The organism is Micromonospora luteifusca (assembly GCF_016907275.1).
Classification (GTDB): domain Bacteria; phylum Actinomycetota; class Actinomycetes; order Mycobacteriales; family Micromonosporaceae; genus Micromonospora; species Micromonospora luteifusca.
Window position 1 is genome coordinate 6687139 of sequence record NZ_JAFBBP010000001.1, and the last position, 450411, is coordinate 7137549.

At 71.2% G+C, this 450411-nt stretch carries 448 protein-coding genes, 1 tRNA gene, 1 pseudogene and 2 riboswitches (1 of these 452 only partly in view); of the genes and pseudogenes, 212 read left to right on the plus strand and 238 right to left on the minus strand.

All coding sequences use genetic code 11. The annotated features are described in order from the left end of the window. Positions 1-396, minus strand: partial view of a DUF4396 domain-containing protein gene (locus JOD64_RS30240; RefSeq protein ID WP_204945388.1) — the 5' portion only. Its footprint begins 189 nt before the window's first position; the window shows 396 of its 585 coding nt (coding positions 1-396); its start codon is at positions 394-396; its stop codon lies beyond the left edge, outside the window. Between the two features lie 282 nt (positions 397-678). Between JOD64_RS30240 and JOD64_RS30245 the strand changes: the two genes are divergently transcribed. Together JOD64_RS30245 and JOD64_RS30250 are read left to right on the plus strand one after the other, a co-directional pair. Further along, entirely contained in the window at positions 679-1149 is a 471-nt protein-coding gene (locus JOD64_RS30245) for a hypothetical protein (protein WP_204945389.1), read from the plus strand. A gap of 246 nt (positions 1150-1395) precedes the next feature. Then, positions 1396-1893, plus strand: a complete 498-nt coding sequence (locus tag JOD64_RS30250) for a hypothetical protein (RefSeq protein ID WP_204945390.1) — start codon at positions 1396-1398, stop codon at positions 1891-1893. Here the strand turns inward: JOD64_RS30250 and JOD64_RS30255 are convergent. Next, the gene (locus tag JOD64_RS30255) at positions 1890-2981 is read right to left on the minus strand and encodes a winged helix DNA-binding domain-containing protein (protein ID WP_204945391.1); all 1092 of its coding nucleotides are present in this window, start codon (positions 2979-2981) and stop codon (positions 1890-1892) included. The two genes, JOD64_RS30250 and JOD64_RS30255, sit on opposite strands and share 4 nt — an antisense overlap. A 134-nt stretch (positions 2982-3115) precedes the next feature. On the opposite strand from JOD64_RS30255, the gene JOD64_RS30260 reads away from it, so the two are divergent. Both JOD64_RS30260 and JOD64_RS30265 read left to right on the plus strand, forming a co-directional pair. Continuing rightward, the gene (locus JOD64_RS30260; RefSeq protein WP_204946328.1) at positions 3116-3778 is read left to right on the plus strand and encodes a HEAT repeat domain-containing protein; all 663 of its coding nucleotides are present in this window, start codon (positions 3116-3118) and stop codon (positions 3776-3778) included. 6 nt (positions 3779-3784) lie between these two features. Further along, on the plus strand, positions 3785-4795 hold the full coding sequence (locus JOD64_RS30265) for a HEAT repeat domain-containing protein (protein WP_204945392.1): 1011 nt from the start codon (positions 3785-3787) through the stop codon (positions 4793-4795). Between the two features lie 38 nt (positions 4796-4833). On the opposite strand, the gene JOD64_RS30270 is transcribed toward JOD64_RS30265, so the two are convergent. After that, positions 4834-6033 carry a WD40/YVTN/BNR-like repeat-containing protein gene (locus JOD64_RS30270; RefSeq protein WP_204945393.1) on the minus strand — a complete coding sequence of 400 codons (1200 nt, stop codon included), beginning with the start codon at positions 6031-6033 and terminating at the stop codon, positions 4834-4836. Further along, positions 6020-6544 carry an RNA polymerase sigma factor gene (locus JOD64_RS30275; RefSeq protein WP_204945394.1) on the minus strand — a complete coding sequence of 175 codons (525 nt, stop codon included), beginning with the start codon at positions 6542-6544 and terminating at the stop codon, positions 6020-6022. Before JOD64_RS30275 ends, JOD64_RS30270 begins: the two co-directional genes overlap by 14 nt. 220 nt (positions 6545-6764) lie before the next feature. Between JOD64_RS30275 and JOD64_RS30280 the strand changes: the two genes are divergently transcribed. From JOD64_RS30280 to JOD64_RS30290, 3 genes are all read left to right on the plus strand, one after another. Continuing rightward, positions 6765-7715, plus strand: a complete 951-nt coding sequence (locus JOD64_RS30280) for an SRPBCC family protein (protein WP_204945395.1) — start codon at positions 6765-6767, stop codon at positions 7713-7715. Between the two features lie 27 nt (positions 7716-7742). Beyond that, positions 7743-8915 carry a zinc-dependent alcohol dehydrogenase gene (locus tag JOD64_RS30285; RefSeq protein ID WP_204945396.1) on the plus strand — a complete coding sequence of 391 codons (1173 nt, stop codon included), beginning with the start codon at positions 7743-7745 and terminating at the stop codon, positions 8913-8915. Positions 8916-9123: 208 nt separating this feature from the next. After that, positions 9124-9678 carry a GNAT family N-acetyltransferase gene (locus tag JOD64_RS30290; RefSeq protein ID WP_307813820.1) on the plus strand — a complete coding sequence of 185 codons (555 nt, stop codon included), beginning with the start codon at positions 9124-9126 and terminating at the stop codon, positions 9676-9678. Here JOD64_RS30290 and JOD64_RS30295 read toward each other — a convergent pair. Next, positions 9675-10691, minus strand: a complete 1017-nt coding sequence (locus JOD64_RS30295) for a S66 peptidase family protein (protein WP_239559729.1) — start codon at positions 10689-10691, stop codon at positions 9675-9677. The genes JOD64_RS30290 and JOD64_RS30295 overlap by 4 nt on opposite strands. Before the next feature lie 378 nt (positions 10692-11069). On the opposite strand from JOD64_RS30295, the gene JOD64_RS30300 reads away from it, so the two are divergent. Next, complete coding sequence (locus JOD64_RS30300) at positions 11070-11456, plus strand: DUF2267 domain-containing protein (RefSeq protein WP_204945398.1); 387 nt, start codon at positions 11070-11072, stop codon at positions 11454-11456. A gap of 63 nt (positions 11457-11519) precedes the next feature. On the opposite strand, the gene JOD64_RS30305 is transcribed toward JOD64_RS30300, so the two are convergent. Then, positions 11520-12998 (minus strand): glutamate-cysteine ligase family protein, encoded by a 1479-nt coding sequence (locus JOD64_RS30305; RefSeq protein ID WP_204945399.1) that lies wholly within the window; start codon positions 12996-12998, stop codon positions 11520-11522. Between the two features lie 152 nt (positions 12999-13150). Between JOD64_RS30305 and JOD64_RS30310 the strand changes: the two genes are divergently transcribed. Continuing rightward, positions 13151-13489: a DUF3817 domain-containing protein gene (locus JOD64_RS30310; protein ID WP_204946330.1), complete on the plus strand. Its 339-nt coding sequence runs from the start codon at positions 13151-13153 to the stop codon at positions 13487-13489. 46 nt (positions 13490-13535) lie between these two features. Here the strand turns inward: JOD64_RS30310 and JOD64_RS30315 are convergent, their stop codons facing one another. Beyond that, positions 13536-14084, minus strand: a complete 549-nt coding sequence (locus JOD64_RS30315) for a hypothetical protein (protein ID WP_204946331.1) — start codon at positions 14082-14084, stop codon at positions 13536-13538. 142 nt (positions 14085-14226) lie between these two features. Between JOD64_RS30315 and JOD64_RS30320 the strand changes: the two genes are divergently transcribed. From JOD64_RS30320 to JOD64_RS30330, 3 genes are read left to right on the plus strand one after another with little or no spacing between them, the layout of a single operon-like run. Beyond that, positions 14227-15351 (plus strand): baeRF2 domain-containing protein, encoded by a 1125-nt coding sequence (locus tag JOD64_RS30320; RefSeq protein ID WP_204945400.1) that lies wholly within the window; start codon positions 14227-14229, stop codon positions 15349-15351. Beyond that, a complete protein-coding gene (locus tag JOD64_RS30325; protein ID WP_204945401.1) occupies positions 15344-17098 on the plus strand; it encodes a thiamine pyrophosphate-binding protein in 1755 nt (584 codons plus the stop codon). Before JOD64_RS30320 ends, JOD64_RS30325 begins: the two co-directional genes overlap by 8 nt. Before the next feature lie 49 nt (positions 17099-17147). Further along, positions 17148-18263 (plus strand): iron-containing redox enzyme family protein, encoded by a 1116-nt coding sequence (locus JOD64_RS30330; RefSeq protein ID WP_204945402.1) that lies wholly within the window; start codon positions 17148-17150, stop codon positions 18261-18263. 63 nt (positions 18264-18326) lie between these two features. On the opposite strand, the gene JOD64_RS30335 is transcribed toward JOD64_RS30330, so the two are convergent. After that, a complete protein-coding gene (locus JOD64_RS30335) occupies positions 18327-18557 on the minus strand; it encodes a CDGSH iron-sulfur domain-containing protein (protein WP_204945403.1) in 231 nt (76 codons plus the stop codon). A 203-nt stretch (positions 18558-18760) separates the two neighbouring features. On the opposite strand from JOD64_RS30335, the gene JOD64_RS30340 reads away from it, so the two are divergent. Both JOD64_RS30340 and JOD64_RS30345 read left to right on the plus strand, forming a co-directional pair. After that, entirely contained in the window at positions 18761-20203 is a 1443-nt protein-coding gene (locus tag JOD64_RS30340; protein ID WP_307813822.1) for a hypothetical protein, read from the plus strand. A gap of 223 nt (positions 20204-20426) precedes the next feature. After that, a complete protein-coding gene (locus JOD64_RS30345; protein ID WP_204945405.1) occupies positions 20427-21569 on the plus strand; it encodes a SigB/SigF/SigG family RNA polymerase sigma factor in 1143 nt (380 codons plus the stop codon). 71 nt (positions 21570-21640) lie between these two features. Here the strand turns inward: JOD64_RS30345 and ctaD are convergent, their stop codons facing one another. From ctaD to JOD64_RS30370, 5 genes are all read right to left on the minus strand, one after another. Next, positions 21641-23632 carry an aa3-type cytochrome oxidase subunit I gene (ctaD, locus tag JOD64_RS30350; RefSeq protein WP_204945406.1) on the minus strand — a complete coding sequence of 664 codons (1992 nt, stop codon included), beginning with the start codon at positions 23630-23632 and terminating at the stop codon, positions 21641-21643. Positions 23633-23777: 145 nt separating this feature from the next. Then, entirely contained in the window at positions 23778-24506 is a 729-nt protein-coding gene (locus JOD64_RS30355; RefSeq protein WP_204945407.1) for an ATP-binding protein, read from the minus strand. A gap of 109 nt (positions 24507-24615) precedes the next feature. After that, a complete protein-coding gene (locus JOD64_RS30360) occupies positions 24616-25074 on the minus strand; it encodes a DUF4383 domain-containing protein (RefSeq protein ID WP_204945408.1) in 459 nt (152 codons plus the stop codon). 147 nt (positions 25075-25221) lie between these two features. Beyond that, positions 25222-26379, minus strand: a complete 1158-nt coding sequence (locus JOD64_RS30365; protein WP_204945409.1) for a glycosyltransferase — start codon at positions 26377-26379, stop codon at positions 25222-25224. A gap of 136 nt (positions 26380-26515) precedes the next feature. Next, positions 26516-27532 (minus strand): glucosyl-3-phosphoglycerate synthase, encoded by a 1017-nt coding sequence (locus tag JOD64_RS30370; protein ID WP_204945410.1) that lies wholly within the window; start codon positions 27530-27532, stop codon positions 26516-26518. Positions 27533-27724: 192 nt separating this feature from the next. Between JOD64_RS30370 and JOD64_RS30375 the strand changes: the two genes are divergently transcribed. The 8 genes from JOD64_RS30375 to JOD64_RS30410 all read left to right on the plus strand — a co-directional run bounded on the left by JOD64_RS30375 (position 27725) and on the right by JOD64_RS30410 (position 36876). Beyond that, positions 27725-28735, plus strand: a complete 1011-nt coding sequence (locus tag JOD64_RS30375; RefSeq protein WP_204945411.1) for a Gfo/Idh/MocA family protein — start codon at positions 27725-27727, stop codon at positions 28733-28735. Then, positions 28728-29816 (plus strand): zinc-dependent alcohol dehydrogenase, encoded by a 1089-nt coding sequence (locus JOD64_RS30380; RefSeq protein WP_204945412.1) that lies wholly within the window; start codon positions 28728-28730, stop codon positions 29814-29816. Before JOD64_RS30375 ends, JOD64_RS30380 begins: the two co-directional genes overlap by 8 nt. A gap of 52 nt (positions 29817-29868) precedes the next feature. After that, positions 29869-31620: an ABC transporter ATP-binding protein gene (locus JOD64_RS30385; RefSeq protein ID WP_204945413.1), complete on the plus strand. Its 1752-nt coding sequence runs from the start codon at positions 29869-29871 to the stop codon at positions 31618-31620. Positions 31621-31694: 74 nt separating this feature from the next. Beyond that, complete coding sequence (gene secA2 / locus JOD64_RS30390) at positions 31695-33986, plus strand: accessory Sec system translocase SecA2 (protein WP_204945414.1); 2292 nt, start codon at positions 31695-31697, stop codon at positions 33984-33986. Between the two features lie 177 nt (positions 33987-34163). Next, complete coding sequence (locus JOD64_RS30395) at positions 34164-34904, plus strand: GAF and ANTAR domain-containing protein (RefSeq protein ID WP_204945415.1); 741 nt, start codon at positions 34164-34166, stop codon at positions 34902-34904. Between the two features lie 314 nt (positions 34905-35218). Beyond that, positions 35219-35710, plus strand: coding sequence for a DUF2231 domain-containing protein (locus tag JOD64_RS30400; protein WP_204945416.1), 492 nt, complete (start codon positions 35219-35221; stop codon positions 35708-35710). Positions 35711-35770: 60 nt separating this feature from the next. Continuing rightward, positions 35771-35965: a helix-hairpin-helix domain-containing protein gene (locus JOD64_RS30405; RefSeq protein ID WP_204945417.1), complete on the plus strand. Its 195-nt coding sequence runs from the start codon at positions 35771-35773 to the stop codon at positions 35963-35965. Between the two features lie 152 nt (positions 35966-36117). Continuing rightward, complete coding sequence (locus tag JOD64_RS30410) at positions 36118-36876, plus strand: class I SAM-dependent methyltransferase (RefSeq protein ID WP_204945418.1); 759 nt, start codon at positions 36118-36120, stop codon at positions 36874-36876. A gap of 99 nt (positions 36877-36975) precedes the next feature. Here the strand turns inward: JOD64_RS30410 and JOD64_RS30415 are convergent, their stop codons facing one another. Both JOD64_RS30415 and JOD64_RS30420 read right to left on the minus strand, forming a co-directional pair. Next, a complete protein-coding gene (locus JOD64_RS30415) occupies positions 36976-37926 on the minus strand; it encodes a DUF3500 domain-containing protein (protein WP_204945419.1) in 951 nt (316 codons plus the stop codon). Positions 37927-37958: 32 nt separating this feature from the next. Further along, positions 37959-38351, minus strand: a complete 393-nt coding sequence (locus JOD64_RS30420) for an ankyrin repeat domain-containing protein (RefSeq protein ID WP_204945420.1) — start codon at positions 38349-38351, stop codon at positions 37959-37961. A 62-nt stretch (positions 38352-38413) separates the two neighbouring features. Between JOD64_RS30420 and JOD64_RS30425 the strand changes: the two genes are divergently transcribed. Beyond that, complete coding sequence (locus tag JOD64_RS30425; RefSeq protein WP_204945421.1) at positions 38414-38830, plus strand: signal peptidase I; 417 nt, start codon at positions 38414-38416, stop codon at positions 38828-38830. 174 nt (positions 38831-39004) lie between these two features. Here the strand turns inward: JOD64_RS30425 and JOD64_RS30430 are convergent, their stop codons facing one another. The 3 genes from JOD64_RS30430 to JOD64_RS30440 all read right to left on the minus strand — a co-directional run bounded on the left by JOD64_RS30430 (position 39005) and on the right by JOD64_RS30440 (position 43105). Continuing rightward, positions 39005-39649 carry a response regulator gene (locus JOD64_RS30430; protein WP_204945422.1) on the minus strand — a complete coding sequence of 215 codons (645 nt, stop codon included), beginning with the start codon at positions 39647-39649 and terminating at the stop codon, positions 39005-39007. Further along, positions 39640-40806 carry a sensor histidine kinase gene (locus JOD64_RS30435; protein ID WP_204945423.1) on the minus strand — a complete coding sequence of 389 codons (1167 nt, stop codon included), beginning with the start codon at positions 40804-40806 and terminating at the stop codon, positions 39640-39642. Before JOD64_RS30435 ends, JOD64_RS30430 begins: the two co-directional genes overlap by 10 nt. Positions 40807-40870: 64 nt before the next feature. Further along, positions 40871-43105, minus strand: a complete 2235-nt coding sequence (locus tag JOD64_RS30440) for an MMPL family transporter (RefSeq protein ID WP_204945424.1) — start codon at positions 43103-43105, stop codon at positions 40871-40873. A gap of 216 nt (positions 43106-43321) precedes the next feature. Between JOD64_RS30440 and JOD64_RS30445 the strand changes: the two genes are divergently transcribed. From JOD64_RS30445 to JOD64_RS30485, 8 genes are all read left to right on the plus strand, one after another. Further along, the gene (locus tag JOD64_RS30445) at positions 43322-43777 is read left to right on the plus strand and encodes a cysteine dioxygenase (RefSeq protein WP_204945425.1); all 456 of its coding nucleotides are present in this window, start codon (positions 43322-43324) and stop codon (positions 43775-43777) included. Between the two features lie 46 nt (positions 43778-43823). Then, positions 43824-44903 (plus strand): winged helix-turn-helix domain-containing protein, encoded by a 1080-nt coding sequence (locus tag JOD64_RS34040; RefSeq protein WP_372434214.1) that lies wholly within the window; start codon positions 43824-43826, stop codon positions 44901-44903. A gap of 246 nt (positions 44904-45149) precedes the next feature. Continuing rightward, positions 45150-45755, plus strand: coding sequence for a winged helix-turn-helix domain-containing protein (locus JOD64_RS30460; protein WP_204945426.1), 606 nt, complete (start codon positions 45150-45152; stop codon positions 45753-45755). Between the two features lie 42 nt (positions 45756-45797). After that, positions 45798-46454, plus strand: coding sequence for a nucleoside/nucleotide kinase family protein (locus JOD64_RS30465; protein WP_204945427.1), 657 nt, complete (start codon positions 45798-45800; stop codon positions 46452-46454). A gap of 164 nt (positions 46455-46618) precedes the next feature. Continuing rightward, positions 46619-47017, plus strand: a complete 399-nt coding sequence (locus JOD64_RS30470; protein WP_204945428.1) for a TraR/DksA family transcriptional regulator — start codon at positions 46619-46621, stop codon at positions 47015-47017. Between the two features lie 48 nt (positions 47018-47065). After that, positions 47066-47938 carry a DUF72 domain-containing protein gene (locus JOD64_RS30475; protein WP_204945429.1) on the plus strand — a complete coding sequence of 291 codons (873 nt, stop codon included), beginning with the start codon at positions 47066-47068 and terminating at the stop codon, positions 47936-47938. 111 nt (positions 47939-48049) lie between these two features. Continuing rightward, positions 48050-48235 carry a hypothetical protein gene (locus JOD64_RS30480; protein ID WP_204945430.1) on the plus strand — a complete coding sequence of 62 codons (186 nt, stop codon included), beginning with the start codon at positions 48050-48052 and terminating at the stop codon, positions 48233-48235. Next, complete coding sequence (locus tag JOD64_RS30485; RefSeq protein WP_204945431.1) at positions 48228-48656, plus strand: DUF2267 domain-containing protein; 429 nt, start codon at positions 48228-48230, stop codon at positions 48654-48656. The genes JOD64_RS30480 and JOD64_RS30485 overlap by 8 nt, the downstream gene beginning before the upstream one ends. A gap of 43 nt (positions 48657-48699) precedes the next feature. Here JOD64_RS30485 and JOD64_RS30490 read toward each other — a convergent pair whose 3' ends face one another. Next, positions 48700-49479 carry a DUF72 domain-containing protein gene (locus JOD64_RS30490; protein WP_204945432.1) on the minus strand — a complete coding sequence of 260 codons (780 nt, stop codon included), beginning with the start codon at positions 49477-49479 and terminating at the stop codon, positions 48700-48702. A gap of 157 nt (positions 49480-49636) precedes the next feature. Here JOD64_RS30490 and JOD64_RS30495 point away from each other — a divergent pair, with 157 nt between their 5' ends. Then, positions 49637-49942: a hypothetical protein gene (locus JOD64_RS30495; protein ID WP_204945433.1), complete on the plus strand. Its 306-nt coding sequence runs from the start codon at positions 49637-49639 to the stop codon at positions 49940-49942. Between the two features lie 9 nt (positions 49943-49951). After that, on the plus strand, positions 49952-51226 hold the full coding sequence (locus JOD64_RS30500) for a cupin domain-containing protein (RefSeq protein ID WP_204945434.1): 1275 nt from the start codon (positions 49952-49954) through the stop codon (positions 51224-51226). 15 nt (positions 51227-51241) lie between these two features. Here JOD64_RS30500 and JOD64_RS30505 read toward each other — a convergent pair whose 3' ends face one another. The 7 genes from JOD64_RS30505 to JOD64_RS30535 form a co-directional block, all read right to left on the minus strand. Continuing rightward, complete coding sequence (locus tag JOD64_RS30505; RefSeq protein WP_204945435.1) at positions 51242-51757, minus strand: trypco2 family protein; 516 nt, start codon at positions 51755-51757, stop codon at positions 51242-51244. A gap of 40 nt (positions 51758-51797) precedes the next feature. Beyond that, positions 51798-54437 carry a CHAT domain-containing protein gene (locus JOD64_RS30510; protein ID WP_204945436.1) on the minus strand — a complete coding sequence of 880 codons (2640 nt, stop codon included), beginning with the start codon at positions 54435-54437 and terminating at the stop codon, positions 51798-51800. A 92-nt stretch (positions 54438-54529) separates the two neighbouring features. Further along, positions 54530-55192, minus strand: coding sequence for a hypothetical protein (locus JOD64_RS30515; RefSeq protein ID WP_204945437.1), 663 nt, complete (start codon positions 55190-55192; stop codon positions 54530-54532). Next, positions 55189-57864: an FtsK/SpoIIIE domain-containing protein gene (locus JOD64_RS30520; RefSeq protein WP_204945438.1), complete on the minus strand. Its 2676-nt coding sequence runs from the start codon at positions 57862-57864 to the stop codon at positions 55189-55191. The genes JOD64_RS30515 and JOD64_RS30520 overlap by 4 nt, the downstream gene beginning before the upstream one ends. After that, on the minus strand, positions 57857-58762 hold the full coding sequence (locus tag JOD64_RS30525; protein ID WP_239559732.1) for a hypothetical protein: 906 nt from the start codon (positions 58760-58762) through the stop codon (positions 57857-57859). Before JOD64_RS30525 ends, JOD64_RS30520 begins: the two co-directional genes overlap by 8 nt. A 6-nt stretch (positions 58763-58768) precedes the next feature. After that, on the minus strand, positions 58769-59029 hold the full coding sequence (locus tag JOD64_RS30530; RefSeq protein ID WP_030504016.1) for a hypothetical protein: 261 nt from the start codon (positions 59027-59029) through the stop codon (positions 58769-58771). A gap of 152 nt (positions 59030-59181) precedes the next feature. Then, positions 59182-59574 (minus strand): PIN domain-containing protein, encoded by a 393-nt coding sequence (locus JOD64_RS30535; protein ID WP_204945439.1) that lies wholly within the window; start codon positions 59572-59574, stop codon positions 59182-59184. 140 nt (positions 59575-59714) lie between these two features. On the opposite strand from JOD64_RS30535, the gene JOD64_RS30540 reads away from it, so the two are divergent. Then, positions 59715-62270, plus strand: coding sequence for an ATP-dependent Clp protease ATP-binding subunit (locus tag JOD64_RS30540; protein WP_204945440.1), 2556 nt, complete (start codon positions 59715-59717; stop codon positions 62268-62270). A 209-nt stretch (positions 62271-62479) separates the two neighbouring features. Beyond that, entirely contained in the window at positions 62480-62830 is a 351-nt protein-coding gene (locus JOD64_RS30545) for a DUF3140 domain-containing protein (RefSeq protein WP_204945441.1), read from the plus strand. A gap of 55 nt (positions 62831-62885) precedes the next feature. Here JOD64_RS30545 and JOD64_RS30550 read toward each other — a convergent pair whose 3' ends face one another. The 3 genes from JOD64_RS30550 to JOD64_RS30560 all read right to left on the minus strand — a co-directional run bounded on the left by JOD64_RS30550 (position 62886) and on the right by JOD64_RS30560 (position 64861). Next, positions 62886-63131 carry a hypothetical protein gene (locus tag JOD64_RS30550; protein WP_204945442.1) on the minus strand — a complete coding sequence of 82 codons (246 nt, stop codon included), beginning with the start codon at positions 63129-63131 and terminating at the stop codon, positions 62886-62888. A gap of 60 nt (positions 63132-63191) precedes the next feature. After that, complete coding sequence (locus JOD64_RS30555; RefSeq protein ID WP_204945443.1) at positions 63192-64172, minus strand: LysR family transcriptional regulator; 981 nt, start codon at positions 64170-64172, stop codon at positions 63192-63194. A gap of 86 nt (positions 64173-64258) precedes the next feature. Beyond that, positions 64259-64861, minus strand: a complete 603-nt coding sequence (locus JOD64_RS30560; RefSeq protein ID WP_204945444.1) for a hemerythrin domain-containing protein — start codon at positions 64859-64861, stop codon at positions 64259-64261. A gap of 183 nt (positions 64862-65044) precedes the next feature. Here JOD64_RS30560 and JOD64_RS30565 point away from each other — a divergent pair, with 183 nt between their 5' ends. Continuing rightward, positions 65045-66373 (plus strand): M20/M25/M40 family metallo-hydrolase, encoded by a 1329-nt coding sequence (locus JOD64_RS30565; RefSeq protein ID WP_204945445.1) that lies wholly within the window; start codon positions 65045-65047, stop codon positions 66371-66373. 56 nt (positions 66374-66429) lie between these two features. After that, a complete protein-coding gene (locus tag JOD64_RS30570; RefSeq protein WP_204946333.1) occupies positions 66430-67092 on the plus strand; it encodes a hypothetical protein in 663 nt (220 codons plus the stop codon). A gap of 46 nt (positions 67093-67138) precedes the next feature. Here JOD64_RS30570 and JOD64_RS30575 read toward each other — a convergent pair whose 3' ends face one another. The 3 genes from JOD64_RS30575 to JOD64_RS30585 form a co-directional block, all read right to left on the minus strand. Continuing rightward, positions 67139-67330: a DUF5703 family protein gene (locus tag JOD64_RS30575; RefSeq protein ID WP_013734349.1), complete on the minus strand. Its 192-nt coding sequence runs from the start codon at positions 67328-67330 to the stop codon at positions 67139-67141. A 119-nt stretch (positions 67331-67449) separates the two neighbouring features. Beyond that, positions 67450-68268 carry an SseB family protein gene (locus tag JOD64_RS30580; RefSeq protein ID WP_204945446.1) on the minus strand — a complete coding sequence of 273 codons (819 nt, stop codon included), beginning with the start codon at positions 68266-68268 and terminating at the stop codon, positions 67450-67452. Continuing rightward, positions 68265-68684, minus strand: a complete 420-nt coding sequence (locus tag JOD64_RS30585; protein ID WP_204945447.1) for a YbaB/EbfC family nucleoid-associated protein — start codon at positions 68682-68684, stop codon at positions 68265-68267. Before JOD64_RS30585 ends, JOD64_RS30580 begins: the two co-directional genes overlap by 4 nt. A 98-nt stretch (positions 68685-68782) precedes the next feature. Between JOD64_RS30585 and JOD64_RS30590 the strand changes: the two genes are divergently transcribed. The 3 genes from JOD64_RS30590 to JOD64_RS30600 are packed head-to-tail and all read left to right on the plus strand — an operon-like array spanning position 68783 to position 71081. Beyond that, on the plus strand, positions 68783-69115 hold the full coding sequence (locus JOD64_RS30590) for a hypothetical protein (RefSeq protein WP_204945448.1): 333 nt from the start codon (positions 68783-68785) through the stop codon (positions 69113-69115). Then, on the plus strand, positions 69112-70173 hold the full coding sequence (locus JOD64_RS30595; protein WP_204945449.1) for a WXG100 family type VII secretion target: 1062 nt from the start codon (positions 69112-69114) through the stop codon (positions 70171-70173). The genes JOD64_RS30590 and JOD64_RS30595 overlap by 4 nt, the downstream gene beginning before the upstream one ends. An 11-nt stretch (positions 70174-70184) precedes the next feature. Further along, entirely contained in the window at positions 70185-71081 is an 897-nt protein-coding gene (locus JOD64_RS30600; protein ID WP_204945450.1) for a hypothetical protein, read from the plus strand. Between the two features lie 13 nt (positions 71082-71094). Here the strand turns inward: JOD64_RS30600 and JOD64_RS30605 are convergent, their stop codons facing one another. Next, entirely contained in the window at positions 71095-72066 is a 972-nt protein-coding gene (locus JOD64_RS30605; protein ID WP_204945451.1) for an aldo/keto reductase, read from the minus strand. Between the two features lie 186 nt (positions 72067-72252). Here JOD64_RS30605 and JOD64_RS30610 point away from each other — a divergent pair, with 186 nt between their 5' ends. From JOD64_RS30610 to mshC, 6 genes are all read left to right on the plus strand, one after another. Further along, positions 72253-73305, plus strand: a complete 1053-nt coding sequence (locus JOD64_RS30610; protein ID WP_204945452.1) for an LLM class F420-dependent oxidoreductase — start codon at positions 72253-72255, stop codon at positions 73303-73305. Continuing rightward, positions 73302-74138 (plus strand): undecaprenyl-diphosphate phosphatase, encoded by an 837-nt coding sequence (locus JOD64_RS30615; RefSeq protein WP_204945453.1) that lies wholly within the window; start codon positions 73302-73304, stop codon positions 74136-74138. The genes JOD64_RS30610 and JOD64_RS30615 overlap by 4 nt, the downstream gene beginning before the upstream one ends. Before the next feature lie 165 nt (positions 74139-74303). Beyond that, positions 74304-75017, plus strand: coding sequence for an MSMEG_4193 family putative phosphomutase (locus JOD64_RS30620; protein WP_204945454.1), 714 nt, complete (start codon positions 74304-74306; stop codon positions 75015-75017). A 187-nt stretch (positions 75018-75204) separates the two neighbouring features. Then, the gene (locus JOD64_RS30625; RefSeq protein ID WP_204945455.1) at positions 75205-75771 is read left to right on the plus strand and encodes a DUF3090 domain-containing protein; all 567 of its coding nucleotides are present in this window, start codon (positions 75205-75207) and stop codon (positions 75769-75771) included. Beyond that, positions 75768-76586 (plus strand): SCO1664 family protein, encoded by an 819-nt coding sequence (locus JOD64_RS30630; protein ID WP_204945456.1) that lies wholly within the window; start codon positions 75768-75770, stop codon positions 76584-76586. The genes JOD64_RS30625 and JOD64_RS30630 overlap by 4 nt, the downstream gene beginning before the upstream one ends. Positions 76587-76652: 66 nt before the next feature. Then, a complete protein-coding gene (gene mshC / locus JOD64_RS30635; RefSeq protein ID WP_204945457.1) occupies positions 76653-77891 on the plus strand; it encodes a cysteine--1-D-myo-inosityl 2-amino-2-deoxy-alpha-D-glucopyranoside ligase in 1239 nt (412 codons plus the stop codon). A 128-nt stretch (positions 77892-78019) separates the two neighbouring features. Here the strand turns inward: mshC and JOD64_RS30640 are convergent, their stop codons facing one another. Continuing rightward, positions 78020-78811 (minus strand): GntR family transcriptional regulator, encoded by a 792-nt coding sequence (locus JOD64_RS30640; protein WP_204945458.1) that lies wholly within the window; start codon positions 78809-78811, stop codon positions 78020-78022. Between the two features lie 144 nt (positions 78812-78955). Then, positions 78956-79825, minus strand: coding sequence for a PAC2 family protein (locus JOD64_RS30645; protein WP_204945459.1), 870 nt, complete (start codon positions 79823-79825; stop codon positions 78956-78958). 277 nt (positions 79826-80102) lie between these two features. Here JOD64_RS30645 and metH point away from each other — a divergent pair, with 277 nt between their 5' ends. Next, complete coding sequence (metH, locus tag JOD64_RS30650; RefSeq protein WP_239561934.1) at positions 80103-83603, plus strand: methionine synthase; 3501 nt, start codon at positions 80103-80105, stop codon at positions 83601-83603. Positions 83604-83660: 57 nt separating this feature from the next. On the opposite strand, the pseudogene JOD64_RS30655 reads toward metH, so the two are convergent. From JOD64_RS30655 to JOD64_RS30665, 3 genes and pseudogenes are all read right to left on the minus strand, one after another. Continuing rightward, positions 83661-84104 (minus strand): annotated as a pseudogene (locus tag JOD64_RS30655) (tyrosine-type recombinase/integrase); the annotation flags it as partial. Next, positions 84095-84460: a site-specific integrase gene (locus JOD64_RS30660; RefSeq protein WP_204945461.1), complete on the minus strand. Its 366-nt coding sequence runs from the start codon at positions 84458-84460 to the stop codon at positions 84095-84097. The pseudogene JOD64_RS30655 and the gene JOD64_RS30660, both read right to left, overlap by 10 nt. Before the next feature lie 191 nt (positions 84461-84651). Further along, positions 84652-84987 carry a hypothetical protein gene (locus JOD64_RS30665; protein WP_204945462.1) on the minus strand — a complete coding sequence of 112 codons (336 nt, stop codon included), beginning with the start codon at positions 84985-84987 and terminating at the stop codon, positions 84652-84654. A 172-nt stretch (positions 84988-85159) separates the two neighbouring features. Between JOD64_RS30665 and JOD64_RS30670 the strand changes: the two genes are divergently transcribed. Both JOD64_RS30670 and JOD64_RS30675 read left to right on the plus strand, forming a co-directional pair. Then, complete coding sequence (locus JOD64_RS30670) at positions 85160-85609, plus strand: hypothetical protein (RefSeq protein WP_204945463.1); 450 nt, start codon at positions 85160-85162, stop codon at positions 85607-85609. A gap of 842 nt (positions 85610-86451) precedes the next feature. Further along, the gene (locus JOD64_RS30675) at positions 86452-86757 is read left to right on the plus strand and encodes a hypothetical protein (RefSeq protein WP_204945464.1); all 306 of its coding nucleotides are present in this window, start codon (positions 86452-86454) and stop codon (positions 86755-86757) included. Between the two features lie 487 nt (positions 86758-87244). Here JOD64_RS30675 and JOD64_RS30680 read toward each other — a convergent pair whose 3' ends face one another. The 6 genes from JOD64_RS30680 to JOD64_RS30705 form a co-directional block, all read right to left on the minus strand. Then, positions 87245-87451 carry a hypothetical protein gene (locus JOD64_RS30680; protein WP_204945465.1) on the minus strand — a complete coding sequence of 69 codons (207 nt, stop codon included), beginning with the start codon at positions 87449-87451 and terminating at the stop codon, positions 87245-87247. A gap of 510 nt (positions 87452-87961) precedes the next feature. Next, positions 87962-88318, minus strand: a complete 357-nt coding sequence (locus JOD64_RS30685) for a hypothetical protein (protein WP_204945466.1) — start codon at positions 88316-88318, stop codon at positions 87962-87964. Between the two features lie 15 nt (positions 88319-88333). After that, a complete protein-coding gene (locus tag JOD64_RS30690) occupies positions 88334-88915 on the minus strand; it encodes a dihydrofolate reductase family protein (protein ID WP_204945467.1) in 582 nt (193 codons plus the stop codon). Positions 88916-88980: 65 nt separating this feature from the next. Further along, positions 88981-89889: a helix-turn-helix domain-containing protein gene (locus JOD64_RS30695; RefSeq protein WP_204945468.1), complete on the minus strand. Its 909-nt coding sequence runs from the start codon at positions 89887-89889 to the stop codon at positions 88981-88983. Between the two features lie 11 nt (positions 89890-89900). Beyond that, positions 89901-90536, minus strand: coding sequence for a class I SAM-dependent methyltransferase (locus tag JOD64_RS30700; protein WP_204945469.1), 636 nt, complete (start codon positions 90534-90536; stop codon positions 89901-89903). A gap of 79 nt (positions 90537-90615) precedes the next feature. Then, positions 90616-91488, minus strand: a complete 873-nt coding sequence (locus tag JOD64_RS30705; protein WP_204945470.1) for a LysR family transcriptional regulator — start codon at positions 91486-91488, stop codon at positions 90616-90618. A 157-nt stretch (positions 91489-91645) separates the two neighbouring features. Between JOD64_RS30705 and JOD64_RS30710 the strand changes: the two genes are divergently transcribed. The 4 genes from JOD64_RS30710 to JOD64_RS30725 all read left to right on the plus strand — a co-directional run bounded on the left by JOD64_RS30710 (position 91646) and on the right by JOD64_RS30725 (position 96081). Further along, a complete protein-coding gene (locus JOD64_RS30710; protein WP_204945471.1) occupies positions 91646-92980 on the plus strand; it encodes an erythromycin esterase family protein in 1335 nt (444 codons plus the stop codon). 312 nt (positions 92981-93292) lie between these two features. Then, positions 93293-93679 (plus strand): DoxX family protein, encoded by a 387-nt coding sequence (locus tag JOD64_RS30715; protein ID WP_204945472.1) that lies wholly within the window; start codon positions 93293-93295, stop codon positions 93677-93679. A 95-nt stretch (positions 93680-93774) separates the two neighbouring features. Beyond that, entirely contained in the window at positions 93775-94971 is a 1197-nt protein-coding gene (locus JOD64_RS30720; RefSeq protein ID WP_204945473.1) for an NAD(P)/FAD-dependent oxidoreductase, read from the plus strand. 213 nt (positions 94972-95184) lie between these two features. Further along, complete coding sequence (locus tag JOD64_RS30725) at positions 95185-96081, plus strand: RNA polymerase sigma-70 factor (protein WP_204945474.1); 897 nt, start codon at positions 95185-95187, stop codon at positions 96079-96081. Positions 96082-96099: 18 nt separating this feature from the next. On the opposite strand, the gene JOD64_RS30730 is transcribed toward JOD64_RS30725, so the two are convergent. Both JOD64_RS30730 and JOD64_RS30735 read right to left on the minus strand, forming a co-directional pair. Next, positions 96100-96537, minus strand: coding sequence for a DUF4259 domain-containing protein (locus JOD64_RS30730; RefSeq protein WP_204945475.1), 438 nt, complete (start codon positions 96535-96537; stop codon positions 96100-96102). A 143-nt stretch (positions 96538-96680) separates the two neighbouring features. Beyond that, positions 96681-97373 (minus strand): alpha/beta hydrolase, encoded by a 693-nt coding sequence (locus JOD64_RS30735; RefSeq protein WP_239561937.1) that lies wholly within the window; start codon positions 97371-97373, stop codon positions 96681-96683. A gap of 441 nt (positions 97374-97814) precedes the next feature. Between JOD64_RS30735 and JOD64_RS30740 the strand changes: the two genes are divergently transcribed. Further along, positions 97815-98168 carry a DUF6204 family protein gene (locus JOD64_RS30740; protein ID WP_204945477.1) on the plus strand — a complete coding sequence of 118 codons (354 nt, stop codon included), beginning with the start codon at positions 97815-97817 and terminating at the stop codon, positions 98166-98168. A gap of 42 nt (positions 98169-98210) precedes the next feature. Here JOD64_RS30740 and JOD64_RS30745 read toward each other — a convergent pair whose 3' ends face one another. After that, positions 98211-98918 carry a hypothetical protein gene (locus JOD64_RS30745; protein WP_204945478.1) on the minus strand — a complete coding sequence of 236 codons (708 nt, stop codon included), beginning with the start codon at positions 98916-98918 and terminating at the stop codon, positions 98211-98213. A 518-nt stretch (positions 98919-99436) separates the two neighbouring features. Here JOD64_RS30745 and JOD64_RS30750 point away from each other — a divergent pair. Beyond that, positions 99437-100159: a nucleoside/nucleotide kinase family protein gene (locus JOD64_RS30750; RefSeq protein WP_204945479.1), complete on the plus strand. Its 723-nt coding sequence runs from the start codon at positions 99437-99439 to the stop codon at positions 100157-100159. 23 nt (positions 100160-100182) lie between these two features. Here JOD64_RS30750 and JOD64_RS30755 read toward each other — a convergent pair whose 3' ends face one another. Continuing rightward, positions 100183-100878 carry a 4a-hydroxytetrahydrobiopterin dehydratase family protein gene (locus JOD64_RS30755; RefSeq protein ID WP_204945480.1) on the minus strand — a complete coding sequence of 232 codons (696 nt, stop codon included), beginning with the start codon at positions 100876-100878 and terminating at the stop codon, positions 100183-100185. A 24-nt stretch (positions 100879-100902) separates the two neighbouring features. Here JOD64_RS30755 and JOD64_RS30760 point away from each other — a divergent pair, with 24 nt between their 5' ends. Both JOD64_RS30760 and JOD64_RS30765 read left to right on the plus strand, forming a co-directional pair. Beyond that, positions 100903-101829 (plus strand): MBL fold metallo-hydrolase, encoded by a 927-nt coding sequence (locus tag JOD64_RS30760; RefSeq protein ID WP_204945481.1) that lies wholly within the window; start codon positions 100903-100905, stop codon positions 101827-101829. A 113-nt stretch (positions 101830-101942) separates the two neighbouring features. After that, positions 101943-102383, plus strand: a complete 441-nt coding sequence (locus tag JOD64_RS30765) for a VOC family protein (RefSeq protein ID WP_204945482.1) — start codon at positions 101943-101945, stop codon at positions 102381-102383. A 33-nt stretch (positions 102384-102416) separates the two neighbouring features. On the opposite strand, the gene JOD64_RS30770 is transcribed toward JOD64_RS30765, so the two are convergent. After that, the gene (locus tag JOD64_RS30770) at positions 102417-103136 is read right to left on the minus strand and encodes an SDR family oxidoreductase (RefSeq protein ID WP_204945483.1); all 720 of its coding nucleotides are present in this window, start codon (positions 103134-103136) and stop codon (positions 102417-102419) included. Positions 103137-103302: 166 nt separating this feature from the next. Between JOD64_RS30770 and JOD64_RS30775 the strand changes: the two genes are divergently transcribed. Beyond that, the gene (locus tag JOD64_RS30775; protein WP_204945484.1) at positions 103303-104199 is read left to right on the plus strand and encodes a LysR family transcriptional regulator; all 897 of its coding nucleotides are present in this window, start codon (positions 103303-103305) and stop codon (positions 104197-104199) included. Between the two features lie 26 nt (positions 104200-104225). Next, on the plus strand, positions 104226-104675 hold the full coding sequence (locus JOD64_RS30780) for a GNAT family N-acetyltransferase (RefSeq protein WP_204945485.1): 450 nt from the start codon (positions 104226-104228) through the stop codon (positions 104673-104675). 1 nt (position 104676) lies between these two features. On the opposite strand, the gene JOD64_RS30785 is transcribed toward JOD64_RS30780, so the two are convergent. Continuing rightward, the gene (locus JOD64_RS30785; RefSeq protein WP_204945486.1) at positions 104677-105585 is read right to left on the minus strand and encodes an NAD-dependent epimerase/dehydratase family protein; all 909 of its coding nucleotides are present in this window, start codon (positions 105583-105585) and stop codon (positions 104677-104679) included. A 104-nt stretch (positions 105586-105689) separates the two neighbouring features. On the opposite strand from JOD64_RS30785, the gene JOD64_RS30790 reads away from it, so the two are divergent. Continuing rightward, the gene (locus tag JOD64_RS30790) at positions 105690-106274 is read left to right on the plus strand and encodes a hypothetical protein (RefSeq protein ID WP_239559733.1); all 585 of its coding nucleotides are present in this window, start codon (positions 105690-105692) and stop codon (positions 106272-106274) included. A gap of 68 nt (positions 106275-106342) precedes the next feature. After that, positions 106343-107287, plus strand: coding sequence for an acyltransferase domain-containing protein (locus JOD64_RS30795; RefSeq protein ID WP_204945488.1), 945 nt, complete (start codon positions 106343-106345; stop codon positions 107285-107287). Between the two features lie 54 nt (positions 107288-107341). Here the strand turns inward: JOD64_RS30795 and JOD64_RS30800 are convergent, their stop codons facing one another. The 5 genes from JOD64_RS30800 to JOD64_RS30820 all read right to left on the minus strand — a co-directional run bounded on the left by JOD64_RS30800 (position 107342) and on the right by JOD64_RS30820 (position 113809). Further along, positions 107342-110173 carry a PQQ-dependent sugar dehydrogenase gene (locus JOD64_RS30800; RefSeq protein WP_204945489.1) on the minus strand — a complete coding sequence of 944 codons (2832 nt, stop codon included), beginning with the start codon at positions 110171-110173 and terminating at the stop codon, positions 107342-107344. An 87-nt stretch (positions 110174-110260) separates the two neighbouring features. Further along, positions 110261-111460 carry a ThuA domain-containing protein gene (locus JOD64_RS33880; RefSeq protein ID WP_204945490.1) on the minus strand — a complete coding sequence of 400 codons (1200 nt, stop codon included), beginning with the start codon at positions 111458-111460 and terminating at the stop codon, positions 110261-110263. A gap of 518 nt (positions 111461-111978) precedes the next feature. After that, a complete protein-coding gene (locus tag JOD64_RS30810) occupies positions 111979-112203 on the minus strand; it encodes an alpha/beta fold hydrolase family protein (RefSeq protein WP_239559734.1) in 225 nt (74 codons plus the stop codon). 15 nt (positions 112204-112218) lie between these two features. Beyond that, the gene (locus tag JOD64_RS30815; RefSeq protein ID WP_204945491.1) at positions 112219-113028 is read right to left on the minus strand and encodes a CPBP family intramembrane glutamic endopeptidase; all 810 of its coding nucleotides are present in this window, start codon (positions 113026-113028) and stop codon (positions 112219-112221) included. 37 nt (positions 113029-113065) lie between these two features. Continuing rightward, a complete protein-coding gene (locus tag JOD64_RS30820) occupies positions 113066-113809 on the minus strand; it encodes an SAM-dependent methyltransferase (RefSeq protein ID WP_204945492.1) in 744 nt (247 codons plus the stop codon). Positions 113810-113883: 74 nt separating this feature from the next. On the opposite strand from JOD64_RS30820, the gene mug reads away from it, so the two are divergent. Next, a complete protein-coding gene (gene mug / locus JOD64_RS30825) occupies positions 113884-114459 on the plus strand; it encodes a G/U mismatch-specific DNA glycosylase (protein WP_204945493.1) in 576 nt (191 codons plus the stop codon). Positions 114460-114503: 44 nt separating this feature from the next. Here the strand turns inward: mug and JOD64_RS30830 are convergent, their stop codons facing one another. Both JOD64_RS30830 and JOD64_RS30835 read right to left on the minus strand, forming a co-directional pair. Next, entirely contained in the window at positions 114504-115019 is a 516-nt protein-coding gene (locus tag JOD64_RS30830; RefSeq protein WP_204945494.1) for an SRPBCC family protein, read from the minus strand. Next, the gene (locus JOD64_RS30835; protein ID WP_204945495.1) at positions 115016-115378 is read right to left on the minus strand and encodes a metalloregulator ArsR/SmtB family transcription factor; all 363 of its coding nucleotides are present in this window, start codon (positions 115376-115378) and stop codon (positions 115016-115018) included. The genes JOD64_RS30830 and JOD64_RS30835 overlap by 4 nt, the downstream gene beginning before the upstream one ends. 90 nt (positions 115379-115468) lie before the next feature. Here JOD64_RS30835 and JOD64_RS30840 point away from each other — a divergent pair, with 90 nt between their 5' ends. Continuing rightward, entirely contained in the window at positions 115469-116569 is a 1101-nt protein-coding gene (locus JOD64_RS30840; RefSeq protein ID WP_204946334.1) for a calcium:cation antiporter, read from the plus strand. An 8-nt stretch (positions 116570-116577) separates the two neighbouring features. Here JOD64_RS30840 and JOD64_RS30845 read toward each other — a convergent pair whose 3' ends face one another. Together JOD64_RS30845 and JOD64_RS30850 are read right to left on the minus strand one after the other, a co-directional pair. Next, on the minus strand, positions 116578-117840 hold the full coding sequence (locus JOD64_RS30845) for an RNA polymerase sigma factor (protein ID WP_204945496.1): 1263 nt from the start codon (positions 117838-117840) through the stop codon (positions 116578-116580). A gap of 3 nt (positions 117841-117843) precedes the next feature. Further along, positions 117844-118236 (minus strand): YciI family protein, encoded by a 393-nt coding sequence (locus JOD64_RS30850; RefSeq protein ID WP_239561946.1) that lies wholly within the window; start codon positions 118234-118236, stop codon positions 117844-117846. 198 nt (positions 118237-118434) lie between these two features. Between JOD64_RS30850 and JOD64_RS30855 the strand changes: the two genes are divergently transcribed. The 3 genes from JOD64_RS30855 (at position 118435) to JOD64_RS30865 (ending at position 120292) form a co-directional block, all read left to right on the plus strand. Beyond that, a complete protein-coding gene (locus JOD64_RS30855) occupies positions 118435-118647 on the plus strand; it encodes a hypothetical protein (RefSeq protein ID WP_204945498.1) in 213 nt (70 codons plus the stop codon). A gap of 118 nt (positions 118648-118765) precedes the next feature. Continuing rightward, positions 118766-119509 carry a neutral zinc metallopeptidase gene (locus tag JOD64_RS30860; protein ID WP_204945499.1) on the plus strand — a complete coding sequence of 248 codons (744 nt, stop codon included), beginning with the start codon at positions 118766-118768 and terminating at the stop codon, positions 119507-119509. A gap of 120 nt (positions 119510-119629) precedes the next feature. Then, on the plus strand, positions 119630-120292 hold the full coding sequence (locus JOD64_RS30865; RefSeq protein WP_204946335.1) for an HAD family hydrolase: 663 nt from the start codon (positions 119630-119632) through the stop codon (positions 120290-120292). A gap of 64 nt (positions 120293-120356) precedes the next feature. Here JOD64_RS30865 and JOD64_RS30870 read toward each other — a convergent pair whose 3' ends face one another. The 4 genes from JOD64_RS30870 to JOD64_RS30885 all read right to left on the minus strand — a co-directional run bounded on the left by JOD64_RS30870 (position 120357) and on the right by JOD64_RS30885 (position 125825). Next, positions 120357-122912 (minus strand): ABC transporter permease, encoded by a 2556-nt coding sequence (locus JOD64_RS30870; protein WP_204945500.1) that lies wholly within the window; start codon positions 122910-122912, stop codon positions 120357-120359. After that, the gene (locus JOD64_RS30875; RefSeq protein WP_204945501.1) at positions 122912-123679 is read right to left on the minus strand and encodes an ABC transporter ATP-binding protein; all 768 of its coding nucleotides are present in this window, start codon (positions 123677-123679) and stop codon (positions 122912-122914) included. Before JOD64_RS30875 ends, JOD64_RS30870 begins: the two co-directional genes overlap by 1 nt. Positions 123680-124033: 354 nt before the next feature. Further along, positions 124034-124720: a response regulator gene (locus JOD64_RS30880; protein WP_204945502.1), complete on the minus strand. Its 687-nt coding sequence runs from the start codon at positions 124718-124720 to the stop codon at positions 124034-124036. A 190-nt stretch (positions 124721-124910) separates the two neighbouring features. After that, positions 124911-125825: a RecB family exonuclease gene (locus JOD64_RS30885; protein WP_204945503.1), complete on the minus strand. Its 915-nt coding sequence runs from the start codon at positions 125823-125825 to the stop codon at positions 124911-124913. A gap of 77 nt (positions 125826-125902) precedes the next feature. Between JOD64_RS30885 and JOD64_RS30890 the strand changes: the two genes are divergently transcribed. Genes JOD64_RS30890 through JOD64_RS30900 form a run of 3 tightly spaced genes read left to right on the plus strand, consistent with a single transcriptional unit; the run spans position 125903 to position 128671 of the window. Continuing rightward, positions 125903-127057, plus strand: coding sequence for a site-2 protease family protein (locus JOD64_RS30890; RefSeq protein WP_204945504.1), 1155 nt, complete (start codon positions 125903-125905; stop codon positions 127055-127057). Then, on the plus strand, positions 127054-128052 hold the full coding sequence (locus JOD64_RS30895; protein ID WP_372434215.1) for a tRNA (adenine-N1)-methyltransferase: 999 nt from the start codon (positions 127054-127056) through the stop codon (positions 128050-128052). The genes JOD64_RS30890 and JOD64_RS30895 overlap by 4 nt, the downstream gene beginning before the upstream one ends. Positions 128053-128098: 46 nt before the next feature. Then, positions 128099-128671: a hypothetical protein gene (locus JOD64_RS30900; protein WP_204945505.1), complete on the plus strand. Its 573-nt coding sequence runs from the start codon at positions 128099-128101 to the stop codon at positions 128669-128671. Between the two features lie 53 nt (positions 128672-128724). Here JOD64_RS30900 and JOD64_RS30905 read toward each other — a convergent pair whose 3' ends face one another. Beyond that, complete coding sequence (locus JOD64_RS30905; RefSeq protein WP_204945506.1) at positions 128725-129018, minus strand: ferredoxin; 294 nt, start codon at positions 129016-129018, stop codon at positions 128725-128727. 178 nt (positions 129019-129196) lie between these two features. Here JOD64_RS30905 and arc point away from each other — a divergent pair, with 178 nt between their 5' ends. The 8 genes from arc (at position 129197) to prcA (ending at position 137789) form a co-directional block, all read left to right on the plus strand. Beyond that, positions 129197-130981, plus strand: a complete 1785-nt coding sequence (arc, locus tag JOD64_RS30910; protein ID WP_204945507.1) for a proteasome ATPase — start codon at positions 129197-129199, stop codon at positions 130979-130981. Positions 130982-131258: 277 nt separating this feature from the next. Further along, positions 131259-132422 carry a serine hydrolase domain-containing protein gene (locus tag JOD64_RS30915; RefSeq protein WP_204945508.1) on the plus strand — a complete coding sequence of 388 codons (1164 nt, stop codon included), beginning with the start codon at positions 131259-131261 and terminating at the stop codon, positions 132420-132422. Positions 132423-132586: 164 nt separating this feature from the next. Beyond that, positions 132587-133369, plus strand: a complete 783-nt coding sequence (locus JOD64_RS30920; protein ID WP_204945509.1) for a MerR family transcriptional regulator — start codon at positions 132587-132589, stop codon at positions 133367-133369. 254 nt (positions 133370-133623) lie between these two features. Then, positions 133624-135141 (plus strand): depupylase/deamidase Dop, encoded by a 1518-nt coding sequence (gene dop / locus JOD64_RS30925; protein ID WP_372434216.1) that lies wholly within the window; start codon positions 133624-133626, stop codon positions 135139-135141. A gap of 104 nt (positions 135142-135245) precedes the next feature. Further along, on the plus strand, positions 135246-135461 hold the full coding sequence (locus JOD64_RS30930; RefSeq protein ID WP_030332902.1) for a ubiquitin-like protein Pup: 216 nt from the start codon (positions 135246-135248) through the stop codon (positions 135459-135461). Positions 135462-135467: 6 nt separating this feature from the next. Next, on the plus strand, positions 135468-136139 hold the full coding sequence (locus tag JOD64_RS30935) for an endonuclease VII domain-containing protein (RefSeq protein WP_204945510.1): 672 nt from the start codon (positions 135468-135470) through the stop codon (positions 136137-136139). Next, complete coding sequence (gene prcB / locus JOD64_RS30940) at positions 136058-136897, plus strand: proteasome subunit beta (protein WP_204945511.1); 840 nt, start codon at positions 136058-136060, stop codon at positions 136895-136897. The genes JOD64_RS30935 and prcB overlap by 82 nt, the downstream gene beginning before the upstream one ends. A 61-nt stretch (positions 136898-136958) precedes the next feature. Further along, the gene (gene prcA / locus JOD64_RS30945) at positions 136959-137789 is read left to right on the plus strand and encodes a proteasome subunit alpha (RefSeq protein WP_204945512.1); all 831 of its coding nucleotides are present in this window, start codon (positions 136959-136961) and stop codon (positions 137787-137789) included. Positions 137790-137868: 79 nt separating this feature from the next. On the opposite strand, the gene JOD64_RS30950 is transcribed toward prcA, so the two are convergent. From JOD64_RS30950 to rfbB, 5 genes are read right to left on the minus strand one after another with little or no spacing between them, the layout of a single operon-like run. Next, entirely contained in the window at positions 137869-139173 is a 1305-nt protein-coding gene (locus JOD64_RS30950; protein WP_204945513.1) for a lipopolysaccharide biosynthesis protein, read from the minus strand. Further along, positions 139170-139871 (minus strand): glycosyltransferase family 2 protein, encoded by a 702-nt coding sequence (locus JOD64_RS30955; RefSeq protein WP_204945514.1) that lies wholly within the window; start codon positions 139869-139871, stop codon positions 139170-139172. The genes JOD64_RS30950 and JOD64_RS30955 overlap by 4 nt, the downstream gene beginning before the upstream one ends. Then, a complete protein-coding gene (locus JOD64_RS30960) occupies positions 139864-140235 on the minus strand; it encodes a DUF2304 domain-containing protein (protein WP_204945515.1) in 372 nt (123 codons plus the stop codon). The genes JOD64_RS30955 and JOD64_RS30960 overlap by 8 nt, the downstream gene beginning before the upstream one ends. After that, positions 140232-141119: a dTDP-4-dehydrorhamnose reductase gene (rfbD, locus tag JOD64_RS30965; RefSeq protein WP_204945516.1), complete on the minus strand. Its 888-nt coding sequence runs from the start codon at positions 141117-141119 to the stop codon at positions 140232-140234. The genes JOD64_RS30960 and rfbD overlap by 4 nt, the downstream gene beginning before the upstream one ends. Beyond that, positions 141116-142117, minus strand: a complete 1002-nt coding sequence (rfbB, locus tag JOD64_RS30970) for a dTDP-glucose 4,6-dehydratase (RefSeq protein ID WP_204945517.1) — start codon at positions 142115-142117, stop codon at positions 141116-141118. Before rfbB ends, rfbD begins: the two co-directional genes overlap by 4 nt. 87 nt (positions 142118-142204) lie before the next feature. Between rfbB and rfbA the strand changes: the two genes are divergently transcribed. From rfbA to JOD64_RS30990, 4 genes are all read left to right on the plus strand, one after another. Beyond that, on the plus strand, positions 142205-143095 hold the full coding sequence (gene rfbA / locus JOD64_RS30975; RefSeq protein WP_204945518.1) for a glucose-1-phosphate thymidylyltransferase RfbA: 891 nt from the start codon (positions 142205-142207) through the stop codon (positions 143093-143095). Further along, positions 143092-143715 carry a dTDP-4-dehydrorhamnose 3,5-epimerase gene (rfbC, locus tag JOD64_RS30980; protein ID WP_204945519.1) on the plus strand — a complete coding sequence of 208 codons (624 nt, stop codon included), beginning with the start codon at positions 143092-143094 and terminating at the stop codon, positions 143713-143715. Before rfbA ends, rfbC begins: the two co-directional genes overlap by 4 nt. A 68-nt stretch (positions 143716-143783) precedes the next feature. Then, positions 143784-145142 (plus strand): Pup--protein ligase, encoded by a 1359-nt coding sequence (gene pafA / locus JOD64_RS30985; RefSeq protein ID WP_088989658.1) that lies wholly within the window; start codon positions 143784-143786, stop codon positions 145140-145142. 101 nt (positions 145143-145243) lie between these two features. Then, positions 145244-145438: a hypothetical protein gene (locus JOD64_RS30990; RefSeq protein ID WP_204945520.1), complete on the plus strand. Its 195-nt coding sequence runs from the start codon at positions 145244-145246 to the stop codon at positions 145436-145438. A gap of 111 nt (positions 145439-145549) precedes the next feature. Here JOD64_RS30990 and JOD64_RS30995 read toward each other — a convergent pair whose 3' ends face one another. Continuing rightward, positions 145550-146635: a DUF3866 family protein gene (locus JOD64_RS30995; RefSeq protein WP_204945521.1), complete on the minus strand. Its 1086-nt coding sequence runs from the start codon at positions 146633-146635 to the stop codon at positions 145550-145552. Between the two features lie 61 nt (positions 146636-146696). Further along, positions 146697-147692, minus strand: coding sequence for a cation diffusion facilitator family transporter (locus JOD64_RS31000; protein ID WP_204945522.1), 996 nt, complete (start codon positions 147690-147692; stop codon positions 146697-146699). 128 nt (positions 147693-147820) lie between these two features. Between JOD64_RS31000 and JOD64_RS31005 the strand changes: the two genes are divergently transcribed. The 6 genes from JOD64_RS31005 to JOD64_RS31030 all read left to right on the plus strand — a co-directional run bounded on the left by JOD64_RS31005 (position 147821) and on the right by JOD64_RS31030 (position 152668). Beyond that, the gene (locus JOD64_RS31005) at positions 147821-148819 is read left to right on the plus strand and encodes a helix-turn-helix transcriptional regulator (protein ID WP_204945523.1); all 999 of its coding nucleotides are present in this window, start codon (positions 147821-147823) and stop codon (positions 148817-148819) included. Further along, the gene (locus tag JOD64_RS31010) at positions 148816-149895 is read left to right on the plus strand and encodes a helix-turn-helix transcriptional regulator (RefSeq protein ID WP_204945524.1); all 1080 of its coding nucleotides are present in this window, start codon (positions 148816-148818) and stop codon (positions 149893-149895) included. The genes JOD64_RS31005 and JOD64_RS31010 overlap by 4 nt, the downstream gene beginning before the upstream one ends. 10 nt (positions 149896-149905) lie before the next feature. After that, positions 149906-150151: a hypothetical protein gene (locus JOD64_RS31015; protein ID WP_204945525.1), complete on the plus strand. Its 246-nt coding sequence runs from the start codon at positions 149906-149908 to the stop codon at positions 150149-150151. A 160-nt stretch (positions 150152-150311) separates the two neighbouring features. Continuing rightward, positions 150312-150626 carry a Sec-independent protein translocase subunit TatA gene (tatA, locus tag JOD64_RS31020; protein ID WP_204945526.1) on the plus strand — a complete coding sequence of 105 codons (315 nt, stop codon included), beginning with the start codon at positions 150312-150314 and terminating at the stop codon, positions 150624-150626. A gap of 18 nt (positions 150627-150644) precedes the next feature. Continuing rightward, a complete protein-coding gene (gene tatC, locus JOD64_RS31025; protein WP_204945527.1) occupies positions 150645-151598 on the plus strand; it encodes a twin-arginine translocase subunit TatC in 954 nt (317 codons plus the stop codon). 146 nt (positions 151599-151744) lie between these two features. Continuing rightward, entirely contained in the window at positions 151745-152668 is a 924-nt protein-coding gene (locus tag JOD64_RS31030; protein ID WP_204945528.1) for a diacylglycerol kinase, read from the plus strand. Here JOD64_RS31030 and JOD64_RS31035 read toward each other — a convergent pair. Then, the gene (locus JOD64_RS31035; protein ID WP_372434217.1) at positions 152631-153548 is read right to left on the minus strand and encodes an EamA family transporter; all 918 of its coding nucleotides are present in this window, start codon (positions 153546-153548) and stop codon (positions 152631-152633) included. The genes JOD64_RS31030 and JOD64_RS31035 overlap by 38 nt on opposite strands. A 121-nt stretch (positions 153549-153669) precedes the next feature. Between JOD64_RS31035 and JOD64_RS31040 the strand changes: the two genes are divergently transcribed. From JOD64_RS31040 to JOD64_RS31055, 4 genes are all read left to right on the plus strand, one after another. Then, positions 153670-153978, plus strand: a complete 309-nt coding sequence (locus tag JOD64_RS31040) for a hypothetical protein (RefSeq protein ID WP_204945529.1) — start codon at positions 153670-153672, stop codon at positions 153976-153978. After that, positions 153975-154370, plus strand: coding sequence for a hypothetical protein (locus JOD64_RS31045; protein WP_204945530.1), 396 nt, complete (start codon positions 153975-153977; stop codon positions 154368-154370). The genes JOD64_RS31040 and JOD64_RS31045 overlap by 4 nt, the downstream gene beginning before the upstream one ends. A gap of 67 nt (positions 154371-154437) precedes the next feature. Continuing rightward, on the plus strand, positions 154438-155190 hold the full coding sequence (locus JOD64_RS31050) for a metalloregulator ArsR/SmtB family transcription factor (RefSeq protein WP_204946339.1): 753 nt from the start codon (positions 154438-154440) through the stop codon (positions 155188-155190). Beyond that, positions 155187-155582: a VOC family protein gene (locus JOD64_RS31055; RefSeq protein WP_204945531.1), complete on the plus strand. Its 396-nt coding sequence runs from the start codon at positions 155187-155189 to the stop codon at positions 155580-155582. Before JOD64_RS31050 ends, JOD64_RS31055 begins: the two co-directional genes overlap by 4 nt. 42 nt (positions 155583-155624) lie before the next feature. Here JOD64_RS31055 and JOD64_RS31060 read toward each other — a convergent pair whose 3' ends face one another. After that, positions 155625-156395, minus strand: coding sequence for an HAD family hydrolase (locus tag JOD64_RS31060; RefSeq protein WP_204945532.1), 771 nt, complete (start codon positions 156393-156395; stop codon positions 155625-155627). Positions 156396-156481: 86 nt separating this feature from the next. On the opposite strand from JOD64_RS31060, the gene JOD64_RS31065 reads away from it, so the two are divergent. Beyond that, entirely contained in the window at positions 156482-159283 is a 2802-nt protein-coding gene (locus tag JOD64_RS31065) for a DEAD/DEAH box helicase (protein WP_204945533.1), read from the plus strand. A gap of 166 nt (positions 159284-159449) precedes the next feature. Beyond that, entirely contained in the window at positions 159450-160334 is an 885-nt protein-coding gene (locus JOD64_RS31070; RefSeq protein ID WP_204945534.1) for an MHYT domain-containing protein, read from the plus strand. 57 nt (positions 160335-160391) lie between these two features. On the opposite strand, the gene JOD64_RS31075 is transcribed toward JOD64_RS31070, so the two are convergent. The 3 genes from JOD64_RS31075 to JOD64_RS31085 form a co-directional block, all read right to left on the minus strand. Beyond that, a complete protein-coding gene (locus JOD64_RS31075; protein WP_307813839.1) occupies positions 160392-161255 on the minus strand; it encodes an exonuclease/endonuclease/phosphatase family protein in 864 nt (287 codons plus the stop codon). A 115-nt stretch (positions 161256-161370) separates the two neighbouring features. Continuing rightward, a complete protein-coding gene (locus JOD64_RS31080) occupies positions 161371-162309 on the minus strand; it encodes an SMP-30/gluconolactonase/LRE family protein (protein ID WP_204945535.1) in 939 nt (312 codons plus the stop codon). A 177-nt stretch (positions 162310-162486) separates the two neighbouring features. Further along, positions 162487-164817: a beta-L-arabinofuranosidase domain-containing protein gene (locus JOD64_RS31085; protein ID WP_204945536.1), complete on the minus strand. Its 2331-nt coding sequence runs from the start codon at positions 164815-164817 to the stop codon at positions 162487-162489. Positions 164818-165481: 664 nt separating this feature from the next. Between JOD64_RS31085 and JOD64_RS31090 the strand changes: the two genes are divergently transcribed. Then, positions 165482-167329 carry a family 43 glycosylhydrolase gene (locus JOD64_RS31090; protein ID WP_372434218.1) on the plus strand — a complete coding sequence of 616 codons (1848 nt, stop codon included), beginning with the start codon at positions 165482-165484 and terminating at the stop codon, positions 167327-167329. Between the two features lie 326 nt (positions 167330-167655). Then, entirely contained in the window at positions 167656-169065 is a 1410-nt protein-coding gene (locus JOD64_RS31095; protein ID WP_204945537.1) for an endo-1,4-beta-xylanase, read from the plus strand. A gap of 99 nt (positions 169066-169164) precedes the next feature. Here the strand turns inward: JOD64_RS31095 and JOD64_RS31100 are convergent, their stop codons facing one another. The 3 genes from JOD64_RS31100 to JOD64_RS31110 all read right to left on the minus strand — a co-directional run bounded on the left by JOD64_RS31100 (position 169165) and on the right by JOD64_RS31110 (position 173381). Further along, the gene (locus JOD64_RS31100) at positions 169165-172077 is read right to left on the minus strand and encodes a glycosyl hydrolase (protein ID WP_204945538.1); all 2913 of its coding nucleotides are present in this window, start codon (positions 172075-172077) and stop codon (positions 169165-169167) included. 157 nt (positions 172078-172234) lie between these two features. Continuing rightward, entirely contained in the window at positions 172235-172642 is a 408-nt protein-coding gene (locus JOD64_RS31105) for an MmcQ/YjbR family DNA-binding protein (RefSeq protein WP_204945539.1), read from the minus strand. 40 nt (positions 172643-172682) lie between these two features. Next, positions 172683-173381, minus strand: a complete 699-nt coding sequence (locus JOD64_RS31110; protein WP_204945540.1) for a DUF1223 domain-containing protein — start codon at positions 173379-173381, stop codon at positions 172683-172685. 164 nt (positions 173382-173545) lie between these two features. Here JOD64_RS31110 and JOD64_RS31115 point away from each other — a divergent pair, with 164 nt between their 5' ends. Further along, positions 173546-173836 (plus strand): GNAT family N-acetyltransferase, encoded by a 291-nt coding sequence (locus JOD64_RS31115; RefSeq protein WP_307813842.1) that lies wholly within the window; start codon positions 173546-173548, stop codon positions 173834-173836. A 159-nt stretch (positions 173837-173995) separates the two neighbouring features. Beyond that, the gene (locus JOD64_RS31120) at positions 173996-174712 is read left to right on the plus strand and encodes an isocitrate lyase/PEP mutase family protein (protein ID WP_204945542.1); all 717 of its coding nucleotides are present in this window, start codon (positions 173996-173998) and stop codon (positions 174710-174712) included. A 23-nt stretch (positions 174713-174735) separates the two neighbouring features. Here JOD64_RS31120 and JOD64_RS31125 read toward each other — a convergent pair whose 3' ends face one another. From JOD64_RS31125 to JOD64_RS31135, 3 genes are all read right to left on the minus strand, one after another. Next, entirely contained in the window at positions 174736-175662 is a 927-nt protein-coding gene (locus tag JOD64_RS31125) for a 5'-3' exonuclease (protein WP_204945543.1), read from the minus strand. A 58-nt stretch (positions 175663-175720) separates the two neighbouring features. After that, positions 175721-175942, minus strand: coding sequence for a hypothetical protein (locus tag JOD64_RS31130; RefSeq protein ID WP_204945544.1), 222 nt, complete (start codon positions 175940-175942; stop codon positions 175721-175723). A 163-nt stretch (positions 175943-176105) separates the two neighbouring features. Continuing rightward, entirely contained in the window at positions 176106-177380 is a 1275-nt protein-coding gene (locus JOD64_RS31135) for an MFS transporter (RefSeq protein ID WP_204945545.1), read from the minus strand. An 82-nt stretch (positions 177381-177462) separates the two neighbouring features. Between JOD64_RS31135 and JOD64_RS31140 the strand changes: the two genes are divergently transcribed. Further along, complete coding sequence (locus JOD64_RS31140) at positions 177463-178350, plus strand: winged helix-turn-helix transcriptional regulator (protein ID WP_204945546.1); 888 nt, start codon at positions 177463-177465, stop codon at positions 178348-178350. A 37-nt stretch (positions 178351-178387) separates the two neighbouring features. Here JOD64_RS31140 and JOD64_RS31145 read toward each other — a convergent pair whose 3' ends face one another. Next, the gene (locus tag JOD64_RS31145) at positions 178388-179758 is read right to left on the minus strand and encodes a glycosyl hydrolase family 18 protein (RefSeq protein WP_204945547.1); all 1371 of its coding nucleotides are present in this window, start codon (positions 179756-179758) and stop codon (positions 178388-178390) included. A gap of 201 nt (positions 179759-179959) precedes the next feature. Between JOD64_RS31145 and JOD64_RS31150 the strand changes: the two genes are divergently transcribed. The 3 genes from JOD64_RS31150 (at position 179960) to JOD64_RS31160 (ending at position 182829) form a co-directional block, all read left to right on the plus strand. After that, positions 179960-181069, plus strand: coding sequence for a M24 family metallopeptidase (locus tag JOD64_RS31150; RefSeq protein WP_204945548.1), 1110 nt, complete (start codon positions 179960-179962; stop codon positions 181067-181069). Further along, positions 181066-182208 (plus strand): acyl-CoA dehydrogenase family protein, encoded by a 1143-nt coding sequence (locus JOD64_RS31155; RefSeq protein ID WP_204945549.1) that lies wholly within the window; start codon positions 181066-181068, stop codon positions 182206-182208. The genes JOD64_RS31150 and JOD64_RS31155 overlap by 4 nt, the downstream gene beginning before the upstream one ends. A 114-nt stretch (positions 182209-182322) precedes the next feature. Then, positions 182323-182829, plus strand: coding sequence for an Lrp/AsnC family transcriptional regulator (locus JOD64_RS31160; protein ID WP_204945550.1), 507 nt, complete (start codon positions 182323-182325; stop codon positions 182827-182829). Here the strand turns inward: JOD64_RS31160 and JOD64_RS31165 are convergent. Next, positions 182759-183370 (minus strand): histidine phosphatase family protein, encoded by a 612-nt coding sequence (locus JOD64_RS31165; RefSeq protein ID WP_204945551.1) that lies wholly within the window; start codon positions 183368-183370, stop codon positions 182759-182761. The two genes, JOD64_RS31160 and JOD64_RS31165, sit on opposite strands and share 71 nt — an antisense overlap. A 177-nt stretch (positions 183371-183547) precedes the next feature. On the opposite strand from JOD64_RS31165, the gene JOD64_RS31170 reads away from it, so the two are divergent. From JOD64_RS31170 to JOD64_RS31180, 3 genes are all read left to right on the plus strand, one after another. Beyond that, positions 183548-183742 carry a CsbD family protein gene (locus JOD64_RS31170; RefSeq protein ID WP_204945552.1) on the plus strand — a complete coding sequence of 65 codons (195 nt, stop codon included), beginning with the start codon at positions 183548-183550 and terminating at the stop codon, positions 183740-183742. A 73-nt stretch (positions 183743-183815) separates the two neighbouring features. Further along, complete coding sequence (locus JOD64_RS31175) at positions 183816-184160, plus strand: YnfA family protein (RefSeq protein ID WP_204945553.1); 345 nt, start codon at positions 183816-183818, stop codon at positions 184158-184160. 362 nt (positions 184161-184522) lie between these two features. Next, positions 184523-185236, plus strand: a complete 714-nt coding sequence (locus JOD64_RS31180; protein ID WP_307813846.1) for a polysaccharide deacetylase family protein — start codon at positions 184523-184525, stop codon at positions 185234-185236. A gap of 75 nt (positions 185237-185311) precedes the next feature. On the opposite strand, the gene JOD64_RS31185 is transcribed toward JOD64_RS31180, so the two are convergent. Continuing rightward, a complete protein-coding gene (locus tag JOD64_RS31185) occupies positions 185312-186256 on the minus strand; it encodes an NADP-dependent oxidoreductase (protein WP_204945554.1) in 945 nt (314 codons plus the stop codon). Between the two features lie 103 nt (positions 186257-186359). Between JOD64_RS31185 and JOD64_RS31190 the strand changes: the two genes are divergently transcribed. Then, a complete protein-coding gene (locus JOD64_RS31190; RefSeq protein ID WP_204945555.1) occupies positions 186360-186917 on the plus strand; it encodes a TetR/AcrR family transcriptional regulator in 558 nt (185 codons plus the stop codon). A 7-nt stretch (positions 186918-186924) separates the two neighbouring features. Here JOD64_RS31190 and JOD64_RS31195 read toward each other — a convergent pair whose 3' ends face one another. After that, positions 186925-188331 carry a KamA family radical SAM protein gene (locus JOD64_RS31195; protein ID WP_204945556.1) on the minus strand — a complete coding sequence of 469 codons (1407 nt, stop codon included), beginning with the start codon at positions 188329-188331 and terminating at the stop codon, positions 186925-186927. A 141-nt stretch (positions 188332-188472) separates the two neighbouring features. Between JOD64_RS31195 and kdd the strand changes: the two genes are divergently transcribed. From kdd to JOD64_RS31240, 9 genes are all read left to right on the plus strand, one after another. Next, positions 188473-189534, plus strand: a complete 1062-nt coding sequence (gene kdd / locus JOD64_RS31200; protein WP_504740336.1) for an L-erythro-3,5-diaminohexanoate dehydrogenase — start codon at positions 188473-188475, stop codon at positions 189532-189534. Between the two features lie 4 nt (positions 189535-189538). Next, on the plus strand, positions 189539-191104 hold the full coding sequence (locus tag JOD64_RS31205) for an amidohydrolase (protein WP_204945557.1): 1566 nt from the start codon (positions 189539-189541) through the stop codon (positions 191102-191104). 39 nt (positions 191105-191143) lie between these two features. Continuing rightward, on the plus strand, positions 191144-192700 hold the full coding sequence (kamD, locus tag JOD64_RS31210) for a lysine 5,6-aminomutase subunit alpha (RefSeq protein ID WP_204945558.1): 1557 nt from the start codon (positions 191144-191146) through the stop codon (positions 192698-192700). Then, entirely contained in the window at positions 192697-193455 is a 759-nt protein-coding gene (gene kamE, locus JOD64_RS31215; protein ID WP_307813848.1) for a lysine 5,6-aminomutase subunit beta, read from the plus strand. Before kamD ends, kamE begins: the two co-directional genes overlap by 4 nt. After that, positions 193452-193859 carry a 3-aminobutyryl-CoA ammonia lyase gene (kal, locus tag JOD64_RS31220; RefSeq protein ID WP_204945559.1) on the plus strand — a complete coding sequence of 136 codons (408 nt, stop codon included), beginning with the start codon at positions 193452-193454 and terminating at the stop codon, positions 193857-193859. The genes kamE and kal overlap by 4 nt, the downstream gene beginning before the upstream one ends. A 41-nt stretch (positions 193860-193900) precedes the next feature. Then, positions 193901-195238, plus strand: coding sequence for a glutamate mutase L (locus JOD64_RS31225; protein ID WP_204945560.1), 1338 nt, complete (start codon positions 193901-193903; stop codon positions 195236-195238). A gap of 479 nt (positions 195239-195717) precedes the next feature. Beyond that, positions 195718-197382 (plus strand): apolipoprotein N-acyltransferase, encoded by a 1665-nt coding sequence (gene lnt / locus JOD64_RS31230; RefSeq protein WP_204945561.1) that lies wholly within the window; start codon positions 195718-195720, stop codon positions 197380-197382. A gap of 34 nt (positions 197383-197416) precedes the next feature. Further along, positions 197417-198226: a polyprenol monophosphomannose synthase gene (locus JOD64_RS31235; RefSeq protein ID WP_204945562.1), complete on the plus strand. Its 810-nt coding sequence runs from the start codon at positions 197417-197419 to the stop codon at positions 198224-198226. A gap of 67 nt (positions 198227-198293) precedes the next feature. Next, entirely contained in the window at positions 198294-198818 is a 525-nt protein-coding gene (locus JOD64_RS31240) for an FxsA family protein (protein WP_204945563.1), read from the plus strand. 93 nt (positions 198819-198911) lie between these two features. Here JOD64_RS31240 and JOD64_RS31245 read toward each other — a convergent pair whose 3' ends face one another. The 3 genes from JOD64_RS31245 to JOD64_RS31255 form a co-directional block, all read right to left on the minus strand. Continuing rightward, positions 198912-199253 (minus strand): RNA polymerase-binding protein RbpA, encoded by a 342-nt coding sequence (locus JOD64_RS31245; protein ID WP_030489777.1) that lies wholly within the window; start codon positions 199251-199253, stop codon positions 198912-198914. 227 nt (positions 199254-199480) lie between these two features. Next, positions 199481-200638, minus strand: a complete 1158-nt coding sequence (locus tag JOD64_RS31250; protein ID WP_204945564.1) for a coiled-coil domain-containing protein — start codon at positions 200636-200638, stop codon at positions 199481-199483. 34 nt (positions 200639-200672) lie between these two features. Then, complete coding sequence (locus JOD64_RS31255) at positions 200673-202037, minus strand: MFS transporter (RefSeq protein WP_204945565.1); 1365 nt, start codon at positions 202035-202037, stop codon at positions 200673-200675. 57 nt (positions 202038-202094) lie between these two features. Between JOD64_RS31255 and JOD64_RS31260 the strand changes: the two genes are divergently transcribed. The 3 genes from JOD64_RS31260 to JOD64_RS31270 are packed head-to-tail and all read left to right on the plus strand — an operon-like array spanning position 202095 to position 204990. After that, complete coding sequence (locus JOD64_RS31260) at positions 202095-202742, plus strand: TetR/AcrR family transcriptional regulator (protein WP_239559739.1); 648 nt, start codon at positions 202095-202097, stop codon at positions 202740-202742. A 56-nt stretch (positions 202743-202798) separates the two neighbouring features. Then, the gene (locus tag JOD64_RS31265; RefSeq protein ID WP_204945566.1) at positions 202799-204148 is read left to right on the plus strand and encodes a flavin-containing monooxygenase; all 1350 of its coding nucleotides are present in this window, start codon (positions 202799-202801) and stop codon (positions 204146-204148) included. Continuing rightward, entirely contained in the window at positions 204145-204990 is an 846-nt protein-coding gene (locus tag JOD64_RS31270; RefSeq protein WP_204945567.1) for an SDR family NAD(P)-dependent oxidoreductase, read from the plus strand. The genes JOD64_RS31265 and JOD64_RS31270 overlap by 4 nt, the downstream gene beginning before the upstream one ends. Before the next feature lie 28 nt (positions 204991-205018). On the opposite strand, the gene JOD64_RS31275 is transcribed toward JOD64_RS31270, so the two are convergent. After that, entirely contained in the window at positions 205019-205870 is an 852-nt protein-coding gene (locus tag JOD64_RS31275; protein ID WP_204945568.1) for a helix-turn-helix transcriptional regulator, read from the minus strand. 87 nt (positions 205871-205957) lie between these two features. On the opposite strand from JOD64_RS31275, the gene JOD64_RS31280 reads away from it, so the two are divergent. Next, on the plus strand, positions 205958-206758 hold the full coding sequence (locus JOD64_RS31280) for an SDR family NAD(P)-dependent oxidoreductase (protein WP_204945569.1): 801 nt from the start codon (positions 205958-205960) through the stop codon (positions 206756-206758). Positions 206759-206766: 8 nt separating this feature from the next. Here the strand turns inward: JOD64_RS31280 and JOD64_RS31285 are convergent, their stop codons facing one another. Continuing rightward, positions 206767-207417, minus strand: coding sequence for a LysE family translocator (locus JOD64_RS31285; protein ID WP_204945570.1), 651 nt, complete (start codon positions 207415-207417; stop codon positions 206767-206769). 228 nt (positions 207418-207645) lie between these two features. Between JOD64_RS31285 and JOD64_RS31290 the strand changes: the two genes are divergently transcribed. The 9 genes from JOD64_RS31290 to JOD64_RS31330 all read left to right on the plus strand — a co-directional run bounded on the left by JOD64_RS31290 (position 207646) and on the right by JOD64_RS31330 (position 217644). Further along, positions 207646-208128 carry a DnaJ family domain-containing protein gene (locus JOD64_RS31290; protein ID WP_204945571.1) on the plus strand — a complete coding sequence of 161 codons (483 nt, stop codon included), beginning with the start codon at positions 207646-207648 and terminating at the stop codon, positions 208126-208128. Between the two features lie 170 nt (positions 208129-208298). Further along, complete coding sequence (locus JOD64_RS31295; RefSeq protein WP_204945572.1) at positions 208299-209588, plus strand: MFS transporter; 1290 nt, start codon at positions 208299-208301, stop codon at positions 209586-209588. Positions 209589-209862: 274 nt separating this feature from the next. Continuing rightward, the gene (locus JOD64_RS31300) at positions 209863-211050 is read left to right on the plus strand and encodes a condensation domain-containing protein (RefSeq protein WP_204945573.1); all 1188 of its coding nucleotides are present in this window, start codon (positions 209863-209865) and stop codon (positions 211048-211050) included. After that, positions 211047-212378 carry an MFS transporter gene (locus tag JOD64_RS31305; protein ID WP_204945574.1) on the plus strand — a complete coding sequence of 444 codons (1332 nt, stop codon included), beginning with the start codon at positions 211047-211049 and terminating at the stop codon, positions 212376-212378. Before JOD64_RS31300 ends, JOD64_RS31305 begins: the two co-directional genes overlap by 4 nt. Continuing rightward, entirely contained in the window at positions 212371-213468 is a 1098-nt protein-coding gene (locus tag JOD64_RS31310; RefSeq protein WP_204945575.1) for a condensation domain-containing protein, read from the plus strand. Before JOD64_RS31305 ends, JOD64_RS31310 begins: the two co-directional genes overlap by 8 nt. Beyond that, a complete protein-coding gene (locus tag JOD64_RS31315) occupies positions 213446-213676 on the plus strand; it encodes a phosphopantetheine-binding protein (RefSeq protein ID WP_110568593.1) in 231 nt (76 codons plus the stop codon). The genes JOD64_RS31310 and JOD64_RS31315 overlap by 23 nt, the downstream gene beginning before the upstream one ends. Next, positions 213673-214881, plus strand: a complete 1209-nt coding sequence (locus JOD64_RS31320; protein WP_204945576.1) for a cytochrome P450 — start codon at positions 213673-213675, stop codon at positions 214879-214881. Before JOD64_RS31315 ends, JOD64_RS31320 begins: the two co-directional genes overlap by 4 nt. Next, positions 214878-216179 (plus strand): amino acid adenylation domain-containing protein, encoded by a 1302-nt coding sequence (locus tag JOD64_RS31325; protein ID WP_204945577.1) that lies wholly within the window; start codon positions 214878-214880, stop codon positions 216177-216179. Before JOD64_RS31320 ends, JOD64_RS31325 begins: the two co-directional genes overlap by 4 nt. Next, the gene (locus JOD64_RS31330; RefSeq protein ID WP_204945578.1) at positions 216169-217644 is read left to right on the plus strand and encodes an aminotransferase class V-fold PLP-dependent enzyme; all 1476 of its coding nucleotides are present in this window, start codon (positions 216169-216171) and stop codon (positions 217642-217644) included. The genes JOD64_RS31325 and JOD64_RS31330 overlap by 11 nt, the downstream gene beginning before the upstream one ends. A 40-nt stretch (positions 217645-217684) precedes the next feature. Here the strand turns inward: JOD64_RS31330 and JOD64_RS31335 are convergent, their stop codons facing one another. From JOD64_RS31335 to JOD64_RS31345, 3 genes are all read right to left on the minus strand, one after another. Further along, positions 217685-218260, minus strand: coding sequence for a maleylpyruvate isomerase N-terminal domain-containing protein (locus JOD64_RS31335; RefSeq protein WP_204945579.1), 576 nt, complete (start codon positions 218258-218260; stop codon positions 217685-217687). 45 nt (positions 218261-218305) lie between these two features. Continuing rightward, entirely contained in the window at positions 218306-218812 is a 507-nt protein-coding gene (locus JOD64_RS31340; RefSeq protein WP_204945580.1) for a hypothetical protein, read from the minus strand. 148 nt (positions 218813-218960) lie between these two features. Continuing rightward, the gene (locus JOD64_RS31345; RefSeq protein ID WP_204945581.1) at positions 218961-219824 is read right to left on the minus strand and encodes an NmrA family NAD(P)-binding protein; all 864 of its coding nucleotides are present in this window, start codon (positions 219822-219824) and stop codon (positions 218961-218963) included. Between the two features lie 86 nt (positions 219825-219910). Here JOD64_RS31345 and JOD64_RS31350 point away from each other — a divergent pair, with 86 nt between their 5' ends. Beyond that, complete coding sequence (locus JOD64_RS31350) at positions 219911-220627, plus strand: TetR/AcrR family transcriptional regulator (protein WP_204945582.1); 717 nt, start codon at positions 219911-219913, stop codon at positions 220625-220627. A gap of 36 nt (positions 220628-220663) precedes the next feature. Here JOD64_RS31350 and JOD64_RS31355 read toward each other — a convergent pair whose 3' ends face one another. Further along, positions 220664-221311 carry a response regulator transcription factor gene (locus JOD64_RS31355; RefSeq protein ID WP_204945583.1) on the minus strand — a complete coding sequence of 216 codons (648 nt, stop codon included), beginning with the start codon at positions 221309-221311 and terminating at the stop codon, positions 220664-220666. Beyond that, complete coding sequence (locus tag JOD64_RS31360) at positions 221296-222564, minus strand: sensor histidine kinase (protein WP_204945584.1); 1269 nt, start codon at positions 222562-222564, stop codon at positions 221296-221298. The genes JOD64_RS31355 and JOD64_RS31360 overlap by 16 nt, the downstream gene beginning before the upstream one ends. A gap of 151 nt (positions 222565-222715) precedes the next feature. Between JOD64_RS31360 and JOD64_RS31365 the strand changes: the two genes are divergently transcribed. After that, positions 222716-223171, plus strand: coding sequence for a hypothetical protein (locus JOD64_RS31365; protein WP_204945585.1), 456 nt, complete (start codon positions 222716-222718; stop codon positions 223169-223171). 130 nt (positions 223172-223301) lie between these two features. Here the strand turns inward: JOD64_RS31365 and rox are convergent, their stop codons facing one another. Beyond that, positions 223302-224726 carry a rifampin monooxygenase gene (gene rox / locus JOD64_RS31370; RefSeq protein WP_204946346.1) on the minus strand — a complete coding sequence of 475 codons (1425 nt, stop codon included), beginning with the start codon at positions 224724-224726 and terminating at the stop codon, positions 223302-223304. 356 nt (positions 224727-225082) lie between these two features. Between rox and JOD64_RS31375 the strand changes: the two genes are divergently transcribed. Together JOD64_RS31375 and JOD64_RS31380 are read left to right on the plus strand one after the other, a co-directional pair. Then, positions 225083-225955 carry an SDR family NAD(P)-dependent oxidoreductase gene (locus tag JOD64_RS31375; protein ID WP_204945586.1) on the plus strand — a complete coding sequence of 291 codons (873 nt, stop codon included), beginning with the start codon at positions 225083-225085 and terminating at the stop codon, positions 225953-225955. A 19-nt stretch (positions 225956-225974) separates the two neighbouring features. After that, entirely contained in the window at positions 225975-226448 is a 474-nt protein-coding gene (locus tag JOD64_RS31380) for a MerR family transcriptional regulator (RefSeq protein ID WP_204945587.1), read from the plus strand. 131 nt (positions 226449-226579) lie between these two features. On the opposite strand, the gene JOD64_RS31385 is transcribed toward JOD64_RS31380, so the two are convergent. Beyond that, complete coding sequence (locus JOD64_RS31385; RefSeq protein ID WP_204945588.1) at positions 226580-227368, minus strand: phosphotransferase; 789 nt, start codon at positions 227366-227368, stop codon at positions 226580-226582. A gap of 305 nt (positions 227369-227673) precedes the next feature. Here JOD64_RS31385 and JOD64_RS31390 point away from each other — a divergent pair, with 305 nt between their 5' ends. Further along, positions 227674-228366, plus strand: coding sequence for a carbon-nitrogen hydrolase family protein (locus JOD64_RS31390; RefSeq protein ID WP_204946347.1), 693 nt, complete (start codon positions 227674-227676; stop codon positions 228364-228366). Between the two features lie 219 nt (positions 228367-228585). Here the strand turns inward: JOD64_RS31390 and JOD64_RS31395 are convergent, their stop codons facing one another. The 3 genes from JOD64_RS31395 to JOD64_RS31405 form a co-directional block, all read right to left on the minus strand. Then, positions 228586-229077, minus strand: a complete 492-nt coding sequence (locus JOD64_RS31395; RefSeq protein WP_204945589.1) for an NUDIX domain-containing protein — start codon at positions 229075-229077, stop codon at positions 228586-228588. Continuing rightward, complete coding sequence (locus JOD64_RS31400; RefSeq protein ID WP_204945590.1) at positions 229077-229757, minus strand: HAD family hydrolase; 681 nt, start codon at positions 229755-229757, stop codon at positions 229077-229079. Before JOD64_RS31400 ends, JOD64_RS31395 begins: the two co-directional genes overlap by 1 nt. A 150-nt stretch (positions 229758-229907) precedes the next feature. Continuing rightward, positions 229908-230897 carry an MDR family NADP-dependent oxidoreductase gene (locus tag JOD64_RS31405; RefSeq protein WP_204945591.1) on the minus strand — a complete coding sequence of 330 codons (990 nt, stop codon included), beginning with the start codon at positions 230895-230897 and terminating at the stop codon, positions 229908-229910. 91 nt (positions 230898-230988) lie between these two features. Between JOD64_RS31405 and JOD64_RS31410 the strand changes: the two genes are divergently transcribed. Next, a complete protein-coding gene (locus JOD64_RS31410) occupies positions 230989-231945 on the plus strand; it encodes a helix-turn-helix transcriptional regulator (RefSeq protein WP_204945592.1) in 957 nt (318 codons plus the stop codon). Between the two features lie 203 nt (positions 231946-232148). Here JOD64_RS31410 and JOD64_RS31415 read toward each other — a convergent pair whose 3' ends face one another. Both JOD64_RS31415 and JOD64_RS31420 read right to left on the minus strand, forming a co-directional pair. Then, positions 232149-233249 (minus strand): threonine aldolase family protein, encoded by a 1101-nt coding sequence (locus JOD64_RS31415; protein WP_204945593.1) that lies wholly within the window; start codon positions 233247-233249, stop codon positions 232149-232151. A gap of 147 nt (positions 233250-233396) precedes the next feature. Further along, positions 233397-234263: an MOSC domain-containing protein gene (locus JOD64_RS31420; protein WP_307813852.1), complete on the minus strand. Its 867-nt coding sequence runs from the start codon at positions 234261-234263 to the stop codon at positions 233397-233399. 648 nt (positions 234264-234911) lie between these two features. On the opposite strand from JOD64_RS31420, the gene JOD64_RS31425 reads away from it, so the two are divergent. Beyond that, positions 234912-235796 carry an ABC transporter substrate-binding protein gene (locus JOD64_RS31425; protein WP_089020099.1) on the plus strand — a complete coding sequence of 295 codons (885 nt, stop codon included), beginning with the start codon at positions 234912-234914 and terminating at the stop codon, positions 235794-235796. A gap of 112 nt (positions 235797-235908) precedes the next feature. Here JOD64_RS31425 and JOD64_RS31430 read toward each other — a convergent pair whose 3' ends face one another. The 3 genes from JOD64_RS31430 to JOD64_RS31440 form a co-directional block, all read right to left on the minus strand. After that, on the minus strand, positions 235909-236304 hold the full coding sequence (locus tag JOD64_RS31430) for a hypothetical protein (RefSeq protein WP_204945594.1): 396 nt from the start codon (positions 236302-236304) through the stop codon (positions 235909-235911). A gap of 48 nt (positions 236305-236352) precedes the next feature. Next, positions 236353-236523, minus strand: coding sequence for a hypothetical protein (locus tag JOD64_RS31435; protein WP_204945595.1), 171 nt, complete (start codon positions 236521-236523; stop codon positions 236353-236355). Positions 236524-236686: 163 nt separating this feature from the next. Then, positions 236687-241111, minus strand: coding sequence for a S8 family serine peptidase (locus tag JOD64_RS31440; protein WP_204945596.1), 4425 nt, complete (start codon positions 241109-241111; stop codon positions 236687-236689). A gap of 336 nt (positions 241112-241447) precedes the next feature. On the opposite strand from JOD64_RS31440, the gene JOD64_RS31445 reads away from it, so the two are divergent. Together JOD64_RS31445 and JOD64_RS31450 are read left to right on the plus strand one after the other, a co-directional pair. Then, positions 241448-242443 (plus strand): helix-turn-helix domain-containing protein, encoded by a 996-nt coding sequence (locus JOD64_RS31445; protein WP_204945597.1) that lies wholly within the window; start codon positions 241448-241450, stop codon positions 242441-242443. A gap of 2 nt (positions 242444-242445) precedes the next feature. Continuing rightward, positions 242446-243438, plus strand: a complete 993-nt coding sequence (locus JOD64_RS31450; protein ID WP_204945598.1) for a helix-turn-helix domain-containing protein — start codon at positions 242446-242448, stop codon at positions 243436-243438. 155 nt (positions 243439-243593) lie between these two features. On the opposite strand, the gene JOD64_RS31455 is transcribed toward JOD64_RS31450, so the two are convergent. Together JOD64_RS31455 and JOD64_RS31460 are read right to left on the minus strand one after the other, a co-directional pair. Continuing rightward, positions 243594-243947, minus strand: coding sequence for a hypothetical protein (locus JOD64_RS31455; RefSeq protein WP_204945599.1), 354 nt, complete (start codon positions 243945-243947; stop codon positions 243594-243596). 253 nt (positions 243948-244200) lie between these two features. Continuing rightward, positions 244201-244662 carry an HNH endonuclease gene (locus JOD64_RS31460; RefSeq protein WP_204945600.1) on the minus strand — a complete coding sequence of 154 codons (462 nt, stop codon included), beginning with the start codon at positions 244660-244662 and terminating at the stop codon, positions 244201-244203. Between the two features lie 69 nt (positions 244663-244731). On the opposite strand from JOD64_RS31460, the gene JOD64_RS31465 reads away from it, so the two are divergent. From JOD64_RS31465 to JOD64_RS31475, 3 genes are all read left to right on the plus strand, one after another. After that, the gene (locus JOD64_RS31465; protein ID WP_204945601.1) at positions 244732-245655 is read left to right on the plus strand and encodes a glutaminase; all 924 of its coding nucleotides are present in this window, start codon (positions 244732-244734) and stop codon (positions 245653-245655) included. A gap of 76 nt (positions 245656-245731) precedes the next feature. Then, positions 245732-246214 carry an NUDIX hydrolase gene (locus JOD64_RS31470; protein ID WP_204945602.1) on the plus strand — a complete coding sequence of 161 codons (483 nt, stop codon included), beginning with the start codon at positions 245732-245734 and terminating at the stop codon, positions 246212-246214. A gap of 127 nt (positions 246215-246341) precedes the next feature. Continuing rightward, a complete protein-coding gene (locus tag JOD64_RS31475; protein ID WP_239559742.1) occupies positions 246342-246566 on the plus strand; it encodes a DUF1048 domain-containing protein in 225 nt (74 codons plus the stop codon). Between the two features lie 130 nt (positions 246567-246696). On the opposite strand, the gene JOD64_RS31480 is transcribed toward JOD64_RS31475, so the two are convergent. Further along, positions 246697-247437, minus strand: a complete 741-nt coding sequence (locus JOD64_RS31480) for an SDR family oxidoreductase (RefSeq protein WP_204945604.1) — start codon at positions 247435-247437, stop codon at positions 246697-246699. A gap of 131 nt (positions 247438-247568) precedes the next feature. Here JOD64_RS31480 and JOD64_RS31485 point away from each other — a divergent pair, with 131 nt between their 5' ends. Next, on the plus strand, positions 247569-248051 hold the full coding sequence (locus JOD64_RS31485; RefSeq protein WP_204945605.1) for an RrF2 family transcriptional regulator: 483 nt from the start codon (positions 247569-247571) through the stop codon (positions 248049-248051). Positions 248052-248057: 6 nt separating this feature from the next. Here the strand turns inward: JOD64_RS31485 and JOD64_RS31490 are convergent, their stop codons facing one another. From JOD64_RS31490 to JOD64_RS31500, 3 genes are all read right to left on the minus strand, one after another. After that, positions 248058-249614, minus strand: a complete 1557-nt coding sequence (locus JOD64_RS31490) for an ArnT family glycosyltransferase (RefSeq protein ID WP_204945606.1) — start codon at positions 249612-249614, stop codon at positions 248058-248060. A gap of 60 nt (positions 249615-249674) precedes the next feature. Next, on the minus strand, positions 249675-250058 hold the full coding sequence (locus JOD64_RS31495; RefSeq protein ID WP_204945607.1) for a hypothetical protein: 384 nt from the start codon (positions 250056-250058) through the stop codon (positions 249675-249677). Between the two features lie 191 nt (positions 250059-250249). Then, positions 250250-253552, minus strand: a complete 3303-nt coding sequence (locus JOD64_RS31500) for a glycosyltransferase (protein WP_204945608.1) — start codon at positions 253550-253552, stop codon at positions 250250-250252. A gap of 990 nt (positions 253553-254542) precedes the next feature. Between JOD64_RS31500 and JOD64_RS31505 the strand changes: the two genes are divergently transcribed. The 3 genes from JOD64_RS31505 to JOD64_RS31515 are packed head-to-tail and all read left to right on the plus strand — an operon-like array spanning position 254543 to position 256744. Beyond that, positions 254543-255574, plus strand: a complete 1032-nt coding sequence (locus tag JOD64_RS31505; protein ID WP_204945609.1) for an aldo/keto reductase — start codon at positions 254543-254545, stop codon at positions 255572-255574. Continuing rightward, the gene (locus JOD64_RS31510) at positions 255571-256077 is read left to right on the plus strand and encodes a DinB family protein (protein WP_204945610.1); all 507 of its coding nucleotides are present in this window, start codon (positions 255571-255573) and stop codon (positions 256075-256077) included. The genes JOD64_RS31505 and JOD64_RS31510 overlap by 4 nt, the downstream gene beginning before the upstream one ends. A gap of 22 nt (positions 256078-256099) precedes the next feature. Continuing rightward, a complete protein-coding gene (locus JOD64_RS31515; protein ID WP_204945611.1) occupies positions 256100-256744 on the plus strand; it encodes a GNAT family N-acetyltransferase in 645 nt (214 codons plus the stop codon). On the opposite strand, the gene JOD64_RS31520 is transcribed toward JOD64_RS31515, so the two are convergent. Further along, the gene (locus JOD64_RS31520) at positions 256729-257388 is read right to left on the minus strand and encodes a TetR/AcrR family transcriptional regulator (protein ID WP_204945612.1); all 660 of its coding nucleotides are present in this window, start codon (positions 257386-257388) and stop codon (positions 256729-256731) included. The genes JOD64_RS31515 and JOD64_RS31520 overlap by 16 nt on opposite strands. Here JOD64_RS31520 and JOD64_RS31525 point away from each other — a divergent pair. Further along, a complete protein-coding gene (locus tag JOD64_RS31525) occupies positions 257387-257920 on the plus strand; it encodes a GNAT family N-acetyltransferase (RefSeq protein WP_204945613.1) in 534 nt (177 codons plus the stop codon). The genes JOD64_RS31520 and JOD64_RS31525 overlap by 2 nt on opposite strands. Before the next feature lie 61 nt (positions 257921-257981). Then, complete coding sequence (locus JOD64_RS31530; RefSeq protein WP_204945614.1) at positions 257982-258818, plus strand: arginase family protein; 837 nt, start codon at positions 257982-257984, stop codon at positions 258816-258818. Positions 258819-258966: 148 nt separating this feature from the next. Here the strand turns inward: JOD64_RS31530 and JOD64_RS31535 are convergent, their stop codons facing one another. Next, positions 258967-259212 carry a flavin reductase gene (locus JOD64_RS31535; RefSeq protein WP_204945615.1) on the minus strand — a complete coding sequence of 82 codons (246 nt, stop codon included), beginning with the start codon at positions 259210-259212 and terminating at the stop codon, positions 258967-258969. A gap of 277 nt (positions 259213-259489) precedes the next feature. Between JOD64_RS31535 and JOD64_RS31540 the strand changes: the two genes are divergently transcribed. After that, positions 259490-260257: a DUF5753 domain-containing protein gene (locus JOD64_RS31540; protein WP_204946349.1), complete on the plus strand. Its 768-nt coding sequence runs from the start codon at positions 259490-259492 to the stop codon at positions 260255-260257. Next, positions 260248-260439, plus strand: coding sequence for a DUF397 domain-containing protein (locus tag JOD64_RS31545; RefSeq protein ID WP_204945616.1), 192 nt, complete (start codon positions 260248-260250; stop codon positions 260437-260439). Before JOD64_RS31540 ends, JOD64_RS31545 begins: the two co-directional genes overlap by 10 nt. Before the next feature lie 61 nt (positions 260440-260500). Here the strand turns inward: JOD64_RS31545 and JOD64_RS31550 are convergent, their stop codons facing one another. Beyond that, positions 260501-262015 (minus strand): serine hydrolase domain-containing protein, encoded by a 1515-nt coding sequence (locus JOD64_RS31550; RefSeq protein WP_204945617.1) that lies wholly within the window; start codon positions 262013-262015, stop codon positions 260501-260503. 147 nt (positions 262016-262162) lie between these two features. Further along, on the minus strand, positions 262163-263395 hold the full coding sequence (locus JOD64_RS31555; protein ID WP_204945618.1) for an MFS transporter: 1233 nt from the start codon (positions 263393-263395) through the stop codon (positions 262163-262165). 69 nt (positions 263396-263464) lie between these two features. Here JOD64_RS31555 and JOD64_RS31560 point away from each other — a divergent pair, with 69 nt between their 5' ends. The 5 genes from JOD64_RS31560 to JOD64_RS31580 all read left to right on the plus strand — a co-directional run bounded on the left by JOD64_RS31560 (position 263465) and on the right by JOD64_RS31580 (position 266713). Beyond that, on the plus strand, positions 263465-263980 hold the full coding sequence (locus JOD64_RS31560) for a MarR family winged helix-turn-helix transcriptional regulator (protein WP_204945619.1): 516 nt from the start codon (positions 263465-263467) through the stop codon (positions 263978-263980). Positions 263981-264038: 58 nt separating this feature from the next. Next, entirely contained in the window at positions 264039-264554 is a 516-nt protein-coding gene (locus tag JOD64_RS31565; RefSeq protein ID WP_204945620.1) for a DUF2087 domain-containing protein, read from the plus strand. A gap of 70 nt (positions 264555-264624) precedes the next feature. Then, positions 264625-265119 (plus strand): GNAT family N-acetyltransferase, encoded by a 495-nt coding sequence (locus JOD64_RS31570; protein ID WP_307813855.1) that lies wholly within the window; start codon positions 264625-264627, stop codon positions 265117-265119. 102 nt (positions 265120-265221) lie between these two features. Further along, a complete protein-coding gene (locus JOD64_RS31575; RefSeq protein WP_204945621.1) occupies positions 265222-265647 on the plus strand; it encodes an Hsp20/alpha crystallin family protein in 426 nt (141 codons plus the stop codon). A gap of 67 nt (positions 265648-265714) precedes the next feature. After that, positions 265715-266713: a tyrosine-type recombinase/integrase gene (locus tag JOD64_RS31580; RefSeq protein WP_204945622.1), complete on the plus strand. Its 999-nt coding sequence runs from the start codon at positions 265715-265717 to the stop codon at positions 266711-266713. A 44-nt stretch (positions 266714-266757) separates the two neighbouring features. On the opposite strand, the gene JOD64_RS31585 is transcribed toward JOD64_RS31580, so the two are convergent. The 4 genes from JOD64_RS31585 to JOD64_RS31600 all read right to left on the minus strand — a co-directional run bounded on the left by JOD64_RS31585 (position 266758) and on the right by JOD64_RS31600 (position 270542). Next, positions 266758-267165, minus strand: coding sequence for a RidA family protein (locus JOD64_RS31585; RefSeq protein WP_204945623.1), 408 nt, complete (start codon positions 267163-267165; stop codon positions 266758-266760). Between the two features lie 31 nt (positions 267166-267196). Beyond that, positions 267197-267568 (minus strand): VOC family protein, encoded by a 372-nt coding sequence (locus JOD64_RS31590; protein ID WP_204945624.1) that lies wholly within the window; start codon positions 267566-267568, stop codon positions 267197-267199. Positions 267569-267633: 65 nt separating this feature from the next. Then, positions 267634-268800, minus strand: coding sequence for a PQQ-binding-like beta-propeller repeat protein (locus JOD64_RS31595; protein WP_204945625.1), 1167 nt, complete (start codon positions 268798-268800; stop codon positions 267634-267636). A gap of 38 nt (positions 268801-268838) precedes the next feature. Then, positions 268839-270542, minus strand: coding sequence for an acyl-CoA dehydrogenase family protein (locus tag JOD64_RS31600; RefSeq protein WP_204945626.1), 1704 nt, complete (start codon positions 270540-270542; stop codon positions 268839-268841). Positions 270543-270689: 147 nt separating this feature from the next. On the opposite strand from JOD64_RS31600, the gene JOD64_RS31605 reads away from it, so the two are divergent. Together JOD64_RS31605 and JOD64_RS31610 are read left to right on the plus strand one after the other, a co-directional pair. Continuing rightward, positions 270690-271148 (plus strand): Rv0361 family membrane protein, encoded by a 459-nt coding sequence (locus tag JOD64_RS31605; RefSeq protein ID WP_204945627.1) that lies wholly within the window; start codon positions 270690-270692, stop codon positions 271146-271148. After that, a complete protein-coding gene (locus JOD64_RS31610; protein WP_204945628.1) occupies positions 271135-272364 on the plus strand; it encodes a low temperature requirement protein A in 1230 nt (409 codons plus the stop codon). The genes JOD64_RS31605 and JOD64_RS31610 overlap by 14 nt, the downstream gene beginning before the upstream one ends. On the opposite strand, the gene JOD64_RS31615 is transcribed toward JOD64_RS31610, so the two are convergent. The 6 genes from JOD64_RS31615 to JOD64_RS31640 form a co-directional block, all read right to left on the minus strand. Beyond that, positions 272331-273047: a thymidine kinase gene (locus JOD64_RS31615; protein ID WP_204945629.1), complete on the minus strand. Its 717-nt coding sequence runs from the start codon at positions 273045-273047 to the stop codon at positions 272331-272333. The two genes, JOD64_RS31610 and JOD64_RS31615, sit on opposite strands and share 34 nt — an antisense overlap. A gap of 56 nt (positions 273048-273103) precedes the next feature. Beyond that, positions 273104-274495 carry an MFS transporter gene (locus tag JOD64_RS31620; RefSeq protein WP_204945630.1) on the minus strand — a complete coding sequence of 464 codons (1392 nt, stop codon included), beginning with the start codon at positions 274493-274495 and terminating at the stop codon, positions 273104-273106. A gap of 17 nt (positions 274496-274512) precedes the next feature. Further along, entirely contained in the window at positions 274513-275280 is a 768-nt protein-coding gene (locus JOD64_RS31625; protein ID WP_204945631.1) for a glycerophosphodiester phosphodiesterase family protein, read from the minus strand. Between the two features lie 115 nt (positions 275281-275395). After that, complete coding sequence (locus tag JOD64_RS31630; protein ID WP_204945632.1) at positions 275396-276355, minus strand: SDR family NAD(P)-dependent oxidoreductase; 960 nt, start codon at positions 276353-276355, stop codon at positions 275396-275398. A gap of 48 nt (positions 276356-276403) precedes the next feature. Further along, entirely contained in the window at positions 276404-276979 is a 576-nt protein-coding gene (locus JOD64_RS31635; protein ID WP_204945633.1) for a TetR/AcrR family transcriptional regulator, read from the minus strand. Positions 276980-277035: 56 nt separating this feature from the next. Continuing rightward, on the minus strand, positions 277036-277803 hold the full coding sequence (locus JOD64_RS31640) for a lysophospholipid acyltransferase family protein (RefSeq protein ID WP_204945634.1): 768 nt from the start codon (positions 277801-277803) through the stop codon (positions 277036-277038). A gap of 159 nt (positions 277804-277962) precedes the next feature. On the opposite strand from JOD64_RS31640, the gene JOD64_RS31645 reads away from it, so the two are divergent. The 3 genes from JOD64_RS31645 to JOD64_RS31655 all read left to right on the plus strand — a co-directional run bounded on the left by JOD64_RS31645 (position 277963) and on the right by JOD64_RS31655 (position 281786). Further along, entirely contained in the window at positions 277963-279375 is a 1413-nt protein-coding gene (locus JOD64_RS31645; protein ID WP_204945635.1) for a cytochrome ubiquinol oxidase subunit I, read from the plus strand. 15 nt (positions 279376-279390) lie between these two features. Next, a complete protein-coding gene (gene cydB, locus JOD64_RS31650) occupies positions 279391-280389 on the plus strand; it encodes a cytochrome d ubiquinol oxidase subunit II (RefSeq protein WP_204945636.1) in 999 nt (332 codons plus the stop codon). A gap of 203 nt (positions 280390-280592) precedes the next feature. Then, the gene (locus tag JOD64_RS31655; RefSeq protein WP_204945637.1) at positions 280593-281786 is read left to right on the plus strand and encodes a GNAT family N-acetyltransferase; all 1194 of its coding nucleotides are present in this window, start codon (positions 280593-280595) and stop codon (positions 281784-281786) included. 156 nt (positions 281787-281942) lie between these two features. Here JOD64_RS31655 and JOD64_RS31660 read toward each other — a convergent pair whose 3' ends face one another. Continuing rightward, complete coding sequence (locus JOD64_RS31660) at positions 281943-282389, minus strand: winged helix DNA-binding protein (protein WP_204945638.1); 447 nt, start codon at positions 282387-282389, stop codon at positions 281943-281945. 95 nt (positions 282390-282484) lie between these two features. Here JOD64_RS31660 and JOD64_RS31665 point away from each other — a divergent pair, with 95 nt between their 5' ends. After that, entirely contained in the window at positions 282485-282937 is a 453-nt protein-coding gene (locus JOD64_RS31665) for a MarR family winged helix-turn-helix transcriptional regulator (protein ID WP_204945639.1), read from the plus strand. A gap of 6 nt (positions 282938-282943) precedes the next feature. On the opposite strand, the gene JOD64_RS31670 is transcribed toward JOD64_RS31665, so the two are convergent. The 4 genes from JOD64_RS31670 to JOD64_RS31685 form a co-directional block, all read right to left on the minus strand. After that, on the minus strand, positions 282944-283633 hold the full coding sequence (locus JOD64_RS31670) for a hypothetical protein (RefSeq protein ID WP_204945640.1): 690 nt from the start codon (positions 283631-283633) through the stop codon (positions 282944-282946). Between the two features lie 83 nt (positions 283634-283716). Continuing rightward, positions 283717-284178: a peroxiredoxin gene (locus JOD64_RS31675; RefSeq protein WP_307813857.1), complete on the minus strand. Its 462-nt coding sequence runs from the start codon at positions 284176-284178 to the stop codon at positions 283717-283719. A gap of 45 nt (positions 284179-284223) precedes the next feature. After that, positions 284224-285057 (minus strand): patatin-like phospholipase family protein, encoded by an 834-nt coding sequence (locus tag JOD64_RS31680; protein WP_204945641.1) that lies wholly within the window; start codon positions 285055-285057, stop codon positions 284224-284226. Between the two features lie 17 nt (positions 285058-285074). Then, positions 285075-286481, minus strand: coding sequence for an RNA-guided endonuclease TnpB family protein (locus JOD64_RS31685; RefSeq protein WP_204945642.1), 1407 nt, complete (start codon positions 286479-286481; stop codon positions 285075-285077). A 353-nt stretch (positions 286482-286834) separates the two neighbouring features. Here JOD64_RS31685 and JOD64_RS31690 point away from each other — a divergent pair, with 353 nt between their 5' ends. Next, the gene (locus tag JOD64_RS31690) at positions 286835-287563 is read left to right on the plus strand and encodes an SDR family NAD(P)-dependent oxidoreductase (RefSeq protein WP_204945643.1); all 729 of its coding nucleotides are present in this window, start codon (positions 286835-286837) and stop codon (positions 287561-287563) included. Between the two features lie 38 nt (positions 287564-287601). Here JOD64_RS31690 and JOD64_RS33650 read toward each other — a convergent pair whose 3' ends face one another. From JOD64_RS33650 to zwf, 3 genes are all read right to left on the minus strand, one after another. After that, on the minus strand, positions 287602-287727 hold the full coding sequence (locus JOD64_RS33650) for an MFS transporter small subunit (protein ID WP_275581618.1): 126 nt from the start codon (positions 287725-287727) through the stop codon (positions 287602-287604). Continuing rightward, on the minus strand, positions 287724-289136 hold the full coding sequence (locus JOD64_RS31695) for an OFA family MFS transporter (RefSeq protein ID WP_204945644.1): 1413 nt from the start codon (positions 289134-289136) through the stop codon (positions 287724-287726). Before JOD64_RS31695 ends, JOD64_RS33650 begins: the two co-directional genes overlap by 4 nt. 211 nt (positions 289137-289347) lie before the next feature. Continuing rightward, positions 289348-290727: a glucose-6-phosphate dehydrogenase gene (gene zwf, locus JOD64_RS31700; protein WP_204945645.1), complete on the minus strand. Its 1380-nt coding sequence runs from the start codon at positions 290725-290727 to the stop codon at positions 289348-289350. Positions 290728-290930: 203 nt separating this feature from the next. On the opposite strand from zwf, the gene JOD64_RS31705 reads away from it, so the two are divergent. Further along, complete coding sequence (locus JOD64_RS31705; RefSeq protein ID WP_204945646.1) at positions 290931-292520, plus strand: beta-N-acetylhexosaminidase; 1590 nt, start codon at positions 290931-290933, stop codon at positions 292518-292520. A gap of 64 nt (positions 292521-292584) precedes the next feature. Here the strand turns inward: JOD64_RS31705 and JOD64_RS31710 are convergent, their stop codons facing one another. After that, positions 292585-293517, minus strand: a complete 933-nt coding sequence (locus JOD64_RS31710) for a PhzF family phenazine biosynthesis protein (protein ID WP_239559743.1) — start codon at positions 293515-293517, stop codon at positions 292585-292587. A gap of 28 nt (positions 293518-293545) precedes the next feature. Here JOD64_RS31710 and JOD64_RS31715 point away from each other — a divergent pair, with 28 nt between their 5' ends. Next, positions 293546-294328 carry an alpha/beta fold hydrolase gene (locus JOD64_RS31715; protein WP_204945647.1) on the plus strand — a complete coding sequence of 261 codons (783 nt, stop codon included), beginning with the start codon at positions 293546-293548 and terminating at the stop codon, positions 294326-294328. 72 nt (positions 294329-294400) lie between these two features. Here the strand turns inward: JOD64_RS31715 and JOD64_RS31720 are convergent, their stop codons facing one another. Beyond that, positions 294401-294946: a CGNR zinc finger domain-containing protein gene (locus JOD64_RS31720; RefSeq protein ID WP_204945648.1), complete on the minus strand. Its 546-nt coding sequence runs from the start codon at positions 294944-294946 to the stop codon at positions 294401-294403. A gap of 75 nt (positions 294947-295021) precedes the next feature. Here JOD64_RS31720 and JOD64_RS31725 point away from each other — a divergent pair, with 75 nt between their 5' ends. After that, the gene (locus JOD64_RS31725; protein WP_204945649.1) at positions 295022-296236 is read left to right on the plus strand and encodes an MFS transporter; all 1215 of its coding nucleotides are present in this window, start codon (positions 295022-295024) and stop codon (positions 296234-296236) included. An 88-nt stretch (positions 296237-296324) separates the two neighbouring features. Next, positions 296325-298367 (plus strand): hypothetical protein, encoded by a 2043-nt coding sequence (locus JOD64_RS31730; protein ID WP_204945650.1) that lies wholly within the window; start codon positions 296325-296327, stop codon positions 298365-298367. Positions 298368-298413: 46 nt separating this feature from the next. Here JOD64_RS31730 and JOD64_RS31735 read toward each other — a convergent pair whose 3' ends face one another. Further along, the gene (locus tag JOD64_RS31735; protein ID WP_204945651.1) at positions 298414-298995 is read right to left on the minus strand and encodes a TetR/AcrR family transcriptional regulator; all 582 of its coding nucleotides are present in this window, start codon (positions 298993-298995) and stop codon (positions 298414-298416) included. Between the two features lie 129 nt (positions 298996-299124). Here JOD64_RS31735 and JOD64_RS31740 point away from each other — a divergent pair, with 129 nt between their 5' ends. The 3 genes from JOD64_RS31740 to JOD64_RS31750 are packed head-to-tail and all read left to right on the plus strand — an operon-like array spanning position 299125 to position 301663. Then, positions 299125-300051, plus strand: a complete 927-nt coding sequence (locus JOD64_RS31740; protein ID WP_204945652.1) for a serine hydrolase domain-containing protein — start codon at positions 299125-299127, stop codon at positions 300049-300051. A 53-nt stretch (positions 300052-300104) separates the two neighbouring features. Beyond that, positions 300105-300746 carry a CatB-related O-acetyltransferase gene (locus tag JOD64_RS31745; RefSeq protein ID WP_275581873.1) on the plus strand — a complete coding sequence of 214 codons (642 nt, stop codon included), beginning with the start codon at positions 300105-300107 and terminating at the stop codon, positions 300744-300746. Beyond that, positions 300743-301663: a Vgb family protein gene (locus tag JOD64_RS31750; RefSeq protein ID WP_239559744.1), complete on the plus strand. Its 921-nt coding sequence runs from the start codon at positions 300743-300745 to the stop codon at positions 301661-301663. Before JOD64_RS31745 ends, JOD64_RS31750 begins: the two co-directional genes overlap by 4 nt. Positions 301664-301952: 289 nt before the next feature. On the opposite strand, the gene JOD64_RS31755 is transcribed toward JOD64_RS31750, so the two are convergent. The 4 genes from JOD64_RS31755 to JOD64_RS31770 all read right to left on the minus strand — a co-directional run bounded on the left by JOD64_RS31755 (position 301953) and on the right by JOD64_RS31770 (position 305079). Further along, the gene (locus tag JOD64_RS31755; protein ID WP_204945653.1) at positions 301953-302414 is read right to left on the minus strand and encodes a hemerythrin domain-containing protein; all 462 of its coding nucleotides are present in this window, start codon (positions 302412-302414) and stop codon (positions 301953-301955) included. Continuing rightward, the gene (locus JOD64_RS31760) at positions 302404-303204 is read right to left on the minus strand and encodes an alpha/beta hydrolase (RefSeq protein ID WP_204945654.1); all 801 of its coding nucleotides are present in this window, start codon (positions 303202-303204) and stop codon (positions 302404-302406) included. The genes JOD64_RS31755 and JOD64_RS31760 overlap by 11 nt, the downstream gene beginning before the upstream one ends. 565 nt (positions 303205-303769) lie before the next feature. Further along, a complete protein-coding gene (locus JOD64_RS33325; RefSeq protein WP_239559745.1) occupies positions 303770-304339 on the minus strand; it encodes a hypothetical protein in 570 nt (189 codons plus the stop codon). Positions 304340-304527: 188 nt separating this feature from the next. Then, positions 304528-305079 carry an AAA family ATPase gene (locus JOD64_RS31770; protein WP_204945655.1) on the minus strand — a complete coding sequence of 184 codons (552 nt, stop codon included), beginning with the start codon at positions 305077-305079 and terminating at the stop codon, positions 304528-304530. A gap of 57 nt (positions 305080-305136) precedes the next feature. Between JOD64_RS31770 and JOD64_RS31775 the strand changes: the two genes are divergently transcribed. Further along, entirely contained in the window at positions 305137-306132 is a 996-nt protein-coding gene (locus tag JOD64_RS31775) for a tyrosine-type recombinase/integrase (RefSeq protein WP_204945656.1), read from the plus strand. 74 nt (positions 306133-306206) lie between these two features. On the opposite strand, the gene JOD64_RS33330 is transcribed toward JOD64_RS31775, so the two are convergent. The 3 genes from JOD64_RS33330 to JOD64_RS31790 all read right to left on the minus strand — a co-directional run bounded on the left by JOD64_RS33330 (position 306207) and on the right by JOD64_RS31790 (position 309950). Further along, on the minus strand, positions 306207-306860 hold the full coding sequence (locus JOD64_RS33330; RefSeq protein ID WP_204945657.1) for a fasciclin domain-containing protein: 654 nt from the start codon (positions 306858-306860) through the stop codon (positions 306207-306209). Between the two features lie 83 nt (positions 306861-306943). Next, positions 306944-309052 carry a M14 family zinc carboxypeptidase gene (locus tag JOD64_RS31785; RefSeq protein ID WP_204945658.1) on the minus strand — a complete coding sequence of 703 codons (2109 nt, stop codon included), beginning with the start codon at positions 309050-309052 and terminating at the stop codon, positions 306944-306946. Positions 309053-309170: 118 nt separating this feature from the next. After that, positions 309171-309950, minus strand: coding sequence for an endonuclease/exonuclease/phosphatase family protein (locus tag JOD64_RS31790; RefSeq protein ID WP_204945659.1), 780 nt, complete (start codon positions 309948-309950; stop codon positions 309171-309173). 184 nt (positions 309951-310134) lie between these two features. Between JOD64_RS31790 and JOD64_RS31795 the strand changes: the two genes are divergently transcribed. Then, positions 310135-310908, plus strand: coding sequence for a sulfite exporter TauE/SafE family protein (locus tag JOD64_RS31795; protein ID WP_307813862.1), 774 nt, complete (start codon positions 310135-310137; stop codon positions 310906-310908). Continuing rightward, positions 310908-311693 (plus strand): GNAT family N-acetyltransferase, encoded by a 786-nt coding sequence (locus JOD64_RS31800; RefSeq protein ID WP_204945660.1) that lies wholly within the window; start codon positions 310908-310910, stop codon positions 311691-311693. Before JOD64_RS31795 ends, JOD64_RS31800 begins: the two co-directional genes overlap by 1 nt. Here the strand turns inward: JOD64_RS31800 and JOD64_RS31805 are convergent. Further along, positions 311673-312182 (minus strand): peptide deformylase, encoded by a 510-nt coding sequence (locus JOD64_RS31805; RefSeq protein WP_204945661.1) that lies wholly within the window; start codon positions 312180-312182, stop codon positions 311673-311675. The genes JOD64_RS31800 and JOD64_RS31805 overlap by 21 nt on opposite strands. Positions 312183-312213: 31 nt before the next feature. Next, positions 312214-313461 carry a chorismate-binding protein gene (locus JOD64_RS31810; RefSeq protein WP_204946357.1) on the minus strand — a complete coding sequence of 416 codons (1248 nt, stop codon included), beginning with the start codon at positions 313459-313461 and terminating at the stop codon, positions 312214-312216. 96 nt (positions 313462-313557) lie between these two features. Here JOD64_RS31810 and JOD64_RS31815 point away from each other — a divergent pair, with 96 nt between their 5' ends. After that, a complete protein-coding gene (locus tag JOD64_RS31815; protein WP_007460326.1) occupies positions 313558-313758 on the plus strand; it encodes a DUF5999 family protein in 201 nt (66 codons plus the stop codon). 124 nt (positions 313759-313882) lie between these two features. Here the strand turns inward: JOD64_RS31815 and gcvP are convergent, their stop codons facing one another. From gcvP to JOD64_RS31830, 3 genes are all read right to left on the minus strand, one after another. Beyond that, positions 313883-316705, minus strand: coding sequence for an aminomethyl-transferring glycine dehydrogenase (gcvP, locus tag JOD64_RS31820; RefSeq protein ID WP_204945662.1), 2823 nt, complete (start codon positions 316703-316705; stop codon positions 313883-313885). 73 nt (positions 316706-316778) lie between these two features. After that, positions 316779-316877, minus strand: a riboswitch (glycine riboswitch). A gap of 87 nt (positions 316878-316964) precedes the next feature. Then, positions 316965-317816, minus strand: a complete 852-nt coding sequence (locus JOD64_RS31825; RefSeq protein WP_204945663.1) for an NAD-dependent protein deacetylase — start codon at positions 317814-317816, stop codon at positions 316965-316967. A gap of 260 nt (positions 317817-318076) precedes the next feature. After that, positions 318077-319144 carry a MerR family transcriptional regulator gene (locus JOD64_RS31830; protein WP_204946358.1) on the minus strand — a complete coding sequence of 356 codons (1068 nt, stop codon included), beginning with the start codon at positions 319142-319144 and terminating at the stop codon, positions 318077-318079. A 150-nt stretch (positions 319145-319294) separates the two neighbouring features. Between JOD64_RS31830 and JOD64_RS31835 the strand changes: the two genes are divergently transcribed. Together JOD64_RS31835 and JOD64_RS31840 are read left to right on the plus strand one after the other, a co-directional pair. Next, on the plus strand, positions 319295-319951 hold the full coding sequence (locus tag JOD64_RS31835; protein WP_204945664.1) for an NAD(P)H-binding protein: 657 nt from the start codon (positions 319295-319297) through the stop codon (positions 319949-319951). Positions 319952-319972: 21 nt separating this feature from the next. Continuing rightward, a complete protein-coding gene (locus tag JOD64_RS31840; protein WP_204945665.1) occupies positions 319973-320251 on the plus strand; it encodes a DUF1905 domain-containing protein in 279 nt (92 codons plus the stop codon). Positions 320252-320296: 45 nt separating this feature from the next. Here the strand turns inward: JOD64_RS31840 and JOD64_RS33655 are convergent, their stop codons facing one another. From JOD64_RS33655 to JOD64_RS31915, 15 genes are all read right to left on the minus strand, one after another. Continuing rightward, on the minus strand, positions 320297-320992 hold the full coding sequence (locus tag JOD64_RS33655; RefSeq protein ID WP_204945666.1) for a DivIVA domain-containing protein: 696 nt from the start codon (positions 320990-320992) through the stop codon (positions 320297-320299). A 108-nt stretch (positions 320993-321100) separates the two neighbouring features. After that, entirely contained in the window at positions 321101-322282 is a 1182-nt protein-coding gene (locus JOD64_RS31850) for a globin domain-containing protein (protein ID WP_204945667.1), read from the minus strand. A 2-nt stretch (positions 322283-322284) separates the two neighbouring features. Then, the gene (locus JOD64_RS31855) at positions 322285-322683 is read right to left on the minus strand and encodes a group I truncated hemoglobin (RefSeq protein WP_204945668.1); all 399 of its coding nucleotides are present in this window, start codon (positions 322681-322683) and stop codon (positions 322285-322287) included. A 260-nt stretch (positions 322684-322943) separates the two neighbouring features. Then, complete coding sequence (locus tag JOD64_RS31860) at positions 322944-323540, minus strand: MerR family transcriptional regulator (RefSeq protein WP_204945669.1); 597 nt, start codon at positions 323538-323540, stop codon at positions 322944-322946. Between the two features lie 184 nt (positions 323541-323724). Further along, a complete protein-coding gene (locus tag JOD64_RS31865) occupies positions 323725-324189 on the minus strand; it encodes a bifunctional nuclease family protein (protein WP_030492026.1) in 465 nt (154 codons plus the stop codon). A gap of 185 nt (positions 324190-324374) precedes the next feature. After that, positions 324375-325076, minus strand: coding sequence for a transcriptional regulator FtsR (gene ftsR / locus JOD64_RS31870; protein ID WP_204946359.1), 702 nt, complete (start codon positions 325074-325076; stop codon positions 324375-324377). Positions 325077-325126: 50 nt separating this feature from the next. Next, a complete protein-coding gene (odhI, locus tag JOD64_RS31875; RefSeq protein ID WP_007071101.1) occupies positions 325127-325579 on the minus strand; it encodes an oxoglutarate dehydrogenase inhibitor Odhl in 453 nt (150 codons plus the stop codon). A gap of 214 nt (positions 325580-325793) precedes the next feature. After that, a complete protein-coding gene (gene gcvH, locus JOD64_RS31880) occupies positions 325794-326174 on the minus strand; it encodes a glycine cleavage system protein GcvH (RefSeq protein ID WP_184187386.1) in 381 nt (126 codons plus the stop codon). A gap of 60 nt (positions 326175-326234) precedes the next feature. After that, the gene (locus JOD64_RS31885) at positions 326235-327317 is read right to left on the minus strand and encodes a DUF881 domain-containing protein (RefSeq protein WP_239559746.1); all 1083 of its coding nucleotides are present in this window, start codon (positions 327315-327317) and stop codon (positions 326235-326237) included. A gap of 11 nt (positions 327318-327328) precedes the next feature. After that, positions 327329-327661: a small basic family protein gene (locus JOD64_RS31890; protein ID WP_030327710.1), complete on the minus strand. Its 333-nt coding sequence runs from the start codon at positions 327659-327661 to the stop codon at positions 327329-327331. Further along, positions 327658-328602: a DUF881 domain-containing protein gene (locus JOD64_RS31895; protein ID WP_204945670.1), complete on the minus strand. Its 945-nt coding sequence runs from the start codon at positions 328600-328602 to the stop codon at positions 327658-327660. Before JOD64_RS31895 ends, JOD64_RS31890 begins: the two co-directional genes overlap by 4 nt. Continuing rightward, positions 328599-329231 carry a cardiolipin synthase ClsA gene (gene clsA, locus JOD64_RS31900; protein WP_204945671.1) on the minus strand — a complete coding sequence of 211 codons (633 nt, stop codon included), beginning with the start codon at positions 329229-329231 and terminating at the stop codon, positions 328599-328601. The genes JOD64_RS31895 and clsA overlap by 4 nt, the downstream gene beginning before the upstream one ends. 292 nt (positions 329232-329523) lie before the next feature. Next, the gene (locus JOD64_RS31905; protein ID WP_204945672.1) at positions 329524-329988 is read right to left on the minus strand and encodes a MarR family winged helix-turn-helix transcriptional regulator; all 465 of its coding nucleotides are present in this window, start codon (positions 329986-329988) and stop codon (positions 329524-329526) included. A 56-nt stretch (positions 329989-330044) separates the two neighbouring features. Beyond that, on the minus strand, positions 330045-331223 hold the full coding sequence (locus JOD64_RS31910; protein ID WP_204945673.1) for a PP2C family protein-serine/threonine phosphatase: 1179 nt from the start codon (positions 331221-331223) through the stop codon (positions 330045-330047). 71 nt (positions 331224-331294) lie between these two features. Further along, positions 331295-332041 carry an SAM-dependent methyltransferase gene (locus JOD64_RS31915; protein ID WP_204945674.1) on the minus strand — a complete coding sequence of 249 codons (747 nt, stop codon included), beginning with the start codon at positions 332039-332041 and terminating at the stop codon, positions 331295-331297. A 117-nt stretch (positions 332042-332158) separates the two neighbouring features. On the opposite strand from JOD64_RS31915, the gene JOD64_RS31920 reads away from it, so the two are divergent. The 3 genes from JOD64_RS31920 to JOD64_RS31930 all read left to right on the plus strand — a co-directional run bounded on the left by JOD64_RS31920 (position 332159) and on the right by JOD64_RS31930 (position 333797). Continuing rightward, positions 332159-333040, plus strand: a complete 882-nt coding sequence (locus JOD64_RS31920; protein WP_204945675.1) for a universal stress protein — start codon at positions 332159-332161, stop codon at positions 333038-333040. A 71-nt stretch (positions 333041-333111) separates the two neighbouring features. Then, the gene (locus JOD64_RS31925) at positions 333112-333324 is read left to right on the plus strand and encodes a hypothetical protein (RefSeq protein ID WP_007460364.1); all 213 of its coding nucleotides are present in this window, start codon (positions 333112-333114) and stop codon (positions 333322-333324) included. Next, the gene (locus JOD64_RS31930) at positions 333321-333797 is read left to right on the plus strand and encodes a hypothetical protein (RefSeq protein ID WP_204945676.1); all 477 of its coding nucleotides are present in this window, start codon (positions 333321-333323) and stop codon (positions 333795-333797) included. Before JOD64_RS31925 ends, JOD64_RS31930 begins: the two co-directional genes overlap by 4 nt. On the opposite strand, the gene JOD64_RS31935 is transcribed toward JOD64_RS31930, so the two are convergent. After that, positions 333798-334001: a hypothetical protein gene (locus JOD64_RS31935; RefSeq protein ID WP_204945677.1), complete on the minus strand. Its 204-nt coding sequence runs from the start codon at positions 333999-334001 to the stop codon at positions 333798-333800. A gap of 134 nt (positions 334002-334135) precedes the next feature. Here JOD64_RS31935 and JOD64_RS31940 point away from each other — a divergent pair, with 134 nt between their 5' ends. Next, positions 334136-334786 carry a hypothetical protein gene (locus JOD64_RS31940; RefSeq protein WP_204945678.1) on the plus strand — a complete coding sequence of 217 codons (651 nt, stop codon included), beginning with the start codon at positions 334136-334138 and terminating at the stop codon, positions 334784-334786. A gap of 5 nt (positions 334787-334791) precedes the next feature. On the opposite strand, the gene JOD64_RS31945 is transcribed toward JOD64_RS31940, so the two are convergent. From JOD64_RS31945 to JOD64_RS31965, 5 genes are all read right to left on the minus strand, one after another. Continuing rightward, complete coding sequence (locus JOD64_RS31945) at positions 334792-334977, minus strand: hypothetical protein (protein WP_204946380.1); 186 nt, start codon at positions 334975-334977, stop codon at positions 334792-334794. Positions 334978-335048: 71 nt separating this feature from the next. Beyond that, positions 335049-336326, minus strand: coding sequence for a hemolysin family protein (locus tag JOD64_RS31950; RefSeq protein ID WP_204945679.1), 1278 nt, complete (start codon positions 336324-336326; stop codon positions 335049-335051). Between the two features lie 73 nt (positions 336327-336399). Beyond that, positions 336400-336597, minus strand: a complete 198-nt coding sequence (locus JOD64_RS31955) for a hypothetical protein (protein ID WP_030327722.1) — start codon at positions 336595-336597, stop codon at positions 336400-336402. Positions 336598-336636: 39 nt separating this feature from the next. Beyond that, positions 336637-337386, minus strand: a complete 750-nt coding sequence (locus JOD64_RS31960) for a hypothetical protein (protein ID WP_204945680.1) — start codon at positions 337384-337386, stop codon at positions 336637-336639. A gap of 70 nt (positions 337387-337456) precedes the next feature. Next, positions 337457-338065: a TetR/AcrR family transcriptional regulator gene (locus tag JOD64_RS31965; protein WP_088948255.1), complete on the minus strand. Its 609-nt coding sequence runs from the start codon at positions 338063-338065 to the stop codon at positions 337457-337459. Between the two features lie 93 nt (positions 338066-338158). Here JOD64_RS31965 and JOD64_RS31970 point away from each other — a divergent pair, with 93 nt between their 5' ends. After that, complete coding sequence (locus JOD64_RS31970) at positions 338159-339199, plus strand: NAD(P)-dependent alcohol dehydrogenase (protein ID WP_204945681.1); 1041 nt, start codon at positions 338159-338161, stop codon at positions 339197-339199. 29 nt (positions 339200-339228) lie between these two features. On the opposite strand, the gene selB is transcribed toward JOD64_RS31970, so the two are convergent. The 7 genes from selB to JOD64_RS32005 all read right to left on the minus strand — a co-directional run bounded on the left by selB (position 339229) and on the right by JOD64_RS32005 (position 348791). Next, on the minus strand, positions 339229-340983 hold the full coding sequence (gene selB / locus JOD64_RS31975; protein ID WP_204945682.1) for a selenocysteine-specific translation elongation factor: 1755 nt from the start codon (positions 340981-340983) through the stop codon (positions 339229-339231). A 3-nt stretch (positions 340984-340986) separates the two neighbouring features. Continuing rightward, positions 340987-342291, minus strand: a complete 1305-nt coding sequence (gene selA / locus JOD64_RS31980) for an L-seryl-tRNA(Sec) selenium transferase (protein ID WP_204945683.1) — start codon at positions 342289-342291, stop codon at positions 340987-340989. Positions 342292-342313: 22 nt separating this feature from the next. Beyond that, positions 342314-342409 (minus strand) — tRNA-Sec (locus JOD64_RS31985). Positions 342410-342447: 38 nt separating this feature from the next. After that, positions 342448-343611: an NrfD/PsrC family molybdoenzyme membrane anchor subunit gene (gene nrfD / locus JOD64_RS31990; RefSeq protein ID WP_204945684.1), complete on the minus strand. Its 1164-nt coding sequence runs from the start codon at positions 343609-343611 to the stop codon at positions 342448-342450. Next, positions 343608-344537 carry a 4Fe-4S dicluster domain-containing protein gene (locus JOD64_RS31995; protein ID WP_204945685.1) on the minus strand — a complete coding sequence of 310 codons (930 nt, stop codon included), beginning with the start codon at positions 344535-344537 and terminating at the stop codon, positions 343608-343610. Before JOD64_RS31995 ends, nrfD begins: the two co-directional genes overlap by 4 nt. Continuing rightward, a complete protein-coding gene (gene fdh / locus JOD64_RS32000; RefSeq protein WP_204945686.1) occupies positions 344527-347799 on the minus strand; it encodes a formate dehydrogenase in 3273 nt (1090 codons plus the stop codon). The genes JOD64_RS31995 and fdh overlap by 11 nt, the downstream gene beginning before the upstream one ends. A gap of 404 nt (positions 347800-348203) precedes the next feature. Then, entirely contained in the window at positions 348204-348791 is a 588-nt protein-coding gene (locus JOD64_RS32005; RefSeq protein ID WP_204945687.1) for a hypothetical protein, read from the minus strand. A gap of 947 nt (positions 348792-349738) precedes the next feature. On the opposite strand from JOD64_RS32005, the gene JOD64_RS32010 reads away from it, so the two are divergent. From JOD64_RS32010 to JOD64_RS32020, 3 genes are read left to right on the plus strand one after another with little or no spacing between them, the layout of a single operon-like run. Further along, positions 349739-350500 (plus strand): alpha/beta fold hydrolase, encoded by a 762-nt coding sequence (locus JOD64_RS32010; RefSeq protein WP_204945688.1) that lies wholly within the window; start codon positions 349739-349741, stop codon positions 350498-350500. A 35-nt stretch (positions 350501-350535) separates the two neighbouring features. Further along, on the plus strand, positions 350536-350877 hold the full coding sequence (locus tag JOD64_RS32015) for a hypothetical protein (RefSeq protein WP_204945689.1): 342 nt from the start codon (positions 350536-350538) through the stop codon (positions 350875-350877). Next, positions 350874-351533 carry a nucleotidyl transferase AbiEii/AbiGii toxin family protein gene (locus JOD64_RS32020; protein WP_307813869.1) on the plus strand — a complete coding sequence of 220 codons (660 nt, stop codon included), beginning with the start codon at positions 350874-350876 and terminating at the stop codon, positions 351531-351533. The genes JOD64_RS32015 and JOD64_RS32020 overlap by 4 nt, the downstream gene beginning before the upstream one ends. Before the next feature lie 137 nt (positions 351534-351670). On the opposite strand, the gene JOD64_RS32025 is transcribed toward JOD64_RS32020, so the two are convergent. Continuing rightward, positions 351671-352573 carry an SDR family oxidoreductase gene (locus tag JOD64_RS32025; RefSeq protein WP_307813870.1) on the minus strand — a complete coding sequence of 301 codons (903 nt, stop codon included), beginning with the start codon at positions 352571-352573 and terminating at the stop codon, positions 351671-351673. Between the two features lie 184 nt (positions 352574-352757). On the opposite strand from JOD64_RS32025, the gene JOD64_RS32030 reads away from it, so the two are divergent. Continuing rightward, entirely contained in the window at positions 352758-354551 is a 1794-nt protein-coding gene (locus JOD64_RS32030; protein WP_204945691.1) for a bifunctional metallophosphatase/5'-nucleotidase, read from the plus strand. 54 nt (positions 354552-354605) lie between these two features. On the opposite strand, the gene JOD64_RS32035 is transcribed toward JOD64_RS32030, so the two are convergent. Continuing rightward, complete coding sequence (locus JOD64_RS32035; RefSeq protein ID WP_204946381.1) at positions 354606-354806, minus strand: hypothetical protein; 201 nt, start codon at positions 354804-354806, stop codon at positions 354606-354608. Between the two features lie 55 nt (positions 354807-354861). After that, positions 354862-356019: a geranylgeranyl reductase family protein gene (locus JOD64_RS32040; protein ID WP_204945692.1), complete on the minus strand. Its 1158-nt coding sequence runs from the start codon at positions 356017-356019 to the stop codon at positions 354862-354864. Positions 356020-356162: 143 nt separating this feature from the next. Here JOD64_RS32040 and JOD64_RS32045 point away from each other — a divergent pair, with 143 nt between their 5' ends. Both JOD64_RS32045 and JOD64_RS32050 read left to right on the plus strand, forming a co-directional pair. Further along, entirely contained in the window at positions 356163-356399 is a 237-nt protein-coding gene (locus tag JOD64_RS32045; protein ID WP_204945693.1) for a hypothetical protein, read from the plus strand. Positions 356400-356484: 85 nt separating this feature from the next. Further along, positions 356485-357927, plus strand: coding sequence for an MFS transporter (locus JOD64_RS32050; protein ID WP_204945694.1), 1443 nt, complete (start codon positions 356485-356487; stop codon positions 357925-357927). Positions 357928-358002: 75 nt separating this feature from the next. Here the strand turns inward: JOD64_RS32050 and JOD64_RS32055 are convergent, their stop codons facing one another. The 4 genes from JOD64_RS32055 to JOD64_RS32070 all read right to left on the minus strand — a co-directional run bounded on the left by JOD64_RS32055 (position 358003) and on the right by JOD64_RS32070 (position 363636). Further along, a complete protein-coding gene (locus JOD64_RS32055; protein ID WP_204945695.1) occupies positions 358003-358587 on the minus strand; it encodes a hypothetical protein in 585 nt (194 codons plus the stop codon). 1279 nt (positions 358588-359866) lie between these two features. Next, positions 359867-360496: a hypothetical protein gene (locus JOD64_RS32060; RefSeq protein ID WP_204945696.1), complete on the minus strand. Its 630-nt coding sequence runs from the start codon at positions 360494-360496 to the stop codon at positions 359867-359869. A 13-nt stretch (positions 360497-360509) separates the two neighbouring features. Further along, a complete protein-coding gene (locus tag JOD64_RS32065) occupies positions 360510-362294 on the minus strand; it encodes a DUF4012 domain-containing protein (protein WP_307813871.1) in 1785 nt (594 codons plus the stop codon). 97 nt (positions 362295-362391) lie between these two features. Then, positions 362392-363636 carry a glycosyltransferase family 4 protein gene (locus JOD64_RS32070; RefSeq protein ID WP_204945698.1) on the minus strand — a complete coding sequence of 415 codons (1245 nt, stop codon included), beginning with the start codon at positions 363634-363636 and terminating at the stop codon, positions 362392-362394. A gap of 168 nt (positions 363637-363804) precedes the next feature. Between JOD64_RS32070 and JOD64_RS32075 the strand changes: the two genes are divergently transcribed. Continuing rightward, entirely contained in the window at positions 363805-364359 is a 555-nt protein-coding gene (locus tag JOD64_RS32075) for an arsenate reductase/protein-tyrosine-phosphatase family protein (RefSeq protein WP_204945699.1), read from the plus strand. Here the strand turns inward: JOD64_RS32075 and JOD64_RS32080 are convergent. Then, the gene (locus JOD64_RS32080) at positions 364340-365803 is read right to left on the minus strand and encodes a tyrosine-protein kinase domain-containing protein (protein ID WP_204945700.1); all 1464 of its coding nucleotides are present in this window, start codon (positions 365801-365803) and stop codon (positions 364340-364342) included. The two genes, JOD64_RS32075 and JOD64_RS32080, sit on opposite strands and share 20 nt — an antisense overlap. Before the next feature lie 322 nt (positions 365804-366125). On the opposite strand from JOD64_RS32080, the gene nhaA reads away from it, so the two are divergent. Beyond that, positions 366126-367517, plus strand: a complete 1392-nt coding sequence (gene nhaA / locus JOD64_RS32085; protein WP_204945702.1) for a Na+/H+ antiporter NhaA — start codon at positions 366126-366128, stop codon at positions 367515-367517. A gap of 27 nt (positions 367518-367544) precedes the next feature. Here nhaA and JOD64_RS32090 read toward each other — a convergent pair whose 3' ends face one another. The 10 genes from JOD64_RS32090 to JOD64_RS32135 all read right to left on the minus strand — a co-directional run bounded on the left by JOD64_RS32090 (position 367545) and on the right by JOD64_RS32135 (position 375419). Continuing rightward, positions 367545-367742: a hypothetical protein gene (locus JOD64_RS32090; protein WP_110568117.1), complete on the minus strand. Its 198-nt coding sequence runs from the start codon at positions 367740-367742 to the stop codon at positions 367545-367547. Further along, positions 367739-368071 (minus strand): hypothetical protein, encoded by a 333-nt coding sequence (locus tag JOD64_RS32095; protein WP_204945703.1) that lies wholly within the window; start codon positions 368069-368071, stop codon positions 367739-367741. Before JOD64_RS32095 ends, JOD64_RS32090 begins: the two co-directional genes overlap by 4 nt. Then, positions 368068-368430 carry a DUF1622 domain-containing protein gene (locus JOD64_RS32100; protein WP_204945704.1) on the minus strand — a complete coding sequence of 121 codons (363 nt, stop codon included), beginning with the start codon at positions 368428-368430 and terminating at the stop codon, positions 368068-368070. The genes JOD64_RS32095 and JOD64_RS32100 overlap by 4 nt, the downstream gene beginning before the upstream one ends. Before the next feature lie 39 nt (positions 368431-368469). Beyond that, positions 368470-369057: a TMEM165/GDT1 family protein gene (locus JOD64_RS32105; protein WP_204946362.1), complete on the minus strand. Its 588-nt coding sequence runs from the start codon at positions 369055-369057 to the stop codon at positions 368470-368472. Between the two features lie 215 nt (positions 369058-369272). After that, positions 369273-370244, minus strand: a complete 972-nt coding sequence (gene egtD / locus JOD64_RS32110) for an L-histidine N(alpha)-methyltransferase (RefSeq protein WP_204945705.1) — start codon at positions 370242-370244, stop codon at positions 369273-369275. Positions 370245-370292: 48 nt separating this feature from the next. Further along, the gene (gene egtC, locus JOD64_RS32115) at positions 370293-371039 is read right to left on the minus strand and encodes an ergothioneine biosynthesis protein EgtC (RefSeq protein ID WP_204945706.1); all 747 of its coding nucleotides are present in this window, start codon (positions 371037-371039) and stop codon (positions 370293-370295) included. A 40-nt stretch (positions 371040-371079) separates the two neighbouring features. Beyond that, positions 371080-372417, minus strand: coding sequence for an ergothioneine biosynthesis protein EgtB (gene egtB / locus JOD64_RS32120; protein WP_204945707.1), 1338 nt, complete (start codon positions 372415-372417; stop codon positions 371080-371082). Between the two features lie 137 nt (positions 372418-372554). Continuing rightward, complete coding sequence (egtA, locus tag JOD64_RS32125; protein ID WP_204946363.1) at positions 372555-373790, minus strand: ergothioneine biosynthesis glutamate--cysteine ligase EgtA; 1236 nt, start codon at positions 373788-373790, stop codon at positions 372555-372557. A 158-nt stretch (positions 373791-373948) separates the two neighbouring features. Further along, positions 373949-374740, minus strand: coding sequence for a hypothetical protein (locus JOD64_RS32130; protein WP_204945709.1), 792 nt, complete (start codon positions 374738-374740; stop codon positions 373949-373951). A gap of 16 nt (positions 374741-374756) precedes the next feature. Next, a complete protein-coding gene (locus JOD64_RS32135; protein ID WP_204945710.1) occupies positions 374757-375419 on the minus strand; it encodes an RNA polymerase sigma factor in 663 nt (220 codons plus the stop codon). Between the two features lie 533 nt (positions 375420-375952). Here JOD64_RS32135 and JOD64_RS32140 point away from each other — a divergent pair. Together JOD64_RS32140 and JOD64_RS32145 are read left to right on the plus strand one after the other, a co-directional pair. Next, positions 375953-377326, plus strand: coding sequence for a serine/threonine-protein kinase (locus tag JOD64_RS32140; protein ID WP_204945712.1), 1374 nt, complete (start codon positions 375953-375955; stop codon positions 377324-377326). Positions 377327-377451: 125 nt separating this feature from the next. Further along, positions 377452-378714 carry a nucleotide sugar dehydrogenase gene (locus JOD64_RS32145; protein WP_204945713.1) on the plus strand — a complete coding sequence of 421 codons (1263 nt, stop codon included), beginning with the start codon at positions 377452-377454 and terminating at the stop codon, positions 378712-378714. Positions 378715-378808: 94 nt separating this feature from the next. Here JOD64_RS32145 and JOD64_RS32150 read toward each other — a convergent pair whose 3' ends face one another. From JOD64_RS32150 to JOD64_RS32165, 4 genes are all read right to left on the minus strand, one after another. Then, entirely contained in the window at positions 378809-381283 is a 2475-nt protein-coding gene (locus JOD64_RS32150; protein WP_204945715.1) for an ABC transporter permease, read from the minus strand. A gap of 147 nt (positions 381284-381430) precedes the next feature. Further along, positions 381431-382096 carry a response regulator gene (locus JOD64_RS32155; RefSeq protein WP_204945717.1) on the minus strand — a complete coding sequence of 222 codons (666 nt, stop codon included), beginning with the start codon at positions 382094-382096 and terminating at the stop codon, positions 381431-381433. Then, the gene (locus JOD64_RS32160) at positions 382093-383304 is read right to left on the minus strand and encodes a sensor histidine kinase (RefSeq protein WP_204945718.1); all 1212 of its coding nucleotides are present in this window, start codon (positions 383302-383304) and stop codon (positions 382093-382095) included. The genes JOD64_RS32155 and JOD64_RS32160 overlap by 4 nt, the downstream gene beginning before the upstream one ends. 25 nt (positions 383305-383329) lie before the next feature. Further along, positions 383330-384043, minus strand: a complete 714-nt coding sequence (locus tag JOD64_RS32165; RefSeq protein ID WP_204945720.1) for a DUF305 domain-containing protein — start codon at positions 384041-384043, stop codon at positions 383330-383332. Between the two features lie 138 nt (positions 384044-384181). Between JOD64_RS32165 and JOD64_RS32170 the strand changes: the two genes are divergently transcribed. Next, positions 384182-385615 carry an LVIVD repeat-containing protein gene (locus JOD64_RS32170; RefSeq protein WP_204945722.1) on the plus strand — a complete coding sequence of 478 codons (1434 nt, stop codon included), beginning with the start codon at positions 384182-384184 and terminating at the stop codon, positions 385613-385615. A 74-nt stretch (positions 385616-385689) separates the two neighbouring features. On the opposite strand, the gene JOD64_RS32175 is transcribed toward JOD64_RS32170, so the two are convergent. The 5 genes from JOD64_RS32175 to JOD64_RS32195 all read right to left on the minus strand — a co-directional run bounded on the left by JOD64_RS32175 (position 385690) and on the right by JOD64_RS32195 (position 391197). Beyond that, positions 385690-387279 carry an asparagine synthetase B family protein gene (locus tag JOD64_RS32175; protein WP_204945723.1) on the minus strand — a complete coding sequence of 530 codons (1590 nt, stop codon included), beginning with the start codon at positions 387277-387279 and terminating at the stop codon, positions 385690-385692. A 4-nt stretch (positions 387280-387283) separates the two neighbouring features. After that, positions 387284-388252 (minus strand): DUF5715 family protein, encoded by a 969-nt coding sequence (locus tag JOD64_RS32180; protein ID WP_204945725.1) that lies wholly within the window; start codon positions 388250-388252, stop codon positions 387284-387286. A 174-nt stretch (positions 388253-388426) separates the two neighbouring features. Next, positions 388427-389239: an isocitrate lyase/PEP mutase family protein gene (locus tag JOD64_RS32185; protein WP_204945726.1), complete on the minus strand. Its 813-nt coding sequence runs from the start codon at positions 389237-389239 to the stop codon at positions 388427-388429. Beyond that, positions 389236-390195: a cytochrome P450 gene (locus JOD64_RS32190; protein WP_307813874.1), complete on the minus strand. Its 960-nt coding sequence runs from the start codon at positions 390193-390195 to the stop codon at positions 389236-389238. The genes JOD64_RS32185 and JOD64_RS32190 overlap by 4 nt, the downstream gene beginning before the upstream one ends. A 258-nt stretch (positions 390196-390453) precedes the next feature. Next, a complete protein-coding gene (locus tag JOD64_RS32195; protein ID WP_204945729.1) occupies positions 390454-391197 on the minus strand; it encodes an ArsR/SmtB family transcription factor in 744 nt (247 codons plus the stop codon). Between the two features lie 196 nt (positions 391198-391393). On the opposite strand from JOD64_RS32195, the gene JOD64_RS32200 reads away from it, so the two are divergent. Then, positions 391394-392089, plus strand: a complete 696-nt coding sequence (locus tag JOD64_RS32200; protein WP_204945730.1) for a UCP032817 domain-containing protein — start codon at positions 391394-391396, stop codon at positions 392087-392089. A 24-nt stretch (positions 392090-392113) separates the two neighbouring features. Here JOD64_RS32200 and JOD64_RS32205 read toward each other — a convergent pair whose 3' ends face one another. The 4 genes from JOD64_RS32205 to JOD64_RS33340 form a co-directional block, all read right to left on the minus strand. Next, positions 392114-392632 (minus strand): 2'-5' RNA ligase family protein, encoded by a 519-nt coding sequence (locus JOD64_RS32205; protein ID WP_204945732.1) that lies wholly within the window; start codon positions 392630-392632, stop codon positions 392114-392116. Between the two features lie 61 nt (positions 392633-392693). Beyond that, complete coding sequence (locus JOD64_RS32210; RefSeq protein WP_204945734.1) at positions 392694-393893, minus strand: low temperature requirement protein A; 1200 nt, start codon at positions 393891-393893, stop codon at positions 392694-392696. A 125-nt stretch (positions 393894-394018) separates the two neighbouring features. Further along, complete coding sequence (locus tag JOD64_RS32215; RefSeq protein WP_204945736.1) at positions 394019-394624, minus strand: response regulator transcription factor; 606 nt, start codon at positions 394622-394624, stop codon at positions 394019-394021. Then, positions 394621-395775 (minus strand): sensor histidine kinase, encoded by a 1155-nt coding sequence (locus JOD64_RS33340; protein ID WP_204945738.1) that lies wholly within the window; start codon positions 395773-395775, stop codon positions 394621-394623. The genes JOD64_RS32215 and JOD64_RS33340 overlap by 4 nt, the downstream gene beginning before the upstream one ends. Positions 395776-395907: 132 nt before the next feature. On the opposite strand from JOD64_RS33340, the gene JOD64_RS32225 reads away from it, so the two are divergent. Then, a complete protein-coding gene (locus JOD64_RS32225; RefSeq protein WP_204945739.1) occupies positions 395908-396834 on the plus strand; it encodes a hypothetical protein in 927 nt (308 codons plus the stop codon). A 105-nt stretch (positions 396835-396939) separates the two neighbouring features. Continuing rightward, complete coding sequence (locus JOD64_RS32230; protein WP_204945740.1) at positions 396940-398685, plus strand: DEAD/DEAH box helicase; 1746 nt, start codon at positions 396940-396942, stop codon at positions 398683-398685. A gap of 48 nt (positions 398686-398733) precedes the next feature. Here JOD64_RS32230 and JOD64_RS32235 read toward each other — a convergent pair whose 3' ends face one another. The 4 genes from JOD64_RS32235 to JOD64_RS32250 all read right to left on the minus strand — a co-directional run bounded on the left by JOD64_RS32235 (position 398734) and on the right by JOD64_RS32250 (position 403430). Then, positions 398734-399138: a DoxX family protein gene (locus JOD64_RS32235; protein WP_204945742.1), complete on the minus strand. Its 405-nt coding sequence runs from the start codon at positions 399136-399138 to the stop codon at positions 398734-398736. A gap of 132 nt (positions 399139-399270) precedes the next feature. Beyond that, complete coding sequence (lon, locus tag JOD64_RS32240; protein WP_204945744.1) at positions 399271-401601, minus strand: endopeptidase La; 2331 nt, start codon at positions 401599-401601, stop codon at positions 399271-399273. Between the two features lie 141 nt (positions 401602-401742). Beyond that, a complete protein-coding gene (locus JOD64_RS32245) occupies positions 401743-402612 on the minus strand; it encodes a manganese catalase (protein ID WP_204945745.1) in 870 nt (289 codons plus the stop codon). A gap of 86 nt (positions 402613-402698) precedes the next feature. After that, complete coding sequence (locus tag JOD64_RS32250; RefSeq protein ID WP_204945747.1) at positions 402699-403430, minus strand: sensor histidine kinase; 732 nt, start codon at positions 403428-403430, stop codon at positions 402699-402701. Between the two features lie 65 nt (positions 403431-403495). Here JOD64_RS32250 and JOD64_RS32255 point away from each other — a divergent pair, with 65 nt between their 5' ends. Both JOD64_RS32255 and JOD64_RS32260 read left to right on the plus strand, forming a co-directional pair. Continuing rightward, positions 403496-404137, plus strand: a complete 642-nt coding sequence (locus JOD64_RS32255; protein WP_204945749.1) for a response regulator — start codon at positions 403496-403498, stop codon at positions 404135-404137. A gap of 144 nt (positions 404138-404281) precedes the next feature. Continuing rightward, complete coding sequence (locus tag JOD64_RS32260) at positions 404282-404629, plus strand: histone-like nucleoid-structuring protein Lsr2 (protein ID WP_204945750.1); 348 nt, start codon at positions 404282-404284, stop codon at positions 404627-404629. Between the two features lie 132 nt (positions 404630-404761). On the opposite strand, the gene JOD64_RS32265 is transcribed toward JOD64_RS32260, so the two are convergent. Beyond that, positions 404762-406018 carry a hypothetical protein gene (locus tag JOD64_RS32265; RefSeq protein WP_204945751.1) on the minus strand — a complete coding sequence of 419 codons (1257 nt, stop codon included), beginning with the start codon at positions 406016-406018 and terminating at the stop codon, positions 404762-404764. A 294-nt stretch (positions 406019-406312) separates the two neighbouring features. Next, positions 406313-407194, minus strand: coding sequence for a DUF2726 domain-containing protein (locus tag JOD64_RS32270; protein WP_204945752.1), 882 nt, complete (start codon positions 407192-407194; stop codon positions 406313-406315). A 162-nt stretch (positions 407195-407356) separates the two neighbouring features. Between JOD64_RS32270 and JOD64_RS32275 the strand changes: the two genes are divergently transcribed. From JOD64_RS32275 to JOD64_RS32295, 5 genes are all read left to right on the plus strand, one after another. Further along, entirely contained in the window at positions 407357-407548 is a 192-nt protein-coding gene (locus JOD64_RS32275) for a hypothetical protein (RefSeq protein ID WP_204945753.1), read from the plus strand. Then, a complete protein-coding gene (locus tag JOD64_RS32280) occupies positions 407545-407919 on the plus strand; it encodes an Asp23/Gls24 family envelope stress response protein (RefSeq protein WP_204945755.1) in 375 nt (124 codons plus the stop codon). The genes JOD64_RS32275 and JOD64_RS32280 overlap by 4 nt, the downstream gene beginning before the upstream one ends. Position 407920: 1 nt before the next feature. Further along, on the plus strand, positions 407921-408442 hold the full coding sequence (locus tag JOD64_RS32285) for a DUF6286 domain-containing protein (protein WP_204945756.1): 522 nt from the start codon (positions 407921-407923) through the stop codon (positions 408440-408442). After that, on the plus strand, positions 408439-408999 hold the full coding sequence (locus JOD64_RS32290) for a hypothetical protein (protein WP_204945757.1): 561 nt from the start codon (positions 408439-408441) through the stop codon (positions 408997-408999). The genes JOD64_RS32285 and JOD64_RS32290 overlap by 4 nt, the downstream gene beginning before the upstream one ends. A 67-nt stretch (positions 409000-409066) precedes the next feature. Further along, positions 409067-409792, plus strand: coding sequence for a helical backbone metal receptor (locus JOD64_RS32295; protein WP_204945758.1), 726 nt, complete (start codon positions 409067-409069; stop codon positions 409790-409792). Positions 409793-409822: 30 nt separating this feature from the next. On the opposite strand, the gene JOD64_RS32300 is transcribed toward JOD64_RS32295, so the two are convergent. After that, positions 409823-410782, minus strand: a complete 960-nt coding sequence (locus JOD64_RS32300; protein ID WP_204945759.1) for a TerC/Alx family metal homeostasis membrane protein — start codon at positions 410780-410782, stop codon at positions 409823-409825. Positions 410783-411107: 325 nt separating this feature from the next. Here JOD64_RS32300 and JOD64_RS32305 point away from each other — a divergent pair, with 325 nt between their 5' ends. Beyond that, positions 411108-411500: an FKBP-type peptidyl-prolyl cis-trans isomerase gene (locus JOD64_RS32305; RefSeq protein ID WP_204945760.1), complete on the plus strand. Its 393-nt coding sequence runs from the start codon at positions 411108-411110 to the stop codon at positions 411498-411500. An 89-nt stretch (positions 411501-411589) separates the two neighbouring features. Here the strand turns inward: JOD64_RS32305 and JOD64_RS32310 are convergent, their stop codons facing one another. Then, positions 411590-411976 (minus strand): STAS domain-containing protein, encoded by a 387-nt coding sequence (locus tag JOD64_RS32310; RefSeq protein WP_204945761.1) that lies wholly within the window; start codon positions 411974-411976, stop codon positions 411590-411592. 274 nt (positions 411977-412250) lie between these two features. Between JOD64_RS32310 and JOD64_RS32315 the strand changes: the two genes are divergently transcribed. After that, the gene (locus tag JOD64_RS32315; RefSeq protein WP_204945762.1) at positions 412251-413264 is read left to right on the plus strand and encodes an SMP-30/gluconolactonase/LRE family protein; all 1014 of its coding nucleotides are present in this window, start codon (positions 412251-412253) and stop codon (positions 413262-413264) included. 149 nt (positions 413265-413413) lie between these two features. Here JOD64_RS32315 and JOD64_RS32320 read toward each other — a convergent pair whose 3' ends face one another. Further along, a complete protein-coding gene (locus JOD64_RS32320; protein ID WP_204945763.1) occupies positions 413414-414682 on the minus strand; it encodes a L,D-transpeptidase in 1269 nt (422 codons plus the stop codon). Between the two features lie 700 nt (positions 414683-415382). Between JOD64_RS32320 and JOD64_RS32325 the strand changes: the two genes are divergently transcribed. Together JOD64_RS32325 and JOD64_RS32330 are read left to right on the plus strand one after the other, a co-directional pair. After that, complete coding sequence (locus JOD64_RS32325; protein WP_204945764.1) at positions 415383-416339, plus strand: sugar phosphate isomerase/epimerase family protein; 957 nt, start codon at positions 415383-415385, stop codon at positions 416337-416339. Positions 416340-416362: 23 nt separating this feature from the next. Then, positions 416363-418462, plus strand: coding sequence for a PQQ-dependent sugar dehydrogenase (locus JOD64_RS32330; RefSeq protein ID WP_204945765.1), 2100 nt, complete (start codon positions 416363-416365; stop codon positions 418460-418462). An 84-nt stretch (positions 418463-418546) separates the two neighbouring features. Here the strand turns inward: JOD64_RS32330 and JOD64_RS32335 are convergent, their stop codons facing one another. From JOD64_RS32335 to pdhA, 4 genes are all read right to left on the minus strand, one after another. After that, the gene (locus tag JOD64_RS32335) at positions 418547-420214 is read right to left on the minus strand and encodes a right-handed parallel beta-helix repeat-containing protein (protein WP_204946364.1); all 1668 of its coding nucleotides are present in this window, start codon (positions 420212-420214) and stop codon (positions 418547-418549) included. A gap of 237 nt (positions 420215-420451) precedes the next feature. Then, positions 420452-421873, minus strand: a complete 1422-nt coding sequence (locus JOD64_RS32340) for a dihydrolipoamide acetyltransferase family protein (RefSeq protein ID WP_204945766.1) — start codon at positions 421871-421873, stop codon at positions 420452-420454. Beyond that, entirely contained in the window at positions 421870-422886 is a 1017-nt protein-coding gene (locus JOD64_RS32345; protein ID WP_204946365.1) for an alpha-ketoacid dehydrogenase subunit beta, read from the minus strand. The genes JOD64_RS32340 and JOD64_RS32345 overlap by 4 nt, the downstream gene beginning before the upstream one ends. Further along, a complete protein-coding gene (gene pdhA / locus JOD64_RS32350; RefSeq protein ID WP_372434220.1) occupies positions 422883-424049 on the minus strand; it encodes a pyruvate dehydrogenase (acetyl-transferring) E1 component subunit alpha in 1167 nt (388 codons plus the stop codon). The genes JOD64_RS32345 and pdhA overlap by 4 nt, the downstream gene beginning before the upstream one ends. Before the next feature lie 106 nt (positions 424050-424155). On the opposite strand from pdhA, the gene JOD64_RS32355 reads away from it, so the two are divergent. Further along, positions 424156-424662, plus strand: coding sequence for an Lrp/AsnC family transcriptional regulator (locus JOD64_RS32355; RefSeq protein WP_204945768.1), 507 nt, complete (start codon positions 424156-424158; stop codon positions 424660-424662). A gap of 10 nt (positions 424663-424672) precedes the next feature. Here JOD64_RS32355 and JOD64_RS32360 read toward each other — a convergent pair whose 3' ends face one another. The 5 genes from JOD64_RS32360 to JOD64_RS32380 all read right to left on the minus strand — a co-directional run bounded on the left by JOD64_RS32360 (position 424673) and on the right by JOD64_RS32380 (position 429416). Beyond that, the gene (locus JOD64_RS32360; protein ID WP_204945770.1) at positions 424673-425644 is read right to left on the minus strand and encodes a DNA polymerase domain-containing protein; all 972 of its coding nucleotides are present in this window, start codon (positions 425642-425644) and stop codon (positions 424673-424675) included. Positions 425645-425666: 22 nt separating this feature from the next. Next, a complete protein-coding gene (locus tag JOD64_RS32365) occupies positions 425667-425993 on the minus strand; it encodes a hypothetical protein (RefSeq protein WP_204945771.1) in 327 nt (108 codons plus the stop codon). A gap of 150 nt (positions 425994-426143) precedes the next feature. After that, positions 426144-427448, minus strand: coding sequence for an acyltransferase family protein (locus tag JOD64_RS32370; protein ID WP_204945773.1), 1305 nt, complete (start codon positions 427446-427448; stop codon positions 426144-426146). Between the two features lie 22 nt (positions 427449-427470). Continuing rightward, entirely contained in the window at positions 427471-428445 is a 975-nt protein-coding gene (locus JOD64_RS32375) for an NAD-dependent epimerase/dehydratase family protein (protein ID WP_204945774.1), read from the minus strand. A 23-nt stretch (positions 428446-428468) separates the two neighbouring features. After that, entirely contained in the window at positions 428469-429416 is a 948-nt protein-coding gene (locus tag JOD64_RS32380; protein WP_307813881.1) for a glycosyltransferase family 2 protein, read from the minus strand. 138 nt (positions 429417-429554) lie between these two features. On the opposite strand from JOD64_RS32380, the gene JOD64_RS32385 reads away from it, so the two are divergent. The 4 genes from JOD64_RS32385 to JOD64_RS32400 all read left to right on the plus strand — a co-directional run bounded on the left by JOD64_RS32385 (position 429555) and on the right by JOD64_RS32400 (position 433327). After that, positions 429555-431117 carry a glycosyltransferase family 39 protein gene (locus tag JOD64_RS32385; protein ID WP_204945778.1) on the plus strand — a complete coding sequence of 521 codons (1563 nt, stop codon included), beginning with the start codon at positions 429555-429557 and terminating at the stop codon, positions 431115-431117. Positions 431118-431160: 43 nt separating this feature from the next. Then, entirely contained in the window at positions 431161-431892 is a 732-nt protein-coding gene (locus JOD64_RS32390; RefSeq protein ID WP_204945779.1) for a histidine phosphatase family protein, read from the plus strand. Beyond that, the gene (locus tag JOD64_RS32395) at positions 431876-432745 is read left to right on the plus strand and encodes an NAD(P)H-hydrate dehydratase (RefSeq protein ID WP_204945781.1); all 870 of its coding nucleotides are present in this window, start codon (positions 431876-431878) and stop codon (positions 432743-432745) included. Before JOD64_RS32390 ends, JOD64_RS32395 begins: the two co-directional genes overlap by 17 nt. An 81-nt stretch (positions 432746-432826) precedes the next feature. Then, on the plus strand, positions 432827-433327 hold the full coding sequence (locus tag JOD64_RS32400; protein WP_204945782.1) for a hemerythrin domain-containing protein: 501 nt from the start codon (positions 432827-432829) through the stop codon (positions 433325-433327). Between the two features lie 55 nt (positions 433328-433382). Here JOD64_RS32400 and JOD64_RS32405 read toward each other — a convergent pair whose 3' ends face one another. Then, a complete protein-coding gene (locus tag JOD64_RS32405; RefSeq protein WP_204945783.1) occupies positions 433383-434189 on the minus strand; it encodes an SDR family NAD(P)-dependent oxidoreductase in 807 nt (268 codons plus the stop codon). 147 nt (positions 434190-434336) lie between these two features. Further along, a riboswitch (ZMP/ZTP riboswitch) is annotated at positions 434337-434426 on the plus strand. A gap of 19 nt (positions 434427-434445) precedes the next feature. Between JOD64_RS32405 and JOD64_RS32410 the strand changes: the two genes are divergently transcribed. After that, positions 434446-435882 carry a glycine hydroxymethyltransferase gene (locus tag JOD64_RS32410; RefSeq protein ID WP_204945785.1) on the plus strand — a complete coding sequence of 479 codons (1437 nt, stop codon included), beginning with the start codon at positions 434446-434448 and terminating at the stop codon, positions 435880-435882. Positions 435883-436030: 148 nt separating this feature from the next. On the opposite strand, the gene JOD64_RS32415 is transcribed toward JOD64_RS32410, so the two are convergent. The 11 genes from JOD64_RS32415 to JOD64_RS32465 all read right to left on the minus strand — a co-directional run bounded on the left by JOD64_RS32415 (position 436031) and on the right by JOD64_RS32465 (position 445796). Beyond that, a complete protein-coding gene (locus tag JOD64_RS32415) occupies positions 436031-436291 on the minus strand; it encodes a hypothetical protein (protein WP_110566555.1) in 261 nt (86 codons plus the stop codon). A 105-nt stretch (positions 436292-436396) separates the two neighbouring features. Then, entirely contained in the window at positions 436397-437476 is a 1080-nt protein-coding gene (locus tag JOD64_RS32420) for an alpha-hydroxy acid oxidase (RefSeq protein ID WP_204945787.1), read from the minus strand. A gap of 192 nt (positions 437477-437668) precedes the next feature. Then, on the minus strand, positions 437669-437992 hold the full coding sequence (locus JOD64_RS32425; RefSeq protein ID WP_204945788.1) for an antibiotic biosynthesis monooxygenase family protein: 324 nt from the start codon (positions 437990-437992) through the stop codon (positions 437669-437671). Continuing rightward, positions 437989-439266: a beta-ketoacyl synthase N-terminal-like domain-containing protein gene (locus JOD64_RS32430; RefSeq protein ID WP_204945789.1), complete on the minus strand. Its 1278-nt coding sequence runs from the start codon at positions 439264-439266 to the stop codon at positions 437989-437991. The genes JOD64_RS32425 and JOD64_RS32430 overlap by 4 nt, the downstream gene beginning before the upstream one ends. Beyond that, the gene (locus tag JOD64_RS32435; RefSeq protein ID WP_204945790.1) at positions 439263-440537 is read right to left on the minus strand and encodes a beta-ketoacyl-[acyl-carrier-protein] synthase family protein; all 1275 of its coding nucleotides are present in this window, start codon (positions 440535-440537) and stop codon (positions 439263-439265) included. Before JOD64_RS32435 ends, JOD64_RS32430 begins: the two co-directional genes overlap by 4 nt. A gap of 55 nt (positions 440538-440592) precedes the next feature. Further along, positions 440593-440997, minus strand: a complete 405-nt coding sequence (locus JOD64_RS32440; RefSeq protein WP_204945791.1) for a cupin domain-containing protein — start codon at positions 440995-440997, stop codon at positions 440593-440595. Next, on the minus strand, positions 440990-441745 hold the full coding sequence (locus JOD64_RS32445; RefSeq protein WP_204945792.1) for an SRPBCC family protein: 756 nt from the start codon (positions 441743-441745) through the stop codon (positions 440990-440992). The genes JOD64_RS32440 and JOD64_RS32445 overlap by 8 nt, the downstream gene beginning before the upstream one ends. Continuing rightward, positions 441742-443172 carry an acetyl-CoA carboxylase biotin carboxylase subunit gene (locus tag JOD64_RS32450; RefSeq protein WP_204945793.1) on the minus strand — a complete coding sequence of 477 codons (1431 nt, stop codon included), beginning with the start codon at positions 443170-443172 and terminating at the stop codon, positions 441742-441744. Before JOD64_RS32450 ends, JOD64_RS32445 begins: the two co-directional genes overlap by 4 nt. Positions 443173-443191: 19 nt before the next feature. Beyond that, the gene (accB, locus tag JOD64_RS32455; protein WP_204945794.1) at positions 443192-443719 is read right to left on the minus strand and encodes an acetyl-CoA carboxylase biotin carboxyl carrier protein; all 528 of its coding nucleotides are present in this window, start codon (positions 443717-443719) and stop codon (positions 443192-443194) included. After that, positions 443716-445461, minus strand: a complete 1746-nt coding sequence (locus JOD64_RS32460) for an acetyl-CoA carboxylase carboxyltransferase subunit alpha (protein ID WP_204945795.1) — start codon at positions 445459-445461, stop codon at positions 443716-443718. The genes accB and JOD64_RS32460 overlap by 4 nt, the downstream gene beginning before the upstream one ends. Next, positions 445458-445796: a TcmI family type II polyketide cyclase gene (locus JOD64_RS32465; protein WP_204945796.1), complete on the minus strand. Its 339-nt coding sequence runs from the start codon at positions 445794-445796 to the stop codon at positions 445458-445460. The genes JOD64_RS32460 and JOD64_RS32465 overlap by 4 nt, the downstream gene beginning before the upstream one ends. Before the next feature lie 445 nt (positions 445797-446241). Here JOD64_RS32465 and JOD64_RS32470 point away from each other — a divergent pair, with 445 nt between their 5' ends. From JOD64_RS32470 to JOD64_RS32485, 4 genes are all read left to right on the plus strand, one after another. Then, positions 446242-447039: an AfsR/SARP family transcriptional regulator gene (locus tag JOD64_RS32470; RefSeq protein WP_204945797.1), complete on the plus strand. Its 798-nt coding sequence runs from the start codon at positions 446242-446244 to the stop codon at positions 447037-447039. A gap of 96 nt (positions 447040-447135) precedes the next feature. Then, entirely contained in the window at positions 447136-447543 is a 408-nt protein-coding gene (locus JOD64_RS32475) for a TcmI family type II polyketide cyclase (RefSeq protein ID WP_239559749.1), read from the plus strand. Between the two features lies 1 nt (position 447544). After that, a complete protein-coding gene (locus tag JOD64_RS32480; protein WP_204945798.1) occupies positions 447545-448894 on the plus strand; it encodes an FAD-dependent oxidoreductase in 1350 nt (449 codons plus the stop codon). A gap of 267 nt (positions 448895-449161) precedes the next feature. Then, a complete protein-coding gene (locus JOD64_RS32485; protein WP_307813885.1) occupies positions 449162-450196 on the plus strand; it encodes a helix-hairpin-helix domain-containing protein in 1035 nt (344 codons plus the stop codon). Positions 450197-450411 lie beyond the last annotated feature (215 nt).

A 450411-nucleotide genomic window follows, 5' to 3' on the forward strand; every position in this document is an offset into this window, starting at 1 on the left:
CGCCAACTCGAAGATGGTGATGGTCAGCAGTTCGACCTTGACGACGGTCGACAGTGCGCGCCAGACCTTCGTCACGCTGCGGCCGGGGCCGCCGAAGTACCGAAAGAGAACAGCTATCGTCACCGCCGTCAGATAGTCGCCGGCGTAGTCGACCCACAGTGTCTCCTGGGCCGGGTCGACTTGGACGACGTACAAGGCGACCTCGGCGACGATGAAACCGAGAGCGCAATGGGCACCGCAACGGGACACGTGGGTGACGAGAATGCCCCGCGGGGGTCTTCGGGGCTGACCCTCCTGCCGCCGTCGAGAGAATGCCTCGGGCCTACCCCAGTTCCAGTAGAGGCGGACGGCTGCCGGACCGATGTAGAGGACGGTCACCAGCCAGACGAGCTCCATGACCCGGACCGGCTGACGGTGTCCGCGAAGATAGGTGTCGGCAACGACGATCGCAAAGCTGACGACTCCGACCGTGAGCGACACCCATGAGAGCGCCACGAGCCAGGTTGGGTGCATTCCCGCCCCTTCCGCACGCCGGGCGCCGGCGCCTCCCGCTATGGAACGTGGAGGGGGCTCGCTGGCCGCTGTCGACGGCCGAGGGCACTTCGCAGTCTTTCATGCCACACTCGGCCACACCGGGAGATTGGGCGTTCCCGCCGGCCGCTGCACTACGGTTCGAGAATGACGAATGCCCCTCGGGAAGCCGAAGCGCGCGTCGGTCCGATCGGCGCGCTGCTCAGCCGACTCATGTTCCTGGCGATCTGCCTGCCCGGACCGGTCCTGCTGGCCACCGCTGTGACGCTGGGCGCATCGCGATCGCCCACGGATTTCTGGGGCCTCCTCGCCGGTGGCGTACTGGCGACGATCGTCGGTGTCGGGTTCGGCGTCTTCGGTTGGCGGCTGGTTGCCCGCTCGCGCCGCGATGCGCGCCGGCTGACCGCCGCTGGCGTCGCCGCGACGGCGGAGATTCTCGCGGTGGCGAACCACCTCGGCGGAGAGGACCCTGGCCTGGAACTCCGCCTGCGCATCAGCGGGCCCGGATTCGCCACGTTCGAGGCAGACACGATCCGCGCGGACGACCCGGCCCTCGTGCCCGGCGCGTTGCTGGCCGTCGTCGTGGACCCCGCCAACCGCCTCTTTGCGATCGTCTAGGCCTGAGTCACCCACGGACCCTCCCGCGTACGGGTAGGGGACTCCCTCGGTGCGGGGATTCGCCGGTCGTGCCGTTCGGGCAGCGTGATCGGGGCAGGGGCCGACGTTCACCACCGATACGGAGAATCCGCCGTGACTCGACCACCACGTCCGCAGACCGAGACCGTCAGCGCAGTTCCGGCACCCTCTACGCCCTCACCACCGCCGTGGGCCCGGCGAGCCGGTCACGTGGCGTGGATCGCCCCCGTGCTGGGGTTCATTCCGCTGCACATTCCATGGATCCTCGGTGTTCCGATGTTCGCCAACGCCGGGCCGTTCGACGAGTGGTACCACGGTCGCGGGCCCGGTGTCGGCGATCATCCGGTCGACGGTGTCCTGGGCATACCGGCCGGCGCGTTCTATCTGGGCCTGCTGTGCGTCCTCGCCGCGCTCGGTGGGGTCTTGGCGCTCGGACTCATCAGTGACTGGGGAGTGGTCTTCCCCCGGTGGGTGCCGTGGCTGCACGGCCGTCGAGTGCCACCGTGGTTGCCGCTGACACCAACGGTGTTGGGATCCGCCCTGATGATCGGCTATTCGGCGACCCTGCCCTGGCAGTTCGCAGCCGACCTGTCGGAGGCCAGCGCGCAGGACATCTTCACCCCGACGGGTGTCCTGATCGGTCTGCCGCTGCTCCTGGCCTGGACGGTCGCGTTGCCCCTGGCAGGCTGGTCCTACTACCGCCGCACCCGTCTGGTCACGCACTAGTTGGCGAAGTCGACGCCGGTGAGCGAGACGGCCCGGTACGCGGCGAGGCGTTCGGCTTGGTCGGTGATGGCCCGGCGCGTGGGGCCCGGCAGCTTGCGCCAGGGCTGGACGGCGACCGTGAACGTGTTGCCGGCCTTGCGGGGGCGCCAGGTGCCGACCAGTTCGCCGTCGACCAGGACGGCGCCGGGGCGACCCAGCACCGGCCACAGCTCCTTGGCGTGGGCGGCGTCGGGCACCAGGGTTGCCCGGTCCTTGGCCTGGAGGAACAGGTCGAACGGGCCGAGGAGGCGGGTCGACCGGCCGTCGGCCGACTCCAGCGCCTCCTCGTCGGCGGCCAGCAGCGAGCGCACTTCCCGGTCGACGGTCACCTCGACCACGTCGTCGGGCCAGAGCGCCTTCACGTCCTTGACCGGGGCGTCGAGATAGTCGGCCACCTGTTTCGGGGTGGCCGGGCCGAGCAGGCGAAGGTACGCGCGGATGAGGTCGAATCTGTCACCCGGGGCGGCCGTCCTCCTGAACCCGGTGATGCGCTGGAGGACCGGAGGCGAGGTGTCGAGCTGCAACTCCAGCCCGGCCCGCGTTGTGGCCAACCGGAACGGCATCTCGTAGACGTGAGTGGCGTTGCACGGCCGGCAGGACCGCAGATATGGCTCGGGCAGCACCGTGGCCAGGCGGCCCGAGGCGTCTCCCTTGACCGTCGGCTTGCTCACGATGGTCCGCAAATGGCCAGCCACCTCGTCGAGGGCGGCGAGGTTGCCGATGCCGGCCGCCTTCAACGGCTTGGAGGCGTCGTAGATGCGTTTGCCCGCGTCGGCGTCGGAGAAGGGCTCGACCGCGGCCACCACTTTCCCGACGTCGGCCCGGCGGTAGAGGTGGGGGGCGCCACGGATGGTCCAGAGCAGGATCAGATCCGTGGCGGACAACGCGGTCACATCGACCCCGCGTACCGCCAGCGCCCACCGGGCACCGTCCGGTCCGGTGTTCTGCACCCCGATGTCCAGGACGGCGGTGTCGGCGAGCGTGCCGTGATCCCGGTCGAGCTGCTGGGCCCGGACGCGGAAGTTCATCACCTGGTGCCGATCAACCATGCCTGCACCCTAGTCAGCGACACCCCGCAGCCATCGGCGGGCGCGAGCGTCGTGTCGGTCTACCACCTCACGCTGGCTTGACCTTGACACCGTGGCAAGGTCTTCAGTGGGGCGATGAGGTGGTTCCGATGACCATGCCGAGAAACGGCACGAACACGATGCGGGCTCTCCAGGGGCTGGAGAACGCCGACTCGTCGGTGCGGCTGCGAGCAGCGCTGGCGGTCGGCACGACCCCTGATCCGCTGTCGATCGACAAGCTCATCGAGCGTTGTGCGATCGAGCCGGATTTCCATGTGCGCGAAATGCTCACCTGGGCACTCATCCGTCACCCATCGGCGTTGACAGTTCCCAAGCTGATCGACGAACTTCGGTCGGAGCGTACGCAGGCGCGAAGCCAGGCGTTGCATACGCTGTCCAAGATCGGGGATCGGCAGGCGTGGCCGACCATTACCCGGGCGCTTCTGACCGACGCCGACGACGAGGTGGCACGGAGCGCCTGGCGAGCAGCGGTCGTCCTCGTTCCGGACGGCGCGGAGCCCACCCTGGCCGGAGTGTTGTCGACACAGTTCGGGCGGGGCGAGCGTGGAATGCAGTTGAGCCTGAGCCGAGCGCTGATCGCACTCGGTGAGGTGATCGTGCCGACCCTGCGCGCGGCGAAGACGGATCTTGACCCCCACGTGCGCGCGCACGCGATCGCCACAGAACGGCTGCTGGTCGACCCGGACGCCGGCTTCGAGTTCGCGATCGAGGAGGCGAAGCGCGTCGTGGCTCTCGGCGGAATCGGTGCGGACGGGTGATGGGCAGTGTTGATCGGTGAGGTGGCACGACGGTCCGGGGTCAGCGCGCGGATGCTCAGGCACTACGAATCGCTCGGCCTGGTGCGGCCAACCGGCCGTACCGGGGCCGGCTATCGGGAGTATTCCGGCGAGGACCTCCGGCTGATCTTCCAGGTCGAGAGCCTGCGGTCACTGGGACTGTCGCTACGTGAGGTCCGGCGCGCGCTCGATGATCCCGCCTTCACACCCTCGGGGCTCGTCGATGACCTGGTCAGCCAGACGCGAAGACGGATCGCGGGTGAGATGGAGTTGCTCACGCGACTCCGTCGGATCGGTGCGGCGCAACCGGCCGACTGGGAGGACGTCCTCCAGATCGTCGCACTCCTGCAGGCGTTGGGGTCGGAGAGCGCGGGGAAGCGCCAGCGCGCGGCCCTGTCCTCGGTCGACGAGGCTCCGGTGCCGGTGGAGGCGCTGGTCGAGGCGGCGCTGAATGAGACGGACCCGAACGTCGCCGGGGCACTTCGGTGGGCTCTGGCGCAATCGGGCGACGACGGGTTGGCGCTGCTGGCGGAGGGCCTCGGCTCACCAGTGGCCGAGGTGCGGCGACGGGCCGTTCAGTCCATCGCCGAGATCCCGACCGCGACCGCGACCGCACTGCTGCAGGACGCCCTCGCGAACCCCGACATCGTGGTTCGCCGGTATGCGGCCCTGACGCTCGGGCCACGTGGAGTGGCCGACGCGGTGCCGACGCTCATCGACGTGGTCGTCGAGGAGACGAATGACGTCGATGCGGCCGACGCGTTGAGCGCGCTGGCGAGTGATCCCGCGTTGGCGGAGCAGATCGCGATCAGGCTCGTCGACCGCCTCGCCCAGGGGTCCGTCGAGTCGTCCGTCCGGCGTCGGCTGGCGCAGGCGTTGGCGGACATTCCGGGACACGCGGCCGCGCGCGCCCTCGTCGACCTGGCACAGGACGACGACCGGGCGGTCGCGCTCACGGCGACCTACATTCTCCAGGTGCGCGCAGACTCTGCATCCTGAACGGCCCCCTCGCCCTAGCCCGGGGGCCGTCCGTTCGGTCAGGGGGCGAGCGTGAACCGGGTCCAGGTGCTCGCGTCCGTGGTGAGGAGAAAGTGGTCCGGCTCGCCGGTCGACCCGTCGTCGCTGCCGAAGAGCCAGGCGTACCCGGGTGCCACGCTGACCGAGCCGACGAGCGGACCGTACTCCCGGGCGAGGGTGAAATGCCTTCCGTCGTCCCGGCTGACCAGGAGCCGCGCGGGGCGGTTGGATCCGGTGCGTTCACCCGCGGTGATCGCGAGGAGCGATCCGTCCGATCCCAGCGTGAGGTCCCAGTGATACTGCTCCGGTAGCTCCGCGCCCGTGTCCGTCCACGTCTTCGCGCCGTCCGTGGTCCTCGACAGCCGCGTCGAGCCGCCCGCCGTCGACGTCAGCACGTACCCCTCCCGGTCGTCGAGCCCCACCACCGCCACCACGTTCGCGTCGCCCCCCATCTCCCAACTGGTCCAGGTCGCGCCCCGGTCGGCACTGCGGGCGGCCGTCGCGCCCGGGCTACTACCGATCTGGTACGCCGCCCAGATGGTGCCGTCCGTGCCCGGATAGAGGCTGAACAGTGCACGCCACGAGGGTCCGCTGGCGGTGAGCCGATACACGGTTCCGTTCGACGGATCCACCGCCAGTGGCTCCGACAGCGCCCCGCAGCCGAACCCACAGAAAACCGGCCGGGCCGTCGCCGGGAACGCGGGTACGGCGACGATCGCGGTCTCCCCGTCCCGCCAGGTGCGGCCGTAGTCGGTGGAGAGGCGCAGCACCCCGGTGTCGCTGACCAGGTAGGACCGGTCACTGAGCACGGAGAACTTGATGCGGCTGTCCACCGTGCCGGTGGAGCTGGCCGCACATCTGGTGCCGTGGAACTGGGCCGCGTCCCAGTCCGACCAGCTTCGGCCGCGATCGCCGGTGTACGAGAACCGCAGGACGCAGCCTTCCTGCCGCACGTCGACTCCGGACTCGGGCCCGGTCAGCGTGAAGTCGCCGGAGTGCGCGGGCGGCGGGTCCGCCAGGGCCGGCGGGTCCGCCCGGTCCGGACCGACGACCAGCGGTACGACCGCCAGCCCGGCCACAGCGACCAGTGCGGTCGCCACCATCGCGACCGAGCGGTGTCGGCGGGACCGGGCGGCGGTTCGCAGCTCGTCCAGGGGCGGCTTCCGGACGGCCTCGGTGATGGTGTCGACGTCGAATCCAGAGAACTCACGACCGGACATCGATGCTCCCGGGTTGCATAGTGTCGGAGGTGTCGGAGGTGTCGGCGAGCAGGGCTGCCAGGGCGTGCCGCCCCCGGGACAGCCGGGACTTCACCGTCCCCGCTGACACGCCCAACGTGGCGGCTATCTCGTCCACCGGCAGGTCGACGAGATAGTGCAGAGCCAGCGCGTGCCGCTGCCCCTCCGGCAGCACGCGCAGCGCGGCGAGCAGGGCGAGGTGCTCGGGTGAGTGATCGGCGACGGCCGGCGGCGGGCCGATGCGGCGCAGCAGCCCGTCGAGCACCCGGCGGCGCCGGAACCGGCTGCGCGCCCAGTTCACGGCGACCCGGCGCAGCCACGCCTCCGGGTTCTTCAGCCCGGCGAAGCGTCCGGGCGACACGAGTGCCCGGGTGAACGCCTCCTGGACCGCCTCCTGCGCCTCGGCCAGGTCACCGGTCACCGCGTACAGCTGGACCACCAGGCGTCGGAAACAGCTGGCGTAGAGCTCGGAGATCAGATCACCGTCGGACACCGTCACCTCCCTTCTCCATGACACCCACCAACGGGCCGGGCAGAAGGTTCCGGTGGCCGGCCACAATAATCCGAACGCGATTCGTTGGGCGCTGTAGGCGCATCGGACGTTCTATCGCGAACCGGGCGCATGGGGCGTGCCTACCGCATAGCGTCACGGTGGTGGCGGCGCCCCGCCGCGGCGGCGCGCTGGCGATCACGCCCACCCGAAAGGACCGGACATGGACCGTGTCGACAGTGTGCTCCTGCCGGAGCTGGACGGGCCGGTGCCGGCGACGCTGCCCAGCACGCTGGGCCTGCTGAGTCTGGCTCTGGGCATCGGTGCGCTGGTCGCGCCTGGTCCCCTCGCGCGACTGACCGGGGTGGACGACTCCGCAGCGGCGCGCATGGTGATCCCGGCCGTCGGCCTGCGCGAGTTGGGCAGCGCCGCCGGCCTGCTCAGCGGCCGACGCCCGGCCGGCTGGGCGTGGAGCCGGGTGGCCGGCGACGCCATGGACCTGACCCTGCTCGGCCGAGCCCTCGCCGACCGCAGCGGTGAACGACGTCACCGGCTGACCCTGACCACCGCCCTGATCGCCGGCGTCACCGCCGTCGACGTCTTCGCCGCCGTACGGATCCGGCGTGCCCAACAGGCCCGGGCGCGAATGATCCGGATGAACATCGGGGTGACCGTGAACCGGTCACCCGCCGAGGCGTACCGGTTCTGGCGGGACATGGAGAACCTGCCCCGGTTCATGGCGCACCTGGAGTCGGTACGCGCCGACGACCTACGCCGCTCGCACTGGATCGCCCGCGGCCCGGCCGGTCACCGCGTCGAGTGGGACGCCGAGATCATCGACGACCAGCCGAACAAGTCGATCACCTGGCGTTCGCTGCCGGGCGCACGGGTGCCCAACGCGGGGCGCGTCCGGTTCGTGCCCGCCCCCGGTGACCGGGGCACCGAGGTCCGGGTGGAGCTGCGCTACGCCCCGCCCGCCGGCGCGCTCGGCCGGGCGGTGGCGAAGCTCTTCGGCGAGGAACCCGAGCAGCAGGTCCGTGACGACCTGCGCCGGTTCAAGCAGGTGCTGGAGACCGGTGAGGTGGTCCGGTCCGAGGGCAGCCCCAACGGCATCTCCGTGCGCCAGCAGGCCATGCAGCGTCCCGCCCAGCCGCTGCCGGCGTCCCGCCGCTGACCGCCCCAGCTTCGAAAGGGACCGAGAATGAAGGCCACTGCCTGGATGGGCACCGACAGCGTCAAGGTGATCGACGTACCCGACCCGAAGATCATGAATGCCCGGGACGCGATCGTCCGGATCAGCACCACCGCGATCTGCGGCTCCGACCTGCACCTCTACCACGGCTACATCCCCGCGATGCGAAAGGGCGACATCCTCGGCCACGAGTTCATGGGTGAGGTGGTGGAGGTGGGCCCGCAGGTGCGCAACCTCAAGCCCGGTGACCGGGTGGTGGTGCCCTTCCCGATCTCCTGCGGGCACTGCTCGTCCTGCCAGCGCGGCCTCTACTCGGTCTGCGAGAACTCCAACCCCAACGCCGGCATCGCCGAGAAGATCATGGGCCACTCGCCGGCCGGCATCTTCGGCTACTCCCACCTGCTCGGCGGGTACGCGGGCGGTCAGGCCGAGTACGCCCGGGTGCCGTTCGCCGACGTCGGCCCGCTCAAGGTTCCCGATGATGTCCGCGACGACCAGGCGGTCATGCTCGCCGACGTGTTCCCGACCGGCTACATGGGCGCCGAGATGTGCGACATCAAACCCGGGCAGGTGATCGCCGTCTGGGGTGCCGGGCCGGTCGGGCTGTTCGCCGCCGCCAGCGCCCGGCTGCTCGGAGCGGAACGGGTGATCGTCATCGACCGGTTCCCGTACCGGCTGCGGCTGGCCGAGGAACACCTCGGCGCCGAGACGATCAACTATGAACAGGCTGACGTACTGGACACGCTCAACGAGATGACCGCCGGCCGGGGGCCCGACGCGTGCATCGACGCGGTCGGCCTGGAAAGCCACCACGGCAACACCGCGATGTACGCGTACGACCGGGCCAAGCAGGTCGCTCGGGTCGAGACGGAACGGCCGTTCGCGCTGCGCCAGGCGATCCTCGCCTGCCGCTCGGGAGGAGTGGTCTCGGTCGTCGGCGCGTACGGCGGTTTCGTCGACAAGTTCCCCATGGGCGCGTTCATGAACCGCTCGCTGATCATGCGGACGGGTCAGTGCCACGTCCAGCGCTACACCCGGCCGCTGCTGGAACGGATCCAGCGCGGCGAGATCGACCCGAGCTTCATCGTCAGCCACCGGATGCCGCTGCGCGACGCCCCGAAGGGGTACAAGATCTTCCAGAAGAAGCAGGACGACTGTACGAAGGTGCTGCTCACCGTCTGAGGGGCCGACCCGCCAGCATTCGGTCCGCGCCTCCCGCCTGCCGGGACAGTGGCGATGATCGACTCCGGATCGGCGACATGGCGGTATCCGCTCGCCGGGTCACCGCCATGTCGCTGATCCTGGTTGATCTCTGCCCGGCACGCGCCGGTGTCGGCGTCGTGCCCGCTAACGTGTCGCCATGCATGGTGGTGGTGGCACATCGGTGCCCGTGACGGCAGATCTCATTGTTCGGCTGCGACCGGTCGCCGAGCCCGACCTGGCGATGTTCCGCCGGCTCTGCGTCGAGCCGGAGCTGATCGGGCTGGACTGGGCCGGCTTCCGCGACGCTGAGGCGCCGGCTCGGCGGTTCGCCGTCGACGGCTATCTCGGCGAGGACGACGGGCGCCTCATCGTCGAGGTGGAACAGGAAGGTGCCGCTGCCGCAGCCGGTCTCGTCAGCTACACGTCCGGGCGCTATGCCGGGCGGGCGTCGTACTGGGAGGTCGGGATCGTCCTGTTGCCGCCGTGGCGCGGGCGTGGCATCGGCTGGCGTGCGCAGGCGCTGCTCTGCGACTACCTGTTCCACCACACCCCGGCGCAGCGCATCCAGGCCGGCACCCACCCGGAGAACGTGGCCGAGCAGCGGGCGCTGGAGAAGGCCGGCTTCCAGCTTGAGGGGATCGTGCGGGCCAGCGAGTTTCGGGCTGGCCAGTGGCGCGACGGCTACCTCTACAGCCGGTTGCGCGACGACCCGTCCCCCTGGGCTGCGGCGACGGGAGGCTAGCGCGGGCGGACTCCCGGCTCCACCGTCAGGGTCCCCGCCGCGGCGTCGATCGCGGCCCGCGCGCCGAGCGGCACGGTGAGCTGCCCGTCGCCATGCCCCAGCCGTAGCCCGCCCAGCACCGGCACGCCGAGGTCGTACAGGCGGTCCTTCAGCACCGCCGCCGCGTCCCACTCACCCGGCTCACCGACGCTGTTGGTGATCTGACCGATGACCACCCCGGCGACCCGGGACAGCACGCCCACCCGGCGTAGCTCGGTCAGCATCATGTCGATGCTGTACGGAGCCTCGTCGACATCCTCGAAGAACAGGATCGCGCCGTCGAACTTCGGGGCGTCCTCCGCACCGAGCGAGGTGGAGATCAAGGTGAGGCAGCCGCCGAGCAAGGGGCCCGATGCGCGGCCCGGCACCAGCACGGGGGCCGCTGTCTCGGCCGGGTCCCTGGCGATCGTCACCGGTGCGGTGGTCATCACCGCCCGACGCAGCGCCTCGGCCGACTCAGGGCCGGTGCGATCGTCGGACCAGTTGACCATGGGGCCGTAGAAGGTGACCAGGCCGGTGTCGCGCCAGAGCTTGCCGTGGATGCTGGTGATGTCGCTGAACCCCACGACCACCCGGGGGTCCCGGCGCAGAACGGAAACGTCGATCTGATCGACGATCCGCTGCGTGCCGTAACCGCCACGGGCGGCGAACACGGCACGGATACCCGGGTCGGTGAGCGCGGCGTTCAGGTCGGCCAGCCGTTCCGCGTCGGTGCCGGCCAGGTAGCCGTACCTGGTGAAGACGTGCCTGCCCAGCTCGACCTCCAGGCCCCAGCTGCGCAGGATCTCGATGCCACGGGCCATGTTCGTGGGGTCGGGCGTGCTGCCGGGCGACACGACCCGGACCCGGTCACCGGGCGCCAGCGCCGGTGCCCGCAGGACGCGCTTCGCGGCACCCGGCGGCGCGGCCTGCGCGGCCTCGGCCTGACCGACCAGCACCGCACCACCGGCGGCCGCCGCTCCCATCCGCAGCATGTGTCGACGGGACAGGGGCACCCGCGCAGAACCCTGAGTCGAGGCTGGGTCTGTTCCAGAAGTGGCCACCGGCGTCCCCTCATCATGATCAGACGATGTCCGAGCTGCCACAGCCTACGACAATCATCAATGTCATGCGGGGTCCACAAGGGACAGCGTTCAGCGCGCTGTCCCCGTGTCAGCGGCGGGCTTCCCGCACGGCCCGACCTGGCTCAGCCGGCAACCTGAGTGACCTGACCGTTTTGTGAGGACCCGCCCGCCGATCGCGGGAAGTCCGGGTCAGCGTGCGACCCGTTTGTGGCCAGGGAGCGTGGGAACTCGCCCCGTTCGTCCGCAGGCAGGCCTGACGGCATGTCGAGGAGACCGAAGGAGCGGAGCATGGAGTACGAGCAGATGATCGCCACGGTACGACAGCGCGCTGGCCTCGGTGAGAACGAGGCCGTGCGGTCCGTACAGGCCGTCCTGTCGGTGCTCGGTGAACGGCTCGCCGGCCAGGAGGCCGACCACCTGGCGGCACAGCTACCGGAGCGGTTGAACGGGTCCGTCACTCGCAATCCGGAGGGCCGCCGGTGGGACGTTGGCGAGTTCCTGAAGAACGTCGGGAACCGCGAGCAGGTCGCGAACGCGGACCAGGTGCGTCAACACGCCCAGGCGGTGTTGCGTACCGTCGCCGAGGCGCTCGATGACGACGAGCGACACGACCTGCTCGCCCAGCTTCCCGGCGGCATCACCGATCTCTTCGGTGTGCCCACGCCGCGAGGCTGAGCCCCGCGAGGATCCCCGGGTCGTCGAGCCCGGCGTTCGGGTCGACCAGGGCGACCCGGGCGCTCACGGGATGGGCCACTCGTGCACGGGCCGGTTGCTGTGCATCAGGTCGACGTAGTGGCGGACCACCTCGCGCAGCGCCTCCGGCCGGTCCAGGTGGTCGGCGGACTCCAGCCGGTGCAGCGTCTCCACCTGCCACGTCGCGCCGTTGCGGCTGGTCAGGCAGCGCTGCTCGATGACGCCGAGCAGCCGGTCGCGCTCGCCCGGGTCGAGCCCCCACCGGTCCAGGCCGTGCTGCGCCAGCGGCAACAGCCGGCGCAGCACCAGCTCGGTGACCGGCAGATAGCCCAGGCCGGGCCAGAACACCTGCGCGTCGATGCCATGCCGGGCGCAGCTGGTGAAGTTCTCCTCGGCGGCGCTGAACGACATCTGCGACCACAGTGGCCGGTCCGACTCGGCGAGGGCGCGGACCAACCCGAAGTAGAAGGCGCCGTTGGCGATGGTGTCCAACACGGTCGGGCCGGCCGGCAGCACCCGGTTCTCCACCCGCAGGTGCGGTCGGCCGCGCGACACGTCGTACACCGGGCGGTTCCACCGGTAGATGGTGCCGTTGTGCAGGCGCAGCTCGGCGAGGTTGGGCACTTCACCGGCCGCGAGGGCCTGCGTCGGGTCCTCCGGGTCGCAGACCGGCAGCAGCGCCGGGAAGTAGCGCACGTTCTCCTCGAACAGGTCGAACACGCTGGTGATCCACCGTTCGCCGAACCAGACTCTGGGGCGTACCCCCTGGGCTTTGATCTCTTCCGACCGGGTGTCGGTGGCCTGCTGGAACAGCGGGATGCGGGTTTCGCGCCACAGCTCCCGCCCGAAGAACAGCGGCGAGTTCGCCCCGACCGCGACCTGGATGCCGGCGACCGCCTGGGCGGCGTTCCAGTAGTCGGCGAACTGGACCGGGCTGACCTGCAGGTGGAACTGCGTGCTGGTGCAGGCCGCCTCCGGGGTGATCGTGTCGGCGGTGACCGCCAACCGTTCCACGCCGCTGATGGCGATCGGCAGATCCTCGCCGCGCGCCGCGAAGATCTGCTCGTTGAGCAGCCTGTAGCGGGGGTTGGCCGAGAGCGTCTCGGCGGTCAGGTGCTCGGGGCGCAGCGTCGGCAGGATGCCGATCATGACCATGTGCGCGCCGATCGCCCGGGCCTTCACCTCGGCGGCGTTGAGGCTGGCCCGCACGTACTCCTCGAAGTCGGCGGTGCCGGTGCCGGTCAGCCGGCGCGGTGGCACATTGATCTCGATGTTGAACTGGCCCAGCTCGGTCTGGAAACTCTCATCGGCGATGGCCGCCAGCACGTCGACGTTGCGCATCGCCGGGTTCGACGCCTCGTCGACCAGATTCAGCTCGATCTCGACGCCGGTCATCGGCCGGTCGACGTCGAAACGCGACTCGCGCAGCATCTCGGCGAAGACGTCCAGGCAGCGGCGGACCTTGTCGCGATAGCGGGCCCGATCCTCCCGGCTGAAGGTGCGTACGCCGACGTCCTCGCCCATGGTCACCACCCTGTCACCGCTGGTCCCCCTAACCTCGCACGTGATCGGCGGGTGGGGAAGACCCGATGACCCATTCCTACCCAGCTGCGGGTCCCGATAGCCCAGCCGGCCGACCCGGATAGCATTGCGACCCGAGAGGTGGTGGCGTGCGGATGCGCGAGAAGGTGACCCGGTTGTTCGTCGCGGCGGCGATCGCCGAGGCCTGCTCCTGGCTGGCCCTGCTGGTCGGCATGCTGGTCAAGTACGGCCCGCCGGACAACGAACTGGGCGTGAAGATCTTCGGGCCGATCCATGGCGGCCTGTTCATCGCGTACGTCCTGCTGACGCTGGCCGTGGCCCGACTGCACCGGTGGAGCCTGCTGGCCACGGCGGTGGCCCTGGCCAGTGCGGTGCCCCCGTTCGCCACCCTGGCCTACGAGCGTTGGGCCCGTCGTCGGGGGATGCTCGGCGTCGACCGCCAACCAGCCCGCGAGCCCGCCCCGGTCGGCTGACCCGCCAACCGGGGCAGACCCGCTAACCGACCCGGTGCGGGTCAGGTCAGGTCAGCGCGGCGCAGGCCGTGATGCCGGCCAGCAGCAGCGCGCCCAGGAACGCCCGCAGCAGCAGCGGCGGCCCGAGATGCGACCAGAGCGTCGCGGTACGCGGGGTCAACAGCTGCCCGGTGGTGAGGTTGACGATCCGCTCGATGCGGGGCGGCAACTCCGGGTCCCCTTGCGGGCGCAGGGTGAGCTGCACCTGGTCCGCCGGGTGCAGGGCGCTCTGCGGCAGGTGACCGTGCAGCTCCACCTCGCAGAGCTGACCGGCGGTGTTGCGCAGCCGCACCGGCGTGACCAGATATTCCGGACCCTGCTTCAGCTGCTTCCAGCGTCGACGCGTGCCGCCACCGCCGAAGGAGAAGAGCGAGCGCAGCAGCAGGGCGGGTAGCCGGGCGATCGCCGCCGCGGCGAGCACCGCCACCAGCACCGGCTGCCCGATGCGTACCTCGCGGGTGTAGCCGTCGAGCAGGCGGACCAGCCGCCCGGTGACGATCCGTTCCGTCGGGTGCACGATCCGTCGGGTATCGAGTCCGCTGTCCATCCCCACCACCGAGAGTCCGCATGTGTTCACAGATCGTATCGACGTCCTGGGTTGAACGACGTGAATGAAACCTGGTCACGGGCTCACGGCTGCGAGGTGACATCCCGCGCGACCCGGGTAAGCGGGGGGTCGAGCTGGAAAGGGGTCGAGCATGCAGCTGTCCTTCCTGCGCCCGCTCTACGACCGTCCCGGGCCGTGGTGCTCGGTGTACCTGGACGCCTCCGCTGACACGGAGGACGCCCACGCCGCACTGGACCTGCGCTGGCGAGCCCTGGAGCGGCGCCTCATCGAACAGAGAGCCGACGAGGCGAGCATCGCCGCGTTGGACCGGGTGATCCGTGGGCACGACCCGATGGCCGGGGACTACGGCCTGGCGGTCTTCGCCAGTCACGGCCGGGTGGTGCTCTCCGAGTACCTGTCCGCGCCACCATTGAGCGACCTCGCCAGTTTCGCGCCGTTGCCGCACGTGATGCCGCTGCTCGCCCAGCGGGGCGAACAGGTGGCGTGGGTTCGGGTGCTGGCCGACCGTACCGGCGCGGACGCCGTGGCCGTCAGCGCGGGCGGGGTGCCCCGGCGGGCGCACATCACCGGCCGGGAGGAGTTCCAGCTGCGCCGGGTCCAGCCCGGCGGCTGGTCCCAGTCGCGCTACCAACGGGCGGCCATGGAGGCGTGGCACCACAACGCCGGCGACGTCACTGCGGCGACCGTGGAGCTGGCCGAGAAGGTCGGCGCGGACGTGGTGGTGGTCGCCGGCGACGTCCGAGCCACCGGAATGATCGCCGCCCAGATGCCCGCGCGCTGGCAGGACGCGGTGGTCCGCACCGACGCGGGCTCGCGAGCCGGCGGCGCGGACCAGACGCTGCTGGACGACCTCACCGTGCAGACCATCGCGGAGGTCGCCGATCAGCGCATCAGCGCCGCCCTGGACCGCTTCGGCGTCCAGGAGGACGTCGGTGCCGGGCTGGAGGCCGTCGTCGGGGCCCTGCAACGCAACCAGGTGGACACCATGATCATCGTGGACGACCCGTCGGCCGACGGCGAGCTGTGGATCGGCTCGGAGCCGACCGAGATCGCCGTCGACCCGGGGCAGTTGGCCGCGATGTCGGTGGACGACCCGCAACGGGTACGCGCCGACGCGGCGCTGGTCCGCGCACTCGTCGGCACCGACGCGGCACTGACCGTGCTGGGCCCGGACGAGGCGCCCGAGCTGACCGACGGCGTCGGCGCGGTGCTGCGCTACGTCGACCCCAGCACGCCGGGGCGCGGCAATGGGTGAGCGCCGCGTCGCGGACCTCGTGGTGGAACGGCTCCTGGCCTGGCGGGTGCCCCGCGCGTTCGGCTACCCGGGCGAGGCGATCGCCCCGCTGATCGACGCGCTGGAGCGTACCGGCGGCGAGCCGGCGTTCATTCCGGCCCGGCACGAGGAGACCGCCTCGTTCATGGCCACCGGGCACGCCAAGTTCACCGGCGGCATCGGGGTCTGCCTCGCCACCCAGGGGCCCAGCGCCGTCCAGCTGCTCAACGGCCTCTACGACGCCAAACTGGACAGCAAACCGGTGGTGGCGATCGTCGGGGAGGACATCTCCGGGCCGCTCGGCGAAGCGCACCAGGAAATCGGGTTGAGCCGGCTCTTCGGCGACGTCTGCAACCAGTTCGTCCGGTACGGTCGCAGTCCCGAACACGTGGCGGCGCTGCTGGACCAGGCGTTCCGCACGGCGGCGGCGACGCGCAGCCCGACCTGTGTCGTGCTGCCCCGGCAGTTGCAGGAGGCCCTGGTGCCCGACCTGCAGCCGTCCGCCGTCGGGGTGATCACGGCGACCCCGGGTGAGCCGTTGGCCCGGGTGCTGCCCCACGAGGTGGACCTCGACGCCGCCGCGCAACTGCTCGGTGGCGGCCAACGCGTCGCGATCCTGGTGGGCCAGGGCGGTCGCGACGCGGCCCCCGAGATCATCGAGATGGCCGATCGGCTCGGCGCCGGGGTGGCCACCTCACTGCTGGGCAAGCCGGTGCTCGACGAGCGACTGCCGTTCCACACCGGGGTGCTCGGCGAGGTCGGCACCCCGGCGGCGGCGGAGCTGATGGGCGGCTGCGACACGCTGCTCATGGTCGGCACCAACGACCCGTGGACCGACTACTTCCCGATGCCGGAGCAGGCCCGTACGGTGCAGATCGACATCGACGGTCGTCGCATCGGCACCCGCTACCCGGCCGACGTGCCGCTGGTCGGTGACGCCGCCGAAACGCTGCGGGCGCTGCTGACCCGCCTGCACGGCCGGCCGGAGCAGCGGTGGCGCGCCACCGTGGAGAGCTCGGTGGACCGGTGGCGTCAGGACGCCGTCGAGCGGGCCGCCGCGCCCGCCGACCCGGTCAACCCGCAGCTCGTACTCCAGGAGCTGTCTGCACGGATGCCGGGCACCGGCTCGGTCGCGGTCGACGTCGGGTCGGTCCTCTACTGGTACGCCCGGCACCTCGCCCTGCCACCCGGGGTGAACGCGCAGCTGTGCGGCACCCTCGGGTCGATGGGCTGCGCACTGCCGTACGCGGTGGCCGCCAAGCTCGCCGCCCCCGACCAGCCGGTGATCGCGTTGCTCGGTGACGGGGCGATGCAGCTCAACGGGCTCGCCGAGCTGATCACCGTGTCACACCACTGGCAGACGTGGCGTGATCCGCGGCTGGTGGTGCTGGTGCTCAACAACCGTGACCAGAGCGGCCTGGGCGGCGGCCGGGAGACGTCATCCGACCCGACCCAGCGTCGTCCCGACGTGCCGTACGCCGGTTGGGCCCGGCTGCTCGGGCTGCACGGTGTGCGGGTGGACCGCCCGGAGCTGGTCGGCGCGGCCTGGGACGAGGCGTTGGCCGCGGACCGTCCCTGCGTACTGGAGGCCGTCGTCGACCCGGCGGTGTCGCTGGCGCCGCCGGAGCCGGCGTTCGCCGACCTGCGGGGCCTGTACGCCGACGGCGCTCCGGCCCGGAAGGTCCGCGAACAGGTGGAGGTCACCGCGAACGCCGTAGACCTCGTTTAGCCGCCCTGGCCCCGGGCATCAGTAGCGGCCCGACGACGCTGGAGGTCCGATGTCCGAGCCCGCCGACCGCCGCTACGGCCCTGCGGAGCTGCCGCGGTCGCGCGGCCCGATCTCCGCGGCGGTGCTCGGCGCTCTGCGGCGCCCGCCGCATGACCTGCCGTCAGATCTCGGCGCGCACCTCGGCCCGGCGGACCCGATCACGGACGAGGACCTTCAGCTGACCCTGTTCCTTTGCTACGAGCTGCACTACCGGGGCTGGCGGGGGGTGGACGAGGCGTGGGAGTGGCAACCCACGCTGCTCGCTCTACGGGCGCACGCCGAACGGTCGTTCGAGGCGGCGGTGCGCCGGCTGGTCGGATCGCCGCCGGTGCCCGCCGCCGGGGTGGCCGCCGGTCTCGCCGAGCTGGTCGCGGCCGACGACGGACCGCCGCTGGCCGCGACGCTGCAACGCCGCGCCGACCTCACCCAGTTCCGCGAGTTCGCCACCCACCGCTCCGTCTACCACCTGCGCGAGGCGGACCCGCACAGTTGGGCCCTGCCCCGCCTCGGCGGCCCGGCCAAGGCCGCCCTCGTGGAGATCCAGACCGACGAGTACGGCAACGGCCGGCTGAACCGGATGCACGCCGAGCTGTTCCGGTGCACCCTGGAGCGGCTGGGCCTGGACATCACCTACGGCGCCCACCTGGACGCGGTGCCCGCGGTGACCCTGGCGACCAACAACCTGATGTCGCTGTTCGGGCTGCACCGACGGCTGCGCGGCGCCCTGCTCGGGCACCTGGCCGCGTTCGAGATGACCTCCTCGCTGCCGAACCGTCGCTACGGCAACGGGTTGCGCCGGCTCGGCTTCGACGAGGTGGCCACCCGTTTCTTCGACGAGCACGTCGAGGCCGACGCCGTGCACGAGCAGATCGCCGCCCACGACATGTGCGGCGGCCTGGTCGACGTCGAACCCGCCCTCGCCCCCGACGTGCTCTTCGGCGCGGCGGCCGGGCTCGCGATCGACCGGCTGTTCGCCGGGCACCTGTTGGACAGTTGGGCCGCCGGGCGCAGCTCGCTGCGGTCGCCCGCCCCATCGCCCCTGTCGTCCACCGTGCTGCCGAGCGTCCCCCTCGCCGCGACAGCGTCGGCCACCCTGGCCCCGCCGGCCGAGCCCGCCGTCGCCTGACCGGCTCAGCCCTGGAGCCGATCAAGGGGCCAGGCGGCCCGGGTGACAGCGGCCAACGGCGGGTCAGCCCTCGCGGGCGGTGCCCGCGCGGAAGTTGACCGCCTTGTGGGTGCCGTCGCAGAACGGCTTCAGCGTCGACTTGCCGCACCGACACAGCGCCACCGTGCCCCGGCGCGCGTCGATGCGTTCGCCATCCGGGGTGACCAGGTCGAAGTCGCCGCGGACCAGCAGCGGTCCGTCCTCGTACGGGGTGATCGTGGCGGCGGCGGGCTCACTGGTGTCGTCGGTGCGCATGGCCCCGGAAGTGCCCGCCCTGACCCCGGCGAAACCCGTGCCGCCGTCCCGGGGTGATCGCCCCCGGCGAACCCGCTGCGGTCATCGGCGGCGGATCGTCGCCGAACGCCGGTGATGACCGGCGCACCCCGCCGACCAGCGGAATGTGCTGCCGGGTGGGTGATGCCCCGTTTGAACCCCATCGGGACGGGAAGCCGGGCCGCGTGGTGAGCGAACGAGGCAAGGTGGGGCCGGTGCACAAGGTGCACAAGGGGCTCACGGCAGATGGCGCCGGTCTGGCCGGCGACCGGGTCGTGGCCGCGGGCAGCGCCGCCCGGGTGCTGGTCGCCGCCACCGCCCGGGCGCTGCGAGGGGCGGATTGCGCCGACCTTTCGCACACCGGGCCGACGTCACGGTTCCCGGGCGCCCCGGAGCCGGTACGCCGTGCCGCGGTCACCCGGGCTGCCGGTCGGGTCGCGCTCACCGTGGCCCAGGCCGACGAGGTGGACGCCGCCCGGGTGGCCCGCTGGTTCGTCGACCAGTACCCCCGACGGCGCTACCCCGGGGTGCTCATCGGCTCACCGCACGGCGCGGCCGCACACCTCGCGGTGGCCCTCGGCGTGCCGTGGTTGCCCGCCGGCTTCGAGATGACCATGCACTGGCCCGACGGCGCGGTGGACCGCCCGGCGGACGCCTTGGAGCACGGGGCGGCCCTCGCCACCCGGCTGCTCACCGGCAACGCCGACCTGCACCTGCGCCAGGTGCACTGCCCGGCCAGCCGCGGCTCGCTGACCGGGGCGACCGTGTCGCTGGCCGCCGCGTGGAGGGCCCTACCGGCCGCGTACGCGCAGTTCCTGGCCGACCGGCTGGTCCCGGGTGCCCCGGTGCTGCTGGTCCGTGACGCGCGCACCTGGCCGGTGCTGGAGCGCGGCCCCGGCCACAGCTTCCAGGTCGGCTGCCCGGCCAGCGGGCTCGACCCGGTCGACTTCCACCCGGACAGCCACGCGCTGCGGCAGGTGCTGCGCTCTGTCGGCGGCGACGCGGCCCGGTGGGAGCCACCGGAGGTGTCCGTACCGTCGGCGTACGCCGAGCACGGCGTCGACCCGGGCTTCGAACTGGCCGCGCGGGACTGGTCCGCCCGGCACGAGCACCCGCTGCACCAGGTGCTGGTGCCCCGGCCGGCGGCGCTGAGCGCCGGCGTGGCCGACCTGTACCGACGGTGGCTGCGCCGGGCCGGCAAGACCGGTGACCGGCTGGTGGTGGAGTGCGGCCGGTTGCTCGACCCGTGGCAGGTGGTGCGGGCGGGGCTGGTGCCGTACTGGTGTGAGAACGCCACCCGGCGCAGTGTCGACGAGGCCGAGTGGTGGCTGGCCGGCAGCGAGGCGTTCAGCTCGGTGGACGTGCTGCCCGAACCGCCCGGGGTGCGCTCACCCGCCCTGGCCGGGCTGCCGCAGTGGCTGGCGGTGGCCGGGTTCGGGTTGCGGCGTCGGGCGTTGGACCGGACCACCGCGCGCGGCTACCCGGTCACCTCGGTGCCCACCCGCCGGGCCACCGAGGTCCTGCGTGCCCAGCCGTACGACCTGCCCGCGCCGCCCCCGCTGGGGGCCGCCGAGGCGTTGGCCGTGCTCCGCGACAGCGGCGGCCACCAGGGGTTGCTGTTCTCCTGAGGCGGAGCACGCCGAAACTTCCTCGCGAACCCGGGGTCCCGTGATTGAGTACCTACGGAGCGGGAACATCGCTGGCTGCGACGGCCTGATTGCGCTGCGCAGAGGCGGTGTCGCCCGCTGGCATCCCAGTCACTGACCCACTTTTCCGGCCCGGTGCGTGGCTCGACCACGCGCACGACCGGTTTCCCGATCCGGGCGGGGGACCTTCCTGAGGGAGGCGCGGATGTTCGGACAGACGAGCACGACCACGACCACACCACCACCCACCGATCGGGGTCTGGAGGACCTCGACGCGGCGGCACTGGCGTACGCGGCCCGGATCGCCGGGCTCCCGCCGGAGCGGCGAGGAGAGGCCCGGGACGACCTGGTGCGCTTCGCGCTGCCGTTCGCCGGTCGGCTGGCCCGCCGGTACCGGGGACGTGGGGAGCCGCTGGAGGACCTGGAGCAGGTGGCCCGGCTGGGGCTGGTCAACGCCGTCGACCGGTACGACCCGGAACGGGGCTCGTTCACCGCCTACGCCGCGATCACCATCGTGGGCGAGATCAAACGGCATTTCCGGGACCGCACCTGGGGCGTACACGTGCCCCGCCGGCTGCGGGACCTGATCCTCGAGGTGGGGCAGGCCACCGCCGCACTGACCAGCGAGTTGTCCCGGGCCCCGTCGGTGGCCGAGCTGTCGGCCCGACTGGAGACGCCGGAGGAGGAGATCCTCGCCGCGTTGGAGTCGGCGGCCGGCTACAGCCCGGCCTCGCTCAACGCCCCGGTGGGCGGGGAAAGCTCCGCGGAGTTCGGTGACCTCGTCGGCGAGTCGGACAACGCGTTGGAATCGGTCGACGACCGGGTCACGGTGAGCGGTCTGCTGCACCGGTTGCCCTGGCGTGAGCGGCGGATCCTGGCAATGCGCTTCTACGGCAACCAGACCCAGGCGGAGATCGCCGCCCGGTTCGGCATCTCGCAGATGCACGTGTCCCGGCTGTTGTCGCGGGCGCTCACCTGGCTGCGTCAGGCGATGCTCGCCGACGCGCCGCCGCCGTGGCAGAACGGCGCCGCCGAGCCCGACCCGGGCAAGACCCGGATCTCGGTGAAGCAGAACGGCGACCGGGTGGTCGTCGAGGTCGGCGGTGAGATCGACCGCGACGGTGCCGACCAGCTGCGCCGGGCCATGCTGGAGGCGGTCACCGGTCAGCCCAGCGAGGTGGTCGTCGACCTGGTCGGCGCGGGTGGTTTCGACGCCGGTGGGATCGCCGCGCTGATGGCCGGGCGGGACGCGGCGGAGCGGACCGGGGTGCCGCTGCGGCTGACCCGGGTCCAGCCCGCGGTACGCCGCTCACTCACCGCCGCCGGCCTGGCTCCCGCCCGGGACTGACCGCACCACACACCGACGGCGAAAGGGCCGACATCCCGCTGGATGTCGGCCCTTTCGGGGCGTACCCCCGGTCAGTGCTCTTCGGGGTTGCCGTCGCTGTGCGGGTGGCGCCAGCGTTCGTGCGGCTTCGGCGCGTCCTCGGCGTCCTTGGGCGCGTCGCTCTGCTCGAAGCTCGGCCGGCGGACGCCCTCGGGCTCCGGCACATCCACCGGCCGGGCGCCGGATCGGGGCGCCGGCTGGTAGTCGACCGCATCCTGGGCGCCGTGCGCGCCCTCGGCGGCCGGCGACTCCGGGGCGTGATGTTCCATCCGAAACTCCTCGGCGAAGTGCTGTGGCGGCTTGGTGGTGCGTTGCGGCAGGTCCCGGCCCAGATCGGCGACGAGCGGGCCGTACTTCAGGTCGAAGGCGGGGCGTTCGGACCGGATCCGCGGCATCCGGTCGAAGTTGCGCAGCGGCGGCGGGCAACTGGTGGCCCACTCCAGGGAGTTGCCGAAGCCCCACGGGTCGTCCACCGTCACCATCGCCCCGTACCGCCAGGACTTCCAGGCGTTGTAGATGAAGATCAGGGTGGACGCGCCGAGGATGAACGAGAAGATCGTGGAGATCGTGTTCAGCGTGGTGAAGCCATCGGTGGGCAGGTAGTCGGCGTACCGGCGCGGCATGCCCTCGTTGCCCAGCCAGTGGTGCACCAGGAAGGTGCCGTGGAAGCCGATGAACATGGTCCAGAAGTGCGCCTTGCCGAGCCGCTCGTCGAGCAGTCGTCCGGTCATCTTGGGCCACCAGAAGTAGTAGCCGCCGAAGAGGGCGAAGACCACGGTGCCGAACACCACGTAGTGGAAGTGCGCCACCACGAAGTAGGTGTCGTGGGTGTGCCAGTCGGCCGGCGGGCTGGCCAGCAGCACCCCGGTGAGGCCGCCGAGAAGGAAGGTGACGAGGAAGCCGATGGCGAACAGCATCGGTGTCTCGAAGGTGAGTTGCCCCTTCCACATGGTGCCGATCCAGTTGAAGAACTTCACGCCGGTGGGCACCGCGATCAGGTAGCTCGTGATGCTGAAGAACGGCAGCAGCACCTGACCGGTGGAGAACATGTGGTGCGCCCAGACCGTCATGGACAGCACGGTGATCGCGACGGTGGCCAGCACGATCCCGGTGTAGCCGAAGAGCGGCTTGCGCGAGAAGACCGGGAGGATCTCGGTGATGATGCCGAAGAACGGCAACGCGATGATGTACACCTCGGGGTGACCGAAGAACCAGAACAGGTGCTGCCAGAGAATCGGGCCTCCGGTGGCGGCGTCGTAGACGTGCGCGTTGAGCAGCCGGTCGGCCGCCAGCGCGAGCAGTGCGGCGGCCAGGAGCGGGAAGACCAGGATCACCAGCACGCTGGTGAAGAGCATGTTCCACGTGAAGATCGGCATCCGGAACATGGTCATGCCGGGTGCGCGCAGGGTCAGGATCGTGGTGATCAGATTGACCGCGCCGAGGATGGTGCCGAGCCCGGAGACCACCAGGCCGAGCACCCACATGTTCGCGCCCACACTTGGGGAGTTCTCGACACTGCTCAGTGGGGGGTAGGCGGTCCAGCCGAAGTCGGCCGACCCCTGCGGGGTGAGGAAGCCGCCGATCACCATCAGCCCGCCGAACAGGAACAGCCAGTAGGCGAGCGCGTTGAGGCGGGGGAACGACACGTCCGGCGCGCCGATCTGGATCGGGACGATGAAGTTGGCGAACCCGAACCCCGCGGGCGTGGCGAACAACAGCAGCATCACCGCGCCGTGCGAGGTGAACAGCTGGTTGTACTGCTCGGAGGACAGGAACTGCATCCCCGGGCGGCCCAGTTCGGCCCGCATCAACATCGCCTCCAGGCCGCCCAAGATGAAGAAGGCGAAGGAGGTCAGCAGATACAGCAGGCCGATCTGCTTGTGGTCGGTCGTCGCAAGGAACTTGATCAAGGAGCTGCCGGGGACCGGCGCTCGTACCGCTCCCGGGAAGCCCCCGAAACGGGCCGGTGCCAGAATCGCTGGGCCCCGATCGCGACCGGGTTCCGTGGTTACCCGCTTGGGCATGGCTGCTCACCCCGTCGTGACGGCAGAAAGGACGGGCGTGCCTACCCGACCCTCTCCCCATGTAACCAGGCCAGAGCGGAAATTTCGGTCAGATCGCCGGTACCGACGCAAGCGGGCGTGACCCCCGTGGCGGTCCCTCGAACGCTCAGGTCGCCGGCAGCATCGCCCAGACGGCCTTACCCTGACCGGCCGGCACGCTGCCCCACCGCTGCGCCAGTTCCCGGACCAGCAGCAATCCGCGCCCACCCTCGGCGTGCAGGTCCGTCCCGCCCGGCCGGGCCTGGGCGCGGCTGCCGTCCACCACCGCCAGGTGCAGGTACGGCCGGCGCAGGGTCACCGTCACCTGCATCGGCGTGCGGGCGTGCCGGACCACGTTGCCGACCAGCTCGCTGAGCACCAGCGCGGCAGGGCCGGACGCGTCGGGCAGGTTCCACCGCGTGCACGCGTCGGTGACCAGCTCCCGGGCACGACGGCAGGCCTCGGCAACCGGCTCCAGCCGGGTCCGCATCCGTAACGTGGCCGTCGCGCCGGCCACCCGGGTCGCCGCCGCGCAGTCCACCGACACCGGGACCACCCGACACGTGGTCGTCTCGGCCAGCCATCGCGCGGCGACCGGCGACGGGGCGCAGAGCATCACCGGCACGGCCGGCCACTCCTCGGCCTGGCGGGCGGTCGCGGCGAAGACGGACAGCGCCAGCCGGTCCTTGACGTTCACCTCGGCCATGTCGACCACCAGTGCCTCCGGCTGGTCGACGAGCGCGTCGTTGAGCGCCTGGTGCACCAACCGCATGGTGCCCAGGTCCAGTGCGCCCCGGAGCCGGACGACCGCCACCGGTGCCGTGGCGCGCAGGTCGCAGGTGATCCGGCTGGACATCGGCGGCCTCAATTCGCTGCTGGGTCGGGATCTGCCAACTACCCGAGGCCAACCGACGCCAAACCGGACCGACGGCGAGGCGAGGCAGGTCACGGCCCGCATCGGCAGGTCACCGACGGGGCCGCCCGGTGAGGACACCCAACACGAGCATGCCGACACCGAGGCCCAGGTGCAGCCAGTCGTCGGCGTCGTTGACCGGTAGAACGTTCGCCCCGGTGTCGTGGTCCACCGCCAGCCCATAGAGCCACAACACCAGGTAGACGGCGCCGCCGCCGATCAGGAACACCCGAGCGCCGGTGACCGTCCGCGCCAGCACCAGACCCGCCACCCCGAACGCGAGGTGCACCAGGTTGTGCAGCACCGACACCTGGAAGACGCCGAACAGGTACGCCCCGGAGCCGTGGCCGGCGAAACTCAGGGCGTCCATTCCGGTGGTGATCCCCGGCACGAAACCGAGCACGCCGACCAGCAGGAACAGCACCCCCACCGAGGCCGCCGCGCGGCGGACCGGCGGCTTGCCGTCGGCCGGGTTGGGACGGGCCCGGGAGTGCGCCATCGGTCCGACCATCACCGGCTCCTCGCTGGGCGGCGGGCATGAGCGCTGCGGGGCTACCCGCTGCCGCCGCCGACAAACCGCCACCGACCGTCCGGCCGCGTCAGGCCGGGGTCGGGTCCTGCCGCGCCCGGGTCGGGCCGGGTCGCGCCGGGTCGACGGTCAGGCCGGGAGCAGCCGTGACACGGTGGCCCCCTGGCGGACCCGCTCGTACAGCTCGACGTAGCGCTGCGCCATCACCTCGGGGGTGAACCGCTGCGCGGCCACCCGCCGGCACTCGTCGGGGTCGAGCAACTCGGCGGAGAGTACGAGGTCGTCCAGCTCCTCCTCGTCGGTGGTGAGCAGCCCGGTGCGCCCGTGCTCGATCAGCTCCGGCAGGCAGCCCCGAGCGGTGGCCACCACCGGGGTTCCCAGGGCGAGGGACTCGACGACCGCCGTGCCACCCGGCTCCTCCCAGCGCAGCGGGAACAGCGAGGCGCGGGCGCTGGCGAGCAGGTCGTCGCGCTCCTGACCGGCCACCGTGCCGACCCAGCGGACCAGGTCACCGTCGACGTGTGGCGCCACCTCGTCCAGGAAGAACCGCACGTCCGGGTTCTGCCGCGCCTCGTCGCCGGCCGCGGCCAGATCGGCCGGGCGGTGATACGGGCCGACCGGCCCCGCCAGCACCAGCGGGATACCGACCCGATGCGCGAGACGGGCACCCACGTCCTGCCCCTTGCCCGGGTTGATCCTGCCCAGAATGAGCAGGTGTTCGCCCTTGTCCGGTCGGGGACGCCGGTCGGCGTCCACGGCGAGCGGGGTGGACAGGTGCACGTGCCCCACCGAGTGCTCCCGCAGCGCCAGCGGGGCCCGGGCGAGCTGCGATGCGGAGACGCCGTTGACGCGAACCCGGTCGCCGCCGTCCAGACCGCCGTAGAGGGCCGGGTGCTTGGCCAGGTCCCAGTGCAGGGTGTGCAGGGTCGGCGGGCCGGCCGGTCCCATCGCGGCGAGAGTGGCCAGCCCGACCGCCTCCACGTGGTCGTGCACCAGGTCGATGTCGTCGCGGGAGTGCAGCTCACGGACCACCCCGGCCAGGTGCGCCTGGGCGATCCCGCAGACCTGGTTGTACGGCCGCTGCAAGGCGGCGAACTGCCCGTCGGCGAAGACCGACACCTGCTCGTCCACCGGCAGCGTGCTGCTGCCCACCGAGGCGAGCACCACCCGGACGCCGAGTCGCCGCAGCTCCGGCACCAGCGTGGCGATCACGTTCTCGATGCCGCCGTAGCCGGGCGGTGGCACCGACAGCCACGGGCCGGCGTTCATGAGTACGGTCAGGCTCATCGGGCCCGCCCCTTCCGGCCGGTTAGTGTGCCTCCGGTTCGCGACTGCGGGGCTCGCAGGACCGGCTCACTCCTCGCGCTCACGGTGCCCCCGGTTCGCGACTGCGGGGCTCGCAGGACCGGCTCACTCCTCGCGCTCACGCGGCGGCCACCCGGCGGCGGGGCACCCGGTGGCGCAGCTCGGCCAGCGGGGGGCGTTCCTCGATGGACACGTCACTGACCACGATCTCGCGGTCGAGGTTCGGCAAGGTGTCCGAGCCACCGCGGCGGAACTGGGTCAGCAACGCCTCCGGTGCCAGCCCGGGGGTCGCCCACCCGCGCCGCTGCAACCGGGACCAGGCGGTCAACATGATCTGCGCGGACATCCGGCCGAGGGCCGCCGTGTCCTGGTGCCGGTGCTTGCGCTCACCGAGGTCGACCTGCGCCATCGCGTCCAGGCCGACGAGGTCGAGCAGATCGATCATCATGGCCGTCTCCACGCCGTACCCGGAGACGAACGGCACCTGGGCCAACACGTCGCGGCGTCCCGCGTACTCGCCGGCGAGGGGTTGCACGAAGCCGGCCAGCTCGGGCCAGAAGAGGTTGAGCAGTGGTCGGGCCATCAGCTCGGTCACCCGGCCCCCGCCGTCCTGCTCCACGGTGGCGGCGCCCACCAGAGGCCGGTGGTAGAAGCCCTTCACGAAGTCGACGGACGGGTCGGTCAGCAGCGGGCCGAGCAGCCCGCTCACGAAATGCGGCCGGAACTCTCGCAGGTCGGCGTCGATGAACGCCACCACGTCACCCTCGGCGGCGGCCAGACCGGCCCAGAGCGCGTCACCCTTGCCGCTCAGCCGGGGCAGCCCCCGGGTCATCGCGTCCTGGCTGACCACCTCCGCGCCGGCGGCGCGGGCCACCTGGGCGGTGCGGTCGGTCGAGCGCGAATCCACCACGATCAGCTCGTCGACCAGAGCGACGCGATCCATCAGGTGTTCCCGGATGGTCGATACGATCGCGCCGACGGTGGCTTCCTCGTTACGTGCCGGCAGCACCACGCTGACCCGGGTCCCTCCCTTGGCACGCAGCAGCCGACGAGCTGGCCAGTCCGCCGCAGACGTCGTCCGGTACGTGGCCCAGGCCTCCACCACCGGTGACACGCTCGGTGTCGTATCCCGCACGGGCACCCCTCCGTTCGAGCGTGGAAAAACCGACATTGGTTGTTCCCATTCCTCAGCACGCGCTAACCGCTTTCTTGGCAACAGCTTGATCACGGGGTGACGCCACCGCGTTCCCGGGGGATGAACGTTTGATTGCGCACACCCCAGGGGACTGCTCCCATCGCAAGAGAAACGTCTTTGAAGGGGTGTCGGATGCGTGCATGCCGGGTGGGCCTGGTCGGAGCCGGCGGAGTGGCACAACGCCACGCGCGGGTGCTGACCGGATTCGACGACGTCGAGCTGGTCGGGGTCACCGACGTCGCGCCGGAGGCGGCATCCGCGCTGGCCGCACCGCACGGCGCGCGGGCCTGTGCCGACGTCGCCGAGCTGCTGGCCACCGGCCCGGACGCGGTGTACGTCTGCGTTCCGCCGTTCGCGCACGGCCCGGCCGAGGAAGCGGTCATCGAGGCGGGGGTGCCGATGTTCGTGGAGAAGCCCGTCGCCGTCGACCTGGGCACCGCCGAGCGGATCGCCGACCTGGTCGCCCGCAGCGGGCTGCGCACCGCCGTCGGCCACCACTGGCGCTACCTGAGCGTGCTCGACGACGCCCGCGAACTGCTCGCCGGCCGCCCGGTGCGGATGGTCAGCGGCGCCTGGCTGGACAAGGTGCCCCCGGTGGCGTGGTGGTCGCGGCGGGACCGTTCCGGCGGCCCGGTGGTCGAGCAGGCCGCGCACGTGCTGGATCTGATCCGCGTGCTGGCCGGGGAGGTCACCGAGGTCACCGCGTACGGCAACGGCACCCCGCCGCCGGTCGACGGCGCCGACATCGACTCGGTGACCACCGCCGCGCTGCGCTTCGCCAACGGCGCGGTGGGCACGCTCAGCGCCGCCTGCGTGCTCGGCTGGAAGCACCGCGCCGGCCTGGAGATCCTCGCCGACGGGCTGGCCCTCGCCCTCACCGAGGATGGCCTGTCGATCCGGGACGCCGACGGTGAACGACACCTCCCCGCCGACCCGGAAGCCGCCCGGGTGGCGGTGGACCGCGCCTTCATCGACGCCGTCCGCGGCATCGGCGACGACGTGCGCGTCCCGTACGCCGAGGCGCTGGCCACCCAGCGGCTGGCCCTCGCGGTGGCCGACTCGGCCCGCACCAACGCGACCGTGCGGCTCGCCACCCCGACCGGCCCGGCGGTGCTGAGCACGGGGGTGACCGTCGATGCGTGACAAGGTCGTGGTGGTCACCGGCCCCGGCCGGGTCGAGGTGATCGAGCAGGACGCCGCGCCGCTGCGCCCCGGCACGTTCCGGGTCGAAACGCTGTTCAGCGGCATCTCCGCCGGCACCGAGCTGAGCTACGTCAAGGGCACCAATCCCTACCTGAACATCACCTGGAACGCCGACCTGGGGCTGTTCCAGCCGGGCGCGGCGAGCACGCCGTACCCGGTGACCCGGCTCGGCTACATGCAGGTCGGCAGGGTGGTGGAGAGCGACACCCCGGCCATCGCGGTGGGCACGGTCGGTGCGATGACGTACGGGCACCGCACCGGCTGGCTGGCCGACCCGGTCGCCGAGCGCTTCGTGGCGCTGCCCGACGACCTGGACCCGCTGCTCGGCGTCTACGTCGCGCACATGGGCCCGATCTGCGCCAACGGTCTGCTGCACGCCGCCGCCGACCTGCACGGGGCCGACGTGCGCGCACTCGGCGACGGGGTACGCGGCCGACGGGTCGCCGTGGTCGGCGCCGGGGTGGTGGCGCTGCTGACGGCCCTGTTCGCCCGGCGCAACGGCGCCGCCTCGGTGGTGGTGCTCGACCCCACCGGGCAACGCCGCGACGTCGCCGAGGCGCTCGGCCTGGAAACCCTCGATCCGGACGCGGCCGACCCCGCCGTCGTCCTCAAGACCCGCTGGGCGCACACCGCCGGTGACCGGGGCGCCGACGTGGTGTTCCAGTGCCGAGGGCAGGCGTGGGCGTTGCAGCTCGCCCTGCGGCTGCTACGACCCCAGGGCACCGTCATCGACCTCGCCTTCTATCAGGGCGGCGCGGAGGCGGTCCGGCTCGGTGAGGAGTTCCACCACAACGGGCTGTCGCTGCGCTGCGCGCAGATCGGCCGGGTGCCGCGCGGGCTCGCCGCCACCTGGGACCGCGAGCGGCTCTCCGCCGAGACCGTCGACCTGCTCCGGGCGTACGGGGACGTGATCCGCAAGCACCTCGTCTCGGCGGTGGTGCCGTTCGACGAGGCGCCCACCCTGCTCACCGACCTGGCCGACCGTCGCCGCCAGGAGCTTCAGGTGGTGCTGTCCGCCTGACCTGAGGCCGGAGTGCGCTCGTCGGCTGACAAGGCGGGTTACCGTTCCCGCCATGAGCACCCCGAACGACCGGTCGGTCGGCCTGGCCGCGTTGCTGCCGTACCTGCGGGCGCACCGCGGCACCCTGGTCGTGGTGGGCGCGCTGTCGCTGGTCGGCGCGGCGGCGTCGCTGGCACAACCGCTGCTCACCCGGTCGGTGCTCGACCGGATCGGCGCCGACCATCCGGTGTCCGACCTGGTGGCGGTGCTGGTGGCCCTCGTGGCGCTCGGCGCGGCGATCGGCGGGCTGCGCGACTACCTCCTGCAACGCACCGCCGAAGGATTGGTGCTGGGCACCCGGCAACGACTGGCCGGGCACCTGCTGCGGCTGCCCATCGCCGAGTACGACCGCCGGCGCACCGGCGACCTGCTCTCCCGGGTCGGCTCGGACACCACGCTGTTGCGCGCGGTCGTCACCTCCGGGCTCTTCGAGACGGTCTCCGGGGCGGTGATGGTGGTCGGCGCCGCAACGGCGATGGTGCTGCTCGACCCGCTGCTGTTCGGTGTCACCCTGCTCGGGGTGGCGTCGGGGCTGGGCTTCGCTCTCACGTTCGCCCGCCGGGTCCGGGCACTGGCCCGCACCGCTCAGGAGCGGATCGGTGAGATGACCTCGGCGGTGGAGCGGGCCATCTCCGCCGCCCGGACCATCCGGGCCAGCCGCGCCGAGGGCCGGGAGACCGAGGCCGTCACCGGCAGCGCCCGCGACGCGTACGACGCGGGAGTGCGGGTGGCCCGGGTGCAGGCGGTGGTCGGCCCGATCGGCTCGGTCACCGTGCAGGGCGCGTTCCTGCTGGTGCTCGGCATCGGTGGAGCGCGGGTCGCCGCCGGGGCGATCACCGTCGGCGACCTGGTCGCCTTCGTCATGTACCTGTTCTTCCTGGCCCTACCGCTGGGCCAGGTGCTGCGGGCGTACACCCAGTTGCAGTCCGGTCTGGGCGCCCTGCAGCGGATCGAGGAGATCCTCGCCGTGCCAGCCGAGGACGCGGCGGACCAGCCGGCACCCGCGGGCGCGACGGCGACGCCGCGCGGCCCCACCCCGATGATCGAGTTCGACCGGGTGGGGTTCGGCTACCCGGGCGGCGAGCCGGTGCTGCACGAGGTCAGCTTCGCGGTGCCCGCCGGCACCCGTACCGCGCTGGTCGGTCCCTCGGGCGCCGGCAAGTCGACGCTGCTCGCCCTGGTCGAGCGCTTCTACGAGGTGAGCGCCGGGGCCGTCCGGATCGACGGCAGCGACGTGCGGGACCTGCCCCGCGACGCGCTGCGGGCCCGGCTCGGCTACGTCGAGCAGGAGGCTCCCGTGCTGGCCGGCACGCTGCGGGAGAACCTGCTGATCACCACCCCGGACGCCAGCGACGACCGGTTGCGCGGTGTCCTCGACGAGGTCAACCTGAGCCACCTGGCCGACCGCACCCCCCAGGGCCTGGACGTCCAGGTGGGGGAGGGTGGCGTGCTGCTCTCCGGGGGCGAGCGGCAGCGGTTGGCCATCGCCCGCGCACTGCTCGCCGGCCCACCGGTGCTGCTGCTCGACGAGCCGACCAGCAACCTCGACTCCCGCAACGAGGTCGCGCTGCGCCGCGCCATCGACGCCGTGGCCGTCCGCCGAACACTGTTGATCGTGGCGCACCGGCTCGCCACCGTGGTCGACGCCGACCAGATCGTCGTCCTCGACGGCGGCCGGGTGGTGGCCGTGGGCACCCACGCCGAGCTGACCGCCACCGACCCGCTCTACCGGGAACTCGCCACCCATCAGCTGCTCGTCGGCTGACTCCGGCGCGTCGGGAGCAACTTGCCGGCGGCCGGGCCGCGCGCGCCGCCCGGAATCGCGTACCGTTGCCGCTCATGGGTGTGTCGCAACGGTTCAAGAGCAAGTTCCGGCGGTTCCTCCAGCGCCCCGGCTCGACCGTGGATCTTGCTCCGCTGGAAAAACTGCTGCCGGCGATCGAGGCGCGCGAGGATGCGCTCGCCGCACTCGACGACGCCGAGTTGACCGAGGCCGCGGGTGCCGCCGCCGACTACGAGGAGATCTGCGCCGTCGGCCGCGAGGCCGCCCGCCGAGGGCTCGACCAGCGGCCGTACGACGTGCAGCTGCTCGGCGCGATGGCGCTGCTCTCGGGCAAGGTCGCCGAGATGGCCACCGGTGAGGGCAAGACACTGACCGCCACGATCGCCGCGTACGGGCACGTCCGGCTCGGCAACGGGCCGGTGCACGTGCTCACCATCAACGACTACCTGGCCCGCCGCGACGCGCAGTGGATGGAACCGGTCTACACCCTGCTCGGCCTCACCGTCGGCTGGGTCAACGAGGCCTCCACCCCGCAGGAGCGGCGCGACGCGTACGCCTGCGACGTCACCTACGTCTCGGTCAGCGAGGCGGGCTTCGACTACCTGCGCGACCAGTTGGTCACCGACGCGGAGGACCGCGTGCAGCCCGCGCTGACCACCGCCATCGTCGACGAGGCCGACTCGATCATGATCGACGAGGCCCGGGTGCCGATGGTCCTGGCCGGCGCGGTGCCGGGCGAGCAGGACCCGGTGCACGCCGCCGCCGCGCTGGTCCGTGGCCTGCGCAAGGGCAAGCACTACACAGTCGCGGAGGACGGGCGGAGCGTGGCGTTCACCTCCGCCGGCCTGGCCGCCATCGAGGCCAAGCTCGGCATCGACCTGTACGACGAGGAGCACGTCGCGCAGCTCTCCGCGGTGCACGTGGCGCTGCACGCGCAGGTACTGCTCAACCGGGACGTGGACTACATCGTCCGGGACGGCTCGGTCGAGCTGGTCGACGAGATGCGCGGCCGGGTGGCCCAGCGCCGCCGCTGGCCGGACGGTCTCCAGGCCGCCGTCGAGGCCAAGGAGGGGCTGGACGCCACCGCCGAGGGCGAGGTGCTCGGCACCATCGCCATGCAGGCGTACATCGCGCTCTACCCGAAGGTCTGCGGGATGACCGCCACCGCGGTGCTGGTCGGCGACCAGCTGCGGGAGTTCTTCGGCCTCGAGGTCGCGGTGATCCCGCCGAACACCCCGTGCATCCGCGAGGACGAGCCGGACCGCATCTACGCCACCCGGGCGGAGAAGGACGAGGCGCTGATCGACGAGATCCAGCGCTGGCACGCCAAGGGGCGGCCGATGCTGATCGGCACCCTGGACGTCAAGGAGTCCGAGGGGTTGGCCGCCGGGCTGAACGCCGCCGGGGTGCCCTGCGTCGTGCTGAACGCCAAGAACGACGACGAGGAAGCGGCGATCATCGCCGAGGCCGGCGCGTACGGCGCGGTGACCGTCTCCACCCAGATGGCCGGCCGGGGCGTCGACATCCGCCTCGGCGGCAGCGACCAGACCGACCAGGAGCGGGTCGCCGAGCTGGGCGGGCTCTACGTCATCGGCAGCGGCCGGCACGACAGCCGCCGCGTGGACGACCAGCTGCGCGGTCGGGCCGGCCGGCAGGGCGACCCGGGCGGCTCGGTCTTCTTCGTCAGCCTGGAGGACGACCTCGTCGTCCGGCACGCCGCTGACTCGGTGCCGGCCTCGCCGCGGATGAACGCCGACGGCCTGGTGACCGACGAGCAGGTCGACTACGCGGTGGAGCACGCCCAGCGGGTCGCCGAGGGCGTCAACCACGAGATCCACCGCAACACCTGGCGCTACAGCGTGGTGATCGAGCAGCAGCGTATTGCTCTCGCCGCGCGCCGGGAGCGGCTGCTGACCAGCGACGTGGCCGCGGTGATGCTGCTGGAGAAGGAGCCCGAGAAGGCCGGCGAGATGGACGAGGACCTGCTCGCCCGTGCCGCCCGGTCGATCGCGCTCTACCACCTGGACCGGCTCTGGGCCGAGCACCTGGCCGAGCTGTCGGAGGTCCGCGAGGGCGTCCACCTGCGCGCGCTGGGCCGCCTCGACCCGCTGGACGAGTTCCACCGGGCCGCGGTGCCGGCGTTCAATGACCTGATCCCCGAGATCGAGGCCCGCACCATCGCCACCTTCAACGAGACCGAATTCGATGAGGACTGGCAGCCCGACGACGGCACCCTGGTCCGGCCCACCGCCACCTGGACGTACCTGGTGCACGACAACCCGTTCGGCTCCGAGCTCGACCGGCTGATCGCGTCGATCGGCCGGCGGCTCAGCGGCGCCTCGCGCTGACGCGGCAGTCAGGCCCCTGTCGCGCGTCCACGTGCGGCAGGGGCCCTGATTTGCGCCGTTTCGACCCAGGATTAGCAGGGTAGTAGGGCTGGTCGGTCAAGTCGGGAGAGAGCAGACGATGACACAGGTGACGAAGCCCGCAGGGCAGGCGCGAGGGTGCACGGAGGCCGCAGACCGGTGAACCTCGACACGCGGGAACCGGTGGTACACAACCTCGGCGTCCTGGAAACCGCCGCGCTGCTGCGCGAGCTGACCGCCGGTCTGATCGCGCTGACCGATTTCGATGAGGCGTTGCTGGCGCTGGTCCGGGTCACCCGGGACGCGGTGGCCGGGGTGCACTGGTGCGGGTTCACCGCCCTTCGCGCCGGCGAACCGGCCGGAGTGGCCGCCTCCGACGAGCGGCTGGCAGGGCTGGACGACCTCCGGCACGGGCCGGACTCGCCAGCGATGAGCGCGATCCGACGCCGCGAGATGATTCTCGCCGGCGACCTGGCCGGTGAGCCTCGCTGGCCGGTCTGGACGGCGCGGGCCCGCGACCTCGGCGTACGCGGGGTGATCTCCGCGCCCGTCGACATCGACGACCAGGTGATCGGGGCGATCAACCTCTACGCCGGTTCGCCGGACCTGCTGACCCCGCAACACCAGTTGACCGCGATGCTGCTCGCCGAACACGCCGGCCTGCTGCTGGCCGCCGTCCGCGACCGCAGCCGGCAACTCGTCCTCGCCGGCGAACGGGACGCCTCGTTGCTGCACGACGGGGTGGTGGGCCAGGCCGTCGGCGTGATCATGACGCAGCGCGGGTGCCCACCGGCCGAGGCACTCGAGGTGCTGCGGACCGCCGCGTCGTCGTTGGACATCCCGCTACGCGAGGTGGCCGAGCGACTGGTCCGTACGGTCTCCCGCCAACGCGACACCTGACCGCCCGCCCGCCCGTCTGCCGCCACGTGCCCGCTTGGCGCGTGCCGGCTTGGGGGCGTGCCCGCTTGGCTGGCGCGTGCCCCGCTTGGCGTCCGCTCGCTTGATCGACTCCAGGTCGCCGATGTGGGGGTATCTGGGCGCTGGGACACCCCCACGTCGCCGACATGGAGTCGATCACCTGCTGTTCTTGGGGTCTGGGGCGGTCGGGTGCCCGTTCTCCCGGTCGGCGGCGAGTCGGGCGGCACCGTTTCGCCGGAACCGGGCTCGGGTACCACTCTGGTCACTGTGAAGTGCGCCGACCCGGGGGAGGACCGATGCAGAGTCGGCTGCGGGTGCAGGGGCACCCGATCCAACCGATGCTGGTGACGTTCCCGCTCGGGCTCTTCGTCAGCGCCACCGTCTTCGATCTCACCGACGTCCTCGGCGGGCCGGCGTTCCTGGGCGAGGTCGGCTACTGGACGGGCGTCGCCGCCCTCGTCGCCGCCGCGCTGACCGCCGTGGCCGGAATGGTCGACCTGTGGGACGTGCCAGGTGACCGCACCCGCCGTACGGCGATCTCCTTCAACCTGGTCAACACGGTGATGGCCGCCATGTTCCTGCTCACCTGCCTGGTCCGGTCACAGTCCCCGCAGCGCGGCGCGTCGGCCGCGGTCCTGATCACCGAGCTGGTCGCGCTGGCCGTCGGTGGAGTCGGCGTGCACCTCGGCGCCCGGCTGATGCGCGAGTTCGACACCGGCCGCGCCGAGGCCGGCACCCTCGACGCGCTCGCCGGCTCCACCATCGAGATCGTCCGCCCCCGCCCCTGATCCGACCGGGCCGGGCGCGCGGGGCGGCCTGCGCGGAGCTGGCCGGTCTACCATCCGCGGATGACCTCGTCTTTGGACACCCTCCCGAAGATCGGTGCGCCCGCGACGCGAGCCCTGCACGGCGCCGGTTACACCACCCTGCGGCAACTCGCCGGCGTCCCCCGCGCGGACCTGGCGAAACTGCACGGCATGGGGCCGAAGGCGCTCGGAATCCTCCAGGCTGCCCTCGAACAGCACAACCTGGGACTCGGCTGAGACCCGCCGCTGCCCGCACACGCCCGCACCGCTCGCCGACGCCGCCGGGCCCACCGGCTCTCCCGAGCCTGGGGAGTTAACCGGTCCGGCCCGTCTCGGCCCGGTGGCAAATGAGTTGCCGGCCGGGCGGCCGGCCGGCGAGGCTGACCGCCATGAACGCTGAGCGTGCTGCCGAGGACTTGATCGCGGACGCGGCCGCCGCACCGGTCGACGGTTGGGACTTCGGCTGGCTGGCCGGCCGGGCCACCGAGGAACGCCCACCCTGGGGGTACGCCCGGCTGGTCGCCGACCGGATGGCGCGCGCCGACGCGGCACTGGACGTGGACACCGGCGGCGGGGAGGTGCTCGCCGAGGTGCCGCGCCCGCCGAAGCTGTTGACGGCCACCGAGAGTTGGCCGCCGAATGTCGAGGTCGCCCGGCGGACCCTGCGCCGGGTGGGGGCGACGGTGGTGGCGGTCGCCCCGGACGGGCCGCTGCCGTTCCGCGACTCGTCCTTCGACCTGGTGGTCAGCCGGCATCCGGTGCGTACCGACTGGAGGCAGACGGCCCGGGTGCTGCGACCCGGCGGAACGTTCCTGTCGCAGCAGATCGGTGCGGGCACCATGCGGGAGCTGAGTGAGGCGATCCTCGGGCCGCTGCCACCGCCGACCCAGCGGCACCCCGAGCACGTGGTCGCCGCCGCCGAAGCCGCTGGCCTGCGGGTGGTCGACCTACGCCACGCCATCCTGCGCGCGGCCTTCCACGACATCGGCGCGGTGGTCTGGTTCCTGCGCAAGGTGATCTGGACGGTGCCCGGCTTCACGGTCGACCGCTATCGCGAACAACTGCGGGACCTGCACCGCCGGATCGCTGACGAGGGCCCCTTCGTGGCGCACGCCCGACGCTTCCTCATCGAGGCCGTCCGCCCCTGACTCCGGAGCGTCGATGATGCAGTGGTGGTGCCACACCGAAGCCATGGATCGGGGCAGGCCGCCCACCACCACTCCATGATCGACCAGGCGGTGGGTGGGTCAGTGGTGGTGGGTGTGGTGGTGGGTTGCCAGGATGTCGGCGCCGAAGTCGCTGGCGGGGCGGCGCAGCACCGTGTGCGCGTGGTTGCCGTCCGCGGTGGTGTTGTCGTACTCGATCAGCAGGTCGTCGCCCTGCACCCGGTAGTAGTGCCGCTGCCCGGGGCTGGTTGGACCGGCCCAGGCGAAGTGCAGTTGGCCGGCGTCCAGCCGAGTCGCCTCCCGGATGGCCAGCTCGGGCGGCAGCCGGTCCAGGTAGAGCGCGACCACCTGGTCGAGCAGGGCGCGGCCGGTCGGCCCCAGCCGATTCGACGGTACGCCGAGGGGTTCCAGCGGTCCGTCGACCCTCCCGCGGGTGGCGCTGATGATGTCTCCCGGCGCCTCGTCGGCGATGATCGCGGCGGCCCGCTCGGCCGGCCCCAGCGCGTCGAGCAGTGCCCGGGCCAGGTCCTCCTCGACGCCGAGTGGGCGGGAGACCGGACGGCCGGCGTACCGGACCGCGGCCGGGTTGGCACCGAAGAAGATCGGCGCGGGGGACACCTGGTCGTCGACCACGGTCATGTTCACCGACAGGTGGTGTCCTTCGACCCGCCACGCCCAGCGGTCGTCGCGCGCCGGATCGCCGAAGACGGCCACCCAGTAGTCGCCGCTGTGCCGCCCACGGTGCCAACCCTCGGCCCGGTCGAGGACCTCCTCCAGCGCGATGATCGCCATCGCCTGCGCGTACGCCGAAGGGCTGAGCGCGGTGGCCAGCAGCCGGTGTGCGGCCTTGCGCCCGGCGACGTCCAACTCGGCGAGGCTGACGCCGGGGCGAGCTCGGGGCCGGTACTCCAGCCAGCGCCGGGACGCTTCGTCGTCGAACGGGTGCATGGCGCTTTCGCGGGCGGCGGGGTCAAGCGCGGCAAGCAGCGTGGTGCTGGCGGCGCGCATCTGCTCGGGCAGGGGATCTTCCACCGACCCTGTATACCGGCAGATCCGTGCCGGTGTCAGCCGGCGTGCAACAGCTCCGTCATTTCCGCCAGGTCGAAGAACTGCGCGGTCTCCACCGCCGACGGGTTGCCGTGGGCCGGATCGGCACCGGCGGCGAGGAGTGCGCGGACCGCCTCGGTGCTGCTGCGGAAAACCGCGGCGGCCAGCGCGGTCTGACCCCGGTCGTTGGCCCGGGAGTGGTCGGCGCCCCGACTGAGCAGGGCGGCCACCGTGTCCGGGTGAGAGTGGTAGGCGGCCAGGATCAGCAGCGTGTCACCCTTGTCGTTGGTGAGGTTGACCGGCAGGCCGGCGTCGAGTTGCGCGGCCAACTCCTCGGTGGAGCCGGCCCGGGCCAGATCGAACATCCGGTGCGCGAACGCCAGCGTCTCGGCGTCGAGGTCGTCGGTCACCGGTCCAGGCTAGTCGCACCATCGGTGATAGGTTGCTCGGCCGGTGCGCTGGGGAGGGTCCGATGGGTGAGACGGTGTACGTGGGCAACGCGGGTGTCGACGGTGCCACCAACGCCGGCTGGCTGCTCGGGCACTTCGCGCCGCCGGGGGAGATCCGGCACAGCACCGACGTCGAGGTGAAGTGGGGCGTGCATCCGCCCGGACAGGCCCGGTCGCGGTGGGCGACCGGGGAACGGCGAACCACTCTGCTCGTACTCGTCGAGGGGTGTTTTCGGGTGGAGCTTCCGGACCGGACGGTACGGCTGGCCGCGCCGGGCGACTACGTGGTGTGGGCCCGCGGGGTGGACCACTCGTGGTTCGCCGAGCGCGCGTCGGTGGTGCTGACCGTGCGGTGGCCCTCCGTGCCCGGCTACCGGGTGGACCCTCCGGTCCTGCCTAACCCTGGCTGGGGCGGTGGCGCAGCCGGCGGCCGACGGTGACTGTCGGTAACCTCCGTGGGGCTGGATGCGGTAGTGACCGGTATACCTCAGAGTCATATTCATACCTCTGAGGTATACCGCTCAACAGCACATCGACATGGCGGGCAGCCAAAGCGGATGACCAGCGCCCTTCGCTGCGACCCCAGCCCCGTCGTGAGTTAGGACTTGCCCGGGCTAGGAGCCGAGGTACTGCAGGATCGCGAGGATGCGGCGGCTGTAGCCGGTGGCGTGGGTGAGGTCGAGCTTGTCGAAGATGGCGTTGACGTGTTTCTCGACGGCGCTCTGTGAGACGTGCAGACGCTCGGCGATGGCGGCGTTGGTGTGCCCCTGAGCCATGTGGTGCAGCACGTCGCGTTCCCGTGGGGTGAGACGGTTGAGCGGGTCGGTGTGGCTGGTCGCGGAGATGAGCTGCCGGACGACCTCGGGGTCGAGGGCGGTGGAGCCGGCGGCGACGCGGTCGAGCGCGTCGAGGAAGTCCTCGACCTGGGCGACCCGGTCCTTCAGGACGTAGCCGACGCCTTCGGACCGGTCGGCGAGGAGCTTCGCGGCGTAGCGCTTCTCGACGTACTGGGAGAGGACCAGCACGGCGATGTCGGGCCACCGGCGGCGGATCTCCAGCGCGACCCGTAGCCCATCGTCGGTGTTGGTGGGTGGCATGCGGACGTCGGTGACGACGACGTCGGGGCGGTGCTGCTCGACGGCGGTGACGAGCTGGTCGGCATCCGCGACGGCGGCGACCACCTGGTGTCCCTCGTCGGCGAGGAGGCGGGCCAGCCCTTCGCGAAGCAGGGTGGAATCTTCGGCGAGGACTATGCGCATGGCAGCACCGCCCGGATCGTCGTCGGGCCGCCGGGTGGGCTGTGCAGGTCAAACTGCCCGTCCAGTGCGGTGACCCGGCGGGCGAGCCCCTGCAGACCGCTGCCGTGCGGGTCGGCGCCGCCGGTACCGTCGTCGCGCACGCGCATCTCGATTCTCGCGTCCCGTTTCTCGATCTCGATGGTGATCAGGGTGGCTCGGGCGTGTTTGGTGGTGTTGGTGATCGCTTCGCAGGCGACGAAGTAGAGCACGGTCTCGACCGGTCGGGCGGGCCGGACCGGCACGTCATAGCTGATCTTGACGGGGGTGGCGGATCGTTGCGCCACCATCGTCAGCACCTCGTCCAGGGTGGTGTGGTCGAGTGCGGAGGGGTAGACCCGCCAGGCCACGTCCCGCAACTCGTCGATGGCGCGTTGAACGTCCTCGTGCGCCTGGACGACAAGTGCGCTCGCCTTGTCCGGGTCGCGGCTGCGCCGCGCCCGCCCCAGCAGCATGCCGAGCGCGACGAGGTGTTGCTGTAGCCCGTCGTGGAGGTCGCGTTCGATGCGCTGGCGTTCGGCGTCGACCGCGGTGAGGACGCGGGCTCGGCTGACGGTCAGTTCGCTGATCCGCTGTTGCAGCGCCGCCCGCGTGTGGGATTCGAGCAGGCCGCGGGCCAGCCACCGGTCCAGCGTGGCGACGCTGGCGATCGCCTGGAGGTTCACCAGCAGCAGGGCCGCCCCGATGAGCCCTTGCAGCAGGAAGTCGGCCGCGGTCATGGTGCCCGCGACGAAGGCGCGCACCACGATGGCGGCGAGTACGGCACCGACCACGAGCAGGCCGGCGGTGAGCAGGCCGAGCGTCGCAGGCAGGAGGCGGGCGGCGAGGTAGCCGAGCACCCGCGGTCCGCTCGCCTGGATCGGTGGCGGGGACGGCTGCGAGGCGCTGACGGCCAGGCGGTGCTGCTCCCAGTCGGCGATGCGTCTGGCGTACCGGACGGTGGTGGCGCCGGTGCGGCGGCGGGCCGCCGGCGCCGGCGAGAGCGCGATCACGGCCAGCCCGGCGAGGAGCAGGAACAGCACCTCGGCCAGACCGGTGAGGACGCCCAGCACCACGCCCGCCGTCGGGCGCGCCACGGCGGCGAGCCACGTTCGCCGACCGTGCGCCGCGCGCTCTGCCATCAGGCATTCCCCCCATAGTTCATGTCGTCCCGGATCCCTGTCGTCCCGGGTCCACCCAACCTGGCTACCGGTCGACGACCGCCATGATGACCTGTGTGTCGGCGTTACCGTCGCGCGGTGTGACAGCGATCCCACGGCGGCGGGTGAGGAATCGCGGGGCCCACCAGTTCGCTTCGCCGAGCAGCCGCATGAGTGACGGCAGGACGACCGCGCGGATGATGGTGGCGTCGATCAGGATCGCGGCGGCGAGCCCCACGCCGAGTTGTTTGAACTCGACGATCGACAGCGTGGCGAAGACGCAGAAGACGGCGACCATGATGATCGCGGCGCTGCTGACCGTGGACGCCGACGAGACGATGCCCTGCTCGATCGCCTGCCGGGTCGGTACACCACGCTGGACAGCCTCGCGGATGCGGCTCACGACGAACACGTGGTAGTCCATCGAGAGCCCGAAGAGGATGACGAACAGCATGAGCGGCAGCCAGGACACGACCGCGCCGTTGGAGGTGAACCCGAGCACGTCTTCCGCCCAGGTGTGCTGGAACACCAGCACCAGCAGCCCGTACGAGGCGGCCACGGAGATCGTGTTGAGCAGGATCGACGTCAGCGCCACCACTACCGACCGGAATGTGAAAAGCATGATCAGGAACGTCGTGGCGAGCACGAACCCGACGACCGGTGCCAGCGCCGCCGCCATGCGGTCACGGAAGTCGGCATCGCTGGCGGTACGTCCGGCCACTGCCCACTGCGTTTCCGGAACGGTGCCGATCGTCTGCGGCAGCAACTCGCCGCGCAGCCGTCGCAGAGACTGCGTCGCCACGTGACTGTCGCTGGTGCCCGCCACGTGGACGGTGGCGAGGAAGACGGTCCCGTCGGCCGACCTGCGGACGGTCGGGGGACGGTCCTGAGCGAACCGACTGTCGCCCTTGAGCCGACTGGAGAGCTCGGCGAGTTCCCGCTCCACCGCCGGGCCGTCGGCGGCGTTGGTACGGACCGCGACGACGTGGCTGGTGCCCAGGTCGTTGCTCGGGAACGCCTGCGCCAGGCGGTCGACGGTGCGCAGGATCGGAATCGAGCGGGGCAGGTCGGTGGAGGTCGGCTTCTTGAGGTTCATGTCCAGCGCCGGGATGGCGACGATGACCAGTGCTCCGACGGAGATCACGAGGGTCACCAGCGGCGCGCGTAGCGCTGGTCGCAGGACTGCTGCCCAGAAGCGGCTTTGCTCAGCCCTGTGGATTCGCCGACCGAGGAAGGGCACCCGTAGCCGGTCCACCCAGCGCCCGAGGGTGACCAGGATCGCGGGTAGCACGGTGAGGGAGCCGACCACCGCAACGCCGACCACCAGGATCGAGCCGGTCGCCATCGAACTGAACGTGTTGTCGCCGACCAGGAACAGGCTGGCCATGGCGACCATGACGGCGACGCCGGAGACCAGCACCGCGTGCCCCGAGGTGGCGGCCGCGATCTCGACCGCGCTGCGATGGTCACGCCCGCGGGCTCGTTCCTCCCGCTCGCGGCGAAGGTAGAACAGCGAGTAGTCGACGCCGACCGCCATGCCGATCAGCAGGATGATGCTGCTGACCATTTCCCCGGCAGGGAAGAGGTGCGAGGCGAACTGTGCCAACCCCATCGCACCGGCCACGGCCGACAACGCCAGCACGACTGGCACTCCGGCGGCGATCAACGCGCCAAAGCTGAACAGCAGGATCACCAGCGCCACCGGCACGCTGATCAGCTCCGCCCGGACGAAATCCGCCGCCAGCGTCTCGGTCAGAGCCTTCCCCAGGGATGCCGACCCCACCTGTTCCACCCACAGGTCGGGATACCGCTGCTGCACCTGCGTCGTGGCCTCCAGCAGCGGTCCGACGCGTGCGTCAGCGTCGTTCGCCGAACCGGTCATCTCTACCTCGACCAGCACCGCACCGCGATCGGGTGAGGTAACCGGGTCGGCGACCTTCGCGACCTCGGGCAGGACGCGCATCCGCGCGGACAGGTCGATCGCCACGGCCTGAGCACGTTGGAGATCGAGATCGCCCGCCCGCGCCGTGATCAGGACGCTCTCCGCTGCCGGGGCGTCGGGAAACGCGCCGGCCTGTTCGATGCGGTCCGCGCGGGCCAGTTCCCCGTGCAGGCTGTCCTGCGTGGTGGCCTTCACCGTGCCGACCAGGCTGCCACCGACCACGCTGGCCACCACGAAACATAGCCAGGCCGTGATCGCCAGCCAGGGATGGTTGGCGCTCCACCGGCCGATCCGCGCGGTGAACGGCGTACGGCCCGGGTTGATGACTTTCTGGATCATGCCGAGGACGCTATGGACTCACCGCGGCCCGGACCATGAGGTCGACCGCCGTCCTCAGCGGGCAGACCACAGCGGCCCGGGTGTGGAAAACCGCACCCCACGCGGTTGCGGAAAGCCGGCTCCGGCGTCCCAAGAGATGGAATTACCTACTAAACCTATAGGGTTTGCCGTCTAGAGTACGAGGGCACCCCGCCGAACGACCCGCGAGGAACCGCCATGATCCCGCACCGCCTGGAGCCCGACCTGCTCACCGTCGCCGCTCGATGGGTCGACCCGACCGGCTGGCCGGTCGCGCTGCGCTTCGACTCCGCCGAGCGCTGGTACGCCCGCCTCGCCACCGGCGACGACCATGAGGTGTGGGCGCTGAGCTGGCTGCCCGGGCAGGGCACCGACCTGCACGACCACGGCGGCTCCGCCGGAGCGTTCCGAGTCGTCGCCGGCGCGCTCACCGAGGAGACGGTCACCGGGGGTCGACTACGCCCACGGCTGCTGCCCGCCGGCACCGGTCGCCGCTTCGGCCCTCGGCACGTGCACCAGGTGACCAACCAGGGCTCGACACCGGCGGTCAGCGTGCACGTCTACCGCCCGGCGCTGCTGCGGATGACCCGCTACCACCTCCTGGACGGGCGGCTGCGGGTCGCCGAGGTCGCCGAAGCCGGCCGGTCCTGGTGAGCACGGCGAGCAACGATCCACCCCCTGTCACCGGAAGGAACCGAGAATGCAGGTAACCGCCGAGCACCGTCCAGCCCCCGTGCCGCCGCCGGGCTCCCGGGGCATCGACGAGATCCTGGCCGCCGCGCGGGCCCAGCTGCACCGGTTGGACCCGGAGCGGGCGCACCTGGCGTGCCGGGCCGGAGCACTGCTGGTCGACATCCGGCCGGCCGCGCAGCGGGCCGCACACGGGGTGGTGCCGCGCTCGCTGGCGGTCGAGCGCAACGTGCTGGAGTGGCGCTTCGACCCGCGCTGTCCGGCCAGACTGCCGCAGGCGGTCGACTACGACGTGCCGGTGATCATCCTCTGTCAGGAGGGCTACACCTCGTCGCTGGCCGCCGCCGCCCTGCAGGACCTCGGCCTGCGCCGGGCCACCGACGTGGTCGGCGGGTTCGCGGCCTGGCGGATCGCCGGCCTGCCGGCCCTCGGCCCAACCCCACTGCACCGCACCGCCCCTCTCGCGCCCCCCCGTCAACACCGGGCGGGCGCGCCACTGACCGCCACGCCCCACCGGGCATACCGCCACTCAGGAGGCACCATGTCCGTCGTCGCCATCCCCACCCGCCGTCACCCGGGGGCGCGCCCACCCCGCCCGCGCACCGGTCCGACGCTGACCATCACCCTCGACCTCGCTCCGGGGCCACTGAGCCCGCGGCTGGCCCGGCTGGTGCAGCTGCTCGGCGAACTGGCCGAGTCGGGGGAGGGGCAGCTGCGTACCGTGGGGGACGTCGCGCCGAAGCCGCGCCCGGCCCCGAGCCTGGCCGTCGGCGAACCGTCCGCCGAGGCGGACCAGATCCACATAATGGCCGGCTCGCGGATCGTCCGCCGGAGTGACCTGGTCGTCGCGCTGACCCGCATCGAGTACGAGTTGCTGCTGTTCCTGGCTGAGCGGCCGCGCCGCGTCTTCACCCGCCTGCAGTTGTTGTCCAGCGTCTGGGGTTACGAGCACGCGGTGGCCCGGACGGTGGACGTGCACGTCCGCCGGCTGCGCGCCAAACTGGCCGGCTCGGAGGTGGTCACCACCGTCTACGGGGTCGGTTACCGGCTGGCCGACGACGCGCGGATCAGCGTGGACCACACCCGCTGACCCCTGGTCCGGGGTCGGGCGGAGGCCGTGGTGAACCGGACGGGGACCCCCGTATCGGGGCATCTCGGGGGTCTGCTGTAATCATCAGGCCTCGTACGCAGAGCGAGCATCCGGCTCCGATGCGTTCGTCAATTGTCACATCCATGCAACGCCGCCGCCTCTTGACCCTCGCCCGAGCGCCGGGAAACATCGATGAAGCGGCGTCCCGGGCCGTGGGGAGATACCCGGACCAGCCCAAGGAGGACCATGTCGGTCAGCCCCGCCTCGTCGCGCGCCGGATGGCATACGTCCCAACCGCCGGTGCCCGGTCGACCTCCCGGCGGTCAGCGTCGCCCGGCGAACACCACCGCGCCCATGCTCACCGTGACGCTGTCCATCCCGCTGGCCTGTGAGGAGTCGCTGACCCCGGCGGCACGTCGGCTGATCGAGGCCGCGCGCGAGATGCTCGAGCGGGGCGAGGGCGTGATCATCGGGGCCGTGCCGGCCGACCGCCGCCCCGACCAGGTGCCCGCCAACCGGACGCCGACCCGGGCCCTCAGCCCGACCATCCCGGCCCTGCACATCCTCGCCTCGTCCCGGTCGGTGCTGCGCGACGACGAGCCGCTGCCGCTGACCCGGCTGGAATTCGACCTGCTGCTGCACCTGGTCGCCCATCCGCGCCGGGTGTTCACCCGACTGCAACTGCTCAACGCCGTCTGGGGCTACGAGCACGCCGGCGTACGCACCGTCGACGTGCACGTGCGTCGCCTGCGCGGCAAGGTCGGCGTGGACGTGCCCCTGGTCACCACCGTCTACGGCGTGGGTTACCGGTTGGCCGACGACGCGCGGGTCACCATCGACCGCTCCGGCTGACCGGCGTCAGCGACCCCACCGGGCGCGGGGCAGGATGGTGCGGTGCGCATCCGCCCCATCTCGCCCGACCTGCTCGTCGACGAGCTGACCGGCCGGCTGGCCGACGCGGCGATCCGCGCCGCCACCGCCGGGCCCGCGCGACTGCGGGTGGCCGTGGACGGCGCTCCGGCGGCAGGCGCCGACAGGTTGGCCGCCGCGCTCGTCGACCCGTTGCGTGCCCGGGGCCGCCCGGTGCTGCACATCCGCGCCACCGACTTCCTCCGCCCCGCGTCGCTGCGCTTCGAGCTGGGCCGCACCAACCCGGACTCCTACTACGAGAACTGGGTCGACGAAGCCGGGCTGCGTCGGGAGGTGCTCGAACGAGCCGGCCCGGGCGGCAGCGGACGGTTGCTCCCGTCGCTCTGGGACGCCGACGCCGACCGGGCCAGCCGGGCCCGCTACGTCGACCTGCCACCCGGGGGCGTCGTGCTGGTCAGCGGCGCGTTGCTGCTCGGCGGTGGCCTGCCCTTCGACGTCACCGTCCACCTGGAGCTGACCCCGGCGGCGCTGCGTCGGCGTACCGAACCGGCCCAGGAATGGGCACTGCCGGCCTTCGACCGGTACGCCAAGGAGGTCGTACCGGCGAGCTTCGCCGACGTGGTGGTGCGGGCCGACGACCCCCGCCGCCCCGCGCTCGTGGAGCCCGACGGCGACGACTGACAACCGCTCAAGATTCGCCGGTTTGCGCGGCTGATCCGGCGGGTACTCGCCCGGCTCACAGAGCGCGGGTGGTCGCCCGCGCACCCACTGCGACCGTGACCGGGGCCTGACGCCGCCGGCATCCGGTTCACCTTGAGCCTCAGGCCCAGGAAAGGCAGGCAGCGATGGTCGCCCACAACACGGTCGATACGGCCCGTCCTCAGGCGGAGATCGACCAGATCAAGCACTCCCTCCAGTCGCACTACGACGAGCTCACCGCCGAGTACGACCAGGCCGTGCTGCAGAGCCAGGTGCTGCGCCTCGTGGAGGTCGGTGACACCGCCGGTGACGACCAGGCCGACAGCGGCACCAAGACGGCCGAGCGGGACACCGCGCAGTCCCTGTTGCGCACCATCCTCGACCGCCGCGCCCAGTACGAGCACGCCCTCGGCCGACTCGAAGAGGGCACCTACGGCTGGTGCGAGGGCTGCGCGGCGGCGATCCCGGTGGAGCGGCTGGAGATCTTCCCGTCGGCCACCACCTGCGTGACGTGCAAGCAGACCCGCGAACGGCGGGCGGCCTGAGCGACGCCAGCGGTTGCCGGTCGGTCCACGACGCGATGGACTTCACCCATGGGTGACATCCTGGTGGGCACCGCGTCCTGGACCGACCGCACACTGCTGGACTCGGGATGGTATCCGCAGACCGCGGACACCCCGGAGAAACGGCTGGCCTACTACGCCCGGCAGTTCCCGCTGGTCGAAGTGGACGCCACGTACTATTCCCCGCCCGCCGAGTCGACCGCGAAGCTGTGGGCCGAGCGCACCCCCGCCGGCTTCACCTTCAACATCAAGGCGTTCAGCCTCCTGACCGGGCATCCCACCCGGGTCAGCGCCCTCTACAAGGACCTTCGTCCGGAGACCGACAAGAAGAACATCTACCCCGACGACCTGCCCGCGCAGGCGTACGAGGAGGTGTGGACGCGTTTCCTGTCCGCACTGGACCCGCTGGTCGAGGCGGACAAGCTGGGTGCGCTGCTGTTCCAGTTCCCGCCCTGGTTCACCATCAAGCGGGCCAACAAGCAGTACCTGCTGGAAGTGGCGAAGCGTTGCGCGCCGCTGCGCGCGGTCTACGAGTTCCGGCACGCCTCCTGGTTCGACGGCGACAACGCCGACGAGACCCTGGCTTTCCTCCGTGAGCACAAACTGCCGTACGTCTGCGTGGACATGCCGCAGGGCCACCGCTCGTCGCTGCCCCCGGTGCTGGCCGCCACCGCCGACCTCGCGGTGATGCGCTTCCACGGCCACAGCGACAAGTGGACCAGCAAGGACATCCACGAGAAGTTCGGCTACCACTACTCCAAGCGGGAGTTGGCCGACTGGGCGCCGAAGCTGCGTGAGCTCGCCGACGAGGCCGGCCAGACCCACGTGCTGATGAACAACTGCTACCGCGACTATGCGCAGACCAACGCCACCACCCTCGCGGGTCTCCTCAACGTCGACTGACCTCACCCGATCCGGGTGGGGCGGGATCACCCGACCCGCGGGAAGGGTGGACGCGGTGGGTACGGCCGCCCAAGGGTGGCCGACGCCGGAGACGACACGGAGGTGACGGGGATGACGGTTCGAGTGGTGACGGATCGACGGCGTGGTGCCGTCCTGCACGTGGTCGGCACAGCCGACAACGCCCGGCGCGCCCCGCAGGGCAGCCCGGTACGGGCCCGCCGTGGCCCGGTGGGGCCGCCACGCCGCGCCGACGACCGACGGTGGGACAGCATGGAACGGGGGTCGACCGATGGCTGACTCGATGATCTCAGCGTTCGAGTCCTCGCTGGACAAGACGAACCTCATTCTCAAGGACATCGAGAACGCCTACGGCTGGCCGAAGGATCGGCGCAACCAGTCGTACGCGGCCCTGCGCACGGTGCTGCACCTGCTGCGCGACCGGCTGCCGGTGAACGAGAGCGTGGAGTTCGCCCAGCAGTTGCCGGTGCTGGTCCGGGGAATCTACTTCGACGGCTGGGTTCCGTCCGACGTACCGATCAAGCTCAACCGGGACGACTTCCTGTACGAGGTCCGTCAGGGCTTCCCGTACGACGCGGAGGGCGGCCCGGAGCGGGTGACGCAGGTGGTGCTGGACACCCTGCGCCGACACGTCACCCAGGGCGAGTGGCAGGACGTGAAGGACACCATGCCCAAGGACCTCGCCATGATGATGCCGTGACGGCCTGACGCCCTGAGCCCGCCCGACGACCCGTCGGGCGGGCTCAGTCGCCGGACGGGTCCGCCTCGGCGGACGTCGGCACCCGCGACACCGGGTGCCCGGCCGCACCGACCAGCGCCGCGAACGCGATGGCATCCACGATCGCGGCGCCGCCCGGATCATTGTTGAAGTAGACGTACGCCGGCTCGTCCGCGCCGAAGGCGTCGGTCAGCCGGCTAACCCATGACGTGAGGGCCGCGCGGCCGTAGCGGGGCAGGGGCCGTGCCCTTCCCTCGTGCAGCCGCAGGTACCCGAAGTCGGTGGTGCGCCAGCGTGGGGCGACCGGGCGTCCCAACCGGTCAGCCCAGACCAGCGCCGCCCGGCGCCGTTCCAGCACCGCCCTGGTGGCGTCGGTCCACCAGGACGGGTGCCGGGGCTCGACCGCGACCCGCACCTCCGCTGGAAACAGCCGCAGGGTCGCGTCGAGCGCCTCGACGTCCACCTGCAGGTTCGGTGGCAGTTGCACCAGCACCGGGCCGAGCCGGTCACCAAGTGCGGTGGCGCGACCGAGGAACCGGGCCACCGGCTCGGCCGGGTCGCGCAGCCGCTTGATGTGGGTGAGATAGCGGCTCATCTTCACCGCGACGCAGAAATCAGCCGGAGTCCGTGCTCGCCAGGCGGCGAAGGTGTCCCGCTCTGGCAGTCGGTAGAAGGCGTTGTTGACCTCGACCGTGGCGAACCTGGCCGCGAAGTGCTCCAACCAGAGGCGCTGCGGCACCTGTTGCGGGTAGAAGCGGCCTCGCCAGTCCCGGTACTGCCAGCCGGACGTGCCCACCAGGATCACCACACCATCCTGGCACTCTGCGCCGCCGCTCGCGAACCGCCCGTGCCGCTCCGGTTCGACGTCTACGGTGAGGGTTAGAGAAGATCGCGCGTGGGGTACCACCCGCACCACGACGGAGCCCGGCGTACGGCGGGGCGGCACACCCGAGGGAGTACCGATGGCACTCAACGACGACGACATGCAGACCACGGGCGGCGGCGGCCTGGAGGGCCCGGCCGACGGTGGTGCGACCCCCGGCCAGCAGGACGGTGGCGCTGACGGTGGTGCGGAGGGCCCGGCCGACGGTGGTGCGACCCCCGGCCAGCAGGACGGTGGCGCTGACGGTGGTGCGGAAGGTCCCGCTGACGGCGGTGCGACCCCCGGCCAGCAGGATGGCGGCGCTGACGGTGGCGCGGAAGGTCCCGCCGACGGCGGTGCGACGCCGGGCCAGCAGGACGGTGGCGCCGACGGCAGCGCACGGTAGCGGCACACCATGACGCACCTCGACCCGCCGGGCGGCCACGGCCGCCCGGCGGTTCCGTCCGCACACGCGACCGCCGCCCTGGCCCGCTGCGTCTCGGTCGAACCGGCCAAGTTCGCCGCCGCGCACTGGGGACACACCCCGCTGCTGTCCCGGGCGGCCGAGCTGCCCGACCCGTCCGGCTTCACCGACCTGCTCAGCCCCGCCGACGCCGACGAGCTGCTGAGCCGGCGCGGCCTGCGTACCCCCTTCCTGCGCGTCGCCCGGGACGGCCAGTTGGTGCCTGCGGCGCGCTGGACCGGCGGCGGCGGCGCCGGCGCCGAGATCGGCGACCAGGTGCTCGACGAGCGGGTCCTGGAGCAGTACGCCGCCGGCGCCACGCTGGTGCTGCAGGGTCTGCACCGGATCTGGCCACCGCTCGTCGACTTCGCCCGCGACCTGGGCCTCGCGCTCAACCAACCGTTGCAGATCAACGCCTACCTCACCCCGGCCGGCAGCCAGGGGTTCGCCACCCACTACGACACGCACGACGTGTTCGTCCTGCAGGTCGACGGCCGTAAGCACTGGCGGATCCACCCGCCGGTGCTGCCCGATCCGTTGGAGAAGCAGCCGTGGGGTGGCCGCGCCGACGAGGTCGGCGCCACGGCACAGGGCTCGGCCGCGCTGGACGTCGTGCTCGCCCCCGGCGACGCCCTCTACCTGCCCCGGGGCTGGCTGCACAGCGCGCAGGCGCAGGACGCCAGCTCGCTGCACCTGACCGTGGGCATCCGCGCTCTCACCCGATACGCCCTGGTCGAGGAACTGCTGACGCTGGCCGCCGAGGACCAGCGGCTACGGGCCAGCCTGCCGTTCGGCACCGACGTGGCCGATCCGGACGCCATCGAGCCGGAGCTGACCGAGACGGTGGAGGCGCTGCGGGACTGGCTGTTGCGCGCCGACCCGAGCGCGGTCGCCGCGCGACTGCGGCAGCGCGCCTGGCCGGCTGCCCGCCCGGCACCCATCCGGCCGCTCGCCCAGGCTGAGGCGCTGGCCGCGGTGGACGCCGATTCCCGGGTCACCCTGCGCCCGGGCCTGCGTTGGCAGCTCGCGCCGCACAGCTCGGACACGGTGGCGCTCCGCCTGTTCGACCGCACCATCACCCTGCCCGCCGACTGCGAGCCGGCGGTCCGCGCCGTACTCAGCGGTACGGTCACCCGGGTGGGTGACCTGCCTGGGCTGTCCGACGACGCCGACCGGGTCACCCTGGCTCGTCGACTGCTCCGCGAGGCCGTCCTGGTCCCCGCCTAAGCTACCCGGCCTGAACTACGCCGCGGTGGCCCCGACCAGCTCGATCCTGAGCGTGTTCGTGATCTCGTCGGTCAGCTCACCCTCCGCGCCGACCGAGATCGTGCCCTGGTCGGTGACACCGAAGACGAGTTCCACAGTGCCGGCCTTCAACACCAGCGGGTCATCACCACCGGTGCCGGCGGCGACCACCGCGCGGATCGTGGTGATCGCGTCCACCAGGGTCGCCGCGACCGCGCTGTGCCGCAGCTCGTGCCGATCCTGGAGATCCTCGGCGACGAGGGTGATGTCGATCGTGTGGGTCTTCTGGTGGGAGCGGCTGCCGCCCACCTTCACCTTCCAGCCGATCACCGGGACCCGGAAGTCCACGCCACCGCCGGCCTTCGTGGTGACGACCGCGCTCAGGATCAGCTGAACCGAGCCGACCCGCAGGTCCCGGCCCTCGTCGGTCGTGGAGATGCCGGCCTGCTTCACCGCGTCCTTCACCGCCGACACCAGTTCCCCGACCGGCACGCTGTAGTCGATCACGTCCATGCCGCACCTCCTCCTCTGCGCGAGTTGAGTTGCCGCCAGCTCAGACGGCGGCGGTGGCGAACGGGTCGCCGTACACGGTGTAGGCCAGCCAGGTCGGGTCGAGCGGATCGTCCTGCTGCTCGATCCGTGCGGCGAGGGCCGCCGCGCCGAGCGTGGCGCCGTCGGCGAGGGACTGGTAGAACGCGGTCGCGAAGCGGGCCGAACTGTCCGAGCGCACCGCCCAGAGCGTGCCGACGAACGCGCCCGCTCCCGACGACATGAACTGCTGCGCCCAGCCGAGCATCTTCGTGTACGTCGGTGCCACGCCCGCACTCCGGCACGCGTTGATGAACACGAGGGGACCGGCCTCCGCCAGCAGTTTCCGGATGCTGGCCTCGGCGAGCAGGGCCGGCTTGAACCGGCCGCCGTCCATGTCGATGAACGAGCCGTCCGAGGAGAACGTGTTGTGGCAGGCGAAGTGGGTCGCCCCCAGCGTTCCCGAGTTGATCAGGGCGAGGAGGTCGTCGGCCCTGGTGATGGGCTCACTGTCGGCAGCGCCGAGGATCGCGCGGATGGTGGCGATCTCCTCATGCGCGCCGGTGGGAGCCTTCGGCGGTACCACGAAGCGCGCGTCGCGCAGGCCAACCTTCGCGTTCCGGTGCTGACCATAGGTACGGCGCACCACGGGGACCTGCTCGACGAGGAAACCGGCATCGCGCTGGGCGCTGAGCGGATAGAGCAGTTCCCACGGGACCACGTCATGGTCGGTGGCGATCGTGAAGGCGCTCATGTCGGCGCCGACCTGCCAGAACTGGTCCCGCACGTCGGCCGGCACCATCTCCGACCACAGTTGGATGCCCGCCGACCGGATGACCTCGCGGGTCATCGTCGCGTTGTAGCGGGAACCACCCCCGGCGATCTGCTGCAACTCCTTGATCGCGTTCTCCACCGCGGCGTTCGGCGTGTTCGTGATCGACTCGACGACCGGCGCGAACAGCGCCGCGTCGGAGCGCAGTTGGAACGTGTAGCGGCTGCCGTCGAACCGCACCTCCAGGGTGACCTCGCCCGGTCGTGCCTGCGGGGCACCCATCGGCGCTGTCTTCGGCGGCCCGTCGCGGAACGGCCCGCCGTCCGCGACGGAGACCTCCACAGAAACCTCGCTGAGGAACGTGCCGCCGGCCCAGGCCGTCACGTCGATGCGATGCAGACCCGGGGTACGCGCCCCGAAACCAAACCGGATCGGATCCGGATCCTCGTCCGGTAGGACCAGCACGGTCTGCTGGAGCGGGCCCTCGGCGTGCAGGCCAGCCGGCGCGTGGACGGTCACCGTCACCGGTGTGCCGTCGTCGCTGACCAGGAGGCTCGCCAACGGTGCGGTCACGGCGTCCGGGTGGACCGGCCGCCCTTCGGTGACGAGCCGGACGTCGACGCTCAGGTCCCGACCCGCCGGAACCTGGGTGGGCGCGCGCGCCACCAGCAGCCGCTCCGGGCGGGCCCGACCGCGGGTAAACGTGTACGGGCGCACCGTTGACGCCGGGGTGTCGTCCGGGAATGACGAGGTCGACGGTCCGGTGATCGTACCCATCGCCAGGCCCCGTCCGAACACCGGCAAGTCGAGGTCATCGGCGGACACCGCAGCGTCAGCCTCATCGGCGATCGGGGCCGGCCGAATCCGTCCCCGCCGGTACGACGCTCGTTCCTCCAGGTCGTCTCGTTGCCGTTTCAGTTCGCGCTCGCGCACGTAGTGACTGGCTCGTTCGTCGAGGGACAGCCGCGCGTCTCTCAGGTGAAGCGTGATGCCGCCGAGAGCGGACGTGTCCTGAGTGAGCCGTCGGTCGATGGCTATCGACGCTTGGACCACCTCGTCGACGGCGTACTGCGAACTGATGAGCCGGCAGGCGTCCAGCAGGAACTCGCGGACCAGGGCTGCGGCGTCCGTGATCCCGCGTCGGACGATCTGCGCCGGGTCGGTCACCCGGAAGCCGACGGCGATCGACGCCTCGAAGGCGTACGCGCCGCCCCTGGTGGGCAGCCGAGTGTCGTAGACGAGCCAGTGGTTGCCGGTGTCCACCTCGTAGCGCGTCGAGTAGCGGGCCACGAACCCCGGGTGCCACCACGCCGTCGGCCTGTGGGCGACCTCCAGAACGCCCTGGCGGGTCGAGTAGACGATCGCCGCCGCTGGCCCGTGCTTGGGGGGCGGCATGAACCAGCGCACCGGCTCCACGCTGAGGATCACCGGGATCGCGGGCCCGGCAGTGTCGGTCTCCGCGCCGAAATTCGCTACCAGGTCGTCGACCAGGTGCCGGATGTCGGCCTGGACGGTGTGCGTGTCGACCCGCCGGTAGTGCTGCTGGGCAAGCGGTTTGAGCGCGGTGGGAAGATCCGCCTCGGGTGGCAGCAAAGCGCCGTCCACCAGCACCGGAATGACCGGGACCTGCTGTTCGAAGGCGGTTTCGATCGTCTGGCGGGCGCTGCTCGGAAGGCGCTCCAGCCAGCCTGCCGGACCGCCGAGTATGCGAGGTTCGATCACGACGATGAGCGCCGCCGAGGCTGACAGGCGGTGCCGAAGGTCGGAGGAGAACATGAACGCCCTCGGATGGTCGCGAACGACGCTGCCGAATCGTCCGGTCAGCGCGTCATCGAGCACGCGCGCGACGACGTTGTCGTCGCCGGCGCGGTAACTGAGCAAGAAGCCGACCATTTGACGTACCGTATCGAAGATCGCGCTCTGATTTTCGCCGCGCCGGCGGTCGGCTATTCGACAGCCTTAGTGGACTGTTCCGACCTGATCGGTCAGCGGCCGAGCGCCAGCAGCAACCCGGTGGCGAGCACCCCCGCACCGAGGACCACGGTGATCGGCCGGGGACCGAGCACCGCGTGCCGGCGGTCGGCCAGCACCCGCGCCGGCACCAGGCCGACCAACGGCCCGAGCAGGGTCACCACCAGCGCCAGCACCGGCATCCCGACCGCCAGGTCACCGCCGTACCCGACGCCGAGCGCACGCGCGCCGGCCCCCAGCGCGTACGCCACCACCGCACCGGCCACCCCGCAGACCGCCAGCAGCGGGTTGACCGAGCCCGGCAGCTCACCCGGCTGCCCGGCCCGGTCGAGCAGGTCCCGAGCTCGTCCGAGCAGCAGCACCGGATCGGTTGCCCCGCCACCGTTCGCCGGAGCGGGCGGGCCGCCGAGGCGGCGGGCGCCCAGTCGGGTACGTACCTGTTGCCACACGTGCGCCACCTCGGCGTCGACCCGTTCCTGCTGTTCGCGGGCGGCGACCAGCTCCTCCTCGGCGTGCTGGAGCTGCTCGGCGGCGTCGGCGACAGCCCGCTCGGCAGCGGCGCACTGCCGCTCGTGCCAGGTGTGCGCCTCGGCGCGCTGCTCGTGCACCCGCGCGGTCAGGTCGGCCAGCCGCCGCAACTGTGCCGCGTACGTCTCACTGGCCACTGGTTCGTTCATCGCGACGGTCCATAGGGGATGATGACCTGTCCGGTGCGGTGGACCGCCCGGTCGAAGAAGAGCCCCCGCCAGGGTCGGGGATACCAGTCCGGGCCACCGGTGCCCGGGTAGAGCGAAGCGCCCAGCTCACCGCCGTGCGCGTCCAGCGCCACCCAGGCGCCGATCTGGTCGGTGCGGGCGGCCGGCCCACCCAGGTCGGCGCGCATCCGGGCCACCCCCCGCCACCAGGCCAGCACGTGCGTCCGGCGTTCCGGCCCGTCGTGCATGATCCGGCGTAGCTGCTCCAGGCCGCTGCGCCGACCCGCGCGAGCGGCCAGCGCGCCGGCCGCCGCGTCGACCGCGAACAGCAGCAGGTAGTGCGGGCTGCCCGGCCCGGTCAGCGCGTCGGCCGTCTCGGCCATCAGCTCGCCCACGGTCTCCTCGTCGTACCAGGCGGCGTCGTCGGCCAGGTCGTCGTAGAGGGCGCGGGCGATCGGGTCGGCGTCCGGGTCGAGGCAGGCGATGGAGAACCGGGCGGTGCCCGGCGGGTGCTGGCGGGCCAGCGACCGGGCCGCCGCGTCCAGGACCGCGCACGCCTCGTCCACCCGGGTGCCCAGGACCGCCAGATTGCGCCCCGGGGCGCGCGGCAGACGCAGCGCCGCCGAACGGGACTGCACGTCGATGATCTCGCCGAGCAGGGCGACCGGGTTGCGCGGCACCGTCCCGTCGGCGGGTACGGCGAGCGCCCGGAAATCCGGGGCGTCCGCCAGCCGGGGGATCGCGTCGCCGTCGAAGAGCCGGGCCGGTGCCGCGTCGGCGGGGCGCATCCGCCACAGCCGGTGCTGCAACGCGCTCCACGTCTCCCAGTCGCTGGCCGACGGGATCCGGGCGACCTCGTTGCCCTCCACCATGCCCGACTCGGCGTTGACCACCGCGTGCCAGCGGGGCAGCGACTGCGCCGCGTCGTTGCGCTCGGCGAGGATCCGCAACGCCTTCGGCAGCGCGATGCGCAGGGTGAACTGGGCGACCAGCGCCGGGCGGCCCCACAGCGCCTCGATGCCCCGCACGTCCTGCGAGGCCAGCACCAGGTGGATGCCCTGCGACCGGCCGCGGCGGGCCAGGTCCTCCAGCAGGTCGGCCGCCTCCCGGGCGACCACGTCCCGGCCGGCCAGCAACATCTGGAACTCGTCGACCACCGCGACGATTCGTGGCCAGTGCCCGGTCGGGTCGACCGCCCGCAACTCGGCCAGCTTGGTCACCTCGTGCTTCTTGGCCGCGTCGGCACGCCGGCGCAGCTCCTCGGCGAGGAACCGCAGCAGCGCCAGCCCGAACTCCCGGTCGGTGTTGACGTTGATGCCGACCAGGCGCATGTGCGGCAACCAGCTCGGATCGCGCCGGCCCTGCGCGAACCGTGCGAAGGACACCCCCTCCTTGAAGTCCAGCAGGTAGAACTCCAGCTCCGCGGGGGAGTAGCGGGCGGCGAGGGCACCGATCCACGCGAAGATCAGGTTGGTCTTGCCGGTGCCGGACGGTCCGCCGATCAGCGCGTGCGGTGGATAGTCGCCAAGCGTCAGCCGGACCGCTCGGCCCTGCGGCCCCTCACCGATCGGCGCGGTCAGCCCGTCGGCGGAGTCCTCCCGCCACATCAGCTCGGGCGGGGGCAGCAGGTCGCCGAACGGGGTCGGTGGTGGGCCCGCGTTCACCCGGGCGGCGATCTCCCGGCAGGTCTCGGTGACCAGCGTCGCCGGTGGCGGCGGGTCCAACCGGACCGGCAGGCCGGACGACCCGCCGATCCGCGCGCCGGACACCCCGGCCACCACCCGGGTCACCGTCGGATCCTCCGGCAACGACACACCGTGGACCACCAGGTGCACCCCGCACGCCGCGCCGGCACGCACGATCCGGTCCAGTTGCCCGCGCTCGTGCCGGTTCAGCTCATCGCCCCCGAGCAGCACCGCCACCCGCCACGGTTCGGGTCGTCGGCCGGTCGCCGCGGCCAGTTCCCGCAACGAGGCGTACTCGCCGGCGAGCACCGTCTCGTTGATCCGGCGGATCTGCTCCACCAGGTCGTCCAGGAGTGGGCTCAGCCCGCCGGGGCCGACGAAGGTGAGCAGCCCTGCCGTGCCCAGCGGGGCGAACCCGGCCAGGCCGCCGCCGAGCTGCTCCGGGTCGTACCCGATCAGTCGTACCGCCCCCGGGTTGCCACGGCCGACGGCCCGCAGCAGCAACGCGGCGACCACCGCGTCGCAGCCGGCGCGGTCGTCCCCGGAGAGGTGCACGTGCCCGGCGTCGAGGAGCGGCACCAGCGCGGGCACCGGGTCGACGCCGTCGATCCGGACCGTGCCGACCCGCAGCGCGCCGGGCGGCTCCGCCCGCCGGGCCGGCGTCGGAGCCCACCCCGCCCAGTCGGCCCCCGCGCAGCCGGGCGCCTCCTGACGGGCGGCGTCGGCGGCACGCCGGGCCAGCTCGGCGATCCGCGTGGAGTAGCGGGCGTCGATCTCGGCGATGCGGCGATCCCGTTGGGCGCCCACCCGCTCCGGTACGGCGGCCGCCGCCCGCTGCACCCGGGCCAGCCGCTCCCGCCCGGCGGTCAGCTCCGACTGGGCGGCGGACAGTCGGGTACGGGTGGCGCCCAACGCCTCGGCGAGGGTGTCCCGGACCCGGCGGGCCAGCTGCCCACGCCGGTCAGCCATCGGAGCCCCAACGAGTCGGCGCGGGGCCGGGCTGGCCCGCGTCACCTGACGGCGGGCGGGCCCCCGAGGGCAGGTCCCGGCCGAGCCGGGCGAGCAGCAGCCCGGTCGCCACCCCGGCGGTCACCGCGGAATCGGCGGCGTGCGGCGGCTCCCCGGACGCGCGGGGCGGCGGCATCCGGCACACCCGGGTCAGCAGCGTCTCCAGCACCGGCGGCGGTAGCCCCGGCAACAGGTCGCGTACGCGCCCGTCCAACTCCCCGCGCAGCCGCCCGAGGTCGGTGGCGCGGGGCGGGTGCCCCAGCAGCTCACCGGCCAGCTCACGCAGCAGCGGTGGGGTCAGCGCCGCCATGCCCAGTCCCACATCGGCCGGGGCTCGACGCAGTTCGGTACGCAGCCGGTCCCGGTCGCCGGCACGCACCCCGCCGACGACGCGGCGCAGCAGCTCCTGCGGGTCGCCCAGTTGCTCGTCGGGTTCGTCGGTGCCGCTGTCACGCCCACCGGTCAGCTCCGCGACCCGCACCGACCACCAGCGACGCAGCCGAACCTGCTCGGCCGGCTCCGGGACCACCTCGGTCGGGCCGGCCGCCGGTGAACTGTCGTGCCGGGGTTCGCGCGGTTGTGGGCGGGGGGCCGGGGCGCCGTCCGCGGTGAGCCCGATCGCGGCCAGGTACGCCGACAGCTGTTCCTGTGCCACCCGCAGCGCGTAGCCGGCGCTCTCGGCGTGCTCGGTGGCGGCGGACAACTCGGGCACGCCCATCGGGTTGGCCGACTCCTGACGAACCCAGCGCAGTCGCTCCGTGGCCAGGCCGAACTTCTCCAGCGCCTGCCCGAGCAGGGCCACCGGAAACTCCTCGCTGGCGGCACGGACCTGCCCACCGACGTCCTCGATGATGGACATGACGGCCTACAGGGTGGCGACGTAGAGCTGCGCCTGCTCGACCGCGACCAGTGTCGCGGCGAGACACTCCTCCAGCTCCTGACTGGCCTGGGTCAGCGACGCCTGAGCCGCCTCCACGGTCTCGTGCCCGCTGCCCTCCAGGGCGCCGGCCAGGGTCTGCTGCGCCTCGGCCAGTTTCTCGCCGGCGGCCTGTACGGCTGTCTGCCCGTCGCCGATCTGTTGGAGCGCGACATCGATGGCAGCCTTCAGCTCAGCGACGCTGGCCACGGCGGAACCTCCTGGGGGCGGGGAGATCTCCATTAGAGCCTATCGGCGGTCCCGAAAGAACATCCGCCCTGTCAGTGTTCCTGCCCGCCTGTCCGGTAGAGGCCCGGAAGTGCCGGGAGTCCGTTCTGTGGGAGTCCCGGTCCGAGACTTTCTCAGTTACTGGTCGGTGTTTCGCGTAGCCAGCGCGGGCCGTACACCTCGGCACCCAACGCGGTCACGCGACCGCGCAACTCCCGGTCGGCGGTGACCACCAGCCGGCGGCGGCGCGGCGCCCCCTCCACCAGCTCGACCACCGTGTCGTCCCCCGAGCCGGCGGCGGAGACCACCCGGACGCCCTCGGTGCCCGGCACGTCCCGCGCGGCCCCCTCGACCACCAGCACCACCTCCACCGGGGCGGTCAGTCGCGCCGGCAGCCCGACGGTCGCCACCGGGGCGAGGGAGTCGCGCAACCGGGCAGCGGCCCCGGCACGGTCACGCCACCATCCGTTCGGGCGGGAGCCCACCACGTTGGCGCCATCCACGATCAGCAGCGGGGTCTCATTCATCCGGTCAGCCTGCCACCAACGGCCGGTCCCGGCCCGACGCCACTCCCGGGATGCCGGTGCTCCGCCTCCTGCGGCGTTTGTCGGGCCGCGCGCCGGGTAGCCCCTGCCGACCGTGCCGCGCCCTACTGCGGAGGACAGACATGATGGGACCCGGTGACACCGGCTCCGACCCGTGGGATGAATTCCTGGCCAGGTACTTCGGTCGGGGCGAGGGAGGGCGCCGACCGCCGCACCGGGTCGACATCACCCGACTCATGACGGCGGACGCCCGGGAGATGTTGGCCGATGCGGCCCGGCGTGCCGCCCAACGCCACAGCAGCGACCTGGACACCGACCACCTGCTCTGGGCGGCGTTGCAACGCGAACCGCTGCGTGACCTGGTACGCCGCGCCGGCGCCGACCCGGACACCCTGCTCAACGCGCTCGGCGGAAAGGGCGACGGGGCGCCACGCGGGGAGGTGCCGCCCAACCTGTCGTTGACCCCGGCCGCCAAGCGGGCGTTGCTCGACGCCCATCAGCTGTCCCGGGCGATGGGCGCCAACTACATCGGGCCCGAGCACATCCTGATGGCGCTGCCGCTCAACCCGGAGTCGCCGGCCGGGCGGATGCTGGCCGCCGGTCGGATCCAACCCGAGTCGTTGCAGGCCGCCAACGCCGAGCGCGGGCCGATGACCGGGCCGAAGCCCGATCGCGGCACGCCCACCCTCGACCAGTACGGGCAGGACCTCACCGACCTGGCCCGCAACGATCAGATCGACCCGGTGATCGGTCGGGCCGACGAGATCGAGCAGGCCGTGGAGATCCTGTCCCGGCGTACCAAGAACAACCCGGTGCTGATCGGCGAGGCCGGCGTCGGCAAGACCGCCATCGTCGAGGGGCTGGCCGAACGGATCTGCGACGGTGACGTTCCGCAGACCCTGCTCGGCAAGCGGGTCGTCCAACTCGATCTCGCCGGCCTGGTCGCCGGTACCCGGTACCGGGGTGACTTCGAGGAGCGGTTGAAGAAGGTGATCGACGAGATCCGGGCACACCGGGACGAGCTGATCATCTTCATGGACGAGATCCACACCCTGGTCGGGGCGGGTGGCGCCGGCAGCGAGGGCGGGATGGACGCGTCCAACATGCTCAAACCGGCGCTGGCCCGCGGCGAACTGCGGGTGATCGGCGCGACGACGCTGGACGAGTACCGCAAGAGCATCGAGAAGGACGCCGCGCTGGCCCGGCGCTTCCAGCCGGTGCTGGTGCCCGAGCCCAGCGTCGACGACACCATCGCCATCCTGCGCGGTCTGCGCGACCGCTACGAGGCACACCACCAGGTGCGCTTCACCGACGAGGCGTTGGTCAGCGCCGCCGAGCTGTCCGACCGGTACGTCACCGACCGGTTCCTGCCGGACAAGGCCATCGACCTCATCGACCAGGCCGGCGCGCGGGTGCGGTTGCGTACCCGTACGCCCGCCTCCGACGTGCGGGAGCTGGAGCAGGAACTCGACGAGGTACGCCGGGACAAGGAACAGGCCGTCACCGACGAGCAGTACGAGCGCGCGTCCGCGTTGCGTGACCGGATCTCCGAGCTGGAGGCGGATATCCGTCGCGCGAACGGCGACGACTCGTCCACCTCGCAGGTGCCCGAAGTGGGTCCGCAGGAGATCGCCGAGGTGGTGTCCCGCGCCACCGGTATCCCGGTCAGCCAGCTCACCGAGGAGGAACGGGACCGGCTGCTGCGCCTGGAGGGGCAACTGCACCAGAAGGTGGTCGGCCAGGATGACGCGGTCACCGCTGTCGCCGAGGCCGTCCGTCGCTCCCGAGCCGGGCTGGCCGACCCGGAGCGGCCGATGGGCAGCTTCCTGTTCCTCGGCCCGACCGGCGTCGGCAAGACCGAGCTGGCCCGTGCCCTGGCCGAGGCGTTGTTCGGCGAGGCGGACCGGATGGTCCGGGTGGACATGAGCGAGTTCCAGGAGCGACACACGGTCAGCCGGCTGGTCGGCGCCCCACCCGGGTACGTCGGCTACGAGGAGGCCGGCCAGCTCACCGAGGCGGTGCGTCGCCGCCCGTACGCGGTGGTGTTGCTCGACGAGATCGAGAAGGCCCACCCGGACGTGTTCAACATCCTGCTCCAGGTCCTCGACGACGGGCGGCTGACCGACAGCCAGGGCCGCACGGTGAACTTCAAGAACACCGTCCTGATCATGACGAGCAACCTCGGTTCCGAGCTGATCACGGGCAGCCAGCGCAGCGTCGGGTTCGGCACCGGGGCGCCAGGCAGCGAGCAGGAGAGCGACGAGCTGCGTGAGCGGCTGATGCGCCGCCTGCAGGAGAACTTCCGCCCGGAGTTCCTCAACCGCATCGACGAGGTCATCATCTTCCGCCGGCTCGAGGCCGAGCAGTTGCGCGACATCACCGCGTTGCTGCTGGAGGACACCCGCCGCCGCATGCACGCCCAGGACCTCCAGGTGGAGTTCACGACCGCTGGCATCGACTGGCTCGCCGAGCACGGCTACCAGCCGGAGTTCGGTGCCCGCCCGCTGCGCCGGGTGATCCAGCGCGAGGTGGACAACCATCTGTCCCGGATGCTGCTGGAGTCGGCGATCTCACCCGGGCAGAAGGTCGTCGTGGACGTCCGCGACGGCGCGCTCACCTTCGACGTGACCGCGGGCGAGCGGGGGTACACCGCTGCCACGACGACGCACCCGCGATGAGCGGGCCGGCGCGACGAGGTGAAGACGAGGACCCGCACGAGCCGGCGGAGTCCGCGAAACCCCGGGACGAGGACGACCATCCCGGCCCGATCCTGGCGCCGCCGACCGCGAACCCCCGCAGGACGCGGGTGCCCGCGGGGGGCCTGCATCCGAAGACCGACCAGGAGGACCCGGAGACGTCCGGGCCGTCGCCTGCGAGAGGAGACCCGATGGTACGCGAAGCGCGGCTCGACCCCGAGGTGGAAGTGCTCTGGGAGGACTTCCACGCCGAGGTCAACGTCCCGTCGGAGCAGCTGCGGACGTGGCTGCTGACCCGAGGCTCCGGGGAGAATTCGTTCGGCCCGAACCCGAACCTCGACCTGCCCCAGCCGGGCCGGGAGATTCTCAAGGTGCTGAACAAACGCAAGGTCGACCTCACCCCGGAGGACATCGAGGTGATGCGGGAAGCGGTCGAGCGGATCCGCGAGCTGATGGACGCCAAGCCGTCGCGCGGCAACGCCGACGACACGTGGCGGCACTCGCTGCTCGACCTCGGGCACGACCCGCTGGTCGAACGCTGAACGGTGTCACGCGCAACGGTGCCGTCCCCGCCGGGGACGGCACCGTCGCCTTCGGCTACTGGCCCCGGTTGGGCTCCAAGCTGGCGATGGTCAGCCCCGCCGCGTCGGCGGCGGCATCGCGTTCGGCGCGGGTCTGGTCCTCCCGGGTGAGCAGATTCGCGTACTCGGTGACGTCGGCCGGGTCGGGCACCGTCGGCAGGCGGCGCAGGAACGCCTCCACCTCACGGGTGGCGGCGGTGTGCGCGGCGGCCGCCTGGCGCAGCAGCTCCCGGTCGTCGGCGGGCGGGTAGAGATCGGTCATGTTCGCCAGATACCCGGACAGCGGCGGTTCGCACCGCCACCGGCCGGGAATACCTCCCGCTCAGCCCGGTCGGACCCCGCTGGGCTGCCGGACGCCGAAACCCGGGTTGCGGGGCAGCCAGGCCAGGTACGCGGGATGCGGGGCCAACGAGTCGACGTACGCCGCCTTGGCCGTCTCCAACACCAGCTCGGCCTCCCGGGCGGCGGGGGAGTCCGGATGCCAGCCGAGCAGGAGCCGCCAGCGCAGCGGTATGCCGGCGAGTCGACGGGTGACCAACCCGGCCACCGGGCGGAACGTCGCCTGGCACAGCGCCACCGCCACGCCGGCGTCCACCAGGTCGACGCAACCACGGATGTCGGTCTCGTACACCTTTCGAGGGGTGAAGCCGGCGCGCGCGCAGGCGGCGGCGAAGCAGTCGCTGAAGCAGCCGTCGCCCGGCGCGGCCACCCACTGCTCGTGGCGCAGGTCCCCCAGGCGCACCTCGTCGTGTGCCGCGAGGGGGTGCGTCTCCGGCAGCAGCACCAGCACCGGGTCGACGGCCACCTCCTGCCAGCTCAACCCGAACCCGGCCGACGGGCTGGCGTCGCCGCACACACCGGTGAGCGCGAAGTCCAGTCGGCCGCCGGCCACCAACTGCGCCAGCTCGTCGACCGACCAGGAGGCCAACGTGGTGATCTGGGCGGGGGGTTGCTCGGCCGCCAACCGGTGCACCATCCGGCCCAGGATCGGGCTGTTCACCCCACCGAGCCGGTAGCAGGGTGGGGCGTCACCGGACCCGGCCAGGCGCGCCGCCTCGTCCTGCAGCCCCTTCATCGCCGGCAGCAGCACCCGGGCCCGAGCCAGCACCAGCTCACCGAGTGCGGTGGGCCGGGCTCCGCGCCGGTCCCGGTCGAACAGCGGGCCGCCCAGCGTCCGCTCGATGCGCTGGAGCTGGGCGGTGAGCGCCGGCTGGGCCAGGCCGAGCGCCGACGCCGCTTTTGTCACACTCCCCGTCTCCGCGATCGCGCAGACCACCCGCAGGTGACGCAGCTCCAGGTTCATAGGGTGACGGTAGGACTACGCGTCAGCCGGCGGAATAGCCCAAGTGGATTGGTGATGATGAATGCACTGGCGGCCGTCGCCGCCCCTCAGTCCCGAGGTGGCTCCGGCAGGTCCGCCAGATACGTCGGCCGGCGGGTCACCGCGTCGAGCACCTTGTCCACCACCCCGACCGCCGGCTCCACGATCCGGTTCCACGGAGGGGTGGCCGGAGTGCCCGGGTGCGGTCGGGTCGGTGCCGCCTCCTCGGCGATCTCCAACCGGTTGCCGAGCCGGATCAGCTCCTCCTCGGTCGCGACCGTCCGCAGCTCGGTGACGAGCGAGCCCACCCCGGCGACGTGCCGACGCACCCGCTCGGCCACTTCGGTGAGCGCCTCGTCGGTCAACCCCTTCAGTGCGTTGAGCAGGCTGGCGTCGGCGTTGATCTCAGCATCCACCCGTTCGGAGGCGTGCGGCAGCGCGGCCCGTACCGCCGGCAGCAGGTACTGCTCCTCGGCCGACAGGTGTCGCGACAGCGCGGCGGTGAGCACCGGCAACCCTTCCTGCCCGGTGGCGTCCGGACCGGCCAACTGCTCCAGCAGCGCCAGCAGTTGGCGGTGCTCCCGGTCGACGATGTCGGCGATGTTGCGGCCACCGGGGCGGAAGCCCTCCTCGGGCGCGGGCGGCAGTGGCGGCAGGGGAACGGCGGACATGATGCCCTCCTCGACTGGCGGGCGTAAGCGCCGGCAGGGATGTGCGGTCACGGGCGGCGGTACCCGAACGCGTTCCCGGCGAAACCGGGCCTGTCGATGCGTCGCCCTGCGGCTGCCGGCGCGCCGGGCCGTCCGCACCGGTGCGCCGGGCGGCCGGCCAGCTCCGGCTGGTATGAAGAGCCGATGACGAGCGATGCGGCCTCCGGACGACCCGACCCCACCGCAGAGGTCGTGGACCTCTGCCGCGACCTGCTACGTATCGACACCACCAACACGGGAGACAACGACACCAGCGTCGGCGAACGCCGCGCCGCCGAGTACGTGGCGGAGAAGCTCGCCGAGGTCGGCGTGGAGTCCGTCCTGCACGAGTCCGCGCCGGGTCGGGCGAACGTGGTGGCCCGCATCCCGGGCACCGACCCGAGCCGTGGCGCTCTGCTCGTGCACGGTCACCTGGACGTGGTGCCCGCCGACGCCGACGAGTGGTCGGTGCACCCGTTCTCCGGCGAGCTGCGCGACGGCTACCTGTGGGGCCGGGGCGCGATCGACATGAAGGACTTCGACGCGATGGTGCTCGCCGTGGTGCGGCACTGGCAGCGCACCGGCGTACGACCCCCACGCGACATCGTGCTCGCGTACACCGCCGACGAGGAGGCGGGCAGCGACTACGGCGCACGGTTCCTCGTGGAGCACCACCGTGACCTCTTCGACGACTGCACCGAGGCGATCGGCGAGGTCGGCGGCTTCTCGTACTCGGTCAACGACAGCCAGCGGCTCTACCTCATCGAGACCGCCGAGAAGGGCATCGACTGGCTGCGGCTGCACGCCAAGGGCCGCCCCGGGCACGGCTCGATGATGCACGACGACAACGCGGTCACCGCACTCGCCGAGGCGGTCGCCCGGATCGGCCAGCACCGCTTCCCGGTGGTGGTCACCGACACCGTCCGGGCCTTCCTGACCGAGGTCTCCGACGTGCTCGGCATCGAGTTGGACCCGGACGACCCGGAGACGGCCATCGCCAAACTCGGCCCGATCGCCAACATCATCGGCGCGACCATCCGCAACACCGCCAACCCGACCCGGTTGAGCGCCGGCTACAAGGACAACGTCATCCCCGGCCGGGCCACCGCCACCATCGACTGCCGCAGCCTGCCCGGCCAATCCGAGCTGCTGGAGCGGCAACTGCGCGAGCTGGTCGGCCCGGACATCGCGATCGAGTACGTCCAGCGGCAGCCGGCGCTGGAGACCACCTTCGACGGTGACCTGGTCGAAGCCATGTCAGCGGCCCTGCGAGCGGAGGACCCGGGGGCGCGGCCGGTGCCGTACATGCTCTCCGGCGGCACCGACGCGAAAGCGTTCTCACAGCTGGGCATCCGTTGCTTCGGGTTCGCCCCGCTTCGGCTGCCCGCCGACCTGAACTTCTCGGCGTTGTTCCACGGCATCGACGAGCGCGTTCCGGTGGACGGACTACAGTTCGGCGTGCGGGTTCTCGACCGGTTCCTCCGCACCTGCTAGCCGGTCCGGCAGAATGCCGCCGGCGCAACCTCCCCAACGTGAAGGGACTGCCCCACATGACCGACCAGCACGGTGAGCTGGACGCCGCTCTCGAGCGGGTGATCGAAGCGGCCCGCCACCACCTGGCCGCCGTACGCGCCGCACAGGGCCGTGTCGACGACGACGACGTCTGGCAGGCGTACGTGGCGTTGAACAACGCCTCCTTCGCCTACGACGAGCGGTTGCTCGACGCCTTCGGTGAGGTGACGCCGTGGGATGTCGACTCGATCGACCCGGACGAAGCCGACGAGCGTTTCGGCGGCGCCGAGGGTGCCGACGCCAGCGACCCGCACCCACGGGTGATCTCGGTGCGGCAGCGCCGTGACTACCGGGTGCCGAGCGTGGCCGCGCTGCTGCGGGTCGCCGAGGTGGCCCGCCGCGAGGGCACCCCGGAGGACGACGAGCCGGCACCGGTGGAGGGAGTCGGCGAGGCGGTGCTGGAGCTGCTGCAGAGCGGCGACGGCTCGCTCGGTGCGCTGGACGTCCCCGAGCTGGAACCGCTCGACGGGGTGGTCATGGTCAGCGAGGTGGGCACCCCGGTCGACCTGGAGTCGTTCGACGACGACGACGCGGTCGGCCCGTTCCAGCCTGCGGCCGACGACCGGCTGGTCGGCCGGCTCGACGAGCACCCGTTCCTGGAGCTCGACGACGACCACGACCACGCCGGGCACCAGCACTAGGCAGTGCGACGCCCGGGGCCCCGCGCGGGCCCCGGGCGAACGGCCCTCAGTACGACAGACCCGGCTGCGGCTGGTTGACCCGCCGACGACGCAGCACCACCTGGCGCGTGCCGTCCCGGTACAACCGCACCCGGGCCAACTCCCACCCGGAGAACTCCGCCTGGATCGCCAACTGCGCCGCGGCGGTCAACCGGTCGACGTTCGGCGGCAGCCGTAGCGGCGCGTATTCGTAGTCCATACACCCATGCTGCCCAGCCCAGCGGCCGTTCGCCACCCCCTCGGGGGTGACCAACACCGCTGCCGTGGGTGGTTCGTGCCGACCTGTGCGCGCCCGCGTGGTCTCTGCCGCCCGGGGCGTCAGCTGGTCGGGACGTTGACCGTGAGCAGGGCTGTCAGCGCCGGCGCGGCCAGGGCGACCGCCCGGACCCCGCCCGGGTCGACCACCAGCCCCCACGACGGGTCCGGCCAGTCCTCGAGCAGTTCGGCGCAGGGCAGCGCGACGAACGGCACGCCGTCCCCGGCGAACGCGGCGAGGGCACCGGGAGAGGTGAAGACCGGCAGCAGCGGCGCGCCGGTGGCATCACCGACCACCGTCCATGGGAAGTCGGCGTCGGCCGCCGGCGCCCCGGCCAGCGGGACGCACACGGTGGCGCCGGCCAGCGCCGCGAGGTAGCCGGGCAGGTCGCGTCGGTCAGCCGCCGCAGCGAGCGGACCCCCCACCGGCGCCTCGGCGGGCCGGGTGCCGGTCGGCTCGGCTGGCCGCCTCGCCGGGGCGGGTTGCTCGGCTGGCTGCCTCGGCGGCGCGGGTCGCTCGGCTGGCCGCCTCGGGGGCGCGGGTCGCTTGGCCGGCGGCACGGCACGGCAGGAGAGCGCACCCGGCCGGTCGGTGAGCACCTCGGCGGCGGTACGGGTCACGAACACGCTGAGGCGCTCCATCTGCTCCGGAGTGCGCGGTGCCTCGTACCACCAGCCCCCGCCGCCGGTCGGACGGTGCCAGCCGAGCGCGGCCAGGCGTGCCTCGTCGTGGCCCGGGCAGACCACCCGCACCGCGTCGCGGCGCACCAGCAGCCAGATCCTGCGCGGACCGGCGGAGAGCTCCAGGTCGGTGTCGCGGTCGCACCGGGCGACCGTGTTCCGCAGACGCGCGGCGATCTCCGGCCAGGTCGGCGACGTCACGCCGGTGAACCCGGCAGACGGTCGTCCAGCCGCCCGAGCCGGGCGACGGTCTCCTCCAGGCGGCCCAGCGCCGAGAAGTCGCCGGGCTTGCCGAACAGGTCGGTGAGGCCCGCGCCGAGCGCGACCTCCAACCCCTCGGTGTGCTCGTCGACGTGCTCGGTGGCTGCCACACGAGCCCGCCGGTACGCGTCGAGCACCAGCTCCGCCAGCCCCTCGGTGCCAGCGCGCAGGGCGACGGGCGTGACGGTGAGGCCGGTCAGCGCTCCGGTGGCGTCGACGGTCGCCGAGACCAGCCCGCTCTCGTCGGTCGCGGTGCCGGACAGCTCGGCCAGGTCGTCGCCCAGGCCCGCGAACCGGCGCTCGATGTCGGCGATCCGCCCGGCGAGCGCGTCGAACGCGGACGACGGGTCAGTCATGAGAATCCTCCCCCGTGGATGGTGCCACCGGGCCGGGTGGTGCCCGGCAGCCGGGGAATCGTATCGTCGGTGCGCTCGACTCATGGGGGAGGAACGGCATGCCACCGGACATCGAAGTCGACGTGCAGGCGGTCCGTCGATTGGAGACAGCCGCCAAGCAGGTCGCCAGCTCGCTCGCTGCGTTGGAGGGGCAGATCGTCTCGGCCGGTGACGTGCCGTCGGACGCCTTCGGCCACCTGCCGTTCGCCAGCGACCTGCTGCGCGAGAAGTACGCCGAGCAGGTCACCGGCGGTAAGGAGTTGTTCGGCGCGGCGAATGCCGCGTTCGGCCGGGTGGCCGGCGCGTTGGCCGACACGGTCGAGGCGTACGAGCGCAACGAGCAGGACCTCGACGACGGGTTCAAGGCCATCCAGTCGGGGCTGCCCGGATGAGCGGGCCGGCCGGTAGCGCCGTCCAACTGTGGAACGGTCTCGACAGCGCGCTCTCCGGGGTGCAGGACGCGGTCGACAGTGTCTGCCGGACCCTGGCCTGGCCGCTCATCCAACTCGTCGACATGGTCGACGGTGAGCCCGCCGCCCTGCGTGCGAAGGCCGCCGAGTGGGACGCGCTCGCCACGCAGGTGCGTGAGCTGGCCGACGGGCACCGCGGCGTCCGCGAGGCCGCGCAGCCCGGGTGGCGCTCACCCGCCGGCGAGGCGTACGGCCAGCGGCTGGCCGAGGTCGAGCAGCAGATGCTCGACGTCGCCGAACAGTTCGCCGCGACCGCCGAGTACCTGCGGAGTGTCGCCGACGGTCTGCAGACCGTGCACGACGTGCTCGTCGACCTCTGCGTCGAGTTCGTGAACTTCCTGCTGGTGACGCTGGTGACGGCGTTGCTGATGGCGCCGATCACCATGGGTGCGTCCTGGGCGGCCGGCCTGGGCGTCGCCGTGACCAGGGGCATGATCGTGCTCACCCGGATGCTGAAGGTCATCCGCCCGCTGGCGACACACCTGCAGAAGGTCATCCGCCTGCTGCAGCGGGTCATGCTGTATCTGCGCAAGCTGCGCAACCACCTCGACAAGCTCGTCGACATGCAGAAGAAGCTGCGCACCGGCCAGAAGTACGCCGACAAGCGGCACGCCGCCGGCAAGGCCGACAAGTGGCACCACAAGTTCCTCGACCCCAGCAAGGGCACGTACAAGCTGGGCAAGTCGGGTTCGCCATTCGACATGGGCGCCCTCGACCGGGCCGCCGCGCTGCGGGCGCACGGCGTCGCCGACGGCGCCCGGGTGATCGCCCGGGACTGGGCGACCAACCTGCCGTGGAACGTGCCGAACTCAGTCGTCCACGGCGTCACCTGGGGCACGGTCGCCCTCACCAGTGGCCTGTCCGTTCCCGGCAGCGATCAGGTCAGCGACCAGGTCGACCAGGCGGTGCAGGGCGGCGCCGACTGGATCGACCAGAATGTCTTCGGGCAACCGCCGGCCGGCCAGCCGGCGGGCCGCTAGGGAGGCGCGTGATGTCAGGGGAGCGGGGCCGGCTCGGTCGGTTCACAGACGCGGTGCTCGGCGGCGCGCGGGCAGCCCGGGACAAGGCCCGTGAGCTGCGCGACGAGTTCCGCACCAGCGACGAACCCGAACGTGCCCTCGTCGCGCCGCTGCTGCCCGGGCAGGAGCTGCGCTACGTGGGGCTCGCTCCGGTCCGTGCCCCCGAAACGCACAGGGCCGGGCGGCAGTTCGCCGACGTGATGGCCAACGAGTTCGCCGAGTCGCTCGACCCGAAGGTGCTGTTCGGGCTGCTCAACATCGTCAACCCGGTGGTCTGGGTGGACGCGGTGCTGACGCCGGTCCGGCTGGCGGCGGGCGTGCTGCTGCTGCCGGGCAAAGCCGCTGCCGTCGCGGTGGGTCTGCCGGCGGCGGCCGAGCCGGAGCCGGGCCCGCCACACCAGCGGGTGCCGATTGCGCTCACCGAGGAGCAGGAGGCGTTCCGCGCGCTGTTCCGGCTCAGCCAGTACCGCCCGCTGGCCGACCAGCTCGCCGAGATCGCCTACCGGCGTCGGTACGTCTTCTCAGGTGACCTCGCCACCCTCGCCGGCAGCCTGCTGCTCTTCCTGGAGCGTTACACGGGCACACCGCTGGCGGTGACCGACACCCATCTTCACCTGCTGCGGATGGGGTCCCGCCCCGACGCCGACCGGCCCGACCGGCGCCAACCGCGGGTGCTGTGGAGCGTCGATCGTGCACGGGTGACCCGCGTCGACTCCGAGGGGGGCGTGGCCGGTCTGATGCACTTCCCGTCCACTGTCTTCTTCGACGACGGCTCGTGGATCCGGATCGTCAACCCCGCGACCCGCGACGACCAGTCCCGGTTCCTGACCGCGATCCGCGAACTCCCCGGCACGCGCCCGGCGCAGTGACCCGGTCGGCGGGTCAGCCGTCGCGTTCCGGGTAGCCCACCGGCACCGCCGAGACGTCGTCCAGTGCGGTGGTGATCTCCTCGGGCAGTGTGATCCGTTCCACCTGGAGCGCGCCGAGCAGTTGCCCCACCGTCCGCGCGCCGAGGATCGGCGCGGTCACCCCCGGCCGGTCCCGGATCCAGGCCAACGCCACCTCCAACGGCGACACCCCCAGGCCACCGGCCGCGGTCGCCACCGCCTCCACGATGCTGGAGCAACGCGGCTCCAGGTACGTCGAGACGAACCGCTCGAAGTGCGGCGACGCGGCTCGGGAATCCGTCGGACGGCCGTGCCGGTACTTGCCGGTGAGCACCCCCCGACCCAGCGGTGACCAGGGCAGCAGGCCGAGGCCGAGCGCGTCGCACGCGGGCAGCACCTCCCGTTCCACCCCCCGCTCCAGCAGCGAATACTCCATCTGGGTCGCGACTACCGGCGCCCGCCCGGGCCAGGCGGTCTGCCAGGCGGCGGCCCGCGCGGTCTGCCAGCCGGAGAAGTTCGACACTCCGACGTAGCGGACCTTGCCGCTGGCCACCGCGTGGTCCAGTGCGGCCAGGGTTTCCTCGAGCGGGGTGTCCGGGTCGTACCCGTGCACCTGGAACAGGTCGACGTGGTCGGTGCCGAGCCGGCGCAGCGACGCGTCCAACGTCCGCAGCAGGTGCCCGCGGGAGCCGTCGCGGCGGCGGCCGCTGCCCGGGCGCAATCCCGCTTTCGTGGCGATCAGCAGCTCGTCGCGGGGCACGAGGGTGCCCAGCAGTGAGCCGATCACCGACTCCGCGTCGCCGTCGCCGTACACATCGGCGGTGTCGATCAGGTTGCCGCCCGCGTCCAGGTAACTCTTCAGCTGGGCGGCCGCATCGTCGGCATCGGTGTCCCGGCCCCAGGTCATGGTGCCGAGCGCGAGCCGGGAAACCGCCAGCCCGCTTCGGCCGAGCGGTCGCTGTTGCATGGGTGAACCTTATTTCGAACCTGCCGCCACGGATATCCTCGCTCCCGTCAACTCTGCCGGTTCTGCCGGTTCCGCCGATCACGGGCACCGCGACGGGCGGGCAACCAACGCGTCGAGCCGGTGATCGAGTCCGTTTTCGTCATTGCGTAACCTGATGCGACCTGTGCCACGGATGGGGGAGGACCAGTGCGACTCGGGCTCAGTCTTGGATACCAGACCGCGTGGAGCACACCGGCCGATCACCTGGCCCTGGCGCAGGAGGCGGACCGTCTGGGCTACTCGGTGGTGTGGGCGGCGGAGGCCTACGGCTCCGACTCGCCCAGCATGCTCGCCTGGATGGCCGGCCAGACCGAACGGATCGACGTCGGCGCCGCGGTGATGCAGATCCCCGCCCGCACGCCGGCCGCCACCGCGATGACCGCCGCCACCATCGACGCCCTCTCCGGCGGCCGCTTCCGGCTCGGCCTGGGCGTCTCCGGCCCGCAGGTCTCCGAGGGCTGGCACGGCGTGCGCTTCGCCAAGCCGCTCGCCCGGACCCGCGAGTTCGTCGACATCGTCAAGCTGGCCATCGCCCGCAAGGAGGTGGCCTACCACGGCGAGCACTACACACTGCCGCTGCCGGACGGCCCCGGCAAGGCCCTGCGACTGGGCTTCCACCCACCACGCGAGCACATACCGATCTACCTGGCCGCGGTCGGCCCGAAGAACCTGGAACTGGCCGGCGAGATCGCCGACGGCTGGCTGGCCGTGTTCTACGCCCCGGAGTTCGCCGAGGAGCAGCTCGCCTCGGTCCGCGCCGGGCGGGCCAAGGTCGGCAAGGAGCTGGCCGGCTTCGACGTGGTGCCGTCGGTGCCCGTGGTGATCGGCGACGACGTGGCCTCCTGCGCCGAACTCGTCCGCTGGTACGCCGCGCTGTACGTGGGCGGCATGGGCAGCCGTGAGCAGAACTTCTACAACCAGCTCGCCACCCGGATGGGTTACGGCGACGCCGCCCGCGACGTGCAGGACCTGTACCTGGCCAAGCGGCAGCGCGACGCCGCCGCCGCCGTACCCATGGAGTTCATCGACCGCACCTCGCTGCTCGGCCCGAAGGAGCGCATCGCCGAGCGGATGCGGGAGTACGCCGCCGCCGGCGTCACCACGCTGTCGGTGACCCTGTTCGTGGCCGACCGGGACAGCGGTGTGCAGACCCTGCGTACCGTCGCCGAGGCACTCGACCTTTCGGGAGTCGGCGAGTGACCTGGGTTGAGGCCATCGTCCTGGGCATCGTCCAGGGACTGACCGAGTTCCTTCCGGTCAGCTCGTCGGGGCATCTGCGGATCACCTCGGCGATCTTCTTCGACCGTGACGCCGGCGCGTCGTTCACCGCGGTCACCCAGCTCGGCACCGAAGCCGCCGTGCTGATCTACTTCGCCAAGGACATCTGGCGGATCACCCGTACCTGGCTGGTCGGCATCAGGGACAAGTCGGTCCGTTCCAGCCTCGACTACCGGATGGGCTGGTACGTGATCGTCGGCTCGATTCCGATCGGGCTGTTCGGTTTCGTGTTCAAGGACCAGATCAAGACCGCCGGGCGCAACCTCTGGGTCGTGGCGACCACGCTGATCGTGTTCGCCTTCGTGTTGGCGTTCGCCGAGTACTGGGGGCGGCAGACCCGCACCCTGGAGAACTTCCGGATGAAGGACGGCGTGGTGATGGGCTTCGCCCAGGCCATGGCGCTGGTCCCCGGGGTGTCCCGCTCCGGTGGCACGCTCACGGCCGGCCTGCTGCTCAACCTGACCCGGGAGGCGGCGGCCCGGTACTCGTTCCTGCTGGCCATCCCGGCGGTGGTGATGTCCGGCGTGTTCAGCCTCGGGGATGTCTTCGAGCCGTCCGCGCCGGGCACGTCGGTGCCCACCGTGGCCCAGACGATCGTGGCCACCGTCATCGCGTTCGGCATCGGCTACGCGGCCATCGCCTGGTTGCTGCGTTACGTGGCCCACCACACCCTGTACGTCTTCGTGCTGTACCGGGTCGCGCTGGGCACCCTGGTCCTGGCCCTGCTGCTGACCGGCACGATCGACGCCACCTGACCGGCCGACCCGTCGACGGCCCCTGTCCCGCCTTCCGGCGGGCCGGGGGCCGCCTTCGTTCCGGCCCCGCCTGTGCACCCGCCCGGCCTCCGACACAGGCCGACGGCGAGGCCCGTGGGTGGCGGCCCGAGCCCATCACGGCCAGGGCCGGGAGCAGGCCATAGGGTGGTCGGTGTGGCAACCCTTCTGCTTCTGCGACACGGCCGGACCACGGCGAACGCCGATGGCGGCCTGGCCGGCCGTCAACCGGTCGAGCTGGACGACACCGGGCGCGCCCAGGCCGCCGCGGTGGGCGAGCGGCTGCGCGGGGTGCCGCTGGCCGCCGTGGTGACGAGCCCGCTGATCCGGTGCCGACAGACCCTGGAGTTGGCGCTTCCGGAGGCCGCCCCGATCGTCGAGGACGGGTTGATCGAGTGTGACTACGGCAGCTGGGAGGGACAGCAGCTGAAGAAGCTCGCGAAGGAGCCGCTCTGGCCGGTGGTCCAGCAGCGCCCCAGCGCCGCGGTCTTCCCGGACGGGGAGGCGATGGCGGCGATGGCCGCGCGGGCGGTCGCGGCGGTTCGATCCTGGGACGCCCGGGTGAGCGCCGAGCACGGGCCCGAGGCGCTGTGGCTGGCGTGCAGCCACGGCGATGTGATCAAGGCCATCGTGGCGGACGCGCTCGGCGTACACCTGGATCTTTTTCAGCGGATCGTGGCCGACCCGGCGTCGGTGACCGCGATCCGGTTCACGCCGCTGCGGCCGTTCCTGGTCCGGCTCAACGACACCGGCGGTGACCTCCAGGCCCTGGTGCCGCCGCCGCGCAAGCGGCGTCGGCGGGCTCCCCGCGCGGCTGATTCGGACGCCACGGTCGGCGGCGGGGCAGGTGCGGCCTCGTGAGGGCGATCCGGACCACCCGCCGTGTCGGCGCGATACCCCCGCCTGATCATCGGCTGAGGTCGACGGTGGCCGGCGGGTGGGCCGCCACGCCCGGTTATAGCTGCTGGTACGCCGGGCGCGCCGCCGCTGAGGCGATTCGGGTCGGTGGGGTGCGCGGTGCCATGGCGGGCCGGATAGGGTCGTGGGTATGACCCACCAGGTGCACGCCTTCGAACCGCCGGAGCGGTTCGTCGCCGGGACTGTCGGGCCTCCGGGGGAACGCGCGTTCTTCCTGCAGGCCCGCGGCGGCGGCAGGCTGGTCAGCGTCGCGCTGGAAAAGGTCCAGGTGTCCCTGCTGGCCGAGAAGCTGGAGGAGCTACTCACCGAGGCGCAGCGCCGCTTCGGGGTGGATCTGCCCGAGCTTGCGCCGGTGATCGGCGACAACGAGCCGCTGGACACGCCGGTCGACGAGGAGTTCAGGGTCGGGACCCTCGGGCTGGCCTTCGACGTGGACACCGCCACCGTGGTGATCGAAGCGATCGCCGCGGGCGAGGTGGAGCCCGAGGTCGAGCTGGACGAAGACGACGACGAGGACGAAGAGCCGGACGAGGACCTGGACCGCCTCCGGGTCCGGCTCACCCCGCAGGCGACCCGCCAGTTCATCGAGCGGGCCCGGCGAGTGGTCAACGCGGGTCGGCCTCCGTGCCCGCTCTGCGGCCAACCGTTGGACCCCGCCGGGCACCTCTGCCCGCGGCACAACGGTTATCACCGGTGACCTCGTCGGGCCTCCAGCCTCGCCAGGACGGCGACGCCGCGCTGCGGCTGCTGCGTGACGGCGTGCTCGACCTGGAGGGTCGGCTGGTCGACGCGTCGAACACGACGCTGCGCGGCATCCTGACCCTGGACGGGATCACCGCCCGCTGCGTCTACAAACCGGTCCGTGGCGAGCGCCCGCTCTGGGACTTCCCGGACGGCACCCTCGCGGGGCGGGAGGTCTCGGCGTACCTGGTGTCCCGGGCCACCGGTTGGGGCCTGGTGCCGCCCACCGTGCTGCGCGACGGTCCGTTCGGCCCCGGCTCCTGCCAGCTGTGGATCGACGAGCCGGAGGACGTCGAGCCGCTCGTCGGTTTCCTGCCCGCCGGTGAGCTGCCGCCCCGCTGGTTCCCGATCGCCGCCGCCAGAGACGACGACGGCGCCGCGTACGCCCTCGCCCACGCCGACGACCCCCGGCTGGCCCGACTCGCGGTGCTCGACGCGGTGATCAACAATGCGGACCGTAAGGGCGGTCACGTGCTGGTCGGTGCCGAGGACCGGATCTACGGGGTGGACCACGGGGTGAGCTTCCACGTGGAGGACAAGCTGCGTACGGTGCTCTGGGGCTGGGCCGGCAAGCAGTTGCCCCCGGACGCCGTGGAGATGCTCGACGGGCTCGCCGGGCAGGTCGCCGGGGCGCTCGGCGCGGAGCTGGCCGACCACCTGACGATCAGTGAGATGACCGAGTTGGCTGCCCGGATCGACCGGCTACGGGAGAGCGGCCGCTTCCCGCAGCCGCCGGAGGACTGGCCCGCGGTGCCCTGGCCGCCCATGTGACCCGCTGTCATCTTGATCACCCGTGGGGCGCTCCGACGTCGTCCTCTGGCTGGCTAGGCTGATCCCATGGAGTCTTGGGCGGGACACGAGGTGCCACGGCTGCCCGGTAAGGGCGAGCCGCTGGCGTTGTACGACTCGGCGCGGCAGGGTGTCCACCCGAGTGAGCCGGCCGACGCGGGGAGCATGTACGTCTGCGGCATCACCCCGTACGACGCCACCCACCTCGGTCACGCCGCCACCATGGTCACGTTCGACCTGGTGCAGCGGATGTGGCGGGATGCCGGCCGTCCGGTGCGGTACGTGCAGAACGTCACCGACATCGACGACCCGCTGCTGGAGCGGGCCGCCCGCGACGGCGAGGACTGGGTGGTCCTGGCGATGCGGGAGACGGCGCTGTTCCGCGAGGACATGGAGGCGCTGCGGATCATCCCGCCGGAGCACTACGTGGGCGCCGTCGAGTCCATCCCGGACATCGCCGACAAGGTCGAGGTGCTGCTCAAGGATGGCGCCGCGTACCGGCTCGACGACGGCACCGGCGACGTCTACTTCGACGTCTCCGCCACCGGCCGGTTCGGCTACGAGTCGAACCTGACCCGCGAGCAGATGCTGGAGATCTTCCCGGAGCGCGGCGGTGACCCCGACCGCGCCGGCAAGCGTGACCCACTGGACCCGCTGCTGTGGCGTGGCGCCCGCGAGGGGGAACCGTCCTGGCCGGGCGGGGAGTTGGGCGCGGGCCGCCCGGGTTGGCACATCGAGTGCGCGGTGATCGCGCTGAACCTGCTCGGTGACCGGATCGACGTCCAGGGCGGCGGCAACGACCTGCTGTTCCCGCACCACGAGGCTTCCGCCGCGCACGCCGAGCGGCTCACCGGTCAGGCGCCGTTCGCCGAGCACTACGTGCACGCCGGGATGATCGGTCTGAACGGCGAGAAGATGTCCAAGTCCCGCGGCAACCTGGTCTTCGTGTCCCGGCTGCGTGCCGACAAGGTCGACCCGATGGCGATCCGGCTCGCGCTGATCTCCGGGCACTACCGCAGCGACCGCACGTGGACCGACGCGCTGCTCTCCACCGCGCAGGAGCGCCTGGACCGTTGGCGGCGGGCCGCCGCCGCGCCCGCCGGGCCGTCCGGGGCCGAACTGCTGGCCGGGGTACGCGAACGCCTGGCCGACGACCTGGACACTCCCGGGGCCCTGGCCGTGGCCGACCGTTGGGCCGAGGCGACCCTCGGCGGTGCCACGGATGACCCGGAAGCGCCCGCCCTCTTCGCGAAGACGGTGGACGCCCTCCTGGGAGTCCGCCTCTAGCCCCGCCGTGACTTCCCGCGATCTTGCAGTTCCCGTGCCCGCATAAGGGGCGAAACGCGGCATATCCGCAGCAGGAAATGCAAGATCGCGGCGGCGTGAAGGCGCGGCGCGGGCCGGGCCAGGGTGGGTCAGCCTAGGACCAGGCCGGGGTTGGGGTCGGGGTCCGGGGTTGGGGCGGGGATCTTGTACTCCTCGGTAAGGGTGGTCATCGGGCCGGGCCAGGTAGCCTGGGACACCTCGATCGGCTTGCGGTGGGCGTCGTAGGCGACGTGCAGCAGGTGCAGCACCGGGGTGTCCGGCCGGATCTGGAGCGTCTCGGCCTCCTCCCGGCTGGGCTGGCGGGCGCTGATCGTGTCGGTGGCCGAGACGTATCGCCGCCCGATGACCTCCTCGGCCTCCTGGTAGAGGGGCCGGCCGAACGCCTCGGTGCGTTCCAGCGAGGTGCCCGCGGTGTCGGTGGGCAGGAACCAGGAGGCGCCCACCTCGACGGGGGAGTCGTCGGTGCGTACGAGGTGTCGGCGGCAGAGCAGGTCGGTGCCGTCGGGCACCCCGAACGCGTCGGCCACCTCGGCGGGGGCGGGGGCGCGGCCGACGGAGACGAGTTGTTGACGGTAACGGGCGGCGAGATCGGTGTGGTAGCCGCGGAAGCCGCCGTACCGGCCCCGGGAGAGGCGGTTGAGTCGGCGGCGGGTGCCTCGGACGTACGTACCGGAGCCGGGTTTGGTGATCAGGATGCCCTCGACCCGTAGCTGGTCGACGGCGCGTTGCACGGTCTGCTTGGCGACGCCGAACATCTCGGCGATGGCCGGGATGGACGGCAGCCGCTCGCCAGGTCCCCAGTCGCCGCGGCGGACCTGGGCCTTGAGCTGCGCGGCGATCTGTCGGTGCGGGAACTCCGCGGCCCCGGGATTGATCTGCACACCGGCCTCCTTGATCACATCTAGGTTCCTAGGATGCCTTAGGGGGTGTGACGGCGCCACCCCTGACACGCGAAAAACGGGACTACGAACACGAAAGCGGGCCCCGGACAGATCCGGGGCCCGCAGCAAATCGGGGGAGGGGTGCTACCAGGAACCGGCCGTGGGGCCGGCCGAACCGCCCCGTCGGCGCAGGTACTTCTCGAACTCCTGAGCGATCTCGTCACCGGTCAACGGGGTGATCCCCTCGTCGCCGACCCGTTCCTCCAACTCGCGGACGTACTCGCCGAGCTCGGCGTCCTGCTCGGCGGCGCTGCGCACTCGCTGCTCCCACTCGGCGGACTCCTCGGCCAGGTCGGCCATCGGCACCGGCAGGTCGACGACCTCCTCGACCCGGTGCAGCAGGGCGAGAGTGGCCTTGGGGCAGGGCGGGTTGTTGGCGTAGTGCGGCACGTGCACCCAGAACGAGACGGCATCCACGTCGGCGCGGGAGCAGGCGTCGTGCAGCACGCCGACGATGCCGGTCGGCCCGTCGTAACGGGTCGGGGTGAGCTGGTAGCGCTCGGCGGCCTGCGCGTCGGAGGCGCTGCCGCTGATCGGCAGCGGCCGCGTGTACGGAACGTCGGCCAGCAACGCGCCGAGCAACACCACCCGTTCCACCTCGAGGCTGTGGCAGATCTCCAGCACCTGCTCGCAGAACGTCCGCCAGCGCATGCTCGGCTCGATACCGCGGATCAGCACCACGTCGCGCTCGGTGCCCTCCGGGCTGGCCACCATGAACCGGGTCGTCGGCCATTCCACCCGACGGGTCTCCCCGTCGGCCATCGTGATGGTGGGCCGGCTGACCTGGAAGTCGTAGAAGTCTTCCGGGTCCAGCTCGGCGACTTGTCGGGCGTTCCAGACCTGCTCGAGGTGCTCGACCGCGGCGGTGGACGCGTCGGCGGCGTCATTCCAGCCCTCGAACGCGGCGATGGCCACCGGGGACCGCAGCACCGGCAGTCCGTCGAACTCGGTCACGCCGTCACCTCACCCTGCTCGTTGCGGCCGGCGCCGGGATGGCGCCCGGTCGTCATACCGTCGGGCACGGCGGCGTCCCTGTTGTCCTTCACGTCCGTCAGCCTACGTGGCGGCCGGGGGTCCGGCCTGTCGGCCGCGCCGGTCGGCCACACCGAGGCCCGGTCATACCCGATCGAACCGGACAGCGTGATCCCGCTGACACAATATGGGATCGGGTGCCGACGGTCGCTGGGTGCGGCAGGTGCCGCACTAATCTGAACGGGTGCGGACTTCGTTGATGGATGTGCTGGCCGACCGAATTCTCATCGCCGACGGCGCGATGGGCACGATGCTGCAGGCCGCGGACCTCACGCTCGACGACTTCGACGGCCTCGAAGGGTGCAACGAGATCCTCAACGTCACCCGGCCGGACGTGGTGCGGGGTGTGCACGACGCCTACCTGGCCGCCGGCGCGGACTGCGTGGAGACCAACACGTTCGGCGCCAACCTCGCCAACCTCGCCGAGTACGACATCCCGCAGCGCATCCGGGAGCTGTCCGAGGCGGGTGCCCGCATCGCCCGGGAGGCCGCCGACGCGGCCAGCACCCCGCAGCGGCCCCGGTTCGTGCTCGGCTCGATCGGGCCGGGCACCAAACTTCCCACCCTCGGGCACGCCGGCTACGCGACCCTGCGCGACGCGTACCAGGAGAACGCCGCCGGCCTGATCGTCGGTGGCTCGGACGCGCTGATCATCGAGACGTGCCAGGACCTGCTCCAGGTCAAGGCGGCCGTGGTCGGATCCAAGCGGGCGATGGCCGAGCTGGGCCAGTCGGTGCCGATCATCTGTCACGTGGCCGTGGAGACCACCGGCACGATGCTGGTGGGCAGCGAGATCGGTGCGGCCCTCGCCGCGATCGAGCCGCTCGGGGTGGACCTGATCGGGCTGAACTGCTCGACCGGCCCGGCCGAGATGAGCGAACACCTGCGGTACCTGTCGCAGCACTCCCGCATCCCGCTGTCGGTGATGCCGAACGCCGGCCTGCCGGTGCTGACCGCCGACGGCGCGTACTTCCCGCTGACTCCCGTGGAACTGGCCGAGGCCCTGGAGCGGTTCATCACCGAGTACGGCGTGGGTCTGGTCGGTGGGTGCTGCGGCACCACCCCGGAGCACATCCGGGTGCTGTCCGAGCGGCTGCACGGCGTCACCGCCCCGGCCCGCGAGCCCCGGCACGAGGCGGGCGTCTCCTCGGTCTACCACCCGGTGCCGTTCGCCCAGGACGCGTCGGTGCTGATGGTGGGGGAGCGGACCAACGCCAACGGCTCGAAGGCGTTCCGGGAGGCGATGCTCGCCGGCGACTGGCGGGCCTGCGTGGAAATCGCCCGCAGCCAGGCGCGCGACGGCTCGCACCTGCTCGACCTGTGCGTGGACTACGTCGGTCGCGACGGCACCCAGGACATGCGGGAGTTGGCCGGCCGCTTCGCGACCGCGTCGACGTTGCCGATCATGTTGGACTCCACCGAGCCGGCCGTCGTCGAGGCCGGGCTGGAGATGCTCGGCGGCCGGTGCGTGGTCAACTCGGTGAACTTCGAGGACGGCGACGGCCCCGACTCCCGGTACGCGCGGGTGATGCCGATCGTCCGTGAGCACGGCGCGGCGGTGGTCGCGCTGCTCATCGACGAGGAGGGGCAGGCACGTACCCAGGAGTGGAAGGTCCGGGTCGCGGCGCGGCTGATCGACGACCTGACCGGCCGGTGGGGCCTGGACCGCTCCGACATCCTGATCGACGCGTTGACGTTCCCGATCGCCACCGGGCAGGAGGAGACCCGCCGCGACGGCCTCGAGACGATCGAGGCGATTCGGGAGATCACCCGCCGCTACCCGGGGGTCAACTTCACCCTCGGCATCTCGAACATCTCGTTCGGGCTCAACCCGGCGGCCCGGCAGGTGCTCAACTCGGTGTTCCTGCACGAGTGCGTGCAGGCCGGTCTGACCTCGGCGATCGTGCACGCCAGCAAGATCCTGCCGATGTCGAAGATTCCGGACGAGCAGCGCGAGGTCGCGCTCGACCTGGTCTACGACCGCCGGCGCGAGGGGTACGACCCGGTGCAGCGCTTCCTGGAGCTCTTCGAGGGCGTCGACGTGACAAGCGCCCGCGCCAGCCGGGCCCAGGAGTTGGCCGCGCTGCCGTTGGACGAGCGCCTCAAGCGGCGAATCATCGACGGTGAGCGCAACGGCCTGGAGGCCGACCTGGACGAGGCGATGGCCGGCGGTCGGTCCCCGCTGTCGATCATCAACGACATCCTGCTGGACGGCATGAAGGTCGTCGGCGAGCTGTTCGGCTCCGGCCAGATGCAGCTGCCGTTCGTGCTCCAGTCCGCCGAGGTGATGAAGACCGCGGTGGCCTACCTGGAGCCGCACATGGAGACCGCGGAGGACGGCGGCAAGGGCCGCATCGTGCTCGCCACCGTGCGTGGCGACGTGCACGACATCGGCAAGAACCTGGTCGACATCATCCTGTCCAACAACGGCTACGAGGTGGTGAACATCGGCATCAAGCAGCCGATCAGCGCCATCCTGGACGCCGCCGAGCAGCACCGCGCCGACGCGATCGGCATGTCCGGGCTGCTGGTCAAGAGCACGGTCATCATGAAGGAAAATCTGGCCGAGATGGCCACGCGCGGGGTCGCGGAGCGTTGGCCCGTCCTGTTGGGTGGGGCGGCACTGACCCGCGCGTACGTCGAGGACGATCTGCGGTCGATGTTCCCCGGGCAGGTGCACTACGCGCGGGACGCGTTCGAGGGGCTGTCCCTGATGGACAAGGTGATGACCGCCAAGCGCGGCGGCGCCCCGGTGATCGACCCGGAGCGCGAGGCGGCTCTCGCGGCGCGGCGGGCCCGCCGCGAGCGGCAGCGCTCGATGGTCACCGAGTCCCTGCCGGAGCTGCACGACTCCTCGATCCGCTCCAACGTGGCCGCGGACGTGCCGGTGCCCACTCCGCCGTTCTTCGGCACGCGGGTGGTCAAGGGCGTGCCGATGGCCGACTACGCGGCGTTGCTCGACGAGCGGGCCACGTTCCGCGGGCAGTGGGGGTTGAACGGCGCCCGCGGCGGCAACGGTCCGTCCTACGAGGAACTGGTGGAGACCGAGGGCCGGCCGCGCCTGCGCTACTGGTTGGACCGGCTGATCGCCGACCAGGTGCTCGAGGCAGCCGTCGTGTACGGCTACTTCCCCGCGTACTCGGAAGGCAATGACCTGGTGGTGCTCGACGAGAACGGGCACGCGGAGCGCGCCCGTTTCTCCTTCCCTCGGCAGCGGCAGGAGCGGCGGCTCTGCCTGGCGGACTTCTTCAAGCCCAGGGGCGAGCAGCTCGACGTGGTCGCGCTGCAACTGGTCACCGTCGGGCAACCCGTGAGCGAGTACGCGGCGAAGCTGTTCGCCCGCAACGAGTACCGCGACTACCTGGAGGTGCACGGGCTGTCCGTGCAGCTCACCGAGGCGCTCGCCGAGTACTGGCACCGGCGCATCCGGGCCGAGATGACGCTGCCCGACGGCCGTCCGCTGGGCCACGACGACCCGACGGACCTGGCCGGGATCCTGCGCAACGACTACCGGGGCTGCCGGTACGCGTTCGGCTACCCCGCCTGTCCGGACCTGGAGGACCGGGCGAAGATCGTGGACCTGCTCGGGTCGGAGCGGATCGGCGTGGAGTTGTCCGAGGAGTTCCAGTTGATGCCGGAGCAGGCCACCGATGCGATCGTGGTCCACCACCCGGAGGCCAGCTACTTCAACGCCAAGTAACGGGTGCAGGTGCCCTGACCTGCGCCTGAGGCCGTCCGGAAGGCCGTTGAACCATGATCATGCCGTCTCCAGGCCGTCAACGGCTTCCGGGCCGTCCTTGGCGGCCTGGTCCTCGCCGAACGCGGTGTCGATGGCGCGGCGCGTCCGGTCCTCGCTGGTCGGTAGGAGATGCGTGTAGGTCCGCAGGGTGAACCCGGGGTCGGAGTGGCCGAGGTAGGTCGACAGGGCCTTGATGCTCTCGCCGGCGTCCAGGAGGACCGAGGCGTAGGTGTGCCGCAGGACGTGCATGCCGTTGCGGCGGTCGTCGGGGATACCGGTGGCCCCGATCGCAGGCTTCCAGACTCCGGGGTTGAACTTCGAGCGACTGAGCGGCAGGCAGTCAGGCGTGGTCAGGTAGAGCGTGACGGTCCTGGGGTCGCCGGTCAGGGTTCCCCAAGGCAGGGTGACCTCTACGGGCGCGTACTGCTTGGCGTGGTCGCCCAAGCGGCGAGCTACCGAGGCGGGGAGGGGAACCTCCCGCGTCTTGCCGCCCTTGGGTGGGCGAAGATGAGCGCGCCGCGCACGAGCTTGATCTGACGGACGACGCGCAGGGTTGGCCGGGTCACGTCCACGTCGTCAGGGCTTACGCCGAAAATCTCTCCCTGCCGCAGTCCACAGCCCGCGCCTAGGTCGACGGCAACTCGGTAGCAGTCGGGCAGCTTTGCGCGAAACACGGTGAGCCGGTCGACTGACCACGGCTGGACCTTGGTGGGGACGTGCCTGGGGCGCTGGATGCTCTTGGCTGCGAATGGATTGCTGACGATCTTCTTGTCGTCTACAGCGGCGTTGAGAATCATCGACACGTCGCTGAACAGCACCCGGCGGTAGCCAGACGGGCGACGTAATCGAACGCCTCAAAGCGTGGGATGAGACAGAGTCCATCGCAGCCGACCTCACCATTGATACGTCGAAGGTCCAGCCCGATGAGGCCGCCACGTTGGTGAACCAGGTGGTTGGCCGGCGCAAAGCTGCGGCGGAGTAGAGGCTGCTGCTGGGAGGCCGGCGCGGACTAGACCCGGCTTGTCCAGCGATAACCGTCCCAGACCCACTGGGGGTCGGGGCGACGACCACTGCCCATCACCAGCATGATCGCGCCACCGCCAACGGCGACGGCGAAGACAGCAAGGCCCAAAATGCATCGCACAACCGATTGCCTCTTGCAGTCCTGCATCACGGATGCGGTGATCGGATCATCACTGACACCCGTGTCCGAGGCCACCAACTGGATCACCGGTGGTGTGCAGCTCATCGAGGTGCCCAACACGCTGACCTTGGCCGGCAGCAGCAACAAGACGATTCCGGCGATGATGCCGAGGACCATCATCAGCGCACCGGTCGCTTTCATGATCGGCACGCTAGCAGCGAACATCGTTGAGGCAGATCGGCCTGTCGGCGGACACCGACCCACGGAAGGGGCAATCCCGAGACCGGACAGCCGGCTGCCGGCGAAGTGGACGCTCCTATTGCGGTCAAGCCCCGGTCGCGGCCAGCCGTGGAGTGAGTGTGACGCTAGGGGCGTGGCAGAGACCGAACGTGGCAAGACGCTCCGTCTGATCGGCTACTGGTGGGGTTCGGACGAGCCGGGTTGGCCGGACGTCAACCAGTTCGTTGACGAGGGCCTGGACCCTGGCGAGAGTGAGCGGGTAGCGCTTTACCTGTCGTCCGGTACGGCGTGGGTCGCGGCGGCGGGGCTGTCACCGTGTCGCCTTTGTGGGGTGGGGAACGGCTCGGCGGAGCTGACGGACGGGAGCCATTTCATCTGGCCCGAAGGGCTTGCGCACTATGTCCGCGATCATCAGGTGAGGTTGCCCGCGCAGATCACCGAGGTCATGTACGGGGAGTCTGCACCCGTAGACGCGTCCAGATTCGAGCAGGACTTGGACGCCGGCGACCTCTCGATTGACGACGAGTGGTGGCGCACCCTGGGTGACACCCGCCCGGCTGCCGCCCGGCTGCCGGCTGTCTAGTCCCACCACATGCTTGATAGTTGACCTAGATAGTTGGTACGACCTTGCGGGGTCGCTGTCGTGGCCGAGACGAGAGAAGACTGCGTGATGGTTGCCGATCCGCGTTGAAGGTTGCCCTGCGCCAGCTCCGCACCGTGCGGTCGCAGCGGCCGGCTGATGCTGCTGGTCCCTGCGTGTTCGCCGGTTGGCGGGATGGCATGGCTGATGTCCTGGATGCGCTGGCCGAGGTCTTGCCCTTCGAGGAGGACAGAGTCCGCGCTCGGATGGAAGCAGAGGCTGCTCGTGTCGAGGCAGCAGAGCTGCGTGCGTCGGCCAGAACGTCGCATGACAGTTGATCTAGACATTGAGGGCGACCTTGCGGGGTCGCCGTGTTGGTTGCCTGGGGGTCAAGGTCGATCGCCATCGCGCCCGCTGGTGCCCGGTAGGCCGGCTGACATCGGCCGGTCGTGGCTTTACCTCCCGGGGAAGGGCCATCCCGCTGTGGGCCAGTCCCGAGGGCTGGAAGGCTGTACCGTCCGACCGTGCAAAGCCCAGCGCCGAGGACCCCTACCGGGCCCTCACTGGCGGCTGCCTTCCCGGCCCACCTTCAGCGGGACGTGCAGACCGTCTTGAAGCTCCTACCGTCGGCACCCTCGGAGCCGGCCCTGCCATTCGGTGTAACCGTCGATGAGCAACCACTGGTCATCCCGTACCGCATCTACCAAGCCGAACCCACAGCCGGTGCGGAGGCCCGTCTGCCGCCGACGCAGTTCGCGATTCTCAACTGCCTCTATACGCGTCACCACGACGGTCGAGTACGGCAGCGACGGCTTGAGCACGTTCTGAGGCTGAACGAGCCGTGGGTGGTCCCATTCGTGGTCCGGCTGGTCGGGGAGTACGTCCTAGAGATCCTGCTCGACATCCGCCGTGAACTCGTCGAGCTCGACGACCCCACGACCCCGCAGCACGCTGTCTATGGACAGGTTCTCGCCGCGAACCCGGCCTTCCTCGCCGTCACGCGTCAGCGAGTGGCGAGCTACTGGGCCTGCTACTACCGGCATTTGTACTCCGACCCGCGTTACTACCCGGGCTTCACGCTCATCGAGTCCATGCGAGCCGCAGCAAGGCACTACAGCGCCCCCACCAGGTCACGACATCCTCGTATCTAGATGATGGGCAACGCGCCGTCGTAGTCCATCCCGACGGCACCCGGGCGAGTCCCAAGATCAGGCCGTATCCAGGCCGTCAGAGGTGAACCGAGAGCAACGAACGTTGACCACCGATGACCAATGAACGAGCAGCTCAGACGGCATCTTGTCCGTGTTGATCGACTACGCCCCGAGCCTTGATCAATACAACGCCAAGTGACGGGCGCGGGTGCCGATCTTCTTGTCGTGCACGGCTGCGGCCGGGCAACGCCGAGAAGGGCAAAGCCCGCTCTAGACAGCCTCACCCGATCGTTCGGCGAACATCAGGGGAGCCTTGGCCTCTGACCGGGCCGGCCGGACTGCCGGCGATGTCGGGCCCAGGTGATCCGTTAGGGATCAGCGTCAGATGAAGCGGGACAGGTCCGACTAGATGATCATGACCGACCAGGGAAAGCGGTCGGGACCGCTGGTCGAACGCATCCATTCAGTGACGCTATGGGCTCCTCACTCAGCGGTTCCGGCCGGGGCTGTTCCGGTTGCCGCGACCTGCCAAGCCGTACGCGACGGCCCCGATCAGCAGCCCGACGACGGCTCCCATCAGGCCGGTGCCCAGCGCCGAGTCTCCTGCCTCGTACCCGTCGCCGCCCAACCAGCCCCAGAGCGCCCCACCGAGCGCTCCCAGGACCAGGCCGACCAGCGGGAAACTTCTCCTCATACCGACCATAATGATGTCCCCACCGGCGGAGGGCTAGCGTCACCCGCCGAGAAACGTGCGTGCGATTGGCATGCCCGATCCGTGCCCGACGCAGCGGTCAACACGGGGCCACACCGATACTCAGCCGGTCCTGCAATCGACGCCCTGTAGCTGTGTCTCGCGTGACGTGACTACCCACCGTACGAATCAAGGCGATTCCCAAGCTGGGACGATGCATCGCCCGACTATCGGTGGGGCGGTGCGTGACGCAGAGCCACGAGGTCACCGGTGAGCGTCGGCTTCTCGACGAAAGAGATCTTGGACGGCACGGCACCGATCATGCCCGGTGCCCGCCACCCACCGTCACCACGTTGTTGACCCAGGCTCCTAGCCGGTCCAACGCCTCAAAATCCTGGCCATGCTGATGTTGACGCGGTCGTAGAGGTTGCAGGCAGGGACCTGTCCGCGTGCGAGGAACGTGGCCATGGGCCTGGCGGATGCTCTTGCTGAGTGGACGGACGTGGACGGCGCTCAGTACGAGCTGGGCCGAACGGTGGGCTTGTTTACGGATCGCACGTTTTGCAGGTCAAGTGGGTGTTCTGGTCGAACAATCCGCTCGGTCAGGCGCTTTGCGACATGCTGCATGCGTTGGTGAAGGCTGGCGTTCTGGAGTACCGGGACGAGCCCGACCACCAGTTCCGCTGGAAGACGGTAGCACCGCTCGATGGCCTCACGGCTGAACGTTAGTGGTGATCTGGTGTTGGGCCTTGTGCGGTTCAGGTCGGTAATGCTGCGCCGGGGCACGGCCTTGATCGGGGTGTCGGCGTCGTAGACGGTGACGGTGTGTTCGTCCAGCCCGGACGGCAGGCGCAGCTTCGGCGCGTGCACCTCGGCTCAGATCGGTCAACGGCGCACCCGATAGCGCAGGTGAATCACCCGGTTGCCCTGAATCACCACGTCAGGATCCTCCAACAGGTGCTGCGCGTCGACCGACCCGAAGTAGCGCTTGCCGGACCCGAACACCACCGGTACGACGTCCATGCGCACCTCGTCGACCAGGCCCGCGGCAAGCACCTGGCCACCGACGTCGCCAGCGGCGACCTCGACCATGCGGTCACCCGCAAGCTCCTGCGCCCTGGCCACGGCTGCCTCGACGCCGTCGACGAAGTGAAACGGCGCCTCGGGGTCCCAGCCCTCGGGCTTCTGCCGGTGCGTCACGACGACCACGTGGTCGATCCCGCCCGGAGGCTTCCCGTCCCAGCCGTCCGTCATGTCGAAGACATGGCGGCCGGCGATCGTCGCCCCGATCTGGTCCCAGTACGGCCGGGTGTAGTCGTAGGACGTCTGGGACACCTTCAACGCGCCGCTCTCGTCCAACGGGACGTCACCGCTGAGCAACCAGTCGAACAGCGGTCCGGGCTGGTCGTTCTCGTCCGCGATGAAGCCGTCCACCGACACCGAGCTGTACATGACCACCTTGCCCACGGGCTCTCCTCTGCTTTGGGGTGCCCCCAAATTAGCGTGTCCTGAGCTGCCGCTCTTGTAAGAAATCAATCGGCCGGCAGCGGCCAGCCGTCCAGCGTGTGGCCGGGATGTTCGCGCAGGAACCGCTGCCGGACTTCGACGTACCGGGTCGGCGTGAGCCCGGTGAACGCCCGGAACTCGTGGCCGAAGTGGGCCTGGTCGAAGTACCCAGCGTCACTGGCGACGCCGCCCCAGTCGATCGGTTCGGCGAAGTCGATCGCGAGCATGGTGGCGGCGAAGCGGTGGGTGCGGGCCAGCCGCTTCGGCGTGACGCCGACGAGCTCCTTGAACCGCTGTGCCAGATGAGTGCTGCTGACACCGGCTGCCACGCTCAGGTCGCCGATCGCCACCGCCCCGTTGGTCGTCGCGATGACGCTGCTCGTGTGGCGGACCAGCCCCAGGCCGGGGGTCTCGCACAGCCGTCGCATCAGCTCCTCCTCGAGCAGCGTCAGCATCTCGTGCGGTCCGTCCGCCGTGGCCAGCCGGTCTCTCAGGTCAGCAGTGGCGGGCCGGCCCCACACCTGCTCTACCGTCACCGGCCGGTCGCACAGCTCGGCTGCGGGCATCGGCAGGAACGGTGCCAGCCCCCACGGCTTGACGTGCACGCCGACGGACCGGGTCCGGAGCGGGTAGCCGAACTCCCACGCGCGGGTGGGCGTGGTGATCACGCAGCCGTCGGCGTACTCGGCCGTCTCGATGTCGGTGCCGGCGCGGATGCGGAACGGCGCGCCGAGGTTGATGATGAGCAACGCCGCCGGACTTGGTGGCAGCGTCAGCCGGGCGTACGGCGACGTGCCTTCCAGGTAGTAGAGGTCGTCGATCAGCCGGTCCAGCGGCGGTCGCGGCACTCTGGACACGTACTCCACGCCCACAGCATCGCCGACGTCGCGCCGGTAGCGCCCGCCGGGATGGTCCAGCCGCCTCGCCGCCAGCATCGAGCCGCAAGTCAACGGTCCGACGCGTGCGGGCGCTGTGCCCAGAAAAGGGTGTGTCCGCTGGTGCCTTCTGGAATGAAGTCCTCGGCGGTGATTGTCAGTCCTGCCTGTTGCAGCCATGAGCGGTAGGTGGAGGCATCGGCGTGACTCCACCACATGGCGGCGCCGCCGCCGAGCCAGTCGTCTTCCGTGCCGGTCCAGGCACTGTGGCCGACGGTGGCCAGCAGCCAGCCGCCGGGGCGTAGCCAACGGGCGATGCTCGTGATGAGTGGCGGTTGGCCGGCCAGGGGCATGTGGATGAAGGCGTAGAGACAGACCACGGCGTCGAACGAGGCCGGCGGCAGGTCGAGTCGGGTGGCGTCGGCCCGGACGAAGGTGGCGGTGGGTACCAGGCGGCGTGCCCGCTCAATCTGCACATCACTGATGTCGACGCCGGTGACATGGTGTCCAGCGTCGGCGAGGAAGCGAGCGGCCGGCACGCCACAGCCGCATCCGAGGTCGAGGACCGCTGCCGGGGCAGGTAGGCGACGGTGCAGGCCGGCCAGCCAGGGAGCGTACTGACCGTCGTCAGCATCGTCCGCCCGGTAGTGGTAGGAGAGTTCGTCGTACCCGCGGCGAACCACGTCACGCTCGTCGTCGCTGCCCATTGTGAGGACGCTACGAGTTCCAGTGCCGTTTGACGATTGATATGGCCGTGCCACCCGGCCTGTGCGGCGGCAGGCATCGTTACGTCGAGTCGACGGCTGCGGCCAATGCACGCACCGCCGGGGTCTCGTTGACTGTCCGCCATACCAATGCCCACCGGCATGGCGGGGCATCGCGGATGGGGGCGTAGACGATCCCCGGCCATGGGTAGAAACTGAGGGCTTCACCGGCCGAGCCCGAGACAACTTCTCCGGCCGCGACCGTCGACAGTATCTCGTGCCAGCTGGTGACGGTCGGCCCGCGAGGGATCGAGCGCCCAGACGGGGTGTGGAGCGGGTGGAAAACCTCCTCCATCGAGCGCGGCAACGCCGGAAGGTCCACCACGGTGCAGTCGCCGAGGTCCTCCAGGCATACCGATTCCCGCGCGGCGAGCGGATGACCGGCGCTCATGGCGAGCAGGATATTCGACGTGTGGACCACCGGCCCGACGGTCAGGTCCGGCTCGTGCAACGGCAGCCAGACCAGCGCGACGTCCACGTCGCCGGAGCGCAGTTCGTCGAGCGGGGCGGTCGGGTGAATCTCGCGCAGCCGCAGATCGGCAGCGGGATGACGCACCCGAAACCGGTCCACCAGCGCTTTGATCGTCCAGGCCTGCGCACCCATGCAGCCCAGCCGTACCACGCCGGTCACCGTGCCTGTTGTCGCGGCGGCGTCCTCGATCGCCTCGGTGATCTGCCGGTACCCGGCACTGAGCTGTTGATGCAGGCGCACACCGAGTGGCGTCAGCCGGACGGTCCTGGTCGTGCGGTCGAACAGCGCGGCCCCGACGCGCCGCTCCTGCTTCTTGATCGACTGGCTGACCCGGGCCGGGGTGATCCGCAGCCGCTCGGCGGTGCGGCCGAAGTGCAGCTCCTCTGCCAGCGCGAGGAAGATCTCGATGTCGCGCAGCTCCATCAGCCCTCCCGATTACCTCCGTTTCGCTTAACAGTACGGTGCCGAGGTTGTCGTTGATCCACTGGCCGACGCGGCGGACCCTGGTGGCGCCACTCGATCAGCCGGCGGTCACCTCGTGAACCGACCGCCGGCGATCCACCCATCAACGGAGACTCCCATGAACCAATACACACCGCGCCGCCGCCGTCTGCTCGGCGCCGCCGCCGCGACGATCGCGACCGGACTGATCGGCGTACGCACCGGTCCGGCGCTTGCCGCCGCGAGCGAAGACCCGGTCGCCATGCTCCGTCGTCACGTCGACCCGCTGGGTGACCTGAGTAACCTCGCACGCGTGGTCGGCGACGCCCGGGTCGTCGGACTCGGCGAGGCCAGTCACAGCGCGCACGAGTTCTTCACCCTCAAGCAGAACGTCTTCCAGCGCCTCGTCGCCGCCAAGGGTTTCACCACGTTCGTGTTGGAAGCCAGCTGGCACACCGGGCTCCGGCTGAACGACTACGTGGTCAACGGCGTGGGTGACCCGGCGCAGATCATGCGTGCGGAGTTCCAGGGCCAGTACATCTTCTGGAACACCCAGGAATACCTGGACCTCATCACCTGGATGCGTCGATACAACACCAGCCGGCGTGGACAGCACGTGCTCCGCTTCGTCGGCAACGACCTCGGTTACCCCGGTCCGAGACCCTTCCAGGAGGTGACCGGCTACCTCCGTCACCAACGGCCCGAACTCGTCGCCCGAATCGAAGCACTGTATTCGTCGCTGAAGCCTGCCGCTGACCTTCAGGCAGGCCCGTGGATGCGCGATCAGCTCACCAAGACGCAAGAGGCCCGCCAAGCCGACGCTGATCACGCCACCGCGGCGCTCAACCTCGTACGGGACCACGGCCGACCCACCCGAGCGGGCCACCGCGACAGTCGAGCCCACGCGTGGGCGGTGCAGAATGCCGTCGCGATCGCGCAGAGCTTCACCGCGTACGCGTTCCCGGACACGCAGTTTTCCGAGCGGATGCGGTTCCGCGACCGCGCGATGGCCGACAACACCGCCTGGTGGCTCAACCACCATGACGGCAAGATTCTGCTCGCCTCCAACAACGGCCACGTCGCGTACACCAGCGATGACCCAGCCGAATTTCCCCAGCCGGTCGGATCCTTCCTTCGCGAAAAGCTCGGTCGGGACTACATCAACATCGGTGTGACCTTCGGCCGGGGCACCGTGAACGCGTTGCCCGACTTCTTCACCGAACAACCCCAGACCTACACCGTCACGCCGCCGCCGCCCGGGCACAACGAGCACATCCTCGAACAGGTACACCGTCGCGACTACGTCCTCGACATGCGCACCGTCCGGTCCGCAGCCCACGAATGGCTCGACATCGCCCGGCCCACCCGCTCCTACGGCCTGTACTGGTCGACCGACAACCCGCTCACCGCACTGGCCCGGTCGTACGACATCCTCATCCACCTGCACGACGTTCGGGCAGGCCACCTGCGCTAACGCGAACACGCGAACGCCCACCACGGCGCCGAGGCGGCACACCCCGTCTCGGCGCCGCACGACGACAGCACCGGCACGCTGTTCTCCGCAGATCCGCCTTGTCGCGCACCGCATGGCCTTCGCCGGACGCGACGCTCGCTCCGCGGCAGATCCGGATACCGACCCGCCTGGAGCGGGACCAGATCGCAGCGCCGACCGTGAGGGCTGCGCATGTCGAGCCCACGCCTGAGAAGTGACCTGGCTCACGCGCTGTCACAACGATCGAAAACGCGGTGTCTTGAGGCCGAACACACAGAAACGAAAGGAAAACCCTTGAACCTCACACTGTGGATCGCCGCCGGACTGCTCGCACTGGTCGCCCTCGGCGGCGGCGTCAGCAAGACGTTCGTCCGCAAGCAAAAACTGGAAAAGCGCGTCGCCTCGGGGTGGGTCAAGGACGTCAGCCCTGGCTTCGTCAGGACCCTCGGGGTTCTCGAACTCCTGGCCGCGGTTGGCCTGGTCCTGCCCGCCGTGGTCGGCATCGCACCGGTCCTGGTACCGGTGACTGGCGTCTGCATGGCCTTGCTGATGGTCGGCGCGGTAATCACCCATGTGCGCTACCACGACGGCGCCAAGATCGTCGTGGTGGTCTCGGTCTATCTCGCTCTCGCAGCATTCATCGCGTGGGGCCGCTTCGGTCCCGAGGCCTTTACCGGCTGAACCAACCCACGCCTGTGGAGCGATCTGTCTTACGCAGATCACAACGATCGGCCGCGCCGTCCTGAGGCCGAAGCTGTCGAAACAAAGGAGACAACATGACCGGGAACACCGATGTCGTCGTGATCGGCGGCGGATACGCCGGCGTCATGGCGGCCAATCGCCTGACGCAGCGCGACGACGTGACAGTGACCCTCATCAACCCGCGCCCGACCTTCGTCGAGCGGATCCGTCTGCAGCAACTGGTGGGCGGGTCCGACGACGCGGTTGTCGACTACCCAGACGTCCTGGGCGAGGCCGTTCGGCTGGTGGTCGATTCCGTGATCGGCATTGACGCTGCCGGGCGCAGCGTGACGTTGGCGACGGGCGCCACGGTCGGCTACGACTACCTGATCTACGCGGTGGGCAGTGGCAGCGCCGACCCGGGCGTGCCCGGAGCGGCCGAGTTCGCCTACCCGATTGCCAGCCTGGAGGAGGCGCAACGGCTGCGCCCGGTCGTCGACGCCGCTCCCACTACGGCCCTGGTAACGGTTGTCGGCGCGGGCCCGACCGGCATCGAGACCGCCGCCGAGCTGGCGGAGAAGGGCCGCACCGTGACCCTGGTCTGCGGCGAGGTACTCGGCCCGTACCTACACCTGAAGGGTCGACGGTCGGTTGCCAAGCGGCTGGCCAAACTCGGCGTGACCGTGCTCGAAGGCCCCGACGCGCAGGTGACGGCCGTGACCCGCGATGCCGTGCAGCTCAGCGGCGGCCGCGAGCTGCGGAGCACGGTGACCATTTGGACCGCCGGATTCGGCGTGCCGGACCTGGCCGCGCGCAGCGGGCTGAGCACCGACGCCTTGGGCCGCCTGCTCACGGACGAGACATTGACGAGCGTGGACGACATGCGTATCACCGCGGCCGGTGATTCGGCGGCACCATCGGACCTGCCGTTTCGGATGAGCTGCCAGGCCGCCACGAGGATCGGCGCACATGCCGCCGACACGGTGCTGGCCCGGATCGCGGTTGAGCAGCCCAGGCCCATCAACCTGGGCTTTTTCGGCCAGTGCATCAGCCTGGGTCGTCGCGCCGGCATCTTCCAGTTCGCCTCCAAGGACGACACCGCGAATAGGTTTTACCTCGGCGGCCGCCCGGGCGCGAAGCTCAAGGAGTTCGTTTGCAAGCACACGCTTAAGCATCTCGCGGACGAGGCGCGCAAGCCCGGCTCGCTCACCTGGGTCAAGGATGACGAGCGCCGAGAGTCGCTGCGGGCCAAGCGCGGCGAGGCACCGGCCACCGCCGAACGGGCAGCCTAGCCACCAGGCATTCGTGGCCGGTCTGGTCGACCGTCAACGGATCTGGACCGCAGGTCGTGAGGCGGCGCCCCTTATTGCGGGCGCCGCAGCACGCATGCGTTCATCGGCGGCCCTTGAGCAACGGCCAGCTACCAACGAAAAGGACCTTGTGTGGATGCACGTTTGAATGCCTTCGGCAATCGGGGGCCGGCCGCGAAGGAGAGGGATCGAGAGATGAGCGACCACGCCGATGACTCGGCGACCGAGACTTTCGTGGCCCACCGCAACCTGCTCTTCACCGTCGCATACGAGATGCTCGGATCCGCGGCCGACGCCGAAGACGTACTCCAGGAAACCTGGCTGCGGTGGGTCAAGGCCGACCTGGGACAGGTGCGCGACCAGCGCGCCTACCTGGTACGGATCACGACCCGGCAGTCGCTCAATCGGCTGCGCACAATGAGGCGCCGCAGGGAGGCATATGTCGGCTCCTGGCTGCCCGAGCCGCTGCTCACCACGCCGGACGTGGCCGAGGACGTCGAGCTCGCCGAGAGCGTGTCGATGGCGCTGATGATCGTTCTCGAGAGGCTTTCGCCGACTGAGCGCGCCGTCTTCGTGCTGCGCGAGGCCTTCGGAATCGGCTACGACGAGATCGCAGCCGCCGTCGGCAAGAGCCCCGCGGCCGTCCGCCAGATCGCGCACCGCGCCCGCCAGCACGTCGACGCCCACCGCCCTCGCGAGGTGGTCTCCCCGAGTGAGACCCGGGCGGCTCTGGGCGCGTTCCAGCGCGCGGTCGAAACCAGGGACCTACAGGGCCTCCTCGACGTGCTCGCCCCTGACGTCGTCCTGGTGGGCGACGGCGGCGGCGTCAAGCAGGCCGCGCTGCGGCCGATCACCGGCGCTGAGAAGGTGGTCCGCATGTTCTTCGGTGGTCTAGGCAAGGTTGAAGGCACGCTCACTGGTGAACCGACCGTGGTCAACGGCAACCCGGCACTCCTCGTACGCCTGGACGGGGAGATCGACGGCGTCATGGCGATCCGCGTCGAGAACGCCCGCATCACCGGCCTGTACTACGTCCGCAACCCGGAGAAGCTGACCCGCGTCGAAGCCGAGACCCCGCTCACCCTGCGATGAACTGCGTGAGGGGTTCGGCTAGGTCGCTGTCCGGAGGATGGCCACGAGATCGTGGATGGTCTGTTGCGCGTCGAGTCGGTCCGCTTCGGTGGTCCACCCCTGATGCCACGCCCCGTCGGGACCGGCGACAAAGAGCAACGCCTCCAGTGCGGGGGCGGCGACGCCCGACGTCGACGCGGGAAGCAGCGCGATCTCTGTCTCGTCCGACAGCTCCACCAGTTCCGTCACGCGGTGTCGTAGGTGCTCCCCGCCGGGAACCGTCGCGGCGACGAGTGCTGCCGCGGCGACGACCTCGTCCGGGAAGAACTCCCGCCAGAGGAGGTCGCGGTTGTCCCGGACGTAGGTGAACATGTGCCGGAGTGCGTCGAGTTGCTGCTCTGGCGGCCGTTCGGCGAGTTCTTCGAGGAAGTCCAGGGCACCGTCGCTGCTGAATGGCCCGGTTCCGAACGTTCCCACGACACCCTCTCCTGGAGGCGGTACGGGCCGGTTACCGCCCACTCGAGGACCAATCCGGACGCCCCAAGCGTACGAGGCGCTCGAATCCGGTCTGGATGTCACCACTGAGCCCTGCGGACGCTGCCGCATGAGCGCGTGTCGGCTCAGCCGGCTGGGGAACTCCACGTTGTGGTCATGGCAACGATCCGCGCGGCAACCGCGTCTGGATCGACGAGTTGGTGCAGATGTCCACCGGGCACCTCGGCTACGCCCCACCCGCGCTTGCGCGACTCCTGCGCCATGCGGTCGTACGGCGGCCCGAACAGCAGATACCCACATGGCCGATGGTCCCAGCCCGCGGGGACAGGAATGTGTTGCTCGTAGTAGCTGATCGGAAGCCTGGGCTGCTCGGCCGAGACGGCCCACCTGGTCTCGGGGTCGGGGAACAGCGATGCGACGTCCTCCTCGTCCCACCACGTCGTCCACTGCGGCAGCCGACCCCGCGTGACCTTCGTCCGCAGGTGGGTCAGCCGCTCGGGTGATGCGGCGGGCGTGGCTCCGGCCCGCGGGGGCAGACGGGCATCAACGAAGAGACATCCGACGACCGGACGCCGCGCCGCCTGCACGGCAACCGGGACCAGCAGACCGGCGTTGCTGTGCGCTACCAACACGATTGGCTGATCCTGCGGTAGGTGGGAGAGGCTTTCGTTGATGGCCGCGCTGATTCGCGGCCAGAACGGGGGGTCGTCTTCGTCGGCCACGTCGATCAGCGATGGCACAACCGTCTCGGCGCCCAGACTTGCGAGCCGGGCCGCCACGGGTGTCCACGTCCGAGGACCCAGCAACAGGCTGTGCATCAGCACGAACCCAGTCTTCACCCGTTCATCATCGACGACGCTGTCTGCCGTCCGCTACCCGAGCCGTCCATGCCGGATGGAACAGGACCGCGCCCGCATCTGCGCCCGGCACGCGGCGCCCGTTCGTCGGCGGAGCCGCGAGCGCCGGCCAGGTCCCGGAGGCCAGCCGCAGCAGGTGGGGATGCATCCTCGGCATCCGGGGCCTGCGGCAACGGCGAGGTGTTTGAGCCGACAGGTGGCGGCGTGCCGGCCCGTCCACCCCGGGGTGAGCCCACTATGGCTGTGAAATACCCAGGCGTTCCTGTGTTCCTCTCGGTAGGGTCGCCAGCGCCGTACTGGTCGGCCAGCGGCATGGCGGCGCGACCTGCCGCCGCCCTTGCGGCCGCGCCAGCCCGCCGACCGATGTCGTGATGCCCAGCCGAAACCGGAGGCCCCCAGGCAATGGCCCGCAAGACATACCAGGTCATCGTGCGCGGCAAGTTCGCGCAACTCGATGACGAGCAGCGGGCCGCGCTGCTCGCCAAGGCTGACGAACACGACGTGTTTCGGGCGAAGTTCACCGAGGAAGGCACCGTGACCTACGAGCGGTCCCTGCTCGCCTTCACCTTCCGCTGTCTGGTTCCGGCCAGCGACGAGGATCGGGAAGCGAACGTGATTGGCAAGGCGGAAGCGCTCGCGGCAGCCGCCGTCTCGGGAATCGGTGCCGGCTACCGCGACCTCAAGTCGGTGTCGACCGACCTCGACGACATCAAGATCCGCCGGCGGGATCACCGACACTCGTACCACCACGTATGAGCGCCAGCCTGCCCGGAGCGGGCTGCGAGTGCATCGACTCAGTCACTGCATGATGGTGACCGGTGGGTGCTCCTGCGAGGCGGTGCACCGGTAGACCTGGAGTGTGTAGCCACGGCCAATCTCCACCTGGGTCGGGGTGTGGTCGACCGACTCGTCCTCGGCAGTGATGGGACGCCAGCTTCGGGTGTCGCCGTCCCATTCGTCGCTGGGGATGGTGAGAAGGGGTTCGAGCGGAGCGCCGCAGCACCGGAGCTCATCAGGGCCCGCCGGGCTCCGGAAGGTGAAGAAAGCGGACCAGCCACCGACCTTCCAACCGGGAGCGATGGACAGATCGCCCCGGTAACCCGGATGCTTCTCGTCCGGTGACTGGAGGAGCTCCCTCTCCCGCGAGATGATGCGGTCCGCCAGCTTGTCATCCAGCTCGTGATAAGCCGGGTACTCGATGACCTGCTCCGGGTGCAAGACGCAAGGTTCCGGCACGTAATAGCCCTGGCCGACGAAGGCCGGCTCGGGCGGGTGCATCAGCAGCTTCCGCACGCTTGTGGACCGCCGCCACCGTAGGTGCACCGCCGACCGCGCATCCATGATTTCGTCGAACGGGCACCACAGCACCTGAAGCATGTCCATGCCATCCGGACAGGGCAGATCAGGGACGTCCCGGGCGTAGAGCTGCGCCAGCGGGATGAGCGGCAGCGGCTCCGCCGGCAGCAGCGCCGGGTCGTAACCGGCAGCTACGCGGTCGATGACCACCTTCTCATCGCCAGTGAGCAGATTCGTTCCCGGCGGCCTGGGCCGTTGCCACGCCGCGGCGAGGATCCGTCGACGCGTGCGGACGTCCTCCAGGGTCGTCAACTCGTACGGCTCGTGCTCGTCGCTGCATGTCGGCCAGGCCTCGCCTACCGGCCACAGCAAGGGCCCACCCACCGAGCTGTCATGCACGGTCGGGTCTCCTGGGCGGGGATGAAGGCGGGTGGCGGTCCTGGCCTTCGCTGCCAGTTCCGGAAACAACGAGACCACATCCAACGGACGCGGTGGGGTGCTGCGCGTCATGGTTCCCTCTCTTGATCACCGGCCTGCATCCAACCACGTGGCGCTGACAGAAGAGGAGCCGTCACAGCCCGCTGAGCATCCGGTCAGGTCTCGGGACGCGGGTGACACGTCCGGCTACACAACTGCTCAGGAGGCAACTAGTCTGCGCGCATGGCAGACCTGGGAGCGGTCGCTGTCGAGCTCTGATCGCCGTCAGAGCCGGGCATAGCATGCGGCCTGTGCAGCTGAGCCAACGTGAGCAGGTGCTGGTACGCCTGGCCAAGTACCTCGGGCGATGCCGAGTGTCACACACGTTGCGAGTGGCCATCGACGGGCCCGACGCTGCGGGGAAAACCCGTCTGGCGGACAACCTCGCCCACCTGTTGGGCCAACAGCGGGAAGTGATCCGGCTCAGCGTGGACCGCTTCCACCGACCGGCAGCTGCGCGTCGACAACGCGGCTCCTTGTCCGCCGAGGGCTACCACCGGGACTCGTTCGACAACGACACCATCATCGACTCCGTCCTGCGCCCGCTTGGACCCGGAGGCGACGGACGCTACCTCCCCGCAACGTACGACTATCGAGCTGACGAGCCTGTGCCGCCGACGTACCAGCGAGCCCCGGCCCGTGGGATCCTGCTGTTCGACGGCGTCTTCCTCCTACGCCCTGAACTGCGCGACTACTGGGACGTGGCGCTATACCTGCACGTCGCACCAGAGGTGACACTGCGGCGTGCCCTGAAACGCGATCTTGACCTGTTCGGCTCGGCGGCTGCCGTGGAACAGCGGTACCACGGCCGGTACCTGCCCGGGCAGGAGTTGTACCGCGCAGAGGCGCAGCCACTTGACCGAGCAGACATCGTGCTCGACATGGGCAACCCACTCAACCCCACCATGCTGTGCTGGGCCGCCGATGCCGAACCGGACAGCCACGGGGAGCGGGGTCAACCGCCGGCCAAGTGAGTACGAACGGCGGTCGGCCCGGTCTACGAGTCGTCTCGGCCCTGCCAGGTTGTCACACAAGCCTCGTTACCCTCGATATCGGCGAGAACCCAGTAGGCGGGAGCATGGGACGCGGACACGAGCCGGCCACCGGCCGTCAGCGCGGCTTCGATCCGCCGTGGTGCCTCGTCGTGCGGGACACAGATGTCGAAGTGGATGCGATTCCGGCCCGGGCGTGGCTGATCCATTTGCTGAAACCACATCGCCGGACCCTGCCCAACCGGGTCGACGATCGGATCCTTGGGACCGTCGGCTCCCGCCTCGGCCGTGTAGCCCAGCACGGCCTTCCAGAACGGCCGGACCGCTGCGATGTCGAGCGCGTCGATGGCGATCTCCACGAGCTGGACCGACCTCGGCGCTCCCGTACCAATCTCAGGCTCCGTCCGTAGCCCGACGTTCCGCATGGCGGCGGAAAGCCGATGCGCAAGGTCGATATCGCAAGCGGTAAGCGCCGCCTGATCCACCGACTGCAGGGTCAACACGACCCGGTCTGGCCGGATGTCGACGCGTAGGTGCCCATCGGCGTCGCTACCGCATGCCGCCACCACGCGCGCCGCCACCTCGGTTGCCTGGACCAATGAGCCGACGCGGACCGACGTGCGCAAAGCGCCCAACAAATACCGCCATCCCTGGTCGCTGATCGCGTCCGAGGCCGCCCGCCGACTCAGTGTCTGTTCCATGTCGGCATCCTCACATGCGCCCCAATGGCCGTAGTGGTGGTGATGGCCTTCGTTTGGGAAGCTATTGCGCCCGACGGGGACCTGCGCGCACCGCTCATCATCGGCGCGGCTTATGGCTTGCTGGGATTCGGGATGTGGCGGCGACACCTCTGCCGACAGGGATCGAAACGGCATCGCCGCACTGGCACACTTGCGGACATGGTCGACTGGTATACGCAGGCCGATGCGGGTGGCGACATCATTCGGATCTCGGAACCGCACGTCAACGAGCTGCTGTCGGCGAACTTCTGGTGGTTGCGCGGCAACGATCGCGACATGGTGATCGATGCCGGGCTCGGTGTCGTCGCCTTGCGGGAGGCAATTCCGGGCCTGTTCGAGCGTGATCCGATGGTCCTGCTCACCCACGCGCACCTCGATCACGTGGGTGGGGCGGCGGAGTTCGCTGACCGGGCCGCCCACCCCGCCGAGGCGGAGCTCTTGGCGACGGGTGTGCCAGCGAGCCTGTACGGCGCGGAGCTCTACGACAAACTCGGGATCGACGCAGCGGGCGAACCAGTCCCGGAGCTCATGATCGACGTCCTGCCGAGTCCCGGCTACGACCCGGCTGCCTACCGCGTCGAGCCCATGACCGTGAGCCGGATGCTCGACGACGGCGACCGGATCGACCTGGGCGGGCGCGAACTGACCGTGCTGCACCTTCCCGGGCACACACCGGGAAGCATCGCGCTGTTGGAGGAGCGTACCGGGACGCTGTACTCCGGCGACATCATCTACGACGGTTACTTGATCGACAACCTGCCGAACTCCGACGTGGCTGCCTACCGGCGAAGCATGGAGTTCCTCGCCGACCTCGACGTGTCCGTCGTCCATCCCGGCCACGGGCACAGCTTCGACAGGACCCGCCTTCGCCAGTTGGCCGAGGCCTACCTGCGCAGGACAGGCTCGGGCTGAGTCGTTCGAGGCGTGGACGGCAGGCTACGGCGCAGCATGTCGGGAATGCCGGGCGGCTCGGTTCCAGGAGAGGATGTGGCGACCGTGGCCGCACCAGCCTGAGGAGATTCAGCATGGCGATCCAGCGGATGGACAACGTCCTCATCGTTGTCGAGGACCTTGACGCGGTCATCTCGTTCTTCGTCGAACTCGGTATGGAGCTGGAGGGCCGAGGGCCCGCCGAGGGGCGTTGGGTCGAGCGTGTCATCGGGATCGACGACGTCCGGCAGGAGGTCGCGATGCTGCGGACCCCGGACGGCCATGGCAAGGTCGAACTGGCGATGTTCCATACCCCTGAGGCGGTCACCGCCGAGCCGAAGGACGCACCGGCGAACACGTTGGGCATTCGCCGCATCATGTTCGCCGTCGACGACATCGAGGACGTCATCGCCCGGCTGCGCAACCACGGGGCCGAACTCGTCGGGGAGCTGGCACAGTACGAGGACATCTATCGGCTCTGCTACGTCCGAGGCCCCGAGGGCATCCTCGTCGGACTGGCCGAACAGCTCAGGTGACAGTCCCGGCGGGGCGTCCGCCGAGGGTCGGGGTCACGCGACCAGGGTGCCGCCGTCGACGGTCACCACCGTGCCGGTGGCGTAGGTCGCCCGCAGGAGGTACACGAACGCCTCGGCGACCTCCTCCGGCTCGCCCACCCGACCGAGCGGAAGCGACTCGCTGAGCTGGGCGTACATCTGCTCTCGGGTTTCCTGCGGCAGCGGGTCCCAGAGCGGCGAGCGGATCACTCCGGCGGAGACGGCGTTGACCCGGAGCGGGGCGAGTTCGACGGCGAGCGCGCGGACCAGCGCGTCGATCGCCCCGGTGATGCTGGCCGCCACCGACCAGCCGGCACTCGGCCGGTGGTTGGCGGTGCCGGTGGTGAGGGTGATCGACCCGCCTGGGCGCAGGTACGGGAGCGCCGCGTTGACCGCCGACAGGGAACCGAAATAGCGCAGGTCGAAGGCGGTACGGGCGGCGGAGAGGTCGAGGGCGTCGACGGACATCAGCGCGAGCGGTTCACCGGCGGTGTAGACGAGGTGGTCGAACGCGCCGAGACGCTGGAACAGTCGGGCCACGTCGCCGGGGTCGGTGAGGTTGGCGGCGTACCCTTGGCTGCCGGCCGGCAGGGTCGCCAGGGCGCGGTCCACGCTGCGCTGGTTGCTGGAGGCGACCGCAACCTGGGCGCCCTCGCGGGCGGCCCGGGTGGCGGTGGCGAGCCCGATTCCCGAGGTTCCGCCGAGTACGACGACGCGCTGCTCGCTGAGGTTCATGATCGTGTCCTTCCGGATTCGTGGTGGAACGGTTCCCACCATGCGTCGGCCACGACGCCCACGTCCAAGACCTCTTTCACCTGCTGTGATGCCCAACGGGCATTAACCTGGTCATACCCGGTGCGTATCCTGGGGCGGCCGGAAGCGTGAACCGTACGGGGGCCGGATGGACGTCGATCTGCGGAAGCTCCGCTACTTCGTGGCGGTCGCCGAGGAGCTGCACTTCGGCCGGGCCGCGGCCCGCCTGCACATCGCCCAGCCGGTCCTGTCGCGCCAGATCCGGGCTTTCGAGCATGAGCTCCGCGCCGAGCTCTTCGTCCGGGACCGTCGCTCCACCGCACTGACCGAGGCCGGCCACCAACTGTTGGCCGACGCTCGTCCGCTGCTCGCCTCGGCCGAGGCACTGCGTCGGCGGGTGCAACAGGCCGCGCACGGTAGGCCGACGTTCACCATCGCGTTCATGCCCGGCATCATCGTCACCGCCGAGGCTCGCGCGATCGCCGACCTCCATCCCGACCTGTCCGTCGGTGTCGTTCGCACCTCGTGGAACGACCAGGCCGAGGTGGTGCGCGAGGGGCGTGCCGACGTCAGTTACGTGCGGCTTCCGATCGACCAGCGTGGCCTGAGCCTGCGTCCACTGTTCACCGAACCCCGTGTCGTAGTCCTGCCCCAGGAGCACCGGCTGGCCGGCAAGGAGGCGGTCGACCTCGCTGAGCTGGTCGAGGAGCGGCTGCTCCAGGACCCGAACGCGGTGCCCGAGTGGCGGGACCTGCCGAACCGCCCGATGGATTCCGACCCCCGCCCCCGACCCGAGCTGAACTCTGTCGAGGAGAAGCTGGAGCACGTGGCCGCGTATGCCGGGATGGTGATCCTGCCGCTGTCGACCGCGACGTTTTACACCAGGCCGGACGTCGTCCATGTGCCCGTCGACGATCTCGGGCACAACCAGGTGTGCCTGGCCTGGGCCGAGGACAATCGGTCGCCGCTGGTGCGGGAATTCGTCGAGATCGCGGCGCGGCAGGCGCAGGCGGCGGACCGCACGCCTCGGGCGACCCGCGATTAGGGACGGTCGGTGCTTAGGCTCCATTCATGTTCCGTACGGCCCGACCCGGTGACTTCGCGCAGATCATCCGCCTCTACCGGCAGCTGAACCCCGACGATCCGGTTCTGGATGATGGGTCTGACGCGGCGGCCTTCCAGGAGATCCTCGCCTCTCCAGCGCTGCGTCTCTTCGTCCTCGAACTGGACGGGGTTGTCGTCGCCACGACGTACCTCAACGTGATCCCCAATCTCAGCCGGTCGGCATCGCCCTACGCCGTCATCGAGAACGTCGTCGTCGAGAAATCGCGGCGAGGCACCGGTCTGGGGCGCCAGATCATGGCCGACACGCTCCAGGCCGCCTGGGATGCGGGCTGCTACAAGGCCATGCTGATGACGGGCTCGCGCAACCCCGCCACCCACGGCTTCTACCGAGCCTGCGGTTTCTCCGCCGACGTCAAGACCGCGTATCTCGCCCGACCACCGGCACCCCAGGGCTAGGTCAGTCGGGGAAGGTCTCACGCAGCGCCGGACCCAGCGACCGGCCGGTCGTCGGCTCGATGAACAGCTCGGCGAGCAGGAGGTCGGCGAGGTGGCTGAGGTTGATGCCCGACTCCTTACGGCCGAGGGCCTGCATCGCACCGCCGAGCCGCAGGGCGACCTTCGCCGCACCGGCCGGCAGGCGGGCGACCCGTCGGCGCCGGCCGACCGCCTCGGAGATGCGCCCGATCATGTCGGCCCAGGTGAGGTTCTCGTCGGCGACCGGGATGTCCGCGCCGCTGGCCTGTTCCAGGGCATCCACCGCGACCTCGGCGACGCTGCGGGCCGAGGCCGCGGCGCTCCCGCCGGTCGGGGCGACCAGAGGGGTACGCGAGCGCGCCCACCGGTCCAGCGGCCCGGCCCAGTTCGGCAGCCGGTCACCGGCCCGGCCGAAGACGAAGGGCAGTTCGAGTACGGCGACCGGCAGGCCCGGGCCTGCGGCGGCGCGCCCCTCCCGGGCCTGCTCCAGACGGCACCGGATGTACGTGTGCTGCTCGGCGAGCCGCCACTGCGGGTGGAGCCGGTCGAAATAGGTGTAGTAGGAGCCCATGACGACCCCGCGGGTGAGACCCTCCTGACGGGCGGCGGCGAACAGGCGCACCAACGGCTCGACGTTGTCGCGGCGAAACGCCGGGTAAATCGGCTTGGGCAGCGGCCGTTGCTCGTCGGTGCGCGTCGCGTACACGACGCCGTCCTGACCGGTGAGCAGCGCGCGCAGTTCGTCGATCGAGGCCGACCCGGCATCGAGCAGGTGATCGACACCCGGATGGGCGGTACGCGCCACGGTGGTCGCCGTATGACCGCGCTCGCGCAGCACGTCCACCACGTGAGCGCCGATCAGACCACTGCCACCTACCACAAGAATTCGCACACCTGATCGTCCACTCCTGAGCCCACTGCCTGTCAAGCCTCGAACCCGTCGGCAGTCGGATAGGTTCGAGGTGCTGGACGCATCGTCGTGAAACGGGGTTGAGGATGCCGGAGCCGCGCGCCTTCTGGCTGGACGAGCAGTTCGACCGCGAGCGCGGCACCGACGGGCGCGGCCGGTACGAGGCCGAGGTGATCGCCCGGATCGACGAGTTCGCCGACAGCTGGAACGATTTCGCGCCGGTCGCGTTCGCGGCGACGGCCTGGCGGGTGGCCAGCGAGCTGTCGCCCGGCTTCGTCCGCTGGCATCGGCGGATTGTCGCGGCGACCTGCGCCCGCAGCCCGTGGGACGGCAGCATGGTCTGCGCGGTGACGGTGGTGTCCCGCTGGCCGGCCGAACTCACCTGGACGAAACAGTGGCAGCGTGACCGTGGTTGGCGGGACTGGCCCCAGGTCTTCGGTCAGTTCACGACACCGACGCAGCAGGATCAGACGCGCAGCCCGCATCTGCGCGCGCTGCTTCAGGTGGAGGCCCCGGTCCCGCTCGACAACCTGCCGCCGGCGCCCGAAGGGCCGGACGACGATGTCGCGTCCGCGGCGCGTCGGGCCGTCGTGGTGCTCGTTCGGGAACTCAACGACCTTCTCGTGCCGATGATCGGCCAGCTCGAAGCCGGGGTGCCGGCGGACTCCTGAGTCCGCACAGGGGGGCTTTCACGTTCCGGGCGCCCACCACGGAGGCCCTCGCCGGTAGGGTCGTCGGCGTGGATCTGGACGCTATCGCCGCTCGGCTCGGGGTGCCCGTCGAGGACGTTGACCGGGTGCATCGCCTGGCCGGCGACCGGCCGTCGGCTCCGCTGCCCGCGAAGGCCGACGCGCCCGCGATCCTCGCCCGGCTCGCGGTGCGACCGGATGACGCCGCCGAGATCATGGCGGGCTGGCCCGACCCCGACTCGCCATTGTGGACTCCGGAGCTGCGCTGGCTGCTCGACCGCTCGATCGCCCTGGTCCGCGCCGATCTCGGCGGTCACGGCTGGCTGTCGCCCGGTCCGGAGCTGCCGCGCGAACAGGGTCCCGCCTGGCAGCATCTCTATGTGTACGCGTACCTGGCTCTGGTCGACGTCGCCCGGGGCTACCACCGCGACCACGGCATCCCCGATGCCGTGTCGTGGTTGAGCCTCGCGGACCTGGGCCGCAACCTCGCCATCGACCGGCGGATGCGCCGCGAGGGCTGGCCGGTGATGCAGAGTTGGCTGACGCTGCACGTGCGCGGCAGCGTCTACGAGCTGGGCCGGCTGCAACACCACCGTGGCGACGCGGCCATCGGCCTGCACGTCCCCGATACGGGACCGCTGAGCCCGGAGGCGGTCGCGGCGTCGCTCGACGACGCCCGTGCGTTCTTCCCGCGCCACTTCCCCGACGAGCCCTACACCGCGTTCTCCTGCGGCTCATGGCTACTTGACCCACAGTTGCTGGAGTACCTACCCGAAGGCTCCAACATCGCCCGGTTCCAGCAGATGTTCGAGCTGGCCCCCTATGAGGAGCAGGACGGTCCGGACGCCGACGTCGAGGTGCGGCGTTTCGTGTTCCGCACCCTGAGCACGCCGCTCGACCAGTTGCCCCGCCGCACCGTGCTCCAGCGCGCGATCATCGACCACCTCAGGGCCGGCCGGCACTGGCACTGGCGGCACGGCCGCTTCCCGATCTAGTCCGCCGGTCGGCGGGCCCGGCCTGGTCACCGACCGGGCCGGGCCCGCCACCGGTCAGCCGGTGGTCAGGGTGAACTTCTCCCAGGAACCGACAGTCGTACGGTTGGCGATCAGTGCGCCCGCCCCGGCGTTCTCGGCGGCCACGATCTGGTTGTTGGCCAGAGCCCGCAGGCCGACCGTCCCGTCCGAGTTGTTGATGATCTGGAACGTCTCCCACGGTCCGATCGTCGTGCGGTTCGCGATCAACGGATTCGCCCCCGCGTTGTCGGCGCAGACGTACAGGCCGTTGGCGCGCGAGCGGAGGGCGATGTTGCCGTTGCCGGCGTCCACCCGGTCGAACTGCTCAGTCGCCCCGACGCTGGCCTTGTTGGCGATCAGCGCGCTGGTGCCGACCGCCGACACGTACTGGTTGTTGACCTGCGCCCGCAACGTGATCCCCCCGCTGGGGGTGGTGGTGCCGGTGGTGAAGGTGAACGCGTCGACGTCGAACAGGTTGCCGGACCCGCCCTTGAACACCAGGTACAGCGTGGTCGTCGAGGCGGGCGGGTTGGTGATGGCAGTGGAGACGTCGACGAAGGTCTCCCAGCTACCAGTCACCGGGACCGTGGCGGTGCCCAGCAGGGTGCCGGTGGCGGAGCCGGCGCGGACCTCGATGGTGCCGCCGGCGCCGGCCGAGGAGACCCGGGCGATGAACCGGGTCGCGTTGGACAGGTTGTACGGCTGGTACGAGATCCAGTCGTTGTTCTCGATGAACCCGGCCGTGCGGCCACCCTCGGCGTTGGTGTGGTCGGTGGCCTGGACACCGGACTGGGCGCTGAAGTGCTCACCCTGGCGGTGTTTCGGTTGCAGCGTCCTGATGCTGTGCGTGGTGAGCCCACCGTTGTCGGTGTAGGCGGCGTCGAAGACACCGTAGATGTTGGCTGCCGCGTCGTGCTCACCGTCGGTCGGGACGGTGATCGTGCCACTGCAGCCGGTCTTCGAGGTGATCTGGTGCGCGTGGCTGTCGTGGCCCAGCGCGTAGGTCAGGCTCACCTTGGAGCAGTCGATCGTGCCGTCCTGCGGGTCGCTCACCGAGATCTGGTACGGGACCGTGTCACCGAAGGTGAACAGCTGCCCGTCTGTTGGGGAGGTGAGCGTCACCGTCGGAGCGGTGTTGCCCACGGTGACGACCAGACTCGCCGTGCCGGACAGCCCCGTCGGGTCGGTGACCTTCAGGGTGGGGGAGTAGGTGCCGTTCGTGGTGTACGTCTTGGTGGGGTTGGCCGCCGTCGACGTGGTGCCGTCACCGAACGTCCACAGGTAGCTCAGCGCCCCGCCCTCCGGGTCGGAGCTGCCGGCCGACGAGAAGTTGACGGTCAGCGGGTTTGAGCCCGAGGTGGGGTTGGCCGAGGCGACCGCGATCGGGTTGCGGTTGCCACCACCGATGTATTCGATCCGGAAGAGCGCCTGGTTGTTCGACCCGGTGCCGTAGTCCAGCACGTACAGGGCGCCGTCCGGGCCGAAGGCCATGTCCATGACCTGGGTGCCGGACCACGGGAAGTTGGAGATCTCCCCGCGCGAGCCGTCGGAGTTGACCGCGATGGCCTTGATCCAACGGCGGCCGTACTCGCCGGCGAAGAACTGGCCGTTCAGCGAGGCCGGGAACTTGATGCTGGAGTTGAGCGAGGCGTTGTACCGGTAGACCGGCCCGCCCATCGGCGACTCCGAGCCGCTGCCGAACTCCGACGGCGACCCGGAGTCCCCGGCGTACTTGATCCAGGCCGGCTTCGCCGCGGGCAGCGTGCCGAGCCCGGTGTTGCGGAACGAGTTGTTGGTCGGCCCGCCCGTGCAGTTGTACTTGGACTGCGACGGCCCGGACGGGAAGGTGTATTCATTGTATGTTTCGGTGCTGGTGTTGCTGCCGGTGCAGTACGGCCAGCCGTAGTTGCCGGGTGCCGCGATGCGGTTGAACTCGACCTGACCCTGGGGGCCCCGGCTGGAGTTCGTGCTGCCTGCATCGGGGCCGTAGTCACCGAGGTAGACCACGCCGGTCGCCTTGTCGACGCTCATCCGGAACGGGTTGCGCATGCCCATGGCGTAGATCTCCGGGCGGGTGCCCGACGTGCCGGGGGCGAACAGGTTGCCCGACGGGATCGTGTACGTGCCGTCCGCCTGCGGCTTGATCCGCAGCACCTTGCCCCGCAGGTCGTTGGTGTTGCCGGCCGAGCGCTGGGCGTCGAACTGCGGGTTGCGGTTGGTCCGTTCGTCGAGTGGCGCGTAGCCGGACGACTCGAACGGGTTGGTGTCGTCGCCGGTGGTCAGGTACAGGTTGCCGGCGGCGTCGAAGTCCAGGTCACCGCCGACGTGGCAGCACTGCCCCCGGTCGTTGGCCACCTGGAGCACGATTTTCTCGCTACCCAGGTTGAGCGTGTCGTCGCTGTTGAGGGTGAACCGGGACAACCGCAGGTGCCCCTTCCACCGGTCCCAGTCGGACTGTGAGCCGGTGGTCGGGGCGTCCCCGGACGGGGTGCTCAACGTGGGCGAGTAGTACAGGTAGACCCACCGGTTGGTGGCGAAGTTGGGGTCCACGGCGACGCCCTGCAACCCCTCCTCGTCGTGCGTGTAGACGGACAGGGTGCCGGAGACCTTGGTGTTGCCCGCCACGTCGGTCACCCGCAGGACGCCGTTGCGGGCGGTGTGCAGCACCGAGCGGTTGGGCAGGACGGCCAGGGACATGGCCTCACCCAGCTCGGCAGAGCCGGTGGCGAGCTTGACCTGCTGATAGTCGGAGGCGGGGATGACCACCGCCTGAGCGGTGGACGGTGCGGCCACGGCCAGGGTCACGCTCGCGACAGTGGTGACCGCCGCGATGAGTGCCCGGGACCAGCGCCGGGGGTACGAGAGCATTGATCGTCCTTCCTCGACGATCGGGGGCCGGGCGTGCGGGGGCGCACCACGGCCGGGAGGGGTGGTGAAGAGCGCGTCGAGGCGCGGTCAGTTGGTGGTGACGAGGTCGAACTTCTCCCACTGACCGATGGAGGTCCGGTTGGCGATCAGCGGGGAGGCGCCCCCGTTGTCGGCCGCGACGTAGCGGTTGTTCACCGTGGCCCGCAGGCTCACCGTGCCGTCGGAGTTACGGACGAGCTGGAACGTCTCCCAGGCGCCGGCAGTGGCCCGGTTGGCGATCAGTGCGGCGGCCCCGGCGTTCTCCGCCGCGACGAACTGCCCGTTGCTCTTGGCGCGCAGCGCCACGTTGCCGTTGGCGAGGTTGACCAGGTCAAACCGCTCGCCGGTCCCGACGGAGGTCTTGTTGGCGATCAGCGCGGTGGTGGCGTTCGGCGCGCTCACGTACTGGTTGTTGGCGCGGGCCTTCAGGGTGGAGCCGGCGGGGGTGGGCGGCGGGGTCGTCGGCGGAGTCGTCGTACGCGGCGAGCAGTCGGCGCTCACGGAACCCGCGGCGACCTGAAGGCCACCGAGCAGCATCCGGGTGAACTTCGGGTCGGTGTACGACGCCTCGGTGTGCCCGAGGCCCGTGTACCAGGCGCGCCCGCCGCCGTACGCCTTGCACCAGGTGATCGGGTGGTCGCCGCTCATGTTGCCGCCGCTGTAGGACGACTCGTCGAGGCTGGCCAGGACCCGTGCGCTGGACCGGGGGTTGGTGCGGTAGTTGTACCACTCGTCGGAGCGGACCCAGGTGGTGCCGAGGTGGGCGGTCGACGGGTTGGTCTGGTCCTCGATCTTCACGGTGGCGGTCTGGATCGCCGGGTGCGAGTCGAACCACGCTCCGACCAGCGAGCCGTACCACGGCCAGCTGTACTCGGTGTCGGCCGCGGCGTGCACGCCGACGTACCCACCACCGGCGGCGATGTACGACTCGAACGCCGTCTGCTGGCTGGCGTTGAGGACGTCGCCGGTCGTCGACAGGAAGACCACCGCCTGGTACTGGGCCAGATTGGAGGTGGTGAACTGGCCGGCGTCCTCGGTCGAGGTCACGGTGAAGCCGTTGGCCGAGCCGAGCTGCTGGATCGCGGCGATGCCGTTGGGGATGGACGAGTGGCGGAAGCCGGCGGTCTTGCTGAACACCAGGACCTTGGTCAGTGGTGCCGCCGAGGCCTGCGTCGGAAGGGCGACCAGGCCGGCCAACAACACGGCCACGCCGGTGACGAGACCTAACAAACGGGAACGGGAACGCATGCTCTTGCTCCTCTGCTGAGCGTCGACCCGGGCGCGCGCGTCGCTGGACGTGCGGCCTCGCCGGGGCCGGGTTGGCGGTGGTACGGAGCCGGGCCGCCGATGCTCGGCTGAGATGCTGCGGGTAGCGCGGTGGTGTCGGGGTGTTGCCATGCCTGTGGAAGGTCGTCCCGCGGGGGAGTGCGCGACGTTGCGCCGTGCGGGGGCCGCTCCCCGCCCGCCGAGGGGGGAGCGTCACAGTCGCGACCGACAGCGCCAGGAGACGGCTGGCGAGACGGCGACGACCATTCGCGATGGCACCGCCGACGACCTCGATCGACCAGTGTGGATGATCGGAGCACATCGACTTGCATCGCTGAGGCAGTAAACCTCCGATGTCTGCGCTCCGTCAAGCCCGCGCCCGCCGGCTCCCACCACGTGCAGCGGGGGTCCGTGCCGGGCACACCGCCGCCACCCCCGTCACGGCAGGTCCGCAGGCCGAGGCGGCACCAGGTGGTGTCGACGACCGTCCGGGTCGCCGGCTACCCCCGGCCGGGCGGTACGGGACCTCGCGCGCCTCTCGTGGCCATCAGGATGAGATCGGCGATCGCCTCCGGGTGGGTGACCATGGCGAGGTGCGAGGAGTCGACCTCGATCGTCGTCGCGTCCATCCGCTCGGCCAGGAACCGTTCCAGCTCCGGCGCGGTGGTGCGGTCCCGTACGCCGGGCTGGTTGGTGGGCCGAACACCGAGGGTCCGAACCGTCACCGAGGGTCCGAACCGTCACCGTGCCGGATCCGCTTCGAGGGCCCGCCAGTCCAGGCGGTCCCGATACAGGTGTCGTAGGACGAGCCAGCTGACCGAGAACGGTAAGGCCCCCATCGCCACGACCCCCAGCACGTCGGACCCGGTCACGTCGAAGACCGCCCCGACGTCACCGAACAGTTGGGCGACCGTCTGGAAGGCGACGTGGAAGCCGATGCCCGCCCAGATGTCGCCGCTGGCGGCACGGAACGCACCCAGCACGAGCGCGAAGACGACGAAGAGGGCGAGCCGGTCGACGGATCTGGCGGCCCCGGTGAGGAACCCGAACAGGGTGAACAACACCGCCTGCCCGACGACCGCCTGCCACGCCGGCAGTCGGGTGGCGAGATTGTGCTGCAGGTAGCCACGGAAGACGAGTTCCTCCGGCAGCGCCTCTTTCAGGAAGACGAGCACGACCAGCAGTGCCGCCACCCGCAGGGCGTCCCCGGCGGAGGTCCGAACGGTGATCTCGACCCAGCCGAGACCGAGGCAGAGGGCGAAGCCGAGGGCGGCGGGGACGAGCCAGCAGGCCATGCCGAGCAGCAGCCGCCGCCAGCCGACCCGCAGGGACGGTAGCCCGAGGCCGGCCCAGGGGCGCCGGTCGAGCAGACGGCGGGCGAGCACGACCAGGGGTACGACGAGCACCGTCGTGATGACCGCCCCGGCGGCATGGGTCGGGCGGTCGTAGTCGCGGTCGAGAAGAGCTCCGAGCAGCATCCACACGAGCACGGTGCCGCTGAACACGACGATGACCCGCCGGGGCAGGGCGAGGCGGCGTCGGGTGCTCACCACGCGCAGCGTAGCCAGCGGCGTCAATGGCGGGCCGTCACCGACCGAGGACGAGGTAGGCGAGGCCGAGGATGCCCCGGTAGCCGCCGACGTACTGCCGCAACCGGTCGTCGAGTTCCGTGCGGACGTCGGCCGCGCGGGGATCCTCCGGGTAGGTCAGCAGCCACTCCTGCCGGCCCGCGAGCCAGGTGGATTCGAAGTCGTCCCATTCCCGTTGGTCGGCGGTGCTCAGGTGCAGCACCCGCCAGCCCCGTTGCCGGGCGGCCTCGATCAGCCCCGGGAGCGGCACGACCTCCGGGCCGAAGATCTGCTCGACCTCCGGCGGCGGGGGACGATCCCAGTAGGCGTCACCGAAGAGCAGCCTTCCCCCTGGTCGGACCAGGGTGGCGAGCGCGTCGAGGGCGGCGCCGGTGCCGCCGAAGGCGTGCGCCGAGCCGATGCAGAGGACCCGGTCGGCCGGCTCCTGCCAGGCCGCCACCTCTCCCATGACGAAGGCGACGTGCCGGTTCAGCGTCCGGTCCGCGGCCAGCCGCCGCCCCCGGTCGAGGGCGGCGCCGTCGGTGTCGACGCCGACGCCCCTCGTCGCGACCGGGCCGGACACGCCCCCGGCGGCGACCGCCCGCAGCAGAAGCTCACCCCAACCGCAACCCAGATCGAGTACGCGCGAGCCGGGCCGGACGTCGAGTCGCTGCAGCAGCACGGCCGCGTGCTCCTGCGACAGCGGAGTGTTCCAGCGCATCCGCGCGTAGCGGCTGGTGGCGAGGTGGTCGGCTGACTGCATCCGTTGAGGGTGTCAAGTGGTGATCGTCGGCGTGCGCCGGGTCCACCACCCGCGAGTACGGCAGGATCGGTGCGGTGGACGCGCAGAGGTCGGGCCCGGTGCGGCGGCCAACCCCGCAGGAGGTGGCGGCAGCCGCCGGTCGGGGCCTGGCGGACGTGATCGGCCCCGGCCTGCGGGTGCTGTTCTGCGGCTTCAACCCGGGTCTCTACTCCGCTGCCGTGGGGCTGCCCTTCGCCCGGAAGGGCAGCCGGTTCTGGCCGGCCCTGCACGGTGGCGGCTTCACCGACCGGGAGCTGCGCCCGTGGGAACACGACGAGTTGCTGCGGCAGGGCCTGGGCATCACCAGCCTGAGCAACCGGGCCACCGCCCGTGCCGACGAGCTGACGTCGGCGGAGCTGGTGGCCGGCGTCACGGCGTTGGCGGTGAAGGTCGAGCGGTACCGGCCGCGGTGGGTGGCCATCCTCGGGGTGACCGCGTACCGGATCGCCTTTGTCCGGCCCAAGGCCGGGCTGGGTCCGCAGCCGGGGCAGCTGGGCCCCGCCCGGGTGTGGGTGCTGCCCAACCCCAGCGGCCTGAACGCGCACTTTCCGCTGCCGGCGTTGACCGCCGAGTTCGCGAAGCTGCGGCGTGAGCTGGGGACCGAGGCGTGAGCTGGGGGCCGAGGCGTGGACTGAGGCCCACGCCTGAGCTGGGCCTAGGCGTGCGGTGTGGCGACCTCCGTGGCCAGGGCCCGGTAGTAGGGCTGCATCGCGGGGTGGTAGTCGTCGAACTCGGGGCGGGCTGCGCCGTCCCGGGCGGCGACCAGCATGTCCAGGTAGTACTCCCAGCCGGCGCCCACCTCGGCGATGCCCTCCAGGTTGGTCAGGTGCTGGACGAAACGCAGCTCGGTGGTGCCGTCGGCCTCGGTCAGCGACAGCTCCAGCAGCCAGGTGCCGTAGCTGTCGACCATCGAGACGGCGAGGCGCCGCTGGGGCTCGCACGCGTCGATGTGGACGTCACACCAGGGCTGCTGCTCCTCGTACGCCATCTGGACCCGGATGGTCCGTCCGGGCGTGCCGTCGCCCTCCCAGGGGCCGAACCAGCGGGCGGTGCGCTCCGACTCGGTCAGGCTGGCCCAGACGTCCGCCGCCGGGGCGCGGAAGGTCCGGGTGAGGACGAGGTCGTGGCCGGTGGCGGTGCGAAACAGGCGTCCGGCGGGCGTACGAGTCATGCCGTGTGCTCCCTTCGGTGCTCCGCCGGGCCGCTGCTGCGGCGCTCTCGGCGGGTTCGATAGACCTCGGTCTCCAGTGCGTCGAGGTGCCGTTCCCACCGGTCGGTGCGAACGAGCCCGGCGAGCCAGTTGATCAGCGGGGCGAGCGGGCCGGGGTCGAGGCGGTAGATCCTCTGCCGGCCGACCAGCTCGTCGCGGACCAGCCCGCTCTCGCGCAGCACCCGCAGGTGGCGGCTGATCGCGGGCCGGCTGATCGCGAACCGCCGGGCGATGTCGCCGGCGGCCAGTGGTTCGTCGCGTAGCAGGGTGAGGATGTGCCGTCGTACCGGGTCCGCGATCGCGGTGGCCACCTCGTCCACTCTGGAAGCGTAACCTATGAGTTACGGGTTTGGGGTCGCCGCTGCGTCGATGGTGGGCACATGATCACCTGGCCTGGCAGTCTGTACGGCATGACCGCCCTGCTTCGCTCCCGCGTGACCGACTGGACCGTCGCCGTACCCGTGCTCGCTGTCCTGGTGCTGATCGTCACCTGGGGGCGAAACCTGCCCGGACCGATCATCGTGGTGGTCGCGGTGCTGCTCGGCGGAGCGGTGCTCGCCGCCGTGCACCATGCGGAGGTGGTCGCCCACCGGGTGGGGGAGCCGTACGGTTCGTTGGTGCTCGCCGTCGCGGTCACCGTGATCGAGGTAGCCCTCATCGTCACGTTGATGATCAGCGGGCCGGAGAAGACCCAGTCGCTCGCCCGCGACACCGTCTTCGCCGCCGTCATGATCACCTGTAACGGAATACTCGGCCTGTCCCTGCTGCTCGGGGCGCTGCGCCGTCGCGTCGCGGTGTTCAACCCGGAGGGCACCGGCGGGGCACTGGCCACCGTGATCACCCTGGCCACCCTCAGTCTGGTCATCCCGACCTTCACCACGGCCCGCCCCGGCCCGGAGTTCAGCCCGGCCCAGCTCACCTTCGCCGCCGTCGCGTCGCTGGCGCTGTACGGGCTGTTCGTGCTCGTGCAGACCGGCCGGCACCGCGACTACTTCCTGCCGGTCGACAGCCAGGGCCGAGTGATCGACGCCGAGGAGCACGCCAAACCGCCGACGACCCGTGCGGCGCTGGTCAGCCTGGGGCTGCTGCTGGTGGCGCTCGTCGCCGTGGTCGGCGACGCCAAGACCGTCTCACCGACCATCGAGGCCGGGGTGGCGGCGGCGAACCTGCCGCACGCGTTCGTCGGCGTGATCATCGCCCTGCTGGTGCTGCTGCCGGAGACCCTGGCCGCCGCCCGCGCCGCTCGCCGCGACCGCGTGCAGATCAGCCTGAACCTGGCCCTCGGCTCCGCGATGGCCAGCATCGGTTTGACCATCCCGGTCATCGCGATCGCCTCGATCTGGCTGGAGGGCCCACTGCTGCTCGGCCTCGGCGGCACCCAACTCGCGCTGCTCGCGCTGACGGCGGTGACCGCGGTGCTGACCGTCGTGCCGGGCCGGGCCAACGTGCTGCAGGGCGGCGTGCACCTGGTGTTGCTGGCCGCCTTCGTCTTCCTGGCCGCCAGCCCCTGACCCCGCTGTCACCGACCGCGGCCACCGGGCGGGTCGTCCGACAGGCGGTCCGCGCGGGCGTTCAGGTAGCGCTGCTGCGCCAGGTTCGTCGAGCGCGCCGCCGCCATCCGGTACGCCTCCCGCGCCGCGACCCGCTCACCGACCTGCTCCCACAGGTGGGCGCGGGCGGCGGGCAGCCGGGGATCGTCGGCGAGCCGGGCGTCGTCGGCCAGGTCGGCGAGGAGCACCAGGCCAGCCGATGCGCCTCTGCTCATCGCCACCGCCACCGCGTGGTTGAGCGCCACGACCGGGTTGTCGGAGATGCCCAGCAGCACCTCGTACAGGGCGGTGATCTGCGCCCAGTCGGTGGCCGCCGCGCTCGGCGCCTCGTCGTGCCCCGCCGCGATGGCCGCCTGCAACTGGTACGCCCCGACAACCCCGCGCGGCAGAGCCCCGGTGATCAGCTCGACTCCCTCGGCGATCTGGTCGGCCCGCCATCGGCCGCGGTCCTGCTCGGCCATCGGCACCAACTCGCCCTGCGGGCCGATCCGCGCCGGAGCACGGGCGTCGGTGAGCAGCATCAAGGCGAGTAGTCCGGTGACCTCGGGATCCTCGGGAAGCAGCCGGTGCACCAGGCGGGCCAGCCGGATCGCCTCGGCGGTCAGATCGGCGCGCAGCAACCCGGGGCCGGCGGTGCGCGCGTACCCCTCGGTGAAGATCAGGTAGAGCACGTGCAGCACGGCGGCGAGCCGGTCGGCGCGTTCCGCGCCGGTGGGTGGCGCGAACCGCAATCCGGTGTCGCGGATGCGCTGCTTTCCCCGGCTGATCCGCCGGGTCATCGTCGCCTCCGGCACCAGGAACGCGCGCGCCACCTCGGCGGTGCTCAACCCGCCCACCGCGCGCAGCGTGAGCGCGATCTGCGACGCCGGTGACAGCGCCGGGTGGCAGCACAGGAACAGCAGGATGAGCGTGTCGTCGGCGTCCGCCGGTGGTCGATCGGCCGCCGGAGCGCGCCACTGCTCCGGCAGCGCCCACCGGGCCACCGTGTCCTCCCGCCGCATCCGGGCCTGCTCGCAGCGCAGCAGGTCGGTCAACCGGCGGGACGCGACGGTGATCAGCCAGCCGCGCGGATTCTCGGGGACGCCGTCGCGCGGCCAGCGACCCGCCGCGGCGATCAGCGCCTCCTGCACCGCGTCCTCGGCGGTGTCGAAGTGCCCGTAGCGGCGGACCAGCGCGCCGAGGACCTGCGGCGCCAGTTCGCGCAGCAGGTCCTCGACAGGGGTCTCCGGCACCGGTCAGCCGGCCAGGTCCTCGACGCCGTCCACCACCGGCCGCACGTCCACGTACCCGCCGGGGGTGTCCGGGTCGACCAGGCCGGCGGCGATCTCGGTGGCCCGGTCGAAACTGGCGCACTCCACGATCGTGTAACCCGCGAGGACCTCCTGCGTCTCCGGGTACGGGCCGTCGGTGACCACGGGTGCGCCCTCGCGCACCTGCACCCGGCGGGCGTGCACCGGCTCGCTCAAGCCCCGGGCGTCGACCAGCTCGCCGGACTCGGCCAGCGCCTGGTGGTAGGTCTCCATGTGCTTGTGCATCGCCGCGATCTGCTCGGCCGACATGTCCGGCCGGTCGGTCGCCCGGCCGGACAACACGTCGTAGTCCTGTTGGGAGCCGTACAGCAGAATCATGTACTTCACGGGCGTCTCCTCGTGTCGCTGGCACCGCCTCCGGCACCGTTCACCGGAAACGTCGAAGCCCAACCCCCCCACCCGGACACCCCACACGATTCGATCCGTTGATCATGAGGTTATTGGCCCGACACGCCGACATCGAAGGCAACAACTTCATGATCGACCGGGTGGGTGGGGTGGATTAGGTTGGCGGGCATGGCGGTGGTGTGGGGCGTGGTCGGAGTTTTCGCGGCGGTGGCTGCTGCCGCGTTCGGGGTTGTAGCCCGGCGGGGGCGAGGGACGGGCGGGGTCGGGAGCGACGAACGCGCGGCCGATCGGGAAGCCCACGGCCGGCAGCAGCGCTACGAGGCCGAGCGACACGGCGACCAGGGCGACACCTGGCAACGCGGCCGCGAGGCCGGCGGCTGACGGTTCACTGACCGGCGCACGTGAATCCGGTGCGGGGGCGTGACGGTCGTATCGTCGGGGTACTGCGCAGCGCAGCAGCCACGCCAGCAGCGCAGCACCGACGCCAGGGGAGGACACAGTGGGGGCACGGTCGGGACGCAACGCCCGAGGCCCGTTGGCCGGACTCCTGATCGCCGCACTGGTGTCACTCGCCTGCGCCGGCGGTGGGCTGGCCGAGCCGGAGGGTGAACGCCCGGCACCGGGCCGGTCCCCGGCATCTCCGGGGGCGAACACCACACGGGCCGACAGCACCACAAGTGTCGCCGAGTTCGAGCAGGACGTCGCCGACGCGCAGGCGATCGCCGAGCGGTACTGGGCGGCCCAGTTCAAGGCGTCCGGGCAGCGGTTCCAACCGATCCGGCGGATCACCCCGTACCAGCGGGCGGGCGAGGTGTCCTGCGGCGGCCAACCGCTGCCCCGCAACAACGCCGTCTACTGCTCGCAGGGCGACTTCATCGCGTACGACGTCGCCTGGTCGGTGGGAGCGTTCCGCCAGGTCGGCGACGCGTTCGTGTTCTACCTGCTCGGCCACGAGTACGCCCACGGCATCCAGGTGCGGCTCGGTATCAACTACAACTTCACCATCCAGCAGGAGTTGCAGGCCGACTGCATGGCCGGGGCGTACCTCGGCGACTCGGTGCGCTCCGGCGCCCTGACCCTGGCCGAAGGCGACCTGGACGAGTTCCGCGAGGGGGTGGCGGCGGTCGGCGACGACCCGGACCAGCCGTGGTTCGCGGAGGGGTCGCACGGCACCGCCGAGCAGCGTACGGACTCGTTCTTCCGCGGCTACGAGCGCTCGCTGGAGGCCTGCGACCTGGGCTGAGCGGGTTGCCCGGATCACGTCGGCGCCCATCGCGGTCACCGGCGGAGTCTGGGCCTGGCAGGATCGCCGGTGTCGACCACGACCCTGGAGGATCCGCTGAGCAGCCATCACCCCGCCGCCGTGCTCTTCGACATGGACGGCACGCTCGTCGACAGCGAGAAGCTGTGGGATGTCGCGCTGCAGGAACTCGCGGAGGAGTACGGCGGGGAGCTCTCCGCCGACGCCCGCCGGTCGATCGTCGGCACCAGCATGGCCGAGTCGATGCGTATCCTGCACGACGACCTGCGGCAGCCCGAACGGGATCCGGAGATCAGCGCGGCGTGGATCAACGCCCGGATCCTGGAGCTGTTCCGCTCCGGTCTGCGCTGGCGGCCGGGCGCGTTCGCCCTGCTGCGCGCGGTCCGCGCGGCGGCGATCCCCACCGCACTTGTCACCTCCAGTCCTCGGGCGCTGGTCGAGATCGCCCTGGACACCCTGGGCCGGGACAACTTCGACACGGTGGTCTGCGGCGACGAGGTCGTCGCCGCCAAACCGCACCCCGAGCCCTACCTGACCGCAGCCCGGCTGCTGGGCGTGCCGATCGAGCGCTGCGTGGCGATCGAGGACTCCCCGACCGGCGTGGCCAGCGCGGTCGCGTCCGGCGCGGCGGTGCTGGCCGTACCGGCGGAGGTGCCACTGGGGCACATTGCCGGCGTACATCAGGTGGAGAGCCTGACCGGCGTGGACCTGGATCTGCTCGCGGGGCTGTTGGCCGACCCGGCTGCCGCCCACCCCCAGCGGTAGGAACACACGGAGAAGGGCCCCCGGTCACGCGCCTCGCGCACGACCGGGGGCCCTTCCCGTCACCTCAGTCGTGGGCGATCGCGCCCAGGACGTTGATTCGCGCCGCACGGATGGCGGGTAGCACCGCGGCCACCACCCCGATGATCGCGGCGAGACCGAGGAAGACACCCATCTGCCCCCAGGGCAGGATGAGGTCGGTGATGCCCTCGTCCTTGAGCGCCTCGACCACCGCGGCGCCGAGGCCGGTGCCGACCGCCACGCCGAGCAGCGCGCCGAACACGGAGATCACCACCGCCTCCACGGTGATCATGCCCATGGTCTGCGACCGGCGCAGGCCGATCGCCCGCAGCAGACCCAACTCGCGGGTCCGCTCCAGCACCGACAGGGCCAGGGTGTTGATGATGCCGAGCACGGCGATCACGATGGCCAGAGCCAACAGGATCTGGATCATCGTGAGCAGCCCGTCGAGCTGACCGGTCTGCTGCTTGATGAACGCGTCCATGTCGGCCACCGACACTTCGGGGCTGTCCGCCAGCAGCGTCTCCACCTGGGGCTGCACGTCGGACACCCGGGTGCCGGGGGCGAGCTGGATGAAGCCCTGGATGGGCTGCGGGATGGCGAAGTCCTTCGCTGCCGTCGCCGGCAACGTCACCGGGTTGGTCAGCTGCGAGGACTCGTAGATCCCGCTGACCGTGTAGGTCCGCGCCTCGCCCCGGTTGAGTTGCACCTTCACCGTGGAGCCCACCGACCAGCCACGGGAGGTGGCGGTGTCGGAGCTGGCCAGCATCTGGGTCGGCCCGAGCCGGTCGATGTCACCGGCGGTGGCCTTCGCGCCGAAGATCTGCCGCAGCGACGCGATGTCGCTGCTCGCCGCGACCCAGGTGCTCTCGCCGTCGAGCTTCGCCATGTCCCCGTACTCGCCGTCGACCAGTTGCACGCCGGGCAGGGCCTTCGCCCGGTCCAGCACACCCGGGTCGAAGCTCGGCGGACGCGGACCACCCTGCTGCCCGGAGATCACCAGCTCGGCCTTGATGGTGTCCTTGGCGAGCGCGCTGATGCTGCCCTTGGCCGAGTCGAGGATCACCGTGACGCCGGTGACCAGCGCGATGCCGACCATCAGCGCGGCGGCCGTGATCGCGGTCCGGCGCGGGTTGCGCCCGGAGTTGAGCCGGCCCAGCTTGCCCGGCACCGACCAGGAGAAGATCGCACCGAGCAGACTCACCACCGGCCTGCTGATCAGCGGGGTCAGCAGCGCCACGCCGATGAAGGCGAAGAGCACCCCGCCGAGGATGGTGGGCAGCGTCTGACCGCGAGCGTTGCCGCTGAGCCCGAGGAACAGCAGCACCGCTCCGATGCCGGTGACCAACGACCCGGCCACGGTGACCTTGGTCAACGGCCGGTCCGGGGTGGCCACGTCCTGCATGGCCGCGATCGGCGGGATCCGGGACGCCCGCAACGCCGGCAGCAGGGCCGCCACCACGGTGATGACCAGACCGACGGCGAACGAGCCGATCACCGCTGCCGCCGGCACGCCGATCCCGGCGAGGGTGAGCCCACCGGCGAGCTTGCCGAACAGGAACGCCAGCAGCGCACCGACCCCGATGCCGGCGGCCAGACCGAGGACCGAGGCGATCAGCCCCACCGCGATCGCCTCCAGCACCACCGAACCGATGATCTGCCGACCGCTGGCCCCGATGGCGCGCATCAGCGCCAGTTCCCGGGTCCGCTGCGCGACGATGATCGAGAAGGTGTTGAGGATCAGGAAGGTGCCCACGAGCAGCGCCACCGCGGCGAAGCCGAGCAGGATCTTGTTGAAGAAGGACAGGCCCTCCTTCAGGCTTGCCGAGGCGTCCGCGGCGACCTGCTCGCCGGTCTTCACCTCGTAATCCGGGCCCAGGGCACGGGCCACGTCGTCGCGCAGCGTCTCGTCGGAGACGCCGCCGGCGGTGCGTACGGTGATGCTGCTGAACGTGTCCGGCTGGCCGAGCATCAGCCGCTGCGCCACCGGTGTGGTAAAGAAGACCTCGTTGACCCCGCCGATCGAGTCCCGGTTACCGCTGTAACCCATGACGCCGACGAGCGTGAAGTCCCGTTTCTTCGACTCGAACGCGGTCAGCACGCCGACCTTCTGGCCGACCTGCACCTTCGCCGCGGTGGCCAACGACTTGTTGACCACGATCTCGTCCTCGGCCTGCGGCCCGCGCCCCTCCCGCAACTGCATCAGGTCGCTCTCGCCGATCCAGTTCTCGCCCAACTGCGGCGGACCGAACGAGGTGAGCACCTTGCCGTTGCTGCCGATCACGCGAGCGCCGTCGGCGTTGACGATGCCGGTCGCCGAGGCCACCCCCGGCACCTGCTTGACCCGGTCCACCACGGCGGCGGGCAGCGGGGCGGAGGTCTGCTCACCCTCCAGCTCGCTCAGCTCCACCTTCGGTTTCGCCGCGACGTTCACGTCGATCTCGGAGAAGCCGTCGGCGAAGACCGAGTCGAAGGAGCGACCCAGCGTGTCGGTGAGCACGAAGGCGCCGGAGACGAACATCACCCCGAGCACCACCGCCAGCCCGGACAGGATCAGCCGGACCTTGCGGGCCAGCAGACTCTTCATCGTCGCCCGGAACATCAGTTGCCCACCTCAGCCGGAGCGTCCAGCTTCTTCATGGTGTCCAGCACCGTCTCGGCGGTCGGCTCGATCAGCTCCGAGACGATCTGCCCGTCGGCGAGGAAGACCACCCGGTCGGCGTACGCGGCGGCGGTCGGGTCGTGGGTGACCATCACGATCGTCTGGCCGTGCTCGCGAACCGAGTCGCGCAGGAAGTTGAGCACCTCCGCGCCGGAGCGTGAATCCAGGTTTCCGGTCGGCTCGTCCGCGAAGATCACCTCGGGGCGGGACACCAGCGCCCGCGCGCACGCCACCCGCTGCTGCTGGCCGCCGGAGAGCTGCGCCGGCCGGTGGTCCAACCGGTCCCGCAGACCGACCGTGTCGATCACGGTGTCGTACCAGGCCGCGTCGGGCTTGCGCCCGGCGATCGACAGCGGCAGCAGGATGTTTTCCTTGGCGGTCAGCGTGGGTAGCAGGTTGAACTGCTGGAAGATGAAGCCCACCTTGTCGCGGCGCAGCTTCGTCAGCCCCGCGTCACCCAGCCCTGTGACGGTCGTCTCACCGATCGCCACCGTCCCGCGGGTCACCGAGTCCAGCCCGGCCAGGCAGTGCATCAGCGTCGACTTGCCGGAACCCGACGGCCCCATGATCGCGGTGAACCGGCCACGTTCGAATTCCGCGCTGACCCCCCGCAGCGCGATGACCTGAGCCTCGCCGCTGCCGTACACCTTCCACACGTCGTTCGCCCGGGCCGCGGCCTGCGCCTGCCGGCCTACCGTCGCGGTCACGTCATCTACCTCTTCCGTCTGTCCGAATTCACGCCGCCCCCCGATGGTCCGGCGCGACTGTTCCATCATCGGCGCTGCTCACGCCCGTTCCGTCCGCCCACGGGCTGACCCGGCGCGGATTTCCCGCTGCGGGTGCACCCCCATGCCGAGTCAGGGTTGCCCCTGACCCGATGACCGGTCGAGCGTGTTTGCGACCGGCGGTACGCCGTCGGCCCGACGCTCCCACCTGACGCCACAGGAGGGTCAACCGCGCCGAGCCACCTCTGGTCACGGTAGGTGACGACGGCAACGCTCGACGTCCCTCCACGGTGGGATCTGCGCGTACGCCGGGTGAGGTAGTCGGGCCGGCGGAGGCTACGCCCGGGGGCGGACCAACCCCGACTCGTACGCCAGGACCACCGCCTGCACCCGGTCGCGCAGCCGCAGCTTGGTCAACAGGTGCCCGACATGGGTCTTGATGGTGGTTTCGCTGACCGACAGCACCGCCGCGATCTCGGCGTTGGACAGGCCTCGGGCGACCTGCACCAGCACTTCGCGTTCCCGGTCGGTGAGCGTGTCGAGCGTCGCCGACGGCGTCGCGCTCGGGTCGGGCAGCAGCGCGGCGAAGCGGTCCAGCAGTCGCCGCAGGATCCGTGGCGCCACCACCGCGTCCCCGCCCGCCACCGTGCGGATCGCCGAGATCAACTCCTCGGCCGGCACGTCCTTGGCCAGGAACCCGCTGGCCCCGGCACGCAACGCACCCACCACGTACTCGTCCAGGTCGAAGGTGGTCAGCACCAGCACCCGTACCGGCAGTCGGGCGTCGACGATCGCCCGGGTCGCGGCCACCCCGTCCATCCGGGGCATCCGGATGTCCATCAGAACCACGTCGGGTAGCAGCCGGCGGGACAGCTCCACCGCCTCCAGCCCGTCACCGGCCTCCGCCACCACGTCCAGGTCACTCTCGGTGCCCAGCACCATCCGGAACCCGGTACGCAGCAGCGGCTGGTCGTCGGCGAGCAGGATCCGCACCGGCCGCGCCGGGGCCGCCCGATCGGTCATGTCGTCTCCTGTCCAGCCGGCGTCGCGCTGCCGCACCGGTCATCCTCGCCCACACCGGCCGGTGCGTCGCGGATCACCGTATTGGCCGGCCCGTCGCCCTGTCCCGACCGGAACGGCACCGCTTCGGTCGGCTATCCGGCAGCAGCGCCGGGCACGACGGCGCACCGGGCGCGAACGTCGCTCGGAGGCGTCACTCGTCGGCGCTCGGCACCACCGGAGCGGACCGGGAATCGCGCAACGGGTCGGCGCTCGCCGCCGCGACCGGGAACGGCGGCGGGGTCCCGCCGAAGCTGGGGCACAGCGCCTGGTGGCTGCACCAGTCGCAGAGGCGGCTCGGTCGAGGCCGGAAATCCTGCCGGGCGGTGGCCTGCTCGATCGCCCGCCACAGGGCCACCACCGTGCGCTCGAAGCGGACCAGCTCGTCGGCGTCCGGCGTGTAGTCCAACACCTCGGCGTCGCGCAGGTAGAGCAGTCGCAGCACCCTGGGCACCACCCCCCGGGTGCGCCACAGCACCAGCGCGTAGAACTTCAGCTGGAACAACGCCCGCGCCTCGAACGCCTCCCGTGGCGCGCCCCCGGTCTTGTAGTCGACCACCCGCAGCGCGCCGTCCGGTGCGACGTCGAGCCGGTCGAGGTAGCCCCGGATCAACAACTCCTCGTCGACCACCGCCGAGATCAGGCTCTCCCGTTCGGCCGGCTCCAGCCGGGTCGGGTCCTCCACCGCGAAATAGCCCTCCAACAGCCCGGCGGCCGAGCGGAGAAACTCCACCGGACCGGCCGGCTCCGCTCCGTCGAAGATCCCGGCCAGCTCCGGCTGCTCGGTGACCAGCCGGTCCCACTGCGGCGCGACCAGGTCGCCGGCCGCCGCTGGCGTGCGACCCTGCGCCGGCAGGTCGAACAGGCGCTCCAGCACCGCGTGCACCAGCGTGCCCCGGGCCTGCTCCACGGTGGTGCGCTCGGGCAGCCGGTCGATGCTGCGGAACCGGTAGAGCAGCGGGCAGGTCTTGAAATCCGCCGCCCGCGATGGGGACAGCGAGGCCCGCACCGTCGGCGGCGCCTGCGCCGGGGAGGGGGGCTGGGAGGTGGTGACCGGTTCCGCCGTCATGTCGGCAAAGGTTAGGGCACCGGTGTGACACCCACCGCCGCCCGCCCCGTACAGCGACGGTCCGTAGCATCGTGCCGATGGAGCAGACACCTCGCCCGCCGCGCCGACCCGACCGGCGCCTCGGCCTGAACGTCGGCCGGGTTTTCGGGGTGCCGCTGCACCTCAACGGCTCGATGGTCCTGCTCGCGGTGCTCATCGCCGTGCTGTACGCCGAGTTCGCCCGCCGACAGTTGGACCTGCCGCAGATCAGCGGCTACCTGATCGGCTTCGGATTCGTGGTGTCGCTGCTCGGCTCGGTGCTGCTGCACGAGCTGGGCCATGCCCTCACCGCCCGGCGCTACGGCATCGGTGTGCGCGGAATCACCCTGGAACTGCTCGGCGGCTACACCGAGATGGACCGGGACGCCCCGTCCCCCCGCGTCGACCTGCTGGTCTCGCTGGCCGGCCCGGCGGTCTCCGCGGTGCTCGGCGTCCTCGCGGTCGCCGCCACGCTCGCGCTGCCCGAGGGGACGGTGACTCACCAACTGGCCTTCCAACTCGCGGTCAGCAACGTCATCGTCGCGGTGTTCAACAGCCTGCCCGGTCTGCCGCTCGACGGCGGCCGGGCACTGCGCGCGGCGGTGTGGGGGATGACCCGCGACCGGCACCTGGGCACCGAGGTCGCCGGGTGGGCCGGGCGCGTCGTCGCCGTCGGCACCGCGGCGCTGGTCCTGCTCCTCACCCTCGCCGACTACCTGGTGCCGCTGGCGTTGCCGCTGATGCTGCTGGTCGCCGTCACCCTCTGGCGCGGCGCCGGGCAGGCGATCCGGGCCGCCCGGGTCGGCCGCCGGTTCCCGCTGATCGACCTCGCCCGGCTCGCCCGTCCGGCCTGGCCGGTGGCCACCGGTACGCCCCTGGCCGAGGCCGAGCGCCGACGCGCCGAAGGTGGGCAGCCCGGCTCGCCCCTGCTGGTCACCGACTCCACCGGCCGGCCGGTGGCGCTGGTCGACCCGGCCGCCGCCGACGCCGTGCCCGTCGAACGCCGACCGTGGCTGGCGGTGGACGCCGTCGCCCGATCACTGGGCACACTTCCCTCGCTGCCGGTCGGCTTGGACGGCGAGCAGGTGATGGACGCCGTACAGACCCACCCGGGCGCGCAGTACGTGGTGACGTCAGGCGAAGATGTCGTCGGCATTCTGCACATCGCGGACCTGGCCCAGCTCCTCGAACCCAACCGGAAGATGACACCGTGACCGCAACTCCCTCCACCGTCGCAGTCGACCCCGCCACCCCGGCGCTGACACCCGTGCACCGTGGGCCGTTCCGGCCCGGCGACCGGGTCCAGCTGACCGACCCCAAGGGGCGGATGCACACCGTGACGCTGGAGCCCGGCAAGGAGTTCCACACCCACCGGGGCATCCTGGCGCACGACGCGCTGATCGGGCTCCCCGACGGCAGCGTGGTGACGACCTCCGGTGGTGGCACCGCGTTCCTCGCCCTGCGGCCACTCCTGTCGGACTACGTGCTCTCCATGCCGCGCGGCGCTCAAGTGATCTACCCGAAGGACTCGGCGCAGATCGTCGCGATGGGCGACATCTTCCCCGGCGCGAAGGTCCTCGAGGCCGGCGCCGGTTCCGGTGCGCTGAGCTGCTCCCTGCTGCGGGCCGTCGGCACCGAGGGCGAGTTGCACTCGTTCGAGCTGCGTGACGACTTCGCCCAGATCGCCAAGCGCAACGTCGAGGCGTTCTTCAACGGGCCGCACCCGTCGTGGCACCTGCACGTCGGTGACGTCGCGCAGTGCCAGGAGACCGGCTTCGACCGGATCATCCTGGACATGCTGACCCCCTGGGAAACTCTCGACATGGTCGAGCGGGCCTTGGTGCCGGGCGGGGTGTTCATCGGCTACGTCGCCACCACGCCGCAGCTGTCCGAGCTGGTGGAGGCTCTGCGCGAGCGCGGCGGTTGGACCGAGCCGCGGGCCTGGGAGTCCCTGGTGCGCGACTGGCACGCCGAGGGCCTCGCCGTCCGGCCGGACCACCGGATGATCGCGCACACCGCGTTCCTGGTGTCCGCGCGCAAGCTTGCCCCCGGGGTCACCGCGCCGCCACGTCGGCGAAAGCCCAGCAAGGGCACCGAGGCGTACGTGCAGCGCCGCCAGGACCTGCGCGCGGCGGAGGCGGCCCGCCAGGCCGCCGCCCAGGTGGCAGATGCGCAGCCCAACGGTACGGGGGAGATGGACAGGCCGTGACCAACGAGCTGGGTGCCGGCACCGCCGAGCAGGGGGAGGCGCTGGCATGAGCCAACCGGGCTACGGCGGCGGTGACCTCCCCGCAGTCTTTCCCGACTGGTCGCCCTACCAGGACCTGGAGTCGGCGGCGCGGGCCTACCTGCGCGACCCGGACGTCGCCCTGGAGGCGCTCGGCGGCGTGCTGCGCGGCGCGTCCGTGCTCGGCTTCACCCTGGAACGCTTCGTCAACGAGGTCAACGGGGTGTGGCAGGAGGTCGTCGTCTGCGACGGCAGTCGGCTGATCCTCTGGCACGGCGAGGACGTACCGCCGGAGGAGGGCCCGCCGGGCTCGATGACCTCGTCGTTGCGGGTGGTCCCGGTCTCCACCGTCACCGAGGTCGGCTGCCGGCGGCGGCTCAACCGCTCCGACAGCGGCGAGATCCGGGTCGACAGCATCGACGTCTACCTGCTGCTCACCTCACTGGACGAGGCGCCGCCGAGCGACGAGATGGTCGGCACACCACGGCACGACGCGCTGCGCTTCGGCAAGACCCTCGACGACGGCGGGGCTGGGCAGATCGCCCGGCTGGAGGAGTTCGCCCGGCTGGTCGCCTCGGTGGTCGGCCGGCCGATGCTCTGAGGCGTACCCCCGTCCTGGCCCGGCCGGGCCCGCGTGGCCCGGCCGGCGGATGGTCAGTCTTCCTCGGCGTCCGGGCCGGCGACCTCGACACCGTCGCCGCGCACCACGTGGATGCAGTCGCCCGGACACTCCTTCGCGGAGTCGATCACCTCGAGCCGCAGGTGCTCGGGCACATCGACGCGGCTACCCGGCGTCATCCGCAGCTCGCCGTCGGCACCCTTGACGTACGCCAGGCCGTCGATGTCGAACTCGAAAACCTCCGGCGCGTACTGCACACAGAGCCCATCGCCCGTGCACAGATCCTGGTCCACCCAGACCTGCAGCTGATCGGTCGCGATCTCGGCCACCGGTGCACCCCCCATGTTCTCGCGTCGTACGGTCCGACGGTACCCGAACGCCGGTACCGGCCCGCCGGGCCACCCTTGGCGATCAAGGTTCGGTGACGAGGGTGTTGCATGGGACCGAATCGGCCTCATAGCGGCTAGTGTTAGGGCAGAACGTTCAAGCCCCCCGGGGAGGTGGGACGTGGCAGCACGCAGCGACGACGCGGACTCGCGCGCCGCACGGTGGGAGAAGGAAGCCCACGATCTCTCCACGCAGGTCGCGTTCCTTCAGGAGGAACTCGCTCTGGTGCGGCGTAAGTTGACCGAGAGCCCCCGACACGTCCGGCAGCTCGAAGAGCGGCTGGCGGCCACCCAGGCACAGTTGGCGCGGCTGACCGAGAACAACGACCGGCTGGTGAGCACCCTCAAGGAGGCTCGCACGCAGATCGTGACGCTCAAGGAGGAGATCGACCGGCTCGCACAGCCGCCGAGTGGTTACGGCGTCTTCCTGGCCAAGCACGACGACGGCACGGTGGACGTCTTCACCGGTGGCCGTAAGTTGCGGGTCTCCGTCTCGCCCTCACTGGACGTGGCCGAGTTGCGCCGCGGCCAGGAGGTCCTGCTCAACGACGCGCTCAACATCGTCGACGCGTTCGGGTACGAGCGGGTCGGCGAGGTGGTGATGCTCAAGGAGATCCTGGAGGGACCAGGTGGCGGGCCGGGTGACCGGGCGCTGGTGGTCTCGCACTCCGACGAGGAGCGCATCGTGCACCTCGCCGAGACGCTGATCGGCTCGACGATCCGCGCCGGCGACTCGCTCATGATCGAGCCCCGCTCGGCGTACGCGTACGAGCGGATCCCGAAGAGCGAGGTCGAGGAGCTGGTCCTGGAGGAGGTGCCCGACGTCGACTACGGCGACATCGGTGGCCTCCAGTCGCAGATCGAGCAGATCCGCGACGCCGTGGAACTACCCTTCCTGCACGCGGACCTGTTCCGTGAGCACCAGCTCCGTCCGCCCAAGGGCATCCTGCTCTACGGCCCGCCGGGCTGTGGCAAGACGCTCATCGCCAAGGCGGTGGCCAACTCGCTGGCCAAGAAGATCGCCGAACGGCAGGGCAAGGAGAAGCACACCAGCTTCTTCCTCAACATCAAGGGCCCCGAGCTGCTCAACAAGTACGTCGGCGAGACCGAGCGGCACATCCGGCTGATCTTCCAACGAGCGCGGGAGAAGGCCGGCGAGGGCACCCCGGTGATCGTGTTCTTCGACGAGATGGACTCGATCTTCCGAACCCGTGGCTCCGGTGTCTCCTCCGACGTGGAGAACACCATCGTCCCGCAGTTGCTCAGCGAGATCGACGGCGTGGAGGGGCTGGAGAACGTCATCGTCATCGGCGCCTCCAACCGGGAAGACATGATCGACCCGGCGATCCTGCGCCCCGGTCGGCTCGACGTGAAAATCAAGATCGAGCGGCCGGACGCCGAAGCGGCCAAGGACATCTTCTCCAAGTACATCCTCTCCGGGCTGCCCCTGCACCCGGACGACCTGGCCGAGCACGGTGCCGACGCCCAGGCCACCGTCGCGGCGATGATCGATGCCGTGGTGCTGCGGATGTACTCGGAAACCGAGGAGAACCGCTTCCTCGAAGTCACCTACGCCAACGGTGACAAGGAAGTCCTCTACTTCAAGGACTTCAACTCCGGCGCGATGATCCAGAACATCGTCGACCGGGCCAAGAAGATGGCCATCAAGGAGTTCCTCACCTCCGGTCGCAAGGGGCTGCGCCTGCAGCACCTGCTCGACTCCTGCGTCGACGAGTTCCGCGAGAACGAGGACCTCCCCAACACCACCAACCCCGACGACTGGGCCCGCATCTCCGGCAAGAAGGGCGAGCGGATCGTCTACATCCGCACGCTTGTCTCCGGTGGCAAGGGCGCTGAGGCCGGCCGGTCCATCGAGACCGCCAGCAACACCGGCCAATACCTCTGATCGTCCAGCGGCGGCACCGGACTCGTCCGGTGCCGCCGCTGCGTGCGGGCCACTACCCACGGGGCTGGCTTCTCCCCACCGCCCTGCTCCGCGGCTTCCCGAAACCGTGGCGATCCTGCTGACCGCCGGGCGCCGCCCTGGCTGACCATGCCGCGTTTGCGAACTTCGCATCCTGTGAGCTGGATCATGCTTGAGGTTGACCTCGGGTCAGGGTGGAAGCTCGTCGCAGCGGCACGACGCCGACCGGGCAACGGATTTTCAGGGGAGCAGAACCACCATGGCTATCACCCTTATCGACCAGGACAAAGGCACCCTGCTGGCCGGGCCGGATCGCCCGGAGCTGCAGAAGGCGATCGAGGAGATCGTCGATTCCGGTTTCGTCGGGGTGTCGCTACGCGTGCACGATGAGCGGGGCGAGTGGGTCGGCAGCGCCGGCGCGACCGAGCTGGGTGGGGTCGCGAAGCCGCCGACCAACGGGCATGTCCGGATCGGAAGCAACACCAAGACCTTCACCGCGACCCTGGTGCTGCAGCTGGTGGCCGAGGGCAAGGTCGGGCTGGACACCCCGGCGGCGGATTACCTGCCCGAGTTCGGGTTGGATGACCGGATCACAGTGCGAATGCTGTTGCAGCACACAAGTGGGCTGTTCAACTTCAGCGGCGAGGTCTACGACGACGGGACGCTCGTGCCGGGCATCCCCATGCCCTACGGCCCCAAGGGCAGAGAGTGGCTGGATAACCGACTCAGGACCTACCGGCCGCAGGAGCTGGTGGAGTTCGCGTTGTCCATGCCGCCGCGGTTCGAACCGGGAACACGCTGGAGCTACTCGAACACCAACTACGTGCTGGCCCGGCTGCTGATCGAAAAGGTCACCGGCCGCTCGCTCGCCGAGGAGATGCAGCGGCGGATCCTGGGGCTGCTCGGCCTGTCGGGCACCATCGTGCCGGACGCCTCGCCGGAGATCCCCGAACCGCACGCCCACGCCTACTACCGGTACGAGGACGCCGGCGAGCAGAAGACGATCGACATCACCCGCCAGAACCCGTCCTGGATCTCGACCGGCGGCGACATGATCTCCACCACCCAGGACCTCCACACGTTCATCTCCGCGCTCACGGGCGGCAAGCTCCTGCCCGCGCCGCTGCTGGCCGAGATGTGCACCCCGCACCTGACGGGCATCCCGAACATGGACTACGGCCTGGGAGTGTTCGTCCTGACCACGGACGACGGCGCCACTGTCATCTCCCACAACGGCGCCGCCGTAGGCCACGCGGCGCTGATGTACAGCACACCCGACGGTAGCAAGACCCTCACCGCCGCGCTGAACGCCGTGGACGACGCGAGCCTGTCCATCGCGGCAGCGTTCCAAGGCGCCCAACAGAAGCTCGTCAACGAGGTGTTCGGCGGCGGGCAGGCCGATCCGGCCAAGCCAGAGGACTGAGCACCCGCGACCCGACCGCATCGAAGAATGACCCCTTCCGGCCGCGCACCAGGGAGAACGCGAACGGAGGCCACGCCGAGCGCAACGGGCTCGGCGTGGCCCGTCCGAACGCTCGGCCGTGGGGTGCGTGGTCGCTGAGCTCGAACACAAGGCAGGCTGAGCAGATGAACGGAGTCACGATCGGGCAGGCGGCGGCATTCGTCGGTGTCACGGTGAAGACGGTGCGGCACTACCACAAGCTCGGCCTGGTCGAGGAGCCGGAACGGGACAGCTCCGGCTACCGGCGGTACGGATCGGCCGACCTGTTGCGACTGGTGCAGATCCGGACGCTGGCCGCCGCCGGGGTGCCGCTGGCCGAGATCGGGCCCCTGCTCGACACCGATGCCGAGCGGTTCGCCGCCGCGCTCGCCGACGTCGGGCGGCGGCTGACCCAGCGGATCGAGGAGTTGACCGAGCGGCGTGACACGCTGCATCGGCTCGCCGATGGTGACCGGGCTCTGCTACCTGACCGCGCTGTGGCACTGCTGGAACGGATGCCCGGCCGCGGCTTCACGGCGGACGAGGTGGCGGCCACCAGAGAGGGCTGGGTGCTGGCCAAGGCACTGGTCCCAGAAGGCTTCGACGACTACCTCACCCATTTCGAGCACGCCCTCGAAGACACCCAGCTCGTCGCCTTGGCCAAACGCGTAGCCGAAGCCGCAGCCTGGGACCCGGACGACCCCCGCATCGCCGAGCTCGCCACCGCCGCGGCCGGCCACTACCTGGCCAACCCGGCACTGCTGAAGACCGTGACCGGCCTGCAAGCCCACACCGAGGCCGCGACCCGGTACACGCTGATCGCCCACCACGGCGAAGAGCCGTCGCCGGCTGCGACGCGGCTGACCGCGCTTTTCGAGGTCAAGCTCCGCGCCGCCGGCATCCGAATCCCCAGACCAGAGTTCCGCTGAGCACGCTGTGCCCTCCGGCCCGCCCGCCGCGGCTGTTGGTTGCCGACCAGGCCGCTCAACAGGCCATCGACGGATTCCGCACGGCGAACCGCCGCTGCGGGCGGGCCGCACCGTGGTGCCACCCGACGGCGCCACGGCACAGTAGCCACGCCGCGCCACCGGCAGGGCCGCGCGGTGGGCCACCGCGCAGACTAGTCTCGATGGTGTGAGCGGCGGGTACGCCGGCTCCAGGGGCGAGCGAAGCGAGTGGTCGCATGACGGTACGTCGGATCATGGGCACCGAAGTCGAGTACGGCATCTCCGTGCCGGGACAGGCCGGAGCCAACCCGATGGTCACCTCATCACAGGTGGTCAACGCCTATGGGGCCCGTCCAGAACTCAACCGGGGCGGACGAGCCCGCTGGGATTACGAGGAAGAGTCGCCCTTGCGCGACGCGCGCGGCTTCACCTACTCCGGAGCGGCCTACGACCCCGCCGAGGCATTGGCCGACGAGGACCTCGGCCTCGCCAACGTGATACTCACCAACGGTGCGCGTCTCTACGTCGACCACGCCCACCCCGAATACTCCACGCCGGAGGTCACCACCCCCCGGGACGTGGTGCGCTGGGACAAAGCCGGAGAGCGGGTGATGGCCGAGGCGTCGCGCCGTGCCGCCACCATCCCGGGCAGCCAGCCGATCCACCTCTACAAGAACAACACCGACAACAAGGGCGCCAGCTACGGCGCCCACGAAAACTACCTGATGCGCCGGCAGACCCCGTTCGCCGACATCGTGGCGTACCTGACGCCGTTCTTCGTCACCCGCCAGATCGTCTGCGGTGCCGGCCGCGTCGGCATCGGCCAGGACGGCGGGCAGAACGGCTTCCAGATCTCCCAGCGCGCCGACTTCTTCGAGGTCGAGGTGGGCCTGGAGACGACCCTCAAGCGGCCGATCATCAACACCCGCGACGAGCCGCACGCCGACGCCGACAAGTACCGCCGGCTGCACGTCATCATCGGCGACGCCAACCTCTCCGAAATCTCCACCTACCTCAAGGTCGGCACCACCGCGCTGATCCTCAACATGATCGAGGAGAAGGCGCTCGGCGCCGACCTGGGCATCGCCGACCCGGTCAGCGAGCTGCGGGCGGTCAGCCACGACCCCAGCCTGTCGCATCGCATGCGACTGCGCGACGGTCGCCGGCTCACCGCACTGGACCTGCAATGGGCGTACCTGGAGCGGGTCCGGTCCTTTGTCGACGACCGGTACGGCACCGACGTCGACGAGCAGACCGTCGACGTGCTCGACCGCTGGGAGAGTGTGCTGGACCGGCTCGGCCGCGACCCGATGCTCTGCGCCGACGAGTTGGACTGGGTGGCGAAACTGCGGCTGCTCGAGGGTTACCGGGAGCGCGAGAAGCTCGGCTGGGGCGCGCACAAGCTCCAACTGGTCGACCTGCAGTATTCCGACGTCCGGCCGGAGAAGGGCCTCTACCATCGCCTGGTCACCCGGGGGGCGATGAAGACGCTGCTCACCGACGAGGAGACCCGGACCGCGATGACGGAGCCGCCGGAGGACACCCGGGCCTACTTCCGTGGCCGCTGCCTCGCCCAGTACGCCTCCGAGGTCGTTGCCGCGAGCTGGGATTCGGTGATTTTCGACGTGGGCCGCGAATCGCTGGTCCGGGTGCCGATGATGGAGCCGGAGCGTGGCACTCGTGCGCACGTCGGAGCACTGTTCGACCGCTGCGCCAGCGCCAAGGACCTGTTGGAGACGTTGACCGGGCGCTGAACACCCGTACGAATGCCCGTCGTGTGCCGCAAGCCGGCGCGCGGCGGGCTTTTCGTCGCCCGCGCGAGGTAAGTTCATCGCAGACGATCGTGGAGGAGGCAGCAATGGCCACTCATGACAGCGGCGGCCAGTCGCAGTCCGGCAAGTCCCGTCAGGGCGAGGAAATCGAGGACGTCACCACCGAGGCCAACCCCGAGGTGGCCGAGCGGCACGCCGAGATCACCGAGGACGTCGACGACCTCCTCGACGAGATCGACTCCGTCCTCGAAGAAAACGCAGAGGAATTCGTGAGAGGTTATGTTCAAAAAGGGGGTCAATAGAGGCATATGTCCGATTCGCCGGACTCCGCGGGCAAGGCGTGCCCGCAGTGTAAGCGGGTTCTAGCCCACACGGAGTTCCACCGCGACCGCCGGCGTGCGGACGGTCTCGCCTTCTACTGCAAGACCTGTGCCACCGGTCGGTCGGAGGCGAGCCGACGCAAGCGGGGAATCGCTCCACAGCGGAAGTCACCTACGCCCGTCGGTGAAGGCCTCAAGTGGTGCCCGGACTGCGAGCAGATCAACCCGCTTGAGGAATTTCCCACCACCACGACCAAGGCCAGCGGCCGGCACAGCTACTGCAAACCCTGCCATAATGCCCGTGGCAAGGAGACCGCTCAGCGGCTCTACGGCGGGACGCGCGAGTATCACCTGCGGCGGCGGTACGGCGTTGGGGAGAAGGAGTTTCAGGAGCTCCTGGCCGAGCAGGGCGGGGTCTGCGCGATCTGTGGTGTCGCGGACCCGCAACATCTGGACCACGATCATCGCACCGGATGGGTGCGCGGGATACTCTGCTTCAACTGCAACGGTGGTCTTGGCCAGTTCCGTGACAGTCCCATGAGGCTGGCCAGGGCGATCACGTACCTGAGAGGAACCACGTGGCAGCGGGCTTTGATCCATCCGGGCGTCTACCAGATGTGTTCACCAACGCGGGGACGTCCTCCTTCACGACGTTCCTGAGTCGGGTGGCTCCCGAGATGCTGCCCGGTCGGCGGCCCCTGCCGCCGGGCATGGCAGCCGACCTGGCGCCGCACGCGACCACCATCGTGGCCATCTCGGCCGCCGGTGGCGTCGTGATGGCCGGCGACCGGCGGGCCACCATGGGCAACCTGATCGCCCAGCGCGACATCGAGAAGGTGCACCCGGCCGATGCGTACTCGCTGGTCGGCATCGCGGGCACCGCGGGCATCGGGATCGAGCTGATGCGACTGTTCCAGGTGGAGCTGGAGCACTACGAGAAGATCGAGGGCGCGATGCTCTCGCTGGACGGCAAGGCCAACCGGTTGGCGTCGATGATCCGGGGCAACCTGGGTGCGGCCATGCAGGGGCTGGCCGTGGTGCCGCTCTTCGCCGGCTTCGACCTGGCCGCCGCCGACACGGAGAGGGCCGGGCGGATCTTCAGCTTCGACGTGACCGGGGGCCCGTACGAGGAGACCGGCTACGACGCGATCGGCTCCGGCTCGCTGTTCGCGAAGTCGGCGTTGAAGAAGCGCTTCCGGGCTGGCCTGTCGGTCGACGACGCCACCCGGCTCGCGGTCGAGGCCCTCTACGACGCGGCCGACGACGACACCGCGACCGGCGGACCGGACCTGACCCGCCGGATCTACCCGGTGGTGATGACCGCTACCGCCGAGGGCACCCGCCGGTTGACCGATGCCGAGACGGCGGCGATCGCCGAGGGCGTGGTCGCCAGTCGGATGGAGAACCCGGGCGGTTGAGCCCCGTCCACCCCCACCAGTCAGCAGTCGTCAGCACCGCGCCGTAAGGAGAACCGCCGCCGTGGCCATGCAGTTCTACGCCTCGCCCGAACAGATCATGCGCGACCGCTCCGAGTTGGCCCGCAAGGGCATCGCTCGGGGTCGCAGCGCGGTGGTCCTCAGTTACTCCGGCGGGGTGCTCTTCGTCGCGGAGAACCTCTCCAGCGCCCTGCACAAGGTCAGCGAGATCTACGACCGGATCGGGTTCGCAGCGGTCGGCCGGTACAACGAGTTCGAGAATCTGCGCCGGGCCGGTGTGCGGATGGCCGACCTGAACGGGCTCAGTTACGACAGGCGTGACGTCACCGGCCGGGCCTTGGCCAACGCGTTCGCGCAGACGCTGGGTGCGATCTTCACCGAGCAGTCGAAGCCGTTCGAGGTGGAGATCTGCGTGGCGGAGGTCGGGGCCACCGCGGACGATGACGAGTTGTACCGGCTGACGTACGACGGCTCGGTCAACGACGAGCCGGGGCGGATGGCCATGGGTGGCCAGGCCGAGGCGATCACCGGCGTGCTGAAGTCGCAGCACCGCGCGGACATGTCCCTCTCCGAGGCGGCCCGGGTGGCGGTGCAGGCGTTGAGCACGGTTGGTGGTGAGGGCGGCGCTGCTCGGACGATCGCCGCCAACCAGTTGGAGGTGGCGGTGTTGGACCGCCACCGCGTTGGGCGTTCGTTCCGCCGGATCACCGGTGCGGCGTTGACCGCGTTGCTGGACGGGGATGTGTCCGCCGCCGAGCAGTCGGCGGAGGCGGGTGGTCCGGACACGCCGGCGCAGCCGACCGAGGAGTCGCACAAGCCGACGACGTCGGCGGCGTCCGCGGACCTGGAGGACAAGCCGGCGGACGGCAAGTAACAACGGGCAGTGCGGCGGGCGGCCGAGTTCCATGGCCGCCCGCCGCTGCGTGTCCAACCGCAGCGGCGGGCTGCCATGCTCACGACACTCCGGTTACTCCAGGCGTGACAGCCTCGAGGGGAGGGGTGTGGGTGGGTGCCGAGCGGGCAGTGCGGGTGCGCAGCAGCACGGCCATGACGGCGGCCACCACGACGGAGCCGATGGCGTAGCCGAGCTCGACTCGCAGCGCGGTGGAGACCGGGGCGAGCGTGGCGACGACGAGCGCGGCCACGCCGATGGCCCAGGCGAGGGCCTGTGCCCGGTGCCGGTTGAGAGCGAGCAGGGCCTGGCCGAGGACCATCGCCCACAGGTAGGCGAGGGTGGCGACGGCGAGCCAGGCGAAGTCGACGTGGCCGAGGCCGGGAGCGTCGAAGAGGGTCTGCACCAGCCACGGGCCGAGCAGCACGGCGGTCACGGCCCCGGTGAGGCCGAGCGCGGTGACGATGCCGAGTGCCCGGCGCAGCAGGGTGTGGAAGCCGGCGAGGTCACCGGTGGCGGCCGTGGTGGCGAGGCCGGGTAGCAGTGATGCCTGCAGCGACGCGAAGACGAACAGCGGGATCCGGACCAGCACCAGCGCGGAGAGCAGTGCGCCGGCGGTCTCCACGTCGTCCGGGTCCAGCACCTTGACGTTGATCACGCCGATGTTGACCACGACCTGCGCGAGCAGGCTGGATGCGGTGAGGAGACCGAGGCCGCGCAGCAGGGTCGCCCAGGCCACGGGTGCCCCGCCCCCGATGGCCCGCAGGACCGGCGGCGCGGTGAGGATGGCGCCGGCGACGGGCGCGACGACCAGCACCGCGCCGTACCAGACGGGGTTGGTGACGCCGTTGAGCCCGAGCACGGCGACGAGCGCGATCCGCAGGCCGCCGTCGATGCCGAGCTGGGTGCCGTACCAGGGGAAGAGTTGCAGGCCGGAGAGGACGCCGCGGGTGGTGTGCGCGATGGCGAGCCCGGCCAGCGCGCCGATCAGGACGGCGACCATGGTGCCGTCGCCGCCGAAGAGCCGGTCGGCGAGCGGCTCCCGGGCGACGATGATCAGCGCGACCACGGCGGCGAGCAGGCCGGCGGCCAGGGCCGCCCCTCGGGCCAGTACCGGCCCGGGGGAGAGGCCCTGGCTGTGCCGGGCGGCGACGAGTCGGGCGACCTCCTGCTCGACCGGCATGAACAGGCCGATGCCGAGGGTGAAGACGATCGACCAGAGCACCGAGAGGGAGTTGTAGTCCGCCCCGGTGAGGCTGTGCCCGGCGACCGCCAGGTGGACGTAGGAGGCGAGCCCCAGCAGGGCCAGGCCGGCGCCGACGGCGACGGTGCCCGGTGGGACGAGACTCAGGAGCCTGCGGATCACCGGCGAATGAGCGCCAACGTGAGGACGGCGAAGGCGCGGCCGAGGTAGATCATGGCCTTGGCGGGGGAGTGGCTGGGGGTGCCCGCCATCCGCTTGCGCATGGCCACCGGTACCTGGCGGATGGTGTAGCCGCGTCGGGCGGTGTGCACCAGCGTCTCCACGGTGTCACCCAGGTACTCCACCGGGTACCAGGTGGCGAACATGTCGATCACCCGGCGGTTGGCGGCTCGGAACCCGGAGGTGGTGTCGGTGAGCTTGGTGTGGGCAACGCGGGACAGCACGCCGGAGAGCATGACCATGGCCCAGCGGCGGGGGCCGCGGACGTTGTAGTCACCCTCGCCGGCGAACCGGGCGCCGATCACCAGGTCGGTCTCGTCGAGCAGGTCGACGAGCTTCGGCACGTACCGGGGGTCGTGCTGGCCGTCCGCGTCGATCTGGATGGCGACGTCGTAGTCGTGGTCGCGGGCGTACCGGTAACCCACCCGCATGGCGCCGCCGACGCCGAGGTTGTACGGCAGTTTGGCGACCCGGGCGCCGGCTGCGGCGGCGACCGCGGCGGTGCGGTCGGCGGAGCCGTCGTCGACGACGATCACGTCGACGCCGGGCAGTTCGCCACGGACCTCGCCGACGACGTCGGCGATCGAGCCGGACTCGTTGAACGCCGGGATGATGATCAGGACCCGCTTGCCGTTAACCATCGGTGCGCACCAGTTCGTCTCGGGCCGCCCGGTCCGCGTCGATCTCCGTGCGGAGCAGGGCGAAGTCTTCTGCCAGGGTGCGGGTCTCTTCTTCCAGGTGGCTGACCTCCCAGCTGAGGTGCACGCAGACCAGCAGCAGGAAGATGATGCCGAGGAAGAGCACGAGGCTCACGCCGGAGGCGACGCCAAGCAGCTCGGCGACGTTGTCCAATAGGCGGGGGAAGAGCGACAGGGGGATGACGATGATCAGGACGCCGAGCCAGAGCATGCCGTACTTCTCGCGGAGCTGACGGCGGCGGAGCAGCTCGACGATTGTGGCCAGCAAGATCAGGCCGGTCAGGCCGGTGACGAGCGTGAGCTTCATGGGACCTTCCACGGAGCGGGCGGAGCGGGGGAGCCGAACGCGTCGACCAGGGTGGCGTGCCACTCGGGGAGCGGCGGCAGGCCTGCGGCCGCCCAGCGGCTGTGCCCTAGCACACTGTACGCCGGGCGGGGGGCAGGAAGAGGATACCGGTCGCTGGTGGTGGGTCGGATCCGGTCCGGGTCCAGACCGGCCAGCGTGAACACGGCGCGGGCCAGTCCGTACCAGGTCGTCTGGCCGGCGCAGGTGCTGTGGTAGACGCCGGGAGCGGCCCGACCCTCCAGGGCGGCGTCGGCGAGTGCGACGAGCTGTTCGGCGAGCCGGTAGGACGAGGTGGGCTGGCCGTGCTGGTCGTCGACCACGTCGATGTACTCCCGCTGACCGGCGAGCCGGAGCATGGTGGCCACGAAGTTCGGCCCGTGCGCGCCGTACAGCCAGGCGGTGCGGACGACGTACCCGTTGTCGGGCAGCAGCCGGGTGACGGCCTGCTCGCCGACCAGCTTGCCCCGGCCGTAGGCGTTGACCGGCGCGGTGGGCGCGTCCTCCGGGTAGGGGGTCTGCGCGTCACCGGAGAAAACGTAGTCGGTGGAGATGTGGATGAGCCGCGCGCCGTTGGCGGCACACGCCGATGCGAGATTCGCCACGCCGGTGCCGTTGACGGCGGTGGCTGCCGCCTCGTTGGTTTCGGCGCCGTCGACGTTGGTCCACGCCGCCGTGTTGATCACGATGTCGTGCTCGGCGACCGCCTCGCGGACGGCGGCGGGATCGGTGACGTCCAGGTCGGCGCGGCCGGCCGCGGTCACCTTGAGGTCGGACCGGGTGTGCAGCACGGTGACCAGGTCCCGGCCGAGCATCCCGCCGGCGCCGGTGACGAGTGGTCGGGTCATGCGGTGGGTGTGGTCTTGAGGGGTTCCCACCAGGTGCGGTTGTCGCGGTACCAGGTGACGGTGTCGGCGAGGCCCTGGTCGAGGGTGATGCTGGGGGTGTAGCCGAGCTCTTCGTGGATCTTGGTGATGTCGAGGGAGTAGCGGCGGTCGTGGCCCTTGCGGTCGGTGACTTTGACGACGCGGTCCCAGCCGGCGTCGCAGGCGTCGAGGAGTAGGCCGGTGAGTTCCTTGTTGGTCAGTTCGGTGCCGCCGCCGATGTTGTAGACCTCGCCGGCGCGGCCCTTCTGCTGGACGAGGGCGATGCCGCGGCAGTGGTCGTGGACGTGCAGCCAGTCGCGGATGTTGCCGCCGTCGCCGTAGAGGGGGACGGTGCCGCCGTCGAGGAGGTTGCTGACGAACAGGGGGATGACCTTTTCGGGGTACTGGTATGGGCCGTAGTTGTTGGAGCAGCGGGTGACGACGACGTCCATGCCGTGGGTGCGGTGGTAGGCCAGGGCGAGGAGGTCGGAGCCGGCCTTCGACGCCGAGTAGGGGGAGTTCGGTGCGAGGGGCCAGGTTTCGGTCCAGGAGCCTTCGTCGATGGAGCCGTAGACCTCGTCGGTGGAGACGTGCACGAAGCGGCCGGTGCGGTGGCGCAGCGCGGCGTCGAGGAGGGTCTGGGTGCCGAGCACGTTCGTGGTGACGAACGGGGCGGCGCCGGCGATGGACCGGTCGACGTGTGATTCGGCGGCGAAGTGCACGATCACGTCGTGGCCGGCGACGACCTCGTCGACGATGGTCGGGTCGCAGATGTCGCCCTGGACGAACCGCAGTCGCGGGTCGTCGCGGACGGGGTCGAGGTTGGCCAGGTTGCCCGAGTAGGTCAGCTTGTCGAGCACGGTCACGACCGCCGGCTCGATCGGCGGCACGCCGTCGGCACTGCCGAGGGGCTTGCCCAGCAGCAGGCGAACGTACTCCGACCCGATGAATCCGGCTCCGCCGGTGACGAGGATCCTCACGGGTCGGGAAGTCTACGCGAAGTTTGGTGCGGCGCGTGGCGTGTGACCCTCCGGCGCACCCGGCGTTTGTGCCGCTACTCTTCCCCGGTGCGTGGAATCCTACTTGCTGGCGGCACCGGCTCCCGGCTCTGGCCGATCACCCGGGCGGTCTCGAAGCAGCTGATGCCGGTCTTCGACAAGCCGATGGTCTACTACCCGCTCTCCACCCTGGTGATGTCCGGGGTGCGGGAGATCCTGGTGATCACGACTCCGGAGGACCAGGACCAGTTCCGTCGGCTGCTCGGCGACGGCAGCCAGTTCGGGCTGAGCCTGGAGTACGTCAGCCAGGAGCGCCCGGAGGGCATCGCGCAGGCGTTCATCCTCGGTGCGGATTTCATCGGCGCCGAGTCGGTGGCGCTGATCCTCGGCGACAACATCTTCCACGGCGTGGGTCTGGGCCGGCAGCTCGCCGCGCACGGTGACCCGGTCGGCGGGCGGGTCTTCGCCTACCAGGTGTCCAACCCGCAGGAGTACGGCGTGGTCGACTTCGACGGCGCCGGTCGGGTGCTCTCGATCGAGGAGAAGCCGGCCCGTCCGAAGTCCCGCTACGCGGTGCCCGGCCTGTACTTCTACGACAACCGGGTGGTGGACATCGCCCGCAAGCTCACCCCGAGCGCCCGCGGCGAGCTGGAGATCACGGCGGTCAACGAGGTGTACCGGGAGACCGGGGAGCTGTCGGTGACGGTGCTGGATCGGGGCACCGCCTGGCTGGACACCGGCACGTTCACCTCCCTGATGCAGGCGGCCGAGTTCGTCCGGGTGGTCGAGGAACGGCAGGGCCTCAAGATCGGCTGTGTCGAGGAGGTGGCCTGGCGGGCTGGCCTCATCGACGACGACCAGCTGCGCGCGCTGGCCGCGCCGTTGACCAAGAGCGGTTACGGCGACTACCTGCTCGGTCTGCTGGCCGAGCCGAACGGCAGTCACGGGGTGGCGTGGTGAAGATCCGGGAGTTGAGCATCGAGGGCGCCTGGGAGATCACCCCCCAGCAGCACGGCGACCCGCGCGGCATGTTCATGGAGTGGTACCGCTTCGACAAGCTCGCCGAGGCGGTGGGGCACCCGATGCGCCTGGCCCAGGCCAACCTGTCGGTCTCCGCGCGCGGCGTGGTGCGTGGCATCCACTTCGCCGACGTTCCGCCCGGGCAGGCCAAGTACGTCACCTGTGTGCGCGGCGCGGTCCTCGACGTGATCGTGGACCTGCGGGTGGGTTCGCCGACCTTCGGTCGTTGGGAGGGCGTCCGGCTGGACGACACCGACCGCCGGGCGGTCTACCTCAGCGAGGGTCTGGGGCACGGTTTCTGCGCGCTGACCGACGATGCGACGTTGAGCTACCTCTGCTCGGCCAGCTACAACCCGACCGGCGAGCACGCGGTGCACCCACTGGACGAGGAGTTGGGCGTCGAGTGGCCGGCCGACGTTCCGCTGCTGTCCGCGCGGGACGACGCGGCACCGACCCTGGCGCAGGCCCGCGAGCGCGGCCTGCTGCCGGAGTACGACAACTGCCGCCGGTTCGTGGCGAGCCTCGGGCCGGACGGAATGTCGCACTCAACCGGTATGTGACCGCCCCCGGGGCACGACCTGTGGTGTGACAGTGACGAACCGGGCCTCCGGGCGGCTAATGTCTCACCATGGAGCGGCGAATCTTCGGCCTCGAGACCGAGTACGGCGTCACCTGCACCTATCGCGGGCAGCGGCGGCTGTCCCCGGACGAGGTCGCGCGGTATCTGTTCCGGCGCGTGGTGTCCTGGGGTCGGTCGAGCAACGTCTTCCTGCGCAATGGGGCCCGGCTCTACCTGGACGTCGGGTCGCATCCGGAGTACGCCACACCGGAGTGCGACTCGGTGACCGATCTTGTCGCCCACGACCGGGCTGGCGAGCGGATCCTGGAGGGCCTGCTCGTCGACGCGGAGAAGCGACTGCACGACGAGGGCATCGCGGGTGAGATCTACCTGTTCAAGAACAACACCGATTCGGCGGGAAACTCGTACGGCTGCCACGAGAACTACCTGGTCTCCCGGCACGGTGAGTTCGGTCGGCTCGCCGACGTGCTCATCCCGTTCCTGGTCACCCGGCAGCTGATCTGTGGGGCCGGCAAGGTCCTGCAGACCCCGCGCGGCGCGGTCTACTGCCTGTCGCAGCGTGCCGAGCACATCTGGGAGGGCGTCTCCTCGGCGACCACCCGCAGCCGCCCGATCATCAACACCCGCGACGAGCCGCACGCCGACGCCGAGCGTTACCGACGGCTGCATGTGATCGTCGGTGACTCGAACATGAACGAGGTCACCACGCTGCTCAAGGTCGGCACCGCCGACATCGTGCTGCGGATGATCGAGGCCGGGGTGGTGATGCGCGACCTGTCGCTGGAGAACCCGATCCGGGCGATCCGGGAGGTGTCGCACGACATCACCGGCCGGCGCAAGGTGCGGCTGGCCAACGGCAAGGAAGTCAGTGCCCTGGACATCCAGCAGGAATACCTGGCCAAGGCCACCGAGTTCGTCGAGCGCCGCGGCGGCGACCAGGCCGCCAAGCGGGTCGTCGAGCTGTGGGGACGGGTGTTGAACGCGGTGGAGACCGGGGACCTGGAGCCGGTCTCCCGGGAGATCGACTGGGTCAGCAAGCTGCGGCTGATCGAGCGCTACCAGCGCAAGCACGACCTGCCGCTGTCGCACCCCCGGGTGGCGCAGATGGATCTGGCCTACCACGACGTGCGTCGCGGTCGGGGCCTCTACGGGCTGCTGGAGCGGCGCGGCGAGGTCGACCGGGTGGCCACCGACCCGGAGATCTTCGAGGCCAAGGAGACTCCGCCGCAGACCACCCGGGCCCGGCTGCGCGGCGAGTTCATCCGGCACGCCCAGGAGAAGCGACGGGACTTCACCGTCGACTGGGTGCACCTGAAGCTCAACGACCAGGCGCAGCGCACCGTGCTCTGCAAGGACCCGTTCCGGGCGTACGACGAGCGGGTGGAGCGGCTGATCGCCAGCATGTGACGGGTGTGCCGGCCCCGGTGGTGGCGTTCACCGGCGGGGCCGGCCAACCCGGTGGGCTCAGCGGTTCGGCTAGCTGCGCGGCCCGGTAAGCTGAGCGCGCCATGACGACTTCCGGACCTCCCGACCGCCCTGAGCGCGGCACTGAGCGGCAGAACTGGGTCGAACGTCGGCGGGACAAGATCCGCGCCGAGGTCGACCGTAACCGCCGCGGCGAATACACCGTGCCGACGTGGGTGCTGGCCCTGGCGCTGGTGCTCATCGTCGGCGGCTGGCTCGCCCTGATCTTCCTGGCCTAACCCCCCTGACCAACCCCAGCTCGCGTTGATCATGAGGTTATTGCCATGACACGCCGAGGCGGCGGGCAATAACCCCATGATCAACGGGGCGGAGGGTGAGGGGTGGGGTCCTTAGGGGAGCAGCGTGGCGGCGTGGCGACCGGCCGCGGCCGCGGCCACGAAGTACGCGTGGTCGGCGTCGAGACCACGGCCCATGGTGGACAGCGGCACCGAGCTGGCGCGCAGCGCGGCGTCGAGACCCTTGGCGGGCACCCGGACGATCCGGTGCCGGGCGGCCAGCGGCGCCAACGACGCGTCCACCTCGGCAGCCAGCCCCGGGTGCAGGTCGTCGGGCACCACCAGCTCCGCCGGGGCGAGCGCCACCCGGCCGTACGCGGTGAGACTGTGGTGCGACACGCCCCGGTGGCGGGGGCGGGCGTCGGCGTCGGAGATGCGCAGCGAGCCGACCGGCCGGCCACCCAGGGTGGCGATCGCGTTGACCGCCTCGCCGACGGCGACGCCGGAGAACCCCCACCGGGTGCCGGTGCCCAGGTTGCCGGGCCCCTGGGCCACGATGGCCACGTCCGCGCCCAGCACGTACCGGGCGGCGAGCAGACCGCCGTGCAGGGTGGTGGCCTCCAGATCGCCGCCGAAGGCCTGCCCGACGGTGATCGTGCCGGCCAGTTCCGCGCGCAGCCCCGCGAGGGTGCGGGAGAACCAGGCCGGCAGTGCCCCACCGTCGGTGAGCAGGTACGCCACCCGCGCCTGCGGGGCGTCGGCCCGGATGCCGGCCAGGATCGCCGGCAGCGCCGAGTGCAGGTCGGCGGTCACCACCGGCAGACCGCCGAGGTCGTCCGCGTCGGCCAGCACGTCGCGGTGCGGGGACGCCTCCTCGTCGACGCCGAGCAGGATCGGCTGCAACGGCGTGTAGCGGGCCTTGACCAGGTGCCCGGCATCGCGGGTGTCGCTGACCTCCGGCGGGTCCGGCGGCAGCCGGTCCGGCAGGGCAACCACCAGGGCGTACCCGCCGGTGCCCAGCCCCATCAGCAGCGCACCGGCGTTGAGCAGCACCCGGTCGCCGGGCTCGGGCGTGCCGACCAGCTCGGGGTAGGCCAGCGCCCGCATGCGCGTGCCGTCGGGCAGGTCCACGTCCAGCTCCACCGCCCCGGTCCACTGCCGTCGCAGCGTCACCACCGTCCCCGTACGCCATCGCACCATGACGGGCACGCTAGCCGCGCGGGCGCGGCGGCCCGCGCCCGGGTGCGGCCGTGGCCGTGGTTCAGCGGCGGTGGGGCTCGTCGCCGGCCGCCGGATCGGCCTGGGTGTACCGGGCCCGGCCGGTGGCGCCCGGCAACGAGCGGGTGGGGTCGAGGAAGACGTAGCGGATCTCCGGGTAGCGCCCGGTCAGCCGTCGTTCGGCCTCCTCGGCGCTGGCCTCGATGGCCGCGCCGGTGGCATCGTCGCGGAAGTCGACCTTCGCGGCGACCAGGATGTCGTCCGGGCCGAGCTGCATGGTCATCAGGGTGTCGATCCGCTCCACCTCGGGCAGCCCGGTCAGTTCCTGCTCGATCTCGTGGCGCAGCCGGTCCGGGACGGCCCGGCCGACCAGCAGCGACAGGTTGTTGGCGGCGAGGATCCCGGCGACCGTCAGCAGCAGCAACCCGATCAGGATCGACGCGATGCCGTCCCAGACCTCGTCGCCCGTGACGTGGGACAGGCCGACGCCGGCCGCGGCCAGCAGCAGACCGATCAGGGCCGCGCTGTCCTCCAGGAAGACCGCCTTGACGGTGGTGTCGGCGGTCAGGCGCAGGAAGCGTCGGGGAGTGGTCCCCCAGCGCTTCGACTCGCTGCGGACCTGTCGCAGGGCCCGGGCCAGCGAGATCGACTCGATGACGAACGACACCGCCAGGACGATGTACGAGACCAGGTAGTCGCCGCTGTGCTCGTGCACCAGGATCGTCGTGACGCCGTGGGTGACGGCGAAACCGGCGCCAGCCACGAAGGTGAACATCGCGGCGAAGAACGCCCAGACGTAGCTCTCCTTGCCATAGCCGAAGGGGTGCCGCTGGTCCGCCGGTCGTGCCCCGCGGCGCAGCGCCTGATAGAGCAGCACCTCGGTGGTCGTGTCGGCGACCGAGTGGGCCGCCTCGGAGAGCATCGCGGCCGAGCCGGAGATCACCCCGGCGATCAGCTTGGCGACCGCGATGGCGAGGTTGGCGGCGCCCGCGACGACGACGGTGCCGACGCTCTCGGTCTTGAGCTCCGGTTGCGACATGAGGGCCACCCTATGACCGGCGACGGCGAACCGCCGCACGAGCCCGCCGACACCACCGATCCGAACAGTTGTGCGGCACGCCCGCGTGGGTGCACGTCGCGGGCGTGTCGGCTGCTAGCGTCTACGGCGTGTCGCGGACCCGCACCGAACGCCTGGTCAACCTGGTGATCTGCCTCCTGTCCACGCGACGGTTCCTGACCGCCGCGCAGATCGCCGCGACCGTGCCCGGCTACGAGCACGACCCCGACGACGCGCGTGACCACGAAGCGTTCCAGCGCAAGTTCGAGCGGGACAAGGCCGAGCTGCGCGAGTTGGGTGTGCCACTGGAGACCGGCACGGCGAGCGCCTTCGATGCCGAGCCCGGCTACCGGATCGCCCACCGCGAATACGCGTTGCCCGACATCCTGCTCGAACCCGACGAGGCCGCGGCGGTGGGCATCGCCGCTCGGCTGTGGCAGCACGCCGGGCTGGCCGCCGCCGCGTCGTCCGGGCTGGCCAAGCTGCGAGCCGCCGGGGTGGATGTGGACCCGCAGGCCACCCTTGGTCTGGAGCCGATGGTCACGGTCGATCCGGCGTTCGCGCCGCTGACCGCCGCCGCCCGGGACCGGCGCGAGGTCGGCTTCGACTACCGGGTGCCCGACCGCGACGCGCCGAGCCGTCGGCGGCTGCAACCGTGGGGCGTGGTCTGCTGGCGCGGCCGGTGGTATGTGGTGGGTCACGACCTGGACCGGGCGGCGACCCGTTGTTTCCGGCTGTCCCGGGTCGTCGGCACGGTCCGGGTGACCGGCGCGTCCGGCGCGTACGAGCCGCCGGCCGACGTCGACCTGATCAGCCACGTGGCCCGCTGGTCGGGTCCCGTGGAGCGCACCGGCCGGGCCACCGTGCTGGCCGCACCGGGCCGCGCCGCCGGGCTGCGCCGCTGGGCGGTGGAGGTGACCAGCGGGCCGGACGGCGACCGGTTGGTCCTGCCGTACGCGGATCCGGACGGGCTGGCCGGCCACCTGGTCGGTTACGGCCCGGACGTGCGGGTGCTCGACCCGCCGGAGGTCCGCGAGGCCGTCATCCAACGACTCAAGGAGATTGCCGTCCGACACGACGAGCTGGCCGCCACCGGTGGTGCCCGGTGACCCGCCCGGCCGCCCGGGGCGGTTCGCGCGCGTCCGCCGACCGGCTGGCTCGACTGCTCAACCTGGTGCCCTACCTGCTGGCCCGGCCGGGCATCGAGATCGCCGAGGCGGCCGGTGACCTGGGTGTCACCGAGCGGCAGCTACGGGAGGACCTGGAGCTGCTGTGGGTGTGCGGGCTGCCCGGTTACGGCCCCGGTGACCTGATCGACATGGCGTTCGACGGTGACCGGGTGACCATCACCTACGACGCCGGCATCGACCGGCCGTTGCGGCTCACCCCGGACGAGGCCCTCGCGCTGGTGGTGGCGCTGCGGATGCTCGCCGAGACGCCCGGTGTGGCCAACCGCGAGGCCGTCGAACGGGCCCTGGCCAAGATCGAGGCCGCGGGGGACCTGGTGGGCGCGCCGGTGGCGGTCCGGCTGCCCGGGGACACCCGGCGGGTCGAGGCGCTGCGTGCCGCCGTGGAGGGCGGAAAGGCGCTGCGGATCACCTACTACACCGCGGCCCGGGACGAGACCACCGAGCGCGTCATCGACCCGTTGCGGATGCTGATGGTCGGCGGCCGGGCGTACGTGGAGGCGTGGTGTCGGCGCGCCGAGGCGGTCCGGCTGTTCCGCGCCGACCGGATCGACGCGATCACCGAGTTGGACGAGCCAGCGACGGTCCCGCCGCAGGCCGTCCCGCACGATCTCACCGAGGGTGTCTTCCGCCCCTCACCCGACCTGCCGTTGATCACGCTGCGCATCGGCCGGGGCGAGCGGTGGATCACCGAGTACTACCCGTGTGAGCGGGTGGAGGCCGGCGACGGCGATCAGTGGCTCGTCTCCCTGCGGGTGACCGACCTGGGGTGGGCTCGCCGGTTCGTGCTGGGCCTCGGCCCGGACGCCACCGTGGTCGCCCCGGTGGAGCTGGCCGAGCAGGTGCGGGCGGCGGCGGCCAGCGCGTTGGACGCGTACGCCGTGCCTGCCCCCACGGCGGCGCCCCGACGGTCCGTGTCTGATTCCGTGACGTCTGAGGCGGGGGCGCCGCTCAGCGTGCCGTCGGGTGACCCGGCAGCGGCCGGCCGCACCCAGTAGGCTGACCGCCGTGCTGATCTGGATCGTGCTCGCGGTGGTGCTGCTTCCGCTCGTGGTGCTTGCGCTGGCCGTGCGTGCGGTGCTGACCCGGCTGCCTCGGCTGCGCCGCGCCGCGGTGGGGTTGCAGCGGCGGGCGGGCGAGGCCGAGGCGCTGCGGGAGACCGCCGAGGCGTTGCAGCAGCGCGCCGAGGGCATCCAACATCAACTCGACACCGCGCAGCGGCGCATGATGTTGATCAAGGCTAAGCGCGGCTGACCGGGCCCTCGCCTCGGCGGCGGTTGACGGATCATCGCGCGTTGGTCAAGACTTCACTCTTTGGGCCAGACCACCACCACCCGGCGGGTGGCAACCAGCCGATCCGCACGTACGATGGGCTGCGAACCACCCCTCGGACACAGAGCGACTGGAGCTTCTCATGGGTGCCCTCAAGCCGTGGCACATCGCTGTTCTCGTGGTTGTGCTGATCCTGCTCTTCGGTGCGAAGCGCCTCCCTGATGCGGCCCGTTCGCTGGGTCGGTCGCTGCGGATCATCAAGGCCGAGACCAAGAGCCTGCAGGACGACGACCGCGACCTCGCCGAGAAGGCCGACGCGCAGGCCGGCTACCAGCCGCTGCCGCCGCACGCCGGGCAGCAGGCGCCGTACGCCCCGCAGCCGCAGCAGGCGCCGTACCAGCAGGCGCCGGTGCAGCAGCCGGTCGTCGACCCGGTGCACCGCGTCCGCGACAACTGACCGAAGGGCCCCACCACCGTGGCCTTCGCACTGCGTAAACGCGGCCCGAGCACCTTCGAGCGGGCCGCCGACGGCTCGATGACGCTCATCGAGCATGTTCGTGAGCTGCGCAACCGACTGTTCCGCGCCTCGCTGGCAATCGTTGGCGGCCTGATCGTCGGGTTCGTGCTCGCCGACCCGGTCTTCCTGCTTCTGAAACAGCCCTACTGCCGGCTGCCCGACACCACGGACGCGTTGGGCAACTGTCAGGACCTCTTGGCGCTGGCACCGACCACCGGTTTCGTGCTGAAGCTGAAGCTGGCGCTCTGGCTCGGCCTGATCATCGGCGGGCCGGTCTGGCTCTACCAGCTCTGGGCGTTCATCGCCCCCGGTCTGCACCGGCACGAGCGCAAGTGGGCCTACGTCTTCGTATCGATCGCCGCGCCGCTGTTCGCCGCCGGTGCGATGCTGGCCTACGTCGTGGTGGACAAGGGGCTCGGGTTCCTGATGGAGTCCGGGGTGGGTGGGCTCTCGAACCAGTTCGAGGTCAGCGCCTACATCGCGTTCATCACGAACATGATCCTGCTGTTCGGGGTGGCGTTCGAGTTCCCGCTGATCCTGCTCATGCTCAACTTCGCCGGGATCGCCAGCGCCCGGCGACTGCTGAGCTGGTGGCGGGCGGTCATCTTCATCTGCTTCGCCTTCGCCGCAATCGCCACACCAGATCCGGGTCCGTTCGGCATGACCCTGCTGGCGGCCTCCCTCTCGCTGCTGTATTTCGTGGCGGTGGGCATCGCGTTCATCAACGACAAGCGGCGTGGGCGGGGCAAGGAGATCTACGCGGGCATCGACGACGACGAGGTGTCGCCGTTGGAGTTCGACGCGGACCCGGTCGTGGCCGGGCAGCGGGTCGACGCCACCGCGCCGATCGGCGTACCCGATCCGATCGCCGCACCGGCGCCGATCGAGAGGCGCTACGACGACATGACCTGACGGCCCCGCGCCGCCCGGTTCACCGACGCCGTCCCCGTTTCCCGGGGGCGGCGTCGGTGCGTTCGCGACCTCACCCCGCGCGCCGACGCGGCGACTGATCGTGATCGCGCCCGCCCCCGGTGAACGGTGGGTGTCCGACCGGTACGGTGCTGCCCGTGACCGCAGACGATCACCTGCCCGGCCCGGTCGCCGTGCTCGCCAACCCGACCGCTGGTCGGGGACGGCACCGCTCTCTGCTGCCCCGGCTTCTGGACGGTTTGGCCGCTGCCGGTCGGGCAGTCCGGTTGCTGCCGGCGTCCAGCCCCGCCGAGGCGGAGGCAGCCTGCCGTGCCGCGGTCGCCGATGGTGCTGGCGCCCTGGTGACGATCGGCGGGGACGGCACCGTGCACCGGGCGTTGCAGGCCGTCGCCGGTACCGACGTGCCGTTCGGTCCGATCCCCGCCGGCACCGGCAACGACTTCGCCCTGGACACCGGGTTTCCGGCCGACCCGCTGGTGGCGGCGGACGTGATCGCGTCAGCGCTGCGCGACGGCCGGAGCCGGCCGGTCGACCTGGCCCGGATGACCGGGGCCGACGGTATGGAGCGCTGGTACGGGGCGGTGCTCGGGGCCGGGTTCGACGCGATCGTCAACGAGCGGGCCAACCGGATGCGCTGGCCGCGCGGCCCCCGCCGCTACGACCTGGCGATCCTGGTCGAGCTGGCCCGGCTGCGGCCCCGGCGCTACACGCTGCGCCTCGACGGGGTGCCGCACGAGTTGGACGCGGTGCTGGTGGCCGTGGGCAACTGCCCGACGTACGGCGGGGGTATGCGGATCTGCCCCGACGCCGACCCGACCGACGGGCTGCTCGACGTGGTGGTGGCTGGCCGGGTCAACCGGCGGACCCTGATCCGGGTGAAGCCGCGCATCTACCAGGGCACCCACGTCAGCCATCCGCTCGTGCGCAGCTTCCGTGCCCGCACGGTGGAGTTGGCCGCCGCGGGCATCACCACGTACGCCGACGGGGAACGCTCCCTGGACCTGCCGGTGACGATCACCGCCGTCTCGGGCGCCCTGCGGTTGCTGCGTTGACCCGTACCGCTCCGATGCTGGCCGCGATGACCAGCACGATGGCGGCGCACTCCAGCAGGGTCAGTGCCTGCCGCAGCACCAGCCACCCGGCGAGCGTGGCGATGGCCGGGCCGAGGCTCATCAGCACCGCGAAGGTGGCGGTGGGCATCCGCCGCAGCGCCAGCAACTCCAGGGTGTAGGGCAGCCCGGAGGCGAGCACCGCGAGGACGGTGCCGAGCGCCAGCACCCGTGGGTCGAGCAGCACCGCACCGCCGTCGACGATGCCCAGTGGCAGGGTCACCAGCGCGGCGAGGGTCAGCGCCAGAGCCAGCCCGTCCGCGCCCGGGAACCGCCCGCCGACCCGGGCGCTCAGCACGATGTACGCGGCCCACATCGCGCCCGCGCCGAACGCGAAGGCAACTCCGGCGGGGTTCAGCCGGTCGAAGCCGCCCTGCCCGAGCAGCGCCACCCCGGTCAACGCCAGCCCCGCCCAGCCCCAGCTGGCCAGTCGTCGGGCGCTGAACACCGACAGTGCCAACGGGCCGAGCACCTCAAGCGTCACCGTCAGGCCCAGCGGGATGCGTTCGATGGCCTGGTAGAACAGCGAGTTCATGCCGGCCAGCGCCAGCCCGAACGCGCCCGCCGCGAGCCAGGCGGACCGGTCGTACCCGCGCAGTCGGGGCCGGCACACGACGAGCAGCAGCAACGCCGAGATCGTCAGCCGCAGGGTCACCGCGCCGGCCACCCCGGTGCGCGGGAAGAGCAATGCGGCCACGGCGGACCCGAACTGCACCGACAGTGCCCCGCCGAGCACCAGGCCCACGGCGGCGACGCCCCCGCGCCGGGCCGATGGCGTGTCGGCCGGCGTTGGTGTGGGCAGCAGTGTCTCGGTCACGGGCACGACGGTAGGCGGTCCGCTCCGGCCGCCCGTCGGCGGTGTCCACCTTGCGAAACGCGACCGCTCGCGCCGACACGGCCGTCAACGGTCGCCAACGCGGTGCTACCGGCGTACGGTCCGTGGTATGACCAGCGCGATGCGGAAACTGTCGATCTCCGTGCCACCCGACGTGGCTGAGCGCCTGGAGCGCGAGTCCAACGCCAGCGCGTACATCACCCAGGCGGTCCGTGACCGGATGCGTCTGGACGCCCTGGACGCGGAGCTGGCCCACCAGGGGATTCAGATCACCGGGCAGGGCGTTGCCGAGGCACGCGCCCGCCGGGCCGCAGTGGAGGCCGACTGGTCGCCGGAGCGCCGCAGGGCTCTTCGCGAACGGGCACGCCAACACGCGGTGGACGCCGCCGCCGGCGCTGTCGACCAACCGGCCGCGTGACCGACGACGACCGGCCCGTCCGGCTCGTGCTGGACCGGTCGGCACTGCTGGCCTACCTGGCGGGGTCCGTGCATGTCGGGGAGCCGCTGCACGAGGTCATCCAGGACCGCAACAGGTTCGGCGTCACCGCGGTGACCGCAGCGGAGGCCATGGCGATCGTCAGCGACCCGAAGGAGCGGGCGAGCCTTCACCGGCTGCTGACTCTCGACGCCTGCGAGGTGCTCTCCACCGAGGGGCACTCCTGGCACGAACTCAGCTTCTGGCGCACGGTGACGGGTCGCGTCGACCTGGCGAGCACGGTGCTGGCCGTCCTCGAACACGACGCATCGATCCTGACCGGGGAGGACCGGTACGGCGACGGCGAACTACCGGTGATTCACATCCCGAACTGACAGCACACTGACAGCTGGCCTCGATCCTCTGTTGCATCAAATCAGATTGATGTAATCTGCGGACGTGATGCCAGAGGCAGTCGGCTCCATCGCGCCGCCCGCGTTCGTGACCGCCGCGGGGCACCCGGTGCGGTGGCGGCTACTGAGCGAGTTGGCCTGCGGTGACCTCGCGGTGCGCGAGTTGACCGCGCTGCTCGGCCAGCCACAGAACCTGGTGTCATATCACCTGGGCAAGCTGCGCAAGGCTGAGCTGGTGACTGTGCGGCGCAGCAGCGCCGACGGTCGCGACACCTACTACTCGCTCGACCTGGCCCACTGCGGGGACCTGCTGTCCGGCACCGGCGCCGCCTTGCATCCCGGGCTGCGGCTCACCCACCCCAGGCCAGCCGGTTCACCAACCGGGCGGGTGTTGTTCCTGTGTACGGGTAACAGCTCGCGTTCGCAGATGGCTGAAGCGTTGCTGCGAGACCGTACCGCCGGCGCCGTGGAGTCCTTCAGCGCGGGTAGCCGCCCCAAGCCGATCCATCCGCACGCGGTGAGTGTCATGGCCGCGCGCGGCGTCGACCTGGCCGAGGCCAGGCCCAAACACTCCGACGAGTTCACTGGTCAGCGGTTCGACCACGTGATCACCCTGTGCGACCGGGTCAAGGAAGTCTGTCCTGAGTTTTCCGGGCATCCGCGACGGGTGCACTGGAGTATCCCGGACCCGGCGGTCGATCCCGCCGGGCTGCCCGCGTTCGAGCGGGTCGCCGACGAACTCGCCCAGCGAATTGGTTTTCTGCTGCACACCCTCGCCGTCCGATCGGAGAAGGACTCATGACCAGTTACACCGATGATGGCATCGTCAGCGTGCGGTATCTCGTCGACGACGTCGCCGCCGCGATCGACTTCTACACCAGCCACCTCGGTTTCACCCCGCTCAGCACGTTCTTGCCCGCGTTCGCCGATGTGCGTCGTGGGAACCTGCGGCTGCTGCTGTCCGGCCCGGACAGCTCCGCCGGCCGGGCCATGCCCGACGGGCGGCGTCCGCATTCCGGCGGTTGGAACCGCATCCATCTGATCGTCGCCGACATCGACGCGGAGGTGGCCCAGTTGCGCACCGCAGGCATCGCACTTCGCAGCGAGGTCATCACCGGTCCGGGCGGCCGGCAGATCGTTCTGGACGACCCGGCCGGCAATCCGGTCGAGCTCTTCGAGCCCGCCCGTGCCTGACCTGCCCGTCGCCGAGCACCCTGCGCGGCAGGCCAGGCCAGGTCAGGCCGGCAGGGCCAGGTCCAGGACGGCGCCCAGGCCGTTCTCCCGGCCCGGGTCGGCGGCGGGGAGCACCAGCACCGCGCAGCCGGCGGTGACGGCGCCCGCGTCCGCCGGTGTGTCACCGACCATCAACGTCTGCTCCGGGTCGACGCCGAGCATCCCGCACGCCCGCCAGAAGATCGCCGGGTCGGGCTTGCAGCGCCCCACCTCGTACGAGAGCACGAACGCGTCGACCAGGTCGGTCAACCCCCACGCGTCGAAATGCGGTCGCAGGTCGAAGCCGATGTTGCTGACCACCGCCACCCGCACCCCGGCGTCGCGCAGTGCGGTCAGCGTGGGCGCGGTGTCCGCGTACGGCTGCCAGCCCTCGGCGATCAGCAGCCGCTCGTAGAGCGCGTCGGCGAAGCCGTCGATGCCCGCGTCGACCGTCTCGGCCAGCCCGGTGTACGCGCCCCGGTGGGCGTGTTGGTAGAGGTCCCGGTCGGCCCACAGCTCGGCCAGCCGGGGCGGCACCCGCGCGGGCAGCGGGCCGCCGGCGCGTCCGGCGGTCAGCAGCCGGTCGGCCAGCGAGGTGGCGCGGACCCGGTCCAGGGTGACCCCGCAGGCCGCCGCGGCCTCCACCACCCACTGCCGGGGCTCCTCCACCTGAGCCAGGGTGCCGTGGAAGTCGAAGAGCACCGCCTTGACGGGCCGTCGGGACGCCCGCGGGGCGGCGACGGCCTCGGCGCTGCCCGGCGGAGGGGTCTGGGGCGGTTCGGCATGGTCCGGCACGCCGTGCACCCTACCGACCGCCGCCGACGGCCCGGCTGGACGGCCTTGTCGAGTGGCGTGTCCCGGCACGCACTAATCTTGGTGGCATGTCGAGTCCCGCCGAGCGGTACGCAGCGGCGCGCCGCCAGGCCGCGCAGGCCGCACAGTTTCCGGCGCTTGACGAGTTCGCCCTTGACCTGGGGTTCGATCTCGACGACTTCCAGCGGGAGGCGTGTCAGTCGCTGGAGCGGGGCAGCGGTGTGCTGGTCTGCGCTCCCACCGGGGCCGGTAAGACCGTGGTCGGGGAGTTCGCGGTCCACCTGGCGTTGCGCGGGCGGCCCGACGACCCGGCACCCGCCGACGGGGCGTCCACCCCACCGGCCCGGCGCAAGTGCTTCTACACCACGCCGATCAAGGCGTTGTCCAACCAGAAGTACCACGACATGGTCGCCCGGTACGGCGCCGAGCAGGTTGGCCTGCTGACCGGCGACAACGCGATCAACGGTGACGCGCCGGTGGTGGTGATGACCACCGAGGTGCTGCGCAACATGCTCTACGCGGGCTCCAGCGCGCTGCAGGGGCTGGCGTACGTGGTGATGGACGAGGTGCATTACCTGGCCGACCGCTTCCGTGGCGGGGTGTGGGAAGAGGTGATCATCCACCTGCCCGCCTCGGTCACCCTGGTCTCGTTGTCGGCGACCGTCTCCAACGCCGAGGAGTTCGCCGACTGGCTGGTCACCGTGCGCGGCGAGACCGCCGTGGTGGTCAGCGAGCACCGGCCGGTGCCGCTGTGGCAGCACATGCTCGTCGGTAAGCGGATGTTCGACCTGTTCCACGACGCCGACGCCGCCCGCAAGCACGATGTGCACCCGGAGTTGCTGCGCTACACCCGGGAGACCGCCCGCCGGCTGGAGTTGGGTGAGGGCCGCAGCGCCGGCCCCGGTGCCGGCCGGCGTGGCCCGCGCTGGCGTGGCCCGCTGCGCCCGGACATCGTCGATCGACTCGATCGGGAGGGTCTGCTTCCGGCGATCCTGTTCATCTTCAGCCGGGCTGGTTGCGCCGCGGCGGTGCAGCAGTGTCTCGCCGCCGGGCTGCGGCTCACCTCGCCCGATGAACGGACCGAGATCCGCCGCGTCGTCGAGTCGCGGGTCACCGCGATTCCCGGCGAGGACCTGTCCGTGCTGGGTTACTGGGAGTGGCTCGACGGCCTGGAGCGTGGCCTGGCCGCCCACCACGCCGGCATGCTGCCGGTGTTCAAGGAGATCGTCGAGGAGTTGTTCGTCCGCGGTCTGGTCAAGGCGGTCTTCGCCACCGAGACCCTGGCGTTGGGCATCAACATGCCGGCCCGCTGCGTGGTCCTGGAACGATTGGTGAAGTACAACGGCGAGGCGCACGTCGACCTGACCCCGGGGGAGTACACCCAGCTCACCGGTCGGGCCGGTCGCCGTGGCATCGACGTGGAGGGACACGCCGTCGTGGTGTGGTCCCCGGAGACCGACCCACGGCACGTGGCCGGGCTCGCCTCCACCCGCACCTACCCGCTGCGCTCCAGCTTCCGGCCCTCGTACAACATGGCGGTGAATCTGGTCGGCACGGTCGGCGCGGAACCGGCCCGTGCTCTGCTGGAGTCCTCGTTCGCCCAGTTCCAGGCGGACCGGTCGGTGGTCGGCCTGGCCCGGCAGGTGCAGCGCAACACCGAGACCATCGAGGCGTACGGCGCGGAGGCCGCCTGCCACCACGGCGACTTCGACGAGTACTTCGCGCTGCGGGTGGCGATCGCGGACCGAGAGAGGGCGATCGCCCGGCAGGGCCAGACCCAGCGCAAGGCCGCGGCGGTGACGTCGTTGGAGCGGCTGCGGGTCGGCGACGTGATCCGGGTGCCGTCGGGCCGGCGGGCCGGATTGGCCGTCGTGCTGGACCCGGCGACCGGTGGGTTCGGTGAGCCCCGACCGTTGGTGCTCACCCAGGATCGTTGGGCCGGGCGGGTCAGCCCCGGCGACTTCACCACTCCCGCCGAGGTGCTGGCCCGGATCCGGGTGCCGAAGCACTTCAACCACCGTTCGCCGGGCGCCCGGCGGGACCTCGCCGCCGAGGTCAGCGGCATCGGCCTGGACCGGCACGGTGGCCGACGGGGTGGCCGTTCCCGGCAGGCGACCGGCGAGGACCACCGGCTCACCCAGCTCCGCTCCGAGCTGCGGCACCACCCCTGCCACGCCTGCCCAGAGCGGGAGGACCACGCCCGCTGGGCGGAGCGGCGTCGGCGGCTGGAGCGCGACACCGAGGAGTTGCGCGAGCGGGTCTCCGGGCGTACGGGGTCCCTCGCGCGGACCTTCGATCGGATCGTGGCGCTGCTGACCGAGCGCGGTTATCTCGCCCGCGACGGCGCGGTCACCGACGCCGGTCGGATGCTCGGTCGGATCTGGACCGAAGCGGACCTGCTGGTCGCCGAGTGCCTGCGCCGGGGTGTGTGGGACGGGCTGTCCCCGTCCGAGTTGGCAGCCGCGGTGTCCGTGGTGGTCTTCGAGGCGCGCCGCGACGTCGACGAACGGGCGTCGTTGCCGCGCGGGCCGGTGGCCGACGCGGTGGACGAGACGCTGAAGCTGTGGGGGGAGATCGAGGCCGACGAGGCGGCGCGCGGCCTGACCGCGACCCGGGAGCCGGATCTCGGCTTCGCCTGGCCTGTCTACCGGTGGGCGCGGGGCGAGGCGCTGGCCAAGGTGCTCGGCAGCGGTCACGAGATGGACGCTGAAATGCCCGCCGGTGACTTCGTCCGGTGGGCGCGACAGGTGGTCGACCTGCTCGGTCAGCTCGCCGACTCCGGGGGTGCCTCGCCGGAGTTGCGTTCGACCGCCCGACAGGCGATCGCGGCCATCAACCGGGGCGTCCTCGCGTACCACACCTCCGCCTGAATCTCACATTCCGTCGTCAGCGCTGACGAATCGACGTGTCGGACGGTCACCGCGACGGCACCCCCCGGATGGCTCGGGGGGCGCTGTCGTGGCTGATCACGTCACCCCTGATCATTGCCCGGGCGCCTTTGTTGACGCGCCGGTAACGAATGGGGAGAGGACCGCCGTGGCGGACATCAATCACTTTGAGTACGGGTGGATCACACCCGCACTGAGTTACGCGTTGTCCGTGCTCGGTTCGATCCTCGGGCTGATCTGCGCCGGGCGTATCCGTACCGCGCGCACCGCCGGCCAGCGGGCCTGGTGGGGTCTGCTATCGGCCTGGGCACTCGGCGGCACCGCCATCTGGGCGATGCACTTCATGGCCATGCTCGGCTTCGCCGTCGACGGCACCCGGATCCGCTACGACGTGCCGCTGACCGTGGCCAGCACGGCCATCGCCGTGGTGGCGGTCGGTATCGGTCTGGCCATCGTGGGCACCGGCCGGTTGAATCCGGTACGACTGGTCGCCGGTGGCGTCTTCACCGGTGCCGGTGTGGCTTCCATGCACTACACCGGGATGGCGGCGATGCGCCTCAACGGCAGTCTCGGCTACGACACCACCCGCGTCGTGCTCTCGGTGGTCATCGCTGTCGTGGCATCCACCGTCGCGCTGTGGCTCGCGATGACCGTCCGACGAGGGCTGGCGATCTTCGGCTCCGCACTTCTCATGGGCATCGCCGTGAACGGCATGCACTTCACCGGGATGAGTGCCCTGTCGGTGCACCGCCATCAACGGACGGGCGAGGTGACCGGTGCCTCGGTGAGCACCCTGCTGGTGCCGATCGTGGTGGCCGTGATCTTCGGCGTGGTGGGTCTGCTCTACGCCCTGCTCGCCGCCCCGAACGACGACGACCGGGCCGCCGCCGCGTACCTGGACGGGCGACGGGTCCCGGAGCCGGCCGCCGCGACGCCGGTTTCTGCTCCGGACCCGGTCGGGTTGCGCGCCCGCTCGACCCTTGGCCAGCCGGGCACCCCGTTCCCGTCCCGCCGGGACACGCCACCCCGCTGACGCCGACCGGCGTCCGCCACGACGGTGCGTCCGCGGTCAGCCGTGCTCGTCGCAGGGTCAGGTCGGCGGGCGGCCGGGCCGGCTGCCGTCGATGCTGAGGGTGGCCAGCAGCCCGGGGTGGTCGGTCGCCCCGCGCATGACCAGGGATTTGCGGCAACAAAGCCGGATGTCGAATGTCGCGATGATGTGTTGCAGCGCGCCGTCGTCGATGCGCTGATGGTCTGGCGGGGTGCAGGACCGCACGTCGGGGTAGCCGCCGTCGCGGAGGTTGAGGTCGCCGCTCAGCACGGTGGGTGCGTACCCGCCGTGCCTGCGGATCGTCGGCAGGATTGTGTTGAGGAGGTGGCCGCACTGGGCGAGCGCGACGCGGTAACTGGTTGCGGCCAGGTGCGTGGTGCAGGCGAGCAGAACGCTGTCGACGTTGACGCAGAGCCAGGGTCGTTCCTCGGGGTCCGCGAGGTCCTGCGTCGGGTGGATCCCGCGGTACACGGCGTGCGGGGTGTCCGGCGTCTGCACGTGCGTCAGCAGCCCGACACCGTACGGTTGGCCGTTGCGGCACCGTGTGTCGCCGCCGCTTGGGCGGTCACGGGCAGCCTGGAACGCGGACACGGCGGTCCGGCCGGAGTGGACGGTGGCGAAGACGCGCTCCAGGGCTGTCACGTCGTCCTGACAGATCTCGTTGAGGGTGACCAGATCCGGAGCCTCTGCGCTGATCACCTCTGCGGCCCTGGCCAACGATTGGCCGGTGTAGCAACTGGCGCGGCCGCTGTTGCAGAGGTTCATCTGGAGCGCCCGCAGGATCGTGGGTTCGACGGTGTCCGCCGAGCTGGTCGGCGACGGGCCGGCGGGTAGGCAGGCCGCGGCGATCAGGTAGCAGACGGCCAGGGCGCGACGCAGGAATCGGTGGGAACGGTCGGCCACACGGGCTCCCGGTGCAGAAGGCGACAGTCTTCGCCGAGGTGCCGGTGATCGTACGACCGGACCGCGCGCGGGCTACCGAGGGGGCACGCGGGGTGCGCGTACCCCCTCGGGTCGCTCAGTGGGTGCGGACCGCGACGGCCGTGTACGGCGTGGTCGGGGTCGGTGGCGTGGTGAAGCGGGCGTTGGGCAGGTAGAGCCGGCCGAGCGCCTTGGCGACGGTCGTGGGGACGTCGAAGTTTCCGTCGGTGATGGTGCCGGTGAGCGTTCCGGCGGTGCCGGCGTGGTTGAGCGTGACCACCGCGATCTGGTTGAGGCGGTTCTGCACGACGTAGAGGGTGCGGCCGAGCAGCAGCAGCCCGTCACCGTTGGTGAAGGTGTGGCCGGGCACGTCCACGACGGTGCTCACGCCGGTCGCCGGGTCGACCCGGTACAGCGTGCCGGTGGTCGACTGGACGACGATCAACGCCTTGCCGTCCGGTGTGGTCGTGATGCCGTTGAGGTTCACGCCGGTGCCGACCTGCTCGTACGCGCCGGTCAGCGCGATGGTGGTGAAGCCGTCGGCGGGCGGCAGCGCGCCACCGCGGCCGAGCGGCAGCCGGTAGAGCACCGGGCGGTTGGAGTCGGTGAAGTACGCGGCGTGGCGGGTCAGGACGACGTCGTTGACGAACGTCGGGGCGGTGGCGAACTGGTAGCGGGCCAGCACGTCGCCGGTGCGGGTGTCGAGCACGCGGGCGTCTCCGCCCGTGCCGCCGGAGACGAACAGCCGCCCGCGCGGGTCGACCTTGAGGCCGAGCGACGGGGTGCCGGTGGGCGCGCCGATCGTCGTGCCCCGGCCGGTGATCAGGTCGACGCGCTGGATGGCGCCCGTCGCGCGGGAGCCGAAGTAGGCGTACCGGCCTGCGGTGGCGATGCCTTCGGGCTGGAATCCGTCGGGTAGGGCGAGGACAGCGGGTGGCCGGACTCCGGGATGCGCCTGCGCGGGCGTGACGGCGACCGAGGTCAGGAGGGCGGCGGTCAGGGCGCCGCCGAGCGCGGCCCTGAGGGGTCGGTTCACTGTGCTCCTTCCGGGCGGCGAGGCGGCACGAGCCGACACATCCGCCACGATCACTGGGGCCAGGACCTTCCCCACTCTACGACCGGCGCGAGCTGCCCGCCCGGTGTCACCGGCGGCGGTCTTCTCCGACCGCCGCCGGTGACTCGTCGAGTATGGACAGTCGATCCGGCCGGGACGTCAGGCGTTGCGCACCAGCCGCCACCGGTTGTCCGCGCTGCCGTTGTCGGAGTCCTGTACGGCCTGCGCACCCCAGGCGGTCGACCCGTTCAGGATCCCCAGCAGCTTGTTGCCGTTGACGTTGCGGATCTTGTAGGTCCCGTCGCCGTTGTCCACGAGGATCCACCGGTGGTCGGCGGTGCCGTTGTCCGACCATTGCAGCACCCGGGCGTTGTCGGCGGTGGACATGTTCTCCACGCCCAGCACCTTGCCGCTGTTGACGTTACGGAACCGGACCGCGTTGCCGTCGGTGACGACCACCCAGTTGTGGTCCGCGGTGCCGCTGTCGCTCCACTGCACGGCCAGACCACCGTCGGCGGTGGACATGTTCTGGATGCCGAGGACCAGCCCGGTGCCGACGTTGACCAGCCGGTGACTGCCGCCGGTGCTGCCGCCGCTGGTGCTCCAGTACACGGTGTAGTTGTAGCCGTGGGCGTCCTGGAACGGCGCGAGGGGCACCGTGGAGCCGTTCGCGCTGGCGGTGAACGCGAGCGAGGTGGTGCTGGTGCGGGTGATCGAGGAGGCGGTGAGTGCCGGCAGGGTGCTGAGGGCGGTGTTGCCGTAGTTGCCGGCCAGCACCGACGGGCCGTACGTGACCGCGGCGACGTTGGCGTTGTCGTTGGCGGCCCGCATGACGACCTGCATCGGCAGGCGCACGCTGATGGTGTCGCCGGCGGCCCAGGTGCGGGTGACCGTGGCGTAGCTGCCCGGTGTGGTGGCGACGTTCTGCACCGTGCCGTTGACGGCGATCGTGGCGCCGTTGGTCCAGGACGGGATTCGTACCCGGATGCTCCACGAGCCGCTCATCGACCCGGACAGGGTCAGGGTGCTGGTGTCACTGACCGGGTAGCTGGTGCTCTGGGTGACCGTGATGCCGCGTTGCGACCAGGTCAGCACCGACGGCGTGAACAGGTTCACGGTCAGCGTCGTGCCGTTGTAGAAGTAGATGGAGTCCATCAACCTCGTGTTGATCTCCAGGCCGGTGCCCTGGCAGCACCAGAACGAGTTGTAGTCGGTGCTCCAGGTGCCGCCGCCCCACGCCGGGCCCACGCCTCGACGCCCGCCCGGCCTGAGTGGCGTGAAGTACGTGATGTGGCCGTGGCTGTCCGCCGGGTTCTGGCCGCCGATCAGGTGGTTGATCGTCGCGCGCTCGTAGAAGTCGAAGTAGTCCGCCCGGTTCGGGTCGAGCAGCCACAGCTCCCGGGTCAGCTTGAGCATGTTGTACGTGTTGCACTGCTCGCAGGTGTCGTTGCTGAGGTACCCGGCGATCGCGTTGGGCGCCCGGAAGTGCTCCGCCTGACTGTTGCCGCCGATGACGTAGGAGTGCGCGCCGACGGTGATGTTCCACGCGTTGCTGGCGATGTCCCGGTAACGGGTGGTGCCGGTCGCCTTGAACTCCCGGGCGGCGCCCACCCACTTGGGCACCTGCGTGTTGGCGTGCAGACCGGAGAGTTGGTCCTGGTTGCCCGCCAGGGGGTTGAACACGGCGGCGTGGTCGAACCGCTGGGCGGTGGCGAGCCACCGGGCGTCGCCGGTCTGCTGGTAGATGTCGGTCAACACGTCGTTCATGCCACCGAACTCGGTGCCCAGCATGGACTGCATCTGGCTGGAGCTCAACCGGGCCGTCCGGGTGTCGACCCAACCCGCCAACGCCAGTAGCACGGTGCGGGCCTGGGTGTTGCCGGTGTAGCGCCAGACGTCGAGCAGCCCGGCGAGGGTCTTGTGGATGCAGTAGTAGGGCACGTTGCCGTTGGACAACGTCCGTGCCTCGAGAGCGGTGAAGTCGGACTCCGGGAAACCGGAGAGGTAACCCGCGCCGAACCCGGCGGCCCCGTTGTTCGCCTGGCACTTCGCCAGCTCGGCCACCATGTAGTTCGCCTTGTCCCGGCAGGTGTTGTCGCCCAGCACCGCGTACGCGTACGCCCACGCGGTCAGGAAGTGGCCCTGCATGTGGGTCCGGAACGGGAAGTTCGGCGCGTCCCAGCCGCCGTTGGTGGCAGCACCGTTGGTGGACAGCCGGTGGTTGGCGCGGAAGTTGTAGAGCATGCGGTCGACGTCGACGAACCGCAGGTAGTTGAGCGTCCGCGTCTGGTTGTCCATCCAACGACCGGAGGTCAGCCGCACCTGGCCGAGGTCGAACGCGTACGCCGAGACGCCGATGTCCGACCGGGCCGGCGGGACCACGGCCGCGGCCGCGCTTCCGGCGGCGATGGTGGTGCCGGTCGCGGAGAGCACCACCGTGGCTCCGGCGGCCTGAAGGAGGTGGCGACGGCTGAGGGGCGGGGGTGGCATGGGAACCTCCGGGGACGGTCGAGGGCTACGGGGTGATCTTGAAGATGGCGTCCGGGCGGTCCGCCGCGACATTGGTGGCGGGCCCCTGGGTCGGCAGGTGGAGCCAGGCACGTCGGAGCGGACATCGAGGGTGGCGTACCGGCTGCGGCGGACTCCACGTACTCACTCAAGGTCATAGCGGTGTGTCGATGTGATCGCTAACATAGTTGTTCCTTAACATGCCCGCAACCCCCCGCGTCTTGTTGTTGGGCGCACCGACGGCGTCGGTCGGCGGGATCCGGCGCCGGCGCTCCCACCCCGACCCGGACGTGGTGGGGCGGGGATTCGGACGTGCTGCGGCCTCCGGGTCGCTGGGCGATGGTCACGAAGGTCGAGCGCTCGCCTCTCCGTTGACGCCCGCCACGTCGCTCAGTACGGTGCATCGTAAATCTTGGATGTCAACGTCGAGGCATTGTTGCTGCGCTGCGGTTACGACGTTCATCCCGTGCCCCGCAAAATCCCAGGTCAGGCGAGCCGGGGAGGTGTTGTTGATCTTCTGTTAGCGCTAACAGCGTGCACGTCGTGCAGCTTGGCCTGCCCGCAGTGCGGCCCACTTGAGCGCCGGCCCTGGGCAGCGGCAGCTCGTCGCGTCAGACATCGCGCACCGCACTCTCTGGGAGTAATCGTGAAGGTGGCAAGACGAACCACAACCCGGACCAACCGCGGATCCAGGCGCGCGGTCGCCTGGCTGGCGAGCCTGCTCTGCGTCGTCGCGCTGGTCCCGGGCACGGCCAGGGCCGACAACCCCATCGTTCAGCACATCTACACCGCTGATCCGGCTCCGTTGGTGCACAACGGTCGGGTGTATCTCTACACCGGGCATGACGAGGACGGTTCGACGTACTTCACCATGCGGGAGTGGCGGGTGTGGTCGTCCGCGGACATGGTGAACTGGACCGATCACGGGTCACCGATGAGTTTGGCGACGTTTGCCTGGGCGGACGCGAACGCGTGGGCCGGTCAGGTCATCGCGCGTAACGGCAAGTTCTACTGGTACGTGCCGGTGCGTCAGCGTTCGAATGGGCAGATGGTCATCGGTGTCGGGGTGGCGGACAGTCCGACCGGCCCGTTCCGGGATGCGATCGGTCGGCCGTTGGTGGGCAATGGTGAGATCGATCCGACGGTCTTCGTCGATGACGATGGGCAGGCGTACCTGTACTGGGGTAATCCCGGCCTGTGGTACGTGAGGTTGAACGCGGACATGATCTCGTTCTCGGGGAGTGCGGCGCGGATTCCGTTAACCACGGCGGGTTTTGGTACTCGCACCGGGAACGCGAGCCGGCCGACCCTGTATGAGGAGGGGCCGTGGGTGTTCAAGCGCAACGGGTTGTATTACAACGTGTTCGCGGCGGAGTGTTGTTCGGAGTTCATCGCGTACTCGACGGCTCCTGGCCCGACGGGTCCGTGGACGTACCGGGGGACGATCATGCCGCGGCAGGGCAGTAGTTTCACCAACCACGCGGGCGTGATCGACTTCAACGGTGGGTCGTATTTCTTCTACCACAACGGAGCGTTGCCCGGTGGCGGTGGTTACACCCGGTCGGTCGCGGTGGAGAAGTTCACCTACAACGCCAACGGCACGCTCCCGACGATCAGCATGAGCACCACGGGAGCGCCGCAGGTCGGCACGTTGAATCCGTACGTGCGGCAGGAGGCCGAGACGATCGCGTGGGGCTCCGGTATCGAGACGGAGGTGTCCAGCGAGGGCGGTATGAACGTCGGGTGGATCGAGAACGGCGACTACCTCAAGGTCAAGGGCGTCGCGTTCGGCGCGGGGGCGACCTCGTTCACCGCCCGGGTCGCCTCGGCGACCAGCGGCGGCCGCATCGAGGTACGCCTCGACAGCGCCAGCGGCCCGGTGGTGGGCACCTGCACCGTGGGCGGCACCGGCGGCTGGCAAACCTGGACCACCACCACCTGCGCGGTCAGCGCGGCCACCGGCACCCACGACCTGTACCTCCGCTTCGCCGGCGGCAGCGGCACCCTACTCAACATCAACTGGTGGCAGTTCAACGGCAGCACCGGCGGTGGCGGCACCGTGCTCACCAACGGCGACGTGGAGAACGGCACGACGGGCTGGGGTGTGCACGGCAGCGGGACGCTCGCCAGGAACACCGCCACCGCGCACGGGGGCAGCGGGTCGCTGTCGATCACCGGCCGGACCGCGGCGTGGAACGGCCCCAGCCAGGACGTGACCTCGAAGCTCACCAACGGCAGGAGCTACACGACCAGCGTCTGGGTACGGGCGCAGAGCGGCACACCGTCGGCGAAGGCGACCCTCGCACTGACCGCCAACGGCACGACGAACTACCTGCAGTTGACCCCCGCGGCAGGAGTGAGCGCTAACGGCTGGACCCTGCTGACCGGCACGGCGACCGTGTCGTGGAGCGGCACGCTGTCCAGTGCCAGCTTCTACGTCGAGACGGCGGCAGGCACCGACGGCCTCCTCGTCGACGACGCCTCGTTCCAGTGATGCGCGGTGCCGGAGCCGTGCTCCCACGGCTCCGGCACCCGGCGCTCTGAACTGTCGGCACGACAAGAGCGACTCGCCGTCGACGCAGCTCGTTACGTCTTGACGAACGGCATGTTATCGCTCACAGTCGATGGGTGAGGGCGGCCGCACCTGTGGCTCACCGGGCGAGCCTGCTGGTCGCACCTCGGAGCACGACGTCCGCCCAGGGCATGCCGGACGTCGTGGAACGCCTTCCATTGCTGACGCCGTGACGGCTACCGGGCTCTCGCTCGTCATGGTCTCGCCAGTTTGGGACGAATCCGAACCGCCACAGAGAAGGAATCCGCATGAATCACAAGAGAGCCCTGCGAGCGGCGGTGACCATCGCAGTCACCGGCGCACTCGCCGCCGGCATGACGATGACGCTGACCACCGGAGCCAGCGCCGGCACGACCCTCAGAGCGTCGGCGGCCGAGAAGGGCCGCTATTTCGGGGCTGCCGTCGCGACGGGCAAGTTGTCCACCAGCGCCTACACGACGATTTTGAACCGCGAGTTCAACAGTGTCGTGCCTGAGAACGAGATGAAGTGGGACGCCACCGAGCCGCAGCAGGGTCGGTTCAGCTATACCGGTGGTGATCGTCTGGTCAGTCATGCGCAGGCCAATGGCATGAGTGTGCGGGGTCATGCGTTGTTGTGGCACGCGCAGCAGCCGGGTTGGGCGCAGGGGATGTCGGGTACTGCGTTGCGTAACGCGGCGATCAACCATGTCACGCAGGTGGCTACCCATTTTCGGGGCAAGATCTATGCCTGGGATGTGGTGAACGAGGCGTTCGCTGACGGTGGTAGTGGTGGGCGTCGTGACTCGAATCTGCAGCGCACCGGTAATGACTGGATCGAGGCGGCGTTCCGGGCGGCGCGGGCGGCGGATCCGGGTGCGAAGTTGTGTTACAACGACTACAACACCGACGGGATCAACGCGAAGTCGACGGGCATTTACAACATGGTGCGGGACTTCCGGTCTCGTGGGGTGCCGATCGACTGTGTGGGTTTCCAGTCGCATCTGGGCACGTCGTTGGCCGGTGACTACCAGGCCAATCTGCAGCGTTTCGCCGATCTCGGTGTGGATGTGCAGATCACCGAGCTGGACGTGATGAGCGGCGGTAACCAGGCCAACATCTTCGGCTCGGTCACCCGCGCGTGCATGAACGTCTCGCGGTGCACCGGCATCACCACGTGGGGTGTACGGGACTGCGACTCCTGGCGTGGGTCGGACAATGCCCTGCTGTTCGACTGCAACGGCAACAAGAAGGCGGCGTACACGAGCGTCCTGAACGCCCTCAACGCCGGCCCCGGCATCACCCCGTCGCCGACGACCCCCGGGCCGACGACGCCTGGCCCCACCACCCCGCCGCCCACCACCCCGCCGCCCACGACGCCGCCGCCCACGACGCCTCCGCCGGGCCCGGACGGTTGCACGGCGTCGGTGTCACTGAACTCGTGGACCGGTGGTTTCGTGGCCAGCGTGAAGGTCACCGCCGGCTCGGCCGGCACGAACGGGTGGAACGTCAGCGTCACGCTTCCCGGTGGCGCGAGTGTCACCAACACCTGGAGTGCGACGGCGAGTGGCTCCACCGGCACGGTGCGGTTCACCAACGTGGACTACAACGGCCGACTGGGTGCCGGCCAGGTCACCGAGTTCGGCTTCCAGGGCAACGGCAGTGCTTCCGGCCTGACGCCCACCTGCACCGCCTCCTGACCGCGCGATGACCGACTGATCCGCCCCTGTCCGCCGGCGCCCAGGACCGCTCGTGGTCCTGGGCGTCGGCCGACCCGGTGTCGCGACCGGGTGTTTCGATCAGGAGTACGGAAGCCGTAGCACCGACTGGTTGCCGATGCCCACGGTGCTGGGGTTGTTGCCGATCGCCGACCAGATCTCGACCCGGACCGTGCCGTTGCTCAGCGAGCCCAACGTGCCGGTGGCCGAGGCAAGGCCGGCGCTCTGGGTGTAGTGCTCATAACCGGGGACCGGGTCGGTGGCGAAGTAGCGCAGCGTCTCCACCCGTTCCCAACTGCCGTTTCCGGTGAGGTCGTAGGAGATCCGCACCTGCACACCGTTGCCGACCGCTGTCCCCGCGTCCACGAACAGGTCGAACGTGGTCTGCCCGCCGGAGTAGGCGAGGTTGAGGCCGGTCGCCGTGAAGACCTGCGCGTTGGTGGGCGTACCGTCGTGGTTTCCGTTGGCCGCCGCGACCGTCGTCGTGGCCGCGCTACCGGCGCCGCCCAACCCACCCCCGGGCAGCAGGTACCGCGTCGGACCGCCCGAGGTCGGCGGCGGGGTCGTCGGCGGCGGGGTTGTCGGCGGGGCGGTCGTGGGTGGGGTGGTCGTCGGTGGGGGAGTCGTGGGCGTCGGCCCCGGGGTCACACCGCCGGCCGCGTTGCCACCGCTCCAGGTGTACGCCCCGGTGGTGGCCGTCCTGCCGGCCCCCACGCTGAGGTTGGTGCCGTTGGAGAACGTCACCGTGATCGGCGACGCGGTCGGATTCGACGCCACGTAGGTGCGCGCCCCGTTGCGCGAGAACACGGCCGACAGCGGGTGGTTGCCGGTCACCGTCGTGTCGACGGTGCCCAGGGCCGCGAGGTTGCGGATCCAGTGGAAGGTGTGCGCCCGGCTCTCTCCCTCTTCCGGGGTGTAGCCGGGGTTGGCGCGGAGGTTCGCCAGCGCCGCGTCGGGGTCGCCGAGGGCCTGGAACTGCCAGAGGATGTCCTGCCACACCGTCGGTGGCCCGCCGTTGTTGCGAACCAGTTCGGCGTAGTTGGTCCGCACGTACGCCGGGTTGTTGCCCAGGTAGAGGTGGCCGCCGGTGACCGGCAGCAGGTTGATGCCCTGGATCATCTCCGGCTCGCCGCTGAACCAGGTGGCGTACGCGCCGCCGTCACCCCAGACCATGCCGACCGTCGAGTGCCCGAACGCTGCGGGGAAGTTCTGGTCGCTGACGTCGAACCAGTACTCCTGGATGGCTGCGGCCTGGGTGGTGTAGAGGAAGACGCCCGCGTCGCGGACGGCGGTGTTACCCGTCGCCTGCCCCCACTGGATCAGGGCGCTCGCGAAGTTCATGCCCTCCGACGAGGACTCCTGGTTGTTGCCGGAGCCGAAGGAGCCGTGCCCGGAGGCCCAGTCGTGGCCCGCGTAGATGTCGAAGTCGCGCAGGTACGGGAAGCGGGTGTCGTCGCGGCGGTAGTTGTTGGCGTCCCGGATCAGCAGGTCGACCATGCCGCCGTAACGGCTGCTGGTCGCCCAGGTCGGGTCGAACTTCGCCAGGGTCGCGGCGGCGGCGATGTAGTAGCCGTAGTGGAAATGGTGGTCGTTGAGTTCCTGGTCGGAGCCGTACGACGCCGGGTAGCCGATCAGCGTGCCCCAGTTGTTGTCGTAGTAGAAGACCCTGCTGGTCTTGCCACTGGACGCGGTGAACCAGTCGGTGAGCGTGGTGCGGATCGCGCTCAGCGCGCTGTCGCGCGTCGCGGTGTCGTTGACCAGGTCGGCGATCTCGGCGATGCGGGCGGCCCGACCGAGCCCCTTGCCGGTCCAGTAGGTGTCGTTGCCGCGCTGGTCCATCGGGTTCGCGCGGACGGCGGCCAGTTGGCCGGTGAGCGTGGCCAGGTCGCTGCCGCTGCCGTCGCCGACGGCCGGCAACTCCGGCAGGACGCCCTGGAACTTCATGGCGGTGCGGAACTGGTTGACCCCGGTGAGCACCTTCATCCGGCCCCGTGCCGACGGGTAGGTCGGGGTGATCGCGGTGGACCCGCTCAGCGACTTCCACTGGTGCGGGTAGAGGCTGACCACGGTCTGCGTGGCGGTGCCCTCCCGGGCGGTCGTGGTGAACGCGTACGTGGTGGTCAGGCCGCTGGTCGCCGGGTTGTAGGCGTACGACACCTGGGTGCCGGTCACGTGGGCGTGCGCGTACCGGCCGTAGGTGGCGGCCAGGTCGGCGCGCTCCGCCGTGCTGGACGTCGGCGGCAGGAGGGCGACGGAGAAGTAGCCGCGGCCGGCCAGGGTGGACGAGATCCGGCCGGAGGCCACGGTCCAGCTGGCACCGCTGGGCGCGAACCCGACGTAGTCGTGGCCGTTGACCCGGAAACCGATGGTGGCGCCGCTGTTGGACCAGACGTCGGGGGTGCCGGCGGTGCTGATCTGCGCGTTCCCGCCGGTGGCCTGGAAGTACGCGAAGGGCAGGCCGTGGCCGATGGTGGCGCGTAGCGTGCGCGTGCCGTCGCTCCAGTGCGGGCTGACCGTCCAGTCCGTCCAGCCGTCGACCTTGACCAGGGGTGCGCCGAGCCCGGCCACGCCGACCCGGATGTCCTGCACGTACGGGTAGTGGAACTCCCCGACGCCGGTCGCGGTGCCGCTGATGGCGGGCGTGGAGTTGGCGGAGAAGCCGAGGCCGTCGGTGAACGTGTCGTACGAGATCGGGTGGGCGTGCAGGGGCTCGCTGAAGGCGCAGTCGGTGCGCTTCCACAGCAGCGAGGACCACCAGTCGTTGGTGGGTATCGGCCCGGCCGGCGCGTTGGCGGTGGCGAACTGCCGGGGGTTGCTGGACATCGCGCCGCATCCGCTCGGGAGCGGCCCGACGGGGGTGGTGGTGTAGCTGCCGGCGCCGACGGGCGCGGCCTCGGCGGCGCGGGTGACGGGGATCGCGAGGCCGCCGACGACCAGGGCCAGAGCGGTGGCGGCGGCCAGGGCCCAGCGGCGGTGGGGGACGGGAGGTTTCATGGTGCCTCCATCGCGCGCCGGGGTGCGGCCCTAGCCGGGTCCGACGCGTTGCGTCTGAATTGGGGGCGAAGGTCAGGCGAGAGAGCGCTCTCACAGTCACGGTAATGGAGTACTGAGATCCCCGTCAATGTGTCCTACCCGTTGCGTGCTGATGTCGCTATGTGCCGGCGCCCGCGCTCGTCGCGATGACCGACCCGTCGGAGCCGTCGAGGTCGCTCAGGAGCGCCTCGGGCGCGCGCATCCGCCACGCGTCGGTCACCAGTTCGCTCAGGCGCTCGACGTCGACCGCCGCCAGGCGTAGCAGCACCAGGGGCAGGCCGTCGTAGCCGGGCGCGGTGAAGAACAGATCGGGCTCGCCGAGCAGGAGAGCCTGCTTCTCGGCCTCGTCGCCGACGAACAGCACCGCGACGTCGAGTCGGATCACCCGAGGCTTGCCCGGGACGCGTTCCGGATAGGACCAGACGAAGCCCTTGTCGGCCACCCGGAAGTCGAAGCCGTCACTGGCGATCTCCGCCGTGTGCGGCAGGGCCAGCGCCACACGGCGTACGTCGTCCGCGTCAGCCACTGAGCCCCCTCGCACCGCACACCACCCGCATGCGTCGAGATTACGCGGTGGACAGGTCGACGGCCGTGGCGCCGACGATGGACTCCTCGCCGTTCTCCTGCACATAGCCGACGACCGTGGCACTGCCCGGATCGAGATCCGGCGGCACCGCCAGCTCCACCCGTCCCCGCCCGGTGTTCAGGCTCATCGACGTGAAGGCGCGTACGACGTTGTCCTGCCGCAGCGTCCGCCCGGCGTTCTCGCCTCGGGCGACCTCGCTGACCAGCCCGCGTTCCACCACCGCCACGTTCAACACCGTGCGCCCCGGCGGCTGCCCGGCCTGGTAGTCCACCACCACCCGGTGCCCGCCGTCGGCATCGGAGACGGAGAGCGCGAGAGGCGTGGTCGTGGCCGACGTCAGGGCCGACTCGATCGCACCCGCTGCCCGTCGGCGATCGGATCCGACGAACTCGACGGTGCCGTTGACGACCATCTGCGGTGTGTACAGGCGTCCGGTGCCGAAGGCGCGGGCGTACGCCTCCTGCCGTGCGGTGTACGCCGCGTCCGCGAACCGGTCGGGCCAGCCCAGGTCGTCCCAGTAGTCGACGTGGAAGCCGAGGGCGAAGACGGGCCGCCCCCGCTCCCGGGCGTCGTGCTCGATCTCGGCCAGCACCTCCTCGGCGGGCGGGCAGCTCGAACAGCCCTGGGAGGTGAACATCTCCACGACGGCGATGCCGCCGTCCGTCGACCGGTCTGTCATGTGGCGCGTCTCCTCCCACGAACCGGCCGGGCGGTGCTGCTACCGGCCGGGCGCCGCTGCGTTTCCCGCTATGGCCGAGACAATGCGCGTGCTGTCGCCCTCCGGGCCGGCCTCGACGTGGGCGGTGGCGGGGTTGGTGGTTGGATGGCCTGGTGGAGTTCACCGTGACAGACGTGCCAGAGCGGGAGCGATTCGAGGCGCGCGACGAGGCGGGTGTGGTCGCCGGGGTCGTCACCTACCAGCTGACCGGCACCATCATCGCCTACACCCACACCGAGGTCGATCCGGCGTTCGAGGGCAGAGGCGTCGGGTCGACGCTGGCCCGCGCGGTGATGGACGACGCCCGGGCCAGGAAGCGGACCGTGGTGCCCATCTGCCCATTCCTCGCCAAGTGGCTGGTCAAGCACCCGGAGTACGAGGGAATCGTGATCCGCTCGACTCGCAAGGTCAAGTAGGGCCCGAACGGGCGGGAGCTACCGTGCCGAGGTGATCCACCCCAGATCGCCGACGTTGGGGTATCCGGGCCGGTTGACGCCCCAACATCGCCGATGTGGTGTCGATCATGTCGGTGTCCGGCCTACCGAGCAGCGCGTTTCGATGAGGAGACACGAACGATGACAGCCGCCACCTTCCGCGCCCTGCACCACGGCCGCGCCGCCGGCGACCCGCTGGTCCTGCCGGGGCCCTGGGACGCCGCCAGCGCCCGGGCGCTCGCCGACGCCGGGTTCCCGGCACTCGCGACGCCGAGTGCCGGGATCGCCGCCTCACTCGGTTACGAGGACGGCTCGACCCCGCCCGACGAGATGTTCGCCGCGGTGACGCGGATCGTGCGAGCTGTCTCCGTCCCCGTGTCCGCTGACGTCGAGAGCGGTTACGGCCTCGCCCCCAGCGAGCTGGTCGGGCGGCTGCTGGAGGCGGGCGTCGTCGGCTGCAACCTGGAGGACTCGGAGGGTCACGGGACGCTCAAGGACCCGCAGCGGCACGCGGACTGGCTGGCCGAGGTGCGGGCGGAGGCGGGCGACGCTCTCTTCATCAACGCGCGCGTCGACACGTTCCTTCTCGGCACGGGTGACCCGGCCGATGCCGTGCATCGAGCCCGCCTGTACGTGGCTGCCGGCGCCGACTGCGTCTACCCCCTGCTGGCGCCGATCGAGGTGCTCCCGGCGCTGCGGGAGGGCATCGTCGGCCCACTCAACATGGCCGCCGGGCCGAGCAGGGAATCGGTGGCCGAGCTGGGACGGCAGGGCGCGACCCGCATCACCTTCGGCCCGGGGATGCAGCGGTACGCGACGAAGGCGATCGGCGATCTCGCGGCGGCGCTCCGGGCCTGACGCGGGCCCCGCGAGGCCGGTGGTCAGGCGTCGGCGCGGGCGGCGAGGGCGTCCACCAGTCGGCGGGTCGAGCCGGCCAGGTTCCACCGACCGGCAAGCTCCAGCAGCCGGTCCGGGTCGACCGGGGCGGTGGGCAGGGCGGTGGGCAGCTGCGGCAGCGGCACGTCCAGGGCGACCCGGACCACCGTCGGCGCGACGCCCAGGTAGTCGCGGGCTGCGGCGAGCTTGGTGCGCAGCCCCGGTGCGAAGGACGAGTCGGAGTCGTCGAGTGCGGCCAGGATGCCGGCGACGCTGCCGTACCGGTCGATGAGCCGGGCGGCGGTCTTCTCGCCGACGCCCGCCACCCCGGGCAGCCCGTCGCTGGGGTCACCGCGCAGGGCGGCGAAGTCGGCGTACCGGTCGGCCGGCACGCCGTAGCGGGCCCGCACCGCGGCGTCGTCGCAGTCGTCGAGCTTGGCGACGCCGCGCCCGACGTAGAGCAGCCGGACCGGCCGGGCGTCGTCGATGAGCTGGAACAGGTCCCGGTCACCGGAGACCACCTCGACCGGGCCCGGCTGGGTCACCGAGAGCGTGCCGAGCACGTCGTCGGCTTCGTAACCGGTCGCGCCGACAGTGGTGATGCCGACCGCGGCAAGCACCTCCAGGATCATCGGCACCTGCGGGGAGAGCGTGTCCGGAACGACTTCGCCACCCTGCGGGGCAACCCGGTGCGCCTTGTACGACGGCAGCAGGTCGACCCGCCACGCGGGACGCCAGTCGTAGTCCAGGGCGCAGACCATCCGGTCGGCGCCGCGTCCGCGAATGAGGGTGGCCAGCATGTCGAGGAAGCCGCGTACCGCGTTGACCGGGGTGCCGTCCTCGGCTCGGGCGGCGGACTCCGGAATGCCGAAGTAGGCCCGGAAGTAGAGGCTGGCGGAATCGATCAGCAGGATCGGGGGTCGGTGTGCCACGCCGGACAGCCTGGCACAAGCCTCCGACGATCAGGGGTATGCCCGGCCGTCGGCGGTGTCAGCGCTGCTCGTCGCGCCGGTAGACCGTGTCCCGCCGAACCAGGTGCTGCACGACGTAACTGGTCACCAGCAGCAGGATCGCGACCAGCACCTCGACCCAGGCCGCGACTCCGTCGGCCACGGTGACGCCGATGATCAGCAGGACCAGACCGACGAGTGCGAGGACCCCGGCCCACAGTTGGCGGCGACGGCGTGTCGCCCCCCGATCGTTCGCTGCCACGTCGGACCTCCCGGTCGGGGAGCCCGCGCGGGCCCCCGATCCAGGCTATGACCCCCGGTGCCGCCCGACCAGGAAACCGCCGTGCGGGCGGTGCCCCGCACGGCGCAGACCGCCGGGGTGGCGTTCCTTCCCGGCCGAGGGCGGCCGGTCCGGGGGGCGGGGGTCACCGACTTCCCACGGTGACCGGTGGCGCGACGGGGCGCGTCGGGTCGTCCCGGTCGTGGTCGGTGAGGTCGCGCAGGCGCCGGACGGGGGAGAGCAGCAGCACCAGCGGCGCGCACACCAGGGTCGCCGCGAAGACGAACAGCGTGGCTCGGGCGCCGAGCGGGCCGGCCAGCGCGCCGGCGACCAGCCCGCCGACGGGAATCGCGCCCCAGGAGACGAACCGCACGGTGGCCATCACCCGGGAGAGCAGGTCGGGTGGGCTGGCGATCTGTCGGTAGGTCCGGGTCGTCACGCTGAGCACCACCGTCCCGAGGGAGAAGATGATGCTGCCGGCGGCGAAGGCGGCGTACGCCAGCCAACCGGTGCCCCAGGGGATCAGGAACGCGCCGACGACCGTGGTGAAGCCGGCGGCGATCAGTGCGCGGGCGGTGCCGATCCGGGTGGTGATCCACGTGGTGAGCGCCGCCCCGACCAACGCGCCGACCCCCTCGACGGCGACGAGCAGCCCGACCAGACCGGCCGGGGCGTGCAGCTCGCGGACCAGGTAGAGCGGGAAGAGCGCGTACTGGGCGCCGCAGACGAAGTTCATCGCCGTCGCGGCCCACATGCTCGGTCTCATCACCGGGTGGTGCACGACGAAGCGCCAGCCTTCGCGAATCAGCTCGCCGACCGGTGGCCAGCGCTCCGGCACGTCGACTCGGCTGGCGGGCAGTGTGCGCAGCAGTGCCGCCGAGACGAGGTAGCTGGCCGAGTCGATGAGCAGGGTGGGCACCGCGCCGAGGGCCTGCACGGCGAGCCCGCCGAGGGAGGGGCCGCTGAGCTGGGCGGCGGCGTGGGTGGCCGAGGTGAGGCTGTTGCGCGACTGCAGCTGCTCGCGGTCCACGATCCTGGGCAGGAAGGTCGAGTTGGCCACGTCGAAGAGCACGTTGGCGAAGCTGACCACGAGTGCGGTGAGCACCAGGTGGGCGACGGTGAGGTGGCCCCACCACCAGGCCAGCGGAATGGACGCGACGGCGACCGCGCGGGCCAGGTCGGCACCCACCTGGGCGCCGCGCAGCGGCAGGCGCTGCACGATGACACCGGCGGGCAGCCCGATCACGATCCAGGCGACGTAGCTGGCCGCGGCGATCAGGCCCATCTGGAACGCGGACGCGTCGAGGACGGTGAGCGCGGTCAGCGGCAGGGCCACCGAGCCGACCGCCGACCCGACCAGGCTGGCCGTGCCGGCGGTCCACCAGCGCCAGAACACTCCGGCTCGGTCTTCGACGCGCATGTCGTCGGCCCCCGTTCGTCGAACTAGTGAGTTCCAATCTGGAACGGACTATAGTCGTGGCGAGGACGAACGGAGGTGGCGGGTGCGGCGAGAGGATCTTGCCGATGCGGACTGCGGCATCGCGCAGGCGCTCGGCGTGCTGGGGGACTGGTGGACGTTCCTCATCGTGCGCGACGTCGCCGGTGGGACGACCCGCTTCGACGCGCTGCAGCGTGAGCTGGGTGTCAGCCGTCGAGCGCTGACCGAACGCCTCGCCGCCCTGGTCGAGCACGGCGTGCTGGAACGCCGCCCGTACTCCCGACACCCGCCGCGCTTCGACTATCTCCTGACCCCCAAGGGTGAGGGGCTACTGCCGGTGCTGATCGCGTTGCAGGACTGGGGAACGAGACATCTGATGGGCGATGGTGAGCTGACCGCGACCGCCGACGCCGACTCTGCCGAGGCCCGCCGGGTGCACGACCTGATCGGGCGGCCGCTGCCCGAGGTCGCCCTGCCCGGGCCGGACGGGCAACCGGTCGCGCTGACCGGCGGCGGCGCGTGGAGCGTCCTCTACCTCTTCCCGGGGGCCTACGCGCCCGGGACGCAGGGTTACCCGCCGGGCTGGGCCGACATTCCCGGTGCCCGTGGCTGCACCCTGGAGTCGACCACCTACGCCGACCGGTACGCCGACTTCCAGACCTCTGGGGCGCGGGTGTGGGGAGTCAGCACGCAGCGGCCGGACCAGCTCGGCGACTTCGCCGCGCACGCCGGGCTGCCGTTCCCTCTTCTGTCCGATCAGGACGGTCGGCTCGCCGCCGGGCTGCTGCTGCCCACCTTCCGGGCCGGCGGGATCACCCGGTTCAAGCGGCTGACGTTGCTGGTCGACCCCTCGTCGGTGGTGCGAGCCGTGCAGTTCCCGGTCACCGACCCGGCCGGCTCGGTACAGGAGATGCTCACCCTGGTCCGCGAGCACACAAGGATCCCCGGCTGACGCGGGGCGTCGACCGGGGACCTTGTGGGCCGTACCGTCAGGCCGGGAGCGTCCAGCGCTGGTTGGCGCCGGCGAAGCAGTCCCAGATCTGCAGCCGGGTGCCGTCGGCGGAGCTGTTGTCGGTGGCGTCCAGGCACTTGTTCGACTGCGGGTTGCGCAGCGTGCCGTTGGACTGCGCCTGCCAGACCTGGGCGCCGCTGCCGTTGCACTCCCAGAGCTGGATCTTCGCGCCGTTGGCGGTGGAGCCGTTGGCGATGTCGGCGCACTTGCCCAGGGCGCGCAGCGTGCTGTCGCTGGCCACGGTCCAGGTCTGCGCGGTGGTGCCGTTGCAGCCATAGAGCTGGATGGCGGCGCCGTTGGCCGTGCTCGCCGCGGCCACGTCGACGCACTTGCCGCCGATGCCGGTGATCCGGCCGGTACGACCGGTCGGCGGCGGGGTGGTGCCGCCCATGATGGTGTCGTACATGGCGCTGACCAGGGAGGCCGAGTTGTTCTTGTCCTGGGACAGCTCCCAGTTCATCACGCCGCCGGCGTTGGCCAGGGCCCACTGCGTCTTGCGCTTGACCGTCGGGATGCCGTTGTAGCACTGCTGTGCGCCACCGGCGGTGGTGCAGTCCCGGTTGGCGTTGGCCGGGTCCAGGTCGACCAGCGCCGAGTAGGTGAAGTAGCCGGGGCGGCTGTAGAACGGGATGCCGAGCACGGCCTTGCTGGCCGGCAGGCCGCGGCTCTTCCACAGGTTGATGCTGGCGATCGACCAGTCGTAGTTGGCGTGCGGGTTGCCGCCGTCGTACGCCATGATGTTGAGCCAGTCGACCTGGCCGAACACGGCCGTCTGTACGCCCTGGACGCTGCCGCCCTCGGAGACGACGGCGGCGGTGAGCAACTTGCCGCGACTGTGCATCGCACTGCTGAGCTGCGTCATGAGCTGGGTGTAGTTGTTGGCCGAGGCGCCCGGGTCGGGGTATTCCCAGTCCATGTCGACGCCGTCGAGGTTGTACTGGTTGACGAAGTTGACCAGGTTGTTGACGAAGTTGGTCCGGCTGCCGGAGTTGGCCGCCAGGGCCTCGAAGGCCGAGTCGTTGCCGTCGTTCCAGCCGCCGACGGCGATGGACACCTTGACGTTGCTGGCGTGCGCGAGGGAGACCAGCGAGGAGAGTTTGCTCGGGTTCTCCACCGCGCGCAGGCTGCCGTCGTTGTTGGGCAGCACGAACGCGTAGTTGATGTGGGTGAGCTTGTTGTACTGGACGGTGTTGATGTTGCCGGCCCAGGAGGGCATGTAGCCGACGCTCTTGAAGTTGTTCGGCAGCACCACGGCCTGCGCGGCGGTGGACGTGACGGTGAGGGTGGCACCGGCTGTGGCCAGCGCGAGCAGGCCGGCGGCGAGGGCGCGGCGCAGTGGTGAGGACATCGGGGGCCTTCCCGTGGGCTGGGGACGACACCCGCCCGCGCAGGGTTGTCGCGGGCGGGAGGTGCGGGACGCAGGGACGGGTGGGCCTCGAGGCAGCTAAATCTTAAAGAGTGTTAACTGTCCGAGTCAATCAACGTCTATGGATTTCTGTGCCGCCGGCGCGGTATGGGGGTTTAACCGAACGACCGTTAAGCTGCTGGTGTGGGAATCGACGAGCTGTATCCGCCGGACCGGCTGATCGCCGCGCAGCGCGCCACCGCCGCTGCGGGTCTGGACGCCCTGCTGCTCACACCCGGCTCCGACCTGCGTTACCTCACCGGGTACGACGCCCACGCGGGGGAGCGGCTGACCTGCCTGGTGCTGCCCGCCGTCGGCGCACCGACCCTCATCGTGCCCCGACTGGAACGCCCGGCGGCGGAGGCGGCACCGGCGACCGGCGTACGCATCGTCGACCACGTCGACGGCACCGACCCGTACCCCCTGGTCGTCGCCGCCCTCGACGGCCCGGTCACGGCGGTCGGACTGTCCAACCGGATGTGGGCCGAGCAGGTCCTCGCGCTACGCGCGGCCCTTCCCGACGCCACCCAGCGGCTCGCCGCGGAGGTGCTGCGCGAGCTGCGCATCCGCAAGTCCCACGCGGAGATCGCGGCGCTCGCCGAGGCCGGCGCGGCGATCGACCAGGTGCACCAGGAGATGGCGCGGTGGCTGCGCCCCGGACGCACCGAGGCCGAGGTCGCCACCGACATCGCCGCGGCGATCCGGGCCGCCGGGCACGTCACCGTCGACTTCGTCATCGTGGCGGCCGGGCCGAACGGAGCCAGCCCGCACCACGGCACCTCGGACCGACCGATCGGCGCCGGAGAGCCGGTGGTCGTCGACATCGGCGGGACGATGGCCTCGGGCTACCGCTCGGACTGCACCCGCACCTACGTGGCGGGTGGGCCGGCGCCGGCCGACTTCCTGGAGTACTACGCGGTGCTGCACGACGCACAGCGCGCCGCGGTCGCCGCGGTGCGGCCCGGGGTCACCGGCGCGGCGGCCGACACCGCCGCCCGGGAGCCGATCGCCGCCGCCGGCTACGGCCCCGCGTTCCTGCACCGCACCGGCCACGGCATCGGGCTCGACGGTCACGAGGAGCCGTACCTGGTGGCCGGGAACGACCGCCCACTCCAGGCCGGCATGGCGTTCTCCATCGAACCGGGCATCTACCTGGCGGGCCGGCACGGCGCCCGCATCGAGGACATCGTCGTCTGCACCACGGACGGCGTGCAACGGCTCAACACCACCCCCACGGAGCTCATCGCACTATGACTGTCGACCGGATCCTGCCCACCGACGAGGCCCACGACCTGCTGGGTCTCGCCACCGAGCTCGCCGACCGCGAGCTCGCGCCGAAGGCCGCCGCCTTCGAGGAGCGCGCCGAATTCCCCCGCGGAGTGCTCCGTACCCTCGGCCGGGCGGGCCTGCTCGGCCTGCCCTACCCCGAGGAGTACGGCGGCGCGGCCCAGCCGTACGAGGTCTACCTGCAGGTGCTGGAGATCCTGGCCAGCCGTTGGCTCGCGGTCGCCGAGGCGGTCAGCGTGCACACCCTGTCCTGCTACCCGGTGTTCGCGTTCGGCACTGACGAGCAGCGCAAGCTCCTGCCGAACATGCTCGGCGGTGAGCTGCTGGGCGCGTACTGCCTCTCCGAGCCGCAGGGCGGCTCGGACGCGGCGGCGCTGAGCACGCGGGCGGTCCGTGACGACGACGTGTACCTGGTGTCCGGCACCAAGGCGTGGATCACCCACGCGGCGACGGCCGACTTCTACAACATCTTCTGCCGCACCGGAGGACCCGGCCCGAAGGGCATCTCCTGCCTGCTCGCCGACGCGGGCACGGCCGGCATCACCCCGCAGACGGCCGAGCGGACGATGGGACTGCGCGCCTCCCCGGTGGCGCAGATCGCCTTCGAGGAGGCGCGGGTGCCGGCCGACCGGCTGATCGGCGGCGAGGGTGTCGGCTTCACCATCGCGATGTCCGCACTGGACTCCGGCCGCCTGGGCATCGCGGCCTGCGCGGTCGGGTTGGCCCAGGCGGCCCTGGACTACGCGGTGGCCTACGCCCGGGAGCGGCAGCAGTTCGGCCGGTCCATCATCGACTTCCAGGGGCTCGGCTTCATGCTCGCCGACGCGGCCACCCAGATCTCCGCCGCCCGTGCGCTGACCCTCGCCGCGGCCCGGCTGCGTGACGCCGGTCGGCCGTACGGGATCGAGGCGGCCAAGGCGAAGCTCTTCGCCACCGACATGGCGATGCGGGTGACCACCGACGCGGTGCAGGTGCTCGGTGGCGCCGGCTACGTGGCCGACCACCCGGTGGAGCGGTACATGCGCGAGGCCAAGGTGCTGCAGATCGTGGAGGGCACCAACCAGATCCAGCGGATGGTGATTTCCCGAGCGCTGGCGAAGGGCTGAGCAGGCCAACGAGGCGGCGCGGCGCGGCTGCGGTGATCCACCGCGCCGCGCCGCCGGCCCGGCCCGGCGGGTACCTCGTCGCCGTCGAGCCGTTTTCCCGGTAGGTTGCACGCCGTGGAGGAGATCGACCGCGCTATCGTCGCCGCGCTGACCGCCGACGGCCGACTGTCGTACACCGACCTGGCCGAGAAGGTGGGGTTGTCGGTGTCCGCGGTGCACCAGCGGGTGCGCCGGCTGGAGCAGCGCGGGGTGATCAAGGGGTACGCCGCCCGGGTCTCGTTCGAGACGCTGGACCTCCCGTTGACCGCGTTCGTGGCGATCCGCCCGTTCGACCCGTCGCAGCCGGACGACGCGCCGGAGCGGCTGGCTCACCTGCCCGAGATCGACTCGTGCTACTCGGTGGCGGGGGAGGACTTCTACCTGCTGCTGGTGCGGGTGGCGAGCCCGACCGACCTGGAGCGGGTGCTGCAGGAGATCCGTACGTCGGCGAACGTCACGACCCGGACCACGGTGGTGCTGTCCACCCCGTACGAGAACCGGCCGCCGAAGATCAGCGCTGCGGCACCGAGTCGGTCGCGGTCCCGGGTGCCGGAGGAGCCGGCTGGTTCCACCGCAGGATGACCTGCCGGCCGTGCTCGTGACCGAGCGCGCTGACCGTGGCGGTTTCCAGGCGCAGCCGTCCGCCGGCGGACGGGGGTAGGCCGATCCAGCGGGCTCCGAGGACCCGCAGGCTGTGCGCGTGGCCGACCAGGGCGACGGTGCCCCGGTCGAGCAGCGGGGTGACGCGCGCCAGCACCCGGTCGAGTCGTTCGCCCACCTGCGCGGGTGACTCCCCGCCGGGGCAGCCGTCGGTCCAGATGTTCCAGTGCGGCTGGTCCTCGTGGATGTCGACGGTCGTGCGGCCCTCGTACTCGCCGTAGTTCCACTCGCTGAGGTCCTCGTCGACGGCGTCGACGGTGAGCCCGGCCAGCTGGGCGGTGCGCAGCGCCCGGGAGCGAGGGCTGGCCAGCACGGTCACGAAGCGCCGGCCGGCCAGGAACGCGGCGAGGGTGCGGGCCTGCCGCTCGCCGTCGGGGGTCAGCTCCAGGTCGGTGTACGAGGTGTGCCGCAGGCTGGCGCTCCAGGTGGTCTCGCCGTGCCGGATCAGCAGGAGCTCTCCCATGCGGCCAGTTAACCACCGAGGTCAGGTCGGCATGCGGCGGGCTCGAACACCGCCGCCGCTCACCTCTCAACCTATCTTCCTAGGATGCCTTACGCGGTGTGCCGACCGGCACCACCGGTTTCGGCACCGGGAGACCGGGCAAGCGAGCCAGGACAACCGCCAGACCGAGGAGGCGCGATGAGCTTCACCGAGAAGGCCAAGAACAAGGTTGAGCAGATGGCCGGCGCCGCGAGGGAGCGCGTCGGCGACAAGACCGACAACGAGCGGATGCGTGGCGAGGGCGCCAGCCAGCAGGGTGACGCGCGCGCCAAGCAGGCCGGTCAGAACGTCAAGGACGCCGGGCGCAACATGAAGGACGCCTTCAACAAGTGACCTGAGCGGTCCACGGGTCCCCGGGCGCACCGTTGCCCGGGGACCCGTCAGGTGCTGCGGATACTGTCGCCGAGTGACTGTGCTTCGCTCCCTGGTGTTGTTCGCACTGGCCGCGTTGGCCGAGATCGGTGGCGCATGGCTGGTCTGGCAGGGCTGGCGGGAGCAGCGCGGTCTGTGGTGGATCGCCGCCGGCGTGGTCGCGCTGGGCTGCTACGGCTTCGTCGCCACGTTCCAGCCGGACGCGAACTTCGGCCGGATTCTGGCCGCGTACGGCGGGGTGTTCGTGGCCGGCTCGTTGGGGTGGGCGATGGTGGTGGACGGCTTCCGCCCGGACCGGTGGGACCTGGCCGGTGCGGCGCTCTGCCTGCTCGGCGTGGCGGTCATCATGTACGCCCCGCGCGGCGGCTCCGCGGCGTAACCCTGTCCCTGCTTCCCACTCATGTCGACATCCGAAACTGCAAGATCGGCGGGGCGGGGGCTGGCGCACGGGGGCAGTGAGGTGTTTTCGCGTCTGCGATGATCTGCGGCGTGATCCGAGCTTGGCTTCGCCCGTTGTGGTGTGGCGTACTGGTGGCGGTGGCCGTTGTCGGAAGTGCCGGGTGTGCGGCAACCCGAGTGCCACCGGACAGGCCGGTCAGGCCGGTCTTCGTTGGTTCGTCTGCCTCTCCGGCCGTACCGTCGGCCAGCGCTACCCCACCGTCGGCCAGCGCCACCGCATCGCCGGCGGTTCCGACGCTTTCCCGCACACCGCAGGTTGTCCAGACGCCGACGGTTCCCACCGTGCCGGGGGCGACGGCGCCCGGGGCGACGCGGGTGGGGAGCCGGGCGCTGGTGGTGGATCACGGGCCGCGCACCGGCGACAAGGTCGCGTTGACCTTCGACGCGGACATGACCGACGGGATGCTGGCCAGCCTGCGGGCCGGGCGGGTGAAGTCGTACGCGAACCTGCGCATCCTCGACCTGCTGGAACGGGAGCGGGTGCCGGCGACCTTCTTCCTGACCGGCAAGTGGGTGCAGCGGTATCCGGACGTGACCCGGCGGATCGCCGGTAACCCGCGCTTCGAGTTGGCCAACCACACCTACGGGCACGCGGCGTTCACCGATGACTGTTACGACCTGCCCCGACTGCCGGTCGACAAGCTGGCCGACGACGTGGCGAGGACGTTCGCGGTGATCGAGCCGTACGGGGGTCGGCAGACCCGGTACTTCCGTTTTCCGGGGCTGTGCCATGACGCGGCGGCGCTGGACGCGCTGGCGCCGCTGGGTGTGACGGTGGTCGACGGGGACGTGGTCAGCGGCGATCCGTTCGCGACGGCGTGGAAGCCGTTGGTGCGGGCGGTGTTGGACCACGTCCGCCCCGGGTCGGTGGTGATCATGCATGTGACCGAGGCGAACGCGGCGATGACCGACGAGGCGTTGCCGCACATCCTGGCTGGTCTGCGGGAGCGGGACCTGGTGCCGGCGCCGCTGTCGGAGGTGTTGGCCGGCGACTGACCGGCGCGCGCGTTCGGGCCGAGGTCCGCGGCGTCCCCGGGTTGTTGGTTCCCCGGGGTGCCGGGTCGTGGCGGGTCAGATGTCTTGCGCGTCGTTGACGGTCATGACGATCTTGCCTCGCCGGGATCCGTGTTCGACCGTCTCGTGTGCGTCGGTCGCCTTCTGGATGGGGAATTCAGCCTCGATCGGCACCGTGAACCGGCCCTCGGTGAACAGTTCGGCGGCGGCGCTCAGGCCGTGCCGGCCGTCGGGTTCACCGGCCAGTTGGCCGATGGACAGGCGAATGCCGTGGGTGGGTGCGGTGAAGTCGGCCAGGGTCAGCACGGCTGCCGGGTCGCCGGTCAGTTGGAGCAGTTCGGTGAGGGAGCCGGCGCCGGCGACGTCGAGTGCGCGGTCCACCCGAGGCGCGTCCAGGGCGTTGAGTCGGTTCGCGAGGCCGGGCCCGTAGGTGACGGGTGTCGCCCCGAGTTGGCGGAGGAAGTCGTGGTTGTCGGTGCGGGCGGTGCCGATGACCCGGATCCCGCGGGCTGCGGCGAGTTGGACGGCGATGCTCCCGACGCCGCCCGCGGCGCCGTCGACGAGGAGGGTCATGCCGGGTCGCAGGTCCAGGAGGTCGAGGGCCCGGGTGGCCGTCTCGGTGCTGGAGCCCGCCGCGCCCGCTTGCGCCCATGGCATGGTTGCGGGCTTGTGTGCCCAGAGCGGCAGTACCGCGAACTGCGCACTTGCGCCGCCGAGCTTTGCCAGTTCGACGACACCGAAGACGTGGTCGCCGACCGTCACGCCGTCGACGTCGTCGCCGATCTCGTCGACGATTCCGGCCGCGTCGACGCCGGGGATGTGCGGCAGTGGCAACTGGGCGCTCATCGGGGTGCGGCCCGCCCGGAGTCCGACGTCGACCGGGGAGACTCCGGCGGCCCGGACGCGGATCCGGATCTGGCCGGCTCCTGGTCGTGGCGCGTCGGCCGTGGCGAGGTGAAGTACCTCCGGGCCGCCGAACCGGTCGAACTGCACTGCGAACATCAGCGGCTCCTCAGCCTCGATAACGTGGTCGTAGCCGTACCGTAGCCCGGAACCGGAGCAGCTGTTCCGCTATGGGTTCAAGTGAGAAGGGGGAGGGTTGAAGATGCCTCAGAAGCAGCGCGCCGACGCCCGATCCAACCGTGAGCGGGTCGTGGCGGCAGCGCGGGAGACGTTCGCGGCGGCAGGGCTGGAAGCGCCCATGCGCGAGGTGGCCCGGCGGGCGGGGATCGGGGTGGCGACTCTCTATCGGCATTTCCCGACCCGCACCGACCTGGTCACGACGGTCCTCGCCGAGCGTGTCGAGGCCTGTGCTGTGCAGATGCGTCGTGCCCTCGACGATCCTGACCCGTGGCGGGCGCTGTCCGGCATGGTCCTGGAGTTCGCCGATCGGCAGATCCGTGACCAGGCGCTCAACGAGGCGCTGTTGGGGTCCGGCGAGATGGGTGCCGTCTTCGGTGCCGAACGGCGGGAGCACGCGCAGGCGTTGAACGTGCTGGTCGCCCGTGCACGGGCCGCGGGCGTGCTACGTGACGGCGTGGACGTGGACGATGTTCGGGCCGGTCTCCTGGCCATCGCGTCGCTGCGGCGGTTGCCGGCGAGGACGAGCGCCCAGGTGATCGGCAGGCTCGCCGATCTCGTCCTCGCCGGAATCCGCGTCTGATTGGTGGTCAGTCGTCGCGGTGGTCGGTCCACCACTGCTGGCCGTCGGCGGGCAGGGTGTCGATCGGGTCGTAGTAGGCGTAGCGCTTGTTGAGTGCCTCCAGGTCGGCGGACTCGATGGAGGTGCGGTAGTTCTTGGTCCAGTAGGAGATGCCGCGTTCGCGGTCGTAGTCGGTGAGCATGTGCACCCAGCGCTTACCGACGAAGGGGACGTCGCAGACGATGCGGGGGGTGGCGTAGCCGGGGAGGTAGCCCATGATGTCGTGCTGGAGCTGCTGGGCGTGCCAGACCGGGACCCGCCAGTGTTCGGCGTTGGGGATCATGTCGCACATGTAGAAGTAGTAGGGCAGGATCCCGGCTTCGCCCTGTAGCGCGAAGCAGAGGTCGAGCAGCTCGGGGGTGGTGGCGTTGACGCCGCGCATGAGCACGCCCTGGTTGCGCACGTCGCGGACGCCGACGTCGAGGGCGGTCTGGGCGGCCTTGGCGACCAGTGGGGTGAGCGACTGGGCGTGGTTGACGTGCGTGTGGATGGCGAGGTTCACGCCGCGGCGGGCGGCGGTGCGGGCGACGCGCTCCAGGCCTTCGACGACGTCGGGTTGCAGCCAGTGCTGGGGGAGGCCCATGAGGGCCTTGGTGGCGAGCCGGATGTCGCGGACCGTTTCCAGTTCCAGCAGCCGCATCAGGTACGACTCGAGGTTGCGCCAGGGGACGTTGGCCACGTCGCCGCCGGAGACGACGACGTCGCGTACGCCGGGGTGGCCCTTGAGGTAGGCGATGTGGGCGTCGTAGCGGTCGACGGGCTTGAGGGTGAGTTTGAGCTTGTCGACGGCGGGGGTGGAGTTGCCGACGAGGTCCATGCGGGTGCAGTGGCCGCAGTACTGGGGGCAGGTGGAGAGCAGTTCGGCGAGGACCTTGGTGGGGTAGCGGTGGGTGAGGCCTTCGGCGACCCACATGTCGTGTTCGTGCAGGCTGTCGCGGCTGGCGTAGGGGTGTGACGGCCAGTCGGTGCGTCGGTCGGAGGCGACCGGGATCATGTATCGGCGGATGGGGTCGGCGAGCAGCGCCTCGGTGGTGAGGGGCGCGAACGGCACCATCGTGTTGATCATTTGGGGTGGTACGAGCATCGACATGGTGGCGAGGGCCTGTTGGTCGGCCTCGAGGTCGGTGTAGAAGCTGTCGTCGATGAGGTCGCCGAAGACGGCGCGGAGCTGCTTGATGTTCTTGACGCAGTTGACGCGTTGCCACTGGGCGGATTCCCACTGGTCGCGGGTGATGTGTCGCCAGCCGGGGAAGCGGGTCCAGTCGGGTTCGACCAGGGGGCGGCGGTGGTATTCGTATGGCTGCCCGGCGGTCGGTACGGCGACCGGGGCGTGACGGGGTTGAGGGATGGTCTCAACCGGTTGGGTCTGGGTCACGGCCCCTCCTCGGTGTTGCGGCTGATCATCGAAGCCCGAAGGCTACTGGAAAATATCCGGCGAAGAAATTAGTCTGCCGTAAGTTTTCCCGTTACGCGAGCCTTGACCGGGGCTTCGAGCGGCTGGGCAGGGGAGGTTGGCGTGACGTCACCGGTGGGACTGCACCGCGTCGTGCAACCGACGGGGGTGCTGCCGCAGGCGGCTTGGCGCCTGGACACGTCGGCGGCGATCGCACCGAACGAGGTGCGGATCCGGGTGCAGCGGCTCAACCTGGACGCGGCGAGCTTCCGGCAGTTGTCGGAGAAGCACGGTGGGGACGGCGACGCGGTCCGGGCCGAGGTGCTGGAGATCATCGCGACGCGGGGGAAGATGCAGAACCCGGTGACCGGTTCCGGCGGGATGCTGATCGGCACGGTCGAGGAGTCCGGCCGGCGTTCCCCGCTCGGGCTCAAGCCGGGGCAGCGGGTCGCCAGCCTGGTGTCGTTGACGCTGACCCCGCTGGTCGTGACCGACGGGCTGGCCCGCTGGGACGGGCGCAGCGAGCAGGTGCCGTGTGACGGGTGGGCGATCCTGTTCGCCCGTTCCATCGCGGCGGTGCTGCCCGACGACGAGGACCCGCAGTTGTCCCTGGCCGTGCTGGACGTGTGCGGGGCGCCCGCGTTGACCGCGCGGGTGGTGTCGCGTCATGTCGAGGACCGGCGTCGTGTCGGTGACCCGACGCCGGTGCGGGTCGCGGTGATCGGCGGGGCGGGCAAGAGTGGGTCGCTGTCTCTGGCGGCGGCGCGGCGGGCAGGCGCCGCGCGTACCGTCGGGGTGGTGCCGGTCGCGGCGGAGCGCGACGCGCTGACGGCCGCCGGCCTGGCGTCGGTGGTGGCGTTGGCCGACGCGCGGGACCCGGTGGGGTTGTCCACCGCGGTGACCACCGCCCTGGGTGCCCCGGCGGACGTCACGGTCGTCTGTGTCGACGTGCCGGGGTGTGAGCACGGGGCGGTGTTGGCCACAGCCGACGGCGGCACAGTGATCTTCTTCTCGATGGCGACGAGTTTCTCCGCGGCCGCGTTGGGCGCCGAAGGGTTGGCCGCCGACGTGACGATGCTGGTGGGCAACGGGTACGTGCCGGGGCACGCGGAGTTGGCGCTGGGGCTGTTGCGCGCCGAGCCGGGGGTGCGTCAGCTGTTCGCGGCGCGGATCGCGGCAGACTGAGGACATGACGAACCCCTCGACGTTGTACCGCGGCGGCGTGCTGCACTGCCCCGCCGACCCGAGCGCCACCGCGCTGCTGGTGTCCGGTGGGCGGATTACCTGGTTGGGCACCGACGGTGACGCGCCGCCGGCCGACCGGGTGGTGGACCTGGGTGGGGCGTTGGTGACGCCGGCGTTCGTCGACGCGCACGTGCACGCCACCGACACCGGGTTGGCGTTGGCCGGGCTGGATCTGGCCGGGGTGCGCTCGGCGGGGCAGTTGCTGGACGCGGTGGCCGCGTTCGCGGCGGGTCTGCCGGGCGACGCGGTGGTGCTGGGGCACGGCTGGGACGAGTCGACCTGGTCGGATCCGGCGGTGCCGGACGCGGCGGCGTTGGGTCGGGCGGCCGGTGGGCGGCGGGTGTATGTGTCGCAGGCGTCGCTGCACTCGGCGTTGGTGTCGTCGGCGCTGCTGGCGGCGTGCCCGCAGGTGGTGCAGGCGGCCGGTTACGACGCGTCCGGGTGGTTGCGTCGCGACGCGCACCATGTGGTGCGGGCGGCGGCGCAGGGGTCGGTGAGTCGGGCGCAGCGGGTCGCCGCGCAGCGGGTGGCCCTTGCCCACGCGGCGTCGCTGGGTATCGCGGCGGTGCACGAGTGCGGTGGCCCGGAGATCTCCGACGAGGAGGACTTCACGGGCCTGCTGGGCATCTCCGGTGCGGGGTTGCCGGAGGTGTACGGGTACTGGGGTGAGCTGGGTGGTGCGGCGCGGGCCCGGGAGTTGGGCGCGGTGGGTGCCGGTGGTGACCTGTTCGCCGACGGGGCGTTGGGGTCGCGGACAGCGCACGTGTCGCAGGCGTACGGCGATGGTGACGGCTGCGGGCACGGATACCTGACGGCCGAGCAGGTGCGTGATCATCTGTTGGACTGCGTGGCGCACGGCCTGCAGGGTGGGTTCCACGCGATCGGTGACGCGGCGATCGGCACGGTCCTCGACGGTTTCGCCGGTGCCGCGCGAACGGTGGGTGTGGAGCGGTTGCGGGCCGCCCGGCACCGTATCGAGCACGCCGAGGTCATGAACAAGCGGTTGATCGCGGGGTTCGTGGAGTACGGGATCGTGGCGAGCATGCAGCCGGCGTTCGACCGGTTGTGGGGCGGCGCGGGTCGGATGTACGAGTCGCGGCTGGGTCTGGACCGGTCGTTGGAGTCGAACCCGATGGGCGCGATGCACGGTGTGGGTGTGGCGTTGGCGTTCGGGTCGGATTCGCCGGTGACGCCGCTGGACCCGTGGGGGTCGGTGCGGGCCGCGGCGGCGCACCACAACCCGGCGCAGCGGATGAGTGTGCGGGCGGCGTTCGCCGCGCACACCCGTGGCGGGTGGCGGGCGGTGCACCTGGACGTCGAGGGGGTCCTCGCGTTGGGTGCGCCGGCGACGTTCGCGGTGTGGGCGACGCCGGCCGGGGTGGAGCGGGGCCTGCCGGTGCTGCTGGCCGAGGACCCGGAGTTGCGGGGTCCGGACGATCCGACGCCGTTGCCGACGTGCCGGAGCCTGGTGCTGCGCGGTGAGGTCATCTACGAGGAAGGGTCATCGTGAGCGAGCGAACCCTCAGACACATGAGTGAGCGGATCATCGATGAGCAAGCTTGATCTTGATCCGGTGCTGGTGGCGCGGGCGCGGGAGTTGGCGCGTCGGGCCGGGCAGCCGGTGGTGGACCTGGCGCGCAGCCACACCACGGTGTCGGTGGAGCGGGCGGTGCTGCGGCTGGCCGGCGTGACCGGCGCCGACCCGGACGGCATCCCGTGGGTCAACCGTCTCGTCGACGCGGTCGCCGCGGACGTGGGGCTGGGCCACGGGGTGGCGGTGCCGGTGTTCGACGCCCTGGTCCGGGAGGGCAGCACCGACGTGACGTTGCTGGCGCAGAAGGCCGCCGCCGGGTCGGTGCGTTTCACCCAGCCCACCGGTCGGGCCGCCACGGCGGCCCGGTCGGCGGCGCGCAGGGCGGTCGGCGCGGGCATCCGGCGTATTGACCGGCGGCGCGCCGAGCGGGACCGTCTCGTGAAGCGCCACGGTGATCCGGCGCAGCGGCCGTGGATCTACCTGATCGTGGCGACCGGTGACATCTACGAGGACATCCCGCAGGCGCAGGCCGCCGCGCGGGCGGGCGCGGACGTGATCGCGGTGATCCGCTCCACCGGGCAGTCGCTGCTGGACTACGTGCCGGAGGGCGCGACCCGGGAGGGGTTCGCCGGCACGTACGCCACGCAGGAGAACTTCCGGCTGATGCGTGCCGCCCTCGACGAGTCGTCGAAGGAGGTCGGCCGCTACGTGCGGTTGACCAACTACGCGTCCGGGTTGTGCATGCCGGAGATGGCGGCCCTGGCGGGCCTTGAACGACTCGACATGATGTTGAACGACTCGATGTACGGGATCCTGTTCCGCGACATCAACCCGGTTCGCACGTTCGTCGACCAGCGGTTCTCCCGGCAGGTGCACGCCCGCGCCGGGATCATCATCAACACCGGTGAGGACAACTACCTGACCACCGCCGACGCGGTCGACGAGGCGCACACGGTGACGGTGTCGCAGCTGCTCAACGAGTACTTCGCGCACGAGGCGGGGTTGGCGGACTGGCAGTTGGGGTTGGGGCACGCGTTCGAGATCAACCCGGAGGTGCCGGAGTCGTTCCGGTTGGAGTTGGCGCACGCGTTGCTGGCCCGGGAGTTGTTCCCCGACGCGCCGCTGAAGTGGATGCCGCCGACGAAGCACATGACCGGCGACGTGTTCCGGGGCAACCTGCTCGACGGGTTCTTCAACCTGGCGGGCGCGCTGACCGGTCAGGGCATCCTGCTGGTGGGGATGATGACCGAGGCGGTGGTGACGCCATGGTTGTCCGACCGGGACATCGCCCTGCAGAACGTGCGGTACGTGCTGGGCGCGGCCGGTGGCCTGCACGAGGACTTCGTGCCGGCGCCCGGCGGGTTCATCCGACGCCGCGCCAACCAGGTCCTCGGTGAGGCGCTGGACCTGCTGGAACGCATCGGGGAGCAGACGTTGCTCACGGCGATCGCCGAGGGCACGTTCGGGATCATGAAGCGGCCCGCGGACCGCGGTAAGGGCCTGTCCGGGGTCGCCGCGCACGAGGCGGACTACTGCAACCCGGCCACCGACATTCTGGAGGCTGGCGCGTGAGCGGGGAGCAGAAGCAGATCGTGCGGCCGTACGGGGACACCACCGGCGACGGGATGGTGCAGGTGTCGTTCACCCTGCCGGTGGCCCACGACAAGCGGGCCGAGGGCGCGGCGGTGCAGTTGGCCAACCGGATGGGCATCGACCCGGCGATGGTGGTGCACGCCAAGCCGATGGGCGACGGGTTCACCTTCTTCGTCGTCTACGGGCGGGTCAACCACCTGGTCGACCTCAACGCCGTGCAGGTGGTGGAACGGGACTTCGCGTTGCTGTCGGCGAAGGACGTCAACACGGTGATCAAGCAGCGGTTGCGGCGCAAGCTGTCCGTGGTCGGGGCGTGCATCGGCACCGACGCGCACACCGTGGGCATCGACGCGATCCTCAACGTCAAGGGCATCGCGGGGGAGAAGGGCCTGGAGTACTACCGGGAGTTGAAGGTCACCAACATGGGTGCGCAGGTCAGCGTGCCGGAGTTGGTGGAGACCGCCCGGGCGGAGAAGGCCGACGCGGTGCTCGTGTCGCAGGTGGTCACCCAACGCGACGCGCACCTGCACAACACCCGGGAGATGTCCGCCGCGTTCCGGGAGGCGTTGCCGGCGGGCCGGCGGCCGCTGCTGATCGTCGGCGGCCCCCGTTTCGACGAGACGATGACCGACGAGTTGGGCGTGGACCGCATCTTCGGTCGCGGCACCACCCCCGGCGAGGTGGCCAGCTACCTCGTGCACGCCCTGATCACGCAGCGGAAGGCGACACCATGACCGACTCCAGGCTCGGGTTGACGGTGACACACCGGCGGTATGTGCCGTACTCGCACGCCCACTACGCCGGGAACCTCGTCGACGGGGCGTACGCCCTCGGACTGTTCGGCGACGTCGCCACCGAGGTGTGCATCCGCACCGACTCCGACGAGGGTCTGTTCGCCGGGTACTCCGACGTGCGGTTCCACGCGCCCATCCGCGCCGGTGACGTGGTGCAGGTGACCGCGCAGGTGTCGCGTGTCGGCACCCGCAGCCGCACCCTGGAGCTGAGCTGCGCGGTGGTGTGCCGGGGCCGCCCGGACCGCTCCGAGTCCGCCGCCGAGGTCCTCGACCCGCCGATCGTGGCGGTCACCGCGACCGGGACCGTGGTCGTTCCCGCCGCAGGTGTGAGTCGCGAGGAGTGAGCCGGGGTCGCGAGCCCCGCAGTCGCGAACAGGGGAGGCCTGTGAGCCTGGCGGTCTGCGCGGACGTCGGGTCCACGTACACCAAGGTCGCGGTGGTGGACCTTGCCGCCGGTGTGCTGGTGGGCGCGGCGGCCGCGCCCACCACGGTGGGCACCGACGTGCTGCGCGGCCTGGACACCGCGGTCGCGGCGGCCACCGTCGGGCTCGATGTGCGTGACGTGCCGTGGTACGTGTGCTCGTCGGCCGGTGGTGGGCTGCGGCTGGCCGTGATCGGCTACGAGCCGCTGGTCACCGCGCAGGCGGGCCGGCGGGTCGGGTTGTCCGCCGGCGCGCACGTGGTGCACGTGGCGGCAGGCCGGCTCGGCGCGGCGGACCTGACGGCGCTGCGGTCGGCCCGACCGGACGTGGTGCTGCTGGTCGGCGGCACCGACGGCGGCGACGCCGAGACGATCACCCACAACGCGACCCGCCTGGCCCGTGCCCGCTGGCGGGTACCTGTGGTGTTCGCCGGCAACGGTGACGTGCGCGCGCAGGTGACCGGGCTGCTGGAGGCCGCCGGGGTGCCGGTGACGGGCGCGGAGAACGTCCTACCACGGATCGGGGTGCTCGCCCCCGCGTCGGCGCGGGCGGCGATCCGCGCGGTGTTCCTGCGGCACGTCATCGGCGGTAAACGGCTGTCGAAGGGCACCCGGTTCGCGCGGCTGGTGCGGGCCGCCACCCCCGACGTGGTGCTCACCGGTGTGGAGGTGCTCGCCGACACCATCGGCGGTGATCTCGCCGTGGTCGACGTGGGTGGCGCCACCACCGACGTGTACTCGGTGCTCACCCCCGACGAGCGGGCCACCGGGCCGGCCCGGGAGGTCACCGGCAGCCTGTGGCGGGCCCGCACCGTGGAAGGTGACCTGGGCATGCGGTGGAGCGCCCCCGGGGTCGTGCGTGCCGCCGTCGAGGAGCGGCTGCTCGCCGCCGGTGACGCTGACGACCTGGCCGCCGCCGCGGCACGCCGGGCCGCCGACCCGGCGTTCCTGGCCGTCGACGACGCCGAACGGGCCGTGGACGCCCGCATCGCCACCCTCGCGGCGACGGTGGCGTTGCGCCGGCACGCCCGGGGTGCTGCCACGGGTGAGCGGGCCGGGCGGGACCTGCGCGACGTGCGGCTGCTGGTGGGTTCCGGTGGGGTGCTGCGGCACGCGCCGACGGACACGTCCCGGCAGGTGTTGACGGCGGTCCTCGCCGACCACGCCGGCGGGTGGGCGTTGCCGCGCGCCGCCGCCACGGTCGTCGACGCCGACTATGTGCTGGCCGCCGGGGGGTTGCTCGCCGAGGAGCACCGGGCGGCGGCGGGAGCGTTGCTGCGCCACCATCTCCGCACGCATTGAGACTCGCCGACCCGACACGCCGTGTCGCAACACACGACAGGCCGGGGGTGGGTTGACAACCGACGGGGGTCGGCACGTACCGTCTTTGAGTCCTACCACGGGAAGCGGCTGTTGTTCGCTTCGTCCCTTCGTCCGCTGGCCGAGCGACATTTTTCAGCGTCACAGTCGCGGCGGCCAGGTCCAGCGGGCGGGGGTCGGCGGGGCGGCGCGAACCGGCCGCGGTTACCGGTGTACGGGCAGGGTGAGGTGCACGGCCAGTAGACAACGGCCCGGCGGGGGCAGCCAGTCCACGTCCGGTCGGTCCGAAGGTCGTCGTGCCCCATCCTCGCCACACCGGCCGGGAAGGGCCTGGGAGCATCGGGGCGCGGCGAGAGCCGCGCCCCGATTTCATGTCCGCTGGGCGGTCCGTGCCCGGTGGCCCGATGCGGTCGCCACGCCCCCCAGCCAGGTAGCCTTCGCCCCGTGATCGAGGTAGAGCGGTGACGACCCTGGACCGGGATGAGGCCCTTACCCCGGCGGCGCTGCCCCGGCCGGTCGGTACCGGCGGGCCACTGCCGCTGAGCGTCGCCGCGCCCCTGGCCGTGCTCGCCGGGCTGGCCCTGCTGGTGGCGTTCCCCCCGTACGGGGTGTGGCCGCTCGCGCCGGTCGGTGTGGCGATGCTGGCCGCCGCCGCACACCGGCGCCGGTTGCGCGCCGGCGCCGGCCTGGGCTTCCTCACCGGGGTGGCGTTCTTCGCCCCGCTGCTGGCCTGGACGAACCTGCACACCGGTTACCTGCCGTGGGTGCTGCTGTCTCTGCTGCAGGCCGGTTACCTGGCGCTGCTGGGCGTGGCCACCGCCTGGGTGTCGCCGCTGGCCGACCGCAGCCGCTGGGCGTGGCCGGCGCTGACCGGGCTGCTGTGGGTGGGGCAGGAGGCGCTGCGCGACCGCACCCCGTTCGGGGGGTTCCCGTGGGGGCGGCTGGCGTTCAGCCAGGACACCTCGCCGCTGCTGCGCCTGGCCTCGCTGGGCGGTGTGCCGCTGGTGACCTTCGCGGTGGCGCTCGTCGGCGGGTCGCTGGCCACCGCCGCCTGGCGGGGCTGGGCCGCCGCCCGACGTACCCCCCAGGACGACACGTCGCACGCTGGCGGCCCGCAGGGTGACACACCTGCGCGGCGGTGGGCGCCGGTGGCCGTACCGGCCGTCGTGGCGGTCGCGTTGACCGCCGGGGCTCTGCTGGTGCCGGTCGCCACCGCCGGGTCGGGCGCCACCGTCACCGTGGCGATCGTGCAGGGCAACGTTCCGCGGCTGGGCCTGGACTTCAACGCCCAACGGCAGGCGGTGCTGAACAACCACGTCGACGCCACCATTGAGTTGGCCGCGCGGGTCGCCGCCGGTCAGGAACGCCAACCCGACCTGGTGGTGTGGCCGGAGAACTCCAGCGACATCGACCCGCTGCGCAACCCCAGCGCCGGGACGCGGATCTCCCAGGCCGCCGACGCCATTCACGCGCCGATCCTCGTCGGCGCGGTGCTGCTCGGCCCCGGCCCCGGGCAGGTCCGCAACGCGGGCATCCTGTGGCGGCCCGGCACCGGCGCGGACATGAGTCAGCTGTACACGAAGCGCCACCCGGTGCCGTTCGCCGAGTACGTGCCGCTGCGCGACGTCGCCCGGATGGTCAGCAAGCAGGTCGACCTGATCCGCAGCGACTTCGTGGGCGGAAGCACCCCGGGCGTGGTACGCGCCGGCCCGGCCGTGCTCGGTGACGTGATCTGCTTCGAGGTCGCCTACGACGACGTGGTCCGCGACACCGTCATCGGCGGCGCCCAACTGCTGGTGGTGCAGACCAACAACGCCACCTTCGACGTGGCGGAGGCCCGCCAGCAGTTGGCCATGGTGCGGCTGCGGGCCGTGGAGCACGGGCGGCCGGCGTTGATGGCGTCCACGGTCGGCGTGTCCGGGTTCGTCGCACCCGACGGGCGGGTAAGCGATGCCACCGGGTTCAACACCCGGGAGGTCGTGGTGCGGCAGTTGCGGCTCGACGACGGACGTACCCTCGCCACCCGCCTAGGTTGGTGGCCGGAGGTGGCGCTCGCCGCGCTGACCGTGGCGGCCCTGCTCGGCGCGGCAGTGCTGCGCCGGCGGCAGCGGGTCATGCCCGGATAGCAACAGCCGGTACGCCGGCGGGAGCGGAGGAACCATGATCCAGGCGACCGATACGATCCGACGCCCGGACGAGGTGCCCGGGGTGGGCCGGGTGCTGGTGGTGGTCCCCACCTACAACGAGGCCGACAACATCGCCGCGATCGTGGGCCGGGTCCGGCGCGCCGCCCCGGCGGTGCAGATCCTCATCGCCGACGACAACAGCCCCGACGGCACCGGTGCGATCGCCGACGCCCTGGCCGACGGCGACGCGCACGTGCAGGTGATGCACCGCCAGGGCAAACAGGGCCTCGGTGCCGCGTACCTGGCCGGGTTCGGTTGGGCGCGGGAGCGGGGCTATCAGGCGGTCGTGGAGATGGACGCCGACGGCTCGCACGCCCCGGAGGACCTGCCGGCGCTGCTGGACGCCGCCCGCGACGCCGACGTGGTGATCGGGTCGCGGTGGACCAGGGGTGCGCAGGTGGTCAACTGGCCGCTGCGGCGGCTGCTGCTGTCGCGCGGCGGCAACCTGTACGCGCGTCTCGCCCTGGGCATGCCCGTCTCGGACGCCACCGGCGGTTACCGGGTGTACCGGATCAGCGCGTTGGACGCCATCGACCTGGAGTCGGTGACGTCGCAGGGCTACTCGTTCCAGGTGGAGTTGTCCCGGCTGGCGCACCGGGCCGGGGTACGCATCGTGGAGGTGCCGATCACCTTCGCCGAACGGGAACGCGGGGACAGCAAGATGAGCCCGCGGATCGTGGCCGAAGCGCTCTGGCGGATCACCGCCTGGGGGCTGCAGGACCGGCGGCAGGCGGTACGCCGTGGCCTGCACGGCACCTCCACCGGTCAGGCGCGGTGGCCGTGAGCGCGGCCGTGTCATGCTGGATGAGCGGGACACGCCCATGGTGTCGCGGGAATGGCGATGAGGTGAAATGCGCCGAGGACTGAGGTTCGTGCCGTTGGCCCTGCTGCTGGCGGTGGTGCTGGAGTTGGCGGTGTTCGTCGGTGTCGGGCGGGCGCTGGGTTTCGGGGCAGCCGTGCTGCTGGTGTTCGCCGCGTCCCTGCTGGGGCTGGTGCTGCTGCGCCGCGAGGGGATGCGCGCCTGGCGCGGTTTCCGCTCCGCCGCGGCCGCCGGCCAACCACCGGGCGGGCAGGTGACCGACGGGCTGGTGGGTTTGGCCGGCGCCCTGTTGCTGGCGGTGCCCGGCCTGGTCAGCGGCCTGATCGGGTTGCTGCTGCTGGTGCCGCCGGTGCGTCGACTGGCCCGCGCCGGGGTGCGACGCACCACCGAGCGGCGGGTGTCGTCGATGGTCGCCGGTGACCTGTTCGGGCCCCGCACGGTGCGGGTGCGCCAGGGAGCGCCGCAACCGCAACCGACCCCGCAGCCGGAGCAGCCGGTGGTGGTCGACGGCGGCCGGGCCATCGAGGGCGAGATCATCGAGCCGGGCCGGCACTGAGCACATCGGCCCAGCAGGCCAGCGGAGTCACCGACAACACGACGGCGCCCCCGGGGGAAACCCCGGGGGCGCCGTCGTCACGCGTCGTGCGGCTCAGGCGCGGCCGCGACGAGTCCGAACCTCCTGGAGACGCTCCTCGAGGATGTCCTCAAGCTCGGCGATCGAGCGCCGCTCCAGCAGCATGTCCCAGTGGGTACGCGGCGGCTTGGCCTTCTTCTGCTCCGGCTCGTTGCCGTCGACGAGTCGGGCGACGCTGCCGTCGAACTTGCATTCCCAGGTCATCGGAACCTCGGCGTCGACGGCAAACGGCACCTCGAACTGGTGGCCCTTGGCGCAGAGGTACTCGCGGGTCTGACGCGGCGCGAGCTCCGTGTTGCGGTCGGATTCATAGCTCACCGCGCCAAGGCGGCTTCCGCGCAGCATACGCTCGCCCATGATCGACTTCCCCTCGTTCGTGGTGCTGGTCTTCTGGGTGTAACGGTGCGTTCCCGTCGAGCCATTCCCGCCCGAGGGCGTGAGGCGTCCACGGGTGGGCCGGGACCAAGGGTAGCCGGCCGGGACGGTCACCCGGTCAGGTGATCCCCAGGCGGGTCGCAACGGGATGTTTGTCCGCTGCCACCGGGGATGTTAACCGCCAGAGCGTAGCGAAGGTTGCGCGGCGATCACCGGGTGCCGTCCTCGGGCGTGGCGGCGCCGAGACGGGCCAGCGCCAACGCCAGGTCGCTGACCTGGTCACCGAGCTGCGCCACGCGCCGCTGCGCGAGGTCCCGGTCGGTTTCGGCGGCGTCGAGTCGTACCGTCAGGGCGGTGACGTGGCCCTCGGCGGTGGCCGCGGCCTGCCGGGTGGCGGTCAGCTCGGTGCTGAGCGTGTCACGGTGGGCGGTCGTGGCGGCCAGCTCCGCGCGCAGCCGCGCCGCCAGCTCCGCGGCCTCCTGCCGGGCGTCGTCGGCCTGCAGGGCCGCGACCTGGGCGCGGTCGCGGGCCCGGTCGGCCTGCTCCCGCGCGCGGGCGGCGTCGGCGGCCTCGGCGCGGGTCCGCGCCGCGTCGGCGCGGGCCTGCTCGATCTGCTGCCGCACGTCCTGCACCTCGGCCTGCCACCGCCCGGCCCGCTCGGTCGCCTCGGCGGCGGCCCGGGTGGCCCGCTCGGCGTCGGCGCGCGCCGCGTCGCGTTCGACGGTCAGGTCGGTCACCCGCTGCCGTTCGGTGTCCCGTTGCGCCCGCAGGTCGCGCACCTCGGCGCGCGCCTGGTCGCGGTCGCGTTCGGCCTGGGCACGCAGCGCCTCGGCGGCGCTGACGTCGTGGCGTGCCTGATCGCGGGCGACCTCGGCGCGCTGGGCCCGCTCGTCGGCCGCGGTGGCCTGCCGCACGGCCTGCTCGGCGCGCTGCCGGGCGTCGTCGGCATCGGCGAGAGCAGCGCGGGCCTGCTCCCGGGCACGCGCCGCGTCGGCGGCCGCGGTCTCGGCGTCGTCGCGGGCCTCGTCGCGTTCGGTCTGCGCCGCCGCGACCTCGGTGGCGGCCTCCGCGCGAGCCTGGGCGAGTTGCCGCTGCACACCCACCGGGGACAACTCGGCGTGCAGCGACTCGGTCAACGTCTCGACGATCTGATCGAGGCGGTCCACCGCCTCCCAGGTGCGGGCCACCTGCCCGGGCAGGCCGGGGGCGTTGCGGTGCCGCATCCGACTGTTGCGGGAGGCACGCTGGCAGGCGCCGTCGTTGTCCCGACAGTAGCGAAACGGTCGACCCGCGCCGACACGCTGCGGCACCGGCGCTCCACAGTGGGCACACGGGCGGGTCTCGGTGGTGGTGGGCTGGGCGTCCATCGAGGTCGCAGTCTAGTGCCGGGCCACCGGTGGGTCAGCTCGCGGCCCGGGCGGTCACGTCCAGGGTGTAGCGGCGTTGCAGCAGCAACGCCGCGAGCATCGCCACCGCCGGCAGCAACCCGAAGCCGTAGCGGACCGCGGCCAGCGCCGCGTCCGGCTGCACCGGCGAATCACCGGCCGTCGAGGCCACGAAACCACCGACGGTCAGGCACAGGGCGTACGCGTACGGGCCGAGGGCCGCACCGGTGGCCTCGGTGGCCGTCCACACCCCGGTGTAGGTGCCGGCACCGGTTGGGTCGGCGGCGGTTGACTCGGCGGCGCGGATCACGTCGGGCAGCATCGAGAACGGCAGCAGTTGCATGCCGGCGAACGCCACGCCGAGCACCGCCACCGCGCCGATCAGCACCGGCAGCCCGGCCGGGCGGCCCACCGCCAGCACCAGCGAGCCGAGCGCGAAGGCGCCCTGCGCGCCGAGCAGCGCCCGCTGCTTGCCGACGCGGCGGGCCACCACCAGCCAGGCCGGGGTGACCAGCAGGGCCGGCGCCACGAACGCGGCCACCAGCACCGTGGTCAGGCCGGGCGCCCGCAGCTCGTACTCGGCGTAGTAGGGCACCCCGGCGAGCACCAGGTGGGTGGTGGTGGACATCGCCAGGTACGCCGCGACCAGCCAGCGGAACTGCGCGTCGCGCAACGCCGTGCGCAGTGCCCGCCATCCGCTGTGACCCGCGGGTGTGGTGGCCGTGGCGGATCCGCGCAACCGGGCGATGCCGGCGACACCGACCAGCATGGCCACCAGCATTCCGACCGCGAGGACCACGCCCATCCGTTGGTAACCGCCGCGGGTCGCGGCGTCGCCGCCGGTGAGCAGCGGGGCCAGCAGCCCGGCGACCAGGATGCCCAGGGTCAGCACGACCATCCGGAACGCCATCAGCCGGGTGCGTTCGTGGTAGCCGATCCGCAGGTCCGCCGGGGTGGCCAGGTAGGGCACCTGGTAGGTGGCGAAGAGCAGATTGCCGGCGACGAAGAACACCGCCACCCACGCGGCCGCCGGAGCGCCGGTGAGTCCACCGGGCACGGCGAAGAGCGCGGCGAACGCGATCGGCAGGGCGCAGCCGAGCAGCAGCAGTCGACGCCGGTCGCCGCGTCGGGTCTGCTCGACGTCGGCGCGGTGGCCCACCCAGGGGTGCAGCAGCACGTCGGCGATCTTCGGCAGCAGCAGCGCGAGGCCGGCCAGCCACGGCCCGACGGCCAGCACGTCGGTGAGGAAGTAGAGCAGCAGCAGGCCGGGCACGGTCACCCAGACACCCATGCCGAGCGAGCCGGCCGCGAAGCCCGCCAGAGGGCCTCGGGGAAGCGTCGTGTCGGTGGCGGCCGCGGGCCGCCGGTCGAGCCCGATCATCGCCGCGTCCTCTCCGCAATCCAACGGTTGCTGGATTCTAGGGGCAGAATGGCGGCCATGACCATGCCCCGACGCCGTCCGGGCCGGCCCCGCCGCGACGAGACCCGGCCCACCCGCGAGGTGGTGCTCACCGCGGCGACCGCGCTCTTCGCCGAACGTGGCTTCGACGCCGTCGGGCTGCGGGAGGTCGCCGCCGCCGCCGGGGTCGACGTCGCCACGGTCGCGCACCACACGGGTACGAAGGCGGCGCTCTACGACGCCTGCTTCGCCCGGGTCTTCGCCGCCGAACGGGAGGTGCTCACCGAGGCTGCCGAGCAGGCCCGCTCGGCCCTCGACGCGGGGCCGGACGCGGCGCGGCGAGCCCTGCACGAGCTGGTCGACGTCTTCGTCGACTTCCTGGAGGACCGCCCGGAAACCACCGCGTTGTGGCTGCGACGCTGGCTGGAACCGCAGCGGCACGCCGACCTCGACCAGCGCTACGCCGAGCCGTTGTACCGGTTGGTCACGGAGCTGCTCACCGCCGCGGCGGCGACCGGCGCGCTGACGGAACCGACCCCGCACATCACCGTCCGCAGCCTGGTGTGGGCGACTCACGGGCACGTGGTGGCACTGGCCGCGGGTGCCCCGGGCGCGCGGGAACGGCGTGAGTTCCGGGCGTTCGTGCATCGCCTGCTCGACGGGTTGTACGGCTCGTCGACCCCTTGACGGGCCGCCGCCGCACGGCGATTATCCATCAGACGTTGGATTAATTGGGGGCGGCGATGGGCGTACCACCTCAGGTGGCGGTGATCGGCGCCGGCGCGGCCGGTCTCGCCGCCGTCAAGGCACTGCGCGACGCTGACGTGCCCACTGTCGGCTTCGAGGCCAGCGACCAGGTCGGCGGCCTCTGGGTGTACGGGGCAGCCGACTCGCCCGCGTACCGCACGCTGCACCTGAACACCAGCCGGGGCCGCACCCAGTTCGCCGACCACCCGATGCCCACCGACTGGCCCGACTACCCCGACCACCGCCGCATCGCCGGCTACCTCGCCGACTACGCCGACCGCTTCGGGCTGGGCGACACCATCCGGCTGCGCCACACCGTCGAGCGGGTCACCCAGGACCCTGCCGGCACCTGGACGGTGACCGCGAGCGGGCCGGGCGGGTCGGTCGAGGTCACCGTCGACGCCGTGGTCGTCGCCAACGGGCACAACCGGGTGCCCCGGTTGCCCAGCCCGCCGTACCCGGGCACCTGCACAGCGGAACAGATGCACAGCCACGACTACCGGGGCCCGGAGCAGTTGGCCGGCAAGCGGGTCCTGGTCGTCGGCGGCGGAAACTCCGCGATGGACATCGCCGTCGACGCCTCGTACGCCGCCACCCGCACCCTGCTCTCGCTGCGCCGTGGTGTCTGGGTTGTGCCGAAGCACCTGCTGGGCCGCCCCTCGGACACCCTCAACGGGGCGCTGGCCCGCCGGCTGCCGTGGCGACTGCGCCAGCGCATCAGCCAGGTGATGCTGAGCACCACCGTCGGCAACCCCACCCGCTACGGACTGCCCGCACCGGCGCACGGCTTCCTGCAGGACCACCCGACGCTCTCCGACGGGTTGCTGTCGCGGCTGACCCACGGGGACGTCGAGGCCCGACCCGGCGTCGCCGCCCTCGACGGCGACCGGGTCGAGTTCACCGACGGCCGACGCGACGACGTGGACCTGATCATCTGGTGCACCGGCTACCGGGTGGAGATCCCCTTCCTCGACCCGGCGCTGCTCGCCGGGGGCGCCGACACCCTGCCGTTGTACCGGCACGTGTTCCACCCTGACGCCCCCGGCCTGACCTTCGTGGGGCTGATGCAGTCCACCGGTTCCGCGTTCCCCCTGGTGGAGGCGCAGGCGAAGCTGATCGCCGCGCACCTCGCCGGCCGGTACGCGCTGCCGGACCCGGCCCGGCAGCGGGCCGCGTGCCGGGCCGAGTTGCGGGCGGCGACCGCCCGGTGGGGTCAGCGCCGCCCGGCGATGCGTGTCGACTTCGACGCCTACCTGGCCGAGTTGACCCGGGAGTTGGCCGCCGGGACCCGCCGGGCCCGCGCCGGCACCCTCGGCCCGGCCTCGCCGGTCGGAGCAGGTCAGTGAGCGGCCGCCCGACGCGCGGGCTCACCGGGCGGCGGGTGCTGGTGACCGGGGCGAGCGGGACCTTCGGCCGGCATCTCGGCGCCGCGCTGAGCGCAGCCGGCGCCCGGGTGGTGGGGCTCGACCTGCACGCGCGCCCCGACGACGCCGTGCCGGTGCTCGGTTGTGACCTGACCGACCCGGCGGCCGTGCCGGCGGCGGTGCGGGCTGCCGTCGACCGGCTCGGCGGGCTCGACCTACTGATCAACAACGCCGGGGTCGGTGGTCCCGCCCCGGCCGAGTTGCCACCCGACGAGGTGGTCCGCCAGCAGTTGGAGGTCAACCTGCTCGGCGCGTGGCGGACCACCGCTGCCGCGCTGCCGCCGCTGCTCACCGCCCACGGGCGGGTGATCTTCGTGGCGAGCCGGATGGCGGTGCTGCCACTGCCACTCGCCGCCGCGTACGGGGTCAGCAAACGGGCCCTGGTCGCCTACGCAGACGCGCTGCGCCACGAGGTCGGCACCCACGTCGGGGTGAGCGTGGTCTACCCGAGCATGGTTGCCTCACCCATCCACGACAGCACCGCCGAGGCCGGTCTGTCCCTGCGGGGCGTGTCCCGTCCCGAGCCCGTCGACGGGGTGGTCGCGGCGATCCTGCGCGCCGCCACCGCCCGGCGGGCGCCCAGGGACGTGGCGACCACCAGGCGCGGACGACTGGAGATGGCCGTCGGCCGGCACGCGCCCGCGCTGGCCGACCGGCTGGTACGCCGTACCCTCGCCGCCCGGCTCGCCGCCGGTGACCTGGACGCCGCGCCGCTGGCCGCCGGGATGCTCCGCCGCCACCGCCACCGCGACCCCGGCAGCTGAAACTGGCCGAGCTGCGGATCCGTGCCCGCTAGTGGTCCACGTCCATGCGCTGTGTACCGATGACCGACAGCAGCCTCAGCGCCTCCTCCGACGCTGAACCGGGCGCGGCGGTGTAGATCACGACCTGCTGGTCCCGGTCGGTGATGTCGAGAACGTCGCAGTTGACGGTGACCGGACCGACCAGCGGGTGCTGGAAGGTCTTGCGCAGGGAGCGCTCGGCACCCACGTCGTGCGAGGCCCACAGCCGGGCGAAATCCTCGCTTCCGGCGAGGAGCTCATCCACCAGCCCGGTCACCCCCGGATCGTTGGGGTAGCGGGCCGCGGTGGCGCGCAGGCGGCGGGCCGAGACGCGGGCGAAAGCGTCCGCGTCCGACACCCCGTACAGCCGCCGCCCCTGCCGGTGTGGCCCCAGAAAGACCTGGCGCACCAGGTTGCGCTCTCGACGCGGCAGGGCGGAGAAGTCCTCCATCAGGGCAGCGGCAAGATCGTTCCAGGCGAGCACCTCGTACGCCGCGGACGTCACGATCGCGGCCGCCTGCGGCAGCCGTCGCAGGAGGTCGAGGACGCTCTGGCGTACCTCGCGGTTGGGTCCCGGCGGCGGCCCGGGTGGTGCGCCGGCGAGGTGGTGCAGGTGGGTGCGCTCGGCGTTCGACAGCCGCAGGGCGCGGGCCAGACCGGCCAGCACCTCCCGCGACGGGCGCGGGCCGCGGGCCTGCTCCAGGCGGGTGTAGTACTCGGTCGAGATGAACGCCAACTGCGCCGCCTCCTCGCGGCGCAACCCCGGGGTGCGGCGGCGTGGTCCGGCGGGCAGACCAACGTCGGCAGGGGCGATTTGTTCGCGCCTGCTGCGCAGGAAGACAGCCAGCTCTCGTCGGTCCACGCCGCAAGTGTGCACGGCATTCGCGGAGCCGATCCAGGTACGGCCAGTGCCTGGATCGGCTCCGCGCACGGATGCAGGCTCGCTGCCATGGACAACACACCGAACACTGACAAATCCGCCCCCGCCGCGGCGGGCCTGCTGTCCGGCAAGGTCGCCTTCATCACCGGAGCCGGGCGCGGTATCGGGGCCGCGGCGGCACGGCTGTTCGCTGCCGAGGGCGCCCGGGTGCTGCTCGCGGCCCGCACTGAGGAGCAGTTGAAGGCGGTGACCGAGGAGGTCCGGGCAGCGGGCGGCACCGCGGACCACGTGGTGTGTGACCTGGCCGACGCGGCCAGCGTTCGCGCCGCCGTCGACCGGGCGGTGGAGCTGTACGGCCGCCTCGACGTCGCCTTCAACAACGGCGCGACGTTCGTGCCACCCGGCCCGATGGACCAGGTGCGCGAGACCGACTTCGACCACGTCTACACCGTGAACCTCAAGGGCCCGTGGCTGGCCATGGTTGCCGAGATCGGCGCGATCCGGGCCACCGCCGGCACGGGAGCCATCGTCAACAACTCCAGCATCGGCAGCTTGCGGGGCAACCCTGTACTGCCCGCATACGGCGCGATGAAGCGGGCCGTCAACAGCCTCACCGAGTCGGCGGCCATCACCTACGGCCCGGAGGGCATCCGGGTCAACGCCATCGCTCCCGGCAACACACGGACCGAGATGATCCGTACCTGGGAGGCGTACTCGCCCGGTCTCGTCGAGCGGCTCAAGGCATCCACGCCGCTGCGCCGTGCCGCCGAGCCCGACGAAATCGCCCAGGCCGCCGCCTGGCTGCTCAGTGATCGCGCCTCGTTCGTCACCGGCGCGGTCCTGCGGGTCGACGGCGGGGCGCGGGCCTGAGCGACGACTCAGGGTGTCGCGACCGCCGCGCGGGACCGGTCCGCGGCGATCCGGACGGCCAGCGCCGCGAGGGCCGTCCCGGTCACCCACCGCTGCACCCGCAGCCACACCGGTCGGCGGGCGAAGAACCCGGCCAGCGCGCCGGCGCTGAGCACGATCAGCGCGTTGACGCTCAGCGCCACGGCGATCTGGGTCAGGCCCAGCAACAGGCTCTGCATCGCCAGCTGCCCCCGCGCCGGGTCGACGAACTGCGGCAGCAGCGACACGTAGAGGATGGCGATCTTCGGGTTCAGCAGGTTGGTGACCAGGCCCATGGTGAACAGGCGCCGAGGCGGGTCCGGCGGCAGCGGCGCGGGCGTGAACGGTGAGCGCCCACCGGGACGCAGCGTCCGCCAGGCCAGCCAGAGCAGGTAGCCGGCCCCGGCGAGCTTCACCACCGCGTACAGCGTCGGCACCAGGACGAAGACGGCGGCGAGGCCGGCGACCGCCGCCGCGAGGTAGACGCCGAACCCGGCCGCCACCCCGAGCAGCGAGATCAGCCCGGCCCGGCGGCCCTGCGCCACCGACCGGGAGACCAGATAGACCATGTTCGGGCCGGGCGTGAGCACCAGCCCCAACGCCACCAGCGCGATACCCAGCAGTGCACCCGTGCCCACCATGACGGCCCCCGTTTCCCGAACACTCACACCGACCGTAGGCGAGTCGACCGACCCGGAGCAGGGCCAACGGGCAGGTGGTGGCCTGCCTCGCGCAACCGGTCACCCGGGCGCAAACCTCCCGGGCGGCGCCCACCGGGAATGGTCGCCAGGCCAGGTGCGCTGATCCGTTGCAGTGCGCGTAGCCGTCCGGAGGCCGCGCGTTACGGTGGCCAGGGGAGGTGCCGCAGGGTGACCGATGCGTGGGAAGCGGCCGTGGAGGCGCAGATCAGGGGAGCCGTACAACGCGGCGAGTTCGACGACCTGCCCGGCATGGGCAAGCCGATCCCCGGCCGAGGAGCACCGTACGACGAGTCGTGGTGGATCAAGAGTTTCCTGGAGCGCGAGGCGCTGCCCAGCGACCTGCTCCTGCCCACCCCACTGCAACTGCGTCGGCGTGTCGAGCAGGTCCCCGACGAGGTCCGTGACCTGCCCACCGAACAGTCCGTACGGGACTTCGTGGCCCAACTCAACGCCCAGATCGTGGCCTGGCTGCGAAACCCCGACGGCCCCCGCGTAGCGGTGCGGCCGGTGAACGCCGACGAGGTGGTCCGCCACTGGCGCGCCGGACGTGCCCGACGCGAGCAGCTTGCGCCCGCCACCGAGCCGGTGACCGCCGCGCCGGCCCGCCGGCCCCGCCGCGGCTGGTGGCTGCGCTGGCGTCGCCGGGGCTGACCGCCGCACCGCGAACGACGGGCGACACCTTCCCGCCGGCCGTCGGAACTCGTCCCGAACGGATCCGAACAGATCCGAACGCCTGGTCCCCGCCCGGCCCCCGCCAGCGCGGCTACGGTCTGGGCCGAGCGCCCTGACGACAGCGGGCGCGGGGACCTGACGGGGGCGAAGTGTCCGAGCGCGCCGCGACGTACGCCGAGGTGTTCGCGGTGCGCGAATACCGCCACCTGTTCGGGGCGTACCTGCTGTCCCTGGCCGGTGACCAGCTCACGGCCGTGACCGTGGCGTACCTGATCTTCACCGAGACCGGCTCCGCCGCCCTGGCCGCGGCCGGCTACGCCAGTTCCTACCTCGCCTGGCTCACCGGCGGACCGCTGCTGACCGGCCTCGCCGACCGGTTCCCCCGGCGCACCGTCATGATCGCGTGCGACCTTGGCCGCGCGGCGCTCATTCCGCTGGCGGCGCTGCCGGTCCTCCCCGCGCCGGCCCTGGTGGCGCTCCTCTTCGTGGTCAACCTGATGCGGCCACCGTTCGTGGCGGCGCGGGCGGCGCTGATGCCGGAAGTGCTCGACGGTGACCGCTACGCCGTGGCCAACGGCGTGGACAACATTTGCGCCCAGGTCGTGCAGGTGGTCGGTTTCGCCGTCGGGGGGAGCCTGGTGGCGTTGCTGTCGCTGCGCGGTGCCCTGCTGGTGGATGCTGGCACGTTCCTGGTCTCCGCCCTGCTGATCACGATCGGCGTGCGTTCCCGGCCCGCGTCCCGACCGCCATCGAGCCCGACCCGTCGTGGCCGTGCGATCGGTCTGCGGGTGATCTTCACCGATACCCGGCTGCGGTCCTACGTGCTCGTCCTCTGGACGGCCAGCGCCTTCACCTACGCCGCCGAAGGGCTGATGGCACCGTTGGCCCGACAGTACGGCGGTGGCGCCGGCACCGTCGGACTGTTGCTCGCGGCGGCGCCGTTGGGGATGGCCGTCGGCGGAGTCGCCCTCACCCGGTTCTGCCCACCGGCGGCCCGACCACGGCTCATCCTGCCCCTGGCCACCCTGTCGACCGGGGTGCTGACGGTGGCCTGGCTGGTGCCTCCGCTGTGGGTGATGCTGCTGCTGTTGGTGCTGGCCGGCGCGGCGAGCGCCTTCGCCATCCCGCTCAACGCCCTGTTCGGCCGGGCGGTGCCGACGGAGTACCGGGGACGAGCGTTCGGGGTGGCCATCACCGGTCTCAGCGGGCTCCAGGGAGCGGCGATGGTCATGGCGGGTCTGGCCGCCGACCGGTGGTCGGCCACCACGGTGATCGGGTTCAGCGGATTGTCGGGCGCGGTGGCGGTCCTCGCCTTCGTGCCGCTGTGGCCGCGCCGGCCCGCCCCCACACCGGTGACGTTCGACTCTCCGGTCGAACAAGGCCGAACGACTTCGAACACCGACAGCCCTACCGCCGAAGCGAGCGGCGGCCGACGCTGAGATCACCTGGCGGGCACGGGGCCGCCACGTACGGGAGAGGAGAAGCGCATGCGCAACGTCCGCAACCGTGGCATCAGCTGGACCTGACCATGACGCTCCATTTCGTTGGGAGCGCCTCCAGAGCCACCTGATGGCCGGAGGAGACCGACCACTGTGCCGAGAGGAGGTGTGGGAGATGCGGAAGGACGACTGCGTGAAGTGAGAGCCGTGTGAAGCGCGGTGGGTGGTCGCCGGCGAGGCGACCACCCACCCACCCCTCGACGCTGGAGAAGCCATGCACAATCCGGGTGACCACCCGCTCACCATGGGTCAGCTCTCGATGTGGCGCGCCCTCTCGGTACGCCCCCCGGAGCAGCTGTGGGAGTCCAACCTGGACCTCACCTGGTCGACTCCGGCCGGGACCACCGAGGAACAGGTTCGGCAGGCGCTCACCGCCCTGGCCGTGCGGCACGAGTCACTGCGCACCGTGTACCGCGCGGCCGATGATCCCGGCGGCGTGCGGCAGGTGGTCCTGCGCGACCCGATCGTGCGGTTCACCGAGGCGTCCGTACGCGACCCGTTCGACCTGACCGCTCAACCGGCATGGCGAGCCTGGGTGCGTACCCCCGACGACGGCGGAACACCGCAGGTCCGTGTCCTGATCCACCACATTGCGGCCGATGGCGCCGCGGTGCGGATCCTGGAGTCCGACTTTCACGCACTGCTGCGCGGTGACCGTCCCGCCGATGCCCCCACTCCGCGCGAGATGGCCGAACGCCAACGCTCCGACGCCTTCCGGGCCAAGCTGGTCGCAGCCGGCGAATACCGTCGACGGATCGTCGCTGCCGCACCAACGGTGCCGGTGTCCCGGGGTCCGATGGTGCGGGCTTGCGCACACACCGGCATTCCGCACGGCGCGGTTCGTGACGCGGCACGGCAGCTGGGGGTCACCCTGCCCACCCTGCTGCTCACGGTGTACGCGCAGACGCTGGCCACGACCACGGACCGGCCAGATCACCTGCTCTGGCAGTTGTCCGCGAACCGGATGGACCCCACGGTGCGGCGTCTGGTGTCCTCCATGACCCAGCTGGTGCCCATGCTGGTCGAGTGCGACCCCGACGGACCGCTGCGCCCGCTGGCCCGTGACATCAACGTCGCGGCGGTGCGAGCCCTGCAGCACGGCGTGTACGACCCGTTCGACGTCGAGCTCACGGACTTCGACCACGGCACCTTCTTCACCTTCATCCCGGCGCCGGCCGACGCCGCTTCCGACCCCGCGCCGTCGACGCCGGAGCCCGGGCGGATCGAGTTCCTCGCTCCCCGCGCGTACAGCGGAGCAAGCTTCTACGTGCTGGCGGAGGTGCACCCGTACGTGCAGCTCACCATGCGGGTGATGCGCAGCGGGTACGGGCGCCCCGAGGTGGAACGCTTCCTGAGCACCATGACCGACCTGCTGCTGCGCGCGGTCAAGGACGCGGCATGACCAGCAGTCTGTGGCGACACCGTGACTTCATGGTGTTGTGGTCGGGCAAGACCCTCAGCGAGGTCGGCGACGCGGTGTCGATGCTGGCCATTCCGCTGCTGGCCGTCACCGTGCTGGACGCCTCCGCCGTGGAGGTCGGTGTCCTCAGCGCCACCCGGATGGTGGCCTACCTGTTTCTCTCCCTGCCCGCCGGGGTGTGGGTGGACCGGATGCGCAAACGCCGGGTGATGGTGGTGTGTCACTTCGTGCGGGCCGGGCTGGTGGCCACCGTCGCCGTCAGCGCGTGGGCCGGCTGGGTCACGATGACGCAACTGTGGATCGTGGCGCTGCTGTCCAGCGTCTGCACCGTGCTGTACGAGACCGCGCACCAGAGTTTCCTGCCGTCGATCGTCAGCAGAGACCAGTTGATCGACGCCAACGGCAAGCTGACGACCACGTACTCGGTCTCGCGGATCGCCGGGTACGGCGTGGGCGGCGCGCTGGTGTCGGCGCTGGGCGCGGCGCGTACCGTGGGCGTCGACGCGCTCGCCTACGTGCTGAACGCCGTGTCCCTCCTGCTGATCCGTGATGCCGAGCAGCGGCCGGCCGTGGCGCGGCGTCGGGACTTCCGCCGCGAGCTGGGCGACGGCCTGTCCTTCGTGTTCCGCCACCCGGTCATGCCCCGACTGGTGGCGGCCGCGGCCTCGTTCAACCTGTTCAGTCAGATGCTCTTCGCGTTGGCGGTCCTGTACCTCGTACGCGACCTGCGCCTGAGCGAAGGCATGGTCGGTGTGGTGATGGGGCTGACCACGCTGGGCGGGATCGTCGGTGGCCTGGCGTCCGCACGGCTGGCGCGCATGGTGGGCACGGCCCGGATCATCTGGATCGCCCCGCTGGCGATCGGCTGGACGGTGCTCCTCGTACCGGCCGCCCAGTCCAGCTGGGGTCCTGCCGCCTACACGGTCGGCATGGCGGGAATGGGAGTGGTGTTCGCCATCTTCAACTCGGCGTCAGTCAGCTACCGACAGATGGTCTGCCCTCCGGAGCTGCTGGGCAGGATGACGGCGTCCGTCCGATTCGTGCTCTTCGGGGTGATGCCGGTGGGCGCCCTGGCGGGCGGGCTGCTCGGCAGTTGGCTGGGGGTGCGACCGACGCTGTGGATCGCGGCCGTCGGCGTGTGGGCGTCCGGCCTGTTGCTCTACTTCTCGCCGCTGCGGCGGTGGCGTGACCTGCCGGACGAGGCCGACGCGCCAGCCGACGGGCAGCCGACGACGAGCTTCCCGGCGCCGCACGGGCGGTCGCCGGTCGACCCGGCCGGCAAGGCCATCGGAGGTGTACGAGGTGCATGAGCAGCCGTTCGGCCAGCGCATTCTCTCCTGGACGGGTGGGCCGGCGAACCCCGACCGGTTCGTCGCACTGGGCGGGCTCCGGCTGCCCGCGGAACCCGACCCGGCCGCCCTGCGGCACACCCTGGACACGATCCTGGCCCGGCACCCCGTGCTGGGTGCGGGGCCGGTCCCGCTGCGCACGGTCGACGACGTGTGGGCGGCGGCCGCCGCGGGCCGCTACCCGCCAGATGCGAAATGCCTGCTCTGGGCGTACCTGGCCGGTCGCGAGCTGCTGCTCGTGGCGCACCACAACGTGTCCGACCCCTGGTCGATGCGACTGCTGCTGCGCGAGGTGCTGAAGCCGGGGACCGGGCCAGCCCCCTCCTACCACGGCAGCACGTCGACCCCGGCGCCCAAGCGGGTCAACCGGTCCGTGCCGTTCTGGCGCGAGATGCTCGCCGACGTACCGGCCCTGGCCGCCGCCCCGGGCTCCGGCGACGACGAGGGCACGGCCGAGATCAGAACGCCGAGCGGCATCACCCAACAGCAGGCGGCCGAGGTCGCCCGGGCCGTGCGCAGCACACCGTTTGTCGTCCTGCTCACCGCGTTCGCGCAGGCCCTCACCCCGCTCAGCCCGGGCGAGGCCGTCATCCCCGTGCTGACGCACGGCCGGCAGCGCTCCGACTGGGACACCGTGGGGCTGTACATGAACGCGCTGCCGGTGCGGCTCCGCACGCTGACGGTGGGCGCGGTGCACCGCGCGTTCGCCGAGGCGTACGCGCACGAGATCCCATTTCCGGTGCTGCTGGACACGGTGCCGCAGGCCGACGCGCTGTTCGCCGACGGTGGGCCGGGCCTGGCCCAGTTCGAGGTGATCCAGGTGCCCGAGGGCGCCGGGATCGAGCCGCTGACGATCCCGCCGGGGCTCGGGCTGGGCGGGCCGTTGCTGCCCGTCAACGGAATGACGTTCTGGCTCGAGCCGGGCGCGGGCGGCGCCTACACCGTCTGCGTGCGCTACCGCCGCTCGTACTCCGAGGCCGACATGCAAGCCCTGGTCCGCCGATTCATCGACAGTTGGGAGGAGATCCGTGCAGACGCGCAGCGAGCTTGAGACGATGTTGACCCGGCTCTGGAGCGAAAAGTTGAACGTCACACCGGTGGGTGTCGACGACGACTTCTTCGCCCTCGGCGGCGATTCGCTGCTCGCCGCCGACCTGCTGATGGATCTCTACGATCAGCTCGGCGTCGAGGTTGACGCTGCGGTTCTGTTCCTCAAGCCGACCATCGCCGAGCTGGTCGACGAGGTGCTGGCCGCATGAGGACCCCGCCGTGTGGGCACGCCCGCCCCCCGGGCAGGGTCGACCTCGCCGACCCCGACCTGCATGGCAGCGGCGACCCACACGCCGCGTGGCGAAGGCTGCGCCGGTGGGATCCCGTCAGCTGGCAACCGGTGCAGGACAGGTCGGGCTTCTGGGCGGTCACCCGCCACACCGACGTCAGAACCGTCCTGGCCGACCATGGCAGGTTCACCTCCACCGGTGGGGTGGTGCTCACCATGCTCGGCCGGCCCGAACCGGCGCAGAACCAGCAGTTCGCGGCGACCGACCCGCCACGGCACGGCCTCATCCGGGGGCCGCTGCAGCAGCACATGACCGCACGTGCGGTGGCACGACACGAGCCGGCCATCCGTTCCTTCGTACGGGAGATGCTCCGGCCCGCCGACGGGCTCCTGGACTTCGCCTCGCTCACCTCCGCCCTGCCGATGGCCTTCCTGGGACCACTGATGGGGATCCCGGCGGCGGACTGGCCCACCCTGGCGCGGTGGGTGTCCATGTCGGTGGCCGAACAGGACCCGGACGTCATGCTGCCGGGCGGGCCGTCCGCGACCCTCGACCGCGGACACCGGGAACTGTTCGCGTACCTGCTCGACCTGGTGATCTCACACCGGAAGCGTCCGCGCGGCGACCTGGTCGACCTGTTGGGGGCCATGCCGCTGCGCGCAGGGGCGATCGTGGCCAACTGCTACAGCCTGCTGCTCGGCGGCAGCGCGGCCTTCCCGCACGTGCCCCGCGCGGTCCTGGCCGAGCTGATTCGCACCGGGCGTTACGAGGACTGGGCCCGGCGGCCCGAGCGGATCGGCCGGGCGGTGGAGGAGGCGCTACGGTTCACCTCACCGGCCGGGCACTTCATGCGACTGGCGACGAGCGACACCACCCTCGGCGGCGTACGCGTCGCGGCCGGCGACGCCGTCGTGGTGTGGCTCGGGTCGGCGAACCGTGACGAGTCCGTTTTCCGCGACCCCGACACCCTCGACCCGGACCGGCACCCGAACCGGCACCTGGCCTTCGGGGAGGGGCGGCACTACTGCCTTGGGGCGGCGGTCGCCAGGCTGACGTTGCGCGTCTTCTTCGAGGAACTCTTCGCCACCTTCACGTCCTTCGAACCGGCTGGCGAGGTCGAGCGGGTACGGTCGATCTGGTTGGGCGGGATCAAGCGGATGCCGGTCCGGGCCGGTCGGCGGTGATCCCCGAGGCGCTGGCCGCCCAGCTGCGCTCGCGCCGGGAGGCGCTGGCTGTGGTGGATCCCGAGCAGTCCCTGACGTACGCCGACCTGGACGGCTTGAGCGGCGCGGTCGCCGCCCACCTCGAGCAGCAGGGGGTGGCCGTCGGAGAACCGGTCATCGTGCACACCCGGCTGTCGCGCTGGGCCATCGTGGCGATGCTCGGCGTACTGAGAGTGGGCGCGCGCTACGTCCCCATCGACGCGGCCTTCCCCGCGACCCGCCGCGAGTTGATGGCCGCCGGCAGCGGCGCGCGCGTCACACTCACCGAGGAGCTGCTGGCGACGTTGCGTCCGGCCCGCTTCGACTGGCGGGACGGGCCGGACGCGTACACGCTGTTCACCAGCGGCTCGACCGGCGTGCCGAAGGCGGTCACGGTGTCTCGGGCGGCCCTGAGCTACTCGACCAGAGCCCGGCTGGAGTACTACGGTCGCCCACCCGAGCGGTTCATGCTGTGCTCGTCCATCTCCTTCGACAGCTCCGTGGCGGGCGTCTACTGGACGCTGTGCACGGGAGGCACCCTGGTCATCCCGAGCGACCGACCGTTCGACGTGCGGGCGATCGTCCGGGCCAGCGCCGCGCACCGGCCCACCCACACGCTGATGGTGCCGTCCCTGTACCGCCTGGTGCTGCGTTCGCCGGTGCCCAGCCTGACAACCGTGATCGTGGCCGGGGAGAGCTGCCCGCCCGGCCTGGTCGACCTGCACCACGAGCGGATGCCCGAGGCGACGCTCTACAACGAGTACGGCCCCACCGAGTGCACCGTCTGGAGCACCGTGCACAAATGCGCGGTGGGCGAGGACCCGGTGCCCATCGGCCGCCCGATCCCCGGCACGGCGGTCTCGATCGACGACGGCGAGCTGTGCATCTCCTCGCCCGGCGTGGTGTCCGGTGCGCCGATGTACCGCACCGGCGACCGGGTCAGCATGGGCGCCGACGGTCTGCTGCGGTACCACGGACGCGTCGACGAGCAGCTTAAAATTGGCGGGATGCGTATCGAGCCGGCCGAGATCGAGCACGCGCTGATGGCCCACCCGGCGGTGCTCCTTGCCGGCGTGGCCGTCCCCTACCGGGGTGTCGCGTACGTCGTCTGTGGCGAGCCGGTGGAGCAGAAGGCTCTGCGCGCACACCTGCTCGACCGGCTGCCCGCCGTGGCCGTGCCCACCGTGTTCGAGCGGGTGGAGTCCCTGTCCACTCTGCCCAACGGCAAACTCGACCGGCGTGCCCTGAGCCGGTCCGACCACACTCGACATGACGGTTGAGCCGCGCGCGTGCACGGCGCGTTTCCCCGTGACCGCCGCCTACGCGGGCACCGCCCGGATCGACGAGCTGCGTGCCACCGAGTACCGGCACCTCGACCGCGATGGCCGCGTCTACCTCGACTACACCGGTGCCGGGGTGGCCGCACAGGCACAGGTCATCGCCCATCACGACCGGTTGCTCGCGGGCCTGTACAGCAACCCGCACTCGGAGAACCCCACCTCGGAGGCGAGCGGCGGGCTGGTCGAGTCGGCCCGGCGGGCGGTGCTCGACTTCTTCCGCGCCGACCCAGGCGAGTACGCGGTCATCTTCACGCCCAACGCCAGTGGCGCATGCCGGCTGGTGGGCGAGGCGTACGGCTTCGGGCGGGGCCGCCCGCTCGTGCTGACGTGGGACAACCACAACTCCGTCAACGGCATCCGGGAGTACGCCCGCGCGGCCCGCTCGCCGGTCCGCTACGTGCCGCCAGCCGGGCCCGACCTGCGGGTGGCCGAAGCCGATGTGCTCGCCGCGCTGGCCGGGGGTAGAGGCGGGCTTGTCGGCCGTCCCTGGTCGCGCGGGTCGGGCCCCGCGGGGCTCTTCGCGTACCCGGCGCAGAGCAACTTCACCGGCGTGCAGCATCCGCTCGGATGGGTGGACCTGGCCCAGCAGCACGGGTACGACGTGCTGCTCGACGCCGCGGCCTTCGCCCCGACGAACCGGCTGGACCTGAGCGTCGTACGGCCGGATTTCGTCTGCCTGAGCTGGTACAAGCTCTTTGGCTACCCCACCGGTGTCGGGGCGCTGCTCGCCCGACGTGACGCGCTGACCCGGCTGCGCCGCCCCTGGTTCGCGGGTGGCACCATCCGGGCGGTCAGTGTGCAGGGTGACTGGCATCAGCCGATGGGGGACGAGACGGGGTTCGAGGACGGCACGCTCAACTTCCTCAGCATCCCCGACGTGGAGTTCGGGCTGCGCTGGCTCGACTCGATCGGCGTGGACCTCGTGCACACCCGGGTCGGCCTGCTCACCGGCTGGCTGCTGCAGCGGCTGACCGCGTTGCGGCACCGCAACGGCCAGCCGCTGGTCCGGGTCTATGGGCCGTCGACGGGCGACGCCCGGGGTGGCACCCTGGCCTTCAACTTCCGCTACCCCGACGGCACGCTCGTCGACGAGCGGCTCGTCGCGTTCGAATCCTCGGCTGCCGGGTTCGCCCTGCGGACGGGTTGCTTCTGCAATCCGGGCTCGGCCGAGGCCGCCTTCGGGATCAACCGCGGGCTGCTGCGCCGTACGAACCTCGCGCACGTCGAGACGATCGACCAGCATCTCGCCGCGCTGGGGCTGCCCACCGGCGGCGCGGTACGCGTCTCCTTCGGTCTGGCCTCCACCGCGGCGGACGCGGAACGCTTCCTGGCCTTCAGCGAGTCGACCTACCTGGACCGTGCCGGTCCCGCCGACGTCCGGCTGGCACCACGGATCCGTTGCTGAAATGCGCCCCGGCCGCTGCCGCCCACGACCGAGGTGCGAGTCAGTCGACTGCGGCCCGCCACACCCAGGATGTGCGCCTCGCCCGGCCGGGCAGCTCGACCCGGCCGGTCATCCAGAGCAGCACGTCGGGTGCGGGGCCGTCCGGGGCGTCCGGAAAGAGCCGGCGCAGCACCACCGTGCTCAACCGCTGCGGCGGCTGCCACGGCACGCCGAGGCCGACGGTGATGTCGTACGTGTGCAGCAGGGTCTCCGCCACGCCCATCGCGGCGAAGCCCTCCGGGTCGCAGGGGCCGAAGTGCCAGGCCCGCGCGTCCGACCCGGTGCCATCGACTGCCACGGCGAGCAGCCCGGCGCAGGCGCGCACCACGGCGAGCACCTGCGTCGGGCTCGCGGTGGGGGAGACCCGCAGGTCGTACGGCAGGTAACCGTCCTGCGGGAGGCCGGTGACCTGGCCGGCGTACCCGAGCAGGTCGTGCGCGACGTGCGCCGCGGTGGTCCAGCAGCTCCAGGTCAGAGTGCCGGCCGGCACCGACCAGTCGCGCTCCTGGTGCAGGAGCAGGACCTGGGTCATCTCGTCGGCCGCCTGGAGCAGGTCGGCGCCGGTCACCGCTGACATCCGTCGACCCTCGCAGTGCGGACCCGGGTGGCGCAATCGGAATCGTCAGCCGGCCGCCGAGGGATGCGAGTCGAGGCGGGCCGTCGAACCCGCCGCCAGAGCCTGGTCGACGTGCTCGACGCCCGCGCGGACAAGGTCGCCGTACTGGTCGGCCGGCAACTGCTCGACGAGGCTCCGAGCCGTCGCCAGATGTGCCCGGGCCATGGCCGTGTTGCTGAGCCGGCGGTGCACGTCGGCCAGGTTCAGGTGCAGCGACGGCAGGAAGCCCTGCACCTGGAGGGCGTGATGGTATTGCCGGGCGCGGTCGTCGGTGAGGTCGGTGACGGCGGCCAGGGCGCGTTCGTCCCACCTCAGTTCGGCCTCGGCGGTGTCCTGCAGGTCGGCGAGGTAGTGGGCGAGGGTGCAGCGGTGCAGCGCGTCACCGGTGGGGCCGATCTCGTCCCACAGTGCGGTGAGCAGCTCGCGGGCCTGGCCCGGCGTACCGGAGTGGCCGAGCTGCACCGCTTCGATGATGCGCGTCATGGTCGGGTCGGGTGTCGGCTGGTCGTCCATGTCGCCGATGCTCGGGCCTCGACCGGGTCGAGGGTCAAATCACCGGCGGGGCCGACCTCACCGGGGACGAGGCAGAGCTGCGCCGACTCCTCGACGCCGTCAACCCCGATCCGCGGTGAGGTCGGGCCCTTACGCTGCCGCCCAGCCGTCAGGCCTGGGCGACGATGACCTCGAGCACCGAGCGGACGGACGTCGGACGGTGCCCGATGAGGGTCTCCAGCGTCGGGTCGGTGACGGCGAACTCTCCCCGGCGGGCCGCGCGGTACATGCCGAGGGTGAAGTCGGCTGCTGCCGCGGGCATGCCACCCGCGATGGCGGTTGCCCTCCACTGGTCGTCATCCGCGACGACGCGCCTGATGGTGCGGCCCGTGATGTCGGTGAGGACGCCGGCGACCGCTTCGAGGTCGAGCATCTCCGGCGCGGTCAGGGCAGGCGTGATCCCGTCGAGTGCGCCATCCTCGGCGAGGGCGATGGCCGCGGCCTCGGCAAGGTCGGCGTGCGCGGTCCAGGAGACCGGACCGTCCGCCGGCGCCACGAGCTGTCCGGTTTCGAGTGCCGCGCTGATGGCGAAGCTGAGCGTGCTCGCGTAGAAGCCGTTGCGCAGGGCGGTGAAGGGGACATCCAGCCTCGCCAGGTACTCCTCGGTCGCGGCGTGAGTGAGCTGAGGGCTGAACAGTGATTCCCTGGAGGCGGCTTGGTGGCTGGTGTACAGGATGCGTTTGGCTCCAGCGGCGTGAGCGGCGTCGATGGCGGCGCGGTTCGCCACGACCGCCTCCCCGCCGCGGATGGCGGCGGACACGATGAGGACCTGGTGGGCGCCCTCGAAGGCGTGTTCCAGGGTGGCCGGGTCGGTGAAGTCTCCGGCGCGGACCCGTACGCCGCGCTCGGCGAAGCTCGCGGCCTTGGCCACGTCGCGCACGCTGACGCCCACGGTGTCGGCGGGAACCCGTTCGAGCAGCCGATCGACGATCTGAGATCCGAGCTGACCGGTGGCACCGGTGATGACGAGCATGGTGAACACTCCTGTGCTATCGGCGTTATCGGCTCGACGTTAGCACTGATAATCCGAAGGTAACAAGGTGCTGTTAGCATTGATTCATGGCTGCGGCGCAGGACACGACATCCCGAGACGACGTCCGATCCGGCATCGTCGCGGCAGCGAGCCAGCTGCTGCGGGACGAGGGCGCGACCGCGGTGACGACGCGAGCGGTCGCCCAGGCGGCAGGCGTGCAGGCGCCCACCATCTACCGCTTGTTCGGCGACAAGGACGGCCTGATCGACGCCGTCGCGGAACACGTCATGGCCACCTACGTCTCCGCCAAAGCGGCTGCGGTCGCCGAGGGTGATCCCGTAGCGGACCTGCGCTCCGGATGGCGCGTGCACGTCGAGTTCGGATTGGCCAACCCTGAGCTGTACGCACTCCTGGGCGCTCGGGGGCGCGGCGGGCCGTCGCCGGCGACGGCCGCGGGCATCGAGGTGCTGCGCACCCGCGTACGGCGACTGGCCGCCGCCGGCCTGCTCCGTGTCGATGAGCAGCGCGCACTCATGATGATCCACGCCGCGGGCAACGGCACCATTCTTGCCCTGCTGGCGACGTCCGAGGAGAAGCGCGACGCTGGTCTGAGTGACGCCATGCTCGATGCCGTCCTCAGCAGCATCCTCGTGACCGCGCCGGCGACACCCGACACGACCATGAGCGCGGTCGCGGTCACCTTCGCCACGGTGGTGCCCGACCTTCCGGGGCTCAGCGATGCCGAACGCGCGCTCATGACGGAGTGGCTCAACCGATCGCTGACCGCACCGCACACTCCCTGACCGCGACAGGGCACTTCGACCCTGCCGGTGGTGTGGTCAGGGGTTGTTCAGGTAGGCCAGGACGGCAAGCACGCGGCGATTGTTGTTGTCGTCGTCGGTGATGCCGAGTTTGCCGAACAGGGAGGTGGTGTACTTGCTGATGGCGCTGTCGCTGAGGAAGAGCCGTTGGCCGATGGCATGGTTGGACAGCCCTTCGGCCATGAGGCCGAGCACGGAGCGTTCGCGCTCGGTGAGCCGTTCGAGACGTCGGTTCGAGGACCCGCTGGACAGCAGTTTGGCGATGACGGCCGGGTCCATGGCGGTGCCGCCGGCCGCGACGCGTTCCAGGGCGTCGATGAACTGGTCGGCGTCGAACACGCTGTCTTTCAGGAAATAGCCGATGCCGCCGGAGCCGTCGGCCAGAAGTTCACGGGCGTACAGCTGCTCGACGTACTGGGACAGGATCAGGACGGGCAGTCCGGGCAGTTCGCGGCGGGCCGCGAGAGCCGCCCGCAGGCCCTCGTCCGACTGGGTCGGTGGCATGCGGACGTCGACGACCGCGACATCCGGCCGATGCCTCAGCAGCGCCTGGAGTGTCTCGGCTCCGGTGGTTGCCGTCGCCACCACCTCGTGCCCGTACGCCTCGAGGAGGCGGACCATGCCGTCGCGCAGGAGGTAGAGGTCCTCGGCTACAACGATTCGCATGGCACCATCATCCTCACGCGGGTCGGGCCACCTGCCGGGCTGGTGATCTCCACGGTGCCGTCGAAGGCCGTGAGGCGACGGCGTAGCCCCGCAAGACCACCGTCGGCACGCTCACCGGCGCCGCCGCGACCGTCGTCTTCGACGTCGACGACGATGGTGGTGGTGGTGGTGGTGTCCCGGGCGATGGAGATCCGTGCCCGGGTCGCCTGGGCGTGCTTGACCGCGTTGGTCAGCAGTTCGGCGACTCCGAAGTAGAGTGCGGACTCGATCGGCGGGTCCAGGCGCAGCCGAAGGTCGGCGCTGACATCCGTTTCGAGCGGGCTGTCCAGGGCGAGAGCGCGAACCGCGTCAACGAGCCCCCGGTCGTTCAGCACCGGCGGGTTGATGCCCCGGACCAGGTCGCGGAGCTCGGTCAGCGACGCGGTGGCACCGGCCCGCGCCTCCCTCATCAGTGCCTTGGCCTGGGCAGGGTTGGTTTCCATCAGCTTCTCGGCGGTCGCCAGGGAGAGCCCGAGGGAGACCAGACGGGCCTGCGCCCCGTCGTGCAGGTCCCGCTCGATCCGGCGGATCTCGGCGGCCTGGGCGACCGTGGCGTCGGCACGCTGGGCGGTCAGCTCGTCCACCCGATCCGCCAGCGCCATCGCGGGCGTCGGGCGCAGGAAGCGGACGGCCACCGGTTCGACGAACCGCCAGGCGTACGGGGCGGTGGTGAAGGCCACGACCAGGCCGACCGCCCCGACCAGGCGCGCGAAGGGCGCCGGTTGGCTGAGCCCGAGCACCGCCGCTGCTGCCCCCACCGGTGGCAGGGACGCGACCACGCCCGCGGTGAGTGGCGCGACCGCCGTGAACCGCAGGTCACGCCAGTTGGCGGGGTCTATCCACCGAACCCGCCACCTCTGATCCAGGAGGGCGTCGCGGCTGGTGCGCTCGTAGCTGAAGCCGTTCCACCAGTAACCGGTGGACAATTGCGTCACCGGCGGTGCCTGCCGGTATCCGGCGGGGATGACGCTGGTCGTCCACCTGGCGACGAGGAAGCGGACCATCCGGCAGACCGGGCGGGACAGGGCGAGCGTGCCCACGCACACCAGCACGAACGGCGCGACCCACGACCACGGGTTGCCCGCCCCCCACCAGATCCCCAGCGCCACGGCGGCGGCCCATACGGCCGGCACCAGAAGACTGACGACCGTCACGACGCACGCCCGTACGAACCCCACGCCGACGCGCGCCAGCCACGAACCCAGCTGCCTCATGTTTCTACCTTCGCTCTCCGTTCGGTGCTCTCACTGTGCACCGCGCGGAGCCCGTTTCCGCCCTGGCCGGCCGGGGAGTGGGTCTGTCCCCACCCAGCTGTGGGTCCAGACGGATACCGGGTCGGCCGAGCGCTTCGTAGCGTCGGTGACCATGCAGACCAACACGAATACCGTGCCCGCAGTCGCCTACCTCGACCGGCCCGAAACCCGAAGAGCAATTCGCACGGTGACGAGCAGCATCACGGTCTACGCCACGCTGAGCACCGCCGCCCTTCTGGCCGTCATCGCGGTGTCGAGCAGCGGTCATCTGGTGAACACCTTCATGTGGGTCCGAGCGGTTCTCCTGCCGGTAGCCGCTCCGCTGATCTACCAGATTGCCGTCTCCGCTTCCCGCGGGTCCCGGCGGGCCTTCGAGCGAGTGGCCGCCCTCACCGTCATCATGCCGATCGCGATCATCGGCGTCGACGGGATCCCGGGCATCTGCCCGCCGTGGTACGCCGTTCTGCAGGTTGTCTGCATGCTGCCCATCATCCGAATCGCGTTCATCACCCGCGGCCCCGCACTGCGCGCCGCGTTCCCCAAGCAGGGCCGGGCAGAGCTGCGCTGACACGAGATCCGGCCCCCAGGGTGCGGTCGAGTTCCGCCCGCTGGCATGGCCGTGTTCGCCATACCAGCGGGCGGTGGATGTCCGACGAGAATGCCGGTCACGCTCAAATCCTGGCCGACAGCGCCGCAGATCAGCTGGCGGGCTTGCCGAACCAGCGGGAGAGGTGGTCGTTCAGGTCCTGCTGATCGTCGCCGATCCAGGCGACGTGGCCGTCGGGGCGTAGCAGGACGCACGGAACATCGAGTGCCGCTGTGGGATCGGCGAGGTGATCGACCCGGTCTGACCAGCCGCCGACGGTCAGGCGTTCGGTGCGGTCCAGCAGCAGGCCGCGGCCGCGATGCAGCAGATCGTAGAGGCGGCCCTGTTTGACGTCGATGTCACGCAGGCGGCGACCGAGCAGGTCGGGGCCCGCGCCGAAGTCGTAGCGGATGCCGATCGCGGTGATCTTCTCGATCAGATAGCGGTTCACCTCGTCGAAGTCCATCAGTTCGGTGAGCAGCCTACGCACGGCCTCCGGGCCTGGCCCGGTGGACAGCAACTCCGTCTGGGCGCGGGTGTTGTCCAGCACGTCCTCGGCGACCGGGCGACGTTCGGCCTGGTAGGTGTCCAGGAGTGGTTCCGGCGCCCAACCGCGGATCTGTGCGGCCAGTTTCCAGCCGAGGTTGAACGCGTCCTGAACGCCCAGGTTGAGGCCCTGTCCGCCGATGGGTGGATGGATGTGTGCCGCATCTCCGGCCAGTAGCACCCGTCCGACCCGATACCGTTCGGCCAGCCGGGTGGCATCCCCGAAGCGGGACATCCAGCGAGGGGAGTGCACGCCGAAATCGGTTCCGGCGACGGTGCGCAACTGTTGTTTGAAATCGTCGAGGGTGGGCGGTTGGGCGCGGTCGCTGACTCCCGCGGCGGGGACCACGACGCTGTAGACCCCAACGCCTGCGGGTCGGAGCCAGAATCGGTGGTGGGTCTCGCGGATTTCGGTCACCTTGGCGGCGACCTCCTCCTGGGGCACGCCCACTTCCATCTCGCCCATCAGCGTCTCGGCCCGCGTGGGCTCGCCGGGGAAGCCGACGCCGAGCAGTTTGCGCACCGTGCTGCGCCCGCCGTCACAGCCGACGAGATAACGCGAACGCAGCTGTTCCCCGTCGGCCAGCTCGACGGTCACACCGTCGTCGTCCTGCGCGAGCCCGGCCACCGCACACCCGCGCCGAACCTGCGCACCCAGTTCGATCGCACGTTCTTCGAGGAGGTGAACGATGACCGGCTGCGGGATGCCCAGCAGATAGGCGTGCCCGGAATCCAGGCTCTTGGGCACGGGTTTGTTGATGGCGGCGAAGAAGCCGCCGGCCGGACGCTGCCGTCCGCGTTCGAGGATGCGCTCCAGGAGCCCGCGCATTGCCATCAGCTCGAGACTGCGAATGTGCAGGCCGACTATGCGGACGAACGACGTGGGCTCGGTTTCCTTCTCCAGGACGAGTACCCGCACGTCGTGCAGCCGCAGTTCGGCGGCCAGCATCGCGCCGGTCGGCCCGCAGCCGGCGATGATGACGTCGAACATGAGGGGCGGGCGATCGGTGCCGGAGGCCGGCGACGGCTCGGCGGTGAACTGCTCAGAGTGCATCGGTGCTGCCTTTCGGGAGTGCCTTGTTGGCGAGGCGCTCCCGGCGACACCTACGTCGATCGCCCGACCGTGACAGCGAGGGGGAGCACCCACATCGATACGTTCATGGGTCTCACCTCCTCGGGCGGTGTCAGGGCCAACTGGAAGCTACAAGCCCGCGCATCATCTCGTCCAACCCTTTTCTGTACGTCGGCGAGCCGCCCCCGCCCGGCCAACCGCAGAGCTCGCTCGTCGCCTCCCGAGCCTGAGTGCGGTTTGCTTTCAAGCGCACTCGAAGCTTTAGCGTCGGGGCCATGACCACGACGAACGGGACGAAGACATGGATCGTCACGGGCGCGAGTTCGGGCCTCGGCCTGGCGCTCGCCGAGGCGGCACTCGCGGCCGGCGAGCATGTGATCGGGACGGCGCGACGGGCCGACCGGTTCAACGGGCTCAAGGCACGGTACGGGGATCAGCTCCTCGCCATCGAGCACGATGTGCGCGACACGGCGGGAGCGGCCGTGGTCGTGCAGCGGGCGCTGGAGGTCTTCGGGCGCGTCGACGTGCTCGTCAACAATGCCGGCGCCGGACAGGTCGGCGCCGCCGAAGAGATCACCGATGCCGCGCTACGGGCCATGCTCGAGCAGCACCTGTTCGGCCCGGCCGCCTATGTGCGTGCCGTGCTGCCCCACCTGCGGGGGCGTCGCTCGGGTGCGATCGTGCAGATGAGCAGTCAGGGCGGGCGGATGTCGTTTCCCGCCGTCGGCAGCTACTCAGCCGGCAAGTTCGCGCTTGAGGGCTGGTCGGAGGCACTCGCGGGCGAGGTCGCACCGTTCGGCATCTGCGTCCTCATCGTCGAGCCCAGTCGCTTCCGCACCGCGTTCAACGCCGCCGACGTGCTCAACACAGCGCAGCAGAGTTCGATCTACGACGAGGCCACCAGTGCCGTGCGCGCGAACATGGCCGAGGCCGACGGCATCCAGGAGGGCGACCCGGCACGCGCCGCCCGGGTGATCCGCGACATGCTCGACACCCCCGACGCGCCGCTGCGGCTCCCGCTCGGTGCCGAGGCCGTTCGCAATCTCACCCGCGTCTACCGTGGTGCGCTCGACGACGTCGAGAAATGGGCGTCTGTGAGCGAGTCGGCAGACTTCCCAGGCATGCCGCCCGCCGTGCGCGCGTTCTGACCGCCGTACGCTGTGGGCCATGGCCACTGAAGCGCTGATCGAACGCATCCTCGCGGCCAGCGACGGGCCATCCTCGTCGGCGATCGATGCGCTGCACGAGCTGCTCGACGACGCCACGATCGACGCCTCGGCAACGCCCAAGAGTGTTGCCGAGGCAGCCCGGCTTGTCGGCCTGTCGACGCACACCCTCCGGTACTACGAGCAGGAGGGACTCGTTCGGCCCGCTCGCAACGCCTCCGGGTACCGCGAGTACTCCGCGTTCGACCTGCGCCGCCTCGTCTTCCTCACCCGGATGCGCCTGTCCGGCATGACCATGACCGACCTCAAGCGCTACATCCTGCTCGTCGAGCAGGGCCCGAACACCATCCCGGAACGCCGCCGCATCATGCTCGACCAGCAAGACCGAATCACGCGGCAGATACGTGAGCTCGGCCTGGCGTTGGAGACCACCGAGTACAAAATCCGCGTCTACGACGGACACCCGGAAGGCTGACGCCCGCCCGCCGTCCAAGAGGTTGATGTGCGCGTTTGTTCAGCAGCTCGATCTCGGGCCGTTCCGCGTCCCCGCCCCTGACCTCAAGATCAAAGATTTGGCGGGCTGGGACAGCTATCCAAGCGTCGGGCCTAGCCCTGGACATCCCGGCTCAGGTGCTCGGCGTGCGCGGTGATCCACGCCGCGTCGCGTTGGTAAAGCCCGACGTGACTGCGAATGTTCTCTTGTCCTTGATCAGCCCGGGCTTTGGTGAAGGCGGCGAGGTCGTGTAGTCGATGGATTGCGACCTGGAGGATGTGAGCCGGTTCCAGCCCCGAGCCATAGGCATCGCAGAGCATGCGCAGGCGACGTGCCCGCTCGTCCAGGTCACCGTTGACAGCGTCACGGTTGTCTGGATCCGCCAGCGGCACCAGCCGATAGGCAAGATAGGCCAGGTCCCATGACCGGGGACCGGGCGACGCGGTGTCCCAGTCGATGACCCCCGTGAGCCGTCGGTCGGTGAACACCATGTTGTACGGCGCGAAGTCGTTGTGGCAGATGACCTCAGCCGGCTGCCGCGCCGGAAACTGCCAAACAGCGTCGGTGGTGTCGAAGCTCGCGCTGGCCTCGTGAAGTTGCGCGAGGTGGACACCGGCATCGGTGAGAACGCTCTGGCTCCAGATCCAGTCTGGTAGCGGGTACTGAGGCACGACACCCGGCAGGTAGGAGACGGTGTCGCGTCCGTGTTCATCGGTTCCCAACGGCTGCGGCGACCAGGTGAGGCCACGCTCGCGAAGGTGTCCCAGCAGGCGCTGAACCGTCGGGCTCCAGGCACCGCCACCTCGCCGGACAGTGGCGCCGACGCGCGTCGCACCCCCCATGTTGCCCCCGTCCAGCACTTCCTCCTGCTCGCTAACCGCGTCCGCGCTGTGGTCGCTCATGCCCTAGATCCTGGGGGAGTGGGGACGGCAAAGCCACGTGCTCGGGGGTTGGTAAGACGGGGCTGAGGAACATCGGTGCAGCCGTTGACGCTGAGATTGATCATGGAGCGCGGGGTCCGTCTGCTCGTTGCGGTGGTACGTGGATGCGCCATCGCGGCGTACCCGGGACAGCCGTCTCCAGCCGCCGCTCCCACCCGGTCCCGTTGACGAGATCGGGCTCCCTCCGGGCGTCGATGTGAGCGAAGCGACCCCGGGGTTGCGTACGCACGTGGTCTAAAATTTGAATCTTGCCGGTCGGCCAGCTTGTGGAGGAAGCCTTGCGCATCGCCGTCGCTCAGCCTGCGGTCGTGGCGTACGACGTCGCCGCGAACGTGGCCACTCATGCGAAGATCGTGCGTACGGCAGGGGCGAGGCTGGTGGTGTTCCCGGAGTTGTCGCTGACGGGGTACAACCTCGACGCGCCAGCGTTGACTTGCGACGATCCGCGGCTGGTACAGATCGTGGCGGCGTGCGCTGATGCCGACGCGGTCGCGTTGGTCGGCGCGCCGCTCGCTGATGCTGATGGCCACGCCTACATCGCGACGTTGCTGGTCGACGGCGAGAGCGTGACGGTTGCCTATCGGAAGATCCATCTGCACCCCCCGGAGGACGAGCGGTTTACTCCGGGCGACAAGCACGTCGTGCTCGACCTCGACGGGCGACGGCTCGGGCTGGCGATCTGCCGGGACGCCTCGCTTGCCGAGCATGCGGCCGCGACGGTCACGGCAGGCGCCGATGTATACGTTGCGAGCACCCTCAACTCGCCTACGGACCCGCGCGATGCGCGGATGCACGCGCGTGCGACTACGCACCGGATGCATGTGGTGCTGTCCTGCGGCGCGGGGCCGGACGGGCCGCTGTTGACTGCGGGTGGCTCCGGGTTTTGGGCGCCGGACGGTACAGTCATCGCACAGGCCGGCGCCACGCCGGGTGAGGTGGTCGTGACCGACTTGCCCTGACATGCCACTTGGCTTACAGGCCTGGTGACCAACGATCTTGCCGAAACTAGTGCTGAAGGACTCTGCTGGCAGGCTGACGGCCACCGTCGAGGATGCCGCACGTCAGCTCGGACGACGCATGCTCATGTAGCTGGCAGCGACGCGTGGGCGCGGTCCCCTGTGCGACGGTGCGACGAGAGGCTCGTGTTCTCGGAGTCTGATGCCGGCGACGCGTCGGCGTCAGGCAAGCTTTGCGCTATACGGGTGGTTTTCGATGGGCATCACTCGTGGACTGGGCCCGTGCCACCCGTTGGAAAGCAAGGCCAGCGTGGGCAGTAACTGGGAGTGCGCCGGTTCGGGTAGGGCGTCGGCGGTGAACCAGCCGAGTTCGTCGAACTTGTGCGGTTCGCCGATAGTGACCGTGGTCGGGTCGACTCGTACGGCGAAGGTCACGGCGACCCAGTGCGAGGGTGGGTCGTCGCGCAGCACATTGCGTACACCGAGGATGGTGATGTCGAGCGGCTGTGTGGAGTACTCCTCCCGGACCTCCCGGCTGACGGCGGCTTCAAAGGTCTCACCGAACTCCAGTGCTCCCGCGCCGGTGTCCCAGGTCCCTGGCTCGTCGCGGGCGCCGGAGCTGCGCCGGGCGAGCAGCACTCGTCCTGCGCCGTCGTGGCAGACAAATACGCAGGAGACCGCCGGGGCGCGATCCTTCGCGTTCTGTTCGGTCATCAGAAGTGCTCCAGCAAGTCGTTGAATGTACGTAGCTGCAGGACCTTGTCGTTGGGGTCGAGTTCGTCGTGCTCGAGTGCCCAGGTGTGCTCGTTGGGGATGAACACGGCATTCCAGCCGGCCTGACGGGCCGGGATGATGTCGGACTTCGGCGAGTTACCGATCATCCATGTCGTTTCGGGGTTCAACCCCAGCTGCGCAGTCAACTGGCGGTAGGTGTCGACATCCTTCTCGGCCACGATGTGGATGCTGCCGAAGTGGCCGGCCAGTCCGGACGCGTCGAGCTTGCCCTGCTGCTCCTCGGGCACGCCCTTGGTCAACAGTGCCAGCTCATGCCGGCGGCCGAGTTCCTGCAAGGTCTCAGCAACTTCGGGAACCAACTCGACGCGATGCTGCACCAGCGCTGCTGCGAGCTCGTCGATCTGCCGGCGCTCCTTGTCCGTGACCGGCCTCGCGTGCAACCGTTCGAAGCAGTCCCGCAGGGTACGCAGGAACACCCGGCTGCCGTAGCCGTGCGTCACCGTGTTCGCCGCCTCCACGTCGCGCAGGACCGCCCGGATCGAGGCATCATCCAGCGTGGGATGAGCCAGCCAGGCGATGAAGTCATCGACTACCCGATCGAAGCGGACGTTGTTCTCCCACAAGGTGTCGTCGGCGTCGAACAGCAGCACCAGACCCATCCACCCACCCTCTCGTTCTGCGTCACCGCCAACCTGCGGCGAGAACTCATTTGATCACGGAGCCCTACCGGACGTCGCATGAGTCATCGCCAGCGATGAGACAGGCCCTTGACTGGAACGAAAAGTCACGCTAAGGACGGGAGAGTTAGGTCACGACAGCCGCACTGAGACATTCCCCCGGTAGGAACCCTGTAGCAGGGAGAGGAACGCCTGCGGCACGTCCTCGATCCCACCTTCGATCACGGTCTGGGGGTAGACGAAGCGGCCCTGGTCGAGCCAGCTGCTGAAGTGCTCGCGCCAGGCCGTGATCTGATCGGCCGTGTGGTAGCAGGAGAACGGCAGCAGCTCGACGCCCCTGGCCTCGGCCGCCGAGCGATCGGGCTGCGGAAAGCGCTGCGCTGCGTCACCGAGCTGGCTGGACAGTGAGCCGCAGAGGGCGAAGCGCGCTCCGGGCCGGGCCGCCTGCATCGCGCCCTGGTACTGCTCGCCGCCCACGACGTCGAAGAAGACCGAGATGCCCTCGGGCGCGAGCTCCCGCAGCCGGTCGGCCGTCGAGCCGTCGTGGTAGTCGAAGGCGGCGTCGTAGCCGAGCTCGTTCACCAGGTAGTCGACCTTCGCCGGGCTGCCGGCGCTGCCGATCACCCGCGCGGCGCCACGGCACTTCGCGATCTGTCCAGCCAGCGAGCCAACTCCGCCCGCCGCGCCGGAGACGAACACCACGTCGCCTTCGCCGACGGCCGCTACCTTGGCCATCCCGTAGTAGGCGGTCGGTCCCTGGCCGAGGTAGTAGCCGGGGTCGGCGAAGAGCTCACGATTGAGCTTGACGTACGAGCCGGCCGGGCCGGCCGAGTACTCGCTCCAGCCGGTCATCGACTGGACCAGGTCGCCGACCTCGAGTTCGGGGCTGTCGGATCGAACGACGGTGCCGATGGCGGCCACCCCTACCCGCTGCCCCGGCTGCCAGGCCGGAACCGGGATGGTGCAATCGGCCCGCATCAACTCCAGGTAGGTCGCGGCGAGCCCGATCTGGTCGATGCGTACCAGGACCTCGCCGTCCACCTCGGTCTTGGCGGCGGTGAAATGGTCGAGCGTGGGGGTGCCGGTGATCTGGGCAGTCAGCTGAATCTCACGGGTGATCAATTTCTGTCCTTACCTCGGGTGCGGCCGTCGAGATCGACTTTAAGGAGGCTTCCGGCCAGTTCCTGACCGGAAGTCGAGGCAGGATGTCAGCATGGCGAACACCAGCTCACGGACCCTCAGGCTGCTCTCGCTGCTGCAGACCCACCGGCACTGGTCGGGTCTGGCACTGGCCGACCGGCTCGGGGTTTCCGAGCGGACGCTGCGCCGCGATGTCGAGCGGCTGCGCGAGCTCGGCTACCCGGTTGGCGCGGCCCGAGGCACCGACGGCGGCTACCAGCTCGCGCCCGGCGCCGTCCTGCCGCCGCTGCTGCTGGACGACGAGGAGGCGGTGGCCCTCGCGGTGGGCGTTGGCGACGCGGCGCAGAGTGGGATCGCGGGTATGGAGGAGGCGTCACTGCGAGCACTCACCAAGGTGGTGCGGGTCCTGCCGCCCCGGCTGCGGGCCAGGGTGGACGCCCTGCGGGCGGTGACCCTCTCCGCTGTCGTGTCCGGGCCAGTCGTCGCGGCGGGGCTGCTCACCGCGGTCGCCCAGGCTTGCCGGGACGAGGAGCGGCTGCGGTTCGGCTACACGGCCAGGAGCTCCGCACCCAGCGAGCGCGACGTCGAGCCGCACCGCGTCGTCGCACTCGGCGGACGCTGGTACCTGGTGGCCTACGACCTGGGTCGGCACGACTGGCGTAGTTTCCGGCTCGACCGGATGACCGAGCCGACGGCGACCGGCACGCGTTTCCGGCCGCGCCTGCTCCCGGCCGAGGACGCCGTGGCCTTCGTTCAGGCAGCGAGCGGGGCCCCGGCTCCGTACACGGTCGAGGTCCTTGTGCACGCGGCCTCCGCGCGGGTGCGGCAGGTGGTTGGCCGCTGGGGCACGATCGAAGCGGTCGATCAGGACAGCTGCCGTCTCACCATGACCTCGACCTCTCTCGACTGGCCGACCCAGGCCCTGGGCAACGTGGGTGCCGAGTTCGAGGTGCTGGGGCCGCCGGAGTTCGCCGCGCACGTCCAGGAGTGGGGCGCCCGCTTCATCCGGGCCATCCGCGCACCCGCATGACCTTCCTCGCTGTGGGCGTCGGTGGCGTCGGCCTTGCGGCCCTGCCCGGTGGCGAACACCCGCGCCCTGGCCGACAGCTTCGGTGGGACGTCAACGACTTACTGGGGCCAATTTCGCCAGTGGTTGCCGGTCGGTGATTGACGTGTTGGCCGCAGCGCAGATGCGTGAGTTCGCCGAGCGCCGCTGTGGCAGGCACCTGAAGGTCAGTGGTCGACGACGCGGCCGAGGAAGCGCTCACCAACCTCGGCGATGTCCTCGGCTGTCCACTCGAGGGCGGGTGCGGCGACGGTGACCTCGGTCATCGCCATACCCGGCACGCCTGTTTCCTGCCATCCGGCGACGAACCACACCTTTTCCTCCTCGGCGAGTGCCAGCGTAGCGTCGTTGAGCGCCTGCGCCGGGTGGGGCAGCCAGAGGCGGAATCGATGGGTGTGCGGAGGTTCTGGATACACCCGCGCGCCGGGAAGCGCGGTGAGTGCCGCGGCGACTGTTCGCGCGTGCCGCACATACTCGGGGATGCGTGGCAGCTCCCTGTCGAGGCCGGCGAGTGCGGTCAGAGCGGCTGGCCACTGCTGAAACACCTCGCCGCCGTAGCGGTGCCTCCAGATGCGGGCGTAGGAGGCGAGCTGCGTGGTGCCCGCGAGCGCCGCCCCGCTGATACCGCCGATCGTCTTATAGAACGAGACGTAGGTGCTGTCGGCGAGGTCGGCGATCTCGCTGAGGGTGTGTGCCAGGTGTGGGGTGGATTCCCAGATTCGGGCGCCGTCGAAATGTACGCGGGCGCCGATGGCGCGCGCTGCTGCGGATGCGGCGGCGAGCTCGTCCCAGGAGGGGAGGACGAAGCCGGCGTCGCGCAGGGGGAGTTCGATGACGACGGTGCTCACGGGTTCGGCGAGGGCGGTGATCTCCTCGGCGGTGGGGTTGCGGGGCGCGGTGGTCAGCCAGGTACTGCGCAGGCCGCTCAGGTGGGCGTAGGCATGCCGTTCGTTCACCTCCTGGTGGCCGAGCGGGTGGAGAGCCACCGTCGGGTGCCCGGTGCGGTCAGCGCCATAGCGCAGCGCGACCTGCTGGGCCATCGTGCCGGTGGGGAAGAAGACGGCGGCCTCGGTTCCCAGTAGTTCTGCCACGCGTTCTTCCAGCGTGTTCACCGGACCGTCGCCGTAGAAGTCGGGCTGACCGTCCAGATCACCGCCTGCGTCCAGGTCCGCGAGCCGCTCCCTCATGGTCGCGGGCCGGATGCCGGAAAGGATCTGATCGCAGGCGCGCAGCGCGGCAAGCCGACGCTGCCTGGTGTTGTGGGACATCGGCGGATCGTCGCATCGCAGCGCAACAGGGGCCAATCGGTTTTCCGGCGGCAGGCGATCAGCGGCGCGCAGTCACGTTGCCACTGAGCGGTCGCTACGACGACCGCATCTGTGTAATAGAGGACATCGGCGACCAGTTACGGGTCTTCAGCGAACGAGCTGCCCCAGTCGGAGTCGGCCTGGCTGGACGACATCGGCGTAGGTCCCGAAGCAGGCTGCCCGCCCGAGCCCGGCCACAGGGATGCGGTAGTACCGGGCCAGGGCGCTCAGCACCGAGAGGTCGGCCGGCAGTTCGGCCTGGGAGAGTCCGGGGATAACGCACCTCGGAGTGGGCAGGAGCACCCGGAGCACGACATCGCCCAGGCGTAGTTCCTGCCCCGGTTCGGGGTCACGCGGTGCGTCGATGACCAGGTTCGGGCGAAACCGCGCCGCGGCCACACTGACACCTCCCATGCGCTCACCCAGCAGAGACAGCGCACCGGTGGTCACGATATGAACGGCGCCGAAGTCGACGAACCGGCCAACCCGCCCCGCGCCCGCGATCGCCGTGATGGTTTCCTGACCGGGCCGGGCACCGCCCATCCAATCCGGCACCATGCCGACGTCATCAGGCAACGTCCGGTGCAGTCTCGCGTCGGGCGGCAACTCGCGGCTCAGCCGCACCGGGCGGCCCAGGTGGTTGCTGAGTGCGGCATCTGCCGCGGCGCTTCCGGCTGGCAGCGATGTGCCGTCGACATGCAGCGTCAGCATCGTCTCCGGGCCGTCATCCCGCATGCTCGTACCGACATCGAGCAGGCGCCCCCATCGTCCTGGGTGTTTGGCGCTGCCGACCGTCCCGTCGAGGCGGTCGATACAGGCCCACATCCTGTCGCCCCGCAGACCGGTCTGCTCGACGTCAGCCGCGTTGAGAACCTCACCCCGGGCGCTCTTGAGCGGGTAACGCCGGAGTGCGACAACCGTCTGCATGACGATCATGCTGCCCCACTGCCGTAACACCTCGGAGACGGGTGGCACGAGGAACGTCCACTCTATGTCGCCGAGCGGGTGGTGTGGTTCGACCTCCTGAGCGGAGAGCCGAGACCTGGCCGTTCGAGCGTCGCTCGCAACGCCTCACATCAGCTGGCAGCAGACAGCGTTTGACGCCTGCGCTCGGATTATCGGATTGCCGGTAACGATAATTCGGTAATTCACCTCTACAAAAGGGGCAAATGATCACTACATCATAATGACAGTTAATGTGCGTAACGCATCAGGCTGGTGTACGGGCCGGTTTGGAGACGCCGCCAGTAGGCCGTTGTTGAGCGTCAGCCGCACTCCAGCGGCCAGCGACCCGGCCGTTCAGTAGGGACGACACCGTCCTTCAGTACGCGCGTCACCGATCTTCAGTGGCTCGGTCTTCGCGGGTTGAGGAAGATCAGTTCGGCGATTCCTCCCCAACGGCCTGACCAGAAGGGCTCTCCGACACCGCACCGCCTCCCGCGAGATCGCCGTCGGGGCGGGCGGCCCGAGGTGGACCGCGGCGACCCGTGCAGCGGCGACGACCGACGCGTCCGTGCTCTTCCGGCGCCGCCCCGGCTTGTCGCCGTGCCCTGGCGCGGAGGCCGGATCGGGCAACTGCCGGGGCGGTGCGGGGCGCGGGGCGCGGGCGGGCAGGATGGCGGGATGCGCCTGGTCTCCCTGCTGCCGTCCGCCACCGAGATCGTCTACGCCCTGGGTCTCGCCGAGGACCTGGTCGGGGTGACCTTCGAGTGCGAGGTGCCGGCGGCCGACCGGGCCGGCAAGACCGTCGTCGTGGGCGGCCGGGACACCCGGGGCATGAGCCCCGGCGAGATCGACGCGTACGTCAAGGGGCAGCTCGCCGCGGGTGCCGACCTCTACACCCTGCACGCGGGCGCGCTCGCCGGGCTCGACCCCGACCTGATCCTCACCCAGGACCTGTGCCGGGTCTGCGCCCTGCCCGCCGGGCGGGTCGCCGACGCCGTGGACCACCTCGGCTGCCGGGCTGACGTGCTGTCGCTGGACCCGTACACCCTGGAGGAGGTGCTCGGCACCATCCTCGCGGTCGGGGCGGCGGCCCACGTACCGGATCGGGCGGAGGCCCTGGTGGACGGCCTGCGGGCGCGGCTGGCCGGGGTCAGCGCCGCGGTGGCCGGCCGGGCCCGGCGCCGGGTCGCGGTGGTGGAGTGGGTGGACCCGCCGTTCGGCGCCGGTCACTGGATCCCAGACCAGGTCCGGGCCGCCGGCGGCAAGCCGGTGGCCACCCACCCCGGCGCCCGCTCGACACCCACCACCTGGGCGGCGCTGCGGGCGGCGGCGCCGGAGGTCGTGCTGGTCACCCCGTGCGGCTTCCACCTCGACGGGGCGGCCGAGCAGGCCGCGGCGGTGGTCCCGCACTTCCCGGACGCGGAGGTCTGGGCCGTCGACGCGGACGGGCTGATCGTGCGGGCCGGACCCCGGCTGGTCGACGGGGTCGAGGCGATCGCGGGGATCCTGCACCCGGACGCCGTGCCGGCCCCGCCGGCGGGCAGCATCCGCCGGGTGGCCTGACGCCGCCCGGCCCGGTCCGCCGACGCGCGGTCGGGTCGCCGCCCGTCGGTGGGCCCGCTGGCACAGCTCCCGCTCGGCCCGGCCGGCGAGGTAGTCGCCGGCCGCAGGCGGGTTAGGCAGGTCGGTGCGAGGGCCGGCCCTCCGGGCCGAGCGGGGCGAGCCGACGCCAGCGCGGCAGCTCGGTGACCACGGTGGACAGCGCCGCGGCGGTCACGACCAGGGCGGCCGGCCACGGCCACGCGAACCAGGCCGAGACCGCCGCAGCGACCAGTTGCAACCCCACCAGCGCGATGGTGACCGCCCCGGGCACGGGGACCAGGACGTGGTTCTTGTCGCCGGGGGTGGCGAAAACGGTCGGCAGCCCCACGAGGACGACCACCGAGGCGACCGCCAGCGGCACCGAGTGCGGGGCGAGCGCCCACGGCGTGGCCACCCAGGCGATCAGCTCGCTGAGGAACCGCAGCGCGGAGGAGAGGTCCGGTCGGCCCGGCGATCCGTTGTCGATCACCGGGCCAGTATGCCGGGACTGAGCACCGTCGTTCCGGTGCACCCGAGCCTAGTCAGGCGGCTGCTGGAAGAGGCGCTCCCGGTCGTCGAATCCGCGCAGCCGGTGCAGGCCGAGGTCGAGCAGGGAGGCGCCGGCGGGCAGCGGGTCGGCCCGGCGGGCGGTGGACGCCGAGCAGAGCACCTCCCGGCCGGGCTCGGACTCAAGGTGCCACTCGGCCACGCCCAGGGCAAGGTCGGCCCTCCGCTCGGTGGTTGTCCAGCGCTCCCGGGGCTCGGGCCGGCAGGCCTCGGCCCACGATCGTGCCCGCTCACGGGGCGGGCCAGCCCCGCCGGGGACCGGCTGACCGGTTCCGGCGGGACTGGCCCTAGGAGTGGTGCCGGCCTCAGCCGGTACGCAGGGCGATGTTCACGGTGTTCTTCGCCCCCCGGATCGTGGTCACCGTCGACGCCGGCTGGAATCCGGGCGCGGCTGCGGTGACCTGGACCTTCTGGTTCTTCGCCAGCCGCAGCTGGTAGCGGCCGTGGGCGTCGGTCACCACGGTGTAGCTGACCGGCCCGCAGCCCTGTTGACCGTGCCCGTCGGCCTGGTAGTCGCCGCAGACGGTCACGGTCGCGCCCGCGACCGCGCCATCGGTGGCGGCGTCGGTCACCGTCCCGCTCAGCGTCGCCCAGTTCGGCGGCGCCTCGAAGTGACCGGTCACCGCCACGTTGCTCCCCGGGTACGGGGTGTCGCTGAGCACGACCAGCCGCGCGGCCAGATCACCCGGCTGGGTGACCGCGTCGCCGTCGACCCGGACGGTCACCTCGACCGACCGGCCCGGCGCCACGTCGAACTCCGGCTTGTCCACCGACAGCCACGGCACGTCCGCCGTACCGCCGCAGTAGTCGTACCCCGGCAGCATCTCGGCGCTGAGCTGCGGGTTCCACAGGCCCACCGAACCACCGACCCGGTACACGCCGCAGGCGGTGGCGGCGTCGGAGGTCGGGAGGTTCACGTTGGGCAGGCGGCCCCAACTGTCCGAGACTCGGTCGTACTCGATTGCCTCGTTGGTCAACATGGAGCCGTTCTGCAGGCCGCTGAAGAGCTGCAACTTGTCGTAGGCGCCGCTGGCGCCCATGGCGAAGACGCCGTACGGCGCGTCCGCGCCCCGGGTCCATTCGCCGCTGGCCGGGTCGAACACGAAGGTCGACGCGACCATGTTGTCACCGTCGTACCCGCCGGCGCAGACGACCCGCTCGGCGACCCCGGCGCAGCCGGGAGCGTTCACCCCGACCGGGTAGTCGGTGAGACGGGTCCACGAGTCCTGGATCGGGTCGTACCGGTAGACCGTCGCGGCGTGCGGCGGGCAGGACTCGAAGCAGCCTCCGACGACGTAGAGCCGCCCATCGAGCGCCGCGATCGCGGCGTCGCTGACGGGCTGCGGCAGGTCTGCCGCCCGTCCCCAGGAGTCCTGGGCGGGATCGTAGACGTACACCGTCTTGAGCACGGTGCCCTGCATGCTCGTGCCACCGACGACGTACATCTTGTCGTCGAGGAAGATGCCGGACCCGTTCGCGACCGCCTCCGGGGAGTCGGCGATCGGGCTCCACGTGAGAGTCACCGGGTCGTAGACGTACCCGCCGCGGGTCATTCCCTCCAGGAAGCCGTTGGTGGTCCCACCCACGGAGTAGAGCTTGCCCGCGTGGTAGCCCGCGGCGTTGTACAGGATCCGGGTCGGGTAGTTGGCGATCCGGACCCACGGCTCGACGGCCGGGGTCGCGTCCTCCGGACTGGCCAGCTCCGCCGGCTGGACCGGCTGGCCCGCCGGCGCCTTCGGCAACGGTCCCGTCCTCGGCGGATCCACCTTGACGCGCCGCAGCGGCGCGCCGGGCCGCTCGGCGACCCGTTGACCGGCCGGGCCGGTGGGGGTGACGACCTGCTCGCCCAGCTTGACGTGCACCGGACTAGTGCCGTCGTTGGTGAGGGTGAGGGTACGGGTGGCCGACTTCCCGAGCCGCGTGGTGAGGTCGAGGCTCTCTGCGTTGACCTTCAGGTGCCCGGCGCGCAGGCGCCAGTCCTTGGTGGTGACGCGGTCCGGCGACACGGTGGTGCGTGCCTCGCCGGTGGCGTACCGGGGGTACCTGACCGTGAACGTCGGCTTGGCCTGCGAGCTGAACAGCCAGTAGAAGCCGTCCGGCAGGTTCGGGTCGAGCGGCGTCGCGGCGCTCACCGCGAGCTCGCTCCGGCTCGCCTTGTCGACCAGCTTCGCGCCGTCGACGGGGTCACCGGTGTTGTCGTCGCGCACCACGCCGGTGACCAAGCCACCGGGGGTCGGACCGCAGGCGCCGACGGTGACCTCGTCCACCTGCCACAGGGCGATACCGCTGCCGGCGTAGTGGAAACGCAGCCGGGTCCGCGCCTGACCGGCGGCCTGCGGCAGCGGAACGCTCACCGGCCCGAGCGCGTTCTCGGTGTTCTTCTGCCAGACGGTAGTCCAGGTCGAGCCGCCGTCGACGCTCAGGTCGATGCCCACCCGCGCGGTCCCGCCCTCACCCAGGTAGAGCGTCTTGAACGCGAGTTGCGGTGCGCTCTGACCCGACAGGTCGACCACCGGCGAGACGAGGTTGGTGTCCTCCTCCGTCAGGTCGTTGTGCCAGGAGTCGGCGGTGGCGAACCCGGCAGTGCCCCCGGTGACGTTGTCCAGACCACCAGGCTCGTCGAACTGCCAGGCGTGCCCGCCACCGAGGTTGTCCTCGACCGTCCAGCCCGCCCGCTCGGCCGGGTCCGTCCAACCCTCGAAGTTCGCCCGCAGCGGGTACGCGTAGCCGGGCGCCAGGCACGACGTCTCGTCGATCCCCGTCCGGACGTCCCGGACCACGGCCCCCTCACCGACCGGTACGTCGACCGCGCTGGTCCGGTAGCCCGGGTAGAGCGGGGTGACGATCAGGTGGTAGGTCGAGTCGGCCGGCAGGGTCAGCTCGTAACGGCCAGTCTTCGGGTCCGTGAACCACGGTCCGACCGGCAGGCCGGGCGCGTTGATCCGCGCGTACAGCGGCCAGCCGTGTCCGGAGTCGTCGGTGACCGTTCCGCTGACCTCGACCTCGGCGCTGCGCTGGAGGCGGATGTCCCGGGTGGCGTTGGCGCCGGCGGTGACGGTCGCCGACGCGGTGCCGTCGCCGTAACCGTAGGCGGAGGCGATGACGCCGTACTCGCCGGCCGAGAGCGTGGCGGCGTAGCTGCCGTCGGCGCCGGTGGTGACCGTACGGTGGATCGGGCCGCTGATCCGGACCTCGGCACCGCTGATCGGCTCGCCGGTCTTCGCGTCGGTGACCTTGCCGGCCAACTGGCCCGTCTCGCCACCCGGGGCCTCCGCGATCGCGGTGTAGGCGTCCAGCTTGCCCTGGCCCCAGACGTTGTTGTTGGTCGGCGTACCGCCGCAACTGGTGTCGCTGACGTCGACGGCGACCTGGTCGAGCACGGCCGTGGTGCCGGCGATGTCCCCGATGAGTCCGGGCGCGGCCGACCACAGCAGGGCGATCGCGCCGGCCACGTGTGGGCTCGCCATCGACGTACCACTCAATACGCCGTAGCCGCCGCCCGGAACGCTGGAGCGGACGTCCACTCCGGGGGCGGCGATGTTCGGCTTGGTGATGCCGCCCGCGCCGGGGCCCCGGCTGGAGAAGTACCCGATCTTGCCGTTCACGTCGAAGGCGCCGGCGCTGTAGGTGGACGCGTAGTCCCCCGGGGTGCCGGAGGTGTCGCAGCCTCCCTCGCCCGCGTTGCCGTTGGAGAACATCGGGAAGATGCCGGCGGCCCGCCAGTCCTCGACGATGTCGGCGAACCACGGGTCACTGGCGGCGCCGTTGTCGGTGCCCCACGAGTTGTTCACGATGTGCGGGCGCAGATCCGGCCGCGGGTCCTGGCCGGCCAGGTTCGTCGGCGCGAGCATCCACTCCGCCGAGGCGAGCAGCGCGAAGTCGGAGCAGCCCCGCTCCTCGCAGCCCTTGGCGGCGATCCAGCGGGCACCGGGCGCGACACCGATGTGGTTGCCGGGACCGCCGTCGCCGACCATCGTGCCCATCGTGTGCGTGCCGTGCTGGTTGTTGTCGCAGGGCGCGAGCGACGGCGAGCCGCAGACCTGGGACGGATCGAACCAGTTGTAGTCGTGCGAGAAGCCGGCCTCGCCCGTGTTGCCCCGGTACGACTTCACCAGGGCGGGGTGGTCGAACTGCACGCCACTGTCGATGCTGCCCACGACGATGCCCTCGCCGCGCGTGCCGTCCGCCCACACCCGGTCGGCACCGATCGCGTGGACGCCCCACTCCACCTCGTCGACGTCGGCGACCTGCTGCGCCTTCAGCGGCTCCGGCAGCTCGTACATGCGGTGCACCTGAATGGCGCTGACCTCGGTCTCCTTGGCGAGGGTCTCGGCCAGGCCGAGGGTGCCGCGGGGGACGTAGACGGTGTTGGAGGCGTAGAAGGTGTGGTACTCCACGCCCTCCGCCTTCAGCCGGCGGACGACGTCGGCCTGGCTCTGCTCGGCCGTCTTTCGCAGCGCCTCGACGACCGCCGCGCCGCGCGCGTTCCAGTCCTTGACGGCCGACGCCGCGGACAGGTCGGCGCGGTCTTCCAGGCGTACCCAGAACGGCTGCACCGGAAGGGTCCGCATGCTCGCCCGCAGCTCCGGCTGGAGCTTCTCCGGGGCTGCTGCGGCGGGCTGGCCGGGCCCACCGGTCACGGCCGTCACGCCGGCCACCAGGCCGAGCGCAGCGACTAGGCTGACGAGCTGGGACCAACGTGCACGCCGGGCGGTTCGGACGGTGCTCATCGGGCACCTCCCGCCCGTGGCGCGACGGTGACAGGGCCGGCGCACGGGAGCGCCGGTTCGGGCGGTGTCGCGCTCGGCCAGGTCGGATCCAGGGGTACTGCTTCGGTTGGCACGCTGCGCACTCTCCTTCGGCGAGTCGACTCACGACTGCGCCCGTCGGCTGAGCCGATCGGCCATGGTCGCGAGCGCACCCGGCACCGGCACAGGTTTCCTGGCGAGCGCGCCTGCCGACGATGCCACCACTGCCGATTCGGCAGAAGGCGGTTGTGACGTCCGGTTCACGCCACCGGCGGGAACCGGATGGACATCAACCCGGGGTTGCCGCACGATGAACGGGTGCTGCGGATCTTGGGGGTCACGGCGGCCGAGCAGGCGCTCTACGAGTGGTTGCTCGAACGCCCGGTGGTTCCCCTTGAGACGCTCGACCGGTCGGCCGCCGACCAGCCGTGGCGAGGGCAGGCCCGTGCGCTGCTCGCCCGGCTCGAGGAGTTGGGGCTGGCGCTGCGACTGCCAGGGGCGCCGGCGCGATTCCAGGCGGTGGCACCGGACGAGGTCTCCGATGTACTGACCCTCGCCGGTGAACGCGCTCTGTCCCGCGCCCGGGCCCGGCGCGCCCGGCTGGCGGCGGTCTTCCACGCCGGTCAGCACCCGCACGACGCGGGAGGCCTCGTCGAGATCCTGCACGGAAAGCAGGCGATCAAGCAAGCGTTCATCGACGTCCAGCTCAGCGCCCGTCATGAGGTACGGGTCTTCGACGCTCCGCCCTACGTGGACGTCCCGCCCCTGAACGAGCCGGTGGAGTTGGAGCTGCTGCGCCAGGGCATCCACTATCGGGTGATCTACGACCGGCGGGGGCTCGACGATCCCGGCCGGCTCGCCGACTTCGCACAGGGGCTCTCCGTCGGCGAGGAGATCCGCGTCTCCACCGTGCCGATCAAGCTGGTGCTCAGTGACCACCCGCTGGCGCTGCTCCCGGTCCACCCCGAGAACGTCGAGTCCGCCATGCTCGTCCGCGACCCGACCCTGATCGAGATGCTCGGCGCGCTGTTCGAGATCACCTGGGAGCAGGGCGTCCCGTTGCAGGTACGCGACGGCCACCCGCAGCTCGTGGAGGTCGGCGACGCACCGTCGCCGGTCGAGGGCGAACTGCTACCCCTGCTCGCGGCCGGGCTGACCGACGCGGCGATCGCCGCCCAGCAGGGCTGCACCGAACGCACGGTGCGTCGCCGGATCAGCGCGATGCTGCGGCGGTTGGGGGCGGCCAGCCGGTTCCAGGCCGGCTACCAGGCCATCCGCCGCGGCTGGATCACCACGTCCGGAGGCGTGATCTGACAGTGCCGACGCATCCGGAGGGCGACCTCGACGCGGCCGGCCTGACCGCGGTCGAGTCCGCGGCGTACGAACTGGTCGTCGCGCAGCCGGGTGCCACGGCGGCCGACCTCGACCGGTCCTGGATCCGTTCCGAGCCGCTGCGTGACGCGCTCGGCGCGCTCGCCGCCGCCGGGCTCGTCGTGGCGGGCGACGACGACCCGACCACCTACACGGCCGTCGACCCCGAGGTCGCCCTCGACGCACCGATCCGGGCGTACGAGCGGCGGTTGCAGGCCGCCCGCGAGCACCTCCACCGCCTGGCCGCGGTCCACCGCACGGACCCCAGCCTCACCGACTCGACCGCCGTGCTGGAGGTGGTCAGCGGGCGCGAGGCGGTGCTGGAACGGCTCCACCGCCTCCGGCGTACGGCCGAGACGGAGATCCTCTGCCTGGACAAGCCCCCGTACCTCGACGGGGCCGGCACGACGAGCGGTGGGGTCGAGCTGCTCGGGCGAGGCGTGCGCTCCCGCACCATCTACGAGCGCTCGTCCCTCGAACAGCCGGGCGCCCTGCACGGGCTCGAACAGCTCGTTGCCGCCGGCCAGCAGGCCCGGGTACTGCCGACCCTGCCACTCAAGCTCTACCTCGCCGACGGCCGGTACGGCCTGCTCATCCGCCGGCCCGACGACGAGGGTGGGAGCGCCGTGCTGCTCCGGCCCTGCGCGCTCCTCGACGCCCTGGGGCACCTCTTCGAAGGGCTGTGGCGGTCCGCCCTGCCACTGCAACCCTCTCCGGCCGCGCCACCGAACCACCGCCCTCCGGTCGAGCACCGACGCCTCATCGCGCTCCTGCTCTCCGGGCTCACCGACGAGGCGATCGCGCGCCAGCTCGGCGTCGGCTACCGCACCGCGCAGCGACACATCGCGGCGCTGATGGCCTCACTCGGCGCCCGTACCCGGTTTCAGGCCGGTGTGCAGGCCGCCCGCCGGGAAGAGCGGGAAGAGCACGAACCGTAGGAGCCGCTGTCGCCCGGCTCAGCAGCCGCAGAGTTCGGCTTTGCCGACTCGGGTGGCGGACACGCTATCCTCATCCGCCGCCTTGCTCCGACCTCGCCCGGGCGAAGTGTGGCCCAGAACCCAACTCTCCACCAGCGGGCGAGCTCAGCGAGAGTTCAGCAGCGCCGTTCCCGCTGAGCTTGCGCGGTCTGGATCAGCCAGCGGCCGTCGTCGTAAAGGACCGCCTTGGCCACGACCGGGTAGCGGGTGCTCTGGCCGGGCGCGGAAACCGCCTCACCGGTGCTCTTGCGGACCACACGCCAGTTGCCGTGGTCGAAGCAGTCCTCGATCTGCACCGTGAAGGGCCGAGAGCTGACATTCACCTGCGTCGCCTGCGGCGACCAGGACGACGTGCCCGCGTTGATCAGTCCCTGCTGCTGGTGCTGCTGCAGAGTCAGCCGGATCTGCGTCAGCAGCGGGTCCGCCGTGTACCGCCGCAAATCCCCGCCCGAGACGTCACTGGTCGCCATCGCGGCCAGCTGCGCCTCCCGATAGCTGTTGTAGGCGGCCAGGGCGTCGGCCCGGGCCTCGGCGGCCTCCGCATCCTCGGTCGAGGACGGGGCGGCGGCGGCGCTGCACGTCGGGCGCTCTCGGACCCGCCCGGACTGGGCCGGCCGACAAGGTTTAGTGGTGCGCGTTCGTCGTCGGCCGCGACATCGTCTCGGCGCACAATCCCGGCCGCGCCGCGACGCGGTCTCCGGACCTGAGCCGAGCCTCCGCCCACTACGTCCGGGCGTACGCGGCGCGTGCCTGCGCCACTTCCGCCGCTTGGCGCTCTCGCCAACGGCGCTGACTGTCGCGATTGCACGCGCGGCACGTCCGGCGGTACCGGCCCGTTGCTTCATCAACCTCGCGGTCGTGTCCGTTGCGGCAGGTCGGGGCCTGCGTTCTCGTGCGGCAGTTGTCCGCGTGACTGACCTGTCGCAGATGCGTGGGTTCGACGCAGTCCTTGACGTTGCAGAGGTGGTCGACTTCCAAGTCGGGGTCATAGCCCCCGACGAAGACGGCGTACGCCGCGATGTGTGCCCACGCCCGGCCCGCGACCTTCTGGTAAACGCCGCGTTGTGTGCCGTAGCCACGGATGATCAGGCAGCCGTCATCCCGTCTGATCGATCGCTCGGTGAGATGCTGCCGGAGACTGTCCTCGGTGAAGTGTCGTGACAAACCGTTGATCTCGCTCAGCACACCGTGACCCTATGTCACGCCCTGCGACCCATGGGCGTGCCCCGGAGGGCCCGACGCACAATGGCGATCATGGCTTCGTCCCACACCTTTGAGCCGATTCTGCGCCGCATCGCCGCCGAGATCGAGAGCCTGGCTGGACGTGGTCGGCCTGCCGACTACATCCCGGCGCTCGCGGTACACGACCCGCGCCGGTTCGGCATGGCAGTCGCGGAGCTGGACGGCACGGTGTACGGAGTCGGAGACTGGCGGCAGCCCTTCTCCACGCAGTCCATCTCCAAGGTCTTCACCCTCGCCCTCGACCTGGCCCGCGAGGGCGACACCCTGTGGAAGCACGTCAGCCGCGAGCCCTCCGGCAACCCCTTCAACTCCCTGGTGCAACTGGAGTACGAGAACGGCATCCCGCGCAACCCGTTCATCAACGCCGGCGCACTCGTCGTCACCGATCGTCTGCACACCCAGACCGGCGACGCGGCGGGCACCCTGCTGGAGTTCCTGCGCGCGGAGAGCGGCAACGCGGCGCTCGCCATCAACGATGGCGTCGCCGCCTCCGAGTCCGCCCATGGCGACCGCAACGCCGCGCTCGCGCACTTCATGGCGTCGTACGGGAACATCGGAAACCCGGTCGCGGTCCTCCTCGACCAGTACTTCCGCCAGTGCTCCATCGAGGCATCCTGCGCCGACCTCGCCCTGGCCACCGGCTTCCTCGCTCGGCACGGCATCCGCGCGGACGGCACCCGCCTGTTGACCCAGAGTCAGGCCAAACAGGTCAATGCCATCATGCTCACCTGCGGAACGTACGACGCCGCAGGCGACTTCGCCTACCGCGTGGGTCTGCCCGGCAAGAGCGGCGTCGGCGGCGGCATCATCGCCGTCGTCCCCGGCTGCTGCACGCTCTGCGTGTGGGGGCCCGGCCTGGACGAGCGGGGCAACTCGGTCACGGGAGTTGCGGCGCTGGACCGCTTCACGACGCTCACGGGACTATCGGTGTTCTGACCGCGGGCCGTCTTCAACAGGCTGTCCTGCTGGACTGTGTCCTTCCGGGTCCCGGGCATTCAGCGAGGAGGTCACTGTGACCACGCAACGGCTCAGGGTTGCCGCGTACGCGGTGTGTCTGCGGGACGAGCATCTGCTGCTCGCCCGCTGGGTTTCGCCGGACCGGGCTCGGCAGCACTGGACGCTGCCCGGCGGTGGGGTCGAGCACGCCGAGGATCCGTTCGACGCCGTCGTGCGGGAGGTGGCTGAGGAGACGGGGTACGAGGCTCAGGTCGAGCAGTTGCTCGGCGTGAACTCGCGAACGAGGAACGTGGAAAGCTACGACGGCGGAGTTGTCGACCTGCACATGCTGGCCGTCTTCTACCGGGCCCGGATCGTTGCCGGTGAGCTTCGATTCGAGACGGACGGCACCACCGACCTGGCGCAGTGGATACCACTGGCAGAGGTCGCCGGCCTGGAGCGTTCGGTGGTTGTCGACATCGGGCTTGACCTGCACGGCAGCGCGCCGCTCACGGGGCACGCGGAGCCGATTCGCAGGACGGGGCTGATGCGGCACTGATCAGCTGCCGAAGCCGGCAATGGCGTACGCGGCGAAGCCGAGCAGCGCGAAGACCGTTGCTGCGGCGAGCGCTTGCAGACGTACCCGGTTGGTCCGCGCGACGAGCAGGGTCATCGTCTACAAGGAGATGCAGAGGTACCTGTTCAAGGTCGGTCCGATCGACCTGGCCGGGCCCTTGCTCCCCGGGATCGTCGACTTCTTCGAAGAGGGCGCCGCGGCCGGCAAGGGAGTCCTGGAACTTATCGGCAACGACGTCGCCGCCTTCTGCGACGACCTGGTCAAGGACACCCCCACCTACGCGGACGCCGTTCAGGAGTCCATCAGCGGGAGGCCCGGCACGGACGAGAGGTGACGCCCCTCGTCATCCTGCCGGCGGGGCGCCAGCCGCACGACGCGCTGGCAAGCTACTCAGCTCGCCAGCGCGTACCCGCGCGTCGCTGTGGTGGTCGATCAGCACAGCGACGCGCGGGCCGACCGGGGCCTCAGGCCTGGCGGTCGAGCCATTCCCGGTAGGCGGTGGGTGCGATGACGGCGTCGTCGGAGGCGATGAGGACGTCGCCGGGGGCGGCGGCGAACATGCCGGCGCCGTTGTCGGTGGTGACGGTGCGCTGGTCACCGCGGGCGGCGAGAGTGATGCGCCCCAGCTCGTCGAGGGTGAACACGTCCGGGCCGGCGACGTTGCGGATGCCCCGCAGGGGCTTGCCCATGCTGACGTCGGCGACGGCCTGCGCCACGTCGGTGGCGGCCATCGGCTGCACCGGCGTGCTGGGCAGTCGGACGGTGGTGTCGTCTGCGGTCCAGGACAGGATCGCGTCGACGAACTCGAAGAACTGAGTGGCGCGGACGATCGAGTACGGGACGGGACCGGCCGTGAGGATGTCCTCCTGGAGGGCCTTGGCGCGGTAGTAGGCCAGGTCCGGCACCTGGTCGACGCCGACGATGGAGAGCACCACCGCGTGGCCGACACCCGCGCCTGCGGCAGCGGCCAGCAGGTTGTCCATGGTCGTCTGGAAGAAGGCGGGCGAGGCGTCGTCGAAGGTCGGCGAGTTGGTCAGGTTGACGACGACCTCGGCTCCGGTGAGTGCCTCGGACAGGCCCTGCCCGGTGAGGAGATCCACCCCGGTGGACAGCGAGTGTGGCACCGCTTCGTGCCCGGCCGCCTGCAGGATCTTCACGACCTGCGACCCGATGAGCCCAGTCCCACCCAGTACGGCGATCTTCATGCCAATGCACCTTCCCGTGACTATGCGGCCGTTTGTCCGGCCTGAGGCAGCCGATACTCGGACCTCTTCTGTCCGAGTATGTTACTCGGATATTTGGAGTCCGGGTAACGGGGGTTGGCTAGGGTGAAGCCATGAAGATGTCCGGCGGGGTCGAGTGGGCTCTGCACTGCTGCGTGGTCCTCACGGCCAGCAGCACGCCCGTCCCGGCGGCCAAGCTGGCGGAGCTGCACGACGTCTCCAGCAGCTACCTCGCCAAGCAGCTCCAGTCCCTCGCCCGCGCCGGCCTGATCCATTCCGTGCAGGGCAAGTCGGGCGGTTACGTGCTGACCCGCGTGCCGGAGAGCATCACTCTGCTCGACGTGGTCCGGGCCGTCGACGGTGCCGGCCCGACCTTCGTCTGCACGGAGATCCGCCAGCGGGGACCCTTCGCGACGCCAGCCGACGCCTGCACCACGCCGTGTCCGGTCGCCCGCGCGATGTGGGCGGCCGAGGAGGCGTGGCGCCAGGCGCTCGCCGCCGTCACGATCGCCGACCTTGCCCGCGACGTCGACGCCACCTCCGGGCCTGAGGCCATGGTCGGCATCCAGACCTGGCTCACCAGCGGAGCCGGCTGAACACGGTCAGCCGGTGTGGCGTACCTCGCTGTCCCAGATCTGCGCCCACGGACGCCGCAGCCCTCGGCACACCTGGATCGGGCCGCCGTTCTCGTCGTTGTCCACCTCGACCCGCTGGTCCACCCGCCCGGCGGGCGTGCACTGCTCGAACCAGGTGTTCAGCTGGTCGGGGCGCTCCCAGCCGACGGCGATGACCACGTCCGCGTCGGCGGGCGGCCGACCGAAGTCGGCCATGCTGTTGTGCCCGGAGTACGCCCGGGGCAGACCACGGGCTGGCCCGTACCGGGCCACCGCACCGGCCTCGCCGTAGTTGCCGGTGAGCACGACCGCCCGTGAACGCTCCTGCGGTGGCAAGCCACGATGGACGGCGGCGAGAGAGTCGGCGAACGCCGGCCAGCCGATCGTCTCGCCGGCGTCGTAGTTGACGTCGACCACGAAACCGGGCAACCGCTCGGCCGGCAGCACCGGCAGCAGCAGCACGATGTTGGGCAGCAGGAACGGCACCGTGCCCAGCGCGAGCAGCCCCCGCCGCAACCGGACCGACCCGCGCGACGCCCACGCGACGGTGACCACCGCGCCGGCCGCGGTGAGGACCAGCAGCAGCGGCGCGTCGTAGTAGCCCTTGCCGCCGGCGATCAGCACGATGCCGACCACGACCAACCAGGCCCAGCCCACCGCCCGGTAGGCCCGCCACGCCGGTCGCCGCAGCAGCGCGACGAGGCCGGCGATCCAGATCGGTACGGCGAACGGGCTGATGATGACGAACTGGAGAGTGAGGGCGTCGAGGCGGCCACTGTAGGAGCTGTCGCCGTCGGAGATGGACGCCGCCACGCCAAGCTGCGGAAAGCCGTTGGCCGCCTGCCAGATCAGGTTCGGCGCGGCCAGCAGCACGGCGATCCCGGCGGCGGCGAGCACCCACCGGTCCCGCAGCAGCCGGCGTGGCCCAGCGATGAGCACCCCGGCGATCAGGCCCACGGCCAGCAGTGCGGGCAGCACCTTGCTGAGCATGCCCACACCGAGCGCCAGCCCGATGCCCAGGGCCCAGCGGCTGTCACCGGTACGCGGCAACCGCACCGCGCACCACGCCGCGACCAGCCAGACCAGCAGGTCGATGGTGGTGGTGCTGAGCAGGTGCCCGCCGGCGAGCACGATGCCGGACAGCGCGGCGAGCCCCGCGGCGACGGTTTGCGCGCCCCGGCCGGCGCCCAACTCGCGGGCGATGGCGGCGGCCAGCAGCACCGCGCCGCCGGCCAGCAACGCCGACGGGGTACGCAGCACCACCAGGTTGCCCGGCGCGATCGTGTCCAGCAGTCGGGCCAGCGCTGGGACCAGCGGGCCCTGATCGACGTAGCCCCAGTCGAGGTGTCGGCCGGCGAGCAGGAAGTACAGCTCGTCGCGGTGATAACCGTAACGGCCGGCGAGCAGCAGCAACGTCACGCTGGTCGCCGCGGCCACCAGCCACGGGCCGAGTGTGCGCGGACCCGGCGTCGGTGGCTGCCCCACCGGCGGGGATGGTGCGGCCGGCTGGTGGGGGCGGTCGGTGGCGGTGCCGAGATCGCTCACGCACCCATCATCACCGATGCGCCGCGCCAGTTCATACCCGCTGACCGGATGCTTCGGGCGTCAGTGCCCGGTCCGGCAGTGGGAGACCGGACTGGCGAGATTTCCACCATGCCGCTTGGCGTTGGCCAACGCGACGTCGAGGAATGCTCCGACGCCGACCTGCGCGGCGTCCGCCAACTGGGCGATGAGCAGTAGTAGCAAGCCCACGGAGTAGTCCAGCTGTGTGGCCAGACGTGGCCGCTGGTCCCACTCGTCCGGGTCCTGCTCCTCGGCGAGCAGCCCTGCGGTGTCCCGGAGTACCTGGTGCGCCCACGCGTGGGGCAACCGCACGAGGCGGTCGACGCAGGTCTGGAACTGCCCATGGTCCTTCTGGTTGGCCGCTCGTACCCCGGCCACCACGGCGTTCCACAACTCCTGCTCTGCCGGTGTAGGCAGCTGCCACATCACCATCTCCTCTTCGTCGCGGTCGCGGCACTGTGTCTTTTTGGGGTGGCCGGCACGGGCCCGTAGGAGGTGAGGCCCGTGCCGGCCGACGGTGATCTCCTCTTATCACCGTCTTGCGCCAACGGCGGCTCAGCCGGGCCGTATCGATGTCCGGCCGTGCCGTCGCGGCGTGCTGTGGCGTCGAACAACGCTCACGTGAGAAGCGATCGAGCGTGTTCGTGGCGCACTTCTGGACCGTCCTGTTCATCGGCCACGGCGGTCCCCGAAGCGGGCTGGACCGCCCGATCCCGCGCTGTTGTTCGCGGCGGTCGGGGCCAGGGCAGCAGGCGAGGCGACCGTCGGGCGCTGAGGTCCTCGATCCAACCGAGGGCCAGAACCAGGCCGGTGAGAAGCACCAGGGCCACCACCAGGTAACCCAGCATGCCGAGCCGCCGGACCCCGAGCTGGTCACCGACGACGAAGCAGACCGCGATGGCGGCGTTGTGCCAGAGGTAGATGGTCAGCGCCCGGCTGTTCAACGCGGTGACCAGCCGGTCGAGTGGCCCGATCCGGGCCAGCCAGGTCATCGATGGGGACACCCGCATCAGCAGCAGCACGACTCCGAGCGACCAGAACGCCTGCGCCACCGGGATGTCGTTGAGGTCGAGCCCGGCGGCCGGGTGGGTGACGAGCCAGCCGACGGCGAGTCCCAGACACAGCGCCGCCAGGGCCAGCAGGGACCGAAGTGGGAGCCGTTGCAGCTGACCGTCGCGGTGTGCGAAGCCCAGGAGCCAGCAGGCGCCGAACGTGGCCAGGTCGGTCAGCACCGAATCCGCCGGTCCGCCCAGTGCCGGCGCCGCGGTCTGCAGCAGGACCACGCCGGCCAGCGGCGTGAGCACGGACCACACCGGCCAGCGTCGGTACAGCGTCAACACCGCGGGGGAGAGCAACACGAACCACAGGTACGCGACGAGGTACCACAGCACGCCGGTGACGTCCGCCGCCCACGCACTGCCTGGCGGCTGCAGCACCGGGACCAGCCAGCTCAGCAGCGCCGGCCAGGCCGGACGGTCGGACCAGCCGTGCCAGAGCATCAGGGGCAGCAGCACGATGCCCAGGGCCCACAGCGCCGGTAGCAGGCGCCGGATCCGACCGCTGACCGCCCGCTGCGGCGAACGGTTGAGCGAACTGGCCATCAGGGAGCCACCGAGCGCGAACATCACGCCCATGGCGGGGAAGGCGAAGCTCAACCAGGCGGCCCCGAACATGTGGTACGTGATGACCCGAGCCAGCGCCAGCGCCCGCAGCGCGTCGAACCAGCGGTCGCGCCCCTCGCGTCCGTTCACCGCCGGGGAAGCGGCACGGCCGTTGTCGTTGACGACGTCACCAGCCCGCTTGAGCTTGCGCCAGCCCAGCCGGGCACCGGTCAGCGCGGTCACCACGGACCGGGCCAGGACCACGTACATCAGTTGGCGGTAGACGAACTGCTGGATCGGCAGGGTCAGCAGCGGGCGCATCCGTTCCCGGTCGAGCCGGAAGGCCACCGCGGCGGTCGCGGCCTGGACGAGCAGCATCGCCACCCAGGCCACTGCGGTCTTCGTCGTGTCCAGGAAGAAGAGACCATAGAGGGCGAGCAGGTCCAGCACCGGGCCGAGCAATGGCAGCACCACGCCGAAGAGGGCGAGCATCGGTAGGCCGAACCGGCCGAATCGGCCCGAGGCGCCCCGGTCGAACACCGCGCGCCGGTGCTTCCACATCGCCTGCATGGTGCCGTAGCTCCACCGGTAGCGCTGTCGCCACAACTCGCGCACGGTGGCGGGTGCCTCCGTCCAGGCGCGGGCGCGGTCCTGGTACACCACCCGCCACCCGGCCCGGAGGATCGCCATGGTGATGTCGGTGTCCTCGGCCAGGGTGTCACCGCTCATTCCCCCGACGCCGAGCAGAGCGCGGCGGCGGAAGGCCCCGATCGCTCCGGGGACGGTGGGGATGAAGCCCAACCTCTCGTAGAACCGACGATCCAGATTGAAGCCGATGACGTACTCGATGTGCTGCCACTGGCCGAGCAGCCGCCGCCGGTTGGCGACCTTGACGTTGCCGGCCACCGCTCCGATCCATGGGTCGTTGAACGGCTCGATCAGCCGTCGGATCGCGTTCGGCTCGAAGATGGTGTCGGCGTCGACGGTCACGATGATGTCGTGCGAGGCGTACAGGAGCCCGGTGTTGAGGGCGCTGGCCTTGCCGCCGTTGGGTTTGCGGATCACCCGGACGCCGTCCAGTCCGAGTGCGTCGACGAGGTCTGCCGTGCCGTCGGTCGAACCGTCGTCGACCACGATCACCTCGATGTCCCGGTGGTCGTTGGCCACCAGCGAACGGACCGTGGCGACGATTCCGGCTCGTTCGTTGTACGCGGGCACGATCACCGACACCGGTGCGTCGAACGTTCCCCAGGGCCAGCGGTGCGCCCGTCTGCGCCGGGCGAGCCTGCCGGCGATCAGGAGCAGCAGCAGCGTCCGGGCCAGCACGAGGGCGCCGACGACCACGAAGAGCAGGGCGAGCGCGCGCAGGATCGAGTCAGCCAGCCGGATCGCCCACACCACGGGGGCGGCCCGCCAGCGGTCCGCGGTCGACGTGGGGGCGTTGCCGACGAAGGGAGCCGCTCCCGGCCGCGCCCGGTTCATCCCGTCGCTGACCGTGGTGAAGGTGTAGCCGCGCGCCTGCATCATCGGGATGAACCGGTCCAGTGCCGCGATGGTCTGCGACCGGTCTCCGCCGGCGTCGTGCAGCAGCACCACGGCTCCCGCTCCGTCGGCCGGCGTCATCTTCCGCACGATCGCGTCCACACCGGGTCGGGACCAGTCCTCGCCGTCCACGTCGTTCACCACTGTCAGATAGCCGAGCCGGCCTGCCTCGCGGATCACCGGCCAGTTCGCGTCGTCGACGGCGCTGGGCAGGGAGGAGTAGGGGAAGCGCAGCAGGCTGGTCCGGACGCCGGCCGCGTCCGCGATCGCCATCTGGGTCTGCGCGTACTCCATCCGTTGCCGCCATCCCGGCAGCAGGCTCACGTCGGGGTGGGTGAAGGTGTGCACGCCGAGCTCGTGACCCTCCTGGACGGACCTCCGGACCAGGTCCCGGTGCCTGGCCACCTGCGAGCCGATCACGAAGAAGGTGGCCGGGGCTCGGTGTCGGTGCAGGACGTCCAGCACCCGGGGGGTCCAGACGGGGTCCGGCCCGTCGTCGAAGGTGAGGGCGATGGTCCGCGCGGGCAGGCGGTAGGAGCGGGGCTGGTCGTACCGGGCATCGATGACCGGCCCGCCGTCGAGGACGTCGGTCGGGACGGTGCCCTGATTCTCGGGCTCCCGCACATGATCGGGTCTGAAGCTGGAGTTGGCGTACGCCTCCACCAGCAGCAGGCACATCACCACCGTCACCAGGGAGGCGCAGACGAACCGGCCGGTCCCCGGGCCGATACCGCCGGGCCGACGGACACCGGCGCGGCGGTATCGGCGGCTGTTCATCAGGATCATCCCGTCACCCATGGCACGAGCCCAAGCGTGATCGGCCGGGTCGCGACGGGTCCGGGGCTGGGCTCGGCCGGAGCGGACATGGTCGGCGAATCGGTGACGGGCGGTGGCGGGACCTCGGGCGGCGGGGCCGGCGGCGAGGTCGGGGGCATCGGGCTCGTGGGCGGGCGCCCGATCGGGGGTATCGGGCTCGTGGGCGGGCGCCCGATCGGGGGTATCGGGGTGGCGGATGGGCGACTGACCGGAGGCACGTCGGTCGCTGGGCGGGGCTCGGTCGGGTCGATCGACGGCACGGCGGTCGGCGACACATCGTCCGGTGCCGGATCGGCCGGGAATTGTGAACCGTCCACGGTGTCCTCCGGCTCCGGCGTGAGGTTCGGGTCCGGATCGCCGAGCGGCGGCGGCACCGCGCGATGGGGTCCGCCGGTCCCGGCGGCTGGGTCGCCGACGGACAGTGGGGCGGGCTGCGCCGGCGCTGGCGGACCGGGGAGCAGGGCAGTCGCGGCCATCGGTAGGTAGCTCAGCGCTGCGATCGCGACCAGCACGCCCGTGCGTCGTATCCGGCGGTGGCGGATGCCAGTGGCGTCCACGAACACCGGTTCGACGGGTCGGGACAGGACAGCGGGCGGGACGTGCTGAGGGCGACCTGGCAAGCCATCGAAAGAAATGTGAACAGCCACCGGTCGAGGTTATGGGGAGCTTGCGTGCGTATGCCCTGATTGGTGGACTCAGGATTCGGCGGAATGTTTCGCGATTTGCACATCCCGAAACAGGGGCGGTAAGCGGTCGAACATCACGAACGTTCGCCCGATGGCGAAACAGGATTAGTGGCACGAAAAGCCTTGCTCACCCCCATAGTTCCCTGAGTGGCGAGACAAGATGAACGGCTCCCGATGATCCGTTGCGACGGCTGCCCGACTCCCTCTCGCTCGGCGCCGGGGCAGGGTGGCAAGATCGGCTGGTTCGCTCGACCGGAAGGAAAACATGCGCTATCGCACTCTGGGCAGCACTGGAACCGTGGTGTCGACCCTGTGTCTGGGCACGATGACCTTCGGCGCGGAGACCGACGAGGCCGGCAGCTTCGCCCAACTGGACCGTTTCGTCGAGGCCGGCGGCACCTTCATCGACACCGCCGACGTCTACTCCCGCGGTGTCTCGGAGGACATCATCGGCCGCTGGCTGCGGACGCGGCCCGACCTGCGTGACCGGCTGGTGATCGCCACCAAGGGACGGTTCCCGATGGGCCCGGGGGCGAACGACGCCGGCCTGTCCCGGGTGCACCTCACCCGCGCCCTGGACGCCAGCCTGCGGCGACTCGGTGTCGAAGCCGTCGACCTGTACCAGGCGCACGCCTGGGACCCGCTGACCCCACTGCCGGAGACGCTGCGGTTCTTCGACGACGCGGTGAGCGCCGGCAAGATCCGCTACGCGGGGGTCAGCAACTTCACCGGTTGGCAGTTGCAGAAGGCCGCCCTGCTCACCCAGCACCTCAACCTCACCCCGATCGTGACCCTGCAACCGCAGTACAACCTGCTGGCTCGGGAGATCGAGTTCGAGCTGGTGCCGGTCTGCGAGAACGAGGGCATCGGCATCCTGCCGTGGTCGCCGCTCGGCGGAGGCTGGCTGACCGGCAAGTACCAGCGTGACAGCATGCCCACCGGAGCGACCCGACTGGGGGAGAACCCGCAGCGTGGCGTCGAGGCGTACGCCGGTCGCAACGCCGAGGAGCGCACCTGGCGGGTGCTCGACGCGGTCCGTCAGGTCGCCGAAGAACGCGGTGTGTCCATGTCGGCGGTGTCGCTGGCCTGGTTGGCGGCCCGATCGGCGGTCACCTCGGTGATCCTCGGTGCGCGCACCACCGAGCAGCTCGACGACAACCTGACCGCCGCCGACCTGGTCCTCGACGCCGAGCAGATGCGGCTGCTGGACGAGGCGAGCGCCCCACTCGTGGGTGACTACCCGTACGGCGTGGCGGGTGTGCAACAGCGGGCCCGCGACCTGCCGACCACGCCGTGATTCCCTTCCCTGAGCCCACGTCCCCGGCCGGCAGCCGCACCGAGGTCTTTCTGCGTTACCTGGACTACTTCCGCGAGTCCACGGTGGCCAGGGTGTCGGCGTTGGCCGAGGAGGAGCTGCGGCGCAGTCGGCTGCCGTCGGGGTGGACCCCGCTGGAGCTGCTCAAGCATCTACGCCACGTCGAGCTGCGTTGGATCGAGTGGGGTTTCCAGGGTCGGGACGTCGCCGAGCCGTGGGGCGACCGCCACGAGGACCGCTGGTACGTCGCCCCCGACGAGACCCGCGCGGACCTGGTGGCGGCGCTGCGGGCTCAGGGCGCGCACACCACCGAGGTGGTGACGGCACACGACCTGGCGGAGATCGGCGCACCGGGCCCGCGCTGGAACGGCGCGGACCCGGCGTCGCTGGAGCGGGTGCTGTTCCACCTGGTCCAGGAGTACGCCCGCCACCTCGGCCATCTCGACGTGGTCGCCGAACTCGCCGGGGGCCCGGCCGGAGAGTGAGGGCCGGCGCGACAATGGACGCATGCCGCTGCTCGTCGCGCCCGCCCTGCCCGCCGGGAGCCTCGGCACTCAGGAGCAACCCCACCTCCCGGTACGCCCCGGGCTGACGCTGCGGCCGTGGCGCGACGACGACGCCTCGGCCGTCCGGGTCGCCTTCGACTGCCCGGCGATCCAACGCTGGCACGTCCGTCGCCTCGACGACGATGACGAGGCGCGGGCGTGGACGGCGCAGTGGGCGGGCCGTTGGCGCGACGAGACGGCGGCCAGTTGGGCGATCGTCGACACCGCTGACCGACCGGTCGGTCAGGTGGGGCTGCGGGACGTGCTGCTGAGCGAGGCGTCGGCGCAGGTGTCGTACTGGCTGGTGCCCGCCGCACGCGGTCAGGGAATCGCCACCGACGCGTTGGGGGCACTGACCCGGTGGAGCTTCACCCGGGCCGGGTTGCACCGGCTGGCCCTGGAGCACTCGACCGCCAACACGGCGTCCTGCCGGGTGGCCGCGCGGGCCGGCTTCCGGGAGGAGGGCGTGGCCCGCGGGTCGGTGCGCCATGCCGACGGCTGGCACGACATGCACGTGCACGCACGGTTGGCGACGGGCAGTTTTGACCGCACCTCCATCCCGAGGTCACCTCACGAACGGCGGCTGCCGTGCTATCCCAGGCCGTAGGCCACAAGGGCGGCGTCGAGCATGCGTTCCTGCTGATCCGCCGGGTAGGCAGCGGGATCCCCGGCGGCGAGAGCCGCGACACCCTCGGTCATTGCGATCAGCCCCAGGGCGACCGTGCCGACCTGATCGACCGGCCAGTCCGTGGCAGCCGCGGCGACCAGCCGCTCTACGCGTTGCCGCCAGGCTCGGTTGTTGCGGCGGTGCATGCCGATCAGTTCGGCGTCCGCCACCGCCGCAGCCAGGAAGCCCAACCAGACGATGCTCCAGTTGGTCGTCTCCGGATCGGTCGCCATGCCCTGGCGGAGGACCGCGCGCAGCGCCGTCCGCGGCGAGGTGGCCGCGGCCTCGAGTGCCTCGACCCGCTGCCGGGTGGTGTCGTGCAGCAGTTGCCGGGCGTGTAGCAGCAGCGCTCGACGGTTCGGGAAGCGGTGCATAACCAGGCCCGTCGTGCAGCCGGCCGCCGCGGCGACCGCGCGCATTGTCAGCTTTTCCAGGCCCTGTTGCGCGAGCACGTCCCAGACCGCGCGCGACAGCGCCTCGCCCTGGGCCGCTCGGTCCGCGGGCAGTGACACGGCTCTCACCTCTTCGTGGTCGTAACGAATGTTACCGTAACGCTTGTTACGAGGGTGGGTGAGGAGCGGCATGACCTGGATCATCGCGCAGCGGCCGTGGACCGACCCGGTGGGCGAGGCGTTACGTGTGGCGCAGAAAGCCGAACTCGACCTCCGCTACGGTACCGATGACCACGAGCCCGGCACGCCGCCGACGGCCGACAACATCGACCTGTTCCTGGTCGCGGTCGACGAAGCCACCGGCCAACCGCTCGGCTGCGCCGCGCTGCGCCTCCTCGACCCGGTCACCGTCGAGGTGAAGCGGATGTACGTGGTACCGGAGAGCCGCGGCTCGGGGGTGGCGACCGACTTGCTCCGAGGGCTGGAGGAGGCCGCACGGGAGCGCGGTTGGACGACCATCCGGCTGGAGACCGGCCCGGGCCAGCCGGACGCGATGCGCTTCTATGAGCGCGAGGGCTACCGCGAGATCCCGCTGTTCGGCGCGTACGTGGGCTCCGACCACTCGGTCTGCTACGAACGCGTCCTGCCTGACGAATCACTCCGCCGCAGCCCACAGCGCGGCTCCGATCACGCGGTGGCCGCCCCCTGCGTCCACCGGCCCTGACCTGGATCCCAAACGGCGGTGAAAGCGAGAACCCGTGTCAGCGTCCAACCCACTGTCGCCGGTGATCACGCATTTCGCGGCCCGCGCCGGCGACCACAACGACCGGGCCATGCAGGCGTCGGGAATGGTCGCAGCGGAACTCGCCGCTCGGCTGGGTTCAGCACCGGTTGTCATCGGGTCTCCCGAACCCGCGCTGTGCACCAACTGGGACGAAGAGTTGGCTGCGGCTCGGCCGGCACTGCGCGCCATGGCAGAGCATTTCGACGAGTTGTTGCGCGACGGCGCCTTTCCGGTCACAGCGCTGAGCCGCTGCGCGGTCGCTCTGGCAACGCTTCCGGTCGTCGCCAGGTATCGCCCAGACGCGGTGGTCGTCTGGTTCGACGCGCACGCAGATCTCAACACCCCCCAGAACAGCACCACCGGCTACCTCGGAGGCCTCGCCTTCAGCGGCCCGCTCGGTATGTGGGACTCCGGTCTGGGACAGGGGCTGAAGCCGGAGAACGCGATCCTTTGCGGGGCACGTGACATCGACCCGGTCGAGCAGTCCCTGATCGATGATGGCGTGATCACGCTGGTCGGGCCAGGACCGAACCTGGCGAAAAGGTTGCGGGCCGCGATCGCCGGCCGTCCGGTCTATGTGCACATCGACTGTGACGTCCTTGAACCCGGCATCGTGCCCACCGACTACCTCGTTCCCGGCGGCCTCACACTCAGCGAACTCAGATCCGCTGTGCTCGCCATGGGCGAGTCCGACCTCGTCGGCTTGGAGATCGGCGAGTTCGAGGCCGGGGAAGACGCCAATGGCCTCCCAATCCACCCCGGTCCGCTCCTGGACGCCCTTCAGCCGCTACTCCACACGGCGGTGGGCCTCGACACTCTCGATCATGATGTTCCGTAAGGGGTTTCGTCCATCGGAACACCGCCGGCGACGACGTCGGCCAAGGTCACGGCTGTTCCGGAAGAGCGTTCCGCGATGCCCGGGTCAGCCATATCCGTTGATTTTCCGCCAGGACTACGGGAACCCCTCGTCGATCGACATAGATCACCTAGCGGGCTTCAGCCCAGCCGACGAAACGCGGGGTGAGATCGGGAAGCGTAACGCCCGGGTTGAGCTTGGTGAGATCGGCTGCGGCCACCTCCTGAACCTCCGCCAGGTGGATCAACAGGCCCGGCCGATCCCCGCGGTACTCACCAAGGAGGCGCAGCTTCGCGGCCGAGCACGGCCACAGGATGCCGCAGGCCGGGCAGCGCCACGACGGCCGCAATGGGGAGTGCTTTGGACGCTCGGGCATCACCGGACCCCCACGGTGTCGAGCCGCCGGATCGGTGTGGATTTCCTTCGCTTCTCTTCCTTGCCTGGCACAGTTTTCCCCTTGTTGTGGTCTGCGGAAGGGGCCGCTCCCGTGAGTGCTCGCCCGCCGGGAGCGGCCCCGCTGCGAACGCGTCCGCCGGGTTCGTTCCCCTGCCGGCCGCGCCGTCAATACCGCACTTTGCCCGGGGTCGCTGGACAAACACACAGCGTTATCTAATCTCTTCAGGGCAGCTGGTTTGTTCCTGGAGAGGGACGGCATGAATCACGCCTTTGTCGCAGCACTCGCCGCAGCGGGTCACACCGCCGAGAGCCTCGCCGGTCGGATCGGCGTGCACCCGAAGACCGTCGCCCGGTGGGCGAACCCGGGGCACATTCCACAGAGCCGCCACCGGTCGACCGTCGCAGAACTGCTGGCGAAGGACGCCGACGCGCTCTGGCCGGACGTCGTGCGTCGCCGCGAACCCGTGTGGTTCCGGCCCTGGGTCGACCTCGAACGCGAGGCGGTGACGCTGCGGTCGTTCGAGCTGACGTGGGTACCCGGGCTGCTGCAAACGGAGGCGTACGCGCGGGCGACCCTGGCCGGCGGGGTGCTGACCCCGGAGGCGGTCGTCGAGTTCGCCGAGGCGCGGATCAATCGGCAGGCGATTCTCGGCCGTGGAGGCGGACCGCTGCTGATCGCCGTGCTCGACGAGGGGGTGTTGAGGCGGCGCGTCGGCGACGACCGCGCGTTGATGGCGGTGCAACTCGCGCGCCTGGTGGAGTACGCCGAACTGGGCAGCGTTCAGCTCCACATCGTTCCGGCCGATGCGCCCAGCTATCCCGGGCTCGACGGACCGTTCACCATCGCCGACATGCCGGACGGGTCGCGCGTCGCGCACGTCGACAGCCCGGCACAGGCGCAGATCCTCGATCAACCGTCGGATCTTGTTAGCCTGGAACGACGGTGGGAGCGTATTCGCGGAGAGGCCCTGCCCCGAGGGCGTTCCTTGGCACTTCTCAGAGAAGCGGCAGCATCATGGACATGACCGGTGCGCGGTGGCGGAAGAGCACGAAGAGCGGCGGCAACGGTGGCAACTGTGTCGAGGTTGCCGACAATTTCCCCGGCGTGGTCCTCGTCCGCGACACGAAGGACCGCGACGGCGGCACGCTCACCTTCAGCCGGGAGTCGTGGCGTGGCTTCGTCGCGATGGCACGAAACGCCGACTGACCGACCACGTCCCAGCAAGGCCCCCGGCGCTGGCCGGGGGCCTTTCACGTGGACCGGGCAGCTATCCGGCGACGAGCTGGGTTGACGCCTCGGGCACCGGGGTCGTGCCGGTCGGCCGGCGCAGTCGTAGCAGGGCGACGGTGCGGGCACCGAGCACGCCGAGGTTCATCGCCGCCGCGACCACTGTCCAGGTCACCAACGCCACCGAGTAGTAGCCGAGTTGGACATAGCTGACGTCCCGCCCACCTGCGTAGAGGAGGCCGAGCAGATTGGGCAGCGTCACCAACAGGGCGAGAGGAACAAGCCGCGGCAGCAACCGCAGTGCCAGCCGCCATGCGGGCCGGGTGGCCAGTCGCGTCGCCCACGTCTGCGTACGCCGCAGGTTGCGGACGCCGAGGAACAGGCTCAGCAGGGTCAACCCGGCCAGGGTCAGGTCGATGACCAGTCGTATCGGGGCGCCACTCGACGGTTTGTCGCCCTCCACGAGGCTGGCCAGCCCGTCGGCCAGTTGATCGGTTCCCTCGTTGCCCAGGCCGATGCCGCTGTTGCCGATGACCGCGATGCCGTAGCCGGAGGAAAGCAGGAGTTGGCTGGCGGTGTAGGTGAACCACACCCCGTTGTGGCGGACCCGACCCTCCTGGTCGGTGTCCCAGCCCATCCCGTAGGTCCAGCGTGGGTCCGACGAGGTGTGCATGGCCGCGATGCTCGCGGCCGAGACCAGGCGCGTGCCGTTGGCGGCCTTGCCCGCGTTGTTCTGCACGATCAGCCACTGCGCCAGGTCCTGGGCCGTGGTGATGATGCCGTCGGAGCCGTTGACGAACCGCTTCGGCTCGCTGACGGAAATCGCCGCGCCGTACGCGTAGATGTGCCCTGCACGCACGTTCTCGGGCAGGTCACGAGGGGTCAGGTCGATCGTGGTGCTCGCCCGCATACCGAGCGGCTCCAACACCTGACGCCGCAGGTACTGCGCGAACGGCTCGCCCGCGACGACCTCGACCAGCCGCGCGGCGAGGTGATAGTTCGTGTTCGTGTAGACGTGCTTCGTGCCGGGTTCGACGGCGAGCGTCGCGTCACGTGCCCGCACGACAGCACCCGCCAGCGAGTCCGGCTGCGGCAGGCTCTTCTCGGGAAGCGTCCGGTCGGTGATCCCGGAGGTCTGGTTCAACAACTGTCGGACGGTGATGCGCGCCCCCTGTGGGGTGGCGATCCGAAAGTCGGGGAGGTAGTCGCGCACCGGCGCGTCCAACGTCACCTTCCCCGCCTCCACCAACTGCATCACGGCCAGCGCGGTGAACGATTTGCTGAGCGACGCCGCCGGCATCGGTGTCGTCGCGGTCACCGCCGCACCGGACGAATCGCGGCCGTAGCCGCCGACGTGAACCACCTGATCGCCCTTGATGATCGCGACCGCGATTCCTGGATAACCGCCCTGGTCGGCGAAGTCCGTCACCAACCGCTCGACCGCCGTCAGATCCAGCCCGTCCTTCGCGAACGCCGGGCCCGGCGCGACGAGGGCGACCAGCCCCACCGTCGCCGCAACCACCACACCGCGCCACCACACCCTGACCTGCCGCACCCCACACCCCGATCATCTGGTTGACGCCCGCCAGGCTAGGAGTCCCGCGACCTCACACACAGGACCCGAACGGCAGGCACCACCCCTGACCTTCGTCAGGTCCCACCGGACGCGCGGTGGCCTCCAGCACCGGCGTGCGCGTGAGGATCAATGGACGGCGACGGGCTCGGCCGGTTGCGGTTGCGGGGTCGCCGGCCAGGTGAGGCGGCGTACGCCGGGCACGAGCGCGGTGCCCGCGCAGGAGGCGAGGACCAGCAGGCCGGCGACGGCCAGCGGAACGGGCGCGCCGAACGCGTCGGCGGCCAGCGGTGCCAGCGCGTACCCCAACGGCACGGCGCCCAGCGACACCAGCCAGTCGTAGGAGGTGACGCGGGCCAGAACCTCCGGCGGGAAGTGGTGCTGCACGACGGTCTCCCAGACCGGGTTGAGGTAACCGAGGGCGGTCAGCGCCACGGCGTAGGCGGCGATCACCGCCGGGGCGGGCGCGGCGACGGCGAGCAGGACCAGCGGCGCGGCGTAGCTGGCCAGCCCGAGGTTGGCCAGCAGCACCGGCCGGTGTAGCCGGACCCGCCCGGCCAGCAGCGAACCGGCGAGCATCCCGATCGCGCCGGCCTGCAACAACAGCACCCAGGTCGCCTCGCCGCCGAGACGGTCGATGGCGATGGCTGGCCCCAGGGTCATCAGCACGGCGGCGGCGCCGTTCCAGACGCCGTGCCCGAGCAGGCTGGTCCAGAACCAGTCGCGGGTGCGTACCTCGCCGAAGCCGTGCCGCAGGTCGGCAAGGACGGAACGGCGGGGGACCGGCACGTGGCGGACTCGCACCAGCGCCAGCAGGGTGGCGCTGAGCGCGAACGACGCGCTGTCGAGAATGAACGCCCAGCCGGGCCCCGCGGCCCAGATCAGCGCGCCGGCCAGCGCCGGGCCGGCGAGCCGGCTGGTGTTGGCGGTGATCCCCATCAGGGCGTTGGCCCGCTGCCGGCCGGCCGGTTCGACGGTGCCGGCGACCAGCGGAGACGCGGTCGGCATGGCGAATGCCGACGCGGTGCCACCGAGCGCGGACGCCACGGCGACGGTGGTCAGTGACGGCGCGTCGCCGAGCAACTGGATGCCGACCGCGAGCTGGGTGGCGCAGCGGACCAGGTCGGCCACCAGGGCGACCCGCCGGGCGTCGAACCGGTCGGCGACGACACCACCGAGTGGCAGCAGCAGCAACCGGGGGACCATCGCCGCGGCGAGCACGACGGCCAGCGCGCCGGTGGAGCCGGTGGCTCGCAGAACGGCCAGGGCCAGCGCGGCGGGCACCACCGCGTCGCCGAGAGCGGAGACGGTACGGCCCAGGAACAGCAGCCGGAAGGAGCGGGTGTGCAGTGGGTGAGGCATACGCCGCAACATACTTCGGCATCGAACTTTTCGTCAACGAATATTTCGGCGCTGAGATAAGCTGGGGCCATGACCGCCACTCAAGATGCCGTTGACCGACACATCGAGCGCTGGCTGCCTGTGGTGCCCGCTCTCGACGCGGACGTCGAGGGCGCGGTGACCAGGATGATCAAGCTGACCCGGCACCTGCGGGCGGTCAAGGAACGGGTCCTGGTCGATCTCGACCTGCCGGCCCATGAGTACGACACCCTGCACGCCCTGGCCGGCCGCCGCGGACGGGCGGCCCCCTCGGACCTCGCCGCGGATCTCGCGATGGCCCCCGCCTCGATCACGGCGCGCGTGGACGCCCTGCTACGGCGAGGTTTCGTGCGGCGGATTCCGTCGACAGTCGACCGTCGTCGGGTGGACATCGAGCTGACCGACGCGGGTCAGGCCGCATGGCACGGGGCGATGGAAATCCAGGGCGCCGAGGAGCACCGGCTGCTCGGCGCGCTCACCCCGACCGAGCGGCGACAGCTGTCCGACCTGCTGCGCCGGGTGCTGCTCGTCGCCGAAGAGCCGACGGACGCACCGGAATCGGCGTGAGCGCAGGCCCCGGAAATCGCCTGGCGCCTCGCGTACGGCTGATGGGAGGGTGACCGGCGTGACTGTGCACACTCTGGCCGGGGCCCTGGCGGACAGCGGACGGCGACAGATCTTCGCGGCGATCGTGCTGGGGGCGGCCAGCGCGGCGGCCGTCGCCGAACGGACCGGCCTACCGGCACGGGTGGTCCTCACCGGGGTCCGCCGGCTCACCGACGCGGGCCTCGTCACCGGCGCGGACGGCGCGCTCGCCGCCGACGAGTCGTCGCTACGGGCGGCGGCGCGCGACAGCCGCCCGGCCGACGACACCGACCTGGCCACCGATCCGGTGCTGCGGACCTTCCTACGCGGAGACGTCCTGGTGGGCCTGCCGGCGCAGCCGAAACGGCGGCGCGTCCTGCTCGCGCACATCGCGGAGCGGTCGTTCGAACCGGAAACGCGCTACCCGGAGCGGGCCGTCGACGACGCGCTCAAGCCGTGGTGCGCTGCGGGCGGGTCGGATCACGCCACGCTGCGCCGGTACCTGATCGACGAGCAGCTGCTCACCCGCGAGCACGGCATCTACCAGCGGCCCTGATCGTCCTGCTGTCGGCCCGTCGCCGCTTCCGAGTGGATTAACCCGTTGACGGGACGGTGATGATCAACAGGTGACCATCACCGTCCGACCAACCTGGTCGACCAGCGCCACCCGACCCGACCACCCCGACGCGGTGCAACTGCTGCGCGAGTACATGACCGAGATGGTGGTTCGCTACCACCGCCGCCCGGCCCTGCCCGGCGAGGTCGACGAAGCGCTGGCCGAGTTGCCCAGCAACGACCTGACCGACCCGGACGGGCTGTTGCTGCTCGCCCACCACGGAGCTGACCTGGCCGGCTGTGCCGGGCTGCGCTGGCAGCCAGGCTGGGCCGAACTGACCCGGGTGTTCGTCCGCCCTGCGCATCGCGGCACCGGTGGGGGCGCCGCGCTGCTGGCCGCCGTCGAGGAACGGGCCCGGGCGGCCGGGGCGGACTGGATCCGGCTCGACACCCGCAACGACCTGGTCGAGGCCCGCGCCCTGTACGCACGGCACGGCTACGTCGAGATCCCGGCGTACTCGCAGGGCCCGTACGCCGAGCACTGGTTCGAGAAGCGGCTGCGCTGAGCGGTTGACGCCGGCCGGAAGACGCGCTAAATAAGTAGAGGAAGTTGAGTCGCCCCGACTCAACCCATCACCTTCGGCCAGGAGAACCGAGGAGGCATGATCATGTTGATGCGTACCGACCCGTTCCGCGAGATCGACCGGCTCACCGAGCAGTTCTTCGGTACGGCAGCACGTCCCGCGGTAATGCACCTGGACGCCTACCGCGACGGCGACCACTTCTACGCCGCGTTCGACCTGCCCGGCGTCGACCCCGACAGCATCGACTGCACCGTTGAGCGCAACGTGCTCACCGTCCGCGCCGAGCGCCGCCGGCCCGTCGGCGACGGGGTCGAGCTGGTGGCCGCCGAACGCCCGATGGGGACCTTCACCCGGCGGCTGTTCCTGGGCGACACACTGGACACCGACAAGCTGGAGGCGGGCTACGAGCACGGGGTGCTGACGTTGCGCATTCCGGTTGCCGAGCGCGCCAAGCCCCGCCGCGTGACCATCACCGCGAACGGCGACGGGCGCAAGCAGATCAACGCATGATCACGGTGACGGGTGGGATCGGCGCGCCTACGCGCTGATCCCACCCGAGGCTGAGAGTCTTTTTCACATGGTGATCTCCGACGCTCCGGTGCTGGCCCGCCCGACCGCGCCACCCGCGCTGCCGAGCGGGCCGGTCGAGGTCACCGAGGCGTGGCTGCGTAACCGGCGGTTGTCCGAGCACACCCGCGACGCGTACCGGCGCGACGTCACCGGCTGGCTCAGCTGGTGCGCCAGCCGGGACCTGGATCCGCTGCGGGCCACGTTCCTGCACGTCAACGAGTACGCCCGCGCACTGGAGTCGACGATCGGTGCCCGCAGCGGCCGACCGCTGACCCCGGCGACCGTGGCACGGCGGCTCTCCGCGCTGTCCAGCTGGTACGACTTCCTCGTCAAACTTGGCGGGGTGCCGGCCAACCCGGTCGCCGGCGCGGACCGACCCCGCGTCGACCGGGACCACTCCGCCACCGTCGGGCTCACCGCCGAGGAGGTGGACGCTCTGCTCAGCGCCGCCGACGCGGACACCGGCGCGACCGCCGCACGCAATCGGGCCGCGATCGCACTCCTGGCCGACCTGGGCCTCCGGGTCGGGGAGCTGATCTCGCTGGACCTGACCGACCTCGGCACCGAACGCGGGCACCGCAGCGTGCGTTTCATCGGTAAGGGCGGCAAGCAGCGCCGCCGCGCCCTGACCCCCGGCACCGGCTACGCCGTGGACGCCTACCTGGCTCAACGAGCCGCCGCCACCGGCGTGCCGGTGCCGCAGCTGACCGGGCCGCTGCTGGTCACCGCCAGCGGCGCCCGGCTGGACCGGCACTCGGTGTTCCGGATGGTCCGTCGGCTCGCCCGCGCGGCCGGCATCCCGGCCTGGGCGAAGCTGTCGCCGCACTCGCTGCGGCACGCCTTCGCCACCACCGCTCGCTCCGAGGGTGTGCCGCTGGAGGACGTGCAGGACGCGATGGGCCACGCCGACCCGCGCACCACCCGCCGTTACGACCGGGACCGACACAACCTCGACCGCGATCCGGCGTACGTGGTGTGGGCGGCCCGGTCCCGCCGCCGCGGCTGAGCGCTACGCGCCAAACGCAGGCCCTCCGTCGAGCCTTCGCTTGCTCAGTCGAGAACCGCGGTGGCTTCGACCTCGACGAGGAGATCAGGCTCGCCCAGAGCACTGACACCCAGCAACGTGATGGGCTTGACCGGGTCAACTCCCAGCTTCTCGGCCGCCCGAGCCACGCCTTCGCCCAACAGGGGCATCTTGTCGGCAGACCAGTCGACGACGTAGATGGTCAGTTTCGCCACGTCGTCGAAGGACCCGCCGATCTCAGTCAGGGCGGTGCCAACGTTGAGATAGCACTGCTCGACCTGGGCGGCGAAGTCTCCCTCACCGACTTTGCGCCCGTCGGCGTCGCGGGCCACCTGACCAGCGAGGAACACCAGCCTGGACCCGGTGGCGATCGACAACTGACGGTAGACGTCCGGTTTCGGCAACCCATCCGGGTTGACGAGAGTGATGGCCATGCTGACTCCTTCTGTCGTGCGCCGAGCCGGCTCAGCCCTGCGGGCGGGGGCAGATGCAGAACGGCTGACCGATCGGGTCGAGGAGCACCACCCACTTGTCACCGCCGGGCTGGAAGTCCGGCTTGGACGCGCCCGCCGCGACGAACTTCTCCTCCGCCGCCGCGAGGTCGTCGACGTACAGGTCCAGGTGGTAGCGCTTGCCGCCAGCGGGGTCGGGCCAGGACGGCGGTTGGTAGCCGTCGACCAGACCGAAACCGATGGAGACGCCACCGGAGCTGATCATCGCGTACTCAGGTTGGCTGTGGGTGATCTCCCAGCCGAGCGCCTCGTGGTAGAACGCGGCGTGGCCGGCGGGGTCGGAACTGTCGAGGTTGACCATTGCGAGGTCGGCAGAAACTGTCACGCCGGCAGTATGCCGCCGGGCTCCGACAGAATCGGTCGCGACACCCGCTGCGGATCGCGGTCGGGTCAGGGGGCGCCGAGCGGCCAGAGCGTCACGCGGGTGTCGTCGTGGCAGATGAGCCGGGGGCCGATCCGTCGGCAGCCGGTCACCCCGGCCGGGAGCACCCCGATCACGCGGTGGCCGTCCGAGCCCACCTTGGCGACCAGGACGCGTCGGCCGTCCGACGCCATGCCCAGCAACACCAACGACTCGCTGGCGACCCCGGCACCCGCGACGGTGTCCCAGTGCGCCCCGCCCGGCCACGTCCAACGCCGTACCCCGGTGCCCGCGTCGATGGCCCAGCGGCCCTGCTGGTCGTGCCCGCAGATCAGACCCTGGCAGGGTCGCAGGGTCAGCTCGCCCGGCTCGACCGGCATCTGCCAGCGCGGCGACAGGCCGGGCAGGTCGTAACCGGTCAGTGCCGCCCCGCTGCTGCCGCTCGGGTGCCGCAACACCAGGTGCGCGCCAACGACCTGGGGATTGTCCGGCCCGTAGTCGGCCGGCGGAAGCCACCCCCGCCCGCGGTCGGTGCCGTCGCGGGTGTCGAGCAGCCGGGCCAGGCCGTCGTCCTGCACCAGCAGTAACCGCCCGGGCGTGTCGGGCAGGACCCGCAACACGGCCGTGGAGGGCACCGGCACCGACCAACGAGTGACGCCGGTGGCCGGATCGACCCCGTGCACGCTGCCCTCGACCCGACGACCCGGCTCGGAGGCACTGCGGACCTCGCTCACCGCGACCGCCGCGTCGCCGGCCGCGTACACCCGCTCGGGTCGTCGCCACACCGCCTGGCCCGTGCGAATCGACCGCGCGGTGGTCACTCGCGTCCCACGTACCTGGTCGCGTTCGACGACCAGCAGCAGGTCACCGACGGTTTCGGCGGACCACCCGGAGGCTGGCGGCACCGCGACCCGCCACCGCGCCGGGCGACGTGGCGCGGCCGCGTCGTAGGCACTCAACGTCGGCGGGTTCGAGTCGGGGTCGACGACCAGCAGCAGCGGCCCTGCGCCGAGCACGGTCGCCCCGGCGGGTGCCGCCGGCCCCAACTCAGGCGTCAGGTTCGCGGGCTCGGCGGACCCGCCGAGCAGGGCGCACGCCACCACCAGCAGCGCCACCCGCCAACCCCGGGACACCTGCCGCGGTGGCCTGTCGTCGTCCCGGGGCGCGCCCCGGTCGTCGCCCAGCTCGATCAGCACCGACCTGGGCCCCCGTCCCGTGCGCTCGCGCCGGCCGGTCAGCAGAGCAGCTCCAGGTGGTGGTGGGCGTCCTCGGCGATCTCCTCGTGTCGCAGCCAGCGCCGCGCCCACAGCCGGGCCACCAGTTCCGCCTGCTCGTCGCCCCACGCGGCGTGCTCGACGAGCAACGCGGTGGTCAGCGCGTACGCCAGGCGCAGCGCCAGGCCACGGGCACCGGCTTGCACCACGGCGGCGCCCGGGTCGGCGGTCACCGAGGTGATGGTGTCGCCCAGCTGCGCGGCGGCGGCGGCCAGGGTGTCGGCCAGCGTCGGTGACAGCGGTCGGGCCAAATCGACGGCGGCGGCGAGCCGACTCAGCAGCGGCGTGCCGGCGTCCTCCCGGGTCAACGCGCGCAGCACGTCCAGGGCCAGCACGTTGGTGGTGCCCTCCCAGATCGGCAGCACCTGCGCGTCACGCAGCAGCCGGGGAACGCCGGTGTCCTCCACGTAACCGGCCCCGCCGAAGCTCTCCACGTACTCGCTGGCGGAGCTGACGGCCAGCCGTCCGGTGGCCAGCTTCGCCAGCGGCGCCACGATGCGCAACTCCGCGGCGGCCTCCGGGTCGGCACCGACCTCGACCCTCCCGAGCAGGGCGAACGCGTGCCCAGCCAGGGCGAACGCGCCCGCCGCGTCGACCGCGAGGGTGCCCAGGGTGGCCCGGTGCAGCGGCGAGGACGCCAGCGCGCCGCCGGCGACGTGCCGCACGTCGGCGTACGCCCGGGCGTAGTCGAGGCCCCGTCGCATTCCGCCGGCCGCCGCGGCGGCGTTGTGCACCCGGGTCACCACGACCAGGGTCATCGCCCGGACCAGGCCGGGCACCGTCGGGTCGCCCAGTGGCACGGCGTAGGCGTCGTGCAGACCGATCTCGGCGGTGGGTAGCGCCCGGGTGCCGAGCTTGTCCTTCAGGCGGTGCACGGTGACGCCCGGTGCGGGTGCGCCCGGCGTCACGGCGTCGGTCAACGGTGAGTCGACCGCGTACCGGGGGACCAGGAACGGTGCGAGCACCCGGCTGCCACGCCCGGCGCCCTCCGGTCGGGCCAGCGCCACCGCCATCGCCGCGTCGGCGGCGGAACAGAACCACTTCTCCCCGGTCAGCCGCCAGGAACCATCCGCTGCGGGTCGACCGATCGTGCTCGAACGGCCCAGGTCGGAGCCGCCCTGCGACTCGGTCATCCACTGCCCGCTGGTGATCGCGGTGGCCGGATCCGTGGAGATCAGCCGGGGCAGCCACGCATCGCGCACCTCGGCGTCCACGTCGGGCATGCTGAGCAGCGCCGCAGCCCCGTCGGCCATCGCCACCGGGCAGGAGAACGTCGCCGACTCCGGCCCGTACAGGTGCAGCAGGGCGTGCTGGACGACCCGCGCGGCGGCACCCCAGGTGCCGCGTGCGTCCTGCAGGTAGGGCAGCGCGACCACGGCGTGGCGGGCGGCGGCGGCGCGCTGCGCCTGCCAGCCGGCGGAGGTGTCGATCCGGTCGATCCGGGCACCCCACGGGTCGTAGCGGACCAGCGTCGGCGGGTGGGCCTCCGCATCGGCGTGCGCCGCGCGCAGCGGCCCGCTGACGTCCGCGGCCAGGTCGGCCAGGCGGCCCTTCGCGGCGGCGTGCCCACTCGGGCCCAGGTGACGCTCCAGCCAGGACCGCAGGAGGGCATCACCGGCGTACGGGTCGACGGGGAGTGGTACCGGCTGCACGAAGCGGCTCATCGATCGACTCCTGGCACTGCTCGGGGGCGTGCGCCGACGGTAGACGATCCGTGGCCGCCGCGAACAGGGGCAGTCCCACCCAGCACCTACGGCCGATTTCCGGCTTGTCGCACTTTGGTGCGATTGTCTTCTCTACGGTCGGTAGTCGTGGGTGCCGGCCAGCCGTGGAGCCGACCGGCCCGGCGAAACCGCCCGATGCGCACCGGGCTGGCCTTCGCCGGGTTCGGCGTGGCGCTGTGCTGCGTCGGCGCGGCCGGGCTGGGCGCCTGGAACCTGCAGACCGTCCGCCAGGCCGCCGGCCCGATCCGGGAGACCGCCGACGGGTTCCTCAGCGAGGTGGCCCTGGGCGACAGCGAGGGTGCCTACGACCGGCTCTGCGCGGACGCGCGCAGCCGGTGGAGCGCGATCGGTTTCACCAGCTGGGTGCGTACGCCGCCGATGGTCACCGACTACGAGATCACCGACGTGTCGGTGGCGACCCGCAGTGGGCGGCCACACGGCACGGTGACGGTGAAGGTGACCCGCGACGGTGGGCTCACCGAGGAACGCCGCCTGCCAGTGGTCCGCGAGGGCGGGGACTGGCGGGTGTGCGGTGACCCCTTCTGAGCCGCCGGCCGCCGCCCCGGCGCGACCCTGGTTGCTGCGACCGCGTCAGGGGGTGCAGCCGACCACCTCGACGGAGCTCTTCTTCGACCTGGTCTTCATCTTCACCATCACGCAGTTGTCGCACTACCTGATCGAGCACCCGCACTGGCGTGGCGCCGGGCGTACCGCGTTGTTGCTGGCGCTCGTCTGGTTCGTCTGGGTCTACACCACCTGGGTGACCAACTGGCTGCAACCCGATCAGGGGCCGGTGCGGGCGATGCTGATCGGGGTGACGCTGGGCAGCCTGTGGTTGTCGGCGGCGATCCCGCAGGCGTTCAGCCGGACCGGTCTGCTCTTCGCGGTGGTCTACGTGAGCGTGCAGGTGGGCCGCACCATCTTCGGGTTGTGGGCGGTGCGGGGCAACCCGTGGCTGGTCGACGGGTTTCAGAAATCACTGCCCTGGATCGCCGGGACGTCGGTGCTGGTGGTGCTCGGCGGCCTGGCCGAGGGGGCTGCCCGGGAGGCGTTGTGGGCGGCGGTGATCGTGATCGAGGTGGTCGGCCTGTCGATCGGCTACCCACTGCCCGGGCGGGGTCGCAGCCGCCCCGAGCGGTGGATGGTGGAGGGCGGGCACCTGGCCGAGCGGTGCGCGGCGTTCGTCCTGATCGCGTTGGGCGAGTCGATCCTGGTCACCGGGAGCACCCTCACCTCGCACGTGGACCTGGTGACATCCGGGGCGTTCCTGCTGGCGTTCGCCGGTTCGGTGGCGCTGTGGTGGGTGTACTTCGCCCGCTCGGCGTCGGCCGCGACGGAGGTCATCGCCGGCGCCGGCGAGCGCACCGGCGCGTTGAGCCGGGTGGCGTTCAACTACCTGCACCCGGTGATCGTCGCTGGCGTGATCGTCACGTCGGCGGCCGACGAGCGGTTGCTGCGCGAGCCCGGCGTGCCCACCACCACGATCGCCGCGCTGCTCACCCTCGGTGGCCCGGCGCTGTTCCTGGCCGGGCACGCCGCGTACAAGGCGCTGTTGTGGCGGATCCTGCCGACCAGCCGGATCGTGGCGGCGATGGTACTGCTGGCACTGATACCGGTCTGTGTGGCGCTGGAGGTGCCGGTCGCGGCGTGCGCCACCATGGCGTTGGCGGTGACCGTCGCCGTGATCGTGGCCGACCGGTTGCGGGTACGAGCGGCCGCGGCGACCCCTCAGTCGTGGGGGCCGAGGTCGCCGCTGCGGTAGTGCCGGCGGCAGAGCACCTGGTAGCGCACCTCGGCGGTGTCCACGGTGTCGCCGATGACGACCTGCTCGCCCTCGCGGACGACCCGATCATCGACGACGCGGGCGTTGAGCAGCCCTTCCCGGCCACACCAGCAGAGGACCTCGACCTGAATGCGGGCCACCTCGTCGGCCAACTCGAACAGGCGCTGCGCGGCGGGGAACAGGCAGGACCGGAAGTCGGTCGCCAGGCCGAACGCGAACACGTCGACGTCGTAGCTGTCGACCAGCTCCGCCATCTGCTCGACGTGCTCGACGGTGTAGAAGCACGCCTCGTCGCAGATCAGGTAGTCGACGCGTACCCCGTCGGCCCACCGGCCGCGGACCAGGGCCCGCAGGTCCAGGTCGTCGGTGACCTCGATGGCCTCGTGGGCCAGGCCGATGCGGGTGGTGACCTGCGGGCCCAGCGACCGGTCGATGCGGGTGGTGACCAGCCCACGGCGGCCCTGCCGGGCGTGGTTGTAGTTCATCTGCAGCGCCATCGTCGACTTGCCGCAGTCCATCGGCCCCCAGAAGAACTTCAACGCCGCGGCGTGCACCGGACGCCCGTCGAGCCCGCGCGCAGCCGCGCACCCGGCCGGAGCGTGCGGCTGGCCGGGGAACGGGTGGGCCAGGCAGGTCGGGGCGGTGGCGGCGTCGTCAGTCACGGTCGGGCAGCCTAGCCGATCGACCGACCCTGATCTGCCGGGCGCGGGATGCGTGCTCAGAGCACCCGGGGTGGTGTGTTGCCTGCGGCGACGATGGCACGGCGGATCGGCACGGCGGCGAGGAGCAGGAACCCGACCACGAAGAAGATCAGGAGTGAGACCAGGCCCACCCGGTAGGAGGAGGTGAGTTGGAACACCAGGCCGAAGGCGAGCGGGCCGAGCCAGCTGGTGCCCTTGTCGCTGATCTCGTAGAAGCCGTAGTACTCGCCCTCCTTGCCGGCCGGGATAAGCTGGCTGAACAGTGAACGGCTCAACGCCTGGCTGCCGCCGAGGACCACGCCGATGGCCGCACCGAGGACCATGAACGGCACCGGCGCCTCGGCGGGCAACCGGAACGCGGCGATGATCACACCGGTCCAGAGCACCAGGCTGAGCAGCACGGTCTTCCAGGCGCCGATGCGCTTGGCCAGCGCACCGAGGCTCAGCGCGCCGCCGAAGGCGAGGAACTGCACCAGCAGGATCGTGACGATCAGGGTGCTCTGCTCCAGGCGCAGCTCCTCGGTGCCGTACTGGCTGGCGAGGGTGATGACGGTCTGGATGCCGTCGTTGTAGACGAGGAAGGCGAGCAGGAAGAACAGCGTCAACGGGTACGCCTTGATCTCCCGCATGGTGCGGCCGAGTTGGCGGAACCCGTCGGTGACCACGTTGCCGCCGGCGGTCAGGGCCGCGATGGTCGGGCGCTCACGCAGCCAGCGCAGCGGCACCAGGGTGAACAGCGCCCACCACACACCGGCGGACACGATCGACCAGCGGGCCAGGTCCAGAGTGCGTTGCGGGTTGTCCCCATCGTCGAACAGGGTGATCGCGACGAGGTTGAGAGCCAGCAGCAGACCGCCACCCAGGTAGCCCAGCGCCCAACCGCGGCTGGAGATGCCGTCGCGTTCGTCGGGGCCACCGAGTTGGGGCAGGAACGAGTTGTAAACCACGATCGCGGCACCGAAGGAGATGTTGGCGATCAGGAACAGCGCCCCACCGAGCAGGTAGCGGTCGCCGGTGACGAAGGCCATCGCGATGGTCGCGCCGGCGCCGGTGAACGCGGCCCCACCGAGCAGTCGCTTCTTGTGCGCGGACCGGTCGGCGATCGCCCCGATCACCGGCAGCACGAACACCGTGAGGAACACCGACAGTGAGATCAGATACGGGTAGTAGGACCCGGCGGCGACCTTGATGCCCAGCGGGTACACGAAGCCGTCGCAGGTGTCCGCGCCCAGCTCGCAGCCGGCGGCCAGCTCGGCGACGGTGGTCAGGAACGGGCCGAGGAACACGGTGATCACCGTGGTCTGGAACGCGGAGTTGGCCCAGTCGTAGATGTACCAGCCGCTGCGCTCGCGGCGGGTGCTCGCCGGGGGCGGGGTGTCGTCCACCGTGGGGGTCACGGTCTCGGCCATCGGGGGTCCTTCGATGGTCAGGCGGCCCAGTGGCCGCGGCTGCGGTAGACGTCGCGCAGCACGCCGACGTGATCGGTCATGATGCCATCCACACCACGATCCAGTAAGTCGTGCATCTGGGCGGGTTCGTCGATCGTCCAGACGTGCACCTGCAGACCCAGTCGGTGGCAGTAGTCGAGGAACCGGCGGTCCACCACCGGCACCCGCCCGTAGTACGGCGGGACCTGCGCGGCGACCACCGACGGGGGCAGCCGCAGCGGCCGCCCGTGCAGGGAGGCGAGCCGCAGCCGGGCCACCCCGCGGATGCCGAGGCCGGTGGCGACCCGTCCTTCGGTGAGCGCGCGCAGCCGGGTCAGGCGGGCGTCACTGAACGACGCGAGCAGCACCCGGTCGGCGGCGCCGGCCCGGGTCACGGTCGCGACCGTCGGCTCGACGCCGCCGTCGGCCTTCACGTCGATGTTGAAGCGGACCTGCGGCCAGGCACCCAGCACCTCGTCGAGCCGGGGTACGACGGCAGCGCCGCCGACGCGTACCGATGCGAGGTCGGCCCAGCTCAGGTCGGCGATGCGCCCCGCCTCGCCGGTGACTCGTTGCAACGTCGGGTCGTGGAACATCACCGCCACCCCGTCCGCGGTGGCGTGCACGTCGGTCTCCACGTACCGGTAGCCGAGCCCGATGGCGCGGGCGAACGCCTCGGTGGTGTTCTCGTCGCCCTCGGCGGCGCCGCCGCGGTGGGCGAACGCCAGCGGCGCGGGCGCGTCGAGGTAGCCGAATCGGGTCAACACGCGACGCAGTATGCCCGCGGTTGGTGGCCTGCGGGTGACCGGCCGGCGTCTGTCGCCCGCTCGCGCCGCCGCCCCGCCCGGTGATCGCGACGCGACACGTGATCATTGTCCCCGGTCAGCGCCGCAGGAGCCGGAGCGTCTCGTCCCAGAGGGCGTCGGCGTTCTTGTCATCGAGGGCGTACGGGAGCACGCCGCTTCTGCCGTCGGCGGGCTCGGCGAGGACGATGGCTTCGTTGGCGTCCTCGAAGTAGCGGCCGGTCACACCCTCGACCTCGGGGCTGGCGGCCAGCAGGACCGAGGTGGCCGCCCCCTGCTGGGGGGTCTTCCAGCCCGGCGGCACCTCCAGGCGGTTGCCCTGCTCGTCGAGCGCGCCGACCCACCGCAACTGCGTGTCGTCGAGGTGCCGTTGCAGGTTGGTCATGATGCCGCCGGGGTGCAGGGCATTGGCGGTGATGCCGTCGGCGGCCCACTTCCTGGCCAGGGCGACGGTGAACAGGATGGTGGCGGTCTTCGACTGGCCGTACGCCGACCACGCCTCATAGGGGCGGGCGGTGAAGTGGATGTCATCGAAGACGACCGGGGACTGCTGGTGGGCCGACGAGCTGACGACGACGATGCGGGCGCCCCGCGCGGCGGCCAGCGCGTCGCGCAGGCCCAGGGTCAGTGCGGCGTGACCGAGGTGGTTGATGGCGAACTGCGCCTCCCAGCCGTCGGCTGTCCTGGTCAGCTCGGGCACGGCCATGATGCCGGCGTTGTTCACCAGGATGTGCAGCGGGCCTGTCCAGCCAGCCACGAAGGCGTCGATGGAGGCGCGGGTGGCCAGGTCGAGGTGGTCGACCCGGACCTTGCCGGGTGCCCCGCCAGCCGTGATGTCGGCGGCGGCGCGCTCACCGGCGGCGGTGTCGCGTACGGCCAACGTCACCTCGGCGCCGGCGTCGGCCAGTGCCCGGGCGGTCTCCAGGCCGATCCCGGACGCGCCGCCGGTGACGATGGCCCGCCGGCCGGTGAGGTCGACGCCGTCGATCACCTCAGCGGCGGTCGACTGGGCCGAGTACGGGGTGATGATTCGTGACATTTCGGGCCTCCAGGGGTGCAAGATCATGGCGTTTCAGGGCGGGGCGTGTCAGCGGTGGAGCAGCCGCAGAGCCCGGCGCAGCCGGTCGCGGAACTCGTCCCTGGAGGTCGAGGTCGACTTCCAGGTGAGCGCCGCGGAGAAGAGCACGTCCATGACGTCGTCCGCGGTCCGCCCCTCGTCGAGCAGACCGGCCGGGGCGACGGCCTCGATGTGGGCTCGCAGTGCCGCCTGAGCCCGCACCTGGTAGTCGTGGAACATCGAACCCAGCTGTGGCTCGCTGTTCTCCAGCAGGTCGTTGAGGTCGCGAGCCATCTGGGTGTCGATGTACGAGCCCATCAGGGCGTCCAGCCCCGCCACGACCCGCTCGTCGAAGCTCGTCGACTGATCGGCGAGGCTGCCTTCCATGGCGTGCTGGGCGCGTTCCATGACGCCCTGCATGGTGGCGCGGTACAGCTGCTCCTTGTTGGGGAACATCAGGTACAGGCCCGGCCGGGAGATGCCCGCCGCCTTGGCGACCGCCTCCATCGACGTCTTCTGGAAGCCGTAGCGCCCGAACACCGCAACCGCCGCTGCCAGGACGGCGGCGCGCTTCGGGTCCTCGACATCCATCTCCACGGTGCTCACGCTAGACAGATTAGACGACTTTTCAAAAGTTGTCTAATACGTTCACCGGCTGGGCGTCAGGCCGAGCGGCGGCGGTGCACCCGGCTGAGGTCGATCGGGCGGCCGGGGTCGACGTGCCGGGGCAGGTCGGGTTCGTCGGGGCGCAGCGGGGCGAGGGTGTCGGTGAGCGCGTCGATGATCTGGTCGGTGGCCCGGCGGGCGGCGCCGGGGGCGTCGGCGGTCGTCTCGCCCAGGTCGACGGGCGCGCCGAAGTGCACCCGGATCACCGGGCGGCGCCACAGCGAGCGCGCGATGCCCCGCAGCATGCCCCGGGGCGCGTCGTAGGGCAGCACCTCGTGGGAGCCCCACTGGGCGATCGGGACGATCGGAGCGCCGCAGGCCAGGGCGAGTCGGGCGGCGCCGGTCTTACCGCGTTCGGGCCACATGCCGGGGTCCAGGCCGATGCGTCCCTCGGGGTAGATGAGGATCACCGATCCCCGGGCGACGGCGGCGGCGGCATCGTCGAGTGCCCGGTGGACGGCGCTGGTGCCCCGGTCGACCCGGATGTGCCCGGCGTGGCGCATGGCGGCGCCGAACACCGGTACGCGGAACAGCCCGGCGGTCGCCATGATCCGGGGGGCGATGCCGCGGGCCTGGCAGGCGGCGGCCATCACCAGCGGGTCGAACGGGCTGATGTGGTTGGCGGCCAGCACCAACGGGCCGCGCCGCAGGTGCGCGGGGACGTCGCCAGTGACCTCGAGGCGGGCCAGCAGGCCGACCAGGCCCCGCGTCAGCAGGAGGGCGGCGCGCCAGATCAGCGGCGGTTGCCAGTGCGTGGTGTTCATCAGCGCGCCATCGTCGCACGTGGTGGCAGGGTCACGAGGGCGGGTCGGAGAAGCAGGGTGATCAGGGTCATTCGTCCCCGGCCGGTCCGGGCCGCCCCGGCCTCTACGACGAGCAGTAGTATTTACTACGTCTCGTAGTAAGAATGGCTGGGGGTTCGAGTGGACGCGTTGGACGTTGCCCGCTGGCAGTTCGGTGTCACCACCGTTTACCACTTTCTCTTCGTACCGCTGACCATCGGCCTGTCCGTGCTGGTGGCGATCCTGCAGACGATGTGGCACCGCACCGGCAACGAGCGCTACCTCAAGCTGACCAAGTTCTACGGCAAGCTCTTCCTGATCAACTTTGCCATGGGCGTGGTCACCGGGATCGTGCAGGAATTCCAGTTCGGCATGAACTGGAGCGACTACTCCCGCTTCGTCGGCGACATCTTCGGCGCCCCGCTCGCCATCGAGGCGCTTGTCGCGTTCTTCCTCGAATCCACCTTCATCGGCCTGTGGATCTTCGGCTGGGACCGGCTGCCCAAGCGGGCACACCTGGCCAGCATCTGGGCCGCCGCGATCGGCACCAACCTCAGCGCGTACTTCATCCTCGCCGCCAACTCGTTCATGCAGAACCCGGTCGGCTTCCGGATCAACCCGGACAGCGGACGTGCCGAGCTGACCGACTTCCCGGCCGTGCTGACCAACAAGGTCGCCCTGATCACCTTCCCGCACACCCTGGCCGGCTCCTTCCTGGTCGCCGGGTCGCTGATCGTCGCCGTCGGGCTCTGGCACGTCATCCGCAACCGCGACTCCGCCGACACCGGCGCCTACCGCTTCGCCACGAAGTTCGGCTCCTGGGTGGTCCTGGTCGCCTCCGCCGCCGTGCTGTTCACCGGCGACATCCAGGGCAAGATCATGACGGACGTGCAGCCGATGAAGATGGCCGCCGCCGAGGGTCTCTACACCACCGAGAGCCCCGCCTCGTTCTCCGTGCTCACCGTCGGCAGCCTCGACGGCAGCCGCGAGGTGTTCGCGCTCAAGATCCCGTACCTGCTGTCGTACCTGGGCACCGGCGACCCACACGGCACCGTGCGTGGCATCGACGACCTGCAGGCCCAGTACGCCACCCAGTACGGGGCGGGCAGCTACACCCCGATCATCCCGGTCACCTACTGGAGCTTCCGCTTCATGATCACCTTCGGGTTGGCCGCCGGCGCGATCGCCCTGCTCGTGCTCTGGAGCCAGCGCAAGGGCCGCACCCCGCGCAGCAAGTGGCTGCTGCGCGCCGGGCTGGCCATGCCGGTGCTGCCGTTGCTGGCCAACTCCTTCGGCTGGATCTTCACCGAGATGGGCCGCCAGCCGTGGATCGTCTTCGGCGAGATGCTCACCCGCAACGGCGTGTCCCGCAGCGTCTCGCTGGCCGAGGTGCTCACCTCGTTCACCGCCTTCACGTTGATCTACGCCACCCTCGCCGTGATCGAGGTCAAGCTGCTGCTGCGCTACGCCAAGGCCGGCGTGCCGGACGTCAACGACCAGCCCCCCGCCGACGACACCGACGACGCCGAGCGCCCGCTCGCCTTCGCCTACTGATCCCGGGAGCCCATCGTGGAACTGACCACCATCTGGTTTCTCCTCGTCGCCGTGCTGTTCACCGGGTACTTCATCCTGGAGGGCTTCGACTTCGGCGTCGGCATGCTGCTGCCCGTACTCGGCCGCGACGACCGGGAACGCCGCGTCCTGATCAACACCATCGGCCCGGTCTGGGACGGCAACGAGGTCTGGCTGATCACCGCCGGTGGCGCCATGTTCGCCTCGTTCCCCGAGTGGTACGCCACCCTGTTCTCCGGCTTCTACCTGCCGCTGGTGCTGATCCTGTTGTCGCTGATCGTCCGGGGCGTGGCCTTCGAATACCGGCACAAGCGCCCCGAGGTGTCCTGGAAGCGTCGTTGGGACGCGGCGATCGTGGTGGGCTCGCTGCTGCCGTCGATCCTGTGGGGCGTCGCCTTCGCGAACATCCTGCGCGGCGTGCCGCTCAACGCCGAGCACGAGTACGTCGGCGGACTGTTCAACCTGCTCAACCCGTACGCCCTGCTGGGCGGGGCGACCACCCTCGCCCTGTTCCTCACCCACGGCGCCGTGTTCATCGCCCTCAAGACCACCGGTGACATCCGCGAGCGCGCGGGCGCCCTCGCGGTGCGCGTCGGCGTCGGCGCCGCCGTGCTCGCCGTCGGGTTCCTGACCTGGACGCTGACCATCCGTTCCAGCGCGGCCGCCGTCGTGCTCGCCGTCGGCGCGGCCCTCGCCCTGCTCGGTGGGCTCGCCGCCGCCCGGGTACGCCGAGAGGGCTGGGCGTTCACCGGCACCGCCGTGGCGATCGGCCTGGCCGTGGCCACCCTGTTCGCGGCGCTGTTCCCGAACGTGCTGCCCTCCACCCTGGACGCGGCCGGCACACTGACGGCCACCAACGCCGCAGCCACCCCGTACAGCCTGAAGATCATGACCTGGGTAGCGGTGATCTTCACTCCGGTGGTGCTGGGCTACCAGGCCTGGACGTACTGGGTGTTCCGCAAGCGCATCGGCGTGGGCAACATCCCGCAGCACTGAGCGTCGGGTGCGGGGTCGGTCCCCCCGGCCCCGCACCCGGCGCCCGACCATTAGCGCCCGGCCCACCCCGCACCAGACCGCCGCCCTGCCCGCGGCAACAGATCGACTCCATATCGCCGACGTTGCGGTATCCGCGCCTCGGGAAGCCGCAACGTCGCCGAAATGGAGTCGATCATGTCCTGCGCTCCCGCTAGCCTGTGCCGATGCCCGTTGCCGTGCACGTTCGTGAACTCACCGCCGATGACCTCGACGCCGCCTGGGAGCTGGGCCGGTTCGCGTTCGGTTCCGACGCGCAGCGCCCCGCGCACGCCTTGACCGCGGTGCCCGGCCTGACCCGCTACGGCGCGTTCGACGACGCCGGTCGGCTCGTCGGCAAGGCCGTCGACCTGCACCATGACCAGTGGTGGACCGGGCGCGCGGTGCCCGCCGCCGACGTCGGCGGGGTGGCGGTTGCCCCCGAGGCCCGTGGCCGGGGCGTGGCCCGGGCCATGCTCACCGCCCTGTTGCGGGGTGCCCACGAGCGTGGCGCGGCGGTCAGCGCGCTCTACCCGACCGTCGCCGCTCCCTACCGCGCCTGGGGGTGGGAAGCCGCCGGTGTGCTGCGCACCGTCGACCTGCCCACCGCCTTGCTGCCCCGGTACCGACCCACCCCGCATCTCACCGTCCGGGCTGGCACTCCCGCCGACCTGCCCGCCGTCGCGGCTCTGTACGAGCGGGTCAGCCGGCACCGCAACGGCATGCTGACCCGCCGGGGCGAGCTGTTCGACTTCTTCGCCGCCGACGGTGCCCTGCCCGGCGACGGGGTCACCCTCGTCGAGGCCGCTGGCGACCTGGTCGGCTACGCCACCTGGCAGCGGGGCCGTGGCTACGGCGCCGACTCCGTGCTGACCGTCGACGAGGCCCTGGCCACCACCGCCGACGCCGCCCGGGAACTCGTCGGGGTGCTCGGCAGCTGGGCCAGCGTCGCACCGACCCTGCGGTTGTGCCCGCTCGACGGAGACGCCGTCAGCACCCACCTACCGCTGGAATCTGCCCGCGAGCACGAACGGAAGCTGTGGATGCACCGACCGGTCGACGTCGCCCGGGCGGTCAGCGCCCGCGGTTGGCCCGCCCACGCCAGCGGAACCGTCGACTTCACCCTCGCCGACCCGCTCGCCGAGTGGAACACCGGCACCTGGCGGTTGACCGTCGCCGACGGCGCCGCCGAGCTGAGCCGGATCAGCGGCGAGGCGGACCTTCGGTTGGACGTTCGCGGTTTCGCCCTGCTCTACGCCGGAGCGGCCCGCGCCCGGTCGGTCGCGCAGGCCGGGTTGCTGCACCAGAGCGCCGGTGTCGACCCGGGCGCCCTCGACCTTCTGGGTGCCGGCGGCCCGGCGCAGCTGCTCGACTACTTCTGAGCGACAGCACTCCGGCACGCTCGATCGCGCGCCGGTAGCCTTGCGCCCGGCCGCTCGCATGCCGGCAACAGCCGCACCCGGCCACTCGCGTGCGGGGGGAAAAACTGCGGTCACCCGGTCGGGCGCGACGCCGACCGGCCGGTGGCGGTGGCCCGGTCAGGCTGGGAGCGCCGCCAGCTCGGCGTTTGCCCGCTGGGTGACCAGGGTGAGCACCTGGGCGGCCACGCTCGCCTCGTCGGTCGGGATGTCCCCGTACAGCCGGGTGGTGATGTCGGCGACGGCGGCCCCGACGCGGCGCCGGGTGGCGTGACCGGCGTCGGTGAGCCGCACCTGCGGTTCGGCGGTGCCGTCGTCGACCCGCACGAGGGTGGCGTCGACGAGGTGGGCGATCACCTCGTGCACTGCCTGTTCGTCGGTCTTGAGGGTGCTGGTGATCCGGTGGACGAGCCGGGCCTGCTCGACGGCGCCGTCGGCGAGGACGTTGAGCGCGATCGCCTGCCCGAAGCTGAGCCCGAGCGGTGCGACGGCGCGGTCGAGCAGGGCCCGCGTGGCGTAGTGGGCCTGGCCGATGACCTGGCCGTTGAGGGTGGGAGTGGTGGACATGACGCCTCCTTCGAAATGTTGGCTGCGCCAACGTTGGTACGCCCAACGTAACACAGGTCGTGGGTAGCGCCAACAATTCCTGTTAGGCTGCCGCCATGGAGTTCACCGCCCCGCAGTCACCCGCCGGGCTACGCACCACCCCGAGCTGGCTGCTCAACCAGTCCGCCAGTTACGCCGGTCGCCTCATCAGCGAGGGCTTCGCCACTCACGACCTGCGCGGCTACCACTACCGACTGCTCGCCTCGCTCGCCGAGGACGGGCCCGCCAGCCAGGCCGACCTCGGCCGCCGCTGCGGCATCGACCGCAGCGACGTGGTGGCGGCCATCAACGACCTGGCCGGCCGAGGGCTGGTGGTGCGCGCCCCCGACCCGGCCGACCGCCGCCGCAACATCATCAGCAGCACCGACGCCGGCGCCGACGTGGCCCGCCGGATGGGCGAGACGGTCGACCGCGTCCAGGACGACCTGCTCGCCCCCCTGTCCACCACCGAGCGTGCGCAGCTCACACGGCTACTCACCCGGCTGCTGGAGCACCACAGCCGGCACTGATGCGCCTCAGCGGGCCTCGCGTAGCTCCGCCAACCGGGCCTCGATCTCGGCCAGCTCGGCCCGCAACTTCTCGGCCTGCTGCTCCGCCTCAGCCCGCTCGGTGCCGAGGATCTGCTCCACCGCCTCCTGCACACCGGGCACGTCGACCAGCGCGACCATCTTCAACGCCTCGGCCGGCTTCACCACGTACGGCTTCGCGAGGGCCTTGCTGCCCTGCTGCGCGGCGACGGTCCACTCACCGTCGGCGTACGCCAACGTGACAGTGAGCCCCGCCGGGCCCTTCGGCTTGACGGCCTTGACCGCCCGCCGCGCCGGCGGCTTCTCCGTCTGCTGCTCCACCTTTGGCTCCTCCTGTCGCTGCGCGGGCACCCGCGGCGTGTCCAACACGAACTCCGGCGCGGGCACCGCGGGTGACTCCTGCGGCTCCGGCTCCGGTTTCGGCTCCACCACCCGACGACCGGCGCCCTTGGGCGCCACGGCCAGGTCGGCGGGGGAGAACGGCAACTCGTCGCGGCCGAAGCGCACCACCACGAACTCGTCGGACGCCTCGGGGTCGGTCAGCTCGATCACCTGGCCGACCTGACCGGCGATCTGCCCCGCCGATGCGGTGAACACCACCCGCGGCTTACGCCCCGCTGCCAACGCCTCCCGGATGCTCTGCACGTCGCTAGTGGACAAACCCTGGCCGGCATCCATCACAACCCTCTTCCGTACACCTGTTTGATTGCTGTCTTGATATCAGCCGGCTGCGACACCCGTCGCAGAGGGCTCGTGCCCCCTCAGCCGCCCAGCGCCCGCAGCGCCCGGTCCGCGTGGTCGTTCATGCTGACCTCACTGTGGATCACCTCGATGACCCGCCGGTCCGTGCCGATCACGAAGGTCATCCGCTTCATGCTCAACGGCCCCAACGGCACCCGCCGCTTGACCCCGAGCTGCTGCGCCACCACGCCGTCGGCATCCGACAGCAGCGGATAGTCGAAACCGTGCAGCTTGGAGAACTCCGCCTGCTTCGCCACCGGGTCGCGGCTGATGCCCACCCGCGACGCGCCCAGCGCCGTGAACTCCGCGGCGAGGTCCCGGAAGTGGCAGCTCTCGGCCGTGCACCCCCGGGTCATCGCCGCCGGGTAGAAGAACAGCACCACCGGCCCCGCCGCCAGGAACTCGGACAGTCGCCGCGGCGTGCCCGTCTCATCCGGCAGCTCGAAATCCTCGACCACGTCGCCGACACCCACACCCGCCACCGCGCACCTCCGTTGTCCGATCGAACGCGCGGTGAGCGTAAGCGATCACACCCAGAGAGCGGCCACCTCGTCCACCACCGCCGTGGCCTGGGCCCGCCCGGCCCGAGCCGCGCCCGCGCGCCGGGCCGGATCCAGCACGTTGCGGCCGATCGCCGTACGCGCCGCCGCGTCGGGCGTCACCACCGCCACCCGCGATCCGGCGGCCCGCAACCCCGCCACCTGCGCCGACAACCGGGGCATCGGCCCGAACGCCGCCGACGTCGGCGCGATCACCAGCACTCGTTGCGCGCCCGCCGCCAGGTCCGCGTTCACCGACGAGCGCATCCCCCCGTCGACGTAGCGGCGCGCCCCGACCGTCACCGGCGGCCACACGCCCGGCACCGCGCAACTGGCCCCCACCGCGTCCACCAGGGACACCTCGCCGTCACGGTCGAACACCACGAACTCGCCGGTGGCAGCGTCCACCGCCGTGACCAGCAGCCGCCGCTCCGGCCAGTCCCGGGCCGGCAGCCGGGCCTCGATCACCGTGCGTCGCGATGCCTCCGACTGGGTACGCGCCGCGAGCGCCATCGCCCCGATCCGGGCCCGTGAACGCGCCGCGTCCCGGGTACGCCCACCGGCCCACACCAGCCGCGCCAGCGTCAGGAAGCCCAGCCGTGCCGCCAACTCGCTCGACGGTGGCACAAGTTCCTCCTCGTAGAACCGCTCGACGGGCAACCCGGAACACACCTGCGCGCCGACGACCGAACCCGCCGACGTGCCCACCACCAGGTCCGCCTCGGTGACCGGCACGCCCCGCTCGATGAGCCCCGCCAGCAGCCCCAGCTCCCAGGCCACACCGGTCACCCCGCCACCACCGAGCACCAACGCCCTGTGCATGTGACTCTGCTTCCTTGTTATCGCTCATTTCTGAGCGCTTCGGATGATTCGCTCTCCGCCCGGCGGGCCGGGCTGGAGTCCGGGAGCGGCAGTCTGCTCCGGTGGCGATCGGCCCGCGCCTGCACGATCTGCTTCACCACGAGGTACGGGGTGTGCAGGGTGATGTCGGGATCACCATGTCGTCGCAGGACGTTGATCGCGGCGTTCACGTCGGCCTGCCACACCACCCCGCACGAGGTGCAGTGAAGCCGGTCCCCGGCGCGGCGGCCGAGGCAGCCGCAGCGGTGACAGACTTGTGAGGTGTAGGCGGCGTTGACGTGCACGAGCACAGAACCTCTGCGCTCCGACACATTCTTCAGCGCCCGCGCGGTGACTCCCTTGGTCCACGCGGCGAGACGGCGATTAGTGTTCCTGCCGAGCGATTTGCGCCCGGTGAACGTCTTGGTCAGGTCTTCGGCCACCACGACGCCAGCCTTGTCCACCACCTGGTGCACGGCGGTGAAGATCTCCGTGCGCACCCGCGCCTGGTGACAACCGGCCTGCCGGTCACGCTTAATCGCGCCCAGGTTGTTGCGGGCAATACGGTCAGCTTTGGCGTGGTTGCCACGCTGAGCGGCGGTGTTGGCGACTGACCGCAATTTCGCACGGTGGCGGTTTCGTTCCTTGAGGCGGTCGGACTCTGTGGTCAACAGGTGACCGAGACCTTCGCCGTGGTAGTCGCCGTCGGAGTCGGTCAGCGTCTCCGTGTAGCCCTTGTCCACGCCGATCGTCGCCTCACCACACGGCCGCTGCGAGGTCTTCATCGTGGCGGCGTCGATCTGATAGTGGATCTCCACCCGGTCGCCGCGCAGGATCAGCCGCAAGGTGCCTGTCGGGGCGACGATGGTGTTCAGCGGGATGCGGACCAGTTGCCGTCGCACGAGGCCGGGTACGGCCAGCCACAACCGCCCACGTGAGTCGACACGCGTGTTGTGCTGGTCAGCGCGCACCACGATCTGATTGCGGGTGCGGTTGTGCCCCCGCCGCCAGCGCGAGCGCATCAACCGCGACAGATACGGGTCCTCCGCCCACCGATCAGCTTTGAGTAGACCGAACAGCCGCCTACGCTCGGCAGGGTCGCTGGTATGGCGTCGGATGGCTTTGCGCGCCGGCACCTTCGCGGCTTCGAAGGTCGCCGTGATGTCGGCCATCGCGTCGCGGACGGTCTCCTTCCACGCGTTGGCCAGCACCCCGAACTGGCGGTGGGTGCCTTCGGCCAGCCAGCGGTCGCGGACCTGCCGGTCGGTGAGCCAAGCACCGCCAACCGAGGCGTAGCGCTGCCACACCTCGGAGCGCACCCGCCCCAGCCGCCGAGCCTGCTCAACGAGCGCGGCGTACTTGCCAGCGTTGAGCCGGTGTGAGTAGGCGATCCGGGTCGTCTTCACGCCGGATCCTCGGTCAGGTCCATTGAGGTGAGCTGCTTCTCGTGGCGGCATACTTCATACGGGCGGCGGGAGGAGGTCTGCACGATCGCCAGTAGGTCCTGCACCAACCTTTACTGGAACGGATGACGATCGTGACTCCCGCCTTCCACCGCCGGATGGTCGACGTCAACCGCCTCACCCGGTTGGTGAGCTCCCCGATCCGGTAAACGCTAATCATTAGGCCCACATGTAGCCACTTCCGGTCAAGAAATCAACCCCTAGAGTCGCTGCTCCTCTCGACGACCGACCCGCGCCGGTCACGGTAGCGTCGGCGCGACCCGTACGCAGCAGTGGACGACTCCAGGGAGGGCGCTATGGCACCCGTCACCGTCATCACCGGCGGCGGTCGCGGCATCGGTGCGGCCACCGCCCGCCGCCTCGCCGGGGCCGGGCATCACGTCGCCCTGTGCTACCGCCGTGACGATGCCGCCGCCGCTGCCGTCCTGGCCGACCTGCGTGCCGCGGGCGCACAGGCCATCGCGGTACGCGCCGACACCACCGACCCCCACCAGGTCGCCGAGTTGTTCGACGCTGCCACGCAGCTCGGCCCGCTCACCGGCCTGGTCAACAACGCCGGTGTCACCAGCCTCATCGGGCCCTTCACCGAGCTGCGCGTCGAGGACCTGCGCCGGGTCGTCGACGTCAACTTCGTCGGTTACGTCCTCTGCGCCCAGCAGGCCGCCCGTCGGCTGAGCGACGGCGGCGCGATCGTCAACGTCTCGTCGGCCGCCGCGACTCTCGGCAGCCCCGGGGAGTACGTGCACTATGCGGCGGTGAAGGCCGCCACCGACACCCTGACCGTGGGTCTGGCCAAGGAGCTCGCCCCAAGGGGCATCCGGGTCAACGCCGTCGCACCGGGCCTCGTGCGCACCGACATCCACGCCGACTCCGGCGTACCCGATCGCGCCGACACCGCTGTCGGTCGCATCCCGCTGGGCCGTGCCGGCGAACCCGACGAGATCGCCGCCGCCATCGCCTGGCTGCTCGGCCCGGATGCCTCGTACGCCACCGGGACGGTGCTGCGTGTCTCCGGCGGTTTGTGAGCGGGGTGCCGCGCCGGGCGCGGCACCCCGTCCGCGCCTCAGTTGGTGAACAGTTTCGCTGCCGTGACCAGCGTCTGCGCCACCCCGTAGCCGAGCAGCGCCGCCACCACCAACCAGGAGATCCACAACCGGGCCTGCTGCCCGTGTCGGCTGTCGTCGCTCATCGCGTGCCGCTCCTCTCCGCCGTCGCGTCCTCGTCCACGCTCTGCTCCGCCGGTGGCTCGTGGTAGCGCTGCGGCACCGGCCGCACCAGCAGGTTCGCCACGAAGCCCACGGCCAGCACACCCACCATCGTGAACAGCGCCGGCCGGTAGGCCGCGGCCGTCAACGTGCCCGGTTTGCCCTGCGCGTCGAGGAACCCGTTGACGATCAGCGGGCCCGCGATCCCCGCCGCCGACCAGGCGGTCAGCAGCCGGCCGTGGATCGCGCCGACCTGGAATGTGCCGAACAGGTCCCGCAGGTACGCCGGCACCGTGGCGAACCCGCCGCCGTAGAACGACAGGATCACACAGGCCAGCAGCACGAACAGCGCCGTCGCGGTCTGTCCGACTAGGGCCAGTAGCGCGTACAGGACCATGCCGACGCCCAGGTACACCATGTAGATCGGCTTGCGGCCGATGACGTCCGAGGTGGACGACCACGCGAACCGGCCGGCCATGTTGAACAGTGACAGCAGACCCACGAAGCCGCCGGCCGCCGCGACGGTCACCGCCGAGGTGCCGTTGTCCCGGAAGAAGTCCTGGATCATCGGGCTGGCCTGTTCCAGGATGCCGATGCCGGCCGTGACGTTGCAGAACAGCACGACCCACAGCAGCCAGAAGGAACGGGTCTTCACCGCGTTCGCCGCCGACACGTTCGCCGTGGTGACCAGCGGTTTCGACGCGACACTGGCGGGGTCGAAGCCGGCCGGCCGCCAGCCCTGCGCCGGCACCCGCACGTTGGCCACCCCGAACATCATGATCACGAAGTAGCCCAGGCCGAGCGTCACGAACAGCCACACCAGGGCGCTGCCCGACGCCGTCGAACCCGCGTTGGACGGGTCATAGCCGGGGTCGTAGAACGACAGCAGTTGCCGGGACAGGGGAGAGGCGACCATCGCCCCGCCGCCGAACCCCATGATCGCCAACCCGGTGGCCAGGCCCGGCCGGTCCGGGAACCACTTGATCAGGGTGGAGACGGGGGAGATGTAACCGATTCCCAGACCGATGCCGCCGAGCAGCCCGTAGCCCAGATACAGCAGCCACAGTTGCGTCGTGGCGATGCCGAGCGAGCCCACCAGGAAGCCCGCCGCCCAGAAGCAGGCGGAGACGAACATCGCCTTGCGCGGTCCGTTCGCCTCCACCCAGGTCCCGGCGATCGCGGCGGATAATCCCAGCATCACGATCGCGATGCTGAAGATCACCCCGATCGCGGTCTGGCTGGTGTCGAAGTGGGCGATCAGCGAGTTCTTGTAGACGCTGGTCGCGTAGACCTGGCCGATGCAGAGGTGGATGGCCAATGCCGCCGGGGGTATGAGCCACCGGCTGTAGCCGGGTGGCGCGACGGTGTGCCGACGATCGAGTGCGGAAAGCATGCGCTGCTTCCTCTCCAATGCGGACGAGAAACGTCCCGCACAACGTGCCCACACAAGATGCGGTCGGCAAACCTCACCATCGCCGGACGGTAGCTGCGCTGAGCTGAGCGGTCAGTCAGCCCAAAAAAGATCGACTCCCGGTCGGCGACATGGGGGGTGTCCCCAGGCGCGGGACACCCCCCCATGTCGGCGATCCGGAATCGATCAGCAGCTATCGCAGGTCCGGGGTGTGCCAGTCGCTGGCGAGCGTGTCCGCGTCCGCCGGACCCCAGGTGCCCTTCTCGTACGACTGCACCGCGGCCGGGAGATCCAGGATCGGCTCGACGATGCGCCATTCCTGCTCGATCGTCTCCTCGCGCGCGAAGCGCAGGTGCTGACCATCCATCGCGTCGTCGAGCAGCCGCTCGTAGGCCTCCTGCCGGCGGCCGAGAGCCGCGCCGAAGTCGACGGACAGGTCCACCGGACGGCTGGTCACCTCGGCACCCGGGCTCTTCGCCTGGATCGACATCGTGATGCCGTCACCGCGGCCGAGCCGGAACCGCAGCAGGTTCGCGGGTGCCTCGGCCCCACCCTCGGCGGGGATGAGGGAACGCTGTGGCTGCTTGAACTCGACCACGACCTCGGTCGCCGTGCCCGGGAGGGACTTGCCGGTCCGCAGGTAGAAGGGCACGCCCGCCCAGCGGGGGGAGTCGACCGTCAACCGGGTGGCGACGAACGTCTCCGTGTTCGAGTCCGGCGTGACGCCGGGCTCGTCGCGGTAGCCGGCGTACTGCCCCCGGACGGTGGTCTGCGGCGAGAGTGGCTCGATCTGCCGCAGCACCGCGACCTCCGCGGCGTTGAACGCGTCGGTGTCGTCGGCGACGGGCGCCTCCATCGCGATGAGCGCGACGACCTGCAGGATGTGGTTCTGCAGCACGTCCCGGGTGGCGCCCACCGTGTCGTAGAAGCCGGCGCGGCCCTGGGTGCCGAAACCCTCGGCGAGGGTGACCTGGATGTTGTCGATGTGCTCGTTGTTCCACAGCGGCTCGAACAGCCGGTTGGCGAACCGGAAGGCGTAGAGGCCCTCGACGGCTTCCTTGCCGAGGTAGTGGTCGATGCGGAACACCCGCTCCGCGTCGAAGGCCGCGCGCAGCGTGCGGTCCAGCTCGCGGGAGGACTCCAGGTCACGCCCGAACGGCTTCTCCACGATCACCCGGCCGCGGTCGGCGAGGCCGGCCGACGCGAGGCCCTCGACGACGGCACCGAACACCGCCGGAGGGATCGCCAGGTAGAAGACGGGCCGCTCGGCGTCCCGCAGGCGCTCAGCCAGCCGCTGGTAGGTGACCGGGTCCGCGTAGTCGCCGGAGATCATCGAAAGGTTGTCCGCCAGCCGGTCGAAGGTCTCGTCGTCGACCTCGTTGTTGGCTTCGGTGACCGACTTGCGGGCCGTGGTGACGAGCTGCTGATCATCCCAGGGGGAGCGGGCCACGCCGATCACCGGGACGTCGAGGCGCCCGCGCCGGGTCAGCTCGTACAGCGCCGGGAACAGCTTCTTCGAGACGAGGTCCCCCGTGACGCCGAACAGCACTACCGCGTCTGAGCGCTTGTCCATGGCACTTCCATTCGATCATCTGATCCTGATCTTCCGAACGGACAACGGTCCGGCCCGCTGCGAGAATTCCCCGTGAGCGGCGCGCGTGAGGTCGGCGACAGCGGCGACCTCCACGTTAAGGAAGGTTTACAGTTCGCGGGTGGCGCGATTAACGTATGGGCCTGATCGAAACACGTCAATCACGACGAGGCCTGGAGGCGCCCATGCGTCGCACCGTCACGCGACTACTGGCCATGACCGCGCTCGCACTACCACTCATCCTGCCCGCGACCCCCGCCACCGCCGCACCCACCACACCGGCCCGACAACTGGCCGACGTCATCCCCGCGCCGGTCGAAACCCGACCCGACGCCCGCGGCACCTTCCAGATCAGCCCTCTGACCGTCATCCGCACCGCACCCGGCTCGGTCGACGCCTGGCAGGTGGGCCGCCAACTCGCCGACACCCTGCGCCCCGCCACCGGCTACCCCCTGCCCGTCCTGCCCGTCCGCGCCACCCCACTGCCGGAGATCGCCCTGCTCATCGGGGGTGCGGACAGCCGCGTCGGCCAGCAGGGCTACCAACTCGACGTCACCCGCCGCGGCGTGACGATCCGGGCCAACACCCCCGCCGGCCTGTTCGCCGGCACACAGACACTGCGCCAACTGCTCCCCGCCGACATCGAGTCACCCCAACGGCAGCGCACCACCTGGACGGTCCCCGGCGGACGGATCGTCGACTACCCACGCTTCTCGTACCGGGGCGCGATGCTCGACCTCGCACGGCACTTCCACACCGTTGACGAGATCACCGCCTACGTGGACCTGCTCAGCCAGTACAAAATCAACTACCTGCACCTGCACCTGACCGACGACCAGGGCTGGCGCATCCAGATCGACTCCTGGCCCCGCCTGACCAGCGTCGGCGGCGGACCAGGCACCGGAGTCGACGGCGTCGGCCCCGGATACCTCACCAAGGCCGACTACAAGGCCGTCGTGGCCTACGCCGCCGCACGACACATCACCATCATCCCCGAGATCGACATGCCCGGGCACACCAACGCCGCCCAGTCGACGTACCCCGAACTCAACTGCGACGGCGTCGCACCACCACCGCGCACCGACACCGCCGTCGGCTACAGCTCGCTGTGCATCAACGACGAACTCACCTACCGGTTCGTCGAGGACGTCATCCGTGAACTCGCCGCCATCACACCCGGACCGTTCCTGCACATCGGCGGCGACGAGGCCCACGCCACCACCGACGAGGACTACCGCACCTTCATGCAGCGCGTCCTGCCCCTGGTCAGCAAGTACGGCAAACGCGCATACGGGTGGAACGAGATCATGCAGGCCGACCCGCCCACCGACGCCGTCGCCCAGTTCTGGGGCACCGGCACCACCAACACCGACCTCGCCGAAGCCGCCGCCCGCGGCAACAAGGTCATCATGTCGCCGGCCAACAAGGCGTACCTGGACATGAAGTACGACCGCAACACCCGCCTCGGACTGAGCTGGGCCGCCTACATCGAGGTCTCCGACGCGTACGGCTGGGACCCCGCCACCCGCGTCGCCGGCGTCGGCGAGAACGCCGTCCTCGGCGTCGAAGCCCCCCTGTGGTCCGAAACGCTGCGCAGCCTCGACGACATCGAGTACATGGCCTTCCCACGCCTGCCCGCCATCGCCGAACTCGGCTGGTCCACAACCGCCAGCCACAACTGGGAATCGTTCCGGACCCGACTGGGGCAGCAGGCACCCCGCTGGCGTCTGCAACAGGTCGACTTCTACCCGTCACCCCAGGTGCCGTGGCGCTGAGTCGCACACCCCGTCCCACACCTTCGCGGGCACCGGCCGGTGCCCGCGAAGGCCGGGAAACCCCTCACCGAGCGGCAATCATGGCGGTGGCCCCGACCAGGATCCGCGCACCGGCCGGACCCGGCCGGGCAGAGGCGGTGATCGTCGCCGGTTCGCCGAGGACGTCACCCATGTCGACGGACAACCGGCTGAAGCCACTGCCGGACATGCGAGCGGCCAGACACGCCGTGCTGTTCACATTGGCGACGTCCTCGGCAACCCCGATCGACGGCGCGAACATCCGAGCCGACACCCCACCCGAGCGGGTGGGCGCCGAATAGACGTAGCAGCCGAGCAGCCCCAACCGATCACACACCGCGCGGAGCCGATCGGGGCGCGGACCGAGGGCGGCGACCGCATCGGGCGTACGGACCGGCACCAGGATCCGAGCCCGGCCCAGCGTGGCCACACACGCCCCGGCGAGCAGCTGACCGGGGGCGACACCGAGGGCGTCCACGACAGGCCCGATCTCGGCCGAGGTGGCGTCGCGTACGACCACCGGACCCGGGTCGAACTCGGCGTGGAACAGAGCGCCGGCCCGGACCGCCCGGCCGACGAAGGTACGACCCGACACCCGCAACCTGAACTCCTGCTCCGCACCAGGACGTTGCGCGGCGAGGAACGCCACGGCGGCAACCGTCCCGTGCCCGCACGCGGGCAGTTCCCCCTCGGCGGCGAAGAACCGCAGGCCCACGGGCTCGTCGGCCGCCGCCCGCCGCACGAACACGGCATGCGAGGCCCCCACGCGGCCCGGCACCTGGCTCCGATCGGCGTCGGTCAACACGTCGGCCATGGTGGGGGAGCCGGACTCCTCGACGACGGCCGTGGGGCTGCCGCCGCGCCCATCCCGAAGACAGGCGCGGACGGTGGTGATCACCGGCGAGTTCGCGCCAGCGGCCTGCGCCAGCCCGTCGTCATCGCGCCAGCCCGCCCGTGAGAGGTTGTCGCTCGGTGCCATCGCCATCATCTCCCGTGAGGACTCGACCATGAACCTGGCGTTCGACCAATCAGCGGGGACCGGACCGGAGGTGGTGTGCCTGCCCCTGTTCAGCATGACCCGCACCGCCACGGCTGCCGCCTTCGGCCCGGCCTTCGCCGGTGCCGGTCTGCGAGAGACGTACCTGGACCTGCCCGGCCACGGAGACACCCCCGCCACCTGCCCACCCACGTCCCAGGCGGTGCTGGACACCGTGTGCGAGTGGCTCGACCAGCACCTCGACGAACCCGTCCTGCTCGCCGGTGGCTCCTACGGCGCCTACCTCGCCGCCGGCATCGCACGCCAACGACCCGAACTCGTCCGCGGCCTGCTGCTCGTCTGCCCGGGCATCACCATCGCGCGGGAAAGTCGGAACCTGCCCCAAGAGCCGCCGCTCGCCGCCCCCATGGGTTGGCTCGACGCCGCCCCCGCCGCACTGCACGACCACCTCGACGCCGCCCTGGGCCATCGCAGCGCAGCCGTCGTCACGACGGTGCTCGCGGCACTGAACTCCGGTGGCCCCGGCGACGCGACGTTCCAGGAGAGCCTGCAGACGGGCCCCGACTACGCGCTGCCCGACGAGAGTGCCGACTTCGTCTTCGACGGCCCGGTCACTGTCGTCACCGGCCGCCAGGACGGGATCGTCGGCTACGCCGACCAGTTCCGCGCCATGCGCCACTATCCCCGGGGCACCTTCACCGTGCTCGACGCCGCCGGCCACTACCTGCCGTTCGAACAACCCACGATGCTGCGTTCCCTCACCCAGGACTGGCTGCACCGTACGCGCGGCTAGGAGCTTCTCCGGGACACATCCGCGATGGTGAGGATCACCCGCTCGGTGCTGCCGACCGTGGGTCGATTGGCCTTACGTGGTCGGAGTTCGCCTGCGCTGCCGGTACGCGGCCGCCTTGGCCCGGTCTCCACAGCCGCGCATGCCGCACCAGCGCCGCCGCGCGCCCCGCGACCGGTCGACGAACGCTCGGGTGCAGTGCTCGTCGGCGCACCAGCGCAGGGCGAGACGATCGTCACTGGCGTGCAGTTCCAGACAGTCACGCGCGAGGACCGCGAGGACGGCGTCCAGGTCGCCGGTGCGGTGCACCCCGTCGACCTCCAGACGCAACGCGGGTAGTGGCCCTGCCGCCGCCTCATTGACCAGCTCGCGGTCTGCCGCGACCGCGTCAGCACCGCCGATCAGGGCTTTGACCAGGCGGAACATCGCTTCTCGGAGCGCCTTCGTGTGTCGTAGACCCGCATCGTCCACAGGAGGCGGCCGGTCGACGATGCCGGCCTGGACGGCCCAGTTCGCGAAATCTCTCGGGGCGGTCAGCTGCTCGACGTCAGCGTGCCCGCGCTCGGCGAGCGTGGGAAGGAAGTCCAGTACCGGCCGATCGGCGATGAACTCGAACCTCACGTCACCATATTGACCGGTGACGTGAGGCGATGCAAGAGTGGTTCGATGGCATCACCGGCTGAACAGGTGACGAGAGTGGATCCCGGTACCCGCCGCAACGGCGGTCGGCTGGCCCACTATCTGGCCGCGGCACTACTGGCACGTACCGCTGACGAAGGCGCACGTGTCGCGCTGCTGATCTTCGCCCTGGATCGGACGGGCAGCGCCGCCATCGGCGGAACGTTGGTCGCGACCCTGCTCATCCCACATGTCGTTGCCGCGCCCCTGGTCGGCGCGCTGGTCGACCGGTCGCGACGCCCGGCAGTGGTGCTCGCCGGCGCGACTGCCGTCTTCGGTGGCGCCCTCGCGGCCCCGGTCGCCCTGCTCGGTCACGCGCCGCTGTGGCAGACCTGTCTCGTCCTCGCGTTGGCGGGGTGCGGCGGGCCGGCGGTGACCGGCGGGCTGACCAGCCGGTTGGCCCCGCTGGCCGGACCCGGGCAGGAGGCTCGCGCCTTCGCACTGGACTCGTTGACCTACAGCGTCGCCGGCATGGTCGGGCCGGCGGCGGTCGGCCTGCTGGCGGCGATTGCCAGCCCGAGCACCGCCCTTCTCGCGCTAGCGGTCGCCGCCGGGCTCGGCGCACTCGGCGTCGCATCCCTGCGCCTGGTCGCCTCCGGCACCGCGGCGGAGCCGACACGAGCGACCGACCTGTTCCACGGCGTCCGCGCGATCGTCCGGGTTCCGGCCCTGCGAACGATCACCCTCGCCACCAGCTTCGGCCAACTGGGCCTCGGCGGTCTCGCTGTCGTCGCCACCACCCTGGCTGCCGCCGCGCACGAACCCACACGGGCCGGACTGCTCCTCAGCGTGACCGCCGCAGGCGCGTTCGTGGGCTCACTGCTCTGGGCCTGGCGGCCGCTGCCGGCGTCCCGTGCGCCGGGCGTGACGGTCTGGGCCATGGTCGCGACGGGCGCACCTCTCGCGCTGGCCGCCGCGGCGCACTCCCTGCCGCTGACCGCGGCGTTGTTCGCGCTGTCGGGGCTCTGCACCGGACCGCTCGCCGCAGCGCTGTTCCTGGCCCGCAACCAACTGGCTGCCGAGGCGATCCGTACGCAGGTGTTCACCATCGGCGCCGGGCTGAAGGTAGCGGCCTCCGCGATCGGCGCCGGCCTCCTCGGCCTCGCCGCCCACCTGCCGGCGAGCGCCCAACTGCTGCTGGTCGCCGGCTTTCCGATCCTCGCGGGGATGGCGGGCGGCGTGCTGCTGCGCCGTCAGCGGCCGGGGGAGAGGGGACGTATCGATGCTTGCTGAGTTTCTTTCACAAGCGTAGGAAGAACACCACCACCACTCATCGTCGGCCCCTGCATCGATCCGCCGTCCAGCGTCGAAGGAGATGCGTGTGACCACATCCAGAGGCCTCCGTCTCGCCGTGTCCGTGCTGGTGACTGCGAGCACGGTCCTGCTCGGCCCGGCAGCCGCCGCGGCACCGCCAGCGACTCCCGAACCGACCGGGCACCGGTCCTGCGACCCGATCGACCCGACCGCCTGCCTGCTGCCGTTCCCGAACGACTACTTCACCGTGCCGGACCGGACCAGCCCCACCGGCAAGCGGGTGCGGTTCGCGGCCACCGCGATGCCCGCGAACGTGCAGGGAGCCCCGATCGACCCGACAGAATGGAACCGGCAGGACGGCTTCAGCCCCGGCTCACCGATCCTGGTACGCGTACCCGGCCTCGACGCCGCGGCGACCGGGATCGCGCCGGTCACCGACATCGGCCGCTCGCTGGCGCCGGACGCGCCGATCGTCCTGCTCAACGCCAAGACCGGCAAGCGCACGCCGTACTGGGCCGAGCTGGACGCGCACGCCGCAGGCCAGCCCGACCGGCAACTGCTGATCATCCGGCCGGCGGTGGCACTGGCCGAGGGCACCCGATACGTCGTCGGCCTGCGCGGCCTGCGCGACGGCACCGGAGCGTCGATACCCGCGCCAAAGGCGTTCACGGCGTACGTGACCGGTGCCGGCCTCGGGCATCGGGACGAGCGCGTGCCGCAGATGAGGCGGATCCTCGCCGATCTGACCCGGACCGGCGTCCAGCGGCACAGCCTCTACCTGGCCTGGGACTTCACCGTGGCCAGCCGGCAAAGTCTGACCGGGCGGATGCTGGCGGTCCGGGACGACGCGTTCGCCGACCTCGGCCGGGCCGCGCCGCCGATCACCGTCACCCAGGTGACCGACTATCCACCGGAGCAGGATCCGCTGATCGCCCGGCAGGTGACCGGCACCATCGGCGTACCGTCCTATCTGACCGGCAACGGCGGGCCCGGCTCCCGACTGCACTACGGGCCGGCCGGCGGCGCCGGGACGCCGCCAACACCGAACGCCCTGCCCACCCCGTCCGGCGCGACCGGGGCGGCGGACTTCGTCTGCAACATCCCGCGCAGTGCCTCCGCCGGTAGACCGGCGCACCTCTCGCTCTACGGCCACGGGCTGCTCGGCAGGCCGACCGAGATCAACGCCGGCAACGTCAGGACGATGTCGAACACCCACAACTTCACCTTCTGCGCGACGAGTTGGATCGGCATGGCCGCCGCCGACGTCCCCTATGTGGCGGGCGCCTTCACCGACCTCAGTGCCTTCCCCGCGGTGGCGGACCGGTTGCAGCAGAGCTTCCTGAACTTCCTCTTCCTGGGCCGCGCGATGATCCACCCGGACGGGTTCGCCGCCCACCCGGCATTCCGGGACGCCACGGCACGGCCGCTGATCAACCGCGCCGGCGGGCTGTACTACGACGGCAACAGCCAGGGCGGCATCAACGGGGGAGCGCTCACCGCCATCGCCCAGGACTGGACCCGCTCGGTGCTCGGCGTACCGGCGATGAACTACTCCACGCTGCTGCAACGCAGCGTGGACTTCGCCCCGTTCCAGTCCGTGCTGGACGGCTACTACCCGGACAAGGTCGACCAACAGCTGATCCTCGCGCTGCTGCAGATGTTGTGGGACCGCTCCGAGGCCAACGGTTACGCCCAGCACATGACCGACCGGCCGCTACCGCGCACCCCGGCGCACCAGGTGCTGATGCACGTGGCCTTCGCCGACCAGCAGGTCTCACCCGCCGCGGCGGAGGTCCAGGCGCGCACCATCGGCGCCCGCCTGCACACCCCGGCGCTCGCCGACGGCTGGTCACTGGATGTGCGGCCGTACTGGGGCATCGCGCCGATCCGCAGCTACCCGTACACCGGCTCGGCGATCGTGATCTGGAACAGCGGCGCGGCCCACGCGCCACCGCCGACCAACCTCGCTCCGGCCGGCCCGGAGTACGGGGAGGATCCGCACGAGTTCCCGCGCGCCCAGGCCGGGGCCCAGAAACAGAAGGCGGTCTTCCTACTCACCGGCAGGGTCATCGACGTCTGCGCGCGGACGCCGTGCCCCATGACGCCGTAGGCGAACGCGCCGGCAGGGCCCGCCGGGAGCACCGTCCCGGCGGGTCCTACGGTCGTGGTGTCATCCCGATGAGAAGGGCGTCGAGTACGCGCTCGACGTACTCGTGGGTCAGTGGCTCCTGCGTGATGAGGAACCTGAAATACAGCGGGCCGGACAGGATCGCCATGGCCACGTCCAGGTCGAAGTCGGGGGAGAGTTGTCCCTGCTGCTGGGCTTTCCGCAGCCGGGCGACGGTCCGTTCCGCCTGGGGGCGGATGAAGCGTTCGTTGAGCGCGGCGGCCACCATGGGATCGTGCTGGGCTTCGCCCAACAGGGCCCGGAAGAGGGGGCCCTGTGGCGGCTGGCCCAACAGATCGACGGCCGCGCGGATCTGTTGGCGCAGGTCGGCCACGATGTCGCCGGTGTCGGGGTAGTCGAGTCCGGGTTCGCCGGAGGTGAGCACCGCGTCGAGGAACAGAGCGCCCTTGGAGGGCCAGCGACGGTAGATCGTGTGCTTGCCGACGCCGGAGCGGGCCGCGACCCCCTCGATGCTGAGTTTGGCGTAACCGACTTCCTGCGCCAGTTCCAGCGTGGTGCGCATGATCGCGCGGGTCCGGTCGGCGGCCCTGGTGAGTTGGTCGTCGGTCATGCGGCCACTCTATCGGCACGGCACGTGCCGTTGACAATTACCGAGCGCGTGGCCAGACTGAGCGCACTCAGGAGCGGCACGGCACGTGCCGTTCCACACCCCGAGCGCCTGCTCGAGAAGGGAACCACCATGACCGAGACACTGAGCTGGAGCGCCGACAGTGACGTGCGCAGCCCGGGGGACCAGGGCGTACGGGACCCGGCTGGCCGGCGCTTCGACGAGCCGCTCGGCCTGGAACGCTCGATGACGCTGCCGGAGGAGGCCCTGCGTCTCCGCGTCGCCATGAGCCACCTGGGGGAGTCCGGCAGCTATCCCGATCCGGCCCCGGCCTGGGACCTGATGCCCCGCTCTGTCGGCCCGGCGGGCAGGGTGATCGTCTCGGCCGGCGACATGGCCCGCTTCGCCCGGATGCACCTCGATGGTGGCCTCGCGCCCGACGGCACCCGTGTTCTCTCCGCCGATGCCGTCGCCGCCATGCGGCACCGCGAGGTCGACGTGCCGGACAAGTGGACGGTGAGCGCCGACGGGTGGGGTCTGGGCTGGACGCTCTACGACTGGGACGGCATCACCGGCTACGGTCACGACGGTGCGGCCATCGGCCAGTACGCGTACCTGCGTGTCGTCCCGCACGCGAACCTCGCCCTGGTCCTGATGACCAACGGCGGCGCCGCCCGCCTGCTCTACGCCGACCTGTTCCGCGACCTGCTCGCCGAACTCGCCGACGTCACGATGCCCGCGCCGTTCGCCCCGGCCACCACGCCACCCCCGATCGACCTGGCACCGCTGCTCGGCACGTACCGGCGTGAGGGTGTCGTCGTCACCGTCTCCCGCGACGACGACGGCGCGCCGCACATGCGCTACGAGTTCGTCGACGACATGGCGGACATGTCACCGCCGCTGGAGATGAACCTGGAACCGGTCACCGAGACGGTCTTCGCCGCCTCCGGGGCGGGCCCGTCGTTCAGCGAGGACTACATGCCGGTGGTCTTCTCCACCCTCACCAACGGCACCCAGGTCTGCTACCTGGGTATGCGCGCCACCCCCAAGGTCGCCTGACAAGCAGTCACAACCATGAGTTTGGAGAGGATCTCCAGTTGACACCTGATCCTATGGCCGTTCACCCATTGCCGGCGCATGAGCGCATGGTCTTCCTCAAGCCGCTGGTCACCTCGCCCAAGATCGTGGTGGGCGAGTACACCTACTACGACGACCCCGACGGCGCCACCGGCTTCGAGCACCGCAACGTGCTCTACGGCTACGGCCCGGAACGGCTGATCATCGGCAAGTACTGCGCAATCGCCACAGGCGCCCGGTTCCTGATGGCCGGTGCCGACCACCCGACGATGGGCGTGTCGACGTTCCCGTTCACCATCTTTGGTGGTGAGTGGACCGAGCGGACCCTCGATATCGTCACCGCCATGCCCAGCCGGGGCGACACTGTCGTCGGCAATGACGTCTGGTTCGGCTACCAGGCCACCGTCATGCCGGGCGTACGGATCGGCGACGGGGCCATCATCGCGGCCGGTGCGGTGGTCACCGCCGACGTGCCGCCGTACACGATCGTCGGCGGTAATCCAGCCAAAGCGATCCGGCGCCGCTTCGAGGAGGCGGACATCGACCGGCTGCGTCGCGCCGCCTGGTGGGACTGGCCCGTTGACCTGGTCACCGAACACACGCACACGATCATGGCCGGCATGCCCGCCGACATCGAGCGCATCGCCAAAGAGAACGGACTGGAGCAAACCCCGTGACACCCGGATCCATCCACGAGTACGTCGTGGCCGACACCGCTAGCGGTCCGTACGCGATCACCACCGGCCCCGATGATGCGCTGTGGTTCACCATGGTCCACAGCGGGCGGATCGGCCGGCTGGTCCCCGGTGACGAGCCCACCAGCCACCAACTCGATCCGGCGTCCGGGCCTACCATCATCGTCACCGGGCCTGATGGGGCGCTCTGGTTCACCGAGTACCAGGCGCACCGCATCGGCCGGATCACCACCGAGGGCGAGGTCACCGAGTTCTCGCTGCCCACCCCGGGCTGCGGACCGTTCGGCATCGCGGCTGGCCCCGACGGCGCCCTGTGGTTCACCGAGACCACCGCCGACCGCATCGGCCGGATCACCACCGACGGCCAGGTCACCGAGTTCCCGCTCCCGGACACCGGAGCATTCCCGTCCGGGATCACCGCCGGAGCCGACGGCGGGATGTGGTTCACCCTGAACCAGGCCAATGCGATCGGGCGGATCGGCATGGACGGCGCGGTCACCGTCCACCCGCTGCCGACCGCGGCCGCCGCGCCGGTGGGCATCGTCGCGGGCCAGGACGGCGCCCTCTGGTTCGTCGAGATCGCCGCCGGTCAGATCGGGCGGATTACCCCCAACGGCTCGATCCTGGAGTTTCCGCTGCCCGACCGCGCCGGCCGACCGCACGCCATCACCAGCGGCGGCAACGGCAACCTGTGGTTCACCGAGTGGGGCGGCAACCGCGTCGGTTCGATCACTCTCGAAGGCGCTGCCGAGCTGCACGACCTACCGACACCACGCTCCGAGCCGCACGGCATCACCCTCGGTCCCGACGGCGCGCTTTGGGCGGCATTGGAAATCGGTGCCCTCGCCCGGATCACCGTCACTCCGGATGCCCTACCCCAGGGCGAGAGAAGACCATGACCGTCAGGTTCAACACCCTGATCACGGCAAAAAGGCTTTCCAAGCCGCTCTTCACGACGAGATCGAGCGTCTGCGCAGGCAAGTCACCGGCGACGGCGTCGTGCGACGGCTGCCAGAAGCCACGAACCACATCGCGCCCTTCGGCTCGTGTAGTTAGGGCCGGTCGCGGTTCGTGACACGGGTCCGTCGGCGGTCGCGGTGAAGGACCGGGCGAGGTCGTGGCGGTTCCGCTCGAACCCAGGTGGTTTCCCGTTCGCGCCGTCCGTCGACGGCGCGAACGGGACCCGGCTCAGCTAAGCGGGCCGAAGATCTCGGTACGGTCGAAGTCGGCATCCATGGTGTCCAGCACCGCTCCCAGTTGCTTCTCCTCGTACTTGAAGTGCGTCTCCATGACCGCCTCGATCCCGTCCAGGTGACGGTGTGCCACCTCCGGGTCGGTCGAGTCGGCCACCGCCGCCTGTAATCCACCGATGAGGTGCTCAATCATGTTGTGGTCCTGAGTCAGCTTCGCGACCACCGGCGCCAGGTCGGGTCGCGCCCGTACCAGTTCCGGGAACAGCGAACCGTCCTCGGCGCGATGATGGCCGGACAGGGCAGCGCAGAACCCGTGGCAGAACAACAGCAGGTCGTTGGCGGCGTCGGCGGGGTCGCCGCCGTCCAGTCCCGCCCGCGCCAGCGCCAACGCATTGCGCAGCTTGCCGTGCACCCGCTGTAGTTCTCCGCTCCAGGCGGTGACGCGGTCAGTCGACAAGAACGCCCTCCCGTCGCAGCCAGGCAGCGCACGCGGTCGTCCAGGACGCGGTGTGCGGCTCGCGCGCAATGAACTTATGCGGCTCGCCGCCGTATTCCACGCCGTCGGCCAAACCGATGCCGTGGCTGCCGCCCGGGTAGACGTGCAACTCCACCGGTACCGCGGCGGCCGCCAGCGCCCGGGTCCACTCCAGGGCGTTGGGCAGGCCCGGCGGGTCCTGAGCGGTGGCCCATACAAAGGTCGGGCACACCGACGCGTCCACATGCTTGGCCGGGGATAGCTCGTCCTTGATCGGCAGCAGGTCGCCGAGCAGCTTCTCGACCACCGGCGGCGGCAGCAGGTCGAGGTCGGCCAGCGCGTAGGCCAGGATCGCGAAGTCCGGTCGGGGCGGGTCGGCGACGCCCTCCTCGATGGACAGGACCCGGCCGGTCATGAGCAGGCCGGCGAGTTGGCCGCCCGCGCTTGATCCGACGACGCCGATTCGGCCGACGTTGAGGCCGTGGTCGCCGTTGCGGATGTGGTCCAATCCGGCCCGGGCGTCTTCGAGCGGGGCCGGGAACCGGTCCGGCAGCAGCCGGTAGGACAGGACGAAGGCGTGGATGCCGAGGCCGGACAGCCAGCGCGCGTAGCCTTCGCCCTCGTGCGGTGGAAGTTCCCGGAAGCCGCCGCCGGGCAGGACGAGGACGGCGGGTCGGGGGCCGAAGAACCGGTCCTCGGCGGGGTAAAGCGTGATCTTCTGTGAAATTGGGGTGGGAATGGCCGTAGCCACCTTCCGGTACGACGCCTCCATGCCTGACGATCATCCGCCACCGGCACGCGACGCTGCTGGCACTATAACCGCGACCCCAGATGGGCCGGCACCTGGTCGTGACCGTGCGGCCCACGAGCCGGCCGCCGGACTGGCTGATCATCGGAAGCCCGTGACATGACCGCCGATGAGGCGGCCGAGTGCGCCCGATGGGAGGCTGATCATGACTGACGAGAGGGACGAACCCTCGCTGGCCTGCAGGACGGTTAGGCCCTGCTGAAGGCCCTCGGGGGGATGAGGGGCCGACGGCCGGCCGCCGTTGCGCCGCAGGCTTGTGGCGCGGCCAGGAAGTGCTGACTCATTACGATGCGTAGTAGCGACACGATCGCCAGCGACCAACCGCCAGTCCACAGTGCCTCAACCCACACCAGAACACTGAGGCGATGGCTCAACTTATTGAGAGTGGCTCGGGCTAGATGAGAAGGGACAACAGGGGCGGCGCCGGCCGCTGTCGTCAGCCTGGACGCGGCCACCGATCCTGATTCGATAATGCACATTATGTAAAGTCGCGTTATCTGGCGGTCCCCTCACCGTGGACGAGCAGCCACTATTCGCGCGCCAGTCCTGGCGGCAGCGCGTCGTCATCGGGCCCCACGCGGCGGGCGTTCACCAGCGGGTTGCGGTGCAGAGCCGCGACGAGGGCGACGCTGGCGCCGATGTCGGTCCAGGTGTCGTCCCAGAGGGCGGAGACCAGCCAGGAGCGATCCGCGGGAAACAACAGGTCTGGCAGCGGCCCGTCACCACGCGAGTGACCGGTCCGCCAGCCCAGGGCCTGCTCGGGTCCGGCTTCGACCAGCACGTAGGGCCAGTCCCCGTACAGGAACACCCGCGGAGCACGCGGGAAGACGACGTCGTGGGCGCCGGTCTCGAGAAAGCCCAGCCACCAGGGCTGGTCCGGGGTGTACGCGGCGAGTTCGTCGACCACGGCGCGCTCGTGGTCGACGAAGCTGACGCCGTCGGGCGGATAGAAGGTGGCGTACGCGTCGAACACCGGCGGAATCGCCGCGGTGATCGAGACTCCCTGTGTGGTGCGGTCGGCGAGCCAGGCGACGTCGCTGGCCGTCCCGATCCGCCACACCCGACCGTCCCTGACGAAGTCCCTGGGGTCCGTCGACACCGGTGCGTCACCCGCATCGCTACCCCCGGCGACAACGGTCGGCGTTGCCCAGGGAGCCCACCCGGGACGGTCGGCCGCCCGCCACGCGTGCCCCTCGGGGCAGACCCAGCCAATGGGTTCGTCGGGCTCCCGGTACACCGTCGGCCTGCCGGACCGGCCACAGTCGGGACAGGTGGCGGCTGGTGACGTCATACCGGGCACGGTACGTGTTTCTCGATCAGCGCGACTCGGTCCCGCACCGATCCGGGCGGCACGTCGACCAGCCGGTGCCCGTACGCCTCGTACACCTCCTGATGCACCTGGGCGAAGGCGAGCGACTCGGCGTAGCTGATCCGGCGCGCGGCGGTGCGTCGGATGAAGCCCAGCGGAGCGGTCAGGAACACCAGCGGCTGGTAGGTCCCCGTACTGGTGATCCAGTCGATCTCGGCGGCGAGGTCGGGGCCGACGCCACGGCCCAGGTGTCGTGCCAGCGCGAGGGTGCACAACGGTGAGCGGTCGTGGATCTGCACGCCGCCGTGCGCGTCGGCCGCGAGTCGGCGGTGTCGCTGCAGGCGCGCGACGGCGTCGAGGAAGTCGGGTTCCTGCCAGGGTTCGGCGCAGCCCTTCGCCTGCCGGGCCGCGATGATGTCGGTTGCCGCCTCCCGGATGACCAGGTGTCCGCGGCGGCTCAGTGCCTCGATCAGTGTGGTCTTGCCGGCTCCCGGGGCTCCGGTCAGGACGTAGCGCCGCGGTTCGGTCATCGCACTCCCCCTGTTCCCCGCTTCCGGGAAACCCGAAAATGCTGCATAATATCCGTTATGCATGACAAACAGGACGAATCGCTCATGGCGTTGATCGAGGAGTTCCTGACCGCCCGGGCCACCCGCAAGCCCTCCCCGCACACCTTGGCGGCGTACCGCCGGGACCTGCACGCGGTGGCCACCCTGGTCGCCGAGGCCACTCCCCTCCCCCTGGACGCACTGTTGATCACCGGCCTCTCCCCCCGGGTGATGCGGGCCGCCTTCGCCCGGTTCGCCGGGCCCCGGGCGCCCGCGTCGGTGCACCGCGCCTGGTCCACCTGGAACAGCTTCTTCACGTTCCTGGTGGCCGACGGGATCGTGGCGGGCAACCCGATGCCGGCGGTCGGCCGACCCCGGGCGCTACTCCCCCAGCCGAAGCCGTTGCGTGGCGCGGACACCCCCGAGGTGCTGCTCGCCTCGGCCGCCCGTGACGACGGTCGGCAGCGCGACCCGTGGCCGGAGCGGGACGTTGCGGTGTTGGCGGTGGCGCTCTGCGCCGGGCTGCGGCTGTCGGAGCTCCTCGCGCTGCGGGTCGGCTCGCTGGTTGGCCGGCCCGGTGAGCGGCGGGTCGAGGTGGCCGGGAAGGGCGGTCGGCCCCGGGTGGTGCCGATCGAGGCGGATCTGGACCGGGTGCTGATGGACTACCTGGCCAGTCGGGCGCGGCGCTTCGGTTCGCGGTCGGTACGCCCCGACTCGGCGTTACTAGTGGATCGGCACGGTGAGCCGCTGCGCCGTGGTGGACTCCAGTATCTCGTGGAGTCCTGTTATCGGCGCGCTGGTATCGGTGACCGGGTGCCGCGCGGCGCGCGGTTGCACGCGTTGCGGCACACCTTCGCGACCCGGCTGGCGGAGGACGGGGCGAGCGCTGCGGAGATCATGCGGTTGTTGGGGCACGCGTCGTTGGCGTCGTCGCAGACGTACATCGAGGTGACGGCCGGGCAGCAGCGCGACGCGGTACGGGCCAACCGGACCAACCGCGCGTTGGCGGGTCTGGTGCCCACGGACCTGGGTTGAGGGCTTGTTTCATAAGGGCGGTCGAGCCGAGGCGGAGGTCCGGCAAGGCCCTTATGAAACAAGCCCTGGGGCGGTCAGTGGGCGCGGTGGTCGGTGCCGTCCGCGGTGACGGGCAGTGGACCGAGCACGGCGTTGATGAGGTGGATGCGGGCGTTGGTGGCCTGGTAGTCGGCGCAGACGGTGTCGGCGCGGTCGCCGAGGCGGGTGGTCGGCCCGGTGCGGGTGACGGTGATGGTGACACCGTCGAGGGTGGTGGCGGTGCCGGCGCCGGCGAGGTCGTCGATCGGGTGGGTGCCGGTGATGAGGTGTGCCTTCAGCAGGGTGCGTAGCTGCTCGGGGTGGTGGGTCATGAGGTCGTCCCAGTTGTCCTCGGAGAACGTGGCGGCGAAGGCGTCGTCGGTGGGCGCCAGGATGGTGACGCCGGTGCCGTCGGGCAGGTCGGTGAGGACGCCGCTGGTGCGCACGGCCGCTTCGAACGTGGTGAGGGTGGGGATCCACCGCAGGGCCTGGTCGGCGGGTTGGCCGGCGAGGAAGGTCGGGTTGCCGGGGTCGGTGCCGGTGGGCAGGGCGGCGCAGAGCGGCCCGGTGACGTGCGGGGCCGTGCTGTTGGTGGTCGCTGCGCGGGGCGCGGCGGTGCTGCTGGTGCAGGCGGTGAGCAGCAGGGTGGGCAGGAGGAGGGTGAGGGCCCGCAGTCGGGGGCGCCGCGCTGCGGTGGCGGTGTGCGGCACGGCGGCCTCCACGGGTTCGGGGTTGGCCGGCGGCGCGGGTGCCAGACCCGCGCCGCCGGCACGTTGGGGCGGCTAGGTGGTGGTCACAGTGCGGCGCATTGGCCGGTGCGTGGGCCGTGCACGGTGTTGGCGATGCCCAGGTTGCTCGGTGCGGGGTTGTTGCCGGTGCAGGTGAGTGGGCCACGGATGGTGGTGCCCACCAGCAGCGGGGTGTCGGTGCCGGTGGTGTTGGCGGACAGGTCCGCGGGGCCGGCGATGGTGACGTCGATGATGGAGACGGCGTCGGTGGTGTTCGTGATGCGGACTGGTCCGTTGACGGTGCTGTCGGCGAGGAGGATGCCGGCGGCGCCGGTGGCGGTGACGGGGCCGCTGATGGTCGTCGCGGTCGTGACGAGTGCCGCGCCGGCCCGGACGGTGACCGGGCCGTTGATGGTGGCGTCGGCGGCACAGGTGAAGCCGGAGACGACAAGCGGTCCGTTGCGTCGGCCGGTGAGGGTTGGGTAGACGCGTTCGCCGTCGGTCAGCTTCTCCACGCCCAGCGTGTCGAGGAGCAGCGGGATGAGGCCACGTTCGGGTTGGTTGAGCGGGACGTAGTAGCCGTCGCCGATCTTGATGACCTTCCAACCGTGTGCGGCGATGCGTTGCGCGACGGTGGTGCCGACGCCGCCGGGTCCGTCGGTGCGGGCGCCGTTGTACTGGGCCTCGGTGAGTTTGTAGGCGCAGGGGGCGTTGTCGAGGATGAGGTTGGCCGGGGGCGCGTCGAGCGGCGGCGGGCTGTCGCCGGGGTGCGGTGCCGGGTGGGCGGGGATGGGGCGGGATCCGCGGAAGACCAGTCGGCCGGTGTTGGCGGCCTGGAATTCGATGGCCTCGGTGCGGGCGTCCAGGATGTCGCCGAGGTCGGTGCGGTGGTAGTCGAGGAACTGCTGGAACGTCCACAGGGCGGAGTAGGTCTTACGGCGCCGGTTGTTGGCGGTGTTGCCCTCGTCGGGTCGGGTCTGGCCGCCGGAGCTGCGCAGTTCCAGGAGGGAGTTGGTGACGTTCTTGAGGCCCAGGGTGTTGCGCAGGATGGTTTCCTCGCTGAGGCCGACGTTGCCGCCGCCTTCGCAGCCGTAGGGGCAGGCCCACCAGCCGGCTTCGGCGCCCTTGGTGTACATGTGGCCTTCGATCATGTCCTGGGACTGGTCGAAGATGGGTTGGGCGACGTTCTGGTGGCGCGGTGGCAGCATCGGAAGGTCACCCGCGCGGGAGTTGCCGAACTCGTGGCCGTCGTAGCCGGCGACGGGTCGGTAGTCGCGGACCATCTTGATGTACGCGGCGGTCTCCGGCTGACGGATCAGGGAGTAGTCGCGGTTGAGGTCCTGCCCGGTGGAGTTGCCGCGGGTGTTGTTGGCCCGGCCGTCGCCGTTGATCGTGGGGACGATCAGGACGGTGGTGTGGCTGAGCAGGTCGGTGGTGCGGGGGTCGGTGCTGAAGGCGAGTTCGCGGGCCATGATGAGGCAGGCTTCGCGGTCGCCGGGTTCGTTGCCGTGCACGTTGCAGTTGACGGCCACCGGGGAGGTGGCGGCGACGGCTGCGGGGGTGGCCGGTGGGGTGGGGTGACCGATGACCAGCATGTTGATGGGTCGGTTCTGGACGGTGCGGCCGAGTTCCACGACGCGGACCCGGTCGCTGAGGGCGTCGAGGGCGGCGGTGTAGGCGTACTCGTCGGTGTCGCTGGTGTACTGCGCGGCGTGGGTGGTTTCCCACTGGGTGCGCAGCTGCTGGCCGGGGTTGGCGGGGTTGCCCCAGGGGGCGGTGGTGGTGGCGGTGACCGGGTCCGAGTAGGGCTGCTCGGTGGTGCCGGTGCGGGCGCGGACCCGCCACTGGAAGGTGTCGCCGGGGTTGAAGCCGGCGTCGGCGAAGGTGGGTGCCTCCTGGTTGATCTGGCGGTTGGGTCGCCAGATGCCCACGATGGTGGGTGCTCCGGTGGGGGTGTTGTCGGCGTCGACGGGGGTGCGTTCGATCTGGTAGTCGGTGGCGCCGTCGACGGGTTGCCAGGCAAGGGTGGCGAACCCGTCGGCCTGGCGGACGGTGAGAGCGTTGACCTGGTTCGGCTCCGCGGCGCGTTGGGCGTTGGCGGGGCTGGGCGCGGTGGTGAGGGTGATGGCGATGAGTGTTGATACGGCGATGAGGGTGGGTCGCTTGCGTCTCATGTGGCCTCCGACGAGATGATCGTGGCGTGTATCGGCCAGCATGATCGTCGGCGTCCGTCGATGCAATGATCTTGAGGAAATCTTGCGATTCGGGCGTCGCGTTATCGGGTGACGGCTCTCAGCCGAGGTCGACGAGCAGGGGGCGGTGGTCGGAGATGGCGGATGGCGGTGCGGTGACGGCCCGCACGGGTGGGAGCTGTGCGAGGGCGTGCCGGTCGGCGAGGATGTGGTCGAGTTGGACGCGGGGCTGCCCGGAGGGGTAGGTGGGGCGTCGGCCCAGCGGGTGCCAGCCGGAGATGAGCCGGGCCGCGCCTGCGGGCATGTTGAGGTCGCCGAGCAGGACGCGGGGGGCGGGCAACACGCGCAGGGCGCGGACGGTCTGGCGGAGTTGGCGGGCGTTCCAGCCGGGCACGAAGGACAGGTGCGTCGCGGCGACGGTGAGCGGGCCGTGTGGGGTGTCCAGGATGGCGGCGAGGACGACGCGAGGTTCGTCGTGCAGCAGGATGAGCCCGCCGCGGGGGCCGGGGACGTAGACCGGTGAGCGGACGGGGGCGGGCTTGAGTCGGGTGACGTGCCAGCTGCGGACCGGGTGTCGGCTGATCAGGCCGATGCCGTAGCAGGGTTCGCCGTGCCCGTCGTCGTCGTGGCGCAGCGGCCGGAACCGTTCGCCGGGGGTGCCGACGACGGCGGCGGCGAAGCGGTGGTGTGGGGCGTCGAGAGCGCGGGCGGCGATGGCGGTGAGGTCGAGGTTGCCGCTGCGGTGTTGGTCGCGGTCGACCTCCTGCAGGGCGAGCACGTCGGCGTCGAGGGCGCGCACGGCGGCGGCCAGTCGGTCGGAGTTGACGAGCCCGTCGGTGAGGGACCGTCCGTGCAGCAGGTTGAAGGTGGCCAGGCGCACTCCTGCACCTTACGTCCCCGTGTCATGGTTGCCCGGTGGTGAAGGTGTTGCTGTGTTCCGTGCTGGTGTTCGTGGCGGTTGGCGCGTTGGGGGTGTGGTTGCGGCGTATGCGGGGTCGCTGAGCGGGTGAGGCTGGCCACTCCGGTGCCGGTCGCGGGCACCCCGGTGGGGAGAATTGCCGTCCGTGGACGCCGTATCGCTGAGTACTCTGCTGGCCGCTGCCGCGATGGCCGGGTGGGTCGACGCCGTGGTCGGCGGTGGTGGGTTGTTGCTGTTGCCGGTGTTGCTGGTGGCTGCCCCGGGGTTGCCGGTGGCGACCGCGTTGGGCACGAACAAGTTGGCCGCGATCTTCGGTACGACCACGGCGGCGGCGACGTACGCCCGGCGAACCAAGGTCGACTGGCGGGTGGTGGCGCCGGCGGCGGGGTTGGCGGTGGTCAGCGCGGGTGTGGGTGCCGCGCTCGCCGGGTCGGTGCCGGCGTCGGCGTACCGGCCGGTGGTGCTGGTCGTGCTGGTGTCGGTGGCGGTGTTCGTGTTGCTGCGCCCCCGGCTGGGGGTGGTGGCCCAACCGCAGCGGCGTACTCCGGTGCGGGTGGTGGCGGTGATCGCGGTGGCTGGGGTGGGCATCGCCCTGTACGACGGGTTGATCGGTCCGGGCACCGGCACGTTCCTGGTGTTGGCGTTCACGGCGCTGGTGGGCGCGGACTTCGTGCACGGCTCGGCGATGGCGAAGGTCGTCAACGCGGGTACGAATCTGGGTGCGTTGGTGGTGTTCGGGGTGACCGGGCACGTGTGGTGGTTGCTGGGTGCGGGGATGGCGGTGTGCAACATCGCCGGCGCGGTGCTGGGGGCGCGGATGGCGTTGAGCCGCGGGTCGGGTTTCGTGCGGGTGGTGCTGCTGGTGGTGGTGTTGGCGTTGGTCGCGAAGCTGGGCCATGACCAGTGGGTGGCCCGCTGATGCCGGTTCGTGCCGAGCACGACCGTGGGGTGCTGGCGCGGTTGCTGGGGCGTGACCCGGTGCTGCACGCCTACCAGTTGGGCGACCTGGACGACTTCTTCTGGCCGTACACGTCGTGGTTTCGCCGGGGTGAGCAGGTCGCGTTGCTGTACCACGGCGTCGACCTGCCGACGCTGCTGGCGTTCGCCGCGCCGGCGGACACGGGGGCGTTGGCGGTGTTGCTGGCGGAGGTGGCGCCGGTGCTGCCCGCCCGCCTGTACGCGCACCTGTCCCCCGGGCTGGCCGATGCCCTGTCGGGGTCGTTCCGGTTGGCGTCCGGTGGCCGCCACCACCGGATGGCGTTGACCGATCCGGTGCGGCTGGGCGGGGTGGCCCCGGCGGGTGTGGTGCTCGGCGCGGCGGACCTGCCGCAGGTGCGGGAGTTGTACGCGCGGGCGTATCCCGGCAACTGGTTCGACGAGCGGATGCTGCAGACCGGGCAGTACCTGGGGGTACGCGACGGTGGCGCGTTGGTCGCGGTGGCCGGGGTGCACGTGTTCTCGCCGGTGTACCGGGTGGCGGCCCTGGGCAACGTCACGACGCATCCGGCCTGGCGGGGGCGGGGGCTGGGCGCGTCGGTGGTGGCGGCGTTGTGCGCCCGGCTGCGGGAGACCGTCGAGCACGTCACGCTCAATGTGAAGGCGGACAACGTGGCCGCGGTGCGCCTGTACGAGCGGGTGGGTTTCACCCGGGTCGCCGATTACGACGAGTGGACGTTGACCGCGCTAGCGGCGGCGGCTGGGTGAGTCGAAGCGGCCGGCGCGGATCTCGCGTAGGGCACGGCGGCGGGTGTCGCCGCGCAGGGTGTCGACGTAGAGGGTGCCGCGCAGGTGATCGGTCTCGTGTTGCAGCGCTCGGGCGAGGAACCCGCTACCGGTGATGCTGAGCGGCTCACCGTGCTGGTCGACGCCGTGGGCGGTGGCGTGCAGGGCCCGTACGGTCGGGAAGTACAGCCCGGGGATGGACAGGCAGCCCTCTTCGTCGTCCTGGACGTCGTCGGACAGCTCCAGGGTCGGGTTGATCAGGTGGCCGCGGTGCCCGTCGGCGTCGTAGACGAACACCTGGGCGCTGACGCCGATCTGCGGTGCGGCGACGCCGGCGCGGCCGGGTGCGCCGAGCAGGGTGTCCATCAGGTCGGTGACGAGGGCACGCAGCTCGGCGTCGAAGGTGGTGACCGGCTCGCACTCGGTACGCAGGACGGGGTCGCCGATGATCCGGATGGGCCGCATGGTCATGCGGGTCAGCGTATCGCCGGTGGTGGTGGGGTCAGCGTCCGGCCAGGGTGGCGCGGATCGGTGCGGTCTTCGCGGCGGCTTCGGCGACCTCGGCGTGCGGGTCGCTGTCCCAGGTGATGCCGCCGCCGGCCCAGGTGTGCAGCAACTCGCCGTCGGCGGCGGCGGTGCGGATGGTCAGGCCGAGGTCGACGCGGCCGGGGGCGACCCAGCCCAACGCGCCCATGCTGGCGCCCCGACCGACGGGTTCGAGGGCGCTGATCTGGGTCAGGGCGGCGTGTTTCGGGGCGCCGGTGACGGAGCCGCCGGGGCAGGTGGCGCGCAGCAGGTCGGCGAGGCCGAGGCCGTCGGCGGCGGCGGCGCGGACGGTCGATTCGGCCTGCCACAGGTCGCACCAGCGGCGCACGGCGAACAGGTCGTCGACGCGAACGGTGCCGGTGCGGGCGATGCGGGCGAGGTCGTTGCGTTCCAGGTCGACGATCATGATGTGTTCGGCGCGTTCCTTGGCGCTGGCGAGCAGTTCGCTGCGGCCGGCGGCGGTGGCCGGGCGGGTGCCCTTGATGGGGCGGGTGATCAGGTGCCCGTCGGTGACTTCGACGAGGGTTTCCGGGGAGGCGCAGCCGATCGCCCAGCCGTCGCCGGTGAGGACGCCGCCGTAGCGGGCGCCGGGGAGCGTGCCGAGGCGGCTCAGGGCGGGCAGTGGGTCACCGCTGTAGCGGGCGGCGGCGTGCCCGACGAGGTTGGTCTGGTAGACGTCGCCGCGGCCGATGGCGGCGCGGACCGCGTCGACGGCGTCGGCGTGCTGGCGGGGGGTCCAGCTTTCGGTCCACGTGCCGAGCCACCACGGCGGTGGTGGGCCCGCCGGGGTGGCCCGGGTGCGGCCGTGGTCGTAGACGACCACGGCGAGGTCGGGCAGCGCCGGTGCCGGTTCGGGTGCCGTGGTGGTTGCGCCGGCCAGGTGGGCCCCGGCCGCGGCGGACAGGTAGAGCGCGGCGCCGCAGGCCCCGGTGTCGTGGTGGGCGGGAGCGGGTCGGGTCAGGTCGTGCAGTGCCAAGCCGTGCGCGGCGAGGAACTCCTCGGCGAGGGCGGCGGGGTCGCCGCCGTCGCCGAGGCGCCACTGCAGGCGGGCGCGTTCGGTGAGGGCGCTTCGGCACGCGGCGGGTGCCGCGGGTACGTCGACTGCCGTAGCCGGGCCGCAGTACGCGGCGCACACCTTTGGGAGCGTTTCCACGCCGTACGGTCCGACCTTCCTCATCCGTTCAGTGGATTTCCCGTGCGCCAGGCCGACACCTGCTCGATGCTGGACACTTTCGCTTGGTACTGTGCGTCACTGGTCATGTGAACCATGACACAGTGCCCCCACAGTCCGGAGACCCTGATGTGCCAGCACCAACCGACCTGCCCCTCCGCTGAAGCCACCGACCGGGAAGCCGCACGGGTCCTCGCCTGCTTCCGTGAGCAGGGCTGGAGCCTGCTCTGCAACGGTGTGATCGTCTTCGAGGACACCGGCGAGCTGCTCCCCGACGGCAGCAGCATCGCACCGCACCGCGGGCCCGCCCGCCACGCCCTCGTGGCCTGATCGACCACCCAGCGTCACCACATAGCCGCCGTCGACCCAGGCTAGTCCCCCGGTAAGGGACGTCCCCGCCCAGGTCGCGGCGCCCGCCGGGGCGGCCACACCGCCCGCCCCGGCTCGCCCGTTGTCAGTCCTCGAAGGCCTCCGGCGACGGGCACGAGCAGACCAGGTTCCGGTCGCCGTACGCGCCGTCGATCCGCCGCACCGGCGGCCAGTACTTCCCGGCCCGGTCCACCCCGCCCGGGTACGCGCCCACCGACCGCGGGTACGGGCGCGGCCACTCGTCACCGCTGACCATCGCCGCGGTGTGCGGCGCGTTGGCGAGAGGGTTGTCCCCCGCCGGCCACTCCCCGGAGCCCACCTGCTCGATCTCGGCCCGGATCGCGATCATCGCCTCGCAGAACCGGTCCAGCTCGGCCAGGTCCTCACTCTCGGTCGGCTCCACCATCAGCGTCCCCGCCACCGGGAACGACATCGTCGGCGCGTGGAAGCCGTAGTCGATCAGCCGCTTCGCCACGTCGTCGACGCTCACCCCGGTCGCCTTCGTCAACGGCCGCAGGTCGAGGATGCACTCGTGCGCCACCAGGCCCTTGTTGCCGGTGTACAGCACCGGGAAGTGCCCCCGCAGCCGCGCCGCCACGTAGTTCGCCGCGAGGACCGCCACGCCCGTCGCCCGGGTCAGCCCCTCGGCGCCCATCATCCGCAGGTACGCCCACGGGATCGGCAGAATCCCCGCCGACCCGTACTTCGCCGCCGAGATCGCCGGCGTCGAGTCCACGTGCGCGCCCAGCGGGTCACCCGGCAGGAACGGCGCCAGGTGCGCGCGCACCGCCACCGGACCCACACCGGGGCCGCCACCACCGTGCGGGATGCAGAACGTCTTGTGCAGGTTCAGGTGCGACACGTCCGCCCCGAACTTGCCCGGCTTCGCGAAACCGACCAGGGCGTTGAGGTTCGCCCCGTCGACGTACACCTGACCACCGGCGTCGTGGACCTTCGCGCACAGCGACGCGATGCCCGTCTCGTACACCCCGTGCGTCGACGGGTACGTCACCATGATCCCGGCGAGCGCGTCCCGATGCTTCTCGATCTTCGCGTCGAGGTCGACCAGGTCGACGTTGCCGTCGTCGTCGCAGGCCACCACGACGACCCGCATACCGGCCATCACCGCCGACGCCGCGTTCGTGCCGTGCGCCGACGACGGGATCAGGCACACGTCGCGGTGCGACTCACCCCGCGACGCGTGGTACGAGCGGATCGCGAGCAACCCGGCCAGCTCACCCTGCGACCCGGCGTTGGGCTGCACGCTGACCGCGTCGTAACCGGTCACCTCCGCCAGCCACGACTCCAGCTGACCGATCATCTCCCGGTACCCGACGGTCTGGTCGTCCGGCGCGAACGGGTGGATGTGCGCGAACTCCGCCCAGCTGACCGGCTCCATCTCCGTGGTGGCGTTCAGCTTCATCGTGCACGACCCGAGGGGGATCATGCCCCGGTCCAGGGCGTAGTCGAAGTCCGACAACCGCCGCAGGTAGCGCAGCATCGCCGTCTCCGAGTGGTGGCTGCGGAACACCGGGTGGGTGAGGAAGTCACTGGCGCGGGCCAGGTCGACAGGCAGGGCCGCGTCCACGGCCCCGTCGAACGCGGGCACCCCGAACGCCGCCCACACCCGCGCCAGATGCGCGAGCGTGGTGGTCTCGTCGCAGGACACGCCCACCCGGTCGGCGTCGACCAGTCGCAGGTTCACGCCCCGCTCGGCGGCCGCCGCGACGACCTGCGCCGCCCGGCCCGGCACACTCGCGGTCACGGTGTCGAAGAACGCGACGTCCGCGACGTCCACGCCACCGGCGCGCAGCCCGGCCGCGAGCCGCGCCGCCATGTCATGGGTACGCGTCGCGATGTCGCGCAGCCCGTCCGGGCCGTGGTAGACCGCGTACATGCCGGCCATCACCGCGAGCAGCACCTGTGCGGTGCAGATGTTGCTGGTCGCCTTCTCCCGCCGGATGTGCTGCTCACGGGTCTGCAACGCCAGCCGGTAGGCCGGGTTGCCGTCCGCGTCGCGCGACACCCCGACCAGACGCCCGGGCAGCATCCGCTCCAGGCCGGAGCGCACCGCCAGGTAACCGGCGTGCGGCCCACCGAAGCCCATGGGTACGCCGAACCGCTGCGTGGTGCCGGCGGCGATGTCCGCGCCGATCTCCCCCGGTGCGCGCAGCAGCGTCAACGCCAGCAGATCCGCGGCGACGGTCACCAGGGCGCCGACGGCGTGCGCCGCCTCGACGAGCGTCGCGTGGTCGCGCACCGCACCCGAGGCGCCGGGGTACTGCAGGTGCAGGCCGAAGAACTCCGCCGGCAACTCGTCGCGCTCGACGTCGAGGACCCGCACGTCGATGCCGAGCGGCTCCGCCCGGCTGGTGATCACCGCGATGGTCTGCGGCAACGCGTCGGCGTCGACGACGTACACCGGGCTCTTGCTCTTGGACGCCCGGCGGGCGAGGGTCATCGCCTCCGCGGCGGCGGTGCCCTCGTCGAGCATGGAGGCGTTCGCGGTCGCCAACCCGGTCAGGTCGGTGACCATCGTCTGGAAGTTCAGCAACGCCTCGAGGCGACCCTGGCTGATCTCCGGCTGGTACGGGGTGTACGCCGTGTACCAGGCCGGGTCCTCCAGCACGTTACGGCGGATCACCGCCGGGGTGTGCGTGCCGTGGTAACCCAACCCGATCATGGAGACGGCGACGGTGTTGCGCGCCGCCAGGGCCCGCAGCTCGGCGATCGTCTCCGCCTCGGTCGCCGGGTCCGGCAGGTCGAGGGTGCCGTGCCAGCGGATCACTTCGGGGATCGCGGCGTCCATCAGCTCGTCGATCGAGTCGTGCCCGACGACCTCCAACATCCGACGCTCATCGTCGGGGCCGGGACCGATGTGACGGGTGGCGAACTGCTCTACGGTCATGGGGGCACTCCCGGGGCGAGGTCGACGTGTCGGCCTCCCCCTCTGTCACACCCCGCAGGAGTGCTCCACAGTGCCTGCCCACGAGGTCCTTTTGCCTGAGAGGTTCCGGGGAGGATTTGCCCCTTCGGCGCCGCCCTGCGTGCTGTCGGGCGGTCTCTCCCACGTGGGTGTTACCGGCATGGTCAACGCTACCAGCGCCGGTGTTTCCGGCAGATGTCCCACCCAGGGGCCGAGCCCACCGCGCTGCGCGCCTGCGCCGTCACACCCCGACCGCCGTCGCCGCCTCACCGGCGACCCGCGCGGCCAACTCCGGCAACAACGCACCCAGCGGCGCGTCGACACATACCGTGGCGTAGCCGTCGCCACGGGTCGGCCCCTGGTTGACGATCGCGACGGGAATGCCCAGTTTCGCCGCCCGAATCACGAAACGGCGCCCGGACATCACCGTCAACGACGACCCGAGCACCAGCAACGACCGGGCCTGCTCCACGGCCGCGAAGCAGCGCTGCACCCGCTGCGGCGGCACCGTCTCCCCGAAGAACACCACGTCCGGCTTCAACATCCCGGTGCCGCAGATCCCGCAGTCCACCGGCCGGAACGCCGCCACCTGCTCGTCGGGGAGATCAACATCACCGTCCGGGTTCACCGCGGCGACCTGCGCCACGAAGTCCGGGTTGGCCTCGCGTAGTCGCCGGTCCAACTCCTCCCGGGAAGTCAGGTTGCCGCAGTCCAGGCAGGTCACCTCATCCAGACGGCCATGCAACTCGATCACCGACGTGCTGCCCGCCGCACCGTGCAGACCGTCGACGTTCTGGGTGATCACCGTGTCGACCAGACCGGCGTGCTGCAGCCCCGCCACCGCCCGGTGCCCGGCGTTCGGTGCCGCACCCGCGATCAACCGCCACCCCAGGTGGCTACGCGCCCAGTAGCGCCGCCGTGCGAGGGGATCGCGGGTGAACGCCTGGAAGGTCATCGGGGTGTGCCGCCGGGCCACGCCGCTGGGCCCCCGATAATCCGGGATGCCCGACTCGGTGGACAGGCCGGCACCGCTGAGCACCACCACCCCACCCCCGGCCAGCAGCGAGGTCAACGCGTCGAGGCTCTCCGTCACCCCTCAATGCTGCCTCAACCCACCCGCCGACGCCGAACCCCCGGCCACCCGCCGTTCGCCGGACGGTCGCAGGTCGGGGATTCGGCCTCGCGTGGGCGTCGCGCTTTGCGCGGCGTGGGCGGCTCAGCGTCGTGCTTTGCGCGGCGTGGGCGGCTCAGCGTCGCGGTCAGCGCGGCGCGGGCGCCTCGAAGTCGCGGTCAGCGCGGCGTGGGCGGCTCGGCGTCGCGCTGACCGCGCCGACGGCCGGTGGCTGTCGCGCTCTACGCGGCGACGGTGTCGGCGACGACGCAGGCGATGTTGTCCGGCGCCCCTGCGGTCTCGGCCAGACCGATCAGTGTCCGCACCGCCTGCTCGGGATCGGTTGCCGTGTTCAGCGTCGACCGCAGGTCGGCACGATCGACGACGGCGGACAGCCCGTCGGAGCACAGCAGGTACCGATCACCGGGCAGGGCGGTGCGGAGCGCAAGATCCGCCTCGGCCTGCTGGCCGCCGCCGAGGGCGCGCACCAGCACGGCGCGCTGCGGATGCGCGGCGGCCTGGTCCCGGTCGAGCCTGCCCTGCTCCACCTGGGCCTGCACCCAGGTGTGATCCTGGGTGAGCAGGGACAACTCACCGCCGCGCAGGAGGTAAGCCCGGGTGTCACCGACGTGCACCAGGGCCAGTTGGGAGCCACTGAACAGCAGAGCCGTCAGCGTGGTGACCGGCTGGTACTCGTCGGTCTCCAACGCGCGCACGGTGCGCTCGGCGTCGGTGACCGCACCAGCGAGCATCGTCAGCAGGTCGGCGGCCGGAACGTCGGCCAGTTCCAACGGTCGCAGGGCGTCGATGGCGGCAGCGCTGGCGGCAGCGCCACCGGGTCCTCGCATACCGTCGGCGACGGCCAGCAACCGTCCGCTGGCGTACGCGGCGTCCTCGTTGCTGTCGCGCACGGCCCCGGTCTCACAACCAGCGGCGTAGCGGACGGCAAGGGCGGGTTTCGCCTCAGACATGGTGGTGCCCCCTTCACACAGGTGGTCCACGAGGACGGTGGCGAGCCGCGCCCGAGCCGCGGTATCGGCGGTGACCTGCTGCCAGTACGCGGTGATCGCCTCCGCCGCCGCCGCCGGCTCCAAGGCACACACGGCGCGGATCTTCGCCAACGGCATACCGATGCGGCGCAACTGGGCGACCAACCGCGCCAACGGCAACTGGTCCGGGTCGTAGAGCCGGTACCCGGACTCGGGATCGACCGCGGCCGGCGGCAGGAGCCCCACCTGGTCGTACAGGCGCAGCGCCTTCGGCGTCAGCCTCGCCGCCTGCGCGAACGCCCCGATGGTCAACAACTCCACGTCGACATCCTCCTCGTGCCGGTCACCGTGACCGGTACGCACCAGGCTGGGGGTTACCCAAAGGTCAAGGTCAAGGTCGCCGGCCAGGAAACCACCCCCGGCGCCCTCCAGCGTCGCCACTGCCACCGACACCGCCGGTAGGTTGGGCGTATGCGTGTCGTCATCGCCGGAGGCCACGGCAAGATCGCCCTACTGCTGCAACGCCACCTCGCCGGACGCGGCGACACCGCCGTCGGGCTGATCCGCAACCCCGCGCAGGCCGCCACGCTGCGCGCCGCCGGTGCCACCCCCGTCGTGTGCGACCTGGAACACGCCGACGCCGCGGAGGTCGCCGCGCACCTCACCGACGCCGACGCCGTGGTCTTCGCCGCGGGTGCCGGCCCCGGCAGCGGCGCCGCGCGCAAGGACACCGTCGACCGGGGCGCCGCCGCGCTGCTCGCTGACGCCGCCACCCGCGCCGGTGTCCACCGCTACCTGCTGGTCTCCTCGATGGGCGTGGACGCCCCACCCTCCGCCGGCACCGACGACGTGTGGGCGGCGTACCTGCGGGCGAAGAAGGCCGCCGAGGACGACCTGCGCGGCCGCGACCTGGCCTGGACGGTGCTACGCCCCGGGCGGCTCACCGACGATGAGCCCACCGGCCGGGTCACCCTCACCCGACACGCGGGCCGGGGCGCGATCAGCCGCGCCGACGTCGCCGACGTCCTCGTCGCCCTGCTCGACGAACCAGGCACCACCGCAGCGACCCTGGAACTCGTCGGCGGGTCCACACCGATCGTCGACGCCATCCACGCCGTCACGACCTGACCGGCCCCACGGAGGAGAGCAATGGACCCGCAACCACTCGACCACCGCTTCACCGCGCCCATCGAGAAGGACGGCGCGTTCGCCACCTACGTGACCGTGCCCGACTCCGCGGAGCTGCTCGGCACCCGCCGCGCCGTCAAGGTCACCGGGACGATCGACGGCCACCCGTTCAACGCCACCCTCATGCCCTCCGGCGTCGGCCCGCACTGGCTGCCCATCCGGGCCGCACTGTGCAAGGCCATCGGCAAGAGCGAAGCCGGCGCCGAGGTCACCTTCCACCTCGAGCAACGCCTCAGCTGACCACCACGGGTGGGGTCCCCTCAGGTGACCCCACCCGTGCGGTGATCACCGATGCTGGTGGCGCGGCAACTCCGACTGCCCCACCACACCGCCGACGAACGGCGCGCCCGGCGTCTCCGCCGCGATCCGGTCCATCGTGCGGGCCAACTGCTCACTGCCGTCGTCGAGATGCCGCGCCGCCGCCTGCATGTGCGACACCATCATCTCGCCGAAAATCCGCAACGCCTCGCGCGTCGCCACCGTGTCGTCGAAGCTCGACCCCGCCGCGCTGCGGTACTCCGTCACCGCCCGCTCCGCCTCCCGCTTCGCCTCCGCCTCCGCCGCGTGCATGTAACTCTCGTACTGCACCCGGGCGTACTCGGCGACCCGCCGCGCGTAGTCATGCGCCTGCGCGATGATCTGCTCCGCCTCCCGCTGCGCCGCGGACAGCAGATTCACCTCCCGCGCCGCCGGGACCTTCGCCGCCGCCCCCGTGCTCGGGATGACCCCGTGCCGGTGCAACTCCACCCGGTCGGTCAGCCGCTCATTCTCCGCCCGCAACGTCGCGATCTGCGTCGCCAGGAGATCCAACTCGTCGGCGACCTGCACCCGGAAGCGGTCCACGTCGGCGTTGTCATAGCCACGCCGCGCGAACGACGCGGCACCGAACTCCCACCTCCGGACCCGGTCGGAGGTCATCCGCACCTGCACACCGCCGGATACCTGTATCCCGTCGTACCGGCTGATCGGGGTCGCGCTCACCTGTGCTCGCCTCCGTTCGCGACTGCGGGGCTCGCAAGCTCACTCCTCGCGCTCACCGCGCCCGCCTTTCGTTCGCGACTGCGGGGCTCGCAAGCTCACTCCTCGCGCTCACCTGTGCCCACCTCCCGAAGTGTCACCGACGGGCGCCTGCTGCACCGCCGTACGCCAGGCCGGGCCGTACCACTGATCACCCAGGCCTTCGTGGTGCACCTGACCCGCGTGGAAACCCGCCTGGCCCAACGTCTGGACCGCGTGCGAAACCATCTGGTCCGATCCGCACACGAACACGTGCCGGGAACGCCAGTCGCCGTCGGCCAACGCCCGGTCCACCGCTTGCACGAACTCCCCCGGCCGGTTCACATCGGCACCCACCACGTAGGTCACCGTCAACCACGGGTACGACGACGCCATCTTGTCGATCGCGTCGCTGTCGTAGAGCTCGCTGCGGGAACGGGCCCCCACGTACAGGTCCACCCGGCGGCGGGAACCCTCCGCCGCGACCTGCTCCACCAACGCCTTCATCGGCGCCCAGCCGGTCCCCGCGACCAGCAACAACAGATCACTGGAACCCGCCGACCACAAGCCCAGTCGGTCTCCGACCGGTGCGGCCAGGTGGATCCGATCACCCACCGCCGACCCATACACCAGCCGCGACGACACCGCGCCGCCCGGCGCGGCCCGCACATGCAACTCCAGGGTGCCGTCCGCGCGGGGGGCGTTCGCCGGCGAGTAGTACCGCCACGAACGCACCGACGGGTGCGACACCCCGATCGACTGACCCGGGGTGAACGGCAACAGGTACTGCGGACGCACCGTCAACACCGCCACGTCGAACGCCCGCCGCTCGTGCGCCACGATCTCGGAAACCCACCACGGCGGGTTCACCGCCTCGGCGGCCTGCGCCGCCTCCGTCATCACCTGCGCGATCAACCCGTACGCGGCTGTCCACTCCTGAGCCAACTCGTCGGTCCACTGCTCCCCGAGGAAATGCTGCAGCGTCGCCAGCAGCGCCTCACCGACCGCCGGGTAGTGCTCCGCGCGTACCGCGAACTTGCGGTGGTCCGCGCCGAGGTCCTGCAGGAAACCCACCAGCTGATCCAACTGGTCCACGTTGGACACGATGTGCCCCAACGCGGTCACGAGGCGGTCCCGCTGCCCGGCCATGTTCGTCGGGAACATCTGCCGCGTCTCAGGATGAGCGAGGAACAACGTCGAGTAGAAATAGAGCGGCACCTGGTCGCCGTGGCCGGCGACCAGGGACCAGCTCTGCTTGAGTCGGGCCGCGTCCACGCTCAGACGCCCGACCGGTTTCCGGAGGCCACCACCTGGTCCTGCACCTGCCCCAGCACGGTCTGCACGTCAGCGAGGATGTCCGCCGGCACACCCAGCTCGGTCAGCGTCGCCGTCAGGTGCACGCCCACCTTCGCGTAGTGCTCCACCGGGATGTTCAACGGCTGGTGCGCCTCGGCCAACCCACGGCCGGTGTACTCGTTCGGCCCACCCAGCACCACGGTCAACATCAACGCCAGGTGCCGCCGCTGACCAGCCATGTCCACACTGGTGAAGTAACCCGCCAAGTCCGGGTCCGCCAGCACCTTGTCGTAGAACAGCTCAACAGCCGCCTTGACCGAACTGGCACCGCCAATGCGCGCGTAGTGCGAAGCGGGAGCCGTTTCTTCCGTAACCGTCACGGTAGTTCCTCCGGGGGGTGAAGGGTCCAGAACCGTGAGGGACCATAGCGTGTCAACCGCCTCCGGTCAGCGCCCCGGTATCGGATTCCCGACAGGCGGACGAACACGCTCCGTCACCACTACCGGCTGGTATTTCCACAACCGGCCACCACAGCGACACCCACCGTATCCACAAGGGAGCGCACCGGCCTGTCAGGCCCTGCCACCGTCACCGACGGTCGCGAGAAAACCAATCGGAAAAAAACCGGAAAACGCGCCGCTCAGCCGGCCCGGCGCCGCGCCCGCCGCGCCGCCAACTCATCGCCCACCGGATCCGACTCCGGCGCCACCGCCGGCTCCACCGGGCCGCTCGTCGCCGGCTCCGCCGGCAGATGCGACAACGACCCCTGGATCTCCTTGAAAGCCCCACCGATCGCGATCCCGAAGACACCCTGGCCACCCTGCAACAGGTCGACCACCTCCTCGGGGGACCGGCACTCATAGACCGTCGTCCCATCAGAGATGAGCGTGATCCCGGCCAGATCCTCCACACCACGCGACCGCAGCGCCTCAATCGCCTTACGGATGTTCTGCAGGGACACCCCCGCGTCCAACAACCGCTTCACGACCTTCAACACCACCAGGTCCCGGAACGAATACAACCGCTGCGTCCCCGAACCAGAGGCGTCACGCACGCTCGGCACCACCAGCGTCGTCCGCGCCCAGTAATCCAACTGCCGGTAACTGATGCCCACCGCATGGCAGGCCGTCACACCCCGGTAGCCGACCGAACCGTCACCCTCAGCCGCCACAGCTGGCGACGAGGCACCCGGCTCGTTCAACTCTCTACCCGGATCGGAATCCTGCGGCTCGTGCATCCGGACAACCTCCCCGTCAGTGTGGCGACGCGTCGTTTCCGGGACGCGCACCCCTCGACAAGGAAACCCTATAGGCACCGTCAGGGGTTACCACGGAGGAACCGACGCGACACGCCGCGCAGCCACCGAGAAAGATCACCAACCGCACCGGAATCACCCACAGTGACCGCCGGGAGCAGCAGCCTCAGCCCGCGAAATCCTCCGGACGCACCTGGTCCAGGAACTCACGGAACTTCTCCACCTCGTCCTCCTGCTCATCAGGGATGACGATCCCCGCCTCGCTGAGGACCTGCTCCGCACAACGAATCGGCGCACCGACACGCAACGCCAACGCGATCGAATCGCTCGGCCGCGCCGACACCCGCACCCCGTCGCCGATCAACAGGTCCGCGTAGAACACGTTCTCCTTGAGTTCGGTGATCTCCACCGCCTGCAAGGGCGCCTTCAACGCCGCCAACACGTCCCGCAGAAGATCATGCGTCAACGGCCGGGCCGGCTTGACCCCCTGCTGCTCATAAGCGATAGCCGTGGCCTCGACCGCGCCGATCCAGATCGGCAGATAGCGGTCCCCCTCGACCTCCCTGAGCAGGACGATCGGTTGGTTGCTGGGCAGCTCCACCCGAACTCCGACCACGCTCAGCTCGCGCACCGCCGCCTCCGTGTCGTTGTCACCTACGCCGCACCGCACCCTTCCCTGCACGGTACACGGACCGCGACACGGCCGTCCCATGCGCTACAGCACCACGTCCGCGCCAGAAAGGGGTTACCCCGGCAAGCCTACGGCACGCTTCCCGGAAGAGATCTTTCCGCTCAGCCACCGCCCGCCGGGCACCCTCACCGACCCAACGTCGAACGCAAACCCACCCGCACCAACGCCGCGTGCAACTGCTCCGACAACGCCACCAACTCACGCGCCGTCTCCGCCGCCCGCGCCCGCGCCGCCGGATCACTCTGCCGCGCCAACGGCGCCACCAACTGCGCGAACAAACCGACCTCACGGTCCGCCGCCGTCCGATAACCCCGCAGGTGCCGCGGCTCCAACCCGTACGACGCCAAACCCGCCACCGCCGACGCGATGATCAACGCGTCCGCGTCATACCACCCCGGCGGATCCGACACCAGCACACCGAGCCGCTCCAACTCCACAAGCGTCGACTCGTCGATCCCACTACGCGCCACCAGGTCCGCCCGGCCGAGTCGCACCTGCGACGACTCGGCCGGCTCCACCGACTCACGACCCGGCACCGCACCATCGGGACCAACCGCCACCAACGCCGGACGCGACCGCCCCGGCTGCTCACCGGACGAGTCCCACTCCGCCAACTGCTCACGGATCACCCGCAACGGCAGGTACTTGTCCCGCTGCGCGGTCAACACGAACCGCAACCGCGCCACATCGTCCCAGCTGTACTTCCGGTAACCCGCCGCCGTCCGCTGCGGCTCGACCAGACCCTCGGCCTCAAGGAACCGCAGCTTCGAAATCGTGGTGTCCGGAAAATCCACCCGCAACTGCCCAAGCACCTCACCGATGCTCATCAGCGGCTGAGACCGAGCCGCCCCGGGTGACGTGGAGGCCGCAGGCTCGTTCACCCCCGGCCGGCCTCCTCCTCCGGGCGCGGACCGGCGATGAACACCACCCGGAACTTACCGATCTGAACCTCGTCACCATTGCTCAGCGTGGCCGCCTCGACCCGCTCACGATTCACGTACGTGCCATTCAGGCTGCCCACGTCGCGCACCGTGAACGTCCCACCGTCACGGTGGAACTCCGCGTGCCGACGCGACACCGTCACGTCATCGAGGAAGATGTCACTGTCCGGGTGCCGGCCACTGGTCGTCACATCGTGGTCCAACAGGAACCGGGCACCCGCATTCGGGCCTCGACGAACCACCAGCAGCGCCATACCCGGCGGCAACGAACCGGACATCCGGCTCGGCACCACATCGGTGTCCGGCCCCTCCAGCACTTCGTCGAGCGAACCGAGATTGAGCGTCGAAGTGACGTCGAGTGGGGGGAACTCGTCGTCTGGCCGCGTCATGGGACCACCTCACGGATCTGTTCGGTCGGCGTCGGGTAATGGCGGGTCTGGCCGCCGGGCGCTCGTTCACCCGGCGGCTGGCTCCCCGTGCCCGGGAAGGCAATTCCGCAACGCTCAACTATTGGGTTCTCGGTCGACTGGGCGAGCCTAGCCAGCGCCGAAATGCAGGGCAACCGGACGCGCGCAGACAGCCCACGCACCGGAACAAGCACACTCAGCCTTCGGTGATCTTCTGATAAGCGCCCGCCGTCAGCAACCCGTCCGTCGCCGTCGGATCATTCGGCGTGATCTCCACCAACCAACCCTCACCGTACGGATCAGTGTTGATCAGCTCAGGCGTGTCACCCAACGCCTCGTTGCGCGCCGAAACCGTACCGGCCACCGGCGCGTAGATCTCCGACACACTCTTGGTCGACTCGATCTCACCCAGCGAATCACCGGCCGCGACCACCGCACCCGCCTCGGGCAACTGCACGTACACGATGTCACCCAGCGCGTCCTGCGCGAAGTGCGTGATGCCGACCCGGATCGAACCCGTGCCGTCACCCGCCACCCACTCGTGCTCGGCGGTGTATCGCAGATCCTCAGGAATCACCAGACGCGTCCTTCATCCATCGGTGCCCCGGACCACCCGGGCCCGGCGCGGCCGCGCCGGTCAGGAGACCGGACGGGCGTGTTCCAACTTGATCGGAGCGTGCAGCGCCGAAACCTCGGCAACCTCACGCTCCCCAAACGTCACGTTACCGCCGACGCCCCGGACCGACGCCACCACCCCACCAGGAATGTTCAACGCCGTACGCATCGTCGCCGGATCACCGATCACCGTGATCGTGTACGGCCCCGTCAACCGACGCCCCTCCACCACCAACGACCCGTTGTCATCGAGGAAGTACGTCGACGCGATGACCCGCACCGTCGCCCGGTCACCACCGGAGATCTGCATCGCCTCCGCACCCGCACCCCGCAGCTCCTGCACCGCGTCCAACACCCGGTTCGCCGTGATCGGCTGGACACCCGCATCGAACTGCACCGTCAGCCCCGGCCCGACCGCCGGCAACGTACCCGCCAGGATGCCCAGCTCGTCCGCCCGCCGCGTCGCCTCGTCCAACGCCGCCTGACGGCCCTGCTCACCCGAGTGCAACTGCCGCTGACTGTCCTCCAACGCACGAATGTCCTGCTGGAGACGACTCTCCCGCGCATCCAGATCCGACAGGATCCGGACCAGGTCCTCCTGGCGCGTCGCCCCCAACGTCGGATCCGTCGACGTCGTCTTCAACTGCACCACCAACGTGAAGCCCAACAACGCCAACAACGCCACGATCATCACCCCGGCGCCACTCCACCGGGACCGACCCGCCGCCACCGGCGCCACCGACTCCCCGGCCGGCTCCGGCTCCCCGGCCGGCTCCGGCTCCCCGGCCGGCTCCGGCTCCCCGGTCGGCTCCGGCTCCCCCGCAGGCTCCGCCAACCCGTCGGAACCCGCCACCGGCTCCCCCGACCGCGACATGGCGCTCAGGTCCACCGTCGCACCGTCATCGACCGGCTCCGCACCCGGCTCCACAGCGGGATCCGCGTCCGGCCGCTCCGGCTCCACGGGCTCCTGCGGGACCAACGGGCTCAACTCGTCCGGATCCGGCGAATCCGGCCGCGGATCCGGCTCACCCGCCGGCCCACCCGGCCGCGCCGGACCCGCCGGCTGCGGCCACCCGGTCCCCGTGTCGGTCTGCTCGTCACTCATCGCCGTCAAACCTACGCCCGGAACAGGTGCCGACGGATCGCCGCCACGTTGCCGAAGATGCGGACGCCCAACACGACGACCACACCGGTGGACAACTGCCCGCCCACCCCCAACTGGTCACCCAGATACACGATCAGACCGGCAACCAGCACGTTCGAGATGAACGACACGACGAACTGCTTGTCGTCGAAGATGCGGTCCAACCGGGCCCGCACACCACCGAACACCGCGTCCAACGCGGCAACCACCGCGATCGGCAGGTACGGCTGCAACGCCGCCGGTACTGTGGGATCAAGCCACACACCGAGCACCACACCGGCGAGCAACGCCAGCACCGCGATCATCGGCCACCTCCGGAGGGGCTAGTGGTCGTCTTCGGGCCGGACGACCCGGGACTGCCGGACCGGACACCCGACGCGGAAGGGCTCGGACTGACCGACGGCTTCGCGTAGCGTAGCTGCGGCTCCGGAGCCGCCGGCAGGGTGAGGTCGTCCGACTCCCGCACACCGAACGACAACCCGGTCGTCTGCGCGACCTCCCGCATCAACGCCGCGTTACGGCTGTCCGCGAACTTGCGCCGCAGCGAACCCGGACCGATCGCCGACACCTCGTACGGCCCGGTCACCGGCCGGAAATCCACAAGCATCGCCTCACCCGCCGAACGGATCGTCGACGTCGCCGTCAACCGCTGCCCGTTGATGGCGATCGCCTCCGCGCCGGCACTCCACAACGCGTTCGCCACCCCCTGCAGGTCGCTGTAGAGCACCCGCGACGGCCCAGCGCCGGCACCGGTCACCGCGTCCGCGTTGTCCGGTGCGTCCGCCAACCGCACCACCACACCATCGCCGCGCACCCGACCCAGCCCCGTGCTCGCCTCCAGGTCCCGCAGCCGGGCGGCGGCCGACCCGCTCAACGCCGCGTCCCGCTGCCGACTGACCTCTTCACGCAGCTGGTCCGCTCGCGTGGACAACCGATCGGTCTGGCTCTCCCGCTCCTTGATCTGCGCCACCAGACCGGAACGGGCCTGGCTGCGCCCCGGCTCGTCCGCGATCGTCTGCCGGTACGCGACCGCGAACAGGAAACCGAGCATCACCACCACGACCAGGCTGACCGACCGGGTCGGCCAGGCACGCCACCCCCGGGCCGGCGTGGCGGACGCGGAACGACGGCGGGCGGCCGCCGCGTCCGCGTACCCCGGATCCAGCGGGTTGCGAAACAGTTCGGTGAGGAAGTCCGGCGCGTACACCCGGTCCTGGCGGGGCTTCTCGGGCCGCGGGGCGCTCACTGCGCCGCTCCCCGGCCACGCGCGGCGCGCACCAGCCGAGCCGCCTGCACCACGTACATCCCGCCGGCCACCCAGTAGAGCACCAGCCCCCACCAGGCCAACGCCCAACCGATCGCGGCCGTCGCCGTCGCCGCCGCGCTCCACTCGGTGGCCAGCAGCAGCACCGGGAACGCCGCGAGCAGCAGGAAGGTGGCGGTCTTGCCCACGTAGTGCACCGGCGGCGGCCCGTAGCCGAAGCGGCGCAGCACCGCCAGCGAGCCGAGCAGCAGCAGTTCACGGGCCAGCAGCGCCGCGGTGAACTGCCACGGCACCACCTCCCGCGCGGTGAAGGCGACCAGGGTGGCAAGGATGTAGAGCCGGTCGGCGAACGGGTCGAGCAGCTCCCCGAGTCGACTCACCTGGTGCAGGCGGCGGGCGATCCAACCGTCGACCCAGTCCGTGGTGCCGCCGATGGCCAGGACGATGATCGCCGCCACGTCGGCCCGCTCGACGAGGAACAGGTAGAGGAACAGGGGTACGCCCAGCAGCCGCACGAAGCTGATCAGGTTGGCCAGGGTGAGCACCTGGTTGCCGAGGGCCTCGTCACCGGTGTCCCTCGGTTGCTCTGCCCGAGCCGGCCGACGCGACACCGATCCTCCTCCACGGCACGCAGGCCCCCCGGCCGACGTCGGGCGCGGCGGAGGGTCGTACGCGCTGTCGGGCCGGCCATCGCCGGCTCCCCCTGCGGCCCCGGGCGGGGCCTCTTCCCTGATGCGGCCCGTGATCTTCGAAGATCACGGGCCGGCTAAGTGCGTTGTCACTATATCGGGCTTCCCCCAGCGCCTCGGGCGCCGCCGGTGCGGCTTGGTGCGGCTTTGCGCACTGTGGTGTGGATCACCACGCGTAGAGCGTCCTAGGATACTAGAGGACAGGGTGGACCGCTCAGGCCGTCTGCACCACCACGTCGGGCTGTTGCTCGGGCACCGCCTGGGTCGCCGCCCGACCGAACGCAACCAACGCCACCAACAGATCGTGCTGCATCCGCGCCGGCATCCGATCCAGCACCGACTGCACCGCTCGCTGCCGCTGCTCGGCCAACTGCCGCAGCAGGGTCAGCGCCGCCGCGGTCGCCACCAACCGCACCTCACGCCGGTCGCGCGGATCGGGCACCCGGCGCAGCAGGCCGGTCGCCTCCAGCCGGTCGCAGAGGCGGCTCGCCGACGACGGCACCACATCCAGCAGCTCCGCCAACCCGTTGACATTGGTCTCCGGTCGACTGCTGATCAGGGTCAGCACCCGCAACTGCGTGGGCGGCACCTGGTGCCGCGCCGCGGCCGAGTCGAGCACGGCGATCAACGTCCCGGCGGCCGCGTCGATCGCCGCGGCGAGATCCGCAGGTCGCTCCACCCGATGTCCCCTGCCGTCGTCGCGCTGGTGCCCACCGGACGGAACGGTGGCGACCCTCACTCGTTGCCCCGCTCACGCGGACCGTGCCAGTCCAGACAGACCACGACGGCGTCGTCGCGCAGATCGGAGTCCGCGTGGTAGGCGTGCAGTTCGCGCATCACCGTACCAACCGCCTCAGCCGCCGGCTGCAACCGTGTGGCGCGCAGGGAGCGGGCCATCACCCGTTGCCCGTACGGCTCCTGGCCCGGTGGTTCGGCGGCCCACACCCCGTCGCTGACCACGAAGAGGCGGTCACCCGGCGTGAGTTGCAGCTCCTGCAGCTCGTAGCGGGTCTCCGCGAACATGCCCAGCGGCAACTGCTGATCCAGCTTGATCGGCTCCACCACCGCCCCGCGCATCCGCAGCAGGTGCGGGGAGCCCGCGTCGACCGCCCGCACCCGGCCGGTGCGAGTGTCCACTTCGAGCAGCAGGGTGGACACGTACCGGCGGCCCCGGTGCTGGTAGAAGACCGTGTCCGAGGCAAGCTCGGCCTGCTCCACCAGGCCGCCACCGGAGCGACGCGCGTTGCGCATCGCGTTCACCGTGACGGCCGTCAGCATCGACGCGGCCAGACCACTGCCCTCGCCGTTGAGCACGGTCACGGTGAGCCGATCGCCGTCCAGCGACCAGTCGAAGTGGTCCCCACCCACGGTGTACGCCGGCTCGAGTTGCCCGGCCAGGTGGAACGCGTCGTGCGCCACGCCGCGCCCGGGCAGCAGATCCCACTGCATCTCGGCGGCCATCGTCAGCCGCTCACGGCGACGGGCCCGCCGGTAACGGTCGGTCTCCCGGTCCGCCGCACGCATCGCCACCGCGAGAGCACCGGCGATGTCGGCCGCGTGGCCGGTGACGGTCGGACCCGGGACGGCGGGAAGCTCGATCATCAGCACCCCCAGCCGCTCCCCCCACACCGTCAACGGCAGGTAAAGCCGGCAGGGGCCCTCGGCGGCGCTGTCGCGCACCGGTTGCTGGCTGCTGAAGCACCGCTGGGCCACGGTGTGGCAGGCCAGGAACCCGGCCGCCGGCAGGTCCGGATCCAGCACCGGCCAGAGCCCGCTGATCCGGTAGTCGGCGACGAACACGTCGGTGCGCAGCGCGCCCAGCGTCGACCGGATCGCCCGGTCCGCCGCCTCCGCCAACTGGTCGGGCGGGGCCTCGCGCAGCGCGCGCGACACCACGTCCGGCGGGTCCACCATGGTCGTCCTCTCCAGAAGCTTGCTACAGGGCAAGCATCATACGGACGACCCCGGACGGCGAACCCGCGCGGTCAGTCGCCACCACGGGTCGCGAGCACACCGTGAAACGCGTCGGGCACCTGCACCGGTGCGCCCTCCGGCCTCCACTGGGCGACCGGGACGATCCCGTCCGCCGTCGGCGCCCACCGACCCAGCAGCGGCGCGAACGCCGCCGGTGGACGCATCCGGAACTGCGGCCCCATCATCGCCAGCGCCTGTGGATGACCCGCCAGTTCCTCGGTATCGAAGTCCACGGCCAGCAGGCTGCCCGGCGCCGCGCCGGCGTACAACTCGTCGAGCGTGCGGGTCAGCGTAGCGTCGTCGAGGAACGCGGCGAGCCCGAGAAAGACCACGCCGACCGGCCTGCGGCCCCAACCCGGAACGAACCGGTGCAGCTGCGCCGGGTCGATCGTGCCGATGTCGGTCGCGTCACCGAAGCCGTAACCGGCCCGGTCGCTGCCGGCGAGGATGCTCTGCCCCAGCCGGATGGTCACCGGGTCGACGTCGGTGTAGAGCACGGTCGCGTCGGTGGCGACCTCGTGCACGTTGCCCATCGTGGGCACCCCGGCGCCGAACACCAGAAAACCGTCCACGCCGTGGGCGACCATGGCCCGCACCGTCCGGCCCAGGAACTCCCGCAACTCCCGGAACACCGGCGCGCACGGCCCGTACGCCTGCTCGAACGCGCTCGCGGCGGCCACGTCGACCGGGAAGTGGTGCTCCCCACCGAGCCAAAAGTCGATCATGCGTGCGGTGCTCGGCTGCTCCGGTTCACCCATCGACAACGCTCCCTTCCCGGCCGGTCGTCGCCAGCGTACCGACCCCGGCGCACTCGGCGGTATCGCGGCGCGAAGGCGATCGCGCCCGCGATACTGGCCCCGGGCGGGAGGTGGGCGGTGAACTCGGCGAACAGCGCAGCGGTCGTGGTGGGCGTGGACGGCTCGGAGCCGGCGCTGCGCGCCGTACGCCTCGCCGCCACGGAGGCGGCGCGCCGGCAGCGGCCACTACGGGTCGTACACGGGTTCATCTGGCCGCTGCTGCACGTGCCGGCCTCCCCCGCCCCGGACGCGCCGCCCGGCGGTGGGCTGCGCCAGCGGGCCGAGGAACTGGTCCGAGCCGCGGTGGCCGAGGCCGAGGCGACCGTACCCGGGCTGTCGATCTCCGGAGAGATCATCGACGGTGAGGCCGCCGCCGTCCTGGTGGGTGAGTCGCCCACCGCCGCGCTCATCGTGCTCGGCGACCGCGGGTTGGGTGGCTTCTCCGCGCTGGTCGTCGGCTCGGTCGCGGTGCAGGTCGCCGCGTACGCCGACTGCCCGGTGCTGGTGGCCCGCGGCGCGCAACGACCCGACGAGCCGGTGCTGGTCGCGGTGGACGGTTCGCCGGCCTCCGGGCTGGCCGCCGACTTCGCCGCCGACACCGCCGTGTCGCGCGGCGTGCCGCTGGTGGCGGTGCACGCCTACCGGCACCCGGGCAGCAGCGGCCCAGGCGACATGCAACCCCTGGTGTACGACGAGGCGAAGCTGCACGCCGAGCAGGAGCGGATGCTCGCCGAGTGGGTGACCGGGCTGACCGAGGACCACCGGGAGCTGCGGCTGACCTGCCGGGCGGTACGTGGCCGGCCCGGAGCCGTGCTCGCCGAGGCGTCCCGCTCGGCCCAACTGGCGGTGGTGGGTGGGCAGGGGCGCGGCGAGGTGACCGGGTTGCTGCTGGGGTCGGTGAGCCAGTCGATGCTGCACCACGCGCAGTGCCCCGTCGCTGTCGTCCACGCACCCCGGTAGGACCCGAGGTTGGCGCGCCACCAGACGGGTAGACGGCCGCGGTACGCCCATGGCGACGAGGGAGGCTCCAGATGCCAGGACCACGGCCCGGCAGCAACGCCTACGACAAGCAGCGGGCGCGGATGCGCAACGCGATCGACGACTCCGGCCGTCGGGTACCCGACGGCAAGGCCAACCAGGTCGCCAACAGGATCCTCCAGGAGGATCGCGGCCAGCGGGGTGTGGTGCGCGGCGAGCGCACGTACGGCCCGAAGAGCGAGCGCGAACCAGGCGACCCGAAGTGAGGAGGGTCGACGTGGCCGACGGCGCCATCGCAGGCGCCGTCGGCAGCACCGCGCTGAACGTGCTCGGCTACCTCGACATCGCGTTGCGGGGACGGCCGGAGAGCAACGTTCCGCAGGAGACCGTCGACCGGCTGGCCGGGATCGCGCACGTGGACCTGGGGTCCGGGGACCAGGCGGCGAACCGCCGCTCGGGCCTCGGGCCCCTGATCGGCTACGGGCTGGGCATCACCGCGGGCATCGCGTTCGCGCTCTACGCGGGTGGTCGGCGCCAGCCGTTGCCGATGGCCACCGGCCTGCTCGGCGCCGGCGTGATGGCCATGACCGACGGGTCGATCACCGCCCTGGGGATCAGTGACCCGCGCACGTGGCGGCGCTCCGACTGGATCTCCGACATCATTCCGCACCTGGCGTACGGGCTGACGGCCGCCGCAACCTGGAACAGGTTGCGGCGGCCGTCACGTCGGGGTCGCTAGTTACCGGGTGTCGCTGTCGTCGTCGGCCACCGGTTCACCGGCCGGCCCGTACGGCGACACCTGCCCCTTGGGCACCGGCCGACCGGCATCGCCGCGCGACGTGCCACTGTTGAGCGGGTGCCCGGTCGGCTTGGGCCCCTTGCTGTCCTGGCTGGTGGCTCCCTTGGCGTTGCGCCGGAACTCCTCCTGCTGCGGGTTGACCACGGTGTCTCCCTTCCGGGTACGGCAGACGGCATCGACCGCCTCCACACCCCGGCATACCCGCCCGCTCGGGCGGCATTCCGGCCCCGCTCACCGGCGAAACGGCTAGCGGGGCGCGGATCGGGTACCCCGTCGGTGTGGGCAACGATCGAACGGTGGTGCGAGTCCTGCTGGACCGGCGTGGCCGCACGTACGCGGAGGAGGCCGGCATCCGGCTCTCCGACCGCCCCGGGCCGCTCTACCAGTTGTTGGTGCTGGCCACCCTGCTGAGCACCCGGATCCGGGCGTGCCTGGCGGTGGACGCCGCGCGGGAGCTGTTCGCCGCGGGCTACCGCACACCACAGGCGATGGAGGCGGCCACCTGGCAGGAACGCGTCGACGCGTTGGGCCGGGCCCACTACCGCCGCTACGACGAGCGGACCGCCACCATGCTCGGCACCGGCGCCCGGCTGTGCCTGGACCGCTGGCACGGTGACCTGCGCCGGCTGCACCGGGAGGCGCGGGGTGACCCGGCGGGGCTGCGTCGGCGGCTCACCGAGTTTCCCGGCATCGGCCCCACCGGGGCGGACATCTACCTGCGCGAGGCCCAGGCGGTCTGGTCGGACCTGCGCCCGTACGTCGACCGTCGGGCGCTGGCCGGGGCGAAGCGGCTGGGTCTGCCGGGCTCTCCGGACAGGTTGGCCGGCCTCGTCGAGGAACCGGACTTCGGCCGGCTCGCCTCCGCGCTGGTTCGGGTGGCGCTCGGCGAGGAGTCCGCCGGCGAGGTCACCCGCGTCGCCGCCCGTTGAGGTGTCTACTTCACCGTCTTGTCCCCCGGCCGGGTCAGGTGCCACACCAGCAACGCGGCGAGCAACGCCAGGATCACCACCCCGCCGGAGATGCCTCGGCCCTCCTCGGGGCTGCGGCCGGTGCTGCCGAAGTAGATGACCGCGAGGCCGGCCAGCACCGTGACGAACGTACGCAACCCTCGGTCCTTCACGTCTCGCACCGTAAACGGGACGCTTCCACCCGAGGCGGCATTTGGGCTTGTTGTCCCTCTTCTGGGGGAGGTCAGCGGTCGGGGGTGAACCCGCGCAGCCGCACCCGACGTACCGCCCGGTCGCCGACCTCCACCACCTCCAGGGTCAACCCGGGCAGCCGCACCGTCTCCCCCGGTTCGTCCGGCAGGTGCCGCAGCCGGGCCAGGACCAGCCCCGCCACGGTGGTGTAGTCCCGTGCCAACGGGAAGCTCAGTCGCACCCCCAGGTCGGGCAGGTCGTGCAGCGGGAAGTCACCGGGCACCAGCAGGGATCCGTCCGACTCCCGGGTCACCCCGCGCACGTCGCGGTCGGTCTCGTCGTACAACTCGCCGACCACCTCGGCCAACAGGTCTTCCATGGTGACCATGCCGTCGATGCCGCCGTGCTCGTCGACCACCAGGGCCAGTTGCTGATGCTCCTGGCGGAGCTGACGCAACGCGTCGGCGACCGGCAGGGTGACCGGCAGCAGCAACGGCGACCGGACCCGCTCGCCCACCGAGGCGGAGCCGGCCTGCACCAGGTCGCGGATGTGCACCACCCCGAGCACCTCGTCGAGGCCGCCGGGGCCGGTGACGGGGGCGCGGGACCGCCCGGCGGCGGCGAGCTGCCGCACCCCCTCGTCGGCGGTCAGGTCGGCCGGCAGTGTCGTCACCTCCCGCCGGGCCACCAGAATCTCCCGCAACGTCCGGCCGGCGATGTCGAACGCGCCGGTCAGGATCTCCCGCTGCTGGGCCGACAGGCCGCGCTGGCTGGCCAGCATCTCCCGCAGCTCCTCCTCGGTCATCTCCTGACGGTTGGCCCGCGGGTCACCGCCGGCCAACCGGACGACCGCGTCGGTGGCCCGGCTGAGCAGCCACACCGCCGGGCGGGACACGCGGGCGAGCAGGTCCAGTGGGCCGGCGCTCAGCAGCGCCCAGCGTTCTGCCCGTTGCATGGCCAACCGCTTCGGGGCCAACTCGCCGAACACCAGCGTCACGAACGTCAGCAGCACGGTCACCAACAGCACCGCGGCCGAGCGGGCCAACCCGCCGAGGAAGCTCAACGGCCCGACCAGTGGCTCGGCCAACGACACCGCGGCCGCCGCCGAGGCGAGGAACCCGGCCAGGGTGATGCCGAGCTGAATCGTGGCCAGGTACCGGTTCGGGTCGCGGGACAGCTGCACCAACCGGTCACCGGCGCGGGTCCGTCGGCCCAGCCGCCGCAGTTGCCCCTCGCGCAACGTCACCAACGCCATCTCACTGCCGGACAGCGCGGCGTTGACCAGCACCAGCACGGCCACCAGCGCCAGCTGCCCGAGCTGACCGCCCATCGCGCACCCCCGTCCGCCGCCTCAGGTCACTCAACCGCAGCGCGGCCGGCTCCGGGCCCGTTTCCGCCCTCGCTCAGTCGACCTCCAGGTCGTCCAGCGAGATGGCGTGGGTCATCAACCAGCGGGCCAGCGCCGACATACCGAACAACCAGAGCGGCACGGATTCGGTGGGGCCGTTGGTGGCGTAGATGGCGAAGCGCAGGTCAGGGGCGCGGTACGCCTCGATCCGCCATCGGTGCTGCCGGTCCCGCCAGACCGCCGAAGGGTCCATGGCGTCACCGTAGGTGACCGTCGACGACCCGGGGGCCGGTTAGCCCGGCACCACCGTCGTCCCGAACACGATGCGGGCAACGGACACCAGAAGGCTGATCCCGACTGCGGCAAGGATCAGCCAGCCGAACCCACGCCACCCCGAGCCACGGCCGGGCACCGGCACCGGCGGTGGTCTCCACAGCTCCCGGTACGTCCAGGCCAGCACACCCACCCCGAACGGCAGAAGGCCGACCCAGAACCAGAACCACCGGGTGCCGACCAGCGGCGGCGCGCCACCGATCAACCGGCCCAGCCAGAGCACGGTCAGCACACCAGCGAGCAGCGCCGCGGCGTTCCCGATCCGGTGCGCGCGGCCGCTGTCCGCGGGCCCGGTGTCAGAAATGGCGGCGAGCTGGGTGTCCCGCCAGCTCGGCCCGGCACCCGCCGACGGGTCTGGCTCGGCGAGGTACGAGTCCGAGGCGGGCGGTGCACCGAAGGTGTACCGGCTCTGGCCGTTCGGCACGGTCCAGACAAGCATCCCGCCGTTCGTCGCATGCTGCGGCCGAGGCCGGCTACCCCAGTACGAGCCGTTGTCGGCCCAGCCGGACGCCCGCTGGAAGTCCACCACCTGGCCAGTCGCGAGATCGCGGTCGAGCTGGGCCTCGGTGGACTCGCGCGGCTCGGCCCACCACGCCAGAGACGCCCACAGCACCCAGAGCAGCGGCAGCGCCCAGCGCAGCACCACCGGGACGACCTCACGCCACCGGCGGCGGGAGGCTCGTGACCGGGTGGGGATCGCCTCGACCATCAGCCCACCGTCGCACCTCGGCGCACTGTTGTCAGCCCCGGATCGGCCGCGACTGACGGCCGTGCGGTGGTCAACGGTCCGGTTGATCCTGGTCCCTCGGCACAGTGGCTCGCCGAACGCAGTCGCGCAGCAGGGCGCGGCGTTGATCATGAACGTCGTCGGGTTCCTGGTTGCTGGCCGCGTAGACGTTGCTGACCGGCGACCAGGCCATGGACATGGCGATGACCAGAGCCATGAGGTCGAACGGGTCGCCCGCACGTACCCGCCCGGCGGCCTGCGCCTCGGCGATGGCCGTCAGCTTGCGATCGTCGTAGTGCTGGTGGGTCTCGACTAGGTGCCCGGCGGGCCGGCGCTCCAGTCGCGTCCAGGTCGCGAGGCGGATGAGGTCGGGGCGGCGCAGGTATTCGTCGTAGAGGCGAACGGCCCAGTCGGCAAGATCGTCAGCGTCGATCGGCACCACGTTCGTGATGCGCTCCAGTGAGCTGAGGAAGATCGCGTCGAAGAGCCGTTCCTTGTCGCCGAAGTAGCCGTAGAGCTGCGCCTTGTTGGTGCGCGCCGCCGTCACGATGCGTTCGATGCGCGCTCCGGCGATGCCGTGCTGGGCGAACTCCTCGGTGGCGGCGTCCAGGATGCGCTGGTAGGTCGCGGTGCCGCGCGAGGTCAGGGGCTGCTCCGGCATGCCGCCACTCTAGCAACAGAACAGTTGGTTTGCTTCTCTCCGCGACCAGCGCTACGGTCGACAGACCGAACAGTCTGTTTAAGGAATGTGTGTATGCGAACGACCATCGGATGGCGGGCGAGCGGCCCGACGGCGCTGCGGCGTACGTCGCTGGAACGCCGTGACCTGCGTTCAGACGATCTGGCGGTGCGAGTCGACTACTGCGGCGTGTGCCACACCGACCTGCACTCCCTGCGCGACCATGACCAGCATGCGAAGGCGCCTCTGGTGCCCGGTCACGAATTCACCGGTGTGGTGACCGGGACCGGGGCCGAGGTGACTGCCTTCTCGGTCGGCGACCGCGTCGCGGTGGGCAATATCGTCGATTCCTGCGGCACCTGTGCCATGTGTCGAGCAGGACAGGAGAACTTCTGCCACTCCTTCCCGACTCTCACCTACGGCGGCACCGACCGGCGGGACGGGTCGACCACCTTGGGCGCCTTCTCCCGCGAGTACGTCGTGCGGGACCGCTTCGCCTACCCGCTCCCCTCCGGCCTCGACCCGGCCGCAGCCGCCCCGCTGATGTGCGCCGGCGTCACCGTCTGGGAACCGCTGCGTTCCCTCGGTGTGGGCTCCGGCAGTCGCGTCGCCGTGGCCGGGCTCGGCGGCCTGGGTCACCTCGCGGTCAAGATGGCCGTGGCACTCGGCGCCACCACGACCGTCATCAGCCGCACCCAGGAGAAGCGCGACGATGCCCTCCGGCTCGGCGCACACGATCTCCTGGACTCCACCGACACCCGCCAGATGGCAGCGACACGCGACACCTTCGACGTCGTCATCGACACCATCTCCGCTTCGCACGACCTTGCCCCGTACCTGAAGGTGGTGGCGATGGACGGCACCCTCAGCCTGCTCGGATACCTGGGCCCGGTCACCGTCGAGGCGATGGACCTGCTTGTCGGCCGCAAGAAGCTCAGCTCCGCCGGCAGCGGAGGCCGCCGTTCAACAGCCGAGATGCTCCAGTTCTGCGCCGACAACGGCATCGCCGCCGACGTCGAGGTGCTCCCGTCGGCGCAGGTGGAGACGGCACTCGACCGCCTCCGGCGAAACGACGTCCGCTACCGCTTCGTGCTCGACATGTCCGACCTGGACTGACAGCGGTTGACCCGGCGCGCGCTACGCCCTCAGGTGACGACGATGCGGGCGTCGTCGGGCAGCCGGCGGGTCGCGCCCCGCCGGTCCAGCAGCTCCAGCAGGGGCACCGCCACCCGGCGCGTGGTGTCCAACGCCTGCCGGGCCGCCGACAAGGTGAACGGCTGCGGCAGCCCGGCCAACACCCGGACCGCGTCGTCGAGCGCGTCGGGCAGCAGCACCACGTTGTCGGCCAGCCGCAGCAGGGCGCCGGCCCGCACCGCCGCGCCGATCTCCCGGGGCCCCAGACCGAGGTCGACGAGGTGGTCCGCCTCGGGGGCGCGGAACGGCCGGTCACCGTACTCGGCGCGGACCCGCCGCACGGCCCGGGCCACCGGCTCGGGCAGCGCGTCGGCGCCCGCCGCCCCGACCCGCCCGGCGTGCATTCGCAGCGGCGGCCGGACCAGCGCCTCGACCAGCACCCGGTCGGGCAGGGCCAGGCGCTGGCGCAACGCGTCCACCGGCATCCCAGGCTCCAACGGGTGGTCCCGGGCGTAGCGGGCGACCTCCTCGGTCACCTGGTCGCCGAGTCGCCGCCAGTGCGCGGGGTCGGCCAACCAGTCGCCGGCGACCGGTGCGACGTGCACCGGCACGCCCATCCGGATCAACGTGCCGGCCTGGATCAGCCGGCGGCGGCGCAGCTCACCGGCCAGATCGGGGTGACCGTCCAGTTCGGCGAGGACCTGTGCGCGGGCGACGGCGGCCCCTCGGCGGGCCAGCGGTGGCGGTGCCACGTCCAGCACCCGCACCCCGCCGGCCACGTGGTGGCGGCCCGGGTCCCGCAGCAGAGCCCGGTCGCCGACCAGCAGCGGCAGGGGGCGGGCCAGTCGCAGCCGTACGGTGTCCGGGCCGAGCGGGCGGACCCGTACCGGCACCGCCGCCGACCCGAGGTGCAGGGTGAGGGTGGCCGGCAGGTCGGCGGCCGGGTCGCCGGTGAGCCGGACGTCGACGAGATCGGTGTGGTGGAACCGGCCGGGGGTGAGCAGCGCGTCGCCGCGGCCGAGTCGGTCACGGGACGTACCGCGCAGGTTGACCGCCACCCGGGCCACCGCCGTCGCCTCCGATCGCGCCTCGCCGAGGGAGTGCAGGCCACGGACCCGGACCGGTTCGTCGGCGCCGGCCAACTCCAGCTCGTCACCCACCCGCAGACGACCGGCGCCGAGGGTGCCGGTGACGACGGTGCCACTGCCCCGCACGGTGAAACTACGGTCGACCCAGAGCCGGACCGGGTCGTGCACCGTGGGGGCCGGCAGTCGGGCGGCGAGCCGGTCCAGGGCGGTACGCAGCTCCGGCAGACCCGCGCCGGTCAGGCCGCTGACCGCGACCGCCTCCACCGTGCCGAGGCTGGTCGCGGCGATCTGGGCCTGGGCGTGGGCCGTCGCCGGTCCCGGGTCGGCCAGGTCCGAGCGGGTCACCACCAGCAGTCCGTACGCGACACCGAGCGCGTCGAGCGCGGCCAGGTGCTCGGCGGACTGCGGCATCCACCCCTCGTCGGCGGCCACCACGATCAGCGCCGCCGGCACCGGGCCGACCCCGGCGAGCATGTTCGGCACGAACCGCTCATGCCCGGGCACGTCGACGAACGCGACCGTGCCACCGGACGGCAGCGTCGTCCAGGCGAAGCCCAGGTCGATGGTCATGCCCCGGCGGCGTTCCTCGGCCCACCGGTCGGGTTCCATCCCGGTCAACGCCCGGACCAGTGTCGACTTGCCGTGGTCGACGTGCCCGGCGGTGGCGACGACGAACACGGCTCAGTCGTCCCCGGGCACGCGCAGCACGGCCTGTCGGACGGCCTCGTCGGCGTCGGCGGGCACACAGCGCAGGTCGAGCAGAAGCCGGCCCCGCACCACCCGACCGAGGACCGGTTGGTCGCCGGTGCGCAGCGGCGCGGCGTAGCGCTCGGGCAGGCTCAGCGCCCACGAGTCCAACTCCACCCCGGGGGCGCCGCCGCCGCCGACCACCGCGACGGCCGGCACCACCTCCGCCTTGCGGCCGTCCGCGCCGAGCCGGTCACGCAGCCGCTCCACCCGCTCGCGCAGGGCGGCCGGATCGGCGTGCAGGGCTGTCCGGGTGGGGGTGTCCGGTCGGTGCAGGGTGGCGGCCAGCGCGGCCAGGGTGATCTTGTCCACGCGCAGCGCTCGGGCCAGCGGGTGTCGGCGCAGCCGGTCGATCAGGTCCGCGGCACCGAGCAGCAGCCCCGCCTGTGGGCCGCCGAGTAGCTTGTCGCCGCTGGCGGTCACCAGTGCGGCGCCGGCGCGAAGGGTGCTGGCGGCGTCCGGCTCGTCGGGCAGCAGCGGGTCGGCGGCGAGCAGGCCGGAGCCGATGTCGGCGACCACCGGCACGCCGAGGGTGGCCAGTTGCCGGACGGGTGTGGCGGAGGTGAAGCCGGTGACCTGGAAGTTCGACGGGTGCACCTTGAGCACGAAACCGGTCTGCGGGCCGAGGGCGGCGGCGTAGTCCGCGAGCGCGGTGCGGTTGGTGGTGCCCACCTCCCGCAGTCGGGCGCCGGTGCTCTCCAACAGGTCGGGTAGGCGGAAGCCGTCGCCGATCTCGACGAGTTCGCCTCGGCTGACCACGATCTCCCGGCCGGCGGCCAACGCGGTCGCGGCCAGCACCAGCGCGGCAGCGCCGTTGTTGACCACGTGCACGGCGTCCGCGTCGGGCACGGCGGCGGCCAGCGCGTCGAGTGCGTCGCGGCCCCGCCGGGCCCGCCGGCCGGTGGTCAGGTCCAGCTCGACGTCGGTGTGCCCGGCGGCGGCCACCACCGCGGCGACCGCGGCGGGCGACAAGGGTGCCCGGCCCAGGTTCGTGTGCAGCACCACGCCGGTGGCGTTGAGCACCGCGCGAGGACCGGGCGCGGGCAACGCCGCGACCGCGGCGTCGCGTACCTCGTCGGGGTTGATCTCGCCGCGACGGGCCCGGTCCTGCGCCTGCGCGACGACCGCCTTGACCTGGTCTCGGCCCAGCGTCGCGGTGGCCGCGGCCAGCAGCGGGTCGGCGAGCAGCGTGTCGGTGCGGGGCACCCGGCGTCGCGGGTCCACCGGGCCGTCGCCCATCGCGTCATCTCCTGCAACCGTTTGGCGGAGACGGACGGGAATCGAACCCGCCTGGCCCGGGTCCCGGACCACTCCGGTTTTGAAGACCGGGAGGGGCACCAGCCTCCTGAACGCCTCCGTCCGACATTCGATCACAACACCGGTGTGGCCGCTCAGTCAGCCGCCAGATCCGCCTCCGGTCCGCCGAGCGTTCACCCGCTCGCGTTGCGGCACCACCGTGTACCGAGGGTCGCGGGCGGAGGCGACGCCGCCGTAGAAGATGCCGAACCGGGTCACCACCGACGCGGCCAGCAGCGCAGCGCCGGACAGCGCGCCGACCAGTCGGCTGCGCCGGCCGAGCAGAGCACCGGCGACCCCGCTGACGGTGAGCAGCCGACCGGCGCGCAGCAGCCGACCGGGCTGGCCCAGCCGGTAGGGCTCGCTGAGCAGGCCGAGGCGGGTCTCCACCCGATGCGCGCCGTACAGCTCCAGCGCCGCGCCGGCCACCGCCATCCGCCGGGCCGGCCCGGCCTGGGCCGGCGGCGCGGCGAGCAGACCGACGCCGGCGCCGCTGGCCAGCGCGCTGCCCGCGAAGATGACCGGCAGCTCGGGGTACGCCTCATGCCAGGACGGCACCGCCGTGTCGGCGAGCAGCACCCCGGTGTACGTGGCCAGCGCGGGCGCGGTGCCGGCGGCGAGCAGCCCAGCGGCGTGCCCGACCGACGGCAACGCCCGACCGACCAGCCCGAACCGGCCGTGGCGGGGCAGCCGACCGGCGGCCTCGGCGATCGCGGCGACACCGGCGGCCGGCCCGTACGCCGTGAGGATCCACGTGCCCATCGACATCGGTGACGTCGGCTTGGCCACGCGGAGCATGTGGTGGAACCGCGCCGGTCTGCCCAGGTCCCTGACCAGGAACACGGCACTGGCGCTGACGGCGGCCAACGCCGTGACCCGACCGGCACGGCGCAGCGCCGGACGCCCGGTGAGCTGCCCACCCGCGGCGAGCAGCGACGAACCGGCGGCCAGCCCGCCGGTGAACAGGTACGCGGCGATGTCCCACTTCCAGACCGGCGCCTTCAGGATGGGCCGACCGTAGTACGACGTGAACTCCGCCTCCGGCACCCGCAGTTCCTCGCCGCCGCCGCGACGCCCGCCCCGGCGGCCAGCCCGCCGGCCGGGGAGTTCGGCGGTCCGCTGCGGCGCGATCAGGCCGGCCCGATCGTCGGTGCCCGCCGGTCCGCCGTGGACGGCGGCCTCCGGACGGTCGGAGCCCTCGGCGGCCAACCGGTCGCGGAAGCGGCGGAAAAGGTCACCGACCGGGGGACGGTCTGGACTCACGAGGAACCTCCGACGAACGCGGCGACGGTCGCCGCCGCCATGGCCAGCGCGGCGAGGCCAGCGCGTTTCCACATCTTCGGCAGGTCGCGGGTGGTCACGACCGGGTCGGGTGGCAGCCCGTACACCTCGGGCTCGTCGAGGAGCAGGAAGAACGCGCCGTCCCCGCCCACCCCGTCGGCCGGGTCATGACCGTACAGGCGCGCCTCGGGGACCCCCCGCTCGTGCAGCGTCCCGACCCGCGCGGCGGCCCGCTCCCGCAACTCGTCCAGCGGCCCGTACTGGATCGACTCGGTGGGACACGCCTGGGCACAGGCCGGGGTCATGCCCGCACCCAACCGGTCATAGCAGAGGGTGCACTTCCACGCCCTGCCGTCGTCCTTGCGTTGATCGATCACGCCGTAGGGGCAGGCGGAGATGCAGTAGCCGCAGCCGTTGCAGATGTCCTCCTGGACCACCACCGTGCCGAACTCGGTGCGGAACAGCGAACCCGTCGGGCAGACGTCCAGGCAGGCCGCATGGGTGCAGTGCTTGCACACGTCGGACATCATCAGCCAGCGGAAGTCCGTACGACCCTGCGCACCGGACCCCCGCCCCGGCGGCTGCGACCCCGGCATCCCGAGGAACTGCGGACCCGCGCCGGTGGCGACCGGCTCACCCAGCACGTCGGCCGGGCGGGGTTGCTCGACGAACGCGACGTGCCGCCACGAGTTCGCGGTCAACGCCCCGGTGTTGTCGTACGACATCCCGAGCAGGTCGAGCCCGTTCTCCGGGACGCCGTTCCACTCCTTGCAGGCGACCTCACAGGCTTTGCAGCCGATGCAGACGCTGGTGTCGGTGAAGAACCCCATCCTCGGTGGCGCGTCCTCGTAGCCCGCTTCCGGCGCCGGATCGAGCGGCCCGTACAGGCTGTTCGGGTCAGGAAGCACCGCGCTCCTTTCCCGCGCTGTCGGTGGTGACCGCCGGAGCGTTCTGACCCGGGACGATCCCGGCACGCCGCTGATAACCGGCGACCAGATCGAGCAGGTCGGTTCCCCTCGGCCGCCGGCCCGCTCGGATGTCACAGGTGCCGACCTTGCTCTCCTGGATCAGCACGTTCGGGTCGAGGCTGATCCCGAACAGGTCGTTGGCCGAGTCACCGGTCACCAAACCCTCGAAACCAAAGTGGTACGGCAACCACACCTGGTGGATAACCCGGCCGTCGACCCGCAGCGGAGTGAGCCGATCCGTCACCAACACCTTCGCCTCGATCGCCGCCCGGGCGGTGACCAGATGAGCCCAGCCCAGGTGGTCGAGGCCGCGTTCGACCGCCAACTCCGGCGACACCTCGACGAACATCTCCGGTTGCAACTCCGCCAACGGGCTCACCGTTCGGCTCATCCCACCGGCCGTGTGATGCTCGGTGAGCCGGCTGACCGTGAACACGTACGGGAACACCTGGCTGTGCTCCTCCGGCGGGCTCGGGTTCACCGAGTTCACCGGATGCGCGTACATCTTGCGAGTCGGGTTGGCCTGCTGGCCGTAGAACGGGTTACGCACCGGCGACTCGACCGGCTCGTAGTGGGTGGGCAACGGGCCGTCCAGGACACCGCTGGGCGCGTACAGCCAGCCCTTGCCGTCGCCCTGCATGACGAACGGATCATCGCCGGCGATGCCCTCCGTCCCCGAGACGCCAGGTGGCGGTCGGTACGACGGCGGCTTGGTCTTCTCGAAGTCCGGCACGTCGTAGCCGGTCCACTCGGCCTTCTCCGCGTCCCACCAGACGTAGCGCTTGCGCTCACTCCACGGATTGCCGTCCGGGTCCGCGGAGGCACGGTTGTAGAGGATCCGCCGGTTCGCCGGCCAGGCCCAACCCCACTCGGCGGCCACCCAGTCCTGCTCGTGTCGGGACTTGCGCCGAGCGGCCTGGTTCACACCGTCCGCGTACACCCCGGTGTAGATCCAGCAGCCGATCGCGGTGGAGCCGTCCGCGCGGGCCTCGGCGAAGCTGGACAGCGGGCGGCCGCTCGCCACGTCGTACCCGTTGATCTCACGCAGCACCGACTCGGCGCTCGGCTCCGCGTTCGGACCGTGCGTGGGGTAGTCCCAGGTCAGGTCGAGCAGCGCCCGGTCGCGCGGCAGCTTCGAGTCGGCCAGCTTCTCCCGCAGTTTGCGGCCCAGGTGGTAGAAGAACCACAGCTCGGAACGGGCGTCGCCCGGTGGCTCGACGGCCTTCTCCCGCCACTGCAACAGACGCTGCGTCTGGGTGAACGTGCCCTCCTTCTCCACATGGGAGGCGGCGGGCAGGAAGAACACCTCGGTGCGGCACTCCTCCGGCACGATCTCACCGGTGGTCACCTCCGGGCCGTTCTGCCAGAAGGTCGCACTCTCGATCATGAAGAGGTCCCGGACCACCAACCAGTCGAGGTTGGCCATGCCGAGCCGCTGCGCCCGACCATGCGCCGACCCGACCGCCGGGTTCTGGCCCAGCAGGAAGTACCCCTTGATCTTCCCGTCGATCATGTTCAGCACCTGCTGATAGGTGCCGTGATCACCGGTCAGCCGGGGTAGGTAGCCGTAGCAGTAGTCGTTCTCCGGGGTCGCCGCGTCACCCCAGTACGCCTTGAGCAGGCTGGCGGCGAACGACCGCGCGTTGCCCCAGAACCCCTTCTGCCCCGGGTGCCGGATGCTGTCCACCCACTCGTCGAAGCTCGGGTGATCGGCGTGGTGCGGCATCGGCAGATAGCCGGGCAGCAGGTTGAACAGCGTCGGAATGTCCGTCGAGCCCTGGATGCTGGCGTGCCCGCGCAACGCCATGATGCCGCCACCCGGCCGACCCATGTTGCCCAGCAACAGCTGAATGATCGCCCCGGTTCGGATGTACTGCACACCCACACTGTGCTGCGTCCAACCGACCGAGTAGATCAGCATTCCGGTGCGTTCCCGGCCCGAGTTCTCCGTCCACGCCCGCGCCAACTCCAGGAACTTCTCCTGCGGGATACCGCAGACCCGTTCCACCATCTCCGGGGTGTAGCGGGAAAAGTGTCGCTTGAGGATCTGGTAGACGCACCGCGGATGCTGCAACGTCTCGTCACGCTGGGTCTGCCCGCCCACCGGAGCGCCGTGCGACTCGTGCGTCAACCCTGCGGCGCTGTCCCGCTCCTGGGCGGTGTGCCCGCTGCCCGACGAGCCCTCGTGCCCCTCGTACTGCCAGCTGTCCTGCACGTAGGTGCCGGTCTCCGGGTCGAACCCGGAGAAGAAGCCGTCGCCGTCCTCGGTGTCGCTGAACTCCGCACTGACGATCGTCGCCGCGTTGGTGTACGACAACACGTACTCCCGGAAGTCCAACTCGTTGTCCAGGATGTAGCGCACCACCCCACCGAGCAGCGCGATGTCCGTGCCCGCCCGGATCGACAGGAACGAGTCGGCCAGGGCGCTGGTCCGGGTGAACCGTGGGTCGACGTGGAAGACCTTCGCCCCGCGGCGCTTGGCCTCCATGACCCACTGGAAGCCCACCGGATGGGCCTCAGCCATGTTCGAACCCTGAATGACGATGACGTCAGCGTTGGCGATGTCCTGCTGGAAATCCGTCGCACCGCCACGACCGAAGCTGGCCCCCAGACCGGGGACGGTGGCGGAGTGTCAAATACGGGCCTGGTTCTCGATCTGAAGCGCCCCCATCGCGGTGAACAACTTCTTGATGAGGTAGTTCTCCTCGTTGTCCAGCGTCGCCCCACCCAGGCTGGAGAAACCCAGCGTCCGGTTGAGCGGCCGACCCCGCGTGTCGACGTCCTCCCAGGTCTGCTCACGAGCCGCGAGCATCCGGTCGGCGATCATGTCGAGCGCGGTGTCGAGCTCCAGATCCTCCCACTGCGTCGAGTACGGACGGCGGTAACGGACCTTCGTCTGCCGCAGCGGACTCGTCACCAGACTCTTGCTCGCCGCGCCCTTCGGACACAGCCGACCCCGCGAGATCGGGCTGTCCGGATCGCCCTCGATCTGACTGACCTGCCCGTCCTTGACGAACACCCGCTGACCACAACCCACCGCGCAGTACGGGCACACCGAACGGGCCACACTGTCAGCGTCCTCGGTACGGGCCGTCAGCCCCGCCGAACGGGCCGACTTGGCCGCGACTCCCCGACCGAGCGGGTCAGTGCCGGTGAGCTGCCGGTAGACCGGCCAACCCTCAATGAAGGTACGCACACCCATGCCCCGACACCCCCTCCCACGCGAGCGACCCCATGAACATAGGTCAACTGAGGCATGTTCGCGAGTGGGGGGCGGTCAGACAGCGCCGCCCCCGGCCATCGGTCGGGGGCGGCGCTGGTGTCGGTGTGCAGGTCGCCTCTCGGCGAGTGGCGCGACGCGGCTCCAGCCGAACGGTATTCCGCGAAGGCAATATTAGGTGAGGCCCGGGGACACTGAGTCACACCGACACTGTCCACAACCAGCCCGACCCCCACGATGTTCCCGACCGGGGCTGCCCGGACACGTGCGCGGCCTGGGCACGGGCACAGCCCGGGGCGGCGCAGGCGCCGTGCGGGTGTGGGTATGCCGGTGGCCGGCACCCCGGGTTGGGGGTGCCGGCCACCGGTCGGGTGTTCGTGTGGGGGTCAGCTGTTCCAGTGCTGGCCGACGAGGTCGGCGGCCTGCTGCTCCCACTGGGCGTACGCGTCCGGGTAAGCGGAGACCTGCACGGTCTGCGCGGCCTGGGTCAGGGGCATGTCCTGCCACCCGTCAACCTGCCGCAGACCCTTCAGGAACGCCGTCGTCGAGTAAGCCGGATCAGTGATCTGCTCCGGAGTACCCCAACCCGAACTCGGGCGCTGCTGGAACAGGCCCAGCGAGTCGTGGTCGTTCATGTCACCCAGGTGACCCAGGTTCTCCAACTTCGACTCCTGCAAGCTCGTCGCGATGGAGATGACCGCGGCCCGCTCCGGCAGACCGGCCTTCTTCGTGGCGGCGATGATCGCCTTCGCGTTGCCGACCTGCTCATCGTTCAGGGTGATGCGCGACTGATCACCCTGCGTGCCGTGCGGGATCAACTTGCTCATGTCGGGCTTGTCGGCCTGCACGGCCACGGCGACGGGCTTGGCATCCACAGCCGGGTTGGCGTGAGCGGCGATCGGACCGGCGAACACACCACCGGCGAACGCGAGACCAGCAACAGACAGCACGCTCTTACGCATGATCGTGTTCATGGGGGTAGCTCCTTCGGGGGTAGGAACACCCACACACCCATAAGGGGAAAGGCGTGCCGGGTGCGAGCACCTCGTCCGGCGCTGCAACAAACAAGGGGAAAAGTCTTCAAAGGGGGTCGGCGCTGATGGCGCCGGGGGCGGCGGCCTACAAGCGGGGGGCTTGTCGCGCCGGGTCCATGTGTAACGACCGGGGGTCCGGGGTCATTCCCGGGCGGGTGGGCCACGAGCCGGGGGCTTGTGGCACCGGGTCTCTGTGTAACGACCCGAGGTCCGGGGTCATTCCGGGGGCGGCCCGTCCATCGGCACCGACTGGAGGTCGTGGCCGGGCGGTCGTTCGTGGGGACTGTAACGACCGGGCCGGGGCCGGCATTCCAACCCCGCGGCCAGCACCCCAACCCGCGGGTGGTGCTGCGATCGTCAGGGTATGTAACGACCCCGACCCGGCCATGATTCCGGGCCAGAGATGCCACCGGTCACAGGCCAGAGAGCCCCAGACCGGGCAAATCACCCAGGAGTCAGGCCGGCTGGCACGAGACCACCGGACCCCACGGACATCGCAGACATGGCAGACATGGCAGCGTCCGCAGCGCTGAGACGACCCGATCTCTCCGGGGCCAGGTCGACCGTGGGGCGCGAGGGCTCGAGGGCGTAGGGCGCGGAGACGGGAGCGCGATCGCGGTTGGGCCGTGCGGAACGCGGGTCAAACCCGGCAAACCAAACCCGGCAAACCACGCTACAGAACCCACCACGCCGGGCGTTCTCGTCCTGACCGTAGGAGATCGACTCCATATCGCCGACATGGGGGTATCCGGGCGCAAGGACACCCCCATGTCGGCGATATGGAGTCGATCATGAACACGTCGGCTCTGACACCCCATTTCGGGCCACACGAGACCGGGGACAAAGCCGGGTGCATGCGCGGCAGCCAAGATCTACTATCCCCGGTCATGCGTGGGTTCTTCGTGGTTGAGGGTCGGCGGCTTTCGTATCTGGACTTTGGTGGTCCGGGTATCCCACTGCTGGCTTTGCACGGGCACTACAACGAAGCGTCGGCCTGGGCGCCGCTGGCTGAGTCGTTGGCACCGCAGTGGCGGGTGATCGCGCTCGATCAGCGTGGGCATGGAGCGTCAGACCGCGCCGAAAGTTACGAGCGGGACGACTATGTTGCCGACGTCGCCGCCTTTCACCAACATCTGGGCGTCGGCCCCGTGGCGGTGCTGGGCCACTCACTCGGCGGAGTGAACGCCTACCAGTACGCCGCCCGGCACGCGGATCAGGTCACCGCATTGATCGTCGAGGACATCGGCGCGGTTGTGGAGTGCGACTGGGTCTTCACCACCAAGCTCCCCCGCCACGCGCCATCGCGCGAGGCGCTGGCCTCGGCCCTGGGCACGGCGGCCCCCTACCTGGAGTCTTCCTTCCGGCCGACGGAGGACGGCTGGGGCTTGTCGTTCGACATGGATGACACGGTGGCATCCCAGCAGGCACTCAACGGTGACCACTGGAAGGACTGGGTATCGGTAAGCAGCCCAACCCTCCTGATCCGTGGAACGCGCAGCGACGAACTGACCGCTGCCCACGCTCGCGAGATGATCGCCCGTCATAGCGGCCAGGCCCATCTTGTCGAGCTGCCCGCCGGTCACGTGGTGCACCACGACGCTCAAATGCGGTTCGCCACTGCTGTCCGCGCCTTTCTGGGATCGTCCTGAGCGACACCGCCTCCGGCGGGCGTTACCCTGACACCATGCAGGCCGTCTCCCCCACCCCGACCGGCGTGACCTTCCTGGCACGTCCAGGTCGCCCTGCCGTGGTGGCGAGGACGCTCGCCGAGCTGGGTGGGCCTACCCGGGGCGTGGTGGAGCTGCCGGTGCGGTTGATGTGGAACGCCGAGCGCACCTTCGACCTCGGCGACCCCGACCAGCTGCTCTGGATGTACGAGAACGTGCTCCGCGAGACCACCCGCGCCGAGGACCTGCGTGCCCTGATCAACGGGCGGACGCTGCGCCGGGTGTGGCGACTGCTCAACCTGCCCCGGGGCGTACGCCAGGCGTGGGAGAGCCGACACCGCGGCCTGCGCGCGGCGTGATCGGCCCTCATCTGCACGAGTTCTACCGGGAGGTGGCCCGCGTGGCGCTGACCGCCGCCGGGCCGTACCGGTTCGTGTTGGGTGGCGGGGTGGCCTGGGCTGCGCACGGGTTGGTCGCCCGCCCGACGGAGGACGTCGACCTGTTCGCAGACGTGGAGGGCGCCGCCGCGGCAGCGTCCGCCGGGGTGCGGGGTGCCCTGGAGCGGGCTGGGTTCGTCGTCAGCGACGCTGACCCGGACAGTGAGCTGCACGAGCTGTTCGACGGGTACGAGCAGGACATGAAGGACTTCGTGGTGAGCCGTGACGGACGGCAGATCCGGCTCAGCCTCGCCCGACTGGACCGCCAGCAGAGTCCAGTGGTGATGGACCTGGGCCCGGTGATGGACGTCCGTGACCTGGTCGCCAACAAGATCGCGGCGTTGGTCAACCGGCGGGAGGTCCGCGACTTCATCGACGTGGCCGCGGCGCTGGAGCATTACGACGTGACCGAGCTGTTGATGCTGGCGCGGCAGGTCGACCCCGTGCTGGATCCGGCGGACGTGCGGGCCGCCGGCCGCTACCTGGATCGACTCTCCGACCAACGCTTCGGCCGCTACGGCTTGGGCACCGCCGACGTCGCCCAGATCCGCCGCCGCTTCGCCGCCTGGCCGCGCTGAGCCGACACCAAACCGCCGACCGCCAACCGGCGACGGCGAAAACCCGGGACACGCCGCGCCGCCCAATACGAGCCGCACCGCCGGGACAAGCCGTGCCGCCGGGTGGGCGACGCGAAGAGCAGCCACGCGGCGACGGTTCACTTGGTCGGTCGACCGCCCGTGACCCCCAGGATTTCGCCTGTGACATAGCTGGACTCCTGCGAGGCGAAGAAGACGTACGCCGGAGCCAGCTCCGCCGGTTGGCCGGCGCGGCCCTCCGGGGTGTCGGTACCGAACTGCTTCACCTTCGCCTCCGGCATGGTGGACGGGATCAGCGGCGTCCAGACCGGGCCCGGTGCGACCGCGTTGACCCGGATGCCCTGCTCGGCCAGGTTGGCGGCGAGTGCCTTGGTGAAGTTGGCAATCCCCGCCTTGGTGGTGGCGTAGTCGAGCAGCTGCGGCGATGGGTCGAACGCCTGGATGGACGAGGTGTTGATGATCACTGACCCCTCGGCCAGGTGGGGGATGGCGGCCTTGCAGAGCCAGAACATCGCGTACAGGTTGGTCTTGAGCACCCGGTCGAACTGCTCGGTGCTGATGCCGAGGATCCCCTTGTCCTGCGACATCTGGTAGGCCGCGTTGTTGACCAGGATGTCGAGGCCGCCCAGGTCACGCACCGCCCGATCGACCAACTCCTGGCAGTGTGCCTCGTCGGTGACGTCACCGCGTACCGCGACGCCCCGCCGGCCGGCGTCCTCGACCAGCCGCACGGTTTCCTGGGCGTCGGCGTCCTCCTCCTCGCTCAGGTACGAGATGAGCACGTCCGCGCCCTCGCGGGCGAAGGCGATCGCCACCGCCCTGCCGATCCCCGAGTCACCACCGGTGATCAGCGCCCGCTTGCCGTCGAGCTTGCCGCTGCCCCGGTACGACTTCTCGCCGTGGTCGGGCTTCGGAGTCATCTTCCCGGTCGAGCCGGGCGCTGACTGCTGCTGAGCGGGCTGGCCGGACTGCTGCCCGTACTGATTGGTCGGGTCCTGCTGGGTGTGCTGGTCTTCGCTCACCGACATCTCCTCGCGCCGCGCGGAAGCGGGGCCGCTCCCACGATTCTCGTCCCTGAGCCCCCTACCCTGCGGCGGCATGCGGAAACCGCGTGACGATCAGGGCTGGCGTGGCGGGAGTGTCGACCGCTGGTTATGGTGCGCGAGGCGCCCACAAGGCGCGTCTACCCCCATGGAAAGGCACGTCATGACCTCTCCCTCCGGCCCGTCGCGCCGTCAGGTGCTCGTCGCCGCCGCGGCGGCGGCCTCCGCCCCGCTGATCGCCGCCGCACCCGCGCAGGCAGCCGGCCCGGCCCGTCCCCGCACCTGGGACCTCACCCTTCTGGGCACCTCGGACACCCACGGCAACGTCTACAACTGGGACTACTACCGCGACGCCGAGTACGACGACAGCAAGCAGAACGACATCGGCGTCGCGAAACTGGCGACCCTGATCAACCAGATCCGTCGGGAGCGGCGCGGCAAGGCGACGCTGGTGCTCGACGCCGGCGACACCATCCAGGGCACGCCGTTGGCCACGTACTACGCCAAGCAGGAGCCGATCACCGCCACCGGGGAGAAGCACCCGATGGCGCGGGCGATGAACGTCATCGACTACGACGCGGTGACGCTGGGCAACCACGAGTTCAACTACGGTCTGCCGCTGCTGGACCTGTGGATCCGTCAGCTCGGCTTTCCGGCGCTCGCCGCGAACGCGGTCAACGCGAAGACCGGCAAGCCGGCCTTCCTGCCGTACGTCATCAAGAAGGTCTCCCTCGGTTTCGCCGCGCCGACCCTGCGGGTCGGCATCCTGGGGCTGACCAACCCCGGTGTGGCCATCTGGGACAAGGGCAACGTCGAGGGCAAGCTGCGTTTCGACGACATGGTGGCGACCGCCGCGAAGTGGGTGCCGATCATGCGGGCGCGCGGCGCGGACCTCGTCCTGATCTCGGCGCACGGCGGTGACAGCGGCACCTCCAGCTACGGCCCGGAGTTGCCGAACGAGAACCCGGTAGCGCTGATCGCCCAGCAGGTGCCGGGGATCGACGCGATCCTCTTCGGTCACGCGCACAACGAGGTGGTCGAGCGGTTCGTCACCAACGAGCAGACCGGCGCGCAGGTGCTGCTCTCCGAGCCGTCGAAGTGGGGCCAGCGGCTGACCCGGATGGACTTCACCCTCGCCCGTGAGCGTGGCCGGTGGACGATCACCAAGAAGGCCGCCACCATGCTGAACACCAACACGGTGGTCGAGGACCCGAAGGTGCTCGCCGCCGTGCGGGCCCAGCACCAGAAGACCGTGGCGTACGTCAACCAGGTCGTGGCACAGGCCACGGTCGAGATGTCCACCGTCGAGTCGCGGTACAAGGACACCCCGATCCTGGACTTCATCAACCACGTTCAGGCCGAGGCGGTCACCACTGCGCTGGCCGGCACGCCGTACGCCAGCCTGCCGGTGCTGTCGCAGGCCTCGCCGTTCAGCCGCACGGCGGTCTTCCCGGCGGGTGACGTGAAGATCCGCGACGTCGCCGGGCTGTACGTCTTCGACAACACCCTCGAGGCGGTCGTGCTCAGCGGCGCTGAGGTGCGCGCGTACCTGGAGTACTCGGCGAAGTACTTCCGGACGTTCGCGCCGGGCGCCCCCGTCGACCCCGAGCAGATTAGCGACTCGCCGACGGTGCCGGACTACAACTACGACGTGATTTCCGGCCTGGACTACGACATCGACATCTCGAAGCCGGTCGGCCAGCGGATCACCCGCCTGGTGCTGGCCGGGACCGACACCCCGGTGGCCGACAACGCGCAGTTCGTGGTGGCGGTGAACAACTACCGGCGCAGCGGCGGTGGCAACTTCCCCGGCATCGTGAAGACGCAGGTCTACAACGCGCAGCAGGAGATCCGTCAGCTGCTCATCGACTGGGCGCAGGCCAAGGGGACGATCAACCCGGACGACTTCTTCCAGCCCAACTGGCGGCTGGTCCGCGAGGGCGTGCCGGTCTTCTGATCGCAGACCGTCGACGGGCCGTGGGTGACGACACCCGCGGCCCGTTGCGCGTTCTCAGCCCTGCACGTTCCAGCGGACCGGGTCCTCGGCCTCCTCCGGCCGGTCACGTCCGGGATCGGTCTCGGTCAGGGCGACGCGGTCCTCCGGACGCACGGCGGGCGGTAGTTCTCCGAACCGGATCTGGCGCAGGAACGCGTACTCGTCGTCGGTAAACGGCTGCTCGGCCATCAGCACCTCCCGCTGCTCCCTCGTCATTGTCCAGCGGCCGGAGTGCTCAGCACCAGTGCTCGGTCACACCGTGTAGAGCGTCCTAGGATCCTGGGCGAACGACGGTGGGCCGGAGCGGAGCGGGTAGCCGGTCGAGCACCGCCAGGGCAGCCCGGATCGGCCGGCGTCGCAGCATCTCGTCGAAGCTCGCCCGCCCCTGACAGAACTGGACGAACATCCGCCAGCCCGGCGGGGTCGCCAACAGGGCGTGGAAAACATCCGGGCGGCGGGTGAACACGTCGAGCAGCCGGAACCCCGCTCGCATCTCCGGCACCAGGCGCTCGGCGACCGCCCGCTCGTACCCGGTCAGATCTCCACCGGCGACCGCCGTGCCGGCCAGCTCACCGGAGCGCAACGCGAAGCTGATGCCCTCCCGGCTCCACGGCTCCAGCAACCCCGCCGCATCCCCCACCACCAGCACCCGGCCGTTGCGTAACGGCGAATCCTCCTCGCGGCAACGGGTCAGGTGACCAGAGTCGTGCTCGGCCGGCAACCCGGTCAGCCCCAGCCGGTCGACGAACTGCCGCAGGTAGTCCCGGGTCCCCTCCCCCGCACCCCGAGCCGCGATCACACCCACGGTCAATTTGTCGTTCTTGGGAAAGACCCAGGCGTACGAGCCCGGCATCGCGCCCCAGTCAAGCAGCAGCCGCCCCCGCCACCGCTCCTGCTCCGCGGGCGGCACCGGAATCTCCAGTTCCAGACCCAGGTCCACCTGCCGGTACCGCACCCCGACATGCCGGGCGGTCACCCCTGAGGAACCGTCCGCCCCGATCACCGTGCGGGCCGCGATCGTCGTACCGTCGGCCAGCCGCAGGCGTACCCCCTCGGGGTCCTGCTCGATCGCGCGGACGGCGACCCGCTCCCGCATCTGCGCGCCGGCGGCGACCGCTGCCGCGCGCAGCCGGTCGTCGAACTCCTCGCGGCGCACCATCGTCACCACTGGACTGTCGTTGCGGCGGGTGAACTCCCGGCGGCCGTCGCGGGTGAACGTGACACGGTCCACCCGGTCGTGCGCCGGCACCTCGATCCGATCCTGAACCGCCGCCAGGGAGGTGCCGATCAGGCCACCGCCGCAGGTCTTGTAACGCGGGTGCACCGCTCGCTCGACAACCAGGGTGGAGACACCCGCGCGGGCAGCGGCGTGTGCCGCGGAGAGCCCGGCAGGGCCGGCACCGACGACGACGAGATCCCAAATGATCACGAAAGCAGCCTAGGGCACCACCTGAAGCGACGGCCGGTCAGCACGCCGCGCCGACCGCCCGATCGGGTGTGCATCTTCAGCCACCGAGGGGGTAACCGGCGCGGGGCAACCGCCGCGATGGCGGGCGAGCAAAAGGAGGAACCATGCAGCAGGTGCAATTGTCGGAGGCCGAGCAACGGGTGTACCAGGCGGTCACCACCCTTGAGGCACGCGGGCAGGTGCCGTACCCGGATCTGATCGCCGAAGAGTCCGGGCTGACCGCGGAGCAGGTGGGCGGCCCCCTGCACCTGCTCACCGAGAAGGGCCTGCTGCACCGCGAGGACTCGCCGATGGCGGGTCTCGACTTCGGTCCCCGATTCTGCGCGCGCCAAATGGCGTGACCTGCGGAGCCAACCGCGACTATTCGCCCCCCGACGATCCGGGTAGGGTTCAACACATCGTGATCAACGGTCAACGGGGGGCACGATGAGTGCGGCGCCAACGCCGCAGCCCGTAGACGCGGCCGAGAACCGGCGACGCTGGCAGGCCGTCGGCGTCGGACTGGTCGCCGCGTTCATGACGCTGCTCGACGTGAGCATCGTCAACGTCGCGGTGCCGTCCATCGACCGGGCGCTGCACGCCTCGTCGAGCGACCTGCAGTGGATCCTCTCCGGGTACGCGCTCACCTTCGGCCTGGCGCTCGTGCCCGCCGGCCGTTTCGGCGACGCCCGCGGCCGGCGCAACGCGTTCGTCTTCGGCATCGCACTGTTCACCCTGACCAGCGCGCTCGCCGGCCTCGCCACCTCCCCGACGTGGCTGGTCATCGCCCGACTGCTTCAGGGCGCCGCAGCGGGCATCGTCAACCCGCAGGTCATCGGGCTGATCCAACAACTCTTCCGAGGACCCGAACGGGCCCGCCCGTTCGGGCTGCTCGGCGCCACCATCGGCATCTCCACCGCCGTCGGGCCACTGCTCGGCGGACTGCTCATCGCCATCGGCGGCGAGGAACACGGGTGGCGCTGGGTCTTCTTCGTCAACGTGCCGGTCGGCATCCTCGCCGTGATCCTCGGCTGGCGTCTGCTGCCCGGCCGCCCCACCGGTCAACGCGGCTGGCACCGACTCGACCCCGTAGGCGTCCTGCTGCTCGGCGTTGGCGTGTTCCTGGTCCTGCTGCCGCTGGTGCAGGAGCAGCAGTGGCGTACCCCGTGGAAATGGGCGCTCATCCCGGTCGGCCTGGCAGTGCTGACCGCCTTCGGGCTCTGGGAGCGGAGGTACGCACGCCACTACCAACCCCTGTTCGACCTTCGGTTGTTCAACCTCCAGTCGTACACACTGGGCTCGATCATGGCGCTGGTCTACTTCGCCGGCTTCACCGCGATCTTCTTCATCTTCACCCTGTTCCTGCAGATGGGTCTCGGCTACAGCGCGCTCATCGCCGGCCTGGCCATCACCCCGTTCGCCCTGGGTTCAGCGGCCGCGGCGGTGCTGGGTGGCCGCATCGTCAACCGCATCGGCCGACCACTTGTCGCCATCGGCCTGGTCACCGTCGTGATCGGGCTGGCCGCAACGGTGGTCGCGCTACGCCTCGCGCCGGACGCCCCGGCGCCCTGGGTCACCGCCGGCCCCCTGCTCATCGCCGGCATCGGCAGTGGGCTGGTGATCGCCCCCAACCAGACGATCACCCTCTCCGAGGTGCCGGTAGAGCTCGCGGGCAGTGGCGCGGGCATGCTCCAGACCGGTCAGCGCATCGGATCCGCCGCCGGCATCGCCGCCGTCGGCTCGCTGTTCTTCTCGTCCGTGGCCGACAGCCACGGCAACTGGACCACCGCCTTCGAACGCTCCCTCATGCTGGCCACCGGCATCATCCTGCTCGCACTGGTCTCCGCCATGGTCGACATCGTCCGCACCCACAGACGCCAGGAGAACTGACGGGGGTACGCCGATGGCCGGCACCCCGGGTTGGGGGTGCCGGCCATCAGCAGTGTCGTTCGGGTGGTGCGGTGGTCAGCTGTTCCAGTGCTGGCCGACGAGGTCGGCGGCCTGCTGCTCCCACTGGGCGTAGGCGTCCGGGTAAGCGGAAACCTGCACGGTCTGCGCGGCCTGGGTCAGGGGCATGTCCTGCCACCCGTCGATCTGCCGCAGACCCTTGAGGAACGCGGTGGTGGAGTAGGCCGGGTCGGTGATCTGTTCCGGGGTGCCCCAACCCGAGCTGGGGCGCTGCTGGAACAGACCCAGCGAGTCGTGGTCGTTCATGTCGCCGAGGTGGCCCAGGTTCTCCAGCTTCGACTCCTGCAGGCTGGTGGCGATGGAGATCACCGCGGCGCGCTCCGGGAGACCGGCCTTCTTCGTGGCGGCGATGATCGCCTTCGCGTTGGCGGTCTGCTCGTCGTTGAGGGTGATGCGCGACTGATCGCCCTGGGTGCCGTGCGGGATCAGCTTGGCGGTGTCGGGCTTGTCGGCCTGCACGGCGACGGCGACGGGCTTGGCATCGACCGGGTTGGCGTGAGCGGCGATCGGACCGGCGAACACACCACCGGCGAACGCGAGACCAGCAACGGACAGCACACTCTTACGCATGATCGTGTTCATGGGGGTAGCTCCTTCGGGGGTAGGAACACCCGCACACCCATAAGGGGAAAGGCGTGCCGGGTGCGAGCACCTCGTCCGGCGCTGCAACAAACGCGGGGGAAAGTCTTCAAGGGGGTCGGCGCCTAGCTGATGGCGCCGGGATCGGCGACCTGCAAGCGGCGGGCTTGTGGCGCCGGGTCTGTGTGTAACGACCGGGGGTTCGGGGTCATTCCCGGGGGTGGGCCACGAGCCGGGGGCTTGTGGCGCCGGGTCTGTGTGTAACGACCCGAGGTCCGGGGTCATTCCGAGGGTTGCCCGCCCATCGGCACCCACTTGGAGGCGGCGGATGGGCGGTCGTTCGTGGGGACTGCAACGACCGCACGGGGGCCGGCATTCCAACCCCGCGGCCAGCACCCCAAACCACGGGGCCAGCCGGCGGTGCTGCGATCGTCAGGGTATGTAACGACCCCGACCCGGCCATGATTCCGGGCCAGAGATGCCACCGGTCACAGGCCAGAGAGCCCCAGACCGGACAAAGCGCCCACGTCCGCGACGGGCTCGGCCAGGCCCGACATCCCTAGACCGGACAGACCACCCAGTGTGCGACATACGTAGGCCTCGCATGGCCTGCCACCCGCATGATCCACTCCAGATCGCCGACATTGCGGTATCCGGGCCGGATAACACCCCAACTTCGGCGAAGTTGTGTCGATCATGATCACGACACCCCGGATGATGCAAGCAAATGCGGACATAACTCCCCGCCGGGCTTGAGTGCCCAACGCATTGCGGTATCCGCGGCACGGGAAACCGCAACATCGCCGACCTGGAGTCGATCACGCGCCGCAGTCGCTGGTCAGGGCCCTGCCAGACTTGGCTGCAGCTCTCTCCGGCCTGGACCGCCACATCGAGCACCTCGACGCCGTCCACGCCGGCCGGGTGGATCCATGCTCCCGTGCTGAGCCGACGTGTGAGTCAATCGGCTCGTTCTCACTCATTCAGCATCAGATCGGCCCGGATCTCCATAGCAAGGTGATCCGGCGCGACCTGGATGATCGGGCTTGTGGTCGGCGCCGGGAGGTCCCGCCGGGCGACGGGGGCGGAAGCCAGGACAAGATGGCGCGGAAGCCAGACAAGACGGCGGCGGAAGCCGGAAGGACGGGGCGGAAGCCAAGGCAAGGCAGCGCGGAAGCCAAGGCAAGGCGGCGCGGAAGCCAAGGCAGGACGGGCTGGCGCCCGTCGGAGTGTTCCGACGGGCGCCAGCTTCGTGTGCAATCCGGGCACTGCCCGGTGGTGTTGATCAGTGCGCAGCACCACCGAGGCGCTGGCGGCGACGCCAGGCCAGGGTCAGCAGCAGCATGACCGCTCCGGCGCCGACCAGGCCACCGCCGAGCTTCATGGGTGTACCGACGCTGTCACCGGTGACGGGCAGCGGCTGCTTCTTGTGCAGCACCCGCAGCTCCGTGCTGGCGGTACGGTCGGACTCCCGGCCGTGGGCGGTGAAGGTCAGCAGACCCGTCACCGACGGCTTGTAGCTCTTGGTGAAGCGGCCCTGGCCATCGGTGTACGCCGTGAAGTTCAGCGGCGCGCTTGCCTGGTAGGCCACCGGGGCCATCGCCACGGTGCTGCCGTCGCTACGGCGAGCCGGTGCCTGACCGCCCGCCGGAGCGGCCAGCGGGGTCACCGTCACCGAGATGTCAACGGTCTCGTTCGGACCGAAGTTGGTACCGGTCAGCACGACGGTCTCGCCGATGAAGATCGTCGGCCGGTTGACGGTGAGCGACGGGCCGGCCGGCGTGTACACCGGCGGCTGGGGCGGGTCAGTGGTGGCACTGGGCGCCGGCTGCGGCTGTGCCGCCCCCGCTGCCGTCGGCACGGCCACCACGGCCAGGCCGACCGTGAGCGCCATGATGATGCGGGATAGCCGCATGATTGGTTCCCTCCTACTGGTCACAGCTTGGTGCGGAATGAACTTGGGTGATCCAGGGGTTGGCGGTGGGGGTCAGCCACAGCTCGGCCTGCCCGACGCCGGTCTTGGCTGTCAGCACGGTGGCCTCCAGCACCTTCTCGGCGCCGGGGGCGACGTCGATGCTGGTGGTTGCCGCGTGACGGCGGCGTTCGGTGCCGCTGCCAAGTGCCGTCTCGACCCCGTCGAGCCGGGCCTCGACCACCGCGCCACCAGCCGGACTGAAGATCGACACCAAGGTGCGAGCGGTGTACGGGTCGCCAGCCAGACCGAGGCCGAGGACGGATTCGCTAAGTCCGGACTTCGGCGCCGTCGAGCGCAGGGTCACCCGCAGCCGGAGCTCGCGGCGACCGTCGGGTCGGCATTCGCCGACTGTCAGGTTCGCCGTCGGCCGCAGGTAGTAGCCGAGCTTCGCGCCGCTGCCGTCGTTGAGGAACACGCCGACAGTTGGCACGGTGTCCTGTTCCGGAAGCGTCCCGGCCATCCGGCTCTCGCCGAACGTCCGCTGTTCCTCAGGTCGGGCACTCCAGAACAATATGCGACGTTCGGTGATAGCACGGTCAAATGCGGACAACAACGCCCGTGGGTTGACATTCTTCTTGAAGAAGGCGTCGAACACCGAAGCCGCCGACGCCGCGAAGAAGTCGTCCTGCTGTTTGACGTTCAGCCGCTGGTAGCTGTCGTTGAGCAGGGTCTGCACGACCTTTTCGCTGGCAAGCGGGACACCACCGGGCACCAGCACCGGACCGGTCGCCTTGAGCAGGTAGGACAGCACCACCGGGTCGACGGCGAGCACGCCGTCGACGGTGGTGCCCGTGGAGCGGCGGAACATCTCGCGGTACAGCGCGGCAGCGGTCGGGAAGTGCGGGGACAGATTCACGTCGGCGGGATAGATGCCGGGTAGATCGGTCCAGAGTGCCCGGATCTCGCTGGGCAGCTTCAGCGCCGGGGTGAACCGGCCGAGCGAGGCACTGCTGCCCTGCTTGCCCATCTTCACCGCGCCGTTCTCCGCCTCCAACATCGCGTACGCGCCGAACATGCCTCCGGTGGCGCGCAGCTCGGCCAGGTTCTGCGAGACCAGCAGGTATCGCCGCGGTCCGTTCGCACCGAGCAGCGGCGGCAGCAGGCGGGCCCCCTGGTCGGCGGCCGCGGTCAGGCTGGCCAGTCGGTCGATCTCGGCGCGTAGGTCGGTCAACGCCTGCCGAATCTGGCTGACGAGACTGTCGGTCGGCACCGCCGCCAGGTCCTTACGCGTGCGCTGCACCGACTCCTCCACCTGGGCCAGCTCGGCGGAGACCGCGGTGAGCCGAGCGAGATTCACCCGGCCACCGACCGGCACCAGGCTGGTCAGATCCGTCCGAAGCAGAGTCGGGAACGCCTGCCGGGCCAGCTGGTCGATGGCAACGGCGATTCGGCGGACGGCGTCGAGATCGTCACCGGCGATCGGCGTATGCCGACCGAGCCGCCAACTTGGATCGGTGGTCGCCGCCCGGGCCGCGCCGGACTGCTCCTGCAGCGCGGCGAGCGTCCGCAGGGCGCGGTCGGTGTCCCCGCCGACCACCTGGGCGCTCAACTCCCGGGCCAGGCCGGCGGCGTTGAGCAGGTGAGCACGCGCCTGCCAGCCGCGGAAGCCGATCCACCCGCCGGTCGTCAGCAGCAGCGAGCCGACCACCAGGGCGCCGAGAAGGGCCCGTCGCAGTCGGGCCCGCCGACGACGCCGGGACCGGCTCCGTCGCCGGGTCGGCCGTTCGCTCTCCGTCACACCACACTCCCGTTCACGGAATCGGACAGAAGGTCGATTCCCTGACGTTCTTAGCATGTGTCAGGGAACTTCGTACCGTTATTGCGCTTTGCGTCCTTTAAGCGAGTTTCCCTCGCGGTTCGGCGGGCTCTGCGACTCGCCCCGCCGCCTCGTGCAGCAACCGCTCGATCCGGTCCACCCCAGCGGGCAGCGACATCTCCCGCAGGTACGCCGCCCGCCCCCGACGGCCCATCTCGGTGCGGGAAGGCGGAGGAATAGTGGCGGCCAACCAGAACCGGTCGGCCAGCGCTGCCCAGTCCTCCGGGGGGCAGGAAAGCCCTGCCCTGGCGCGTTCGACCAGCTCGGTCGTGTCCCCGCCGGCCGAAGCGACCACCGGTGCGGCACAGGAGAGCGCGGCCTGGAGTTTGCCGGGCACCATGCCCCGCAGCTCCGGAAGGTCGCGCAGCATGATCAGCTGATAGTCGGCGGCGGCGTACAGCTCGGGCATGTCGACCGGCGACCGCCGCTGCACGAAGCGGACGTTGTCCGCGCCCAACTCGGCGGCGAGCCCTCGGACCTGCCGCTCGGCCGCGCCCGAACCGACCAGGACCAGATCCATCGTCCGATCCAGCGCCGCCGCCGCTCGGACCGCGGTTTCCAGCCCCTGCCGTGGGCCGATGGTGCCGGCGTGCATCACCACGCACCGACCGTCCCGGCGGATCAACTGGCGGGCCGCCGCGCCGGGCGTCGCCGGGTAGAAGATCCGCTCGTCGGTCCAGTTCAGCACGAGCCGGACCCGGGACGGTTCGGCGCCGGCGGCGACAACCAGATCCCGCATCGACGGCGCGGCGACGGCGATCCGCGCGGCAGCCCGGTAGATCCGGGTCGTCGCGCTGCCCATCCGCGTCACCCAGCGACCCTCGGCCGGCTCGTCGGTGCCGTCACGGGTCCAGACATCCTGGACGTGCAGCACCGCGGGCACCTGCCCGAGCAGCCGGAGCACCCCGGCGGCGGCGAACGTCGTGGCCGGAAACTGGAAGACGTACAGCGCGTCCACGCCGCTGAAATACCGGCGCGCGGCCAGGGTCGCGCTACCAGCGAACGAGAGGTAGCTGGCCATCCGGGCCCCGGTGGACGTGGCGCCTCCGGGGTAGCGGGGCACTCGTCGGACGGTCAGCCGTTCGCTGTGCGTCTCGTGGTGCCAGCGCTGCCGCCAGCCGGGATAGACGTGCCCGCCGGGGTAGTCCGGAAACCCGGTGAGCACCCGAACCTCGTGCCCCCGCGCGGCCAGCTCCTCGGCAAGGCTGCCGGGGATGAACGCGGGCTCGGGCGGAAAGTGGTAGGACAGGATGCCGATCTTCACTGGTACGCCCCCGTCCACTGCGGATCGACATCCTTCGGCGCGGCACCCTGACCCAGGGGTGGACCGCCCGCGTACGATGCCGACAACCCCTCCCTGCGCGGCCGCCCGCACCGACGCACCGCCCTCGCGGTGCGGCCACCCGCGTCCACACCGATGAGAGGGGCACCGATGGCTGATCGCGTGTTGTTCGTCTGCCACGCCAACCTGTGCCGGTCACCGATGGCCGAGCATCTGGCCCGCCGGCTGCTGGCCGACCGGCCCGTCACGGTGGCCAGCGCCGGCACCGACGCGATGGACGGGCTCGGCATGCATCCGTACGCCATGGAGGTCGTGGCCGAGAGCGGCGCGGAGGCGGCGGCGTTCCGGACCCGAGGATTGCGGCCCGAATACCTCGCCGACGCGACGCTGGTGCTGACCGCGACGCGGCGCCAGCGCTCGGTCTGCACCGCGCTGGCACCGAGTGCACTGCACCGGACGTTCACTCTGCACCAGTTCGGCCGGCTGGCGGCGGCGGCGGAGCCGCCCGTCGACTCAGCCGACGACCCGTTGCGGGCGGCGGTCGCCGCGGCCGCCCAGGCCCGGGGACGGCTGCAACCCGCCGCCCCGGACGAGGACGACCTTCGGGACCCGATCGGCGGCACCGCCGCCGACTTCCGACGCTGCGCCGAGGAGATCGAACGTTCGCTGCGACCCCTCGCCGCGCTCATCGGGGCAGCCGGGTGAGTTCCTGGGTGTGGTCGGCGACGCCGTTGACCCCGGTGGTGGTTCCGCTGTGCCGGCCGGACGTCGACCGTTCGGTCGGCACCGACCCCGCGGCTATCGAGGTGACCACCCGGTAGGCCTCGTACTGGTACGCCTCGGCCTTTGCCACCTTGGCCATGTTCAGCACGCAGCCGAGGAGCCGGACCGAGACCGAGTGCAGGGAGCGGGCGGCCGCGGCCACCTGGCTGCGCGAGGTACGGCCCTGCTGGGTCACCAGCAGCGCACCGTCGGCCTGTACGGCCACGACCACGCCGTCGGTCACCGCGAGCAGCGGTGCGGTGTCGATGATCACGATGTCCGCCGACTCCCGCAGCGCCAGCAGCAGGTCCGACATCGCCTTGGAGCCGAGCAGCTCGCTCGGGTTCGGCGGGGCGGAACCGCTCGGTAGCACCAGCATCGACTTGTCGCCCCAGCGCTGCACGACGTCGCCGACCTGCACGTCCCCGACGAGCACGTCGGTGAGGCCGACACCGGCGTCCAGGCCCAGGTACTCGTCGACCTTCGGGCGGCGCAGGTCCGCGTCGACGAGCAGCACGCGCCAGCCCGCCTCGGCCAGCGCGATGGCCAGGTTGCAGGAGAGCGTGGTCTTGCCCTCGCCCTGCAGGGCGCTGGTCACGGCGATGACCCGGGCCGGCTCGTGGACATCCACGAAACGCAGGTTCGTCCGCAACTTTCGGACCGCCTCGGCGCGCGCCGAGTTCGCGGCGTCGCCGATGATCAGCGGTTTGGCGCGGGCGCCGGTCTCGAAGGGGATCTCGCCGAGGAGCGGACTGCCGGTGGCCCGTTGCAGGCCGGCGGAGTCACGCAGTCGAACGTCGGCGACGCCGCGCAGGACCGCCAGGCCGACGCCGAGCACCAGGCCGATCAAGCCACCGAGGGTGAGGTTGCGCGCCGGCTGCGGCGAGACCGGGCTGGCGCTGACCCGTGGGCCGCTGACCACCTCGATCTTGAGAGGGGCCTTACCCTCCGGGGTCGTCTCGACCTTCTCCACCAGCTCGACGAACTTCGCGGCGAGACTTTCCGTCACCCGCAACGCACGCGTCTGGTCAGTGTCATTGACCGATGCGCGCAGCAGGACCGTGCCGGTTTCGGTGGAGGTGGTGACCCGGTTGCGCACCTCGTCAGCGGTGAGGCCCACCGGCGTCTCGGCCACCACACTCTGCGCCAGCCGGTCGCTGGTGAGCAGGTCGGCGTACGACTTGACGCGCTGTTGAAGAAAGAGACCACCCTGGTAGGCGTCACTGACGCCCGAGTTGGGGGTGGTGACGAAGAAGGTCACCGAGGCGACGTACCGGGGTTTGGCCCGTACGGTCAGGAACGCCGAGACGCCCAGGAGCACCATGACCGTGACCAGCACGACCCACCAGTGCCGGCGCACATGGCGCAAGTGGCGGAGCAGTTCCATCAGGAGCGCCTCCGTATCGGTCCGGTTACGCCAAAAAACTTCACGAAAACCCCCAAGGTCGTCTGTCAACTCGTGAAACCATTAAAGCGGCTCATACGGCTTATGTCCGGAGTTAGGTGTTTTCTGTCTCCGACATATGCGCTCGCATAACCAACCGGACTAGCGGGCATTCGGCTGCGGCGATGCCCGGGAAAAGTCGGCGACCGCACATCCCCGCGGTCGCCGCCGCCGGTGGACCCGGATAGGGTCGGTGACGGTGTGCCGGGAAGTCTGGTCGGCGAGTGGATTCCTGCCGTCCTGATTCCCGAGGTGAGCACCGCAGATGACCTCCCCGTCGCCCGAGGGGCGACCGCAGGCTCGACTGTTCTCGCGATCGACCTGGCCCGAGGCCCGACACCTGGCCGACGTGTTGCGCACCGAGACAGTCGGTGGCGCGTTGCTGCTGCTCGGTGCCGTGTTCGCGCTGATCTGGGCCAACTCGCCCTGGTCCGACTCGTACACCCGGCTCGGCCACTGGGTGCCCTGGCCCGGCGGCGCCCCCTGGCACCTCGACCTGGACGTGGCCACCTGGGCGGCGGACGGCCTGCTGGCCATCTTCTTCTTCGTGGTGGGCCTGGAGCTCAAGCGGGAGTTCGTCGCCGGTGAACTCCGCGACCCGCGCAGGGCGGCGCTGCCCGTGGTGGCCGCCCTCGGCGGCATGCTGCTGCCGGCGCTGATCTACGTGGCGGTCGTCCTCGGTGCCGGCGGGGAAGGGTTGCGCGGCTGGGCCATTCCGACCGCCACCGACATCGCCTTCGCGCTCGCCGTGCTTGCCCTGGTCAGCTCCCACCTACCCCAGGGCCTACGCGCGTTCCTGCTCACCCTCGCCGTGGTCGACGACCTGTTCGCCATCACCATCATCGCGGTCTTCTACACCGCCGACTTCCATCCCGCCCCGCTGCTCGCGGCGCTGGCGCCGATCGGGCTCTTCGCGTTGCTGGTGCGGCGCGGCCGTACCCGGTGGTGGGCGCTGATCCCACTCGCGATCGCCGCCTGGGCGCTGGTGCACGCCTCGGGCGTGCACGCCACGGTGGCCGGCGTGCTGCTCGGCTTCACCGTCCCGGTGCTGGCCCGCCGCCAGGTGGGTGCCGGCCAGCCGACCGCCAGCGGTCACCAGGCGGTGGGTGGCGGCGAGCCGACAGCCGGCGGTACGAGGACGGACGAGGGCGGGCTCGCCGCACACCTGGAGCACCGTTGGCGGCCGGTGTCGGCCGGCATCGCGGTGCCGATCTTCGCCCTGTTCGCCGCCGGGGTCACCCTGCGCGGCGCCGACCTGGGCGCCCTGCTGACCGACCCGGTGGTGCTCGCCATCGTCGCCGGACTGGTGCTCGGCAAGAGCATCGGCATCTTCGGCTCGACGTACCTGCTGGCCCGGTTCACCCGCGGCGAACTCGACGAGGACATCACCTGGTCGGACCTGTGCGGGATCGCCCTGCTGGCCGGCGTCGGGTTCACCGTGTCGCTGCTCATCGGCGACCTGGCCTTCGGCACCGGCAGCACGGCCGACGACCGGGTCAAGGTGGCCGTGCTGCTCGGGTCGGTCATCTCCGCCGGGTTGGCCGCCACGGTGCTCGTCCGCCGCAACACCGCGTACCGCCAGGTGGCGGAGCGGGAACGGCTGGACGCCGACGGCGACGGCGTGCCCGACGTCTACCAACGGCCTTCCGACCGCTGAAGGCGGCGGCGCGGGCCGCAAGACGGCTCAGTGGCGGCGCTCGGCGGGCGGCAGGTCTTCGGTCTCCTCGACCAACGCCTCGGCCGCCGGTGCGGTGAGGTCGTCGCCCGGGACCGCCACCGCCTCGGCACGGTCCTGCTCGTCGGGCTTTCCGCGGGGCGGCGGTTCGGGAGCGGTGGGGTCACCGGAAAAGCCGTACTCGTTCGGTTCGTCGTGCCGGCTCATGTGGTCATCCTCCCGCTTTCCCCGGTTTCGCCTCTTAGCGCCAACGGTAGGTGCTGATCGTCCACGGCGCAGCGCGCCGGGGATTGTCGCCCGGACCACGGCGGCCGGGTGTTCAATGCCGCCCCGAGCAGTTGGCGTAGGGCGATGATCGCCGCCGCGCCGGCCAGGCCGTTCCAGCTCGGCTCGCCGACGAGCCGGAGCAGCCCGGCGGCGGTCAGCAGGTCCAGCAGCACCCGAACGGCGGCCCGCAGCGCCACGGTGGTGAGCGCGATGACCACACCGACGACCAGGGCCAGCGCGGTGACCACCGTGGTCAGGGTGCCGGTCACGTCCCGCGCTCCCGCTCGGCCACCTGCCGCTGCTCCTGGCCGATCTCCCGGCCCAGGAAGTAGTTCAGCGCCGTCCGGATCGTGGCGATCGCCGCGAGTTGGCCGATCTGATTGAACGACGGGGACACCGCCGTCCGCAGCACATCGGCCGCCAACTGGAATTCGAGGCCGAGAGTCAGGAACCGGCCCAACGAGAGCCGGATCGGGGTGAAGACCGCGGCGGTGCGGTGTCGTAGCCCTTCGACCACGAACCGCACCGCCGCCCAGACCGCGCCGACGAAGATCACCAGAGCGCCGGCCACCTCCACCACGGCAACCAGCACCTGGTCGCCGTGTCGCAACAGCTCGGCCGGCTCCACCCCGGGCCGTTACCCGCCCTCAGGGCAGCTAGTCGGCACTCAGGTCAGCTCGTTCACCGCCTCGAGGATCAGCCAGAGACCGGAGATGGCGAACAGGATCGCGGCGCCGTACTTGATGGCCTTCTCCGGCAGCCGGCGACCCAGCATCCGGCCGACCAGGATGGCCAGCGCGTCCGCCGCCACCATGCCGATGGTCGAACCGAGCCAGGTGCCGAACCAGCCGTACTTGGTGGCGAGCGTGATCGTGGCGAGCATCGTCTTGTCGCCCAACTCGGCCAGGAAGAACGCCACCGACACCGCCACGATGGCGGTCTTGCTGGTCTTCTCCGCCTTGCGTCTCTCCTCCTCGGTGAGCTTGTCCCCGCGCAGGGTCCACGCACCGAAACCGAGGAACGCCACGCCGGCCACCAGGGAGATCCAGTCGGTGGGCAGCACCGCACCGAGACCCACACCGATGGCGACCGACGCCAGGTGCACCACCGCCGTGGCGACGGTGATGCCGATCAGCACCGGGATCGGCTTGAACCGCGTGGCGAAGGTCAACGCCATCAACTGGGACTTGTCCCCCAGCTCGGCAACGAAAATGACGCCGAAGCTGACGACCAGCGCGACGAAAAATCCCTCCATGACATCCTTCCCGCTCATGCCGGGAGGAGGTACAGGGGCGCCCTCGACCCGGCTGCAACAGCCTGAGTCGAAGGTCTCGCCCGCCCCGGAAACCGGGGCCGCGTGGCCGGATGCGGAACGCACCAGTATGTCGACCACGACATTGGGGGCTACTCCCCTTCGCGCGACCAGCCTATCCGATCACCACCGACCCGGTCCGGCCTGGGTGGGCACCCTCACCGTGCCCGCGCCAGCGTGACCCCGAAGAGCCCGTCCACGTCGGTCCAGAACTCCGTCGTGACGAAGCCGGCCGTGGTCAGCTCCGCGGCGATCCCTTCCGGGTGGAACTTCGCCGAGACCTCGGTGCGGAGCTCCTCCCCCGCGGCGAAGTCGACGGTCACGCCCAGCATCCGCACCCGCACACGCATCGGGCGGGTCGCCCGTAACCGCATCTCGATCCACTCCTGGGTCGGATCCCAGCGAGCGACGTGCTCGAACGCCCCCGGGTCGAAGTCGGCGCCCAACTCCCGGTTGATCACGTACAGCACGTTGCGGTTGAACTCGGCGGTGATCCCGGCGGCGTCGTCGTACGCCGGCACGATCACCGACGGGTCCTTCACCAGGTCGGTGCCGAGCAACAGCCAGTCGCCAACCTCCAGCGCGGCGCGCATCGCCGCCAGGAACTCGGCCCGCTCAGCGGGCAGCAGGTTGCCGATGGTGCCACCGAGGAACACCACCAGCCGACGGCCGCCGGTGGGCAGCCGGTCCAGTTGCCTGGTGAAGTCACCCACGATGCCCCGCACCCGCAAACCCGGATAGTCGGCGGCGATCTGGGCGGTGGACCCCCGCAGCGCGCTCACCGACACGTCGAGCGGGACGAACGTGCCCAGCCCGCCCCGACGGGCGAACGCGTCCAGCAGCAGCCGAGTCTTGTCCGACGAACCGGAGCCCAACTCGATCAAGGTCTTGGCCCCGGTCAGCGCCGCGATGTCGGGGGCGTGCTCGGCCAGCACAGCCCGCTCTGCCCGAGTCGGGTAGTACTCGGGCAGCCGGGTGATCTCCTCGAACAGCTCGCTGCCCCGGGCGTCGTAGAACCACTTCGGGGGCAGCCACTTCTGCCCGGCGCTCAGACCGGCCCGGACATCGTCGCGCAGGCCGCGCTCCAGGTCACGCTCTTCGAGATAGATCTCCAGCGGTTCCGCGGTCATCGGTTCGCCTCTCTGCTCGATCAACCGTTGCGTGCCCGACCGGTGCGCTCACCGCATCGGCAGTGGACGTACCAGCACCTCGCCCGCGGTGGCGGTGACCACATGCCCCTCGGGCACCGCCCGCCACCCGGGGTCGTCGTCGTGCGGCTCGGAGGCGAGCAACACCGAACCCGGCGCCTCGCGTACCGACAAGGCGTGCCCGGCCACGCTGGCCACCGCCCGGCGCCCATCGGTGAGCAGCAGATTGAGCCGTGACCCAGGGGCGGCGGCGGCGACGTCGGCCACCGTCCGACCGACCGCCTCGGCCGGATCCTCACCAGCGCGCAGCCGGTGCCGCACCAGTGCCCAGAGCAACGCCGAGTCGGTGGCGGCGTCCAGGGTGAGCAGGTCACGCACCGGCAGGTCGGCGGCGAGCGGCACCACCGCGTCCGGCCAACCGCGGACCACACCGTTGTGGCTGAACAGCCACCGCCCCTCGGCGAAGGGCGCGGCGGCGCCGTCGAGCACTGCCATCCCGACGGTGGCCGAACGCACTGCCGCGAGCAGCGCGCCGGTACGGGTCACCGCGGCGAGCTGAGCGATGGTCGGGTCACTCCAGATCGGCTGCGCCCGCCGGTAGCGCACCGGCTCACCGTCGCCCGGATACCAGCCGACGCCGAACCCGTCGGCATTGATGGTGCCGCCGCCACGCATGTCGCGGGGCGCCCACGACTGCCGCACCAGCGAGTACGCGGGGTCGAACAGAACCTCGGCCAGAGTGACCGGCGGCCCCAGGTAGGCCAGGTGGCGACACATCAGCGCACCTCGCCCGCCGGGCCACCGGACGTGCGGCACCTCACCGGTACGACTCCTCCGGTCGGGCGTCACGGGCGCAGCGGAAACCGCTGAAGATCTGCCGGCGGATCGGATAGTCCCAGTTGCGGAAGGTGCCCCGACAGGCCGAACGGTCGGTGCCGAACGAGCCACCGCGCAACACCCGGTAGTCATCACCGAAGAAGACCTCCGAGTACTCGCGGTAGGGAAACGCGGTGAAGCCCGGATGCCCCGTAAACGTGGTCGACGTCCACTCCCACACGTCACCGATGAGCTGGTGCACGCCCAACGGCGAGGCACCGGCCGGGTACGCGCCCACCGGCGCCGGCCGCAGATGGCGTTGGTCGAGGTTGGCGTGGGCCTCGGTCGGGTCGTCATCGCCCCAGGGGTACCGGCGGGACCGCCCGGTCGTCGGGTCCCAACGGGCCGCCTTCTCCCACTCCGCCTCGGTCGGCAACCGCTTACCGGCCCACGCCGCGTACGCCTGCGCCTCGTACCAGCACACGTGCACCACCGGCTCGTCGGCGCGGACCCGACTCCACTGGCCGAAACGCCGGTACGACCATTCGTCGCCGTCCCGACGCCAGTGCATCGGCGCGCTGAGCTGCTCCCGAAGCCGATGCGCCCAGCCGGCCGGGCTCCACCAGCGCTGATCGGTGTAACCACCGTCGGCCAGGAAGGCCGCGTACTGACCATTGGTGACCGGGGCGGCGTCGATGACGTACGCCGGCAGGTCGACGCGGTGCGCGGGGCGTTCGTTGTCCAGAGCCCACGGGTCGGTGTCGGTGCCCATCATGAAGTCGCCGGCCGGCACCAGCACCTCACCGCCGACCCGAGCGGACGGCTCGGGCGGCGGCGGAGCGTGCAGCACCGTCGACCCCGAGCGCAGTTGGTGGGTGGCGAGCATGGTCTCGTCGTGCTGCTGCTCGTGCTGCACGATCATGCCGAAGGCGAACCCGTCGGCGACCAGCGGCCGCTCGGTGAAAGCCACCGTGTCGAGCAGATCGTGCACCTTGTCCCGGACGGTGCCCAGGTAGGCGCGCGCCTCGGCGGGCGGCAGCAGCGGCAGCGCGGGGCGATCCCGTCGCGGCTGCTTGAACGCGTCGTAGAGCTCGTCGATGTCGCACCGGACCGGCTCGCGGCCCCCGAGGTCGCGGACCAGCCAGAGCTCCTCCTGGTTGCCCACGTGGGCGAGGTCCCAGACGAGCGGCGACATCAACGGTGAGTGTTGGCGCATCAGGTCGGCGTCGTCGACCACCTCGGTCAGCAGCATGGTGCGGGACCGGGCCCGAGCCAACTCCACCGCGATCCGCTCACGCAACTGTTCCCCGTCGACGTGCCCCGTCGTACTCGCGGTCACTGATTCACTCCTCGCACTCACCACAGCCCCATCCGTTCGCGACTGCGGGGCTCGCAACCCCGGCTCACTCCTCGCACTCACCACAGCCCCATCCGTTCGCGACTGCGGGGCTCGCAACCCCGGCTCACTCCTCGCACTCACCACAGCCGCCTTTCCGCGGCGGCCAACCGCCGTCGTACGCCTCGGTGGATCTCGTCGTGGATGCTGGCCGGCAGGTCCAGCCGGGGCAGCGTGGTCAGGGCCAGTTCGAGCAGCGCCGCCGCGGCGGCAGCCAGCGCCGGGTCGGCGAGGCCGTGGCGGGCGGCTGCCGACCAGCGGTGCGCCACCGGTGCGGCGATCGCGTACGCCCCGCGCACCGTGCCCGCGTCGGTGAACAGGGCGCTCAGCACCGCCAGCGGAAGCCGCCAGTCCCGGTCGGGTTGGGCGTCCAGGTAGCGCAGTTCCAGGTAGCCGCGCGGCCGCACGGGCGGAAAGAGGGTGCTGACGTGGTAGTCGAGGTCGTCGGTGGTCGGCGGGCGGGGCAGGGCGCCATCGAGCCAGTCGGCGAACGTCACGTTCGGGGGCGGCGCCCAGTCGGGGCCCTGCCGGCGCAGGCAGAGCAGCGGCGCGGCGAGCACGTACCGGATCCAGCTGACGGTCGGGTCCTCGTCGACTCGGCCGGGCGTCCAGACCGGTCGGGTGCGGGCCGGATCGATGGCCAGCCAGGCGGCCATCCGCGCGGAGGCCCACCCGGTGCGCCGCCCGGCGTGCCGGCCGGCCGAGGCGAACACCGCGAGCAGCGGTGGTCCGACCGCGTGGGCGGCCCCCCAGCGTGCCGCGACCTGGTCCGGCTCGCCGGCGTCGAGACAGACCTGCAGGCCGGCGGTGCTGTACATCATTGTGCGGCCGGCTGGACCGTGCCGGTCGAAGGCGACGCGCATCGCGCGGTAGCGGGGAGTTTCCAGCACCGGGCGGGGCCGTCGGTGTGGGTCGATGCCGCTGCGGCCGAGGACCAGCCCGGCGGCGGCCAGCAGGTCGGTGACCTGGGCAATGTCGGCCTCGGTGGCCTGCATCAACGCGGTGACCGAGGGACGGGGCGGGGTCGAGATCTCCAACTGGCCACCGGGCTCCAGGGTCACCGTGCCGCCGTGTCGCAGCGGCTCGGCCGGGCTGGTGGCATCAAGCGTGGCGGGGCTGTGCCTCCCCAGCGCCGCCCGCAGCCGCGTCGGGTCGACGGGGCGGGCGGGATCGGCGGCGTCGTGCACAGTCCATTCCAATTCGACGCCGGTGAGTGTCGGTGGGCCGGTCTTGAAGCAGATCCGGGCGAGGTGCCGGCCTGCGGCTGCGGACTCGCGCAGGATGCCGCTGCGGTCCAGCTCGGGTGACGTCACCAACGGTCGGGGCCCCCTCTCCGTCTGCCGGCTCCGGGACACTGTGCCACCGTAAACCCGCCCACCGACACCGCCGGGGGCGTGTACGACGCCACCAATCTCTGTCTAACAGACGAATTTCCTGTGCAGGGCGGAACGGAGACCCGCCTGCCGCCGGCCATTCACCTGCGGGTGGGTTGGCCCGTCGGCGGGGGTGGCGACTTGGGCTTCACCGGTTCGGACGGCGTGGGCTCGGGCACCAGCCGTCGGCAGTACGCCTCGACCTGCTCGACGCTGCCGGCGGCGGTCACCAGCCTCTCGAAGGCCGGCGTCCCCAACGCCTTCTCCCGCTGGTCGGGCTTCTTGGCCTGCCAGGAGCGGCAGAGGCCGTGCAACTGGCCCTCGGGCGAGGTGCGAGCCGGCGGTGTGCCCGGAGACGGCATGCCAGGAGACGGCGGGCCGTGGGACGGTGTGCCGGCCGACGGAGTACCCGGGGACACCGACCGTCCGGGCTCGCCGGACGTGGACGCCCCCTCGTCGGGGGTGGGTGACGTGCTGGACGGCGCCGGTGGGACCGGGTCCGGCGCCCGGTCCCGGGTGGTGACCGCGGCGAAGGCTGCGCCCGCCGTGGCGGTGGCCGCCACCGCGCCGATCCAGGCCAGCGCGCCGGTGGTCAGCCGACGACGGCGCGGCCGGTGTGGCACGGACGGCGCCGGGTTCGCCCGCGCGGCCCGGAACGCGGCCAGCGCGGCCGCCTCACCGGCCAACTCTCCGGGACGAACCGGGCCGGCGGCTGCGGCGAGCAACCCGGCCACCGGCTCGGCTGGGGCAGGCCCGCGGACCTGAGGTGACGTTGTTTCCTCGTCGGGCGTCGCGGCGCGGCGGGACTGATCTGACGCGGTGTGCACGCTGGCACGGGCCGAGTCGAGCAGCCGTTCGGTTTCGGCATGGTCGGCCCGCCGGAACGGGTTCATCCGGAATCCCCTCACGTCAGCCGTCCGCCGGCTCGGCGTGCGGTGCTGGCCGCCCGTTCGGCGAAGCCGTCGACGCCCGCAGGGATGAGCCGCTGCCCGGGCGGGGCGGCGGTACGCCCTCGACCCCCGCGGACGGCTCGGCCGTGGTCTGCCGCTCAAGCAGGGCTGCGAGTCGTCGCAAACCTCGGTGGGCGGCGGTCCGGACGGCACCGGCCCGGCGGCCCAGCACCCGACCGGCGGATCCCGCGTCCAGCCCGATCACGGCCCTCAGCAGGACCGCTTCGGCCTCGCGAGGAGGCAGGGTGGCGATCAGCGCCAGGGCGGTCTCGGTGCTGATCGTCTCGCTGGCATCCTCGGCCGTGTCCGCATCGCTGGCCAGGTCGACGAGCGCCTGCACCGGGACCGGCAGGGACGGTCGGCGGCGCATCCGGCGCAGGTGGTCCATCGCCCGGTTGCGGGCGATCGTGACGATCCAGGCGCGGAATTCGCCACCGGTGAAGTTGGGCAGGTCGCGGGAGATCTGCAACCAGGTCTCGGAAGCGACGTCCTCGGCGTCCGCGCCGACGAGGGCGGTCAGATATCGCAGCAGACCCGGCTGGAGGCTGCGGTACAGAAGGCGGAACGCGTCCTCGTCCCCAGCCTGCGCCGCGCTGACCGTCTCCGACAGCTCGCCGGTCATCCGCGGCCCGCAGAGTGTCCGGCGCGTGCCAGCCCGACCGGCCGCGGTGCGGCGGACCACGCGGTACGACTCGTCCGCCCGCTCAGCACCCGCACCGCCCTCCGCCGATCTCTTCCCGCCCGCGACCGGGGTCGACGGTCGAGGTGCCTGGTGGGCCAACGCCGGGTGGTCGGCTCGGCGCGCTGCCCGCCGAGGTCACCGGGCGGACCCGAGCCGGGCTAACGCTAGGGCGGGCCCAGCGGCGCGACAAGTCGGCGCCTTGTCACGGAAGAGTGACAATTATCAACCCTGCGGCACGGCGTGTCGTCGTCACGGCCAGTAACCCAGGGGCGCGAATCACGCCTGGAGGCGTCCTGTCGCCACCGCCGGGCACCCGTACGTCGAAATATGTCGGGTTTCGTCACGGCATGTCGTCACGCCGTCACAGAGACGCGGCGTCCACACAGGTCACGCGGGATGAGCCGATCCGTTTCACTCGTTCGGCCGACCGGCCGTGGCGCACCGCCGCGCGCCGCTCTGGGTACGGTATTGCCGTGTTGTCATCGGAGGTCGTGCTCAGCGGTCGGTACCGCTTGGACGAACGTGTCGCCACCGGCGGTATGGGCGACGTCTGGCGTGCCTCGGACCTGATCCTCGGCCGGCAGGTCGCGGTCAAGGTTCTGCTGCCAGCACTGGTCTCCGACCCCGACTTCATCGCCCGATTCCGGGCCGAGGCGCGGATCATGGCGGCGCTGCGGCACCCCGGCATCGTGCAGGTCTTTGACTGCGGAGCCGACGATCTGCCCGAAGGCGGCCGGGCGGACTACCTGGTCATGGAGTTCGTCGACGGCGAGCCGTTGTCCAAGCGGATCGAGACGGCCGGCCGACTCGACGTGGCCGAGACGATGTCGATCGTGGCCCAGGCGGCCGCGGCACTGAACGCGGCGCACCGCGGCGGCATCGTGCACCGCGACGTCAAGCCCAGCAACCTGCTGGTGCACGAGGACGGCACGGTCGTCCTGGTCGACTTCGGCGTGGCCCGCTCCACCGACATCACCAGCATCACCAGCACCAACGCGGTGCCCGGCACCGCCCTCTACATGGCCCCCGAGCAGGCCGCCGGCCGGCCGGTCAGCGGTGCCACCGACATCTACGCGCTGGGCGCGGTCACCTACTGCTGCCTCACCGGCAGTCCACCGTTCACCGGCGACAACCCGCTCCAGGTTGCCGTTCGACACCTGGACGACGAGCCGCCGGAGCTGCCGAACGAGATCCCGGAGGCGGTCCGCGCCCTGGTGTCCCGGGCCCTGGCCAAGGATCCGCTGGATCGGTTCACCACCGGCGCGGCGATGGCCGAGGCCGCTCGGACCGCGGTGACCGGCGGGGAGCCGCCGACAGCGATGGCGACCGCCGTTCCGCTGCGGGACGCCGGGCCGGGAGCCGGCACGGACGTGCTGGCCGGCGCGGCGGTGGCGAGTGGGACCCGGGGTCAGCGCCGGCGTGGGCCACTGGTCGGCGCTGGGGTGGCCATGCTGGTCGCGCTGGTCGGGCTCGGCGCGGCACTGGGCGCGATGCGCAACATCGGCGACGTTCCGGCGGTCGAACTGCCGACCACCTCGCCGACCACGACACCGGCCGGCCCGCTGGATCTGCCGGCGGCGAACGAGCAGGTCACCAGCACCGAGACGAGTCGGCCCGATCGGCCACCCGCTCCCGGCGTCTCCCCGTCGGCCTCGGTCCCCACCAGGGCGAGCACGACGCCCAGCCAGACATCCAGCCCGCCGACGCCGACAACGACGCCGACGGTGACCGCCGCGCCGACCACTTCCCCGTCAGATGAGCCTACGACGACCCCGCCAGCCCCGCCCACGTCGAACCCGCCAGAGAGCCCGCCGCCGCCCGGTCCCGAGGGACCGCAGGCCGGCTGAGGGGCGACGGTTCTGCCCGCCGCGACAGCCCCACCAGCACCGATATCCCCAAAACGGACTTGAGGAGTCGAAAGCGCCCCTAGGCTCACAGCAGGCTATTTCCACCATCTGCTGCGGGAGCCTGTGTGAGCGCTGAGAAGCTGGTCGTGATCGGTCAGGGGTACGTCGGACTGCCGTTGGCAATGCGCGCCGTCGAGGCGGGGCTGGACGTCGTCGGCCTCGACGTCGACGCCGACCGGGTGAAGCGTCTCGCCGCCGGCGAGTCGTTCGTCGAGGACATCCCGACCGACCGGCTGGGCCGGGCGTTGGGAAGTGGCCGGTACAACCCCAGCACGGAGTACACCGATGCCGAAGGCTTCGACATCTGCGTCATCACCGTGCCGACGCCGCTGCGCGACGGCACTCCCGACCTGAGCTTCGTCGAGCAGGCGGGCGTCGGCATCGGCCCGTACGTGCGCCCGGGCTGCACGGTGATCCTGGAATCGACCACGTACCCCGGCACCACTGAGGAGCTGCTGCGCCCGCTGCTGGAATCGGCGAGCGGGCTGCACAGCCCCGGCGACTTCCATCTCGGCTACAGCCCGGAGCGGATCGACCCGGGCAATCCGACCTGGCGGCTGGAGAACACCCCGAAGGTGGTCTCCGGTGTGGACCCGACGTCACTGGCGCGGGTGGACGAGTTCTACCAGCGCCTCGTGGAACACACCGTGCCGGTGGGCTCCACCCGCGTCGCCGAGCTGACCAAGCTGATCGAGAACACCTTCCGCCAGGTCAACATCGCGCTGATCAACGAGCTGACCATGCTCTCGCACCACCTCGACATCGACGTCTGGCAGGCGATCGACGCCGCGGAGACCAAGCCGTTCGGTTTCCTGCCGTTCCGGCCCGGGCCCGGCGTCGGCGGGCACTGTCTGCCGATCGACCCGTGCTATCTCTCGTGGCAGGTCAAGCGCCGCCTCGGCCGGCAGTTCCGCTTCATCGAACTGGCCAACGACATCAACCACGAGATGCCCGAGCACGTCGCGCAGCGAATCATGGCGGGGCTGAACCGGAACGGTCGTGCGGTCAGCGGCGCCCGGTTGCTGCTGCTCGGACTGGCGTACAAGAAGAACACCGGTGACATGCGGGACTCCCCCGCGGTCGACGTGGCCCGCCGACTGCAGGCCCTCGGGGCGCAGGTCCACGCGGTCGAGCCGTACGCCGAGGCGCACCAGATCCCGGCGGGGGTCACCGTGGTCGGACTCACCGAGCACGAGGTGCGTGCCGCGGACGCGGTGGTGGTGGTCACCGACCACGACACCTTCGACTACGACCTGGTGGTCCAGCACGCCGACTACGTCTTCGACACCCGCAACCGGTGCGTCGGCCCCATGGTCGAGCGCCTGTAGACCCGGCACCGCTGGCCGGTCCCGCCGCCGGGGAAGACGGCGGGGCCGGCCGGCGGATGTCCGCCGGTTCACCCCGGACGGCGGCTCCGGCCGGTCACTGGTCGGCGAGCGCCTCGACGACCGGGCGGGACAGCGCCCGGCGGGCCGGCAGGACCGAGGCGAGCAGGGCGGCCAGCACCGCGACGCCGAGGATCAACCCGAGTTGGCCGAGCGGCAGCACCACGTGGAAGTCCCCGCCGAGGCGGGCCAGCAGGGCCATCGCGGAGGCGCTGACGCCGGTGCCCAGCCCGACCCCGAGCACGGCACCGACCAGCGCCATCAGCCCCGCCTCGACGGCGAGCACTGCCCGCATCCGCCCTCGGGTGAGCCCGACCGCCCGCAGTACGGCGTTCTCCCTGGTGCGCTCGACCACCGACAGGCTCAGCGTGTTCGCCACGCCGACCAGGGCGATCACCACGGCGAGGCCGAGCAGGGCGGTGACGAGGGCGAGCATCATGTCCACCGTGCCGGTGAGCATCTTCTTGTACGCGCCCTGGTCCATCAGGTTCACCGTCGGGTAGCTGCCCAGGACCGCCTCGATCGCGTCCCGGGCCCGCTCGGCGCTCACCCCGGCGGCGGGGTCGATCTCGGCCAGAACGCCCCGCTGAGCGGGGAAGAGCGCGGTGAAGTCCGCGTCGGCCATGTCGATGACGTGACCGGCGGGCGCACCATTGCCGGGTGTGTCGTCGGTGACCACGGCGGCCACCCGGAACGACCGGCCCCCGACGGTCACCGGTGAGCCGACCTGCCAGCCGCGTGCCTGGGCCAACTCCCGGTGCACCAGCACCTGCCCCGGCCCGACCCGATGGGCGTCGCCGGCCAGCACCCCGCGCAGCGTCCGGGCGACCAGAGCCGGGTCGGCCGCGCGAATCTCGACGTCGGCGACGACCGTGCTGCGCTGCTCGTGCACCACACCCAACTCGGGGCGGGCGGCAAGCTCACCGGCGAGCGCGGCGGGCAGGTCCTGACCGATTCCGACGACCACGAAGTCCGTCCCGATCTGGGCGTCCACGCTGCGTTCGATGCCGTCCTTGGTGCTGCGTCCGCCAACCACGAATGCCGACACGAGCCCGATCCCGATCACCAGGGCGGTGGCGGTGGCGGCGACCCGCCGCGGATTGCGGACCGTGTTGGCCACCGCCAGCTCACCAATCGTGCCGAGCACATGACGTGCCGGCCAGCCGAACACCCGGGCCAGCGCCGGGACGAGCACCGGCCCGAACAGCACGATCCCGAAGAAGGTCAGCACCCCGCCGACGGCCACCAGCAGCACCTGACCGGCGCTGGCGGCGCCGACCAGCGCGGCGACACCGACGGCCAGCACCAGCGCGCCGAAGGTCAGCCGCACTCGACCGGCACTCCGGCTCGGCTGCACGGCGGCGTCGGTGAGCGCGGCCACCGGAGCGACCCGGGTCCCCCGCCAGGCCGGAAGCAGGGCGGCGCACACGGTGAGCGCGGTGCCCAGCAGCAGACCGGTCAGCACGGTCGAACCGGTCACGGTCAGGCCGCCGCTGACCGGTACGTCCAGTCGGGACATCAGCAGCCGGATCCCGCCGGCGAGGGCCACCCCGAGCAGCACACCGAGCGCCGAGGCGACCAGCCCCAGCACCGCCGACTCCAGCAGGGCGGCCCAGAAGACCTGCCCTCGGGTGGCACCGATCAGGCGCAGCAGCGCGGTTCGCCGGGTGCGCTGTGCCAGCACGATCGCGAAGGTGTTGGCGATCACGAAGCCGGCCACCACCATGGCGACTCCCACGAAGATCAACAGCAGCATCTGGAACATGCCCAGGTTGCGGACCGCGTTCTCGACGGCCTCGTCGAGGATCTGCTGGCGACTCTTCACGGTGAATTCCCCGCCGGCCACGGCGCGCAGCTCATCGGCCAGCGCCGCGACGGAGGCACCCGGTCGCGCCGCCACCATGATGCGGCCATAGCCCCGCTCGCCGGTGAGTGCCAGCGCATCCGGCCCGACCAGGCCGACGAACGGACCACCAACGTCGCGGGCGGTGCCAGCGACATCGACGGTGCCAACCAGGGTGTACGAGCGAGCCGCGCCGCCGGTACCGCCGACGCGGATCGCGGTGCCGAGCGTGAAGCCCTCCTCGGCCACCGTCGGCGCGTCGAGCACCACCTCCCCGGCACGGTCGGGCAACCGGCCGGCGACCACGTCGTACGAGCGCAGAGCGTCCTCGGTGGGGATGGCGACGAGCGTGGTGAAGCCCAGCACCGGGCGACCGTCGGCACCGAGGAGCCCGGCGGTGTTGGTCAGCTCACCGGCCGCGGCGGCCACCCCGTCGACCGCGCGTACCCGGTTGACGAGGGTCGGGGGCAACAACTCACGGCCGGACGAGTAGACCCCCAGGTCGGTGTGCCGGTCGAAGGTGCCGGCCCGCGCGTACGCCCCGGCGCGCATCCCGTCGACGAACATCATGGTGCCGGCGACGAATGCGACACCGAGCACGACGGCCAGGGCGGAGAGCAGCATGCGCAGTGCCTCGGCGCGTAACGAGCGCAGGGTCAGGCGGATCATGCGGGGCTCCCGGTGCAGGTGGTGGATCGGACCCCTCCGACGCTATGGCCGGAGCTGGTCGGTCGTTCTCCACCTGCGCGCTCGACCTGCGTGCGACCCGGGTCGCGGTGCGCCCGCCAACCCCTACGCCCCAGGTCGTACGCGGAGTCATCCGCCGGGTGTCACCAGCCCGCTCTCGTACGCCAGCACCACCACCTGGACCCGGTCGCGCAGCTGGAGCTTCGCCAGGATCCGCCCGACGTGGGTCTTCACCGTCGCCTCGGCCACGTGCATCTGGGCGGCGATCTCCGCGTTGGACAGCCCCTCTGCGACCAACAGCAGCACCTCCCGTTCCCGTTCGGTGAGCTGGGTGAGGCGAGGGTCTGCGCTCGGGGCGCTGCCGAGCTGCCCGGCGAACCGGTCCAGCAGCCGCCGGGTGATCGACGGGGCGACCACCGAGTCGCCCTGGGCCACCACCCGGATCGCGGCCAGCAGCTCCTCCGGCGGAACGTTCTTGAGCAGGAACCCGCTCGCCCCGGCCTGCAGGGCGGCGAACGCGTCGGCCTCGGTGTCGAAGGTGGTCAGCACCAGCACCCGGGGCAGGCCGGTGGGCCGCTCGGCGCAGAGCCGGCGGGTCGCCTCCACCCCGTCCATGGTCGGCATCCGAATGTCCATCACGACCACGTCGGCCTCGGTGCGAGCGAGCACCCGCAGGGCGTCCGCACCGTCGATCGCCTCCCCGACCACCTCCAGGTCGGGCTGGGAGTCCAGCACCATCCGAAACCCGGCGCGCACCAGCGCCTGGTCGTCCACGATCACCACCCGGACCGTCATGCCGCGATCACCTCCGTTGCCGGATCCGACGGTAGCGGTAGCCGGACCTGGACCTGCCAGCCCCCGGCCGGCCGGGGGCCGGCGGTGAGGCTGCCGTCGTACACCGTCACCCGCTCCCGCATGCCGAGCAGACCGTGACCGCCGGACGGCGCCGGGCTGACCAGCGGGCGACCGCGACCGTCGTCGCGGACCCGGACCTCGACGGCCTCGGTGGTGTACGCCAGGGTGACCTCGACGGCGGCGTCGACGCCGGCGTGCTTGAGCGCGTTGGTCAGCGCCTCCTGCACCACCCGGTAGACGGTCAGCTCCAGCCCCGGGGGCAGGGCCGGCGGTTCGCCGGTGACGGTGCTGCGGATGTACAGCCCGGCGTCGCCGAACCGGGCCAGCAGGTCGGGCAACTCGGCCAGGACCAGGCGCCGGTGCTCCGGGTCGGCGGCCACCGCGAGCGCGTCCCCGCCGGACGGCCCGGCGTCACGCAGGACGCCGACCAACCGGCGCATCTCCTCCAGTGCGGCCCGGCCGGTGTCCGCGACCACCTTCACGGCGGTACGGGCCTGGGCGGGGTCACGGTCGAGCATGAACCGGGCACCGTCGGCCTGGACGATCATCACCGCCATGCTGTGGGCAACCACGTCGTGCAGCTCACGGGCGATCCGGGTGCGTTCCTCGGCGACCGCCGCCCGGGACTCGGCCTCGCGCTCACGTTCCAGGGTCGTGGCCCGTTCCTCCAGGCTGAGCACGTAGAGGCGGTGGGTCCGCACGTTCAGCGCGACCAGCCACACCGCGCCGGTGACCAGCGCGTACCACAACGCGGTCACCCACCAAATGAGGACGCCCGGGGTCTGCACGGCGGCGAGCACCGCGCCCACGGCGGCGACCGCGCCGGCGAGCACCCCGTCGCGCAGCCGCTCGCCGTACTTCACCACGCTGTAGAGCGCGATCAGAATGGCGATGTCGAAGGGCAGCGGACCCCACTGGGCAATCACCTGCACCAGGCCGAGCGCCGCGACCACCACGGTCACCGCGCCCGGATGCCCGCGGCGGAACAGCAGCGCCACGGCCATCCCCACACAGACCAGCGCGCCCGCCCAGCCGCCCGGCAGATTGACCGCGCCGGCCAGGCCGATGAGGGCCACCACGGCGGAGACGGCCACGTCGAAGGCGACTCCGGGCAGCGGGCGACCGAACATCGTGCGTGTCACGGTCACCCAGCGTACGTGCTGCGGGGCCCGCTCAGCGGGTGAGGACCTCGCGCATTCGCTCGATCTCGACGGTCTGCTCGGTGGCGACCGAGTTGGCGAACTCGTTGAGCGTCAGGTCGGAACCGACGGTGAGCAGGTTGGTGGCCAACTCGATGGCGCCCTCGTGGTGCGCGGTCATCATCTGCACGAAGAGCCGGTCGAAGTCCGCGCCACGGACCGCGGCGAGCTGCCGCATCGCCTCGGCTGACTGCATGCCGCGCATGGTGCCGTGGTCGTGCCCCTGGATCTCCGCCGGGAGGCCCCGGGTCTGCAACCAGCCACGCATCACGCCCATCTCCGGGCCCTGGCTGGCGCGGATCCGATCGGCGAGGGCCCGGATGTCGGGGTCGGCGGCGCGGTCTGGAGCGAGCTCCGCCATGGCCAGGGCCTGTGCGTGGTGCGGGATCATCATCCGGACGAACCAGACGTCCATCGAGTTGTGCGGTGCGGGGCCGGCGTCGCGGACCTCGTGGGCGGCCCGGGTGGTCGCCGACTCACCCGGGCGGCCGGGCGCGATGACGGTCAGGTCGGTGGGTACGGGGCTGGCGGTCGGCGTCGCGGCGGGGGCGGGGGTGGCGGTCGCGGAGGCCGACCGCGCGGCGCCGGTTGGGGCGTCGCCCCCGGCGCGGATCACGATGAAGGCCACCAGCGGAAGCACGAGCGCCAGTGTGACGATCGTCAGGGTTCGTGCGCGCCGGTCGGTCATGGGCCACTCCCTGGTGTCGAGGTCATCGCGATGCTATCCATTGAAGAACCCGCTTTGGTGTGAGCCAGATCACATCGACGTTCATCGTCGGACGGTAAGGTGTCGACCATCATCTCCCCCTTGCGAAGGGCCTCGCCGATGATCAGACTCCACATGCCTCGGTTACGACAACTCCGCCTCGTGGCGCTCGCCACGGCCGGCCTGCTCGTCGCCAGCGCGCTCGTCGCCCCCGCGAGCAACGCCCAGGTCGTGCCGCAGTCGGCCCCCGCCAACACGATCCCCGGTGTCGACGAGATCGTGAGCAGCCCCAACCTGCGCCAGATCGCCAACGTGCCAAAGGTCGCACCACTGGACTCGACCAACAGCGACATCGCCTTCCAGGGCAGGTACGCGTTCGCCGGCAACTACAACGGCTTCGTCATCTACGACATCTCGCGGCCCAGCGCGCCGACGGTCAAGGCCCGGGTGCTCTGCCCGGGGTCGCAGAACGACATCTCCGTCCACGGCGATCTGCTCTTCCTCTCCACCGACTCGCCGCGCAGCGACGACTCCTGCGCCAGCACCTCGGTGCCGTCGTCGGAGACGAAGTGGGAGGGCATCAAGGTCTTCGACATCAAGGACAAGGCCAACCCGCGCTACCTCAAGTCGGTGCAGACGGCCTGCGGCTCGCACACCCACACGCTGGTGCCGGCGAAGGACAAGAAGTCGGTCTACCTGTACGTCTCGTCGTACGGGCCGTCGGAGACCTACGTCGGGTGCCCGCCGCCGCACGACTCCATCTCCATCGTCAAGGTGCCGCTGAAGAAGCCCACCGAGGCGGCGGTGGTCGCCATGCCGAACCTCTTCCCGGACGGCGGCTACCCCGGCATTCCACGGGAGAAGTCGGCGACCAGCGGCTGCCACGACATCACCGTCTACCCGTCGAAGGACCTGGCCGCCGGCGCCTGCATGGGTGACGGCGTGCTGTTCGACATCAAGAACCGGGAGGCGCCCCGGGTCATCAACCGGATCCGGGACGAGGCCAACTTCTCGTTCTGGCACTCGGCCACCTTCAACAACTCCGGCACCAAGGTGATCTTCACCGACGAGCTGGGTGGTGGCGGGGCGGCGACCTGCAACGAGGCCACCGGACCCAACCGGGGCGCGGACGCCATCTACGACATCACCGGCCGCGGTGACGCCCGGAAGATGACCTTCCGCAGCTACTACAAGATCCCCCGGATGAACGCCGACACCGAGAACTGCGTGGCGCACAACGGCTCGCTGGTCCCGGTGCTCGGTCGGGACATCATGGTCCAGGCGTGGTACCAGGGCGGCATCTCGGTCTGGGACTTCACCGACTCGGCCAAGCCGAAGGAGATCGCCTTCTGGGAGCGCGGCCCGCTCTCGGCCGACACCCTCGTCGGCGGCGGCACCTGGTCCGCGTACTACTACAACGGCCACATCTACTCCAACGACATGGTGAAGGGCCTGGACGTCCTGGAGCTGAACGACTGGCGGACCTGGACGGCCAAGCTGACCCGTTACAACGAGCTGAACGTGCAGACCCAACCCAGTTACCTGGGCTGGTAGGCACCACGCACCACGCCAGGCCCGGTCCCCGGTCTCGGGGGCCGGGCCTGGCCACGTTCGACTGGTGGGGCCGGTCAGCCGCGGGCCGGGCGCGGGCCGACCAGGCGGCGGACCACCGGGGCGGCGTTCCACTTCGCCGCACCGACGAGGTCGCGGGCGTGCTCCAGAACGGTGTAGTCGGGCCGGTCCATCCCGTCGGCGATGGCCCGGTCGAGGTCGTTGCCACACCGGCTCAGCACGGTGTCGAAGTCCCGGCGCACCGGCTCCTGCAGGTCGTAGCCGAACGAGCGGTGCAGCCGGGCGAACAGCGGCTTGTACAGCCGGACCCGCTCGTGCAACCCCGAGGAGTACGACATCGGGTTCTTTCCTCGGCGCAGGATGTAGTCGGGTAGCACGTCGGCGAACGCCCGCCGGACGATCCACTTCTCCTGACCGTGGCGCAGCTTCAGATCCAGCGGCAGCCGCATGGCCAGCTCCACCACGCTCAGGTCGAGGAAGGGCACCCGGGCCTCCACCCCGTGCGCCATGGCGGCCCGGTCGACCCGCTGCAACTCCGTCCGACACAGGTTGCGGATCCGGTGCAGGAACAGTCGCCGGGCCGCGGCCGGGGCGACCTGGTGGTACATCGGGTACCCGCCGAACAGTTCGTCGGAGCCGTCGCCGGTGAGCACCACCTTGATCCCCAGCTCGCCCAGCCGCCGGAAGATCGGCACCGAGACGACCGCGTTGATGATGTCGCCGTACTCGGTCAGCTCGGAGATCCGGATGGCCTCGCGCACGTCGGCGAGCCGGATGTCGCGCGGACGCAGCTCGACCACGACGTGCGGCACGTCCAGGTCGGCGGCGAGCCGCCGGGCGTACGCGACGTCGGGGCTGTCCGCGGCACCGACCGTCACCGCGACGCAGTCCGGGTGGATGTCGCGGACCTGCCGCAGGGTCACCGAGCTGTCCAGCCCACCGGAGAGCACCACCCCGACGGTCAGGTCGGTCTCCACCCGCATCCGGATGGCGTCGCTCAGCGCGGCACGGACGAGCAGGGCGGCCTCGTCCGGGTCGTCGACGACCGGCAGGCCCTCGCCGATGGTGAGCAGGTCGACGTACGGGCGCAGTCGCACGTGCCCGTCCGCCTCCGCCCAGCCGTGGTGCCCGGGTGGCACCTCGGCGATCGGGGCCCCGTGCCCGACGAGCGCCTTGACCTCGGAGGCGAGGTGCAGGCAACCGGGCCGACGGGACCAGTACAGCGGCTTGACCCCGAGTGGGTCGCGAGCCAGGTACGCCCGGCCGGTGGCCCGCTCGACGACGGCGAACGCGTACTCACCGCGGAGCCGGGTCACCGCGGCCTCGCCCCACTGCTGGAACGCGGCGAGCAGCACCTCGGTGTCGCTCTCGGTGCGAAACGCCTGACCCAGGCGGGTCAGTTGCGCCCGCAGCTCCCGGTAGTTGAAGATCTCGCCGTTGAAGCAGAGCAGCCAGCGTTCGTCGGTCGAGGTCCACGGTTGCACCGCCCGATCCCGGTCGACGACCCGGAGCCGGCGGGTGCCGGCGAGCAGCCCGCTCTCGGACCGGGTTTCGGTGACCTCACCGCGAGGGGCCAGGACGGCGAGCATCCGCCGGAAGGTCGCCGGGTCGGCCTCGGGGCCGATGCTCAACGCGATGCCGCACACCGGCTCAGACCCCCATCTCGGCCTCGTACGCCCGGCGGAGGCGACGCCGGGCGGAGGGCGCTAGGCACAGGTGCCAGGCCTGCCCCTCGTCGATCACGTTGATCTCGCCGGTCTCCTGCCGGGCCAGCAGCAGCTCCGCCAGCGCCTCCCGGGCACCGAAACGCTCGAACCAGCTCAGCTCGACGTCGACGGAGTAGCCGAGGCAGTGCCCGCTGGGCAGCATGGCGGCGTAGCCCAGGCGGCGCAGTCGGTACTGGTGTTCGGCACTGCGGACCAGGCTGGTCACCCACAGCGGCGGGGTGTTCGGTGGCGCGGCGGCGGCGAACTCCCGCGCGAGGTCGTTGAGCAGCGCCACCACCTCCCGGCGGGCACGACGGAACAGCAGCCCGGCGGTCCGCGGTGTGGCGTCCGGGCGCAGTCGACGTCGCAGCCCGCGGGCGGCGCGGCCCAGCATGGTGGCGGGCTGCTCCTGGTAGCGGAACCGCAGCAGGTCGCGGCGGCGCAACCACTCCAGGTCGACGAGGTCGGCGCTGCCGTTGACCTGGTCGTCGGTGACGAACGTCGGAGCGTCCTGCCACCACAGCACGTCGATGCGGGAGAGCAGGTAGATCCGCACCAGCGCGGTGAGGTCACGGGCCGAGGTGCGCTCGTTCGGCTGGTAGCGGGCCATCTCCAGCAGCAGCGTCTCGCGCGCCCCGATCAGCCCCTGCGGGGTGGCGTCGAGGACGCCGGCGAGCGCTGGCTCCCGCAGCCGCTCGTCGATCAGCACCTGGCGGGCCCGGGTGCTGGCTGCGTCGGCCAGAGCGCCGACCTCGACCAGCAGCTCGGCGACGGCGGCCCGGTAGGCGGCCAGGTCGGGCTCGGTGGCGGGGCGGCGGCGGGGCGGCGTGCCGGAGGGCCGGCGGCGGGCCGGCGCGGTGGGCGAGACGGGCGGACCGGGTTGCTGTCCCGGGCTACGACTGGGCACTCGCATGACGGGGTCCCTTCTCCGATCACGGCACTGGGTGATCGCCCTAAAACACACCGTAATCAGCCGGACCGGAATGGACCGAACAATCCTCCGATTCACCCCGAAGGGAGCCCGACGTCAGGTTTGTGCGGGGCCGGACCGGTGGGTCCGGCCCCGCACCCGGCCAGGTGGGAGCCGTCAGTCGCCGTCCGCCGGCACCAGGCCCTGCACCTCGGCGTACGACGGCAGCCCGTCCAGCACGGCAAGCCCTCCGGCGGGGACCCCGTCGGCGCGAATCCCGTCGGCGGTGGCGAGGGCGGCGGCCAGCGCAACCCGGAAGAGCAGGGAGCCGGTGCTGACCCGGGCCACCCCGGCGCGGCCCAGGTCGTCCAACCCCGGCCCACCCGGCTGGTACAGCGCGTTCAGCGGAGCGTCGATCCGTTGGGTGAGCGCACGCAGCGTCGCCAGGTCGACGGTGCCGGGCACGAAGATCCCGTCGGCGCCGGCGGCCCGGTAGGCACGGGCGCGGGCGATGGTCTGCGGCAACGGGTCGTCCACCCCGAGCCACCAGGTGTCGGTACGGGCGTTGACGAACAGGTCCGGCACCGCCGCCTTCACCGCGGCGACCTTGTCGGCGGTGCAGGCCGGATCGGCCAGGGTGCCGTCGGCGCGGCCGTCCTCCAGGTTGATCCCGACCACGCCGTGCCCGGCCAACTCCGCCACGTACTCGGCGACCGCCGCCGGATCGTCGCTGAACCCGGCCTCGACGTCGACGCTGAGCAGCACCGGGAGGCGGGCGAGCCGACGGGCCAGGGCCAGGGTTTCCACGGCGGTGGCCCCGGTGCCGTCGGGTCGCCCGGCGGTCGCGGCGACCCCGAGGCTGGTGGTGCCGACCGCCCGGTGACCGCGCGCGGCGAGCGCCGCCGCCGAGGCATGGTCCCAGGCGTTCGGCAGCAGCAGCGGTCGGCCGTTGTGGTGCAGGGCGCGAAACTCCACACGACGGTTGGTCATCGGACGCTCACCTCCAGGGTCTTCGGAACCGTCAGGGTCGGGTGCGGCTCGTGGCACAGCGGGGCACGGGTGCGCCGGCAACGTTCGCGCAGCACGTCGAACACCCCGGTGGCGAGGGCCAGGGCCTGCCGGTCGCCGGGGCAGCCACGCTCCCCGGCCCCGAAGGTCAGCAGGCCAGCACCGGGTCGACCCGGCCGGAACGCCGCCGGCTCGGCGAACACCTGCGGGTCACGGTTGGCCGCGTCGAAACGCAGGAGCATCTGGCTGCCCGCCGGCAGATCCCGCCCACCCAGTCGCACCTCCGTCGTGGTGATCCGCCGGGTCGCCCGTACCGGCGGATCGAGCCGCAACACCTCCGCCAACAACTGCGCCGTCCCCGCCGCGTCTGGCGAGTCGCCGCCGGCCAGGCTGCCGGGCGGAGGCAGCAGGTGGTGGGCGGCGGCGCCGATCAGGCCGGCGGTCGCGTCGCACGCCTGCACCAGCAGACCGATCAGGTTCGCGCGTACCTCCGGTGCGGCCGGCGGCACCACCGCCAGCAGCGTCGCCACCGCCCGGTCGGCCCGCCGGACCAGAGCCACGTCAACCCCCGGGTGGTACGCCGCCGCGACGACCGCGACCGCCGTCCCGGCGGCTGTCGGATCGGCGAAACCGAGGCGCTCGGCCAGCACCCGCAGTGGCACCGGTCGGGCCAGTTCACGCATCACGTCGAGGCGGCCACCGGCACGGTCCAGGACGGCGACGGTCAACCGGGCCGCCTCGTCGCGCAGCTCGTCCGGGTCCAGCGCGCCCAGCGCGTCAACCACGATCGCCCGGCGCTCGGCGTGCCGTTGCGAGGTGCTGAACCGGCTGACCGAGGCACGCAGCCAGGCGAGCGTGCCGTACGGGCCGCTGTCGACGGCCGGCACCTCGAACGCCGGGTGGGTCAGCGCCGTCCGTACGTCCGCGTGCCGCGTCACCCACCAACCGCGCTCGGGTTCGAACGAGGGCGGGCCGCACGCTGGCAGCGACGCAGCGGGCGCAAGGTGGGGCCAGATGTCAGGCACCGGCCGACCGTAGAACCGGAACCGTTCGCCCCCCACCGAACGATCCCGCCCCGCGCTCTTCGGCCAAGATCATGCTCGATCCTGGATCCAGTGATGTCCTGGCCCGCGGAGGCCACTGAATCCATGATGTAGCGCCCTGCGCCGCGCGTGCGGTCCTGCGTGGCGCGCGGGTCACGCTCGGCCGCTGGCGGGTGCCGGGGACGGGGTGGGAGCGAGGGTCTGTTCGGGGACGTCCAGGGTTTCGGCGAGGGCGGTGCGGCCGGTCGGGGTGAGGCGGACCGCGCGGCCGGCGCCCGGCGTGATCCAGCCCCGGTCGACGAAGCAGCGGCAGAGCGCGGCACCGAGCGCTCCAGCCAGGTGCGGACGGCGCTCGGTCCAGTCCAGGCAGTCGCGGACCACCGGGCGTCGAGCGGTGCGCACGACGTGCACCGGTACGCCCAGTTCGGCCGCCCACGCCCACCCATCGGGGGTCAGCGCCAAGCCGCCGGAGCGGTCCAGCCGTCCGTCGGCCAGCAGCGCGTCGTACATCAGCACGCCCAACCGCCCGGCCAGGTGGTCGTAGCAGGTCCGGGCGTACGCCAAGGCGCCGTTGGCGTTGGCCGCGCGCAGCGACCCAGCCGGCGCGGGTGGGGCCGGGGCGTGCCCGGCCAGGTCCTCGATCAGTTGGGCCACCGACGGCCCGGCCAGCCGCAGGTAGCGGTGGCGGCCCTGCCGCTCCTCGACCAGCAGGCCACCACGGACCAGGCGGGTGAGGTGGTCGCTGGCCGTCGACGGCGCGACACCGGCCCGCCGGGCCAGTTCGCCGGCCGTCCAGGCCCGGCCGTCGAGCAGCGCGACGCAGATGCCGGCCCGGGTGTCGTCGGCCAGCAGGGCCGCCAACTCGGCCATCCCGCGGCCCTCGGTGCCACCACTCATGGCTCCATCATCGCCCCAACGGGCGGCGTACCGACCATCCGGGCCCGGTGCGAGGCAGACGAGCGGGACGTACCACGTCGAACGCGTCTGCGTCCGATGACGCGCTTGCCCACTGCCTTACGCTGAAGGGGCCACGGCGCCACCACGGCAAGTCGTGGCCTTAGCGCTCGCACCCTGGGCGGATAGAAGTAGCCGCATGAACTGGACGAAGTTCAGAAGCGACCGCACCCCTCGCCGACTCCGCGCCGTTGCCGACCTGCAGTTCCCTGCCAGCGCGCGTGAGCATCTACGGAATCAGCATCCCCAGCTCAGCGACGACGACATCGTCCTCGTCGAAACCGCGACCCGGCAGTGGTTCCGGCTCGTCACCCGTCACACCAGTGCGAAGCTGTCGATGCCGTCGGTGGTGGTGGACGATCTGTGGCAGGCGCTGGCCCTGCACACGCAGGACTACGCCGCTTTCTGCGACGCCGCGTTCGGGCGCCTTGTGCAGCATGAGCCGAGGTCCGCGACAGGCGGTGCCACGACCACCGCCGTTCGCAGCTCCGAACTGCTCGCCACGCTGAATTACGGCCGCCTGGACGAGGGTTGTGGGCCGACCGACCTTCCCCTGCTGTTCCGGGTGGACCAGGAGCTCCGCGTCCGCGATGGCAACCGCTACCTGGCCGACTGCGGAGGCCGGGGCGAATGCTTCCCGGTCTCCGGCCGGGTCTGTCTGCAACACCTCGCAGGGCCGGGTAAGCGAACCAGGCCACGCGGCATTCGCGGCGATCTGCCCTTCCTCGACGGCCGACACGGCTACGCCGGTGGTGCGGGCGGCACTGACGGCGGCGAGTTCGGTGGCGGGGGCGGAGGCGGGGGCGGCGGCGACGGTAGTGGGGGCAACAACTGAGACCCCGACGACGCCGCGATGGCGCTAGCGGAGCCGGCCCAGCCGGCTCACCGTCCGGTCCGCGCCATCGTAGCTGCGGGCGGCCTCGAACTCGCCCGTCGGGCGCTGCCCGCCCGCAACAGCCCGAGCCAGCCGCAGATCCGCGTTGCGGAACCGCAGCGCCAGGCTCAGGTGTGGCATCCACGCGCCCGGCGCGTGCCAGGGTCGAAGCCCGTCAGCCTCGGCGAGGATGTCCCAGACGGCGGCGTGCAGCGAAGCCAGTGCCGGCGTTGGCCGGACGAGCCAGACCAACGGGGCGCTGCCGTCGAGGACGACGACGCGATCGAGTGTGACCGGTAGTGGCAGCGCGGCGTCGAACAGCTCGGCCAGTCGGTGCTGGACGCCGGGCGGGAAATCGTCCACCGCGGCGAGGGTGAGGTGCGGTCGGTTGGTCGGATGGATGTTGCGGGCCAGGCTGGGCAGTCCTGCCGCCGCCAACCGCTCCCAGGTCGACCGGACCGCAGCGTCCAACCCGGCCGAGCAGACCAGTTCCACCGTACGCACGCGCCCACGCTAGTCGGGCGGTCGGCGCCACCCCTACCGATCAGGACCGGGCACGCTCCTTCTAACGCGTCTGACGGAGGGGGACGTCCTCGCCCGACACCGGGTTGATTCCGCCCGCGATCCGGGCCCGGTGGGTCAGGTCGAAGATGGCGACGGTGGTGATGGTCGCCGCGCCGAGCAGGCCCACCGCCAGCGGCGGGAGTTGCGCCGCCACCGGGCTCAGGGCCAGACATGCCACCACGGCCGCGAGGCAGTGCTTCGTCAGACGGTCGAACACCCAGATCTCGAAGATCATCCGTCCGACGAGGAAGGTCAGTGGCCCGATCAGAATCGCCACGACGTTACCGGCCGACCGCTCTGCGTCGGGCTCCTTGAGCATCAACTCCCCGCCGATGCCGGTGAGCAGGATGCCCGCCACCATCACCAGGTGGGTGTAGCTCGCCCGCAGGTTGAGCCGGTACGGGTCCACAGCGGTGTTGATCTTCGCGGCGAGGCTGGTCGTGGTGCGATAGAAGTAGGTCCACCAGAGGAAGACCACAGTCCAGAAGGTGAGCAGAAACGCGGTGGTGTCCTGCAGATCCCGCGGCGACAGCCGGTAGAAGTTGCCGGTGGCGAGGATCGTCTCGCCGAGGGCCAGGATGATGAACTGCCGGTACCGCTCGTTCAGGTGTTCGCCCGCGAGACGCCACTCGTTCGCGCGTGCCCGACCGAGCCATGGGACAGGCCATCCGAAGACCGGCGCCAAGTAGTCGATCGCCAGGGCGCACGCCCACCACAGGGCCCGCGCTTCGCCGCCGCTGGACGCGGCCCCGGCGAACCAGATCGTCGCGGACATCAGATACCAGACGATTCCCCGGACCGGCCGACGCCAGGCCGGGGTACCGCGCAGATAGAGGGCCATGACCAGGGTACGGCCGAGGTGGATCCCGAGGTACGCGCTCACGAAGACGAAGCCCTGATCACCGAACGCGTCCGGAACGTTGATGGACATCAACAGACTGCCGAGCATCACGCAGATGATCAGGACCTGCACGGTGGGTCGTTCGCAGTCGAGGCTGTCGGTGGCCAGGTTGGTGTTGTACCAGATCCACCAGAAGGCGAGCAGGAAGATCACGGCTTGCGCGTCGGCGAGCAAGCTGGGCTCCTCGACCAGGGTCGCCGACAGACGGCCGAGGGTGAAGATGAAGACGAGGTCGAAGAACAGCTCGACGGCACTGGAACGCACCGGGTCGACCGGACCCGCCGCGACCTTCCTGGGCATTTGCCTATCTTCGCAGCCGACTCGGAGACGAGGACTCGACTGCCTTTATTGATCAGCGCCGTAGAGCGTTCGTCCGTCCACCCACGCTTCGGTCGTCCGCCGAGGCGCGCCGAAGGTGTCGACGGTCAGAGCCAGCCGTTGTCCCGGGCGGTGCGTACGGCCTCGGCCCGGTCGGCGGCGCCGAGCTTCTGGACGGCGGCGGAGAGGTGGTTGCGCACGGTGCCGGTGGACAGGTGCACCCGACGGGCGATCACCGCGACCGGGGCACCGACCTCGGCCAGCCGTAGCGTCTCCAGTTCCCGAGGGGTCAGCGGGCACGGGGGCAGGGTCAACGCGTCGGCGGCCAGCGACGGGTCGACGTATCGACCCCCGGCGTGCACCCGGCGGATCACGTCGGCGAGCGCCCCACCCGGCGAGCCCTTGGGCAGGAACCCTCGGGCGCCGGCGGTCAGCGCCTGGCGCAGGTGCCCGGGGCGACCGTGCCCGGTCAGCACAACCACCGCGCAGTCAGGTCGGACCCGGGTCAGCTCGGCGGCTACCGCGATGCCGTCCAGGCCGGGCATCTCCAGGTCCACCACGGCCACGTCCGGGCGGTGCGCGAGTGCCGCGGTGACGGCTGTCTTCCCGTCGGCGGCGTGTGCCACCACCTCGATGTCCGGTTCGAGGCCGAGCAGGGCGGCGACAGCGACCCGGATCAGGTCCTCGTCGTCGGCGAGCAGGACGCGGATCACGACGACACCGGCACGGTGGCTTCGAGGGTGAAGATGGCGTCCTCCCGGCGTACCCGCAACTCGCCCCCGACAGCGGCGAGCCGGTCGGCCAGCCCACGCAGGCCGTGGCTGTGCGCGTCCGGGCCACGGTCGTCGGCGCCGTCGTTGGCCACCGTCATCCTGGCCACGTCATCCTCCCGCTCGATGCGGATCCGACACCAGTCGGCCCGGCTGTGCCGCAGCACGTTGGTGCTCGCCTCGCGCAGCACCGCCGCCAGTTCGATGGCGGCGGGCTGCGGCAGGTCCGCTGGTAGTGGCAGAACCGTGCACCGCACCCCGCAGGAGCGCAGCACCCCCACCACCGCGGTGAGTTGTTCGTCGAGGTCGACGGTCCGATAGCCGTGCACGGTCGCCCGTACCTCGCTCAGCGCGGAGGCGGCCAACCGTTGCACCTCGGCGGCTTCCCGCCCGGCCCGTTCCGGGTCGACCGGGGCGAGCCGGGCGGCGAGTTCGGCCTTCAACGCGATCACCGTGAGATGGTGCCCCAGCACGTCGTGCACGTCGCGGCCGAAGCGCAGCCGCTCCTCGGCGGCGGCCAGCCGAGCCTGGGCCGCCTGGCCCTGCCGGGCCTCCACGAGCAGGTCCCAGAACCAGACCTGGAACCCGTTGACGGCGGCGACGCCCACGCCGATCCCGCCGGTCACGGCGAGGTGGCGCGGAACGGAACCGCCGGTCCACCAGGCCACCGCCACCGCCACCGTCAGGACGCCGACCGCCACCGCCAGCGCGGCCCGCCACCGCACCAGCAGCGGCGTCATGCCGATCAGCGCCGCGCCGAGCCAGGCCCACGTCGGCCACCTGCCGGCCGCCACCGGACCCACCAGCGGAACGGTCAGCACCGCCACCGCGACCAGGCTCAGCTCGGCCCGACGCCGCCAGCGCGGGTCGAGCCACGGCGTCACCGCCGCGTACAGGACGACAGTCTGGGCGATCACGAAGGCGAGGATGCCGACCGCGCCGAGCGCCACCCGGCCCGGATCGGGCTCGCGGGTCAGGCCGACCGCCGGTAGCAGGACGCTCGCCCACACACCGGTGGCCAGCGACACCAGCGTCGCGGCCCGGGCGCGGCGCAGCCGTCGGTCCGCCCGGGGAGTCACCGCCTCGCTCGCCACGCACCGATCCTAGGACCGTCCCCGGCACGGTCCACCCCGGCGAACTGTCACGGTCGGGCCGTGCGGTCCGCACGGTTTTCCCGTGACGATCGGGTCTGCCCGCCGCACCTGGAGCATCGGCATGGTCGAGGCATGGAAAACACCCGGATGTACGCGGACAGCGTCACCGCCGTACCGTCACGCGCGCCCCTGCCCACCTCCGACCCGGCGTCCTCGGCCCCGACACCGACCACCGCCGTCCCGACCACCGCGGCCCCGGCCAGCAGCAGGCGGCGGCTGCTGTGGCACCTGGGCGAGATGGCCCTGGCGATGGTCGCCGGGATGCTGCTGCTCGGGCCGTTGTGGGAGCTGGCCGGCGCGGCGCTGGGCGTCGGTGACACCCTGGCCCGGCCGGAGGTCGCCGCACTGGTGATGGCCACGAACATGACCGTCGGGATGACCGTGGGGATGCGCTACCGGGCGCACCGCTGGCACGTGGTCGGCGAGATGGGCGCCGCGATGTACGTCCCGTTCCTGCTACTGCTCGTGCCGTTTCGGGCCGGCCTGATCGACGCGGACGCGCTGCTGCTCGGCGGTCACCTGCTGATGATTCCCGCGATGGTGCTGGTGGCGGTCCGACACCGACACGAGGCGTCGGCGCCGGTACGCCGACACCGGGTCGTGGTGGCGCTCGCCCACCGCTGGCCGGCCGGGTTGGCGCTGCTGATGACCGTGGACATGTGGGTCGACCCGAGCGTGCTCAGCCCGTGGACGATGCTGGTGCTGCCCGGCGGCTACCTGGTGATCGGCATGGCCCGCCGCACGCTGGGCGGGCGGGGCGTGCTCGCCACCCAACTCGCCGGTCTGGCCGTCTGGGTCGCCCTGACGCTGGTCGCGGTGCTGGCCGGCGGGCGGACTGCCGACTGGCTGGTGGCGTTCGGGTGGTTGGCGCACGCGGGCTGGGACCTGGCGCACCACCGCGGCCGGGTGGTGCCGCGCGGCTACGCCGAGTTCTGCGTGGTGCTCGACGTGGCCCTCGCCGCGGTGATGGTACTGGCCATCCTGACCACCGACGCCTGATCGAGGCCGCCACCGGGATCGCGGAACAGCCGCAGCACGGGCTCGGGGACAGCTCTTGTGCCGGTCGGCGCAGCGGCTTGGGCGGCGTAATGAAAGGCTTGGCACATGAGTTCCGCACCTGCACAGCACGACGCACCGATTGACGCACCGATCGACGCCACCCCCGCCGGCACCGACGAGGTGAACGCCTTCACCGAGCTCGGGCTCCGCTCCGAACTGCTCGGCGCGCTGTCCGCCCTCGGTTACGAGGAGCCGACCCCGATCCAGCGGGAGGCGATTCCGCCGCTGCTGGAGGGTCGGGACCTGCTGGGCCAGGCGGCCACCGGCACCGGCAAGACGGCGGCGTTCGCGCTGCCGCTGCTGAACCTCATGACGGCACACCGTCGCGGCGGCGACCCGGTGGCACTGGTGCTGGTGCCGACGCGGGAGCTGGCGGTGCAGGTCTCCGAGGCGTTCCACCGCTACGGCAAGGACCTGGGCGCGCGGGTGCTGCCGATCTACGGCGGCCAGCCGATCGGGCGGCAGCTGCGGGCACTCGACAGCGGCGTGGACGTGGTGGTGGCCACCCCGGGTCGGGCGCTGGACCACATCGCCCGGGGCACGCTGCGTCTGGGCGGGCTGAGCACGGTGGTGCTCGACGAGGCCGACGAGATGCTCGACATGGGCTTCGCCGAGGACATCGAGGCGATCCTGGAGCACGCCCCCGCGCAGCGTCAGACGGTGCTCTTCTCGGCCACCATGCCGTCGCGCATCGACGGGATGGCCCGGCAGCACCTGCGCGAACCGGTCCGGATCGAGATCGGCCGGGAGCCGACGGTCGCGGGCGAGGCGCCGCGGGTGCGGCAGAGCGCGTACATCGTGACCCGGGCGCACAAGCCGGCCGCGCTGGGCCGGGTGCTGGACGTGGAGTCGCCCACCGCGGCGATCGTGTTCTGCCGCAGCCGGGAAGAGGTCGACCGGCTGACCGAGACGATGAACGGCCGGGGCTACCGCTCCGAGGCGCTGCACGGCGGCATGAGCCAGGAGCAGCGTGACCGGGTCATGGGCCGGCTGCGGGCGGGCACCGCCGACCTGCTGGTCGCCACCGACGTGGCGGCGCGTGGGCTGGACGTCGAGCAGCTCACCCACGTGGTCAACTACGACGTGCCGTCAGCCCCCGAGTCGTACGTGCACCGGATCGGTCGGGTGGGCCGGGCCGGGCGCGAGGGCGTGGCGATCACCCTCGCCGAGCCGCGCGAGCACCGGATGCTCAAGACCATCGAACGGGTGACCGGCCAGCGGATCACCATCGACAAGATTCCCACCGTGGCCGACATGCGGACCCGCCGGCTGGAGCTGACCCAGGCGGCGCTGCGGGAGAGCCTGCTGGAGGACGACCTCGACCCGTTCCGGGTGATCGTGGAGACGCTGACCGACGAGTTCGACCTGATGGAGGTCGCCCTCGCCGCGGTGAAGCTGGCCCACGAGGTGACGTCGCCGGGCTCCGACGACGAGGAGGAGATCCCGCAGGTGCCGGTGCGCGGGCCTCGCGAGGGTCGACCGGAGACCGGCGGCCGGGGTGGCGATCGGCGTGGCGGGGGCCGGCCGCGCTCGGGTGGCGGCAACACCGTCCAGGTCTTCGTCGGTTTGGGCCGGCGCGCGGGGGTGCGCCCGCAGGATTTGGTCGGCGCGATCACCGGGGAGACCGGGATCCGTGGCCGGGACATCGGCTCGATCGAGATCGCCGACCGGTTCTCGCTGGTCGAGGTGCCGCAGGGCGTCGCCGACGAGGTGATCTCCGGGTTGCGCCAGAGCACGATCAAGGGCCGCAAGGCCACGGTGCGCCGCGACCGCGGGGGCGACGAGCGCTGAGCACGCCGCCGGCGACCGCCGGGGTACGACGGTCGCCGGCGGATCGGCTCAGAAGGAGTACGGGCCGAAGCGGCCCCACGCCACCACGGCGGCGAGGACGAGCAGCACCGTGCAGAAGATGGCGCCCTGGATCTCCAACCGACGCTCGCTCTCCGTGTCCCGCTTCTTCAGGTCGCGCAGGTGCACCAGGATGGCACCGATCATGACGATGACCAGCCCGACCGCGGCGAGGGGGGTGAGCACGGTGGCGATGCCGGTGAGCGGGGGCAGTACCAGCCCGATGGCGGCCAGCACCTCGACGAAACCGAGCGCCTTCACCTGCGACGGCGGGACCGGATCCACCCACCGCATCTTGTCGCGCAGCTTGTCCTTGGGCTGGGTCAGCTTGGCCAGTCCTGCGCCGGCGAAGGCGGCAGCGAGCAGGATCTGGATGATCCAGAGCACCAGGTTCACGGGGGTTCCTCCAGGGGGACGCCTCGCGGCGAAGAGGTAGTTGAGGGTTCAAGCGAGACAGTAGACCTGTGTCCGCGTACCGAAGGACCCCCGCCGTCTCTGCAGACGGCGGGGGTCCTTGTGGTGGGAGCGTCAGACCGTGAAGAGCGCGGGGCCCTCCAGCGCCTCGACGTCGGCCGGGCGCAGCGCCAGGGCGAGCACGTCCGCCACGTCGGCCAGGGTGTGCACGGTCAGCGCCTCGCGCACCTCGGTCGGCAGGTCGTCCAGGTCGGGCTCGTTACGCGCCGGGATGATGACCTCGGTGAGGCCGGCCCGGTGCGCGGCGAGCAGCTTCTGCTTGACTCCCCCGATCGGTAGCACCCGACCGGAGAGCGTCACCTCGCCGGTCATCCCGAACTCGGGGCGGACCGGTCGGCCGGTGACCAGCGACGCCAGGGCCGTCACCATGGTGATGCCGGCGCTCGGGCCGTCCTTGGGCACCGCGCCCGCCGGGACGTGCAGGTGGATCCGCCGTCCCGCCAGGGCGTTCGGGTCGATGCCGAGCCGGCGCCCGTTGGAGCGCAGGTAGGAGAGCGCGATGTGCGCCGACTCCTTCATCACGTCACCGAGCTGGCCGGTCAGGGTCAGCCCCGGTTCACCCTCCATGCTGGTCGCCTCGATGAAGAGCACGTCCCCACCGGCGCCGGTGACGGCGAGGCCGGTTGCCACGCCAGGCACCGCGGTGCGCTCGGCCGATTCCGGGGTGAACTTCGGCCGCCCCAGGTAGCCGGTGAGGTTGTCGGTGTCGACGCGTACCGGGGTCGGGTCGGTCGCCAGCGTCACCGCCACCTTGCGCAGGATCTTGGCCAGGGCACGCTCGAGCTGCCGTACGCCGGCCTCCCGGGTGTACTCCCCCGCGATCAGCGCGAGAGCCTCGTCGGCGACGCCGACCTCGTCGGCGGTCAGCCCGGCCCGGTCCCGCTGCCGGGGCAGCAGGTGGTCGCGGGCGATGGCGACCTTCTCGTCCTCGGTGTAGCCGTCCAGGGTGACCAGCTCCATCCGGTCCAACAGCGGGCCGGGGATGGACTCCACCACGTTGGCGGTGGCCAGGAACAGCACGTCGGACAGGTCCAGGTCGACCTCCAGGTAGTGATCCCGGAAGGTGTGGTTCTGAGCCGGGTCGAGCACCTCCAGCAGGGCGGCGGCCGGGTCGCCGGCGTAACCGGCGGAGACCTTGTCCACCTCGTCGAGGAGCACGACCGGGTTCATCGAGCCGGCCTCGCGCAGCGCGCGGACGATCCGGCCGGGCAGCGCGCCCACGTAGGTGCGCCGGTGACCGCGGATCTCCGCCTCGTCGCGCACACCGCCGAGTGAGACCCGGACGAAGTTACGCCCGAGCGCCCGCGCCACGGACTCGCCGAGGCTGGTCTTACCCACTCCGGGAGGGCCGGCGAGGGCGAGGACGGCGCCGGAGCCGCGACCGCCGACCACGCCGAGATTGCGCTCGGCCCGCCGGTTGCGCACGGCCAGGTACTCCAGGATGCGGTCCTTCACGTCGGCCAGACCGGCGTGGTCGGCGTCGAGCACCGCCCGGGCCTCGGCCAGGTCGGTGTTGTCCTGGGTACGCGTGCCCCACGGCATCTCGAGCACGGTGTCCAGCCAGGTGCGGATCCAGCCCGCCTCCGGGGAGGCGTCACTGGCCCGCTCCAGCTTGCCGACCTCGCGCATGGCTGCCTCGCGGACCTTCTCCGGCAGCTCGGCGGCCTCGACGCGGGACCGGTAGTCGGCCGAGCCGTCCGGCTCGTCCTCGCCCAGTTCCTTGCGGATCGCGGCGAGCTGCTGGCGCAGCAGGAACTCCCGCTGTGACTTCTCCAGCCCTTCGCGGACGTCACTGTTGATCTGCTCGGTGACCTCCTGCTCGGCCAGGTAGTCCTTCACCCAGCCGACCAGCAGCTCCAACCGGGCGGTGACGTCCGGCGCGGCGAGCAGTTCGGTCTTCTGGTCCAGGGTCAGCCAGGGCGCGTAGCCGGCCGAGTCGGCCAGCTCGGACAGGTCGGTCATCCGCTCCACCGCGTCGATGACCTGCCAGGCACCCCGCTGCTGGAGCACGGAGGTCACCAGGGCGCGGTACTCGCGGGCGAGTTCGCGCGCACGGCCGGCGGGAGCGGGTTCGTCGAGTTCGGTCGCCTCGACCCAGAGTGCGGCGCCGGGGCCGGGCACGCCGGAGCCGATCCGGGCCCGGGACAGGCCACGGATGACGGCGGCAGGCTCACCCTCGGGCAGCCGGCCAACCTTCTCGATGGTGGCGACGACGCCGACCGGGCCGTACTCGCCGTCGATACGCGGCACGGCCAGCAGCTTGCGGTCGCCGGTCGCCCGTGCCGCGTCGATCGCGGCCTGGGTGGTCGGGTCGAGGGTCACCGGGATGACCATGCCGGGCAGCAGCACGGCGTCGGTCAGGGGAAGTACCGGAAGAGTTGCCATCGAACACCTGCTATCGCGTTGAGTTGAGCGTGTCTGACTCAAGTAACAAAGCGTTCCCCTTGTTCCGAGCTGTGACCCAGGACACTCTCCGCCCCGTCCGTCGGGTCACCCACGACCGGTGGGCGACCCGACGGGACGACATCAGGTGAGCTTGCTCTTCACCGTGTTCACGACCGAGCCGGCCACTCCCGGGTTCGTGCCGTACAACCGTGGATCTCCCGGGGGCAGCACCGGCTCCGGGGCGTTCGCGCGCGGGGCATCGTCGAATCGGAACTCGCCCTTGCCGTCCGGCGCGGGTCCGGACGCCCAGCGTCCCTGGGCGGCGTCGGTGCCCGAGGAGAAGCCCAGGTAGGTGTAGCCGTACTCCTCGGTGAGGTCGCCGGAGTCCGGGAAGGCCTCCGGCACCGGCATGTCCTCCAGGCCGTCCTCCTTGAGCTGCTCGATCGCCGCCAGCCACATGTTCTGGTGCATCGTGTCGCGGGCCAGCAGGAAGCGCAGCATCTGCTTGACGCCCGGGTCGTCGGTCATGTTGAACAGCCGGGCGACCTGGAGGCGGCCCTGCGCCTCCGCCGTGACATTGAGCTGGAAGTCGGCCAGCATATTGCCGCTCGCGGTGATGTACGAGCCGTTCCAGGGCACCCCGCTGGAGTCGACCGGCAGCGCCCCGCCGCCACCGTGGATGAAGTGCGCCGGGTTCGAACCGGCGTAGGTCGCCGCGCCCCCGGGATCCTCCGCGATCCCCTCGGTCAGCGACAGCGGTGCGCTGTCCAGCAGCCGGGTGATCATCGTGACGATCATCTCGACGTGGCCCATCTCCTCGGTGCCGACGTCGAGCAGCAGGTCCTTGTACTTGCCGGGCAACCGGCAGTTCCAGCCCTGGTAGAGGTACTGGTTGGCGACGGTCATCTCGCCCCACTTGCCGCCCAGCACCTCCTGCAGGCGGCGGGCGAACGCGGCGTCCGGACCGTCCGGTTTGGCCTCGAACTGCAGGTCCTTGACATGGCTGAACATCCGGCCTCCTCCTTGTACCCGACAATCGGTAGCGAGGCCGTTCCCGCCTCAGTGGCCCGAACGAGCCAACCCGTGTCCCCGTCGGGTCAGCGCACCGGACCGGCGATCGGCAGCAGCACCTCCAGCGCCACACCGCGCGGCTGCAGCCGGTGCACCCGCAGCGCTCCCCCATCCGCCGCGACGAGTTGCCGCACGATCCACAACCCCAGCCCGGACATCCCGCCGGCCGGCGCCGGCCGGCGCAGCGCGGCCAGCAGCGCATCGTCGACCCCACCCTCGTCGGTGACCAGGATGCTCAGGCCGGAACCGCGCAGGGTGGCGTAGAGCCCGATCTGCCCCGCAGGCGGCCCGTGCCGCAGCGCGTTCTCCACCAGGTTGATGAGCACCTGCCGGGTCCGCCCGGCCGGCACGGGGCAGGAGCCCGCCCGCCGGGTGGCCCGCGCACGCCGCCGACCGATCGGCACCAGCGTGGCGACCTCGCGCAGGATGCCCGCCAGCGCGACGGCCGGCTCCGGCTGCGGGGCCAGCGCCAGCGCTCCGATGCCGGCCGCCGCGTCGCGCAGCAGGCTCTGCAGGTGGACGGCCTGGTCACGGGCCAGCTCGGTGATCGCCCGCCGGTCGGGCCCGGTCAACTCGCGACGCTCGTCGGCCAGCGCGCGGGTCAGCGAGGTCAGGGTGCTGATCGGCGTACGGAACTCGTGGCACAACACCCGCAGGAGCAACTCGGAATCGACCTCGGGTGCTCGGATGTCACCGGGTGCCGGCTCGATTCGGCGCAACCCTCGCAGCAGGCCCTGCAAACCGTGCCGTGCGCGCATCCACCCGACTCCCCTCGTTCGGTGCGTACCCGCATGATCGGTACCCGCTGGGGAACGGCGCAGACATGCCGGGAGCCTCCACCATCCGACTCGTCGTCGTGGACGATCACCCCCTCTTCGTTCGCGGCCTGGAGTTGCTGCTCCCGATCACCTCCGAGGGCCGGGCCGAGGTCGTCGCCTCGACCGGCGACGCCGCCGCCGCCGCGGCGCTGGTCAGCCGCTGCCACCCCGACCTGGCTCTGGTCGATCTGCACATGCCGGCACCCGGTGGCATCCGGGCGGTGGCCGCGATCCGGCGGACCACCCCGGGGGTACGGGTGGTCGCGATGTCCGGTTCCGCCGACCCCGCACCGGCGCTGGAGGCGCTGCGAGCCGGTGCCGAGGGATTCCTGCCGAAGACCAGCGAACCGGAGGAACTACTCCCCCCGCTGCTGGCCATCCTCGACGGCTGGGCGGTGCTGCCGGCCGGACTGCTGCGCGCCATGCTGCGGCCCACGCACGCCACATCGGTCGACCTCGACGGCGAGGAACGTCGACTGCTGCGGGCGATCGCCGGCGGCCGCACCACCGTCGACATCGCCGAAGAACTGCACGTCTCGGAGCGGACGGTGAAACGGATGACCGCCGCGTTGCTGCGCAGACTACGGGTGTCCACCCGGGCGGAGGCGGCGGCCGTCGCCGGTCACACCGGTCTCCTCGGCGATTGAAGCCCCTTCATCGCACCGATTCGCGGTTTTGCTCGGTAACGGAATCACGACGCGCCGAATGAATAGGAGGCATATTGTTGCGGATTACCGGGGTGATAGGTCAGACTTTGGACACATCCCGCCGCACACAGGGAGTAATCGGCAATGGCGAGAAAAGTAATCACGGTCCTGACCGACGACCTCGACGGCGGCAAGGCCGACCGGACGGTCGAGTTCAGTCTCGATGGCGTGGCCTACACGATCGACGTCTCGGATGAAAATGCCGGCGTCCTGCGCAAGACACTGGATCCGTACATCAATGCGGGTCGGCGGATCGGGCGCGGTCCGGTGGACAGCACGCGTTCAGTCCGACGGCCGGGGCGACCCACCGGCGCCGGAATGGATCGGGAGCAGAACCGGGCCATCCGGGAATGGGCCGTCAAGAACGGCTACAAGATTTCCGAACGGGGCCGGATCCCGGTTGAGGTCGTCGAGGCGTACAAGGCGCGCTGACACACGAGTTGACGACGGGGTCTCGCCGGAAACGGCGGGACCCCGTCGGATTGTCCGGGCACCGAAACGACGCGGCTGCCGGTCACCCAGGGTTCTCGCCCCGGGTGACCGGCCGCCGTTCGTCCAGCCGGATCAGTTGACGTCGATACGCACCGAGTCGAAGGCGGGGGTCTGGTTGGCCCGCTCCATCATCGGCAGGCGGTGCGAGCCGTCACCGGCCCAGACCGAGCACTGCGCGGTACCCGACTCCGGCAGGCCCGGAATCTGAATCGTCACCTCGTCGGGCTGGGCGCCACCGCGGCCGTCCTCGGTGGCGACGAAGAACGCGGGCACCTCCTGCGGCTCCGGCGGGGTGGTCAGGCTGTCCAACATCCGGCACGCGGTGTGGAAGTGGCCCCGGACCAGGCCCTGGGCGTTGAGCAGCGAGCTCTCCACGTAGTAGCCACCCTGACCGGCGGCCAGGAAGCGGTCCCGGACCAGGTTGCGGGTGCTGACCCGCAGCGTGAACGCCTGGTTGCGGCCGACCTGGTCGGGGAACTGGGTGATCAGCAGGGACGGGTTGTTGGCGGCGGCGCCGACCTCACCGAACTCGGTGCTCACGCAGCGGTTGCCGATCTGGAAACCGTCGTGCGGCTGGAGCCGGCTCTCGTCGCAGTCGTTGGCCAGTACGCCGAGTCCGGCGCCGGGGGCGTTCCCACCACCGTTGTTGCCACCACCGTTGTTGCCGCCACCGGGGGTGGTGGTGGGCGTGCTGCCGCCACCGTTGTTGCCGCCCGTGTTGCCGGTGGGCTGCACCTGGCAGTCGGCGAGCTGCGCGAGACCCTGCGGCCGAGGTCCGACCCGGTCGATCGCGGTCGTGATCCGGTCCAGCACCGCGCGCCGCTTGCCGGCCAGCGGCTGGAGGATCGCGCTGCGGATGAACGCCTCACCCTTGTTGCCCTCGGCTGCCAGCCGACGGTCCGCCTCGGCGATCTGGGACTGCAACTGGGCGAGACCCCGGTCCACCTCGGCCCGCGCCTGGGCCGGCACCTGCGGCAGTTTGGCCGTCACATCGGGGCAGGCAATGGCCGTGCCGGTGCCCACCGTGCCGTCCTTGCCGTCCTCGCACTCGGGGACCGACTGCTGTCCGTCACCCCAGTGATTACGCACCCACCGACCGTTCTGCCAGGTTCGGCTGGTCGAAGCGCCAGTCGGCGCGGTCGAGCCCGGGCTCGGCTCCACGCATTGCCCAGCCGCCGGACGTGGCTTATTTGTCCGCCGGTCCTGGGCCGACGAAATCTGGGTCACGGCGACGACTCCGCCGAAGACCACGAGCGTGCCGACAACGGCCAGCAGACGCTTGCTCCGCGCGTTGCCGGATGACCGGCGCGCCCGTGTGGACCTGCGCATCGAATTGCTCTCCTTCTCGATCCGGTAGTGGATTCCTGCCCTCGGCGGACCGACGGATGTGAGATGGCACGCCACGGCGGCGACCACCGTGGCCTGACCGGTAATGCGTCGATGGCCGACGATGCCCTTTCCGCACCGTCTCCCGCGTCAGGTCGACGCGGATGGGGAGATCCTGTTCATTCGCGCAGGAGTACGGGACGGCGACCGGGAAGGTTCAACCGGCGCACAGGAAATTGCCGCGATCCGGCACGGAGCCGGTGCGCAGCAGGAGTCAGCAGGTAGAACGGGCGCCCGTCAGTCGGCGCAGAGGTGATCGAAGGCGAACCCGCCCACCAGTTCGTGGCGGCGCCGACTCAACGCGACGATCTGCGCGGTCAACTCGGTGCGCGGCAGCAGATCCGTGAGCGCATCCGTACGCAGCCGCTCGCCCACGGCGACCGTGGCGAGATCCTCGGCCAGTCGGGCCGGGTCGATGCCGCACGAAAAACGGTGCTCGGTCACCGAGACCCGCTCGACGAGGCACGCGTCGGGGCGGACCTGCACCCAACTCCACCCCTGCGCCGGCCCGTCCGCCCAGCGCACGTGCAGGCCTCGCACGATCGGGTCGGCGACCCGCCCGGCAACGTACGCCTCGACCACCGCCGCGCGGGTCAGCGCGCCGAGGTCGTTGACCGGCCCGGTCCGGCCGTCCGGCAGCCGACCGAGGATGTCCCGGAAGCCCACCGGTGCCGGTTCGTCCCCGGTGGCGGTCACCCCGGCACCGCCCGCCGCGTAGGCGCGAGCGTCGATCACGTACTCCACGAGGCGTCGGCCGTGCTCGGCCGCCCGCAACGTCGACGATCCGATCCGCAGCACCGGCAGCCCGGCGGCCGCGCTCACCGCGTCCTTGAGGCGCTCGACGCGCTGCTCCGCCGAGCCGGCGGCCGGGACCGGGCCGATCTCCACGGCGACGATCGCCCGGCCGGTGTCGGCGGCGCAGACCACGAAGTCGAAGCTGGCGCGGCTGGCAGAGCTCCACTGGCTGCCGGTGACGCCGGGCGGGCGACCCTGCACCAGGTCACTGAGCCGGCGCGCCGGATAGGCCCGGTGGTCGGCGCGGCTGAGCAGCGTGTCGCGTCCACCGTCGGCGGGCACCGCCCGCAGGAAGCCGCGGTCGTCGCTGCCGATGCTCGTCATCTGCCTGATCCATCCGCCGGTCGGTCGAGCCGGGCCGAGTCTAGGTGGTCGATCATGGTCCACCGACTTCGGGTGTGATCGGGATCACAGTCACGTGACGTTCCAGGGATGGCCCCCGGGTGTATCCAGCGACCGTCGGTAACGGGCCGGCCGGAGGTGACCATGTCGCGACAGCAGTTCGGCTTCCTCGCCGGGTTTCTCGCCGTAGCAGTCTGGGCGCTCGCCGGCGCCGGCGTGGCCGCCCTCGCCGTGCTCGCCGGCCTGCTCGGCTGGCTGGTGGTCCGGGTTCTCGACGGCGACCTCGCGGTGACCGGCCTCGGCGACCGCCACGGCGACCCGCGGCGACACCGATGACCACCCGTCCGGTCGCGGGGACGAGCCCCGGCACCAACCTGGCCACCGGGTCGGACCGTCACCCGGCCGACGCGGCGGACGTCGCACGGATCGCGGTCCAGGCAGCCGGCCTGGTGCCGGGCGTGTCCGTCGTCCGTCCGGCAGCGGTCCGCCTGGACGACCGGTCCGTCGGGCTCGACCTGCACCTGATCACCTGGTACGGGCACAGCGTGCCAACCATCGCCGAGACGGTCCGGACGGTGGTCGCCGACCGGGTGGCCGCGACCACCGGGCTCAGCGTGGCGGTGGTGACCGTCACCGTGGACGACCTGCTCGTCCCCGGCGTGGACGTCTCCGCAGCCCCCGCGACCGTCCGGCCGGCGGACGGCTGAGATGCGGAGCGCCAACCGGGTCGCCTCGCTCCTGCTGGCCGCCGCACTGCTCGTCGGCGGGTCACTGGCGGCCGTCCAGGCACTGCTGCTCGCCCTGGACCGCCCGACGCCGCTCGACACCACCGGGTGGTTCGCCACCCTGAGCAGCACCCGGTGGCGTGAACCGACGGTCCGGGCCGTGGCCGGCGCGGCCCTCCTGCTGGGCCTAGCCATCCTGATCGCCCAACTGCGCCCATGGACGCCGGTGCGGTTGCGCACCGACGAACGCGACGGCTGGTACCTGCACCGGCGCTGCGTGGAGCGGCGGCTGGCCGACGCCGCCAGCGCCGTCCCGGGCGTCCGCCGCGCCCGGGTCCGGGTCCGCCGGCGCGGCGGCCAGTGGCGCCCCCGGGTGCGCGCGACCGGCGACCCGGCGGCCCGGGCGGAGATCGAGTACGCGGTGCACCAGGAGTTGCACCGGCTCACCGCGCCACGCCCCGGCCGGATCGACGTCCGGCTCCAGCCTCGGCGGCGGCCGGCATGACCAACGCCGGGCACCGCCTGCTGTGGACCATCATCGCGCTGCTGCTGGTGGCGGGCGGCGCAGCGGCGCTGGCTGCCGGCTTCGGCACCCTGCGCGGCGCCGATCCTCAGGCGGTGCTGCTCAGCGCCGGTCTGGTGGATCGGTGGCGGACGGCCGCGCCGTGGAGCACCCTGGCCGTGGCGGTCGCCGGGGCGCTCATCGCCCTGGCCGGGCAGCGCCTGCTGGCCCGGGAGTTGCAGCGACCCGCTGGCCGGCTGCGCGGCACCCTGAGCCACCCTGGGCGCCGCCCGGGCCGGACCCGGATGGCCGCCGACGTCCTCGCCGACGCGCTGGCTCGGGACCTGACCGGCAACCCCGGTGTACGTCGGGCCCGCGTGGTGCTCACCGGTGAACCACCGCACCCCGACGTGTGGATCCGGGTGGACCTGACGGCCGACGCGCCGGCCGCCGGCGTACGCGAGCACGTGCGCGCGGCGGTCCGCCGATTCGCGGCGACGGCCGACTGCCAGCCGGCGCACCTCGACGTGACCGCCCGCGTCGAGCCCGGCCAACCCTGAGCCAGGGCCGCGCCCACCCGGCGGGCATGATCGGTGCCGGGACGGGTGGCGGACGGAGGTACTCGGGGTGCGGGTGGTGTCGCTGGTGCCGTCGCTGACCGAGGCGGTGGCGATGACCCTGCCGGGAGTGTTGGTCGGGGCGACGGACTGGTGCAGCCACCCAGTCGGGCTGGACGTCGCCCGGGTTGGCGGTAGCAAGTACCCCGACCTGGACCGGGTCCACGCGCTGCGGCCGGACCTGGTGCTGCTGAACGTGGAGGAGAACCGCCGGGCCGACGCGGACGCGCTGCGGGCGGCCGGCGTGCCGGTTCGGGTCACCTATCCGCGTACCGTTCCGGGTGCGTTGACCGAGCTGGGCGAGCTGCTGGCCGAGCTGGGTGCGTCGGCGGAGCCGGCCTGGCTGCGGGACGCCCGCCGGGCGTGGGCCGAGCCGCCCCGGCTGGCACCGCCCCGCCGCGCGGTGGTGCCGGTCTGGCGGCGTCCCTGGGTGGTGCTCGGCGGTGACACGTTCGCCGGTGACGTGCTGCGCCGCCTCGGCGTGGTCAACGCCTACGACGAGCACCCCGAGCGCTATCCCCGCCCGAGCATCACCGAGCTGCGCGAGCGGGAGCCGGAGCTGGTGGTGCTGCCCGACGAGCCGTACGACTTCACCGCCGACGACGGGCCGGAGGCGTTCCCTGGCGTACCGTGCGCTCTGCTCTCCGGTCGGCATCTCACCTGGTACGGCCCCTCGCTGGCCGAAGCACCCGCGGTGCTGGCCGACCAACTGTCCCGACCGGTTCTGGCCCGCTGACCCCGGCGTCTCAGTGGACAGTCCGGCTGCTCAGCCGTGGGCCCCGGGACGACGCGCGACCACCACGCTCGCGCCGATGGAGACCGCCAGGGTCAGCACCACCACCGCGAGGGTCAACCAGACCGGCAGCTTGCCCACCGGCGTCTCGGCGAGGATCAGCTTCAGCCCCGCGAAGGCCAGCAGCAACGCCAGCCCGTAGCGCAGGTAGCCGAAGTGTCGCAGCAGGCCCGCGAGGCAGAAGTAGAGGCTGCGCAGCCCCAGTACGGCGAACGCGGTGGCCGACCAGACCAGGAAGGTGTTGGTGGTGATGGCGAGGATCGCCGCCACCGAGTCGATGGCGAAGACCACGTCGGTGGCCTCGATGGCGACGAGCGCCACCAGCAACAGCGTCGCCACCCGCCGGTCTGCCACCCGGGCGGTGAACCGGTCGCGGTGGTACCGGGCGTCGGTGGGCACCAGCCGGCGGAACAGCCGGACCACGACATTGCGTTCGGGGTCGACGTCCGGCTTCCCGCGTACCGCCAGCCGCCAGCCGGTCCAGATCAGGAAGGCGCCCAGCACGAACCCGGCCCAGGTGAGCCGGTCCAGCAACTCGGCGCCGGCGAAGATGAACAGCAGGCGGAAGACGAGCGCCCCCACGACGCCCCAGAACAGCACCTTGTGCTGATAGCCCGGCGGCACCTGGAAGTAGCCGAAGAGCAGGGCGAAGACGAACACGTTGTCCACCGAGAGCGCCTTTTCCAGCAGGTAGCCGGAGAAGTACGCGATGGCCGGGTCGCCGCCGAGGCCCCACCACACGACCAACCCGAACAGCAGGCCCGCGCCGATCCAGACGGCGCTCCAGAGCAGCGCCTCGCCCAGCTCGATGACGTGGTTGTCCCGGTGCAGGAGCACGTCCACGGCGAGCATCACCGCGATCACCCCGCCGACCGCCGCCCAGGCCCACAGCGGGACCGCGACCGTCGCCTCAGCCACCGACGCCCTCCGCATCGACCACGGTGCACCCGCACCGCCCGCTACCCCGCCGGCCGGCCGTTCCCGAGCCTAGGCGAACGCGCGCCCACCCGTCCGCGCTCCGCGAGCAGCTCACCCGCTCGTGCACCGCCGCACCCCACCCCCCGTCCCGCCGATCTTGCACCTGCTGCCCCGACGAAGGGCGCGATCCGCCGCACATCGGCAACAGAAAGTGCAAGATCGGCGGGGCCGTGTGGGGGCGAGGGCGGGGTGGGGGCGGGTCTGCCGCACATTGGTGAGGGGTGATCCGGCAGGATCGACGGTGACCGGACACATCACCCAACACGGCAGGAGACCCCGCATGAACCAGGCAGCAGGCGCCCGATCGGGCAAGCCCGAGGTGGGTCCGATCGAGGGTGCACCGCCGGCCGAGCTCGTGGTCGAGGACCTCACCGTGGGCGAGGGCCCGCAGGCCGAGCCGGGCCAGCTGGCCAGCGTGCACTACGTCGGCGTGTCGCACTCCACCGGCGCCGAGTTCGACTCGTCCTGGAACCGAGGCGAGGCGTTCGAGTTCCCGCTCGGCGGCGGTCAGGTCATCGCCGGCTGGGACCAGGGTGTCGTCGGCATGCGTGTCGGCGGCCGTCGCCGCCTCACCATCCCGCCGCACCTGGGCTATGGCGACCGCGGCGCGGCCGGCGTCATCAAGCCGGGCGAGACGCTGGTCTTCGTCGTCGACCTGCTCGGCGTGCGCTGACCGACTCTCGGGGGGTCGTCGGCCCACGCCGGCGACCCCACCGCAGGCTCGGGCCGGATCAGGCGGCCAACTGCGGGTGTGCGGGCCGGTCAGGCGGCCAACTGCAGGTGTGCGGTCGAGGCCACCGGGCGACGCGCGGCCTCGACCACCCGGGCCAGCTCCAGAATCGACATCACCCGGTGCAGACCGGTGGCACGCAGCACCCGCGCCACCACCGGGCTCGGGTCGACCAGGACGAGCTCGCCGCCGCGGGCCCGGACGCGCAGATGCGCGGCGAGCAACGTGCGGACGCCGGCGGCGGAGAGCAGTCGCAGCTCGGACAGCTCCAGCTGGAGCACCCGGCGGGCCGGCGCGGACCACAACGCGGACCGGAACGCGGCCACCGTGGCGATGTCGACCTCGCCGGCCACCCGCATGAGGACCACCTGGTCCCCCACGCTGACCTGCACATCGAGCCGGTCGCTCTGCTCTCCCATGCCCAGAAATCTAGCCGCCACCACCGACAGTTTCGCCCCTCGACGGAGTGATTCCGGGTACGCCCAGGGTCATACCCCGAGGCACCCCTCATCCCCCTCGGGGTGGAGACCAGGGGCGGCGGCCTCGGCGACCACCGAACGCCTGCCCGGGCGGTGAACCACTCCAGGTCAGCGGAACATCCCGACCGCACCGACACGGTCTTGTTCACGCGCTCGGCACGCCGCCGGAGCGACGATTCGGGAGTGGCCGGCACCGGCGGTGGAGAATAGGCCGATGCTGATCCCTCGGCCCCGACCACCCCGGCTGATCCGCCCCGTCCGCGAGCCGGCGACCGTTCCGCCCGCGCTGGCCGGGGCGTGGGCTCCCGACGACTGCCGGCTCGACCACGCCGAGTTGCTGCCGCTCCCCGACGGTGCTGTCGGCCCGGAGGACGTGCTGGTCGACGGCGCCGGCCGGGTCATCAGCGGCGACGAGGACGGGCGGCTCTGGTGGTGGCCGGTGGACGCGCCGGCCGGCACCCGACCACGGCTGCTGGGCGAGACCGGGGGCCGGCCGCTCGGCATCGAGTTGGACCCGTCCGGTGCTCTCATCGTGTGCGACGCGTACCGCGGGTTGCTGCGGGTCACACCCGACGGCGCGGTACGCGAACTGACCGGGACGGCGCCACCGGTGCACCTGGCCAACAACGCGACGGTGGGCCGTGACGGCACCATCTACTTCACCGACAGCTCCGACCGGTTTCCGGTCTCGCACTGGAAGCGGGACCTGCTGGAGCACCGCCCCAATGGGCGCGTCCTGGCCCACCATCCGGGCAGCGGCCGCACCGAGGTGGTCGCCGACGGGCTCTACTTCCCCAACGGGATCGCGCTGACCCCGGACGAGTCGGCGCTGATGCTGGTGGAGACCAGCACCCACCGCCTGCTCCGCGTCGAGCTGAGTGGCGGTGTCCGGGTTCTCGCGGACCTGCCCGCGTACCCGGACAATCTCGCCGCGGTGGGTGACGGGACGTACTGGATCGCGCTGCCCAGCCCACGGGTGCCGATCGCCGAGCGGCTGCTGCCGCACCCGCGGCTGCGCCAGGTCGCCGCGTTGCTGCCGGACGCGATGCAGCCGCAGCCACGCCGCTACGGGCTGGTCGCGCTGGTCGACGGCACAGGCGCGGTCCGCCGTACGCTACACGGCCCGACCGGGCACTACTGCATGATCACCGGGGTACGCCAGCACGGCGATCAGCTCTGGCTGGGCAGCCTGATCGGGCCCGGGGTGGCCCGCGTACCCCTGGACTGAACTGCCCGGTGCCACGGGCGGCCGAACCGGTCGCTGGCAGCTCAGCAGGGCGGCGCTCGGCGTGTCGGGTCGCCCAGCTGCCAGCGATCGGTTCGGTGGCAGCCAGGAGCCGGCCCGCCGCGGTGGCGGGCCGGCTCCGAGGGCCAGACTCAGCGGCCGCTGACCGAGGGTGCCGGGGCGGGTGACCCCCCGGCGACCGCGCCCGGGTGCGCCGGGCTGACCGGCGCGGGTTTGAGCCCGGGCGGCACCGGCAGGGCGCTACCCCGGACGAACTCGTCCCAGCTCACGTTCCACGCGGTCCAGCCGTTGCCCGGCTGCAGCTCCACCTCGGTGCCCTTGACGGTGATCAGGTCACCGACCTGGGTCACCCCCATCAACCAGTTGGCCGCGGTGGCGGAGACGTTCGCGCAGCCGTGCGAGACGTTGGTGTTGCCCTGGTCGCCCTCGGACCATGGGGCGGAGTGGATGAACTCGCCACCCCAGGTGTAGCGCTGCGCGTCGTCGACGTCGACCACGTAACCACCGTCCGGCTCACCCCGGGTGTCGAAGGTGACCCGCTCATGCTTCTCCATGATCACCATCTTGCCGCTGGAACTCGGCGTGCTCGCCTTGCCCAGGCTGACCGGGATCCGGCGGATCTGCTTGCCGTCCCGCAGCACCGTCATCTGCTTGGTGGCGTTGTCGATTTCCAGCGAGACCTGACGTCCGATCTTGGAGGTCGCGGTCCGCTCGGCGTCGCCGATCCGATCCTTACCGATCGGCAGACCCTCCAGGCCGGCCCGGACGCTGATCGTGGTCCCCGGCTTCCAGAAGTCGGGCGCCCGGTAATAGACCTGACTGCCGTCCTCAAGCCACGACCAGGCGCCCGGCTGCGGCGGATTCGTCTTTACGAACAACCGTCGCTGGACATCCGCTCTGGCCTCTTTCGGAATTCCCGGGTCGAACGCGACGGTTACCGGCATCGCCGTGCCGTACGTCCGATTGCCGACGAAATACAGGGTGCTGGTGATCTGTGGTTTGGTCGATTTCGCCATCGTGGTGAACGTGGTGGTGCGAGTGGTGGTGGCGCCCGAATCACCGGTCGCGGTCACCTCCGCGGTGTACGTCCGGCGCGGTTGCAGCGGCGCGCTCGGCACCCAACCCGAGCCGTCCTCGCGCGGCTCGGCGTTGACCTGCTTGCCCTTGTCGTCGGTGAGGCGTACTCCGGTAACCCGTCCGCCCTTGACCACGGTGCCCACCTCGGCGCTGACCGGGACGTCCCGGGCCTTGTCCCCCGGCGTCACGGCGAGCTCCGGGGCGGCGACGTGTTTCTTGGCCGACCCGGTCGCCGACTCCCGGTCGGCGGTGCACCCACCCAGGACGAGTGGTGCGGCTGCGATGGTTACCGCCAACAGCGTCAATCGCCGCCTAGACGTCATGTTCAGTCCCCCCGTTTTCGGCTTCCCTCTGCCACATCCTCGCCTCTTCACCGGGGGCGTCCACGGCATTCGGAAATAATTGGCGGCGCATTTACCCACGCAATTTCCCACAATGTTCCAGTTGGCAGAACAGGCGTTCAAGCGGCCCCTCTCACGTCCTCTGCTCCACTTCGGCGGGCCCGACACCGGCTGTCCGGATATCGGGCGGTGCCGCCTGCCGCCTGCCGCCGAAGCCGAGCAACGGGGGCACGCGTCCGGGTCGCCACCGACGGAGATCGGGCCCGGCCAAGCGGCCTGGCGAGTGGCACCTGCGCCGTGCCACCGGGCCGGGCGGCAACGGGCGGCGGCCGAGGTGACGCACGCCGGGGACGGAAGTAGTAGGCAACGACCGGTGGCGCACGCCGGAGGCGGACTTTCGTCGGCTGGAGCAAAACTTCTGCTACACGCAACGAAGCTTTGCCTTCGTCCGGGGGCAAGGGTAGGGTCACGATCCAGATAGAGGGTTGCCCATTCGTCGATCAGTTGCCGCCACCCTGCCGGGTCGCCGCGTTCCGCTCCCGATGGGGCCGGGCCGCACCCGCACGCCGTCCCCTCACCGTCCAGCCGAAGCCCGTCTCCGGCCGGCTCGGCGTGCCCGGGCGGCGGCAGCCAGATCGACTGCCGCCGACGGCGTGCCTGCCGTCAGGAAGGGACCACCACCATGGATCAACAGATCAACCCACCGGAGCTGGCACTGACGTCCGAGCCGGTCAGCCGGCGTGGCGTGCTGCGTGCCGCTACCGTTTCGGCCGCCGCCGTCGGCGCCGCCGGCCTGCTCGCCAGCCCGGCCACCGCAGCGCCCGTCGCGCAGTCCCAGGGCCGGCGCCGGGTGCCGGTCGACCGGATCAGCATCCAGCTCTACACGCTGCGCGATCAGCTCGCCGCCGACCTGCCCGGCACCCTGGACGCGCTGCGCCGGATCGGCTACCGGCGAGTGGAGCACGCCGGTTTCGTCGGACGTACCGCCGCCCAGTTCCGGGCCGCGCTCGACGAGGCCGGCCTGCGCTCCACCTCCGGGCACACCGGCATCCCACAGCCCTTCGACGACGCCACCTGGGAGCGCGCCCTCGCCGACGCGAACATCCTGGGCAGCAAGAAGATCGTCCACCCGTACTTCGGTCGAGACGCGAACGGCCAGGCGATCCGGGACCCCGCTGTCTACCGCGCCCTGGCCCGGGACCTGAACCGCGCCGGTCGGCTCGCCGAACGCGCAGGGCTCGACTTCGGTTACCACAACCACCAGCTCGAGTTCGTGCCGCTGACCGGCGGCTCGACCGGGTTCGACATCCTCACCACGCAGACCGACCCCCGGCTCGTCCACTTCGAGCTCGACCTCTACTGGACCTGGCGGGGCGCGCACGACCCGATCGACGTGATCCGGGCCAACCGCGGCCGGATCCGCCAGGTGCACGTCAAGGACCTCGACGTCGAGGGTGGTTTCGCCGACCTCGGCGACGGCGTCATCGACTTCGGCCGGATCTTCGCCCACGAGCGGGAAGCCGGCATCGAGGAGTACATCGTGGAGCGCGACGACGCGGGCACCTCGCCACGCTCCCCCGCCGACGCCCTGGACACCGCCCGGGTCGGCTTCGACTTTCTCGCTTCACTCCGGTACTGAAAACCACCTCGGGGGACGACCTGATGAACAGGACCGCATTCGTGTCCGCCCTGCTGCTGGTGACGGCCGGCCTGGCCGTACCACCGTCGGCGGCGGCTGCGGCGCCGGCCGCGCCGCCGGACAGCAGCTTCCAGAAAGTCACACTGAACGACTTCCCGGGCGAGCCGATGAGCCTCGCCGTCCTGCCCGACCTGCGGGTGCTGCACACCTCCCGCACCGGCGAGGTCCGCATCCACGACCCGCGCACCGGGCTGAACACCCTCGCCGCCGACATCCCGGTGTACGAGCACGACGAGGAAGGGCTCCAGGGGGTCGCCATCGACCCGAACTTCGCCCAGAACAAGTGGGTCTACCTCTACTACTCGCCGCCCATGGACACGCCGGTGGACGACCCGGCGACCCCCGGCGTCAACGAGGGGGACGCGCCGGAGACCGGCACCGAGGCGGACTGGCAGCGGTTCAAGGGCGCGCTGCGGCTGTCCCGGTTCAAGCTGGACGGGATGAAGCTCAACCTCGCCAGCGAGCAGCAGATCATCGACGTGCCGACCGACCGGGGCATCTGCTGCCACGTCGGCGGCCAGATCGACTTCGACAGCTTGGGCAACCTGTACCTGTCGACCGGTGACGACACCAACCCGTTCGCCTCCGACGGCTACATCCCGATCGACGAGCGGGCCGACCGCCACCCGGCGTTCGACGCCCAGCGCTCGGCGGCCAACACCAACGACCTGCGCGGCAAGCTGCTGCGCATCAAGGTGAAAGCCGGTGGCGGTTACACGGTGCCGGCCGGCAACCTGTTCAAGCCGGGCACGGCGCAGACCCGTCCGGAGATCTACGCGATGGGGCTGCGCAACGCGTTCCGGTTCGCCGTCGACAGGCGTACCGACAACGTGTACGTGGGCGACTACTCCCCGGACGCCTCCAACCCGAACCCGGAGCGCGGGCCGGCCGGGCACGGCCGGTGGATGCTCGTCGACAAGCCGGCGAACTACGGCTGGCCGTACTGCGTGACGCCGACGATCGCCTACCGCGACTACGACTTCGCCACCGGCGAGTCCGGCGCCAAGTTCAACTGCAAGCGCCCGGTCAACGACTCACCGCACAACACCGGCAAGCGCGTGCTGCCGCCGGTCGAGCAGCCGCAGGTCTGGTACGCGGCCGCCCCTTCGGCCGAGTTCCCGCAGCTGGGCACCGGCGGCATCTCTCCGATGGGCGGCCCGGCGTACGACTACGACGGGACCAGCACGTCGCGTACCCGCTGGCCGGCCTACTACGACGGGGTGCCGCTGTTCTACGAGTGGTCCCGCGACTACATCAAGGAGTTCCGCCTCGACGAAGACGGCGACGTGACGGACATCCGTCCGGTGGCGCCGTCGCTGGTGGTGGACAACCCCATGGACATGGAGTTCGGCCCGGACGGCGCGCTCTACGTGCTGGAGTACGGCGACGGCTACTTCGCCGAGAACCCGGACGCCCAGCTGTCCCGGATCGACTTCGTCCGGGGCAACCGGACGCCGATCCCGAAGATCAGCGGCACGCCGACCGTTGGGCAGGCCCCGCTGACCGTCGCGTTCTCCAGCGCCGGCACCACCGACCCGGACGGTGACAAGCTCAGCTACGCGTGGGACTTCAACGCGGACGGTTCGGTGGACAGCACCGCTCCGAACGCGACCTGGACGTTCCCGGAGAACGGCTCGTACACGCCGACGCTGAAGGTGACCGACCGCACCGGACGGTCCGCCTCGGCATCCCTGCCGCTGGTGGTCGGGCCGACCGCGCCGGTCGTCGAGTTCGTCGCCCCGGTGGCTGGGCAGCCGTTCCAGTTCGGGCAGACCGTCGCGTACGAGGTGAAGGTCACCGACGACCTGCCGGTGGACTGCTCCCGGGTGAAGGTCACCTACGTGCTCGGGCACGACGAGCACGGGCACCCGCTCTCCACCTCGACGGGTTGCTCCGGGACCATTCCCACCTTCCTGGACGGTGGGCACAGCGGCGCGGACAACCTGACCGCGGTCTTCGTCGCTGAGTACACCGACGCCCCGACCGAGCCGGGCGTGCCGCCGCAGTCCGCCTCGGCCACGGTCGTGCTGGACCCGACCCCGGTGGCCGGCCTGGCCGGCTGACCAACTCACGATGACAGCGGCGGCGGCCGGATCACTCCGGTCGCCGCCGCTCGTCGTCGCGCCCGCCGCGGGTGGCGCCGCCGCTCAGCTCCAGTCGCTGTCGACGTGGTTGTCACGCCAGCGTCCGCCCACCGGCGGGGTGTCCAGCCGCATCCCGTCGTCGGCGTTGCCGGCGAGGTCGTTGTCCTCGACCCGGCAGTCCACGCAACTGCCACGCTCGGTGATCCACAGCCCGTGTGTCTGGCTCTGTTCGTCGTGGCTGTCCCAGATCCGGTTACCGCGGATGGTGGCCGAGTCGAACGGCGCGTCGATGGTGATACCGGCCCGCCGCTGTGGTGCGTCGGACAGTTGGTATCCGCATCCCGGTGGCGGGACGTCCCCACTCCACGCGCTGAACGCGTCCGGGCGGACCGGGGCGAGGGTGAGTTCGTCGCCGGTGTTCGAGGCCACCACGGCGACGGCTCGCCCGACCCGTAGGACCTTGCCCCGGTGCCCGTCGTGCGGCCAGTTGGCCGACCGGTCCACCAGGCACCGCTCCCCGTAGCGGACGGCATCGCCGGTGCCACCGGCGCCCTCGGCGCACTGCCGCCCGTTGTTACGGATCCGGTTGTTGAGCAGCACCGCGTCGGTCATCTGGTGGTCGATCCGGACCGCGTCGAGCCCGTTGCCCCAGAAATCGTTGCTCTCGATCACGATGTCGCGGATCGAGCCCTGGTAGCCGCGCCCGAGGTCGAGCGCGTGATAGCCGTGCCGACCGTTGCCGCTGATCCGGTTGCCCCGGACCGTGTACGGGCCGGGGCTGTTGCCGATTCTGACGCCGTCGCGCATGTTGCCGTCGATGACGCAGTCGGTGAGCAGCCCACCCCGGCCGGCCACGGACGAGGTGCCCTGCGCCGACACGTCGAAGCCGGTCTCGAGGTTGCTGGTCATCGTGCAGGCGGAGACGATCAGCCCGTCGGCGCCCCAGTCGGAGATGCCGAACCGGTTGCCCTGGCTGTGGCAACCGACGATGCGGTAGCCGCGCGGGGGTTGCCAGTAGTCCTTCTGCAGCTCCAGGAAGATCCCGTTGGTGCCGTTGGCCAGCGCGGTGCAGTTGGCGATGGTCAGCCGCTCCTCGGAGCCCCAGCCGCCGATGCCGACCCCGATGCCGGCTCCGCCCATCTGCTCGCCGTTGTCGAGTCGGCCACAGCCGACCACCACCACCCCGTCGATCAGCGAGTCCTGCAGGAAGTCGCAGCCCAGCCCGGTGGCCGCGGTGTGGTGGATGTAGAGATTGCGGAACACGCCCCGCACCACGTATTGGAGGCCGAGCCCCTTGGCCAGGTAGTTGTACTCGGCCATCGCCACACCGGAGCCGTCGATCTGGAAGTCGGAGAAGGTGCAGTCGGCGATGTGCCGGTCCCGGTCGGCACCGTGCTGCACGGTCGTCCAGAAGGCCAACGGGGTCGGGTCGGCCCGGTTGCCCTCGTTGCTGAGCATGAACCGGGTCGCCGCCGGGCCGGCTCCGACCAGTGACACGCCGCTGCGCCACACCGTGCCGGCGTCGCGGATCGAGTAGATGCCCGGCGGGCAGTAGATGACCCGAGCCCGCCCGTCCGAGGCGTAGCCGGTGCCGAGCCGGTCCACGAGGGCGGCCAGCGCCGGCTGATCGTTGGTCGCGCCGTCGCCGGTCAGCCCGTACTCCAGGGCGTCGCAGTAGAGCGGCGCGCCGGCCGAGGCGGGCCGTCGCACCCGGACCGAGTTGAGCAGCATCTCGTTCGCCACAGCCACAGGCCGGCTCCCTTCGACGCGTTCGGTGCGCTTCGGCGGGGCCGACTTCCCGATGACGCCGCCGGGAAACCCCCGGCCCGATGACGCCGCCGGGAAACCCCCGGCCTGATGACGCCGCCGGGAAACCCCGGCCCGACGGCGGTGGCCGCCGGGTCGGGGCAGCGCGGCGTGCGCCGGCCCCGGCGCCGCACGGGCGACGCCGGGGCCGGGGGTACGCCGTCAGACGGCGGCGATCAGCAGCGCTGGGCGCTCCACGCAGTCGGCGACGTGCCGCAGGAAGCCACCGGCCACCCCACCGTCGCAGACCCGATGGTCGAAGGTGAGGCTGAGCTGGGTCACCTTGCGAACGGCGAGCTGCCCGTCGACCACCCACGGCTTGTCCACGATCCGTCCGACCCCGAGCAGAGCCGCCTCGGGGTGGTTGATGATCGGCGTGGAGCCGTCCACGCCGAACACCCCGTAGTTGTTGAGCGTGAACGTGCCGCCGGTCAGCCGGGCCGGCGGCAGGCTGCCCGCCCGCGCGGCGGCGGTGGTCGCCGCCAGTTCGGCGGCCAACTCGGCGGTGGTGAGCCGTTGGGCGTCGCGCAGCACCGGCACGAGCAGACCCCGGTCGGTCTGCGCGGCAATACCGAGGTGCACCCCGGCGGACTGGACGATCTGCTGCGCCTCGGTGTCGACCCGGGCGTTGAGCTGCGGGAACCGGCGCAGCCCGCTGAGGCAGATCCGGGCCAGCAGGGCCAGGATGCTCACGGGTGCGTCGGGCGTCGCCGCGTTGATCGCGGCCCGGGTCTCCAACAGGCCGGTGGCGTCCACGTCGACCCAGATGGTTACCTCCGGGATCTCCCGCCGGCTGCGGGAGAGCTTGTCGGCGATCGCCTTGCGGACACCGGTGAGCGGGATGATCACATCGCCGTCCGTGGACGGGGCCGGTCCGGCCTGCGGGTCCGGCACGGCGGCGAGCCGCGCGGCGGGCACAGTCAGCACCGCTTCCACATCGGCGCGGCGGATCACCCCACCCGGCCCGGTGCCCCGCACCGTGCCCAGGTCGACGCCGCGCTCCCGGGCCAGCCGCCGCACGATCGGCGAGATGACCAGGGCGGTCGGCGGCCGCGCCGGGTCGCTGGTCGCGGCGCCCCCGCCGGGTGCGCCGCCGGCAACCGCGCCGCCGCCAGCACTCGGGCCTGACGCACCAGTCGGGCCGGCGTCGGTCGGACCGGACGCACCGGTCGGACCGGCGTCGGTCGGTTCGGGGGCCAGCACAAGACGGGGGCGGCGGCGACGCCGGCTGGTGTTGCCGTGCCCGGTGCCGTACCCGATCAGGACGTTGCCGGAGCCGGCCCGCTCCTCCTCGCGGTAGGTGGCGTGCCCGGCGGGCTCGTCACCACCGTCCAGCGGCGCGATGGTGATCAACGGCTGGCCGACCGGGCGTACCTCACCGGCCGCGCCGTGCAGGGTCACAACCCGGCCGGCGTACGGGCAGGGCACGTCGACGACCGCCTTGGCGGTCTCCACCTCGACCACGCTCTGGTCGACCGTGACCACGTCGCCCACCGCGACCCGCCACTCGACGATCTCGGCCTCGCTCAGCCCCTCACCCAGGTCGGGCAGGAGGAAGACCTGCTTCCGTTCGACGGTGGTCATGCCGCGCTGCCCTGCGCCGCCCAGCGCGGGTCCGGCTGGTCGTCCCACTGCAACCGGGCCACCGCGTCGAGGACCCGGTCCACGCCGGGCAGGTGGGTGTGCTCCAGCATCGGCGCCGGGTACGGGATGTCCAGCCCGGCGACCCGCAGCACCGGCGCGTGCAGCGCGTGGAAGCACCGCTCCTGCACCCGGGCCGCGATCTCCGCGCCGACCCCCGCGAAGCCCTGCGCCTCCTGGATCACCACACACCGGCCGGTACGCCGGACCGAGGCGACGATGGTCTCGTCGTCGAACGGCACGATGGTGCGGACGTCGACGACCTCCAGGTCCCAGCCCTCCTCGCGGGCGGCCTCGGCGGCCTCCAGCGCGACCGGCACCGCCGGCCCGTACGCCACCAGGGTGGCGTCACGTCCCGGGCGGCGCACGACGGCCCGTCCGAACGGCTCGGTCCGCGTCGGCAGGGCCGCCTCGGCGCTGCCGAAGTAGAGCTTCTTGGGCTCCATGAAGACCACCGGGTCGGGGTCGTCGATCGCCTCGCGCAGCAGTGAGTACGCGTCCTCGACGGTCGCCGGGGTGACCACCTTCAACCCGGGGGTGTGCGCGTAGTACGCCTCGGACGAGTCGCAGTGGTGCTCGACCCCGCCGATCCCACCGGCGTACGGCACCCGGATGACGATGGGCACGCTGAGCTTGCCCCGGGTGCGGTTGCGCAGCTTCGCCACGTGCGAGGCGATCTGCTCGAACGCCGGGTACGCGAACGCGTCGAACTGCATCTCGACCACCGGTCGCAGGCCGGACATGGCCAGACCGACGGCGAAGCCGACGATGCCGGCCTCGGCGAGGGGGGTGTCGAAGCAGCGGTCTTCGCCGAACCGGGCCTGCAGGCCGTCGGTGATCCGGAAGACGCCGCCGAGCGCGCCGACGTCCTCTCCGAAGACGACGACCCGGTCGTCGGCGGCGAGGGCATCGGCCAGCGCGGCGTTGAGCGCCTTGGCCATGGTGGTGGCCATCAGGCGTCACCCTCCTCGTCGCGGGCGGCGGCCAGCTCGGCGCGGACCTGCTCGCGTTGTTCGATCAGTTGCGGGGTGGGCTGGGCGTAGACGTGGTCGAAGAGGCTCAGCGGGTCGACGGTGGGCTGGTCGTTCATCCGCGTCCGCAGGTCCGCCGCGTACGCCTCGGCCTGCTCGGCGACCTCGGCGACGGCCGCGTCGTCGAGTGCCCCGCGGGCCCGCAGGTAGGTCTCCAACCGGGCGATCGGGTCCCGGTCACGCCAGGCGTCGACCTCGGCGCCGTCGCGATAGCGAGTGGCGTCGTCGGCGTTGGTGTGCGGCTCCATCCGGTAGGTGTGTGCCTCGACCAGGAACGGCCCCTTGCCGGCCCGGGCGTGCTCGACCGCGCGGGTGAGCACGGCGAGCACCGCCACCGGGTCGTTGCCGTCGACCTGCTCGCTGGGCACGCCGTAGCCGACGCCCTTGTACGCCAGCGACGGCGCGGCGGTCTGCCGCGACAGCGGGACGCTGATGGCGTAGCGGTTGTTCTGCACGAAGTAGACCACCGGCGCCTTGAACACGGCGGCGAAGTTGATCCCCTCGTGGAAGTCGCCCTCGCTGGTCGCGCCGTCGCCGATGAAGGCCAGGGCCACGGTGTCGCGCCCCTGGTACGCCTCGCCGTGCGCCAGCCCTGCGGCGTGCACGCACTGGGTGGCGAGCGGGGTGCACTGCGGTGCCGTCCGTACCTCGGTCGGGTCGTAGCCGCAGTGCCAGTCGCCGCGCAGCAGGGTGAGCACCTCGACCGGATCGATGCCCCGGGCAACCAGAGCCATCGATTCACGGTAGGTGGGGAAGACCCAGTCGGTGTCACGGACCGCGAGCACCGCGCCGACCTGGCACGCCTCCTGGCCCCGCGAGGACGGGTAGACGGCCAGGCGGCCCTGCTTGGTCAGGGCGGTCGCCTGGGTGTCGAATCGGCGGCCGAGCACCATCCGGCGGTACAGCTCGCGCAGCACCTCGACGGGTGGCTCGGGGTAGTCGGTACGGGCGGGCAGCGGGGTGCCGCTCTTGTCGAGCAGGCGGACCGGCTCGGCGTCCGGCAGCAGCGGGCGCGCCGGGTCGGGCGGGGTGGCCGCCCGACGGGTGCGCGGGGATGCCCTGCGGACCGCCTGGGGAGTGGTCGTCACGGCGGAACCTCCTGGGACGTGTGGTGAGCCTATGCTTCCGCTTGTCGGATGATTGACTCAAGATCCACGCGGAAGGCGGGACGATTGGTATGCGGAGGATTCGTCTGTGAGCCAGGAGACCGCCGACGAAGCGGGCCGGGCAGCGGGATCGGGACGATCGGCCCGAGCTCTCGACGAGGTGGACCGGCGGATCCTCGACGAGCTGGTCCGTGACGGTCGAACGTCGGTACGCACCCTCGCCGAGCGGATCCACATTTCCCGCACCAACGCGTACGCGCGGGTGGAGCGGCTGGTGCGCGACGGGGTGATCACCGGCTTCCATGCCCACGTGGCGCCCGAGGCGGCCGGGCTGGGCACCTCGGCGTACATGGCGTTGACGATCGAACAGAACACCTGGCGGGAGGTGTCGGCCGAGCTGGCCCGAGTCCGTTACGTCGAGCACGTCGCGTTGCTCAGCGGCGAACACGACGTGCTGGCCCTGGTCCGCGCCCCGGACAACGCCGCGCTGCGCGACGTGGTGCTGGACCGGGTGCAGCGCATCGCCGGGGTGCTGTCGACGCGTTCGTGGCTCGTCTTCGAGGAGTTCGGCGGGACGCAGAGCCCCTGGCGGTAGGCCTGGCCGGTCACCGTTCGGGCGGGGCTTCCAGCCCGTCCCGGTCGGCCAACTCCAGCAGCGGCTCCAGCGAGTGCCGGTCACCGTCCAGGCCGGCGTGCGGGTCGCCGCGCTCGGCGAAGCGGGCCGGCACGGACAGCACGTCGAAGTCCTCCGGTCGGGCGTCGTCCAGCTCCGCCCACTCCAGTGGCGTCGACACCAGGGCTCTGGGCGTGGGCCGGATCGAGTACGCCGACGCCATCGTGTGGTCCCGTGACATCTGGTTGTAGTCGACGAAGACCGGCCGGTCCCGCTGGTCGCGCCACCAGGTGGTGGTGACCAGCTCCGGCAGCCGGCGCTGCATCTCCCGGCCCAGTGCGAGCACCGCCCGACGGCAGTCGCCGAAGCTCCACCGCGGCTCGATCGACAGGTAGATGTGCAGGCCCCGCCCGCCGGTGGTCTTCGGGTAGCCGGTCAGGCCCAGCTCGGCGAGGAACGCCCGCACCTCGCGGGCGACCGGCACCACCTGCTCGAAACCGACGCCGGGCATCGGGTCGAGGTCGATGCGCAGCTGGTCGGGTCGTTCCACGTCGGCGGCGGTGACCGGCCACGGGTGGAAACGAAGGGTGCCCAGGTTCGCCGCCCAGATCACCACGGCCAACTCACTCGGTGCGACCTCGTCGGCGGTACGACCGCTGGGGAAGGTGATGTGCGCGGTGCGCACCCACTCGGGCGCGCCCGCCGGCAGTCGCTTCTGATAGAACGCGTCGCCCCGGTTGGTCTGCCGGGTGGCGATCGTCGCACCTTCGAAGACACCCCGCGGCCAGCGTTCCAGCATCGTCGGCCGGTCCCGCAGCGCGCGCAGGATGCCGTCACCCACCGCCAGGAAGTAGCGGACCACGTCCAGCTTGGTCAGCCCACGCTCCGGGAAGTACGGCTTGTCGGGGCTGGAGACGCGGACCAGCCGCTCCCCCACCTGGATCTCCTCTGCCGCCGTCGCCATGCCCCTGAGGGTACGACGCCGGTCAGCTGACCAGCAGGACGCCGAGCAGGATCAGCGGCAGCCCGACGAAGAGAAAGATGCCGACACCGGTGAGCACTCGCCCGCCGCCGGCCGCCTCGAGTTCCGGCCCGCTCCCGAACACGGCACGGGCCTCCATCGTGCCGATCCGGCTCAGCGTGAGGTCACCGGTCACGCCGAGCAGCGCGCCCACCACCATCAGGCCCATTCCCAGACGGACGGTGTACGCGCCGCCGCCGAGCCAGACCCAGACCCCGGCCGCGAGCGCGGCGACCGCCACGGCGATGACCAGCAGCAGCAGCGCTTCCCGCAGACCTCGAACGACTGTCATCGTGGCTGCACCCCTTGTCTAGGGGCCCCTGGCCGCCCTTGACGGACATTGTCGCCCATCGAGGTGTCGCGTCGCTGTCCCGAAACGGACCACGTCCACGCAGTCGCCCTCCGCCAGGAAGTGGCGGAGGGCGACCAGCGTGGTTGACCGCTACCGGCCGGAGACCAGCGTGGCGGGCTGCTGCGGCAACTCCTGCGTCGGGCCACCGACCTGCGCCGGCGGTGTCCCGGGTGGCTCCTCGGCCACCGCGCTCTGCTGCTCGGCCGGCACCCGCTGCGACGACCGGCGGGCCACGAAGCCCGGCGTCCAGTCCTTCAACCGCAGCGCCGGCCGCTCGACCAGCTTCCAGGAGAGGAACGCGGCGGCGAAGGCGACCGCGACCGACATCGCCGCGAACGGCACGTACCCCCAGCGGCTCCAGCCCAGGCTCGTCATCACCTGCTGGAAGACGAAGCCGTAGATGTAGATGCCGTACGAGTAGTCGTTCTTGCGACCCACCCAGTGCAGCTGCCGCGGCATCCGCACCGACAGCCAGACCAGCAGGTACGCGAACGCGGGCAGCCCGATGGCGAAGAAGCCACCGAAGAGCAGCGACAACCCGAGCGCCACCGCCGAGCCGATGCCCAGCGCGTCGTTGATCGGCACCCGCTCCCGGTAGAGGTCCATCGTCGCCCCGGCGGCGAAGAGGAAGCCCAGGTAGACGATGTAGTAGAAGGTCATCCCGCCGACCAGGGGCGAGGTGAAGCTCCAACTAGCCGTCGACGCCGGGCCGCTGAAGTGCCCGGAGGTCACCCAGTCGTGCAGGATGCTCAGGTAGAGCGCGACGGTCAGGAACAGCACGAACCGGCGGGCGTTGCGCAGCACCGCGGTCACCGCCAGCACGCCCACCACGACGTAGCAGAACATCTCGTACTTCAGCGACCACAGCGCGCCGTTGAAGACGCTGTAGTTGACCTTCTCACCCCACGGGGTGGTCTCCGTGAACAGGTCCCGGACGCCGTACTGACGGACGCCGGTCCACCAGTTGGCCTGCAGGTAGGCCAGCGGGCCGCCCTGGTCCCAGGGGTTGTCGAAGAAGCCGGCGATGGTGCCGTGCTCGCGCAGCGCGACCAGCGGGGCGATCACCAGCGCGCTGACCAGCAGACAGACCCAGAGACCGGGGAAGATGCGCAGGGCCCGGTGCCAGGCGTAGCGGATCAGACCGGTACGCCGGGCGCTGCGGGTGATCAGCAGACCGGAGAGCACGAAGAATCCGTAGACGGCCATGGTGCCGACGTTGGTCTGCCGACCGGTCAGGTAATAGCCGAGGTCGTGAGCACCGAAGCCGAGGGGCTTGGAGTGCGAGAGCACGACGCCGACGGCGAGCAGGAGCCGGATGAGCCCGATGCCGTTGCTGCGGCCGGAGAGCAGGTCGGCAAGCGTGCCACGGGAGCGGACGAGGGCGGGGGTAGTCATGCGGTCAGGAACCTCTCGACCATCAGGCGGGCACCTCGGCGCCGGCGTGCTCCCACAGCTGCTTCATCTCGGTGTGCAGATCATCGCTCGGGGACCAGCCGAGCACCTCGGCGGCCAGCCCGACGTCGAGGCGCTGCCACTTGGTCTCGGCGGGGCCGGTGTCCTCGGCCTCGACGAGGTCGGTCGGCACCTCACTCACGTCGATGAGGAGCCGGACCATATCACGCGCACTGGACGCCACCCCTCGACCGATGTTGATCACGCGGCCGGCGGCGTCGGGCCGGGTCGCGGCCAGCAGCACGGCGGCGACCACGTCGCTGATGCCGATGAAATCGCGTCGGGAACCGAGCGGTGCCAGCTCCAGCCGTGCCCGCCCACCGGACCGCTGGGCCTCGCGCAGGCGGCCCGCGACCACCCCGAGCAGGCTGTGCCCGGGCTGGCCGGCGCCGATGACGTTGCCGACCCGCAGCGTGACGCCCTCGATCCGGCCCTGCCGGTGCGCCTCCGTGATCGCCGCGGTGCAGCGCAGCTTGAACTCGCCGTACGGCATCACCGGCGCGGGGGTCATCTGCTCGGTCATCGAGGTGTCGACCGGGACCAGCCCGTACTCGTGCACACTGCCGATCTGGACCACCCGGGCCCGCCGCGGCAGTCGACCCACGGCCTCCGTGAGTCGCTCGACCAGGGTGACGTTGACCGCGAGCATCTGCGCCTCGCTCAGCCCCCACATGCCGCCCGCCGCGTTGATCACCACGTCCGGGTCGAGGTCACGCAGCACCGCGGTGATCTCGTCGACGTCGGCGGCGGCCAGGTCCAGTGCGCGGACCACCACGCCCGAGCCGATGGTCTTCGGGCTGCGCGCGACGGCGACCACGGCGTGGCCCTGGTCGGCCAGCGCGCGGCAGATGGGACGGCCGAGGAAGCCCGTGCCGCCGAGCACCACCACCCGCAGTGCCTGTCCTGCGTCCTCCGTCGGGCGTCGTGGCGTGACCGTCATGGCGTCTCCCTGGCTGTCGTCGTTCATCGGCCCGGCCCGAACGCGTGCCGGGACAGGCTGCGTACGCCGGCCATCTTGCCCGAGAGGACCGCCGTCGGCAGCATGGTGATGGCGTGCAGCCGCGACGAGGTGTAGCGACGGGCCGCCCGGGCCGCCCGGGGCCAGCCCTGCTCGTCCATCCGGCGGGCGACATCGATGAAGAACGCCCGCGCCTCGGTGAACCGGGAGCCGTTGACCGCGTCGGCGGCGGACTTGCTGACCGCGTGCCGCCGGTACTGGAAGCAGAGGGTGTTGTCGACCGCCATCTGCTCCCCGCGCTGGATCAGGTCGATCACCAGAGCCAGGTCCTGGATGACCTGGAACTCTTCGCGGAAGTCGACGGCCTTGAGCGCGTCCGTCCGCCAACAGATCGACGGGAAGTAGAACCAGCAGCCGCGCAGCAGGCTGGCCGCCAGGTCCTCACCTCCCATCAACTCGCGAGAGTCGATCCGGGGGGCGTAGAGCCGCCGCTTGGCCTCGTCGACGATCGTGTTGACCACCGTGCCGTCCGCGTCGATGACCTCGACCCCCGGCTGGACCATCCCGACGCCCGGGTACTGCTCGATCACCGATCGCACTGTGGCGACGTAGTTGGGGTGCATGATGTCGTCCGTGCCCATCATCACCATGTACTCGTGCTCGGCGAGACCGACACACTTGCGGTAGTTGACGGTGATCCCAAGATTGCGCTCGTTGCGCTGGTAGCGGACCCGCTCGTCGTCGATGCCGGCGAACCACTCGGGCACCCCCGGCTCGGTGCCGTCGTCGACCACGGTGAGGCGCCAACCAGGGTCACTCTGCGCCATCACGCTGCGTACTGCCGCCTGCATGAGGGGCACGCTTCCGTAGTACGGCAGCATTATGTCGACAATCATGGGGTCGGCAGGCCCTAACTGTGCGTAGTGGAGAAGTTCGACAGGCGCGGGCCACATTATCAGGCTCGCCTCTGCGATCGACCATCGCCGAACCGGTCGGGTGTTCACTCCATCGCGCCGATGACTGTCCGACGCCGCTCTCGGCGGGCGCTATCATCGTCGCGCCCGTACCCCCCGCCCCCGGATCGGACGCCAATGTCAGACCGCGCCGTCGCCACAGACGCGCATCCCGCGCAGATCGACGGGGGGAGTTCGCCCCGGCCCGTCACCGGGCCGAGACGTCAGCTGGTCTCCCTGGCCCACCGGCTGGCGCTCAGCGTCTGGTTCTGGCCGACGGCGTTCGCCGCGCTCGTCGTCGTGTGGCGCCTCGGCAGCCCGGAGATGTGGCACGACGAGCTGGTCACCGTCGACGTGGCGACCCGCTCCACCGGGCAGATCCGGGGCATGCTGGCGAACGTCGACGCCGTGCACGGGGCCTACTACCTGTTCATGCACGGCTGGACGACGCTGTTCGGCACCGGCCCCGCCGCGATGCGACTGCCGTCGGCGCTGGCCATGACCCTGGCCACCGCCTGCGTGGCGCTGGCGGCCCGGCGGCTCTTCGACCACCGGACCGGCGTCGCCGCCGGGTTCGTCTTCGCCCTGGTGCCCACGGTCGCCCGCTTCGGCCAGGAATCCCGCTCGTACGCCTTCGTCGTCCTCGCCGCGGCGGCGGCCACCCTGCTCCTGCTCCGCGCGCTGGAGCGGCCGGTGTGGGGACGCTGGGTGGTGTACGCGCTCGCGGTGGCCGGTATGGGCCTGGTGAACGTGGTGGCGCTGACCCTGCTGCTCGGGCACGGGACGGCCGTTCTGATTCACTGCTGGCGGGAGCGTCGCTGGGGGTCGGTGGCCTGGTTCGCGCTCGCCGCCGCCGGTGGGGTGGCGATCGCCGCTCCGGTGATCCTGCGGGGCATGAGGCAGGCCGGGCGGCAGGTCAGCTGGATCCCGGACAGCGCGCCCTGGAGGGTCTGGGAGCAGGCGTACGGCTCGACGCTGCTCGCCTTCGCGGTGACCGCGCTGGCCGCGGTGGGTGTGCTGACCCACCTGCGCCGCGACGTCGCCGCCCGGTCGGTGAGCGCGGCGCTGGTCGCCGTGCTGCCGTTGCCGGTGATCCTGGTGGCCTCGACCGGCGACATCAACTACTTCTTCTCCAAGTACCTGCTGTTCCTGCTGCCGGCCTGGGCCGTGCTTGCCGGCGCGGGGATCGCCGTGCTGCGCCGCCCCCCGCTGGTGGCGGTGGCACTCGTGGTCGTCGCCGCCCTGTCCGTGCCCGGTCAGCTCGCACTGCGCGGGGAGTACTCGCACGGCTGGTACACCTATCCGCAGGCACGGGCGTTCAAGCCGCTGTCCTACTCCGGGGCGGCACGGATCATCGAGGCCGGCTACCAGCCTGGTGACGGCCTCGCCGTGGGCGGCCCGTGGTGGTGGATGGCCGAGCCGGGGGTGCGGTACTACCTCCCGGCGAACATCTCTCCGCGCAACGTCTTCCAGAAGCGGTCGGCGGCCCAGCGCGACGAGCTGTACGGCGTGAGCTGCGCCGACCCGGCGGCCTGCCTGCGGGACGAGCCACGGATCTGGCTCCTGCAGGCGGCGATCGTCGACACGCCGATGACCGGGCTGTCGAAGAAGGAAGCCGCCGCGCTCACGGCGCGCTACCAGGTGGTTCGGGTGACCCACACCACCGGGATGACCGTCGCCCTGCTGCAACGGCGCGGCTGAGCGGGTGCGGTTACCGCCGCCGGTGCCCGGGTAGGGGATCGGCATGGCGGAACTGGCGACGCTCTGGATCATTCGGCACGGTGAGAGCACCGCGAACGTGGCGGCGACGCAGGCCGAGGCGTCCGGCGAGGAGCTGATCGGGCTCAGTCACCGCGACGCCGACGTCCCGCTCTCCCCCACCGGTGAGGAGCAGGCCCGGGCCACCGGTCGATGGCTGACCGGGCTGCCCCCCGGCCACCGGCCGGACGTGGCGGTGGTGTCGCCGTACCTGCGGGCGGTCTCCACCGCCGAGTTGGCGCTGCACGGCACCGGGGTGCCGGTGAGCCGGGACGAGCGGCTACGCGACCGGGAGCTGGGCATCCTCGACGGCTTGACCGGGCACGGGGTGCGCCGCCGTTATCCCGACGAGGCCGAACGCCGGGCCCGGCTCGGCAAGTTCTACTACCGGCCGCCGGGTGGGGAGTCCTGGACCGATGTGGCGCTGCGGTTGCGCACGCTCCTCGGCGACCTGCGCCGCGACCACGAGGGCCGGCGGGTTCTGCTCTTCGGCCACGACGCGCTGGTCTTTCTGCTGCGCTACCTGGTGGAGGGCTTGACCGAGGCGGACCTGATGGCGTTGACCCGCGAGCACGTCATCGCCAACTGCTCCATCACCGACTGGTCGGCCGACGAGCAGGGCCGACTGACGCTTGGCGGATTCAACGAGGTCGGCCACCTGCACCGGCAGGGCGCCCAACCGACCAGGGAGGATGAGATCCATGCCGAGCCGGTCTGAGGTGAAGGTGATCACGCCGGGGCTGCTGCGGGACTGGGCGCTGCCGGTGCCGGCCGGCGGCAAGGAGAGCCGCGGCACCGTGCTGGTCGTTGGCGGCTCCCGCTTCACCCCCGGCGCGGTGCTCCTCGCCGGGGTAGCCGCGCTGCGCGCCGGGGCCGGCGTGCTCCAGCTCGCCGCCGCCGAGTCCACCGCCGCCACGCTGAGCATCGAGGTGCCCGAGGCGCTTGTGGTCGGTTTGCCGGAGACCCCCGACGGCGCGGTCGCCGCCGACCGGAACGGCCAGCTCGGCGAGCTGGTCGCGCAGGCCGACGTGGTGGCCCTCGGCCCCGGGCTGAAGGCGATCGACGAGACCAGCCAGCTGCTGAGCCTGGTCCTGGACGCGGCCCGGCCGCAGACGTCACTGGTGCTCGACGCGTACGCCCTCGGTGCGCTCAGCCACGCACCGGACCTGCTGGTCGGCTCGGGTCGGCCCGTGGTGCTCACCCCGAACGTCACCGAGGCCGAACACCTGCTCGGGCGGGACCCGGGCGAGGACCTGGACGCCGAGGCGGCCGAGCTGGCCACCCGGTACGAGGCCGTCGTCTCGCTCTACGGACACGTGGCCGCTCCGGACGGGCGTGGTTGGCGCGAGGAGAGCGGCGACGCCGGGCTGGGCACGTCCGGCAGCGGGGACGTGCTCGCCGGGTTGCTGGCGGGGCTGCTGTCCCGGGGCGCGGACCCGGCGCAGGCCGCCTGCTGGGGCTCGTTCGCGCACGCGGTGAGCGGTCAGCGGCTGATCCCCCGGTACGGGCGGATCGGCTTCCTCGCCCGGGAGCTGCTCGACGAGATCCCCGGAACGCTGTCGATGGTCTGATCACCCGATATCCGCTGTTTCCCCATTTGACCCGCTGGGTACCGGAATTCACACCAGACGAGATCCAGGGAGGTCATACCCGTGTCGACCGATGCCATCGTCCTGCTCAAAGAGGACCACAAGGAGATGCGCCGCCTGTTCAAGGCCTTCCAGGATGCCGAGGAGGGGCCGGCGAGCCAGCGGCAGAAGCTGGTGAACCAGATCCTCGAGGCCCTCACCGTGCACACCTACCTCGAGAACGAGGTGATGTATCCGGAGGTCCGCCGCCTGCTGCCCGACCTGGAGGACGACATCCTCGAGTCGTACGAGGAGCACCACGTCGCCGACGTGCTCTGCGCCGAGCTGGCCAGCATGGACGCCACCGACGAGCGCTTCAACGCCAAGACGACGGTGCTGATCGAGAACGTGACCCACCACGTCGAGGAGGAAGAGGAGGAGTGGTTCCCCAAGGTCCGCGACGCCCTGGGTCGCAAGCAGTTGCAGGAGATCGGCGAGAGGATGATCGCGCTGCGGGCGGACGCCCCGCGCACCCCCACCGCGCCGAAGGCGATCAAGAAGGCGATGGACGCGGTGACCGCCTGATTCGTACATCGAAGGGCCCGGCACGATGCCGGGCCCTTCGTCGTGCACCGGGGGGTCAGTCGCCCGAACCCGGCTCGGCCATGTGCCGGTGCTGCTCGGCCTTGAGCTTGTCCGGGATGATCTTGCCGGCAGCGGTCTGCACCTTGTTCATCAGCGAACCCGCGGTGACCGTCTGATCACCCTTCATCAGCGCCTCGAAGCCCTGCGCGGCGACCTTCGCCGGGTCGTCCTTGGAGCCCGAGCCGACCCGGGTGTCCTCCATGTCGGCCCGATCGAAGAACTCCGTGTCGGTCGGCCCGGGCATCAGCGAGGTCACCGTGACACCGGTGTCCTTCAATTCGTTGCGCAGCGCCTCCGCGAAGGACTGCACGAACGACTTCGAGGCGTTGTACACCGCCTGGAACGGCCCCGGCATGGTCGAGGCGATCGACGAGGTGAACAGCACCCGGCCCGCGCCCCGCTCGACCATGCCGGGCAGCAACCGCTTCGCCAGGTGCACCGTCGAACGGACGTTGAGGTCGACGATCTCCAACTCGTCGCGCAGGTCGGTGCCACCGACGAAGGCGCCGCCAGCGCCCCGGCCGGCGTTGAGCGCCAGGGCGTCCACCGGGCGCCCGGTGGCGGCGATCGTGGACGCCAACTCCTCCACGCCCTGCTCACGGGCCAGGTCGACACGGACGGGCTGGATCTCCGGGCCTCCGTCGCGGCGCAGCTTCTCGGCCGCCAACGAAATGCCGTCGTCTTCGGCGACCACGATGAGGTCGAAACCGTGCTCGGCGAACTGCACGGCCAACTCGTACCCGATTCCGCTGGACGCTCCGGTCACCACGGCGAGCGGCCGGTCGGTGGACGGTGTGGTCATGATGGGTGACTCCTCTCGTGCGGGGTGGCGGTCGTACCGGCAGCGGTAACCGCTCTCTACCGTGTGCCCCGACGTCGGCCGCCCAACCCTTCCGACGCGCGGCGTGCGGAGGTCGCCCGGGGCTGCCCCGGTCGGCCCGGTAGGATCGCACCGGGCCGTTACTGGCGCGTGGGGATGGACAACCATCGGGGAGCGGCCCCGTCACGAGGACGTTTGCCGAGCGCCTGGGCCTTCCCGCACGTCTGTTGGAGGTCGTATGTCGCGCAATGCCGAGTCCACCGCGTTCCGGAGTGCCCTTGAGGTGATCCGCGCTGTCGAGCCGCGGGTGGCCGATGCCATCGGCGCGGAGCTGACCGACCAGCGGGAGTCGCTCAAGCTCATCGCCAGTGAGAACTACGCCTCCCCGGCGACCCTGCTGGCCATGGGCAACTGGTTCAGTGACAAGTACGCCGAGGGCACCGTCGGCCGCCGCTTCTACGCCGGCTGCCAGAACGTCGACACGGTCGAGGCGCTCGCCGCCGAGCACGCCCGGGAGCTGTTCGGCGCCGCGCACGCGTACGTGCAGCCGCACTCGGGCATCGACGCCAACCTGGTCGCGTTCTGGGCCGTGCTGGCCGACCGGGTGGAGTCCCCCGCGCTGAAGAAGGCGCAGGTCCGGCAGGTCAACGATCTCACCGAGGCCGACTGGTTCGCCCTGCGCCGGGAGCTGGGCAACCAGCGGATGCTCGGCATGTCGCTGGACGCCGGCGGCCACCTCACCCACGGTTTCCGGCCGAACATCTCCGGCAAGATGTTCGACCAGCGCAGCTACGGCACCGACCCGGTGACCGGCCTGATCGACTACGACCGGGTGGCCGAGGCGGCCCGCGAGTTCAAGCCGCTGATCCTGGTCGGCGGTTACTCGGCGTACCCGCGGAAGGTGAACTTCCGGATCCTGCGGGAGATCGCCGACTCCGTCGGCGCCACCTTCATGGTCGACATGGCGCACTTCGCCGGCCTGGTGGCGGGCAAGGTGTTCACCGGCGACTTCGACCCGGTGCCGCACGCGCACATCGTCACCACGACCACCCACAAGTCGTTGCGCGGCCCGCGCGGCGGCATGGTGCTCTGCCAGCCGGAGCTGGCCGACCAGGTGGACCGGGGCTGCCCGATGGTGCTCGGTGGTCCGCTGCCGCACGTGATGGCCGCCAAGGCGGTCGCCCTCGCGGAGGCCCGCCGCCCCGACTTCGCCGACTACGCCCAGCGGATCGTGGACAACTCGCAGGCCCTCGCCGAGGGGCTGCTGCGCCGGGGCGCGAAGCTGGTCACCGGCGGCACCGACAACCACCTGGTGCTGATCGACGTGTCCGGTTACGGGCTCACCGGCCGGCAGGCCGAGCAGGCGCTGCTCGACTCGGGCATCGTCACCAACCGCAACTCGGTCCCGCAGGACCCGAACGGGGCCTGGTACACGTCCGGGATCCGGATCGGCACGCCGGCACTGACCACCCGCGGCCTGGGCACCGCCGAGATGGACCAGACCGCGGAGCTGATCCACACCGTGCTGACCCAGACGACCGCTGGCGCGAACGCCGACGGCACCGCCTCGAAGGCCAAGTACAACCTCGACCCCGACCTGGCCGACAAGATCGCCCGGCAGGCCACCGATCTGTTGGCCCCTCACCCGCTCTACCCGGCCATCGATCTGGCCTGACAGCTCGTACGGACGGATCGCGGACGCCGGAATCACTGGGCGTGGCGCCGTCGGTTGCGCTCGCTTGAATGAGCGATATACCGCTGAATCATATCTATGACTCAGCGGTATATCGCTCTTCGAAGTAACTGCGAGGCCACGCCGAACCTCAGGCCAGGGGACGCTTGAGGTGGTAACGGTGGACTTCGGTGCTGCCCTGGACGTTGTTCACGTCTTCGGCGGCGGAGACCAGCTCCCACCCCTCCCGGCCGGCCCGGTTGAGGTGCGCGATGGCGGTGTCGCCGAAGGCGGTGATGTCCTTGCGCGACCCGTCCGGGGCGTACCAGACGAACGAGACATGGAAATTGCGGCCCTGTCCCTGATAGCGGCGGACGAGCAGGGCGTACTCCCAGGCAACCATGCGGCCCATTATGACCGTCCACCCAGGACGGCGGTGCGCGGGTCGTCGCGCTTTGCCATCCGGTGAACGCGGTGTGTCAATCCGCCGGTGGTACCGACCGGCGGCGGTCGCCGCTCAGCGCAACTCGACCGTGCGCAGGCCCGCAGCCGCCGCCGGGTCGGGACAACCGGCCAGGGTCAACGCGTCGGTCAGCTCCGCCGCGAGCAGGGCCAGCGCCTCCCGGGCGGCCGGCTGACCACCGGCGGCCAGCGCCCAGAGCAGCGGCCTGCCGACCAGGACTCCGGCTGCCCCCAGCGCGAGCGCCCGCAGCACGTCGGTGCCGCCGCGGATGCCGCTGTCCAGCAGCACCTGGCACCGGTCGCCGACCGCGTCGAGCACCTCCGGCAGCATGGTGATGCTGGCCGGCGCCCCGTCGAGCTGCCGGCCGCCGTGGTTGGAGACGACCACCGCGTCCGCCCCGACCCGCACCGCCTCGACCGCGTCACGGGGGTCCAGCACGCCCTTGACCACGAGCGGCAGGTCGACCTGCTCCCGGATCCAGGCAAGATCCGCCCAGCGCAGCGCCGGCGCGAACGACGCGGCGACCGCGGCCACCCCCGGTGCGCCGGTGTGCGCCAGGGCGCCGCGGCCGTCCGGCAGATTCGCGGCGACCACGTCGGCCGGCAGCCGGAACGCGTTGCGAAGGTCGCGGGGGTGCCGGCCGAGCACCGGGACGTCCACGGTGAGCATCAGTGCCCGGCAACCCGCCGCGACGACCCGGTCCAGCAGGTCACGGACCATGGCGCGTTCCCGCAGCCAGTAGAGCTGGAACCAGACCTCCGCGCCCGCACCGGTGATCTGCTCGATCGGTGTGCTGGCCAGAGTGCTGGCCACGTACGGCACCCCGGCCGCGCCGGCCGCCGCCGCCAGCGCCAGCTCCCCGTCCGGGTGCATCAGCCGCTGGTACGCCATGGGCGCCACCCCGACCGGCATCGCGTACGGGCGGCCGAGCAGCCGCGTGCGGAGGTCGACGGTGCCGATCCCGCGCAGCACGCGGGGCAGCACGGCGACCCGGTCCAGCCCGCGACGGTTGCCGGCCAGGGTCACCTCGGCCGCGCTGCCACCGGCGACGTAGTCCCACACGTCCGGCGGCAGCACCGCCCGGGCCCGCTCGGTGTAGTCGTCGAGCGACACCGCCGGTCGGTCGATCAGCATCGGCTCACCCACCTCGCATTCCCGGGCCCCACCTCGGGCCGTCTGCTGGCGGTTTCCACGCCGACGATGGTTTAGAAACCTAGCTGCGCCGACGATGAGCGTCAATCAAGGTGATCATGGGCGGGACGGGGGTCTGCCAGCCCAAGGCCGCGGCGCTGGCGTTCGAACCGGATCGGGCGCTGGTGAGCGCGATCAGCCCGCCGCGAAGGCCGGCGTCTGTGCGTGGATGTGGAAACGCAACGAACGGGCGTCGGTGAAGCACTCCCGCATCGGGCGCACCAGGTCCCGGTGCTCGGGGGTGCGTTCCCAGGCTTCGAAGTCGGCCAGGCTCGCCCACTCGCTGGTGATCAACCACTGCTCCGGGTCGGTCGACGAGCGGCACACCTGGTCGACCAGGTGCCCCGGCACCCCGTCGGCGACCAGGTGCCGCACCTCCTCGTACGCGGCGAGGAACTGTTCGGTGCGAGGCACCGGCACCCGTACCAGGAACACCACCCGGGCTCGCTGATCGCTCATGGCGTCTCTCCCCTCATCGGCACCGCCCCGCGCAGGACCAGCGCACTGTTGAACCCGTCGAAGCCCCGCGCGCAGACCAGCGCGAGCCGGTTTCGCGGCTGCCGGTGCTCGCGCAGGAAGTCCAGCTCGCACCCCTCGGCAACCTCGTCCGGTCCGGCGGACGCGGGCAGCGTGTCGTGCGCGAAGGCGAGCAGCGCGGTGGCCACGTCCAACGCCGACCCACCCTGGTACGCCCGCCCCGTCAGCGGCTTCTGCGTGGTCACCGGAGGTGGCCGGTCGGCGAAGACGGCGCGCAGCGCATCGGCCTCGCTGCGGTCGTAGCGGCGCACCCCGAGGGCATCGGGCAGCACCACGTCGATCCCGGCCGCCGCGACACCGGCCCGGTCCAGGGCCAGCCGCATCGCCCGCGCGTACTGGGCCGGGTCGCCGGCACTGTCCGCCGTGGTGTGCGCGGCGTCGTGGGTGGAGCCCCAACCGCTCACCTCACCGTAGACGCGGGCACCCCGGGCCAACGCGTGCCCCAACTCCTCCACCACGAACACCGCTCCCCCCTCGGCCGGCAGGTAGCCGCTGGCCGTGGCATCGAACGGCCGGTACGCCCGCTCCGGATCGGAGACGTCGCTGAGCAGCCCGGAGCGCAGCTGGCAGGCCAGCGCGTACGGGCTGAGCGGGCACTCGGTGGCCCCGGCGATCACCACCGGTGTGCCCCGGCGTACCGCGCGAGCGGCGTGGGCGAGGCTGTCCAGCCCGCCGGCCGCCTCCGCCACCAGCACCCCGCTCGGCCCCTTGAACTGATGGTGAATGGAGAGCTGCCCGACGCTGGCCGCGTAGAACCAGGCGATCGACTGGTACGCCCCGACCGTCCGCGACGACCCACCCCAGAGCCGTTGCAGCTCCCGCTGGCCGAACAGGTTGCCCCCGGACGAGCTGGCCAGGGTCACCGCGTAGCCGTACGGGTCGGGGGCCCGTTCGGGCAGGCCGGCGTCGGCCAACGCCAGCCGGGTGGCGGCGAACCCGAGGTGCGTCCACCTGTCGGTCTGCACCAACTGCCGACTGTCGGCGTAGGAGTCGGCGGTGAAGCCGGGCACCTCCCCGCCGTACCGGGTCGGGTAGCCGGACGGGTCGAACAACGTGATCGGCCCGGTCCGGCGGGTTCCGGCCAGCACCGTACGCCAGTGCGCGTCCGCGCCGATACCGCTCGGTGCCACCACCCCGATGCCGGTCACCACCGCCCGGGCGGTGGTGCCGCCGCCACCGCCCCGGGCGGCGCTCACGCCGCCACCGCCCCGGGCAGCCGGCGGAGCACCATCGCCGACTGGAAGCCGCCGAACCCACTGCCCACCGAGAGCGCAACGTCGACCGGGACCTCCCGTGCCTCGTTCGGTACGTAGTCCAGGTCGCACTCCGGGTCCCGGGTGCTCCAGTTCGCCGTCGGTGGCACCACACCGAACTCGATGGCCAGCGCGCAGGCGGCCATCTCGATCGACCCGATCGCGCCCAGCGAGTGCCCGACCATTGACTTGATCGAGCTGATCGGCACCCGGTAGGCGGCCTGGCCCAGCGCCCGTTTGAACGCGGCAGTCTCGTGCCGGTCGTTCTGCCGGGTGCCCGAGCCGTGCGCGCTGATGTAGGAGACCTGCTCGGGAAGGATCCGCCCCTGCTTGAGCGCGTCGGTGACGGCGAGACTCATCTCCAGGCCGTCCGGGCGCAACCCGGTCATGTGGTAACCGTTGCTGCGGCTGGCGTAACCGGCCACCTCGCAGTAGATGTGCGCGCCCCGCCGGCGGGCATGCCCGGCCTCCTCCAACACCAGCACCGCCCCGCCCTCGGCCAGCACGAACCCGTGCCGGTCGGCGTCGAACGGGCGGGAGGCGTGCGCCGGGTCGTCGTTGTCCGGGCTGGTCGCCTTGATCGCGTCGAACGAGGCGACAGTGACCGGCGAGATCGGTGAGTCGGCCGCGCCGGCCAGCATCACGTCCGCCTCACCGTCCACGATCATCTGATGGGCGTAGCCGATGGCGTCGATGCCGGAGGTGCAGCCGGTGGACACCACCTGCGCCGGGCCGTGCAACCCGTGCCGGCACGCCACGTCGGCGGCGAGGCTGCTGGGCACCAGCGCCTGATAGAGGTACGGCCCACCGCGCGCACTGTCGACCAGCCAACGCCGGCCGTGCTCGCTGACGGTGACGTACTCCTGCTCCAGCGCCATCGTGCCGCCCACGGCGGTGCCGAGCACCACCCCGGCCCGGTCCCGCTCGGCGTCGGTCAGCACCAACCCCGCGTCGGCAACGGCCTCGGCGGAACAGGCCAGCGCGAACTGCACGTACCGGTCGGCCCGGCGTCGTTCGGCCTCGGTGAGCCCCGCGGCGATCGGGTCGAAGTCGCACTCCGCGGCGATCTGCGAACGGAACGCCGACGGGTCGAAGAAGCTGATCCGCCGCGTGGCGGTTCGCCCCTCGGTGATGGTCTTCCAGAACCGGTCCCGGCTGGCGCCGCCGGGGGCGACCACCCCGACCCCGGTCACGACCGTGCGGCGCCCAGTCATGACGCCACCTCTGTTCGCGACTGCGGGGCTCGCAAACCCGGCTCACTCCTCGCGCTCACGATCCGCCCCGCTGCTCGACGAGTTCCGTGTCGACGTGCCCCAACTCGGGGCGGGGGGCGAGCGGGCCGAGGTGGAAGACCACCTCGGCCGGTTCGACGCCGGTGTTGCGCAGGCGGTGCCGCACGTTCACCGGCACGAACAGCGCCTCACCGGCGGCCAGGAGCGTCGGCTGGTCGTCCAGGTCGACGGTGATGGCCCCGCGCACCACGTACAGGAACTCCTCGCTGTAGGGGTGGTAGTGCTCGGCGATCCGCTCCCCCGGCGCGAGGGCGGCCACCCCGAGGAAGCCCGAGGTGCTGCCGACGGTGCGGGGGCCGAGCAGCACCCGCAGCTCACCGCCGCGTCGCCGGTCGGCGGGTACGTCTGCGGCGGCGATCGGCCGGATGCCCAGGTCACTCATCGCCGGCCTCCGTCGCCTCGTCGCTGCCCGCCGGAGCGTCCCCGTTGGCGCGCTGCCGGGCGATCCGCTCCACCCGGTCCTTGATCACCGCGAGTTGGATGGCGCTGTTGGTGTTGATCCGCTCGGTCATCGCGGCGTTGTCGACCGGCGCGGTCGGCTTCATCGCGAAGTCCTGCGTCCAGGTCATCCGGGTGCCGCCGGCCTCCTCGGCGTAACGCCAGTGGATTCGCATGTACTCGAACGGACCGGTCTCCACCCGGTGCGCCCGGACCTGCCTGCTCACCGGGTCGGCGGTGCGCTCGCTGACCCAGCTCCAGACCGTCCCGTTCTCGTCCGGGTGCATGGTGAGCCGGAACCGTACGGTGTGCCCCTCGCGGTGCAGGATGTCCACCACGGCGTACTCGGTGAACAGCTCGGTCCAGTTCGCCACGTCGTTGGTGACATCCCAGACCAGCGCCAGCGGCGCGTCGATGACCACGTCGTTCTCGGTGTGTCCGGGCGGGTCGACGCGGCGGGTGACCAGGTCGGCCACCGCCGGAATGCTCAGCTGTCCGGCCTGCTCGGGGATGCTCACCTGCCACCGGTCGGCGACGACCGCGGAGAGTTCCAGCAGGGCGAGTGAGTCCATGCCCAACTCTTCCAGCGACGCGGCGGGCGCCTGGGCCGCCGCGTCGGCGTCCAGCCCGCAGTGCGCCACCAGGATGTCGGTGATCTCGGCGGTCATCGGGCGACCATGGGTGACGGTCATCGGGTCCTCCTGTGGGTTACGTCGGGCTCCGCGGCGGGCGCGGGGCGCGGTGCGGGGGCGGCCGTCGGCTGCTGCGCGGGTGCGGCGAGCAGACGGTCGACCAGGCCGGTGGTGTAGCGGCCCTTGCGGAATGCGGCGTCGTCGAGCACCCGCCGGACGAACGGGATGGTGGTGTGCACGCCCGGCCCGGCGATGTCGAACTCGTCCAGGGCACGCTCGAGGCGGTTGAGGGCCAACTCCCGGTCCGGCGCCCAGACGATCACCTTGGCCAGTAACGAGTCGTACCAGGGGCCGATCAGGTAGCCGGTGCTGGCATGGGTGTCCACCCTGGTGAACGGGCCACCGGGTGGGGTGAAACGCTCCAGCCGGCCGGGGGCCGGGGCGAAGCCGCGCTCCGGATCCTCGGTGTTGACCCGGCACTCCACCGCGACGCCGTGCAGGTGGATCTCCTCCTGCCGCCAGCGCAGTGGTACTCCTGCGGCGATGTGCAGTTGCTCGTGCACCAGGTCGATCCCGGTGACCATCTCGGTGACCGGATGCTCCACCTGGATCCGGCAGTTGATCTCCAGGAAGTGGAACTGTTCCTCGGCGTCGACCAGGAACTCCAGCGTGCCGGCACCGACGAAGCCGACCTGGAGCGCACCCCGCAGCGCGGTCTCGGCGATGGTGTCGAGGACGGCCGCGGGCAGCGCCGGGGCGGGCGCCTCCTCGACCAGCTTCTGGTGTCGGCGTTGCACCGAGCAGTCCCGGGTGCCCAGGTGGACCCCGTTTCCGTGGGAGTCGCAGAGCACCTGCACCTCGACGTGCCGCGCCTCGGTGAGGTAGCGCTCGACGTACACCCGGTCGTCGCCGAAGGCCGCCTGGGCGGCGGCCCGGGTGCGGTCGTACGCCCGGCGCAGCTCGCCCGGGGTGTGCACCACGGTCATCCCCCGGCCGCCGCCCCCGGCGGTGGCCTTCACGATCACCGGGTAGCCGACGGCCTCGGCCACCTCCGCCGCCGCGGCGGCGTTCGGCACCGGCGCGATGCTGCCCGGCGACACTGGTAGGCCGGCACGGCTCATCAGTGCGCGTGCCGAGGACTTGTCGGCCAGCGCGGCCATCACCGCTGGCGGCGGGCCGATGAAGGTCAGCCCGTTGTCCGCACAGATCTCAGCGAAGTCGGCGTCCTCGGAGAGGAAGCCGTAGCCGGGGTGCACGGCCTGCGCGCCCACCTGCCGGGCCGCCTCGATGATCGCCGCGGCATTGAGGTAGCTGCGCCGACTCGACGCGGGCCCGATCCGGACGGCCTGGTCGGCGAGGCGGACCACCGGCGAGTCGACGTCCGCGGCGGAGTAGACCACCGCCGTTCGCACGCCGAGCTCCTTACAAGCGCGCAGCACCCGCAGCGCGATCTCGCCCCGATTGGCGATCAGCACGGTCTCGAACATGGTCAACCACCCTGCGCGGTCATGCCGGGTCCAGCTCGACCAGCGGCTGGTCGTACTCGACCGGTTGGCCGTCCTCGACGAGGATCGCGACCACCCGGCCGGCGCGATCGGCGGTCACTTCGTTCATCAGCTTCATCGCCTCGACGATGGCGACCGGCTGGCCCGGGCGGACCAGGTCACCCACCGCGACGAAGGGCTTCACGCCGGGCTCCGCCGCCCGGTAGAAGGTGCCGACGATGGGTGCCCGCACCGCGGCACGCCCCGGCGGCCGTTCCAGCGCGGCTGGTGGGCCGGCTGCCGACGCGCCCGGCGGTGCCGCCGCCTCGGCAGGCGCGGGAGGTACGTCCACTCGGGCCGAGTCTTCGGGATGCCACTCGACCTCGAGCACCGCCGGCCCGCTACGCAGCCGGATCCGACGCACCGGTCCGGCCAGCTCGGCGATCAGGTGCTGCGCCTGCCGACGCAACCCGGCCAGCGCCTCCTCGCCGCTCACCCCGACGTCGTGGTTCGCCTCGACGGTCGTCGTCGCCCCGTCGCCGGTGGTCACCGGGCACCTGCCCGGACACCGACGCGGGCCGAGCCGAACCGCCGGAAGCGTTGCCGGCGCAGGCGGACCAGCATGGCGGGCGGCACGTCCAGCAGCGGCAGCAGATTGGTCAGCAGGGCGGCGCGCAACCGGTGGGCGGTCTCTGCCGGGTCGTCGTGCGCGGCGGTCGGCGGCTCCGGCACGATCTCGTCGACCACACCGAGCCGGCACAGGTCGGGTGCGGTCAGTCGCAGCGCCCGGGCGGCCTGTGGGGCCGCGGACCGGTCCGGCCAGAGGATGGCCGCACAGCCCTCGGGGCTGATCACCGAGTAGACGGCGTTCTCCAGCATCAGCACCCGGTCGGCGACCGCCAACGCCAGTGCGCCGCCGCTGCCGCCCTCTCCGGTGATCACCGCGAGCACGGGGGTCGGCAACACGGTGAGGGTGAGGATGTTCTCCGCGATGGCCGCCGCCTGACCCTGCTCCTCGGCGCTCACCCCGGGGTCGGCGCCGGGGGTGTCCACGAGGGTGACCACGGGCAGGCCGAGGCGGGCGGCGAGGCGCATCAGTCGCAGCGCCTTACGATGTCCGGCCGGGCTGGCCATACCGAAGTTGCGGGCCACCAGCTCGGCGGTGGTGTGCCCCTTCTGATGGCCGATGACCATCACGTGCCGGTCCGCCAGCCGCGCCACACCACCCACGATGGCCGGGCAGTCCCCGCCGAGCCGATCGCCGTGCAGCTCCACGAACCCGTCGAAGACCGAGTCGAGGTAGTCCAGTGTGGTGGGTCGACCGGGGTGGCGAGCCATCCGGACGGTGTCCCACGCGTCGCGTACCGCCGGCGCTCCTGGGCCGGTCGGCGGCGTCACGCCGGCCGCCGGCGCCGCGTCGGCGAGGCGTTCGCGAAGCGGTGCCGGCTCCTGCCGGGGTACGGGCGGGCGGGCCGGACGGCCGGCGCGGGCCGGGCCGGTGGCAGCGAGCAGCGCTCCCAGCCGTCCGCGCAGCGACCGGCGCTGCACCACCATGTCGACCTGCCCGTGCCGGAGCAAAACGTCGGCGCTCTGGAAGCCCTCCGGCAGTGCCCGGCCGGTGACCTGGCGGATCACCCGGGGGCCGGCGAAGCCCATTCGCGCGCCGCTTTCGGCGAGCACCAGATCGGTGTTGGTGGCGAACGACGCGGCCACCCCGCCGTAGGTCGGGTCGGTGAGGACGCTCACGGTCAGCAGACCCGCCTCGCGCAGCGCGGCGATGGCCTGGCTGATGGTGGCCATCTGCATCAACGACAACGCGCCCTCCTGCATCCGCGCCCCGCCGGAGGCGGTGATCAGAATGAGCGGGATACGGTCGTCCAGCGCCCGCTCGGCGGCGCGGGTGATCAGCTCACCCACCGCGCAGCCGAGGCTGCCGCCGAGGAAGCGGAAGTCCATCACCGCCAACACGGCCGGGTGCCCACCGATGGTGGCCGTGGCGCAGACGACCGCCTCGGCCAGGCCGGTGCTGGCCCGCGCGGCGCTGAGCCGGTGCGGGTACGGCAGCACGTCGACGAAGTCGATCGGGTCCGCCTCGGGCAGTTGGGCGGGCAGTGGGCGCAGCGATCCCGGGTCGACGAGTTGGCGCAGGCGTTCCGGGGCGGCGAGTCGGGCATGTTCCCCACACTCCGGGCAGACGTCCAGATTGCGGCGTAACCGTTTGCGGTAGAGCAGGCTCGCGCAGCCGGCGCAGCGGGACCAGAGCCGCTCCTCGCGTGGCGCGGTGGCCGTCACGGCCGCCGCCGGGTGTCCGGGGCGTCGAACCGGTAGAAGCACTGCGCCATCGCGTCGCGCGGTGAGCGCCACGTCGACAGGTACGGCGACACGTACGGGCGCAGGCGGTCGCTGACCCGGATGAACTCGGGATGGCCGCGGGCGCCCTCCACGGCGCTCTGCGCCGACTGCTCGGTTTCGAGCAGATGCACATACAGGTCATGCAGCCGGTACAGCGAGCGGTGCCGGACGCCGACCAGGCGTGGCAGCTCCGTCGCGTCCGACTCGGCGAAGATCTCGGCGACCCGCTCCTCGGCGTTCGGATCCACCTTCGCGACGATCAGCGATCGGTCCATACTGGGCCTCCCCCCACGGCGTCCGGCCGGCGACCGGTGGTCCCCGGACGCGCTGGACGACTGCCGACACGATGCGGCAATCCTCGTCACGGCGGCGTCACCGTCGAGGCCCGACCGGCGATGTTCGGCGGTGACGCTGCGTTGACGCAACCTGTGTATCAGCTATGCGTTCACGCGCCGTGACGCGGCAGGCCAGTCGGACGTTTCAGCAGTTCAGAACGGATCTCAGGTTGACTGTCGCCAATAGAAGGTGCACGCCGACGTTGACTCACTGTGACCGCTATTGATAATCTTCACCGTGGTCAGCCCGGCCGCCTCGACGGGGCGGGACCGCGCCCGGCAGCCGTGGGCCGCGCTCCACCGGTGGGGCCGACAGTGGCGTCACGGGCGACCTATCCGGGACACAGCAGACAGTCGGGACGAGCGTTCCGCAGGGGGTGCCGCCGTGACCGCTGATCCGTCCGTGCCGACCGCCGGCGACGCGCCTGAGGAAGGCGTCTCGTTGCACCTGCTCGGCGGCTTCCGCCTCCTACGCGAGGCGGTGCCGGTCGTGGTGCCGCGCGGGCTGCAACGGGTGATCGCGCTGATCGGGCTGCGCCCCGGCGCCACCCGCAGCCAACTCGCGGGGCTGCTCTGGCCCGACGCCTCGGAGGAACGGGCGCTGTCCTCACTGCGCACCGCACTGTGGCGACTTCGGCAGGACCCGTGCTGCCCGATGACCATCGCCAGCGACACCGTACGGCTCGGCCCGGCGGTCCGGCTCGACGTGGACGACCTGGTCGGCACCGCGGCCCGGGTCCGCGACGGCGACGACCCACGCATCGCGGCCGGAGCGCTCGCCGCCGGCCGGCACGACCTCCTGCCCGGCTGGTACGACGACTGGGTGTTGCTGGACCGGGAGAGACTGCGCCAACTACGCCTGCACATGCTGGAACAGGTGGCCGGGCAACACCTGACCGCGGGGCGGCACGGCGAGGCACTCGAAGCCGCGCTGGAGGCGATGGCCGCCGAGCCGCTACGGGAGACGCCCCACCGGCTGGTGGTCCGCATCCACCTGGCCGAGGGCAACGCCTTCGAAGCCGTGCACGCCTTCTACGTCTACCGGGACCTGCTGCGCAGGGAGTTACGCCTGGAGCCGAGCCCCGCGATGAGCGCCCTGCTCGACGACACGCTAGCCCCGATCCGCCAGGCCACCCGGGAGTCCGTCACCGATCGCCCGTCACCAGCCGGTCGGCGCACGTGACGGTGATGTGACAGGCGCTGCGGCACGGTGGGCACCCAGGAGCAAGCACGTGGCCACCGGCGAAGGGTCGGGGACGCGACCGGCGAAAGGGTTCCCATGAGTCGTCTACTGATCGTCAGCCGGATCATCCCGGGCGCGGAGGGGCGGGTCGCGCAGATCTTCGCCGAATCCGACGCCACCGAACTGCCTGGTCTGACCGGCGTCACGCACCGGTCCCTGTACTGCCTGCACGACCTGTACATACACGTGCTGGAGAGCTCGGACGTCGACCCGGACGCGCTCGCGGCCGCCCGCAACCACCCGCTCTTCCAGCAGGTCAACGAGCGGCTCTCCGCGCACACGTCGCCGTACCTGCCGACCTGGCGCTCCCCCCGCGACGCGATCGCCGGCTGCTTCTACCGGTGGGACGCCACCCCCGCGCCCGCGGCGCGCCCGGCCAGCACCTCCGCGCCGGCAGCGCGCCCAGTAAGCACCGACGCGGCCGCAGCGCGCCCGGCCGGCTGACATGTCCGCCGCGCCGCCGCACGTCCTCATCATCGGCGCCGGCACGGGCGGACTGTGCCTGGCGCACGGCCTGCGCCGCGCCGGGATCAGCGTCGCCGTCTACGAACGGCACCGCAACCGCGCGGAGGGGCTGCTCGGCTACCGGGTGGGCATCGGCCCGACCGGCAGCCGGGCACTGCGGGAGTGCCTCCCCCCGGAACTGTTCGCGACCTTCCTGGCCACCTGCGCCCGGCCGCCGCACTACTTCAACGTGGTCACCCAGGGGCTACGCCAGACCGCATCGTTCGCCCTGCGGCCGACCGCCGACCCGGTGCACACCGAACATTCGGTGGCCCGAATGGTGCTGCGCCAGGTGCTGCTGACCGGCCTGGACGACGTGGTGCACTTCGACAAGACCTTCACCCGCTACGAGCAGCGCGACGACGGCACGGTCACCGCGTACTTCGCCGACGGCACCAGCACCACCGGGGATCTGCTGGTGGCGGCGGATGGCACCCACTCGGCGGTGCGCCGCCAGTACCTGCCGCACGCCGTCACCCGCGACGCCGGCACCATCAACATCGCCACCCGGATCCCACTGACCGCGCACACCCGCGGCCTCGTCCCGGAGCGGGTCCGTCAGGGCATCTCGCTGATCTTCGGCGTCGGCGGGGTGATGGGCGTGCTGCACGTCATGGAGTTCAAGTGGGACGCCCAGCGGGCGATCAAGCGCGGCGTCGCCGACGCCGACGCCGCGCTGCTGCGGGAATGGCCCGGCCTGTCCCACGACACCACCACCGACAACATCAACCTGATCGTCTGGAGTACGGCCCGCCGCTTCCCGGCCGACGTGATGGAGCGCCGCGGTGCGGACGTGCTGCAGGTCGCCCTGGACCTCACCCCGAACTGGCACCCGAACCTGCGGGAGCTGCTGACCCGCGCGGAGCCCTCCAGTGCCCTACCGATCAAGGTGTCCACGTCCGAGCCGGTGCCGCCCTGGAAGAGCAGCACCGTCACCATGCTCGGCGACGCCATCCACACCATGACCCCTGGTCGCGGGGTCGGCGCGAACACCGCGCTGCGCGACGCCCGTCTGCTCTGCGAGCAACTCAGCCGCGCCGTCGCGGGCGACAAGACGCTGCTGCAGGCGGTGGCGGACTACGAGGCCGCGATGGTGCCGTACGGCTTCGCGCGGGTCGCCGAATCGCTCAACCGCAGCGGCACCAACGGTGACGACCGGATGTACCGGCCGGTGGTGGGTCGCCTCGCGCTGGCCGGCGCCCGTGGCTACTTCGGAGTGACCAGCCGGGTGCCACGACTGCGCCGCCGGTTCGTCGACGACTTCCACACCTACGAGGGCGACCAGGACTAAAATCCGTTCGCGTCGGCCAGACGGTGCTGCGGCCGTCGACCCCGGCTCCGAAACGGCGCGATCGGATGCACGCTCATCGTTCGGGCAACGCTGCGTTACTCGAACGACACCCCCTGACGTGGGTGTCCCATCCGAAACGTCATCGACCGATCCTCTCTGTCATCGGAATTGCGCGTGTGCAAAGCTGCGGCGAGTTTTTCTCGCGACTTATCCGACGACATGAGAGGGAGGTTCGCCGTGGCGTGGTCTATCGGACACTCGCTGATAGTGGTACTGGCACTGGTGCTGGGCCTGGCCGCCGGGTGGCTGCTGCGCGGCCGGCGGGGCGTACCGGGCAGTGGGCAAGGTCGGTCGATCGTCGACGGTGATCCGGTCGCCAGCCTGGCCGTGATCTCCACGCCGACGCCTGCGGCCACCACCGACGAGGCCCGGCCCGTAGCCGCCGTCGACCCGGCCCCGGCCGCGGTCGCCGACGAGCCGGTGCCGGTGGACACGGTCAGCGCGCCAGCCGCGCTGACCGGGCAGGGCGATCCCACCCTGGCGGATGCCCCGGCCGACGGTCCGAGCACTGTCGACCCGGCCGAGATGGCGCTGACCGAGGCCCCGCCGCCGGCCCCCGCCGCCGAGCCGGTTGGCCCAGCTGAACTGCATGAACCCGCCGTGGAACCGACCCCCGAGCCGGTCGCGGTCGAGGAGCAGCCCGCCCCGGCGACCGTGGTCTCCCCCCGCCTGCCCGCGGACGACCTCCCGCAGGCCGACACCACCGCGGCCGACGACGTGAAGCTCGACAGCACCCCGGCCGACGTCGCGCCGCTCGACACCACCCCGGCCGATGCCACGCCGCTCGACACTACCCCGGCCGAGGACGCGCCGGCCGAGGTCACGGCCGTTGACCCGCTGCCGACGGAGACGCCGGTGAGCGCCGAGTCGGCGGACGCCGACGCGGAGCCGACGCGGACGGCGGTGGCCACGCCTCCGGTCCGGCCGACCGCCAGCGCCACCCCGCCGGTGCGTACGCCAGCCGACACCACCGGCGGCGTGGACGCCGACCCGACGGGCCCGGCCGACGACTTCCGCCGGATCCAGGGAATCGGGCCGAAGATGGCGGCCGCGTTGCAGGACGCCGGTGTGCGCACGTACGGCCAGCTCGGTGAGCTGGACGAGCCGGCGCTGCGCGACCTGATCCGGGCCGCCGGCCTGCGCGCCGCACCCGGGCTGGCCAGCTGGCCGCAGCAGGCTCGCGTGCTCGCCGGTGCCGGCGACGAGTTGGCCGCGGTGCTGCCGGGCGGCAACCAGGCCTGACGCCTGACATCGGGCCCCCGGCGGCCGTCCAACCGGACGGTCGGCCGGGGGCTCGGCCGTTGGGGCGAAAGATCCTCCGGCGCTGAGGCAAGGGTGATCGACTCGGCCGGGGGAAGACGCGACGAATCCTCCGCCCCGCAATCGGTCGATCGTTACCGTCGGTTGAGGTGGGCCGGTCGGGTTCGCCGTGTCGATGCATACCGCAGGAGTAGCCC

What these genes read in the sequence shown, in the direction of transcription:
- JOD64_RS30705 (WP_204945470.1), bottom strand. Translation starts at nt 91,488, where the DNA reads ATGGAGCTGCGCGACATCGAGATCTTCCTCGCGCTGGCAGAGGAGCTG.
- JOD64_RS31630 (WP_204945632.1), bottom strand. Translation starts at nt 276,355, where the DNA reads ATGTCACGAATCATCACCCCGTACTCGGCCCAGTCGACCGCCGCTGAG.
- JOD64_RS32365 (WP_204945771.1), bottom strand. Translation starts at nt 425,993, where the DNA reads ATGACAGTCGTTCGAGGTCTGCGGGAAGCGCTGCTGCTGCTGGTCATC.
- JOD64_RS30480 (WP_204945430.1), top strand. Translation starts at nt 48,050, where the DNA reads ATGACGGTTCGAGTGGTGACGGATCGACGGCGTGGTGCCGTCCTGCAC.
- secA2 (WP_204945414.1), top strand. Translation starts at nt 31,695, where the DNA reads ATGGGTGTGTCGCAACGGTTCAAGAGCAAGTTCCGGCGGTTCCTCCAG.
- JOD64_RS30310 (WP_204946330.1), top strand. Translation starts at nt 13,151, where the DNA reads ATGCGCGAGAAGGTGACCCGGTTGTTCGTCGCGGCGGCGATCGCCGAG.
- JOD64_RS31555 (WP_204945618.1), bottom strand. Translation starts at nt 263,395, where the DNA reads ATGCCTCACCCACTGCACACCCGCTCCTTCCGGCTGCTGTTCCTGGGC.
- JOD64_RS32325 (WP_204945764.1), top strand. Translation starts at nt 415,383, where the DNA reads ATGGATCAACAGATCAACCCACCGGAGCTGGCACTGACGTCCGAGCCG.
- JOD64_RS31690 (WP_204945643.1), top strand. Translation starts at nt 286,835, where the DNA reads ATGGCACCCGTCACCGTCATCACCGGCGGCGGTCGCGGCATCGGTGCG.
- JOD64_RS30475 (WP_204945429.1), top strand. Translation starts at nt 47,066, where the DNA reads ATGGGTGACATCCTGGTGGGCACCGCGTCCTGGACCGACCGCACACTG.
- JOD64_RS32150 (WP_204945715.1), bottom strand. Translation starts at nt 381,283, where the DNA reads ATGATCCGCCTGACCCTGCGCTCGTTACGCGCCGAGGCACTGCGCATG.
- ctaD (WP_204945406.1), bottom strand. Translation starts at nt 23,632, where the DNA reads ATGCCCAAGCGGGTAACCACGGAACCCGGTCGCGATCGGGGCCCAGCG.
- JOD64_RS30560 (WP_204945444.1), bottom strand. Translation starts at nt 64,861, where the DNA reads ATGTCCGCCGTTCCCCTGCCGCCACTGCCGCCCGCGCCCGAGGAGGGC.
- JOD64_RS32060 (WP_204945696.1), bottom strand. Translation starts at nt 360,496, where the DNA reads ATGCGGCTATCCCGCATCATCATGGCGCTCACGGTCGGCCTGGCCGTG.
- JOD64_RS32135 (WP_204945710.1), bottom strand. Translation starts at nt 375,419, where the DNA reads ATGACCGGCGAGCTGTCGGAGACGGTCAGCGCGGCGCAGGCTGGGGAC.
- JOD64_RS30585 (WP_204945447.1), bottom strand. Translation starts at nt 68,684, where the DNA reads ATGACTGACCCGTCGTCCGCGTTCGACGCGCTCGCCGGGCGGATCGCC.
- JOD64_RS30300 (WP_204945398.1), top strand. Translation starts at nt 11,070, where the DNA reads ATGGAGTACGAGCAGATGATCGCCACGGTACGACAGCGCGCTGGCCTC.
- JOD64_RS32440 (WP_204945791.1), bottom strand. Translation starts at nt 440,997, where the DNA reads ATGAGTGACCTGGGCATCCGGCCGATCGCCGCCGCAGACGTACCCGCC.
- JOD64_RS30930 (WP_030332902.1), top strand. Translation starts at nt 135,246, where the DNA reads ATGGCCACTCATGACAGCGGCGGCCAGTCGCAGTCCGGCAAGTCCCGT.
- JOD64_RS32315 (WP_204945762.1), top strand. Translation starts at nt 412,251, where the DNA reads ATGCTGATCCCTCGGCCCCGACCACCCCGGCTGATCCGCCCCGTCCGC.
- JOD64_RS31910 (WP_204945673.1), bottom strand. Translation starts at nt 331,223, where the DNA reads ATGGTGGACCCGCCGGACGTGGTGTCGCGCGCGCTGCGCGAGGCCCCG.
- JOD64_RS31095 (WP_204945537.1), top strand. Translation starts at nt 167,656, where the DNA reads ATGAATCACAAGAGAGCCCTGCGAGCGGCGGTGACCATCGCAGTCACC.
- JOD64_RS31560 (WP_204945619.1), top strand. Translation starts at nt 263,465, where the DNA reads ATGACCGCCACTCAAGATGCCGTTGACCGACACATCGAGCGCTGGCTG.
- JOD64_RS30955 (WP_204945514.1), bottom strand. Translation starts at nt 139,871, where the DNA reads ATGGTTAACGGCAAGCGGGTCCTGATCATCATCCCGGCGTTCAACGAG.
- JOD64_RS32075 (WP_204945699.1), top strand. Translation starts at nt 363,805, where the DNA reads ATGGCTGATCGCGTGTTGTTCGTCTGCCACGCCAACCTGTGCCGGTCA.
- JOD64_RS31585 (WP_204945623.1), bottom strand. Translation starts at nt 267,165, where the DNA reads ATGGCCATCACTCTCGTCAACCCGGATGGGTTGCCGAAACCGGACGTC.
- JOD64_RS30485 (WP_204945431.1), top strand. Translation starts at nt 48,228, where the DNA reads ATGGCTGACTCGATGATCTCAGCGTTCGAGTCCTCGCTGGACAAGACG.
- JOD64_RS31485 (WP_204945605.1), top strand. Translation starts at nt 247,569, where the DNA reads ATGAAGATGTCCGGCGGGGTCGAGTGGGCTCTGCACTGCTGCGTGGTC.
- JOD64_RS31055 (WP_204945531.1), top strand. Translation starts at nt 155,187, where the DNA reads ATGACCAGTTACACCGATGATGGCATCGTCAGCGTGCGGTATCTCGTC.
- JOD64_RS32435 (WP_204945790.1), bottom strand. Translation starts at nt 440,537, where the DNA reads ATGACTGGGCGCCGCACGGTCGTGACCGGGGTCGGGGTGGTCGCCCCC.
- JOD64_RS33650 (WP_275581618.1), bottom strand. Translation starts at nt 287,727, where the DNA reads ATGAGCGACGACAGCCGACACGGGCAGCAGGCCCGGTTGTGGATCTCC.
- JOD64_RS32245 (WP_204945745.1), bottom strand. Translation starts at nt 402,612, where the DNA reads ATGTTCAGCCATGTCAAGGACCTGCAGTTCGAGGCCAAACCGGACGGT.
- JOD64_RS31655 (WP_204945637.1), top strand. Translation starts at nt 280,593, where the DNA reads ATGCCCGTTGCCGTGCACGTTCGTGAACTCACCGCCGATGACCTCGAC.
- JOD64_RS31255 (WP_204945565.1), bottom strand. Translation starts at nt 202,037, where the DNA reads ATGATCGGGCTCGACCGGCGGCCCGCGGCCGCCACCGACACGACGCTT.
- JOD64_RS31065 (WP_204945533.1), top strand. Translation starts at nt 156,482, where the DNA reads ATGTCGAGTCCCGCCGAGCGGTACGCAGCGGCGCGCCGCCAGGCCGCG.
- JOD64_RS32395 (WP_204945781.1), top strand. Translation starts at nt 431,876, where the DNA reads ATGCCGAGCCGGTCTGAGGTGAAGGTGATCACGCCGGGGCTGCTGCGG.
- JOD64_RS30735 (WP_239561937.1), bottom strand. Translation starts at nt 97,373, where the DNA reads ATGCACAGCCTGTTGCTGGGTCCTCGGACGTGGACACCCGTGGCGGCC.
- JOD64_RS32335 (WP_204946364.1), bottom strand. Translation starts at nt 420,214, where the DNA reads ATGCTGCTCAACTCGGTCCGGGTGCGACGGCCCGCCTCGGCCGGCGCG.
- JOD64_RS31575 (WP_204945621.1), top strand. Translation starts at nt 265,222, where the DNA reads ATGTTGATGCGTACCGACCCGTTCCGCGAGATCGACCGGCTCACCGAG.
- JOD64_RS30740 (WP_204945477.1), top strand. Translation starts at nt 97,815, where the DNA reads ATGGCCCGCAAGACATACCAGGTCATCGTGCGCGGCAAGTTCGCGCAA.
- JOD64_RS31800 (WP_204945660.1), top strand. Translation starts at nt 310,908, where the DNA reads ATGCCGGTTCGTGCCGAGCACGACCGTGGGGTGCTGGCGCGGTTGCTG.
- selA (WP_204945683.1), bottom strand. Translation starts at nt 342,291, where the DNA reads ATGGGCGACGGCCCGGTGGACCCGCGACGCCGGGTGCCCCGCACCGAC.
- JOD64_RS32045 (WP_204945693.1), top strand. Translation starts at nt 356,163, where the DNA reads ATGCAGCAGGTGCAATTGTCGGAGGCCGAGCAACGGGTGTACCAGGCG.
- kal (WP_204945559.1), top strand. Translation starts at nt 193,452, where the DNA reads ATGACCGACTCCAGGCTCGGGTTGACGGTGACACACCGGCGGTATGTG.
- JOD64_RS31455 (WP_204945599.1), bottom strand. Translation starts at nt 243,947, where the DNA reads ATGGCGACCAGTGACGTCTCGGGCGGGGATTTGCGGCGGTACACGGCG.
- JOD64_RS30900 (WP_204945505.1), top strand. Translation starts at nt 128,099, where the DNA reads ATGAGCCAACCGGGCTACGGCGGCGGTGACCTCCCCGCAGTCTTTCCC.
- JOD64_RS31165 (WP_204945551.1), bottom strand. Translation starts at nt 183,370, where the DNA reads ATGGGAGAGCTCCTGCTGATCCGGCACGGCGAGACCACCTGGAGCGCC.
- JOD64_RS31265 (WP_204945566.1), top strand. Translation starts at nt 202,799, where the DNA reads ATGGGCGTACCACCTCAGGTGGCGGTGATCGGCGCCGGCGCGGCCGGT.
- JOD64_RS30830 (WP_204945494.1), bottom strand. Translation starts at nt 115,019, where the DNA reads ATGACTCGTACGCCCGCCGGACGCCTGTTTCGCACCGCCACCGGCCAC.
- JOD64_RS31835 (WP_204945664.1), top strand. Translation starts at nt 319,295, where the DNA reads ATGCGTGTCGTCATCGCCGGAGGCCACGGCAAGATCGCCCTACTGCTG.
- JOD64_RS31285 (WP_204945570.1), bottom strand. Translation starts at nt 207,417, where the DNA reads ATGGTGGGCACGGGTGCACTGCTGGGTATCGCGCTGGTGGCGTTGGGG.
- JOD64_RS33880 (WP_204945490.1), bottom strand. Translation starts at nt 111,460, where the DNA reads ATGCGTTCCCGTTCCCGTTTGTTAGGTCTCGTCACCGGCGTGGCCGTG.
- JOD64_RS31360 (WP_204945584.1), bottom strand. Translation starts at nt 222,564, where the DNA reads ATGAGGCAGCTGGGTTCGTGGCTGGCGCGCGTCGGCGTGGGGTTCGTA.
- JOD64_RS31970 (WP_204945681.1), top strand. Translation starts at nt 338,159, where the DNA reads ATGCGAACGACCATCGGATGGCGGGCGAGCGGCCCGACGGCGCTGCGG.
- JOD64_RS31495 (WP_204945607.1), bottom strand. Translation starts at nt 250,058, where the DNA reads ATGTGGCAGCTGCCTACACCGGCAGAGCAGGAGTTGTGGAACGCCGTG.
- JOD64_RS32035 (WP_204946381.1), bottom strand. Translation starts at nt 354,806, where the DNA reads ATGACGAGGGAGCAGCGGGAGGTGCTGATGGCCGAGCAGCCGTTTACC.
- JOD64_RS30570 (WP_204946333.1), top strand. Translation starts at nt 66,430, where the DNA reads ATGACCGACCAGCACGGTGAGCTGGACGCCGCTCTCGAGCGGGTGATC.
- JOD64_RS32480 (WP_204945798.1), top strand. Translation starts at nt 447,545, where the DNA reads ATGTCCGCCGCGCCGCCGCACGTCCTCATCATCGGCGCCGGCACGGGC.
- JOD64_RS31400 (WP_204945590.1), bottom strand. Translation starts at nt 229,757, where the DNA reads ATGGGTCTGGTGCTGCTGTTCGACGCCGACGACACCTTGTGGGAGAAC.
- JOD64_RS31330 (WP_204945578.1), top strand. Translation starts at nt 216,169, where the DNA reads ATGACGGTTGAGCCGCGCGCGTGCACGGCGCGTTTCCCCGTGACCGCC.
- JOD64_RS30720 (WP_204945473.1), top strand. Translation starts at nt 93,775, where the DNA reads ATGACCGGGAACACCGATGTCGTCGTGATCGGCGGCGGATACGCCGGC.
- JOD64_RS31885 (WP_239559746.1), bottom strand. Translation starts at nt 327,317, where the DNA reads ATGAGTGACGAGCAGACCGACACGGGGACCGGGTGGCCGCAGCCGGCG.
- JOD64_RS32275 (WP_204945753.1), top strand. Translation starts at nt 407,357, where the DNA reads ATGTCGCGACAGCAGTTCGGCTTCCTCGCCGGGTTTCTCGCCGTAGCA.
- JOD64_RS32445 (WP_204945792.1), bottom strand. Translation starts at nt 441,745, where the DNA reads ATGACCGTCACCCATGGTCGCCCGATGACCGCCGAGATCACCGACATC.
- JOD64_RS30700 (WP_204945469.1), bottom strand. Translation starts at nt 90,536, where the DNA reads ATGGGCAGCGACGACGAGCGTGACGTGGTTCGCCGCGGGTACGACGAA.
- JOD64_RS30920 (WP_204945509.1), top strand. Translation starts at nt 132,587, where the DNA reads ATGAACGGAGTCACGATCGGGCAGGCGGCGGCATTCGTCGGTGTCACG.
- JOD64_RS31260 (WP_239559739.1), top strand. Translation starts at nt 202,095, where the DNA reads ATGACCATGCCCCGACGCCGTCCGGGCCGGCCCCGCCGCGACGAGACC.
- JOD64_RS32385 (WP_204945778.1), top strand. Translation starts at nt 429,555, where the DNA reads ATGTCAGACCGCGCCGTCGCCACAGACGCGCATCCCGCGCAGATCGAC.
- JOD64_RS30840 (WP_204946334.1), top strand. Translation starts at nt 115,469, where the DNA reads ATGACCGCCCTGCTTCGCTCCCGCGTGACCGACTGGACCGTCGCCGTA.
- JOD64_RS30590 (WP_204945448.1), top strand. Translation starts at nt 68,783, where the DNA reads ATGCCACCGGACATCGAAGTCGACGTGCAGGCGGTCCGTCGATTGGAG.
- JOD64_RS30520 (WP_204945438.1), bottom strand. Translation starts at nt 57,864, where the DNA reads ATGGCTGACCGGCGTGGGCAGCTGGCCCGCCGGGTCCGGGACACCCTC.
- JOD64_RS30320 (WP_204945400.1), top strand. Translation starts at nt 14,227, where the DNA reads ATGCAGCTGTCCTTCCTGCGCCCGCTCTACGACCGTCCCGGGCCGTGG.
- mshC (WP_204945457.1), top strand. Translation starts at nt 76,653, where the DNA reads ATGGAGTCTTGGGCGGGACACGAGGTGCCACGGCTGCCCGGTAAGGGC.
- JOD64_RS31500 (WP_204945608.1), bottom strand. Translation starts at nt 253,552, where the DNA reads ATGAACAGCCGCCGATACCGCCGCGCCGGTGTCCGTCGGCCCGGCGGT.
- JOD64_RS31135 (WP_204945545.1), bottom strand. Translation starts at nt 177,380, where the DNA reads ATGCGCGTCGAAGACCGAGCCGGAGTGTTCTGGCGCTGGTGGACCGCC.
- JOD64_RS30770 (WP_204945483.1), bottom strand. Translation starts at nt 103,136, where the DNA reads ATGAACCTCAGCGAGCAGCGCGTCGTCGTACTCGGCGGAACCTCGGGA.
- JOD64_RS30710 (WP_204945471.1), top strand. Translation starts at nt 91,646, where the DNA reads ATGAACCAATACACACCGCGCCGCCGCCGTCTGCTCGGCGCCGCCGCC.
- JOD64_RS31245 (WP_030489777.1), bottom strand. Translation starts at nt 199,253, where the DNA reads ATGGGCGAGCGTATGCTGCGCGGAAGCCGCCTTGGCGCGGTGAGCTAT.
- tatA (WP_204945526.1), top strand. Translation starts at nt 150,312, where the DNA reads ATGGGTGCCCTCAAGCCGTGGCACATCGCTGTTCTCGTGGTTGTGCTG.
- JOD64_RS31145 (WP_204945547.1), bottom strand. Translation starts at nt 179,758, where the DNA reads ATGTCCTCACCACTGCGCCGCGCCCTCGCCGCCGGCCTGCTCGCGCTG.
- JOD64_RS31155 (WP_204945549.1), top strand. Translation starts at nt 181,066, where the DNA reads ATGACTGTCGACCGGATCCTGCCCACCGACGAGGCCCACGACCTGCTG.
- JOD64_RS30305 (WP_204945399.1), bottom strand. Translation starts at nt 12,998, where the DNA reads ATGGGCGAGGACGTCGGCGTACGCACCTTCAGCCGGGAGGATCGGGCC.
- JOD64_RS30285 (WP_204945396.1), top strand. Translation starts at nt 7,743, where the DNA reads ATGAAGGCCACTGCCTGGATGGGCACCGACAGCGTCAAGGTGATCGAC.
- JOD64_RS30625 (WP_204945455.1), top strand. Translation starts at nt 75,205, where the DNA reads ATGACCCACCAGGTGCACGCCTTCGAACCGCCGGAGCGGTTCGTCGCC.
- nhaA (WP_204945702.1), top strand. Translation starts at nt 366,126, where the DNA reads ATGACCTCCCCGTCGCCCGAGGGGCGACCGCAGGCTCGACTGTTCTCG.
- JOD64_RS31505 (WP_204945609.1), top strand. Translation starts at nt 254,543, where the DNA reads ATGCGCTATCGCACTCTGGGCAGCACTGGAACCGTGGTGTCGACCCTG.
- JOD64_RS32105 (WP_204946362.1), bottom strand. Translation starts at nt 369,057, where the DNA reads ATGGAGGGATTTTTCGTCGCGCTGGTCGTCAGCTTCGGCGTCATTTTC.
- JOD64_RS30245 (WP_204945389.1), top strand. Translation starts at nt 679, where the DNA reads ATGACGAATGCCCCTCGGGAAGCCGAAGCGCGCGTCGGTCCGATCGGC.
- JOD64_RS32130 (WP_204945709.1), bottom strand. Translation starts at nt 374,740, where the DNA reads ATGAACCCGTTCCGGCGGGCCGACCATGCCGAAACCGAACGGCTGCTC.
- JOD64_RS31320 (WP_204945576.1), top strand. Translation starts at nt 213,673, where the DNA reads ATGAGGACCCCGCCGTGTGGGCACGCCCGCCCCCCGGGCAGGGTCGAC.
- JOD64_RS31710 (WP_239559743.1), bottom strand. Translation starts at nt 293,517, where the DNA reads ATGGCACCGAGCGACAACCTCTCACGGGCGGGCTGGCGCGATGACGAC.
- JOD64_RS32170 (WP_204945722.1), top strand. Translation starts at nt 384,182, where the DNA reads ATGATCAGACTCCACATGCCTCGGTTACGACAACTCCGCCTCGTGGCG.
- JOD64_RS31950 (WP_204945679.1), bottom strand. Translation starts at nt 336,326, where the DNA reads ATGGGCGGTCAGCTCGGGCAGCTGGCGCTGGTGGCCGTGCTGGTGCTG.
- JOD64_RS32420 (WP_204945787.1), bottom strand. Translation starts at nt 437,476, where the DNA reads ATGCTGATCGACCGACCGGCGGTGTCGCTCGACGACTACACCGAGCGG.
- JOD64_RS30345 (WP_204945405.1), top strand. Translation starts at nt 20,427, where the DNA reads ATGTTCGGACAGACGAGCACGACCACGACCACACCACCACCCACCGAT.
- JOD64_RS32380 (WP_307813881.1), bottom strand. Translation starts at nt 429,416, where the DNA reads ATGTGGCCCGCGCCTGTCGAACTTCTCCACTACGCACAGTTAGGGCCT.
- JOD64_RS31355 (WP_204945583.1), bottom strand. Translation starts at nt 221,311, where the DNA reads ATGCGAATCGTTGTAGCCGAGGACCTCTACCTCCTGCGCGACGGCATG.
- JOD64_RS30535 (WP_204945439.1), bottom strand. Translation starts at nt 59,574, where the DNA reads ATGAATGAGACCCCGCTGCTGATCGTGGATGGCGCCAACGTGGTGGGC.
- JOD64_RS32030 (WP_204945691.1), top strand. Translation starts at nt 352,758, where the DNA reads ATGACCTCTCCCTCCGGCCCGTCGCGCCGTCAGGTGCTCGTCGCCGCC.
- JOD64_RS30885 (WP_204945503.1), bottom strand. Translation starts at nt 125,825, where the DNA reads ATGACGGCGGAACCGGTCACCACCTCCCAGCCCCCCTCCCCGGCGCAG.
- JOD64_RS32300 (WP_204945759.1), bottom strand. Translation starts at nt 410,782, where the DNA reads ATGCGGAGGGCGTCGGTGGCTGAGGCGACGGTCGCGGTCCCGCTGTGG.
- JOD64_RS30400 (WP_204945416.1), top strand. Translation starts at nt 35,219, where the DNA reads ATGCAGAGTCGGCTGCGGGTGCAGGGGCACCCGATCCAACCGATGCTG.
- egtD (WP_204945705.1), bottom strand. Translation starts at nt 370,244, where the DNA reads ATGACCGCGGAACCGCTGGAGATCTATCTCGAAGAGCGTGACCTGGAG.
- JOD64_RS30765 (WP_204945482.1), top strand. Translation starts at nt 101,943, where the DNA reads ATGGCGATCCAGCGGATGGACAACGTCCTCATCGTTGTCGAGGACCTT.
- kamD (WP_204945558.1), top strand. Translation starts at nt 191,144, where the DNA reads ATGAGCAAGCTTGATCTTGATCCGGTGCTGGTGGCGCGGGCGCGGGAG.
- JOD64_RS30335 (WP_204945403.1), bottom strand. Translation starts at nt 18,557, where the DNA reads ATGCGCACCGACGACACCAGTGAGCCCGCCGCCGCCACGATCACCCCG.
- JOD64_RS32270 (WP_204945752.1), bottom strand. Translation starts at nt 407,194, where the DNA reads ATGACGAGCATCGGCAGCGACGACCGCGGCTTCCTGCGGGCGGTGCCC.
- JOD64_RS32285 (WP_204945756.1), top strand. Translation starts at nt 407,921, where the DNA reads ATGCGGAGCGCCAACCGGGTCGCCTCGCTCCTGCTGGCCGCCGCACTG.
- JOD64_RS31000 (WP_204945522.1), bottom strand. Translation starts at nt 147,692, where the DNA reads ATGTCGCAACCGGAGCTCAAGACCGAGAGCGTCGGCACCGTCGTCGTC.
- JOD64_RS31350 (WP_204945582.1), top strand. Translation starts at nt 219,911, where the DNA reads ATGGCTGCGGCGCAGGACACGACATCCCGAGACGACGTCCGATCCGGC.
- JOD64_RS30575 (WP_013734349.1), bottom strand. Translation starts at nt 67,330, where the DNA reads ATGGACTACGAATACGCGCCGCTACGGCTGCCGCCGAACGTCGACCGG.
- ftsR (WP_204946359.1), bottom strand. Translation starts at nt 325,076, where the DNA reads ATGAGCATCGGTGAGGTGCTTGGGCAGTTGCGGGTGGATTTTCCGGAC.
- JOD64_RS30445 (WP_204945425.1), top strand. Translation starts at nt 43,322, where the DNA reads ATGATCCCGCACCGCCTGGAGCCCGACCTGCTCACCGTCGCCGCTCGA.
- JOD64_RS32375 (WP_204945774.1), bottom strand. Translation starts at nt 428,445, where the DNA reads ATGACGGTCACGCCACGACGCCCGACGGAGGACGCAGGACAGGCACTG.
- JOD64_RS31235 (WP_204945562.1), top strand. Translation starts at nt 197,417, where the DNA reads ATGATCCAGGCGACCGATACGATCCGACGCCCGGACGAGGTGCCCGGG.
- JOD64_RS30360 (WP_204945408.1), bottom strand. Translation starts at nt 25,074, where the DNA reads ATGGTCGGACCGATGGCGCACTCCCGGGCCCGTCCCAACCCGGCCGAC.
- JOD64_RS32410 (WP_204945785.1), top strand. Translation starts at nt 434,446, where the DNA reads ATGTCGCGCAATGCCGAGTCCACCGCGTTCCGGAGTGCCCTTGAGGTG.
- JOD64_RS30255 (WP_204945391.1), bottom strand. Translation starts at nt 2,981, where the DNA reads ATGGTTGATCGGCACCAGGTGATGAACTTCCGCGTCCGGGCCCAGCAG.
- JOD64_RS31205 (WP_204945557.1), top strand. Translation starts at nt 189,539, where the DNA reads ATGACGAACCCCTCGACGTTGTACCGCGGCGGCGTGCTGCACTGCCCC.
- JOD64_RS32360 (WP_204945770.1), bottom strand. Translation starts at nt 425,644, where the DNA reads ATGGCGACGGCGGCAGAGGAGATCCAGGTGGGGGAGCGGCTGGTCCGC.
- JOD64_RS30385 (WP_204945413.1), top strand. Translation starts at nt 29,869, where the DNA reads ATGAGCACCCCGAACGACCGGTCGGTCGGCCTGGCCGCGTTGCTGCCG.
- JOD64_RS30470 (WP_204945428.1), top strand. Translation starts at nt 46,619, where the DNA reads ATGGTCGCCCACAACACGGTCGATACGGCCCGTCCTCAGGCGGAGATC.
- JOD64_RS32090 (WP_110568117.1), bottom strand. Translation starts at nt 367,742, where the DNA reads ATGAGCCGGCACGACGAACCGAACGAGTACGGCTTTTCCGGTGACCCC.
- JOD64_RS32390 (WP_204945779.1), top strand. Translation starts at nt 431,161, where the DNA reads ATGGCGGAACTGGCGACGCTCTGGATCATTCGGCACGGTGAGAGCACC.
- JOD64_RS31520 (WP_204945612.1), bottom strand. Translation starts at nt 257,388, where the DNA reads ATGCCGCTCCTCACCCACCCTCGTAACAAGCGTTACGGTAACATTCGT.
- JOD64_RS31240 (WP_204945563.1), top strand. Translation starts at nt 198,294, where the DNA reads ATGCGCCGAGGACTGAGGTTCGTGCCGTTGGCCCTGCTGCTGGCGGTG.
- JOD64_RS30555 (WP_204945443.1), bottom strand. Translation starts at nt 64,172, where the DNA reads ATGAACCTGGAGCTGCGTCACCTGCGGGTGGTCTGCGCGATCGCGGAG.
- JOD64_RS32185 (WP_204945726.1), bottom strand. Translation starts at nt 389,239, where the DNA reads ATGACCAACCGTCGTGTGGAGTTTCGCGCCCTGCACCACAACGGCCGA.
- JOD64_RS30775 (WP_204945484.1), top strand. Translation starts at nt 103,303, where the DNA reads ATGGACGTCGATCTGCGGAAGCTCCGCTACTTCGTGGCGGTCGCCGAG.
- JOD64_RS31375 (WP_204945586.1), top strand. Translation starts at nt 225,083, where the DNA reads ATGACCACGACGAACGGGACGAAGACATGGATCGTCACGGGCGCGAGT.
- JOD64_RS32425 (WP_204945788.1), bottom strand. Translation starts at nt 437,992, where the DNA reads ATGAGCGATCAGCGAGCCCGGGTGGTGTTCCTGGTACGGGTGCCGGTG.
- JOD64_RS30410 (WP_204945418.1), top strand. Translation starts at nt 36,118, where the DNA reads ATGAACGCTGAGCGTGCTGCCGAGGACTTGATCGCGGACGCGGCCGCC.
- JOD64_RS32465 (WP_204945796.1), bottom strand. Translation starts at nt 445,796, where the DNA reads ATGGACCGATCGCTGATCGTCGCGAAGGTGGATCCGAACGCCGAGGAG.
- JOD64_RS31580 (WP_204945622.1), top strand. Translation starts at nt 265,715, where the DNA reads ATGGTGATCTCCGACGCTCCGGTGCTGGCCCGCCCGACCGCGCCACCC.
- JOD64_RS31770 (WP_204945655.1), bottom strand. Translation starts at nt 305,079, where the DNA reads ATGACCGAACCGCGGCGCTACGTCCTGACCGGAGCCCCGGGAGCCGGC.
- egtC (WP_204945706.1), bottom strand. Translation starts at nt 371,039, where the DNA reads ATGTGTCGCCACCTGGCCTACCTGGGGCCGCCGGTCACTCTGGCCGAG.
- JOD64_RS30695 (WP_204945468.1), bottom strand. Translation starts at nt 89,889, where the DNA reads ATGCTGGCGGCGAGGCGGCTGGACCATCCCGGCGGGCGCTACCGGCGC.
- JOD64_RS32050 (WP_204945694.1), top strand. Translation starts at nt 356,485, where the DNA reads ATGAGTGCGGCGCCAACGCCGCAGCCCGTAGACGCGGCCGAGAACCGG.
- JOD64_RS30880 (WP_204945502.1), bottom strand. Translation starts at nt 124,720, where the DNA reads ATGACCGATCGGGCGGCCCCGGCGCGGCCGGTGCGGATCCTGCTCGCC.
- JOD64_RS32475 (WP_239559749.1), top strand. Translation starts at nt 447,136, where the DNA reads ATGAGTCGTCTACTGATCGTCAGCCGGATCATCCCGGGCGCGGAGGGG.
- JOD64_RS30820 (WP_204945492.1), bottom strand. Translation starts at nt 113,809, where the DNA reads ATGCAGTCAGCCGACCACCTCGCCACCAGCCGCTACGCGCGGATGCGC.
- JOD64_RS32305 (WP_204945760.1), top strand. Translation starts at nt 411,108, where the DNA reads ATGAACCAGGCAGCAGGCGCCCGATCGGGCAAGCCCGAGGTGGGTCCG.
- JOD64_RS30790 (WP_239559733.1), top strand. Translation starts at nt 105,690, where the DNA reads ATGCCGGAGCCGCGCGCCTTCTGGCTGGACGAGCAGTTCGACCGCGAG.
- JOD64_RS31280 (WP_204945569.1), top strand. Translation starts at nt 205,958, where the DNA reads ATGGACAACACACCGAACACTGACAAATCCGCCCCCGCCGCGGCGGGC.
- JOD64_RS30440 (WP_204945424.1), bottom strand. Translation starts at nt 43,105, where the DNA reads ATGATCCAGAAAGTCATCAACCCGGGCCGTACGCCGTTCACCGCGCGG.
- JOD64_RS30755 (WP_204945480.1), bottom strand. Translation starts at nt 100,878, where the DNA reads ATGGAACAGACACTGAGTCGGCGGGCGGCCTCGGACGCGATCAGCGAC.
- pafA (WP_088989658.1), top strand. Translation starts at nt 143,784, where the DNA reads ATGGAGCGGCGAATCTTCGGCCTCGAGACCGAGTACGGCGTCACCTGC.
- odhI (WP_007071101.1), bottom strand. Translation starts at nt 325,579, where the DNA reads ATGACGCGGCCAGACGACGAGTTCCCCCCACTCGACGTCACTTCGACG.
- JOD64_RS32250 (WP_204945747.1), bottom strand. Translation starts at nt 403,430, where the DNA reads ATGCGCGCACGGCACGGTTTGCAGGGCCTGCTGCGAGGGTTGCGCCGA.
- JOD64_RS31300 (WP_204945573.1), top strand. Translation starts at nt 209,863, where the DNA reads ATGCACAATCCGGGTGACCACCCGCTCACCATGGGTCAGCTCTCGATG.
- JOD64_RS31600 (WP_204945626.1), bottom strand. Translation starts at nt 270,542, where the DNA reads ATGAGCCGCTTCGTGCAGCCGGTACCACTCCCCGTCGACCCGTACGCC.
- JOD64_RS30460 (WP_204945426.1), top strand. Translation starts at nt 45,150, where the DNA reads ATGTCGGTCAGCCCCGCCTCGTCGCGCGCCGGATGGCATACGTCCCAA.
- JOD64_RS31860 (WP_204945669.1), bottom strand. Translation starts at nt 323,540, where the DNA reads ATGCACGAGCCGCAGGATTCCGATCCGGGTAGAGAGTTGAACGAGCCG.
- JOD64_RS32330 (WP_204945765.1), top strand. Translation starts at nt 416,363, where the DNA reads ATGAACAGGACCGCATTCGTGTCCGCCCTGCTGCTGGTGACGGCCGGC.
- JOD64_RS31120 (WP_204945542.1), top strand. Translation starts at nt 173,996, where the DNA reads ATGACAGCCGCCACCTTCCGCGCCCTGCACCACGGCCGCGCCGCCGGC.
- JOD64_RS30540 (WP_204945440.1), top strand. Translation starts at nt 59,715, where the DNA reads ATGATGGGACCCGGTGACACCGGCTCCGACCCGTGGGATGAATTCCTG.
- JOD64_RS30915 (WP_204945508.1), top strand. Translation starts at nt 131,259, where the DNA reads ATGGCTATCACCCTTATCGACCAGGACAAAGGCACCCTGCTGGCCGGG.
- JOD64_RS32370 (WP_204945773.1), bottom strand. Translation starts at nt 427,448, where the DNA reads ATGACTACCCCCGCCCTCGTCCGCTCCCGTGGCACGCTTGCCGACCTG.
- JOD64_RS30270 (WP_204945393.1), bottom strand. Translation starts at nt 6,033, where the DNA reads ATGTCCGGTCGTGAGTTCTCTGGATTCGACGTCGACACCATCACCGAG.
- JOD64_RS32210 (WP_204945734.1), bottom strand. Translation starts at nt 393,893, where the DNA reads ATGCCCAGGAAGGTCGCGGCGGGTCCGGTCGACCCGGTGCGTTCCAGT.
- JOD64_RS31785 (WP_204945658.1), bottom strand. Translation starts at nt 309,052, where the DNA reads ATGAGACGCAAGCGACCCACCCTCATCGCCGTATCAACACTCATCGCC.
- JOD64_RS30870 (WP_204945500.1), bottom strand. Translation starts at nt 122,912, where the DNA reads ATGTTCCGGGCGACGATGAAGAGTCTGCTGGCCCGCAAGGTCCGGCTG.
- JOD64_RS30680 (WP_204945465.1), bottom strand. Translation starts at nt 87,451, where the DNA reads ATGAGGAGAAGTTTCCCGCTGGTCGGCCTGGTCCTGGGAGCGCTCGGT.
- JOD64_RS30380 (WP_204945412.1), top strand. Translation starts at nt 28,728, where the DNA reads ATGCGTGACAAGGTCGTGGTGGTCACCGGCCCCGGCCGGGTCGAGGTG.
- JOD64_RS31170 (WP_204945552.1), top strand. Translation starts at nt 183,548, where the DNA reads ATGAGCTTCACCGAGAAGGCCAAGAACAAGGTTGAGCAGATGGCCGGC.
- JOD64_RS31410 (WP_204945592.1), top strand. Translation starts at nt 230,989, where the DNA reads ATGGCGAACACCAGCTCACGGACCCTCAGGCTGCTCTCGCTGCTGCAG.
- JOD64_RS30760 (WP_204945481.1), top strand. Translation starts at nt 100,903, where the DNA reads ATGGCCGTAGTGGTGGTGATGGCCTTCGTTTGGGAAGCTATTGCGCCC.
- JOD64_RS31365 (WP_204945585.1), top strand. Translation starts at nt 222,716, where the DNA reads ATGCAGACCAACACGAATACCGTGCCCGCAGTCGCCTACCTCGACCGG.
- JOD64_RS30280 (WP_204945395.1), top strand. Translation starts at nt 6,765, where the DNA reads ATGGACCGTGTCGACAGTGTGCTCCTGCCGGAGCTGGACGGGCCGGTG.
- JOD64_RS30850 (WP_239561946.1), bottom strand. Translation starts at nt 118,236, where the DNA reads ATGATTCTGCTGTACGGCTCCCAACAGGACTACGACGTGTTGTCCGGC.
- JOD64_RS31465 (WP_204945601.1), top strand. Translation starts at nt 244,732, where the DNA reads ATGGCTTCGTCCCACACCTTTGAGCCGATTCTGCGCCGCATCGCCGCC.
- JOD64_RS32230 (WP_204945740.1), top strand. Translation starts at nt 396,940, where the DNA reads ATGAGTTCCGCACCTGCACAGCACGACGCACCGATTGACGCACCGATC.
- JOD64_RS31525 (WP_204945613.1), top strand. Translation starts at nt 257,387, where the DNA reads ATGACCTGGATCATCGCGCAGCGGCCGTGGACCGACCCGGTGGGCGAG.
- JOD64_RS32155 (WP_204945717.1), bottom strand. Translation starts at nt 382,096, where the DNA reads ATGACGGTCCGGGTGGTGATCGTGGACGACCAGGCGCTGGTGCGCGCC.
- JOD64_RS31620 (WP_204945630.1), bottom strand. Translation starts at nt 274,495, where the DNA reads ATGGCCGAGACCGTGACCCCCACGGTGGACGACACCCCGCCCCCGGCG.
- JOD64_RS32200 (WP_204945730.1), top strand. Translation starts at nt 391,394, where the DNA reads ATGAACTGGACGAAGTTCAGAAGCGACCGCACCCCTCGCCGACTCCGC.
- JOD64_RS30325 (WP_204945401.1), top strand. Translation starts at nt 15,344, where the DNA reads ATGGGTGAGCGCCGCGTCGCGGACCTCGTGGTGGAACGGCTCCTGGCC.
- JOD64_RS30500 (WP_204945434.1), top strand. Translation starts at nt 49,952, where the DNA reads ATGACGCACCTCGACCCGCCGGGCGGCCACGGCCGCCCGGCGGTTCCG.
- JOD64_RS30495 (WP_204945433.1), top strand. Translation starts at nt 49,637, where the DNA reads ATGGCACTCAACGACGACGACATGCAGACCACGGGCGGCGGCGGCCTG.
- JOD64_RS31660 (WP_204945638.1), bottom strand. Translation starts at nt 282,389, where the DNA reads ATGTCCACCACTCCCACCCTCAACGGCCAGGTCATCGGCCAGGCCCAC.
- JOD64_RS31190 (WP_204945555.1), top strand. Translation starts at nt 186,360, where the DNA reads ATGCCTCAGAAGCAGCGCGCCGACGCCCGATCCAACCGTGAGCGGGTC.
- JOD64_RS31475 (WP_239559742.1), top strand. Translation starts at nt 246,342, where the DNA reads ATGCAGAGGTACCTGTTCAAGGTCGGTCCGATCGACCTGGCCGGGCCC.
- JOD64_RS32450 (WP_204945793.1), bottom strand. Translation starts at nt 443,172, where the DNA reads ATGTTCGAGACCGTGCTGATCGCCAATCGGGGCGAGATCGCGCTGCGG.
- JOD64_RS30330 (WP_204945402.1), top strand. Translation starts at nt 17,148, where the DNA reads ATGTCCGAGCCCGCCGACCGCCGCTACGGCCCTGCGGAGCTGCCGCGG.
- JOD64_RS31840 (WP_204945665.1), top strand. Translation starts at nt 319,973, where the DNA reads ATGGACCCGCAACCACTCGACCACCGCTTCACCGCGCCCATCGAGAAG.
- dop (WP_372434216.1), top strand. Translation starts at nt 133,624, where the DNA reads ATGACGGTACGTCGGATCATGGGCACCGAAGTCGAGTACGGCATCTCC.
- JOD64_RS31925 (WP_007460364.1), top strand. Translation starts at nt 333,112, where the DNA reads ATGCCAGGACCACGGCCCGGCAGCAACGCCTACGACAAGCAGCGGGCG.
- JOD64_RS30510 (WP_204945436.1), bottom strand. Translation starts at nt 54,437, where the DNA reads ATGGTCGGCTTCTTGCTCAGTTACCGCGCCGGCGACGACAACGTCGTC.
- JOD64_RS32280 (WP_204945755.1), top strand. Translation starts at nt 407,545, where the DNA reads ATGACCACCCGTCCGGTCGCGGGGACGAGCCCCGGCACCAACCTGGCC.
- JOD64_RS31760 (WP_204945654.1), bottom strand. Translation starts at nt 303,204, where the DNA reads ATGGAGGCGTCGTACCGGAAGGTGGCTACGGCCATTCCCACCCCAATT.
- JOD64_RS31745 (WP_275581873.1), top strand. Translation starts at nt 300,105, where the DNA reads ATGGCCGTTCACCCATTGCCGGCGCATGAGCGCATGGTCTTCCTCAAG.
- JOD64_RS30375 (WP_204945411.1), top strand. Translation starts at nt 27,725, where the DNA reads ATGCGTGCATGCCGGGTGGGCCTGGTCGGAGCCGGCGGAGTGGCACAA.
- JOD64_RS30525 (WP_239559732.1), bottom strand. Translation starts at nt 58,762, where the DNA reads ATGTCCATCATCGAGGACGTCGGTGGGCAGGTCCGTGCCGCCAGCGAG.
- JOD64_RS32405 (WP_204945783.1), bottom strand. Translation starts at nt 434,189, where the DNA reads ATGACCACACCGTCCACCGACCGGCCGCTCGCCGTGGTGACCGGAGCG.
- JOD64_RS31735 (WP_204945651.1), bottom strand. Translation starts at nt 298,995, where the DNA reads ATGACCGACGACCAACTCACCAGGGCCGCCGACCGGACCCGCGCGATC.
- JOD64_RS30435 (WP_204945423.1), bottom strand. Translation starts at nt 40,806, where the DNA reads ATGGCAGAGCGCGCGGCGCACGGTCGGCGAACGTGGCTCGCCGCCGTG.
- JOD64_RS31890 (WP_030327710.1), bottom strand. Translation starts at nt 327,661, where the DNA reads ATGATCGCGGTGCTGGCGTTGCTCGCCGGTGTGGTGCTCGGTGTGTGG.
- JOD64_RS30565 (WP_204945445.1), top strand. Translation starts at nt 65,045, where the DNA reads ATGACGAGCGATGCGGCCTCCGGACGACCCGACCCCACCGCAGAGGTC.
- JOD64_RS31085 (WP_204945536.1), bottom strand. Translation starts at nt 164,817, where the DNA reads ATGCCACCCCCGCCCCTCAGCCGTCGCCACCTCCTTCAGGCCGCCGGA.
- JOD64_RS32055 (WP_204945695.1), bottom strand. Translation starts at nt 358,587, where the DNA reads ATGAACACGATCATGCGTAAGAGTGTGCTGTCCGTTGCTGGTCTCGCG.
- JOD64_RS31515 (WP_204945611.1), top strand. Translation starts at nt 256,100, where the DNA reads ATGCCGCTGCTCGTCGCGCCCGCCCTGCCCGCCGGGAGCCTCGGCACT.
- JOD64_RS31535 (WP_204945615.1), bottom strand. Translation starts at nt 259,212, where the DNA reads ATGCCCGAGCGTCCAAAGCACTCCCCATTGCGGCCGTCGTGGCGCTGC.
- JOD64_RS31415 (WP_204945593.1), bottom strand. Translation starts at nt 233,249, where the DNA reads ATGTCCCACAACACCAGGCAGCGTCGGCTTGCCGCGCTGCGCGCCTGC.
- JOD64_RS31345 (WP_204945581.1), bottom strand. Translation starts at nt 219,824, where the DNA reads ATGCTCGTCATCACCGGTGCCACCGGTCAGCTCGGATCTCAGATCGTC.
- gcvP (WP_204945662.1), bottom strand. Translation starts at nt 316,705, where the DNA reads ATGACCGTAGAGCAGTTCGCCACCCGTCACATCGGTCCCGGCCCCGAC.
- JOD64_RS31545 (WP_204945616.1), top strand. Translation starts at nt 260,248, where the DNA reads ATGGACATGACCGGTGCGCGGTGGCGGAAGAGCACGAAGAGCGGCGGC.
- JOD64_RS31965 (WP_088948255.1), bottom strand. Translation starts at nt 338,065, where the DNA reads ATGCCGGAGCAGCCCCTGACCTCGCGCGGCACCGCGACCTACCAGCGC.
- JOD64_RS31335 (WP_204945579.1), bottom strand. Translation starts at nt 218,260, where the DNA reads ATGTCAGCGGTGACCGGCGCCGACCTGCTCCAGGCGGCCGACGAGATG.
- JOD64_RS32225 (WP_204945739.1), top strand. Translation starts at nt 395,908, where the DNA reads ATGGAAAACACCCGGATGTACGCGGACAGCGTCACCGCCGTACCGTCA.
- JOD64_RS32015 (WP_204945689.1), top strand. Translation starts at nt 350,536, where the DNA reads ATGCAGGCCGTCTCCCCCACCCCGACCGGCGTGACCTTCCTGGCACGT.
- JOD64_RS30595 (WP_204945449.1), top strand. Translation starts at nt 69,112, where the DNA reads ATGAGCGGGCCGGCCGGTAGCGCCGTCCAACTGTGGAACGGTCTCGAC.
- JOD64_RS31250 (WP_204945564.1), bottom strand. Translation starts at nt 200,638, where the DNA reads ATGGACGCCCAGCCCACCACCACCGAGACCCGCCCGTGTGCCCACTGT.
- zwf (WP_204945645.1), bottom strand. Translation starts at nt 290,727, where the DNA reads ATGGACAAGCGCTCAGACGCGGTAGTGCTGTTCGGCGTCACGGGGGAC.
- JOD64_RS30430 (WP_204945422.1), bottom strand. Translation starts at nt 39,649, where the DNA reads ATGCGCATAGTCCTCGCCGAAGATTCCACCCTGCTTCGCGAAGGGCTG.
- JOD64_RS31540 (WP_204946349.1), top strand. Translation starts at nt 259,490, where the DNA reads ATGAATCACGCCTTTGTCGCAGCACTCGCCGCAGCGGGTCACACCGCC.
- JOD64_RS30725 (WP_204945474.1), top strand. Translation starts at nt 95,185, where the DNA reads ATGAGCGACCACGCCGATGACTCGGCGACCGAGACTTTCGTGGCCCAC.
- JOD64_RS32415 (WP_110566555.1), bottom strand. Translation starts at nt 436,291, where the DNA reads ATGGGCCGCATGGTTGCCTGGGAGTACGCCCTGCTCGTCCGCCGCTAT.
- JOD64_RS32165 (WP_204945720.1), bottom strand. Translation starts at nt 384,043, where the DNA reads ATGACCGACCGGCGCGCACGAACCCTGACGATCGTCACACTGGCGCTC.
- JOD64_RS34040 (WP_372434214.1), top strand. Translation starts at nt 43,824, where the DNA reads ATGCAGGTAACCGCCGAGCACCGTCCAGCCCCCGTGCCGCCGCCGGGC.
- JOD64_RS32255 (WP_204945749.1), top strand. Translation starts at nt 403,496, where the DNA reads ATGCCGGGAGCCTCCACCATCCGACTCGTCGTCGTGGACGATCACCCC.
- metH (WP_239561934.1), top strand. Translation starts at nt 80,103, where the DNA reads ATGGATGTGCTGGCCGACCGAATTCTCATCGCCGACGGCGCGATGGGC.
- JOD64_RS30550 (WP_204945442.1), bottom strand. Translation starts at nt 63,131, where the DNA reads ATGACCGATCTCTACCCGCCCGCCGACGACCGGGAGCTGCTGCGCCAG.
- JOD64_RS30780 (WP_204945485.1), top strand. Translation starts at nt 104,226, where the DNA reads ATGTTCCGTACGGCCCGACCCGGTGACTTCGCGCAGATCATCCGCCTC.
- JOD64_RS32080 (WP_204945700.1), bottom strand. Translation starts at nt 365,803, where the DNA reads ATGGAACTGCTCCGCCACTTGCGCCATGTGCGCCGGCACTGGTGGGTC.
- JOD64_RS31955 (WP_030327722.1), bottom strand. Translation starts at nt 336,597, where the DNA reads ATGGACCCTTCGGCGGTCTGGCGGGACCGGCAGCACCGATGGCGGATC.
- JOD64_RS31340 (WP_204945580.1), bottom strand. Translation starts at nt 218,812, where the DNA reads ATGGACGACCAGCCGACACCCGACCCGACCATGACGCGCATCATCGAA.
- JOD64_RS30545 (WP_204945441.1), top strand. Translation starts at nt 62,480, where the DNA reads ATGGTACGCGAAGCGCGGCTCGACCCCGAGGTGGAAGTGCTCTGGGAG.
- JOD64_RS30855 (WP_204945498.1), top strand. Translation starts at nt 118,435, where the DNA reads ATGGCGGTGGTGTGGGGCGTGGTCGGAGTTTTCGCGGCGGTGGCTGCT.
- JOD64_RS32180 (WP_204945725.1), bottom strand. Translation starts at nt 388,252, where the DNA reads ATGCGAGTGCCCAGTCGTAGCCCGGGACAGCAACCCGGTCCGCCCGTC.
- JOD64_RS30295 (WP_239559729.1), bottom strand. Translation starts at nt 10,691, where the DNA reads ATGCTGCGGATGGGAGCGGCGGCCGCCGGTGGTGCGGTGCTGGTCGGT.
- JOD64_RS32290 (WP_204945757.1), top strand. Translation starts at nt 408,439, where the DNA reads ATGACCAACGCCGGGCACCGCCTGCTGTGGACCATCATCGCGCTGCTG.
- JOD64_RS31425 (WP_089020099.1), top strand. Translation starts at nt 234,912, where the DNA reads ATGCGCCTGGTCTCCCTGCTGCCGTCCGCCACCGAGATCGTCTACGCC.
- JOD64_RS31775 (WP_204945656.1), top strand. Translation starts at nt 305,137, where the DNA reads ATGCATGACAAACAGGACGAATCGCTCATGGCGTTGATCGAGGAGTTC.
- JOD64_RS31680 (WP_204945641.1), bottom strand. Translation starts at nt 285,057, where the DNA reads ATGCACAGGGCGTTGGTGCTCGGTGGTGGCGGGGTGACCGGTGTGGCC.
- JOD64_RS31185 (WP_204945554.1), bottom strand. Translation starts at nt 186,256, where the DNA reads ATGTTCGCAGTGCAGTTCGACCGGTTCGGCGGCCCGGAGGTACTTCAC.
- JOD64_RS31040 (WP_204945529.1), top strand. Translation starts at nt 153,670, where the DNA reads ATGACCAGCGCGATGCGGAAACTGTCGATCTCCGTGCCACCCGACGTG.
- JOD64_RS31960 (WP_204945680.1), bottom strand. Translation starts at nt 337,386, where the DNA reads ATGGTCGAGGCGATCCCCACCCGGTCACGAGCCTCCCGCCGCCGGTGG.
- JOD64_RS31740 (WP_204945652.1), top strand. Translation starts at nt 299,125, where the DNA reads ATGACCGAGACACTGAGCTGGAGCGCCGACAGTGACGTGCGCAGCCCG.
- JOD64_RS32310 (WP_204945761.1), bottom strand. Translation starts at nt 411,976, where the DNA reads ATGGGAGAGCAGAGCGACCGGCTCGATGTGCAGGTCAGCGTGGGGGAC.
- JOD64_RS30515 (WP_204945437.1), bottom strand. Translation starts at nt 55,192, where the DNA reads ATGAACGAACCAGTGGCCAGTGAGACGTACGCGGCACAGTTGCGGCGG.
- JOD64_RS32195 (WP_204945729.1), bottom strand. Translation starts at nt 391,197, where the DNA reads ATGAGTGGTGGCACCGAGGGCCGCGGGATGGCCGAGTTGGCGGCCCTG.
- JOD64_RS32265 (WP_204945751.1), bottom strand. Translation starts at nt 406,018, where the DNA reads ATGCGCAGGTCCACACGGGCGCGCCGGTCATCCGGCAACGCGCGGAGC.
- JOD64_RS31395 (WP_204945589.1), bottom strand. Translation starts at nt 229,077, where the DNA reads ATGACCGAACAGAACGCGAAGGATCGCGCCCCGGCGGTCTCCTGCGTA.
- JOD64_RS31385 (WP_204945588.1), bottom strand. Translation starts at nt 227,368, where the DNA reads ATGAGCGACCACAGCGCGGACGCGGTTAGCGAGCAGGAGGAAGTGCTG.
- JOD64_RS31665 (WP_204945639.1), top strand. Translation starts at nt 282,485, where the DNA reads ATGGAGTTCACCGCCCCGCAGTCACCCGCCGGGCTACGCACCACCCCG.
- JOD64_RS30890 (WP_204945504.1), top strand. Translation starts at nt 125,903, where the DNA reads ATGGAGCAGACACCTCGCCCGCCGCGCCGACCCGACCGGCGCCTCGGC.
- rox (WP_204946346.1), bottom strand. Translation starts at nt 224,726, where the DNA reads ATGTTCGACGTCATCATCGCCGGCTGCGGGCCGACCGGCGCGATGCTG.
- JOD64_RS32005 (WP_204945687.1), bottom strand. Translation starts at nt 348,791, where the DNA reads ATGAACACGATCATGCGTAAGAGCGTGCTGTCTGTTGCTGGTCTCGCG.
- JOD64_RS31380 (WP_204945587.1), top strand. Translation starts at nt 225,975, where the DNA reads ATGGCCACTGAAGCGCTGATCGAACGCATCCTCGCGGCCAGCGACGGG.
- JOD64_RS30960 (WP_204945515.1), bottom strand. Translation starts at nt 140,235, where the DNA reads ATGAAGCTCACGCTCGTCACCGGCCTGACCGGCCTGATCTTGCTGGCC.
- lon (WP_204945744.1), bottom strand. Translation starts at nt 401,601, where the DNA reads ATGGCAACTCTTCCGGTACTTCCCCTGACCGACGCCGTGCTGCTGCCC.
- JOD64_RS30605 (WP_204945451.1), bottom strand. Translation starts at nt 72,066, where the DNA reads ATGCAACAGCGACCGCTCGGCCGAAGCGGGCTGGCGGTTTCCCGGCTC.
- JOD64_RS30995 (WP_204945521.1), bottom strand. Translation starts at nt 146,635, where the DNA reads ATGGTGCGATGGCGTACGGGGACGGTGGTGACGCTGCGACGGCAGTGG.
- JOD64_RS32010 (WP_204945688.1), top strand. Translation starts at nt 349,739, where the DNA reads ATGCGTGGGTTCTTCGTGGTTGAGGGTCGGCGGCTTTCGTATCTGGAC.
- JOD64_RS30425 (WP_204945421.1), top strand. Translation starts at nt 38,414, where the DNA reads ATGGGTGAGACGGTGTACGTGGGCAACGCGGGTGTCGACGGTGCCACC.
- JOD64_RS30935 (WP_204945510.1), top strand. Translation starts at nt 135,468, where the DNA reads ATGTCCGATTCGCCGGACTCCGCGGGCAAGGCGTGCCCGCAGTGTAAG.
- JOD64_RS31440 (WP_204945596.1), bottom strand. Translation starts at nt 241,111, where the DNA reads ATGAGCACCGTCCGAACCGCCCGGCGTGCACGTTGGTCCCAGCTCGTC.
- JOD64_RS30800 (WP_204945489.1), bottom strand. Translation starts at nt 110,173, where the DNA reads ATGCTCTCGTACCCCCGGCGCTGGTCCCGGGCACTCATCGCGGCGGTC.
- JOD64_RS30260 (WP_204946328.1), top strand. Translation starts at nt 3,116, where the DNA reads ATGCCGAGAAACGGCACGAACACGATGCGGGCTCTCCAGGGGCTGGAG.
- JOD64_RS31480 (WP_204945604.1), bottom strand. Translation starts at nt 247,437, where the DNA reads ATGAAGATCGCCGTACTGGGTGGGACTGGGCTCATCGGGTCGCAGGTC.
- JOD64_RS31815 (WP_007460326.1), top strand. Translation starts at nt 313,558, where the DNA reads ATGTGCCAGCACCAACCGACCTGCCCCTCCGCTGAAGCCACCGACCGG.
- JOD64_RS30365 (WP_204945409.1), bottom strand. Translation starts at nt 26,379, where the DNA reads ATGAGCCTGACCGTACTCATGAACGCCGGCCCGTGGCTGTCGGTGCCA.
- JOD64_RS30990 (WP_204945520.1), top strand. Translation starts at nt 145,244, where the DNA reads ATGACGACTTCCGGACCTCCCGACCGCCCTGAGCGCGGCACTGAGCGG.
- JOD64_RS30355 (WP_204945407.1), bottom strand. Translation starts at nt 24,506, where the DNA reads ATGTCCAGCCGGATCACCTGCGACCTGCGCGCCACGGCACCGGTGGCG.
- JOD64_RS32260 (WP_204945750.1), top strand. Translation starts at nt 404,282, where the DNA reads ATGGCGAGAAAAGTAATCACGGTCCTGACCGACGACCTCGACGGCGGC.
- JOD64_RS31050 (WP_204946339.1), top strand. Translation starts at nt 154,438, where the DNA reads ATGCCAGAGGCAGTCGGCTCCATCGCGCCGCCCGCGTTCGTGACCGCC.
- JOD64_RS31640 (WP_204945634.1), bottom strand. Translation starts at nt 277,803, where the DNA reads ATGAACACCACGCACTGGCAACCGCCGCTGATCTGGCGCGCCGCCCTC.
- JOD64_RS31670 (WP_204945640.1), bottom strand. Translation starts at nt 283,633, where the DNA reads ATGGATGCCGGCCAGGGTTTGTCCACTAGCGACGTGCAGAGCATCCGG.
- JOD64_RS31305 (WP_204945574.1), top strand. Translation starts at nt 211,047, where the DNA reads ATGACCAGCAGTCTGTGGCGACACCGTGACTTCATGGTGTTGTGGTCG.
- JOD64_RS31110 (WP_204945540.1), bottom strand. Translation starts at nt 173,381, where the DNA reads ATGACAGACCGGTCGACGGACGGCGGCATCGCCGTCGTGGAGATGTTC.
- JOD64_RS30665 (WP_204945462.1), bottom strand. Translation starts at nt 84,987, where the DNA reads ATGAAAGCGACCGGTGCGCTGATGATGGTCCTCGGCATCATCGCCGGA.
- JOD64_RS32320 (WP_204945763.1), bottom strand. Translation starts at nt 414,682, where the DNA reads ATGACGTCTAGGCGGCGATTGACGCTGTTGGCGGTAACCATCGCAGCC.
- JOD64_RS32340 (WP_204945766.1), bottom strand. Translation starts at nt 421,873, where the DNA reads ATGACCACCGTCGAACGGAAGCAGGTCTTCCTCCTGCCCGACCTGGGT.
- JOD64_RS31715 (WP_204945647.1), top strand. Translation starts at nt 293,546, where the DNA reads ATGAACCTGGCGTTCGACCAATCAGCGGGGACCGGACCGGAGGTGGTG.
- JOD64_RS31100 (WP_204945538.1), bottom strand. Translation starts at nt 172,077, where the DNA reads ATGAAACCTCCCGTCCCCCACCGCCGCTGGGCCCTGGCCGCCGCCACC.
- JOD64_RS30405 (WP_204945417.1), top strand. Translation starts at nt 35,771, where the DNA reads ATGACCTCGTCTTTGGACACCCTCCCGAAGATCGGTGCGCCCGCGACG.
- JOD64_RS31915 (WP_204945674.1), bottom strand. Translation starts at nt 332,041, where the DNA reads ATGGGTGAACCGGAGCAGCCGAGCACCGCACGCATGATCGACTTTTGG.
- JOD64_RS31695 (WP_204945644.1), bottom strand. Translation starts at nt 289,136, where the DNA reads ATGCTTTCCGCACTCGATCGTCGGCACACCGTCGCGCCACCCGGCTAC.
- JOD64_RS31805 (WP_204945661.1), bottom strand. Translation starts at nt 312,182, where the DNA reads ATGACCATGCGGCCCATCCGGATCATCGGCGACCCCGTCCTGCGTACC.
- JOD64_RS31705 (WP_204945646.1), top strand. Translation starts at nt 290,931, where the DNA reads ATGCGTCGCACCGTCACGCGACTACTGGCCATGACCGCGCTCGCACTA.
- JOD64_RS30600 (WP_204945450.1), top strand. Translation starts at nt 70,185, where the DNA reads ATGTCAGGGGAGCGGGGCCGGCTCGGTCGGTTCACAGACGCGGTGCTC.
- rfbD (WP_204945516.1), bottom strand. Translation starts at nt 141,119, where the DNA reads ATGACCCGACCACTCGTCACCGGCGCCGGCGGGATGCTCGGCCGGGAC.
- JOD64_RS30505 (WP_204945435.1), bottom strand. Translation starts at nt 51,757, where the DNA reads ATGGACGTGATCGACTACAGCGTGCCGGTCGGGGAACTGGTGTCGGCG.